Origin of the sequence: Mycolicibacterium setense (assembly GCF_000805385.1) — a bacterium.
Taxonomy (GTDB): Bacteria; Actinomycetota; Actinomycetes; order Mycobacteriales; family Mycobacteriaceae; genus Mycobacterium; species Mycobacterium setense.
In genome coordinates, this window is sequence record NZ_JTJW01000006.1 from 733,615 (window position 1) to 1,194,987 (window position 461,373).

Genomic DNA, 461,373 nt, shown 5'->3' on the forward strand with positions numbered 1-461,373 from the left:
CGATCCGGACGTTCATCGCCCACTCGGATGGCCGCGATGCCGAGGATCCACTGGTGGAACGGGTGTGGCGCGACGTCCAGACCGCGCAGACCCACGTGGCCAGCAATGTGGAGCAGGTGCTGGCCCTCGTCGGCCGTCACTCGTTCGGCATGGAGGTCGACGAGATCCTCTGGTAGCCGGCGCCCTCAGACCCACGCGTCGGAGGTCAGGGTCCGCAATACCCGGGACAGCAGGTTGTCGGTGGCCTGCGCTTGCGAGGGCGCCACCGCAACGGCGCCCCGGCCGGCGCCCAGTTGTTCGGAGATGTGCCTGGCCGCACGGATCACGAACGGGGCGGTGCGCTGCAGGCGGTGCAACGGCACCGCACCGGTCAGGGACAGTCCGGCCACCTCGCCGTCGGCGGTGCGCAGCGGAGCCGCAACGCTGGTCAGTCCGATCGCCAGCTCCTCGTTGTCGTAGGCGAGCCCGTGCCGGGAGCGGATCCGGGCCAGTTCCCGGTGCAGGGTAGCCAGATCGCCGATGGTCGACCGGGTGGACCGGATCAGCCGCGGCCCCAGGACGGCATCCACCTCCTCGGCGGGAAGCTGGGCCAGCATGGTCTTGCCCAGCGCGCTGGCGTGCGCGGGCGTATGTCCGGCGACACGGGTGGGCACCACAGCGCTGTTGCGGCCCGCCACCTTGTCGAGGTAGACCACATCAGCGCCGAAGAGGACCCCGAGGTGCACCACCAGTCCGGTGTCGGCATGCAGTCGCGACAGGGTCGGGGAAGCCACACTGCGCAATTGCGAGTGGTCGACCATCCGGGTCACCGGCAGCGGCGAGGCGGCCAGTGCGTAGCCGTCGGGGCGGTGTTTCAGCAGCCCGGCGCTGTGCAACTGTTTGAGAATCCGGTGCACCGAGGATCTGGGCAGTCCTGTGCGGCCCGCGATCTGGTCCAGCCTCAGGTGCTTGCCGGGCTCGTCGAAGGCGTTGAGTATCAGCGCCACGCGATCCACCATCGACACGGCCGTGTCGCGTTGTTCGGCACGTGGTCGTGATGTCGCGTCGCTCGTGGAAGCCGGCACCTGAGCCCCTTCCGGACGTCGGACAGTCAGTCACTCACGATCTCACTCAGCGAGATCATGCCGCAACCACCGATTGCCGTGCTCGACCATGGTGGTCAGCCCGCGAGGTGTGCGACAAGGGAGTTTTGGATGCGTGGTGTTGAGATGACCAGGGATGTTCTGGACGGCATCAATGAGAATGCCGATCGGATACAGGCACTCGGATCGGACAACGAGACGCTGCGCCGGCTCGACGATCGCACGGTCGCCGCGCTGCGCGAATCCGGGGTGATGCACATGCTGCAGCCCGTGGAGTTCGGCGGTATCGAAACCCACCCGGGCGACTTCGCCGAGGCTGTCCTGGAGATCGCCCGGCTGGACGGCTCGGCAGGGTGGGTGGCGGGCTCGGTCGGGGTACCGCCGTGGGCACTGGCCTCGGCCGACCGTCGCCTGCGTGACGAGGTGTGGGAGGCCGACCCCGACGTCTGGATCGCCTCGGCGCACACGCCGTCCGGAGTGCTCCTGCCCGTCGACGGCGGTTACCGCCTCTCGGGGGAGTGGCGTGCGGTCGCGGCGATCGACCACTGTGAATGGGTGGTGGCCGGTGCCCGTGTGGTCGGAGCGGGCGATTCCGCCGGGCTGGGATATTCGCTTGTGCCGCAAGCAGATCTGCGCATCGTCGAAGAATCCTGGGATGCGATCGGGTTGATCGGCACCGGAAGCAAGAGCATCACGATCGACGACGTGTTCATTCCCGGGCATCGGCTGCTGAACCACAGCAGCATCGTCGACGGCACCGCCGCAGGACACGCCGGCCTGCGCAATCCGATCTACCACATTCCGCTGAGCACCATTGCGCCGCTGGGAATCACTGCCGCGGTGATCGGCATGGCCGAGGGCGTCCTGGCCCACCATGTCGAGACGGCGGGCGCCGACGGCCCGGTCGAGGAACACGCGGCCGCCGAGATCCGGGCGTCGCGGCTGGTGCTGCTCGACACGCTCACGGCGTCGTTCAACCGGGTGCTGGACGGGCCGGTCGACCCCGGCATGCGGGCACGCGCGCGCCGGGATCAGATCGCCGCGGCCCGCCGCGCCGTGCGTGCGATCGACGAGATCGTCTGTCATTCAAGCGTTGACGCGCTGCGCCGCACCAGCGCGGTGCAGCGATTGTGGCGCGATGCCCACGTCGGCCTTGCGACGGTGGTCGGCGAGTCGAAGGTCGTCGTTCCGTAGGTCCGTCCCGTAGGCCCATCACGTGACCACGACGGGCGGCGCCGATGTCAGCGCCGCCCGTCACCGTCGGTACACGGGTTACGCGTGGGTTCCGCCGTCGATACGGATCTCGGTGCCGCTGATGAAAGCGCCGTCATCGGATACCAGCATCGCGATCACGCCGGCGACCGCGGACGGTGAACCCATCCCGGCGCCACCGGAATCCAGGTTGGTCGGCATGATGGGCGACAGCTTGGCGAACAGTGACCAATCGGCGTCTGCCGGAAGGAGTCCCGGTGTGGCGTCGGTGATTCCGGACTTGATGCTGCCCGGGGCCACACTGACCGCGCGTAGCCCCTGCTTGCCGTATTCGAGGGCAAGGGCATGGGTCATCGCCTGGATGCCGCCCTTGCTGGCCGCGTAGGCCGCCATGTACGGATGGGCGAACGCCGCCGAGGTGGAACTGAAGTTCACGATCGCGCTCTGCGGGTTCTCCAGCAGTGCCGGCAGGGTCTCGCGGATCACCAGGAACGTCCCCGTGAGATTGACGCCGATGATCTGGTTCCACTCCTGCAGACTCATCTGGTGGGTGTGCACCGCGCGCAGCATGCCCGCGGCGTTGACCACTGCGTCGAGGCCGCCGAGTGTCCGGACTGCGGTGCGCGCGCCGGCGATCACCGACGCCTCGTCGCCGATGTCCATCGTCAGCGCGGTGAGGCGATCAGCGGAGCCGGCCTGCTGCGCGCTCTGCCGGGTGGCCTCCAGACCGTCGGTGGAGATGTCGGCGCCCACCACCGTGGCACCCTCGTCGAGCAGTCGCAGTGCGGTGGCCTGCCCGATGCCAGATCCTGCGCCGGTCACCAGGATCCGGCGGCCCTCAAGTCGTTTCATGCTGTTCACTGTCCCATCACGTACTTCACGGTGGGACCGGCGGTCCAACCGCCGTCGACGGCGATCTCGGCGCCGGTGACGTAGGTGGAGGCACCGGACAGCAGATATCCGACGGCGCCGGCGATCTCGTCGGCCTCGCCCACGCGGGCCATCGGGGTGTTGGGATAGTTGCCCTCACCCTGTTGGATGCCGATCTGGGCGGTCATCGGTGTGTAGGTCATGCCGGGATGCACCGAGTTCACCCGGATACGGTCCGGACCCAGTTCCACCGCGGCGATCTTGCTCAGCCCACGAACGCCCCATTTGGACGCGCCGTAGCCGGCGGTCAGCGCCAGACCCATCAGCCCGGCCGCCGACGAGATGTTGACGATCGAACCGCCGCCCGCAGCACGCATCGGCGCGATGACCGCCTGAAGCCCGTTGAACACCCCGACCAGGTTGATCTCGAGGACAGTGCGGAAGTGGTCGAGCGGCTCGTGCTCGATGAACTGACCGGTCGAGATGCCCGCGTTGTTCACCAGGCCGTTGAGCTTGCCGAATTCGGCCAGCGTGAGTTCGACCGCGGATTGCCACTGCGCCGCATCGGTCACGTCCAGGTGGACGTAACGCGCGGCGTCGCCCAGCTCGGAAGCCAGCGCGGCGCCGTCGTCGTCGAGCACGTCGGAGACCACCACCTTGCCGCCCCGCGCGACGATGTGCCGGGCGAACGACGCGCCGAGGCCGCGTGCGCCGCCGGTGACGATGGCTACGACATCCGATAAGCTCTGCGAATCTTCTTGCATCCCAACAACTTCCTTTCACAGTGAGTCGCGGCTGGTTTCGGTGTCGATCCTGGCCGCGGCGCCGCCGGAGGATGAGAGCAACGATATTCGTCGCGCCGACGGCGCGGCGGAAAGTCTCATTCAACGGGCACGTTCGAACAGTGCCGGGGCAGCCATCTTCGGGGCGGCCCAGTACCGGTGAGTGGGACAACGGCTGTCCGCCGCACGTGGTGGTTCGTAACGTGACGATCCGAACCATGAAGCGAAAGGCAACACAGTGACAGCCCAGCCAGCTCCGTCAGGTACCGCCGAGCGAAGGTCCCCAGCGGTGGACGTCGTGGTGGTGGGAGCCGGCTTCGCCGGGCTGTACGCGCTGCATCGTCTTCGCTCCCAGGGCCTTTCGGTTCGGGTGTTCGAGGCCGCCGATGGCGTCGGCGGCGTGTGGTTCTGGAACCGCTATCCCGGTGCCCGCTGCGACGTCGAGAGCGTCGACTATTCCTACTCGTTCGACCCCGAACTTGAGCAGGAGTGGAACTGGACCGAGAAGTACGCCACCCAGCCGGAGATCCTGGCGTACCTCAACCACGTGGCCGACCGGTTCGACCTGCGGCGCGACATCTCCTTCGGGACCCGGGTGACCGACATGGTGCTCGACGAGAAGACGCTGCGCTGGGAGGTCCGCACCGACCGCGGCGACGTGGTCTCCGCGCGCTTCTGCATCCTGGCGGTCGGGCCGCTGTCGAACGCGAACATTCCGGCGATCGCGGGCCTCGACTCGTTCGCGGGCGACGTCTACCACACCGCGCACTGGCCGCACGAGGGCGTTGACTTCACCGGCAAGCGGGTCGGCGTGATCGGCACGGGATCCTCCGGCATCCAGGCGATCCCGTGCATCGCCAAAGAGGCCGCACAGCTCTACGTCTTCCAGAGAACTCCGAACTACAGCGTGCCGGCCGGCAACATTCCGCTCGACGATGCGACGCGCGCCGCACAGAAAGCCGGCTACGCCGAGCGGCGCAGGCTCTCGATGGCCAGCGGCGGTGGGTCACCGCACCAGCCCCATCCCAAATCCGCCCTGGAGGTTTCCGCCGAGGAGCTGCGGCAGACCTACGAGCGGCGCTGGGAGCTGGGCGGAGTGCTGTTCTCCAAGGCCTTCCCGGACCAGCTGCTGACCATCGAGGCCAACGACACCGCGCGGTTGTTCTGGGAGCGGAAAGTACGGTCCGTGATCGACGATCCCGCCGTCGCCGACGTGCTGATTCCGAAGGATCATCCGATCGGGGCCAAGCGAATCTGCACCGACGACAACTACTTCCAGACCTTCAACCGGGACAATGTCTCGTTGGTGAATCTGCGGGCCACGCCCATCGAGCGGATCGAACCATCCGGTGTCGACACCACCGATGCGCACTACGACCTCGATGCTCTGGTGCTGGCCACCGGGTTCGACGCGATGACCGGCTCGGTGCAGAAGCTCAATGTGGTGGGCCGCGACGGCCGGACCCTCAACGACGCGTGGGCTGAAGGGCCGGTGACCTACCTCGGCCTCGGTGTCCCGGGCTTTCCGAACCTGTTCAACATCGCCGGTCCGGGCGCGCCGTCGGTGCTGGCCAACATGGTGCTGCATTCGGAGTTGCACGTGAACTGGGTGGCCGACGCGATCGGCTACCTCGACGCCCAGGGCGCCCCGGCGATCGAGGCACGTGCGGAGGCAGCCGTCGAGTGGGTGGCCGAATGTAGCCGACGTGCCGCGCAAACGCTTATGCCGCAGGCCAATTCATGGTATCTGGGGGCGAACATCCCGGGTAAGCCGCGCGTGTTCATGCCGTTCGTCGGAGGCTTCGGCGTGTACGGCGAGATCATCGCGGAGGTGGCGGCGGCCGGCTACAAGGGCTTCGACATTCACCAGGATCTGAACGACTAGCGGTTCCTTCGTCCTACCTCGTCTTCGTCCTACCCTGTCCTACGGAAGCGCATCGACCCTGGCGCCGGTCCACCTGTTCGCGCAGTGAGAGATGCTGAATTCAGCACTCGGCCAGCGTATTTGACGTGCAGCCGCACTCCTCTGACGACCACACGGGCAGGAATCTTGTACCGATCAGCGGGACTGCGGCTCCTGGACGCGCCATGAGTGCGCACCATCACATTGCCCGGCGCGATGAGGCGGCCGACACACCGAAACCGTGAAGTCCGTACGTCGCCGGCAAGCAGGTCCGACGTCACCACGGCCTGTGCGAACAACTGGACAGATGGAGAGGAAATTGGACCGACACAGCAACTTCGACAACGGTGCCGTACCCGCTGTACGTCGCCGTTCGAGAACGACGTGGAGAGCCCTTGGCATCATGCTCACTGCCATCGGCTTTTTCGTGATGTCCGTGCTGCCGGCATGGGCCGCCGAGAACATGCGGGTCACCTTCGTGCGCCACGGCCAGTCCGCGGGCAACACGTCGGGCAACATCGACACTTCGACGCCGGGTCCGTCGCTCACCCCGGTGGGGCGCGAGCAGGCCCAAGGGGTGGTCGACAAGCTGGGGGACAACAACTACGACGCGATCTACGCGTCGCAGATGATCCGCACCCAGCAGACCGCGGAACCGATGTCGGCCTATCTGGGTCTGCCGATCCAGGTGCTGCCCGGCCTGCAGGAGATCGAGGCGGGCGACTACGAGGGCACACCGGAGAGCGGTGCACTCGGTGGCTATCTCAAGTCCCCGATCGCCTGGGCGTTCGCCGGCCAGCTCGACGCGCGTATCCCGGGGTCGATCGACGGCAATGAGTTCGACGCGCGCGTCGACGGCGCCTTGAAGACGATGTACGACAAGGGCGACCGCAATGTCATCGTGTTCTCCCACGGCGGCACCATCATGTTCTGGACGATGATGAACGCCAAGAACCTCACCCTGGCGGAAAAGGGCATGCTGCTGAGCCAGCACGCGCTGGGCAACACCGATTACGTGGTGATCGAGGGGAACCCCGAAGACGGCTGGACAGTGGTGGATTGGGACGGCCAACGGTTCACCCCCGAGCCGACATTCGGGCACGAGGTCGGCGTGCAGGTGCGCACGCTCAACCGTCAGCTCGAAGCCGCCATGAAGCAGGTCACCGACTCGTTCGCCACCGGTGACGTGATCAAGGTGGCGACGGCGATCAACCGCAGTGTGGCCGATGCCTCGTCCTCGGTGGCCAAGTTCAACCGGGCGATCAATGCCGAGGTGATCAAGCGGATCGACAAGGCGATCGGCGGAGCGGGCGAGCCTACTTCCGATCCGGTGCCGGAGCTCACCGACAAGGTGCCGGACCCGGTCAAGGACATCGCCGCGACCACAGGTTCGGCGACGGACATGCTGAAGCCGTTGGACGCTCCGGTGGCCGACCCGAAGCACGCGTCGAATTCGGCCGGGTCCGATCGCACCGGCACGGCCCGGAAGGCCACCTCCGCGGTACGTGGCACCGGCGCCACCGACCTGAGCGCCGGCAACATGGTCAGGCCCGGCAAGGCTTTTGCCGATGCCAAGCGCGCCGGTGACCAGGTTCGTACCGCGGTGTCCGATGCCGCCGATCAGCTGAGGTCGACGGTGAAGTCCTCGGTCGGCAGCATCACCGCCGCCAAGAAGGCGCCCGAAAGTGCGGGCGCGCCAACCGCTTCGCGCGGCGATTCGGATTCCGGCAAGGCTTCCGCCGATTCGGACAGCTGATGAACGGATGCGGGCCGGATTAGTTTCGGCCCGCGGTATGAAATCGGCCCCCTCCGTGTGACGGAGGGGGCCGATCTCGTCGTGACTGTTCGGGCGGGCTAGTCCAGGTAGTCCCGCAGTACCTGCGAGCGGCTCGGGTGGCGCAGCTTGCTCATGGTCTTGGACTCGATCTGGCGGATGCGCTCACGCGTCACGCCGTAGACCTGACCGATCTCGTCGAGCGTGCGGGGCTGACCGTCGGTCAGTCCGAAGCGCAGCCGGACCACGCCGGCCTCACGCTCGGACAACGTCTCCAGCACAGACTGCAGCTGGTCCTGCAGCAGCGTGAACGACACGGCGTCCACGGCTACCACGGCTTCACTGTCCTCGATGAAGTCACCGAGCTGGCTGTCGCCCTCGTCGCCGATGGTCTGGTCCAGCGAGATGGGCTCACGCGCGTACTGCTGGATCTCCAGCACCTTCTCCGGCGTGATGTCCATTTCCTTGGCCAGCTCTTCGGGCGTGGGCTCGCGACCCAGGTCCTGCAACAGCTCGCGCTGGATCCGGCCCAGCTTGTTGATCACCTCGACCATGTGCACCGGGATACGGATGGTGCGGGCCTGGTCGGCCATGGCGCGGGTGATGGCCTGGCGGATCCACCAGGTGGCGTACGTGGAGAACTTGTAGCCCTTGGTGTAGTCGAACTTCTCCACCGCGCGGATCAGGCCCAGGTTGCCTTCCTGGATGAGGTCCAGGAACGCCATGCCGCGGCCGGTGTAGCGCTTGGCCAGCGACACCACCAGACGCAGGTTGGCTTCCAGCAGATGGTTTTTCGCGCGATCACCGTCGCGGCAGATCCACTGGTAGTCGCGGCGCACCTGGGTGGTGAGCTTTTCGCCCTTCTCGGCGAATTCGGCCATCTTCTGGGTCGCGAACAACCCGGCCTCGATGCGCTTGGCGAGCTCGACCTCTTCCTCCGCGTTGAGGAGGGCGACCTTGCCGATCTGCTTCAGGTAGGCGCGGACGGAGTCGGCCGAAGCCGTCAGCTCCGCATCCTTGCGTGCCTGCCGCAGCGCTTCGGACTCTTCCTCGTCCCACACGAAGTCGCCGGAGGCCTTGTCCTTCTCGGTCGGCTCGGGGTGCTCCTCGTCGGCCTTCGCCGCCTTGGCCGCAGCCGGCGCGGAGGCCTTGGCGTCCTTGCCTTCTTCCGCCTCGTCGTCCTCGTCGTCGGCCGCATCCTCGACGTCGTCGTCCGTGTCGAGGTCCTCGTCGAGCACGAGTTCGGTGTCGTCGACCTCGAGATCTTCGGGACCTGCCTCCAGGTCGTCGGTGGTCTCGAGGTCGTCACTGACGTCTTCTGGCTTGCTCGCCGCGGCCTTGGTGGCCTTCTTGGCGGGCGCCTTCTTGGCGGGAGCGCGCTTGGTGGCGGTGCCGCCCTCGGCTTTGGCCGCGGTGCTCTTGGCTGCCCGCTTGGCCGGGGCCTTCTTGGCGGGAGTCTTGGTAGCGGTGCGCTTCACCGGCTCGTCGGTCGCCGGGCTTGCTTTTGTCGCTGCCACGTACACCCTTTCGGTCTCACAAAATTTCTCGGCGGGCATGGGCATACTCCACCGAAAGCGTCTGCTATCGAATGTTGGCGTTCTTATCGGCTGGGATATTCACCGCTATTCGGTAGGCGGCCGCCGAGGACCATTGTAACGACAGTGTGGGTGTTCACCGTGCCGAGCGGCAAATTTCGACACGTCACCGACCGAAAGCGGCAAAGTTACCCGGCGGTAGCCTAGGTGTCGACGGTCACCAGATTCCGGCTGGCCATCGCCGCACCGACGATGCCGGCGCTGTTGAGCAAGGTCGCCGGGACGATCGGGGTGCGGATTTTCAGCAGTGGCAGCCACTTGTCGGATTTGCGGCTGATGCCGCCGCCCGCGATGAACAGATCCGGCCAGATCGCGTTCTCGATGGTCACCAGAACCTTGTTCACCTCTTCGCTCCACCGCGCGTAACTCCACTCCTTGCGTTCCTTGACCGAGGACGCGGCGCGATGTTCGGCCTCCTTGCCGTCCACCTCGAGGTGGCCAAACTCGGTGTTGGGCAACAACACCCCGTTGTGGATCACGGCGGAACCGATGCCGGTGCCGAAGGTCAGCAGCACCACGACACCGGAGTTGTCCTTGCCCGCGCCGTAGCGCTCCTCGGCGAGGCCCGCCGCGTCGGCGTCGTTCAACACGCGCACCGGCAGGCCGCCGAGCGCGGCGCTGATCACCTCGGCGGCGTTCACGCCGATCCAGCCCTTGTCGACATTGGCCGCCGTGCGCACGATGCCGTCGGTGACGACGCCGGGGTAGGTGACGCCCACGCTGCCGGTCCAGCCGAACTCGGCTACCACCGCAGCCACCGTCTTCGCCACCGATTCGGGCGTCGACGGCTGCGGCGTGTCGAGCTTGAACCGCTCGCCGATGAGCTGCCCGGTATCGAGGTCGACGATGCCGCCCTTGATCCCGCTGCCGCCGACGTCGACGCCGAATCCGCGGCGTTGAGCCTCGGTGGCGGGAACCGGATCTGCCGCGGGTGCGTCGGCTGCGGTCATGGGTGCTCCTTTGTGGGACAGGCGGTGAGCAGGCTGTCGGACAGGGTGAGGGACAAACCAAGGCGCGTCCCCACCCTAGTCGTTCGGCACCCCACCCGCGGATGGTCCGACACCGACCGCGAAGCGACTTTTCGGCCGGAAGATGTTGCGATAGGGCCGTGACCGACAACAGTTTCGATGCTCCCGCCCTGCGCGTGGTGGCCGAGCAACTCGCCACCGACGCCGCCGAGTTCGTCGCCCGCCGGCGCGCCGAGGTGTTCGGTACCGTCGCGGCCTCAGGCGGCGCCGGGGTACGTGACGACGCAGGGACCGTCAGATCCAAGAGCACCCCGACCGACCCCGTCACGATCGTCGACACCGAAACCGAGCGGTGGTTGCGTGAGCGGCTGGCGGTGTTGCGACCGGGGGAGGCGATCCTCGGTGAGGAGGAGGGCGGTCAGCAGGACGGCCGGCGAGGACTGAGCTGGGTGATCGACCCGATCGACGGCACGGTCAACTTCGTCTACGGAATACCGGCGTATGCGGTTTCGGTGGCCGTGCAGTACGACGGGCGGTCGGTGGCCGGGGCGGTGGCGAATGTGCCGGCCGGCGAGGTGTACTCGGCCGCACTGGGTCACGGTGCCGAGGTGGTGCGGGACGGGGTCCGGACCGCACTGCGGTGCAGCGGCGTCGAGGACCTGTCGATGGCACTGGTGGGTACCGGGTTCGCCTACGACGCCGGCCGGCGCGGGCGGCAGGCCGCAGTGCTGGCCCAGCTGCTGCCCTCGGTGCGTGACGTGCGCCGTATCGGCTCCTGCGCGCTCGATCTGTGCATGGTCGCCGCGGGCCGGCTGGACGCCTACTACGAGGAGGGTGTCCAGGTCTGGGATTGGGCCGCGGCGGCGCTGATCGCGGCGGAGGCCGGTGCGACGGTGTGGTTGCCGACCGGTGCGACCGAGCAGGTGGCCGCATCGGCGCCGGGCATCGCCGACGCCCTGCACCGCGCGCTAGCAGGCGCCGGTATGGATCTTTGACAGCAGCGCGGAATCCGACGGCGCCGTGGCGTCAGGCCTCAGGCTGGCCAGCACTGCCTTGATGTCATCGTTGCTGGCGAGCTCGCTGAACTCGGTTCCCAGCGCCAGATCGACTGTGGCATCGGGCCTTTCGTCCTGGAACAGCTCGGTGCACGGAGCCACCAGCCACAGCGCGGCGGCGGCGGTGCGGCCCGACGGACCGAACCGGATCTGACCCTGGCATTCCAGCCGCGTGTTGGCGTAGATCGGGTCGTTGGCAGCCTCGGGCTGGGCAAAGCCGAGATCGCGGAGCGCACCGGCCACCTCGCCCGCCTGACCGCCCTGGCCGCTGGCGTTGAGCACCCGGATCCTGGTCTCGGCCAGCGGTGCGGGTGTGACCTCGGTCATGGCCGAGCGGGCCACTTGTTCGCCGAGCTTGGGCGCAGCCGGATCGGTGGCGGGCGGCGGGTTGTTGCAGACCGTTGCCTCGTGCACATCGGCGGGCTGACTGAGGGCGATGATCCAGACGATCATCGTCACCACGGCGAGTGCGACGAAGAGCACGATGCCGGGAACGAAACTGCGCCGACGGAACGGACGACCGTGTCGGTCGAAGGCGGTGCCATCGGTGATTTGCGCGACCACACATGCACTCTAAGGGCAACGGTGTTCGCTGGCGCAGCAGTGCTCAGACGGTAGTGTGATGTAAATCACACTGAAACGTGTGGCAATACGGGCACGAATCATTTGGGGAATGCGTTCGACGCTGGTACAAAGCTCTGCTGCAAGGTAAGGGAGGGGACACAAGGCGATGGCTACCGACTACGACGCTCCACGGCGTTCCGAAGCAGACGAGGTTTCTGAGGATTCGCTGGAGGAGCTCAAGGCACGGCGCAACGAGGCGCAATCCGCCGTGGTGGATGTCGATGAGACAGAAACGGCCGAGTCGTTCGAGCTGCCGGGTGCAGACCTCTCCGGCGAGGAACTGTCGGTGCGGGTGGTCCCGAAGCAGGCCGACGAGTTCACGTGCTCCAGCTGCTTCCTGGTGCATCACAGGAGCCGGCTGGCGAGCGAGAAGAACGGCGTGATGATCTGCACGGACTGCGCCGCCTGAGGCGGCTGAATTCGCGACTCAGCCGCGGAGCACAGCGAGGACGCGATCCGGATGACGAGAACTGACGAGCCAGTACGGGGTGGGGTCATCCGGATCATCGAGTACCACCAGGACCATCGGGCCCACCCAGGCCCGGTGCACGACAAAGGCAGCGGGATCGAGCTGGCGGCCCAGCGCCGCCGACTTGGCCGAACGCGGCACCTCCGCGGTGCGGGAGATGACGCTCGTCGGCAGGTGCGCGTCACCGATCCACAACTCGGTGTCGCCGGCGCTGTCCCGGACCACCTTCAATTCGGTCTTGCTGAACCACATCAGCACGGCCCCCGCCACGCCGAACAGCAACAGGTAAGGCAACCACGCCGGAATGGCAGGCGCGGCCAGCCCGATTTCGAATGCGATCACCCCTGCCAGCACCGCAGCCGGCAGCGACCACCACCACGGCACCCACAAACGTTCGCGGTACTGAACGCTTTGGGTGGTTGCGCGCGTGTCTGACACGCGGCTCAGAGTAATCTGTGACGTCGTGTCCACCTCTCTGGCGGTCGTCCGATTGGACCGCGAACTGCCGATGCCCGGCCGGGCCCACGATGGCGACGCGGGCGTAGACCTCTACAGCGCGCTCGATGTCGAGCTGGCTCCCGGGCAACGCGAGCTCGTGCCCACCGGGGTTGCCGTGGCCATTCCGCACGGAATGGTCGGCCTGATCCACCCCCGTTCGGGTTTGGCTGCCCGCGTAGGGCTTTCGATCGTCAACAGTCCGGGCACGATAGACGCCGGTTATCGGGGAGAGATCAAGATTTCGCTGATCAACCTGGATCCCGACACGCCGATCGTGATCAACCGCGGTGACCGGATTGCCCAGCTGTTGGTTCAGCGGGTAGAACTGCCCGAGTTGGTCGAGGTGACCTCGTTCGACGAGGCCGGCCTGGCTGACACCTCCCGTGGCGACGGCGGCCACGGTTCCTCCGGCGGACATGCGAGTTTGTGATGGCATTCGGAAAACGCAAGAGCAACGATTCGGCTGACGACCCGGCTCGCCAGAACGACGACGAGCAGGTTGTCGACACGGCGGCCACCGCCGACCCGGCCGACGACTTCGACGAGGGCCAGGTGGAGGGCCCCTTCGACATCGAGGACTTCGACGATCCCGAGGTCGCGGTGCAGGGCAGGCTCGACCTCGGCTCGGTACTGATTCCCATGCCCGACGGTGGGCAGGTCCAGGTCGAGCTCAACGAGGCCGGGGCACCCAGCGCGGTGTGGGTGGTCACGCCGAACGGGCGGTTCACCATCGCCGCCTACGCCGCGCCCAAGAGCGCGGGCCTGTGGCGTGAGGTGGCCGGTGAACTCGCCGAATCGCTGCGCAAGGACGCCAGCTCGGTCAACATCCAGGACGGCCCGTGGGGTCGCGAGGTGGTCGGCGCGGGCAATGGCGGCGTGGTGCGCTTCATCGGCGTCGACGGTTACCGCTGGATGGTGCGCTGTGTGGTCAACGGTGCCCCCGAGACCATCGACGCGCTGGCCGACGAGGCGCGGGCTTCATTGGCCGACAGCGTGATTCGTCGCGGTGACACCCCGATGCCGGTGCGCACGCCGCTGCAGGTGCAGCTGCCGGAGCCGATGGCGGCGCAACTGCAGGCCGCCGCTCAGCAGGCCGCGATGCAGCAGGCCGCCCAGCAGCCCGCCGCGGCACAGGGCGCGCCGCAGGATCAGCCGCCGGCCGAGCCGGTGGCGCGCCGCAGTGTGCAGGGCTCGGCGATGCAGCAGCTGCGCACCATCACCGGCGGGTAGTACCGCCGCTGCTCAACTCGCCACGGGGTCGCCGGCGGCCTCGTGCAGCGCCTCCAGACACGCGACGCCCAGTACGCCGGTGTCGAGTCCCATCTGTTCGAGGGTGACCGAACGCAGCGCCGCCTGCGGTGCAGCCGTCACCCACTCGTAGCCGACCTCGGCCGGATGCACGGGGTCGTCGGTGGCCACCGCGATACCCATCGGCACCCGGAGTTGTTCGAGTTCGGCACTGCCGGGCGCACGGTAACCGGCGGCTTCCTCCATCGCATCGGGCAGCGTCGGCCACTGGCCGACCCAGGAGCGGGCCAGTTCGTCGGCCAGCCACGGCGGGCTGGTGGCACGCATCTGCGCGACCGTGGCGGCCAGCCCGTCCCGGCGCAGCAGCTCCGCCGACTGCCGCGCCAGCAGGGCCGCCGGAGCGTGCTGGGATGAACCTGTCCAGGGCGGCAGGGCTGCCAGCACGGCCACGGTGCGGCTCGGGTGGTCCAACGCCCACCGCGCCGCCACGACGGCGCCGATGGACACTCCTCCGACCGCGATGGGGCCCGAGCGGGCCGCGTCGTCCAAGGCGTGCAGGTAGCCCTCGACCAGCCGGTCCGGAATCGGTGGCGGCGTCACCACGAGTGCGCCTGCGGCGTGCAGTGCGGCCGAAAACGCCCGGTAGACGTAGTTGTCGTCGGACCCGGTACCGGGCAGCAGAACCGTTGGGACACCGTGCAGGATGACGCTCATCACACGATCGTGCCTGCCCCGTCAAATCACCGGCGTGCCGACCCGCACCCCGCGTGGCATTCCCTCAACAAGAGGTCTACCGTGGCGTTGGTTGGGCGGATTCACAGTGGATCCGCAGAAGGTCAGGAGAGGCCATGGCTACGGCCGAAGGGTATCTGCGCCGGCTTACGCGACGCCTGACGGAAGACCCCGAACAACTCGATGTCGAAGAGCTCAGCGACGAAGCCGCCAACACCGGCGCGCTCAAGGCGATCGACGCCCAGCGCGGCCAGGAAGTGACGATGGTCGGCACTCTGCGCAGCGTCGAATGTAATGGCAAGGGGTGTTCCGGCGGCATCAAGGCCGAACTGTTCGACGGTACCGACAGTGTGTTGTTGGTGTGGCTCGGGCAGCGCCGCATCCCTGGTATCGAGTCGGGCTGCACCCTGCGGGTGCACGGCCGGGTCGGCAAGCTGGAGAACGGCACGAAGGCGATCTACAACCCCCGCTACGAAATCCAGAAGTGAGTCAGGCCGAACAGAACGCAGACAACGCGTCCCCGCAATCCGAGAGTGAGCCGGCGCCGGCTCCTGCCCATGGTGGCGGACGGGCCGTGCTCGACCAGATGGGCGGCGTCAGCGGCCTGATCTACTCGTCGCTGCCGGTGGTGGTGTTCGTCCCGGTCTCCACAGCGTTCGGGCTGATGCCCGCGATCGCCGCGGCACTCGGCGTGGCGACCCTGATCCTGATCTGGCGGCTGATCCGCCGCGAATCCGTTCAGCCCGCGGTGTCGGGATTCTTCGCCGTCGGCGTCAGCGCACTCATCGCCTATCTGGTGGGGGAGTCGAAAGGCTATTTCCTGCTTGGTATCTGGAGCTCGCTGCTGTATGCCGTCGCGTTCGGGGTGTCGGTGGTGATCCGGCGCCCGGTGGTCGGCTACATCTGGGGTTGGGTGAATTCACACGACCGGGGCTGGCGCGACGTCCGTCGGGCGGTGCTGGCTTTCGATGTCGCCACGCTCACCTGGGTCGCGGTGTTCGCGTCGCGGTTTCTGGTGCAGCATTACCTCTACGATTCCGACGAGACCGGTTGGCTGGGCTTCGCCCGGATCGCGATGGGCTGGCCGCTGACGGCCGTCGCTGCGTTGGTGACCTATCTGGCCATCCGCGCCGCGCAACGCGCTGTGCACGCACAGGACACCGCGCAAAACGCCGGCTGAGGGCGTCCGCGGCTAGCGCGGCGCAGGACGTAGCAGCAGCTCGCGCAGTTGGTCCTCGGACTCGGTCACGGCCACGAACAGCAGCTCGTCCCCACCCTCGAGGGGCTCATCGGATTCGGGGACGATCACCCTGGATCCACGCAGGATGGTCACCAGGGCGGTGTCGCGGGGCAGGTCGAGGCGCTTGACGGGACGCCCGCCCCATGGAGTGTCGTCGGGCAGCGTGATCTCGACGAGGTTGGCCTGCCCCTTGCGGAACTCCATCAGGCGCACCAGGTCACCGACCGCCACGGCCTCCTCGACGAGCGAGGCGAGCATGCGCGGCGTCGACACCGCCACGTCCACGCCCCAGTTCTCGTCGAACAGCCACTCGTTGCGGGGATCGTTGACACGGGCCACCACCCGGGGCACCGCGAACTCGGTTTTGGCGAGCAGGCTCACCACGACGTTCACCTTGTCATCACCGGTCGCGGCGATCACCACGTCGAATTCTTCGAGCTTGACCGACTCCATCACGGTCAGCTCGCAAGCATCGCCGAGCCGCCAGTGGGCGGCCGGGATGGCGTCGACGTCGATGTGTTCGGGATTGCGCTCCAGCAGCGTCACCTCGTGGTCGCTGTCGAGCAGTTCGCGGGCGATGGAACGGCCGACGGCTCCGGCCCCGGCGATGGCAACTTTCATCAGTGAGACTCCAGGTCCTCGCTCGGCGGCAGCGCCGCGATGGCCAGCGCCTCGGCTATGTGCCCGGACACCGCGGCCACGTATACCTGGTCGCCGGCTTGGATCACCGTCTTCGGTTCGGGCAGGTAGCCGTTGCCGAACCGGATCATGAAGGCCACCCGGCCGCCCGTGGCCGATTCCAGCTCGGTGACCAGGTGCCCGGCCCAATTCTGGTGCAGCGGAAGTTCGGCCACCCCCACGTTGCCCGACGGATCCCGCCACTTGGTGGTCTCGGTTTCCCGGGTCAGCACGTTGAGCAGACGGTCGGTGGTCCACGGCACCGTGGCCACGGTGGGGATGCCCAGCCGCTCGTAGACTGCGGCGCGCTTGGCGTCGTAGATGCGCGCCACCACGCGCTCGACACCGAAGGTCTCCCGGGCAACCCGCGCCGAGATGATGTTCGAGTTGTCGCCGGAGGAGACGGCGGCGAACGCGCCTGCTTCCTCGATACCGGCACGCAGCAGCACGTCGCGGTCGAAACCCATCCCCAGCACCCGTTCACCGGTGAAATCCGGCGACAGCCGGTGGAACGCGGTGCTGTCGCGGTCGATGACCGCGACCTCGTGGCCGATGCGGGCCAAGCTGTCTGCGAGGGAGGCGCCGACCCGGCCGCACCCCATGACCACTACACGCACCCGACGGTCCTTTCCGGTGGCAGAAACGCGCTGTTGCGCTGTCCGTGCCATCGAACGCTACAGCTTTGTCACGACTTTTCGACTTCGGGCTTAGTCTTGGCTCTCGTGTCCAAGCTTTCGACGGCAACGCGCCGATTGGTTCTGGGGCGGCCGTTTCGCAGCGACAAGCTCTCCCACACCCTGCTGCCCAAGCGGATAGCCCTGCCGGTGTTCGCTTCCGACGCCTTGTCCTCGACGGCATATGCGCCGGAAGAGATATTTCTGGTGCTGTCGGTGGCCGGGCTGAGCGCGTATGCGATGGCGCCGTGGATCGGCCTCGCGGTGGCAGCCGTGATGCTGATCGTGATCGCGAGTTACCGGCAGAACGTGCACGCCTATCCGTCGGGTGGCGGCGATTACGAAGTCGTCACCACCAACCTCGGGCCGACCGCGGGGCTGACGGTGGCCAGCGCGCTCATGGTCGACTACGTACTGACGGTGGCCGTGTCGATGTCGTCGGCGATGTCGAACATCGGTTCGGCGGTGCCGTTCATCGCTCAGCACAAGGTCCTCTTCGCGGTGATCGCGATCCTCGTGCTGGCCTCCCTGAACCTGCGCGGGATCCGGGAGTCGGGTACCGCGTTCGCGATTCCCACCTATGCGTTCATGATCGGCATCTTCATCATGCTGGGCTGGGGCCTGTTCCAGATCTATGTGCTGGGTGAGCCCCTGCGCGCCGAATCCGCTGGTTTCGAGATGCATTCGGAGCATGGCGATGTCCTCGGCTTCGCGTTGATCTTCCTGGTGGCCCGCGCGTTTTCCTCGGGTTCGGCGGCGCTGACCGGTGTCGAGGCGATCAGCAACGGTGTGCCGGCATTCCGGAAACCCAAGTCGCGCAACGCGGCCACCACCTTGCTGCTGCTCGGGGTCATCGCGGTGACGCTGTTCATGGGCATCATCCTGCTGGCCAAGGCCACCGGCGTGCAGATGGCCGAACGGCCGCACGAACAGTTGGTCGGCGCCCCGGCGGACTATCACCAGAAGACGCTGATCGCCCAGTTGGCCGATGCGGTGTTCCACAACTTCGGCCCCGGCCTGTTTCTCATCGCCCTCGTCACCGCGCTCATCCTGATGTTGGCCGCCAACACCGCCTTCAACGGTTTCCCGGTGCTCGGATCGATCCTGGCCCAGGACCGCTTCCTGCCGCGCCAGCTGCACACCCGCGGTGACCGGCTGGCGTTCTCCAACGGCATCTTGTTTCTCGCGTTTGCGGCGGTCGCCTTCGTGGTGGCGTTCCGAGCCGAGACGACCGCGCTGATCCAGCTCTACATCGTCGGCGTGTTCGTATCGTTCACACTCAGCCAGATCGGCATGGTCCGGCACTGGACTCGCTTGCTGCGCACCGAAACAGACCCAGCGGTGCGAAGCAAGATGCACCGCTCGCGGGTTATCAACGCGGTCGGTCTCACTGCCACCGGGACGGTGCTGGTGATCGTGGTGGTGACCAAGTTTGCCGCCGGAGCGTGGATCGCCATCCTGGCGATGGCCGTCATGTTCGTGATCATGAAGATGATCCACAAGCATTACGACACAGTGGCCCATGAGCTTCAGGAAGAGGACGAGGACGAAGGCGACATCGTGCTGCCCAGCCGCAACCATGCGGTCGTCCTGGTGTCCAAACTGCACCTGCCGACCAAGCGGGCGCTGGCGTACGCGCGCGCCACCCGACCGGATGTGTTGGAGGCCATCACGGTCAGCGTCGACGACGCCGAGACCCGCGCCCTCGTGCATCAGTGGGAGGACAGCGATATCAGTGTGCCGCTGAAGGTGATCGCTTCCCCCTACCGTGAGATCACCCGCCCGGTACTGGATTACGTCAAGCGGGTGACCAAGGAATCGCCGCGAACTGTGGTGACGGTGTTCATCCCGGAATACGTCGTGGGGCACTGGTGGGAACAGGTGCTGCACAACCAAAGCGCGTTGCGCCTGAAGGGCCGGCTGCTGTTCATTCCCAACGTCATGGTGACATCGGTTCCGTGGCAACTTAATTCGTCTCAGCGGCTGAAGGCTTTGCAACCCCGGGCGACCCCCGGCGACGCGCGTAGAGGGTTCCTGGAATGACCGAACTGACGGTGACGACGGGCCCGGCGGCCAACGGCGGCAGTTGTGTGGCCCGCCACGAGGGACGGGTGGTGTTCGTCCGCTACGCCCTGCCCGGCGAGACCGTGCGGGTCAAGGTGTTCGACGAACGCGGATCCTATTGGCATGCAGAAGTTGTCGAGGTCCTGGAGGCTTCGCCGGACCGCGTCGGTTCGTTGTGCCCGATCGCCGGGGTGGACGGCGCCGGGTGTTGCGATCTGGCGTTCGCCGAACCCGCAGCGGCGCGGCGGCTGAAGGGCTCGGTGGTGGCCAACCAGCTGGCGCGGCTGGGCGGGTTCAGCTGGCGTGACGAGCAGAGCGCGGTGGCCGAACCCGTCGATGCCGGTGAGGTCCGTGGCTGGCGGACCCGCGTACGGCTGGACACCACTGCCGACGGCCGGGCCGGATTCCATCGCTACCACAGTGCCGACCTGGTCACCGACCTCCACTGCGGACAACTGCCGGCCGAACTGACCGAGGGCCTGGCCGAGATGCGTTGGACACCGGGCGCACACGTGCATGTCGTGTTGGACTCCGACGGTCGCAGGCACATCGTGCAATCCGGCCCCAAGGCCGCCGGCCGGAAAGGTGCCCGCGCGGCCGGGCCCAAAAATGCCACCCGCGTCATCGAGGGTGACTACGAGGCGGTGCAGCGCGTCGGCGGGCGGCAGTGGATGCTGCCGGTGACGGCGTTCTGGCAGGCCCACCGTGGTGCGGCCGACCTCTACAGCGGGCTGGTGGCCGGTTGGTCCGGGCTGCAGCCGGGCATGACGGCGTGGGATCTGTACGGCGGCGCCGGGGTGTTCGCCGCGGCTCTGGCCGAACAGGTCGGGCCGGACGGTCGCGTGCTGACCGTCGACACCTCCCGTGGGGCGTCGCGCGCGGCCCGCAGCGCCCTGGCCGACCTGCCGTGGGTCTCGGTCGTCACCGACTCGGTGCGGCGCGCGCTGTCCGCGGAGGCGGGCCGCCCTGACGTCGCGGTGCTCGATCCGCCGCGCACCGGCGCCGGCCGCGAGGTCATAGACGCACTGACCGCCACGGAGGTGCCCAGGATCATTCACATCGGTTGTGAGGCGGCGTCATTCGCCCGTGACGTGGGGTTGTATCTCCGGCATGGTTACGCGGTGGAGGAATTGCGGGTGTTCGATTCTTTCCCGCTCACCCATCATGTGGAGTGCGTCGCGGTGCTGACCCGCTAGATCCGACGATCGAGCCCGCTCACTCCTGGGTGTCGGGGCCCATCATCGGAGTGGGGAAGTGCGCATAGGTGGCCCGGTTGCCGCCCTGAGCTTTCGATTGGTTCATCGCCGTGTCGGCGAGTGCCACGAGGGCGTCGACGATCTGCTGGGTGGGCAGTTCGGTCAGTGGGCGCAACTGGCTGCAGGCCGTGCCGATACTGGCAGTCAGACGCATGGGCGTGGTGGTGATGGCCATGCGGATCCGGTTCACCAGCGGTGAGGGATCGTTGGTCTTGAACACGTCGGCGATCAGGAATTCGCTGTCGGAGACATGCGCCAGCGGCACCTTGTGGCGGACGGTCTCGCGGATGGCCTGAGCCACGGCGACGCGGGCGTGCAGTGTGCTGTGGCTGCCGTCCATATCGCTCAGCAGGGCCATGTCGTCGATCCCGACCGCCACGACAACGAGATACTGATCATCGTGGCGGCTGTGGGAGCCCAGCATCGTGGCGGTGTGCATGTCGAAGGCCTCGCGGTTGAGCAGCCCGGTCAGCGGGTCGATCTCGCTCGGGTGCTGGACGCGGTCGGATTCGATCAACTCGACGGCCATCCGGCAGAGCGACGAGGTGCCGAGGATCACCAGAACCGCGACCAACGCGCCGGCGACGCCCAGCCAGGCGTCGACCAGCGCCACCCGGACCCCGAGATAGCCCACCACCACACCGGAGGCCAGCCAGGTCAGGTGCAGGACCCGGCGACTGTGCAGGAACGCCGTATAGGCGGTGATCAGGCTCAACGAGCTGGAACCCATGAGGCCGACGACCGGGTCCACCAGCAGGATGCAGGTCGCCGCGATACAGGCGGTACCGATCGACACGACGATCCAGGACTGGGTGCGGCTGGGCCACTGCCGCCGCCACCACCACTGCGCCAGGATCAAGCCACCGATGCTGATGCCCACGGCCACATACTGAAGGCCGCCGTGCGGACCTTTCGGGCTGGTCAACACCAGCAGTGGGATGACGCTCAAGCCGATGATCGTGGCACCGATCGTGCGTTGCATCCGGGTGCGCTTGCCCTGCGCAGCGAGCAGGGCGGTACGCGCGTAATAGTGATCGAATGGACTCAACCCGCACCCCGGAGTAATCGACTTCGTCTACACCTTACGTAATCACGAGGGCCGGAGTTTTGTCGCCGGTTTGAGGCGCTGCCACGGACTTCGTCGGTATTTGCTCGGCCACCTGACCTGTTAGCGTGAACCGCAGGTGTGCCGGGAAGTCTGGTCGGCGTTCGATGCATGCTGACCTCAGGAGCCCGATGATTGATCGCCGCGAAAGCAGCAGCCGACGTCTGCTGACACGTGGGTCGTGGCCCGAGTGGCAGCGGGTCTCGGAGCTGCTGCGCACCGAGACGGTCGGCGGGGCGTTGTTGCTGGCGGCTGCCGCCGCGGCGCTGGTGTGGGCCAATTCGCCGTGGTCGGGCGGTTATCACCGGCTCTCGGAGTTCGTCGTCGGCCCGCAGTCCCTGCACCTTGACCTGAGTTTGTCGGCCTGGGCGGCCGACGGCCTGCTGGCGGTGTTCTTCTTCGTCGTGGGCGTGGAGCTCAAGCGTGAGTTCGTCGCGGGGGACCTGCGTGATCCGGCCCGTGCCGCGCTGCCCATCGCGGCGGCCGTGGGCGGCATGGTGGTGCCCGCGGCCATCTTCGTCGGGATCAACCTGCTGTCCGGCCACCCGGAGAACATCGACGGGTGGGCGGTACCGATCGCCACCGACATCGCCTTCGCCCTGGCCGTGCTGGCGGTGGTGTCCACCCACCTGCCCGCGGCGCTGCGGATCTTCCTGCTCACGTTGGCGGTGGTCGACGATCTGCTGGCCATCACGGTGATCGCCGTCTTCTTCACCGATCACGTCGCACTCGGGCCGTTGGCGGCCGCGCTGATCCCCATCGGCATCTATGCCGTCGCGGTACAGCGGGGCATGCGGCAGTGGTGGATCCTGATGCCTCCGGCCATCCTGGCCTGGGCGCTCGTACATGCCAGTGGCGTCCATGCCACGGTGGCCGGCGTGGTGCTCGGTTTCACGGTCCCGGTGCTGGGCCGGCACGCCTCGGCCGAGCACTTCGAACACCTGGTTCGGCCGCTCTCGGCCGGGTTCGCCGTACCGGTGTTCGCATTCTTCGCCGCCGGCGTGACGGTCGGTGGCTGGTCGGGCTTCGCCGACGCGCTCTCGCATCCGGTGACCATCGGGGTGATCGCCGGTTTGGTGCTCGGCAAGCCGATCGGCGTGCTGGCGACGACGTATCTGTTGGCCCGGTTCACCCATGCCACCCTGGACGAGGATCTGGCCTGGCGCGACGTGCTCGGTGTCGCGATGCTGGCCGGGATCGGGTTCACCGTGTCGCTGCTGATCGGCGAACTCGCGTTCGGTCACGCGTCTGTTGCCGACGACGACGTGAAGATCGCGGTGGTCACCGGATCGGTGGTGGCGGGCCTGCTCGCGGCGGTTGTCCTGGTGTCGCGCAATGCCGCATATCGCCGTATTCACCAGTTGGAGAAGCTCGACGCCGACCAGGACGGGGTGCCCGATGTCTATCAGCCTCGGCAGGACTGAGCCCGGGCTGCGTGCGTACACTGGCGGAATGCTTGAACAGGTCCGCGGTCCCGCTGATCTGCAGCACCTGTCACAGTCTCAGCTGACTGATCTGGCGCGGGAAATCCGCCAGTTCCTGATCCACAAGGTCGCTGCAACCGGTGGACATCTCGGCCCCAACCTGGGGGTCGTCGAACTCACCTTGGCGCTGCACCGCGTATTCGATTCGCCGCACGATCCGATCGTCTTCGACACGGGCCATCAGGCCTACGTGCACAAGATGCTGACCGGACGTGCACGGGATTTCGACACCCTGCGGTGCAAGGACGGCCTGTCCGGTTATCCGTCCCGCAGCGAGAGCGAGCACGACTGGGTGGAGTCCAGCCACGCCAGCACGGCGCTGTCCTACGCCGACGGCCTGTCCAAGGCCTTCGAGCTGACCGGGCACCGCAATCGGCATGTGGTCGCGGTGGTCGGCGACGGTGCGCTGACCGGCGGTATGTGCTGGGAGGCGCTCAACAACATCGCCACGGGTGGCCGCCCGGTGGTCATCGTCGTCAACGACAACGGCCGCAGCTACGCGCCGACCATCGGCGGGTTCGCGGACCATCTCGCGGGCCTGCGGCTGCAGCCGGGATACGAGCGGATCCTCGAAGAGGGCCGCAAGGCGGTGCGCGGACTGCCGATGGTGGGCGAGTTCTGCTACCAGTGCATGCACAGCATCAAGGCAGGCATCAAGGATGCGATCGCCCCGCAGGTGATGTTCACCGACCTCGGCATCAAGTACGTCGGTCCGATCGACGGCCACGACGAGCATGCCGTGGAGAACGCGCTGCGCCACGCCCGCGGCTTCAAAGCCCCGGTGATCGTGCACGTGGTGACGCGCAAGGGCATGGGCTACGCGCACGCCGAGAACGACGAGGCCGACCAGATGCACGCCTGCGGCGTCATCGACCCGGAAACCGGGCTGCCGACCAAGGCTTCGGCGCCCGGTTGGACATCGGTGTTCTCCGACGAGCTGGTCAAGATCGGCGGCCACCGGCGTGACGTCGTGGCGATCACGGCGGCGATGCCCGGGCCGACCGGCCTGAGTGCATTCCGGGATCGGTTCCCGGACCGGTTCTTTGACGTCGGCATCGCCGAGCAGCACGCCATGACCTCGGCGGCAGGCCTCGCCATGGGCGGCCTGCACCCGGTGGTGGCGATCTACTCGACGTTCCTCAACCGCGCGTTCGACCAGTTGATGATGGATGTCGCGCTGCACAAGCTGCCCGTCACCATGGTGCTGGACCGGGCCGGTGTCACCGGGCCGGACGGCGCGAGCCACAACGGGGTGTGGGATCTTTCGGTCCTCGGCATCATTCCGGGTATCCGGGTCGCCGCTCCTCGCGACGGCGCGCGGCTACGGGAGGAACTCGGCGAGGCGCTGGCTGTCGATGACGGACCGACGGCCCTCCGGTTCCCCAAAGGTGATGTGGGCGAAGATATTCCGGCAGTGGAGCGGCGGGGTGGCGTCGATGTGCTCGCCGTCCCGGCCGCCGGCCTGACCGACGACGTACTCCTGGTCGCCGTGGGTTCGTTCGCATCGATGGGCCTTGCGGTCGCCGAACGGCTGCGCAATCAGGGCATCGGTGTCACGGTCGTGGATCCGCGCTGGGTGCTGCCGGTGCCCGCGGAGGTCGGCGAGCTGGCCCGCGGGCACAAACTGGTGGTCACCGTCGAGGACAACGGCGTGCACGGCGGCATCGGCTCGTCGGTGTCCGCGGCGCTGCGGCGCGCCGAGATCGACGTGCCGTGCCGGGATCTCGGTGTCCCACAGGTCTTCCAGGAGCATGCCTCGCGTGGCGAGGTGCTCGCCGAGGTGGGGCTGACGGACCGGAACATCGCCCGCCAGATCACGGGGTGGATCGCCGCGATCGGCACACCGGTGGGCGAGCAGGAAGTCAGCCACCGCCTCGACTAGGTTTCGTCAGGTCTGTCGCAAATGTGGTCGGCGCCGCGACGTTGTAGCCGCAGCACGTAGATGGCGGTCGCGAGGACGAGCACCAGGCCGCCGAGCACGCCGACTTGCACGATGGCGTGGGCGAACTGCGGCCCTTTGTCGAGCAGCTTGGCCGCGTCGACCGACACCACGACGATTTCTTTGATGCAGGCCAGGATGCCGACGATCAAGAACGGCTCGGCAACGAGCTCGCGAGATCGCAGCGAGGTCCGTACCGCATACAGCAGCTCCACGAAGATGAAGATCAGCAGCAGGCCGTCGAGCAATTCCAGCATGACGTGGGTGGTCGAGGTGCTCCCCAGTTGCCGCAAAGCATTGACCTGTGCGATGACCAGCACGATCGAGCCGACGAGCAGAAGCACCGCGATCGACCAGTAGACCGCGTCCTCGGCGATCCGCAGGACACGGTCGGCGAAGCGCTCCCGCTCCTGCGCGTCGTCGGTTTCCTCCCGCTGCGCCATCGCACTGACGATATTCCAGCAACGGCCCCGGCACGGACGAATTCGCAGCGACAGGCATGAACCTCTAGGTTGCAGACATGGACGCCGAATTGCAGAGTTGGAAGGACGCCGGGCAGTTCTTCGACTACCTGGGCTTCGACATCTTCTACCGGGTCGCGGGGAACGGCCCGAATCTGCTTCTCATTCACGGCTATCCGTTCAACTCGTGGGACTGGTCGCTGATCTGGCCCACGTTGACCGAGCGGTTCACCGTCATCGCACCCGACATGATCGGCATGGGTTTCTCCGACAAGCCCGTCGCCTACGGCTACTCGGTGCCCGACCACGCCGATATGCACGAGGCGCTGCTGCGTCACCTCGGGGTCGGCAGCGCCCACATCCTGGCCCATGACGTCGGAGTGTCGGTCGGTCAGGAGCTCCTGGCGCGTCACGAGTTCGGCGGGCGCGCCTTTGGCGCACTGGACATCGAATCGATCACCTGGCTCAACGGCGGACTGTTCAACGAGGCCTACACGCCGCGGCTGATGCAGAAGGTCATGTCACGAACCCCGTTGGGCGACATCATGAGTCCGCTGCAGGGCAGCCGGTTCTCGCGGCGGCTGGTCGAGCCCACCATCAACGAGATGTTCGGGGTGAACACCAAGCCATCGCCAGAGCTCATGGAGAAGTTCCACCAGATCCTGGAATACAAGACGGCAAGCGGGTGCTGCACAAGGTCGGGCGGTTCGTCAACGACCGCTACACCCATCGCAATCGCTGGGTGCGGGCCATGCGGGAGACCGCGGTGCCGATGCGGCTGATCGACGGACCGTCGGACCCGAATTCGGGACGGCACATGGCAAAGCGTTACCTCGAGGTCATTCCCGACCCCGACGTGGTGATGCTCGCCGAGGACATCGCACATTGGCCGCAGATCGAGGATCCGCAGGCGGTGCTCACCCATTTCCTGGCCCACATCGACCGGGTAGGCGCCTGAGCGTCAGTCGGTGGTGCTCAACGCGGTCGTCAGCACCGGCACGGTGAGCTCTCGCTGCCAGGGCCGGACGTTGGCCTCGACGAGGAACTCCGAGATCGCGGTGGCCACGTCGCCGACGGGTTGCCAGTCCCAGCACAGGCGGCGCACCACCTCGGGGGTGATGAGATTCTCGGCCGGCACCGAAACGCGCTCGGACAGTTCGGCCAACCCGGCGCGTGCGGCTTCGAGCCGGGCCGCGGCCTCCGGTTTGCGCCTGGCCCAGCGGGCCGCCGGGGGTGGTCCGCTCTGGCTGTCATTGGCCTCGGGTGGCTCGGTGCTCTCTCTGGCCCGGTTCAGTGCGTCCAGCCAGACCTTGGCGCTGCGCCGTTGTTTGGAGCCGCCGAAGACCGGCAGTGCGACGAGTTCGTCGACGGTCTTGGGGTCGGCGGTGGCCGCGTTGATGATCGCGGCGTCGGGCAGGATCCGGCCCGGTGCGATGTCGCGGCCGCGGGCGATGGTGTCGCGCGTGGTCCACAGCTCGCGTACGGCCGCGAGTGCCTGCGGGTTGCGTACCTTGTGGATGCCGGAGGTGCGCCGCCAGCGGTCACGCCGGGTGGGTTGCGCGACGTAGGTGCGCAGGTACTCGAATTCCTGTGCCGCCCAATCGGATTTGCCCTGCTCCTCCAGGACCGAGGCGATCGCGTTGCGCAGTTCGAGGAGCACCTCGACGTCCAGGGCGGCGTAGTTGAGCCAGTCGGCCGGCAGCGGACGTTTGGACCAGTCTGCCGCGCCGTGTCCCTTCATCAATTGCAGGCCGAGCAGTCGCTGCACCATGGCCGCCAGGTTGACCCGCTCGAAGCCGGCAAGCCGGCCGGCCAATTCCGTGTCGTAGAGCTTGCCGGGGCGCAGGCCGATCTCGGCGAGGCACGGTAGATCCTGATCGGCGGCGTGCAGCACCCATTCGTCTGCTGCCAGCGCCTCGGCCACGGGAGCCATCGCGTCGATGGGGGAGCCGCCGTGGTTGACCGGGTCGATCAGCGCCGTACCCGAACCGGCGCGGCGGATCTGCACCAGGTATGCGCGGTTGGAGTAGCGGAAACCGGAGGCACGCTCGGCATCGATTGCGAACGGGCCCGTCCCGTTCGCGAGAGATTCTGCGGCAGAAGAGATCTCACCTGCGGTGACACAGAGGTCGGGGACCCCTTCGGCTGGTGTGAGCAGCGGGGTGGATTCGGCATCGGACTCGACAGCATCGGACTCGACGGCGTCGGTCTCGACAGCGTCGGTGTCGTCGGGGTCCTCTGCACTCATCTTTATGCGCGGGTACGGGAATTCAGGTCGGTGACACCGGCCGGGGGCAATCCGGCCGCGTGCTCGAGCACTTCGCAGAACGCTTCCACGTGCGGGCCGAGTTCCAGGTTGGTGGCGGTCCAGGAGGCCCGAAGCTCCAGCTGGTGCGCCCGCGGCGGGCCGGAGATGTCGCCGTAGCGGACCGAGGTGGTGGCGGTGACGGTGCCACCCAGCGCGGTGACGTGCTCGGCACGTGATTCCAGGGCATCCACCAGCCAGCTCCAGGCCACTTCGGGCAGGAGCGGGTCGACGGCTTCGGTGGAATCCAGGTCCGCCTGGATATAGGCGACCAGTCGCATCGTGCCGTCCCAGGCCTCGGCGCCGTCGGGGTCGTGCAGCAGGATCAGCCGTCCGAAGGCGTCGCCTTCTGAGCGTTCCGGGATGATCGCCGTTTCGGGATGCCGGACCTCGGCGCCCAGCGCGTAGCTATAGGGCGCCAGCCGCTGTGGCGGACGTATCGGACCCAGTTCGATTTCGGGCCGCACGGTGGTGGCGTTCATCGCCGCCACCGCCGTCCGGAACTGGGCCGGTTCGGCAGAGGTCACGGCGTTTGACGCTAGCGGATACTGCCAGGACAGGACGCAGGCGCGCCGAAGTCGGGCCGTCACGAACCGGCAACGGCTTGCGTCCGCCGGCACATGGCACCATAGGAGCCGATGAATACCCGCCGGGAGCTGCCCGATTCCCCCTATCTTGCCGCCGCGAGCGGCCGCACCCCGCACCGTCTGCCGGTGTGGTTCATGCGGCAGGCCGGCCGCTCGTTGCCGGAATACCGCGCGCTGCGTGCCCAGCACCGCATGATGGAGGCCTGCTTCGATCCCGACCTGGTCTGCGAGATCACCCTGCAGCCGGTGCGCAGGCACGGCGTGGACGCCGCGATCTTGTTCTCCGACATCGTGGTGCCGCTGAAAGCTGCCGGGATCGGTCTGGACATCGTCCCCGACGTGGGTCCGGTGATCGAGCAGCCGATCCGGTCGGTGGCCGACGTCGAAGGCATGAAACCACTTGATCCGGTCCAGGTTTCACCGGTCACCGAGGCCGTCTCGATGCTGGTGCGGGAGCTGGGCGAGGTTCCGCTGATCGGCTTCGCCGGCGCACCCTTCACACTGGCCTCCTATCTGGTGGAGGGCGGCCCCAGCCGTCACCATGAGCGCACCAAGGCCATGATGCTGGGGGAGCCGGCCACCTGGCATGCGCTGATGAGTGCGCTGACCGATCTGACCATCGCCTTCCTGCAGGCCCAGGTCGACGCCGGCGTCGATGCCCTGCAGGTGTTCGACTCCTGGGCCGGGACGCTGTCGCTGGCCGACTACCGCACCTACGTGCTTCCGCACACCACCCGCGTCTTCGCCACCATGGCCGCAGCCGGTGTGCCGATGACGCATTTCGGTGTTGGTACCGCGGAGCTGCTGGGGGCGATGTCCGAGGCGTTGGGTCCTGCGCCGGCCACCGTGGTCGGCGTGGATTGGCGCACCTCGCTGGTCGACGCCGCGGCCCGGGTCAAACCGGGCAGTGCCCTGCAGGGCAACCTCGATCCGGTGGTGTTGCTGGCGGGCTGGCCGGTGGTCGAGTCGGCGGTGCGCCGCGTGGTCGACGACGGGCGCGCCGCGGTGGCGGCCGGAGCGGCCGGTCACGTCTTCAATCTGGGCCACGGTGTGCTGCCGGCGACCGATCCCGGCATCATCACCGAGGCGGTGACGCTGGTGCACTCGCTGTGAGTGCGTCCTATTGCGTTGTCGGCGGCGGTATTTCAGGGCTTGTCGCGGCCTACCGGTTGCGTGTCGCGGCCGGGCCGCGCGCGGCGATCACGCTGCTGGATCCGGCTGACCGGCTCGGCGGTGTGCTGCGCACCGAACGGGTCGGCGGGCAGCCGTTCGATGTCGGCGCAGAGGCGTTCGTGGTGCGCCGGCCCGAGATGCTGGACCTGCTCGGGGAGCTGGGCCTGGCGGGCCGCCGGCTCAGCCCCACCGGCACCCGCCCGCTGATCTACAGCGGGGCGCGGCTGCATCCGCTCCCGCAGGGAACTCTGCAGGGCATACCCGCGCAGGCGTCGTCGCTGCTCGGCCTCGTCGACGACGAGACCGTGGCACGCATCCTCGACGAGCGCTCGCGGCCCCTGCGCTGGAGCCGCGGTGCCGATCCGTCTGTCGCCGAGCTGGTGGGTGACCGGTTCGGCCAGCAGGTGGTGACGCGGTCCGTCGACCCGCTACTGACCGGCGTGTACGCCGGGTCCTCGGCCACGATCGGACTGCGTTCGGCGGTGCCGTCCCTGGCCGCCGCACTCGACCGCGGGGCCCGCAGTCTCACCGAGGCGGTGCGTGACGCGCTGCCGCCACCATCGGATGCGCCGGTGTTCGGCGCGGTCGACGGCGGCTACACCGTGCTGCTCGAAGAGCTGCGTCGCCGGGCCGACGTGCGGTGGGCCCAGGTCACCGCGGTGCGCGTGGACCGTCATGGACGCGGCTGGTCGGTGCTCGACGACGAGGGCGCCAGTTGGTATGCGGACGCGGTGATGCTGGCGGTTCCGGCGCCGCACCTGCCTGCGCTGATCGGACACGTCGCGCCGCGCACCGCGGCCGCTGCCGCCCGCATCCGGGTGGCCTCGGCGGCAGTGGTGGCCCTGGCGTTGCCGGGCGGGACACCCTTGCCTCAGCAATCCGGGGTGCTCGTGGCCGCGGGGGAACGCCTCAACGCCAAGGCGATCACGATGTCGTCGCGGAAATGGGGCCGGCGCGGCAACGTCGAGTTGGTGCGGCTGTCCTTCGGCCGCTACGGCGACGATATCGCCCGCAGCACCGGTGACGAGGACCTGCTGGCCTGGTCGGCCCGCGATCTGAACACGCTGTTCGGAGTCACCGTGGATCCGGTGGACAGCCACGTGCACCGCTGGATCGACGCGATGCCGCAATACGGTCCGGGCCACACCGATCTGGTGGCGGAACTGCGTGCGGGCCTGCCCCCGACGCTGGCGGTGGCAGGCGGATATCTCGACGGGATCGGAGTGCCTGCATGTGTGGGCACCGCCACCCGGGCGGCCGCGGAACTGGTCCACAGCGACGTGGCACGATAGGCGCATGGCCAAGCTCGACTACGACGAACTGAACTCCACCATCCGCTACCTGATGTTCTCGGTGTTCGCGGTGAGCCCCGGGGAGCTGGGTGAAGAGCGGACCCCGGTGATCGACGAGGCGGCGGCCTTCTTCAAGACCCAGGAAGAGCGTGGAGTGGTCGTGCGCGGCCTGTACGACGTGGCAGGGCTGCGCGCCGACGCCGACTTCATGATCTGGACCCACGCCGAGCGCATCGAGGCGCTGCAGGCGACCTACTCGGACTTCCGTCGCACCACCGCGCTGGGCCGCATCAGCGATCCGGTGTGGAGCAGCGTGGCGCTGCACCGGCCGGCCGAGTTCAACAAGAGCCACGTCCCGGCATTCATCGCCGGCGAGGAACCGGGCAACTACATCTGCGTGTACCCGTTCGTGCGCTCCTACGAGTGGTACCTGCTGCCCGATGAGGAGCGTCGCCGCATGCTGTCCGAGCACGGCATGGCCGCTCGCGGCTACAAGGATGTGCGGGCCAACACCGTGCCGGCGTTCGCCCTCGGCGACTACGAGTGGATCCTCGCCTTCGAGGCGCCCGAGCTGCACCGCATCGTCGACCTCATGCGTGACCTGCGGGCCACCGACGCCCGTCGCCACACCCGTGAGGAGACACCGTTCTTCACCGGCCCGCGGGTCAGCGTCGAGGATTTGGTCGCCAAGCTGCCGTAGGGTTGACCTGGGCTTTTAGTTAGCGGGTCTACCCTCGCGGGCATGACTGCTCCGCAAGAATCCGACCACTTCGAGGAGATGTACCGCGACGAGCGGACGGCACACGGATTGCCTGCCGCCACCCCGTGGGACATCGGTGGACCACAGCCCGTCGTGCAGCAGCTCGTCGCGTTGGGCGCCGTCAGGGGCGACGTTCTCGATCCCGGCACCGGGCCCGGTCACCATGCCATCCACTACGCGTCGAAAGGCTTGTCGGCCACGGGTATCGACGCGTCACCGGCCGCAATCGAGCGAGCTCGGGCGAATGCGGCAAAGGCCGGCGTGACGGTCGATTTCCAGGTGGCCGACGCCACCAAACTCGACGGACTCGAGGGCAGGTTCGACACCGTCGTGGACACCGCGTTCTACCACGTGTTCACCGGTGAGTCCGAGCTGCAGAAATCCTATGTGCGGGCACTGCACCGGGCCACCAAACCCGGTGCGCGCCTGTACATGTACGAGTTCGGTGACCACAACGTCAACGGCTTCAAGATGCCGCGTTCGATGACCGCCGCAGATTTCCGGGACATTCTGCCCGATGCCGGATGGGAGATCACCTATCTCGGGACGACCACCTACCAGGGCAACGTCAGCGTCGAGGTCTTCGAGACGATGGCGTCCCGCAACCCCGATATGGCCGACCAGATGGCGCCGCTCTTGGAGCGGCTGCGGGTGATCGAACCGTGGCTGGTCGACGGCCGGGTGCACATGCCGTTCTGGGAGGTGCACGCCACCCGGGTCGATTGATCACTCGGCCTTGGGCACCAGCTTCAGTGAGATCGAGTTGATGCAGTAGCGCTGGTCGGTGGGCGTGGGATATCCCTCGCCCTCGAACACGTGCCCGAGGTGGCTGTGGCAGTTGGCGCACAGCACCTCCACCCGGCGCATTCCCAGCGAGGTGTCCGACCGCAGGATCACTGCGGCCGAATCGGCCGGGTCGAAGAACGACGGCCAGCCGCAATGGGATTCGAACTTCTCTGTGCTGCGGAACAGCTCGGCGCCGCATGCGCGGCACTCGTACACGCCTTCGGTCTTGGTGTCGGTGTACTCACCGGTGAACGGACGTTCGGTGCCGGCCCTGCGCAGGACCGCGAACTCCTCGGGGGTGAGCTTGGCGCGCCACTCGTCGTCGGTCAGTTCCAGCTTGGGACCCGGGGTCGTCATAATTCCACGCTACGTGCTGTCCGCCGATGTGCGCCAGGTACCGGCCGTCCCGCCCCGTCCCGATCCGGTTGTCAGCAGGATCAGGCCCAAACCAGGTCCCGGCTCGCGTCGCTGGGCGACATGCCGAACATCTCGTGGCAGACGCGATTCGCATGGGCGCTGTCGCTGAACCCGGCCGCGTGGGCGGCGTCGGTCAGCGACGCGCCGGTCCGCACCGCTTCGACCGCGCAGCGCAGCCGCGCCCACCGGACGTACGTCGGAAAAGACTGCCCCACTTGTTCATTGAAGAGCCGGCCGAGCCGGCTCGGTGACAATGCGACCCGACCCGCCACGTCGGTGAGTCGGACGGGACCGGGAAGCAGTCGTGGGATCAGTTCGACGGCGGCGAACACGCTGGGATGCCAGGTGTGGGCGCTCGGTCTGCAGTAGCCCTTCGGCGGGCGGGCCATCAGGGTGTCGAGCAGTTGCTCGGGTGGCAGTGCTGTTGTCCAGCACGAGATCTCATCGCCTGCCCTCACCCACTCCGTCACGTCGTCACTGTCGGTTCCGGCCCTGGTGAACGCGCTCGGATCGAGGAAGATCAACACCCCGGTGGTGGGGTCGGGGATGCGGATCGCGTGCCGCTGGCCCGATGGAATGATCGCGGCGGTGGTGACCGCCCGGCGCCCTTGTCCGTCGATCAGCTCGAATGAGCCTGTCCACGTGCGCACCACCTGGGTGGCGACGTGGTGGTGTTCCTTCGCATCCGACAGTGTCCCGCTGTAGCAGAGTGCGCCGGCCACGATCGCCAGTGCGCCCGACCAGGGCGCGGCACCGGCACGGCCTTCGCTCATCCGCACAATGTCTCACACGACCGATCTGTACAAGCTCCGGTGCGCCGTGGCGGGGCACGCTGGAGCCACATCGATTCACGTACCGACAGGGAGCCCCACATGCCGGCAATGTCACAGATCGAGCGTGCGTTCTGCAAGACCGCGCTGTGGCGGGGTGGAACGGGGCAGGCCGTGCTCGGTAGCCTCCCGGTCGATCGGTTGGGGCACGATGTTCTCGAAATCGGCTCGGGCAGCGGCGATATCGCGGCCCGGCTGCGTCAGGACAATCCGGAGCTGGCCATCACCGCCACCGATTTCGACCCGGCGATGGTGCGCACGGCGGCCCGGCGGCTGCAGGGGTTTCCCGATGTCACTGTGCGCGGGGCCGATGCCACCGACCTACCGTTCGCCGACGATTCCTTCGATTCGGTGCTCAGCTGCCTGATGCTGCACCACATCGTGGAGTGGGAGAAGGCGGTCGCCGAGATCGCCCGGGTGCTGCGGCCGGGCGGCGTGTTCACCGGCTACGACCTGACCCGCACCCCGCTGGCGACAGCGGTCCACCGGCTCGACCGATCACCGTTCCGATTGGTGAATCCCGACGAACTCGAGGAGGTCTGTGCGCGGCACGGTCTGGCGATGCAGACCCGGACCCGCCTGGCGGGTCAGGTCATGCAGTTCACGTCAGACTGATTCGGCTTCCCGGGGACGGCTCAGCCAGGGCGGGTCGATGCCCTCGTCGAGCCTGCCGTCCTGCTTGGCGTCCAGGTAGCGGAAGTACAGCACGCAGAACACGACCACCAGCATCAGCGACCAGCCGTAGGTGATCTTCATGTACTCCAGGAAGCGCCCCGTCGTGGGCCAGTGCACGAGTAGCCAGCGGTCCATCGTCATGAACCCGTAGATCGCCAGCCAGGCCGGCCAGTTGCGGATCACCGAGTTCGGCAGCACCACGGTCATCAGGAATGGGAACAGCATCATCGAGTAGTAGCCCTGGCCCAGCGACAGCACCAGGAACGAGGCGATCAGCAGCACGCCAGATGAGGTCAGCATCCAGAACAGCGGATCGCGTTGGCGGTAGTGGCGGTACAGCAGCCACAGGCTGCCGATGGCCAGCAGCAGGAACACGATGCGCAGCAACAGGATCAGCCACATCGGAAGGCCGTAGTAGATGCCGTTGCCCACGATCGAGCTGTTGAAGTAGTCGCGGGTGGAGAAGATGTAGGGCACCGTGTTGCGGACGAAGCCCATCGGGTCCGACACCATGAACCAGCCCACGCCGTTGAACAGCAGTGGCACCCCGATCGCGGTGATGAATGTGTAGAACTGCCGGTTCAGCAAGGGCAGCAACAGTAGTGGCGCCAGCGATGGTTTGATCACCAGCGTCAGGCCGATCGCGACGCCGGCCAGCAGCTGACCGTTCACGGTGCCCGCGAGCATCCAGCGGAAGAACAGCACGCCGCACAGCAGGATGCAGCCGTTGATGTTGGTGAACACCAGGGTGTTGGTCACCGACTCGGTGCAGAACATCGCGAGCAGCAGCGCCGGGAACGCGACCGAGCTGAACGAGAACTTGAACAGCCGTACCAAAAAGTAGGCGGCAAGGATGATCGCCACGGCGTTGAAGAAGACGAACCAGTAGCGCGAGGCGTCCACCGGCAGGTAGCCGAAGGGCGCCAGCAGCAGGGTGCCGCCGGGTGAGTACAGGTAGTGCGGGTCGACGTAGTCGAAGTGCTCGTTGTAGATGTCGAGGCCGAGCTTGAAGTTGATCACCGCGCGGTACACCGGACCGAAGTCGTCGGTGATGTAGCCGTTGGTGGCCAACACGTAGCTGCGATGGATGATCGACATGATCGCGACCGGCCACAGCACCGACCGGAGCACCGTGGCGATGCTCGGCGGGGAGGTACGGGGACGGAACGAGTTCAGAAGACCGACTCGAACTGAATTGGTCGGGGATTCTGCTTCGGCCACCAGCGAACCTTATACCGACGCCGATCGGGCCCGGCGTCAGGCGGGACAGTACGTGTCGGTCTCCGGCAGTTTGCCGTTGTCGAGATAGCCCGTCAGCGGGGGCAGCGCGCACGCGGTGTAGATGCTGGCGCCGTGGCCGATGCCCTGCCACATCACGCGACGATTGTTGGCGCCGGCGTTGATGATGGTCGCGGCGACGGCGGCGACGCCTTCGTTGCCGACGATCGGGTCGTTGCGCACACCGAGCAGCAGCACCGGAATCTTGAGGTCCTGCGGGTCTTTTGGTGCCGTGCTGCTGGGCCAGTTGAGGCATTTGACGAGGTTCAGTGCCCCGACCGTGCCGAACTGCGGGTAGAGCTTGCCCCACGCGACCACCAGCTCACGGACCCGGTCCGGGGTGGGCCTGCTCAGCGCATCGCTGCAGGAGTTGACGAACTGGCCATCGGTCTGGCGGAGGTTGTCGGCCTGGGTGATCAAGGCGGAGATCGGGCCGGCATCACCGGCGCGGGCCGCGGCCAGGGCGGTCGCCAGGTTGTTGGTGGCGGCCACCCGGTCACCTTGGGGGAAGCCCATTCCGGTGGTGATCGCGTCGGCCAGCGTGGCCACCGAGACCCCGCCGGGTCCGCGCCCGGCGCGGGCGTCGGCCAGCAGCCCGTCGACGGCGCCCTTGGGATCGGGGGCCAGTGCGCAGTTGGTGGCCACGCACTGCGCGGCAAACGCGTCGAGCGCTGCCTGCTGGCCCTTCACACGCTGTTCGGCCGCGGCCTCGGCGCCGAGGCCCAACGGCAACGGTGAGTCCAGCACCAGCCGCGACAACTTGTTCGGGTGGGAGCCGGCATAGGCAAGCGCCACCTGGGCACCGTTGCCGATGCCCAGCAGCGCGAGCGAGGGGACGTCCCAGGTGCTGCGCAGCCGTTCCAGATCTTCGGCGGCGTGCGCGTTGTCGTAGGACGAGTCGCCCGGGGCGATCGTGTCGGTGCAACTGGTGGTCGCGGTCACGGTCACCGCACCCAGGTTGGCCACCGGATCGTCGCCGGCCTGAAACTGCGTCTGGTCCAGCATTTCCTGGCGGTCGTAAGCGTCACGGCAATCCAGCGCGCCGGACATGCCGATCCCGCGCCGGTCCACCGCGACGATGGGATGCGTCTTGAGGATGTCGGTTCCCGAGCGCGCCAGCCACGTCGGCAGCTGTACCGAGCTGGGGATGTCGGATCCGGTGGTCATCACCAGGGGGCCGGCGTCGGCCGGCGTCTGCGCCGAACGGGCGCGCACCACGCCGATGCTGACCGTGCCGGTGGCCCCGTTGATCGAGTCGAGATCGGCGTCGTACGTCGCGCAGTCCAGCGTGACATCGGGAGGCGGCTGGACGCCGGCGTCGCCGAACACCCGCGGGGTGCAGTCCCGCCAGGACAGGTCGTTCTTGGGCGCTTCGATGCCGGGGGGACCGGGCGGGGCCGCAGAGCTGGTCACCGGCTGTCCCTGCGGGTGGGCGCCGGAGTCGGTGGCGTAGCGCGGATCTGCGGCGAACAGCGGTGAACAAGCGGTGAGTACGCCCAGTGACAGGACGGGCACGGCGACGGCCGACCTTCTCAGGGCTCTCACCAGCTGATGACGCATGCTGACCACAGTAGCGACCGTTGGGATCGTTACCCGCGGACGTAGCGCGTGTACAGGTAGCCCTCGTCGTCGGTGAGCAGGTGCGCGGGCCGCATCCGGGTATGCGCTTGGCCCGGCCCGGTGGCGATGCGCCGGGCCACCCCACCGACCAGCATCGGTGCCACGGTCAGGCACAACTCGTCGAGCAGGTCGGCTTCGATGAGCAGGCTGAGCAGCGCCGGGCCGCCCTCGGTCAGCACCCGGAACAGCTTGCGTTCGGCCAGGGTCCGTAGTGCCACCGCTGCGTCGACGCGGGTCGGATCGGCACCGGAGGCGTCGAGCACCTCGGCGACCGCGCCCAGCCGGTGCCGGGCGTCCGCCACGGTCTTGGTGGTGGTGAGGATCAGCGGCGGTACCTCGGTGCGGGTGAAGAATCTGGCGTCGGGATCGAGCTCGGCCGATGCGGTGATGACCGCGATGGGCGGCACCTCGGCCTGCCCGCGGCGCTGGCGTTCCTGGCGTTGGGCGACCGACAGCTGCACACCCGAGTAGTTCTCGATCCGCACGGTCGCGGCGCCCATCAGGATGACGTCGGCGGCGTGCCGCATGAGATTGAACACAGCCCGATCACCCGGACCGCCCAGCCCGCCGGACTTGCCGTCCTCGGTGGCGCCGCCGTCCACGCTGCTGATCATGTTGCCGCGCACCCAACATTTTTGCAGGTCATCGGGATATGCGTAGTAGTCGGCCAGTCGTCCGTCGGCGATCTTGTCGACGTTTCCCAGCACGGTCAGCGTTGTCCCGCCGGTGTCATCGGACATGAACTGAATTGGAGCACGTGGCTACGCTGCCTGCATGCACGGGTCCAGCGGCGTCGCTCACCTCGCCGATCGTCATCCCACCGTCACGCCGGAGCGGTTGGTCGCACAGCTGATTCCGCCGCCGACGTTCGCCGACGTCAGCTTCGACAGTTACCGCCCGGATCCCTCCGAACCCTCTCAGGCCGCCGCGGTGGAACACTGCCGCAGTTTCTGCGAGCAGGCGGCGCTGCGGCGCGCGGGCAAGAAGAAGCTGTTCGGCAAACGCGAGGTGCTGCCCGGGGTGGGGCTGTACCTGGACGGCGGGTTCGGCGTCGGCAAGACCCACCTGTTGGCCTCGACCTATTACACGTTGTCGAAAGGTGATTCGCCCACGGCGTTCGCCACGTTCGGTGAGCTGACCCAGCTCGCCGGTGTGTTCGGCTACAACGAGTGCATCGATCTGCTCTCCGAGTACGTGGTGGTGTGCATCGACGAGTTCGAGCTCGACGACCCGGGCAACACGACGCTGATCTCGCGGCTTCTCTCGGCGCTGGTCGAACGCGGGGTGTCGATCGCGGCCACCTCGAACACCCTGCCCGAACAGTTGGGTGAGGGACGGTTCGCCGCCCAGGACTTCCTGCGCGAGATCAACACGTTGGCCCAGATCTTCACCACGGTCCGGATCGAGGGCCCCGACTACCGGCATCGTGATCTGCCGCCGGCTCCAGAGCCGCTGTCCGACGACGAGGTGGCGCGCCGGGCCGACGGCGTCGCCGGCGCGACCCTCGACGACTTCGACGCGCTGTGTGCGCATTTGGCCACCATGCATCCGTCGCGCTATCACGCCTTGATCGAGGGCGTCACCGAGGTGTTCATCACCGGGGTGCACCCCATCGAGGACCAGAGCGTGGCGCTACGGCTCGTGGCACTGACCGACCGCCTGTACGACGCCGGTGTTCCGGTGCTGGCGTCAGGGACCAAGCTGGACACCATTTTCAGCCCGGAGATGGTGGCCGGCGGGTTCAGGAAGAAGTACCTGCGGGCCACGTCGCGTCTACTGGCTCTGACTGCCGCGGCGCAGAAGACCGTCTAGACCGGACGGACCATCACGTAGTCGTTCTCGATGCGGGTGCCGAGCCGGAAGGTCTTGGTGCCGCTGATCGTGAATCCGTTCTTGGTGTAGAACCGCTGGGCCCGGTGATTGTGCTGATTGACGCCCAGCCATACGCAGGTGGCTCCGGATTCCGTCGCGGCGCGCAGAGCGGCGGCCATCAGCGCCTGCGCCCCGCCGCTGCCGTGACGGTCGGGCAGCACATAGATCTTGGACAGCTCGATGGCGGGCCGCTGCGGCACCGCCTGCTGAACGTCGGCGTTGTCCGGCACGCCGTGAATCAGCATGGCGTATCCGGTTATTGACGTTTCCCGGGCGATCAGCACGATCCGGTTCGGGTCGGTGAGGTACTCGCCGAAGCGCTCCTCGGTGAGGTTCTCGGCGATGAATGCGGCGATGTTGTCGGGCGTCACGGACGGGGGACAGGCCAGGGGAAAGGTCGCGGCCGCGACCGCGGCGAGTTCCGGGAGGTCAGCTGCCGTGGCGAGGCTGATCAAGGCAGGGGCGCGCCCGGCTGCCACAGATTCCACTGCGCGAGGTGCTTGCCCGAGCGGGTGTCGGTGAGCACCACATTGGTGACCAGTGCGCGGTAGACGTCCCAGTAGACGTCGCCGTTGACAGTGGCTCCCGGGGGAGCGTTACGCAGCGCCGCTTCGAGCCGGTTGGGCGCGTCGGTGTGCTTGGGCGCGTACGCGTCGGCGTACGGGGTCACGCCGTTGAAGGTGAATGCGAGCGCCATCGCATAGGGATTGGGCGCCTGGATGGTGGTCACCGTGATCGGCACCCGCCACGGCCCGCCCTGGGCGCGCCAGCGTGGCGAGCCGTTCCAGCCCCAACCGGGCGGAACGTCGCTGGCGAGCACGTCGTGCACCGTGACGTCGGCGATGATGCCGTTGTCGGTCTCGACCCGCAGCGTCTCGCCGATGTTGCCGATCGGTGCGCCTTCGGCCGAGGCCGCAGGCGGGGCCACGAGGGCGGCGACCGACACCACCATGGCCGTGAACATGAGTGCAAACCAGCGAGGCATGCCAGGCATGATCGCACAGAGTGAAACGTGTTACAGCCGGTTGGGGTCAGGACACCCAGGGCCCGACGCCGCCCACCTTGTCGATCCGGATGCGGGTCAGCCAACCGGGCGGCGCATCCTTCGGTGGGAACGGAACATCCGGGGCGGCCAGGACCTGTGCCAGTTCCTTGAGGAGTTCCGGCGCGCCGCCTTCGACGATGCGCGCCGTGCCGGTGACCGCCAGGTACGGGCGCATCGCCTCGCCGACGCGGCCCGGGTCGACGATCGTCACCGCGACGCGAGGATCGCGGCGGACGTTGCGCACCTTCTTGTGTTCGGACAGATGGGCGATGACGAGCTCGTCGCCGTCCGGGGTCGACTGCAACGCCGCCCAGACCAGGGAGACCTGTGGGCTACCGTCGGGATTGAGCGTGACGAGCGTGGCGTCGGCGCCGGCGCCGATCAATTCGCGTGCGGCGTCATTGAGTTTCACGGAATGTTCTACGGTTGCGCGGCCGCTTTCATTCCCGGTTCATTCCTGGGACGTCTCCTGATCCTTCGCGGCGAACGGTGCCAGGGCGGCAGCCAGTTCGGTCTCGAATCGTTGCGGGTCGACGCCGAGGCGGCGCAGCGGCCCGTCCTCGCCTTCGGCCTCGGCCAGGGCGAGCAGAATGTGTTCGGTGCCGATGTAGTTGTGGCCGAGCCGAAGTGCTTGGCGGAAGGTCAGTTCCAGCGCCTTCTTGGTGCCCCCGTTGAACGGGATCAGGGCCGGGACCTCCGCGGCAGGCGGCGGCAGGGTGATGGTAGCCCGGGCCGATTCAGCGGTGATGCCTTGGTTCGCAAGGAGTTTGGCGGCCAGTCCCTCCGGTTCGGCGAACAGCGCCAGCAGCAGGTGCTCGGGGGTGATCTCGGCGTTGCCCGCTGCGTGCGCGGCGTTCTGGGAGGCCACGACGACGTTGCGGGCCCGGGGGGTGAAACGGCCGAACCCGGCGTTGGGATCGAGGGTGGACGGATTGAAATCGGGAACCTTTGGCACGAAGCGCTTTTGGGCCGCCTGCTTGGTGACGCCCATGGCCTTGCCGATGTCGGTCCAGGAGGCGCCCGAGCGCCGGGCCTGGTCGACGAAGTGGCCGATGAGGTGGTCGGCGATCTCGCCGATGGCGTCCGCGGCGATGACCGCGTCGACCAACTGGTCAAGAGGTTCGGTGTGGGCCTTCTTGATCGCGCCGATGAGGTCGTCGAGACGGACGGGGTTGGTGACGGTGACGGGTTGGCTCATAGCGTCAACTCTAGGTTGACGATGAGGCAACGTCAACCAAAGGTTGACGATGTCGCGCGACCGGTGGCGGAGCGCCGGGTACCCCGCCCATGCGGATCGGGCAAGATAACGCCGGTGAATCTCGAAGAGCGCGTGCTCAAGCTCTTGCGGCCCGTGCTGCGACCGGTGATGCGGGTGCTGTCGCTGCGCACCATCGTCATCGTCGGCGCGTTGTCGGTGGTCGTCACCGTGATCACGCTCGGCACCTGGGTGTGGATCGGCGTCACCAACGACCAGTACAGCCAGCTGGACCGTCGTCTCGATTCACTGAGCAGCCTCGGTGACGTGAGCACATTGCTCAGCGCCACCAAGCAGGGTTCGACGGACGAGTCCATGCGCGACGACGGCGGGCTGGTCCGCACCGCGCACATCGGCGGTGTCAGCGTCTCGGTCCCCAGCGACATCGTCCTGCCGAAGCTGGAGAACGGTTACGCCAACACCACGATCGACGGGGTCGAGTACCGCGTGCGCACGTTCACCGCGGGTCCGGCCAGCATTGCGCTCGGCGCGCCGCTGGCCGAGACGCAGCGCCGGATCGACGAGCTGCATCTGCGGGTATTGCTGATCTGCGGCGGCGTCATCGGCAGCACCGTCGTGGTGGGCTGGATGATCTCGCTGGTGATGATCACCCCGTTCCGCCTGCTGGCCCAGCAGGCCCGTGCGATCAACGCGCAGTCCAAGCCCGACGAGGTGCAGGTGCGTGGTGTGCGCGAGGCCGTCGAGATCGCCGAGGCGGTCGAGGGCATGCTGGCGCGCATCGGCAATGAGCAGGAGCGCACCAAGGCCGCGCTGGAGTCGGCCCGCGATTTCGCCGCGGTGGCCTCCCATGAGCTGCGCACCCCGTTGACGGCCATGCGCACCAACCTGGAAGTGCTGTCGACCCTGGACATGACCCCTGCGCAGCGTGACGAGGTGATCGGGGACGTGCTGCGCACGCAGAGTCGGATCGAGGGCACGCTGACCGCCCTGGAGCGGCTGGCGCAGGGGGAGTTGACCACGGTCGAGGATTTCGTGCCGATGGATGTCACCGAGCTGCTCGACCGTGCGGCACACGACGCGTTACGGACCTATCCGGGCTTGCGGGCCACCCTGATGCCGTCGCCGACGGTGCTGATGCTGGGTATGCCCGCGGGCCTGCGGCTGGTGATCGACAATGCGATCGCCAACGCCGTCAAGCACGGTGGTGCGACCGAAATCCGGCTCAGCGCAGTCAGTTCGGCCGATGATGTGCAGATCGTCGTGGACGACAACGGGTCTGGGGTGCCCGAGGCGGAGCGGGCCGAGGTGTTCGAGCGGTTCGCCCGCGGTTCCACCGCGTCGCGTTCGGGATCGGGGCTCGGTCTGGCGCTGGTGGCCCAGCAGGCCGAATTGCACGGCGGCACAGCTGCATTGCTGGAGAGCCCATTGGGCGGTGCGCGGCTGCTGTTACGGCTGCCGCTGACGCGGGCCCGGGCGCGGGTCGAGGATGCGCCGTTCTGAGCCGGTAACGCTCAGCAGTCCTGAGCCGGTGGCCGGGCCAGCAGTTCGTCGAGGAAGCCGGCAGCCTCGCGTCCGGCGCGCTCCACATCGCCGGCGGCGATCGCCTCGACCAGCTCGTCGTGCGGGAAGATGCCACCGGGAGTGGCGCTGGTGGTCGCGACGCTGGCGGTGATCGCCTCGAGCAGTCCGCGATAGATCTCGATCAGCACCGGGTTGTGCGATGCGCGCACGACGGCCAGGTGAAATTCGGTGTCGGAGTGGGCGAACTGCGCGTGGTCGGTGATGTCGGTGTGCGCCAGGTGGGCACGTAGCTCGGCGACGTCTTCGTCGGTGCGCGCTGTGGCGGCCAGGCGGGCGCCCTCCACTTCCAGGCAGCGTCGCACCTGTAGCACGTCGCGCAGTTCGGATCCGCAGAGCCGACGCAGTGTTGCCGACACCTCGCTGGTGGCGCGTACGTAGGTGCCGTCACCCTGGCGGACCTCGAAGATGCCGTTGTGCGCCAGTGCCCGGATGGCTTCGCGCACCGTGTTGCGTCCGACGCCGAGGGCCTCGACCAGTTCAGGCTCGGTGGGGATCCGGCTGTCGATCGGCCATTCGCCAGAAGTGACGAGGGTGCGCAGCTGCTCGATGACCTGGTCGACCAGGCCGGTGCGGCGCGTTGTGGCGAGCGGCACTCAACTGTCCTTTCATCCAATCATGGGATGTATGGCACTATAGCCGGGTGGGTAGGACTCTGCGCAACGAATCCCGGAACGGTTACGAGCATGATTTGGAGCTCGAGCTGGACGGTGCCGTAGAGGTCCGCCCCGGGACGATGGCGGCAGGCGGAGCCCTGCTGGTCGTGGCGGTCATCCTGACCGCACTGAACCTGCGCCCGGCCATCACCAGCATCGGACCCGTCCTCGGGGAGATGCGTGAGTCGCTCGGCGCTTCGGCGGTCTGGGCCGGCGTGCTGACCACCCTGCCCGGCCTCTGTTTTGCCGCGGCCGGCCTGACGGCACCGTGGTTGGCCCGCCGGATCGGGCTGGGCCGGGCGATCTCGGTCGGCCTGATCATCCTCAGTATCGGCCTTGTCGTGCGCGTGCTCGACGGCCCGTACGTGGTGATCGGCGGAACGCTCGTGGCCACCGGCGGCATCGCCCTGGTCAATGTGCTCATCCCGGTCGTGATCAAGGGGTCGTTCCCGGCGCAGATCGGCCTGATGACCGGCGTCTACACCGCCGCCCTGCAAGGTGGCGGCGCCTTGGGCTCCGCGGTCACCCCACCCCTGGAGCCGCTGCTCGGTGGCTGGCGCGGTGCGCTGAGCTCCTGGGCGTTGGTCGCGCTCCTCGCGCTGCTGTTCTGGCTGGTGGGTGCTCGTGGAATCAGCCGGGCGCGCACCGCCGGCGCGGCTGCGGGTGGATCCGGACGGTCCCTGCTGCGCAGTCCGCTGGCCTGGACGGTCACGTTGTTCTTCGGCTGCCAGTCGTTCCTGGCCTACGTGGTGATGGGCTGGCTGCCCGAGGTGTTCATCGACAGCGGGATCAGTAAGACCGACGCCGGGCTGTTGCTCGGACTGGTGTCGATCCTCGCGGTGCCGATCAGCCTCATCGTGCCGCCGCTGGCCGCCAAGCAGAAAAACCAGAGCGGGTGGATCCTCGGGCTCGGCGTGATCGGGATCGCCGGCACCGTCGGCCTGCTGGTGAATCCCGGCGCGGCGCCGCTGTTGTGGAGCTTCCTCATCGGTATCGGGATGAGTGTGTTCTCGCTGGCGCTCACCGTCATCGCGCTGCGCGCCCGCAACGCCGAGGACACCGCCCGGCTGTCCGGGATGGCACAGGGCTTCGGCTATCTGTTGGCCGGCGTCGGCCCGTTCTCGTTCGGGCTGCTGCACAACATGACCGCGGGCTGGACCGCGCCGTTTGTCATGGTGCTCGTGGTCTACCTGGTGCAGATGGTGGCCGGTGCGCTCGCCGGTCGTAACCGCTACGTCTGAGCCACAAGCCTGGCTTGTGATGCCACAACGTCGGGACCCCTACTGGTGATCGGTTCTGCCCACCACCATGGGTGAGGTGACCACGTACGCAGCCGCCTATGCAGCCGAAAGGCCGTTCCACACCGCTCTGCTGGCCGAATTGGACAGCGCGGGGTCAGCCTTCCGGCACATCACGCCGAACTGGTTCGCCTCGGTGATGGGCACCGGAATCGTCGCGACGGCCGCAGCCACCTTGCCGCTGCACATGCCCGGATTGCACGAATTCGCCACTGCGGTATGGGTTCTCGCCGGGACGGTGTTGGCAGTGCTCACCGGGGCGTTCGCCACGCACTGGATCCGGCATCGCGATCAGGCGAAAGCCTATGCCGCGCACCAGGTGATGGGGCAGTTCTACGGCGCGCCGGCCATGGCACTGCTCACCGTCGGCGCGGGGGCGCTGCTGCTCGGTCCGGCGGTCATCGGCCCCTCCGCGGCATTGGCCCTCGACGTGGTGCTGTGGATCGCCGGTTCGGTACTGGGATTGGTTGTCGCCCTGTGGCTTCCGTTCGCGATGATCACCCGTGAGGATCACACCGAGGTAGAGGCCGTCCCCGCCTGGATGATGCCGGTCGTATCACCCATGGTGTCGGCCTCCACCGGCGCTCTGCTGCTGTCGCACCTCGGCCCGGGGCAGGCGGGGATGACCCTACTGGTGGTCTGCTATGCGATGTTCGGCCTGAGCCTGTTGGCCGGTCTGATCACCACGACCATGGTGTACTCGCAGCTCATGCACGGCGGCTTCACTCAGGTGCAGGCGATTCCCACGGTCTGGATCGTGCTCGGTGTCGTGGGCCAGTCGATCACGGCGGCCAATCTGCTGGCCTCCCACGCCGGGTCGGTGCTCACCGACGCCGCGACGATCTCGGCGCTGCACGCCTTCGGAATCGTGTACGGCCTGGTGATGGGTGGATTCGGGGCGTTCGTGTTGTGCCTCGCGACCGCGCTGACGGTGCATGGTGCCCGGCGTGGGTTGTCGTTCAGCCTGACCTGGTGGAGCTTCACGTTCCCGGTGGGTACGTGCGTGACGGGTGCGTCCGCGCTGGGCGCTGCCACCGGTGCCGCGGCCATCTCCTGGCTGGCGGTCGCGTTGTATGTGCTGCTGCTCGGCGCATGGGCCACGGTCGCCACCAACACATTGCGTGGCGTGCAGTCGGGTCGCCTACTGCGCGGCTGACGGTGGGCGGTGTTGATGTGACGCGATGTGACCGAGCAGATCGCGCACCGCGCCGGCCGGCGGGGTGCGCCCTCCCGACCAGATGGCGCGCAATTCGCGGCGCAGGTCCAGTCCGGCGATCGGCACCTCGCGTAGCCGGCCAAGGGTGAGGTCGTCCCCGACGGCCAGCCGACTCATCACCGCGGGCCCGGCGCCGGCCAGCACCGCGGCGCGCATCGCCGACGCCGAGGACAGTTCGATCGCGGGATCGGCTTGCCGGCTCGACGGGCCCAGCACCGACCGCAGTGCAGAGCTGAGAGCATCCCTTGTGCCCGAACCGGTTTCGCGGGACACCAGCGGGGTGTCGTTGAGGTCGGCGGGGCTGACTGCGGCCGATCGCCGAGCCCATTTGTGCTCCGGCGGTACCACAGCGACCAGTTCGTCATGGGCGATCACCCGGCTACCCAAACCGGCGGGCGCGCCGGGGGATTCGATGAAGCCCAGGTCGGCCGACCCGTCGTGCACCGCCGCGATCACCTGATCACTGTTGGCCGCGGTGAGAATGACGTGCGGTGCCGTCGCGTTGCGGCGCGCCGCGTCGGCCTGCAGTGACACCAGCCAGCGCGGCATGAGCTGCTCGGCGATGGTCAGGCTCGCCGCAACGGTGATCCGGCTGTGGCTTTCGCTGCGCATCGCGGCCAGCCCGGCATCCACGCGCCCCGCGACGTCGAGCAACTGGTCGGCCCACTCGGCGACCACCGCGCCCGCAGAGGTCAGCCGCGATCCGCGGGGGCCGCGCTGCACCAGCCGTACCCCGGTCTGGGCCTCGATCGACGCCAGCCGCGAGGACACCGCCTGCTGGGTCAGCCCGAGCTCGCGGCCGGCGGCTCCCAGGCTGCCCGTGCGGGCGATCGCCAGCAGCACTTCGAATGCTGCGAGCTCGGGCATCCGGGTGCTGAGCGGCATGTCCAGGATCGTAGGTTGTGCCCACAAACCACGCTTGTGAACGCACCGGTTGTGGATCGGCGGCGGTGGTCGTGTAGCCTGGCCGACGTGACTATCGGTGTGTGTGCCAGCTATTGGCGCTTTATCAAGGCTCCGGGCGGAGCCGATAAAGCGCAGCACTAAGCACGCATCCACCCGGAGCCCAGGCAGTGACCATCGGTCGCTGCCTTTCGTCGTTACAGGGCGCCGGATCCTCTGCCAGGTGCCCACACCCAGGAAGGCACCTGAAAATGAATTTGGCGCAGATCGCCAACGCCACGACCACGTCGGACCGACGGGTCCGCAGTTTCAGCGCGATTCCCAGCCCGCACGACGTACTGACCGAGTTCCCGCTGGGGGAGCGTCGCGCCGAGCGCGTGGCGCGCGACCGCGATGAGATCGCCGACATCCTGGCCGGTCGCGACGACCGGCTGCTGGTGGTGGTCGGCCCGTGTTCGGTGCACGATCCCGCGGCCGCGCTGGAATACGCCAGCCGGCTGGTCAAGGTCGCCGACGAGCTCAAAGACCAGCTCAAGATCGTGATGCGGGTGTACTTCGAGAAGCCGCGCACCACCATCGGCTGGAAGGGTCTGATCAACGACCCGGGCATGGACGGCACCTACGACGTCGCCCGCGGCCTCCGGGTGGCTCGTCAGCTGCTGCTCGACATCATCGACATCGGCCTGCCCGTGGGTTGTGAGTTCCTGGAACCGACCAGCCCGCAGTACATCGCCGACGCCGTCGCCTGGGGTGCGATCGGTGCCCGGACCACCGAGTCGCAGGTGCACCGCCAGCTGGCATCCGGACTGTCGATGCCGGTCGGGTTCAAGAACGGTACCGACGGCAACATCCAGGTCGCGGTCGACGGAGTGAAAGCCGCTGCCGCCGAGCACGTTTTCTTCGGCATGGACGATCTGGGCCGCGGCGCGGTGGTGAGCACCGAAGGCAACGAGGACTGCCACGTGATCCTGCGCGGCGGCACCGACGGACCCAATTACGGGGCCGACGCGGTGGCCGATGCGGCCGCCAAGTTGGCCGGTGCCGGATTGCCCGGTCGAGTCGTCATCGATTGCAGCCACGCCAATTCCGGCAAGGACCATGTCCGCCAGGCGTCGGTGGCCGCTGAGGTGGCCCAGCAGGTTCGTGATGGGTTGCCGATCAGCGGTGTGATGCTGGAGAGCTTCCTGGTCGCCGGTGCCCAGTCGCCCGAAGCTCGCCCCCTCACCTACGGTCAGTCGGTCACCGACAAGTGCATGGATTGGGACGCAACGGATCTGGTGTTGCGGGAGCTGGCCAAGCGCGAGGGCTAATTCCCGCTCGGCTTGCAGTACTGGCCGCTGGGATCGCGGTCGAACTTGGGCGGGTTGGCGGGATCCAGTTCGATGAGGACGTCGTCCGTGTCGTGGGGCGCGCTGAAGACGACGACGCGTGATCCTGCCAGTGGGACGCGGGAGTGGTGAGCGACCATGTTCGCGGTCACCACTCGGCGTCCGGTCGGCGCGTCGAACGCGACGGTGACGGTGAACTGGGGGTCGTCCGCGGTCCAGCGCTTCAGGAATTTCACGTTGCGCAGCTCTCCGGGCGAACGGACGCCGTGCCGGCGTAGGGCCGTCAGCCAGTCCTGGCGGCGGCGGGTGTACCGGATGCCCCGCCAGGCCGCGAATGTGGAGATTGCGGCGCCGGCCGAGCACGCGGCGCTGAGCACCGCCAGCACCCCGCCGGTGAAATCTCTGAACCAGACCGCCGTGCCGAGCAGCCCGACTGCGACACCGGACAACGCGGGTATCCATGCGATCCAATTGCCGGTGCTGCGTTGCCCGAACGTATCGCGGGCCTCGTCGGCGACGATGCTGGCGAGGATGGCGGGCAGGAACGACCCGACGATCGAGGCGACGCCCAGCCACGGCGACGGATTGTGAGTCTGCATGCTGTGAAACCAGAAGGCCGCCCCGACGGCGACCAGCGCCCACAGCACGAACGTGAGTATGGCGAAGAACCGCAGCGTTTCTGACGGCGGGGAGGCCGGCACCGTGATGGCGCCGTGCTTCTCCACGGTCGAGAAGTGCGGGAGCGTACTTTCCCAGGAGTCCTGCCGTGCGGTGTCATTGGTCACGCGGTGGTCCCTTCTGCCGGGGGATCACCAATATTGCCGTGGCAGCGCCGGAAACGGGCGTCACGGATGGCCGATGGCGCCAGTTCTCACGAATTGTTCACAGCCTCAACACAGACCGGTCAGGTGTTGCCCTCGTTCTCCGGGACGGCATCGCTGTGCCAGCTGCCCGGCATCATCGGAGTGGTGGCTCCGGTGCCGAACGTGTCGTCGGCCAGCGTGGTCAGTCCGGCCGGCCCGGCCACGGCGGATTTCGCAGCGGTGCCGGTGAATCCGAGGTTTCCCGCACCGCTGTCAGAGGCGCTGGTGCCGACAGGTTGCTCGGGTGGCGGCACGGCGGCGTCACCGTCGGCGGTCATGAACTCGTAGCGGTAGCCGCGGTCTTTGGCTGTTCCGCCGCGACGCTTGCGAGCCTGGGCCCGTCGCTTGTTGATCGCTGCCGCCGTCGCGGCGGCAGCAGCCGATGCGCCGACGGAGTCCGAGGCCCGGGCGGTGGCGCTGTACTTCGATGTCGAGCCGGAACCGAATCCTGAACCCCCGCCAGGCACCGCATAGAGGGCGTTCTCGGCCCCGGCCGGCATCGGAGCGGCAGTTGACGGTGCGGGGCCGGCGGGCGCAGAGGTGGGTGCCGTCGTAGGTGCGCCACCCGCAGCCACCGATGCCGGTGCCGGGGAGCCGGGCAGTGCGGCGACCGCGGGCTGCTCGGCCGGCTGGACCGCCTCAGGGGCGGGCGCGTCGATCGGAATGTCGTAGGCCTGCGCCAGTCCGACGATCCCGAGCAGGCCGAGCATCGCCGGGGAGGCCGCGGCGACCGCGGCGGCGTAGAGCGGGGTGCCCAGCACGGCGAACACGGCGGTGTAGGCACCGAGGAAGAACACGTTGATGTAGGTGCTGAACAACAAGGACGGATCGGCGATGATTTCGGCGAGGACCTGCGGAATCTTCCACGGCTCGAGAATGAATTCCCTGAGCTGGTCGTACATCCCATAGAAGTGCTCGGATTGCCCGGCCAGCCAGTTGCCGATCGGATCGTTCGCTTTGACCCACTCGACGAACTCCTCGTACGAACTGATCAAGTCGCTCAAGCTCAGCGAAGAGCCAGATTCGCCGGCGCGGGCTGTGGCCGCGGACTGCATCATGGTGGCTGACGCCGATCCGGCTTCGCCGACGCCGGGCGTTACGAGCAGCGGCGCCGCGGTGGACGGGGGTGTGGTCATCACCGCCACCTCTGAGGCGGCTTGGTAGACGGTCATCGTGGTGGCGGCCTGAATCCACATGCGCACGTAATCGGCCTCGTTGACGGCGATGGGGACCGTATTGATGCCGAAGAAGTTGGTGGCGACCAGGACGCCGAGGGTCACACGGTTGGCGGCCAGCTCGGCGAGCGTGGGCATGGCCGCCAGGGCGGCGGTGTAGGACGCCGCCGCAGTCTCGATCTGGGCGGCCACTCCGGCAGTGCTCGCGCTCGTCTCACTCAGCCAGGCCAGGTAGGGGACATGTGCTGCCGTGTAACGATCGGCGCTCGCACCTTCCCAGGCGCCGGCCTGCACGGTGCCCATCAGGGTGGTCAATTCGCTTGCCGCCATGGAGTATTCGGTACTCAGCGAGCTCCATGCCCCGGCGGCGGCCAGCAGCGGTCCGGCACCGGGCCCGCTGCTGAGCAGGGCCGAGTGCACTTCGGGGGGCACGGCCATCCAGACGGGGGCGGTCATCGCAGACCGCCCAACCGGATGCCGGAGGGTGAGGTAGCGCTATTTGCTGCTTCAGGGAGGGGAGTGCAGATGGTCATCGGCGTTGTCCGGGGTTGCAGTGCATGCAGGCGGCCCGGCGTCTCCTTTCGATCGCTTTGCTCCCCCATCAGACAAGTATGGTTAGCATAAGCTAACTTCGGCTGATTTGGGGTATGAACTTCCTATGTTTTGCCGGAATCGTCAATTGGAGTCGGGGCGCGCTCAGCGTCGGTAGGACGGCAGCTTCTCGGCGAGTTCGTCGAAGACGCGCTGGTTGAGGCCGAAGGCCAGTTTCACCTCGTCGACCACGCGGGCGATCTCATCGTCGTCGAGGCCGAGACCGTCGAGGCGGGCGCGGTAGGCGTCCTTGTACGGCTTGGGCCGCATCGGGAAGTGATAGAACGCCAGACCTTCGTCGTCGAGGTCGAACGAACGCCCCAGGATGCGGCCGATGGCCTGGCCCCCGGAGAGGTCACCGAGGTAACGGGTGTAGTGGTGTGCCAAGAGCGCACCGCCCCAAGGGAAATCGGTGAAGCGCGCGCAGTAGGCGCGCACCGCGGGTGAGTCGATCTCGCGATCTGCGCCGGGGGCCCAATGGGCCAGGTCGGCGTCGAGGGCCTCCAACCGCTCGAGCGCGGGGTCGTACACGGCGGCGACGAGGGGGTCGTCGCGATGTTCGCGGACGGCGGTCTCCAGCGCGGCATAGATCGCCCGCAACCGCAGCAGGTAGTCGACGTAGCCCTGCTCGTTGACCCGGCCGTTCAGGAGCTCGGTGACAAACGGCGACTGCTCGGCCGCGTCGTGCTGGTCGGTCGAGTCCTGACGCATCGCTGCCGACAGTGAACGGACGGACTCGGTTGCGACGGCGCTTGGCGGCATACTCGGCTCCACTTGGTAGGGCTCAACTTTGACATGTTGTCAGCATGATGCTGACAACATGTCGGAAACCTAACACGGCGCCGACGGGTTCGGGGAGCTACGGATTGAGGGCGGGTCGCGGCTACGGCGTGGCGCCGAGTGCCCGCAGGACGAAACGTTCGATTGCCTCCACCGGAAGGTGGCGCGGTGCCAGGCATGCATGAATCAACGACAGCGTGGCGGGCTCGTCGTCGATGACGAACTGCCCGGCGGCCACACCCTGAGCCAGGATCTCGCGGAGCACGTCCTCGACCGCCACCACGTGGTCGCGGATGGCCAGCATCGTTTCGGTGGACAGTGCGCCGTAGAGCTGCATGCCCATGCCCATGTGGAATTCCTGCCCGGCCTCGAGCTGATGCCGGATGTAGACCCCCAGGCGTCCGACCGGATCGTCGACCTCGGACAGGGCATCCCGCAGCCCGTCGAGGTAGCGGGTCGTCTCGTGTGAGGCGAAGGCGATCACCACCGATTCCTTGTCGGGGAAGTGGTGATAGATCGCGGTCCGGCCGATCCCGGCCTCTGCCGCCAGTTTGGCCATGGTGATCGCGTCGAAGCTGTGCTCGGCCATGAGTGTGGCGAAAGCCTCGAAAATGCGCTGTTGGACCAGCTCGCGGTGTTCTTCGACCGATGAGGCGCTGATCCTGGGCACGCTCGACTCTAACGCCCGCTGCGGAATCCGAAGCTGTTAGTCCAGCCTTAGCAATCGGCCGGTGATCCTGCGGTCCACTACAGTCTCGGTACTCAATTGAATGAAGGGTGGTACTTCGTGCTGCAGGCTTTGCGGGGTTCGGCCATCCCTTCGCGCGTGGCCGCTGCGGCGCGCACCCTGCATCCGGTCGGATTGTCGCTGGCGCTGCTGTTCTTCGCCTGGTCGATGAGCCCGTCTCTGCTGCCGCGCGCCTGGTATCTGCAAGGAGTCGCGACGGGTATCAGCGTCGGGATCGGGTACGGGTTGGGGTGCGCTCTCGCGTGGGTGGTCCGCCGCTGCGGGGTCAGCCCGCCGTGGTCGTCGCGAACCCGCAAAATCGGGTGGTGGACGCTGGCCGGTGCGGCTGTCGTGGTCGTCCCGACGTTTCTCGTGCTCGGATCGTGGTGGCAGCAGATCCTGCGCGATCTGATCGGCATGCCGCGCACCGAGCGGTCCTTCTACCTCCTGGTGTTGTTGATCGCGGTGGCCATCGCGTTGGCGCTTGTCGCCATCGGGCGTGGATTACGTTGGGCCACCAATCGTTTGACAGTGGTGGGCGGCCGGGTCGTGCCCGGCCCGGTGGCCAGGCTGGCCGCGGTGGTGATCGTGGTGGCACTGCTGGTGATGGGGCTCGACGGCGCGTTGCATCGTGGACTTCTGACCATGGCCGAACGTTCCGCGAAGGTGGCCGACAAGAGCACCGCCGAGGGTGTGACGCAACCGAGCGCACCGGAGCGTTCCGGTTCGCCGGCCTCGGCGCAGGCGTGGGATTCGCTCGGCCGGGAAGGTCGCACCTTCGTGGCCGGAGGCCCGAGCGCGCAACAGATCTCGACGGTGACCGGTGCTCCGGCGCTCACCCCGATCCGGGTATACGCGGGCCGCACATCTGCGGACAGTGTCGCAGGCATCGCCGAGCGGGTGATCGCCGAACTGCACCGCACCCACGCCTTCGAGCGCAAGGTGCTGGCTGTGGTGACGACGACGGGCCGGGGCTGGGTGAACCCGAACGTGGCGGCCGCGCTCGAATACGTCAACGGCGGGAACACCGCGATCGCGTCCATGCAGTATTCCTTCCTGCCCAGCGCGCTGTCCTTCATCGCCGACCGCGAGACCCCGCCCCTGGCAGGCCAGGCGTTGTTCGAAGCGGTGCACCGGGTTTGGGCGGCCCTGCCGGAAGCCAAGCGTCCGAAACTGGTGGTGTTCGGGGAGAGCCTGGGGTCCTTCGGCGGCCAGTCGGCATTTGCCTCTGGTGCCGACATCGTCGCCCGCACCGACGGTGCGCTGTTGGTCGGCACACCCAATTTCGCGCAGCCGTGGGGCAGGCTCACCGCCAACCGGGACGCCGGCTCGCTGGAGCGACTGCCGGTGGTCGACGGTGGCCGTCACATCCGGTTCGCGTCCCGCACCTCCGATGTGAATCTGGCCGGCTCGTGGGAGTTTCCGCGCGTGGTGTTCTGGCAGCATGCCAGTGACCCGATCACCTGGTGGTCGTTCGATCTGCTGTTGCACCGCCCGGACTGGTTGCGGGAGCCGCTGGGGCCCGATGTGGACCCGGGAATGCGCTGGCTGCCGTTCGTCACGTTCTGGCAGGTGACGCTGGACATGATCTTCTCCGCCGAGGTGCCCTACGGGTACGGGCATGCCTTCGGCCCGGACGCCGCCGACCTGTGGGTCGACATCCTGGATCCGCCGCACTGGGATCCGGCCATGACACAACGAATTCAGGATGCGATCACCGTCGGTTGAGGTGCGGGCAGAACCCGCTCGCCGTCATCGGAACACATCGCGGAACAGCTCGCGCCACATCGCCTTGCCGCCGAGATCGTCAACGCCACCCTCGTGACGGCCCAACGATGACCAGACCATCCGAAGCTGCTCACGGCCGCCGGGAAGCTCTTCGAGGCTCGGATTACACCACCTCTGGTAGTACTCGCTGGCCCGGTATGTCTCACCGTGTTTCCGGAATCCGGCCAGCAACCTGAACTCGACGATCCACGGAACGGCGGCCGCGATTGTGGTCGGGATCTTGACGTACCACGCAATCACCGGAACCGCGAATGGCGCGAGAAGGTCGAAGGCGTAGTGCAGGTTCGCGGGATACAGCCATTTGGTGCCCTCCTCCAGCAGGTGGGCAATATTCAGGCTGAACCACCATGCTGCGGCGGTGATAGTCCAGCCGACCCAGGGCCAGTGCAGCGATACGACTTTGACGAACAGGAACCAACTGGTCAGGACGTGAAGACAGACCGCGATCTGCATGGCCCAGAAACAGATGATCAGGATCCACAACACGAAGCCGAGAAATACCTGTGCTCCCAGAGTGATGCCGCGTGCCCACATCATGAAGGCCGTCGTCGCGAACCAGAGAAGGGTGGCCCCGAACAGCGCCCACTGACCCGCTTTCTTCCAACCGGTCGCCGCCCTGATGTCGGGCAGGATTCTGGTCTTGACCGCCACGATCAGGGCCACCATCACAGCCACTGCGCACGAGTTGGCGAGGATGTTGGGATAGAAAGCCGCCGCGCCCAGAAGCTCGCCGAGAAACTCGGGAGTGCGTGACATCGCCTGCGCGACGAGCCTGGCCGTCGCATTCAGAGCCCACACTGAAGCGGCGAGGATCAAGAATGTGGCAATCATCATCGGGAGCATGCGGTGCAACCGCGCGCCGCGATTGCTGCGTTTGAAGCTCTCCTGAATCTCGCGATGCCACCGGTAATAACTGCCGGCCGTGGTCCGCAGTCCCCGTGAGATGGTGACCATCCCTCTGCCCTCCGCTCTCGACGGCTTTGGGCATGAGTTTCTACGAGGGGTCCGACATCTTGGTCAGTCGATGGCGGGTGGGCGCGGTTCACAGGCCACCACTGAATACACAGACCGCTCGAGCGAAGTCGAGCGGGTCCTCGTGACCGCACCTTTGAGCGGATGACGGGATTCGAACCCGCGACCCTCACCTTGGCAAGGTGATGCGCTACCAACTGCGCTACATCCGCGCGCCACGAGCGAGATCGTCGCCCGTCGCGAAGCAGGACATTAGCCCACCAACGCGTGAAGGCACAAATCCCTCGGTCTGACATGCATTGTGGGGCAACGTAAGCGGTGCGGCCCACCAACCTGGTAAGGCTCAGGGCGGCGCTGAACCGGATGCCGGCGGTGGGCGGCAGCGGGCAGTCGTAGGATTCCTGGATGCCGCTCAACGTCGGTGAGACGTTCGTCGTGTTCCGGATCATTCGACCGCTGGAGTCTGAGGGAACGGGGGAGTTGTACCTCGCTCAGCATCCCAGGCGTTCTGGCCGTGAGGCACTGACGGTGCTTCCCGCGCATTGGTCCGCCGAACCCGGCTACCGGGACCGGTTCTTTCGTGACGCGGACCTTGCCGCCACGTTGTGGCATCCCAGCATCGCCAGGGTCCATGATCGCGGAGAGCACGGCGGACACCTCTGGATATCGACGGATTTCGTCGACGGCACGGATCTCGCGGATCTCCTCGATCAGCGACGCCCAGGCGGCCTATCGCGCGAACAGGTTTTCCGCGTCATCCTCGCGATTGCCGGGGCGCTCGACTACGCCCACAAGCACGGGCTGCTGCACCGCGACGTCAGGCCGGCCAACATCATCGTCGCTGACGTCGACGGCGATACCGAGCCGGGTGCCGTTCTCGTCGGCCTGGGTATCGCCCGCGACGTCAGGCCCGGGGACAGCCCCGGCTACGCGGCACCTGAACAGCTGGTGGGGGAGGAGGCCGATGGCCGGGCGGACCAGTACGCCTTGGCCTGCACCGCGTATCACCTCTTGACCGGGACGCAGTTGTTCGCCCACGCTAATCCCGCGGTCATGGTGAGTCGCCACGTCAACTCCAAGCCGCCGGCATTGGCCGACATCCGGCCCGAGTTGGCCGACCTCGACCCGGTGCTGGCCAAAGCGCTCGCCAAGAACCCGGAAGACCGGTTCCCCAGCTGCGGCGCGTTCGCGCACGCGCTGGCCGACGAAACTCCGGTACCCGCACTGACTTTGGCGCCGGCACCGGCCGTACCCGTACCCGGCCGACAGAGCGTGTCCCGGGTGCTGCAGAAACCAGGTTGGTTGCCCGCAGCGGCGATCGCCGCCGTCGGCGTCGTCAGTCTCGGGCTGTGGCAGCTGTGGCCGTCCCCGGACGCCGCAGCGAGTGAACAGCCCAGCTCGCTGCCGAGCACCGACACCGCGACTGTCTCAAATGTGGCGACCGCCCCACCGCCCATCGCCCCGGTCTTTGACGGCCTGTACCGCCTCGACTACGACAATCCCGGCGCCACCCTCAACGGCAACCCCTGGCCGGGTGCCGGCAACCAAATCGCAAGCTATTGGTGGGCATTTCGATCGGCCTGCAAACCGTCGGGGTGTGTCGCCACGTCGACGCGGATGGATGGCTCCAACCATGCCGTCCCGTACACCGAAGGTGGCGGCATGACAGCCGTGTTCCGCCTGCTGAACAATTCTTGGCAGGCTGGTCCAGGGAGGGGCTCACTGCCCTGCGAGGTGCCCCTCGTCGGGCAGGCGCAGGCGATGGACACCGCCTTGGCATTGACGCCACAGCCTGACGGCATGCTGGCGGGCGCGCAGACCACCACCATCCAATCCAACGAGTGCGGGCTGCAAGGTGCGGTGATCACCGTGCCCGTTCGCGCCACCCGGCTCGAAGAGGTTCCGCCGGGCAGCCCGATCGCCGACCCTGTCGCCATCCCGGACCTGCTGCCGCCCGTTCCTGCGTTGCCCCCACCGATACCGGCCGGCCCTCCGGTGCCTGCGCCGCCGCTTCCGCCGGCTCCTCCGGTGCTGCCGCCACCGTCGATCGGCCCGATCATGCCGAGCCCCGTCCCGCCCGCTGTGCCCATGCCGCCGGCCCCGCCACCTCCGGTGCAACTGCCGCCGGCGTAGCAGCCGCCTGGGGGTTTGTCCGGACTCCGTACGGGATCAGCCCAGGCCTCATCGGCATCACCGTTAAGTAGCGCGGGATGAGTAGTGGCGGTCCCTTCGACCAGAACGAGGCACCCGTAGACGGCCTCACCAATTTTGTTGGTGGCATACCGTCTTTCGAGCGGTGATGACTGAGAATGATCTGTGGCGATCGACACTGAGGCGCTCATGAGCGCGTGGTCTGAGGGCCGCACGGCAAAACTGCGCGCAGCCAACCCGTATTACGGGTAACACCAGTTGGCGAGGATGTGGATGCTCGGCTACAAGAGAATGCTGCGTGAACGGTTGGATCGTTCGCCCGCCCGGCAGAAGTACCTGGCTCGCGAGCGCGTCATCGCGGAGTTTGTGGCGCGCAACGGGTATCGGCCCGCTGCGGTTGATCGCCACCTCCGCGAGTGACGGTGAGCCCGGTCAACTCTGGCGCGACGCCCGCCACAGCTTCGGCGGCCACTTCGTCGTTCTGTGCGTGGATCTCGTCGCGATCGTTCATATCTTGACCGTGGTGCGAGTACCTACAGAGAAACGGGCAAAAAAATAGCCCCTGATCAGGGGCTATGCTGGTGCGCGATACTGGGATTGAACCAGTGACCTCTTCCGTGTCAGGGAAGCGCTCTCCCGCTGAGCTAATCGCGCGGGTTGAAACTGTTACTTGGAGGTGGAGACGGGAATCGAACCCGTGTGCACGGCTTTGCAGGCCGTTGCCTCACCACTCGGCCACTCCACCGCTGGGGTTGATGCCACAATCGCACCTTCGAGCGGATGACGGGATTCGAACCCGCGACCCTCACCTTGGCAAGGTGATGCGCTACCAACTGCGCTACATCCGCGCGCCACGGGCGAGATCGTCGCCCGTCGCGAAGCAGAACATTAGTCCACCGATGCGCGCAGACACAAATCCCCATGACGGCAGGGCAACGTGCGGCCAACAACCGTGTTTCAGAACAGCTGATAGGCCTCCCGTGAAAGGACGAATCCATGGCGGGTTTTCGTGTCGCGACAGGTGATGCCGGTGTCAGCGCTCTCACATCGCAGTGTTCCGGCGGTGATCGAGTCTCCGTAGCCCAGTTCGGCGCCCGCGCCCAAGGTGGTGTCGCCCGCGCAGACGAACGCGGCGGGCCTGCCGGGGCTCAACGTGACGCCGTGGCCGTAAGCGAACTCACAACTGGCCGGGCGCAGTGGTGGTGCCCAGCTACGGTCGCGGATATCGCAGCGCGCCATCGAGGCGTCGAGGTAGCACCCCACGTTGCCCGACGGTGAGGTGAAACCCGTCAACTCCGTGACCTGCCGATTCACCAGCCGGGAGGTGACCCGAGTGCCGGGCGTTACGGCAACAGTGTCATCTGTCATGGGGGCCGGGCCACTGTGGCAGCCGGAAAACAGGGCACTAGCAGCAAAAACGGCGCCGCTGACCGCCGGCCAACGGACCCGCAGGTGAACCATGACGGGTGACCATACGCCCGCATTGGCGTGCATATTTGGCAAATCAAACAAGTGGATCGCGCGGGCACCGATTCGGGCCTCACCGGGCATGCGTGCTAGTGTTCGACGTCGTTCCCACGGTCTCGTAGCTCAGTGGGAGAGCGTCCGCCTCACACGCGGAAGGTCGCTGGTTCGAACCCAGCCGGGACCACCATCACCTCAGGCGGCTTCGGAGTATCCGGAGCCGTTTTTTCGTGGCAGGACACACACTTCACCGTGAGCCAGTGTTGTCCGTCCGATTCGGTAGGGTCCTCCGACGTGACTCAAGGCGTGACCGTTGGAACCATCAAATCCGTAACCGCCCGTCTGGCCGAGGAACTCGCCGTGGGCGAGGGGCAGGTCGCCGCGACGGTGGCACTGCTGGACGAGGGCTCGACGGTGCCGTTCATCGCCCGGTACCGCAAGGAGGCCACCGGCGGCCTCGACGATGGTCAGCTGCGCACCCTTGAGGAACGCCTGGGTTATCTGCGTGAGCTCGACCAGCGCCGCGAAGCGGTGCTGGCCTCGATCCACGAGCAGGGCAAGCTCACCGATGAGTTGAGGGCCGCGCTCATGGCGGCTGAGACGAAGTCGAGGGTCGAAGACATCTACCTGCCGTACAAGCCCAAGCGGCGCACCAAGGCCCAGATCGCCAAGGAAGCCGGCCTGGAACCGCTGGCGGAGCGCCTGCTGGCCGATCCGACGCTGGTGCCCGACGAGGTGGCCGGTGAGTTCCTGGGCGACGACGTCGCCGACGCGGCCGCGGCACTGGAAGGTGCTCGCCACATCATCATCGAGCGGGCCTCCGAGGACGCCGAGCTGGTGGGTGCCACCCGTGAGAAGTTCTGGGCCGACGGCTCCCTCCGTACCGCTCCTTGGTCTGAAGAGGCAGCGAAAAGCCCTGCCGCACAGAAGTTCCGGGATTACTTCGAGTTCTCCGAACCGCTGGAGAACATGCCGTCGCACCGGGTCCTCGCCGTGCTGCGCGGCGAGAAGGAGCAGGCGCTGTCGCTGAACTTCGACGGTGGTGAGGACGAGCAGTACCAGGCGATGATCGCGCAGGCCCTCGGTATCGACATGACCGTCAAGGCGCCGGCGACGCCGTGGCTGGCCACCACCGTACGGTTGGCCTGGCGCGCCAAGCTGATGATCTCGGCTGCCGTCGACGCACGTATCCGGCTGCGTCAGCGCGCTGAGGAAGAGGCGGTCGCGGTGTTCGCCCGCAACCTCAAGGATCTGCTGCTGGCCGCGCCTGCCGGCACCCGCACCACCCTCGGCCTGGACCCGGGTTTCCGCACCGGGGTCAAGGTCGCCGTCGTCGACGCCACCGGCAAGGTGGTCGATACCTGTGCGATCTTCCCGCACCAGCCCCAGAAGCAGTGGGATCAGGCCAAGGCCACCCTGGCGGCGCTGGTCGCCCGGCACAACGTCGAGTTGATCGCCGTCGGAAACGGCACCGCCTCGCGCGAGACCGACGCGTTGGCCGCAGAGCTGATCGCCGATATCCGCTCGGCGGGGGCGAACGCACCGGTAAAAGCCATGGTCAGCGAGGCGGGTGCGTCGGTGTACTCGGCTTCTGAATACGCCGCGCGGGAGATGCCGAACCTCGACGTGACGCTGCGCGGCGCGGTCTCGATCGCCCGCCGGCTGCAGGATCCGTTGGCGGAGTTGGTGAAGATCGATCCGAAGTCGATCGGCGTCGGGCAGTACCAGCACGACGTGACGCCGGGCTCGCTGGCGCGCAGCCTCAACGCGGTGGTCGAGGACGCGGTGAACGCCGTGGGTGTGGACCTCAACACCGCCTCGGTGCCACTGCTGGCCCGGGTGTCGGGGGTTACCGAATCCCTGGCCGAGGCCATCGTGGCGCACCGCGAGAACGCCGGCGCCTTCCGCAGCCGCAAGGCGCTGCTGGACGTTCCGCGCCTGGGCCCCAAGGCCTTCGAACAGTGCGCGGGCTTCCTGCGTATCCGCGATGGGGAGGACCCACTGGACGCTTCCGGGGTGCACCCCGAGTCCTATCCGGTGGTGCGGCGCATCCTGGACCGCTCCAACGTGACCCTGGCCGAACTGATCGGTGACGAGCGCACTCTGCGGACGCTGAAGCCCGCCGACTTCGCCGATGAGCGGTTCGGTGTTCCCACCGTCACCGACATCCTTGCCGAACTGGAGAAGCCTGGGCGTGATCCACGTCCGGCGTTCTCCACCGCCACTTTCGCCGCCGGGGTCGAGAAGGTCGCCGACCTCAAGCCGGGCATGGTGCTGGAGGGCGTGGTGACGAATGTCGCGGCCTTCGGCGCCTTCGTCGATGTGGGTGTGCACCAGGACGGGCTGGTGCACGTCTCGGCGATGGCCGACCGGTTCATCTCCGACCCGCACGAGGTGGTGAAGTCCGGTCAGGTCGTCAAGGTCAAGGTCGTCGAGGTCGACGTGGAGCGGCAGCGCATCGGGCTGACGCTGCGGCTCAACGACAACCCACAGCAGGGCAAGCGACCCGACCGCAACGACCGGGGCGGCCAGGGCGGCCAGAACCGCGGCGGCAATCAGAACCGGGGCGGGGACCGGCGAAACCAGAACCGCGGCAACAACTCCGGTCGCCGAGAGTCCAATCAGCCGACGGGCTCGATGGCCGAGGCGCTGCGCAACGCAGGCTTCGGCAAGTAGCGGCTACGCGGTCTGCTCCGGGGCCTCATCGGCCTCGGAGCGGTGGCGGCGCCACGACCGGTAGCCGCGGTGGGCGGCGAACGTCCCGATGACCGCCGTGACGCACCACACCCCGATGGCCGTGTAGGCCAGCGGGGCCGACAGATCACCGATCGACGCGCCCAGCGCGGTGTAGACGAAGGCCCGCGGCACCGAGCCGATGAACGCCCCGGCCGCCATCTGCCACAGCGGCACGCCGAATGCCCCGAAGGCATAGGAGGCCAGCGCGTCGGATATGCCGGGGACGAAACGCTGCCCGACCACCGCCCAGAGGCCGCCTCGCTCTATCTGGTGGTCCAGCCGGTCTGCTCGTTGCGCCCCGAGCAGGGCTCGGGCGCTGTCGCGGCCCGCGCGCCGGCCGATGAGGCTGGCCACGACCGCCGTGCCGACCGTCGCGCCCAGGGTGACGAAGGTGCCCAGCACCGGGCCGAACAGCACCCCGCTGCCCGCGGCGAGGATGGGGCCGGGCACGAACAGCGCTCCGAGGGCGGCCGAGACCACGACGTAGGCCAGGGGTGCGGCCGGACCGGTGGCGGCGATCCAGCTCCTGATGTCGTCGACATCGATGACGCGGGCCACGGCCACCAGATAGAACAGGCCGAACAGAAACGCGGCGAAGGCGACGAGCCGCAGGATGTGCGGTCGCCGCGGGCCGGCGGGGGAGTCGTCGTCAGTCATGGCGGCCACGATTCTCCCGTACCGGATCTCACCCGGACGCCGCGTCGATCACGCCGTCGAGAATCTCACGTGAGGTCGACAACTCCCGGATCGCCTGCTCGATCCGGTCGCGCTCGGCCGAGAGCGCGTCCAGGAGGCGGGGCGTGGCCTCTGCGGCGGGGCCGCCGTCGGCGTCGCGCATACAGGGTAGGAGCGACGAGATCGTGCGACTGTGCAGCCCGGCGGCGTAGAGCTCTTGGATGCGGATCACCCGGTCGATGGCCTTCTCCGAATATTCGCGCTGCCCACCGGGCGTGCGCTCAGACGCCAACAGGCCCTGCTGCTCGTAGTAGCGCAGCGACCGCTGGCTGACCCCGGTGCGGCGTGCGAGTTCGCCTATACGCATATGCCAGTTATACCGACGCGACTTGACTCTGACATTGGTGTCAGCTCGTACCGTTCGCCATGACCACATCGCAACCGCCTTTCGTCTACAGCCCGATCACCGAACGCGCGCCGATCCACTGGCCCGGTGGTGCGCGGGTCGCGGTGTACATCGGGCTCAACGTCGAGCACTTCCTCGCCGACCGGCCCTCGACCAGTATCTGGCCGGGTACCGCGGAGCTGACTCCCGATGCACTCAATTACGGTTGGCGCGATTACGGCGCCCGAGTGGGCATTTGGCGCACGATCGAGGCTCTGGACCGGCACGGCGTCCGCCCCAGTGTGCTACTCAATTCGGCTGTCATCGAACATCATCCGCAGATCGTGAAGGCCGGCCTTGAACGGAACTGGACATGGCTGGCGCACGGGCAGACGAATTCGATTCTGCACACCGGTTTCGGCGTCGACGAGGAGCGCCGGATTCTCACCACGATCGCCGACGACATCGCCGAGGCGACGGGCCGGCGTCCCTACGGCTGGATGGGGCCGGGGTTGACCGAAACCGCGCACACCCCGGAACTGTTGGCCGAACTCGGTTTTCGCTACGTTCTCGACTGGACCAACGACGACCAGCCGTACTCGCTGACCGTCCCGGGCATGCTCAGCGTGCCGTACTCGGTGGAGCTCAACGACCTGCTGATCTTCGGGAAGGGTTTCACCGGGCCGGAGTTCGTGCAGATGGTGATCGATCAGTACGAGCAGTTGTATGCGGACTCGGCCACCAGCGGTCGGGTGATGGCGTTGGCACTGCACCCCTTCGTGATCGGCCAACCGTTCCGGCACAAGTACCTTGAGGAGGTCTTGGACTACCTTGCCGCGCAGCCGGACGCGTGGGTGACCACGAGCGACGAGATCGCGGCGCACGTGGCGGATTGATTGCGAACGCCAATAGCTGCACCACGATTGGCCCGGCAATCCTGGACCGCCGATGTGGGAGATGTCACACTGCGTTGGGGCGACGGGGCCGAAACGTGTGGCCGCGTGGTCGCGAAACTCGGGGAGGACCACGATGACAGCTATCACCGGGATCGCCGGTCGCAGCAACGGCACACCGCCTCCGACCGTGCCTCTCTCCGACATCGACCTCGGGTCGCTCGACTTCTGGGCGCGTGACGACGATGTGCGCGACGGCGCCTTCACGACGCTCCGCCACAGCGCCCCGGTGTCCTTCTTCGAGGTGGCGGAGTACGCCGGATTTCCCGGTGGCGCGGGACACTGGGCACTGACTCGCCACGAGGATGTGCACTTCGCCAGCCGCCATCCCGAGCTGTTCAGTTCCAGCCCCACGAGCACGACGCTCAACGACGTCCCGGCTGAGATCGCCGAGTTCTTCGGGTCGATGATCACCTTGGACGATCCCCGTCATACCAGGCTGCGATGCATCGTCAACCGGGCCTTCACGCCCAAGGTGATCGCGCGGATCGAGCAGAGCGTGCGGGACCGTGCGCATCGTCTGGTGTCGGAGATGGTCGACGCACATCCGGATGGCACCGCGGACTTCGTCGAAGAGGTGGCTTCGCCGCTGCCGCTGCAGATCATCTGCGACATGATGGGCGTTCCGGAAGAAGATCAGGCCAAGCTCTTCCACTGGACCTCCGTGCTCATGGGGGCCGGGGACGACGAGGTGTCCACCGATGAGTTCGGCGCGTATCTGGAAGTGGCCACCGAGCTGGCCGGGTACGGCGTCGCATTGGCAGAGCAGCGTCGTGAGCATCCCGGAGACGACCTCACGACCAGTCTGGTCGAGGCCGAAGTCGACGGAGAACGGTTGTCGTCCAACGAGATCGCCTCGTTCTTCATCTTGCTGACCGCTGCGGGCAACGACACCACCCGCAACGCGATCAGTCACGGCATGGTGGCGCTGAGTCGTTATCCCGACGAACGGGCCAGATGGTGGAACGACTTCGACGGGGTATCGCCGACCGCTGTCGAGGAGATCGTGCGGTGGGCGTCACCGATCATCTTCATGCGGCGCACGCTCACCCAGGACGTGGAGCGCAGTGGAGTCCAGATGAAGGCGGGTGACAAGGTCTCCATGTGGTACAACTCGGCCAACCGTGACGAGCACGCGTTCACCGACCCCTGGCGCTTCGACGTGTTGCGAAATCCGAATCCGCACTTCGGGTTCGGCGGTGGCGGCGTGCACTTCTGCCTGGGGGCCAATCTTGCCCGCCGGGAGATTCGGGTCGCATTCGACGAACTGCGTCAGCAGGTTCCCGACATCGTGGCGATCGATGAACCCGCGATCCTGCGTTCGGCATTCGTGCACGGTGTAAAACATCTGCCGGTTGCGTGGACCACGGCCTAGACAGAGGCCCGAGCTTCCTGAGCGTGGTGGCCGCGTTCAACCGGCCGGTGCATGCGGTCGTAGAACAACTTTGGATGTGATTGCAGTCCTGCTCAGGACGCGACGCTCAGCGCCTCGGCGGATCGGTCGGGCAGCGCATCGGCGGCGATGGCGCGCAACGTGCGCAGCATGAGCGCGATGTTCGGATCGCGTTGACGTCCGGCACGGACCACCGCGCTGATGGTGCGCCCACCGAGCTGCAGACCGGGCACGATCAGCCCCTCGAGCTTGGTCGGGACCGAAAGGCGCGGCACGATCGCCGAGGCGATCTCGGTCGCCGCCAGATCGCAGATGTTCTGGGCGCCGATGAGGCGGTGTTTGACCTGCGGGGTGAAACCCGCGCTTTCACCGGCGCGCATGACGGCGATCCCGAGCCCGGAGTTCTGCGGTCCGGTCACCCACGGGCCATCGGCCAGCGCCCCAAGTCCCTGCTTGCGGATCCTCAAGTGCGAATGTGTCGGCGCGAGCAGAACCAGCGGCTCGTACAGCAACGGTGTGGCACTCAGACCGCCCGGGGCTTCCTCCCCGACGAAGTCGTACTGGCACGTGATGGCGATGTCCACTTCGCCCTGGCGCAGCAATCGCAACGCCGCGGTGCTGGTCTCCTGTTGAACCTGCACGCGCAGGTCCGGCTCTTCGAGACTCAGCCGCTGCATCATGGGGGCGGCCAGCGTCGGAATCCCCATGTTGAACGCCGCGATGGCGACCTGACCGGTGACATGGTCTCTGGTTTCGGCCACCGCGCTCATGGCTTCGTCGACCGCGACCAGCACCCGGCGCACGTGTTCGGCGAGCACCTGGCCGCTGCGGGTGAGCCCCAGCGTCCTGCCGTCACGCCGGAAAAGTACTGCCCCGGCCTCTTCTTCGAGCACTCGAAGCTGCTGAGACACTGCTGAACTGGTGATGTTTCGGCGTTCGGCGACAGCGGTGACCGAGCCCAGGTCGGCCAGATCGGACAGCAACATCATGCGACGCAGATCCAGCATCAGGCCCTCCTTGCCTCGGCGTGGACGGCGGGCTGAGTTTCAGCAGACATGTGGACCCCATCAGCTTGTGGCGCGAGATGAGCGGCAGAACTGTTGCGCGGCAGGACGTCAGCGACAACAGTTCGCGCTACGGCCGGGCGTGGGGCCGAGGTGGCGCCGAGCGGTGGGATCCGTCGAGTTCACATCCCGGATCTTGACAGACATCGACCGGTGGGCGCAGGACGGTTGCGCCCACCGGCGGTGGTCTCAGTGCTGTGAACTGCGATTATGCGGAGATCCGGGCAGGAATCACGGCGGATGTAATTCCAGCCTGATCAATGACGGGCTGCTACGCGTTGACTTAAGCGGCACTGAATTGTTCCGGTAGCCAGAGACTGTTGTTTGCATTCGCCGCCGAACCGACGCTGACCACGGCTTGCAAAACATCTACCCAGGGGAGTCAGCCATGACCGAACTCATCGAACGGACCGATACCGGTCTGGACGTCGTTCCACAAGCCGGCTACATCGGGGCCGAGATACGCGGAGTCGATCTGCGTAACACGCTGGAGCCCAGCCTGATCGAGGAGATCCGCACCGCGCTGCACACCTACAAGGTGATTTTCTTCCGCGATCAGCAGATCGGTCACGCCGAGCAGATCGCATTCGCCCGCCAGTTCGGCAAGGTGACCCCGGCCCACCCGCACGAGGAGGAGCCGCCGGAGGGGTTTCCGGAGATCCTTCCGATCGACAGCCGCCGCTACGAGCGTCATCTGGGCCGTAAGCGCACGTCTTACGACAGCAGCTGGCACACCGACGTGACCGCACTGGTGAATCCGCCGGCCGCTTCGATTCTGCGGGCCCACATCCTGCCGCCGTACGGGGGTGACACCGCCTGGACCAACCTTGTTGCGGCGTACGAGAACCTGCCCAAAGAGCTTCGCGACTTCGCCGACAAGCTCGACATCAAGCACCAGTTCAACACCAGGGCAGTCGAGGGCAGCCAACGCGATCGCAAGGTCCGTGAAGCCAATCTGGTTTCCTACCACCCGGCCGTCCGGGTGCATCCCGTCACGGGCGAGCGGGCCCTGTTCGTGAGCCCGGGCTTCACCCGGGGAGCGCGCAAGATCCGCGGTTACACGCCGTCGCAGAGCGAGGCGATCCTGAAACTGTTGTGGGACGAGGCCACCCGCACCGAGTACACCGTCCGGTTCCGGTGGGCCCCGGGCAGTATTGCGTTCTGGGACAACCGCGCGACGGCGCATCTGGCGATTCCCGATGCCGGACACCTCGACTACGACCGGGTGCTCTACCGCGTCACCCTCGAAGGCGACATCCCCAAGGGTATCGATGGCCGCGAGTCCGAATCGGTCTCGGGCGACCCGTTCTACGGAAAGTGATCTGAATTCATGACACTGAGTACTGCCCGGCGCCGGCTCGGCACCAACGGTCCGGAAGTCTCGGCAATCGGCCTGGGCTTCATGAGCTTTCGGACCGGCACCGGTCCCGAAGATGAAAAGCAGGCCGACGCGATCGTGGCCGAGGCTGTCGATCTGGGCATCACGCTGTTCGACACCGCCGACGTATACGGCCCCGAGTTCAGCGAGATCCTGCTCGGAAAGGCGATCCGGGGCCGGCGTGATGCCGTGACCATCGCCACCAAGTTCGGCAACGCGCTCGATCGCGAGACCAATCCAGATGCCCGCGCGCTGGACGGCAGGCCCGAGTACGTGCGCAGTGCACTCGAGGGCTCGTTGCGTCGCCTCGGGGTGGACCACATCGACCTGTACTACCAGCACCGGGTCGATCCCGACGTGCCCATCGAGGACACGGTGGGCGCGCTCAAGGAGCTTGTCGAGGCAGGCAAGGTCCGCCACATCGGACTGTCAGAGCCGGGTCCGCAGACCCTGCGCCGTGCTCACGCGGTGCATCCGATCGCCGCGATCCAGAACGAATGGTCGTTGTTCACCAGGGATATCGAAAGAGACACCTTGCCGATCGCCCGGGAACTCGGCATCGGGATCGTGCCGTACTCGCCGTTGGGGCGCGGTTGGCTGACCGGCAGGGTGCGCAGCGCCGAGGATGTCAAGGGCGTGCAGAGCCGGCATCCGCGTTTCGGTGCCGAGGTGTTCGACCGTAACCGGGCACTGGCCGACACCGTGACCGAGATCGCCGTGCAGATCGGCGTCCAGCCCAGCCAGGTCGCGCTGGCCTGGGTGCTCTCACGTGGTCAGGATGTGGTGCCGATTCCGGGGACACGGCATGTCGAGTACCTGCGTGAGAACGTCGGTGCCTTGACGGTGGAATTGAGCGACGAACATGTCGGACGTCTCGAGGCCATCGCTGATCAGGTGGGCGGGCACCGTTCGATTCGTCCCGAGCACCTCGGGGTGGAGGCCCCGGTGGCGGCGGCCTCGTGACCGTCATCGCCCGTTATGGTGACGTCGATGCGGCGCTGGCGGTCCACAACGAAACCCTGGCATTGCAATTGGCTCACCGATCCGTGCGCAAGTTCACTGCGCAACCGGTGACCGATGAGCAACTTTCGGCGTTGATCGCCGCCGCACAGTCGGCGGCGACCAGCTCGAATCTGCAGCCGTGGAGCGTGATCGCCGTCCGCGATCCGCAGCGCAAGGCCCGGCTCGCCGCCCTCGCCAACAACCAGCAGTTCATCAACGAGGCGCCGCTGTTCCTGGTCTGGGTGGCCGATCTCGGGCGGGCGCGCAGGCTGGCGCAACGGTCCGGGGTCGCGCTGGACGGTGCGGACTATCTGGAGACCACCATCATCGGATTCGTCGATACTGCCCTGGCTGCCCAGAACGCGGTGGTGGCGGCCGAATCGCTGGGCCTTGGAACGGTATTCGTCGGGGCGATCCGCAACCATCCCGAGGAGGTGGCGGCCGAGTTGGGATTGCCGCCGCACGCCGTGGCCACCTTCGGCCTCGCCGTAGGCCGGCCCGATCCGACCGAGAACGCCGGGATCAAACCGCGGCTGCCCCGGGATGCGGTGCTGCACCGTGAGCAGTACGACGCTCAGGCGGCGGATGCGCATGTGCCCGCCTACGACGAGCGGCTCGCTGTCTACAACAACCGATACGGCCTGTCGGGCGGTTGGAGCGAGCGGGTGCTGAGCAGGCTGGCCGGCCCTCATTCTCTGTCCGGGCGGCACCGGTTGCGCGAGCAACTGGAACGCCTGGGCCTGCCCTCGCGCTGAGGGGTGGCGGGAAACGGGCCGTTGAGCAGAAATGCTCAGCGGCCCGTTTCGTCGACACCGGCTCAGAAGAAGCCGGTGGCGGGCAGTGCCGCGCCGTTCACCGCGATGTCCCCGAGCACCCGTGCCTTGTAGACGGTCGGGTTGTGGGAGAACAGGGTCCGGAGGTTGCGCCAGTGCCGGTCCAGGTGCGACGCCGAGCGGATAGAGGATGCGCCACCCGCATCGAAGATGCGTGAGGCGGCCCGCAGCGCAGGCTCCTCGATCGCCACCTTGACCCGCGCTGCCGCGACCGCGCCCTGATCTTCCAACCGGGCATCGATCCCATTGATCCGGGCGGCCGCGAAGGCCGGCGCCAGTTCCGCTGCCGCGCGCAGCACCAGCGCCTCGGCCGTATACGCCACGGCGTCGATCTCACCGACGATCTCCAGTAACTGCGGATCGGCCGACGGGGTGTCGGTGGTGGCAAAGGTGTAGGTGCGGCGGCGATCCCGCACCAGCGCGGCGGCCTCGGCGGTGAGCGTGCGCAGAATTCCGGCCGCGATCGCGTGCAGGTAGAGCTGTACCAGTGCGCCGCGCGCGCGGTCCACACCCACGTTGGTACCGATCGGCAGCACCTCGTCTTCGCCTACCTCGACGTCCTCGAAGATGGTTGTCCCACTGCCGGTGTGGCGCTGACCGATCCCGTCCCAGTCGTCGGCGTGGATGATGCCCGGCCGGTCGGACGGCACCACCGCGGCAACCGGCGCCCCGGCCGCGTCCTCGGCGGTGGCGCGCACGTAGTCGGAGAACTGGGCGCCGGTGCTGTAGAACTTGCGGCCGGTCAGTCGCAGCCCTCCGGCGCCGCGCACCAGCTTGGTGTCGTAGGTCTGACCACCCACCCTGGCGCTGCTGAGTTCGGAACTCACCCCACCGATCAGGTGTCCGTCGGCCACCACCGACAGCCATCGGTTCTTGGCCGCGCTGCCCGGAACGCGTTGCAATTCCTCAACGGTCGCGTAGTGCACCCGCAGGATGTGGGTCAGGTCGGGGTCGGCCTGAGCCAGTCTGATCACGAGGTCGAAGAACTCGGGCACGGTGAAATCCCCGCCACCGAGATCGCCGGCCAGCCGTGCCGCGCCCAGCCGGTGCTCGCGGACCAGTTGGAGCCCGATTCCGGGCGGTTCCTGTCCGCCCTCGTCGAGGCGACGCCGGTAATCGGCTGCGATCGCGTCCAGCACCTCCTGCAGTTGCTGTCCACGTGGCACGGTGCGAGCCGTCAGTACCGAATCAGCGGTCATGTCAATCCCTTCCGTTGTTTGCGGCCGGCGCGTCGTCGATCCAGGCGTTGTAGAACCAGGGCACCGAGTTGGCCGCGTTTGCGAATCCCCGCACCCGTGGGGCGACGGCGAAAATCTGGGTGTCTTCGAGAAGCGGAATCGAATACGCATTGTCGATGACGTAGTTGTTGTATTCCTCAAGCACTTTCAGCCGCTCGGCCGGATCGGTCGCCTCGATCTGAGCGCGCAACATGCGATCGATCGCCGGGTCAGAGCCGTCGAGGGCGTACAGATCGCCACCCTTGCTGTCGTAGTTCTGCCATAGCCGGACCGGGTCGGCGGTGGGCCAGCCGTTGCGCCGCAGGCCCACTGAATCCTCGATGCTCGCCGTCGGGTAGTTGGCGAAATCGGTCTGGCGGATCACCAGCCGGACGCCGATGCGCCGCAATTGCCGTTGGATCAGTTCGTACATCGGCTTGGCGGTGTGGTCGTAGACGTCCACGTAGATCTTCACCGCCAACTCGCTGCCGCCCTTGACGCGGTAGCCGTCGGCGTTGACGTGGGTCCACCCGGAGGCCTCGAGCCGGCGAATCGCCTCGGCCGGGGCGTAGCGCACGGCGTCGCTGCGGTCGGTGTAGCCGGGAAAGCCGCGGGTGACGATGTTCTGCGCCGGCTTCCAATTTTCGGTGTAGAGGGTGTGCAGGATCTCGTTACGGTCGATTCCGAAGCCGATCGCCTTGCGCACGTTGATGTCCCGCATGAACGGTGCGGTCTGGCGGATATCGAGCGTGTTGGCCAGCCCGGGCGTGCGCAGCCCGCGCACGTCGAATCCCTCCCGGGTCAGCAGGCGCTCATCCGGGGGTTGGGAGTAGCGGATGGCGTCGGCCTGCCCGGCCCGTAGCGCCCCTACCCGGACACTGTCCTCGGTCACCGGGATGACGGTGATGGTGTCCAGGTAGGCCTCACCCTGGTGTGGTGCGGTGGCCGGTGCCCAGTCGTATCCGCGCCGTTTCGACAGGACGATCTTCTTGTCGGGGATCTCCGACGTGGCGACGAACGGGCCGGAACCGATCAGATTGGTGACCACCGACTGCTCTTCCTTGCTGGCGTCGATGGTGGCGTCGGCGACCAGACCCGAGGTGTTCAACGACAACACCGCGATGAAAGGCGCATACGGTTTGGCGAGATTGACCCGGACGGTGCGGCGGGCGGGATCGGCCGTGATCGAGTCGACCTCCGGAAAGTAGATGTTGCGGGTGATGCCCTTGGGTTTGTCGCCGTTGGCTTCCCAGTCCAGATTGCGACGCACCGACTTGGCGTCGACCGGCTGGCCGTTGCTGTAGGAGGCCCCCTCGCGGATGGTGAACTCGTACACGCGTTTCGATGCGTCGACGGTCCACTTCTCGGCGATCCACGGCACGAATTCGAAGGTCTGGGGATCCTGGTAGACCAGCCGGTCCAGCATCTGGTCCTTGAGCAGGCTGTTCTGCCAGTAGCCCACCTGGATCTGCAACGAGGCGGGCGCCTCGGCGTCCAGGTAGGTCAGATCACCACCGCGGTCCTGGCCGACGGCAGCGCCGCGCTGCGCATCGGACCCGCAGCCGGCGATCAGCAATGCGGCCAGCGCGACCGCCGCCCATCGTGGGGCGGTCATGCCGCGTGGGCCGGTACGCCGGGGATCGCATCGAGCAAACGACGCGTGTAGGCCGCGGCCGGATCAGCGAAAACTCGCTCGGTCAAACCTGTTTCGACCAGGCGGCCGCCGTCGAGCACGCTCACGTGATCGGCGATCTGCCGGACGAGGCTGAGATCGTGCGAGATGAACAGATAGGTGAGCCCCAGTTCCTGCTGGAGTTGGATCAGCAGGTCCACCACCTGTGCCTGCACTTGGACGTCGAGCGCGGAGGTCGGCTCGTCGAGCACCAGGATCCGTGGATGCAGTACCAATGCACGTGCCAGTCCCACCCGCTGCCGCTGACCCCCGGAGATCTCCCGCGGTTTCCGGTCGGCCAGACCGGCGGGCAACCCGACCCGGTCGAGAGCGGCGGCGACTTCTCGACGTTGTTGCGCGCGCGATCCGATGCGGTTGATCTTCAACGGCTCTGCGATTGCCTCCCCGATGGTGAACCGGGGATCGAGCGCGGCCAGGGGATTCTGGTGCACCAACTGCAGCACCCGGGCCTGCGGGCGCTGCTGCGCGGGATGAAGTCGTGTCTGCGCGGCGCGCACCGATCCGTTCACCCGAACCTCGCCCGAGTCGAATTCGGTGAGCCCGGCGAGCACTCTGGCCGCAGTGGTCTTGCCCGAACCGGATTCGCCGACCAGGGCGTGAATGGATCCGGGCAGGACGTCGAACGATATGGCGTCCAGCGCCAGGGCATCGCCGTAGCGCTTCACCAGGCGGTCCACTCGCAAGATCGGCTCCGCGGTAGCGGCGGGAGCGGTCCGGTCTGCGTACTTGTCCGGGGACAGGGCGGGGGCCGCGGCGATCAACTGCCGGGTGTAGTCGTCCTTCGGTGTGGTGAGCACGCTTGCGGTACGCCCCGTTTCGCGAACGTCGCCGTCACGCAACACCACCACGGTGTCGCTGTGCTGCTCGGCCAGGGCCAGGTCATGAGTGATGAACAGGATGCCCAGCCCGTGTTCGACGCGCAACTCGTCGAGCAAGGTGAGAATGCGCTGCTGCACGGTGACGTCGAGGGCAGAGGTCGGCTCGTCGGCGATCAGCAGGCGCGGTTCGCCGGCGATCGCGATCGCGATCAACACGCGCTGCAACTGGCCGCCGGAAAGCTGATGCGGGTAATCGCCTGCCCGGCGCGCCGGGTCGGCGATCCCGACGTGCTCGAGCAGCTCCACAGCCCGCCGGCGTGCGCCGGCGCGGTCGGCGATTCGGTGCACTCGCAGGACCTCGGCGATCTGGTCGCCGACCGGTTTCAACGGATCCAGTGACCCGAGCGGGTCCTGTGGCACGAAACCGATCGTGCCACCCCGCAGTTGGCGCCATTGGCGCTGCGGCAGGCGGGTGACCACGCGTTCCTCGACGAGGATGTCTCCCGCTGTGACCCGGCCACCTGCAGGCAGCAGGCCCTGGGCGGTTCGCGCGATGGTCGATTTGCCCGATCCGGACTGGCCGACCAGTGCGACGATCTCACCGGCGCCCACGTCGAACGAGACCTGGCGCACCACGTCGCGGCCTGCGAACTCGACGGTGAGCCCGGAAATCGACAGTAGTACAGGGGAATTCATTCAGCCGACCCTCTCTCGGATGATATGGGCGAGCCGGGACAGGCTCATGACGGTCAACACGATCGCCAGTGCCGGAAAGAACACCAAGCCGGGGGAGGAGTTGATGTAGTTGCGGCCCTCTGAGATCAGCAGCCCCCATTCGGGTTCGGGTGGCTGCGCTCCGTAACCGAGGAAGCTCAGCGACGCGATCGCCAGGATCGCGGCCCCGAACTGCAGGGCGGCCAGGGCCAGTACGGAGGAGTAGGAGTTGGGCAGGATGTGCCGGAACAACAGCGTGAGGTGGCCCGCGCCCAGGTGTGCGCTGGCCTCCACGAACGGCAGGTTCCGCACCGCCAGGACCTCTGATCGCGCCAGCCGGGCGAACACGGCGATGGATGAGATGCCCACGGCGATCGCCGCGTTCACGGTGCCGAACCCGAGAGCCATGATGATGGTGATCGACATCAGCAACGTCGGGATCGACAGCAGCACATCGATGATTCGGCCGACGATGCTGTCGGTGACACGACCGAAGTAGGCGGCCAGCAGTCCGAGGATCGTCCCCACCAGCAGTCCGATCAGCACGGCGATGAACGACCCGGCGATGGTCGCCGCGGTCCCGGCGACCACCCGGCTGAACAGGTCACGGCCGATGTAGTCGGTGCCGAACGGGTGCGACAGGCTCGGCCCGGCGAGCGGCAGATCCGGATTCTCCTGCAGCGGATCGTAGGGGGCGATGGCCGCAGGGGCGATGATCATCGCCGCGACCAGCAGCAGTAGCAGCACAGGTGGGATGTCCCACGGGTTCACCCTGATCCGCCGGGACAGGCGGCGGGGGATCGGTACCGCGGACAGCGCGTCGGTCAGGATCATGCGGGTACCACCGCGCCTCTCGGAGTGGACGATCGCTCGATCCGGGGGTCGATCAGGGGATAGATCACATCGACCACGAGGTTGACGACGACGAACGTCACCGACACCGTGATGACCACCGCCTGGATGATCGGGGTGTCCTGATTGCGCACCGCGGTTTCGGTGAGATAGCCGATCCCGGTGCGGTTGAAGATCGTTTCGGTGATCACCGATCCGGCCAGCAGCTCGCCGACCGTGATGGCCACGATGGTCACGGTCGGAATGGATCCGTTCTTGACCAGGTGGCCGAAGATCACCTGTTTGTCGTCAAGACCCTTGGCGCGCAGAACTTCCACATAGGGTTGGGCGGCCGCATTGCTCAGACCCTGGATCAGCACTTGCGCGATCGGCGCGGCGACCGGCAGCGCCAGCGGCAGCGCGGCCAGCACCGTCGAACGCAACCCTTCGTCGCGGACGGCCGAGACCCATCCCAAGCTGAACGACAACCATTGCAGCGCAAGTAGTCCGGTGACGAACACCGGGATCGACAGGAAGGCAGGCGGTAGGACCCGGGCGAACTCGCGCACCGGTGACCATGGCGCGAACACCGCGGCCAGGGCGATGGCGAATCCGAGTACCGCGGCCAGGATGAACGCGACGACGGCCAATGCGAGCGTCGAGGGCAATGCATGCGCCATCAACCGCGCGACGGATTGTCCACTGTTGAGCGAGTACCCGAGGTCGCCCGTGAACAGCCGCTGCACCGATACACCGAACTGGACGATGGCCGGATCGCTGAGCCGGTAATAGTCGCGCAATACCTGTGCGTCCGAATCGGACAGCGGATTTTCGGGGTTCGATATCTGTGTCTCGATCGGATCCCCTGGCAACACATTGAGAACGAAAAACACTGCGGTATACGCCAATACGATCACGATGATCGACTGGCCGATCCGCCGCAGGGTGAAGTTGAACACCCGCCGAACGCTAGGGCGACCGCGTGACGGCGGCAATCATTCGCACCTTTAAGAACTTTAAGCCGACCGTTCAGTTCGGCTTAACTGTCGCCCGGCCATTTTGGAGTACCCGTGATCGCAACCGTTGTCCTGAGCCGGTCGCTGGATCACGGTGGTGGGCATGGGGGCAACACTCACGATCGGAGTCGAGGTCGCCGGCGATGGTCTCGGCCGGCTCGACATCGGGGTCGCCGGTATCGCGGGTCTGGCCGGGCGGTTGGAGCAGGCCGGGGTCTCGTACTGGGTGATCGGCGCCGAACGTGGCGAGGGCAATGACGTCACGGCGGAAGGCGTCGACCCATCCCTGCTCGCGACGATCGCGGCGCGCCACACCAGCCACCTGGGGTTGGTCGTCGCGGCCGCCGCGCACCGGGACCATCCGTACAACCTGGCCCGGAGGCTGGTTTCGGTGGACCACGCCGCACATGGACGGGTCGGCTGGCTGGCGCTGGACTTCGATCACAGCATCGCGCTCAACTCGACCGTCGACACCTGGACCGGTGCGGGCCTCGACGCGGCGCATACCGACGACGCCATCGTCGCGGTGCGGGCGTTGTGGCGAACCTGGCCACTGGACTCGGTGGTGGGGGATCTGAATGCCGGGGTGTTTTCCGACGTGTCGAGAATCCGCCGGGCCGACGTACACAACGCCTATGACATCGCCGGTCCGCTCAATGTGCCGGGATCGGAGCAGGGCGATCTGCCGGTGTGGCGGCAGGCCGGGCTCGACCGCGACGGTGCCGCCGAGGCCGCCGACTACCTGATCGTCGAGGACGGCGACCCGATCCCGGCGAAGGGCCGAGTCGTGGTACGGCTGCGCTCCGCCGCTGCGATCGTCACCGCGCTCGAGCGGATCGCCGGTCGATCCGACATTTCCGGGGTGCTGCTGCGGGCGGACCCATCGGAGCTGGACCACGTACTGCACGAGGTGCTGCCTGCCGCCCGTGAGCGGGGGCTGTTGAGCGACAAGAGGTCCGGGACATTGCGAGAACAACTCGGCGTGCCGGTGCCCACCGCGCCTGACCTGAGCAGCAATCCGACGGCATTCGAAACCGTACCCAACCCCGGAGGACGACTGTGACGCAAACAGGCCACGTGATCCTGAACGTGAACGTGCTCAACCTCGGTATTCACACCGGCGCGTGGCGGCGCACCAGCGAGCCGCCGACCGCGTTCGCCGACCCCGGTTACTACGTGCGGATGGCGAAGCTCGCCGAGCGGGGAAAGCTGGACGCACTGTTCCTGGCCGACGGTCCGGCGTTGCGTGAGCATCCCGCGCTGCGTCCGTCGCAGGCGCTGGAACCCAGCGTCATCCTGGCATCGGTGGCCGCCGAGACCGAGCACCTGGGCCTGATCGGGACGTTGTCCTCCACCTTCAACGATCCGGTCGAGCTCGCGCATCGCCTGCTCACCCTCGACCAGCTCTCCGGTGGCCGCTTGGCCTGGAACATCGTCACGACGTATTCGGTTCCGGCCGGCGCCAACTTCGGTGTCGCCGACTATCCGGACCGGCACGTGAGGTATCGGCGGGCGGCCGAGTTCGTCGACGTGGTCCGTGCGCTGTGGCGCGACGCCGCCGACCCCGGCGGGCGCGGCATCGATCACCACGGCGAGTTCTTCACCGTGGTTGGCGGGCTCCCGCAGGGGCCGTCCCCACAGGGCCATCCGCTGCTGGTGCAGGCCGGCGGATCCCCGCAGGGGCGCGAGCTCGCCGGCCGCGTCGCCGATGCGGTGTTCAGCGCCGAACTCGACCTGGGCGCCGGAATCGACCACTACCGCTATGTGAAGGACGTCGCGGTCGCCTACGGTCGCAGGCGGCACGACGTCAAGATTCTGCCCGGCCTGATCACCACGATCGGTAGCACCACGGCCGAGGCTGAGCGCCGGTTCTCCGAGCAGAACGCCCTGCTGCCACCCGGCCACGACCTGGAGCGGCTGTCGCAGGTGCTCGGGGAGGATCTGGCCGACTATCCGTTGGACGCGCCGGTACCCGCGCATCTCCTCGGAGAGGTCGCCGATCCGGCGAAATTCGGTGCGTCCCTGGGGTTCCGGGAATCGGTGGTGCGGTTGATCGAGAGCCGTGAACTGACGCTGCGGCAGGCCGTGCGCGAGTTCAGCGGGGCCGGTCACCGCGTCAGCGTCGGGTCGCCGGTCGATGTGGCCGACACCATCGAGCGGTGGTTCCTGGCCGGTGCGGCCGACGGATTCAACCTGATGCCCGATGTGTTCCCCGACGGCCTGGAGATCTTCGTCGACGAGGTGGTGCCGCTGCTGCAGGCCCGCGGCTTGTTCCGCACCGAGTACGCGGAGTCGACCTTGCGCGAGAGATTCACCGGCCGTGCTCATTCCGGCGGCGTGCCGACCCTGGTGAGGGCCCGGCTCGCCTGATCGTCTCGGGCGCGGTAGCACCCCGTAAGTTGATACCCGTGGATACACCGGTTGCCGTCGTCACAGGAGGAAGTCGCGGGGCTGGGCGCGGGATTGCCGTGGCCCTGATCGCGAAGGGCTGGCGGGTGTACGTCACCGGCCGCACTGTCACCGATGCCGATGGCGGTATCCCGGTGCAGCTCGACCATTCCGATGACGCTGCCGTGGGGGAGCTGTTCGGGCGTATCGGCGAGCAGGAGGGTCATTTGGACCTCCTGGTGAACAACGCCGCCGCGGTTCACGACGATCTGGTCAACCCGAAACCCTTCTGGGAGAAACCTCTTGAACTCGCCGACGTGCTCGACGTCGGGTTGCGGTCGTCGTACGTGGCGTCCTGGTATGCCGCGCCGCTGCTGCTGGCCGCCCACCACGGTCTGGTCGCGTTCACGTCGTCACCCGGATCGGTGGCCTATATGCATGGACCCGCCTACGGAGCTCAGAAGGCCGGTGTGGACAAGCTGGCCGCCGACATGGCGGTCGACTTCGCCGGCACCGGGGTGTCGACGGTGTCGATCTGGATGGGCATCCTGCTGACCGAGAAGTTCAAGGCGGCGTTCGCCGGGCATCCCGACGCGCTCGCCAAGACTGCGGAGCACGCCGAAACCCCCGAGTTCACCGGGTATCTGATCGACGCGCTGTATCGGGATCCGGAGCTGGCGCAGCTGTCCGGTCACACCGTGATCGGTGCCGAACTGGCGACCCGCTACGGCATCACCGACGAAGGCGGGCGGGTGCCGCCGTCCCACCGCGACATGCTGGGGGCGCCGAGGGAACCCAGCTCGGCCATCGTCAGGTAGTCAGCGCCGCCGAAAACCGGTGTGGCTGCGGATCAGTGGCAGCGTCGCGAGCGTGGCGAAACCGGGCTCGGCGTCACATACCTCGGGTACCGCGTTGAGGACCTGCATCGCCGTGGCGACGTTGGCCGCCCGGACGTGCTCGGCCATTGTGGCCTCGCGGGTGAAGCTGGCCAGGCTGACGAAGTGGGCCTGCATGGACGGATCGCCTTCGATGCTCAGCGTCCAGCCATGCTTGGGCCGCGGCCAATGATCGGGGTACTCGTTGCCGACGGTCCACAGCGTCTCGATCTCGATCAGCGGTTCGCCGTCACGCACTCCCACCCAGTTCCAGCGCTGCCCGGCAGTGGTCCCGGCGGCCAGCACGTGGTCGAAGATCTGGTGATCGTGGCGGGCGGCGACGGCGTCCACCGAGGTGGTGACCTCGTCGATGTCGGCGCCGAGCGCGTCGGCCAGCAGCCACACCTGCTGGGAGAAGATCTCGTTGTTGAACGCCAGGAACTCGGTGGCGTCCACCCCGATGTCGGAGACCGGCTGCCCGAACGACATGTTGTCGAACGTGATGTGGGTGCTGTCGTAATCCGACCAGTCGGCACGTTCCTGCAGCGTGATCTTGTCGATCGTGCGGCTCATGCCCGACAGCACCAACGGCAACGCACCCGAGAGATTGCCCGGATTGAGCCCACTGCCGTGCACCGTCGTCCCACCAGCTGCGCAGGCCGTCAGCAACCGGTCCCGGTCGGCTTCGGGCAGACGCCGCGGGTGGAACAGGAACGCCGTGGTGACCACATTCTTGCCGCTGGCCAGGATCGCGCAGACGTCATCCAGGCTGGTGATGCGCGGCGTGTAGACGACACAGTCGGCGTCCAGCGCGAGGATCGCGTCGACGTCGGTGGTGGCAATGACACCGACCGGAGCCCGGCCCAGCAGTTCACCCGCGTCTTGTCCGTTCTTGTCCTCCGAGTACACCCGGACCCCGGCCAGCTCCAGGTCAGGGCGGTCGTCGAGGATCGCCCCCATCGTCTCCACGCCCACCGCGCCCGTGCCCCATTGAATTACCCTGTATGCCATACGTTTTCCTATGTCAGCAGCCGTTGCTCGATCAGCCAATCGCGCGCGACGATGGCCGGGTCGTCTCCGTCGCTGTCCACCTTCGCGTTGAGCATCATCATGGTCTCGTTGGTGAGCCGTGGATTGAGCTGGGCGAAGATCTCGGCGAGCTCGGGATGGGCGTCGAGCAGATCGGTGGCAATGACCTCGGTGAGGTTGTACAGCGGGAAGAACTGCTTGTCGTCCTCCAGCACCCGCAGATTCAGGGTGGGGATGCGGCCGTCGGTGGTGAAGACCTCGCCGAAGTTGCAGTCACCGTTGGCGGTTGCGGTGTAGATGACGCCGGTGTCCAGGTGGGTCACCCGGCCCAGGTCGCCGCGGGTCAGCCCGTAGGTCTGCAGCATGGGCACGAATCCGTCGTTGCGGTTGGCGAATTCGCTCTCTACACAGAACGTAAGGTCGTGCCGGGGGAGTCGGCTGAGGTCGGAGAGCTTGGTCACCCCGAGCCGCTGCGCTTCCGATTCGCGGATCGCGAAGGCATACGTGTTGTTCATCGGTGCCGGCGGCAACCAGGTCAGGTTGTTGGCCTTGTCTGCCTCGTCGACGGCCTGCCATTGGGCCACCGGATCCTTGATGGGTTGCTCGTTGCCCATGTAGTTGATCCAGCCGGTGCCGGTGTATTCCGGTGAGACATTCGCGGTGCCGTCCAGCATCGCCTGGCGCACACCGAAACTGCCCGGGGTGTTGGTCATGTTGGTGACATCCGCGCCTGCCGCGTTGAGGATGATCGACACCATGTTGCCCAGGATCAGCTGCTCGGTGAAATCCTTGGCGGTGACCGTGATCGGCACGCCCTCCAGCGAGTCGTAATGCTGGATGGTCCCCGGTTTCGCTTCGAGCACCGCGCCGCTCGCCGACCGCAGCCCACACCCCGTTACCAGGAGCGCGAAGACCAAGGTGAGAAGCAGACGCCCTCGCATCAGAGTCCCTTTGGTGCGGCGACGATTTCGACGATGCGCGCCAACCAGTCGATGAACAGGGCGAGCGCCGCGACCAGGATCGCGCCGACCACCAGGGTCACGGTCTGCTGCAGTTTGATACCGGTGGTGATGAGCTGGCCAAGCCCGCCGCCACCGGTGAACGCGGCCAGCGCCGCGGTGCCGACGATGAGCACCAGCGCCGTGCGGACACCCGCGACGATCACCCGCAGCGCCAGCGGCAGCTCCACCTTGATCAGCGTTGCGAACGCCGACATACCCATACCGCGCGCCGCCTCGACCAGCCGTCGGTCAACGCCATCGAGGCCGATGACGGTGTTCGCGACGATCGGCAGCGCGCCGTAGACCGTCAGCGCGACGATGGCGCCCACACTGCCGATCCCGAACAGCACCGCGCCCAGCGCGATCAGCCCGATAGCGGGGGCGGCCTGACCGAACCCGGCGACGGTGATGATCGGTTTGGCGTAGTGCCGCATCGGCCCCCGAGTCAGTGCGATCCCGAGCGGAATCGCCACCAGGCACGTGAGCACCGTTGCGGCCACGCTGATCGCCATGTGCTGGCGCAGCAGGGTCAGCAACTGGTCGATGCCGAGGGACCGTTGCTCCGACTCTGACACATGCGCGACGTTGACGTAGACGAGTGAACCCACCACGGCCGCAATGCAGGCCAGGGGTTGCACCAGCCAGCGTCCGAGCCCCAACCGTGCCGATGGCTCGGCCGGGAGGGCCGAGGCCTCGAATTCCGGTGTGGCGGTGGTCATGTGGTCGGCTCCGCTGAGTTGGCCGCGCTGCGTACGTCGGCCATCGCGTCCATGATGGTCTCCACCCGGATCACGCCCTTGTAGACGTTGCGCCGTCCGGTCACCACCACCACACCGTGCGACGAGGTCAACATGACATCCAGGGCATCGTTGAGTGTCGAAGCGAGGCTGACCTTTTCGAGATCCTCGTCCCGGCGCACCTGTTGAAGGGATCGCGGGTCGTCCAGCTCGGCCAGCGACATCCAGCGCAGCGGGCGGTCTTGGCTGTCCAGGACGATCACGTGTTCGCGTTCGATGACCCGCGCGGCGCGGATCGCTTCGGCCGGATCACCGCCGACGTGGGCGACGGCCGCCTCGTGCAACTCGACATCGCGGACCCGGGTCAGGGTGAGCTGCTTGAGCGCCGCGCCGTGTCCGACGAAGCCGCGGACGAAATCGTTGGCCGGGTTGGCCAGGATCTGTTCGGGTGTGTCGTACTGAACGACTTCCGAACCCTGCTGCAGGATCGCGATCTTGTCGCCGAGTTTGACCGCCTCGTCGAAATCGTGGGTGACGAAGACGATCGTCTTGCGCAGCTCATCCTGCAGGCGGAGCAGCTCGTCCTGCAGTCGCTGGCGGGTGATGGGGTCGACCGCACCGAACGGCTCGTCCATCAGCAGGACCGGCGGGTCGGCGGCCAGCGCCCGTGCCACGCCCACGCGCTGCTGCTGGCCACCGGACAGCTCCCGTGGATAGCGGTCGCGGTACTGGGCCGGATCGAGATTCACCAGATCGAGCAGTTCGTCGATGCGGGCCGAGATCCGCTCCTTGTCCCACTTCAACAGCCGCGGGACGATCGCGATGTTGTCCCCGACGGTGTAATGCGGGAACAGACCCGCGCCCTGGATCACGTAGCCGATGTGGCGCCGGAGCTGGTCGGGGTCACGGTCGGTGACGTCCTCATCGCCGATCAGGATGCGCCCACTGGTCGGTTCGATGAGCCGGTTGATCATCTTCATCGTTGTGGTCTTGCCGCAACCTGACGGGCCGACGAGCATGACGATCTCGCCGGCAGGGAACTCCATCGTGATGTTGTCCACTGCCGGAGCGGATTTCGCGTCGTACCGCTTGGTCACGCCGTCGAGCAGAATGCGGACACCGCTTGTCTCGGTTGCCGGTTCAGACACGGATCCCCCTCGGTGTGGTCAGGTGCGTGATGACGTTGAGGACGGTGTCCAAAATGACTGCCAGGATGAGGATTCCGACAGTGCCGGCCACGATCGAGTTGGTCGCATTGGCGCCGCCCGTGCGGGAGATACCCGAGAAGATGTAGCCGCCCAGGCCGGGGCCGAGGGCATACGCGGCGATGGCCGCGATGCCCATCAGCATCTGCGCGGACACCCGCACCCCGGTCATGATCACCGGCCATGCCAGCGGCAGTTCGAGGCGGACCAGGGTGGCCAGCCGGCCCATGCCCATTCCGCGCGCGGACTCGATGAGCGTGCGGTCCACGCCGGCCAGGCCGACCAACACATTGCGCAGGATCGGCAGGAAGCCGAAGAACACCAGCATGATGACCGAGGGCAGCACCCCGATACCGACGATGCCGACGAGCACACCGAGCAATGCGTACGACGGGATCGTCAGGCCCACCGACGTCAGCGTGTTCCCGAGCGAGCTACCCCACGGTGAGCGATAGATCAGTACCCCGACAAGCAGCGCGGCCACAGTCGCGATCAGCAGCGTCTGCACCACCAGGCTCATGTGCTGATAGGCGAGAAAGGACAGGACCGACCAGCGATCTCGCACAAACTCGAAAAAGCCCATGAACGACGCAGCGCCTCCATTCGGTTACCCGAGGACGTCAGCTCCCCGTCGCCGGGCAAGTAGGAGCCTAGTCAACACCGGGCGGTTTCCCGTGGATATCGCGGTCAGATGCCGGTCAGATACCGGCGTGTCACCACCCGCTGGAGCAGCCTGGTCACCGGACCGCCCAGCCGGCTCCACCAGGTGGCCGGCCGGGAGAATGCGACCACCTCGGCGTGCACCTGCTCGGTCGCGGGGTCGTAGCGCACGGAGAACAGCTCTTCGCCGGACTCGGGATGGCCGGCCAGCGTGCCGTAGGCGAAGCCCTTCCGGTCGGCTTCGTCGAGCACGTAGACCACCCGGCAGGGCGCCGGCACCGGGCCCAGCCGGACGATCAGCTCGGTGCCCACCGCGGCGACCTCCGAGGTGGCCCGCACCCGCAGGCCCGCGCCGCGCTGCATGCCCCAGCGCAACACCGATTCACCGGCCCGCTCGAAGCGGTCGCGGCCCGTACCGATCACGGCGGAGGCCCGGGTGTGGCGGTACCCGGCGGGCATCTCGCCGGCCGTGGCGCCGACCTCCGGATAGGTCAACGACAGCCGTTCCAGGTCGTGCAGTTTCACGTCACCACCATGGCACCAATACGGTGGCGGTGTGGCCCCAGACATCGACACCGCCGGCAACCACCCCGGCGGAGGGTTCAACCCGCCCGATCCCACCGATCGCGGCGGCCCCGATTACGGCCGGTTCATCGAAGCGGTGCGCACTCTGCAGGACCACGCGCGCAGCGCCGATGCCCCCGACGGGGTGATCGGCGAGGCCGCCGACCTGATCGAAAAGGTGTCGGCGCTGCTGGCGCCGTACGAGGCCGACGAATGGAATTCACCGTCCGGTCGGCGCATGGACCTGCCCAACCGTGGCAACGTCAACAACGTGCCGGTGCATCTGGAACGGACCGCCGACAACCGGATCGGTGGAACCGCGCACTTCCGGCGTTTTCACCTGGGTCGCAACGGCGCCGTGCACGGCGGCTCGCTGGCCCTGCTGTTCGATTCGCTGCTCGGCTACACCGCGGCCAAACTGACCGGCAGCATGTATCAGCGCACGGCGTATCTGCACGTCAACTACCGCAAGATCGCCCCCATCGAGAAGGACTTGCAGGTGCAGGCAGGCATTGACCGCATCGAGGGACGCAAGATCTTCGTCGAGGGCAGGCTGCTCGACGGCGACGACGTGCTCGCCGATGCCGAGGCGTTGTTCGTCCGTCTCAAGCCGGGGCAGCCATGAGCCTCTCCGAGAACCTTGCCGAGGTGAAGCGCCGTTGGACGGCATGGCGAGACAAGCTTCGCGCGCGCCCGGCGGCCGACTTCGCCTACCGGATCGCCATCGGCGTCTTCGGCACGATCGTGCTCGCGGTCGGCATCGTCGCCATTCCCTATCCCGGTCCCGGCTGGGCCATCGTGTTCCTCGGGCTGGCGATTTTGGCCAGCGAGTTCGCCTTCGCCAAGCGGGCATTGCACTACGTCCGGGTCCGCTACGACGCCGTCATGGCCTGGTTCGATCGCCAGCACATCGCGGTCAAGGGACTCAGCGCCGCGTTCACCGCACTGATCGTGGTGGCCACGCTGTGGCTGTTCGGTGCGGTGGGCCTCGTGGCAGGTCTGGTGGGGTTCGAGCAGTCGTGGCTCAAGAGTCCAATCGGCCTCGGCTCCTGATCAGGGCCACCGATAACATGACAGCGTTCGCACTAGACCCCGCATGGTAGGAGACTCCCCGATGAGCGCCGCCCCCAGCCCAGCCGCCGCTGCCCCGATCCGGGTCGCGGCCGGGACTACCGCCGGCGCGGCGGTGCGCGAGGCGGATCTGCCCAGTCGCGGAACCCCCGAAGCGATCGTCGTGGTGCGCGACGCCGACGGGCGCCTGCGGGACCTGTCTTGGGTCCCCGACACCGATGTCGAGGTGACGCCGGTGGCCGCCAACACCGAGGACGGCCGCAGCGTGATCCGGCACTCATGTGCCCACGTGCTGGCCCAAGCGGTGCAGGAGCTGTTCCCGCAGGCCAAGCTCGGTATCGGCCCGCCGATCACCGATGGTTTCTACTACGATTTCGACGTCGCCGAGCCGTTCACCCCAGAAGATCTGGAAAAGCTCGAGAAGCGGATGGCCAAGATCGTCAAGGACGGCCAGTTGTTCTCGCGGCGCGTCTACGAATCCAAGGATCAGGCGCGCGCGGAACTGGCAAACGAGCCCTACAAGCTCGAGTTGGTCGACGACAAGTCGGGCGCGGACGATCCCGAGGTCATGGAGGTCGGTGGCGACGAGCTGACCGCATACGACAACCTCAACGCCCGCACCAAGGAACGGGTCTGGGGCGACCTGTGCCGCGGCCCGCACATCCCGACCACCAAGTACATCCCGGCGTTCAAGTTGACCCGCAGCAGTGCGGCCTACTGGCGCGGCAACCAGAACAACGCCAGCCTGCAGCGTGTCTACGGCACGGCCTGGGAGTCCCAGGAGGCCCTCGACCGCCACCTCGAGCTGATCGAGGAGGCGCAGCGCCGCGACCACCGCAAGCTCGGCGTCGAGCTGGATCTGTTCAGCTTCCCCGACGAGCTCGGGTCCGGCCTGCCGGTGTTCCACCCCAAGGGTGGCGTCATCCGCAAGGAGCTGGAGGACTACTCGCGGCGCAAGCACTCCGAGGCCGGCTACGAGTTCGTCAACACCCCGCACATCACCAAGGAACAGCTCTACATCACCTCGGGCCACCTTGAGTGGTATGCCGACGGCATGTACCCGCCGATGCACATCGACGCCGAGTACAACGAGGACGGCACGGTACGCAAGCCCGGGCAGGACTACTACCTCAAGCCCATGAACTGCCCCATGCACCATCTGATCTACCGGGCGCGGGGCCGCTCGTACCGCGAACTTCCGTTGCGGCTCTTCGAATTCGGCTCGGTGTACCGCTACGAGAAGTCCGGCGTGGTGCACGGGCTGACCCGGGTGCGCGGCATGACCCAGGACGACGCCCACATCTACACCACGCGTGAGCAGATGCGCGACGAGCTGACCTCGCTGCTGCAGTTCGTGCTCGACCTGCTCTCGGACTACGGCATGGACGACTACTACCTGGAGCTGTCGACCAAGGATCCCGAGAAGTACGTCGGCGACGACGACGTCTGGGAGGAGGCGACCCAGACGCTACGTGAGGTGGCCGAGGCCTCCGGCCTGGATCTGGTGCCGGATCCGGGCGGCGCGGCGTTCTACGGACCCAAGATCTCCGTTCAGGTCAAGGACGCGCTGGGCCGCAACTGGCAGATGTCGACCATCCAGCTGGATTTCAACATGCCCGACCGGTTCGAGCTGGAGTACACCTCCCAGGATGGATCGCGTCAACGGCCCGTCCTGATCCATCGCGCCCTGTTCGGCTCGATCGAGCGCTTCTTCGGTGTGCTCACCGAGCACTACGCCGGCGCGTTCCCGGCCTGGCTGGCACCGGTGCAGGTGGTCGGCATCCCGGTCGCCGAAGCACATCTGGACTACCTGTATGACGTTGCCGCCCAACTGAAGTCGCGTGGCGTGCGGGTCGAGGTCGACGGCAGCGACGACCGGATGGCGAAGAAGATCGTCAACCACACCAACATGAAGGTGCCGTTCATGCTGCTGGCCGGTGACAAAGATCTGGCGGCGGGCGCGGTCAGCTTCCGGTTCGGTGACCGGACCCAGATCAACGGTGTGCCCCGCGACGAGGCCGTGGAGGCGATCGTGAAGTGGATCGCCGACCGCAACAATGCCGTGCCGACGGCCGAGCTGGTTCAGGTGGGCAAGTGACCGAGGACGAGCGGTCGATCGTCGACCACGGCGGCGGAGACGCCATCATCGACCATGGCGTGGGTGAACCCGACCATTTGCAGCGGCTGTGGACACCGCACCGGATGAGCTACATCGTGGATGCGGTCAAGAGCGACAACAAGATCGGCTCGGCCGGGTCGTCGCAGCCGTTCACCGACATCCCCGAGATGTCCGACGAGGACGGCCTCATGGTCGCCCGCGGTGAACTCGTGTACGCCGTGCTCAACCTCTACCCGTACAACCCCGGCCACCTGATGGTGGTGCCCTATCGGCGGGTATCCGAGTTGGAGGACCTCAGCGAAGCCGAGAGTGCCGAGCTGATGGCGTTCACGCAGAAGGCGATCCGCGTCATCAAGTCGGTCTCCCGCCCGCACGGGTTCAACGTCGGCCTGAACCTGGGTGTCTCGGCCGGCGGATCGCTGGCCGAGCACCTGCACATGCATGTGGTGCCGCGCTGGGGCGGCGACGCGAACTTCATCACCATCATCGGTGGCGCCAAGGTCATTCCGCAGCTTCTGAGCGAGACCCGGGAGCTGCTGGCAGCTGAATGGGCCCGTCAGCCGTGAGCAATCTGTTCCTGATGAGCCGGGCGGCCTACGCGAAACTGTCGCGGCCGGTGGCCAAGGCGGCGCTGCGAGCGGGCCTGACTCCCGACATCGTCACCATCGTCGGAACCGCCGGATCGGTCACTGCCGCGCTGACGCTGTTCCCGATCGGGCAACTGTGGTGGGGCGCGTTCGCGGTGTTCCTCTTCGTTCTCGCCGACATGCTCGACGGGGCGATGGCCCGCGAACGCGGCGGTGGTACCCGCTTCGGCGCCGTGCTGGACGCGGCGTGTGACCGGATCGCCGACGGCGCCATCTTCGCCGGCCTGCTGTGGTGGGCGGCGTTCGGACTTCACAGCCCGTCGCTGGTGGTCGCGATCCTCATCTGTCTGGTCACCTCACAGGTGATCTCGTACATCAAGGCCCGCGCCGAGGCCAGCGGGCTGCGCGGCGACGGCGGCATCATCGAGCGTCCGGAGCGCCTGGTGATCGTGCTCGTCGGGGCGGGGCTTTCGGGCGTGTCGTTCCTGCATGTGCCATGGCTGCTGCAGGTCGCCGCGTGGCTGCTGGCGGTGGCGAGCGTGATCACGGTGGCCCAACGGATCCATGCCGTGCGCACCTCGCCGGGCGCCATGGACCGGCTGCAACCCCCGGGAGCCTCGTGAACATTCCGCTGTCCGGGCAGGTGACCGATCTGGGGTATGCGGCAGGCTGGCAGCTGGTCCGCGCGATGCCGGAGGTGGTGGCGCGCAATCTGTTCGACGCGGGTGCGCTCTACGCCGCCCGCGGCGGGGGTCCGCAGCAGCTGCGCAAGAACCTGGCCCGGGTGACCGGGGTTGCCCCGGCCGAGGTGCCCGACGAGCTGATGCGTGCTTCACTGGCCTCCTACGCCCGTTACTGGCGGGAGGCGTTCCGATTGCCGTCGATGGATCTGACCGCTGTGGCCAAGCGTCTCGACGAGGTGTTCGTCGGCGCGGACAAACTGCGAGCCGCTCAAGAGGCGGGCTGCGGCGCTGTGCTGGCTCTGCCGCACAGCGGCAACTGGGACATGGCCGGCGTGTGGCTGGCTCAACAGTTCGGCACGTTCGCCACCGTGGCCGAGCGGCTCAAACCCGAATCGCTCTACCGCCGTTTCATCGAATACCGGGAGAGCCTGGGCTTCGAGGTGTTCCCGCTGTCCGGGGGTGAGCGCCCGCCGTTCGAGGTGCTCTCGGAACGGTTGCGGGCCAACATGTTCGTCTGCCTGATGGCCGACCGGGACCTCACCCGCAACGGTGTCGAGGTCGACTTCTTCGGTGAAACCAGCCGGATGCCCGCCGGTCCGGCCAAGCTGGCCATCGAAACCGGCGCCCCACTGCATCCGGCGCACGTCCACTACGACGGGGACGATTGCGTGGTCGAGATCTTCGACGCGCTCGACACCTCGTCGGGGAATGTGTCCGTGGTCATCCAGCAGCTGGCCGACCGGTTCGCGGCCAATATTGCCGCCCATCCTGCTGACTGGCACATGCTGCAGCCGCAGTGGCCGGCCGACCTGTCCGCAGAGCGTCGTGCCCGACTGGGTACCACCTGATGAGCGCTTGCGCGAAGAGGCGACGGAGCTAGCCATGCGTATCGGGATGGTCTGCCCTTATTCGTTCGATGTGCCGGGCGGTGTGCAATCCCATGTGCTGCAACTGGCCGAGGTGATGCGCGCGGGCGGACATTACGTCAGCGTCCTGGCGCCGTCGTCTCCGCACGTGAAGCTGCCGGATTACGTGGTGTCGGGCGGCAAGGCCGTCCCGATTCCGTACAACGGCTCGGTGGCTCGCCTGCGGTTCGGCCCGGCCACCCACCGGAAGGTCAAGAAGTGGCTCATGCTGGGAGAATTTGATGTGCTGCACCTGCACGAGCCCAATGCGCCCAGCCTTTCCATGCTGGCGCTTCAGGCCGCCGAAGGCCCGATCGTCGCGACGTTTCACACCTCGACGACAAAGTCGTTGACCCTCAGCGTCTTTCAGGGAATTCTGCGTCCGTACCACGAGAAGATCGTCGGCCGTATCGCGGTATCGGACTTGGCCCGGCGCTGGCAGATGGAAGCGCTCGGCTCGGATGCGGTCGAGATCCCCAACGGGGTTGACGTGCCGTCGTTCGCGAATGCGCCTCGGCTGGAAGGCTATCCGAGGCCCGGCCGCAGCGTGCTGTTCCTCGGCCGGTTCGACGAGCCACGCAAGGGCATGCCGGTATTGCTGCGCGCGCTGCCCAAACTGGTGCGCCGATTCGCCGACGTCGAGATCCTGATCGTGGGCCGCGGTGATGAGGATGCGTTGCGTGAGGAGGCCGGCGAGCTGGCCGGTCACCTTCGTTTCCTGGGCCAGGTCGACGACGACGCCAAGGCAGCCGCCATGCGCAGCGCCGATGTGTACTGCGCCCCCAATCTCGGCGGAGAGAGCTTCGGCATCGTGCTGGTCGAGGCGATGGCGGCCGGGACACCGGTGGTGGCCAGTGAACTGGACGCGTTCAACCGCGTGCTCGACGGTGGGCAGGCCGGCCGGCTGGTGCCGGTCGGCGACGCCGAGGCTCTGGCCGACGCGCTGATCGAGGTGCTCGACGACGAGGCGCTGCGCGAGCGATACGTCGACGCCGCCACCGAGCGGGTGGCGCGCTACGACTGGTCGGTGGTTGCCGGCCAGATCATGCGGGTGTACGAGACGGTGGCCAGCCCCGGGGTCAAAGTTCAGGTGGGTGACTGAGAATGCCGACCTGGTTGGTGATCACGTCATTGGCCGTCCTGGTGGTCCTGCTGCTGGTCGGCATGTGGGCGTTCCAGACCGCAAATCGGCTCGACCGGCTGCACGTGCGGTACGACCTGTCGTGGCAGGCGCTCGACGGCGCCCTGGCCCGCCGGGCGGTGGTGGCCCGCGCCGTCGCGGTCGATGCCTATGCCGGTGCTCCGCAGGGAAAACGGCTAGCGGCGCTGGCCGCTGCCGCCGAACGAGCCCCGCGCCCGGCGCGTGAGGCCGCCGAGAACGACCTCTCGGCCGCATTGTCGGCGGTCGACCCGGCGGAGCTGCCGGTGGCATTGGTCGCCGAACTGGCCGATGCCGAGGCCCGGGTGCTGCTGGCCCGGCGCTTCCACAACGATGCCGTCCGCGACACCCTTGCCTTGCGGGAGCGCCGCGCGGTGCGGATGCTGCGGCTGGGTGGAACCGCGGCGCTGCCAACCTATTTCGAGATCGTGGAAAGCCCCGATGCCCAGGCGGTGCCCAATTTGGGGGCCAACCCGGTGAGCCGCCGAACCTCGGCGCGCGTGGTGCTGCTCGACGAGACCGGCGCGGTGCTGCTGCTGCGGGGCAGTGATCCCGCGCTCGACGATCCGGACAAACCGGCCCCGCGCTGGTGGTTCACCGTCGGTGGCGCCGTCCAGCCCGGCGAGGACCTGGCGGCCGCCGCGGCCCGCGAGCTTGCCGAGGAGACGGGCCTGCAGGCGGCGCCGGAGGACTTCATCGGCCCGGTGTGGCGGCGCGACGCCGTCATCGACTTCAACGCGTCGGTGATCCGCAGCGAGGAATTCTTCTTCATCTACCGCACGGCCCGGTTCGAGCCGTCGGCAACGGGGCGCACGACCCTGGAACGGCACTACATTCACGGACACCGCTGGTGCGATGCGACAATGATCGCCGAGTTGGTTGCCGGCGGGGAGGCCGTGTATCCGCTTCAACTGGGTGAGCTGTTGGCTCAGGCCAATGACCTGGCCGAACAGCCGACAGCGACGCTGGCGAATACGCGGGAGTCTGCGTATCGCGAGCTGCAAGCCATCCGGTGACTGCGGATTCAATGGATTTGGCGGCTCCACTACACTGAATCAGTAGCAATTTGGAGGAGATACCAGTGGATACCGCGGCGCAGAACGGCTCTAGTAACCAGACCGGTACCGCGCGCGTGAAGCGCGGGATGGCTGAGATGCTCAAGGGCGGCGTGATCATGGACGTCGTCACCCCCGAACAGGCGAAGATCGCAGAAGGTGCGGGCGCGGTCGCCGTCATGGCACTGGAGCGGGTCCCCGCCGACATCCGGGCCCAGGGCGGGGTGTCGCGGATGAGCGATCCCGACATGATCGAGGGCATCATCGACGCGGTCACCATTCCGGTGATGGCCAAGGCGCGCATCGGGCACTTCGTCGAGGCGCAGATCCTGCAGAGCCTCGGCGTGGACTACATCGACGAGTCCGAGGTGCTGACCCCGGCCGATTACACCAACCACATCGACAAGTGGAAGTTCACCGTGCCGTTCGTGTGCGGCGCCACCAATCTGGGCGAGGCGTTGCGGCGGCTCACCGAGGGCGCGGCGATGATCCGCTCCAAGGGTGAGGCCGGTACCGGCGACGTCTCGAACGCCACCACCCACATGCGCAAGATCGGCGGCGAGATCCGCCGGCTCACCTCGCTGTCCGAGGACGAGCTGTACGTCGCGGCCAAGGAACTGCAGGCGCCCTATGAGCTGGTGGCCGAGGTGGCCCGGGCGGGCAAGTTGCCGGTGACGTTGTTCACCGCGGGCGGCATCGCCACCCCGGCCGATGCGGCGATGATGATGCAGCTCGGCGCCGAGGGCGTGTTCGTCGGCTCGGGCATCTTCAAGTCGGGCAACCCGGCGCAGCGGGCCGCGGCGATCGTGAAGGCCACCACCTTCTACGACGATCCCGATGTGTTGGCCAAGGTGTCGCGCGGCCTGGGTGAGGCCATGGTCGGTATCAACGTCGAGGAGATCGCCCAGCCTCATCGGCTCGCCGAACGCGGCTGGTAACAACCTCCTATGGCGATTGAAGAGATCCTCGATCTGGAGCAGCTCGAGGTCAACATCTATCGCGGCGGGGTGTTCAGCCCGGAGTCGGGTTTCCTGCAGCGCACCTTCGGCGGCCATGTGGCCGGCCAGTCGCTCGTGTCAGCTGTGCGCACGGTCGACCCCAAGTATCAGGTGCACTCGCTGCACGGCTACTTCCTGCGCCCCGGAGATGCCCGCGCACCGTCGGTCTACACCGTCGAACGCATCCGCGACGGCGGGTCGTTCGCCACGCGCCGGGTCAGTGCGATCCAGCACGGGGAGACGATCTTCACGATGTCGGCCTCGTTTCAGACCGACCAGACCGGCATCGAACATCAGGACGTCATGCCGGAGGCGCCGGCACCCGACGACCTGCCCGGGTTCCGGTCCGGGGGAGCGTTCGACGACGCCGGCTTCGCCCAGTTCGCCGAATGGGATGTCCGCATCGTGCCGCGGGACCGCGTAGCGCGCGTGCCGGGCAAAGCCTCCCAACAGCAGGTGTGGTTCCGTCACCGCGATCCGTTGCCCGACGACCACGTGCTGCACATCTGCGCGCTGGCCTACATGAGTGATCTCACCCTGCTGGGCTCGGCACAGGTCAATCACCTCGACGTGCGCAAGCACCTCATGGTGGCCTCCCTCGATCACGCCATGTGGTTCATGCGGCCGTTCCGTGCCGACGAGTGGCTGCTCTATGACCAGTCCTCGCCCTCGGCCTGCGGTGGGCGTTCGCTGACCCAGGGCAAGATCTTCAATCGGTACGGCGAGCTGGTGGCCGCGGTGATGCAAGAGGGCCTGACCCGCTACCAGCGCAACTTCACTCCGGCTGACGGCTCGTGACCCTTCGGGTCGGGGTGCTCGCACTGCAAGGCGACACCCGCGAACATCTGGCTGCGCTGCGGGAGGCAGGCGCCGAAGCCGGCACGGTGCGGCGGATCTCCGAACTCGATGCGGTTGACGCCCTGGTGATTCCCGGCGGGGAGTCCACCGCGATGAGCCACCTGTTGCGCGAATTCGAACTGCTCGAACCGTTGCGGGCACGCATCGCCGCCGGCTTGCCCTGTTACGGATCGTGCGCAGGCATGATCCTGCTGGCCACCGAGATCAAGGATGCCGGTGTTGAGGGACGGGCGGCGCTTCCCCTGAAGGGCATCGATATGACGGTGCGGCGCAACGCATTTGGTCGTCAAGTCGACTCCTTCGAGGAGGATGTCGACTTCGAGGGGCTCGACTCCCCGGTGCACGCGGTGTTCATCCGGGCGCCCTGGGTCGAGCGGGTCGGTGCCGAGGTCACAGTGTTGGCCCGCGCAGCCGGCCACATCGTCGCGGTGCGCCAGGGCTCCATGCTGGCCACGTCCTTTCATCCGGAGATGACCGGTGACCGCCGCATCCACAAGCTGTTCGTCGATTCGCTCTGACACCAGCAAACCCACGGCGCAGTCATAGCTCAGACAAAGGCGGCGCCGACTTAATGGTCATGTGACGACGACGCTGGAGGATGCCTCCGCCGAGCCTGCGTTCGAAAGCCCGCCGAGCACTTCGCGGATCGCGCGCGAGCGTCTGGCGTTGCCCGCCCTGCTGGCCGCCACCGCGCTGGCCTACCTCTGGAACATCACCGTCAACGGCATGGGCAATCAGTTCTATGCGGCCTCGGTCTGGGCCGGCTCCTCGAACTGGAAGGCCCTGCTGTTCGGATCGCTGGATCCGGCCAATTTCATCACCGTGGACAAGCCGCCGGTGTCGCAGTGGGTGATGGGCTTGTCCGGTCAGCTGTTCGGGTTCAGCAGCGCCGGCATGCTGATCCCCGAAGCGCTGATGGCGGTCGGCTCGGTGGCGTTGCTCCACGGTGCGGTCCGCCGGATCAGCGGTCCGAAGGCGGGCCTGCTGGCCGGTGCGGTCCTGGCGCTGACTCCGGTGGCCGCGTTGATGTTCCGCTTCAACAATCCCGACGCCGCGATGGTGCTGCTCATGACGGCCGCGGCGTACTGCACCGTCCGCGCGCTGCGGGGCTCAGGAGCGAGCTGGCTGATGCTGGCCGGCGCGGCGTTGGGGTTCGCGTTCCTGGCCAAGATGCTCGAAGGCCTGATGGTCGCGCCTGCGATCGCCCTGGTGTACCTGGTCGCCGCCGCGGTGCCGATGCGACGGCGCGTGCGGCACCTGGCCGGCGCGCTGGCGGCGTTTCTGGTTTCCGCCGGATGGTTCGTGGTGCTCACCCTGGTGTGGCCGGCCTCGTCGCGGCCCTATCTCGCCGGGTCCACCGACAACAACTTCATGAATCTGGTGTTGGGCTACAACGGATTCGGCCGGATTCTCGGTCACAACCACATGGGTAGCGGCCCGGCCGGCCACCAGTCCCACGGCCTGGCGCGCCTGTTCACCGGAGAGTTCGGCTTCGAAATCGGTTGGCTACTGCCGTCGGGCCTGCTCGCCGTGGTGCTGGTGCTGATAGCGAGGCGTGGTACGCCACGGACCGACGTGGTCCGCGCCGGGGCGATCCTGTTCGGCGGCTGGCTGCTGATCGACGGCCTGGTGCTCACCTTCATGAAGAGCATGGTCCACCCGTACTACTGCCTGTCGCTGGCACCGGCGATGGCGGCGATGTTCGCGATCGGAGTCGCGGAGATGTGGCGTCGGCGCGCGGACCGGCTGGGCCAGATCGGTTTGAGTGCCATGCTTCTGGGCACCGCGGTGTGGAGCTTCTGGATCCTCGGCCGCAATGCGTCGTGGCTTCCACCCCTGCGGTGGACGATCCTGGTGGTTGCTGTCGTGGCCGCCGCGGCGCTGCTGTGCGCGCTGCGCATGGGATGCCGCGCGGCGGCCACCGTCGCGTTGGCAGTCGCACTGGCCGGCGGGCTGGCGGGAACGACGGCTTACACCGTGGCCACCCTGGGACAATCGCACACCGGTGGCAGCCCAGCCGTCGGACCGCCCGACCCCGGTAACGGCCACGGGCATGGCTGGAGCTCCGACAATCCAGAGGTGAACGCGATGCTGCGGGGCGCCACCACCAGATGGTCTGCGGCCATCAACCGGTCCGGGGCCGCTGCAGCGCTCGAATTGTCCACCGGCACAGCGGTAATGGCGGTCGGCGGTTTCACCGGCACGGACCCGGCGCCGAGCCTGGAACAGTTCCGGGCCTACGTCGCCGAACGGCAGATCACCTACTACGTGCTTCCGGAACTGAAGGGCTCCGAGTCGAAAATCGGCGACCACGGCGGCTTCTTCGGACGCAATTCCCACACCGACATCTCGGACTGGGTGAAAGACAACTTCACCTCGACCAAGGTGGGCTCGGACACGGTGTACGACCTGCGCGCACCGCTCAGGAAATAGCCGCCGCTGCCGTCGAGTTCACGCTCCTCGTTGGTCGCCCTCCACGATCACGCCCGCGGACCTCTCCATCGGTTTGATCACCGAGGTGAAGTCGGACTCGGGGCCCTCGACGCGCAACGTCTGTTCCCAGATGTCTTGGACCGCTTCGGCCATCGCGACCGGCAGGCCGAGAGAGGTGGCCTCGGTGAGGTAGAGGCGCACGTCTTTCGCCATCAGGCCGGTGGCGAATCCGTAGTCGAAGGTGCGGGGGAGAACCGCCCGCGGGAACTTGTCGCGGCTGGCATGGGTGCCGCCCGACCCGGCGTTGAGCACGTCGATCATCACGTCGGCGCTCAAGCCTGCCTTGACGCCCATCACCATCACCTCGGCGGTCGCGGCCAGGGTGGTGGCGGCCATCAGGTTGTTGATCAGTTTCATGGTCTGTGCGGCGCCGGGCTGCTCGGACACGAAAATGGCCCGGCCCAGAACCGCGAAAAGCGGGGCCAGCGCGTCGAATTCGCTACGTGGCCCGGACACCATCACCGCGAGAGTGCCGGCTTGGGCGCCGTGCACACCGCCGCTGACCGGACTGTCCAGTGCGGCGATACCCTGCGCGTCGAGAACAGCGTGATTGTGTTGTGCGGCTTGGCCTCCCACCGTCGACAGATCGACAAAGCGCCGGATCGCCGAGCCGGCGGCGAGTTCGGCGACCACGGATTCGGAGACCTGCGGGGTGGGCAGACTCGCCCACACCGTCTCGGTCTGGTCGGCCACCGCGCGCACCGATTCGGCCGTGTGGGCGCCCAGCGCCGTCGCCTCGGCGCGCACGTCCTCGCGGACATCGAACGCCACCACCGGAAATCCCGCCTTGAGCAGCCGTTCCATCATGGGCCGGCCCATATTGCCCAGCCCGATGAAGCCGATCGGGTCACTCATCGGTTGCCGGGCTCTCGTCGAGTTCGGCGAACACGGCCCGCGCCAGCCGGAAGCTGTCGACGGCGGCCGGGATGCCCGCGTAGATGCCCACCTGCAGGAAGATCTCGCAGATCTCCTCGCGGGTGACGCCGTTGGTGAGCGCGCCGCGGATGTGGGTGCTCAGCTCGTTCGGCCGGTTCAGTACCGCGATCATCGCGAGGTTCAGCATGCTGCGGGTCTTCAGTTCAAGGCCTTCACGCCCCCACACCGCGCCCCAGCAGTACTCGGTGACCAGATCTTGCAGCGGCTTGGAGAATGCGTCGACGTTGCCGGCTGCCTTGCGGACATAGTCCTCACCGAGGACTGCGGTGCGGATCGCCAATCCCTTGTCGTACGTGTCTTGATCCATGGCGTCCCTTTCAGATGTCGCGCTCCGTCGAGCAACAGTCGCACACGCCGGCGCCAATGCGGCGCTGCCGGTAGGTGCCGGAAAACGGTCCACGTAGACTGGAGAGCCGGAGTTTTGACCGGAAGAGGGGCGTACCTGCATGAGCGGCCATTCCAAGTGGGCCACCACCAAGCACAAGAAGGCCGTCATCGACGCCAAGCGCGGCAAGATGTTCGCCAAGTTGATCAAGAACATCGAGGTCGCGGCACGTGTCGGCGGGGGAGACCCGGCCGGTAACCCCACCCTCTACGACGCCATCCAGAAGGCCAAGAAGAGCTCCGTGCCCAATGACAACATCGAGCGCGCCCGCAAGCGCGGCGGTGGTGAAGAGGCCGGTGGCGCCGACTGGCAGAACATCACCTACGAGGGCTACGGCCCCAATGGTGTCGCCGTGCTCATCGAATGCCTGACCGACAACCGCAACCGTGCCGCCGGTGAGGTCCGCGTCGCGATGACCCGCAACGGCGGCAACATGGCGGACCCGGGTTCAGTGGCCTACCTGTTCTCCCGCAAGGGTGTGGTGACGCTGGAGAAGAACGGTCTGACCGAGGACGACGTGCTGATGGCCGTCCTGGAGGCCGGCGCCGAGGAGGTCAACGACCTGGGCGACTCCTTCGAGATCATCTCCGAGCCCACTGACCTGGTCGCCGTTCGTACCGCGCTGCAGGAGGCCGGCATCGACTACGACTCGGCGGAGGCCAGCTTCCAGCCCTCGGTGAGCGTTCCGGTCGACCTGGACGGCGCGCGAAAGGTGCTCAAGCTCGTCGACGCGCTGGAGGACAGCGACGACGTGCAAGAGGTCTACACCAACATCGACATTCCCGACGACGTCGCCGCACAGCTCGACGAGGAGTAGTCCGGCCGCCTACCGCGCCGGGTGCAGCGCTGCGTCGACAGGTGTCTCCCCGGAGATCACCTCGAAGGTCCGCCCGGCGGTCTCCGGCTCGTGCAGGACGGCGAGCAGCACCTGCGCGACGTCGGCGCGCGGGATCGTGCCCCGTCCGGTCGACTCGGCGACGGTCACATTGCCGGTACCCGGATCATCGGTGAGCCCGCCGGGCCGCACGATCGTGGTGCGCAGCCCGGTGCGCGCCCGCACGTTGGCGTCGGCCTCGGATTTGGCCCGCATGTAGGCCCGGAACACCTCGTCATAGCTGTCGTCCAGCGAACGGTCGTCGGCGGCCAGCGCCGAGACCATCACATACCGGTCCACCCCTGCTGCCTCGGCGGCGTCCGCCAGCAGGATCGCGGCGTCACGATCGACGGTCTGCTTGCGGGCCGCCCCGCTGCCCGGCCCGGCGCCTGCCGCGAACACCACGGCGTCGGCTCCACGCAGGGCCTTGGCGACCTCTTCCACCGACGCCTGCTCCAGATCGAGGACGATGGCCTCGGCTCCCGCGGCCTGCAGGTCCTCGGCCTGAGCCGGGTTGCGGATGAGCCCGGCGGCCTCGTCGCCGCGGGCACTCAACAGTTGTTCGAGGATCAGGGCGATCTTGCCGTGTCCGCCCGCTATCACTACGCGCATAGGTCCGACCCTACGGATGTGAGCGTGTCCCTGCCGCAGGCTACTGCCGGCTCGCGATAGGCTCTCGAACAGATGTTCTGACGAAGGGGTTCGTGTGCGGGTGATGGGAGTGGATCCCGGGTTGACGCGCTGCGGCCTGTCGGTGGTCGAGAGCGGCAAGGGCAGGAAGGTCACCGCGCTGGACGTGGACGTGGTCCGCACCCCGGCCGACGCACCGCTGCAGAAGCGGCTGCTGGAGATCAGCGACGTGGCCGAGTACTGGATGGACACTCACCGGCCCGATGTCATCGCGATCGAGCGGGTGTTCGCCCAGCAGAATGTGTCGACGGTGATGGGCACGGCCCAGGCCGGTGGCGTGATCGCGCTGGCCGCGGCGCGGCGCGACATCGAGGTGCATTTCCACACCCCTTCGGAGGTCAAGGCGGCAGTCACCGGCAACGGCCGTGCCGACAAGGCCCAGGTCACCGAGATGATCACCAGAATTCTTGCCCTGCAGGCCAAGCCGACCCCCGCTGACGCGGCCGACGCGCTGGCGTTGGCCATCTGCCATTGCTGGCGCGCCCCGATGATCGCGCGGATGGCTGCCGCCGAGGCGCTCGCCGCCGAACAGCGCCGCAAGTACGCAGCGAAACTCAAGGCGGCCCGGGCATGATCGCGTCGGTTCGCGGTGAGGTCATCGACATCGCCCTCGACCACGCGGTGATCGAGGCCGCCGGCGTCGGCTACAAGGTGATGGCGACCCCGTCGACCCTGGCCAACCTGCGTCGCGGTGCCGAGTCCCGGCTGATCACCGCGATGATCGTGCGCGAGGACTCGATGACGCTCTACGGGTTCGCTGACGGGGATGCCCGCGATCTGTTCCTCACACTGCTCGGGGTGTCGGGTGTCGGACCGAAGATCGCCTTGGCGACGCTGGCGGTCTATGACTCCCAGGCACTGCGGCAGGCTCTGGCCGATGGCGATGTCACCGCGTTGACGCGGGTTCCCGGCATCGGCAAACGCGGTGCCGAGCGCATGGTGCTCGAACTGCGCGACAAGATCGGTCCGGTCACGGCCGGCGCGGGCTCCGGCTTCACGGGCCACGCCGTGCGCGCGCCCGTCGTGGAAGCCCTTGTCGGACTTGGCTTCGCCGCCAAGCAGGCCGAGGAAGCCACCGACAAGGTGCTGGCCAACGACCCTGAGGCGACCACGGCTTCCGCGCTGCGGGCGGCGCTGTCCATGCTGGGTAAGAAGTAATGGGCCGTTTCGACGAAACCGACGAACCCGACGAGCGGGAGGTTTCCCCGGCACTGACCGTCGGCGAAGGCGACGTCGACGCCAGCCTGCGCCCGCGTTCACTGGGTGAGTTCATCGGTCAGCCCCGGGTGCGTGAGCAGCTGCAACTGGTCCTTGAGGGCGCCAAGAACCGCGGTGGCACACCGGATCACATTCTTTTGTCCGGTCCGCCGGGATTGGGCAAGACGTCGCTGGCGATGATCATCGCCGCCGAGCTGGGGTCCTCGTTGCGGCTCACCTCCGGCCCCGCGCTGGAGCGGGCCGGTGACCTGGCCGCGATGCTGTCCAACCTCGTCGAGCACGACGTGCTGTTCATCGACGAGATCCACCGCATCGCGCGGCCCGCCGAAGAAATGCTGTATCTGGCGATGGAGGATTTCCGGGTCGACGTGGTGGTCGGCAAAGGCCCCGGCGCGACCTCCATCCCTCTCGAAGTCGCGCCCTTCACGTTGGTCGGGGCGACCACGCGGTCCGGCGCGCTCACCGGTCCTTTGCGCGACCGGTTCGGTTTCACCGCGCACATGGACTTCTACGAGCCGGTCGAACTCGAGCGGGTGCTGGCCCGTTCGGCCGGCATCCTCGGCATCGAATTGGGCGGCGAGGCCGGCACGGAGATTGCGCGGCGCTCCCGCGGGACGCCGCGCATCGCCAACCGGCTGCTGCGCCGGGTCCGGGACTACGCCGAGGTCCGGGCCGACGGTGTGATCACGCGCGATATCGCCAAGGCCGCCTTGGAGGTCTACGACGTCGATGAGCTCGGCCTCGATCGTCTGGACCGCGCCGTGCTGTCGGCGCTGACCCGCAGTTTCGGCGGCGGTCCGGTCGGGGTGTCGACGTTGGCGGTTGCGGTGGGAGAAGAGGCGACCACGGTCGAGGAGGTCTGCGAACCGTTCCTGGTCCGCGCCGGAATGGTGGCCCGCACGCCGCGTGGCCGAGTGGCCACGCCACTGGCGTGGACGCATCTGGGTATGCAACCGCCGGTTACCGGACTGGGGCAGCCCGGGCTGTTTGAATAGACCGCATGGTCATCGCCGGTTTGGTGTTCGCCGCGCTCGCCGCGGTCCTGCATGTCTACATCTTTGTGATGGAGTCGCTGACGTGGACTTCACCGCGTACCCGCGCCACTTTCGGGACCAGCGAGGACGAGGCGCTGGCCACCAAGGAGCTGGCGTTCAACCAGGGCTTCTACAACCTGTTCCTGGCCATTGTCACGGTGGTCGGAATCGCTGGAATCAGCCTGGGACACTGCGCGGTTGGTGCCGCGCTCGTGTTCGCGGGTGCCGGCTCGATGCTTGCCGCCGCAGTCGTGCTGTTGACCAGCTCACCGGACAAGGCGCGGGCAGCGATCACCCAGGGCATCTTCCCGCTCATCGCGGTCGTATTGCTCGCGATCGGTCTGCTCTAAGCGGCGGGCCTGTTGATCACCATGTGGATTTCTCGGGTGAACACCCGGAGCCCACCGGCCAACGGTGGTGCGGTCGACCGGTAGGTGGCGCCCGTCGGCGTGATGAATTCTGTTGTGTGGCGCCCTGATTCGTCGACACCGGCTACCACCTGCCAGCCGGGGCTCTCTTTGACGTAATTGCAGCGCTCGCACAGCCCCTCACCGTTGGCTGCGGAAGTCGGTCCATGATGGTGGTGGGGCGTGACGTGGTCGATGTGCCGGATCGGGGCATCGCAGTAGGGCGTGCGGCAGGATTGATCCCGGGTGGCGATGAACCGGGCGAGGCCTTTCGGGAATCGCCGTGAGCGGGATTCCATCGCGACCAGGGCGCCGGTGTCGGGCGCGGCGTAGAGGCGTCGCAGGGTGGCCCACGAGCTGTCGTCAACAACGGCGTTGCCGATCATGCGCCGGGCCGTCGCCGCCGGAATGGGCCCATGGCCCTGGAGGTATGCGGGCTGCGTGCTGCCGGCGAACAGAGTGTCGTCGGACAGGACGAGGTTGACCGCGACGGGGACCGGCTTGGTGACGTCGCGGCCGGTGACGCGGGAGACCAGGGTGTCGGCCATGACCTGGCCGCGGTTGCGCCCGTCGGCACAGCGATCGGCCGCGCTGGTGAGTGATGAGCGCACGCACGCCGCATCGGTGGCGGGCAGTAGGGCGGTGACGATGGCCATGTTGTCGGCGGCGGGACGGAAGGTGACGGCACGATCCTCGGGTGCGCGGGTGGCCCGGTCGATGACGGCTACCGGATCGAGTTGGTAGGCAATCGTTTTGGCGTCGGCTGTGATTCGGGCATCGCCGAGCCCGAGCAGTTTGGTGTGGTCGGCGCAGAGCTGCTCATCGAGGCGGCGCCGGTCGGCCGGGGACAGGCAGGCCGCTTCCCGGACGATCAGCCGCGCGCGGGATTCGGTGAGCACTCCGGTTTCCAGGGCTGCGAGGGTATGCGGCAAATCGTGCACGAGGATGCGGGCGTCGGCGAGGTGTTGGCGACCGTGGGCGGGGGAGTCCTGGCGAGCCAGTCCGATTTCCGAACCGAGTCCGCGGCCACGACGTGAGGCGGGCACCCCGGCGGCGGCCTCTCCGGTGCGGCGGGCAACTTCCAGTGCAGCGGCGGCACGGGCTTGGCCGGCCGCAGCGGCGGACTTGAGGCGCTCGAGCTCGGCGATGCGATCCCGCAGTGCCGCTTCACCGGCATCGGGATCGACGTACGCGAACTGTTCGAACATGTGTTCTATGCTACCCGCCTCCACTGACAAGTTTCAGGGGAAGCGCTTCCTGCGGAGCGTGCAGTCGTGTCCGGGGAGCGAGACACCGCCGTTTGTCACCAGGGCGGAGCGGGCTGTCGACAGGGCGGAATAAGTTCATGCGTCGGCGGGTTGCCGGATGCTGATCACGTACGTAGCGATGCGCCGACAAGGAATTGCCTTGAGCTCACTCCCTCATGAGGTTGAAGCCCATCACGACGGTTGCCTCAAAGGGCGCACGGTCGTCCTGATCGGGGGTGGCTCGGGCATCGGGCTGCGGGTCGCGCATCAGGCTGCCGCGGCCGGCGCCCGCGTCGTCCTGGGAGGCCGCACACCCGTGCGCCTGGCGGCCGCGGCGGAACAAGTGGGGCATTCGGCGACTTGGCGGTCCGTGGACGTCACGGACAACTCCTCGCTCGCGGCGTTCTTCGCCGAACTCGACCGCGTGGATCATCTGTTCACCTCCGCCGCCTCCTACCAGGTGGGCCCGATGCTGGAGCTGAGCGACGAGGCGGCGGCGAGCCCGTTCACCTCCAAGTTCTGGGGCCAGTACCACGTCGTGCGCTACGCCGCGCCCAAGCTGACGGCGGACGGATCCGTGGTCCTGATGTCCGGTGCCGCAGGAGCCCGGCCGCCTGCGCCCGCACCCGCCTACGCCGCCTGCAACGCGGCGATCGAAGGGCTCGGGAGAGGGCTGGCCCTCGAACTCGCACCGGTCCGCGTCAACGTCGTCTCGCCCGGCACCATCGACGGCAACCTCTGGGCGCAACGTCCGGCCGTCGACCGTGAAGGCGCCTTCGCGCAGTACCGCAGGGACACGGTCCTGCACCGGCTGGGCACCGAGGATGACATCGCACACGCCGTGATGTTCCTCTTCACCAACGGCTTCACGACGGGGTCCACGCTCTACCCTGACGGCGGCTACACCCTGCGGTGACTGCGTTCCCGGAGCATCCGCCGCACGCCTGAGGCCACACATACTGATTGGCCGCGGTCCTGGTGGGACCGCGGCCGCTCAGGGGGATCTTCCCTTGTGGGGAAGTCTGTTACAGCAATCCGAGCAGTTTGAGATCGCTGATGTACTTGACGATGACCTCCGGGCTGACATGGGGAATGTCCTTGTCCGGTCCGATCTTCGCGTCCTGCACTGCGGCACGGAACACGTCGGTCGGCGCCATCGCTCCGTTCACCGGCACGCCGGGCTGCTGGTAGTTGTGCAGCAGCGGCAGCAGTGAAGCCTGGCGTTGCCGGTCCGGCAGTGACCGCAATGTGGTCTCGAAGCGGGACAACCATTCCTGGTAGTCCGCGACGCGCTGGATCGGGTAACCGGCCTCGATGAGCCAGTCGACGAACTCGTCCATGCCGAGGCCGTCGTCGTGCGGGTTCATCACGTGGTAGGTCTCGAAGCCGTCCTGAACGTGGGCGCCCAGGGTGGAGATGGCCTCGGCGATGAACTCGACGGGCAGGCCGTCGTAGTGCGAACGTTGCCGGTTGCCGTCAGCGTCGAGCTGGTTGAACGAGCGCGGGGCGACTCCGGTGGCGACGAGACTGAACATCATGCGGGTGAACATGTCCGGCAGGTTCAGCTGCCCGGCGTAGGTGGTGTCGGCCAGGATCATGTCGCAGCGGAACACCGTCACCGGCAGCCCGCACAGGTCGTGGGCCTCACGCAGCAGGACTTCACCGGCCCACTTGCTGTTGCCGTAGCCGTTGGCGTAACCGTCGTCGACGCGACGGGTCGCGCTGATCTCGCGGATATCGGCGTCCTCGACGAACTTTCCGGGCTCGATGCCCCCGCCGACACCGATCGTCGACACGTAGGCGAACGGCTTGATCCGCGTGGTCAGTGCGATCCGGATGAGCTCGGCGGTGCCGAGCGCGTTGGGGCCGAACAGTTCGCTGTAGGGCAGCACGTGGTTGACCAGGGCGGCCGGGTCGACGATGAAATCGACGGTGTCGGCAAGGCGCTGCCAGGTCGCGCGGTCGAGGCCCAGATCGGCCTCGCCCTTGTCGCCTGCGAGAACCTCGAGGTGATCGGCGGCCAGTTCCCGGTAGTGAGCGAGCAGTTTCGCGTCGCCGCCGCTGTTGGGTCCAGCACTGTCGAAGGTGGCGTCGAGCCGTGCGCGAGCCTCCTCGTTCGACTTTGCGCGCACCAGGCAGATCACCTTGCCGTCGACCAGATCCATGCGCTCCAGCCACTCCAGGGCCAGGTAACGACCCAGGAATCCGGTTGCGCCGGTGAGCAATACGGTGCGGATCTCGCTGGCCGGGCCCGGCAGACCGGGTGCTGCGGCCAACGTGGCGGCGTCGATGAACTTGTCGAGGGTCAGATCAGCGGCGTGCACTTCGGTGGCGTTGCGCCCGTGCACCGAGGTGAACGTCGGCCGCACATTGGCGCCCGAGCGCTGCGCCTCGATGTGCTCGGCGATGGTCCGAAGATCCGAGGCCGGGCTGACGATCACCGACACCGGCACTTCGACGTCGAAGATCTCCTGCAGCAGGTTGCCGAAGGTCAAGGCGGACAATGAATCTCCACCCAAATCGGTGAAGTGGGCATCGGGTGCGACATCGGAGCTCGCCGCGCCCAACAGCGCGGTGGCGGCACGGCCCACGGTGTCCAGGACGGGTGCCTGCGCACCGGTGCGCCGCAGCTCGCTCAGCTCGTTGGCCTGGCCTTCGGCCAGCTCGGTGTAGAGCTGCTCCAACCGGTCACCGTAATGGGCCTTCAGGTTGGGGCGGGCCAGCTTGCGGATACCGGTCAGCAGACCGTTCTCCAGGCTGAAAGGCGTTGTCTCCACGATAAAATCACGTGGCACCTCGTAGGACTGCAGGCCGGCGGCGCGCGCCGCATCCTGAAGCGAATCGCTGATCTGCTGCTTGGTTGCGCCGGGGTCGGTCGGCACGACAACGGCCAGTAGGTAGGAGCGGGCGCTGTTGCCGTAGATGAAGATCTGCCGCACCAGCGGGCTGTCTCCGAAGGCCGCCTCCAGCTTGGAAACGGTGACGAACTCGCCCTGCGAGAGCTTCAGCACGTTGTTGCGCCGGTCGAGGTATTCGACGTGGTCAGGGCCCAGCTCGGCCACGATGTCACCGGTGCGGTAGTAGCCGTACTCGTCGAACATCTCGGCGGTGATCTCGGGGCGCTTGTAGTACCCGGGGAACATCTGCTCGGACTTCACCAGCAGCTCACCGCGCGGGTGGGGCCGGTCGGTGCGGAAATAGCCGAGATCCGGAACGTCGACCAGTTTGTAGTCGATCACCGGCGGACGCTGGATGTGGCCGTCGACGAAGACCGAACCGGCCTCGGTCGAGCCGTAGCCCTCCAGTAGGTGCATGTCGAGCAGGCGCTCCACCCAGGTCTTCATTTCCGCCGAGATCGGTGCGGAACCGGTCATCGCGGAGACGAACCGTCCGCCCAGGAGGCCCTCGCGGACTTCGGCGAGTACTGCGTCCTCGGATCCTGCTCCGGCACGGTCGACCCGGCTCTGATACTCCTGGAACAGCATGTCCCAGATGCGTGGCACGAAGCTCAACTGCGTCGGCCGGACCAGGGCGAGGTCGTCCAGGAAGGTCGAAAGATCGCTGCGGGCAGCGAAATACGCGGTACCGCCCGAGCTGAGCGTGCCGATGAGGATGCCGCGGCCCATGACGTGGCTCATCGGCATGAAGTTGAGGGTGATCGCGGGCAGCACGGCCTGGTTCTCATCCCAGGTCGCCTTCGACGCCAGTTGCCACATGTTGGCGACCTTGCTCTCCGGGTACATCGCGCCCTTGGGCGTGCCGGTGCTGCCGGAGGTGTAGATCAGCATCGTCAGCGGGTCGGTCTGGCCGGGCGTGTACAACGGGGCATCGGCCAGCGACCGGCCGCGGTCGAGAACGTCGGCCAACGGTTCGACGACCACATCGGTGCCGGACAGCGCTGCCTTGGCGGCGTTGAAGGCCTCACGCTGGGCATCGACCCGGGGCTGGTAGTCGAACACCACCAGGCGGCGGGGTGCGGGGCCGGACTTCACCAATTCGACTGCGTCGTCGAGGAAGTCGATGCTCGCCGCGATCACGGTCGGTTCGGTTTCGGCCACGATGGGCCGCAGCGTGCTCACCGGGGCGCTGGTCTGCAGCGGTACGGACACCGCGCCGAGTTCGATGAGTGCGGTGTCGATGGTGGTGTAGTCGACGCTGGTGAACCCGAGGATGGCGACGCGGTCGCCGGGCTTCACGGGGTGGTTGTGCCAGGCGTTGGTCACCGCCTGGATGCGGTCGCCGAGCTGGCGGTAGGTGATGGTCTCGAATCGGGGCTGAAGTTCGGCGACGGTGCGGCCGTCGGCGTCGGTGACGTACTCGACGGCGCGCTGTCCGAGCGCGGGGCGGTCCGCGTACCCGGCGAGCACACCTTTGACGATGGCAGGCAGCCGCAGTTCAGGCTGCGCGACGGCGGTGTTGACGGCGTCGCTGGGGCGGGCGCCGGCGAATTGTGAATCGGTCTCGTACAGCGTGGCGATCCGGCGCTGGAGCCGGTCCTCGCGTGTTTCGGTGGTCATATCGTTCCCCTGAGCAATCAAAATAATTAGTGTCGGCACGTTTGCCGCGCCTACTGATTACTACGTTAGTAAAACTAATTATATTTCGAGATGCCAGCTCACACGGTGCGAGATGCGTCACGCCCTGTCGGTGCGCTCGTCCCGCCGAAGCGGTACGAGCGCACCAGGTGACTAGAGCAGCCCGAGCTGCTGCAGGTCGGTGATGTACTTGACGACGATCGCCGGGCTGACGTGCGGGATGTCCTTGTCGGGCCCGATCTTGGCTTCCTGCACCGCGGCCCGGAAATGATCGGTGGGGGCCAAGGCGCCCAGCATCGGCTTCTCGGGCTTCTGGTAGTTGTGCAGGAGCGGCAGCAGTGAGGCCTGGCGCTGCTTGTCCGGCAGAGCGCGCAGGGTGCTCTCGAAGCGCTGGATCCACTGGCCGTAGTCGGCGATGCGCTCGATCGCATAGCCTGCCTCGGCGAGCCAGTCGACGAACTCGTCCATGCCGAGGCCGTCGTCGTACGGGTTCATCACGTGGTAGGTCTCGAAGCTCTCCACCGATTGCCCGCCCAAGGTCGAGATCGATTCGGCGATGAACTCCACCGGCAGCCCGTCATAGTGCGAGCGCTGCCGGTTGCCGTCCGCGTCGAGTTCGTAGAACGACTTGGGGGCGATACCGCTGGCGACGAGGCTGAACATCATCCGGGTGAACATGTCCGGCAGGTTCAGCTGACCCGAGTACGTCGTATCGGCCAGGATCATGTCGCAGCGGAACACCGCGACCGGCAGCCCACAGAGATCGTTGGCCTCACGGAGCAGAACCTCACCGGCCCACTTGCTGTTGCCGTAACCGTTCGCGTACCCGTCGTTGACCTTGCGGACCGCGCTCATCTGCCGGACATCGACGTTCTCGACGAACTTGCCGGGCTCGATCTGATCGCCCACGCCGATGGTCGACACATACGTATACGGCTTGATCTTCGTGGTGAGTGCGATCTTGATCAGCTCGGCGGTGCCGAGGGCGTTGGGCCCGAACAGCTCGCTGTAGGGCAGCACGTGGTTGACCAGGGCCGCCGGGTCGACGATCAGATCGACCTCGTCGGCCAACCGCTGCCAGGTCTGCTGATCGAGACCGAGGTTCTCCTCGCCCTTGTCGCCGGCGATCACCTCGAGGTGCTCGGCGGCCAATTTCCGGTAGTGGGCAAGCAGTTTCGCGTCGCCGCCGCTGTTGGGTCCAGCGGTGTCGAAGGTGGAGTCGAGCCGGGCCCGGGCCTCCTCGTCGGACTTGGCCCGCACCAAGGCGATGACCTTGCCGTCGACGAGGTCCATGCGTTCCAGCCATTCCAGGGCCAGGTAACGCCCCAGGAAGCCGGTGGCGCCGGTCAGCAGCACGGTGCGAACTTCGGTCGGAGCCTTGGGCAGGCCCGGCGCGGCGGCCAAGGTGGCCTCATCGAGGAACTTGTCCAGCGTCAGATCCGAAGCGCTCACCTCGGCGGCGTGCCGGCCGTGGACCGACGCATAAGTCGGGCGCTTGGATCCGTTGCGCTGCGTCTCGATGTAGTCGGCGATGCCGGCCAGGTCGGTGGCGGGGCTGACGATCACGCCGACCGGAACATCCACGTCGAAGATCTCGCGCAGCAGGTTGCCGAAGGTCAACGCCGACAACGAGTCTCCACCCAGATCGGTGAAGTGCGCATCGGGTTCCAGGTCGGCCGCCGCGGCACCCAGCAGGGCACCGGCGGCCCGGCTCACGGTCTCCAGCACCGGGGCGTCGGCGGCGCCGCTGCGCAGCGCCCGCAGTTCGTTGGCCTGCGTCTCGGCGAGCTCGACGTAGAGCTGTTCCAGCCGATCGCCGTAGTGCGCCTTCAACTTCGGCCAGGCCAGCTTGCGGATGCCGGTCAGCAGGCCGTTCTCGACGCTGAACGGTGTTGTCTCCACGATGAAATCGCGCGGGATCTCGTAGGACTGCAGGTCGGCTTCTCTGGCGACCTCTTGCAGCGAATCGCTGATCTCCTGCTTCGACACGTCCGCGTCGGTGGGGACCACCACGGCCAGCAGGTAGGGCTGGGCGCTGTTGCCGTAGACGTAGATCTGTTGCACCAGTGGGCTGTTGCCGAAGACCGCTTCCAGTTTGGCCAGCGTGACGAATTCGCCCTGGGCGAGTTTGAGCACATTGTTGCGCCGGTCGACGTAGCGCAGCTGGTCCGGCCCGATCTGCGCGACGACGTCGCCGGTGCGGTAGAAGCCGTCCTCGTCGAACACCGACGCGGTGACCTCGGGGCGCTTGTAGTAGCCGGGGAACAGATTCTCGGTCTTGATCAGCAACTCGCCGCGCGGGTGGGGCTGATCGGTGGCGAAGTAACCCAGATCCGGGACGTCGACGAGTTTGTAGTCGATCACCGGCGGGCGTTGGACGACGCCGTCGAAGAGCGCCATGCCGGCCTCGGTCGAGCCGTAGCCCTCCAGCAGGTGGATCCCGAGCATGTCCTCGGTCCAGGCTTTGAGCTCCGCTGAGATGGGGGCCGAACCGGTCATGGCCGCGACGAACCGTCCGCCGAGCACGTTGTCCCGCACCTCGGCCAGTACTTCGGCCTCGACGGCGGCACGGTCCTGGCCGGCCTCGGCGAGGCGTTGATCGACCCGGGTCTGGTATTCGCTGTGGATCATTTCCCACACGCGCGGAACGAAATTCAGCTCGGTGGGCCGCACCAGGGCGAGGTCCTCGAGCAGGGTCGACAGATCGCTGCGGGCGGCGAAGTAGCACGTGCCGCCTGCGGCCAGCGATGCGTAGAGGATGCCCCGGCCCATCACGTGGCTCATCGGCATGAAACTCAGGTTGATCGCGGAGCTGACCGGTCCGAGCCACGCCTTGCTGTTGCGTCGCCAGAACTTGGCCACCGCGCTCTGCAGGTACATCGCACCCTTGGGCGCGCCGGTGCTGCCGGAGGTGTAGATGAGCAATGCGAGCGGGTCGGTGTCCTCGGCCTCGGGGACCGGGGGAGCGGGCAGCTCACGGCCGCGGTCCAGTAGATCGGCCAGGGTGTCGACCGCGACCGAGCTGCCGGCCTCGCGCAGGCGTGCCGCGGCGGCAGCGACGGCGTCTCGATGGTCGTCGATCTCGGGGTGGTGGTCGAAGACGAGCACGGAGGCCGGAGCGTGCGCGCTCAGCGCCAGCTCGACGGCGTCGGCGAGGTGGTCGACACTCGCGGCGATCACGCGCGGTTCGGTCTCCGCCACGATCGGCGCAAGAGCCTCGGGTGTGGAGCTGGTCTGCAGTGGCACCGACACCGCGCCGATCTGGCTCAGCGCCGTGTCGATCACGGTGTAGTCGGCGCTGGTGAAGCCCAGGATGGCGATCCGGTCACCGGCGGCGACACCGGAGGCGTGAAAGGCGGCGCCCAGGGCGCTGACCCGGCCCCAGAGCTCGCCGTAGCTGATGGTGTCGAATCGGGGCAGCAGGCGCGCGACGGTGCGTCCGGTGGCCGGGTCGACGACGAACTCGAGCGCGCGTTCGCCGAGCGCGGGACGCTCGGCGTAGCCCTGCAGCAGGGTCTGGACGATCTCGGGTAAGAGCAGCCCGGGGACGTCGACGGCGGCGGTCACGGTATCGCTGGGAATCGCCGCCGCGAACTGTGGATCATTGGCGGTCAGATCGGCGATACGGCTCGCCAGTTGCTCCTCACGAGTGTCAAACGACATCAAATACCCTCTTTGCAGATAGCGGAAATACTCACCGGCGCGACGTTGCGCTACCGAACTACTACGTTAGTGAAACTAAACTTATTTCCGGAAAACCAGCTTCTGAGCTGTCAATGTGCTGTGAATCCGGCTGTTCGTCGGTGCCGATCGACAGCCTGCGTTAAGGCGTCAACGGATCGCCGGTACTGCCGCCTGTGCCGGCGTGCGCCCGGCGAGTGCCTCCACCGCCGCCACGGGATCGGGAACCGCGATCAGCAGATCGCGGGTGGCGGCCAGGGCCGCCGCCGACGGCGTCACGCCTCCCACGGCATCGGCCAGGTCGAGCAGGTGCACGGTGGCCTCCAGGAGGGCGACTTCGGCGACCACGCCCAGGGTGGTCGTGCCGACGATCGGATAGCGGATCACCGTCTCGCCGGCCCGAGCCATTTCCGGCATGCGGTGCAGCCGGGCCGCCGCTTCGCGGAAGCGTGTCGAGGCTCCCTCAGGCGTCAGCGTCGATGCTTCGGCAACGGCATGTGCGGCGATTCGATCTGCAGTGGTGTGGGCGACACCGTCGGGCTGGTTGAAGATGCGCAGCATCTCGGCGGCGTCCGCCACCGCGGGCGGGCCGTCCACCGCGGCCTTGGCGAGTTCATCGAAAGTCGTGGCCTCCGGGCACGCATGGGCGACCAGCGACTGCACGTCCCAGGCCCCGCAACGGGTGGCGGCACGCCACTGGGTGACGTTCAGGTCGGCGCATCGGTGCGCCCACCGTTCCCAGGCAACGGCCAACTCATCGCGCAAGGCAACCCCGACGAGGCGCATCCCCTCAGCGTAGGGGCGTTAGTCCTGCTTCAGTTCGGGTACCCACCGGGGTGTCAAAGGAGGCATCATGACCGAATTCGAGACCCGCGGCGGTCGTCTGCGCATGCCGCGCAGCCGCGGCGCCACCAGTGGGTTCCTGCTCGTGCTGCTGGGAATCTGGGGTGCACTCATCCCGTTCGTCGGACCGTACTTCGACTTCGCGTTCACGCCGGATCAGAGCTGGGTCTGGACGACGGCGCGCGGCTGGTTGGAGGTGCTTCCGGGCGCTGCCACGGCGCTGGGCGGCCTGCTTCTCATGGGTTCGGGTAACCGGGCCACCGCGCAGTTCGGCGCGTGGCTGGCCGTGGCGGCCGGCGCGTGGTTCGTGGTGGGCCGGGCCCTTGCGGGGCCGCTGGGCATCGGTGACCCGGGCATGCCGATAGCCGTGACGGACGCCAAGCGGATCACGCTGGAGCTGGCCTACTTCTCGGGCCTCGGCGCGCTGATCGTGTTCCTCGGCGCCATGGCCGTGGGCCGGTTGTCGGTCCGCAGTCTGCGTGACGTCGAATACGCGCGGCGGCCCGTCGCGACGGCCACGTCGGCCGAGCCCGCCGTAGTCGCAGATGCCCAGCCGACCGAGGCGATCCCCGCGCGCGAACACCGCTCATGGGGCGGGCTGTTCGGCCGGCGTCACACCCACGCTCATTGAGTGGGTCAGAGATCCCGCAGGATCAGCTCGAGCACATCGAGCCCTTCGATGAGCAGTTCGTCGCTGATGGTCAACGGTGGCAGGAATCGCAGCACATTGCCGTAGGTGCCACAGGACAGCACGATCACCCCGGCCTCGTGGGCGCCGGCGCACAGCGCCTTGGTGAGCTCCGGGTCGGGTGTGGTGGTGCCGGCCTTGACCAGCTCGACTGCGATCATCGCGCCGCGGCCGCGCACGTCCCCGATGCGCTCGTCTTCGGCCTGCAGCCGGCCGAGCCGGTCCTTCATCAACGCCTCGATGGATGCGGCACGTTGGATCAAGCCATCGGCCTTGATCGTGGCGATGGTCGCCAGCGCCGCCGCGCATGCGATCGGATTGCCGCCGTAGGTGCCGCCCAGCCCGGAGACGTGCGGGGAATCCATGATCTCGGCCCGCCCCGTCACCGCGGAGAGCGGCAGGCCGCCCGCGATGCCCTTGGCGGTGACGATGAGATCAGGGTCGATGCCCTCGTGCTCACACGCGAACATCGCACCGGTGCGGGCGAACCCGGTCTGCACCTCGTCGGCGATGAACACCACGTTGTTGTCCCGGCACCATCCCAACAGCGCCGGCAGGAACCCGTCGGCCGGGACGATGAACCCGCCCTCACCCTGGATGGGTTCGATGATCACGGCCGCCAGGTTGTCCGGACCGACCTGTTTTTCCATTACGTCGATCGCGCGTTTGGCCGCGAGCGCGCCATCGGTGGCCAGCTCCTTGCCGAACTCGGCATCGCGGTACGGGTAGGACAACGGCGCCCGGTAGACCTCGGGCGCGAAGGGACCGAAGCCGTGCTTGTAGGGCATGACTTTCGCGGTCAGGGCCATCGTGAGGTTGGTGCGGCCGTGATAGGCGTGGTCGAAGGCGACGACGGCCGGCTTGTGGGTGTAGGACCTGGCTATCTTCACCGCGTTCTCGACGGCCTCGGAACCGGAGTTGAACAGCGCCGAGCGTTTCTCGCCGAGCACCGGGGTGAGTTGGTTGAGCTGCTCGCACACGGCGACGTACGCCTCGTACGGCGTCACCATGAAGCAGGTGTGGGTGAAGTCGCCGGCCTGGGCGGCAACCGCCTCGACCACGCGCGGAGAGGAGTTGCCGATGGTGGTGACGGCGATACCCGAACCCAGGTCGATGAGTCGGTTGCCGTCGACATCCTCGACGATGCCGCCGCCGGCACGGGCGGCGTACACCGGCATGGTGGTGCCGACACCGCGCGAGACGGCGGCCGATCTCCGGCCGGTCAATGCCTGAGATTTGGGGCCCGGGATCGCGGTGGCCAGATGGCGGCTCTGCTCGGGATGGCTCAACACTGCCTCCTGGAATTCCGAGGGCGGCGCCGGAAAGAACGCGTATCGAGCCTAACCGCGTCGCCCGCCTGTCGGCGGCGAATGAGGTGGTCCGCACCGGCGGCGGTATCGTGGCCTCGGTCGCCCTGACATATGACCCGACACGAAAGACATAGTTGACATGGATCTCGTCATTTTCCTGCCCCTGCTGATCGTCATGGGCGCGTTTATGTTCTTCGCGTCGCGCCGCCAGCGCAAGGCGATGCAGGCGACCATCGACCTGCACAACTCGCTGAAGGTCGGCGATCGCGTGCACACCACTTCGGGCCTGCAGGGCACGATCACCGGTATCACCGACGACAACGTCGACCTGGAGATCGCCCCCGGCGTCATCACCACCTGGATGAAGCTCGCGGTGCGCGACCGCGTCGAGGCGGATGCCGAGGACGCTGACGATGCCGACCCGTCGACATCTGCCACCGAACTGACCGAGAGCAACGGTGTCATCGACACCGACGGTCTCAAAAAAGACTGACCGCAGAGCACCCAGGACAAGCACGTACCCTTTGCGGTGCTGACGAACTGATCTCGAGGAGACCCTAGAAACGTGGCATCGTCTTCGGCGCCGGTGCATCCTGCGCGCTACCTGACACTTTTCCTGGTCCTTCTGATCGGCGTTTATCTGCTGGTGTTCCTCACCGGCGACAAGCAGGCCAAGCCCAAACTCGGCATTGACCTGCAGGGCGGTACCAGGGTGACGCTGACGGCGCGCACCCCGGACGGCTCGACGCCGACCAGAGAGGCACTCAACCAGGCCCAACAAATCATCAGTGCGCGCGTCGACGGTCTCGGAGTCTCGGGCTCGGAGGTCGTCATCGACGGCGACAACCTGGTGATCACCGTTCCCGGCAACGACGGCAGCGAGGCCCGCAACCTGGGCCAGACCGCGCGTCTGTACATCCGGCCCGTCGTGCACGCCATGCCGGCCAAGCCGCCAGGCCAGCAGCCCGGCGCGCCGGGCGCCCCTGCGGCACCGGGTGCGCCAGCGGCACCGGGTGCGCCGGGTGCTGTACCCGGGCTTCCCGGCTTGGCTCCGGGTGCACCGGGCGAGGCACCGGCGGCACCGCCGGCCGGCGAGCAGCCCGCACCTCCGCCGGGTGAGCCCGCCCCGGCTCCCCAGCCACGGCCCTATCCGCTGGATCCCGCGCCGACTCCGGGCGAGCCGACCCCTGCGCCGGCCCCGGCTCCGGCACCGGCCCCGGGTGCGCCCGGCCCGGCACCGGCACCGGCCCCGCCGAAACCAGGCGACGCCAAGGCCGCCCTGGCCCAGCGCATCGCCGACGAGAAGGAATTGCGTCAGAGCACCAACCCCTCGATCCAGATCCTGGCGCTGCAGTACCAGGCGACCCGGTGCGGTGACGAAGACGTGCTGGCAGGCAACGACGACCCGAACCTGCCGCTGATCACCTGCTCCCAGGACGGCCAGACGGTCTACCTGCTGAGCAAGTCGATCATGAGCGGCGAGGAGATCGCCGACGCCACGTCCGGGCTGAACCAGCAGCAGGGTCAGTACGTCGTCGACGTGACCTTCAAGAGCGGGGGAGCCAAGACCTGGGCCGACTTCACCGCGGCCAACGTGGGCACGCAGACAGCGTTCACCCTCGACTCGCAGGTGGTCAGCGCGCCCGAGATCCGGGAGGCCATCCCCGGCGGCAACACCCAGATCACCGGCCAGTTCACCTCGGACACGGCCAAGGAACTGGCCAACGTGCTCAAGTACGGCTCGCTGCCGCTGTCGTTCGAATCCTCGGAAGCCGAGACCGTTTCGGCGACCCTGGGCCTGTCCTCGATGCGCGCCGGCCTGATCGCGGGCGCTGTCGGGCTGGCCGCGGTGCTGCTGTACTCGCTGCTGTACTACCGCGTGCTCGGCCTGCTGGTGGCACTGTCGCTGGTCGCCGCCGGAGCGATGGTCTTCGCGATCCTCGTGCTGCTCGGCAGATACATCGGCTACACGCTGGACCTGGCCGGCATCGCCGGTCTGATCATCGGTATAGGCACCACCGCGGACTCCTTCGTCGTGTTCTTCGAGCGAATAAAGGACGAGATCCGGGAAGGCCGGTCGTTCCGGTCGGCTGTGCCCCGAGGCTGGGCGCGCGCCCGCAAGACGATCGTGTCCGGCAACGCCGTGACCTTCCTGGCCGCCGCGGTGCTGTACTTCTTGGCGATCGGCCAGGTCAAGGGCTTCGCATTCACCCTGGGCTTGACCACGATTCTCGACATCGTGGTGGTGTTCCTGGTGACCTGGCCATTGGTGTACCTGGCCTCCAAGTCCCCGACGATGGCAAAACCTGCCCTCAACGGCCTCGGCGCGGTGCAACAGATCGCGCGGGAACGCCGGGAGGCTTCGCATGCGACCGCGGGACGGGGATAAGCACATGGCAGCGAAAAACGACTCCACTGCTGAGGACGTGAAGGACACCTCGGCGGAGACGCCGAGCCTCGAATCCACGTCTGCGGCACTGCCCAAGCACGGATTCTTCGTCAGGCTCTACACCGGTACCGGCGCCTTCGAGGTCATCGGCCGCCGCAAACTCTGGTACGCGATCAGCGGCGTCATCGTCGCGATCTGCATCGCCAGCATGGTGATCCGCGGATTCACCTTCGGTATCGACTTCGAGGGCGGCACCAAGGTGTCGATGCCGTCGGCCGGCTCCGGAGGGGTCGTGTCGGTACAGCAGGTCGAGGACGTCTACAGCAAGACGCTGAACCGGACGCCCGAGTCCGTCGTGCTGGTCGGCAGCGGCGCCTCGGCCACCGTCCAGATCCGGTCGGAGACGCTGTCCGAACCAGAGATCGAGCAGCTGCGGACCGCGCTGTTCGACGAGTTCCACCCCAAGGGCAGCGACGGCCAACCCAGCAAGCAGGCGATCAGCGACTCGAAGGTGTCGGAGACCTGGGGCGGACAGATCACCCAGAAGGCACTGATCGCGCTGGTGGTGTTCCTTGTGTTGGCGTCCATCTACATCGCCTGGCGCTATGAGCGCTACATGGCGATGGCCGCGATGGCCACCCTGGTGTTCGACCTGGTCGTGACCGCCGGCGTCTACTCGTTGGTCGGATTCGAGGTCAGCCCGGCCACCGTGATCGGCCTGCTGACGATCCTGGGCTTCTCGCTCTACGACACGGTGATCGTGTTCGACAAGGTCGAGGAGAACACCAACGGCTTCGAGCACACCACCCGCCGAACGTTCGGCGAGCAGGCCAACCTCGCGGTGAACCAGACGTTCATGCGCTCGATCAACACCAGCCTCATCTCGGTGCTGCCCATCATCGCGCTGATGGTCGTCGCGGTGTGGCTCCTGGGTGTAGGCACCCTGATGGATCTGGCGCTGGTCCAGCTCGTCGGCGTCATCGTCGGTACCTACTCGTCGATCTACTTCGCCACGCCGCTGCTGGTGACCTTGCGCGAACGCACCGAACTGGTGCGCAAGCACACCAAGAAGGTGCTCAACCGCCGGGAGAAGGGCGCAGGCGCGAAGGCGTCGACGGCCACCAAGGACGCGGGTGACGCTGCCGAGACAGAGGACCGCCCTACCGAGACGGTGTCGGCCTCGGTCGTCCGCGAGCCTGCACCTGAGAAGCCGGCACCGGGTGCCCGTCCGGCCCCGCGGACCGGACGTCCGTCGGGCAAGCGGAACACCCGGCGGTAAAACACATGGTTCAGTGGCGGGCCATCGCCCGGGCACGGACAGTGGTGACAGCGGCGACGCTGTCCGTGATCGTCGCGATGGGCTTGGCGGCGTGTTCGGACAGCGCGGCCGACGAGATCGACTACGCCGTCGACGGCACCCTGACCACCTACAACACCAACACGGTGGCCGGAGCCGCGTCCGCCGGGCCACAGGCATTCGCCCGGGCATTGACGGGATTCGCCTATCACGGTCCCGAGGGCCAGGTGGTCGCCGACAACGACTTCGGCTCGGTGTCCGTCGTGGGCCGCGCCCCGCTGATCCTCGACTACGTGATCAGCGACAAGGCGGTCTACTCCGACGGCAAACCGATCACCTGTGACGACATGGTCCTGGCGTGGGGCGCGCAGTCCGGCCGGTTCCGGGTGTTCGACGCGGCCAGTCAAGCGGGTTACCGCGACATCGCTTCCGTGGACTGCGAGCCCGGTCAGAAACGGGCCCGGGTTTCCTTTGCGCAGGACCGCGGATTCGTCGACTACGGGCACTTGTTCGCAGCGACCTCACTGATGCCGGCCCACGTCATCGCCGACGAACTCGACCTCGGCGACGGCGGCGTGGCCAACGCGCTGCAGACCGGCGACCAGCCGACCATCGACCGGATCGCCAAGGCCTGGAACACGGTGTGGGACCTCAAACCCGACCTCGACCTCAAGCGGTTCCCGTCCTCGGGCCCGTACCGGATCGACTCGGTGTCCGAGGACGGCGTGGTGGTCCTGGTCGCCAATGACAAGTGGTGGGGCACCCCGGCGATCACCAACCGGATCGCGGTGTGGCCGCGCGGGGCCGACATCCAGGAACGGGTCAACCAGGGGTCCTTCGACGTCGTCGACATCGAGTCCGGATCCTCGGGCCTGCTCAACCTGCCCGACGATTACGTCAGTACGGAAAGCCCGTCGGCCGGCATCGAGCAGTTGATCTTCGCGCCGGGGGGCCCGCTGGCCGCCCCGCCCGCGCGGCGCGCCGTGGCTCTGTGCACCCCGCGTGACGTCATCGCCCGCAACGCCGCCACGCCGATCATCAACTCGCGGCTCAGTCCGGTCTCCGACGACGCGTTCAGTGCCGCCGAGAACGTCGGCGAGGCAGCACAATTCGGTGTGGCCAACCCTGACGCCGCCCGCGCCGCTATCAACAACAAGCCGCTGACCGTCCGCATCGGATATCAGACACCCAATGCCAGGCTGGCCGCCACCGTCGGCGCGATCGCGAAATCATGCGCCGCTGCGGGCATTACCGTGCAAGATGCCGGATCGGCGACCGCCGGGCCGGTGGCCTTGCGTAACAACGAGTTCGACGGATTGTTGGCAGGCACCGGCGGCGCCGCCGGCAGCGGCTCCTCGGGTTCGTCGGCCATCGACGCCTACGCATTCCACTCCGGCAACGGCACCAACCTGCCCGGCTACTACAACGAGCGGGTCGACGGCATCATCGATGCCCAGGCCGTCACGACTGACCCGAAGGAACTGGCGCGCCTGGCGGGGGAGGGCGCACCCATCCTGTGGAACGACATGCCGACCCTGCCGCTGTACCGCCAGCAGCGCACCGTGCTGACGTCGACGAAGATGTATGCGGTGAGCAGCAACCCGACCCGGTGGGGCGCAGGCTGGAACATGGACCGCTGGAAGCTGTCCACGTGAGCGGCGAAAGTGCCAGCGTCTCGAAACTGATCGAGAAACTGATCCGGGAGGTCCCCGACTTTCCCGAGCCGGGCGTGCAGTTCAAGGATCTGACCCCGTTGCTGGCCGACGCCGAGGGCCTGCGCGCGGTGACCGACGCATTGGCCGCCACCGCCGCCGACGCCGATCTGGTCGCAGGGCTGGATGCGCGGGGTTTCCTGCTGGGTGCCGCCGTCGCGACCCGGCTCGGCGTCGGCGTTCTGGCGGTGCGCAAGGGCGGCAAGCTGCCGCCTCCCGTGCACAGCGTCACCTATCAGCTGGAGTACGGCAGCGCGACGCTGGAGATTCCGTCCGACGGGATTGATATCGCCGGGCTCAACGTTGTGATCATCGACGATGTCCTGGCGACCGGCGGGACCCTGGCCGCGGCGATGCGGCTACTTGAGGCCGGCGGCGCCAATGTGATGAGCGCCGCTGTGGTGCTGGAACTGACGGCCCTGGGCGGCCGGGACGTGGTGGCGCCGCTGAGGGTCAGCAGCCTCCACACGGTGTGAGGGATATCCTCGAACTCTCAGATGTTCAGCGGGAGGTGACTATGGCCAGCGATCCGGTTACGGACACAGGTACGGGCCAGACGGTCAAGTTGCCCCCGACGCTGCCGCCACCGGCTGCCGATGCCGGCAAGACTGTCGAGGCGGCCAAACTTCCCGATACGACCAAGACCAGCGCGTCACGCCGGGTACGTGCACGGCTGGCCCGCCGGATGACGGCGCAGCGCAGCCCGGTCAACCCGGTCCTGGAGCCGTTGGTCGCGGTTCACCGCGAGATCTACCCGAAGGCCGACCTGCAGTTGCTGCAGCGCGCCTACGACGTCGCCGAGCAGCGTCACGCCGACCAGCTCCGCAAGTCCGGTGACCCCTACATCACCCATCCGCTGGCGGTGGCCAACATCCTGGCCGAGCTCGGTATGGACACCACCACGCTGGTGGCCGCGCTGCTGCACGACACCGTGGAGGACACCGGCTACACCCTGGAGGCCCTGACCGCCGAGTTCGGCGCCGAGGTGGGCCACCTGGTCGACGGGGTCACCAAGCTGGACAAGGTGGTGCTCGGCTCGGCCGCCGAGGGCGAGACCATCCGCAAGATGATCATCGCGATGGCGCGTGACCCGCGGGTGCTGGTGATCAAGGTGGCCGATCGGCTGCACAACATGCGGACCATGCGGTTCCTGCCACCCGAGAAACAGGCCCGAAAAGCTCGCGAGACGCTGGAAGTGATTGCGCCGCTTGCGCATCGGCTCGGTATGGCGACGGTCAAGTGGGAGCTTGAGGACCTGTCGTTCGCGATCTTGCACCCCAAGAAGTACGAGGAGATAGTGCGGCTGGTCGCCGACCGGGCACCGTCACGCGACACCTACCTGGCCAAGGTGCGGGCAGAGATCGGCGTGGCGCTGAGCGCGATGAAGATCAACGCGGTCGTCGAGGGCAGGCCCAAGCACTACTGGTCGATCTACCAGAAGATGATCGTCAAGGGACGCGACTTCGACGACATCCACGACCTGGTCGGCGTGCGGATCCTGTGCGACGAGATCCGCGACTGCTATGCGGCCGTCGGCGTGGTGCACTCGCTGTGGCAGCCGATGGCGGGCCGGTTCAAGGACTACATCGCCCAGCCCCGCTACGGCGTGTACCAGTCGCTGCACACCACCGTCGTCGGCCCCGAGGGCAAGCCGCTGGAGGTGCAGATCCGCACCCGCGACATGCACCGCACCGCCGAGTACGGCATCGCGGCGCACTGGCGCTACAAAGAAGCCAAGGGCCGCAACGGGGTTCCGCACAGCCACGCCGCCACCGAGATCGACGACATGGCGTGGATGCGCCAGCTGCTGGACTGGCAGCGGGAGGCCGCCGACCCCGGCGAGTTCCTCGAGTCGTTGCGTTACGACCTTGCGGTACAAGAGATCTTCGTCTTCACCCCCAAGGGCGACGTGATCAATTTGCCGACCGGCTCGACCCCGGTCGACTTCGCCTATGCGGTGCACACCGAAGTGGGGCACCGCTGTATCGGCGCCCGGGTCAACGGCCGACTCGTAGCGCTGGAGCGCAAGCTCGAAAACGGTGAGGTCGTCGAGGTGTTCACCTCGAAGGCGCCCAACGCGGGCCCGTCGCGGGACTGGCAGACCTTCGTGGTGTCGCCGCGCGCGAAGGCCAAGATCCGGCAGTGGTTCGCCAAGGAGCGCCGCGAAGAGGCGCTCGAGTCCGGTAAGGACGCCATCGCGCGGGAGGTCCGCCGCGGTGGACTTCCGTTGCAGCGCTTGATCAATGCCGACTCCATGGGCGCACTGGCCCGCGAGTTGCGCTATACCGACGTGTCCGCGCTGTACACCGCTGTCGGCGAGGGCCATGTCTCGGCGCGTCACGTGGTTCAGCGTCTGCTGGCCCAGTTCGGCGGCGACGATGCGGCCGAAGACGAATTGGCCGAGCGGTCCACCCCGTTGACCATGCCGGTACGCCAGCGCAGCACCGATGACACCGGTGTCGCAGTACCCGGGGCGCCCGGGACCCTCACCAAACTGGCCAAGTGCTGCACCCCGGTGCCCGGCGACACCATCATGGGTTTCGTGACCCGCGGTGGTGGGGTCAGCGTGCACCGCACCGACTGCACGAATGCGGCGTCCCTGCAACAACAATCGGAACGCATCATCGAGGTCAACTGGGCGCCGTCGCCGTCCTCGGTGTTCCTGGTGGCGATCCAGGTCGAGGCCCTGGACCGGCACCGGCTGCTCTCCGATGTCACGCGGGTGCTGGCCGACGAGAAGGTCAACATCCTCTCGGCATCGGTGACCACTTCCAACGACCGGGTGGCGATCAGCCGGTTCACCTTCGAGATGGGTGATCCCAAACATCTGGGCCACCTGCTGAGCGTGGTGCGCAACGTGGAAGGCGTCTACGACGTCTACCGCGTCACCAGTGCGGCGTAGCGGCCTCGGCTCATCCGACGCTCGCCGATGTGATCGTCACCGGTGTGGCGGGCTCGCCGTCATCGCTGCCGTCGGCGACTCCGCCGTCGGCGATCGCGTCCAGGGTGCTCAGGCCGGTCTTGTCGACGGCGCCGAACACGGTGTATGTCGGCGGCAGCAGGGAATCCTCGTACACCAGGAAGAACTGGCTGCCGTTGGTGCCGGGCCCGGAGTTCGCCATCGCCACCGTGCCGCGCGGATAGACCACGGGTTGCTTCACCGCGGGGTCGGAGAGCCGGTACTGGTTGGTCGGGTACTCGTTGGGGAATCGGTAGCCGGGCCCACCGGCGCCGCTGCCCGACGGGTCACCGCACTGCAGCGCCGCGAGGTCGCCGGTGGTCAGCCGGTGGCACCGGGTGCCGTCGAAGAATCCCTGGGAGGCCAGGCTGGCGAAGTTGTTGACCGTGCACGGCGCTTTGCCGTTGGCGAGTTGGAGGCCGATGCTGCCGCGATCGGTGACGATCCCGGCTTCCACCGTGGCCGGTTCGGTCGGCACCGGGCCGGTCCGCGGCGGGGTGGCCCGCTTGGCGGCGGGCTCGGTGGTCGCCGGGTACTGGCAGTTGGCGCCGAGGTTGGCCGGCGGCGTGAAGGCAGGCAGTTCCCGGCCCGAGCCCGGGGAGGCGGTGTAGCGGTCCTGCCGCGGCATGTCCTCTGCGGCCTTGACGACGATCAAGGCGAACACCACGGCCAACACGGTCGCCAGGATCCCGAGCACCGTCAGCACGTATCCGATGACCAGGCCCGCGATCGCGATGCCGCGGCCCTGCTCACCGCTGTGCTTGAGCTGCGACAGCGAGATGTGTCCGAAGACGATGCCCAGCGGTGCGAACAGGGCCGCGCACACCAGCGACGCGATCGCCATGCCGTTGGTCTGGGCAGACGGGGGATGACCAGCCGGATATCCCGCCGGGTAACCGCCGTAAGGGGGCGGGGCAGTCAATGGCTCCGGTGCCTAGTCCAGGGCCACAGACTTCAGCTGGACGTCGAGCGCAGGCTTGCCGTCCGGACCGCCTCCGGCGACACCGGCAGCGGCGATCTTGTCGAGCGTGGCCAGGCCGGTGTCGTCGATCTTGCCGAACACGGTGTAGCCCGGGGGCAGCTGCGAATCCTGGTACACCAGGAAGAACTGGCTGCCGTTGGTGTTGGGCCCGGCGTTGGCCATCGCCAGGGTGCCACGGGGGTAGAGCACCGGCTGCTGCAGCGCCGGGTTGTCCGGCTGGTACTGGTTTGTCGGGTACTCGTTGGCGAACTGGTAGCCGGGGCCACCGGTGCCCTGGCCGGTCGGATCACCGCACTGCAGCACCGACAGGCCGCCCGTGGTCAGCCGGTGGCACGGGGTGTCGTTGAAGTAGTTCTGCCCGGCCAGGCTGGCGAAGCTGTTGACCGTGCACGGCGCCTTGGCGTTGTCGAGTTGCAGCCCGATGTTGCCCTGGGTGGTGACCATGCTGACGCTGACGGTGGCCGGATCGGTGGGAACCTTGCCGGTGCGCGGCGGGGTGGTCTGCTTGCTGGCCGGGCCCGCGGCCGGGTACTGGCAGTTGGCCCCGAGGTCGGCGGGCGCGGCGAAGGCAGGCAGCTGACCGTTGGCGGCCGGCTGGGCAGGCGCTCCGGAGGTTGCGGTGGTGGTCTCCGCCGAGGCTGTGGTGCTGCCCGAGTCCTTGCTGGTGAACACGAATGTCGCCACGACGGCCCCGATGACGACGAGGGCCGCGACGGTGGAGCCCGCGATGGTCAGGATGCGTCGTTTGCGTTCCTGGGCGGCGCGGCGCTCCAGTTGTTCCTCCAGCTTGCGCTTGGCCGTCTCACGCCGTTCTTCGTTGGTCGGCACCGCAGCAGTCCTCCTTGTGGGCGGTCGGGATCGGTGACGAGTCTGCCAGGTCGCGGTGCGGTGCCGGGCGGCGGCCACGTGGAAAACTGGCACTGTGTTCATTACCGGATTTCCGGCCGGGATGCTGGCGTGCAACTGCTATGTCCTGGCTGAGCGGCCAGGGGCCGACGCCATCGTCGTCGACCCGGGTCAGCGGGCCATGGACCGGCTGCGCCGGATTCTCGACGAGAACCGCCTCACCCCGGCAGCGGTGCTGCTGACGCACGGTCACATCGATCACATCTGGTCGGCCCAGAAGGTGGCCGACACCTATGGCTGCCCCGTCTACATCCACCCCGAGGACCGGTTCATGCTGACCGATCCGATCAGGGGGTTCGGGCCGCGCCTGGCCCAACTCGCGTTCGGTGTGCTGTTCTCCGAGCCCAAACAACTGGTCGAGCTGGACAAAGACGGCCAGACACACGACTTCGGCGGCGTCTCGGTCACCGTTGACCACACCCCCGGGCACACCAGGGGATCAGTGGTGTTCCGGGTCTCCGGCGGGCCGGAGAAAGCATCGGCCGCCCAGACCGTCTTCACGGGCGATACGCTGTTCCGGTCCTCGGTGGGCCGTACCGACCTGCCCGGCGGCAGCGGACGTGACCTGCTCGAGTCGATCGTGACAAAGCTGTTGGTACTCGACGACGACACCGTGGTATTACCAGGACACGGCGCGCGCACGACCATCGGGCACGAACGCCGCACCAACCCCTTTCTCGAAGGTTTGACTCTGTGACATCTGCATTCCAGGCGCCCAAGGGCGTGCCCGATTACCTACCACCGGAGTCGGCGCAGTTCGTAGCGGTCCGGGACGGCCTGCTGGCTTCGGCGCGCCGCGCGGGGTACGGCGACATCGAGCTGCCGATCTTCGAGGACACCGCGCTGTTCGCCCGCGGTGTGGGCGAGTCCACGGATGTGGTGTCCAAGGAGATGTACACGTTCGCCGACCGGGGTGACCGCTCGGTGACCCTGCGTCCGGAGGGGACGGCCGGAGTGATCCGGGCGGTGATCCAGCACCGCCTCGACCGCGGGGCACTCCCGGTCAAGCTGTGCTACTCGGGGCCGTTCTTCCGCTACGAACGCCCGCAGGCCGGGCGCTACCGGCAGCTGCAACAGGTCGGTGTGGAGGCCATCGGTGTCGACGACCCGGCCCTGGACGCCGAGGTGATCGCGATCGCCGACGCCGGTTTCCGGTCGCTGGGCCTGGACGGGTTCCGCCTCGAGCTCACCTCGCTCGGCGATGACACCTGCCGCCCGGCCTACCGGGAGCTGTTGCAGGAGTTCCTGTTCAAGCTGGACCTCGACGAAGAGACCCGGCGACGCGCCGAGATCAACCCGCTGCGGGTGCTCGACGACAAGCGGCCCCATATCCGGGAGATGACCGCGGACGCGCCGCTGATGCTCGACCACCTCTCCGACAGCGCCAAGGCCCACTTCGAGGTGGTGCAGGCGCACCTCGACGCGCTCGGCGTGCCGTACGTGATCAACCCGCGGATGGTGCGCGGGCTCGACTACTACACCAAGACGACTTTCGAGTTCGTGCACGACGGGCTGGGCGCACAGTCCGGCATCGGTGGCGGTGGCCGATACGACGGCCTGATGAGTCAGCTCGGCGGGCAGGACGTATCGGGCATCGGCTTCGGGCTCGGTGTCGACCGGACCCTGCTGGCACTGCAGGCCGAGGGCAAGACGGTAACCGGGGTCGGAGGCGTCGAGGTGTTCGGCGTGCCGCTCGGAGATGCCGCCAAGCTGGAGTTGGCCAAGCTGGCCGCACGGCTGCGGGCCGGCGGGGTGCGGGTGGACCTGGCCTACGGCGACCGCGGGCTCAAGGGCGCGATGAAAGCGGCCGACCGCTCGGGTGCCAAGTACGCGCTCGTGGCGGGCGACCGCGATATCGAGGCCGGCACCATCGGGCTCAAGGATCTCGCGACCGGCGAGCAAGTCGATATTGCCGCCGATTCCGTTGTCGCCGAGGTGCTTTCCCGCTTGGCGCGATAGCGCGTCGCACGCACCGCTAGATGGCCATGGCGGCGCGGACGTCGGCCTCCGACGTCGAGCCACCGGTGCCGCTCGAGGTGATGCGGCCGGCCTCCAGGATGTAGTAGCGCTGCGCGGATTCGAGGGCGAACCCGATGTGTTGTTCTACCAGCAGCACGCCGAGGTCGCCGCGAGCGGTCAACGAGGTGATCGCCGCCTCGATCTCGGCCACCACGGACGGCTGGATGCCCTCGGTCGGCTCGTCGAGGATCAGGCACTTGGGGGTGGTGATCAACGCCCGGGCGATCGCGAGCTGTTGGCGCTGCCCACCTGACAGGAGCCCGGCCCGACGGCCGAGCAGTTCCTTCAGGGCGGGGAACAGGTCCAGTTGCTCGTCGATCAGTGCCTTGCCGTTGCGGCGGCCGTCGGCGACCACCTGGAGATTCTCCGCGGTGGTCAACTGGCCGAATGACTGCTGCCCCTGGGGTACGTAGGCCAGACCGCGGGCCACGCGCGCGCTCGGGCGGAGCCTGGTGATGTCGTCACCGTCGAACAGCACTTTGCCCACAGTGCATTTGAGGAGCCCGACGGCCGCGCGCAGCAGGGTCGTCTTGCCCGCGCCGTTGTGACCCATCACCGCTGCGACCCCGTCGGAGGGCACCGCGATGCTGGCGCCGTGGATCACTTCGGAGCGGCCGTATCCGGTTCGGACATCGAGTAATTCGAGCATCAGGAAATTCCTTCCACGCCTGCCGCGGCGGTGCCGAGATAAACCTCTTGGACCTTCGGGTTGGCCTGCACCTCGGCCACCGAACCCTCGGCGATCACCTGGCCCCGGGCCAGCACCGTCACCGAGGTCGCGAATGCCCGCATGAAATCCATATCGTGCTCGACCACGACAACCGTGCGCGTACCGCCGATGCGGCGCAACAGGTTTCCGGTTTCCTCCCGCTCCTCGTGGCTCATCCCTGCCACCGGTTCGTCGAGCAGCAGGACATCGGCGTTCTGCACCAGCAGCATGCCGATCTCCAGCCACTGTTTCTGTCCGTGCGCCAGAACGCCCGCAGGCTTGTCCGCCAAGTCGGTCAGTCCGGTGGTTTCCAGTGCTTCCTCGATGGCCGGCAGGGTGTCGCGGCGCCGGCGCAGCAGGGTCCACGGCGAACGGCCGGCGCCCGCGGCGATGTCGAGGTTCTGCAACACCGTGAGTTGTTCGAACACACTCGCGGTCTGGAAGGTACGGCCCACGCCCGCCCGGGCGATCTGGTGCACTTTCTTGCCGAGCAGTTCCACCCCCGACTTGTTCACCGAACCGGTGGCGCTCACCAGCCCGGTGATGGCGTCGATGACGGTCGTCTTTCCCGCACCGTTGGGCCCGATCAGGAACCGCAGGTCTCCCTGGAACAGGGTCAGATCGACGTCGGTTACCGCCTTGAACCCATCGAAATCGACTGTGAGACCGCGTACTTCGAGGTACTGCGCGCCCATGCCGGCATTGCCACCGGCCGCGGGCTCGGGAGTCTGGTCTGGCTCGCTCACGTGGTGGCACCCACTTTCTCGGGGTCGGTGTCGGGTGCGGTTCGCTGGTCCTCGGTTGGTGCCGACTTCGCTTTACCGCGGCGCCACCGGCTCAACAGCACACCGAGCCCGGCCAGGCCGGCCGGGAAGAAGCCGACGACCACGATGAACAGCAGCCCCTGGCCGTAGATCCACCCGGATGGAAACCGTTCGGAGAACAGGGTTTGCGCCCAGGCCACGCCGATGGCGCCGAGGACCGGACCGAGCAGCGTGGTACGTCCGCCGATCGCGACACCGATGAGAAATGCGATGGACGGCAGGATTCCGACTTGTGAGGGTGCGATGAATCCGACGATCGGCACGAACAGGGCTCCGGCGATGCTGGCGAACAACGCGGCCAGCGTGTAGGCCACCACCTTGATGTTGGCCGGGTCGTACCCCAGGAACCGCACGCGTTCCTCACCGTCGCGCACGGCGACCAGCAACTCGCCGTAACGGCTGTACATCAACTGGCGCACCACGGCCACCACGATCAGCAGCGTGGCCGCCGCGATGAAGTACACCATTCGCTTGTTGGCCGGGTCATTGAGGTTGAAGCCGAAGAACGTGCGGAAGTTGGTCAAGCCGTTGCTGCCGCCCAGACTGGTCTGCCCGACGAGCAGGATCGCCAGCGCCGCAGCCAGTGCCTGCGACAGGATCGCGAAGTAGGCGCCCTTGACGCGCCGTTTGAACACGCCGAATCCCAGCAGTGCCGCGATTCCCGTCGGGATCGCCAGGATCGCGAACAGTGTGAAGGCCGGGGAGGCGAATGGCGCCCAGTAGCCGGGCAGTTCGCGCACGCCCGCGATCTGCATGAAGTCGGGCACGTCATGCCCGCGGATCTGGGCATCGGCGATCTTGAGGTGCATGCCCATCAGATAGCCGCCGAGGCCGAAGAACACGCCCTGGCCGAGTACCAGCATTCCGCCACGGCCCCAAGCCAATCCGATCCCCACCGCCACGATGGCGAAGCACAGGAACTTGCCGAGCAGGCTGAGCCGGAAGTCTGACAGGGCCACTGGCGCGACCCCGAACAGCAGCACCGCGGCGAGCGCGAACCCCGCCAGCGAAAGGGCTTGGGCCTGCCATCGTTCGATGATCGTTCTCACACCAGGCTCCTCGTTCGAACGGTGAACAGGCCCTGTGGGCGCACCTGCAGGAAGATCACGATGACGACGAACACGATCACCTTGGCCAGCGATGCGGTGGTGCTGTACTCGATGAACGAGTTCAGGAAGCCCAGGGTCAACGCAGCGATCACGGTGCCCTTGATCTGGCCGAGGCCGCCGACCACGACCACCAGGAACGCGTCGATCAGGAAACTCTGGCCGATGGTCGGACTGGTCGAGCCGATCAGCGTGAGCGCCACACCGGCGACCGCCGCCAGCCCGGACCCGACGAAGAACGTGGTGATATCGGTCTTGCGTGACGAGATGCCGCTGGTCTCAGCGAGATCCCGGTTGGCCACCACCGCCCGGATCCGGCGTCCCATGGGGCTGGTTTTGAGAACAGCGGCAAGGACTGCGACGCACATGACGGCGAGCACCAGGATGAAGATCCGGGTCTTGGGGACCACCGCGCCGAGGATCTCGACGCCACCCGAGAGCCATTCCGGGGCGACGACGTTGACCGCGGGTGCGCCGAAGATGTCGCGGGCCACCTGCTGCAGGATCAGGCCGACGCCGAAGGTGACCAGCAGCGTGTCAAGCGGACGACCGTACATCCGCTGGATGAGTGTGACCTCCAGCAGAGCGCCCATCGCGCCGCCGACCAGAAAGCCGACCACGAGCGAGATCAGCAGTGAGGCACCGGCATTGGTGATCAGTTGCTGAACCACGTATGCGGTGTAGCAGCCGGCCATGATGAACTCGCCGTGCGCCATGTTGATGACGCCCATCTGGCCGAACGTCAGGGAGAGGCCGAGTGCGGCCAGCAACAGGATCGAGCCGAGGCTCAATCCCGTTGCCAGCTGGCCGATGAGGATATCCATGCTTGCTCAGCCGGACAGCCCCGCAGCCCACGGATAGGACTTCAGGTACGGATCGGGATCGATCGGTCCCTTCGACTCCCAGATCGTGTAGATCAGGCCGTCGGGGCGGATCTCGCCGATGCGAGCCGTCTTGGTGATGTGGTGGTTCTCGCCGTCGATGGTGACCTTGCCCTCCGGCGCATCGAAGCTCACGCCGTCGGCGTTGTCCTGAACGGCCGCGACGTCGAACGACCGGGCCTTCTCGACGGTGTTCTTCCACAGGTAGACCGACGCGTAAGCGGCCTCCATGGGATCCGATGTCGGCTTCTTGGGATCCTTGACGAAGTCCTTGTAGGCCTTGACGAAGGCCTTGTTCACCGGGGTGTCGATGGTCTGGTAGTAGTTCCACGCGGTGAGCTGGCCCGCGACGTTCTGCACGCCGATACCGCCGACCTCTTCCTCGGCGATGGACACCGAGACCACCGGCATCTCCTGGGGCGTCAGACCCACGTTCTTGTACTCGCGGAAGAAGGCGACGTTGGAGTCGCCGTTGAGGGTGTTGAACACCGCGTCGGCATCGGCGCCGCGGACCTTGTTGATGATGGTGGAGAAGTCTGTCGAGCCCAGCGGCGTGTAGTCCTCGCCCTTGATCTCGATGCCGTTGGCCGCTGCGTACGCCTTGATGATGCGGTTGGCGGTCTGGGGGAACACGTAGTCACTGCCCACCAGGTAGAGCGACTTGACGCCCTTTTCCTTGAGGTAGTCCAGCGCGGGAACGATCTGCTGGTTGGTGGTCGCGCCGGTGTAGAAGATGTTCTTGCTCGACTCAAGGCCCTCGTACTGGACCGGGTAGTACAGCAGCGCGTTGGCGCTCTCGAAGACCGGCAGCATGGCCTTGCGGCTCGAGGAGGTCCAACCACCGAACACCGCTGCGACACAGTCGCTGCTGATCAGTTTCTCGGCCTTCTCGGCGAAGACCGTGGGCTCCGACGCGCCGTCCTCGCCGATCAGCTCGATCTGTTTGCCCAGGACGCCACCGTCGGCGTTGATCTGCTCGACCGCGAGCTTGATCGCGTCGCGCACCGTCACCTCGGAGATGGCCATCGTGCCCGACAGCGAGTTCAGTGATCCCACTTTGATTTTGGGTCCGGACGTGTCCACACACGAGGTAGCGTTTGCTGTGTCGGTCTCGCTCGCCCGGCTGCCGCAGCCGGCCAGTAACAGGCTCGTGGCTGCGATCAAACTTCCTGCGGCTAGCGCCGACCGACGCAACTGGGCACGTCTCGGAACTCGCATGGGCGACCTTTCCCTTGGATTGCAGCGCTTCTCGGCCGATCACGATCGGCGGCGGGGCAAGAGGCTGGACACCCTCTGCGGGTGTCGAATCGGGACGTTAGAACGCCGTTGTTACTGTGAAATGTCTGTATGTGACGAACAAATTAACCTCGAGCTAGGCCGAGTTGGTTTGCCGTTGGCACAGTGTCACGGCACCCACTCGTCGCACCTGTAACAAGCCGGTACCGTGCTGGGATATGACGGATATGACGAATATGCGAAAAGCGGCAACCACGGTCGGTGCGGCGCTGGTTCTGGCGGCCGCGGGTATGGCGGTCTCCAACGCAACGTCGTATGCGGAGCCGGACGCGCAGGGGCACAAGGTCAAGTACACGCTCACCTCGGGCGCCCCCTACGAATTCGACCTCTACTACCTGACGACCCAGCCTGCGAGCAAAGACGCCTACAACGCCGACGCGTACAAGTACCTGCAGAAGGCGACGGTGAATGTCGGACCCGACGCGCCGTGGGTGTTCGAGACCACCCTTGCCGATCCCCAGTGGGCGATCTTCACCGTCGCGAGCACGACGCACGGCGGTCGGGCCGAGCCGAACGCGCACTGCGAGATCGCGGTCGACGGTCAGCTCGCGGTCCAGAACGACCATCCGTACAGCCCGCGCTGCCAGCTCGGTCAGTGGTGATCGCTGGGCTGACGCCCCGGCCCGGGCTCCGCGAGGATCCCACGGACTGGGAACGCCCTTGACGGTGCACTCGAACTGTTGTTCGATAAACGAGTGCGCAGCGGGCGGTTCCGCTTCCGGCCCGATGCGCGTTCGACTGGGTTAGCGCCCATGGCGCGCGCCGATGCCGTACCCGAAACCGCGGCATCGGCGCACCCAGTCTCAGGTGTCGGCTTCGGCGCTGCGCACGGCAGCCGTGATGGCGCGTGCGAGATCGGCCGGTGCTTCGACATGCGCCAGGTGACCTTGCCCTGGCAGTCGAACCAGATCCGCCTGAGGTAACGCGGCCGCGAACGGGGCGAAGGCGGTCCCGTACGGCGCCCGGTTCTCGTTCAGTGCGCCGAGGATCAGTGTTACCGGGATGTCCAGCTGCCGATAGCTGTCCAGACCTGGTTGGTGCGCATTGATCGCGGCCAGCTCCTCGGCCAGCGGGGCGGCGAGTGCCCGGAGCACCGGCCACGCCGGTCTGCGGCGTAGTTCCGCGACATACTCGGGCGAGAAGCCGGAGACCTCGGTATTGATCAGCGTGACCGCCTGGTCGAGGTCCCCGGCGGCGATGGCGCGGCGCAGCGCGGGGACCACGCCGGGGGCGAAGGGGCGGCTGACGGGTTCATAGGCGGTCACCGACCGGACGTGGACGTCTTCCAGCGCGGTCTCCAGCCCGATGAGGGCGCCGTAGCTCCATCCGAACAGGTGGGCATGGCCGAGATCGGCCAGGATGTGCCTCAGGTCGGCGATCTCGACCCCCACCGAATAGCCGGCGCCCAGGGCGCCACTGCCGGCGCGGCCCCGTCGGTTGAGGGTGAACACCGGGTTGGGGAGTTCGACGGCGTCTGCAACGGGCTGCCATGTCGCCGCGTCGGCCATGACGCCCGGGACGAGCACCAGGGGAGTCCCGGTGCCGGGACGGACCTGATGGCTCAGCCTGGTGCCGGCCCGGGCGTATTCGACCGTGCCGGCGTGCGCGTGCGTGAATGTCATTCTGGCGCAGGTCCAATCGTGAATCGTGGCGAGTGTGCCGTGGCCGGCCGTCTGCCGGCTCACTGATACGAACCTGGCCGAGCCGGACGTTGTTCCGCCGCGGTTCTCCGAGCTCGACACACGTGGAATTACCTTGACATCACTGTCGAACAAGCGTTCGATGGAGGTTGTGCGCTGGGATGGGCAGGGTGTCGGAGTCGACGACGGGGCGCTGCCCGGTCTGCAACGGCTCGGCTTGGTCCGCAGCGTGCGCACGCCGCAATTCGAGGGCATCACGTTCCACGAGGTGCTGTGTAAATCGGCGCTGAACAAGGTGCCGGCGGCCTCGATGCTGCCTTTTCGGTTCACCGTCAACGGCTACCGTGGCTGCAGCCACGCCTGCCGGTACTGCTTCGCCCGTCCGACCCACGAGTACCTCGACTTCGACTACGGCGCGGACTTCGACACTCAGGTGGTGGTCAAGACCAACATCGCCGAGGTGCTGGCGCGCGAGTTGCGCCGCCGGTCCTGGACACGCGAGACCGTCGCGCTCGGCACCAATACCGATCCGTATCAGCGCGCCGAAGGCCGCTACGCGCTGATGCCGGGAATCATTGCCGCGCTGGCAGATTCAGGAACTCCGTTTTCGATTCTCACCAAGGGCACGCTGCTTCGCCGAGATCTCGGACTGATCGCCGAAGCGTCGCGGCGGGTGCCGGTGAATGTGGCGGTCTCCTTGGCGGTGGGTGACGATGCTCTGCACGGTGATGTCGAACCAGGGACGCCGTCGCCGCAAGCGCGCCTCGCCTTGATCTCGGCGATCCGCGACGCGGGCCTGCAGTGTCACGTCATGGTCGCCCCGGTCCTGCCGTTCCTCACCGACTCCGTCGAGCATCTCGATGCGCTGCTCGGCCGGATCGCTGCGGCCGGCGCCAGCGGGGTCACCGTCTTCGGGCTGCATCTGCGTGGATCCACCCGTGGCTGGTTCATGGAGTGGCTGGCCCGCTCACACCCTGATCTGGTCGGCGAATACCAACGGCTGTATCGGCGTGGGGCATACCTGCCCGCGGAGTACCGCGACATGCTGCGGGCGCGCGCCGCTCAGCTGGTTGCCCGCCACGGTCTGGCCAGAACGGCACGGATGATGCCCGTGCCGGCCTCACCGATCGCGGAGGAGGCGGCGGTCGCGCAGCCGACGCTGTTCTGAGATTCAGCTCTTGTTGCGCTTGACCTGATTGAACGGCACACCGCGGTCGGCAGCGTGTTCGCGTGGGAAGCCCAGGATCCGCTCGCCGATCACATTGCGGGCCATCTCCGAGCTGCCGCCGCCCAATGACCCGGTCTGGCGAGACAGGTAGCGCACCCCGATGTCGAGAAGGCCCGCGACATCGTCGGTGCCCTCGTCGACGACACCGGCCGTGCCGGCGATGGCCAGCGCGGTGTCCACCTCGAGTTCGGTGGTCTCGGCGTGGAAGAGCCGGATCAGGGTGCCCGCATTCGGTGGCAGCGCGCCGCTCGCGATGGCGCTGCCGACATGGTCGATGAGCTGTTTCTTGACGATGCGTCGTACCAGGGCACGTCCCGCCAGATCCTGCACCCGGGCGTCGTCACCTTGTCCGGTGGCCTCGGCCAGCCCGATGTGGTCAGGCGGCATCTCATTGGCGTTCTCGGCCCCGGTTCCGCTGGCGAACTCGGATCCGCCGCCGACAGCACGGCGTTCGTGATGCAGCTGGCGCGAGGCGACCGTCCAGCCGTCGTTGACCGCACCCACCACGGCATCGGCGGGAAGCTCCAGGTTGTCGAAGAACTCCTCGCAGAACTCTTCGTTACCGTTGACCTCGGTGATGCGGCGCATCGTGATACCTGGCGCATCAAGCGGCACCAGGAACATGGTGAGGCCTTCGTGTTTCGGCACGGTCCAATCGGTGCGGGCGAGCATCAACCCGTAGTCGGCGGCGAACGCGCTGGTGCTCCAGGTCTTGGCGCCGTTGATGATCCACGTGTCGCCCTTGAGTTCGGCGCGGGTGATCACACCGGCCAGGTCTGAACCGCCGCTGGGCTCGGAGAGCAGCTGGCAGAGCACCTCGTCGCCGCGGATCGCTGCCGAAATACGTTCGCGCTTCTGCTCTTCGCTACCCATGTCGAGGATCGTCGCGCCGCAGATGGTGAACGAGGGGGTGTTCAGGATCAACGGCATCTCGTAGTTCCGGCACTCGTTGTTGAAGGCCTTCTGATACGCGTAATCCAGGCCGAGACCGCCGTACTCGCGCGGGAAGCAGATGCCCGCGAATCCACCCTCATAGAGCCGCTTCTGCAGTTCCTTTGCGCGTTCCCAGGATTCGGTTTCCGCACGCACGGAAAAGGGCGGGTTCTCCGGGTCGATGGGTGGCATGTTCGCGGCCAGCCAGCTCCGGGCGCGCAGGGTGAACTCTTCGACAGACTCTGTGGTGGCGGTGGTGCTCACGGTGTCGGTCATGCCCTAATCTCCTCAGCTGCGCGGGTCTTGCGGCTCAGCGCATACACGGCGCGGTGGTGGTCTTCGGGTGAGCCGTAGAACGCCCGGTAGAGGGCGACTCTCCGGAGGTACAGATGCAGGTCGTGCTCCCATGTCACGCCGATGCCGCCGTGGAGCTGCACGCAGTCCTGCAGCATCACGGGCGCACGTTCGGCCACATAGGCTTTCGCGACGCTGACGTATTTCGGCGCTTCCGGGGAGCGCTCGGCCACGGCGGCGACGGCCCCCGCGGTGGTGGCCCGTGCGGCCTCGAACCACATCTTCATGTCGGCGGCACGATGTTTGAGGGCCTGGTACGAGGCCAGCGGCCGGCCGAAACTGTGCCGGTCGACCAGCCACTGATTGGTCATCGTGAGCACCGCGTCGAGGATTCCGACGATTTCCGCGCACTGCAGCAGCAGAGCCACTTGGCGCTGCCGTTCGATGATGTCCGGCGTCTGCTCAGCGGTACCCACCACGGCGGATTCGCCGACCTCGACACCGTCGAACTGCACACGCGCGTAACGCTTTACGAGGTCCACCGAATTCTGCGGGGTGACCGTCACCCCGGCTGCGTCGGTGGGCACCACGAACTGCCGGATCTCGCCATCACAAACGGCAACCACCAACACCGCGCCGCTCTGGTCGCCGGCCTCGACGCGGTCCTTGACGCCGTCGATCCGGTAGCCAGATGTGGTGCGGGTGGCTGTGGTGGCGACACCGGTAGGGGACTGCAACGCTCCGAACGGCCGGTTGGGTTCATAGACCGCCCAAGACGCCACGGCCTCACCGGACACCAGCGATTCGATGAGTTCCTCGTGGCCTCCCGGCGCTTCCACCAGGCCGGCCAGCACGGTGCTGACCGGGTGCAATGGACCGGGAGCCACCGTCCGGCCCGCCTGCTCGGCGAGCAGGGCCAGGTCGGTGACGCCGTCACCCGACGGGCTGCCACCGCCCAACTCCTCGGGTACCAGCAGGCTGGCCCAACCCAATTCCGCTGCGCGGCCCCACCACCCGGTGTCGAAAGCGATGCCGTCGGCGTGCAGCTGACGCACCCGGCTCAGCGGCACTTCTTTTTCCAGGAATGCCTGCGCGGTGGAGGTGAACAGCATCTGTTCGGGGTTTGCCACATCGGTCATGGAGTCGGCCCAGCTTCTTGTGTTGTGAGGTGGACTAGATCAGTTCAGGACCAGCGCCGGCACATCGGGCCGGTACACCTTCTTGTTCTCGACCTTAAACAGGTCGACCAGGTTGCCGCCCATCACCTTTCGCACGCCTTCGTCGTCCAGGCCGTGTGCCTGCAAGTCGTCGACCAGGTTGATCGGATCGGCGAGGCCCTCGGGGTGCGGCCAATCGGACCCGAAGATGATGCGATCGATACCGCAGAGGTCGGCCATCTGCTTGAAGTCGTCCTCCCAGAACGGCGCCACATACACGCCGCGCTTGAACGCCGCGATCGGATCCTCCGGGAACTCCTGAGGCATCTTCGAGTAGACGTCCTTGAACTGATAGAAGAGGTACGGCACCCACGAGGCGCCGTTCTCCACCGACAGGATGCGCAGATCGGGGTTGCGGGTCAGCGCGCCGTGGCACACCAGTGCGGCCATGGTGTCCTCGATCGGCCGCTTGCCCATCGCGACCATCCGGAACGACGTCGGCTTGAACGGCAGGAACTCGTCGGCCGGTTCCCAATCGTTGAGGTACTGCGCGTAGCCGCTGTCGGAGGCGTGCATGCACACCGGGATGCCGGCCTTGACGCAGGCGTCCCAGAACGGATCGAACTCGGGGAATCCCAGCGACCGGGTGCCGCGGTAGCCGGGCACCGGCGCGGGCCGGACCAGAACCGTCTTGGCGCCGCGTTCGAGGCACCACTCGAGTTCTTCCAGGGCACGGTCGACGACACCGAGATTGATGACGGGTGTGGAGAAGATGCGGTCGGAATAGTTGAACTGCCAGGTCTCGTACATCCACTCGTTGAGCGCGTGGATGATGTCGAGGATGAGGTCCGGATCGTCCTTGAGACGTTCCTCGACCAGGCTGGCCAGAGTCGGGAACATGATCGTGTAGTCCAGGCCGAGGCTGTCCAGAACCTCAAGGCGCGCTTCGGGATTGCGGAAGGCGGGGATGGCCTTCATCGGCTTGCCCATCACCTCGCGGTAGCTCTTGCCGCCGCTGCCGTGACGGAAGTACTCCTCCTGGGCGCCTGGCCGGGCGACCACCTCGAACGTGGGGTTCGGAATGTAGTCGCTGATGTGGTTGCGCACCACGATCTTCGTGCGGCCGCGGACATCGATGTAGTCGATGACGCCCTTGCGGTGTTCGGGCAGGAACTTGGTGAGCGCCTCTTTGGGCTCATAGAAGTGGTTGTCGGCATCGAACACCGGATAGGGAAGCTCGCGTGACGGCATGTTCGCCTCCTGGAAGAGTGTTGTTTTCGAAACTGGTAATGACGTTACCACGCGATCACAGGCGGAGACGAGCCCATTCGGGCGATCGCTCAAACCAGAGGAAAGGCGCAGGTCAGGTAGGAGATTCGGCCGCCAGCAGGCTGCGAACGCAGAACTGGTAGATGTGCTCGCCTTCGATCGGTGCGCCGTTGAGTTCCACGCCCAGTGAGCGCATGCGCATCGCGCCCAGCACCGACTGCATGATCAGGGCCGCGGTGCTCTGGATGTCGGTATCGGATCGGAAGGCTCCCGAAGCGATGCCGCGCCGCATGATGTCCGCGATGAGCTCGTGTAACGGCGCCAGCACCCGCGCGTATTCACGGGGCAGCGACTCGGCGAGATGGTCGTTGTAGAAGGTCAGGCCACGGTTGATGCTGTCCTGGGTGCTCGACGCGGCCGGCATGGTGATCCGCTGGATGAGCGCCTGAAGCGCCTCGGGCCCGTCCAGCCCATCGGTATCGGAGCGCCAGCGCTGTGTGGACTCGGCCATGATCTTGTCGATGAGAGCCAGCAGCAGCTCGTCCTTGGTGGAAAAGTGCTGGTAGAACGACCTCAACGAGGTTTTCGAGCGCTCCACGACCTCGAGCACGGTGAAGTCGGTGCGTCCGGTTTCACCCAGGATGGTGAGTGCGGATTTCATGAACCGGCGGGCCCGGTCCGCCTGAGCCTCGGCGCGCGCGCCGTCGGATGTTCGTTCGGCCGGCCTAGCCATTGCGCCATCACCTCCGTCATGCTGCACTTGCGAGAATGACGTTACCGGTTTCGTAGAAGCAATAGGCGGCTTGTGATTACTGTGTTGGCTCGATGAGTGAGTGGTTCCTGTTCCTGCCCCAGGTGCGGCTGGGTGTGGACGACGTTGTTGAGCGTGCGCGCGTGGCCGAGGCCTGTGGATACGACGGCATCGCGTTCATCGATCACCTGGAAGCGCCTGGCGCAACACACCAAAACATCTGGGAGGCAATGACTGTCGCCACCTGGGTGGCGGCCCGCACCGAGCGGCTGCGGATCGGTCATCTGGTGCTGTGCGATGCGTTCCGGCACCCGGCGGTGCTGGCAAAACAGGCCGTGACGCTGTCGGAAGCCAGCGGTGGCCGGTTCGAGCTGGGTCTGGGATCGGGTTCGTGGCCGCAGGAGTTCGAACGGTTCGGTATCGAGACCGGTGATGCTGCGGCGCGGGTAGCCAGGCTCGGTGAGAACCTGCGGTCGCTGCAGCAGTACTGGAGCGCCGACGGCGAACGTGCGCAGGTTCCGCAGCCATCTCACCCAATTCCGTTGGTACTGGGCGGAACCGGTAAGCGCATGATGGAATTGGTGCGCGCGCATGCCGATTGGTGGAACGTTCCGTCACACCAGCTGGATCGGTTGCCGGCACTGCTGCCGACAGTGAGGACTGCGCGGGTCTCGCTGCAGCAGATGGTCGGCTTCGTGGGCCGCGGTGCTGATCGCTCGGCGGTGACCGAACGCAGCACCCGGCTGTTCGGGCACCTCGGGGACGGGTTGGTGTGCGGCGACGCCGCGGAACTCAGTGCCCATTTCGCCGGTCTGTCCGCCCAGGGTGTCGAACGTTTCTACGTGTGGTTCGCCGATTTCGCCGCACCGCAAACTATTTCGGAATTCGCCGAGACAGTCATCAACGCGTGAAAGAGAGGATGGACATGACCGCAGAATCTGAGGCGCCCACCGAGGCGGAACCGACACAGTGGACGCTGCAGATGTTGCTCGATCTGTTCGACGCGGAACCCGCGGGGGAGAACCGCTTCACCGTGCAGACGGGCATCGCCGGTGTCGACGAGCGTCAGGTTGTCGAAGGGACCCAAATTCTCGGCGCCGCCATTGTGGCAGTTGCCAAACGGTTTCCGGACAAGTCGATCCGCTCGGCACACGCGGTGTTCGCCCGCGCGGTCATGGTCGGGCCGCCGGTAGAACTCGACATCGATGTGATCAGTGAAGGCCGCTCCACGGCCACCTCCGTGGTCGCCGCATCGCAGAACGGCAAGCGCTGCATCACGATCACGGTCTTCACCGACGTGCCGTCGGGCGACGTGATCCGTCATCACCTGCCCCGGCCGGAGGTCGCGGGCCCCGCCGATTCCAACCTCTCGCGGATGCCGATGATCGGCCGCGAGCTTCGGCTCGTCGACGTCGTGGACGTCAACAGCCCCGACGAGGTCGGCCCTCCCGAGTTGTACGCCTGGCTGCACTACGACCCCGTCCCCACCCGTGACGATCTCGCCAAGGCACTGATCGCGTACTTCACCGGCCACCTTGGAATCTCGACGACCATGCGGGCCCACGAGGGGATCGGCACGGCCCAGGCGCATCTCACCGTCTCGACCGCGCCGATGACCGTCACGGTGAGCTTCCATGAACCGGTCCGCTGGGGCGGCTGGCTGCTCTACAGCCACGAGAGTACCCAGGTCGGAGCGGGCATGTCCTATGTGCGCGGTGCGGTGCACACCGAAGAGGGTGAGCTCATCGCGTCGTTCAGCCAGGACGGGCTGATCCGTCCGCTTCGCACCACCGACACCAACATCTCGGCGCACTCGCGCCTGTAGCCCGGCGCCGCCGCTCAGATCTTCAAATAGCCCTTGTCTGCGGGGACCTGGGCCGCGGTGACCAAAGACGATCCATCGCCGGCCAGCCACAGCACGATGTCGGAGATGGTCTCGGGCGGGGCCAGCGAATCCGTCGGCAGGGCGCCGGGGGAGAAGCTGTGGATGTAGTTCGGATGGTCGGCGAACATCTGATACATCGATAGGTCGTTGCCCATTGGGGTGTCCGTGCCGTATGGGTGGATCGAATTCACCCGGATTCCGTACTCGCCCAACTCTACTGCCAGTGCGTTGGTGAGTCCGACGACACCGAACTTGCTGGCACAGTAGTGACCGCAGCCGGGCACGGCCTTGACACCGGCGGCCGAACTGACGGTGATGATGGAGCCGCCGTTGCCCGCCGCGATCATCGGCGGTACCACCGCCTGGACGGTGTTGAACACCCCGGTGAGGTTGATGTCGAGGATGTCCTGCCATTGCTTGGCCGAGATCTCCCACAGTCGGCCCCAATTGAGCACGCCGGCGTTGGCCACCACGATGTCGAGCCGTCCGAACTGTTCGACCGCGTCGGCCACGAGCCGCTGTTGGCCTTCGGCATCGCGCACGTCGACCTCGCGGGCCAGGATCTTGCGGCCCTCGCCCTCCACCAATGCCACCGTCTCGGCGAGATCCTCCGGGGTGGCGGCGGCGTACCCGTTGTGTTCGGCGACCGGTGCACACGCGTCGAGCGCGACGATGTCCGCCCCGGCACGGGCCAGCCGCACGCAGTGCGAGCGGCCCTGGCCGCGTGCGGCACCGGTGACGTAGGCAATCCGACCGGCCAATGGGGTAGTCATGCGAGTTGCTCCTCGGGTAGTGCGGTGACGCGGACATTGGTGAATGCGTAGTCGGACAGCGGAGAATGACGGGCGAACTGGCGGGACCCGGTGATCGTCTGCGGTCGGTAATACGGGGTTTCGTACTGCGAGTTGACGAAATAGGTGTTCAGGCCGGAAGCCGCGGTGTAATACAGGTGCGCGACGCGGCCATCCCGACGCATCCGGGCATTCCACCGATTGAACGCGTCCTGGCTGACGGTGGCGATCTGAGTGCCGCGGTGCCGGGTCTCCTCGATGATCCGGACGGCGTGCGCGGCAACGGTTTCGACATAATCCGGCCAGGCGAAGCCGACGAAGCCGAGCGGGCCGACGATCTCCCAGCGGTTGGGCAGGCGCGGGTGGGCCGTGCCGGCGTAGCTGTGCAGGCCGTGCGCCCGGTAGTACTGCGCGAGGTCGAAGCCGCATGCGCCCAAAACCGTATCCGGACGATAGGTTTCCGGGTCGATCCACAATTCGTAGCCGGTGGCGAGTACCAGCAGATCGGCCGGATGGTCGATGCCGTCGGCGGTGCGCACCCCGGTCGCCGTGATCCGTTCGATCGGCGTGGTGATCAGGTGAGTGGTGGGATTGTTGAGTGCGGGCAGGAACGCACTTGAGATCACCGGCCGCTTGGCCAGGATGCCATAGCGCGGTACCAACTTTCGCCGGGTCGCCGGATCGTCGACGACTGCTCGCAGCAGTAGCCGGTACAGCAGCCGCGACCACCCGTCGTAGAGCGGCATCAGGCGGCGCAGCACCGTGTCGGGCAGTCGGGCGAAGACATGCACGATCGGCGCCACCATGAAGATGTCCATCGCCAGCCGCCCGGCCGCGTTGACGAGCGGGACGAATCCAGGCAGCCGGAACAACCGGCGCATCCTCGGCGTGATGTCGAAGTCGACCTTGGGCAGCACCCATGCCGGCGTGCGTTGGTAGACATCGAGATTGGCCGCTTCGGCGGACAATGCGGCGGCGATCTGGACGCCGGAGGACCCCGTCCCGATCACCGCGATCCGCTTGCCGACGGTGTCGTAACTGTCGTCCCAGGCGTTGGGGCGCATGATGGTGCCGGTGAAATCGTCCACGCCGGGGATGTCGACGGTGTCCTTGGCGTTGACGTAGCCGCCGACCGAACTGACCAGGAAACGTGCGGTCACCGGGGCCCCGTCGCGGATCTCCAGCCGCCACAGGCCGTGCCGGTCGTCCCACTGCTGGCGCACGACCTCCGAGTCGGGTCGCAGATGCTCGTACAGGCCCAGTTCTGTCGCGGTGTCCTGCAGGTAGCGCTGGATCTCCGGTCCGGGCGCGAAGAACCTGCTCCAGTTCGGGTTGGGGGCGAATGACAGTTGGTACCACAGGATGGGTATGTCGACGGCTAGCCCGGGGTAGTGGTTGTCACGCCAGGTACCGCCGAAGTCGTTACCGCGTTCGATGATGACGAAGTCGCGGATACCCTTCTGGCGCAACATGTGTGCTGTGGCAATGCCGCCAGGGCCGGCGCCGATGATCGCCACCTCGAAATCTGGCTCGCTCATTACTGCCTTCCGGTCAGGCCGACCACGATGTGGTCGGACACGAATCGTTTCACCGCACGAGCACTGTCGAGGTTCACTCCGATCGGCGGGAGAAGTTCGAAGCTCAGCAGCAGGCGAACGATCCACTCGCTGCCCCGGGCCGGCGCAACTCCGGATCCGACCTCCCCGCGTTCCCGGGCCGCCTGCACGAACGGCTTCCACAGGTCGATAGAACGCCGCATCAGGTCGTCACCCGTGTTGCGCAGCAGCAGCACCAGGATGCTCTCGTTGATGCCGCGCGGTGCCACGGAGTCCGACTGCCGGCGGTGGGCGCAGATGACGACGGCGGCCGCGGCGACCTGGTCGGCCAGGGTGCCGTGGCGGTCCGCCTCTGCCGCGATGGTCTCGATGAACGCGCTCGCCAGGTGATCGAGCCCGATTCTGATGGCGTTGTCGCGGCTACCCAGCGCGTTGTGGATCGTGCCGCGGGATACACCTGCGTGTTCGGCGACCGCAGTCAGACTGAATTGTCTTGGGCCCAAACGTCTGAGCGTGTCAGCGGTGGCAGTCAGCAGCGGAGGTGACACCGCTCGGTCCACATCGCGCATTTGCACACATTAACGACATGTGTTCAATGTGGTCAGCGTTTGGCCAGATCGCTCGACGCGGCATCCAAGACGTCGTTGAACACCCTGGCCAGCATCGGCCGGCCGACCCAACGAGTCAGGGCCTCGCCGATGAGTGGGAACTTCACCCGGAACGTCGTGGTCCATACGACGCGGGTGCCGCCATCCACCGCGGTGAGGCTGACGCGACCAAGCCGATGTTCCGACGGCGGGAAACTGCGTTCGACCGAGTAGTCGAAGGAGTGGGGTGCGTCGTATGCGGTGATGCGCTCCCGGAACCAGCCGACCACCCAGAGCAGGATGCGTACCGCGCCTTGTCCGTATGCGGTCTGCCGGCCGGGTTCGGCCAGCCTTTGCCGAAGCACCAATGGAGAACGCGTGAAATTGGCGGCGTTGCTCATGAAGTCGAACACCTCCTCCTGCGGTGCTGCGATGGTCCGTTCGACGGTGACGGTCTGCATCAGTCCTCCTGCTGTCTGGTCAGGGTGCGGGTGGCAGCGGCGTCGCGCAGTTTGTCGGGGTTGCGCATCGCGTACAGCGCGGTGATCAGTTCGTCGGTCACCTCGATCAGCAGGACCGAATCCAGCGTGCCTTCTCGGCGGAACAAGACGGCCGGCATCGAGTTGTAGCTGCCGAACGAAATGTCGAATCCGGCCATACTGCCCTGGGCGAGTCCTGCCATGAACTGCGCGACCCGTTCTGGTCCGACGACTGGGCGACGCGCAGCCGATACCCGGCCGCCGCCGTCGGACAGCGCCACGACCTCGGGAGCCATCACCGCGACGAGGCCATCGATGTCCCCGGTGTGCGCGGCCCGCAGGAACTTCGTGACAGTGGCACGCGCCAGTTGTCTGTCCGGTGTGAAGCGTCGCCGTCGGGCTTGCACGTGTTCGCGTGCGCGATGGGCGATTTGGCGCACAGTTGTATCGGACTTTCCCACCACGAGCGCTATCTCGGGATGGCTGTAACCGAACACCTCGTTGAGGACGAACACCACTCGTTCGTCGGGGCTGAGTGTCTCCAATATCAGCAGCATCGCCATGGAAACCGACTCGGCGAGGACGGCGTCCTCGCTGACGTCGGCCGCGGTCTGGATCGGTTCGGGCAGCCAGTTGCCGACATAGTCTTCGCGTCGGCGCCTGCTCGTGCGTAGCGCGTTGAGGGCCTGCCTCGTCACGATCTGCACGAGATACGCGTGCGGATGGGTGACCTCACCTGCCGTGATCCAGCGCAGGTAGCTTTCCTGCACTACATCTTCGGCGTCGGCGGCGCTTCCCAGAATCTGGTACGCCAGCGTGAACAGTAGCGGGCGGTGCCCGGCGAATACCTCGGTCGCGTTCAGATGATCCCCCTGTGCCCGTGGATGTCACACTCTCAGACACCGCTCGGCGGCCGAACCGTGACAACCCCCGGTTGTGAACCGCGTCACATGGGGGCGACGTCGTGCGCGTGGTGGACGATGTCGTGCAGGTGGTAGACCGCGATGGTCGCGATGGTGAACTCACTGCCATTGCTGCGCAGCCCGCGACGTGTCCAGGCATCGGCCGGAACGTGGTCATAGGTGTCGGCGATGATGCCGGCGGCCTCGAACAGTTCAGTGGCGACGATTGCGGGATCCTGCGATCCGTAGTCGTCGGCGATCGCGGTGGCGTCCTGATCCCAGTTGGGGAATTGCGGAGCGTCCTCGGTCAGCATCAGCTGTACCCGGTGCTCGAAGATCCGGTGCACATCACGGATATGGCAGCCGTATTCCAGGACCGACCAGCGGTCGGCACGCGTCCTGACGGCCACACCGGGGCCGTGCAACCGGGGCACCCACGCTGCGGCATCCTCACGGATGCGATCGGCTACCTCGCTGCGGTGCACTGCGGCCGGGTCGAATCCGCACTCACCGCAGGCGCGCGAAAGTACCCAGGTCCAGTCCTTGGAATCGGGCTCCAGATCTTCCATCCCACCAGTGTCGCTGCCAGTCAGTCGGACGACAACGCAGACCGGAGCACATCGAGCGGCAGGCCGCCCAGATCGAGTGCGCGGCTGTGGAATTCCCGCAATGACGATCCGCGGCGCAGGGTCTCGTCCCGGAGTTCGTGCCAGATCCGCTGCCCGATGGCGTACGACGGTGCCTGCCCCGGCCAGCCCAGATAACGATCGAGCTCGAAGCGAAGATTCTCCTCGGCCATGGCTGAATGCGAGGTCAGGAAGTTCCACGCCCGTTCGGCATCCCACACCTCACCGTCGGGCGCGGTCAGGCCGCAGTGCACACCGATGTCGATCACCACGCGGGCTGCGCGGAACCGTTGGGCATCAAGCATTCCCATGCGGTCGCCGGCATCGTCGAGCCAGCCGAGCTCAGCCATCAACCGCTCCGCGTACAGCGCCCAGCCCTCGCCATGACCTGACACCCAGCAGCCCAGCCGCCGCCACCGGTTGAGCTGGTCGGCCAATGCCACCGCGCGGCCGATCTGCAGATGATGACCGGGAACGCCTTCGTGGAACACCGTCGTGGTTTCCTGCCAGGTGTGGAACTTTTCGACCCCGGGCGGCACTGACCACCACATGCGTCCTGGGCGTGACCAATCCTCGGACGGTCCGGTGTAGTAGATGCCGCCGGTCTGGGTCGGCGCGATCCGGCACTCCAGCGTGCGCAGCGGACCGTCGATGTCGAAGTGGGTGCCGGCCAGGGATTCCAGCGCCCGATCGGACAGCTGCTGCATCCATGCCTGCAAGGCGTCCGTGCCGCTGATGACGTACCTGGGTTCTTCGTCGAGCCGGCGCAACGTCTCGGCGACGGTGGCACCCGGATAGAGCTGCTGGGCGATCGATTCCTGTTCGGCCACAACGGCATCGAGCAGGCCCAGACCCCAGTCGTAGGCCTCGTCGAGGTCTACGGAGGTGCCCAGGAACAACCGGGACATGAGTCCGTAGGCGTCGCGCCCGCACGCGTCGGACTGGCGGGCACGGGGAGCGATCTCCGCACGAAGGACGTCGCCGAGATGCCGGTAGGCGTCGGCCGCGGCCTCGCTGCGCTGCCGCAACTCCGCTTGCAGTCGTCGGTTTCCCGGCGCCGCGCCGGCACACATCCCGGCGAACAACTCGGCGATCTGGCGGGACTGGGCCACCCCGCGGGTGACCTGACGCAGGGCCGGAGCATGGCCGCTGTTGGAGGCTTCGCGCAGCGCCTCCGCGTAACCGGCGGCCCGTTCGGGCACTTTCGCCAGCCTGGCGGAGATCAACGCCCAATCGTCCTCGGTGTCGGTGGGCATCAGGTCGAACACATCGCGCATGGTCTGAAGCGGCGAGGCGATCACGTTGAGCTCGCCCAGGTCCAGACCGGCATCGTGCACGTCGACGATCGCGCCGAGGCGCTCGCGCAGTGCGGCCACGGTCACCACGTCGACATCGTCGACCGGTTCGATGCCGTCGAGCTCCCGCAAGGTGGCGCGCGCGGCCTCCGCGCGCGCCGTCACCCCCTCCGGTGAGTAGTCGGTGACGTCGTCGTCGTGCCCCGTGATGCCCAGTTCTGTTGCGGCGCAAGGGTCGAGGCGCGCATAGGTGTCCAGGTAACGCTCGGCTGCCGTGTCGACGGCGGTGGCGGCCCTAGCCAAGGTTGTTCGCGGCGAAGGTGTCGCACTTGTTCGGATCACCGGTCTGGTAGCCGATGGTGAACCACTTCTGGCGCTGCTCAGAAGAACCGTGGGTCCATGCCTCAGGGTTGACCCGGCCGGTGGCCTGCTTCTGGATACGATCGTCGCCCACCGAGGAGGCCGCCGACAGCGCGTCGGTGATGTCCTTGTCGCTCAGCGGTTCCAGGAAGGGCACGTCGGTACCTTCCTGCCGGGTGATCGACGCGTAGTGCGCCCAGACGCCGGCGTAGCAGTCGGCCTGCAGTTCGGTGCGCACGCCGCCGCCGGTGGCGCCCTCCGGATCCTGCTGGGCCCGACCGAGGACGCCGAGCAGGTTCTGCACGTGGTGTCCGAATTCGTGGGCCACCACGTACTCCTGCGCGAGCGGGCCTCCGCTGGAACCGAACTGGTCGACGAGCACCTGGAAGAAATCGGTGTCGAAGTAGGCCGTCTGGTCCACGGGGCAGTAGAACGGCCCGACATCACTTGTGGCCGGACCGCACCCGGTCTGAACCTGACCCTTGAACAGCCGGACGTAGGGACGCTTGTATCCCTTGAGCAGTTGCTGCCACACACCGTCGACGGAGTTTCCGGTGGCGATCACGCGGCACTCGACCTTGGTGTTGGCGTCAGCGCCCGTCTTGCACTGGCTCAGATCGAAACCTTCGGCCTCGACACCGTTGGTGGAGATCTCCTGTTGCTGGGGGAGCACGGTGCCCGGGTCCACCCCGAGGAACATCGCGAGCACCACGACCAACAGACCGCCGAGACCGCCACCGATCGCGATGCCACGGCCAGGGCCGCGGCCACCCCCGGAGCTGGAAGTAGTGCTCGTGTCGATCTGCATACCCTCGTTGAAGGTCATCCCGTCACTCCATCGCATTCGCCGGTAGGTGCGTGCTCAACAGCCCGTTCAGCTTTTCACACTACGATTCAGACGTGTCCGTCGTTGCGGAACATTCGACCATCGCCCACACCTCGCTGGGGCGGTTACGCGGCACCCGCGAAGGCGGGGTCAGCGTTTGGCGGGGTGTCGAGTACGCCCAGCAGCCCATCGGCGCCTTGCGATTCCTGGCGCCGCAGCCCGTGGTGCCGTGGACCGATGTCCGCGACGCCGTCGAGCACGGCCCGTTGCCGCCCCAGGGCCGTTCGTTCGTCGGGGGAGGCCGCGATGACCCCAAGGTCCGTGACGAGGCGTGCCTGACGGTCACGGTGTGGTCGCCCGACACGAGCGGATCACTGCCGGTGATGGTGTGGATCCCCGGCGGGGCATTCGTCTACGGCGCCGGGCAGTTGCAGCTGTACAACGGTTCGCGGCTGGCGGCCAACGGCAACGTGGTCGTCGTCAACGTCACGTACCGGCTGGGCGTGTTCGGCGGATTCGAACTCGGTGACCTGGGTGAGGGATTCGACGACAACCTCTGCCTGCGCGACCAGATCGCCGCCCTGCAGTGGGTCCGTGACAACATCGCCGCATTCGGCGGCGACCCCGGACAGGTCACGGTATTCGGCGAATCAGCGGGTGCCACATCGGTGTTGGCGCTGTTGGCCAGCCCGGCAGCCGACGGGTTGTTCGCCCGGGCCATCGCCCAGAGCCCGGCGTTGCCGCTGATCGCCGACCGCGAAGACCGGGCCCGTCAGTCACGCCGCTTCATGCAATTGCTCGGCGTCGGGGCCGAGCAGCTCAAGATGTTGCCGCAACGCCAGTTGCGCCGCGCCGCCGGCCAGCTCCAGCTCGAGAGTGCACAACACACGCCGACGCTGGCCTACGGGCTGACTCACGGCGTCGATCTCTTGCCACTGCACCCCATCGAGGCGGCACGCACGGGCGCGGTGTCCGCGGTGCCGTTGATCATCGGTACGAACAGTCACGAGGCGTCGATGTTCGCCTGGGGTAAACCGCCGATGCTGCCGACCACGCTGGCCGGCGTGGAGGACTATCTGCGCCGTCACGCCCCCCATGAGCGCGACCGCGTATTGGCCGCCTACCCGGACTTCCCGCGCCGCCGGGCCTTGATCGCGTTCGGTTCCGACGTCATGTTCGGTGCGCCGACCTGGGCGTTCGCTGACGCCTACAGCTCCCAGGCGCCGACGCACGCGTACCGGTTCGACCACACCACGTGGACATTGAAGGTGTTGGGGCTCGGCGCCACCCACGGCAGCGAGATCGTGCACATCCAGCACAGCTACGGGTCGTATCTGGGGCGCAAGCTGCATCCGTTGGGTCGCCGGGTCCAGCCGTCGGTCGGCCGGCGGATGCAACGCACGTGGCTGGATTTCGCCCGGGCCGAGGTCGCCGATTGGCCGGAGTACGACGTCGAGCAGCGCCTGACCCGGGTGATCCGCTCCACGCGCGACGAGACCGTCGCCGATCCCGACGCGGCGCGGCGCACGGTGTGGGAGGCGCTGGGCTGAGGCCCTACTTGCCGTAGCGCTCGTCGGTATAGCGGCGGAGGTTGTGCAAGAACCGCTGGAACAGCCACGCCATCACCGGTTGTCCCATCGTCATCCCGAGCCGGCCGGCCAGCCCGCTGGGCTTCATGGCCATGACCCAGGTGAGGTGGCAGCCGTCGGCGGTCTCGACGACGCGGTAGTCCTCGGCGAAGGCCGAGATCGCGTTGGAGGTGCTGGTGTTGAATCGGAAAGCCATGTGGGAGAAGGGTTCCCAGGCCAGAAACTCCTCGTCTCCGACGATGTGCCCGCGCATCGTGACCGTACGGGTGGTGCCGACGCCGCGGGGTTCGGGGCTGGTCCACTCCACATTGGTGATGACCGTGGCCCAATGCGGCCACGAGGTCTCGTCACTGAGCACCTCGAACAGCTGCTCTGCGGTGATGGCGAGCTCGACGGTGCTGACAAAGCGGAACGGCGCATGGTCGATGAAGTCCAACTCGACGCGTTCGCACTGGTAGGTCCGGGCCATGGGTAGACACCCTAAGGCAAAGTGTCTAGTCCTCGGTCAGCCCGGCCCATCGTCGGCCGCCGCCAACAGCGGGACGACCACGTCGCTGATCGGGGTCGGCAGGCCGTGGGCGGCCGCCTTGCGGCTGATGACGCCGTTGCGAATGTCCCACTCGAGCGGTCGGCCGGCCTGGTGGTCGGTCAGCATCGAGGTGGTCAGATCCTCGGGTGAGGACGCCAGCATCGTGACGATCTCGTCGACCACGTCATCTTCCAGGCGGGCGCCGTCGGCGCGGGCCACGGCCAGACATTCGGTCAGATAGCGTCGCGCCAGCGCGGCCACGTCATCGCGGCGGAACATGCCAGCGCGCCGGTGGGCCAGCACCATGAACCCGACCACCGCGTTGACCAGGAGCTTGCGCCAGGTCGCGCTGCGGAAATCAGGATCGCGCTCCACGGCGATCGCGGTGCCGTGCAGTGCATGGGCGACGGCGCCCGCCGCCGCGTTGTCCGGCAGCACCAGCCGGGCTTCGCTGCGCAACCGAACCCAGCCGCCGGGCTGCGTCTCGGCCGAGATCCATACCGCCGCGGGCACCACGTGGGCGGCGTCGGTCCGCCGGCTGACCGCGCTCACCCGTTCGACCTGCTCGACGCCGTTCTGCAGTGCGCAGATCACGGTGTTCTCGTCGCACAACCGCTCGAGCCAGGCGGCTGCCCGGGCGTTCTGGGTGTCCTTGACGGCGAGAAACACCACGTCGAGCGGGCCGTCGACGGTACCCGGATCGGTGTGAACCGGGCCGGGTATTCGAATGGGCTCTCGGTCGTCGGGCCGGACCTCGATTCGGTCGCGTGCGGTCCGCCCACACAGGAGGACCGGCCGGCCGGCGGTGTACAACAGCGCCGCAATGGTGGATCCGATGGCGCCGGGGCCGATCACCGCGATGGAGGAGTTCAGGCTTGTCGGGTCTTCGCGCGAGCGCTCATCCGGTGCTGTCTGGTCTTCGCGCGAGCGCTCATCCACATCGCCAAGTTACCGCCGCCGATCGACTCTCTAGACTGGTCAATCGTCCCACCGAACTTATCGAGGAGTTTTCGTGCTGCGCAGTCATGCCGCTGGTTCATTGCGGGCCGCGGATGCCGGTCAAACGGTCACCTTGGCGGGATGGGTGGCGCGCCGTCGTGACCACGGCGGCGTCATCTTCATCGATCTGCGCGACGCATCGGGCGTGTCGCAGGTGGTGTTCCGCGAAGGTGATGTGCTCGCCGCCGCCCACCGGTTGCGCGCCGAATTCTGCATCGCCGTCACGGGCGTCGTCGAGGTCCGCCCCGAGGGCAACGAGAACCCCGAGATTCCGACCGGCAAGATCGAGGTGAACGCCACCTCGCTGACGGTGCTGTCCGAGAGCGCGCCGCTGCCGTTCCAGCTCGACGAGACCGCAGGCGAGGAAGCCCGGCTCAAATACCGCTACCTGGATCTGCGGCGCGAGGGCCCGGGCAACGCAATCCGGTTGCGCTCCAAGGTGAATGCGGCTGCCCGCGGTGTGCTGGCCGAGCATGACTTCGTCGAGATCGAAACCCCGACCTTGACCCGCTCGACCCCTGAGGGCGCCCGCGACTTCCTGGTCCCGGCGCGCCTGCAGCCCGGCTCCTTCTACGCGCTGCCCCAGAGCCCGCAGCTGTTCAAGCAGTTGCTGATGGTCGCGGGCATGGAGCGCTACTACCAGATCGCGCGCTGCTACCGCGACGAGGACTTCCGCGCCGACCGCCAGCCGGAATTCACCCAGCTGGACATGGAGCTCAGTTTCGTCGATGCCGACGACGTGATGTCGATCGCCGAAGAGGTGCTGCGCGCACTGTGGGCATTGGTGGGCCACGACCTGCCGTTGCCGCTGCCGCGGATCAGTTACGCCGAGGCGATGCGCCGATTCGGTTCGGACAAGCCCGACCTGCGGTTCGGCGTCGAGCTCATCGAGTGCACCGAGTACTTCAAGGACACCCCGTTCCGGGTGTTCCAAGCGCCGTACGTGGGCGCCGTCGTGATGACCGGCGGGGCGTCGCAGCCGCGTCGCACCTTGGACGGCTGGCAGGAATTCGCCAAGCAGCGCGGCCACAAGGGGCTGGCCTATGTGCTGATCGGCGAAGACGGCACGCTGGGCGGCCCGGTCGCCAAGAACCTCACCGATGCCGAGCGTGACGGTCTGGCCGCTCATGTGGGCGCCAAGCCGGGTGATTGCGTGTTCTTCGCGGCGGGCCCGGCCCGCACGGCGCGGGCACTGCTGGGTGCCACCCGCATCGAGATCGCCAAGCGCCTCGACCTGATCGACCCGACCGCGTGGGCGTTCACCTGGGTCGTGGACTTCCCGATGTTCGAGCCCGCCGACGTGGCCACCGCCTCTGGCGATGTGGCCGTCGGTTCGGGCGCCTGGACGGCCGTGCATCACGCCTTCACCGCGCCGAAGGTCGAATCGGAGGACACCTTCGACACTGACCCGGGCAACGCGTTGTCCGATGCCTACGACATCGTCTGCAACGGCAACGAGATCGGCGGCGGGTCGATCCGTATCCACCGGCGCGATATCCAGGAGCGGGTGTTCGCCATGATGGGGATCGACCACGACGAGGCCCAGGATAAATTCGGATTCCTGTTGGACGCCTTCGCCTTCGGCGCGCCTCCGCATGGCGGCATCGCGTTCGGCTGGGACCGCATCACCGCACTGCTGGCCGGTGTGGACTCGATCCGCGAGGTCATCGCGTTCCCCAAGTCGGGCGGCGGCGTCGACCCGCTGACCGATGCGCCCGCGCCGATCACTCCGCAGCAGCGCAAGGAATCGGGAATAGACGCCAAGCCCGAGGAGCTCAAGAAGTCATGAGCGATATCGATCCCGGCTTCGACAAGAGTGAACTGGTCGCCGACGTAGCGGCCCTCGATGACTTCAACCGGAATGTCGTAGAAGAATTCCGCGCCAACGGTGGCAAGGTGGGCGGCCCGTTCGAGGGCGGCACGCTGTTGCTGTTGCACACCATCGGCGCGAAGTCGGGGCAGCCACGACTGTCGCCGTTGGCTTATCTCGATGTCGACGGCAGGATGCTGATCGTCGGCTCCTACGCCGGTGCGCCGAAAGATCCGGCGTGGGTGCACAATCTGCGCGCCAATCCGAAGGTTCGCGTCGAGGTGGGCACCGAGGCGTACGACGCGACGGCCAGGGAGCTGCCTGCCGACGAGCGGGATGCCGCCTACCCGAAGATCGTCGCGGCCGCACCGGTCTTCGCCGAATACCAGTCCAAGACCACGCGGGCCATTCCGCTGTTCGAGTTGGTCCGCGCTTAACGCCGAACCTGAGCTTGTGTGCGAACTTTCGCAGGAATGTCGCACACAAGCTCAGGTTCGAGCAGTCGACTACAGCCGCTCGATGATGGTGGCGTTGGCCATGCCGCCGCCCTCACACATCGTCTGCAGGCCGTAGCGCCCGCCACGCTGTTGCAGGGCATTGACCAGGGTGGTCATGATGCGGGCCCCGCTGGCACCCAGCGGGTGCCCGATCGCGATGGCCCCGCCGTTGACGTTGGTCTTGGCCAGATCGGCGCCGGTGTCGTGCGCCCATGCCAGCACCACCGGGGCGAAGGCCTCGTTGACCTCGAACAGGTCGATGTCCGCCAGTGTCAAACCCGCACGCGCCAATACCTTTTCGGTGGCGGGGATGACTCCGGTGAGCATGTAGAGCGGGTCTGACCCGACGACGGTGGTGGTATGAATACGCGCGAGCGGGCTCAAACCCAGCTTCCTGGCTGTCGCGCCGCTGGTGATCATGACCGCAGCGCTGCCGTCGGACAGCGGTGACGAGTTGCCCGGGGTGATCGCCCAGTTGATCTGCGGGAAGCGCGCCGCATAGGCCTCGTTGTAGAACGCCGGCTTCAGCCCGGCCAGGGTGTCCACCGTCGTGCCGGGCCGGATGATCTCGTCGGTGCTGAGCCCGGCGATGGGGGACAGTTCGGCGTCGAACGACCCGTCCTTGGTGGCCCGGGCAGCCTTCTCGTGGCTGCCCGCGGAGAACTCGTCGAGCTGGGCGCGGGAGAAGCCCCACTTGGCTGCGATCAACTCCGCGCTGATCCCTTGCGGAACAAGGCCTTCGGAGTATCGCTCGGCGAAGGCCAGGCCGAACGGGTCGCTGCCGGGCAGGACCGAGGTGCCCATCGGGACGCGAGACATGGATTCCACGCCCGCGGCGATGACGATGTCGTAGGCGCCGGCCAGCACGCCTTGGGCGGCGAAGCTGATCGCCTGCTGGCTGCTGCCGCACTGACGGTCCACGGTGGTGCCGGGGACGCTTTCCGGGAAGCCCGCGCCCAGCAGGGCGTTGCGGGCGATGTTGACGGCTTGGTCGCCCACCTGGGTGACGGCTCCGGCGATGACGTCGTCGACGAGCACCGGGTCGACACCGGTGCGGGTGATCAGCTCCCGCAGGCTGTGGGCCAGCAGATCCGCCGGAAGGACGCCGTGCAGTGCGCCGTTGGCCTTGCCTTTGCCGATCGGGGTCCGAACCGCTCCGACGATGACTGCGTCGCGGTCTGCAAATCCGGTCATGTCCGCCTCCTGATGCTCCACGCTGAGTATTGTTATGGCTACCCAGATATAGCACCTGGGTATAGTTAGAACAACTCAGGGATGGAGTTTGATTCCGTGGGAATGCTGCAGGGCAAGTTGGCCGACCGTGATGCCTGGTCGGCGGTGGGGCACTGTCCGATCGAGAGGACCATGGCCTTCGCGGGCACCAAGTCGGCGATGCTGATCATGCGCGAGGCGTTCTACGGCACCACCAGGTTCGACGACTTCGCCCGCCGGGTCGGCATCACCAAGGCCGCCACCTCGGCACGGCTGTCCGACCTCGTCGCCGCCGGACTGCTGGCGAAGCGGCCCTATCGGGAACCCGGTCAGAGGGAGCGCGACGAGTACGTACTCACCGAATCGGGCACCGATTTCATGCCGGTGGTCTGGGCGATGTTCGAGTGGGGCCGCAAACACCTCGGCGATACAGGCCTGCGATTGGCGCACGACGGCTGCGGGGCCCTGGCCGGAGTCGAAATCCGTTGCGATGAGGGACACCACGTGCCGGCTGAGGAACTCGTCGTGCGCGTCGAGCGGCCCACGTCGTGACGACGGGTGGCGTTACTCTCGGCTGGTGCTGCACTTACGCGTCATAGCGCCGGCGGATCTGCGCGAGCCGATTCTGCATGTCCTGCAGACCCAGCCCGGTGTCGCCCACATCGTGTTGATGGGCGGCGCAGCGGTTGATCCCGCCGGTGACCAGATCACCGCCGATGTCGCCAGGGAAGCGGCCAACGACGTCGTCGAGCGGCTGAAATCCCTTGACGTGCACCACTTCGGCGCCATCACCCTGGAACCGCTCGACACCGTGTTGTCCAGCCTGGCGTACCACGCAGAGGATGCGGCCGAGGGAGACGGCGCCGATGCGGTGGTGTGGGACGAGCTCGTCTCCCGGACCCGCGAGGAATCGCACCTCAACGTCACCTACGTGTTGTTCCTCTGCATCGCGTGCATGCTCGCGGCGGTCGGCGTGCTCACCGATTCGCCCGTCACCGTGGTCGGGGCGATGGTCGTCGGTCCGGAGTTCGGTCCGCTCGCCGCACTGGCCGTCGCTCTCGTCCAGCGGCGAATGTCATTGGCGCGACGCGCCTCGGCGGCCCTGGTGATCGGATTTCCGGTGGCGATGGTGGTGACCGCCGCGGCCACGCTCGGATTCGAGGCGCTGGGCTGGGTGACGTTGACCAGTACTCGGGAACTGGAGGATGTCGACTTCATCTTCCAGGTCGGCCCCTTCTCCTTCGTCGTGGCGCTGCTGGCCGGTGCGGCCGGGATGCTGTCGCTGGTGTCGGCGAAGTCGGCAGCGTTGGTCGGTGTCTTCATCTCGGTCACGACCGTGCCTGCCGCCGGTTTCGCCGTGGTCGCGGCGACGGTCGGGGATTGGGATGTGGCCGCTCAGTCCGTCCTGCAACTGGTGGTCAACCTGGTGGGCATCACACTGGCGGGTCTCTTGGTGCTGTCGGTCTACCGTCGCGTCCAGGCCGGGCGCCGGTCCGTCACAGGTGGCTGACGCCCATTGCGAGGAAGAACACACCGACTGCCCCGGCGAGGACGGCCACCACGAGCCGGTGGTGGGTGCCCATCCACGCGTAGATCCGCTCAACGCCTGACCGCGTGGCTTCCGGGGCGACCCAGAAGCTGATGATCGGGATCAGCGCGGCGAGGAAGCCCACGACGTTGAACACGACCAGGGCGGCCATCTGCTCGGCCAATACGGCGCCCGAGGTGAGGGCCGCCGCCATCGCAGCGACGTAGTACGGCGTCGGGAATCCGTTGATGAGGCCCAGCAGCGCGGCCGCCCACGGCGCCTCGCCGCGCAGCGCGGACTGCATCCCGGCCGGCAGTTTCGACAGGGCCGGTACCGCGTCCTCGGCGGCCGGCGCATCGCGATCGGTGCCGTGCTGACCTACCGTGGCCGGCACGGCGCGCCGCGCCCGCACCCGCTTGACCAGGCGTTCGAGCACCCCGGTCGCGGACAGGACGGCGATCGCCAGCGCCACGACGCCGATACCGATCTCCAGTGCAGGAGGTGTGGTGCGCCCGCCGTCGTCGGTGGTGTTCTTGAACCCGAGCACCACCGCGGCACCCACCGCGACGTTGGCGGTGAACGCGAACAGGAAGAACGGGAGCAACAACCGCACGGGTCGAGACCGCGACAGCATGAACGCGACGACCCCGACTCTGAGGGGGTCGACGGCGGCCACGACGGCCATCACCAGCACGGTGCTCCACATCGCGGGTGGCCACTTCCCTTCGGTCGGTCAGTTCACTGAATTCAACCAGCGCTGACCGAATCCGGCCGAATCCAGGCGCCGATCCGCTGGTCCCGGTGCGCCAGCAAGCCCGGACCTGTGTCGGGTGCGTACCGTTCTTCACTGATGGTGCTTCGCGCGAATGGCTCACCGGAGTCCGCCCAGGCCACCGGTGTTGCCCTCGACACCGGTGTGACGGCGCGCGCCGCCATGACGGATGTCGACGGGGTGCTGGCCACCTATCGCCGCTCCAGGGCCCAGCGTCCGTTGTTCGATGTTCGCGACGACGGTTTCGGTGCCGGCTACGACGAGTTGGTCGACAACTCGGGCGAAGTCCGACCGGCCTGGCGTGAACTGGCCGAAGGAGTCGGTGAGCGAGGCCGTGACGGGTTGGACCGGCTTCGGGCCATGGTGCGCGGCCTCGTCGACAACGACGGCATCACCTACATCCAGGTGGACCGCCACGGAGAGGTGGTCACCGACGATGACGGCACCGCGGTGCCGGGGCCCTGGAACCTCGACGCGCTGCCTCTGGTGATCTCGGCAGCGGACTGGGACTGCCTGGAATCGGGCCTCGTGCAGCGGTCACGGCTGCTCGATGCGGTGCTCACCGATCTGTACGGCGCCCGCCGCTCGATCACCAGCGGGGTGCTGCCGGCCCGGTTGTTGTTCTCCCACCCCGGATATCTGCGGGCCGCACGCGGCATCGTGCTCCCCGGCCGTCATCAGCTGTTCCTGCACGGCTGCGACGTGAGCCGCGGCGATGACGGGGCCTTCATGGTGAATGCGGACTGGACGCAGGCGCCCTCCGGGGCGGGCTACGCGTTGGCCGACCGCCGTGTCATCGCGCACGCGGCCCCTGACCTGTATGAGCGAATCGGGCCGCGCCCATGCTCGCCGTGGGCTCAGGCGTTGCGCCTGGCGCTCCTCGACGCGGCACCCGAGGCCGCCGAAGAACCGACGGTCGTGGTGCTCAGTCCCGGGATCCATTCCGAGACTGCCTTCGACCAGGCCTACCTGGCCGGCGTGCTCGGCTTCCCGTTGGTGGAGAGTGCGGATCTGGTGGTCCGGGACGGCACCGTGTTGATGCGGTCACTGGGCACCCTCAAACGCGTCGACGTGGTGCTGCGCCGGGTCGACGCCGAATATGTCGACCCGCTGGACCTGCGTCCCGATTCCAGGCTCGGCGTGACCGGTCTGGTCGAGGCGTTGCGCCGAGGTTCGGTCACGGTGGTGAACACCCTGGGCAGTGGAATTTTGGAAAGCCCCGGTGTGGCAAGGTTTTTGCCGCAGCTGGCCGAATTGTTGCTGGATGAGACGCCGCACCTGTCGACCGCCCCCATGTACTGGGGCGGAATCGACATCGAGCGCTCCCATCTGCTCACCAAGCTCTCGTCACTGCTGATCCGCCCGGTGAACGGCGGCGCCACAATTGTCGGGCCGATGCTGGCGGCTGCCGAACGTGACACCCTGGCCGCGCGCATCGAATCGGACCCCGCGCAGTGGATCGGTCAGGAGCTGCCCCAATTCTCCACCGCGCCAACCTATTACCGGTCAAAGGGATTGTCGGCAGGCAATGTCGGCATGCGGCTGTTCACCGTGGCGCAGCGTGGCGGCTACGCGCCGATGATCGGTGGACTGGGCTATGTCGTGGCGCCCGGCAGTGCCGCGTACCGGATGAACACGCTTGCCGGCAAAGATGTTTGGGTGCACACCCCGCAACGGGTGACGGCCGAGCGCACCCCGACGATCTCGGTCGAGCTGGCCCCCGCGGGAGCTGTGCCGAGCCCGACCCGGGCGGTCAGCTCGCCACGAGTGCTCGCCGACCTGTTCTGGATGGGGCGGTACGCCGAGCGCGCCGAGGGCACCGCGCGACTGCTGACCGTCACCAGGGAGCGGTACCACGAATACCGCTATCGTCGGGATCTCGACGAAAGCCAATGCGTTCCGGTGTTGTTGGCCGCGATCGGTTCGATCACCGGAACCGACACAGGCGATGCCGCCGACGCCCACGAGATGATCGCGATTGCGCCGACCACGCTGTGGTCGGCCACCGCCGACCGGCATCGGCCCGGGTCCCTTGCCCAATCGGTGGAGAGCCTGGGACTGGCGGCGCGGGCGGTGCGTGACCAGATGTCCAACGACACCTGGATGGTGCTGGCAGGCGTCGAACGCGCGGTGCTGCGGCCATCGGCCATCCCGCCCCAGTCATCCACTGCCGCAGACTCCTATCTCGCCACTGCGCACAGCCGGACTTTGGCCGGGATGTTGGCACTGTCCGGAGTGGCAGCGGAGTCGATGGTGCACGACATCGGCTGGACCATGATGGATCTCGGCAAGCGGATCGAGCGTGGGTTGGCGCTGACCGCGTTGCTGCGAGCCACAATCACGACGATGCGTGGCGCCGCCGCCGAGCGCGCGCTGACCGAGTCGTCGTTGGTCGTCTGCGAATCCTCGGTGATCTATCGGCGGCGTAATCCCGGGCAGATCAGTGTCGCCGCCGTCGCCGAACTGCTGTTGTTCGATGCGGAGAACCCCAGATCGTTGATCTACCAACTGGAGCGCATCCGGTCCGACCTCAAGCCGCTGCCCGGATCGTCGGGCTCCTCACGTGCGGAGCGTCTGGTCGACGAATTGGCCATCCGGCTGCGACGGGTCAACCCGACAGCTCTCGAGGAAGTCGACGAGGACGGGACCCGAGCGAAATTGGCCGGGCTACTCGATGGTGTGCATTCCGGTCTCCGCGACCTCTCGGGTGTCATCACCGCGGCGCACTTGTCATTGCCCGGTGCGATGCAGCCGCTGTGGGGGCCCGACGAACGGCGGGTGGTCCCGTGACCGACCTCATCGGCGCGAAAACCCGGCGCTACGAGATCACCCATCGCACCGTGTACCGCTATTCCGACGATGTCACCAGTTCCTACGGCCGAGGGTTTCTCACGCCGCGCGATCTGCCCTGGCAACGCTGCCTGTCTCACGAAATCGTGATCGAACCGGATGCGGCCGACAGATCCACCAGCCGCGACGCCTACGGCAACATCAGCTCGTACTTCCATGTCACCGAACTCCACCGCACCCTGAGTATCACCAGCCATTCCGTGGTCGAGGTGGATCCGCTTGGGCCCGAACACTATTCCGGTGCATCGGCGAGGGCGCCATGGGAACTGGCCCGCCCCGTCGGCGGCGACGGCGCCCTGGCCGCCGAGTTCAGCCTCGACCTCTCACCGCCGGAGATCACCGACGCGGTGCGCGCTTACGCCGAGCCCAGTTTCGTGCCCGGCCGGCCGCTGATCGAGGTGCTGCGTGACCTGACCTCGAGGATCTACGCGGACTTCACCTACCGGTCGGGTTCGACGACGGTGTCCACCCAGGTTGCCCAGGTGCTGGCGGCCCGTGAAGGGGTCTGTCAGGACTTCGCCCGGCTGGCCGTCGCCTGTCTGCGGGCAAATGGCCTGGCCGCCAGCTACGCGTCGGGTTATCTGGCCACCGATCCGCCGCCCGGCAGGGATCGCATGATCGGGGTGGACGCCACACACGCCTGGGCATCGGTGTGGACGCCGCAGAACATCTGGCTCGGGATGGATCCCACCAATGACCAGATGGTCGACGAACGCTACATCGTGGCCGGATTCGGCCGTGATTACGCTGACATACCGCCGCTTCGGGGCATCATCTACACGGATTCGGAAAGCAGCGTGATCGAGGTTTCGGTGGATGTGGCGCCCTGCCCGTCTGATCGAGGGCGGTTGCCGCATGCGTGATTTCAATTGCCCGAACTGCGGTCAGCGCCTGGCGTTCGAGAACTCCCTGTGCCTGTCGTGCCGCAGCGCGCTCGGCTTCTCGCTCGATGACATGGCGTTGCTCGTGATCACCGATGGAGGCGGGCACGCCGGTGCGGTCGATGAGAATCAGTACCGGTTGTGCGCGAACATGCATGTGGCCGAATGCAATTGGCTGGTGCGCATCGGCGATGACCCGTTCTGTGTGTCGTGCCGGCTCACCCGGACGCGGCCCGCCGACACCGACGCCGCTGCGATGACGGCATTCGCCGAGGCCGAGCAGGCCAAGCGAAGGCTGATCGCCGAATTGCACGAATTGCGGCTGCCGATCGTCGGCCGCGATGAGGACCATGAGTACGGTCTTGCCTTCGACCTGCTCTCCAGCGGATTCGAGAAGGTGTTCACCGGCCATCAAAACGGTGTCATCACACTGGATCTGGCCGAGGGCGACGATGTGCACCGTGAGCAGTTGCGCATCGCGATGGACGAGCCGTACCGCACCCTGTTGGGCCACTTCCGCCACGAGATCGGGCACTACTACTTCTATCGCCTGGTGGCGCCGTCGGCGGACTACCGCGCGCGATTCACCCAGCTTTTCGGCGATGCCGACGCCGACTACCAGGCGGCGATCGACCGGCACTACCGTGACGGGCCTCCGTCAGGCTGGGCAGACGATTTCGTCTCGTCGTACGCGACCATGCACGCCGCCGAGGACTGGGCCGAAACCTTCGCGCACTATCTGCACATCCGCGACACCATGGACACCGCGGCGGCGTTCGGGTTCGCTCCTGCCGGAGCCACATTCGGGCGGCGTCTGCTCGGACCCGCGGGCTTCAACACCCTCATCGAGATGTGGCTGCCATTGGCGTGGTCACTGAACATGGTCAACCGGTCGATGGGGCATGACGACCTCTACCCGTTTGTGTTGGCGCCCGCCGTGCTGGAGAAGATGCGGTTCGTTCACACCGTCGTCGACGAGGTCACCGCGTGAGCCAGCCGTGACAGTGCCGCGGCGATCTGTTCGACGCTGAGCCCACGCGCACGCTGGTGGGTGAAATTCTCGGCCGCCAGCGGGGCGAGTAAGACGTCGACGAGTGAATCCGGCTCCGTCACATCAGCTTCCGTCAACAACGCGCGCACATGCGCTGCCCAGAAGCCGTAGGCACCGGTGGTGAACCTGGCGCCCCCGGCCTCGGCGCCCAGCGCCAGATCGGCGTGTGTTTCCAGCAGGTCGACCATGGCCGAATAGAAGGCCGCGAGCCGCTCGGCGGGAGCGGCGCCGGGACCCAGTGGTGGGTCACCCGAGATCAGCTGTTGCTGGAGGGTGCGCTCGTGCTCGTCGAGCAGGGCCAGCGCGATGGCCGCCGTGCTGGGGTAGCGCCGGTAGAGCGTGCCGCGTCCGACTCCGGCCGCGGTGGCGATGTGGTCCATCGTCACGGTGCGCGGATCGTGGGTGGCGAACACCGTGGCCGCCGCGGCGAGGATTTTCGCCCGGTTGCGCGCCGCATCCGCCCGCTCGGTGCCGACTCGGTCGGCACCGGTCTCGTCGGCCGCAAGCAGGTCCGCGCCGATGTCCATCACTGCACTGTATCCGATGGCGGAAATAACTGGACGCAATGTCCGGTTATCGGTAATGCTGAACCGGACGTGCCGTCCACTTAACTACTCGGAGGTTGCCGTGACCACACTTCTTCACATCGACGCGAGCGCTCGCAGTCGCTCCATCAGTCGCCAGATCGGCGCCGAGTTCGCCCGGACGTGGCGCGCCGCGCGGCCCGACGGGCGGTACCTCTACCGCGACGTCGCTGCCGATCCCGTGCCGTTCATCGAGGAGGGCTGGACCCAAATCTGTGACGCGGCGCTGTCCTCGGGGCGCACCGACGTGAACAGGCTGGGGGAGTCGGTGAGCACGCCCGAGCAGGCCGCCGCATGGGCGGTGGTACGACCGCTGCTGGACGAGCTGTGCTCGGCGGACATCGTGCTGATCGGCACCCCGATGTACAACTACTCGATACCGGCGTCGCTCAAAGCCTGGCTGGACCAAGTGACGTTTCCACGAATGTCCTTGGCGCCCAGGCGCTTCGTCGTGGCAACCGCCCGGGGCGGCGCCTACTCACCCGGCGCGCCCAAGGCCGCATTCGACTACCAGGAAAGATTCTTGCGTGACTTCTTCGTGGGCCACTACGCCGTCACCGACACCGTGTTCATCAATGCCGAGATGGCCAATGCCCGGGTGGATCCGGCGCTGGCCCAGTTCCGGGATGCGCACGACAAATCTCTGACCGCCGCCTTGGCCGCCGCGGGTGCCCTCGCCGTGGAGTACGCGAAATGAGTTGGCTGCTGTTGGGATTGGCAGGGGCCGTGGAGATCGCCTGGTCGCAGAGCATCAAGCCGACCGACGGATTCACACGGCCGGTGCCCACCGCGGTGTGCGTGGCGATCGGTGCCCTGTCGGTGTATCTGCTGGCGTTGGCCATGCGCGGTCTGCCGGTGGGCACCGCGTACGCGGTCTTCACCGGCATCGGTGCGGTGGGCGCCATCGCACTTGGTGTGGTGATCCACCGTGACCCGTTGGGCGCGGGCCGCACGCTAGCGCTGGCCATGATCGTCGGCGGGATCGTGCTCGCCCGGGTCACGAATCCGGACTGAGCCTGGTGGCCGCGAGGTAGGCGCGCCCGCGTGGTGCGAGCCGGTAGCCGACGTCGAGGCTGATGGTCAGGCCCAGCCCCTTGAGCTGGCGCACGCGGCGCTTGAAACGAGGTACCTCGAGGCCGACGCGTGCCGCCAGATCGGGTGCGCGGACAGCCTCGTTCGCCCCGATCATCTCAAGGTACTGACGCGTCCACGGTTCGCCGGCCGAGTCCCAGCGCGCCAACCGGGCCGAGATCGCCGCGGCGTCGGCATCGGTGAGCTCGTCGTCGGCGGCGAGCTCCGGTCGTTCGTCCGGGCCCAGGTACGACACGCCGATGAGGTAGGTGTGTCCGGCGGGCCTGCGGTCGAGCTGAGCCTGCGCCGTCGCCGCATCCGGATGACCGGCCGCGCGGGCCTGCGCGGCGGTGACCCGGTAATCGCCCGGGCGTTCGGTGACCGACTCGATGCGAATCGTGCCGGCGTGTGTGCGTTGGGTTCTGCCGGGCTTGACCCGAGGCCGGTCCCAGCGTCGTAGCACCAGCGAGATGGTCCCGTCGGCAATGCCGTCGGCAGTCGGCCGATCTAACAGCACGATCACGATCGTATGTCGCAACATCGTTATCGCTGCGGGCGTTTTTAGGATCGCGGCGTGACTGATCGCTACGGTTCCGACATCCTGTCCCGAAACCCGCACACACCCAAGCTGACTCGATCGACGGAACAGCCCGCGGAGAAGGGCCTGGTCGTCGAGGATGCCCAGAGTGGTTACGTAGGCGCGGTGGTGCGCATCGAGGGCGGTCGGGTCGAGCTCGAGGACCGCCGCGGCAAGGTGCGGGCGTTCCCGATGGGCCCGGGCTTCCTGATCGACGGCAAACCGGTGAGCCTCGTGGTGCCCAAGCGGGCCGTGGCGCCGGCACGCACCGCGTCAGGATCGGTCGCGGTACCGAAGGCCAAGGCGCGGGTTGCGCTGGCCAGCCGCATCTACGTGGAAGGCCGTCACGACGCCGAGCTCGTCGAGCAGGTCTGGGGCGCCGATCTGCGGATCGAAGGCGTCGTCGTCGAATACCTCGGCGGCGTCGACGATCTGGCCGACATCGTCGCCGAATTCGCGCCCGGGCCGGGCCGCCGGCTGGGCGTGCTGGTCGATCACCTCGTCACGGGTTCGAAGGAGGCGCGAATCGCCGAGGCGGTGCGCCGCGGACCAGGCGGTGAGCACACGCTGGTGGTCGGGCACCCTTTCGTCGACATCTGGCAGTCCGTCAAACCGGCCCGGCTCGGGATGAAGGCCTGGCCGACGATTCCGCGCAACGTGGAGTGGAAACACGGCATCTGTGACGCGCTGGGCTGGCCGCATCGGGAGCAGGCCGACATCGCCCGGGCGTGGCAGCGGATCCGCGGCCGGGTCCGCGACTGGAACGATCTGGAGCCCGCGCTGATCGGCCGGGTCGAGGAACTGATCGACTTCGTCACCGCGCCGGCCTAGCCCGTCGTAGCGGCGTGGTATGCCTGAAATGTGTCCGACGGATTGTTCGACGTGCCAGGTGACCCGGAGTCCGGCGACTCCGGCGCATTGACCGCGCCCGGCACGGGCTTGGTCGGCTCCTCGCGCGAGCGCTCGTCGGCGCCGTTGGCGGTGCGGATGCGCCCGGCCGGCCTCGACGAGGTCGTCGGTCAATCCCATCTGTTGCAGGCCGGTTCGCCGCTGCGCCGTCTGGTAGAGGGGTCCGGTGCCGCGTCGGTCATCCTCTATGGCCCGCCCGGCACCGGCAAGACGACGCTGGCGTCGTTGATCTCACAGGCCACCGGCCGCCGGTTCGAGGCACTCTCGGCGTTGAGCGCTGGCGTCAAGGAGGTGCGCGCCGTCATAGAAAAGGCGCGGACGGCCCTCGTTCACCACGGTGAACAGACCGTGCTGTTCATCGACGAGGTCCATCGTTTTTCCAAGACTCAGCAGGATGCGCTGCTCGCGGCGGTCGAGAACCGAGTCGTGCTGCTGGTGGCGGCCACCACGGAAAACCCGTCGTTCTCGGTGGTCGCCCCGCTGCTGTCGCGCTCGCTGATCCTGCAATTGCAGCCGTTGACCCCGCAGGACGTCGAGATCGTGCTACGCCGCGCGATCACCGACCCGCGGGGGCTCGGAGGCGCGATCGAGGTGACCGACGAGGCCGTCGACCTCATGGCGCAGCTTTCCGCCGGCGATGCGCGGCGGGCGCTGACCGCGTTGGAGGTGGCAGCGGAAACAGCCGGAGCGCCGGGTGGCGTCGTCACCGTCGAGACCATCGAGCAGTCGCTCGACAAGGCCGCGGTGCGTTATGACCGCGACGGAGATCAGCACTATGACGTCGTCAGCGCATTCATCAAATCGGTGCGCGGCTCCGACGTCGATGCGGCGTTGCACTACCTGGCCCGGATGCTGGTGGCGGGGGAGGACCCTCGATTCGTCGCGCGCCGGCTGATGATCCTGGCCAGCGAGGACATCGGGATGGCGGATCCGACTGCGCTGCAGACCGCGGTGGCTGCGGCCCAGACCGTGCAGTTGATCGGCATGCCCGAGGCGCAGTTGACGCTGGCGCATGCCACGGTGCACCTCGCCACCGCGCCCAAGTCCAATGCGGTCACCACAGCGCTCGGTGCCGCGATGAACGACATCCGGGGCGGCAAGGCGGGGGCGGTCCCAAGACACTTAAGAGATGGGCATTACAGCGGGGCGGAATCACTGGGCAACGCCATCGGCTACAAGTACGCGCACGACGATCCCAGCGGTGTGGTGGCGCAGCAGTATCCGCCCGACGATCTGGTGGGGGTGGACTACTACACGCCGACCGGGCGCGGTTTCGAACGTGAACTCATCTCGCGGGTAGACAAGCTGCGGGCCATCATTCGCAAGGTGCGGCGGTGAGGGTCTCGTCCGAACCATGAAAGCGTCGCCACCCCCGCGTGCGTTCGGCGCGCCTTGCTGGGGAGTCGTCCTGTCCGGTGCGAGCATGACCGGATGGGGGGCGTGGGGAAAGCAGCCGTAGGGGCGACCGTCGTGGCAGTGGTCGGCATCGCCGTCACCGGCACCGTGGTCGGATGGCCTGTGGTGTGGACGCGGTTAACCGCATGGTGGACACCGGGGTGGGGGAACCTGTTCACGGTAGGAGTCGCCACACTGGCCGTCATGGTCAGTGCGCGGCACAACGGGCGAACCTTGCGCAGAGCTGGCGAGCAGTTCAAGCAAGCCCGGAGAGACACACGGAACGACAAGTTGCGGGTGGAGATTGCAGCGCTTCTGGGCGCAGTGAGTGAACGGCTACCGAGGGACAAGGTTTTCAGGGCACGGATGGCCGAGACTGTGCCCCCTGACACCAGCTCAGTAGGGCTCGTCAAAAACTGGCTCAAGAACGCGAACTCCGTCATGGAGGAGACTGTTGGCGACGTCTACAAGCGAATAGCTATGCACGCCTTTGTGATTCTGACCCTCACGAATGACCCGGCCATCACTGAGCCTGTCAAGCAGCTAGAGCAGATCACAGCCGAAGAAGTCGCCGACATGCGCGAATTCACCAACAAGGGAGTCAAAGCAAAGGATCTCAGCGGTTACCTTCAACTTGCGGGCAACCTCGGAACGGCCCTACTTCGCGGGATACCTCGACAAAGCGAGATTGATCGCGCGACCAAAGAACTCAGGGACTATTGCCTGTCGCACTTCCCTCAGCTTGAGCAATGAAACATGGTGCCCGTGGCGCGCTATATGCCCGGGTCAAACGCGAATCGTCGGACTAGGGTTTCCCGCGTGTCCACCTTCACCCTGAGCGTCCTTGGTGTCGTGCTTGCTGTCATTGCCAACGTGTGGAACTTCGCTCTGACATTCGTCAGGTGGCCCCGTGTCGCCGTCGAAACGCGGACACACATGGTCGTGGTGGTAGGTGGGCAGAACCGGGACCGAATCGAACTGACAGTCATCAATCGCGGCGCAGAAGCGGTCACGGTCAGCAACATTGGCCTGCGACCTATGGACCCGAGTCTCATGCCCTGCGACTACGCCCTAGATGAAGTCCTCAACCCCAAGCGACTGCCACAGGGTGAGCAATTGCCTATCCGCGTCGAGGGGCACGGCGCAGTGAAATGGACCTACACCAGAGAACAGTTCGTTGGTATTCGTCAGGACACCAAGGTGACCGGGTACGCCATGACGTATCGGTCGTTTCGCTGGCCGTGGCTGCGGGGCAATGCATTGACCGAGCGCACAATATCGGCGCGGAGAACCGAGACCGTACGGCTTTGAACGTCACATCCCGGGATCAACCACAATCGTCTCCACGTGGTCCCGTGGCAGAAACTCTGACGGCACTTTCCACCACGGCACCGCGACCGTCTCGCCGCGCTCCAGGGCATCCAACAGATACCGGGGGCGGCGATGCTGGCCCACCACACCAAACCGCCTCTGCAAGTCCCGTTCCCGGTCCAGTACACGCCGGTACACCGGACCCATACCGTCCCGGCTCGGCGCCACCAACGCCGGATTGCGGCGGGGCATCACTCCACCGCCCGAATCGGACGCGACTCCACCCGGGCAGCATCACGCTGGCGCTTACGATTCCACCGGGAATTAACAGCCGCCTGGTGACGGGCACTCTTCGGCACATCCTCCGGCGCCGCCAACTGCGAAACCATCTCCAGCACCCGGCGCTCATGGTGCCGACACTCGGCAGCCAACCGGGCCAACGCCGATACGCTCGGAGACTCGCCAGCGAGATTCTCGTCGTACACCCGCTGGAGTTGCTCGGCCCGGTCAGCATGACGGCACGCCGAATCGATCACCTCCAGGTCCAGGGCAGTCCATTCCCACCCGAGGCCGCGCTCGGCCAGGGCGGTATCCAACCGTTCCCGCAGTGCCTCACCCGCCGTCTTTGTCATGACATTGAGTGTAGGCCGTATGACAGTCGCCAAAACCGTTGGTAGACAATGGGATACTTACATTGACAGACGTTGCCACACAACGGGATTTGGACGCGCCAAAAACATGCCCTGACCTGCGGAAACATGAAAATCGTTGTGCTGCAAAGCGTATCGATGGGCCAAGAATGGCCCCCTGACCTGCGCAAATGCCCGCGAATTACGGGGCATGCGTGCGAGCCCGTTCCGGTCGGGGTCGAAGGGGGGTTAGCGGGACATCCCCCCAGAGCTTGTTTCCGCAGGTCAGAGCAACTATTGGTCACGCCTACATGTTTGCTGCATCTCACCGTGTCGGCCCGTCTCGCGTTGCGGGTGGACGCGCGTAATACGTTGTGGCACTTCAGGTTTGGTGACCTCAAATGTGTTGTGATTCAATACCTTTGGCGTGTTTGCTGTGCTGAATTGTGTTGCGGTTGGCGCACTTCGGTGGGGTTTGTCCTGGTCAGGGTAGGACACCGGGATGGCGTTCCTTCACCCGCATGACGCGGGTGCCCACATTGCTGCGGGCGGCGGAGTTTCGGGCACTGACGTGACGGTGACATTCGGCGCAGACACCGACCAGCTGCGGTGAGCCGTCCTCGTTGAATTCGGTATCGGTTCCACCGTCCGCGTCGTCTCGCACATGGTGGACCTCAACAGAGGTGATGGTGCATCTGCCGGGAATGTTGAGCCAGCAGACGGGGTATCGGCGCAGGACTCGTTGCCGTAGTCGTTCGGGGAGTCGGCGTGCTCCGTTGCGGGGTCGGGTTCGCCGGTCACCGGTCCACGTCATGGGTTTGCTCTCCCGGGGGTGTGGCACCCGGCTGCCCGCTGTGGCGGGGGACCTCACGGGCAGCCGGGTGGGTCGGCACCGCTACCTCGGGCAGGAATGCCGATAGCGACACCCGGGGTAGCGGTGGGTCTGGTTACCGGCGTCCTGTTGGGGGATTCTGTGGCAACGGTTTCGGGGTGGGCTTGCGTCCCTGCTTTCTTACCGCAGTGGGCTTGCGGCGTTGTGTGTTGCGTCGGGTGCGCTTGGGTCGGCTAGCCATCAGCTGCCGCCGTCATCCACAGAGAAGGCACCAACCCGGTCGGGTCGAACGATGTTCTGGCCGATTCGCCACGTGGCCTTGAGCCCGACATCATCGGTCTCGAAGTAGCGGTCAACGGTGACGGACACCAGCACGTCGCCGACTGCGCTCACCACGGCTGCCTTATCCACGATCAGACCCGAGTAGGCGGGCACGTTGCTGTTCACCAACACCGGCAGCGAGAGCAACATTGGCACGGCGTCAGTGGTGCCAGCGCCGATCAGGGACGCATTGCTGCCCGCGTCATCAACCTTCAGTTTTCGCAAGGCAGCCCAACCCAAAGGGTCCACCACGATGTGTGTCGGGGTGCCCCCGTTGGCCTGGAGTTGGGCCTGTAGGTCTACGAGGGCGTCGAGGCTGCCGATGATTTCGCCGCCGTCCACGATGCCGTCAATGTGGAGCAACCCGGCCGCAGGCTGCACCGCTGGCGGTGTGGGTGCGGCCTGGTTGACGAAGGCATGATCGGCCTTCTTCACCAGGGCACGAGATACGGACAGGGCCAACTGCTCCGGTGTGCCTTCTTGATGGTTGAAATACTGTTCCCGCGAGATACGCACGAGCTGCGAAATTTTCCCGGTGAAGACGGTGACCTCGGCGAGGGCCGGTTCTGCTTCGGGAATGGCGACGGATTCCGCCACGAAGGTTGCTTCGTCATCATCCACGTACGCCACACGCACGGACGGGGCATCGCCTTCGATGGCCCCCGAGATGGTGGAGCATTGCAGGATCAAAGCTTCAGGGACGACATCGGCGGGGTGGAACACACTGACGTCTGGCCGCCACGGGTAGGCAGACGTGGTTGTCTTCAAGGTGGTCATGGTGACGACTCCCGAGATATGGCGGCGTGATTTCGACCGCAATGAACTTCTGAATTTGTCTCGGTTGCGCACCTGGGCACCGGGGGTCAGTCACCTGGACGTGCGTACCAGTTTATGCCTTGGGTGGCGCAAACGCGGCAACCCACTGTTGGGACGTGGATTCGCCCGGTTGGTGAACACCGCTTGCCTGCTGCGGGTTCGGAGCTGGTGGGCGGCCGATTCTGTACCGCTTCATGGCGTCCCGGCAGGCGTCGGTGACTTTGACGCGGTCCACCCTGCCCTCGTCGGTAATGAAGCTGGCAGCGTCATGCCCCGCAGCGGCCAGTAGTCCGAGGTCGGGCAGCCCGCTGGTGGTGGCAATCATCGCCACTATCTCCTCGCGGGCCGCATCGCGTTGGGCGCGTATTTCATCGCGTTCGGCGCATAGCTCATCGCGTTCGGTTTCGGTTTCGCGCAGTCGTTTCCGCAGACCGGCTGCCTCGCGCCGAGCCTTGCGGGCGGCGTCGTCGCCCTGGTCGCTGTCGGGCATGTCGTCGGCTTCTGCCCCGATAGGTTCGGTTTGGCCGGCGTCGTCGGTTTGCGATGAATCATGGTGCTGGTCATCAGCATTCGCATTGTCCGGCGTTGTGTTGCCATTGTCGGTTACGGTCATGGTTCGTTCACCTCTGTCGTCCTTGATGTTTCGTCATCATCGACCCGCACGGTGCCGCGCAGTTTCCCGGCGACCACGCCGATTAGGTTCCGTTGCCCGTTGGCCCAATCCCGGCACGCAGCCAATGCGGGACAGTGGTGGCAGATCGAGACACACTCGGCGACAAGGAGTTTCGAGCCGGTTTCGGCCTCCATGAACCGGCCTCGTACCCGCACACACGCCGGGTTCTCCAACCTCGGTAGGCCCCGCAGGACGACGGCCAACAGGCCCACCACACCCTGGTCGGCAACACGCGGCGGGTGGTTCACGCCACGGCTCACACTGCACCCCCGATGCCGTAGTGGCGGCGTAGCCCATGCCAGAACGGGGTGAGGCAGTCATCGCCGACCCACCCGCGTACGCACTGCCCGGTGAGTGAGGCCGCGCACCATGCGAAGTCGAGCGCGGTTGATTCCGACCCGTGCAAGATCGCATCGGCCCGGTCCGTGTCACCTTCGGCCAGGGCCTCTGTGGCGGCGATGGTCTCCAGATTCAAAACAACCTGACGGTCCTGTGCGCCGTGCTGGAGGGCGAGGTGATGCACCTGTGCCCGCAATTCGGCGAAGCGCTCGGGGGCACCATTGCCGGAGAGCACGAATGCCATAACCGCCAATGTCGCGTGTTGGAGGTCGGCGTGATTTTCCGCGCCGCGCAGCAGTTCTAGCGCTGCGGCGGTGTCGCCCAGCGAAACCAACTGTCCGCAATCGACCACCAGTGAGTAATCATCGACCATTTGCTACCCCGCTTCGTTTGGTTCCATCCTGCCCGCGACCGCCGACGACACTTAGGCACGAGAAATGAACCGTGCCTTGACCGGCCACGACAGCATTCCCGCAGACCTCACAGGACGGGTACGCGGTGCTCGCTCTGGCGATGTCTGCGGCACGTTCGCGGGCACGGGCTCTGCAGGTACAGCAGGCACAACGAGACTTTCTCGGGTTGTGGCGCCGACTGTTGCGCACGCGATCCAGCCGGTTCTGACGCTTCGTGCCCCAGTAGAGATTTTCGAGCCGGTTGTCGGTCGGCTCATCGTTCCAATGGCAGGCCTCCAGCCCGCCTGGACAGGCCCCCGTGAACACCTCCAGCACCAGCCGGTGGACGTAGCGTGTGGACCGCTTGCCGTTGCGGTACAACGCAACCTGCAGATGCCCGCTGCGATGCGTGGCCAGGCGAATTATCCGGGGGCCCGCTATGTGCTGAGTGTTGCCGTCGCTGCGGGTGACGATGCGATCCACCGAGCACACCCGTCCAAGGTCGGACACGGCGTAACTGCCCTCCAGTCCGACGACGGGTAACCAGCGTTCGCGGCGACCGCGATGCCACAGCGGGTGGAGGTCGCTGCGGAGGTCGGCAACGCGCACGATGCGATACCCGAAACGCGGCCCTGTGCGGCCCGTAGAGCTTTCGGTGGTAGAACCACCCTGCCCGTGAGCCGTTCGATGCTGTGCGGGCGACTCAGCCCCAGTAATCGCCATCGTGGCGTCGTCGGCGATCGGGCGCGCAAGTTGTTCACCACCAACTGATTTGGTGGGGATTTGCGCAGTAGTTGGTGTCGGTGTCATGGTCATCCAAAAAGCTCCCTCACCGAAAATTCTCGCCTCCGGTCGTCTTCTGCATCTGCCATGCAATCGGGGCAAAGCTGATCGTCCGACGCGAAATGAGCCGGATTCTTTTGGCAGCGCACACACAAGAGCTCGGCATCAAAATCCACCACCTGCTTCGCGTCCAGGCCCGGTGAGCGAAGCGAACCGTGTTCTTGTTCAGGTTCAAGATCAACGAGACGGACGTCTGATTTATTGATCGGCGCGTTTTCGGCAGAAAATGCGCATAGTTCACCCGTTGTAGTTACTTCACCCGTGGTACTCACCCGTGTGTATTCACCCGTGGGGGTAGGTGTTTTCGCAGGTGGGCGAGTTGGCCCATGCGGGTCATTACCGCATAATCTGCGGGTCATTACCGCATAATCTGCGGGTAATAGGGGGTTATTACCCGCAAGATCTGCGGGTAATTCCTCGGGGATCGCCAGCCGGTAGGTGTCTGGAACGTGGTGCCCCGGGCCACGTTTCCGGGGCGTGTCAACAACGAGGTAGCCCATCCGCTTCGCCCTAGAGACGGCCTGCTCCACCGTGCGCAGCCCCACCTTGAACCGCTCAGCCATCACGGCCTGGCGCACGTAAAACGTGTCCTCACGCTTGAGGTGATTCACGTAGGTGATCGCGGCGTTCTGCAAGATGTATTTGTCCGCAGGCGACAGCCGGGTATCTGCCTGGATCGCCATAATCCAGCCGAACTTGTCCGTGTGCTCCGCCTTGTCGGCGGTTTCATTTACCATTGGCGTCGTTCCTCCTGTGATGATGGGAATTGACCGGCCCACGTGAAACTCCAGCCACGCGGGCCGGTTTCCGTTTTCAGTCGGAGGATGCGGACTGCACCCGTTCGCGCAGCGCGGCCAACATTTCGGCGGGCCGATCAGATGGGTCAGATAGGCGCACGAGGTAGGCCAGGAGTTCGACGGCCTCACAGAGGCGCAGGGACACTTGCCGCCCCGTGCCCCGCAGGGTTTTCACCATCGCCTCACCGTCGTGATTCACTCGGTGTTCTACCGCTCGCAGCACGGTCAGGGCAGCAAGTTCCTGTTCGTCCGGACGGTTCACGGTGGTCTCCCTGGTGTTCTTCTCCAGCAGTTCGCGCACATGCCGGGGCTGGATGAGCACGCGGCGACCGATCTTTGACGCGGGCAACTCGCCGCTTTCGATGAGCTTGTCGATTACCCGCAGGGACAGCCCGGTCATACTCACGGTTTCATGGCGCGATAGCGCACGTTCTAGCGTTTCCATGCGTCGAGTACAGCGCTTCGCGCCGACGACGATTGAGACTGAAAGTCGTTGGCGTGGACAGTGGTTGACAATCTCGGTACACCGCAGGCATTATCCGTGAACCACAGTCGGCGCATTTACGCAGGTCGCAGGCAGTCCAGCTGGACAGCGCGGAGGTTTTCCGGCGTGTCGTGCCGGTTTCCGCAGTCGGGAGTGTCGGTTTCATGCGCAGATGCCGAAGAAGTCAGACCGGTTGGCGCGGTGGCATATTCGCAGGACCGGCGGCACACCGCCCCAAGCATGATGGTGCAGGGCGGTGCGCCGTTTCCGCAGCGCAACCGGTGGTGCAGGGACCGAATGATGTTCGGTCACAAGAGTCGTCGTCGGTTCTGAGTACCTTCTGGACTTATGGGAACGCCAGCCGACCGCAGCGATGTTGCCGCTGCCGTGCGTGCTGTCGTAGATGCCGCCCCGACGATGACTGCCGAGACAGTGCGGGGGATCGGTCGGATAGCGGCTGTGGGGCTAGCGCTTCCAGGTGATGCAGACACCATCGGGGCTGAACCCCTTAGTGCCGCGTCCTAGCCGAACGATCTTCACATCGGCGAGATAGTCCACGATGGCGCGGCGCTGGCCCATCGTGAGGGACTGCCACAGTTCCGGAATGTCCACAGTGGTGTCCGTGATGAAGTCCAGCGGGCTGCGGCCTCCAAGGTGGGCGAGGGTCGCGGTAATCGCGGTGTCTCGCGCCGTGAGTTTCTTGGTGCCAGCGGCCAGCTGTGCGCGGTCAATCTCTCCATCGGCGAACGCCTCGGCCAGTTGCTCTAGGCGCAGTCTGATCGCGTCCTGCTCGGTGCGCAGCGCCGCAAGCTCTGCGGAATCGTCTCGCCGTTTCGCACTGTCGATCAGGCCAGGGCGGGAGAGCCGCTCCACCATGACGGCCTCGACGTAACCGTCGAGCTGTGCGGCGCGGCGACTCACATGCCCCCCGGTAAAGCGCACGTCACGGTTACCGCAGCGGTAGGCCGGTTCCTGGCCGCTCGCACGCCCAACGCGCAACGTGCGCTCACCGCACACCCCGCAGATGTAGATACCCGAACCGAGATGCTTGGGTGCGGGTCCACCCCCAGGATTTGTACGGCGACGGGGGTCGTTGAGGATGTGGCGGGCGGCCTCCCAGGTTTCGCGGGGGACTAGGGCAGGCCAGACGGCGATCCCGGCAATCTCGCCGTGGTGCACTGACAAACCAGCGATGCGCGGGGCGCAGATCAGCTCCCGGACATACTGGGACCTCCACGGTTTACCGGTCGCGGTAAGGACGCCACGCTCATTGAGGTCACGGACTATCGACCGCAGCGAGATGCCCCCGACGACGGACTCCACCATCTTCACCACCTCAGCGGCCTCCACGGGGCGGACCGTCACGCCGTCAGACTCAAACCCGAACGGGCGGATACCGCCGTGGAACCTTCCGGCTTTGGCCTGTTGCTCGCGTGCGCGCCGGATGCGTTCACCCTTGTGCTCGCTCTCGTGCTGCGCCCATGCCGACAAGGTGATGGCGATGGCCCGCCCTGACGGCGTGGATAGGTCCCAGTGACCGGCCTGCGCCGTGTGTGTGTCGAAACCGTGTTTGCGGCTGACCGCGACGTAGTGCTCCAGCTCCAGCACGGACCGATGCAGTCGGTCGGGATGCCATGCCAGCACCCCCTTCACTTCACCGGCCTCGATGGCAGCCAGCAGGGCCTCGTATTGCGGTCGGCGTCGGCCTGAGTAGGCGGATGTGTCGTTATCACAGAACACTTGGACGACTCGCCAGCCGAGTGATTCGGCCAGTTTGCGGCAGTCCTGTTCCTGGCGTTCCACGCCGAGACCGGCGCCGCTGCGGTCCTGGGATATCCGCACGTAGATCGCGGCGGGGATTCGGTTCGCCTTACTCATCCCTCTAGTGTGTCATAACTGCAGAGCCGTGAAGGCCGGGTTGGTGCCCCCGCATCTCCGGGACGGCCACTATTCCGGGGCGCAGAAACTGGGCAATGCCGTCGGCTACAAGTACGCCCATGATCATCCCGATGGCGTTGTGCCGCAACAGTATCCGCCAGATGATCTGGTTGGTGTGGACTATTACCAGCCGACCGGCCGGGGCTTCGAACGCGAGCTCACCGGCCGCGTCGACAAGCTGCGCGCCATCATCCGCCGCCTCCGTCGCTGAGCCCCGCCCGCCGAACCCTTGACAAGGCTCCGTGGACCGCTCTACCTTCGTAGTCAATCAATTGGTTGATCAACGGAAAGATTGACTATTGGAGCGTGATGGGGATGTGGATACGAACCTGGATCGGGCCTTCCTGGCCCTCGCCGATCCGGTCCGGCGGGCGATGGTGGCACGCCTGTCCCGCGGCCCGGCCACCGTCAACGAGCTGGCGGAACCATTCGCCATCACGAAACAGGCTGTCTCCAAACACATTCAAGTACTCGAACAGGCGGGACTGGTCACCAGGACCCGAGACGCACAACGGCGGCCGGTCCATCTCGACGCGGCCGCGCTGGAGGGGCTGACCGCATGGATCGACCGATATCGGCTCGACGCCGAACGCAACTATCGCCGACTGGATGACCTGCTGGCTCGAATGGCACCGACAACCGACAGAACCGAGGAGAAATCATGACGAACGCGCTCAACCTCAACGCCCCCGTCGACACGCTGGCGATGGACTTCACCCGTCCCTTCGCCGCGCCGGTGGATGCCCTGTTCCGGGCCCACGCCGAACCCGAACTGGTCACCCAGTGGCTGGGGCCGCGCGGCCTTGAGATGAAGGTCGAGCACTGGGACTTCCGCACCGGTGGCGGTTATCGGTACGTGCACTCCGACGCGTCCGGTAGATATGCGTTCAACGGCGTCTACCACGTGGTGCGTCCCAACGAACTCATCATCCAGACCTTCGAATTCGAAGGCGCCCGAGACATGGTGAACATCGAGTACCTGTGGTTCGACGACCTGGGCGCGGGCCGCAGTCAGCTGCGCGGGCGCTCGATCTGCCCCAACACGGATGCGCGTGACGCCCTGCTGTCCTCGGGCATGGAGGGCGGAATGACCGAGGGGTACGAACGCCTCGACACGTTGCTGGCCGCCGGCTGAGGCAGTGCCCGCGATGCAAACGGTCCCGCCCGCGGGGAGCGCGGCGGGACCGTTCGCGGGCGAACTTACGATCAGCGGAGCAGCCCGGAGCGCCGTCCGCCCAGCAGGCCCGTCCTTCTGCGTCCCATCAGCGCCGCTACCAGCGCCACGCCGATCGCGGCGACGATGACCTGCACGAGAAGTTCGAGCCAGTCGATCCCGTTGGTCATCGTCGGGATGCCGAGCGCGCGGGCGATCGCGCTGCCGATGAATGCGGACACGATGCCGACCAGGATCGTCACCAGAACCCCGATGGGTTGTCTGCCGGGGACGATCAGCCGGCCGATCAGGCCGACGACGATGCCGATCAGGATCGCGCTGATGATGCCGGTGATGGTCATTGCTCCTCCAGGTCTGAGTTGGACTGGAACGAGATACCCCGGCCGCACGGCAGGTAAACGGGCGCGTCAATTCTGCTAGCGGTCAGGCCATCTCGGGCACCCGCAGATGTGCCAGCGCAAGTTCGTACTCGCCGACATGCAGCTGATCGGCGCTCAGGTCACGCAGTCGGTCGGTCCGCAACGCCCTGGCCTGATCGCGGTTGTGGTCCATCGCGTCCGCGCTGTCGAACGTGGCAGAGGACACCGCGCGCCCCGACGCCCTGTCGAGCATCAGGCTGGCACTGCAGAAGCCCTCGAGGTCCTCCATCGCGGGCAACACCGTGCTCCGGTAGAAGTCCACCGCCCGGTCGAACAGTTCGGGACGGGTTCGCAGCCAGGTGGCCCGCACGCAGGCTCCGGGTCCGGAGTACTGCTCGCGATGCACCACCGCGATCTCCCATTCGTCGACCGCCGCGGTGCCGGCGAACATCTCGACCACCCGGTGACGCATCGGCGCCACCGCAGCCGCGCTGGCATGCATCGCATCTTGGGACCGCCAGGCCGTCGTGAGGACGCACTCGCCGGATTCCCGGTCGACCATCAAGGACAAACCCACGCAACCGTCCACGGTGTCGAGGGCGGGCATGACCTCGTCGCGGACATGGGCGATGCCGGCGTTGATGGCATGGGTGCGCGCTGCGATCGTGGTTGAACGTGCGAACACGATCCACCCCTTCCCTCCAAAGGGCGGCGCCCCGGTGGCGCCACCGGTTCCACTCCCACCTTCCTCCGCTGCGTCGCGGGTGGCAATGGTGTTGCGGAACGGGGTGGCGGAGCCCTCGTAGGCTGGGGTAATGGATACCGACGTGATCGACGTGGACACCTCGCGGCGGCGCATCGTCGATCTCACCGATTCGGTGCGCGAGTTCTGCGGCGCGCACCGCGATGGCCTGTGCAACGTGTTCGTGCCGCACGCGACGGCCGGTGTGGCCATCATCGAGACCGGCGCCGGCTCCGACGACGACCTGCTCGATACCCTGGAACGGTTGTTGCCGCGCGATGACCGCTATCGGCACAGCCATGGGTCGCGAGGCCATGGCGCAGACCACGTCCTTCCCGCCCTGGTATCGCCGTCGGTGACATTGCCGGTGCAGGCGGGCAGCCCGCTGCTGGGAACCTGGCAGAGCGTGGTGCTGGTCGACCTGAACCGCGACAACCCGCAGCGTTCGGTGCGGCTGAGCTTTCTGGGGGCGTGAGGCTGCTCGCCCTTTTCGGGGCGAACGCGCAGAACGGTAATGTAAGGCGGTCGAACTGGTGGTTGCTCGCGCAACCTCAGCCACCCACGAACACGAGGACAGAGGCGACGTGCAGACACACGAGATCAGGAAGCGCTTCCTCGATCACTACGTGAAGGCGGGCCACACTGAGGTGCCCAGCGCCTCGGTGATCCTCGACGACCCGAACTTGCTGTTCGTCAACGCCGGCATGGTTCAGTTCGTGCCCTATTTCCTCGGCGCGCGCACCCCGCCGTGGGACCGGGCCACCAGCGTCCAGAAGTGCATCCGGACGCCGGATATCGACGAGGTGGGCATCACCACCCGGCACAACACCTTCTTCCAGATGGCGGGCAACTTCTCGTTCGGCGACTATTTCAAGAAGGGCGCCATCGAGCTCGCCTGGAGCTTGCTGACCAACCCCGTGTCCGAGGGCGGCTACGGGTTCGATCCGGAAAAACTGTGGGCAACGGTCTATCTGGACGACGACGAGGCGATCGAGCTGTGGCAGGAAGTCGCCGGCCTGCCCGCCGAGCGCATCCAGCGCCGGGGCATGGCCGACAACTACTGGTCGATGGGCATCCCGGGGCCGTGCGGCCCCTCCTCGGAGATCTACTACGACCGCGGCCCGGAATACGGCGTCGACGGTGGCCCGGTCGCCAACGAAGACCGCTATATCGAGATCTGGAATCTCGTGTTCATGCAGAACGAGCGCGGCGAGGGCACCTCGAAAGAGGATTACGAGATCCTCGGGCCGCTGCCACGCAAGAACATCGACACCGGGATGGGCATCGAGCGCGTCGCCTGCCTGCTGCAGGGCGTGGACAACGTCTACGAGACGGACCTGCTGCGCCCGGTGATCGACGCGGTCGCGGCCGTGTCGCCCCGTGGGTACGGCAAAGGCAGCCACGAGGACGACGTGCGTTACCGCATCATCGCCGACCACACGCGCACCGCGGCGATCATCATCGGCGACGGTGTCAGCCCCGGCAACGAGGGCCGCGGGTACGTGCTGCGAAGGCTGCTGCGGCGAATCATCCGCGCCGCCAAGCTGCTCGGCGTCGACCAGCCGATCATGGCCGAGCTGATGGTCACCGTCCGGGACGCCATGGGCCCGTCCTACCCGGAACTGGTCGCCGATTTCGATCGGATCCAGCGCATCGCGGTGGCCGAGGAAACGGCGTTCAACCGCACCCTGGTGTCGGGTTCGCGGCTGTTCGACGACGCCGCGGCCGCGACGAAGAAATCGGGAGCCACCGTGCTGTCGGGCAGTGACGCGTTCACCCTGCACGACACCTATGGCTTCCCGATCGACCTCACCCTGGAAATGGCGGCCGAGGCCGGTCTGTCCGTGGACGAGCAGGGTTTCCGGACGTTGATGGCCGAGCAGCGTCAACGCGCCAAGGCGGACGCGGCCGCGCGCAAGCAGGCCCACACCGATCTCTCGGCGTACCGTGAGCTGGTCGACGCCGGCCCCACCGAGTTCACCGGCTTCGACGAATTGTCCACTGAAGCAAGGATTCTCGGCATCTTCGTGGACGGCAAGCGGGTCCCGGTGGTGACCCACGACGGGCTGGATGCCGATCGGGTCGAGCTCATCCTGGACCGCACCCCGTTCTACGCCGAGGCGGGCGGCCAGATCGCAGACGAAGGCGCCATCACGGGCACCGGGTCGTCGGCCACCGCCAAGGCGGCTGTCACCGATGTGCAGAAGATCGCCAAAACCTTGTGGGCGCACCGCGTATCGGTCGAGTCCGGGGAGTTCGTCGAGGGCGACACCGTCGTCGCGGCAGTGGACCCCAAGTGGCGCCACGGCGCCACCCAGGGGCACTCGGGTACCCATATGGTGCACGCGGCGCTGCGACAGGTGCTGGGCCCCAGCGCCGTTCAGGCCGGCTCGCTGAACCGTCCCGGCTACCTGCGGTTCGATTTCAACTGGCAGGGCGCGCTCACCGACGACCAGCGCTCCCAGATCGAGGAAGTCACCAACCAGGCCGTCGAGGCCGACTACGAGGTGAACACCTTTGTCACCGCACTCGACAAGGCCAAGGCGATGGGCGCGATGGCCATGTTCGGTGAGAACTATCCCGATCAGGTCCGGGTGGTGGAGATCGGCGGGCCGTTCTCGCTGGAGCTCTGCGGCGGTACCCACGTGCACAACTCGGCCCAGATCGGCCCGGTCACGATCCTCGGGGAATCGTCCGTCGGCTCCGGTGTCCGCCGGGTCGAGGCCTACGTGGGCCTGGAATCCTTCCGGCACCTGACCAAGGAGCGCGCCCTGATGGCAGGCCTGGCCTCGTCGCTCAAAGTGCCCTCCGAAGAGGTCCCCGCGCGGGTGGCGAACCTGGTCGAACGGCTCAAGGCGGCCGAGAAGGAACTGGACAAGGTGCGGCTGGCCAACGCGCGGGCCGCTGCGGCCAACGCCGCCGCGGGCGCGGAGACCATCGGCAAGGTCCGGGTCGTCGCACAACGGATGGCCGGCGGCATGTCGGCCGGTGATCTGCGCAGCCTGATCGGCGACATCCGCGGCAAGCTCGGTTCCGACCCGGCGGTCGTGGCACTGATCGCCGAGGGCGAGAACGACGCGGTGCCCTTCGTGGTGGCGGTCAACCCCGCCGCCCAGGACCTGGGGCTGCGCGCCAACGAGTTGGTCAAACCGTTCGGCGCCGCGGTCAACGGCCGCGGGGGCGGCAAGGCGGACATGGCACAAGGTTCCGGTAAGGGGGCGGCGGGTATCGACGCGGCATTGGCCGCGCTGCGCGCCGAGATCGGCCGGGGCTAGCTTCGTGTCCGACACGGTCGATGACCGGCTACCGGACCGCCCAGGGGACGACGACCCCGGACGCGGGCGGCGCATCGGCATCGACGTCGGCACCGTTCGGATCGGCGTGGCCAGTTGTGATCCCGACGGGATCCTGGCCACCCCGGTCGAGACCGTACAGCGGGACAAACGAGACCGCTCGGGCAAGCACCTGCGCAGACTGGTGGCCCTGATCGGTGAGTACGAGGCCGTCGAGGTCGTCGTCGGGCTGCCACGCACGCTCGCCGACCGGGCCGGCACCTCAGCCGTTGACGCCGTCGAACTGGCTGATCTGCTGGCCCGCCGGATCGCGCCGATACCGGTGCGGTTGGCCGACGAGCGGCTCACTACTGTTTCGGCACAACGATCGTTGCGCGAAGCGGGGGTCCGGGCAAAGGGACAGAAAGCGATGATCGACCAGGCCGCTGCGGTGGGCATTCTGCAGAGCTGGCTGGATCAGCGACGTGCGGCTCTGGCTGCGCGCAGAGAGGGCATGGATGGCTGAGAAGTGGGGTGCCGACAAAGCGAAGCCCGAGGCGATCGGACCACCGCGGCGTGGACTGAGCAAGGCCGAGCGGGCCCGCAAAGCGCGCAACGACCGTAAGCGACGCACGACCCGGGGCTTGTCCATCGCAGCACTCATCGTGGTGGTGATCGGCACGGTGTTCCTGGGTTCCAAGCTGTGGCACAGCATGTCCGGAACCGCCAACGACTACGCGGGTGACGGTGTGGCCGATGTCGTCATCCAGGTCCACGACGGCGATTCCACGACAGCCATCGCCAAGACCCTGCAGAACAAGAAAGTGGTCGCCACAGTCAAGGCCTTCGTCGACGCGGCGGACCAGAACGAGGCGATCTCCGCGATCCAGCCCGGCTTCTACAAACTGCGCACCGAAATCCCGGCAGCCAATGCTGTTGAGCGCCTGGCGGATCCGGAGAGCCGGGTAGGCAAGCTGACAATCCCGGAAGGGCGTCAGCTCGACGACATCTCCGACGTCAAGACCAAAGCCGTCACCGACGGCGTCTTCACGCTGATCTCGCAGGCCTCCTGCGTCGAACTCGACGGTACGAAACGCTGCATACCGGTGGACGAGCTTCGGGCGGCCGCACAGTCCGCACCGCCGGCCGCGCTGGCCGTGCCCGACTGGGCCGTCGCTCCGGTTTCGGCGATGCCCAACGATCACCGGCGCCTTGAGGGCCTGATCGCGCCGGGCACCTGGAACGTCGACCCCGCGGGCACGGCGCAGGACATCCTGTCCACCCTCATCGCAGGCAGCGCCACCCTCTACACCCAGAGCGGCCTGCTCGACACCGCTGCGGCAATGCAGATGTCGCCGTACCAGATCCTCACCGTCGGCTCCCTGGTGCAGCGCGAGGCCAAGCCGCAGGACTTCGCCAAAGTGGCCCGCGTGATCTACAACCGGCTGGCCGAGCATCGCAAGCTGGAGTTCGACTCGACCGTCAACTATCCGCTGGATCGCCAGGAAGTCGCGACAACCGATGACGACCGGGCCAAGACGACCCCGTGGAATACCTATATGAGTCAAGGGCTTCCGCAGACTCCGATCTGTTCGCCCGGCCTCGATGCGCTGACTGCGGCCGAGCGGCCGGCGGAGGGGGACTGGCTGTACTTCGTGACCGTCGACCTGCAGGGCACCACACTGTTCACCCGCGACTACGACGAGCACCTGGCCAATATCGAACAGGCGCAGCACAACGGTGTCCTCGACAGTGCCCGATAGGCGGCCCGCCGCCGTGCCAGGTAGGCAAGACACAGGAGGCCGCCGCGCGGCTGTTCTCGGCTCCCCGATCGCCCACTCACGCTCGCCGCAATTGCATCTGGCCGCGTACAAGGCGCTTGGCCTGACGTCGTGGACGTATGAGCGCATCGAATGCACGGCCGAACAACTGCCGGGGTTCGTCGGCGCCCTCGGCCCGGAATGGGTCGGCCTGTCGGTCACCATGCCGGGCAAGTTCGCCGCCCTGGAGTTCGCCGACGAACGCACCGCGCGCGCCGAGCTGGTGGGCTCGGCCAACACGCTGCTCCGGATGTCCACCGGCGGCTGGCGCGCCGACAACACCGATATCGACGGGGTGGTGGGCGCGCTCGGGACGGCCGGCGACTCCGCACTGGTGATCGGGTCGGGCGGCACCGCACCGGCCGCCGTGGTGGCACTGGCAGAGCTCGGCGTGCAGCGGATCACCATCGTCGCCCGCGACGAGGGCAAGGCGTCGCGGTTGGTGGACTTGGTCGGCCGATGTGGAGCACAGGGCAGCTGGTGCGACATCGGCAGTAAAGAATTGGCCGACGCGGCGGCCACCGCGGACGCGGCGGTCAGCACCATCCCGGCCGAGGCGGCCGCCGCCTACGCGGGCACGCTGGCCGTAGTGCCCCGTGTGCTCGACGCCATCTACGACCCCTGGCCGACACCACTGGCCGCGGCGGTCGATGCGGCGGGCGGTGAGGCGATCAACGGGATACAGATGCTGCTGAATCAGGCTTTCGCCCAGGTGGAGCAGTTCACCGGGATGCCTGCTCCCAAGGAGGCGATGCGCGCCGCGTTGGGCTGAGCCGTCACGGGGCGAACGTTCCCCGGTGGTAGGAGCTGTGGAGGTATTCCTTGGATCCGACCAGGCGCGCCAGCGGGGTCTGGACCGTGTCCTCGGCGTCCACCATCTCGGCGATCGAGGCCAGGTCGTATCTCGGACACCAGCCCAGATCGGCACGGGCCAGGGTGTTGTCGTAGACACGGTCGATGCGTGCGGGGAAGCGCCAACCGCGCCGCGCCCAGACCTCGGCGACCCGGGGAGCCCGCCGGGCGAAGACCCCGGCCGCATCTGTCCGCAACTGCGCCAGGTCTTGTGGCAGGAACGGTGTCGTGGCCGAGACGATGTAGCGGCCGAACCCTATTCGCTCGGCCGCGGCCGCGGCCAGCAGATGCGCCTCGACGGCGTCCTCCAACGCAACGCGACGGGTCGCGTATTCATCGGCCTTGACGTTGGCGTCGTTCCGGCCCTCCTGGGCATCGGGCCTGTCGTCGCCTTCGGGGAAGAACCGTGCCACGCGCAGCACCACGCACGGCAACCCATGGTTTCGCTGGGCCAGCTGACACAGATCCTCGGCCGCGGCCTTCGTCGCGCCGTACATGTTCTTGGGCACCGGTGTCACCGACTCGTCGATCCAGGCCGCCGGTTGCTGAGCATCGGGTACCAATGCATCGCCGAAAACCGTTGTGGAAGAAGACATCACGAATGCGCGCACGCCTGAGTCCGCAGCCGCCTCCAACAGCGACAGGGTTCCGCTGACATTCGTGTCGATGAAAGCCTGCCCGGGCACGAACGCCAGCTGCGGCTTGTGCAGCGTCGCAGTGTGCAGCACCACGTCGGCGCCCGCCATCGCCGCCCGGACCGCTCCGGGATCGGTGACAGAACCGACCCGGTCAGTCCACGGCGACGGCCGGATGTCCATTCCCGCGACATCCTCACCGCGGGCGCGGAGGGTGCGGACGATCGCCTCACCGAGGTGGCCGGAACTGCCGGTGACCAATGTGCGCACCACTCGACCGTGTCATACCGCCGCAAGCGATTTTCCGGGCGGGCGCGGGGCAACCGTAGGGTGGCGACCATGACCCGACCCGGCTCGCTGCCCCGTGTGGGGGTGGTCTTTCGCCCCGACTGTTCGCCCGCGGCCCTGCCCCGCAGTGCGGTCGCCGCGGAGCGGGCCGGCATCGACGAACTCTGGCTGTGGGAGGACTGCTTCCTGCAAGGTGGTATCGCCCAGGCGGCGGTCGCGCTGTCCGCCAGTGAGACGGTGACCGTCGGTATCGGTGTGCTCCCCGCGCCGCTGCGCAACGTGGTGTCCACGGCGATGGAGATCGCGACGCTGGCCACCGTTTTTCCCGGCCGGATCCGGGTCGGCATCGGCCACGGGGTGCAGGCCTGGATGCGACAGGCCGGGGCAGCGGTGCCGTCCCCGCTCACACTGTTGCGCGAGTACCACGGTGCGCTGAGGCGATTGCTCGCCGGCGAGTTGGTCAGCACCGAGGGCCGGTTCGTGCGTCTCGACGGTGTCCGACTGGATTGGGTTCCGCAGCAACCGGTTCCGGTACTGATCGGCGGCACCGGTCCGAAAACTCTGCGGCTTGCCGGCGAGATCGCCGACGGCGTCATCGTCGACAGCCTGAACACGCCGGACTCCGCCCGGGAATCGTTGGATCACGTCGCCGCCGGGCAGGCCGGCCGCGACGGCGCCGCGGATTTCGCGACGGTGCAGTACCTCGCGTGCGTGCCCGGCACCTCCGGGCGGCAACGTCTCGACGACGAGGCGGTGAAGCGGGGAGTGGCGTTCGGCGCGTACGGCGTGGGCGGGACGGTCGGCGAGATCACCGCGGCGGCGTCCGCCTATCCCGCCCAGACCCTGGTGTTCCAACCGTTGGGGCCGGATGTCGATTTCGCTGGATTCGCCGACACCGTGGGTGAGGTGGCGAGCGCGTTGCGGACGCTCTGAGGCTTCGAAGAGGCGCATTCGGGGGTCACCGGTCGCGCTTAGCCTCGGTTGGTGGGGGTGGGGGTGGGGGTCGTGGCCGTCGGTGTGGGCTGGTTGGTGGCCCTGAGCGTGTTCGACATCCGGGACCGGCGATTGCCGAACTGGCTGACCCTTCCCGGCGCGCTGCTGGTTCTGGTGGTGGCGGCATCGGCGGGACGTGGTCCGGCCGCGCTGGCCGGCGCCGCGGCGTTGTCGGCGCTGTATCTGGCGGTGCATTTGGTGTCGCCGCGGGCCATGGGCGGCGGCGACGTCAAACTCGCGGTCGGACTCGGCGCGATGACCGGGGCATTCGGTGCCGACGTGTGGCTGCTGGCCGCGCTGGCCGCACCCCTGCTCACCGCGGGCCTCGCCGTCGGCGCCGCCGTCCGCGGTGTGCGCACGGTGGCGCACGGGCCGTCGATGTGTGTGGCCAGTGCGGTCGCGGTCGCCGTGGCGCTGGTGTGACCGACGGCCCGAATTGGTGCTCAGCGCACCCGAAATCCGTCGTTACGCTCATCACCGATGGCCAGTCGTCCCGGGGGGATTCGCATGACACAACCGCACTTGCAACAGACCGCGCAGCATTACCCGGCACCGCCCGCGGTTCCGGTTTTTCGCGTGGAGACGATGCGGCACACCGGCTTGCTGATCCTGTGGTTCAACCAGACCCGCACGGTGACGGGGACCGCCGAACAGTGCGAGGCCGCATTGACCAGCGCTCAGCGGCACAATCTCGTCCTGGGCTGGTGGAGCTTCCTGTCGATCCTGTTCATGAACTGGCTCTCACTGCTGCACAACGCGGGTGCGCGGGCCAAACTGCGCAAGGAAGTCGAGCAGGCGCAGGCCTACGCGCAGTGGTGGTACCAGTACGGGCAGCACCAGAACGCACCGCAGCAACCGCAACGGCAGTAGGTCGCGTTCGTCACGATCGACCACGGATTTCGGGAGGCAAACCCCGACGTGGGAGAATGACACCCGTGTTGCGTTGGACCACAGCTGGTGAATCCCACGGCCGCGCCCTGGTGGCCATGCTCGAAGGGATGGTTGCCGGCGTGCCCATCACCTCCGAGGAGATCGGGGCACAGCTCAAGCGTCGTCGCCTCGGCTATGGCCGTGGTGCCCGGATGAAGTTCGAACAGGACCAGGTCACCATGCTGGCCGGGGTCCGGCACGGCGCCACCCTGGGCGGGCCGATCGCCATCGAGATCGGCAACACCGAGTGGCCCAAGTGGGAGATCGTGATGTCTCCGGACCCGGTGGACCCCGCAGACCTCGACGTGGCCCGCAACGCTCCGCTGACCCGTCCGCGCCCCGGGCATGCCGACTACGCGGGCATGCTCAAGTACGGCTTCGACGATGCCCGCCCGGTGCTCGAGCGCGCCAGCGCCCGCGAGACCGCTGCGCGCGTGGCCGCGGGCACCGTGGCCCGAGCCTTCCTTCGCGCCGCCCTCGGTGTCGAGGTGGTCTCGCACGTGATCTCCATCGGCGCATCCAAGCCCTACGACGGACCGCCGCCGCGGTTCTCCGATCTGGAGGCGATCGACGACAGCCCGGTCCGCGCCTTCGACAAGGACGCCGAAGCGTTGATGATCGCCGAGATCGAGGACGCCAAGAAGGATGGCGACACCCTCGGCGGTGTCGTCGAGGTCGTGGTCGAAGGCCTGCCCATCGGTTTGGGCTCGTTCACCAGCGGCGACAACCGCCTCGACAGCCAGCTGGCCGCCGCGGTGATGGGCATCCAGGCGATCAAGGGTGTGGAGATCGGCGACGGCTTCGAGACCGCGCGCCGCCGCGGCAGCGTCGCGCACGACGAGATGTACCCCGGGCCGGACGGAGTCCTGCGCTCGACGAACCGGGCCGGTGGCCTGGAAGGTGGCATGACCAACGGCCAGGCGTTGCGGGTCCGGGCCGCGATGAAGCCGATCTCGACCGTCCCGCGGGCGCTGGCCACCGTCGACATGGCGACCGGGGAGGAAGCGGTCGCGATTCACCAGCGGTCCGACGTGTGTGCGGTGCCGGCCGCCGGTGTGGTGGTGGAGACCATGGTCGCGCTCGTGGTGGCCCGCGCCGTGCTGGAGAAGTTCGGCGGGGACTCGCTGCCCGAGACGCGGGCCAATATCGACGCCTACCTGCGCGCCGTCGCTCAGCGCGAGCCGGCGGCGCAGGCCCTGGGCTGATGGCCCCCAAGGCGGTACTGGTCGGCCTGCCGGGCTCGGGCAAGTCGACCATCGGCCGCCGGTTGGCCAAGGCGCTCGACCTCACGATGCTCGACACCGACGCCGCGATCGAGGAGACCACCGGCCGCACGATCGCCGACATCTTCGCCACCGACGGCGAGGCGGAGTTCCGCCGGATCGAGGAAGAGGTCATCCGCTCCGCGCTGGCCACCCACGACGGCGTGCTGTCCCTGGGCGGCGGCGCGGTCACCACCCCGGGCGTGCGTGCCGCACTGGCCGGACACACCGTCGTCTACCTGGAGATCAGTGCGGCCGAGGGTGTCCGCCGCACGGGCGGTTCCACCGTCCGGCCGCTGCTGGCCGGGCCGGACCGGGCAGAGAAATTCCGCGCCCTGATGTCGGAGCGGGTGCCGCTGTACCGGCGGGTCGCGACCATGCGGATCAACACCAACCGGCGCAACCCGGGCGCGGTGGTGCGCACGATCGTCACCCGCCTGGAAAATCCTCAGGCCCAGAAACAACCCCAGAAGCCGGCCCAGCAGCCGCGGACGGGCAAGCGGCGCCGGCGTCGCCCGCCGTGGCGGCGCGGTCCGGCATCCGGATCCTCGTCGGGCTCGGAGACCAAGGCAGGCGAAGCCGCCACCACAACCTCCGATGCCCGATCCACCGCCATACCCACCCCCGCGGCCCTGGCCGCTCGTCACGCGGAGCGTAATGATGACTGACCCGGTAATCGTCGAGGTGCTGGTGGACCGGCCGTACCCGGTCATCATCGGAACCGGCCTGCTCGGCGAGCTGGGCAATACGCTCGAGGGCAGGCACAAGGTGGCCATTCTGCACCAACCGGTGCTGAACCAGACCGCCGAGGCTGTCCGGAAACACCTGGCGGACAAGGGGATTGAAGCTCACCGCATCGAGATTCCGGATGCCGAGGCGGGCAAGGAGCTACCCGTCGTCGGCTTCATCTGGGAAGTGCTGGGGCGCATCGGCATTGGTCGCAAGGACGCCGTGGTCAGCCTGGGCGGGGGCGCCGCCACCGACGTCGCAGGCTTTGCTGCGGCGACCTGGCTGCGGGGCGTCGACATCGTGCACGTGCCCACCACCCTGCTGGGCATGGTCGATGCGGCGGTGGGTGGCAAGACCGGGATCAACACCGACGCCGGCAAGAACCTCGTCGGAGCCTTCCATCAGCCGGCGGCGGTACTGGTGGACCTCGCCACCCTGGAAACGTTGCCGCGCAACGAGATTGTCGCGGGGATGGCGGAGATCGTAAAAGCCGGCTTCATCGCCGACCCGGTCATCCTCGACCTGATCGAGGCCGACCCGCAGGCGGCGCTGGATCCCACCGGAACGGTCTTGCCCGAACTCATCCGCCGGGCCATCGCGGTCAAGGCTGAGGTGGTTGCTGCCGACGAACGGGAATCGCAGTTGCGCGAGATCCTGAATTATGGCCACACGCTGGCGCACGCCATCGAGCGCCGCGAGCGGTACAAGTGGCGCCACGGCGCCGCGGTGTCGGTGGGCCTGGTGTTCGCGGCCGAGTTGGGCCGGCTGGCCGGGCGTCTGGACGACGAGACCGCCGACCGGCACCGGAGTGTGCTGACCGCGCTCGGGTTGCCGGTCAGCTATGACGGCGACGCACTGCCCCAGTTGATGGACTACATGGCAGGCGACAAGAAGAACCGCTCGGGGGTGTTGCGGTTCGTCGTGCTCGACGGGCTGGCCAAGCCGGGCCGTCTGGAAGGTCCGGATCCGTCGCTGTTGGCGGCCGCATACGCAGAAGTGGCGCGGGCCTGACTGCCCGCGCCACCGGCGCCTGAATTCTGCTCCGCCCTCTCGGGCGGGCGTCGCTACTGCTTGGGCTGGTCGGGGTAGTCGACCGGAGTGGTGGTCTCGGCGTCGGTGTTCTCCGAGGCGCCGTTGGCGGACACGGCGGCGAACACATCGGTGTCGGCACGATCGTCGGCGGCCAGGCCGTGGTGGCGTTGGCGGGGCATCGGCGGCGCCTTGCGGTCCACCAGCCAGCGGCCCACCGTCACGCCCGCGACGGCGACCAGGAACACCAGCAGCGCGGTGAACGCGGCGAACGTGGTGACCTCGTTGAGCAGGGCATCGGTGTAGAGGCTCTTGTAGAACAACCCGATGAACCACGCCACGGCGCCGCTGACGATGCCGGCGAACAAACCGGCGATCAGCCAGATCATCGCCATGTCGGCGCGCCGATCCGGGTCCGGGTTGGCGCGGGCGTCCTTCTGGCCGTCGATCAGACCCCAGATCAGCACGCCGATTCCGAACACCGTGACCAGTGCCAGGCTGAACCAGGTGGCGTTACCCGGCGAGGCGTTGATCAGTGCTCCCTGAAGTAAGCGCACTATGACCATCGCTGTTGCGAACACCACTCCGCGCAGTAACCACTTGCTCATGGGGGCACACTGTAGCGAGTAGCGTCACAGACCGTGACTATTTCCCAGCGCAGGGATCGGCTGCGGCGTCGAATGGCCGAATCGGGCCTGGATGCATTGTTGGTAACTGACCTGGTCAACGTGCGTTATCTGTCCGGATTCACGGGTTCCAACGCTGCGCTGCTGGTTCTCGCCGAGGACGCCACACCGGTGCTCGCCACCGACGGGCGCTACCGCACGCAGGCCGCGCGGCAGTCCCCGGACGCCGAGGTGGTCATCGAGCGGGCCTGCGGATCGCACCTGGCCGGCCGTGCCGCACGCTGCGGGGCGCTGCGGCTGGGTTTCGAGAGCCACGTGGTGACTGTGGACGCCTTCACCGCACTGAGGAAGGCTGCCGGCGACACCGTGGAGTGGGTGCGCGCGGCGGGCGCCGTGGAAGCCCTGCGCGAGGTCAAGGACGCCGGAGAGATCGCGATGTTGCGGTTGGCCTGCGAGGCCGCCGATGCGGCTCTCACCGACCTGGTGGAACGTGGCGGCCTGCGGCCGGGTCGCACCGAGCGCGAGGTGCGCAACGAGCTGGAAGCGCTGATGCTCGACCACGGCGCCGACGGACCGTCGTTCGAGACGATCGTGGCGACGGGCGCGAACTCGGCCATCCCGCATCATCGGCCCACTGAGGCGGTGCTGGCCCCGGGGGACTTCGTGAAGATCGACTTCGGTGCGCTGGTCGAGGGATACCACTCCGACATGACGCGCACGTTCGTCCTGGGCCCGGCGGCCCAGTGGCAGCACGACATCTACGACCTCGTGGCCACCGCACAGCAGGCGGGACGCGAGGCGCTGGCACCCGGGGTTTCGCTGAGTGCGGTGGACACCGCATCACGCCAGGTCATCGCCGACGCCGGCTACGGCGACAACTTCGGTCACGGCCTCGGACACGGGGTCGGACTGCAGATCCACGAAGCGCCGGGAATCAATGCCGCCGCCGCCGGTACACTGCTTGCTGGCTCTGCGGTCACCGTTGAGCCAGGTGTCTACTTGCCCGATCGCGGCGGTGTCCGCATCGAGGACACCCTGGTCGTCGGAGAGGCGGCACCCGACCTGCTTACCCGGTTCCCCAAGGAACTGGCCATTTTGTGACAAAAGCTTAGGAGCTACACCCTCATGGCATCGACTGCCGACTTCAAGAACGGGCTCGTCCTGCAGATCGACGGACAGCTGTGGCAGATCGTCGAGTTCCAGCACGTCAAGCCGGGTAAGGGTCCGGCCTTCGTGCGGACGAAGCTGAAGAACGTGGTGTCCGGCAAGGTCGTCGACAAGACGTACAACGCCGGTGTGAAGGTGGAGACCGCCACCGTGGACCGCCGCGACGCCACCTACCTGTACCGCGACGGCAACGACTTCGTCTTCATGGATTCCGAAGACTTCAACCAGCATCCGTTGTCCGAGGGGCTCGTCGGCCGTTTGGCCGACTTCCTGCTGGAGAGTCTGCCGGTGCAGATCGCCTTCCACGACGGTGTTCCGCTGTATCTGGAGCTGCCGGTGTCCGTCGAGCTCGAGGTTTCCCACACCGAGCCGGGCCTGCAGGGTGACCGCTCCAGCGCCGGCACCAAGCCCGCCACCATGGAGACCGGCGCCGAGATCCAGGTTCCGCTGTTCATCAACACCGGCGACAAGCTCAAGGTCGACACCCGCGACGGCAGCTACCTCGGCCGCGTGAATGGCTGATCGTCGCGGCGACCGGGGCCGCCACCAGGCCCGCAAACGCGCCGTCGACCTGCTGTTCGAGGCCGAGGCGCGCGGTCTGACGGCCGAGGCGGTGGCCGACGGCCGCGCCGCGCTGGCCGAGGACCAGGACGACGTCAGCCCGCTGAACCCCTACACGGTGTCGGTGGCCCGCGGGGTGACCGAACACGCCGCCCATATCGACGACCTCATCTCCGCGCACCTGCAGGGATGGACCCTGGAGCGGCTGCCCGCCGTGGACCGGGCGATCCTGCGGGTGGCGGTCTGGGAACTACTGCACGCCGAGGACGTTCCCGAACCCGTTGCGGTCGACGAAGCTGTCGAGCTGGCCAAAGAGCTGTCCACCGATGATTCGCCCGGATTCGTCAACGGTGTGCTGGGTCAGGTCATGCTGGTGACCCCGCAGATCCGGGCCGCCTCGGAAGCCGTGCGGGGCGGCCCGGACACGTAGCCCGGACTCGAAAGGTTATGTCGGGGGCTGATTATGACGGTCTCGCCTCGACGATGCTGAAGGGTGTCGCGGTCTGCACCACACGCGTCATCCGAAATCCACTGTGCCGGAGCAGATCACGGTATTGGACGGCGTTGCGTTCCCTGCCGTCCAGCTGCAGTAGCATTTCGAGGTCCGACCATTTGCCCAGGAAGTCGCGGTCGTGGGTAGGAATTACCAGTTCGATCAACAGCACGGTGGCTCCGTCGCCGATCGCCGCACGAACATTGCGGAGTATCGTCGCGGCGCGTTCGTCAGGCCAGTCGTGGATGACGTTCTTGAGGACATAAGCGTCTCCGCCAGCTGGAATGTCGTCGAAGAACGATCCACACTCGATCTGGACGCGGTGCTCCACGCCGCGGAGCTTCAACAGGGCCGGTGCGCCGGCAACAACGTCCGGCAGGTCATACAGCACGCCGCGCGCTGCCGGTGTGGCCGCCAGGATGGCGGACAGCATGCCCCCGTGCCCGCCGCCGACATCCACGATGGTCGGATAGGGGCTGAAATCGTAGCCGGCGACGATCGCGGCTTCGGCCAGCTCTGCGACGCTGGTCATGGCATCGTTGAAAAGCGCCGCGAAATCGGAATCCTGCTCGAGGAAGTCGAAGAACTCTCTTCCCCGCAGCAGTGGCACGCTCGGCTTTCCGGTCGTCACCGACTCAGCTAGCAGGCTCCAGTGTTCGCGGTACCGCGAGGAACCGATGAACAGCGCGAGTCCGGCCATGGATACCGGCGCGTCGGCACGTAAAGTGTCGGCCAGCGAGGTCAGGGCATAGCGGCCGTCGCGTTGCTGGCGGAAGATGCCCCGGCTGATCAATGCGCGCAGCAATCGGTGCAGCGCGTCAGGATCCGCGCCGACGCGCCGCGCGAGGTCGTTCAGCGTCAGTGGCTCATTCGCGAGGGCGTCGGCGATGCGGAGTTTCGCGGCGACCTGAATCGCCTGCGACACCCACGCGCCTACGATCAACTCCGCGATCGCGATGGGTGCCGGCACCAGCCGTTGATGGAGTCGATACAGATGGTGGCGGGCCCGCTCGACCACCCGTACCAGTCTGGCCGGAGGAATTTTCAGGTCCGTAGGCATGTCATATCTCCCCAAAAATATTGTCGCACTCGTTATTTCAGAGTCGACGTGCCGCCTATACCACGAACGGTAGCCATCATCGGGCAGGGAATTGCAGGTACCGGGCTACCTGTTTGAGTTCTGACGTTTCGGCTTCGCAAATCCGGAACCGTCCGGACAATTACCAATGAGCGCAACTGGGTCGACGCGGGAGGGGCGATGATCTACCGATGGTTCGTACGTAAAAGGGCGCGAAAGCTATGGGAGGCGCTGTCTGATCAGCGGATCGACGAACTCCCACTCGCCGACGACGTGCACTTCGTCTATTTGGGTGACCACGCGCTGGCCACTGATCTACGGGGCGCCGCCACATTTCGTGCGTGGTTGCGCGATGAGCTTTTCCGCCGCCTTCCGGGCCTGCGCTTCGAGGTTGAGGAAATGGTCGTCGAAGGCGGCCCCTGGTCCACCCGGGCGGCTACCCGCTACGTCGCATCCCGCGAGGGCCGAGTGGTTTATCGAGGAGTTCAGTTCACTCATGTCGTGTGGGGCAAGCTCGTTGAAGAGCGGATCCTGCCGGATACACAAGCGGTGGCAACTGCGCTTGCCTGAAGTTGGGGAGGAACCGCAGTTCCAGGTCTATGACAACGCTTCCGCACCCCGCAGGATTCGACTCAGCCAGATTGTAAATTCTTCGTTCGGGCCAGGTGGCGCAATGACTCCGACGACCCGGATTTGGCCTGGTGAGCGCCGCCGATAAGCGGCGCAATCAGTCAACGTGGGCGAGCACCGGTTTCCGTGCCGCGCCGGTGGTCTGACCGGGCCCTACCGTTTGGTGCGTGTCACAGCCCGACGCACAACCCGTATCCCTACCCATCCGCCGCGCCCGTGCCGACCAGGCCCGTCAGGTGGCCGATGTGCTGCGTCACCAGATCTACGAGGGTGCATACGACGACGGGTTGCCCGCCGAGGCGGAGCTGGCAGCCGAATTCTTCGTCTCCCGCAACACCGTCCGCGAAGCCCTCGCGGTGCTCAAGAACGAGGGGCTGATCGATCGGGGCACCAAGGTCGGCACCCATGTTTCGGCTCGCAAGTACGACCACGGCCTCGATGCGTTGGTCGGGCTGAAGGAGACCTTCAAGGACTACGGCGATGTCCGTAACGAGGTGCGTGCCGTGCAGCGGCTCTCCGCCCCGCCCGCTGTGGCGCGCAAGCTCGGGCTCGAGCCCGGCACGCAGGTGGTCTTCATAGAGCGTCTGCGCTATCTCGCCGACCTGCCGGTGTCCTTGGACCTCACCTACCTCGCGCCGGACATCGGGGAAGAGGTGATCACCCACTCGCTGGAGACCAACGACATCTTTTCACTCATCGAGCGGGTGAGTGGGCGCAAGCTCGGCGGGGCAAGCCTTGCCCTAGAAGCGGTTTCGGCCGATCCGCATTCCGCCGCGACGCTACAGGTACCTGCGGGTTCGGCGCTGCTGATGGCCGAACGGCTGACCAGTCTGGACGACGGCAGGCCCGTCGATCTCGAGTACATCCGAATGCGTGGGGACCGAATCACCATGCGCAGCAACCTCATCAGGAGCACGCCATGACGCTGATCAATCAACGAGCCGATGTCCCGGTGACCATCGACGAGTCCCTGTGTATCCAGGGCTGCACGTTGTGTGTCGACGTGTGTCCGCTTGATTCGCTGGCCATCAACCCCGACAACGGCAAGGCCTTCATGCACGTCGACGAGTGCTGGTACTGCGGGCCCTGCGCGGTCCGTTGTCCGACCGGCGCCGTCACCGTCAACATGCCCTACCTCATCCGCTAGAGGACCGAAGTGAAAACAGCCCTGATCGCCCTGACTGCCGGCCTGGCCCTCACCACCGCCGGATGCTCTCTCGATTCCGCGACGAAATCGGCGGACACCGTCGACGTCGTCGTCGGCTACCAGTCCAAGACCATCAACACCGTCACCGCGGGGACACTCCTGCGTGCCCAGGGGTACCTGGAACGCCGCCTGGCCGACATCACCACCCGAACCGGCACGAAGTACAACGTGACGTGGCAGGACTACGACACCGGCGCTCCCATCACCGCACAGATGGTCGCCGAGAAGATCGACATCGGCTCGATGGGCGATTATCCGATGCTCATCAACGGGTCCAAGACACAGGCCAACGAACGCGCCAAGACCGAGATCGTCTCAGTCACCGGGTACAACCCCAAGGGCGCGCTGAACATGGTTGTGGTGGCGCCGGATTCGCCGGCCAAGACGCTGACCGATCTGGCCGGAAAGAAGGTCTCGGCCAGCGTCGGCTCAGCCGGCCACGGCATGCTGGTGCAAGCCCTCGGCAAGGCCGGTATCGACGCCAAGACAGGTGTGGAGGTGCTCAACCAGCAGCCACAGGTCGGTGCCTCGTCGCTGGAATCGGGTCAGGTCCAAGCGCTTTCGCAGTTCGTCGCCTGGCCGGGACTGCTGGTGCACCAGGGCAAGGCCAAGCTGCTCTACGACGGGGCCGAGCTGAACTATCCGACCCTGCACGGCGTGGTGGTGCGGCGGGCCTACGCGGCCGATCACCCGGAGGTGCTCGACGCCTTCCTGCAGGCGCAACTCGATGCCACCGACTTCCTCAACACCAAGCCGCTGGAGGCGGCTCGCCTCGTCGCCGAGGGCAGCGGGCTGCCGCAGGAGGTGGTCTACCTGTACAACGGGCCGGGCGGCACGTCGTTCGACACGACCCTCAAGCCGTCGCTGGTCGACGCGCTCAAAGGCGATGTGCCCTATCTCAAGTCGATCGACAACTTCGCCGACCTCGACGTTGCCGGTTTCGTGCAGGACGGACCGCTGCGGGCGGCCTACGCCGCGCGCGGCCAGGACTACGACAAGGCACTGAACTCGACGGCCAACCCGTCGGCGTTGAGCGGCACCGACCCGGTGTGCCACACCGCCGTCGACAATCCCGCCACCGCCGGCGAGCTCTGGCTCGACGGATCGGAGACCACCACGGCGGCCGCGACGCCGGTCTGCCTGCTCAAGGCGATCCGGCAGGCCGAAGGCGAGGGCAAGAAGGTCCGCGCCGCCTACGTCTCCGACGCCGAGTTGGGCACCCGGTGGTTCGCGGACAAGGCCGTGTGGGTGCGCTTGCCTGGTCCGGGCCCTGAAGGCTTCCTGCCGTTCGGCACCCCGGCCGGTGCCGCTCGCTACACCGCCGCGCATCCCGGCGCAGTGATCGTGGACTACCGCCAAGCGCTGGCGGGTGCGGTATGACGACCACCGATACCGCCCCGGCGACCGTCAACGATCTTCCGGTCGCGCCGGAGGCAGAGCATCCCCGCCGCGAATCTTCGGTCTGGCCGCATCGTCTGGTGCGCCTGGCGTCGGTTGTGAGCGCTGTCGTGCTGTGGCAGCTGCTGACCGCCAACGACGTCAGACTCGGCCTGCGGTTCGACACCCTGCCGACCGTCACCGAAATCACTGCGGCCCTGGCGAACCGGCTGGGCACACAGGAATACTGGCTGGACCTCGGCCAGTCCCTGATCCGGATTCTCACCGGTTTCGGGATCGCCGCGGTGGTCGGCGTGGTCACCGGAATCCTCCTGGGGCGCACCGCGTGGTTCGCCGACATCTTCCGGCCGCTCACCGAGCTGGCTCGGCCGGTCCCGGCGATCGCCATGGTGCCGGTCGCCATCCTGCTGTTTCCCAGCGACGAGGCGGGAATCGTGTTCATCACGTTCCTGGCCGCCTACTTCCCGATCATGGTCAGCGTCCGGCACGCGGTGCGCGCATTGCCGACCATCTGGGAGGACTCGGTGCGCACGCTCGGCGGCGGGCGTGTCGACGTACTGCGCCGGGTGGTCCTGCCCGGCATCCTGCCCGGCCTGTTCGGCGGGCTCTCGGTCGGCATGGGGGTGGCCTGGATCTGCGTGATCTCGGCCGAGATGATCTCGGGCCGCCTGGGAGTGGGCTACCGAACCTGGCAGGCCTACACGGTGCTGAACTACCCCGACGTGTTCGTGGGCATCATCACGATCGGCGTACTGGGATTCGTGACCGCCGCGGCGGTCGAGTTGATCGGCCGACGGGCCACCCGCTGGCTGCCGCGCGGTGAGGAGAACACACGATGAGCACCTCCGTGCGCCCCGCCGCGACCGCAACGGCCACCGGCATGCGGCTGGAGCTCGATCGAATCCGGTTGTCCTACACCGGTACTCCGGTGATCGACGATTTGAGCCTGACTGTCGAGCCCGGCGAGATCCTGGTGCTCACCGGCCCGTCGGGATGCGGTAAGTCCACGTTGTTGCGTGCCTTGACCGGCTTGCTGCGGCCGGACGGTGGCCGGGTGCTGGCCGACGGAGACCTGGTGACCACCACCTCGCGCGACCGCGGCATGGTGTTCCAGGACAGCGCGCTGCTGCCGTGGCGCACGGTGCGGTCCAATATCGAATTGGCACTGCAGCTCCGCGGCGAGCCGCGCAACAGCCGTCGGCAGCGGGCCGACCGCTGGATCGAGGAGGTCGGCCTGACCGGGTTCGCCGATTTCCTGCCGAAGAACCTGTCCGGCGGTATGCGGCAACGGGTTCAACTCGCGCGCGGGCTGGCGGGTGCGCCCCGTGCGGTCATGATGGACGAACCGTTCGCGGCGCTGGACACCCAGACCCGCGCGGCCATGCAGCGGCTGCTCGTCGACACCTGGAAGGCCCATCCGACGACCATCGTGTTCGTCACCCACGACGTCGACGAGGCGCTCACGCTGGGTGACCGCGTCGCGGTGCTCGGCCGGGCCGGCCAGCCGCTGCGCGCCCTCATCGAGGTGGCCCAACCACGAACCGACCATCCCGCACGATCCGCGCTGCGCGCCGAGATCATCGCCGCCCTGGAGCAACCATGACCGAGCTGACCGAGATTCCCGATATTTCAGACGCCATCCGGATCGACTGCGACGTACTGGTGATCGGCGGCGGCACCGCGGGCACCATGGCGGCCCTGACCGCCGCCGAGAACGGTGCCCAGGTGCTGCTGCTGGAAAAGGCGCACGTGCGGCATTCCGGCGCGCTGGCGATGGGCATGGACGGCGTCAACAACGCCGTCATACCCGGTAAGGCCGAGCCCGAGGACTACGTCGCCGAGATCACCCGCGCCAACGACGGAATCGTCAACCAGCGCACCGTCTATCAGACCGCCACCCGCGGATTCGCGATGGTGCAGCGGCTCGAGCGGTACGGAGTGAAGTTCGAGAAGGACGAGCACGGCGAGTACGCCGTGCGCAGGGTGCACCGATCAGGGTCCTACGTGCTGCCGATGCCCGAGGGCAAGGATGTCAAGAAGGCGCTGTATCGGGTTCTGCGGCAACGCTCGATGCGCGAAAAGATCCGGATCGAGAACCGGTTCATGCCCGTGCGGGTACTCACTCACGAGGGCAGGGCGGTCGGCGCGGTCGCATTCAACACCCGCACAGGTGAATTCGTCACGGTGGCGGCCAAGGCCGTGATCCTGTCCACCGGAGCGTGTGGCCGCCTCGGGCTGCCGGCATCGGGATATCTGTACGGCACATACGAGAACCCCACCAACGCCGGTGACGGATACGCCATGGCCTACCACGCCGGCGCCGAACTCTCCGGGATCGAGTGCTTCCAGGTCAATCCGCTCATCAAGGACTACAACGGCCCCGCATGTGCCTATGTGGCCAACCCGTTCGGCGGCTATCAGGTCAACGCGCTGGGGGAGAGGTTCGTCGACTCCGACTACTGGTCGGGTCAGATGATGGCCGAGGTCAAAGAAGAGATCGAATCCGCCCGAGGACCGATCTACCTCAAGGTCAGCCATCTGCCCGACGAAACGCTGACCACGCTGGAGAACATCCTGCACACCACGGAGCGACCCACCCGCGGAACGTTCCACGCCAATCGCGGACACGACTACCGCACCCACGACATCGAGATGCACATCTCCGAAATAGGTTTGTGCTCAGGGCATTCAGCCTCGGGAGTCTGGGTGGACGAACATGCCCGCACCACCGTGCCCGGCCTGTACGCCGCGGGTGACCTGGCCTGTGTACCGCACAACTACATGATCGGCGCATTCGTCTACGGCGATCTGGCCGGTGAGCATGCGGCCTCGACGTTGCCGGAAGTTGATGCACCCGCAGAGCTTCCGGCCGACCAGATAGCTCAGGCCCACGAACTCATCTACCGGCCGCTGCGGCACCCGGACGGACCGCCGCAACCGCAGGTCGAGTTCAAGCTGCGGCGATTCGTCAACGATTATGTGGCACCGCCGAAGACCGCGACCAAGTTGTCGATCGCGGTGCAGACGTTCGAGCGCATGGTGGCCGAGGTCGAGGGCATCGGAGCGCGCACGCCACACGAGCTGATGCGCGCCGCCGAGGTGTCGTTCATCCGCGACTGCGCGGAGATGGCGGCCCGATCCTCGTTGACCCGCACCGAATCACGCTGGGGCCTGTACCACGAGCGGGCCGACCTGCCTGAGCGCGACGACGCGCAGTGGCGTTACCACCTCAACCTCTACAAGGGTTCTGACGGCGCCATGAACTTCGTAAAGCGGCCGGTGGCACCGTATTTCGTCGCCGTGCCGGAGCTGGACCACCTGACCTCGCAGGATCCGGTGACCACCGTCGAACAGCCCCACCTGCACGGTGGCCGGGCGCCAGCAGCCGAGCGCTCCCGGGTGCGCCCGGCCGGATCCGGACAACCGCCGTCACCGCGGATCGCTGCGGTCCTGGCCATGGAGGAGCCCGCACTCGACGATCTGAGCGCTTACCTGGCCGATTCGGATCCAGGAGTGCGGCGCACCGCGGTCGCCACGCTCGTCGAGCATCTGCCCGATGGGTACCAGCCCGCGCTGGTGGCCGCACTGGACGACGACGACGCCGGAGTGCGGCGGGAAACCGCCGATGCGGTACGTGAACTCGTCGAGGTTCTGCCCGACCCGGGGGCCTTCGCCGGCCGACTGGACTCCGCCGACCCGCTCGTCCGTGCGGTCACGGTGTACCTGCTGAGTTCGCGGCGCGTCGGCACCGGCGATGCGTACCGGGCCGCATCGACCGACACCGATCACCGGGTACGGATCGAGGCGGTGCGGGCCCTGGTGTCGGTCGACGACCACACCGGTGTGGCGGCGGCGACCACCGACGAGAACCGGGAAGTGCGGATCGCCGCGGTGGGCGGATTGGCAACCCTGCGCGCTGGTGCCGACGCGGTGCGGACGGCGCTCGACGATGCTGATCCGCTCGTGCGGGCGGCGGCACTGGCCTCGCTCGGCGCGGTCGGCTGCACCGCCGACGACGTGGTCAGCATCGAGAAGGCGTTCACCGAATCGGCGTGGCAGATCCGTCAGGGCGCGGCGCGGGCACTGGCCGGGGCGTCGCCCGAGGTGGCGGTTCCGACGCTGGCGCGGGCGCTGGAAGACCAGCATCTGGATGTCCGCAAGGCCGCGGTACTGAGCCTGAGCCGGTGGGCGGGTTCGGAGTCGTCGGCCCGCCAGGCCCTCAGCACCGCACTTGAGGACGGTGACGCCGATGTGCGCGCCTACGCCCGCCAGGCGCTCGCTGTTTGAGCGGTACCTTGCCCGAACAGCAAGTTCTGTGTCCTGATGCCTGAGCGCGCCGATAATGGGCAGCGTGCAGAAAACACGGCACCGCAGACACGACAGCCCGCCGCCGCGGACGGGCAACAGCGAATCCGAGGTGCTACGGGGATTTCTCGATTATCTCCGCACGTCCATCGCCGCCAAGGTCGACGGCGCGCCCGAGCCGGCGGCCCGGACGTTCTCGGTGCCGTCGGGCACCACGTTGCTCGGCCTCCTGAACCACCTGACCTCCGTCGAACGGTGGATTTTTCTGGGGGACGACGTCACCGACTGGCAGGCGACGTTTTCGGTCGAACCGTCGGACCGCATCGCCGATGTGGTGGCCCGTTATCGCGATGCCGTCGAGTGCGCCAACTCGGTGCTCGACGACTGCGCCGACCTCGCGGCACCGCTTCCCCGATCACGGCCCGGACGCCCCGCGGCCAGTGTCCGCTGGGCCCTGACCCACATGATCGAAGAGACCGGCCGCCACGCAGGTCACGCCGACATTCTGCGTGAATTGATCGACGGGACCACCGGCCGGTGACCAGGCGCGGGTGCACCGAGGTTTCGGACACATCGAAGTTCGTCGTTACCGCCGCTAACGACGGGGCCTCGGCTTAATGTCGATGCGTGCGACTCGCCTGGCCGCTGACGGGGCGGTTGGAGGAAACCCGGCTGATCGGCGCCGCGCTGGCCTCCGCCGAGCTGTCCGGCGTCGTGATCTATGGAAGTGCCGGGGTCGGCAAGAGCCGCATCGCCCGTGAAGCACTGTCGGCCGCGCACGTCAACGGGGAGGAAACGCGCTGGGCGGTAGGCACATCGGCAGCGCGTGCGCTGCCCTTGGGAGCGTTCGCCCGGTGGGTCGGATCCTCGGATGCCGACAGCGCAGAACTGGTGGCCCGGGTGATCGACGGCCTGACCTCCACGTCGAATGGCCTTCCGGTGCTGGTGGGCGTCGACGATGCGCACCTGCTCGACGGGATGTCTGGTTTCGTCTTGCAGCAGATCGTGCAGCGCCGCGCCGCCAAGCTGCTGCTGACCGTGCGCACCGGTGCACCGCTACCGGCCGAGGTGCTGGCGGCATGTGACGGCGGCCGGTTCGAGCGGCTGGATCTGCAACCGCTGTCCCATGACGAGTCGACCCGGTTGTTGACCGCGGCGCTCGGCGGCACACTCGATGCCGAAGCGGCGCAACGGTTGTGGCGGCTGACCCGCGGCAACGTGCTCTATCTGCGCAACATCGTCGAGCATGAGGTCACCCAGGGTCGGCTCGCCTGCCGGGACGGTTTGTGGCGGTGGATGGGAGATCCGGTGATGCCGCCCGGTTTGGTCGAACTGATCGAGACACGGATCGGTGCGCTACCGCCGGCGGTGGGCGAGGTCGTCGATGTGCTGGCAGTGGCCGAGCCGATCCAGCTGGACCAGCTGACCGCGATCACCGATGCCGATTCGGTGGCGGCCGCCGAGGCGCGTGGGCTGATCACGATCGACACCGCCGACCGCGAGGTCCGCGTCGCTCACCCGCTCTACGCCGAGGTGCGTCGCAACCGGCTGGCGGGCGCTCGATTGCGCCGGCTGCGGGGTTTGGTGGCGATCGCGCTCGGGGAGAGACACGATCGCGACGCCATGCCGGTGCTGGTCCGGCGCGCAACACTGATGCTCGATTCGGATCTGCCGGTCGATCCCGAGTTGCTGACCCGCGCCGCACAAGGCGCGGTGTGGATGTCGGATCTGGCACTGGCTGACCGCCTGGCTCACGGAGCCATCACAGCCGGCGCCGGCACGGAGGCGAATTTCATTCGCGCCCATGCCTTGTCGTGGCTGAGCCGAGGTGAGGAATCGGATGCGGTGCTCGACGCCGTCGACACGGCCGATCTCACCGACGACGGGCGCGCCCGGCTGGCCTTCCTACGGGCCTCGAACATGCTGTGGTCACTTGCCGATCCGGCCGGCGCCAAGCGGCACGTCGATGATGCGGCGGCGGGCATCCCGGCGGATGCGCGGGCCGCGATCGACGCGTACTACACGGTGCACTGGGCTGCGAATGGCGCCCCGGAGCGGGCCAGGAATGCATCCCGGGGACTGGATCTGGATGCACTGCCTGCCATCGTGGGCGCGGTGACCGCGTGGGCGGTGGCGGCAGCGTGCGGCGATGCGGGGCGCACCGACGACGCCGTGGCCGCCGCGCAAGCCGGCTACCGCATCACGGACCATTCCTTCGATGCCGCACACACGCGGTTCGTCATCGCCGACGCCCACATCGGCGCGTTGCTGCTGGCCGGCCGCATCCGCGAGGCGCGCGAAGAGGCCGAGCAGCTGAGTCGTCGCGCCGCCGAGCGGCCCGGTGCGGCACAGGTATTCGGGGCCGCGCTGGCAGGTCGTGCCGCCTTCGGGGCCGGCGACCTCGCTGTCGCATCCGGATTACTGGACCCGGCGGTCGAGATGATGCGGGCAGCGGGGGAGTCGAACGGGTTCGGCTATCGGTTTCACCTGCCCAGGGTCACGGCACTGGCCATCGGGGGCCTGGCCGATGACACCGCCCTGGCCGAACTCGACGATTGCCGTCACGCCAGCTGGCGGTACCTGTCCTACGAACACTCGCTGGTGCGGGCATGGGTCGCCGCGACCCAAGGTGCGGTGTCGGAGGCTGCCCAGATCGCGCTCACTGCCGCCGATACCGCCAGGGCCAACGGGCAACTGGCGGCCGAGGTGTGGTGCCTGCAGACCGCGGCGCAATTCGGCGACCATACCCGCACCCGACGGCTCGACGAGTTGGCCGGGCTTGTCGAGGGGCCGCGGGTACGTGCCGCCGCCGCACTGTGCCGGGCCCTTGCCCACGATGACGGCGACGGGTTGTCAAAGGCCTCAACCCAATTCGAGGATTTGGGTGACCTGGTGGCAGCCGCCGACGCGGCGGGTCTGGCCGCGGTGGCATATCGGCGCCGGGACATGCGCGGCTCGGCGATGGCCTCGGCGGCCCGGGCCACCGCCCTGGCAGAGGCCTGCGGCGGTGCGGCCACACCGGCATTGCTGGCGGCCGTGGCACATCTGCCCCTGACCGACCGCGAGCGTGAGATCGCCATGCTGATCGGCACCGGGCTGTCCAACCGGGCCATCGCGGACCGGCTGGAGCTTTCGGTGCGCACCGTCGAGGGACACATCTACCGCGCCATGGCGAAAACCGGGGTGTCGACCCGGGCGGAGCTGATCCGCCTGCTACCTCGACGGCACCGATGATTCGGGTATGGGGTTACTCGGTCCGGTTTCACCGAACCGTCGCATGCTGAGTCGCATGGCCGACGAAGGCGAGAGGCGCGAACGGGCGCTGCGACAGCTCCCGTTGCCGTACTCGCTGGCACTGCGGTTGCGCGACGCCGGAGTCGCCCGCGACGTCGTCTGTGAGTACCTCAGCATCGAAGAGCCCGCCCTCGACGGCTTCTACCGCATCGCCGAGGCCAAACTGGCGGCGGCGCAGGGCTCGTGAGGAGCCCATCGGGACCAACGCGCTCGGGCGGAGAGCCGGCGCGCAGCGCTAGAGCTCGAGCGCCTGATAGGTGCGTCGGACGAATTTGGGTTGTGCGGTCTGCAATTTCGCCAGCGAGGTGTTACCACTGATGGCCGCGGCGTCCACGCCCAGATTCGGATGGTTCTGGATCAGATAGATCAGAATCAGATCCGCTGACGGGTCGGCCTGCCACCAGGTGCCGTAGGCGCCGGGCCAACTGAAGGTGCCGAGCCCACCCGGACCGAACAACTGTCGCGATTTCGCCGGATCGGTCACCACCGACAAGTTCAGGCCGAAGCCCCGGCCGACCCAGAACGGGGCGCCGAGGAACTGGAACTGCTTCTGCTCGGGGGTAAGCCGGTCGGTACGCATCAACCGCACCGACTCGCCGGAGAGAACGCGCACACCGTCGATCGTGCCGCCGCCCAACAGCATTCGGGCGAACTTCAGATAATCGTCGGCTGTGGAGAACAACCCGGCCCCACCGGTACAGAACGGAGGGTCGGTGATCGGCGCCGGGCCCATCACATCGTGGGTCAGTTTGTTCTCGGCGGTCAGTTGGTACATCGTGGCGCTGCGCCGCCGGCCTGCTGCGTCGACAGAGAACCCCGTGTCGGCCATGCCCAGTGGCTGGAAGATCCGCTCGTCGAGTACCTGGGACAGCGGCTTGCCCTCGATGCGGGACAGCGCGATCCCCAGTACATCGGTGGAGTGGCTGTAGGTGAGGCGCTCACCGGGCTGGTGTGCCAGTGGCAATGCGGCCACCTCGGCCAGCCAGCGGTCCTGATCTTGGCGCAGCGACAGTTTGCCGTAGGCCGAGGCCAGCGGACCGAGGACCGAGAACACGTAGGCCAGCCCGCTGCGGTGAGTCATCAGATCGTCGAAGGTGATGGGCCGTCGTGCCGGCTCGGTGCGGTCCAGCGGGCCGCGCGCTTCCCGTAGCACCCGCATGTCGGCCAGCTCGGGCAGCCATCGCGTCACCGGCTCGTTCAGTGCGAGCTTGCCCTCTTCGGCCAGGGCCATCGCCGCCGCCACCGTGACAGGCTTTGTCATGGAGGCGATCCGGAAGATGGTCTCCCGTTGCATCGGTAGCTGGGCGTCGACGTCGCGGTGACCCAAGGCATTCACCTGGAGTACCTTGCCCGCCTGCCACACCAACGTGACCGCGCCGGCCAATAGCCCGGCATCGATCGCCTCATGGATGGACGTCTGATTGCCGTCGAGGTTCATCCGGACCAGCCTATCCAGCGGCAGCGGCCTCATTGGCGCTAGCCCGAACCGCGACCCCGGGCCGGGCGTGACAAGGCCGTGCCTTTACGGTGCGATTAGTGATTCACCTCTCAGTTGGCCCAATAGTGTGTCAGGCACCACGAGAAAAGAGATTCCCGTGAAAGTAAAGGCAGCTGTCGTCGAGGCGGTCGGTGCGCCGTGGACCATCTGTGAGGTGGACCTCGGCGACCCGGTTGCCGGCGAGGTCCAGGTGCGGTTGGCGGCATCGGGCCTGTGTCATTCCGACGCACATGTCGTCGCAGGCAGTAGTCCGGTGCCGTTCATGCCGGTCCTCGGCGGTCACGAGGGGGCCGGCGTGGTCACCAAGGTCGGGCCCGCAGTCACCGGGCTGTCCGAGGGCGACCACGTCGTGCTCGCCTTCATCCCGGCCTGCGGCACCTGTCCGTCGTGTGCCACCGGGCTCCAGAACCTCTGCGACGAGGGCGCGGGCCTGCTGACCGGGCAGGCCGTCGCCGACAAGTCCTACCGGGTCACCCGCGATGGTCAGCCCGTCATCCAGATGTGCCTGCTCGGCACCTTCGCGCCCTATGTCACGGTCAGCGAGGCCTCGGTGGTCAAGATCGAGAAGGACGTGCCGCTGGAGGTGGCCGCACTGCTCGGCTGCGGTGTCTCCACCGGTTGGGGCTCGGCGACCGAGATCGGTGACACCCGGCCGGGGGACACGGTCGTCGTGATGGGCGTCGGCGGTGTCGGCATCAACGCTGTGCAGGGTGCGCGGTTCGCGGGTGCCCGCTTTGTCGTCGCGATCGACCCGGTCGAGTTCAAACGAAAGAAGGCGCTCGAGTTCGGTGCCACCCACACCTTCGCTTCGGTCGAGGCGGCTGCTGCGGAGCTTCCCGAACTCACCTGGGGAAAGATGGCCGAGGTCTCGATCATCACGGTCGGTGAGATCAAAGGCGAACACATCCAGCAGGCGCTGAGCCTCACCGGCAAGGGCGGACAGGTGATCGTCACGGGCATGGGCGATTTCACCCAATCGACCGTCGACCTCAACCTGTTCGAGCTGACGCTGTTGCAGAAGCGGGTGCAAGGCGCGGTGTTCGGTGGCGTCGGGCCCCGCACCCAGATACCCAGGCTGCTCGATCTCTATCGCTCCGGCGATCTCAAGCTCGACGAGCTGGTCACCACCCGCTATCGCTTGGAGGACATCAACCAGGGGTACCGGGACATGTTCGACGGCAAGAACCTTCGCGGTCTCGTCGTGTACTCCGACGCCGACTACTGAACCGGAAAAAGGGAGACCATGCAGAACCACGACAGCAACTACATAGACGGCAAGTGGGCGGTTTCGAGTGGAACGACCCGCATACCCGTGATCAATCCGGCCAACGACGAGGTGATCGCCGAAGTCGTGGCCGGCACCGCCGCCGACGTCGATGCCGCCGTATCGGCGGCGCGGGCCGCCTTCGGAGCGTGGTCGGTCACCCCGGTCGGTGAGCGTGCCGATTACCTCGCCGCGATCGCAGGCAAGATGGCCGAACGCGCCGAGGACCTGGCCCGCACCATCTCGTCCGAGATGGGTTGTCCCATCTCGATTTCCCGAGCGATCCAGCTGGGGCTGCCGCTCAACAGTTTCGCCGAGGCCGCCAACATCGTGCGAGAGTACGAGTTCGAAAGTGAGTACCGGGGATCGACGATCGTGCGGGAGCCGTTCGGCGTGCTGGGCGCGATCACCCCCTGGAACTACCCGCTGCACCAGATCGCTCTGAAAGTCGCGTACGGTTTGGCCGCCGGAAACACCGTCGTCGTCAAACCCAGCGAGATCACCCCGCTGTGCGCGATCAAGCTCGCCGGGATCATCGACGAGATCGGGCTTCCCCCAGGCGTATTCAACATGGTGTTCGGCACCGGGGCGGATGTCGGCGAGGCGATCGCCGGGCACGGCGACATCGACATCGTCAGCTTCACCGGCTCCACGCGGGCCGGCCGCCGCGTGCAGGAAGTCGCCGCCCGCACCGTCAAGCGCGTCTCGCTGGAGCTGGGAGGCAAGAGTCCCAACATCATTCTCGACGACGCCGACCTGGAATCGGTCGTACCCGCGTCGGTCAAGACGATGATGCTCAACTCCGGGCAGACCTGCTCGGCGCTGACCCGGATGATCGTCCCGCGCGACAAGCTGGCGGAGGTGGAGGCACTCGCGAAGGCGACTGCCGATGCGCTGCCGGTGGGCGATCCGGCCGACGAAGGCACCGCGCTCGGCCCGCTGTCGTCCCGGGCGCAGCAGGAACGGGTGCTCGGCCATATCCGCGCCGCGGTGACCGAAGGGGCACGTCTGGTCACCGGTGGCGAGACCGACACCGGCGCGCCGGGTGCGTTCGTGCGGCCGACGGTGTTCTCCGATGTCACCGAGGACATGACGATCCACAAGGAGGAGGTTTTCGGTCCGGTCCTGGTGATCGAGGCCTACGACTCCGAGGACGACGCGGTACGCATCGCCAACGCCACGGATTACGGTCTGGCCGGCGCAGTCTGGTCCGGGTCGCAGGATCGTGCCGAGAAGATCGCCCGCAGGATCCGTGCCGGCCAGGTGCAGATCAACGCGGGCGCCTTCAACGTCAACGCACCGTTCGGGGGCTACAAGCAATCGGGCAACGGGCGTGAGGCCGGGGTTTACGGGCTCGAGGAATTCCTGGAGATCAAGTCGATTCAGCGGTGACCGGCGCGGCGGTGAATACTTCTCTGGCGAATTCCGTGGCGTGAGAAGAGGCAGATGACCCAGCAGGAGCAGGTAGAAGGCGATCCCGGCCAGGCGCTCGGCACCGAGCCCCACCCCATGAAGCGGGTGGCGTTCGCCAGCTTCGTCGGCACCGCCATCGAGTTCTACGACTTCTACATCTACGGCACCGCCGCTGCCCTGATCTTTCCCCACGTCTTCTTCCCGAACATGGGGCCGACGATGGCGACCATCTCCTCACTCGGCACGTTCGCGGTCGCGTTCCTGTCCCGCCCGATCGGCGCCGCGGTGTTCGGCCACTTCGGAGATCGATTGGGCCGCAAGAAGACTCTGATCGCGACGCTGTTGATCATGGGTGTGTCGACGGTCTGTGTCGGGTTGGTGCCCAGCGCCGCCACGATCGGTGTCGCCGCACCGATCATCCTGCTGGGGTTGCGGCTGTTGCAGGGCTTCGCCGTCGGCGGGGAGTGGGCCGGTTCGGCGCTGTTGAGCGCCGAGTACGCGCCGGCCGGGAAACGCGGCATGTACGGGATGTTCACCCAGCTCGGTGCCGGCGCCGGGCTCGCGGTGAGCAACCTGGTGGTCTTCACGGTCAGTGTGACCATCGGCGAGAAGAGCGCGATGTTCCTGGACTGGGCCTGGCGGCTGCCGTTCCTGTTCAGTGCGGTCCTGTTGGTCGTGGCGCTGTATGTGCGGCTGAGCATCGACGAGACACCGGTCTTCGCCCGTGAGCAGGTGGCCGGTGGTGTGCCCAAGGCGCCGCTGGCCGAACTGTTCCGCACCCAGACCAGACAGGTGGCGCTGGCGGCGGGATGCATGGTCGGCATCTTCACGATGAGCTTTCTGGGCGGCACCTACCTGATGAGTTATGCCAGCACCCGCATCGGCCACCCGCGCAGCCTGATCCTGGGTGTCGGTGTGCTCGCGGGCGTCGCGCTGATGATCTTCTCGGCGGTGTCGGCAGTGCTGTGTGACCGGTACGGCCGGCGACGCGTCATCCTCGCCGGCTTCGTCCTTGCCCTGCCGTGGGCCTTCGTGGTGATGCCGCTGATCGACTCGGGTTCCGCGGTGGGCTTCGCGGTGGCGATCGTCGGCATCTTCTGCATTTTCGGGCTGTCCTACGGGCCCATCGGGTCATTCTTGCCTGAGATTTTCGCCACGCGTTACCGCTATACCGGCGCGGGTCTCGCCTTCAATCTGGCAGGCATCGTGGGTGGGGCGATTCCACCGTTGGTCGCCGGGGTCTTGGTGGCCACGCTGGGTAGCTGGGCGGTAGGGGCGATGATGGCGGGATTCGTCGTCGTCAGCATCGTCTCGACCGTGCTGCTGCCGGAGACGAAGGGAACCGAATTGGAGGCCGTCGCGAGCGACTCCGCGAGGTGACCGTGGCGGGCCCGGCGTTTGCGGCCTGCTAAGCTACCCCGCAGTTCGACGTCCTTTAACGATCCGTCCCGAGAGGCGGAGAAGGAGGTCAGGGTCACCTCATGGGCTCTTCAAGTGCCGACCGGGAATTGTTGTCTGCGGCGGACGTCGGCCGCACCATTTCCCGGATCGCTCATCAGATCATCGAGAAGACGGCTCTTGACGATCCGGCCGAACGCGAGCGGGTCGTTCTTCTCGGCATCCCCACTCGCGGCGTCACGCTGGCCACGCGCCTGGCCGCCAAGATCACCGAGTTCGCCGATGTCGCGTTGCCGGTCGGGGCCCTGGACATCACGCTCTACCGCGATGACCTCAACTTCAAGCCGCCGCGACCTTTGGCGGCCACATCCATTCCGCCCGGCGGCATCGACGACGCCGTGGTCATCCTCGTCGACGACGTCCTGTATTCCGGTCGTTCGGTGCGCTCGGCCCTGGACGCGCTGCGCGACATCGGCCGCCCGCGGGTGGTGCAGCTGGCGGTACTGGTCGATCGCGGTCACCGCGAGCTTCCGATCCGTGCCGACTACGTCGGGAAGAACGTCCCGACCTCCCGCACCGAGAGTGTCCATGTGCTGCTGTCCGAGGACGATGACCGTGACGGGGTGGTGATTTCGAAATGACGACACGTCATCTTCTGGCGGCACAGGACCTGAGCCGTGACGACGCGACGGCGATACTCGATGACGCCGACCGCTTCCGGGAGGCGCTGCTCGGTCGCGAGGTCAAGAAGCTGCCCACGCTGCGCGGCCGCACCGTGATCACCATGTTCTACGAGAACTCCACCCGTACCCGGGTGTCGTTCGAGGTCGCGGGCAAGTGGATGAGCGCCGACGTGATCAATGTCAGCTCGTCGGGATCCTCGGTGGCCAAAGGGGAGTCGTTGCGCGACACGGCGCTGACGCTGCGTGCCGCCGGAGCCGACGCCCTGATCATCCGCCACCCCGCATCCGGTGCCGCGCAACAGCTCGCCGAGTGGACCGCCGAAGACGGCGGCGGAGGGCCCAGCGTCATCAACGCCGGTGACGGTACGCACGAACATCCCACGCAGGCGTTGCTCGACGCCTTGACCATCCGCCAGCGGCTCGGTTCCATCGAGGGCAAGCGGGTGGTGATCGTCGGCGACGTGCTGCACAGCCGGGTCGCCCGGTCGAATGTCTCGCTGCTGAGCACGCTGGGCGCCGAGGTGGTGCTGGTGGCGCCGCCGACGCTGCTGCCGGTCGGGGTGTCCGGCTGGCCGGTCACCGTGTCGCACGATCTGGACGCCGAATTGCCCGCCGCCGATGCGGTGTTGATGCTCCGGGTTCAGGCCGAGCGTATGAACGGGGCGTTCTTCCCGTCCGCGCGCGAATACTCGGTGCGCTACGGGCTCTCGGAGAAGCGTCAGGCCATGCTGCCCGGCAACGCCGTCGTGCTGCATCCGGGGCCGATGCTGCGCGGCATGGAGATCGCGTTCCCGGTCGCGGATTCGTCACAATCAGCTGTGCTGCAACAGGTTTCAAATGGTGTCCACGTGCGGATGGCGGTGCTGTTCCATCTGCTGGTTGGCGCGGATCGAGAGGCGATCAGCGTATGACGCATCAGGTACTCATTCGCGGGGTCCGCCTCTACGGCGAGGGCGAGCCGCTCGACGTGCTGATCGCCGACGGGCAGATCGTGGAGATTGGACCAAGGATCGGTTCCGATTCCGCCGAGCTGATCGAAGCCAGTGGCCAGGTGCTGCTGCCCGGCTTCGTCGACCTGCACACCCATCTGCGCGAGCCCGGCCGCGAATACGCCGAGGACATCGAAACCGGTTCCGCGGCAGCGGCTCTGGGCGGCTACACCGCGGTTTTCGCGATGGCCAACACCGATCCGGTGGCTGACACGGCCGTGATCACCGACCACGTGTGGAATCGCGGCCAGCAGGTCGGGCTCGTCGACGTGCACCCGGTCGGCGCCGTCACCGTAGGCCTGGAAGGCAAGCAGCTCACCGAGATGGGCCTGATGGCAGACGGAGTCGGCCAGGTCCGGATGTTCTCCGACGACGGCCTGTGCGTGCACGATCCACTGGTGATGCGGCGCGCGCTGGAATACGCCACCGGCCTCGGGGTGCTCATCGCCCAGCATGCCGAAGAGCCGCGGCTGACCGTCGGCGCCGTCGCTCACGAAGGGCCCAACGCGGCCAAGCTCGGCTTGGCGGGTTGGCCCCGCTCCGCCGAGGAGTCGATCGTCGCCCGTGACGCGATCCTGGCCCGCGACGCCGGTGCACGGGTGCACATCTGCCACGCCTCGACGGCCGGCACCGTGGAATTGCTCAAATGGGCCAAGGCACAGGGTATTTCGATCACCGCCGAGGTTACCCCGCACCACCTTCTGCTCGACGACGGCCGGCTGGCCAGCTACGACGGACGTAATCGGGTCAACCCCCCGCTGCGGGAATCCAGCGACGCCGAGGCCCTGCGTCAGGCATTGGCCGACGGAGTGATCGACTGCGTCGCAACGGACCATGCACCGCACGCCGAGCATGAGAAGTGCTGCGAGTTCTCGGTGGCCCGGCCGGGCATGCTCGGCTTGCAGACCGCGCTGTCGGTGGTGGCCGAGACGATGGTGCGTCCGGGACTGTTGACGTGGCGCGGTGTCGCCAAGGTGATGAGTGAGGCCCCCGCCGCCATCGTCGGCCTGCCCGATCAGGGCCGGCCGCTGGAGGTGGGGGAGCCGGCCAACCTCACCGTGATCGATCCCGACGCGAGCTGGACGGTCGAAGGCGATTCGCTGGCCAGCCGCTCGGACAACACGCCATTCGAATCGATGACGCTGCCCGCGAAGGTGACTGCCACGTTGCTGCGGGGCCGGATCACCGCGCTGGACGGGAAGTCGGCACCGGCGGGCAGGAGCGCAGCGACCCGGGGATCCAAAGAGTGAACACTGCCACGCTGATCGCATCGCTGGTGATGGCGGCTCTGTTGGCCGTGCTGATCGCGTTCCTGATCCGCCAGATGATGCGTGGCTGGGTGCATCGCGCACAACGCCAGGCCCAGCTGATCGGCACCTTGCCACCGCTACCCGACACCGTCGGCGCACCGACGATCGCGGCCACCAAAGGAATGTACGTCGGCACCACGCTGGTGCCGCACTGGAACGACAAGGTCGCCGCGGGGGACCTGGGCTTCCGCGCCAAGGCGGTGCTGACTCGCTATCCCGAGGGAATCATGGTGCAGCGCAGCGGCGCCGGGCCCATCTGGATTCCCGCCGAGTCGATCGTCGCGATTCGCACCGAACGCGGAATCGCCGGCAAGGCACTGACTTACGACGGAATCCTGGCGATCAGGTGGCGGCTGCCCTCGGGCACCGAGATCGACACCGGATTCCGCGCTGACAATCGCGCAGAGTACGACCGCTGGCTGGAGGAAGAGGAATGACGAACAAGCGAAATGATCGGGCGGTCTTGGTACTCGAGGACGGGCGCGTCTTCACCGGTACGGCGTTCGGGGCGGTCGGTCAGACCCTGGGCGAGGCGGTGTTCTCCACCGGCATGTCGGGCTACCAGGAAACACTCACCGATCCCAGCTACTACGGCCAGATCGTGGTCGCCACCGCACCGCAGATCGGCAACACCGGCTGGAACACCGAGGACGGGGAAAGCCGCGACGACAAGATCTGGGTGGCCGGTTACGCCGTGCGTGACCCCTCGCCGCGGGCGTCGAACTGGCGCGCCAGCGGAACACTCGACGACGAGTTGGTGCGGCAGGGCATCGTGGGCATCGCCGGGATCGACACCCGGGCGGTGGTGCGCCACCTGCGTACGCGCGGGTCGATGAAAGCCGGCGTGTTCTCCGGAGATGCGTTGGCGTCCGTGGACGAAATGGTGGCCCGGGTTCTCGACCAGCCCTCGATGCTGGGTGCGGATCTGGCCGGTGAGGTCAGCACCGCGAACTCCTACATCGTTGAAGCAGAAGGCGACCACCGGTTCACGGTCGCGGCGGTTGACCTCGGTATCAAGACCAACACCCCGCGCAACTTCGCGCGCCGCGGCATCCGCAGCCACGTGCTGCCGTCGTCGGTGTCCTTCGACCAGATCGCCGACCTCAAGCCCGACGGCGTGTTCTTGTCCAACGGTCCTGGCGATCCGGCCACCGCCGACCACATCGTCGCGGTGACCCGCGAGGTGCTCAGCGCGGGAATCCCGTTGTTCGGCATCTGCTTCGGCAACCAGATCCTGGGCCGGGCACTCGGCCGGTCCACGTACAAGATGGTGTTCGGCCACCGCGGCATCAACATCCCGGTGATCGATCACATCACCGGACGGGTCGCGATCACCGCCCAGAACCACGGGTTCGCACTCGAAGGCGAGAAGGGCGAGGTGTTCGACACCCCGTTCGGCTCGGCCGAGGTCAGCCACACCTGCGCCAACGACGGTGTGGTGGAAGGCATCCGGCTGGCCAACGGCCGGGCGTTCTCAGTGCAGTACCACCCGGAAGCCGCGGCCGGACCACATGACGCGGAGTACCTGTTCGACCAGTTCGTCGACCTGATGGCAGGAGAGAAGTAGATGCCACGTCGCTCTGACCTCAACCACGTGCTGGTGATCGGGTCCGGCCCCATCGTCATCGGCCAGGCGTGCGAATTCGATTACTCCGGCACCCAGGCCTGCCGGGTGCTGCGCTCCGAGGGCATCCAGGTGAGCCTGGTCAACTCGAACCCGGCGACGATCATGACCGATCCCGAGTACGCCGACAACACCTACGTCGAACCGATCACCTGGGAGTTCGTCGAGAAGGTCATCATCCAGCAAGCCGAGCGCGGCAACAAGATCGACGCCGTGCTGGCCACGCTCGGCGGCCAGACCGCGCTGAACACCGCGGTGGCCCTACACGACAACGGTGTGCTGGAGAAGTACGGGGTCGAGCTGATCGGCGCCGACTTCGAGGCCATCCAGCGCGGTGAGGACCGGCAGAAGTTCAAGGACATCGTCGCCAAGGTCGGCGGTGAATCCGCCCGCAGCCGTGTCTGTTACACGATGGACGAGGTCCGCGAGACGGTGGCCGACCTGGGCCTTCCGGTCGTGGTCCGGCCGTCGTTCACGATGGGCGGCCTGGGATCCGGCATGGCGTACTCGGCCGAGGATGTCGAGCGGATGGCCGGCGACGGCCTGGCCGCTTCGCCCTCGGCAAACGTGCTGATCGAGGAATCCATCTACGGGTGGAAGGAATTCGAGCTCGAGCTGATGCGCGACAGCCGTGACAACGTCGTGGTGGTCTGCTCGATCGAGAACTTCGACCCGATGGGTGTGCACACCGGCGACTCGGTGACCGTGGCGCCGGCGATGACGCTGACGGACCGCGAATACCAGAAGATGCGTGACCTGGGGATCGCCATCCTGCGTGAGGTCGGTGTCGACACCGGCGGCTGCAACATCCAGTTCGCGATCGACCCGAGCGACGGCCGCCTGATCGTCATCGAGATGAACCCCCGTGTCTCGCGGTCGAGCGCGCTGGCGTCGAAGGCCACGGGCTTCCCGATCGCCAAGATCGCCGCGAAGCTGGCCATCGGCTACACCCTCGACGAGATCCTCAACGACATCACCAAAGAGACCCCGGCCTGCTTCGAGCCGACCCTGGACTACGTCGTGGTCAAGGCGCCGCGATTCGCGTTCGAGAAGTTCCCGGGAGCTGACGCCACGCTGACCACCACGATGAAGTCGGTCGGTGAGGCGATGTCGTTGGGCCGCAACTTCATCGAGGCTCTCGGCAAGGTGATGCGGTCGCTGGAGACCAGCCGGGCCGGGTTCTGGACGGGGGAGGACCCCGACGTCACCGTTGAGCAGTTATTGACCGGCCTGCGCACCCCGGTGGACGGCCGGCTCTACGACATCGAGCATGCGCTGCGCCTGGGCGCCAGCGTCGAGCAGGTGGCCGAGGCCTCCGGTGTCGACCCGTGGTTCATCGAGCAGATCGCCGGTCTGGTGGCACTTCGGGTCGAGCTGCTGGAAGCGCCGGTGCTCGACGCCGAGCTGCTGCGGCGGGCCAAGCACAGCGGGCTGTCGGATCGCCAGATCGCCGCGCTGCGACCGGAATTGGCCGGCGAGTCGGGTGTGCGCGCACTGCGCCGCCGGCTGGGTATTCACCCGGTGTACAAGACCGTCGACACCTGCGCTGCCGAGTTCGACGCCAAGACTCCCTACCACTACAGCAGCTACGAGCTCGACCATGCCGCCGAGACCGAGGTGGCCCCGCAGACCGAGAAGCCCAAGGTGCTGATCCTGGGTTCCGGCCCGAACCGGATCGGGCAGGGCATCGAATTCGATTACAGCTGTGTGCATGCCGCGACCACACTGAGCGCGGTCGGATTCGAAACCGTGATGGTCAACTGCAACCCCGAGACGGTGTCCACCGATTACGACACCGCCGACCGGTTGTACTTCGAGCCCCTCACCTTCGAGGACGTGCTGGAGGTCTACTACGCCGAGGATGCGTCGGGTAAGGGTGAGGACGGGGCCGGTCCCGGCGTCGTCGGCGTGATCGTCCAGCTCGGCGGTCAGACCCCGCTGGGTCTGGCCAAACGCCTCGAAGAAGCCGGGGTCCCGATCGTGGGCACCGGGCCCGACGCCATCGACCTGGCCGAGGACCGTGGGCTTTTCGGCGAGGTCCTGGTCAACGCCGGCCTGCCCGCGCCGCGGTTCGGCACCGCCACCAGCTTCGAGCAGGCGCGGCGGATCGCCTCCGACATCGGCTACCCCGTGTTGGTGCGTCCCTCCTACGTTCTGGGTGGGCGTGGCATGGAGATCGTCTACGACGAGGCGACCTTGGAGGGCTACATCGCCCGCGCCACCCAGCTGTCGCCGGAACACCCGGTGCTGGTCGACCGGTTCCTCGAAGACGCGATCGAGATCGACGTCGATGCGCTGTGCGACGGCAACGAGGTGTACATCGGCGGAATCATGGAGCACATCGAGGAGGCCGGTATCCACTCCGGTGACTCGGCGTGCGCGCTGCCCCCGGTGACCTTGGGCCGCAGCGACATCGAGGCGGTGCGCCGCGCCACCGAGGCCATCGCCCACGGCATCGGCGTGGTCGGACTGCTCAACGTCCAGTACGCGCTCAAGGACGACGTGCTCTACGTGCTGGAGGCCAACCCCCGCGCCAGCCGTACCGTGCCGTTCGTCTCAAAAGCCACGGCCGTGCCACTCGCCAAGGCCTGTGCCCGGGTGATGCTGGGTGCCACCATCGCCGAGCTGCGCGGCGAGGGCCTGCTGAACAAGACCGGTGACGGGGCCGCCGTCGCGCGCAATGCTCCCGTCGCCGTCAAGGAAGCCGTGCTGCCGTTCCACCGGTTCCGCCGCGCCGACGGCGCCCAGGTCGACTCCTTGCTGGGACCGGAGATGAAGTCGACCGGCGAGGTGATGGGCATCGACCACGACTTCGGCACCGCATTCGCCAAGAGCCAGACCGCTGCCTACGGGTCGCTGCCGGCCTCGGGCACCGTCTTCGTGTCGGTGGCCAACCGTGACAAGCGCTCACTGGTGTTCCCGGTCAAGCGGCTGGCCGATCTGGGGTTCCGGGTGCTGGCCACCGAAGGTACCGCAGAGATGCTGCGCCGCAACGGTATTCCCTGCGATGAGGTGCGCAAGCACTCTGAGCAACCCACGGGCCGCGACGACCTTCCGTCCGCTGTCGACGCCATCAAGGCCGGTGAGGTCGACATGGTCATCAACACGCCGTACGGGAATTCCGGGCCGCGTGTCGACGGGTACGAGATCCGTTCGGCCGCAGTATCGATGAACATTCCGTGTGTGACGACGGTGCAGGGAGCCTCGGCCGCGGTACAGGGAATCGAGGCGGGCATCCGCGGCGACATCGGCGTGATGTCACTGCAGGAACTGCACAGTGAGCTGGGATCGCACTGACGATGGAGACTTTCGGGAAACGGCTGGCCGCCGCGGTGTCGACGCGGGGGCCGCTGTGTCCCGGCATCGACCCGCATCCGGAGCTGCTGCGGGCGTGGGGCCTCGCCGTCGACGCCGACGGACTGGCCGCGTTCTGCGACATCTGCGTGACGGCTTTCGCGGGCTTCGCGATCGTCAAGCCACAGGTGGCCTTCTTCGAGACCTACGGTTCGGCCGGTTTCGCGGTGCTGGAACGCACCACGGCGGCCCTGCGCGCCGCCGGCGTGCTGGTGCTGGCCGACGCCAAGCGCGGGGACATCGGCTCCACGATGGCGGCCTACGCCGCGGCGTGGGCCGGTGACTCGCCGTTGGCGGCCGATGCCGTCACGGCATCGCCCTACCTGGGCTTCGGGTCGCTGCAGCCACTGCTGGATGTCGCCGCGGCCCATGGCCGTGGGGTATTCGTGCTGGCAGCCACCTCCAACCCGGAGGGCGCGAGCGTGCAGCGCGCCATGGCGGGGACCCGCACCGTGGCGCAGTCCGTCGTCGACGATGTGGCGGCGGTGAATCGAGCGGCCGGCGTGCCCACCGGTTCGGTCGGCGTGGTGGTCGGGGCGACGGTGACCGATCCGCCCGATCTCAGCGACCTGGGCGGGCCGGTGCTGGCGCCCGGTGTCGGGGCACAGGGCGGGCGTACCGACGCCTTGCGCGGATTCGGGGGAGCCCGTCTGGTGTTGCCCGCGGTGTCGCGTGAGGTGCTGCGGGCCGGCCCGGCCGTGGCCGATCTGCGGGCAGCGGCCGAACGCTTTCGCGACGAGGTCGCCTACCTCGCCTGACGGCGCCGTTTTGATCGTGTCCCCGCCGTTTTCCACGCCTGGGTCGCGGTCGTCGCGTTGTCGCGACCCAGCCGTAGAAAGCGATGATGCGAGAAGCCGCTCAGCGCAGTCGGATTGGGCAGCCGACCGTCAGAACCATTGCGGCGCAGCCGGTCACAGCGGGATCCAGATGCCGAAGAACCAGAAGCCCCATCCGTTGAAATCCGGATTGAACAGCGGTGTCACCCACCTGCCGTTGTAGTTGAACGGCTGGTGGTCGAATCGGCCCTGGTCCATCCCGCGCCAGGACAGATCGGGGGGTGGCGGGCCCCAGTGCCCACCGCGGTCATCAGGTCCGCCGGGTCCGCCTGGGCCGCGGTCGCCTGGCCCTCCTGGCCCGCCGTGGTCGCCCTGCCAACCCGGTCCGCCTGGTCCGCCCTGCCCACCGGGGTGTTCGGGCCCTCCTGGGCCTCCTGGGCCCCCGGGACGGTCAGGCCCACCCGGCCCGCCAGGTCCCTGGCAGTTGCCGAATCCGCACGGCGGCCCCGGTTGCGCGGCTGCCACGCCGGCCCCCGCGCCAAATACAGCGGTTCCCAGGGCGATGACGACGGCAGAACTGCAGGTCAGACGCTTGATGTTCATGTCCAGCTTCCCTTCGGGGTCATGGATACCCGACCTGGGGAGGTTATTTAGCCAAGCTGTGTAATCGCTATGTGGCAACTAGGCGCGGCTTAGGCGTCGCGAAACGCACCGGCTTGACGTGCGTGTCAGGGGTCTCGACACGCCCGACACGCCGTGACCAGCGAAAATTTTCTCGAATACCGGGTGGTAACCGGGGGCGGGGGTGTCGGAACCGCTGTCGGACACGTGGGTAGTTAGCTGTCGGGCGACCGAAACCCATTGACTTGCAGGAATATCCGGCCCGGCGCGGTGTCGCGGGCGATGCCAGAAGCTATTTTCGCGGACCGGTCGGGTGTCGTCTGCGCGCACTACACGCTGGGCTTTTGGCGTCGTAACCAGGGGGTGGCGTTCGCTTTAGTCAGCCAGCGTGGGTAGGTTCGTCGTCGCTGGCTGGTTTGCACTCCAGCCGTAAAAAACAAGAGATGGCCGAAGAAGAATCGCCAGGAGACGGAGGAACCCGTGGCCCTTCCCCAGTTGACCGACGAACAGCGCGCGGCAGCGTTGGAGAAGGCTGCTGCCGCACGTCGAGCGCGAGCCGAGCTCAAAGATCGACTCAAGCGCGGCGGCACCAACCTCAAGCAGGTGCTCACCGACGCCGAGACCGATGAGGTCTTGGGCAAGATGAAGGTTTCCGCGCTGCTGGAGGCCCTGCCCAAGGTCGGCAAGGTCAAGGCGCAGGAGATCATGACCGAGCTGGAGATCGCCCCGACCCGCCGTCTGCGCGGCCTCGGTGATCGTCAGCGCAAGGCCCTCCTGGAGAAGTTCGACCAGTAGAGGCTCCCGGATTGAGTGCTGGTAGAGGGGCCGGACAACGCATATCGACGGCTCCGGTCGTCGTGTTGTCCGGTCCCTCCGCCGTCGGGAAGTCCACCGTGATCCGCTGTTTGCGGGAGCGGCTTCCCGACTTGTATTTCTCTGTCTCGGTCACGACCAGGGCACCGCGGCCGGGGGAGGTCGACGGTGTCGACTACACATTCGTGTCCGCGGAACGCTTTCAGCAGCTGATCGACGACGGCGAGCTGCTCGAATGGGCCGACATCCACGGTGGATTGCACCGCTCCGGAACGCCGGCCCAGCCTGTGCGGGACGCCACCCGGGCCGGGCGTCCGGTCCTGATCGAGGTCGATCTGGCCGGTGCGCGAGCCGTCAAGCAGGCCATGCCCGAGGTCATATCGGTGTTCCTGGCACCGCCGAGCTGGGACGAACTGGTCAGCCGATTGTCGCGCCGGGGCACCGAATCGCCCGAGGTGATGGCCAGGCGATTGGAGACGGCGCGGGCCGAAATGGCTGCCAAGTCCGACTTTGACCAGGTGGTTGTGAACCGCCAGTTGGATACCGCGTGCGCTGAATTGGTATCCTTGCTGGTGGACAGCCGATGACTCATCGTGCCGGGACCGACGTGATCGGGTCCGCGAGCCCGCACGCTGTCCACTAAACGCATTTTCGCTAACCGCCAGGAGACTTTTTCGTGAGCACCCCGCACGCCGACGCGCAGCTGGCCGCTGCGGACGACTTGGGTATCGATTCGTCCGCCGCCAGCGCCTATGACACGCCGCTGGGCATCACCAACCCGCCCATCGACGAGTTGCTGGACCGCGCGTCGAGCAAGTACGCGCTGGTGATCTACGCCGCCAAGCGCGCCCGCCAGATCAACGATTACTACAACCAGCTCGGCGACGGCATCCTCGAATACGTCGGCCCCCTGGTCGAGCCCGGTCTGCAGGAGAAGCCGCTGTCCATCGCGATGCGGGAGATCCACGAAGATCTGCTCGAGCACACCGAGGGCGGCGAGTAGCCAGGCCAGGGCCGGGACGTGAGCGCGCGTAAGCGAATCGTCGTCGGTGTCGCAGGCGGCATTGCCGCCTACAAGGCGTGCACCCTGGTCCGTCAACTCACCGAGGCCGGCCATTCGGTGCGCGTGCTGCCCACCGAATCGGCTCTGCGCTTCGTCGGAGCTGCCACGTTCGAAGCCCTGTCGGGCAATCCAGTGCACACCGGTGTGTTCACCGACGTGCACGAGGTTCCGCATGTCCGGATCGGCCAGGACGCCGATCTCGTCGTCGTCGCCCCCGCCACCGCCGATCTGCTGGCGCGCGCGGTGGCCGGCCGGGCCGACGATCTGCTCACCGCCACCCTTCTGACGGCGCGATGTCCGGTGCTGTTCGCCCCGGCCATGCACACCGAGATGTGGTTCCACCCGGCCACCGTCGACAACGTGGCCACCTTGCGCCGCCGGGGCGCGGTGGTGCTGGAACCCGCATCGGGCCGGCTCACCGGAGCCGACAGTGGCGCGGGTCGGCTGCCGGAGGCGGAGGAGATCGTCACTTTCGCGCAGCTCCTGCTGGAGCGCGCCGACGCGCTTCCCCATGACCTGGCCGGCATCAAGGCCCTGGTGACGGCCGGCGGTACCCGCGAACCTCTCGATCCGGTCCGGTTCATCGGCAACCGCAGCTCCGGCAAGCAGGGTTACGCCGTGGCCCGGGTCCTGGCCCAGCGCGGCGCCGACGTGACGCTGATCGCGGGTAACACCGCGGGCCTGATCGACCCGGCCGGCGTCCAGGTCGAGCACATCGGCTCCGCCGCCCAATTGCGCGACGCGGTATCCAAGTACGCTCCCGAGTCCAATGTCCTGGTGATGGCCGCGGCCGTCGCCGACTTCCGCCCGGCGCAGGTGGCGGCCAGCAAGATGAAGAAGGGCGGCGCGTCCGAGCCCAGCTCGATCGAGCTCGTCCGCAACGACGACGTGCTCGCCGGGGCGGTGCGGGCCCGGGGCGAGGGGCAGCTGCCGAACATGCGGGCCATCGTCGGCTTCGCTGCCGAGACGGGTGACGCCAACGGCGACGTGTTGTTCCACGCCAGGGCCAAGCTGAAACGCAAGGGCTGTGACCTGCTGGTGGTCAACGCGGTGGGGGAGAACCGCGCGTTCGAGGTCGACAACAACGACGGTTGGTTGTTGAGCGCCGACGGTGCCGAGGTCGCACTCGAGCATGGTTCGAAGACTCTGATGGCCACCCGTATCGTGGACTCGATCGCCGCGTTTCTGGGCAAGCTCGACGGGTGATCCGACGCACACATCAAGATGCGGCTAAGGGTTGCGGATTCGCGTCCCACGCGCTTGGGTGCAACAGGGAATAGATATCATTCGCCTAACTAAGTAGTTTTGAGACTGGAAGACTTTTCAGATCGGCAAGGAAGGAAGCAGACCGTGAGCCAAGGTCGCCTGTTTACCAGTGAGTCGGTAACCGAAGGACACCCCGACAAGATCTGTGATGCGATCAGCGACTCGGTGCTCGACGCGCTGCTGGAGCAGGATCCCAAGTCGCGCGTCGCGGTGGAGACGCTGGTCACCACCGGCCAGGTGCACGTCGCCGGTGAGGTCACCACCTCCGCCTACGCCGACATCCCGAAGATCGTGCGGGATCGCATCCTGGAGATCGGCTATGACTCGTCGACCAAGGGCTTCGACGGCGCGTCGTGCGGTGTGAACATCGCCATCGGCGCGCAGTCGCCTGACATCGCCCAGGGTGTGGACACCGCCCATGAGGCACGGGTCGAGGGCGCCGGCGATCCGCTGGACGCCCAGGGTGCCGGCGATCAGGGCCTGATGTTCGGCTACGCCATCGGTGACACCCCCGAGCTGATGCCGCTGCCCATCGCGCTGGCTCACCGGCTGTCGCGCCGGCTGACCGAGGTCCGCAAGAACGGCGTGCTGGACTACCTGCGCCCGGACGGCAAGACGCAGGTCACCATTCAGTACGACGGCAAGACGCCGGTGCGGCTCGACACCGTGGTGCTCTCGACCCAGCATGCCGACGGGATCGACCTGGACGGCACCCTGACCCCGGACATCCGGGAGAAGGTCGTCAACACCGTGCTGGCCGATCTCAACCACGAGACGCTGGACACCTCGGATTTCCGCCTGCTGGTCAACCCGACCGGCAAGTTCGTTCTCGGCGGGCCGATGGGTGACGCCGGCCTGACCGGCCGCAAGATCATCGTCGACACCTACGGCGGCTGGGCCCGTCACGGCGGCGGCGCCTTCTCCGGCAAGGATCCGTCAAAGGTGGACCGTTCGGCCGCGTACGCGATGCGCTGGGTGGCCAAGAACGTCGTCGCCGCCGGGCTGGCCGAACGCGTCGAGGTGCAGGTGGCCTACGCGATCGGCAAGGCCGCTCCGGTCGGTCTGTTCGTCGAGACCTTCGGCACCGAGACCGTCGACCCGGCCCGTATCGAGAAGGCCATCAGCAGCGTGTTCGATCTGCGTCCCGGCGCGATCATCCGCGATCTGGACCTGTTGCGGCCGATCTACGCGCAGACCGCAGCGTACGGCCACTTCGGCCGCACCGACATCGAGCTGCCCTGGGAGCAGCTGAACAAGGTCGACGACTTGAAGGCCTCGGTCTAGTTCTTCCTGCCAACAGCCCCCGATCGCTGATCGGGGGCTGTTGCTGTCTACCCCTGTCCTACCCCCGTCGGTAGTTCTGTACGACGTCGCCGGCGAGCCGGCGTGCCCACTCCAGCCCGGCATCGGTGCCGAACAGCTCACGACGGGTGTTGCCCGCAGACAGGTAGGCGTCGAACCGGAAGGCGTCTTCGGCCGGATCGGACGAACCCGCCACGGAGAACTCATTTTCCAGCAGATCCAGCCACTCCCGCTTCAGGTTTCGCACGGCGTCGGCCACGGGCCCACTGCGATGCCCGAACTCGACCGATGTCGCCGATACGAAGCAGCCGCCCGGGAACACCTCGGCGCGCAGGTACGCCAACCAAGAATCGAGGAGGGCGTCGAGCCGCGCGGCTCCGGGCTGAGCGCTGAGCGCCGGACGGATGACGACGTCGATGTAGACCCGGCGTGCCTCGGCCACTGCGGCCAGCTGAATCGCCTCCCGGTTGCCGAAGACCGTGAGGATGCCGCTCTTGCTCACCCCGGTCGACGCGGACAAACCACCTACGGTGATTCCCTCCAGGCCGTGTGTGGTGGCGACGTCTGCTGCGGTGCGCGCGACCAGTCGGCGGGTCGCGTCACCGCGCGCCCGCCGCCCGTCAGCTGCAGGCAAAGCGGTCATCAGCTCACAGTAGCCACACCCTGGACGCCGGGCGGACGAGCGCGTACGGTCAACTCAGCCTATATGCGACCGATCGGTCGCATAGATTGGAGGAGCAATGGCCACCGCCTTCGAGGTGCTACTGGAACGCCGGATCACCATCGACAAGGAACCTGCTGCGGTGTGGGACATCATCCGTGACATCCGACGCATGCCCGAGTGGAGCCCGCAGGTGGTATCGGTGAAGGTGCGCGAATCCGACGGTGAGATCCGGCTCGGATCCACGTTCACCAACCTCAATCACCAGGGTGAGCTTGAGTGGATCACCCACGGCGAGGTGGTGCGGTACGCGCCCGACAAGGAGATCGCCTTCCGGATCGCCGAGAACTACACGATCTGGTCGTTCTCGATCAGCGCTCACGGCGCCGCGACCGTGCTCACCCAACGGCGCGAAACCCCTGACGGAATATCCCAACTTTCGCTCGACCTGACCGAGTCGCATCTCGGCGGACAGCAGGCCTTCACCGAATCGCTGGAAGCCGGTATGGAGCAGACTCTCAACGCCATCAAGGCATGCGCCGAATCCTGAAGGGCTACGAGGTGAACGCGTAGTCGTCCAGCGGGAAGCGGCGACTGCGCCAGTACGCCTCGAGGGTGGTCGCCGGCCGCAGTGGCACGTCTCCGTTGCGGTCGAAGTAGTAGCTGTTGGCCAGATTGCAGCTGTCCTGCCAGAAGATCTGGCGGTGACGCTTGCGCATCATCTCGGCGAAGTACCGATCGTTGGCGTCCTGGCGGACCTCGACGCGGCGGGCCGCCTTCCTGTCCGCCTGTGCGAGACACCGCACCAGATGGCGGGTTTGGGCCTCGATCAACGCGAAATATGACGATCCGACGTAGCCGTACGGGCCCATCACGGAGAAGAAGTTGGGGAAGCCGGGCACGCTGACCCCTTCGTAGGCCTGCATCCGGTGCTGCTTCCAGAACTCGCTCAGCGACTGTCCGTCCGATCCCACGATGTCGAAGGTCAGCGCGTCGACATCCATCACCTTGAAGCCGGTGGCAAGGATCAGCACGTCGACGTCGTGGCTCTCACCGTCAGCGGTCGCGACACCCGAACCGGTGATCTTGTCGATCGGTTCGGTGACCAGCCGGACGTTGTCCCGGTTGAATGTGGCCAGATAGCCGTTGTGGAAGCCAGGTCGCTTACATCCCACCGCGTACCGGGGTGTGAGCTTGTCGCGCACCTCCGGGTCGCGCACCTGCTGGCGTAGGTAGGCCCGGCCGGCGGCACCCGCCCGCTTGGCGAACGGGTTGACGGTGAAGTACTGCGCGGCCAGCGGGAAGGTGAACTCCACGTAGGCCTGGCTGATCAGCCGGTGCAGCGTCCGGCCGCCGGGCAGCCGCATCAGCCGGCGGGCGATCGGCGGGATCGGCACATCGAACTTCGGGAAGCACCAGATCGGGGTGCGCTGAAACACGGTGAGCTGCTTGACCTTCGGGGCGATCTCCGGGATGACCTGCACCGCGGATGCGCCGGTGCCGATGATCGCGGCGCGCTTGCCGCTCAAGTCCAGGGTGTGGTCCCAGCGGGCAGTGTGCACCGTGGTACCCGCGAAGGAGTCCACGCCGTCGATGTCGGGCAGCTTCGGGATGGTCAGCACCCCGCTGGCGTTGACCAGGAACCGCGCTGTGAGCGTCTCGCCGGAATCGAGGTCGAGCCGCCACAGGTTCTCGGCGTCGTCGAACACCGCACGGGTGACGGTGGTGTTGAACCGGATCCGCGGCCGCAGTCCGTATTTGTCGACGCAGGTGTCGGCGTAGTCTCGCAGCTCGCCGCCGGGGGCATAGGTGCGTGACCAGCGCCGCGACTGCTCGAACGAGAACTGATAGGAGAACGACGGAATATCCACGGCCACACCGGGATAGGTGTTCCAGAACCAGGTGCCGCCGACCCCATCGCCGGCCTCGACGATCAGGTAGTCGTGCAGGCCCGCCCTGTCCATGGCGATCGCGGTGCCGATGCCGGAGAACCCGGCGCCGACGATGAGGGTGTGAAAGTCGGGCATCAAGCCACCTCCCGGCTGCGTCCGATCATGTGGACGCCGTGTTTGGGTCGCAACGTCAACGTAGCCTCCAACTCCACCGAGTGGCCAGGATTGAGATCGAACACGAACCGTCGACTCATGATCGCGGCGATCAGCACCATCTCCATCAGCGCGAAACTCTGTCCGATGCAGATGCGGCGCCCACCGCCGAACGGGAGATAAGCCGAGCGTGGACGGTTTTTGGCTGCATCGCCGAGGAATCGGTTGGGATCGAAGGTTTCCGGGTCGGACCACCACCGCTCGTCGTGGTGGATCTGGTGGGTCGGGATGATCACCGTGGTGCCGGGCCGGATGTGGTGACCGTCGATGTCGTCGGGCTCGACGGCCTCGCGCGCGATGATCCACACCGCGGAGTAGTACCGCTGCGACTCCTGCAGGCACGCGGTCGTCCACGGCAGCCGGGTCAGGTCGGCGGCCGTCGGACGGCGTGCCCCGACCACCTCATCCACCTCGGCCAGCATCCGGTCCCTGACCTCGGGATGACGTGCCAGCAAGTACCAGAACCACGCCATCGCGTTGGCGGTCGTCTCATGTCCGGCGAGCATGAAGGTCAGTGCCTCGTCCCGGACGCGCTGCCGGGGCCAGGTTCCGTCGTCCGCGCCGAACAACACGTTGAGCAGGTCGGCCGATTCGGTGGGATGGGATATCCGGTCGTCGAGCACGGTGTTGACCGCGTCATCCAGAGCCAGGGCGATCCGCTGGCCTTCACGCAGCGGTGGGGGCAGCCGGATCCCGGAGAACGTGCTCGAGGCCATCGCGTCGTAGACCGGGCGGGGGAGCAGTCCGAGCAGTCCGAGCCGGGCCAGCAGTTCGGTGCGTCTGAGTCCACGCGTCGTGAGGTCGCGCATGCTGTGCACGATCGGGCCGAAATCCTGGCTGAACAGTGCGTTGGAGACCACCCGTAGGGTCGTTTCCACCATCGCGGTGTGCATGTCGAACTGCACGCCGTCGCCCTGTTCGGTGAGCTCGTTGGTCGCCCGTTCGATCGGGTCGATCATCAGGTCGACGATCGTATTGAGGTGACGGCGCGCGAATGTCGGATTGAGTGCGGATCTGTGGCCCGCCCAGGAGTCGCCTTCGTCGGTCAGCAGGTTGATGCCGGCTGCGGCCCGAATCGGTTCGTACTCGTTGGATTTGACGTAGCGAAGGCGGGCCTGGTGCAGCACGTGGTCGACGTAGTCGGGATGCGTGATCGAGACGAAGCGTCGTCCTGCGCAGCGGAATCTGGTGATATCCCGGCCTTGGGTGCGGGCCAGGAATCCTCCGTCGGTGCTGAATCCGACCGTGATGGCCTCCCGGGTCATCGTCCACGTGCTGAGTCGTGCCGCCGGCGCCGCCATGAATTCAGCGTATGAGTGACACCACCCATGAGGAATGGGACTATCGGACACAGAGTTGGGATTTTGGGACAGTGGGGTGGAGGTGGACCATGGCCAGGTCGGGCACATCGTGGTCGGCCGACGTGTGCCATCCGGTCCATGCCACCCGGGTGCTCTGCGAGGTGGCGGCGGAACGCGGCGTCACTGCGGCACAGGTCCTGGCCGGAACCGGTGTGACGCCAGCGGATCTCGATGACCCCGACGGCGTGATCAGCGCCCATGACGAGGTCCTGGCGGTCCGCCACCTGCAGGCCCGGCTTCCCGACGTGCCAGGGCTGGGTATCGATGTGGGCGGCCGGTCGGCGCTGACGCACATGGGGCTGTTCGGGTTCGCGGTCATGTCGTGTGCCACGCTGCGCGAACTCTTCAGCATCGGGATGCGGTATTTCGCCCTGACCACCCTGCAGATCGATCTGCAGCTGTTCGAAGGTGCCGATGACTGCGTGCTGGAACTCAACGCCGGTCATCTGCCCCGCGATGTCCAACGCTTCTTCGTCGAACGGGATATCGCGGGAATGATCGCCACCACAACCAGTTTCGCGTATCCGGTGGTGGCACAGTACGCCGACCGGATATCTGCCGAGGTGTCGATCGACGAGGACGTGATGCAGCCGCTGCTGGCCTTGATGCCGCTACCGAATGTGGCGTTCGGCCGTGCCCACTCCCGTTTGCATTTTCCCCGAGCCATGCTCGACGAGCCGCTGCCGCAAGCTGATCCGTACACCCTCGACCTGTGCATCGCCCAGTGCGATGCGCTGATGCAGCGTTATGAACAACGCCGCGGCATCACTGCTGTGGTGCGTAGCAAGCTTTTTCGCGACACCGGGCAGTTCCCGTCCCTGCCCGAGGTGGCCGCCGAACTCGATATGCATCCACGCACATTGCGGCGCCGGCTCGCCGACGAGGGCGCCTCGTTCCGCGAACTGGTGAACGAGGCGCGCTCGACGCTCGCGCGCGACCTGCTGTGCAACGTGGGGCTGACCGTCGACGAGGTATCGCGGCGCCTGGGCTATACCGAGACCTCGACGTTCTGCCATGCGTTCAAGCGCTGGCACGGGGTGCCGCCAGGTACGTTCTCGCAGAAACGCTGACAGATTGAACGGCCGGCGGCGGTGCGCCGTTTCACACTGGACAGGATCCGACGGCGAATAGGGGTACGACCACGATGAAATCCGATGACAGTCCGGCGCTCAACCGCAGGAGAGCACTGTTCGGTCTGGCCGCGGTCGGTGGTGTCGCTGCCGTCGGTGTCGGCGGACTGGCCGAGGCGGCGGCATGGTTGCGACCCGACGCCCTGACTCCGGCCGACTTCGCCGACCGCTTCGAGCAGATCGCCGGCCGGCACGACGGATTTCGGCGCAACCATGCCAAGGGCCTGGCCGCCACCGGAACGTTCACCAGCACCGGTGCCGGCGCGGCAGTGAGCCGGGCGGCGGTGTTCGCGCCCGGCACGGTGCCCGTCGTCGGCAGGTTCTCGCTCTCGGGTGGGCTGCCCGACCAACCCGACAAGACCGACACCGTCCGGGGTCTCGGCCTGATGTTCCGGCTTCCCGACGGCGAACAGTGGCGCACCGCGATGGTCAACATCCCGGTGTTCACCGACAACACGCCGCAGGGCTTCTATGACCGGATGCTCGCGTCACGCCCACAGCCGCAGACCGGCAAGCCGGATCCGCAAGCGATGGCGGCGTTCCTGGCCGATCACCCGGAGACGGCCGCGGCGATGAAGATCATCAAACAGAACCCTCCCAGCGCTGGGTTCGCCGACAGTACCTACCGGGGCCTCAACGCTTTTCGCGCCACCAACGCCCAGGGGGAGGCCACGGCGATCCGGTGGGCGGCCGAGCCGGTGCAGCCGGTGCACACCGCCGAAGCACCCGAGAACAACGACAAGAACCGTCTTTTCGACGGACTGATCGACACGGTCTCCCGGGGTCCGGTCAGCTGGAAACTGATCCTCACCCTGGCCGAACCCGGCGACCCCACCAATGACCCGACACTGCCGTGGCCACAGAATCGCCCGACGATCGAGGCGGGCACCATCACCATCGACGCGGTCCACACCGAGGCGCCCGGAAACGCTCGCGACATCAACTTCGATCCGCTGGTGCTGCCCGACGGGCTGGCAGTCTCCGATGACCCGCTACCGGCCGCGCGATCGGCGGTCTACGCCCGCTCGTTCAACCGGAGGGCCCGAGAACCCAAGTCGCCCAGCGCAGTCGTCGTTCCCGGGGACGCGCAGTGACCACCGAAACGAAACCGCCGATCACGCGGTTCAATCTCGCGGCCAGGTTGCTGCACTGGTCGATGGCGGTCATGGTGATCGCGCAGTTCTTCATCGGCGTGACGATGATTGCCGCGCTCAGCTACTACCCGCTGCTACTGGCGATTCACCGACCGCTGGGCATCGCGATCCTGATGTTCGCGATCGTGCGGCTCGTCAACCGGCTGACTCGTCGGCTGCCGCCGTTCCCGACCACGATGGGTCCGGTCGAGCGCCGCGTTGCCAGCTACTCCGAATACCTCTTGTATACACTGCTTTTGGTGCAGCCGCTGATCGGGTGGGCCATGCTGTCGGCCGCCCAGTCACCCGTTGTGTTGGCCGGGGCGATACACCTACCGGCGATCGCCCCGCACAACCTCACCCTGTATGCGGCACTGCGCACCGCCCACACCGTCGGCGCCTATTTACTGTTCGCGACGTTCACCGCGCACATCTGCGCGATGGTGTTCCACACCGTGGGGCTACGCGACGGGATCATCCGTCGAATGAGCTTGTGGCCCAGCAAGAACTCCAAGGGGTAGCGGCGCTCAGCCGTGCAGCGACTTCCTCAGCACGGCCATGGCCCGATCGAACGATTCGGTGGTGGCGGGGACCACACCGACGTAACCGAGGTAGCCGTGCACCAGGGTCTTGGCATTGTCAAGCTGAACCGGAACGCCTGCGGCGGACAGCAATTCGGCATAGCGGATGCCGTCGTCACGCAGCGGGTCGTGCCCGGCCACCGCGACATACGCCGGTGCGAGGCCTGACAGGTCCGTCGCGCGGGCCGGCACCAGCGTGGCCGGCGGATCGGACAGATCCACGTGTCCGGCATACCAGCGGGAGAAGCCCTGGACCGCATCGAGGCCGAGGATGGGTGCCTTGGCGTTCTCGGTGAACGACGGCAGGCTGGTGTCCCACGTGGTGGCCGGGTACCAGAGCAACTGCAAATCCAAGGGGATACCGGCGTCGCGCGCCAGGAGGGCCACGACCGCGCTGAGGTTGCCGCCCGCCGAATCCCCGGCGACGGCGATGTGGTTGGCATCGACACCCAACTCGGCGCCGTTGGCGGCCACCCACTGCGTCACGGCCCACACGTCGTCGACAGCGGCGGGGTACGGATGCTCGGGCGCCAGCCGGTAATCCACCGACACCACCACCGCATCGGCGCCGACGGCGTGCTGGCGGGCCGTGCCGTCGTAAGTGTCCAGGTCACCGAGCGCCCAGCCGCCTCCGTGAATGAACACCACGACCGGCGGCGTCGCGCCATCAGCCGTCGGCGGACGGTACACCCGCACCGGGACCGGGCCGGCCGGCCCCGGGATCACGCGGTCCTCGGTCTGCACCTCGGGATGGACCGGCATCCGCGGAATCTCAGCGAACTGGCGGCGGGCCTCCTCGACACCGATGTCGGTGGATAGTTGGAACGGCACCGCCTCCAGTACCTTCTGCAGGATGGCATCGACAGCCGGTTTCTCATCAGCAACGGACATGCCGCCACCGTACGCACACCGCAGGACGGTGTGGCTGTGGGGCGCCGCGGCAGTGATCGGTGCCGCCTACGGCACGTTTCTCCTCGTGGTGGCCCTGCGGTTGCCGGCCGGTGCCGATCTCACGGGCCAGTTCTTCACCCAGCCCGCGGTCAAGGCGCTGCCCGCGCTGCTGCTGGCCGCCGCCGCGTGGTCACATCCGATCGTGCGGGAACGCCGCTGGCTGGTCGGGGCACTGGTGTTCTCGGCGCTGGGCGACTTTCTGCTGGCGATCCCGTGGTGGCAGCCGTCCTTCGTGCTGGGTCTGGCCGCGTTCCTGGTCGCGCACCTGTGCTTCCTGGGCGCGCTGCTGCCGCTGGCACGACGGTCGACGCCGCGGCTGATCGCCGTCGCGCTCACCGTGGTGGCCTGCCTGGCGCTGTTGACGTGGTTCTGGCCCCGGCTCGTCGAACAGGGGATGGCCGTTCCGGTGGTCGCCTACATCGCGGTGCTCGGAGCCATGGTGTGCACCGCGCTGCTGGCCCGCCTGCCCACCCCGTGGACTGCCGCCGGGGCGGTGTGTTTCGCGGTGTCGGACTCCATGATCGGCATCAGTCAGTTCGTGCGCGGCGACCAGCTGCTCGCCGTGCCGATCTGGTGGGCGTACGCGGCGTCACTGCTGCTGATCACGGCGGGCATGTTCTTCGGTCGAGCGTCGGACAAGTCTGCTAAACCAACGCAGTGACCATCACCCGCCGCGCCGCCGAGCATGAGCCCATCGCGCGGGTGCTTCCCCTGCTCACGGTGCCGCACCTGGACCGCGAATTCGACTATCTGGTGTCGGAGGAGCAATCCGACGACGCCCAGCCGGGCGTGCGGGTGCGGGTCCGCTTCAACGGCAGGCTCGTCGACGCCTACCTGCTGGAGCGGCGTTCCGACACCGACCACACCGGCAAGCTCGGCTGGCTCGATCGGGTGGTCTCGCCTGAACCGGTGCTCACCCCGGAGATCCGGCGGTTGGTCGACGCCGTCGCCGCGCGCTACGCCGGCACCCGCGCCGACGTGCTGCGGCTGGCGGTGCCGCCGCGACATGCCCGGGTGGAGAAGCAGACTCAGGACGAGCCGGCACCGGCTGAGCCGATTCCCGTCGACACCAGCGCCTGGGCTCGCTACGGCCGCGGCGAACAATTCCTGACCGCCATCGGTGAGGGCCGCGCGGCGCGGGCGGTGTGGCAGGCGCTGCCCGGGGAGAACTGGGCGCAACGGCTGGCCGAGGCGGCCGCGGTGGCGGTGAACGCCGGGCTTGGCGTGGTGGCGGTGGTGCCCGATCAGCGCGACGTGGATGCGTTGTATGCCGCGGCCACCGAACGGGTGGCCGCCGCACGCGTCGTCGCGTTGTCGGCAGGGCTGGGGCCATCGGCCCGTTACCGCCGCTGGCTGGCGGCGTTACGCGGGCACGCCCAGTTCGTGATCGGGACCCGCAGCGCCGTGTTCGCCCCGGTGGCCAACCTCGGGCTGGTCCTGGTGTGGGACGACGGCGACGACAACCTCGCCGAACCACGCTCGCCGTATCCGCATGCCCGTGAGGTCGCGATGCTGCGGGCCCATCAGCTGCGGTGTGCGGCGATCATCGGTGGTTACGCGCGCACGGCCGAGGCGCAGGCGTTGGTGCGGACCCGGTGGGCGCACGACGTTGTGGCGGCCCGGCCGGTCGTGCGCGCCGCCGCACCCCGGGTGATCGCCTTGGAGGACAGCGGCTACGCGCAGGAACGCGATCCGGCCGCGCACACCGCCCGGCTGCCGTCCATGGCACTGCAGGCGGCGCGTTCGGCGCTGCAGGCCGGACGCCCCGTACTCATCCAGGTGCCGCGCCGCGGATACGTGCCGTCGTTGGCGTGCGCGCGGTGCCGCGCCGTGACCCGCTGCCGGCACTGCACCGGTCCGCTGGCATTGCCCGATCGGGGTAGCGCGGCCGCCGAATGCCGCTGGTGCGGCCGGGCCGAACCCGCATTGCGTTGTGCGCGTTGTGGTTCGGATGCGGTGCGGGCCGTCGTGGTGGGTGCCCGGCGGACCGCCGAAGAGTTGGGGCGGGCCTTTGCCGGTACCTCGGTGATCACCTCCGGCGGCGACGCAGTGATCCCGACGGTGGGCGATGAGCCGGCCCTGGTGGTCTCTACCCCGGGCGCGGAGCCGATCGCCGCAGGCGGCTACGGCGCGGCTCTGTTGCTCGACGCGTGGGCGCTGCTGGGCCGACAGGATCTGCGCGCGGCCGAGGACACGTTGCGCCGATGGATGGCCGCGACAGCGCTGGTCCGGCCGCGCACCGACGGCGGCGTGGTGGCCGTGGTGGCGGAGTCGGGGATCTCCACGGTGCAGGCGCTGATCCGGTGGGATCCCGTCGGGCACGCCGACGCCGAACTCGACGGCCGCGGCGAGGTAGGTCTGCCGCCCGCGGTACACATGGCGGCCATCGACGGAACCACGACGGCGGTCGCGGCACTGCTCGAAACCGCGCAGCTGCCCGAGGTCGCGGAAACCCTCGGCCCGGTGGAACTACCGGCCGGTGCGCGCCGACCACCCGGTCTGGAACCCGGTGCCGAGGTGAGCCGGATGCTGATCCGAGTGCCGCGCGATGGCGGCCTGGAGTTGGCGGCCGCACTCCGGCGGGCCACGGCGGTGCTGAGCGCGCGCCACGATCAACAGCCGTGTCGCATCCAAATCGATCCGCTGCACATCGGGTAGACAGCGGCACCACATGACTCACAGTGGACGGCTGCGGCGGGCCATCACGTGCCATGCCCGGTGCCGGAGTGCCCGACATGGCCAGGTTGCCGATCGGCGCCCAGAAATGTCGAAAGGTGCTCGAGCAACAGTCTGAGCGTGCGCTCGAGCTGTTCTTGCTGTTGCCTCGGTAGGCCATCGAGCAGCTGACACTCACGCTCCAGGACGGCGCCGACGAGGTCGTCGACTGTAGCCCGGCCAAGTGCGGTGAGTTCGACGTCAACCGCACGTGACTCGCGGCGGCCAGTTCGTTTGACCAGACCCTGTGCCTCCGCCCGATCCACGCGTTGCGTAATTGCCCCGGCTGTGATGAGGGAGGCCGTCGCCAGCTCGCGGGTGGTCATGCGGTACGGCTGTCCGTGGCGCCGCAACGTGGACAGCAGATCCAGGGTGGCCATGTCGGCGTCATGGTCGCGTAGCAGGCGGGCCCGGTCGTCACCGAGAAGTTTCGCGATGTGCCATATCCGCGTCACAATCCCGATGGAATGCACTGGAACATCGGGTAATTCACGCTTCCAGGCGGCGGCGATGGCATCGACGGCATCGTCTGGCGTTGCCTTCATGAGCTCTCCTGCTAGTGTGTTGTTTAGACCTAAACGAACGAGTCTGAACATAGCAGGAGATGCACCAATGCGCACTGTCGTAGTCACCGGTGGCGGCACGGGAATCGGCCGCGAGATCGCCGCTCAATTCGCGACGGAGGGTTGCCACGTTGTCATCACCGGTCGCCGTGCGGACGTCCTCCAGAAGGCGGTGGACGAGATCGGTGGCTCGGTTCGCGCCGTCACCATGGACGGAACCGACCCCGAGCAGACTGCTGACGCGGCACGGGAGATCGGGCCGGTCGACGTGTTGGTCAACAACGCCGGCGGTAACACCGACTTCGACCGGGATGAACCACAGACTTTGCGCGAAGTCGCCGACGCATGGCGCCTGAACGTGGAGAGCAACGTGATGACCGCGGTGCTCATGACGACGGCGCTGCTTCCAGCCATGCCCAGCGGGTCGGCGGTCATCACGATCGGTTCGATTGCCGCGGACAAAGGTGCCGGTTCATACGGAGCCGCCAAAGCAGCCGTCGCGTCCTGGAACGTCGACCTTGCTAGGCGGATCGGCGATCGCGGCATCACCGCCAACATCGTCTCACCGGGTTACATCGCCGATACGGAATTCTTCCGGGACAAGCTCACTGACGACCGTAAGCACGCTCTGATCGACGCGGCGATGACACGGCGGGCGGGAGCGCCCAGTGATATCGCGGCGACCGTACGGTTCCTTGCATCGCCCGGCGCACGTCAAATAACCGGTCAGGCCATCGCCGTCAACGGAGGAGAGTGGACGACTCGTTAGACGTGCGAGTTTCGAACCAAATCGACCCATTGCGCATAGGCTGAGGCGGATATTCACCCGTTTTCGGTGAGTCCCGAACCAGGAGGCTGCCATGCGTCGGGTGTTGTCATGGTTGTTCACGTTGGGGCTCATCGCTTTTGGCCTACTGTGGCCGCTGATCTTCACCGGCGGTTCCGGGTCGGGAACGGGGGGACCCGCCGATCCGGTGATCATCACCGATTACCGGGCCGATTTCACCGTCGACACCGATGGACGGATGACCGCGGTCGAGACCATCACCGGCAATTTTCCCTCGGGGCGCCACGGTCTCTTCCGCTACTGGGATGTGGCCAACCAGAACAACTCCCGGCTCCGTCAGGTACCGGAGATCACCTCGGTCACGGTGGATGGCGCGCCCGCACGGTATGAACTGCTGTGGGAGAACGGCAAGCGGTTCCGGGTGGCCAAGATCGGCGACCCCGACACCACGTTGGACTGGGGACCCCACGTCTTCGAGATGCGCTACACGATCGACGGCGTCCTCGATCCGGGCACCGTCGGTGCCAACCGGACGTTCGCGGCGAATACCGGCAGTCCCGGCGCCCGATCGGCTTTCTACTGGAACGTGATCGCGCCGGCCTGGAACAACACGATCGAGCGGGCCGACATCTCGGTCACCTTGCCCGGCGAGATCACCGGGGCGGGCTGCAGCGTGGGATCGGGCGTGGGCAGTCCCTGCACGGATCTGCGCACCGAAGGCGACACCGTGCGGTTCGGGGCCATCGATCTGGAGCCGCACACACCGGTGACGGTGCGGGCCGGCGTCGACGCGGAGACGCCGCCGCAGGTCGGCTTGCCGTGGCCCTACACCTGGGACCGGATCGTCGGCCAGTCAGTGCCCGCACTGGCCTGGATCGCCTTGCTGACCGTGGGAATGGCACTGCTCGGCCTTTACCTCTCGCGGACCACCGTCGAACCGCCACCGGGATTTCCGGTGCAGTACGCGCCGCCGGACGGTTTGGGGCCGGTGCAGGTCGAGTACATCCGCACCGAAAATATCCCCAAGAACGGACTCAGTGCGACGCTGTTCCACCTCGCCGACCGAGGACTCGTGGAGTTGCGGCAGGTCAGCGACAAGCACTGGAAGGTCAAGGGTCTCGCCAAGCCGGCGGATTGGGCGGATGTCGATCCGGTCGGTATCGATGTGGGCGCAGCCCTCAAGGTGATGTCACCGGGCGCCGAATTCTCGGCGAAGAACACCGCCGCATCGGGCAAGAAGCTGAGCAGCGCCAAGGTCGGCATGGCCGGCGCCGCCCGGCGATGGGCCTTCGACAGCGGCCTGCTGGTCAAGCGCCGCAAGGAGTGGTGGGTTCTCGTCGCCAACGTGGTGGCATTTCTGGCTGCGGTGGCCGGTTTCTGGTTGTGGTTCGGAATCCCGATCACGTTGTGGGGGCTGCCCTTCGCGGCATTCTTTGTGTTCTCGGTGAGTGTCTGGTCCGGCGGTGTGGGAACTCGCCGCACCGCCGCCGGCCGCGAACTGTGGTCGCGGGCCGAGGGATTTCACCGGTTGCTGTCCACTGACTCCGCCGAGACCAGATTCGACTTCGCCGCCCGCAAAGACCTGTATTTGGCCTACGTTCCGTTCGCGGTGGCCGGTGGCGCCGCGGCGCTGTGGGCCAAGAAGTATCAGGATTCCGTGGGCGGCGTTGCACCCCAGCCTGGTTGGTACAACTCGTCGTCTTCGTCGGACAGCGGCCACGGATTCACGGGCGGATCGGGCGGCGCAGACTTCGACAGTTTCGAATCGGCACTGTCGTCATCGATCGGGGCGTACACCGCCTCGCAATCGTCGTCATCATCATCGTCGTCGAGCGGAGGGTCGTCGTCCGGCGGCGGTGGTGGCGGCGGCGGCGGAGGGGGAGGAGGCGGATCGTGGTGAGACTGCTGTTGGTCGTGGTGCTGGTACTCGCGGTGGCGGCATTGGTGGGGTTCATCGTCGGCTACAACAAGTTGAAGACGGCCGACGTGCACGTCGCCGAGGCGCTGAGCGGCATCGACGTCGAGCTGACCCGCCGGGCCGCGCTGATCCCGGCGCTGGTGCACACCGTCGCGACCTTCGCCTCACACGAGACGGCGGTCCTCGGCCGAGTCAGCAGCGCCCAGGCGGCTCTGGCCTCAGCCACCGGTGGTCCCTCGGTGGTGCAGCGCAGCGCGGCCGAACATGATCTCGACGCGGCGCTCACCGGGGTGATGGCGCTGGGATCGTCCTACCCCCAACTCAATTCGTCGAACAACTTTCTGAACTTGCAGGAGAACCTGGCCGACACCGAGAACAAGCTCGCGTTCGCCCGCCAGTACTACAACGACGCTGTCGCCACCCTGAACCGCCTGGTCGGAACGATCCCGTGGGTGTATCTCGCGCCGCTGGCCGGGGTGTCGGAGCGGGAGTACTACCAGGTGCCGCATTAGGGAAGCAGCGGGCCGGATCCCTAAACTGGGGCGGTGCGTCTTGTCTTTGCCGGAACTCCAGAGCCCGCCCTCCCGTCGTTGCAGCGGCTCATCGACTCGCCCCGCCACGATGTGGTCGCGGTGCTGACCCGGCCCGACGCCGCTGCCGGCCGTCGCGGCAAGCCCGCACCGTCCCCCGTGGCACAGCTGGCGCTCGAGCATGACATCCCTGTTCTGAAACCGGCCAAGCCCAACTCGGACGAGTTCGTCGCCGAGCTGACCGAGCTGGCACCGGACTGCTGCGCGGTGGTCGCCTACGGGGCGCTGTTGAGTGAACGTCTGCTCGCGGTGCCCCGGCACGGCTGGATCAATCTGCACTTCTCGTTGCTGCCGGCCTGGCGCGGGGCGGCGCCGGTGCAGGCCTCCCTGGCGGCCGGTGACGAGGTGACCGGAGCGACGACGTTCCTGATCGAACCGGCCCTCGATTCCGGTCCGGTCTACGGCGTGGTGACCGAGCGGGTGCGTGACACCGATACGGCGGGCGATCTGCTTGGGCGACTTGCCGATTCGGGTGCGGAACTGCTGGAGTCCACGTTGGACGGCGTCGCCGAGGGGGCGCTGACCGCGGTGCCCCAGCCCGCCGACGGGGTGAGCCTCGCGCCCAAGATCACCGTGGAGTCCGCCCGGGTGCGCTGGGATCTGCCGGCTCACGTGGTCGACCGGCAGATCCGATCGGTGACACCGAATCCGGGTGCCTGGACGATGATCGGGGATCTCCGCGTCAAGGTCGGTCCGGTCACGGTGGATCAGTCGGAGGATTCGTTGGCCGCCGGTGAAATTCGCGTCGAACGCAACGCGGTGTTGGTCGGCACGGGTTCGCAACCGGTGCGGTTGGGGCAGATCCAGCCACCCGGCAAGAAACTCATGAGCGCCGCCGACTGGGCGCGCGGCGCGCGGTTGGAGGATTCGGTGCGCGCATCATGACCAATACGCCGAACCGGTCCAACCGGCCCAATCGTCCGCCGCAACGCAACCGCCAACACCGGCGCACGCCGCTGGATCCCGCCCGCCGGGCCGCATTCGACGTGCTGCGTGCCGTATCCGAGCGTGATTCCTACGCCAACCTGGCGCTGCCGGCGCTGCTGCGCGAGCGGGGGATCGAGGGGCGGGATGCGGCCTTCGCCACCGAACTGACCTACGGCGCCTGCCGCACCCGCGGGCTGCTCGACGCCGTCATCGCCGCGGCCGCCGGGCGCCCGCCCGAGCAGATCGATCCGGTGCTGCTCGACCTGTTGCGGCTGGGCACCTACCAGCTGCTGCGCACCCGGGTGGAGCCGCATGCCGCGGTATCCACCACCGTTGAGCAGGCCGGTATCGAATTCGATACGGCCCGAGCAGGTTTCGTCAACGGCGTGCTGCGCACGATTTCGCGCAGCAGTGAACAGGACTGGATGGAGCAGCTCGCGCCATCGGCGGCCACCGACCCGGTCGGACATGCCGCCTTCCTGCACGCCCACCCGCGGTGGATCGCTCAGGCCTTCACCGACGCGTTGGGAGCCCGGGCCGGTGAACTCGATGCGCTGCTGACAAGTGACGACGAACGGCCGGTGGTGCACCTGGCCGCTCGGCCCAATGCGTTGACGGCGGAAGAGCTGGCCGCCCAAGCCGACGGGACCGTCGGCCGCTACTCGCCGTACGCGGTGTATCTGCCGGGCGGTGATCCCGGCCGGCTGGCTGCCATCCGTGACGGCGCGGCCCAGGTCCAGGACGAGGGCAGTCAACTGGTGGCCCGCGCGCTCACCTTGGCCGAGCTCGACAGCCCGGACAACGGCCGTTGGCTCGATCTGTGTGCCGGCCCCGGCGGCAAGACCGCACTGCTGGCCGCGATCGGCGCGGCCTCGGGTGCCCGGGTGACCGCGGTCGAACCGACCCCTCGGCGCGCCGACCTGGTCGAGGAGAACGTCCGCGGACTCGACGTCGACGTGCACCGCGTGGACGGGCGGGAGTCCGGTCTGGAACCCGGATTCGACCGGGTCCTGGTTGACGCTCCCTGCACGGGGCTGGGAGCGCTGCGCCGTCGCCCAGAGGCGCGCTGGCGGCGCCAGCCAGGGGATGTCCCCGGCCTGGCGAAACTGCAGCGCGAACTGCTGGCCGCGGCCATCAAGCTGACTCGCCCCGGCGGCGTGGTGCTCTACGCCACGTGTTCGCCGCACCTGGCCGAGACGGTCGGGGTGGTGGCCGACGCCGTGCGCAGACATTCGGTGACCCAGCTGGACACCCGGGCGTTGTTTGCCCCGGCCGACGACCTCGGTGACGGGCCGCACGTCCAGCTGTGGCCGCACCGGCATGGGACCGATGCGATGTTCGCGGCCGCCCTGAAAGTAGGGTGAACGCCATGGCAGAACCCCTTATCGCCCCGTCCATCTTGTCCGCCGACTTCGCGCGGCTGTCCGATGAGGTCGCCGCGGTGGCGGGTGCCGACTGGCTGCACGTCGACGTGATGGACAACCACTTCGTGCCCAACCTCACGCTGGGCCTGCCGGTGGTCGAGTCGTTGCTCAAGGTGACCGACATCCCGATGGATTGCCACCTGATGATCGACAACCCCGAGCGCTGGGCCCCGCCGTACGCCGAGGCCGGTGCGTACAACGTGACGTTCCACGCCGAGGCGACCGACAACCCGGTCGGCGTGGCTCGCGATATCCGCGCTGCCGGCGCGAAGGCCGGCCTGTCAGTGAAGCCGGGCACCCCGTTGGAGCCGTACCTGGAGATCCTCAAAGAGTTCGACACCCTGCTGGTGATGTCGGTGGAGCCCGGCTTCGGCGGTCAGAAGTTCATCCCGGAAGTGCTGGCCAAGGTGGGCACCGTGCGCCGGCTCGTCGACTCGGGCGAGCTGACCATCGTCGTCGAGATCGACGGCGGCATCAACGCCGACACGATCGAGCAGGCCGCCGAGGCAGGCGTCGACTGCTTCGTCGCAGGCTCCGCGGTGTACAGCGCGGCCGATCCGGCCGAAGCGGTGAAATCTCTGCGCCGGCAGGCCGCGAGCAGCTCCAAACATCTGACGCTATGACGTCTGCGGCCGTGATGCGCTTGGCCATCGAGCAGGCCGAAGAGGTCAAGGGCACGACCTATCCCAATCCGCCTGTCGGAGCGGTGATCCTGGACCGTGACGGGCAGGTGGCCGGGGTCGGTGGGACACAGCCGGCCGGTGGCCCGCACGCCGAGGTGGTGGCTTTGCAGGTAGCGGGCGAGCGCGCCGCCGGGGGCACCGCCGTCGTCACCCTGGAGCCCTGCAATCACCATGGCCGGACTCCGCCATGTGTGGATGCGCTTCTGGCGGCAGGGATTTCGACGGTGGTCTATGCGGTGTCCGATCCCAACCCCGTGGCGGCGGGCGGTGCGCAACGGCTCACCGACGGCGGTGTCACGGTCAGCACCGGTCTGTTGGCCGACGAGGTGGAACAGGGCCCGCTGAGGGAGTGGCTGCACAAGCAGCGCACCGGATTACCGCATGTGACATGGAAGTTCGCGACGAGTGTGGACGGTCGCAGCGCGGCTGCCGACGGCTCGAGCCAGTGGATCACCAGTGAGGCCGCACGCGCCGACGTCCATCGCAAGCGGGCCGCGGCCGATGCGATCGTGGTGGGTACCGGAACGGTGTTCGTCGATGATCCGACGCTGACCGCGCGGCGGGCCGATGGTTCGCTCACCAGCCATCAGCCGCTGCGCGTGGTGGTGGGCATGCGCGAGGTGTCACCGGACGCCAAGGTGCTCAACGAGGATTCGCACACGATGCTGATCCGTACTCACGATCCACTCGAGGTGATGCGGTCGCTGGGCGACCGCACCGATGTGTTCCTGGAGGGCGGCCCGACCCTTGCCGGGGCGTTCCTGCGCGCGGGTGTGGTCAATCGGATCCTGGCTTATGTGGCGCCGATATTGCTGGGTGGTCCGATCACGGCGGTCGATGACATCGGCGTGCCGAGCATCGTGCACGCGCAGCGGTGGCGATTCGACGGCATCAACGCCATCGGGCCGGATGTTCGCCTGAGCCTGGTACCCAACTGATAGCAGGCTCGCAGTAGGTAGCCAGCTCAAGTTAGGGTGACCTAAGTTACGCTCGTCAAATGCCGAGCGCTGTCGGTGGAGATCGGTACACTCGTACCAGAGCGCGTTCACTGCCGAATATGCGCCGAGTGAACTCGAGCAAAGGACGCGACCATGACTGCACTGCAGGACTGGCTCCCCAGCACGCCGTGGACTCCCCGCACGATTCGCACGCTGGTGCGCGCCCCGCTGCGCATGGTGATGCCCAGCCGGCCAGTGGAGACCGACCGGGCACCACGATTGCTCACTCCCGGGACCGAACGCTGCTGAGCCGGTCAGCCGGAGCGGTGCCGGCCCTGCGGCTCCTGCCGCGGTAGCTGGGCCGTCTCGTCGGCGGACTGGACCGGCAGCACCTGCGTCGGGAGGTACAGCTGCCCGGTCGAAGCGTCACCGTCATCATCACCATCACCACTGGGCGGTTCGGCGGGCTCGTCGACGTGGACGTTGCGGGCGGCGATCAGCAGGCCGAGTACCGCACCCACCACGCACACGATCGCGGTGATCCCGAAGATATCGCCGTACATCGAAACGTAGGCCTCGCGATAGCGAATCGCCTGAGACGCCAGCCGTTCTTGCAGCGACATGGAGCCGGTGTTCGCCGCGGCCGACAGGTTGGCCAGGTGCTGATTGAAGCGGTAGAGGCCCCACGCGGACAGGCCCGCCATGCCGATCAGCATGCCGATCATCCGGGCCACGACGACGAATGCCGAGGCGATGCCGTGCTGTGCGGCAGGCACCACCCGCAGCGAGGCCGATGTCAGCGGGGCGATCACCAATCCGAGCCCCAGGCCCACGATCGCAAGATCGGTGTCCATCACCGGTAGCCGGAACAGCGCCAGGTTGTAGGTGTTGTCGAGCACGGTGATGGACCAGTGACTGATCATCCAGAAGCCACCGGCCGCGATCATCAGGCCGGCGAAGCTGACGATGCGGTCGCCGACCCTGGTGGCGATCCAGCCGCCGATCAGGGCACCGATCGGCAGCGCGATCAGGAACCGCAGCAGCAGGAACGCGGCGTCGTACTTGTCCTTGCCCAGCACGCCCTGGCCGAACAGTTCGACGTTGACCAGCGTGACCATCAGGGCGGCACCGGTGCACAACGACGCGGCCAGCGCGGCCAGGAACGGTCGGAACCGTACGCCCGCGGGTTCGATCAGCCGGGTGCGGGCCACCTTCTCCCAGACGAAGAATGCGACGGCCGCCACCAGCGCGCCGATCAGCACCGGAAGGCCCCAGCTGGGCAGCACCTGTTTGCCATCCGGTTCCGGGTTGTACAGGCCGACAACCGCCAGGCCCAGCGTGATCGCGAGCAGGACGCCGCCGATGACGTCGACCTTCTCGGGGTGCTCGCTCGGCTCCTTGCCCGGCAGGCTGAAATGGATCATCACCATGGCGATGACCGCCAGCGGCACGTTGATCCAGAACACCGACTGCCAGTGATGGAACAGCGCCACCGCGCCGATGCCGTACAGCGGACCGAGAACGCTGCCGAACTCCTGGGCGGCGCCGACGCCGCCCAGCACCGCGGCACGGTTACGCGCCGCCCACAGGTCGGCGGCCAGCGCCAGGGTCACGGGCAGCAGCGCCCCGCTCGCGGTGCCCTGCACCACGCGGCCGATGACCAGAGTGGTCAGGTCCCCTGAGAGCGCGGTGATCACCGAGCCGACCGCGAAACCGGCCAAGCCGATCTGGATCAGCATCTTGCGGCCGAACCGGTCCGAGGCCCGGCCCAACAGCGGCATGGCGGCGATGTAGCCCAGCAGGTAGCCCGTGATGATGGGCGTGACCTGCTGGATCTTGTTGATCGCGATACCGACGTCGGACATGATGTCGGTCATGATCGTGACCACGACGTAGGTGTCGAGGGCGCCGAGCAGCACGGCCAGGCTGCCCGCGCTGATCGCGATGTTGCGGTTACGGCCGGTGCGCACCGCCTGCGCGGCCTGCATCAGGACGCGGGCTTGGTGACGGTGACCTGCTTGCCCCAGTCAGTCAGCGTCATGGTGACGCTGTTGCCGGGGGTGGGTTCGAGCTTGGCCTGCAGGAGGGTGTGGTTTCCGTCCTCGGTGATCCACGCGGTTCCCGGGACGGGGCCTTCGGCCTTGAGCTGCGGGGCGATCTTGTTGACCGCGTCGGCGCTGACGGTGCCGGTGACCCGGACCGCTTCGGTGCCGTTGATGGATTCGCGGCCGTCGGCCTTGGGATCGCTGAAGTTGGCCAGCACATTGGCCAGGCCGTTGTCGGGGTTCAGGATCGCCGAGATGTCGTAGATGTTCGCCGCGGGTCCGTAGTTGGACAGCGGATCGCCGGGGGTGAGCGCGGCGTACAGATCGCCGCCTGCCACCACGAACTTCGCGTCGGCCAGCTTCTGGCCCGCGAACAGCAGGTCGGCGGTGCCCTGGGCGGCGACCTCGGGGGTGTTGGTCAGGTCACCGTCGAGCTTCTCCACCGGAAGCCCTTGGATGGTGCCCTGCACCGTCAGCAGCAGATGCACGCTCTGCTGGGCCTTGGTGCTGGCCGAAGACTCCTGCAGCAGCTGGGCCGCATCGGGCAGCGGGGCGTTCGACTTCTCCGAAGTGGAGGACGAGCAGCCGGCAACCAGGGCGGCCGCTGCGAAGAGAATTGCGAGTAAGGACTGGACTGCGAAGCGTGGGCGCGTCTGCATGACTGCATCGTAGAGGTTCGCGACAGCCGGGCGTTTTCTTCAACTCGCAGTCGGGCCGAATAGTCTGGTCGGCGTGTTCACCGGAATCGTTGAAGAGCTGGGTGTCCTGGTCGACAAGGCGGAGCTGACCGATGCCGCCCGATTCACCATCCGCGGACCCGTGGTCACCGCCGACGCCGGTCACGGCGATTCGATCGCGGTGAACGGGGTCTGCCTGACCGTGGTGGACGTCCTGCCCGACGGTGCGTTCACCGCCGACGTCATGGGGGAGACCCTCAACAGGTCGAGCCTGGGCGGCGTCGGGGTCGGCAGCCAGGTGAACCTGGAGCGGGCGGCCGCGGTCAACAGCCGCCTCGGTGGCCACATCGTGCAGGGCCACGTGGACGGCACCGGGACTGTGATTTCCCGCACGCCCTTCGACCACTGGGAAGTGGTCCGCATCGGGCTGCCCGCCGCGCTGTCGCGGTATGTCGTGGAGAAGGGATCGATCACCGTCGACGGGGTGTCGCTGACGGTGTCCGCAGTGGCCGACGAATGGTTCGAGGTCTCACTGATTCCCACCACGCGTGAACTCACCACCCTGGGGCAGGCAGCCGTGGGGACGACGGTCAACCTCGAGGTCGACATCATCGCCAAGTACGTGGAGCGGCTGATGACCGGTCCCGGTGAGTAAGAGCTGGCAATAACCGCTGGATTTCAGTGGTTCATACTGGAGTGGCGTTGGGTCCCGCATCGGGACCCGGCATTCGAACAGGCAAGGTGGCGCAGATGACCAGGCTCGATTCCGTCGAGAGGGCGATAGCCGATATCGCGGCGGGCAAAGCCGTGGTGGTGATCGACGACGAAGATCGCGAGAACGAGGGCGATCTGATCTTCGCTGCCGAGAAGGCCACCCCGGAACTCGTCGCGTTCATGGTCCGCTACACCTCCGGCTACCTGTGTGTGCCGCTCGACGGTGAGATCTGCGACCGGCTGGGCCTGCTGCCGATGTACGCGGTCAACCAGGACAAGCACGGTACCGCCTACACCGTCACAGTCGACGCGAAAAAGGATGTGGGAACCGGTATTTCGGCTTCCGACCGGGCCACCACCATGCGTGCGCTCGCCGATCCGTCCGCCGTCGCCGACGATTTCACCAAACCCGGCCACGTGGTTCCGTTGCGGGCCAAGGACGGTGGCGTGCTGCGCCGTCCCGGACACACCGAGGCCGCCGTGGACCTGGCCCGCCTGGCCGGGCTGCAGCCCGCCGGCGCCATCTGCGAGATCGTCAGCCAGAAGGACGAAGGCGACATGGCGCGCACCGACGAGCTGCGTGTCTTCGCCGACGACCATGACTTGGCGCTGATCTCGATCGCCGACCTGATCGAGTGGCGTCGCAAGCACGAGAAGCACATCGAGCGCATCGCCGAGGCGCGCATCCCGACCCGGCACGGCGAGTTCGTGGCGGTCGGTTACAAGAGCATCTACGAGGATGTCGAACATGTCGCGCTGGTGCGCGGCGACATCGCCGGGCCGGCCAGCGACGGTCACGACGTCCTGGTCCGCGTGCACTCCGAATGCCTGACCGGGGACGTCTTCGGCTCCCGGCGCTGTGACTGCGGCCCGCAACTGGACGCCGCGATGGCGATGGTGGCCCGCGAGGGCCGCGGCGTGGTGCTCTACATGCGCGGGCACGAGGGCCGTGGCATCGGTCTGATGCACAAACTGCAGGCGTATCAGCTGCAGGATGCCGGCGAGGACACCGTCGACGCGAACCTGAAGCTCGGCCTGCCTGCCGACGCCCGCGATTACGGCATCGGCGCGCAGATTCTGGTCGACCTCGGCATCAGGTCCATGCGGCTGCTGACCAACAACCCGGCCAAGCGGGTGGGTCTGGACGGTTACGGGCTGCACATCATCGAGCGGGTACCGCTGCCCGTGCGGGCCAACTCGGAGAACATCCGCTACCTGATGACCAAGCGGGACCGCATGGGTCACGATCTCGTCGGCCTCGAAGATTACGACGAAGCGGTGAGCATGGACGACTACGACGAGGCGGTGTACCTGCTCGGCGACCGTCGGCCGCCCACCGCGACCGATTCGGGATCGAGCCTGTGAGCGCCCACGGCGTTCCGGATCTGCCCCAGGTCGACGCCTCTGATGTGAAACTCGCCATCGTCGCGAGCACCTGGCACACCACGATCTGCGATGCGCTGCTGGAGGGCGCCCGCAAGGTCGCCGTCGAGGCCGGAATCGCCGATCCGAAAGTGGTGCGGGTGCTCGGTGCCATCGAAATCCCGGTGGTGGCACAGGCATTGGCCGCGACCCACGATGCGGTCGTGGCGTTGGGCGTGGTGATCCGCGGCCAGACACCGCATTTCGACTACGTGTGCGACGCGGTGACGCAGGGCCTGACCCGGGTGTCGCTCGACGCCTCCACCCCGGTCGCCAACGGTGTACTGACCACCGACAACGAGGCGCAGGCTCTCGATCGCGCCGGTCTGGCGGATTCGACCGAGGACAAAGGCGCCCAGGCGGCGGCGGCGGCGTTGTCCACCGCGCTGACGCTGCGGGAGCTGCGCGCCGACGCGTGACACAGATGACTGCACAAACCTGGGACATCGACGTCCGCCCCTATCGGACACCGTATTTCGCCTACGGTGCGGCACTGGTGATCTTCCTGGCGCACGTCGCGGTGGGGGTGCTGCTGAAGGTCGGCTCCACCGGGGTGCTCTTCCAAACCTCGGATCAGGTGGCCATCGCCTTGCTGGGAGCGATCATCGGCGGAGTGGTGCTGATGTTCGCGCGGCCCCGCCTGAAGGTGGGCCCGGCGGGGGTGGCGGTCCGGAACCTGATCGGGTTCAAGGTGATTCCCTGGTCCGACGTGCTCGGCGTGTCCTTTCCGGTCGGGGCCCGTTGGGCCAGGGTGGAGCTTCCCGACGACGAGTACATTCCGGTGATGGCGATCCAGGCGATCGACAAGGGGCGTGCGGTCGCGGCCATGGACGAGGTTCGCGACCTGATCGACCGGTACCGGTCAAACCTCGCCTGACACCGCGAGATCAGCCGGCGTCGCCCAGCACCTGGCCCTCACGGCGGGGGTCGGCCCCGCCGATCCAGCCAGACGACGTGCGTACCAGGGCTGAGAGCCCGCTGGACTGATCGGCCAGCGACACCTGATGCCCGAGTGCCCGCAGTCCCTCGACCAGCTGGTCACGGTCTCCGTTGGCGACGGTGTCGACCAACGGATGCTCGCCGCCGATGTTGGTGACGGGCGTGTTGGCCGCGCCGAAATCGATCATCGACACCGCCTGCTGCGGGTCCAGGTTCCAATCCATGATGCCCACAAGGGTTTTCACGACGTACTGGATGATCACCGCGCCGCCGGGGGAGCCCAGGACGGCATAGAGCGGACCGCGTTGCGGCCCCGCCTTGTCGAAGACCAGTGTCGGTGCCATGGTGCTGCGCGGGCGCTTGCCGGGCTGGACCCGGTTGGGTATCGGATGACCTTCGGTGCTGATCGGCTCGGCCGAGAAGTCGGTGAGCTGGTTGTTGAGCAGGAAGCCGTCGACCATGTGGAACGAACCGAAGGCGGACTCGATCGTGGTGGTCAGCGACGCGGCGTTGCCGAAGCTGTCGATGATGCTGATCTGGCTGGTGCCGTGCTCAGGTGCGGGCGGGATGGTCATCGGGGGCGCGAAGTCCCCGGGCGCGGCCACCCCCATCGTGTGGTTCCTCGAAATCAGGGCGGCCCGTCCCGTGAGGTAGGCGCCGTCCAACAGACGCTCGGGTGATCCGCCGGGTAGCGGGACGAAATCGGTGTCGGCCACGTAGCGGTCGCGGTCGGCGTAGGCCAGGCGCTCGGCCTCCGAGACCAGGTGCACCCCGGTCACCGACGGATGACCGCCGTTGCGGTCGACGCGGCTCGGCTTGTAGTTGCTCATGGGGAAGTGCTCCAGCATGCCCAGGGTGGCCGCCACCGCGATGCCGCCCGAGGAGGGCGGTGGCATACCGCAGACCTCCCGGCCGCGGTAGGTGGTGCACAACGGATCGCGTTGTTTGACGGTGTAGCCGGCGAGGTCCTGCTCGGTGATGGCACCCGGCGTGCGGCCGCCGGCCGGGTCGGCGGCCGCAGACACGACAGCGCGGGCGATGTCGCCGGTGTAGAACGCCTGCGCCCCCTCAGAGGCGATGGCGCCCAGCGTTTTCGCATACGCCGGATTCGTCATGCGGGTGCCGACGGGTTTCGGGCTGCCATCGGGGTTGAGGAAGTAGCCGCCGGCGGCGGGATCCAGCCGGAGTTGGGCGTCGGCGTCGTCGATGGCAGCCGCCAGTCGTGGGCTGATGTCGAATCCGCGATCGGCCATCGATACGGCCGGATCGAACAGATCGCGCCAGGTCTTCTTGCCGAACTGGCGATGCACGTCGTCGAGCAGCCTCACGATGCCCGGCACCCCGATGGAGCGGCCCGACGACCGGGCATCGGGTTTGGGGCCGCTGCGGTCGGTCTCGGACACCCAGCGCAGGTAGTTCTCGGTCGCCGCGGCCGGCGCGGTTTCTCGTCCGTCATATGCGCGTACCGCATTGCCGGCCGCGTCGTAGTACAGCAGGAAGCCGCCGCCGCCGATGCCGGAGGACTGTGGTTCGACGAGGCCGAGCACGGCCTGCGCGGTCACCAGCGCGTCGGCCGCGGTGCCGCCGTCGCGCAGCACCTTGCAGGCGGCTTCGGTCGCCAGCGGGTTGGCGGTCGCCACCGTGTAGGTCGCGGTGCGGACGGCGGTCATGTCGCTGCGGTAGCCGGTGCCGATTTCGGGGTTGGTCGCCGGGTCCCGGGACGGTGGTGGCGCGGGCTGCGGGGCCGCGGTTGGCGGGCGCACGGTTGGCGGGGGCGGTGCACGAGGAGGTTTGGGTAGCGGAGTGCCGTTGGACAGGATCTGACACGGTCCGGCGTCGGACGTCGCCGGGCGCCGACTGCCATCGGCGCATCCGGCAAGGATCACGGCGAGGACACTGAGCAGGGCGATGACCGAACGGGTGGACGCCAGCAACCGCACAGTTCGACGGTAGCGGAGTTCCGTCGGATCGCGGCAGTAACCTGGAAACCGTGCCCGATCCAGCGACGTACCGGCCGGCGCCCGGATCGATACCAGTGGAGCCGGGCGTGTACCGGTTCCGGGACCCACACGGCCGCGTCATATACGTCGGTAAGGCCAAAAGCCTGCGTAGTCGGCTGACCTCGTACTTCGCCGACATTTCGAGCCTGGCGCCACGCACCCGACAGATGGTGATGACGGCGGGCAGTGTCGAGTGGACGGTGGTCACCACCGAGGTCGAGGCTCTGCAGCTCGAGTACAACTGGATCAAGGAGTTCGATCCGCGCTTCAACATCCGCTACCGCGATGACAAGACGTATCCGGTGCTGGCGGTCACCCTCAACGAGGAGTACCCGCGGCTGATGGTGTATCGCGGGCCGCGGCGCAAAGGTGTGCGCTACTTCGGCCCGTATTCGCATGCGTGGGCGATCCGGGAGACACTCGACCTGCTCACCCGGGTGTTTCCGGCCAGGACGTGCTCGGCCGGAGTGTTCAAGCGGCACAGGCAGATCGACCGTCCGTGCCTGCTCGGCTACATCGACAAGTGTTCCGCGCCGTGCATCGGCCGGGTCAGTGCCGAGGAACACCGCCGCATCGTGCTGGATTTCTGCGACTTCCTGGCCGGCAAGACCGACCGGTTGGCCCGCGACATGGAACAGCAGATGACGGCGGCGGCCGAGGAGCTGGACTTCGAGCGGGCCGCCAGGCTGCGCGACGACATCGCGGCGCTCAAACGCGCGCTGGAGAAACAGGCCGTGGTGCTCGGCGACGGTACGGATGCCGACGTGGTGGCATTCGCCGACGATGATCTCGAGGCGGCCGTGCAGGTGTTCCACGTGCGTGGCGGCCGGGTGCGGGGTCAGCGCGGTTGGATCGTCGAGAAGTCTTCGGAGCCGGAGGCGACCCGTGATTCGGAGCCGGAGGACCAAAGTCAGTCCGGGCGACAACAATTGGTCGAGCAGTTCCTCACCCAGTTCTACGGCGAGCAGGCCGAACTGGGCGGCGCGGCCGACGAGGCGACCAACCCGGTGCCGCGGGAGGTGCTGGTGCCGGTGCTGCCGCCGAATGCCGACGAACTGTCGGCATGGTTGTCGGGCCTCCGCGGCTCTCGGGTGAGCCTGCGCGTGCCGGTGCGCGGCGACAAACGCACACTGGCCGAGACAGTTCAACGCAATGCGCGCGAGGCGCTGGCCCAGCACAAACTCAAACGGGCGGGCGACTTCAACGCCAGATCGGAAGCGCTGCAGAGCATTCAGGATTCCCTCGGTCTGGCAGACGCGCCGTTGCGGATCGAATGCGTGGACATCAGCCATGTGCAGGGCACCGACGTGGTCGCCTCGCTGGTGGTGTTCGAGGACGGGGTGCCACGAAAGTCGGACTACCGGCACTACGCGATCCGCGAGGCCGCCGGTGAAGGACGCTCGGACGACGTCGCCTCCATCGCCGAGGTGACCCGGCGCCGTTTCCTGCGGCACACGAGCGATACCCAGCCCGAGGCGGGGGCCGACCAGCGTCCGCGCCGATTCGCCTATCCGCCCAATCTGTTCGTCGTGGACGGCGGCGCCCCTCAGGTCAATGCGGCGGCCGCGGTGCTCGAGGAACTGGGCGTGACCGATGTCGCGGTGATCGGACTGGCCAAGCGCCTGGAAGAAGTGTGGGTACCTTCGGAACCCGATCCGATCATCTTCCCGCGCAACAGCGAGGGTCTGTACTTGCTGCAGCGTGTGCGCGACGAGGCACACCGGTTCGCGATCAGCTATCACCGCAGCAAGCGGTCCAAGCGGATGACCGCGTCGGCCCTCGACTCGGTGCGGGGTTTGGGTGAGCAGCGTCGCAAGGCGTTGGTGACGCACTTCGGATCCGTGGCGCGACTCAAGGAGGCGACGGTCGAGGAGATCACCGCGGTGCCGGGGATCGGTGTGACGACGGCGAAGGCCGTCCTCGCTGCGCTCGGCGGCGGGCCGCCCATCGAGCACGGCGGTGGGCCGCCAATCGAGACGAGCGGGGATGGCCCGCGAAGTGAGAACAGCGCCGGACTGGGCGATTCAGGGGCGCCCGCAACGGTTATCGAGGATGATCGACGCAGGGTGTCGGGATGACAGGTAACGGGGACATGGAAAGCCAGGCGGATCGCGCATGAACGAACATCTGCGCGAGGGCGGCATCGTGGGTGGTGCGGACGCCGACCCGGAAATCGACGTGGTGCTGGTCACCGGCTTGTCCGGGGCCGGGCGCGGTACCGCTGCGAAGGTGTTGGAGGACCTCGGCTGGTATGTCGCCGACAACCTGCCGCCGGAGCTGATCGCCCGCATGGTCGAGTTGGGGTTGGCCGCCGGATCGCGCATCACCCAGCTGGCTGTGGTGATGGATGTGCGCTCGCGCGGTTTCACCGGCGATCTCGATTGGGTGCGCAACGAATTGGCGGCCCGCAGCATCACCCCTCGGGTGCTGTTCCTTGAGGCGTCCGACGACATCCTGGTGCGTCGCTATGAGCAGAACCGGCGCAGTCACCCGCTGCAGGGCACGCAGACCCTGGCCGAGGGGATCGCCGCCGAGCGGGCGTTGCTGGCGCCGGTGCGTGCGGCGGCCGATCTGGTGATCGACACATCGGCGCTCCCAGTGCCGGCGTTGCGTGAGAGCATCGAGCGTGCGTTCGGCGGCGAGACCGTCGCCTACACGAATGTCACCGTGGAGTCGTTCGGCTACAAGTACGGGCTGCCGATGGACGCGGACACGGTGATGGACGTCCGGTTCCTGCCGAACCCGCACTGGGTTGACGAGTTACGCCCGCACACCGGTCAACATCCGGATGTGCGTGACTATGTATTGGGACAACCGGGGGCCAGGGAATTTCTCGACACCTACCATCGTCTGTTGGACGTGGTGATCGCCGGATACCGCCGGGAGGGGAAGCGTTATATGACCGTCGCCATCGGCTGTACCGGCGGCAAACATCGCAGCGTGGCGATCGCCGAGGCGCTGGCGCAGCGGTTGCAGGGTGGTGACGGGCTCACCGTGCACGTGCTGCACCGGGATCTGGGGCGCGAATGACATCCCGCGCGCGAGGAGTACGAATGAATCCCGCACGCGAGGAGGATAATTGACCCCGCGCATCGTGGCCCTCGGCGGAGGGCACGGGTTGTACGCCACCCTGTCCGCGGCTCGCCGGCTCACACCGCACGTGACGGCCGTGGTGACGGTTGCCGATGACGGTGGGTCCTCGGGCCGGCTGCGCAGCGAACTCGATGTGGTGCCACCCGGCGATCTGCGGATGGCGTTGGCGGCGTTGGCCTCCGACAGCCCGCACGGTCGGCTGTGGGCGACGATCATCCAGCACCGGTTCGGTGGCAGCGGCGCGCTGGCCGGCCACCCGATCGGCAATCTGATCTTGGCGGGCCTCAGTGAAGTGCTGGCCGATCCGGTCGCCGCCCTCGACGAACTCGGCCGCATCCTGGGCGTGAAGGGCCGGGTGCTGCCGATGTGCCCGATCGCCCTGCAGATCGAGGCCGACGTCGCGGGGCTGGAGACCGATCCGCGGATGAGCCGGGTGATCCGCGGTCAGGTGGCGATCGCCACCACGGTGGGCAAGGTGCGCCGGGTGCGGTTGCTGCCCGGCGATCCGCCGGCCACCCGGCAGGCCGTGGAGGCCATCATGAGTGCCGATCTGGTGGTGCTCGGCCCGGGGTCCTGGTTCACCAGTGTGATCCCGCACGTATTGGTGCCTCAGTTGGCGGCGGCGTTGCGTTCGACAACAGCGCGGCGTGCGCTGGTGTTGAATCTCGCGGCGGAGCCGGGTGAAACGGCGGGCTTCTCGGCCGAGCGTCACATCCACGTTCTGGCCCAGCACGCCCCGGACTTCAGCGTGCATGACATCATCGTCGATGCCAGCCGGGTGCCGAGCGACCGCGAACGGGAGCAACTCAGCCGCACGGCCAACATCCTCAATGCCCGCGTTGAGTTTGCTGACGTGTCCCGACCTGGTACACCTTTACATGATCCGGCGAAGTTGGCCGCGGTGCTTGAGGGTGTCCGATTGCGCGCGATGGCGCCCGGGGCCGTGCAGGAGCCCACCGTTCCCACGCCCGCTGCGAGGTCGGTCGACGTGGCGCACCAGGAGCCGGCGCCGAACACACCGAGAGGGGACGATCCGTGGCGATGACAGCCGAGGTGAAGGACGAGCTGAGCCGCCTCGTAGTCAACTCGGTCAGCGCTCGCCGCGCGGAGGTGGCCTCGTTGTTGCGTTTTGCCGGCGGCCTGCACATCGTGGCCGGCCGAGTGGTGGTCGAGGCCGAGGTGGACCTCGGGATCATCGCGCGCCGCCTGCGCAAGGACATCTACGACCTCTATGGGTACAACGCCGTGGTGCACGTCCTGTCGGCCAGCGGCATCCGGAAGAACACCCGCTATGTGGTGCGAGTGGCCGCCGACGGCGAAGCGCTGGCCCGGCAGACCGGCCTGCTCGATCTTCGTGGCCGTCCGGTGCGTGGCCTGCCCGCGCAGGTGGTCGGCGGCAGCGTCGGCGATGCCGAGGCCGCGTGGCGTGGTGCCTTCCTCGCCCACGGATCGTTGACGGAACCGGGACGCTCGTCGGCGCTGGAAGTCAGCTGCCCCGGTCCCGAGGCGGCGCTGGCCCTGGTCGGCGCGGCCCGGCGGCTCGGCGTCAGTGCCAAGGCCCGCGAGGTGCGTGGCAGTGACCGGGTCGTGGTGCGCGACGGCGAGGCCATCGGCGCCCTGCTGACGCGCATGGGCGCCCAGGACACCAGGTTGACGTGGGAGGAACGGCGCATGCGCCGCGAGGTCCGCGCCACGGCCAATCGCCTGGCAAATTTCGATGACGCCAACCTGCGTCGGTCGGCGCGCGCTGCGGTGGCCGCGGCTGCCCGGGTTGAACGTGCGTTGGACATCCTGGGTGAAGGGGTGCCGGACCACCTGGCGGCGGCGGGCAAGCTGCGGGTCGAACACCGTCAGGCGTCTTTGGAGGAGCTGGGCCGGCTCGCCGACCCGCCGATGACGAAAGATGCTGTGGCCGGGCGCATTCGGCGACTGCTGTCCATGGCCGATCGCAAGGCCAAGCAGGAAGGGCTTCCCGACACCGAGTCGGCGGTGACCCCGGACCTGCTCGACGACGCCTGAGTCGCGCGAAAGCGACTGCACGGCAAGCGATTACAGTCAAGAGTACGTAGTCGATGCCGTGAAAAGGCCGACACGGCAACGGCTGTCGGCCCCAGCGTGCAGCAGCTACCGGTCCGCGGCGATGAGGTAGGCGCGGCGGTCCGCGTCGTTGCCGCAACCAGCCGGTTCGTCGTGTTCGCGGCACCCCGACGTCACTGCGGCGTTGTAGTGTGTGGCGACGAACTTCGACGTCAACCCCACGATTGAGGCAGCGGCCGCGATGCGACTGATTCTTGAGCTGATCCGCCCGTACCGGTTGCTGGTCGCCGGAATCTTCGCGGTACTGCTGGTACAGATCGCCACCGGCCTGGCCGCACCCTGGCCGTTGAAGGTCGTGCTGGACAGCGTGGTCGGGCACCACCCGCTGCCGGGTTGGCTGCACGGTCTGCTGCAGCCGCTGCTCGGCGGCGAGGGCAAGATGCACATCGCCGGTCTGGCCGCGATCATGGTGTTCGCCATCGCGGTGGTCGCCGCGATCGCGTCGTATGTGGCCAATTACCTCACCGAAACTGTTGGCCAACGGATCGGCAACGACCTGCGCACGCGCGCCTACCACCACCTGCAGCAGCTCTCGCTGAACTACTTCGACACCCACCGGGTGGGGCCGATCCTGAGCACGCTCACCGACGACGTCGACACCATCCAAGGGTTCGCGTCGGCCTCCACGCTGGGCATCGCGACCGACCTGCTGACCATCGTCGGGATGCTGGCCATGATGCTGTGGCTGCAATGGGATTTCACGCTCATCGCCCTGGCTGTGGCGCCGCTGCTGCTGCTGTTCGTCTCGCGGATCCGTAAGGCCGTCAAGGCGGCGACACACGAAGTGCGCAAGCGCGAATCCGACATCGTCGCGGTCGCGGAGGAAGGCCTGCAGTCGATTCGGGTGGTCAAGGCATTCGACCGGGAGGACCTGCAGGAGCGCCAATTGGCGGACGCCGGCCAGCAGGCCGTCGATGCCGCGCTCAACGCCAGGCGGGTCAAGTCGGTGGTATCGCCGATCGTCACCGTCGTGGTGGCCGCCTGCACGGCGGTGGTGTTGTGGCGCGGGTCAGCGCTCATCCTGGCCGGCGCGATGACGGCGGGCACGCTGACGGTGTTCATCTCCTATCTGGCGTCGTTCTTCAAGCCGGTGCAGGATCTGGCCAAGCTCACCAACACCATCGCGATGGCCTCGGTCGGGGTGGACCGGGTCAACGCGCTGCTGACAGCCGAGACGTCGGTCGAGGAGAAACCCGACGCGATCGAACCCGAACAGATCGAGGGTGCGATCAGCTTCGAGCGGGTGGCGTTCAGCTACGACAGCGAGACTCCCGTGCTGCGGGATGTCACCTTCGACGTGAAACCCGGCCAGCTTGTCGGCGTCGTCGGGCACACCGGAAGCGGAAAATCCAGTCTGGTCAGCCTGATTCCCCGGTTCTACGACCCGAGCAACGGCACCGTCCGCATCGACGGCATCGACCTACGCGACTACAAGCTGCACGACCTTCGCCGCCAGATCGCCTACGTCCTGCAGGACACGGTCCTGTTCCGGGGCACCATCCGCGACAACATCGCTTTCGGCCGGCCCGACGCCGACCACGACGAGATCGTCGAGATGGCCAAACTGGCCAACGCGCACGAGTTCATCTCCGCGATGCCGCAGGGCTATGACAGCCCGGTCGGCGAGCGGGGGCTCACCCTCTCGGGCGGCCAGCGTCAGCGCATCGGTATCGCCCGCGCCCTCATCCGCAACAGCCCGATCCTCATCCTCGACGAACCGACCGCCGCCCTGGACGCGGAGTCCGAGCACCTGGTGATGTCAGCGCTGCAGCGCCTGATGAACGGACGCACGGTCATCACCATCGCGCACCGCCTCAGCACCATTCGCGACGCGGACAAGATCGTCGTGCTCGAGGAGGGTCGTGTGGTCGAAGAGGGATCACACACCGAACTGCTCACCGCAGGCGGCAGATACGCCGAATTGCACCGCATCCAATACGAGGACGAGACATCGTGACGCGTTCGCTGATCATCCTGCCCGACGACTCCGCCAAGCCGGTGCTCGACGCGATCGGCGCGTCCACCCGATCGGTGCGGATCAAGATGTTCGCCTTCAACCACGTGGCGCTGCTGGAGGCGGTGGTGGCGGCCCACCGGCGCGGCGTCGATGTCAAGGTCATGCTCAACCCTGAGCGTCGCGACGGGGAAACCGACAACGACGTCGCGCGGGAGACGTTGCAGCGGTTCGGCATCGAGGTCCGTGCCAGCAACCCGGCCTTCGATCTGACCCACGAGAAGTCGATGATCGTCGACGACGACCTCGCGTTCGTCGAGTCGTTGAACTGGACCGAGGAGAACTTCACGGTGACGCGCGATTATGCCGTCGTCACCCCCAGCGCCTACGAAGTCGCCGAGATCATCGACTGCTTCGAAGCCGACTGGGCGCGGGAGGACTTCGATCCCGGCGGCGGGGCCCACCTGATCTGGTGCCCCACCAACGGCAGGCATCGCATCGCCGAATTCATCGACAGTGCCGAGCACACCCTGTTCGTCCAGAACGAGCGCTATCAGGACCCGGTGATCATCGAGCGCCTGGTCCGGGCGGCGCACCGCGGAGTGAAGGTTCACGTCATGGCCCGCGCGGCCCACCACCTCAAGTCGGGCAAGCTCCTCGAAGGCGTCAGCGGGATGCGCATCCTCGACGACGTGGGTATCAAGATCCACCGGCTCAAGCACATGAAGCTGCACGCGAAGATGATCCTGGCCGACCACGAGCGTGCCATCGTCGGTTCGATCAACTTCTCCCCGGGCAGCTTCGACCACCGGCGCGAGCTGGCCATCGAAGTGACCGATCATCACATCATCAAGCGCCTGAACGATGTCGCCCACCACGACTGGAAACACTCTGCGCCGATGGACCTGTCTGATGAGGGCCTGATCGCCGATCTGGTCGGTCAGGACCCGCACGAACTCGACCAACTCGCCCTACGCGACCCCGACATCTGATGCACTGACCGGGCCGCACAGTCCGCAGGCTGCACTACTAGGCTGGCGACGAGCAGTGTGCGGCAGCTTTCCCCCGACAAATAGGAGAAATCACGTGACTATCCGGGTAGGCGTTAACGGCTTCGGCCGCATCGGGCGCAACTTCTACCGGGCGCTGGCGACGCAGCAGGCCCAGGGGCAGAACACCGACATCGAGATCGTGGCGGTCAATGACCTCACCGACAACGCCACCCTCGCTCACCTGCTGAAGTTCGACTCGATCTTGGGCCGGCTGCCGCAGGACGTGAGCCTCGAGGGCGAGGACACCATCGTCATCGGGGACAAGAAGATCAAGTCACTGGAGGTCAAGGAAGGCCCGGCGGCCCTGCCCTGGGGCGATCTCGGCGTCGACGTCGTCGTCGAATCCACCGGCATCTTCACCAACGCGGCCAAGGCCAAGGGTCACCTCGATGCCGGCGCCAAGAAGGTCATCATCTCCGCGCCGGCCACCGATGAGGACATCACCATCGTGCTGGGTGTGAACGACGACAAGTACGACGGCAGCCAGAACATCATCTCCAACGCCTCGTGCACGACGAACTGCCTCGGCCCGCTGGCCAAGGTCCTCAACGACGAATTCGGCATCGTCAAGGGCCTGATGACCACGATCCACGCCTACACCCAGGACCAGAACCTGCAGGACGGCCCGCACAAGGATCTGCGTCGCGCCCGGGCGGCCGCCATCAACATCGTGCCGACCTCGACCGGTGCCGCCAAGGCGATCGGCCTGGTGCTGCCCGAGCTCAAGGGCAAGCTCGACGGCTACGCGCTGCGGGTGCCGATCCCCACGGGCTCGGTCACCGACCTGACCGCCGAGCTCAAGAAATCGGCCAGTGCCGACGAGATCAACGCCGCCTTCAAGGCCGCCGCCGAGGGTCCGCTCAAGGGGATTCTCAAGTACTACGACGCGCCGATCGTGTCGAGCGACATCGTCACCGACCCGCACAGCTCGCTGTTCGACTCGGGCCTGACCAAGGTGATCGACAACCAGGCCAAGGTCGTCTCCTGGTACGACAACGAGTGGGGCTACTCCAACCGCCTCGCCGATCTGGTCGCGCTCGTCGGTAAGTCGCTGTAGTCGCGATGGCTGTCAAGACACTCGCCGACCTGTTGGCCGAGGGTACTGAAGGGGTTGCGGGTCGGGCCGTATTGGTCCGCTCCGACCTGAACGTCCCCCTCGACGATCAGGGCAAGATTTCTGATCCGGGCCGCATCATCGCGTCGGTTCCGACCCTCAAGGCCCTGGCCGAGGCCGGTGCCAAGGTCGTCGTCACCGCTCATCTGGGCCGTCCCAAGGGCGGCCCGGATCCCAAGTTCTCGCTCGCCCCCGTCGCCGAGGCGCTGGGGGAGAAGCTGGGGCGTCACGTGCAGTTGGCAGGCGACGTGGTCGGCACCGATGCGCTGGCCCGCGCCGAGGGACTCACCGACGGCGATGTCCTGCTGCTGGAGAACATCCGCTTCGATGCCCGCGAGACCAGCAAGGACGACGCAGAACGGCTGGCGCTGGCCAAGGCGCTGGCCGCCCTGGTCGAGGGCGCCGACGGCACACCGGGCGCCTTCGTCTCCGACGGGTTCGGCGTGGTGCACCGCAAGCAGGCCTCCGTCTACGACGTGGCCACCTTGCTGCCGCATTACGCTGGCACGCTGGTGGACGCCGAGGTGAAGGTGCTCGAGCAGCTGACCAGCTCGACCGAGCGCCCCTATGCCGTCGTGCTCGGCGGATCGAAGGTCTCGGACAAGCTCGCGGTCATCGAGAACCTCGCCACCAAGGCTGACAGCCTCATCATCGGCGGCGGCATGTGCTTCACATTCCTTGCTGCACAAGGGGTTTCGGTGGGAACCTCGCTGCTGCAGGAGGAGATGATCGACACCTGCAAGAAACTGCTCGAGGACTACGGCGACGTGATCCACCTTCCGGTGGACATCGTGGTGGCCGACAGGTTCGCCGAGGACGCCGAAGCGGAGACCGTGGCCTCCGATCGCATCCCCGACGGCAAGATGGGCCTGGACATCGGTCCGGAGTCGGTCAAGCGCTTCACCGCGCTGCTGTCCAACGCCAAGACCGTGTTCTGGAACGGCCCGATGGGGGTGTTCGAGTTCCCGGCGTTCGCCGCGGGCACCAAGGGCGTGGCCGAGGCGATCATCGGAGCCACCGAAAAGGGCGCGTTCAGCGTCGTGGGCGGCGGCGATTCGGCGGCCGCGGTGCGCCAGCTCGGCCTCGGCGAGGACGGCTTCTCCCACATCTCGACCGGTGGCGGTGCGTCGCTGGAATACCTTGAGGGCAAGACCCTGCCCGGCATCGAAGTACTGGAGTCGTAGTCATGGCCAAAGCCGCACGCAAGCCGTTGATCGCCGGCAACTGGAAGATGAACCTCAACCATTTCGAGGCCATCGCCCTGGTGCAGAAGATCGCATTCGCCTTGCCGGACAAGTACTTTGACAAGGTGGACGTGACGGTCATCCCGCCGTTCACCGATCTGCGCAGTGTGCAAACCCTGGTCGACGGGGACAAGTTGCGGCTCACCTACGGCGCGCAGGACGTGTCCCAACACGATTCCGGCGCCTACACCGGTGAGATCAGCGGGGCGTTCCTGGCCAAGCTCGGATGCAGCTTCGCGGTGGTGGGCCACTCCGAGCGGCGCACCTACCACGGCGAAACCGATGAGCTGGTGGCGGCCAAGGCCGCAGCGGCGTTCAAGCACGGCATCACGCCGATCATCTGCATCGGCGAGCAGCTCGAGGTGCGTGAGGCGGGCGACCACGTCGAGTTCAACGTGAACTCGTTGCGCGGCTCCCTGGCCGGTCTGAGCAAGGAGCAGATCGGGCAGGCGGTCATCGCCTACGAGCCGGTGTGGGCGATCGGAACCGGCCGGGTGGCCAGCGCGGCCGATGCGCAGGAGGTCTGCAAAGCGATCCGGGCCGAGTTGGGCAACCTGTCCTCGCCCGAACTCGCAGCCGGTGTGCGGGTGCTCTACGGCGGCTCGGTCAACGCCAAGAACGTCGGCGAGATCGTCGCGCAGGGCGACGTCGACGGTGCCCTGGTCGGCGGGGCGTCGCTGGACGGCGAGCAGTTCGCGACGCTGTCGGCCATCGCCGCGGGAGGGCCGCTGCCGTAACCCCGGGGGCCTGGGCCGGACACCGCACCCGGTAGTCTTACAGCCATGGAATTGGCTCTGCAGATCACTCTGGTCGTGACCAGCGTGCTGGTCGTGCTCTTGGTGCTGCTGCATCGTGCCAAAGGTGGCGGTCTGTCCACCCTGTTCGGCGGCGGTGTCCAGTCCAGCCTGTCCGGCTCCACTGTGGTCGAGAAGAACCTCGATCGGCTGACCCTGTTCGTGACCGGCATCTGGCTGGTATCGATCGTCGGCGTCGCGCTGCTGATCAAGTACAGCTGACGCGGCAACGGTCCGGCCGGTGCGCTGACGCCGGTACCTAACCCGCAGGTCCCGGGTTGATGACCGTCGGCACCGGAGCCCGCGGCACTCCTGCGTCGGCTGCGGCGCGGGTCAAGGTCGTAAGCCGCGCTCACGGTCCCTCACCATGCGGCCGGTTCGGCATGCGCCGATACTGGGGAGCATGCCTGACGGTCCTGACTCTGCACTCGAACCGATCGGATCCGTTCAGCGCACCCCCATGGGACGCGAGGCCACTGAGCCGATGCGCGACGACATCCGGCTGCTCGGCGCGATTCTCGGTGACACTGTGCGTGAGCAGAACGGCGCGGAGGTCTTCGACCTGGTCGAACGGGCGCGCGTGGAGTCCTTTCGGGTGCGCCGCTCCGAAATCGACCGGGCCGAGCTCGCCGATCTGTTCTCCGGCATCGACATTCACCGGGCCATCCCCGTCATCCGTGCGTTCACCCACTTCGCGCTGCTGGCCAATGTCGCCGAGGACATCCACCGGGAGCGCCGCCGGGCCCTGCACGAGGCGGCGGGTGAACCACCCCAGGACAGCAGCCTGGCCGCGACCTATCTCAAATTGGACGCGGCCGAACTGGACGGCAATCGCGTCGCCGACGCGCTGTCCGGCGCCCTGGTTTCACCCGTGATCACCGCTCATCCGACCGAGACCCGGCGCCGTACCGTCTTCGACACCCAGCACCGGGTCACCGAGCTGATGCGGCTGCGCCTGCACGGACAGACCCGCACCGCCGACGGCCGCGACATCGAGATCGAGTTGCGCCGCCACATCCTCACGCTGTGGCAGACCGCCCTCGTGCGGTTGTCCCGGCTCAAGATCTCCGACGAGATCGAGACCGGCCTGCGGTACTACCCGTCCGCCTTCTTCGAGGTCATCCCGCAGGTCAACGCCGAAGTGCGGACAGCGTTGCAGACCCGCTGGCCCGGGCCGCGGCTGTTGGAGCAGCCGATCCTGCGGCCGGGGAGCTGGATCGGCGGTGACCGGGACGGAAATCCCAATGTCGACGCGGGCGTGGTGCGTCTGGCCACCGGGCGAGCCGCCCACGTCGCCTTCGCGCACTACTTCACCGAAATGACCGCACTGGAAGAAGAGCTGTCCATGTCCGCGCGGCTGGTCAGGGTCAGCGACGGGCTCACGGCGCTGGCCGATGCCTGCCATGAGCCGGCCCGTGCCGACGAGCCCTACCGGCGGGCACTGCGGGTGATCCACGCCCGTCTGACCGCCACAGGTCGCGAGATCCTCGACGAGCAGCCCGAACACGAACTCGATCTGGCTCTCGAACCATACCGAGCGCCGGGGGAGTTCCTGGCCGATCTCGACACGGTGGACGTCTCGCTGCGGGCCAACGGAAGCGAGGTGCTTGCCGATGACCGGCTGGCCCGGTTGCGAGAAGCGGTGCGGGTCTTCGGTTTTCATCTGTGCGGCCTGGACATGCGGCAGAATTCCGAGGTGCACGAGCAGGTGATCGCCGAGCTGTTGGCCTGGGCCGGAGTGCATCCCGACTACGCATCGCTGCCGGAACCGCAGCGAGTGGAACTGCTCGCGCGGGAGATCTCGACCCGTCGTCCGTTGATCGGTGAAGGTGCCGAGCTGTCGGAGTTGGCCCGCAAAGAACTCGACATCGTCGGTGCCGCAGCGCGCGCGGTCGGTGTCTTCGGGCCGCAGGCCGTGCCCAACTACATCATCTCCATGTGTCAGTCGGTGTCCGATCTGCTCGAAGCCGCAATCCTGCTCAAAGAGGCCGGGCTGCTCGACGTTTCGGGCGCGGCTCACGGAGATGCGGTGTACGCGCCGGTCGGGATCGTGCCCCTGTTCGAAACCATCGACGATCTCCAGCGGGGGTCCTCGATCCTGCAGGAGGCGCTGGCGCTGCCGGTCTACCGCAGCATGGTGTCCGCGCGCGGGCAGCATCAGGAAGTGATGCTGGGGTACTCGGACTCCAACAAGGACGGCGGTTACCTGGCGGCGAACTGGGCGCTGTACCGCGCCGAACTCGACCTCGTCGACGCCGCACGCAAGACCGGGATTCGGTTGCGGCTGTTCCACGGCCGGGGCGGCACCGTCGGCCGCGGTGGTGGACCCAGCTACGACGCGATCCTGGCGCAGCCGCCCGGTGCCGTGAAGGGTTCGTTGCGGATCACCGAACAGGGCGAGGTGATCGCGGCGAAGTACGCGGAGCCACGGATCGCGCACCGCAACTTGGAGACGCTGTTGGCCGCAACCCTGGAATCCACCCTGCTGGATGTCGAGGGGTTGGGTGACGAAGCCGAGCCGGCCTACCAGGTGCTGGATGAACTGGCCGCCCTGGCCCAGCAGTCCTATGCCGAATTGGTCCATGACACACCGGGATTCGTCGAATACTTCAAGGCGTCGACACCGGTCAGCGAGATCGGTGCGCTCAACATCGGCAGCCGCCCCAGCTCACGCAAACCCACCACCTCGATCGCCGATCTGCGGGCCATCCCGTGGGTGCTGGCCTGGAGCCAGTCCCGCGTGATGCTGCCCGGCTGGTACGGCACCGGTGCGGCGTTCGAACAGTGGATCGGTGGAGACGAGTCCCGGGTCGCGGTGTTGCAGGACCTCTACCAGCGGTGGCCGTTCTTCCGCACGGTGTTGTCGAACATGGCGCAGGTCCTGGCCAAATCGGACATGGGCCTGGCGGCACGGTATTCCGAGCTCGTCGACGACGCAGAACTGCGAGCCAGGGTGTTCGACAAGATCGTCGCCGAACACGATCGCACCATCGCCATGTACAAACTGATCACCGGTCACGACGACCTGCTGGCCGACAACCCGGCCTTGGCCCGCTCGGTGTTCAACCGGTTCCCCTACCTCGAACCGCTCAACCACCTTCAGGTCGAGCTGCTGCGCAGGTACCGCGCGGGGAACACCGACGAACTGGTGCAGCGCGGCATCCTGCTCACCATGAGCGGTCTGGCCACCGCTCTGCGTAACAGTGGCTAACTTGTCGCTGTCGCAACGGTGGCTAGATTGTCGCTGTCGCGACGGTGGCTAACTTGTCGCTGTCGCGACGGTGGCCAACGCTCAGCTCACCAGAATGTCGGTCAGCCAGAGCGACACGGTGGCCCGGCGTTCGGCGTAACCCCGTGCGGCACGCTGGATCTCGGCCGTCTGCTCCGTTCTGATCCGTTGGTAACTCTGCAGCGCCCGGGGCAGGTCGCCGTCGCGCGCACCGGCGATCTGGGTTGCGAGTTCTGCGGCGTCCTGGATGGCCTGGTTGGCGCCCTGGCCACCGAACGGCGTCATGGGGTGGGCCGCGTCCCCGAGTAGTGCGATCCGGGCACTGGTCCACCGGTCGATCGGATCCCGGTCGTACACCGGGTGCATGTACACCGGGCTCGTCGCGGCGCGCAGCATCCGCCCGACTGCTGGATCGAACTCGTCGAACTGGCGGGCCAACGCCTGCAGATCGGCCCGGGCCGACCACAGGTCCCGCGGCGGCTCATCCACCCCGAGGGTGGCGTCGACGGCGACCTGTCTGCCGGCCCGCACCGGCATGGAGATGACATGTTTGGCGTAGTCCGCGGAATGCCAGGACCGCAGCCGGTCGTTGGGGTCGTCGAGGCACTCGGCGGGGCTGACGGCCCGGAAGATCACCGAGCCGCAGTAGTGAATGTCGTCGTCGCTGAAGATTTTCCGCACTCTCGAGCGCAGGCCGTCGGCTGCGATCACCAAACCGGCCCGGGCCAGTTCGCCGTTGGTGAAGCTGAGCTCGACGTGATCTTCGCGCTCGGTGATGGCGGCAAGTTCATGACGCAACCGCACCCGCTCGGATCCCACCGTCGAGACCAGCAGGTTGTGCAGGTCGGCGCGGTGCACGGTTCGTGGGGACACGTCGGCGTCGGCGTAGCCGAACCGGCCGTGCTCGGCACCGGCTTCCGGGGTGGCCGCGTAGTCGGTGACCTTCTCTACGTGGCCGTGCTGATCGCGGTTCTCGAAGTATCGGGTCGGCGAGGAGATCGCGTTGAAGGCGTCGACGATCTTCCACTGGTCCAGCAGTCGCAGGGTCAGCGGTGAGATGCCGAGCGGCCCGCCGACCTCGCCGAGCTCGCGGGTCTTGTCGAAGACGACGGGACGATGGCCGTGTTGCTGCAGGGCGACCGCGGCGGCCAGGCCGCCCAGGCCGGCGCCGATGATGGCGATGTCCATCAGAGTCCTTTCAGGGTCAGGGGATTCGGGCCAGGGCTTCGGTGTCGAGGTGGATACCGGACAGCCCGCCGGGCCGATAACTGGTGACGGTGCGCACATTGCAGAGCGGCAGCCACAGGCCGCCGGTGAGGATCCGATGCTGGATGTCGTGCACCAGCTCGCCGCGGGCGTGTGGGTCCGCACAGGTGAGTTGGGCGTCCAGCATTGTGTCGAGCCGATCGGTCCCGGTGCGGCGGTTCATGTTCCGTTGCGTCACGGCGAACTGGTATCGCAACAGATCGGGGTCGCTGCCGGTGAAATAGAAGAACCGGAAGTCGTAGTCGCCGGACTGCTGGCGGCTGCGTAGTTCGGGAAAGTCGACGTCGACAAGGATGAGTTCGATGCCGTGTTGCTTCCACTGTGCCGCGACGGCGGTGAGGATCGCCGCATCGATGGGAGAGAACGAGCTGTTGAACACCACCTCGAACGAAAGCTCCTGAGCGCCTGCGGCATCGAGGAGTCGGTGGGCGGTCGGCGGATCGTAGGCCAATTCGGCCGAGAAGTCGCGATAGCAGCCCGTCGTGGGGGTGAGCACCGACGACGCCACGGTGTACCCGTAAGCGTCCAGGATCGGCTTCAGGGCGGGGCGATCGATCAGCAACGTCAGTGCGTGGCGCACCCTGGGGTCGGCCATCGGACCGCGGGAAGCATTGGGACACAATCCGTAACTGATGCCCGGGTTGTGGAGCTCGGCGACGTGGTAACCGTCCACGCGTCCCGCGTACACATCGCCGGTGTCGGCCTCGCGGAACATCAACCGCTGGCATCCATCGGTCACGCCGCCGGCGACGGGGCGCCATCGTGCGGTGCCCAACCCGGGTGCCTTGCGGATCGCCAGATTCACGCTGGCCAGCGACCGAAGGAACGCCGCGTTGTGGCGCACGAAGCGAAACGTCACGCCCTCGGCCCCGGTCTCGATGCGGTCGAGCCCGGTGAGCATCGTGACCGCGGCAGGAAGCGGTGAGACCTGTTTCAGGGCAACGATGTCGGAGAAGCTCTGGGCGACGGTCACCGGCGTGAGCGGCGTGCCGTCGGAGAAATGCCGGTCGGACCGGATGCTCAGGTCCAGCGTCAGCGGGTCGCGGTAGCGCCATGACGTGGCCAGCCACGGCAGCAGTGCGCCGGTATCGGGATCGATGTCGAGCAGGCTCTCATAGATCATCCGGCAGTACGTTTTCGAGATGCTGTTGTAGGCCAGTCGCGGATCGTCGGTGAGCTGGTGCGTCGGCCAGCCGAACGTGAGCTCGCGCATCATCGCACCCGCGCCAATTGTGTTGCCTGCCAAGCCGCACCGGCCGCCAGCGTCGCGACCAACCCGGCCACCGTCACCAGGACGGCTGCGCCGGTGAACAGTGCGGTGCCCAGGCCGTCGATCATCGTCGCTCCGGTCGCCACCCCGATCGCGGCGCCCAATGCCCGAAGATAGTGGTACAGACTGGAATCGAACGGGATGTGCGTCGAATTGGTCAGCACGTTACTCGCCAGCGAACTCCACAGGAATCCCATCGCGGCGCCCATCAGCGCCGCACTGACCAGCAGAACCTGCGCGGACAGACTCAGACCGGCCACGATCAGGAATGCCGAGCCGATGCACACCAGACGGGTGCTCTTCGGATTGTCCCCGGGCCTGCCGAATTTCAGCATCGGGATCAGGCCCGCGACGAAAGCCATCGGCAACAGGAACAGTGCCGAGCCATAGGAATCCATGCCCCGCACCTGTTGCAGGACGTACACCACCGACAGCGTGAACACGTTGGTCGCGATGCCGGCCACGAACACCACGACCAGACTTCCCGACAGGACGCGTGACTGCGACCGGCCGCGCAGAACGAGCAGCGCCATTCCCAACAGGATCGCCAGTGCGAGCAGGGCCACCTTGGTGTGAAGCGCGGTGGCCGAACCCATCGCAAGGAAGATCGCCAGCTGCACCGCCGCGAGGCCAACGACCGGAATCGCCAGCCGGCTCGTCGCGGCGCTTTCGGCGTCGGGCGACCCGGGGCTGGTCGGTGCCAGGGCCAGCAGCACCATCGCGACGAGTGTCGTCACCACCGTCTCGTAGGGAAACGAGCGCCAGCCCCACAGGTCATTGAGCAGCGCGGTGATCAGCGGTGAGCACAGCGCCGATGCCGATACCACAAGGCCCCATGCGCCCAGCACGGCCGAATGGTGGTTCGGATAGAACTGCGCCCGGATGATCCGGAAGATCTGCGGTGCGAGCACAGCCGAGGCGATGCCCTGCAAGAACCGCAGCCCGATGAGAACCCAGAACTCCGTGCTGAGAGCTGAGACGACACCGAGCACGGCCAGTACCGCCGAACTGGCGAAGAAGGCGGCGGTAGGAGAGTGACGATGGGAGAGCAGGCCGGCGGGCAGCAATGCCAGACAGAATCCGGCCAGGAATGCCACACCGATGTAGGCGGCCTGGGAGAACGGGATGCCGAAGTACTCGGCGATGGCCGAGTTCAACAGCACGGCCGACGACGAGTTGGAGTAGAGGGTGTATTCGGTCAGGTAGAGCGACGCCGCAACGGCGCAAAGGGACGGCTTCATGACGCCTCGAAGCTGATAGCAGGATCAATGGGCAGCGAGAGCTAACCCGAGATCCTCTTCAGCGGCGCCAGGCGGGCCCGGTTCCAGATCGACGACAGCAAACTAGGTGCGAACGACGCTGCGGCGTGCACGGGACGTGCATCTGCGCGATCGAACCCGGCACCCATGACGACCACTGTAACCGAGGCGGCCGAGTGGGCCGGTCTAGAGGCCCGCGCTCTTGCGCACCCGGCTGACCACCCCGCGCACCGCATTCTCCGCTGCAGCCAGTGGCGACAGCACCGCTTCGCCGATGCCGACCATGACCTCGACCCGGTCCACGATGGCCTCCAGGCGTTCGACCACGCCGATCAGGCGGGGCGCGAGCTCATCGATGCGCGTGATGGTGTCGTTGAACCGGTCCAGGGTGGCATCCAGGCCGCCAGTCGATTTGTTGAGGTCGACCAGCGTGGTGCTCAGATCGGTGAGCAGGGTGTCGACCTGCTCCACCGTCATATCGGCGTTGAGTGCGGCCTGGGTCAACGTCCGGATTCTCTGCCGTCCGGAATTGGGGCGCGCGCGGCCGTCCCCTTTGTCTGCCATGCCGAACAGTATGGCCGGTAGGGAACCAAACGCGGGCCAACCGCGTCTGAATGGCTGTGCGGCAATTCTGCGAACACCGGGCCCGGTCGGCTGACGCCGCCGACGGGATCACACCCAACCATCAGGTGGCTGACTACCTCGCCGGTTACGCCGAGGCCTTGGCAGACGCGACCAGCGAGCGGCACGGCCGCGGCACCGAGGATTAGACCGGTTCAGAGCTTGCCGGCGGCGGCCTCATCGAGCAGCCACACGGTTTTCTCCCGGCCGGCCGCGCCGGCGGCGGGAACGTCGACCGGATCGGCACCGCCTATCGCAGCGGCAACCGCATCGGACTTCGCCTCACCCGACACCACCAGCCAGACCTCGCGCGACCGTCGAATCGCGGGAAGGGTCAGGCTGATTCGGCGCGGCGGCGGCTTGGGGGAGTCGGTCACCGCGACCACCAACCGGGTGGTCTCCCGTACCGCCGGAGTATCCGGGAACAGCGAATTGATGTGCCCTTCGCCACCCATGCCCAGCAGGTGCACATCGAACTGTGCGGGCAGTTGCTGTTCGTACGCGGCGGCCGCATCATCGATGGCGTCACCGAACTCGCCGTCGCTGGTGGCCATCCGGTGCACATTTTCCGGCGGGATGTTGATGCTCTCCAGCAGCGCGTCATGGGCCTGCTGGTCGTTGCGTTCGGCGTCGCCCTGGGGCACATAGCGTTCGTCGCCCCAGTACAGCCGCACGTTCGACCATTCGATCTCGGCGCCGGCCACGTGGCGCAGCAACGCGATCCCGACCGTGCCCCCGGTCAGCACGACGTCGGCCGACCCGCGCGTGGCGATGGCCGAGGTGATCGCCCCGACCAGCCTGGCTCCGGCCGCCCTCGCCAATTCACCTGCGTCGGAATAGGTTTCGATGATGCGTTCAGACATAGCTCACCTTGTCGATGCCCGTGAGTGCGTCGTAATAGATTTCGTCGGCATCGAGCCGCCGTAGATCTTCGGCCAGGCACTCCTTGGCCTCTCGGCGGGCCAGCGGCACCAACGCATCCGGCTTGCCGGTGCGGCTCAATACGGCTGTGACACCGGTCTGCGGACGCGCCAGGGTCACCGTTTCGCTGGGTCTGGTGAGTTCGACCTTCAACTCGCCGGTTGTCCGGGTCACCGGTCCGTCGATCCGGTTGGCCAACCAGCCGGCCAGGATGTCGAGCGCGGGTTCGTTCTTGAGCCCGGACACCAGGGCCGAGGTGATGGGTTCGTGCGGCGGCTGATCGATCGCCGCGGCCAGCAATGCCCGCCAATACGTCACGCGACTCCAGGCCAGGTCGGTGTCACCGGCGGTATAGCCGTTGAGCCTGCTCTTGATGCAGGCCAGCGGATCCTCGCCGTTGGTGGCGTCGGTGATCCGGCGAATCGCCAACTTGCCCAACGGATCCTGCGCGGGGATGGCAGGCGCGAGATCAGGCCACCAGGTCACCACCGGGGTGTCGGGCAACAGGAACGGGGTCACCACACTGCTGGCGTGGTTGGCCAGCGGACCAGACAATCGCAGTACCACCACCTCGTTGGCGCCGGCGTCGCGGCCCACCCGCAGCTGGGCATCCAGCCGGGCCTCGGTGGTCAACCGGTCCCCGGGGATGACCACGATCACGCGGCACGGATGCTCACGGCTGGCGGCATTGGCCGCCTCGATGGACTCCTCGAGCACCGCCTCGGTATCGGGGGCGATGACCAACGTCAGTACCCGACCGAGGGTGATCGCACCGCCTTCCTCACGCAGAGCGACGATCTTCTTGTTGATGGCCCCGGTGTTGGTGTCGGGCAGATCGACGATCATATTGTTCGGTTCCTCGCGCTAGCGCTCGTCACGGCCGCCTCCATTCCCGGCCCGACCGGCGCAGCATCTCGAACGCCGAATCGGGGCCCCATGTTCCGGACTCGTACGGATCGGGCTTGCCGTGGGTGGCCCAGTACTCCAGTGCGGGATCCAGGATCTTCCAGCACAATTCGACTTCGGCGTTCACCGGGAACAACGATGGCTCGCCCAGCAGCACGTCGAGGATCAGGCGTTCGTAGGCTTCGGGCGACTCCTCGGCGAAAGCCGAGCCGTAGGAGAAGTCCATGCTGACGTCGCGGACTTCCATGATGTGGCCCGGAACCTTGGAGCCGAACCGCAGGGTGATGCCTTCGTCCGGTTGGACCCGGATCACGAGTGCGTTCTGGCCGAGCTCATCGGTCATCGTGGCGTCGAAGGGCAGGTGGGGTGCGCGCTTGAACAACAGCGCGATCTCGGTGACCCTGCGGCCCAAACGTTTTCCGGTGCGAAGATAGAACGGCACACCTGCCCAGCGGCGGGTGTCCACGTCCAGCGTGATGGCCGCGAACGTCTCGGTGGTCGACGTCTTCGAGAAGCCCTCTTCGTCCAGTAGCCCCACGACCTTCTCGCCGCCCTGCCAGCCGGCCACGTACTGCCCCCGGGACGTGGTCTCGTCCAGCGGCTCGGCCAGCCGAGTCGCCGAAAGCACCTTGATCTTCTCGGCCTGCAGCTCCGCGGGGGAGAAGCTCACCGGCTCCTCCATCGCGGTCAGCGCCAGCAGCTGCAGCAGGTGGTTCTGGATGACGTCTCGGGCGGCGCCGACACCGTCGTAGTAGCCACCGCGCCCACCGAGGCCGATGTCCTCGGCCATCGTGATCTGCACGCTGTCGACATAGTGCGAGTTCAACACCGGCTCGAACATCTCGTTGGCGAAGCGCAGTGCCAGCAGGTTCTGAACGGTCTCCTTGCCCAGGTAGTGGTCGATGCGGAACACCGACGACTCCGGGAACACGCTGTTGACCACGGCGTTGAGCTCTTCGGCGCTCTGGAGGTCGTGACCGAACGGCTTCTCGATCACCACCCGGCTCCAACTGCCCTCAGGCTTGTCGGCGAGCCCCGATTTCGACAGCTGCTCGCAGACCTGGGGGAACGCCTTCGGCGGGATGGACAGGTAGAACGCATGATTACCGCTGGTGCCGCGCTCTACATCGAGTTTGTGCAGCGTGTCCTTGAGGCGTTCGAACGAGGCGTCGTCGTCGAACGTGCCCTGCACGAATCGGAATCCCTCGGCCAGGCGGTCCCAGACCTCCTGACGGAACGGAGTGCGGGCGTGTTGCTTGACCGCGTCGAAGACGATCTTGCCGAAATCCTCATCCGCCCAATCACGGCGGGCGAAACCCACCAGTGCGAAGCTGGGTGGCAGCAAGCCGCGGTTGGCCAGGTCGTAGATGGCCGGCATCAGCTTCTTGCGGGCCAGGTCACCGGTCACGCCGAAGATCACCACCGCACAGGGTCCCGCGATGCGGGGCATGCGCTTGTCGCGCTTGTCCCGCAGCGGGTTACGCCAGGCTGTCTCCGACCTGTCGTTGAGCGGGCTCATTCCGCTCCTCCGCTCTTCGCGCGAGCGCTCATCGCGCGCTGGCGTCGAGTTGACCCTGCGTCGCGTCGAGCAGTTCCTGCCACGACTTCTCGAACTTGTCCACACCCTCGTCCTCGAGCACCTTGAACACATCGACCAGGTCGACGCCGATGGCGCTGAGCTGGTCGAAGATCTCCTGCGATGCCGCCGCGGTCCCGGTGATGGTGTCACCGCTGATCTTGCCGTGATCGGCGACCGCCTCAAGTGTCTTCTCCGGCAAGGTGTTCACCGTGTGTGGCGCGACCAACTCGGTCACGTACAGCGTGTCCGAGTAGTCCGGATTCTTGACGCCGGTGGAGGCCCACAGCACGCGCTGCACGCGGGCACCGGCGCTCTTGAGCGCGGCGAAGCGCTCACCGCCGAAGACTTCCTCGTAGGCCGCATAGGCCAGGCGCGAGTTGGCGACGCCGGCCTTGCCGCGCAGGGCCAGTGCGGCATCAGAACCGATCTGCTCCAGCCGTTTGTCGATCTCTGTGTCGACGCGGGACACGAAGAACGATGCGACGGAATGGATCTTGGACAGATCGTGGCCGGCTTCCTTGGCGGCCTCCAGGCCCGCCAGGTAGGCGTCCATGACGGCGCGGTGCCGCTCGACCGAGAAGATCAGCGTGACGTTGACCGAGATGCCCTCGGCGATCACCGCGGTGATCGCCGGAAGGCCGGCCAGCGTAGCGGGAATCTTTATCAGCAGGTTGGGCCGGTCGACGATCTTCCACAGCTCGATGGCCTGCAGGATCGTCTTGTCGGTGTCGTGGGCCAGCCGCGGGTCGACCTCGATGGACACCCGGCCGTCGACACCGTCGGAGGCCTCGTACTGCTTGGCCAGGACGTCACAGGCGTTGCGGACGTCGTCGGTGGTGACGGTGCGGATGGTGGCGTCGACGTCGGCGCCCCGCTCGGCGAGCTCTTTGACCTGGGCGTCGTATGCGGTGCCCTTCGACAGCGCGGCCTGGAAGATCGACGGGTTGGTGGTCACGCCCACGACACTGCGGGTGTCAATCAAGTTCTGCAGATTGCCGGTCTGCAGCCGCTCGCGCGAAAGATCGTCGAGCCAGACGGATACACCTGCGGCGCTCAGCGCCGCGAGATTCGGGTTCTGAGTCATGTTCGCCTTCTCCTGCTGATCGTCCTGCTAGTTGTCCAGGGACCGTTCCGCGGCTGCGGCCACCGCCTCGGGGGTGAAACCGAACTCACGGAACAGCGTCTTGTCGTCGGCGGAGGCGCCGTAGTGCTCGATCGAGACGATCTCGCCGGTGTCTCCGACCAGCTTGTACCAACTCTGCGCCACCGCGGCCTCGACCGCCACCCGGGCCGAAACCGCAGGCGGCAGCACCGAATCGCGGTACTCCTTCGGCTGCGATTCGAACCACTCGACACAGGGCATCGACACCACGCTGGCGTTGATCTCCTTGTCCGCCAACAACTTCTGTGCTGCGACGGCGAGCTGTAGTTCGGAACCCGTGGCGATGATCACCACGTCGGGATTCTCCTCCGGGGTGCCGCCCAGCACATAGCCACCGCGGGCCACGCCTTCGGCGCTGGTGCCCTCGATCACCGGGACGCCCTGGCGGGTCAGGATCAACCCCACCGGGCCGGTGCTGGCGGTGCGCTCCAGCACCGTCTTCCACGCGTAGGAGGTCTCGTTCGGATCGCCCGGGCGCACGACCGAAAGGTTTGGGATCGCCCGCAGCGCCGCCAGGTGCTCGATCGGCTGGTGCGTCGGGCCGTCCTCGCCGAGGCCGATCGAATCATGCGTCCAGACGTAGATCGGATCGATGTTCATCAAAGAAGCCAAACGCACAGCCGGGCGCATGTAATCCGAGAACTGCAGGAACGTTCCGCCGTACGGGCGGGTCGGGCCGTGCAGCACGATGCCGGACAGGATCGCGCCCATTGCATGCTCGCGGATGCCGAAGTGCAGGGTGCGGCCGTACCAGGTCGCGTTCCAGTCCTCGGTCGAGATCGACGGCGGCCCAAACGAGTTCGCGCCCTTGATCGTGGTGTTGTTGCTGCCTGCGAGGTCGGCCGAACCTCCCCACAGCTCGGGCAGGGTCTTACCGACGGCGGCCAGAACGGCCCCCGAGGCGGCACGCGTGGCGACCGGTTTGGAATCGAGCTCCCAATGCGGCAGGTCGGCGTCCCAGCCCTCGGGCAGCTTGCCCGCTTGCAGCCGGTCCAGCAGCTCCTTGCGCTCGGGCTCGCGCTCGGCCCACGCGTCGAAACTCACCTGCCAATCGGCGTGCGCCTTCTTGCCACGCTCCACCAGTTCGCGGGTGTGGGCGATGACGTCGTCACGCACGTCGAAGCTCTTGTCGGGATCGAATCCCAGGACCTTCTTGGTGGCCGCCACCTCGTCGGCGCCCAGCGCCGAACCGTGCACCCCACCGGTGTTCATCTTGGTGGGTGCGGGGTAGCCGATGATCGTGCGCAGCGCGATGAACGACGGCTTGTCGGTGACCATCTTGGCTTCCGCGATGGCCTCCTCGATACCGACGACGTTCTCACCGCCCTCGACTTCCTGGACGTGCCAGCCATAGGCGCGGTAGCGCGCGGGCACATCCTCGCTCAGCGCGATGTCGGTGTTGTGTTCGATCGAGATCTTGTTGTCGTCCCAGAACACGATGAGGTTGCCGAGCTGCTGGGTGCCTGCGAGCGACGACGCTTCGCTGGTGACGCCTTCTTCCATGTCACCATCGGAGGCCACCACATAGATGTAGTGATCGAACGGGCTCTCACCCGGAGCGGTGTCCGGATCGAACAGCCCACGCTCGTAGCGAGCGGCCATCGCCATTCCGACCGCGGACGCCAGGCCCTGGCCCAACGGGCCGGTGGTGATCTCCACTCCCTTGGTGTGGTGGTACTCGGGATGGCCGGGGGTCAGTGAGCCCCACGTGCGCAGGGCCTCGATGTCGGCCAGTTCCAGGCCGAACCCGCCGAGGTAGAGCTGCAGGTACAGGGTCAGGCTGGAGTGCCCGCAGGACAGCACGAAGCGGTCCCGGCCGATCCACTCGGTGTCGCTGGGGTCGTGACGCAGCTGCCGCTGGAACAGCGTGTAGGCGAGGGGAGCCAGGCTCATCGCTGTTCCCGGGTGGCCGTTGCCGACCTTCTGCACCGCGTCAGCCGCGAGCACCCGGACGGTGTCGACGGCGACGCTGTCGAGTTCGGTCCAGTCATCTGGGTGGTTGGGCTGGGTGAGAGCGGTGATCTCTTCCGCGGTGGTCACTAAGCTCACTTCCTCGTCTTCTGTCTGCCGGCATGTGCGCGCAGTTGCCATGCTGCTACGACAAACACCCTAGTGGGGCGGACTCATGCGATGCAGACTGGTTCTCACACCGATACCTCCCCGTTTACCCCGTTGTCGCCCCGGAATAGACCCTGCGGTGCTGAGGTATCTGAGCGGCGGTCTACCATCGTCTGTAGTAGAAGCCGCGTGACGCCACCCGAGGAGTTATTTGCGTGAGCATTCGCGAGCGCCGGCTCACCAACGGGGCGCCGAGCCGAATACGATCCACCTTCCTGTCGTATTTGGCGTTGACCAAACCGCGGGTGATCGAGTTGCTGCTGGTCACCACCATTCCGGCGATGCTGCTGGCGAACCGCGGCACAATTGACCCGCTGCTGATCCTCAACACCCTGATCGGTGGTGGGCTCGCGGCGGCAGGCGCCAACACGCTCAACTGTGTGGCCGACGCCGACATCGACAAGGTGATGAAGCGGACCGCCCGGCGTCCGCTGGCCCGGGCATCAGTGCCCACACGGCACGCGCTGATCTTCGGTCTGGTGCTCTCGGTCACCTCGTTCTGCTGGCTCTGGTGGACGTCGAACCTGCTGTCCGGATTGCTGGCCGTGGCGACGATCGCGTTCTACGTCTTCGTCTACACGTTGCTGCTCAAACGCCGCACCTCGCAGAACGTGGTGTGGGGCGGGGCGGCCGGCTGCATGCCGGTGATGATCGGCTGGTCAGCGGTGACCGGCACCATCGGTTGGCCGGCGTTGGTGATGTTCGGCATCATCTTCTTCTGGACGCCGCCGCACACGTGGGCGCTGGCGATGCGTTACAAGGACGACTACAAGGCGGCCGGAGTGCCGATGCTGCCTGCCGTGGCCACCGAGCGTGAGGTCACCCGCCAGATCCTGATCTACACCTGGCTGACGGTGCTCACCACGCTGCTGCTGGCGCTGGCCACCGGGTGGCTCTACGGCGCTGTCGCACTGCTGGCGGGCGCCTGGTTCCTGGTGATGGCCCACCAGCTGTACTCCGGGGTGAAGCGGGGCGAGCCCGTGAAGCCGCTGCGGCTGTTCCTGCAGTCGAACAACTATCTGGCCGTGGTGTTCTGCGCCCTGGCCATCGACTCGGCGCTGGCGCTGCCGACCATCTTCGGTCACTAGCCCGGCGCGAACCTGCCGCCCCAAGACCGTCGGTGTGGCAGCGTTGTGGACATGGCCGAATTGGTGAGCCCCGATAACTTCGCGCGTGCCGAATCCGATCTGTATTTCTCCGGAGCGGTCAGGGACGACGGGTTCGGAAAGTTCTTCCACAACCGTGAGCTGACCCCGATCGATCATCAGATCGTCATCCGGCAGAACCGCGACACCCTCTATTCCGCGGCAGTGTTCGATCTCGACGGTGGACCCGTGACGATCACGCTGCCCGACAGCGCCGGCCGGTTCATGTCGTTGCAGGTGATCAGCGAAGACCACTACACCACCAATGTCGCCTATGCGCCGGCCGAGGTCACGTTCAGCCGTGACTCGGTGGATACCCGCTATGTGATGGCGGCGGTGCGCACCCTGGTCGATCCGGGCGACCCCGCCGACCTCGCTGCGGTGCACGCGCTGCAGGACGCCATCGGTGTCTCGCAGGCGGATCCAGGATTTTTCGAGATCCCGCAGTGGGACCCGGTCAGCCAGAAGACAGTTCGCGATGCGCTGATCACCTTGTCCACCACGCTCGCCGATTCGGACGCGATGTTCGGGCCGAAGTACGACGTGGATCCCGTACGCCACCTGATCGGGTCGGCCTTCGCCTGGGGCGGCAACCCGGCCCGCGACGCGCTGTACCTCACCGTCGTGCCTGCGCATAACGACGGCACGACCGTGCACCGGCTCACCGTGAAAGATGTCCCGGTGGACGGGTTCTGGTCAGTGACGGTCTACAACGAGGACGGCTATTTCACCGCGAACCCGCAGAACGCCTACTCGCTGAACAATGTCACCGCCGTCAAGGATCCCGACGGTGCCACCACCGTGCAGTTCGGCGGGAGCGGCGCCGCCAATCTGTTGCCGATCACCGAGGGCTGGAATTACCTCGTGCGGCTGTACCGGCCGAGGCCGGAGATCCTCGACGGGTCCTGGGCGTTCCCTGAGGCGCAGCCGGTCTAGGCGCCCCACATTTGGCCCCGCGCCGACGTCGGCTTCTACGCTCGGGCTGGTGCTGGGCCGTCGGCACAGCCCCGCGGTAGAAATCGGCGTGCGCGGCGGAGAAGCTCAGGGCACCAGCACCACCGAGCCGACCGTCTTGCGGCCCTGCAGGTCGGTGTGGGCCTGGCCGGCCTCGGCCAGCGGGTAGCGGCCGCCGACGGTGATGGTGATCGACCCGTCGGCAATCGCGTTTATCAATTCACCTGCACGCCAGGAGAATTCGTCGGCCGTGCGGGTGTGGTGAGCCAGTGTCGGCCGGGTCAGGAACACCGAGCCCGCGGCGTTGAGTCGTTGCGGATCGACCGGCGGAACCGGTCCGCTGGCCGCACCGAACAGGGCCAGCGTGCCGCGCACCGCGAGGCTGGCCAGGCTGGCGTCGAACGTCGATGCGCCCACCCCGTCGTATACCGCCGCCACGCCGGCCCCGCCGGTGAGATCGCGGACCTTGTCGCCGAACTCGGCCGGATCTTCTGGATAGTCGAGCACCTCGATCGCGCCCGCCTGCCGCGACAGTTCGGCCTTCTCCGGTGTCGAGGCCGTGGTGATCACCCGGGTGCCGATGCTGGTGGCCCACTGGGTGAGGATCAGGCCGACGCCCCCGGCACCGGCATGCACCAGCACGAAGTCGCTGGGCTGCACGGGGTAGGTGGACTTGATCAGGTAGTGCGCGGTCATCCCCTTCAGCAGTGCCGAGGCGATGGCATCGGGAGCCACACCGTCGGGCACATAGGCGACGAAGTCGGCTGGGGCAACACAGAAGTCGGCGTAGGCGCCGGTGGCGTTCGCCGTCACCACGCGATCACCGACGGCCAGCGCGGCCACGTCGTCGCCGATGGCGGCCACGGTGCCACACACCTCGGACCCGACGATGAACGGCAGATCCCGCGGATACAGGCCGGACCGGAAGTAGGTGTCGATGAAGTTGACGCCGATGGCCTCGGCCTTGATCAGCACCTCGCCGGGGCCGGGGGAGGGCTCGGGGCGTTCGACGTAGCTCAGGACTTCGGGTCCGCCGGTCTCGGCAACTTCGATGGCATACACGCCATCCATCATCCACACCTATCATCGCGGGGGTGAAGCTTGCCCGTCCGGATGTGTTCCATCCCCGCATCGTGTTGGCCGGTTGCGCCGCATTGCCCGACGGTGACGGCGATGACGCCGGCCTGCTCATGGCGCTGCGCAATCGCGGGCTGCACGCCCGTTGGCTGCCCTGGGACGACCCGGCGACTCGCGACGCCGACGTGGTGATCCTGCGGGCCACGTGGGACTACGCCGAGCGTCTCGACGAGTTCCTGAGCTGGACGCGGTCGGTGTCCCGCCTGATCAACTCGGCGCAGATCGTGGAGTGGAACACCGACAAGCGCTATCTCGACGATCTGCATCGCATGGGCGTGCCTGTGGTCCCGACCGCATATTTCGCGGTCGGCGAGCGGATCGTCGTACCCGCCGGTGAAGTGGTGGTGAAACCCGCGGTGGGTGCCGGCTCGAACAGAGTGCAGCGTTTCGTCGACGCCTCGGAGGCTCTGGCCCACGCGGAGGCACTGCATGCCGACGGCCGCGCCGTGCTGGTGCAGCCGTACGACCCTCGGATCGCCGACGGCGAGACCGCGCTGGTGTTCCTGGGCGGCAAGCAATCCCACGCGTTCTGCAAGGGGCCGATCCTGCCCCCGGCCGGACAGGCACCCGAGTTCGACACGACCGGTACCTACGCGCAGGAGTCGTTGTCGCCGGTCGAGCCGGAGGACGAGGTGTGGCGGGTCGGCCGCCTGGCGGTCGACGCGGTGACGCGACGGTTCGATCTCGCGCCCGGGGATTTGGTGTATGCCCGGGTCGACGTGATCGGCGGCCCGGAGAATCCCCGTGTGCTCGAGGTCGAACTGGTCGAACCCGGACTGGGATTCCTCCAGCTCGATCGCGCCGCGAGAGAGGACGCCGAACGGCGGTTCGCCGTCGGTGTGGAGGACGCCTTGGAGCGGCTCGGGCTGGGCCCGCTGTCACACAAGGGGTTCTAGCTGGGTCCCACCCGCTCGCGCATCGACGCCCACAGTGCCGCGGTCGCGGCAGTGCAGGTGGCAGCGCCGGCGACGTGTACCGCGACCAGCACGGCGGGCACCCCGGTGTAGAACTGCACGACCCCGATCAGGCCCTGGGCGCACACCAGCGCTACCAGGACGCCGAGCCGAACCATGACGGGACGCGGAGCACGCACCGCGGCGAGGGCGAAACCCAGCGCGACGATCAGGGAGAGATAGGCGACCAGCAGCGACGAATGCATGTGCACCAGCGTCGTGATCTCGACCTGCAGGCGCGGCACCACGCGGTCGAGGCTCTTGTCCCCGGCGTGTGGGCCGGCGCCGGTCACCAGCGTGCCGGTCACCAGCACGGCGCTCAGGATGACCGCACTCAGGATGGTCAACTGCCGCAACGGTTTCGGCACGGTCGCCGTCGGTGCGCCGGTATCGGGCTGACCGATCTTGACGAAGAGCAGAACGGCGAGCCACACCATCGCCATGGAGGCGAGCAGATGGATCGCCACCGTCCACCACAGCAGGCCGGTCCGCACCGTGATGCCGCCGATGATGGCCTGCACCACGGTGGACGCCGGCATCAGCCAGGCGTAGATCAGCACCTCACGGCGCCGGCGGGCCCGGGTCACGGCCAGGACGGCGGCGATGGCGGTCAATACCACCAAGAAGGTGATCATCCGGTTGCCGAACTCGACCACCTGGTGCACGACGGCGACTTCGGCGTGCGGGACGGGGGTGAAGCTGCCGGGGAAACACTGGGGCCAGGTGGGGCATCCCAGCCCCGATGCGGTCACCCGGACGATTGCCCCGGTGACGGAGATGCCGCCCTGGGTGAGGATCACCAGGACCGCGATCAGACGCTGGACCCGCAGGCTCGGCATGGGCAGCAGATCGACCAGTCGCTGGAAAGCTGTTCCGCCGGGCACGGCCTGATCGTAGTGGATCAGGAACTACAGCCCGTAGTAGGGCTGGTCCGGGATCAGGTGAACCTGAACCAACGCAGCGCGCAGATCGCCGCGACGACACCCCACACCACGAGCACGGCCACGCCGAACCAGTCCATCGACACAGTCATCGCCTGGGTCAACGCTTCGGTGAGCGCACCCGATGGGGTCAGGCGGGCAGCCCAACGCAAGGCCGACGGCACCGGGCCGCCTTCCAGGGTGAGCGCGCCCAGGCCGGCGAACACAAACCACAGCAGGTTCGCCAACGCCAGCACGATCTCGGCTTTGAGGGTGCCGCCGAGCAGCAATCCCAGCGCGGCGAACGTGGCCGTACCCAACGCGATGATCACCGCGCCCAGTGCCAGCCCGAGCGGCGACGGACGCCAACCAAGCGCAAAGCCGATGGCGCCCAGCAGGATTGCCTGCAAGAACACCACGGTCACCACCGCCAGTGACTTGCCGGCGATGATGCCCCATACCGGGAGTGCCGTGGCGCCCAGGCGTTTCAGCGCGCCGTAGCGCCGGTCGAAGGCCACCGCGATGGCCTGCCCGGTGAACGCCGTGGAGATCAGGGCCAGGGCCATGATGGCCGGGGTGAAGGTACCGGCGCGATCGTCGCCGAACGAGCCCAGCGGCAGCAGTGTCATCCCCACCAACAGGGTGATGGGGATGAACATGGTGAGCAGCAACTGTTCGCCGTTGCGCAGGAGCAGCTTCAGTTCCAACCCGTACTGGGCGGCCAGCATTGCCGGCACCTTGGCCGGGCGAGGGTCCGGGGTGAAGGTGCCCGGGGCGAAACGACCCGCGTCGGTCATGGCCGCAGCTCCCGTCCTGTGAGGTCGAGGAATACGTCTTCCAGGCTGCGCTGCTCCACCCGCATATCGGTGGCCAGCACGTTGAGACGGGCACACCACGCCGTCACGGTGGCCAGCACCTGCGGGTCGATGTGCCCCTCGACCAGATACTCGCCGGGGGCGGCCTCGATGGCCGTGTACTTCTCCGGCAGCGCGGCGGCCAGCAGGGTCAGGTCCAGCTTGCGCGGCGCCCGGAACCGCAATTGGTTCTCGGCGCCGCTGTGGGTGAGCTCGGCCGGGGTGCCGGTGGCGACCGCGACGCCGTGGTCGATGATCACGATCCGATCGGCGAGTTCTTCGGCCTCGGCGAGGTGATGGGTGGTCAGTACCACCGTCACACCGTCGCGGCGCAACGCATCGATCAACTCCCACACCACAATTCGGGCATGCGCGTCCATCCCTGCGGTCGGCTCGTCGAGGAACACCAATTCGGGACGGCCCACCACGGCGCAGGCCAGCGCCAGGCGTTGTTGCTGGCCGCCCGACAGGCGCCGGTAGGTGGTGCGGGCGGACTCGGTGAGGCCGAGGGTGTCCATCAGCCAGGCCGGATCGAGGGGATCGGCGGCGTAGGAGGCGACGAGATCGAGCATCTCGCCTGCCTTCGCCGCGGGATACCCGCCGCCGCCCTGCAGCATCACGCCGATCCGCTCACGCAGCCGGGCGTTGTCAGCGACCGGGTCCAGCCCGAGGATCTCGACCTGACCACCGTCGGGGCGGATGAATCCCTCGCACATCTCGACCGTGGTGGTCTTGCCGGCGCCGTTGGGGCCGAGCAGGGCCAACACCTCGGCGCGCTGCACCTCGAGGTCGAGGTCGGACACCGCCGTCGTCGCGCCGTAGCGCTTGCTGACGCCGCGGAGCGACACGGGATGAGGCTTGGTCACGGGGATTCAGCGTAGGCGTCGGGCGACTGGGCAGGTGCCGGCGGTGGGCTGATGTCCGTCTGGCGTGACGGGCGCCACGGCAACCGCCGATAGGTCAGCGCGATCAGGATCAGGACGATCACCGTGCTCGCCAGGGTCGCCATCACGATCTGGAACAACGTGAACCGGTCGCCGTTGGCGGTCGGACCGAAGATCCCGACCACCAGGGTGATGGCGATCGTAGATCCGCGGAATCCCGGCCGGGTTGCCCACGCCGCCAGCGGAATCACCGCCCACAGCAGGTACCACGGTTGCACCACCGGGAACAGCAGAATCGTGCCACCGAGCGCCACGCCCAGACCGCCGACCGGGTGCAGGCGGCCGCGCATCACGGCCAGCAGCAGCCAGCTGACCAGGATCGCGATCAGAAAAACGCCGATGGCGCGGGTAAGGGCCAGTACCGCGGTGGTGTGGTCGCCCAACCCCAGCAGGATGCCGACCTGGCCGGTACCCAGGGCCACCAGTGTCGGCGGGGACATCCAGCTGCGGACCACGTTGGCGGTACCGAGGGTGCCGAGCCAACCGAATCCGAGGCCGCTGACCCAGCCGATCAGGACCATCACCGCCAGAGACACCGCGCCGAGGGGAACGCTCGCGGCGAAGAATGCCTTGATGGTGCCGCCCAGGCGCCAGGCCAGGGCCATCGCAACGAATCCCAGTGCCAGCAGCGAGGGCAGCTTGACCTGGGAGGACAGCGTGATGAGCACGGTGCCGAACAACAGCATCGCGGTGGGATACCAGTGCTGCCAGTCCTCGCGTGAGTGCGGCCAGGTCAGCGGCCGGGGGATGAGCGGCGCAGCGGCATCGATGCCGCGCAACGCGAATTCCGTTCCGGCAAGCATCAACCCGAGCATCAGGGCCTCGTTGTGGATCCCGGCGACCAGGTGCATGAACAGCAGCGGGTTACACGCGCCCAGCCACAGTGCCGGGACTTCGGCGACGCCGCAGCGTCGCGCCAGCCGCGGCGTCGCCCACACGATGAGTCCGACGCCGAGCAGCACCACGACGCGATGACACAGCACTGCGGCGACGATGTTCTCGCCGGTCAGCGCGGAGATACTCTCGCCGATCCACAGGAATAGCGGTCCGTAGGGCGCCGGTGTCTCGCGCCACAGACTGGGTACCGACAAGGTGAAAACGTGATCGAGCCCCAGGCCGGTGGCCGGGCCCACCTGGTAGGGGTTCAGGCCGATGTATCCGATCTCGCTCTGGGCGAGGTACGAGTAGACGTCCTTGCTGTACATCGGCGGCGCGACCAGCAGAGGCACGGCCCACAGCAGCAGCGTCCGGTCGAGCTGACCGCGCGACATACGGCGCGGACCCAGTGCGAAGCGCCCGAGCATGAGCCAGGCCAGTGTCATCATCACCGCGCCGGTCGTGGTCATGGTCAGCGAAACCGTCTGGATGCGCGAGGGCAGATTGAGCAGCCGTACCCCGAAGGTCGGATCCTGCACGACGGGGCGGGCGCCCGCGCCGAGGGCGCCGATCGCCATCAGGACGGTGCCGGTGGCCCCGAACAGCCGGGTACGACGCTGCGCGACGACCTCGGCGGCGTTGAGTGGGGACCCGACGGTCCGTTCGTCGCCGTGCCACCGGGCGATCGATGAGCTGAAAGTCGACAGGCGGCTTGCCATCAGGGCAGCGTAGCCGCCGCGCGACGGACTCTCCGCCGGGCAACGGTGGCCCAGGTCACGTAAGGGTGCCCTTGCTAGAACCCGGCGGGGAATTCCGTCACAATGGTGTTGTGAAAATACGTCGGGAGACCGCGGGCTCGGTTTCGAGCTCAGCTTCGGCCACGGTGCCGAAGCCGGTCAACGACGTGGTGCCGGTGTCCGACGGGCACACTCGCGGCGCGATCATCCATCTGTTGCTCGAGGGTCCCATCACGGCCGGCCAGATCGGTGACCGGCTCGGTATTTCGGCTGCGGGCGTGCGGCGTCACCTCGACGCCCTCATCGAGGCGGGTGACGCGCAGGCCAGTGCGGCCGCCGCGTGGCAGCACAACGGCCGCGGCCGGCCGGCCAAGCGATACCGCTTGACGGCTGCGGGTCGCGCCAAGCTGGGCCACACCTACGACGACCTCGCGGTCGCTGCGATCCGGCAGCTGCGTGAGATCGGCGGCAAGGATGCCGTGCGGACGTTCGCCCGGCGCCGCATCGACACCATCCTGGCGGGAGTAACCGAGGGGTCCGGTGACGTTGCACAAACTGCCGACCGGGTGGCGGACGCGCTGACCAAGGCGGGTTATGCGACCACAACAGCACCGGTGAGCGGGCCGCTCCACGGTGTACAGATCTGCCAGCATCACTGTCCGATCTCGCACGTCGCGGAGGAATTCCCGGAGCTGTGCGAGACGGAGAGCGAGGCCTTCGCCGAGATTCTCGGCACCCACGTTCAGCGCCTGGCCACCATCGTCAACGGCGACTGCGCCTGCACCACCCACGTTCCACTCGACATCGACAACACAGGCAGCACAAAAGATGTTCGGGGCACAGCCCACTCCCGGACAACCACGGTGATCCACCAAACCACAGCGACCAACCAAGGAGCGTCGACATGACGACCATCCCCGAAGCGGCACCACTGACCCAGGAAGAGACGATCGCCTCACTGGGTAAGTACGGCTACGGCTGGTCGGACTCCGACGCCGCGGGCGCCAGCGCACAGCGTGGTCTGTCCGAGGCTGTCGTGCGTGACATCTCCGCGAAGAAGAGCGAGCCCGAATGGATGCTCGATATTCGATTGAAGGCGTTGCGCACGTTCGACAAGAAGCCGATGCCGAACTGGGGCTCCAACCTCGAGGGCATCCACTTCGACAACATCAAGTACTTCGTGCGCTCCACCGAGAAGCAGGCCGCGACATGGGATGACCTGCCGGCCGACATCAAGAACACCTACGACAAGCTCGGTATCCCCGAGGCCGAGAAGCAGCGGCTGGTCTCCGGCGTCGCCGCGCAGTACGAGTCCGAGGTCGTCTACCACCAGATCCGCGAGGACCTGGAGGCTCAGGGCGTCATCTTCCTGGACACCGACACCGCGCTGAAGGAACACCCGGAGATCTTCAAGCAGTACTTCGGCACGGTGATCCCGGCCGGCGACAACAAGTTCTCCGCGCTGAACACGGCGGTGTGGTCGGGTGGTTCGTTCATCTACGTGCCGCCGGGCGTGCACGTCGACATCCCGCTGCAGGCCTACTTCCGGATCAACACCGAGAACATGGGCCAGTTCGAGCGGACCCTGATCATCGCCGACGAGGGCTCCTACGTGCACTACGTCGAGGGTTGTACCGCGCCGATCTACAAGTCGGATTCGCTGCACTCGGCCGTGGTCGAGATCGTCGTCAAGCCCGGCGCGCGGGTGCGCTACACCACGATCCAGAACTGGTCGAACAACGTCTACAACCTGGTCACCAAGCGGGCCCGGGCCGAGGCCGGCGCCACCATGGAGTGGATCGACGGCAACATCGGCTCGAAGGTCACCATGAAGTACCCGGCTGTGTGGATGACCGGTGAGCACGCCAAGGGTGAGGTGCTCTCGGTGGCGTTCGCCGGTGAGGGCCAGCATCAGGACACCGGCGCCAAGATGCTGCACCTGGCCCCGCACACGTCGTCGAACATCGTGTCCAAGTCGGTGGCCCGCGGCGGCGGCCGCGCGTCCTACCGCGGCCTGGTCCAGGTGAACAAGGGCGCCCATGGATCGCGTTCCAGCGTGAAATGCGATGCGCTGCTGGTCGATACCATCAGCCGCTCGGACACCTACCCGTACGTCGACATCCGCGAGGACGACGTCACGATGGGCCACGAAGCCACGGTGTCCAAGGTCAGTGCCGATCAGCTGTTCTATCTGATGAGCCGCGGCCTGACCGAGGACGAGGCCATGGCGATGGTGGTGCGCGGCTTCGTCGAGCCCATCGCCAAGGAACTGCCCATGGAATACGCGCTCGAGCTGAACCGGCTGATCGAGCTGCAGATGGAAGGCGCGGTCGGTTAAGTGACACAGAATCTCACCCAAGGAGCGGAGGCTGTGCCCAGCTCAGGCTCGACGTTGGCTGCCGCCAACAAAGGCGAGCTGTTCTCGTCCTTTGACGTCAACGCCTTCGAGGTGCCAGGCGGCCGCGACGAACTGTGGCGGTTCACCCCGCTCAAGCGGCTTCGCGGCCTGCATGACGGCTCCGCCGTCGCCAACGGCCATGCCGGCATCACAGTGACCGAGCGGCCCGGCGTGACCGTGGAGACCGTCGGCCGTGACGACAAGCGGCTCGGCGAGGGCGGTGTGCCCACTGATCGTGTTGCCGCGCAGGCATTCTCGTCGTTCGAGACGGCGACGGTGGTGACGGTCGGGCGCGACACCGAGGTGGCCGAACCGATCGAGATCGTGGTCGAGGGCCCCGGCGTGGACACCGTGGGCTACGGACACCTGCAGATCCGGGTCGAAGAACTCTCGCGCGCCATTGTGGTTGTCGACCTGCGGGGCAGCGGAACCTACGCCGACAACGTCGAGATCATCGTCGGTGATGCGGCCGGCCTCGGTTTGATCTGGATCGCCGACTGGGCCGACGACATGGTCCACGTCAGCGCTCACCACGCCAAGCTCGGCAAGGACGCGGTGCTCGGGCACGTCAACGTCACGCTCGGTGGCGATGTGGTGCGGACGTCGGCCACCGTGCGATTCACCGGCCCTGGCGGGGACGCCAAGATGCTCGGCACCTACTTCGCCGACGACGGCCAGTTCTTCGAGTCGCGGCTGCTGGTCGACCACGCCCAGCCCCACTGCAAGTCCGACGTGCTCTACAAGGGTGCCCTGCAAGGGGATCCGGACTCCAAGAAGCCCGATGCGCACACGGTGTGGATCGGCGACGTGTTGATCCGGGCCGAGGCCACCGGTACCGACACCTTCGAGGTGAACCGCAACCTTGTGCTCACCGACGGCGCCCGCGCCGATTCGGTACCCAACCTCGAAATCGAGACCGGCGAGATCGTGGGCGCCGGCCACGCCAGCGCCACCGGGCGTTTCGATGACGAGCAGTTGTTCTACCTGCGCGCCCGCGGTATCCCCGAAGACCAGGCCCGGCGCCTGGTCGTGCGCGGATTCTTCAACGAGATCATCGCCAAGATCGCTGTCCCGGAGGTGCGTGAGCGCCTGACCACAGCCATCGAAAGAGAACTTGCCATCACCGAATCGAAAGCAACGCACCAATGACCACTCTGGAAATCAAGGACCTGCACGTCTCGGTCAACGCCACCGAAGGCGCTGAGAACACCGAGATCCCGATCTTGAAGGGCGTCGACCTCACCGTGAAGTCGGGGGAGACCCATGCGGTCATGGGCCCCAACGGCTCCGGCAAGTCCACGCTGTCCTACGCCATCGCCGGGCATCCCAAGTACATCGTCACCTCCGGTTCGATCACCCTCGACGGACAGGACGTCCTCGAGATGAGCATCGACGAGCGGGCGCGCGCGGGCCTGTTCCTGGCCATGCAGTACCCGGTCGAGGTCCCGGGGGTGTCGATGTCGAACTTCCTTCGCACTGCGGCCACTGCGGTCCGTGGCGAAGCGCCGAAGCTTCGCCACTGGGTCAAGGAAGTCAAATCCGCGATGGAAGAGCTGGACATCGATCCGGCGTTCGGCGAGCGCAGCGTCAACGAGGGCTTCTCCGGTGGTGAGAAGAAGCGCCACGAGATCCTGCAGCTAGGCCTGCTCAAGCCGAAGATCGCGATCCTCGACGAGACCGACTCGGGCCTGGACGTCGACGCACTGCGCATCGTCAGCGAAGGCGTCAACCGTTACGCCGAGGCCGAGCACGGCGGCGTCCTGCTGATCACCCACTACACGCGGATCCTGCGCTACATCCAGCCGCAGTTCGTGCACGTGTTCGTCGGCGGACGCATCGTGGAATCGGGCGGGCCGGAGCTCGCCGACGAGCTTGAAGAGAACGGATACGTGCGTTTTACGCAGGCGGTCGGAGCCTGACACAGCGCGAACGCGAGGAGCAAAATGACCGTCGCACGGACTTTCGATCCCACCGTGCTGGCTGAGGTCAGGGCGGACTTCCCGATTCTGAGCCGGGTCATGCGCGGCGGAAAGCAGCTGGCGTACCTCGACTCTGGGGCAACGTCGCAAAAGCCGCTACAGGTGCTCGATGCCGAACGGCAGTTCCTGACCACTTCCAACGGCGCCGTGCACCGCGGCGCGCACCAGCTGATGGAAGAGGCCACCGACGCCTACGAGCAGGGCCGCGCCGACATCGCGGCGTTCGTCGGCGCCGAAACGGACGAGTTGGTGTTCACCAAGAACGCCACCGAGTCGATCAACCTCGTCGCATACGTGCTGGGGGACAAGCGCTTCGAGCATGCCGTCGGCCCCGGCGACGTCATCGTCACCACCGAGCTGGAGCACCACGCGAACCTGATTCCGTGGCAGGAACTCGCGCTGCGCACCGGTGCGACGCTGCGCTGGTACGGGGTGACCGACGACGGCCGCATCGACCTGGATTCACTGGAGCTCGACGAGCGCGTGAAAGTGGTGGCTTTCAGCCATCATTCGAACGTCACGGGCGCGGTGGCCCCGGTGGACGAGCTGGTGTCGCGGGCCAAGGCGGTCGGAGCGCTCACGCTGCTGGACGCCTGCCAGTCGGTGCCGCACCAGCCGGTGGACTTCCACGCTCTCGATGTCGATTTCGCGGCGTTCTCAGGCCACAAGATGCTCGGGCCGACCGGGATCGGTGTGCTCTACGGCCGCCGCGCCCTGCTGAATGCGATGCCGCCGTTTATCACGGGCGGCTCCATGATCGAGACCGTCACGATGGAGCGGACCACCTACGCGCCGGCCCCGCAGCGCTTCGAGGCGGGCACCCCGATGACCTCGCAGGTGGTCGGATTGGCAGCGGCGGCACGGTATTTGAGCGATATCGGCATGGAGACGGTGGAAACGCACGAAGCCGAGCTGGTAGCGGCCGCGCTGGAAGGCCTGGGTTCGGTGCCGGGAGTGCGGATCATCGGTCCGCAGTCCATGGAACTCCGCGGATCGCCGGTCAGTTTCGTGGTCGACGGGATCCACGCCCACGATGTCGGGCAGGTGCTCGACGACGAGGGCGTTGCGGTCCGTGTCGGGCACCATTGCGCCTGGCCGCTGCACCGTCGCTTCGGGATTGCCGCCACGGCCCGCGCGTCCTTCGCGGTGTACAACACGCTCGACGAGGTCGACCGCCTGGTGGCCGGCATCGAACGCGCCGTGGAGTTCTTCTCGTGAAAATGGAACAGATGTACCAGGAAGTGATCCTGGATCACTACAAGCACCCGCACAACCGCGGGCTGCGGGAGCCGTTCGCCGCCGAGGTGCATCACGTCAACCCGACCTGTGGGGACGAGGTGACGCTACGGGTCACGCTCTCCGACGACGCCGAAACGGTGGCGGACATCTCCTATGACGGGCAGGGTTGTTCCATCAGCCAGGCCGCCACTTCGGTGCTCACGGACCAGGTCATCGGGCAGAGCGTCGGCGACGCCGTCAAGACGGTCGAGGCCTTCACCGAGATGATTTCCTCGCGCGGCAACGTCGAGGGGGACGAAGATGTACTCGGTGACGGCATCGCCTTCGCCGGTGTCGCCAAATATCCGGCGCGGGTGAAGTGCGCGCTGCTCGGTTGGATGGCATTCAAAGACGCGCTGGTGCAGGCCAGCGATGACGTGAAGGAACAGCGATGAGCGAGACCACTTCCGACGAACTGCTCGCAGATGTCGAGGAAGCCATGCGTGACGTGGTGGATCCCGAGCTGGGCATCAACGTCGTCGACCTGGGTCTGGTTTACGGACTCAACGTCGAACAGGGCGATGAAGGTGCGGTCGCGCTGATCGACATGACGCTCACGTCTGCCGCCTGTCCGCTGACCGATGTGATCGAGGATCAGTCGCGGACCGCGTTGGTGGGCGCGGGTCTGGTCAACGAGATCAAGATCAACTGGGTGTGGAACCCGCCGTGGGGCCCGGACAAGATCACCGACGACGGCCGCGAACAGCTGCGCGCGCTCGGTTTCACCGTCTGAGGCGGGACCTGCCCGGGCGCGTGTCGATCGGGTCACATGACATGGGCCGCCGTGTGTGGATCACGGCGGCTCATTTGTCTTACTAGCCCACAGGTGGATTCTCGCCCGACGGACCGTACGGTCCGTTCTGCGGGGTTTGACCGTTGCTGCCGGGTGCCTGCGCCGGCGGTGACACCACGACGTTGGCACTACCAGGGCTTTGGCACACCGTGGCGGTTGGGGTCTTGGTGCACGGCGGTTGCTCCGCAGCCGCAGTGGGTCCCAGAGCGACGGCGCCGGCGGCGACGCCCGCGGCCAGAATCTGCGTGGCGAGCAACAGTGGTTTGGACATAGACACCTCCTCAGGCGCACTTTGAGTTGGTGACCGCCGGTGCCGACCCGACCGGCGGTGTTGCGTCGGGCGGTCCAGCAACTGCCGGCAGCCCTCATCGGCAATCTTTGTCGAGTACCCGTGTGGATGAACTCCGAACCCCGCGAGCCTGTGGACAAACCAGGGTTTCGCGGCGATTTCGCTCTGATCGTGTCGGGCGCCGTCAATAGCTTCGCCGGCAATGGGACCGAACGGTTCTCACTGAAGGGGAAGGCATCGTCATGAACACCGAAATCGACCAACTGCGCACGTCCTGCGAGCGGGACCTCGGCGCTCCGGCAGGCTGGCCCGAGCCGACGGCGTATCCGAAGTCTTTGGCGCTGTGCATCATTGACGCGATCTACGTCACCGGAGCACGTCACCAGACCGTTGAGAAGGTGGTGGAGCGTTACCGCAGTCATCGGGCAGGGCAGGGAGGCGACGCCGACACCGACGGTGCCGCCGACCTCCTGGCGAGCGTCCACGAGGTCGGCGGCCCGGAACCGTGGGCGTCGACGATCGGCAACCGGCGTCCCACCTCGACTGCCAAGAACGCGCCGCTGCGGGCGACCGCGCTCGTTCAGGCTGCGCAGGCACTCATCGAGCTGGGTATCGAGACCGCCGCGGACCTGCGCGCGGCGGCCGGGGACGCCGAGCGCTGCGGGCGGGCCAGAGCAGCATGGTGCGCGGTGCCCGGGCAACGCTCAGGCTTCACCTGGGGGTATCTCGTGTTTCTCGCGCAGTCACCCGAGGCCGGCATCGACACCGTGGTGGCCGGTTACGTGGTCCGTGAGGTCGGTGCGGCTGACCCCGCCGCGCTGCTGCGTGCCGTGGCGGACCGCGCAGGCTGGGATCTCAGCGCGCTTCACACCGCCATCTGGCGGTTCGAATGGGGACGCCGTCGTGACCTGCCCTCGTCTGCCTGATCCGGGCACGAACACGCGCTGAAGTGTCCGGGCGCCACGGGTGAAACCGCGTTCGCGGCCCGGCACTGAAATATGGTGGGAACAGGCCGTCAAGCCCCGACGTTAGGAAAAGTGTGACTACGCAGGACATCACCGCAGACCAGTTCAACGACATCGTCAACGGCAATGACATCGTGCTGGTGGATTTCTGGGCGTCGTGGTGCGGACCGTGTCGTGCGTTCGCGCCGACGTTCAAGGCCGCTTCCGAGCAGCACCCCGACGTCATCTTCGCCAAGGTGGACACCGAGGCCGAGCAGGGTCTCGCCGCGGCGGCCGACATCCGGTCCATCCCCACCCTGATGGCGTTCAAGAAGGGCAAGTTGGTCTTCAACCAGGCCGGAGCGCTGCCGCCTGCGGCACTGGAGGACCTGCTTCAGAAGATCAAGGACTTCGACATCGACGCAGCCATGAAAGAGCAGGCCGCCCAGGACGACGCCGAACAGGTGTGACGCCCGGCACGCGATAGCGTGCTGTCCGTGACTGCGCAGAACGAATTCGTCCTGGTCGACCGTTCCCGGCCGGACGTGGCCCTGGTGACCCTCAACCGTCCCGAGCGGATGAACTCGATGGCGTTCGACGTCATGGTTCCGCTCAAGAGCGTCCTGGAAGAACTGCGCTACGACAACAGCGTGCGCGTCGTGGTGCTGACCGGGGCCGGTCGAGGGTTCTCGTCCGGGGCGGATCACAAGTCGGCGGGTTCGGTGCCGCACGTCGCCGGTCTGACCAGACCGACGTATGCGCTGCGGTCGATGGAGATCCTCGACGATGTGATTCTCGCCCTACGGCGGCTGCACCAGCCGGTGATCGCCGCCGTGAACGGTGCCGCCATCGGGGGCGGCCTGTGCCTGGCTTTGGCCTGTGACATCCGCGTCGCCGCCGAGGGCGCCTACTTCCGCGCCGCGGGGATCAACAACGGGCTGACCGCCAGTGAGCTGGGCTTGTCCTACCTGCTGCCGCGGGCCATCGGGTCGTCACGCGCGTTCGAGATCATGTTGACCGGCCGCGACGTCGACGCGCAGGAGGCCGAACGGATCGGTCTGGTGTCCAGTGTGGTGGCCGAGGAGGCACTCCTGGACACCTGTTATTCGATGGCGGACGGTATGGCGGCGTTCTCCCGACCGGGTATCGAGTTGACCAAGCGCACACTTTGGAGTGGACTGGACGCCGCTAGCCTGGAGGGGCACATGCAGGCCGAAGGCCTGGGACAACTCTTCGTGCGCCTGCTCACCGCAAACTTTGAGGAAGCGGTTGCCGCGCGCGCGGAGAAGCGGCCACCGGCTTTTACCGACGAGCGCTAGCGCGAGGAGCCGACCGGCACCGACGAGAAGTAACGACATCAACCTAGGAGGACCGCAGCGTGATCACCGCAACGGACCTGGAGGTCCGCGCCGGCGCGCGCACGCTGCTGTCCATCGAGGGCTCTGCGCTGCGGGTGCAGCCTGGCGACCGGATCGGCCTGGTCGGACGCAACGGCGCGGGCAAGACCACCACCATGAGGATTCTGGCGGGTGAGGGCGAACCCTACGCGGGCACCATCTCGCGGACCGGTGAGGTCGGTTACCTGCCGCAGGATCCGCGTGAAGGCAATCTCGACGTGCTGGCCCGCGATCGCGTGCTGTCGGCCCGCGGCCTGGACGCCTTGCTGGCCGACCTGGAGAAGCAGCAGGCGCTGATGGCCGAAGTCGCCGACGACGCCGCCCGTGACAAAGCGGTGCGCCGCTACGGGCAACTGGAGGAGCGGTTCTCTGCGCTCGGCGGGTATGCCGCCGAGAGTGAGGCCGGGCGCATCTGTGCCAGCCTCGGCCTGCCCGACCGGGTGTTGACCCAGCCCCTACGCACACTGTCTGGCGGTCAGCGTCGCCGGGTGGAACTGGCCCGCATCCTGTTCGCGGCTTCAGAAGGATCGGGCGCCGGGTCCAATTCTGGCACCACCTTGCTGCTGGACGAGCCGACCAACCACCTCGACGCCGACTCGATCGGCTGGCTGCGCGGCTTCCTGCACAACCACACCGGTGGTCTCGTCGTCATCAGCCACGATGTCGATCTGCTCGCCGAGGTCGTGAACCGGGTGTGGTTCCTCGATGCGGTGCGCGGCGAGGCCGACGTCTACAACATGGGCTGGCAGAAGTATCTGGACGCGCGTGCCACCGACGAACAGCGTCGGCGCCGCGAACGGGCCAATGCCGAGAAGAAGGCGGGCGCGTTGCGGACCCAGGCGGCCAAAATGGGCGCCAAAGCCACCAAAGCTGTTGCGGCTCAAAACATGTTGCGCCGCGCTGAGCGGATGATCGCCGAACTCGATGCCGAGCGGGTGGCCGACAAGGTGGCCCGGATCAAGTTCCCCACGCCGGCTCCGTGCGGCAAAACCCCGTTGGTGGCCAAAGGGCTGACGAAGACCTACGGATCGTTGGAGATTTTCACCGGGGTGGACCTGGCCATCGACCGCGGTTCGCGGGTGGTGGTGCTCGGCCTCAACGGTGCGGGCAAGACGACCCTGCTGCGGTTGCTCGCCGGCGCCGAGACGCCCGACGCCGGAGCCTTGGAACCCGGGCACGGCTGCAAGGTCGGCTATTTCGCCCAGGAACACGACACTCTCGACAACGATGCGACCGTCTGGGAGAACATCCGCCATGCCGCGCCGGACACCGGCGAGCAGGATCTTCGGGGCCTGTTGGGCGCGTTCATGTTCACCGGCCCGCAACTGGAGCAGCCCGCAGGAACATTGTCCGGCGGCGAGAAGACGCGATTGGCACTGGCCGGTCTGGTCGCTTCGACAGCCAATGTGTTGTTGTTGGACGAGCCGACCAACAACCTCGACCCGGCCTCACGGGAGCAGGTCCTCGATGCGCTGCGCAGTTACCAGGGCGCGGTGGTGCTGGTTACCCACGATCCGGGCGCGGCCGAGGCCCTCGATCCGCAGCGGGTGGTGTTGCTTCCCGACGGCACAGAGGACTTCTGGTCCAGTGAATATCGGGATCTCATCGAGCTCGCCTGACCGCGAAACCTCAAGAACCACCACGTCTTCGAGAGCGTAAATATAAGACGTTGGACAAATCGGCCCATCGGTGTGTGTGGTGTTTCTACTGTGGGTACCCGTCGGGACATCACAAGCGGGGAGATGTTCATGAGGGAAACGAACAACAAGGATCGCGGCGAACTGCTGGCTGAACTTCGTAAGGCTTACGAGGGAGGTGCCAGCATCCGTTCGTTGGTGGCTGCGACCGGACGTTCCTATGGCTCAGTCCACAGCTTGCTGCGTGAGTCCGGAACGAAGATGCGCAGCCGCGGCGGTCCCAACCACCGCACGCGGGTCCGTGCGTGACGAGCGGAACGCCTGTGCGATAGCCGAATTCAGCTGTCCGACGGCGTCTGTTGGCGCACACTGTCCTCGACGAGGTCCAGCACCGCGGTGAGGTTCTTCGGATCCTCGCCGGAGGCGATCCTGGCGACCAGGCCGTCGAGGACCAGGTCCAGATAGATGTGCAGAACCGCGCTCGGTACGTCGTCGCGCAGCCGGCCGGCCTGCTTCTGGCGCCGTAGCCGTTCGGTGATGGCGGCGTCCAACTCGGCCGACCGTTCCGCCCAGCCTCGGTGAAAGGCCGGATCGTTGCGCAACTTTCGCGCGATCTCCAGCCGGGTGGCCAGCCAGTCGAACTGTTCGGGTGCGGCGAGCATGTTACGCATCACCTGGATCAATCCCTCGCGGGCGGCCACCTCCGCCATCCGCTCCGCGTCCTCGCGGGCCAGTTCGAAGAACAAGGTGTCCTTGTCCTTGAAGTGGTGAAAGATTGCGCCGCGCGACAGCCCGATGGTTTCTTCGAGCCGCCGCACGGTCGCACTCTCGTACCCGTACTGACCGAAGCAGCGCCTGGCGCCGTCGAGAATCTGACGGCGCCGGGCGGCGAGATGGTCGTCGGTTACCCGCGGCACTTAACTCACACTCCTCGTGCGAGCGTTCGTCGGCGTTACCATCTCCGCTTCGATGTAGCTGATCAGGACTACTTCGACTTCAGCATGTTGCGCAGCACGTACTGCAGGATGCCGCCGTTGCGGTAGTAGTCGGCCTCGCCGGGGGTGTCGATGCGGACCACGGCGTCGAACTCCACCGTTGAACCATCGTCCTTGGTCGCGGTGACGTGGACGGTCTTCGGCGTCTTGCCCTCGTTGAGCGCCTCGATACCGGTGATGTCGTAGACCTCGGTGCCGTCCAACTTCAGCGACGCGGCCGACTCGCCCGCCGGGAACTGCAGCGGGATGACGCCCATGCCGATCAGGTTCGACCGGTGGATGCGCTCGAAGGACTCGGTGATCACGGCCTTCACGCCGAGCAGCACCGTGCCCTTGGCCGCCCAGTCGCGCGACGAGCCCGACCCGTACTCCTTGCCGCCCAGGACGACCAGCGGGATGCCGGCCTCCTTGTAGTTGACCGACGCGTCGTAGATGAACGCCTGCGGGCCACCATCCTGGGTGAAGTCGCGAGTGTATCCACCGGAGACGTCGTCGAGCAGCTGGTTCTTCAGCCGGATGTTGGCGAAGGTGCCGCGGATCATCACCTCGTGGTTGCCGCGACGCGACCCCAGCGAGTTGTAATCCTTGCGCTCAACGCCATTGGCGTCCAGATACTGCGCGGCGGGCGTGCCGGGCTTGATCGAGCCGGCCGGGCTGATGTGGTCGGTGGTCACCGAATCACCCAGCAGGGCAAGCACTCTGGCGCCCTTGATATCGGTCACCGGCTGCGGCTCGGCGGGCATGCCGTCGAAGTACGGGGCCTTGCGCACGTAGGTCGACGCGTCGTCCCACTCGAAGGTGTTGCCTTCCGGCGTGGACAGCGAACGCCAGCGGTCGTCGCCCTTGAACACGTCGGCGTAGGAGTCGGTGAACATCTCCCGGCTGATCGAGGACGCGATGGTCTCCTCGATCTCCTGGGCCGACGGCCAGATGTCCTTCAGGAAGACGTCGTTGCCGTCCTGATCCTGGCCCAGCGGATCGGTCTCGAAGTCGAAGTCCATGGTGCCCGCGATGCCGTAGGCGATGACCAGCGGCGGGGACGCCAGGTAGTTCATCTTGACGTCGGGGGAGATGCGGCCCTCGAAGTTGCGGTTACCGGAGAGGACCGCGGTCACCGACAGGTCGTTGTCGTTGATGGCGGCCGAGATCTCGTCGGGCAGGGGCCCGGTGTTGCCGATGCAGGTGGTGCAGCCGTAGCCGCCCAGGTAGTAGCCCAGCTTCTCCAGGTACGGCCACAGGTTGGCCTTGTTGTAGTAGTCGGTGACGACCTGCGAACCCGGCGCCATGTTGGTCTTGACCCAAGGCTTGGAGGTCAGCCCCTTCTCGACGGCCTTCTTGGCCAGCAGCGCCGCGCCGAGCATGACCGACGGGTTGGAGGTGTTGGTGCAGGAGGTGATGCCGGCGACGACGACCGCGCCGTGGTCGAGCACGAAATCGCCGCGCTCCTCGGAGTGCACGGTGATCGGCTTGGACGGCCGGCCCTCCGCGCCGTTGGCGGCCGACGGCCGGGCGTCGACGGCACCGTCATCGGCGAAGGACAAGGAGACCGAGTCGCTGGCCGGGAAGGACTCGTCGACCGCCTCGTCGAGCTTGGTCTCCGGGGTCGGCAGGTTCTCCTCGACGTAGTTGTGGATGTCCTTGCGGAACGCGTTCTTGGCATCCGACAGCTCGATGCGGTCCTGCGGGCGCTTCGGACCGGAGATCGACGGCACCACGGTGGACAGGTCCAGCTCCATGTACTCGGAGAAGGCCGGCTCCTTGTCCGGGTTGTGCCACATGCCCTGCGTCTTGGCGTAGGCCTCGACGAGCGCCAGCTGCTGCTCGCTGCGCCCGGTCAGCCGCAGGTAGTTGATGGTCTCTTCGTCGATCGGGAAGATCGCTGCGGTGGAACCGAATTCGGGGCTCATGTTGCCCAGGGTGGCGCGGTTGGCCAGCGGCACCTCGGCCACGCCGTTGCCGTAGAACTCGACGAACTTGCCGACCACGCCGTGCTTGCGCAGCATGTCGGTGACGGTGAGCACGACGTCGGTGGCGGTAACGCCGGGCTTGATCTCACCGGTCAGCTTGAAGCCGACGACGCGGGGAATGAGCATCGAGACGGGCTGGCCCAGCATGGCGGCCTCGGCCTCGATACCGCCGACGCCCCAGCCCAGCACGCCCAGGCCGTTCTCCATGGTGGTGTGGCTGTCGGTGCCCACGCAGGTGTCGGGGTAGGCCACCCCGTCACGCTCGAACACCACTCGGGCCAGATACTCGATGTTGACCTGGTGCACGATGCCGGTGCCCGGGGGGACGACCTTGAAGTCGTCGAACGCGCCCTGGCCCCAGCGCAGGAACTGGTAGCGCTCGGAGTTGCGCTCGTATTCGAGTTCGACGTTGCGCTCGAAGGCGCCGGCATTGCCGAAGACGTCGAGGATCACCGAGTGGTCGATGACCATCTCCGCCGGCGAGAGCGGGTTCACCTTGTCCGGGTCCCCACCCAGGGCAGCGACCGCTTCGCGCATGGTGGCCAGGTCGACGATGCACGGCACACCGGTGAAGTCCTGCATCAGCACGCGGGCCGGGGTGAACTGGATCTCGATGCTCGGCTCGGCCGAGGGATCCCAGTTGGCGATGGCCTGGATGTGGTCCTTGGTGATGTTGGCGCCGTCTTCGGTGCGCAGCAGGTTCTCCGCGAGCACCTTGAGGCTGTAGGGCAGCTTTTCGGTACCGGGCACCGCATCCAGGCGGTAGATCTCGTAGCTCTTGTCCCCGACAGTCAATGTGTCGCGGGCACCAAATGAGTTAAGGGACGAATTTTCCGTATTCTCGCTGCTCACATCAACTCCCGGCTAGATCTCGCGCCGACGGGCTGTGTCGGCGGCGTTCCGATGTTAACAGTACGCTTGTCCTGCATAGCCCGGTGGGCCGGGGTCCAGTCTTCTCTTGTCCCGTTCTGGTTGCTACCCCGCGGGAGTGATCGGTGATATCCGGCGCGCGTCGCGCGCGCTTCGTCACGCCGGCGTGGCACCTGGCTCCGAGCGTCACTCCGGCGTGACGATCGGCGGTCGATGCGGTGACGATTCCCGTGTCGCCTCGCAGGCGCAGACCGACGCGGCGTACCGTGCTGGCGTGACCGGACCCCATGTCATTCCGTTCCTGCCGGCCTATATCCCGGTCGAGGTGTGCGACACCGTCGGGATCGATCCGGGTCAACCAGACGGGGTTGCCAAGTGCATGGCAGCAGTGCAGGCGGACGTTCGAGACGACGGCGTGAGTGCCCCCGACGCCCATGTAGAGGCCCTGCGGCAGGTTGTCAGCGATGCCCGCCAGGGCGGGGTCGACCTCAAGATCGTGGTGCTGCCGCAGAACCCCGGCATCGACACGCCGCTGCGCGATATCGCCACCGAGGTCGGTGAGGCCAATCCCGGCGCGACGGTGCTCGCGTTGAGCCCCTCGTTCGCCGGTACGTACAGCCCGACGATCGACCGGGTGACTTTGGAAGCCGGTCAGGACGTTGCCAAGACGGGTAATCCCGTGTTGTCGGCGAAGAATTTCGTCGGCGAGATTTCGACCCCCGACTTTCCCTGGACCGCGTTGACAATTGCGTTGACTCTGGGGGTCGCCGCAGCGGCTGCGCTGACTCGCGTTCTGCAGGTGCGCAGCAAACGAATTGCCGGGTCAGGCACCTCGAGCGCCCCCGCTGTCGAGGTCTGAAAGACCCCTCGAACATTCGTTCGGGTATTCGTCCAATATCACTAATTGGTCACACTATTCGCAATTACATTCTTGTAATTCGTGACTAAAGTTTCTTTGGCTACAGATGTGACGTACGGTGCAATCGGTACCCATTGTTGCAGTTGTGCTTGATGTGACTTCTGTGCAAAGGCCCCGAGCAAACGCCGGTACGCCGGCGTTGAGCCATAGGAGACTTGAGTCGAATGAGACGCATCGTTGGCGTCCCGCGCAGGCGAGGAGCAGGTCCGGGAACGGCGTCGCGTCAGCGCGGCCGTTTCTGGGCCGTGCCCCTGACTGCGGCGATGCTCTTGGCCACGGCTTTGTCGGGGGGTGCCCCGGCCGCGGCGGATCCGGGCGGACCCGACCAGATCGCAACGCTCGTCGCCGCGGTGGCCAACGCCGACCAGAAGCTGCAGGAGCTGGGCGCTGCCATCCAGACCCAGCAGGAAGCCGTCAACAAGGCGATCGTCGAGGTGCAGGACGCCCGCGATGCGGCCGCGACCGCACAACAGGAGGTCGAAGCCAGCCAGCAGGGCATCGCCGACGCCACCAACGCCATCGCCCAGGCGCAGAAGCGGTTCGACACGTTCGCCGCGGCCACCTACGTCAGCGGACCCTCCGGCTCGTACCTGACCGGGTCCGACCCCGGCGACATCGTCAACACTGCCGCCACCGGACAGACGCTCGCAGCCAGCAGTGAAAGGGTCATCGCCGATCTGCAGCGCGCCCGCACCGAGCAGGTCAACCGCGAGTCGGCCGCCCGGCTCGCCAAGCAGAAGGCCGACCAGGCCACCGTCAACGCCCAGACAAGCCAAGACAGCGCCGTGGCCGCACTGCAACAGGCGCAGCAGACATTCAGCGCCCAGCAAGGTGAGCTGAACCGGCTGACCGCCGAACGGGCGTCGGCGCAGGCCCAACTCGCCCAGGTGAACAAGGCGTCGGCATCGAGTGCCCCAACCGCGCCGGCACCGGGCCGGCCGCCGCAGGCCGCGGCGGGGGATTGGGACCGGGCCCCGGCAGCGCCCGCCCAAGCGGGCCAGAAGTGGGACACCGCATGGGATCCCACGCTGCCGGCGATTCCGAGCGCATTCGTCAGCGGCGACCCGATCGCCATCATCAACACGGTCCTGGGGATCTCGTCGACCTCGGCGCAGGTCACCCAGAACATGGGACGCCAGTTCCTCCAGAAGATGGGCATCCTGCCCACGCCGACCGGCTTCACCAACGGGGCGATTCCCCGGGTGTACGGCCGGCAGGCATCTGAATACGTCATCCAGAGGGCCGGTTCCCAGATGGGGGTTCCGTACTCGTGGGGCGGCGGCAACGCCGCCGGTCCCAGTCGCGGGATCGATTCGGGGGCCAACACGGTCGGGTTCGACTGCTCGGGCCTGATCCTCTACGCGTTCGCCGGCGTCGGCATCAAGTTGCCGCATTACTCGGGCTCGCAGTACAACGCCGGCCGCAAGATCCCGTCATCGCAGATGCGGCGCGGCGACGTGATCTTCTACGGCCCCGGTGGCAGCCAGCACGTGACGCTCTACCTCGGCAACGGCCAGATGCTCGAAGCGCCCTACACGGGTTCACACGTCAAGATCTCGCCGGTCCGCACCAGCGGGATGACCCCGTACGTCGTCCGCTACATCGAATACTGATGGGAATACCTTGCGCTCCTTCGTCTTACGGTGCCTGATCCTGATCGCCGCAACTGCGTGTGCGGCGATCAGTCTGGTGACGCCGGCCAACGCCGCGCCTGACGACGGGCAGTGGGATCCGACCCTCCCGAAGATCGTCAGTTCCGGGGCGCCCGGCGACCCGGTGGCGATCGCGAATGCTTCGTTCCAGGTCAGCCAGATCGCATTGCAGACCACCCAGAACCTCGGTCAGCAGTTCCTGCAGACCATCGGGCTGGCACCGAAAACGGCTGCCTCGACATTCCCCGGCGGGCGAGTCCGGGGCCCGCAGGCCATCGAATACGCGATCAAGCGCGGGGGTTCCCAGATGGGCGTGCCGTACTCGTGGGGTGGCGGCACGCTGACCGGTCCCGGCCCGGGTGTGGATTACGACGCGGGCAAGGTCGGCTACGACTGCTCGGGGTTCACCCGCTACGCCTTCGCCGGGGTCGGAGTGCAGATCCCCAAGTACTCCGGAGACCAGTACAACACCGGCCGCAAGGTGCCGGTGGCCCAGGCCAAGCGCGGCGACCTCCTGTTCTGGGGGCCGGGTGGCAGCCAGCACGTGGCGATGTACCTCGGTGGTGGCAAGATGCTGGAGGCATCCGGAAGTGCGGAAAAAGTGACGGTCAGTCCGGTCCGCACCGCGGGCATCCAGCCTTATGCGGCCCGCATCATCGAATCCTGAGGGGAAGCTGAACTCTTCCGGCCAGCGTCGACGGATCTCGAAGTGCCTGGAATAGTTGACGGCGGGCACCCGATCGCCCGATAGCGCACAAAGCATGACCAGCGTTTTGTAGTAGCCGAATACCGTGGGAGGAAGTTGATGACGTCACCGAGTGGACCGCCGCAGGGCGCCGGAGGTTATCCCGGCTCGAGCCCGGCGCCGGGCTTCCCGCCCGGATCGACCGGATCCCATGCCGCGCCGGCGGCTCCGCAAGCAGCCACCAACGGCAATCTGCAGGCGGAGGTGCACACCCTGGAACGCGCCATCTTCGAGGTCAAGCGGATCATCGTCGGCCAGGACCAGCTCGTCGAGCGGATGCTCGTCGGACTGCTCGCCAAGGGCCATGTGCTGCTCGAGGGCGTGCCCGGTGTGGCCAAGACCCTGGCTGTCGAGACGTTCGCCAAGGTCGTCGGCGGCACGTTCGCCCGCATCCAGTTCACTCCTGACCTGGTGCCCACCGACATCATCGGTACCCGCATCTACCGGCAGGGCAAGGAAGACTTCGATATCGAGCTCGGCCCGGTCGTGGTCAACTTCCTGCTCGCCGACGAGATCAACCGTGCGCCCGCCAAGGTGCAGTCGGCCCTCCTCGAGGTGATGGCCGAGCGCAAGATCTCCATCGGCGGCAAGACGTTCCCGCTGCCGAGCCCGTTCCTGGTGATGGCCACCCAGAACCCGATCGAGCAGGAAGGCGTCTACGCCCTTCCCGAGGCCCAGCGCGACCGCTTCCTGTTCAAGCTCAACGTCGACTACCCGACGCCGGAGGAAGAGCGCGAGATCATCTACCGGATGGGCGTCAAGCCGCCGGAGCCCAAGCAGATCCTGAACACCGGCGACCTGCTGCGCCTGCAAGAGCTCGCGGCCAACAACTTCGTGCACCACGCCCTGGTGGATTACGTGGTCCGGATCGTCACCGCGACGCGCGAGCCCGAGAAGTTCGGCATGCCCGACGCCAAGGCCTGGATCGCCTACGGTGCTTCGCCGCGTGCGTCGCTCGGCATCATCGCGGCGGCCCGCGCGCTCGCGTTGGTGCGCGGCCGTGACTACGTCATCCCGCAGGACGTCGTCGAGGTGATCCCCGACGTGCTGCGGCACCGTCTGGTGCTGACCTACGACGCATTGGCCGATGAAGTCTCGGCGGAGACCGTGGTCAACCGGATCCTGCAGACAGTCGCCCTGCCTCAGGTGAATGCGCTTCCGCAGCAAGGGCATTCGGTTCCGCCCGCCGTTCCCGCCGCCGCCGGCGCGGCCAGCGGGCGGTGACGGGCTCAGCAGGCCGCACCGTCGACCTGCCGTCGCTACAGCGCGGCGAGATCCGCGACCCCGCGCTCACCGCTGCGCTGCGCAAGCTTGAGCTGACGGTTCGGCGCAAGCTCGACGGCGTGCTGCACGGCGACCATCTCGGACTGATACCGGGTCCGGGTTCGGAGCCCGGGGACTCGCGGATCTACCAGCCGGGCGACGATGTGCGCCGGATGGACTGGTCGGTGACGGCGCGCACGATGACGCCTCACGTGCGGCAGATGATCGCCGACCGCGAGCTCGAGACCTGGCTGGTGGTGGACATGTCGGCCAGCCTGGACTTCGGCACCACCAGCTGTGAGAAGCGCGACCTGGCCGTGGCGGCCGCCGCGGCCATCACGTTCCTCAACAGCGGTGGTGGCAACCGGATCGGCGCGATCATCGCCAACGGTGATTCCGTGCGGCGGGTGCCCGCACTGTCCGGCCGGGTCCACGAGCAGGAGATGCTGCGCACGATCGCCACGATGCCCAAGGCCCCGACCGGGGTCCGCGGCGACCTGGCGGCGGCCATCGACGCCCTGCGCCGCCCCGAGCGCCGCCGCGGCATGGCGGTGATCATCAGTGACTTCCTCGGACCGATCAACTGGATGCGCCCGCTGCGCGCGATCGCCGGCAGGCACGAGGTGCTCGGCATCGAGGTGCTGGATCCGCGCGACGTCGAGCTGCCGGCTGTGGGCGATGTGGTGCTGCAGGACACCGAGACCGGTGTCACCCGCGATTTCACCATCGACGAGCAGCTCCGCAGTGACTTCGAGCGGGCGGCGACCGCTCACCGTGAAGAAGTGGCCCGCACGTTGCGGCGTTGCGACGCACCGCTGTTGAGCCTGCGTACCGACCGGGACTGGATCGCCGACGTGGTGCGGTTTGTGGCGAATCGGCGGCGCGGCGCGGCAGGCCGATGAGCGCTTGCGCGAAGAGGAAACCAGCACGATGAGCGCTTGCGCGAAGAGGAAACCCGCACGATGAGCAACCGGTAGACGAACGCTTGATCAGCAACCAACCGAAATGACTTCTAGCACATGACATTACCGATTCTCGGTCCGATGAGCCTGACAGGCTTCGCGCACGCGTGGTGGTTCCTGTTCCTGTTCGTGGTGCTGGCCCTGGTGGCGTACTACGTCATCGTGCAGCGCGCACGCAAGCAGCGGGTCCTGCGGTTCGCGAACATGGAGCTGCTCGAAAGTGTGGCGCCCAAACAGCCCACCCGGTGGCGGCATCTACCCGCGGCTCTGCTGGCGGTCTCGCTCGTGCTGTTGACGGTGGCGATGGCCGGTCCCACCCACGATGTGCGGATTCCGCGAAACCGCGCGGTGGTGATGCTGGTGATCGACGTATCGCAGTCGATGCGTGCCACCGACGTCGCGCCGAGCCGGTTGGCCGCCGCCCAGGAAGCCGCCAAGCAGTTCGCCGATCAGCTCACCCCGGGGATCAACCTGGGTCTGATCGCCTACGCCGGGACGGCGACCGTGCTGGTGCAGCCGACGACCAATCGCGACGCCACCAAGAACGGCCTGGACAAGCTTCAGCTGGCCGACCGGACCGCCACCGGTGAGGGCATCTTCACGGCCCTGCAGGCGATCGCCACCGTCGGCGCGGTGATCGGCGGCGGCGACGAGAAGCCGCCCGCACGCATCGTGCTGATGTCCGACGGCAAGGAGACCGTGCCGTCCAACCCGGACAATCCCAAGGGCGCCTACACCGCGGCGCGCACCGCCAAGGATCAGGGCGTGCCGATCTCGACGGTGTCCTTCGGTACGCCGTACGGCTACGTCGAGATCAACGATCAGCGCCAGCCGGTACCGGTCGACGACGAGATGCTCGGCAGGATCGCCAAGCTGTCCGGCGGCGACGCCTTCACGGCGTCCAGCCTCGAACAGCTCAAGGAGGTGTTCACCTCGCTGCAGCAGCAGATCGGGTACGAGACCATCAAGGGCGACGCCAGCCTGGGCTGGTTGCGGCTCGGTGCGTTGGTGCTGGCGGTGGCGGGTGTGGCGGCACTGCTGATCAACCGCAGACTGCCTGGTTGAGCCGACTTCGAGATCTACGTCATGGTTGTGAATTCGCACGTACGACAGCCCTGGTGTCGATTTCGGCGATCCATGGCTCACACGTTAAGTTGGCGGGCATGAGTGACGCTGTTGTCTCCGAGACCGCCACCACCGAACCCGGCGGCCGGCCCGCTTTCGTTTCCCGTTCCGTACTGGTCACCGGTGGAAACCGGGGGATCGGCCTGGCCATCGCGCAGCGCCTGGCCGCCGACGGGCACAAGGTGGCCGTCACCCACCGCGGCTCCGGTGCGCCCGAGGGCCTGTTCGGCGTCGTGTGCGACGTCACCGACAACGAGGCTGTCGACCGGGCGTTCAAAGAGGTCGAGGAGCACCAGGGCCCCGTCGAGGTCTTGGTGTCCAACGCCGGGATCTCCCAGGATGCGTTCCTGATGCGGATGACCGAGGAGCGGTTCGAGAACGTCATCAACGCGAATCTCACCGGGGCGTTCCGAGTGGCCCAGCGGGCCTCGCGCAGCATGCAGCGCAAGCGTTTCGGCCGGATCATCTTCATCGGCTCGGTCTCGGGCATGTGGGGCATCGGCAACCAGGCCAACTATGCGGCGGCCAAGGCCGGCCTGATCGGCATGGCCCGCTCGATCTCGCGTGAGTTGTCGAAGGCAGGCGTCACCGCCAACGTCGTGGCGCCCGGTTACATCGACACCGAGATGACCCGTGCCCTGGACGAGCGGATTCAAGCCGGTGCCCTGGAATTCATCCCGGCCAAGCGGGTCGGCACCGCCGAAGAGGTCGCCGGGGCGGTCAGCTTCCTGGCCTCCGAGGATGCCGGCTACATCGCCGGTGCGGTGATCCCGGTGGACGGCGGCATGGGTATGGGTCACTGACCAAACGATCTGGATCGCAAGAACTTTCGCTCAACTCTTCACCGAAGTAGGAGTCAGGACAATGTCAGGTTTGCTCGAAGGCAAGCGCATTCTGGTCACCGGGATCATCACGGACTCGTCGATCGCGTTCCACATCGCCAAGCAGGCCCAGGAGGCCGGCGCTGAGCTGGTGCTCACCGGGTTCGACCGGCTCAAGCTGATCCAGCGCATCGCCGACCGGCTGCCCAAGCCGGCGCCGCTGCTGGAACTCGACGTGCAGAACGAGGAGCACCTCGGTTCGTTGGCCGGGCGCATCACCGAGACGATCGGCGAGGGCAACAAGCTCGACGGCGTCGTGCACTCGATCGGCTTCATGCCGCAGACCGGGATGGGCGTCAACCCGTTCTTCGACGCCCCGTACGAGGATGTCGCCAAGGGCATCCACATCTCGGCCTACTCGTACGCCTCGCTGGCCAAGGCCACGCTGCCGGTGCTGAACCCCGGCGGCAGCATCGTGGGGATGGACTTCGACCCGACCAGGGCGATGCCGGCCTACAACTGGATGACGGTGGCCAAGAGCGCGCTGGAATCGGTCAACCGCTTCGTCGCGCGTGAGGCCGGGCCGTTCGGGGTGCGCTCCAATCTCGTTGCCGCCGGCCCGATCCGGACCCTGGCGATGAGTGCGATCGTCGGCGGGGCGCTGGGTGCCGAAGCCGGTGATCAGATGCGGCTGCTCGAAGAGGGCTGGGACCAGCGGGCGCCCGTCGGCTGGAACATGAAGGATCCGACGCCCGTCGCCAAGACCGTGTGTGCGCTGCTGTCCGACTGGCTGCCCGCCACCACCGGCACCATCATCTACGCCGACGGCGGCGCCAGCACCCAGCTGCTCTGATGACCACTCTCGCGCGGAGCCGGCGGTTCTGACTTGTTCTCTGCCGAAACCGCATTCCAGCAGGTGTGCACTCGCACGAATCCTGCCGGAATGCGGTTTCGCGGTTTATGGGGTGTGGAGGAGGCGACGTGATCGAGTTTGACGCCGTTCTGCTGCTGTCGTTCGGGGGACCCGAGGCGCCGGAACAGGTGATGCCGTTCCTGGAGAACGTGACCCGGGGGCGCGGCATCCCGGCCGAGCGGTTGGCTGACGTCGCCGAGCACTATCTGCATTTCGGCGGGGTGTCTCCGATCAACGGGATCAATCGGGCGCTGATCGAGCAGCTGCGCCTGCAGCTGCCCGGGCTGCCGGTCTACTTCGGCAACCGGAACTGGGAGCCGTTCGTCGAAGACACGGTGGCGACGATGCGCGACAACGGGATTCGCCGTGCCGCGGTGTTCACCACCTCGGCCTGGGGCGGGTACTCCAGCTGTACCCAGTATGTCGAGGACATCGCCAGGGCGCGTACCGCGGTGGGCGCCGACGCGCCCGAACTGGTGAAGCTGCGCCAGTACTTCGACCATCCGTTGCTGGTGGAGATGTTCGCCGACGCGATCAAGGCCGCGGCAGCCACTCTTCCTGTCGAATTGCGTGGCGAGGCCCGGCTGGTTTTCACCGCGCACTCGGTTCCCGTCGCCGCCGACGAGCGGCACGGTCCACGGCTCTACAGCCGGCAGGTCGGCTATGCGACTCGGTTGGTGGCCGCCGCCGCGGGCTATCAGGAGTTCGACCAGGTGTGGCAGTCGAGGTCGGGCCCGCCCCGGATCCCGTGGCTGGAGCCCGACGTCGCTGACCACCTGACTGCCTTGGGCCAGAAGGGAACCCGGGCGGTCATCGTGTGCCCCATCGGGTTCGTCGCCGACCACATCGAGGTGGTGTGGGATCTCGATTACGAGTTGCGACAGCAGGCCGAGGCGGCAGGCATCGCGTTCGCACGTGCCAGTACCCCGAATGCGGACCCACGTTTCGCTCGGTTGGCGGCGGGGCTGATCGAGGAGCTGCGCACCGACGCGGCACCGCTGCGCGTGGAGGGCCCGGAGCCGGTGGCCGGCTACGGATTCAGCGTCAACGGGGCGCCTTGCTCGCCGCACTGCTGCGGGACACCGTCCTGACGCGCCACGTCAGACCGAAACGCTAATCCCGCCAGGCGGATTGCAGGATTACCTCGAGGGCCGCCAACCGCGCCGAGCGCACCACCTGGGCCAGCGGCCGCATGGCATCGCCGGCGATCTGCACCTCAGAGGAACTCTGCAGGCCGATCGGCATCAGGCCCGAGCTCACCGTGATGATCGCCTCCACGTGGCTTGCGTTCTGCAGTACCCGCACCGCCCGTGTCGGGGCGTGGTCGGGGATCCGGTGAATCCGTTCGGCGTCGAGGATGTCCTCCACCATGCCGCGCGGATCTTCGACGTCCACGCCGATGCCGGCCCGCAACGCGACCAGGGCGTCGGCCGCAGAGCGCACCGCCGAACGCAACTGGTACTCGGCGTCGCCGAGATCGTGGTGCTGCGGCGGCGGCAGGACCGGCAGTGAGTACACGGTCCACGACAGCGCCTGCGGTTCGGGGTCGAAACCGGATTCGGCTTCCACGTCATCGAATTCGTAGTACTCGAACTCCGGCACCAGCCCCACACCGTCCAACTCGTCGTGGGTCACGAGCACCGCTTCGCCGACCGTGAGCGCATCCCGCTGGAACTGCGAGCCCGCGGGCAATCCGCGGACGTCGCCGGGTACCGGCAGGGCCACCCTGATCGAGGGCCTGGTGCCGGATCTACCGACGGCCGTGCGCAGGGTCTGCAGCAACGACACCGAGCCGGAGTCCTCCAACTCGGGCCAGGGCAGGCCGGTGCGGACCGCGGCCTGCGAGTCGTACGCGGTCACAGAATGCATTGGTGCCCACTGCGATAGCGCATCCAGGACGTCGTCGGGCGCAGCCGCGCCGGCAAGCCAGGCGTTGGCCCATATCGAGAGAGTTGCACTTGGACACCACATGATCCTGGCAGTGTAATTGTCGGCCGCCGATCAGGCCTGATTCGCTAGGGTGGGCTCATGGCCGCACCGCTGATCTGGCTCATCGTGGCGCTGGGACTCGCCGGGGCGGAGGCACTGACCGGCGACATGTTCCTGCTCATGCTGGCCGGTGGTGCGCTGGCGGCGACCGGCTCGAGCTGGTTGTTCGATCTGCCGATCTGGGCCGACGGCGTGGTGTTCCTCGTGGTGTCCGTGCTTTTGCTGGTGTTGGTCCGGCCCGCACTGCGCCGCCGATTCGAACTCGGGCAGGGCCTTCCGGACCCGGTCAAGGCGCTGGAAGGCAAATCCGCACTGGTGCTGGACCGGGTGGCCGAGCATGCGGGGCAGGTCAAACTCGATGGCGAGGTCTGGACGGCGCGTCCGCTCAATGACGACGATGTGTACGAGCCGGGCGACCACGTGACGGTCATGCGGATCGACGGTGCCACCGCAGTGGTGTTCAAGGCTTTGTAAACCTCAGGAGGGAATCCCCATGGAAGGTGCCGTAGCCGGCCTGATTCTGCTGATCGTGCTGGTGGTGTTCGCGATCATCGTCGTGGCCAAATCGGTCGCGCTCATTCCCCAGGCAGAGGCCGCGGTGATCGAGCGTCTCGGCCGCTACAGCCGCACGGTCAGCGGCCAGCTGACTCTGCTGGTGCCGTTCATCGATCGGATCCGCGCTCGCGTGGATCTGCGCGAGCGGGTGGTGTCCTTTCCGCCGCAGGGGGTGATCACGGAGGACAACCTGACGTTGGCCATCGACACGGTGGTGTACTTCCGCGTCACCAACCCGCAGGCAGCGGTATACGAGATCAGCAACTACATCGTCGGTGTGGAACAGCTGACCACCACCACGCTGCGGAACGTCGTCGGCGGGATGACCCTGGAACAGACCCTGACCTCACGCGACTTGATCAACCAGCAGCTGCGCGGGGTGCTCGACGAGGCGACCGGTCGCTGGGGGCTGCGGGTGGCACGGGTCGAGCTGCGCAGCATCGATCCGCCGCCGTCGATCCAGGAGTCGATGGAAAAGCAGATGAAGGCCGATCGCGACAAGCGGGCCATGATCCTGACCGCCGAAGGTGTGCGGGAGTCGTCGATCAAGCAGGCCGAGGGCCAGAAGCAGTCGCAGATCCTGGCGGCCGAAGGTGCCAAGCAGGCCGCGATCCTGGCGGCCGAGGCCGATCGCCAGTCGCGGATGCTGCGCGCCCAGGGTGAGCGGGCCGCCCAGTACCTGCAGGCGCAGGGACAGGCCAAGGCCATCGAGAAGACCTTTGCCGCGATCAAGGCGGGCAAGCCCACCCCGGAGATGCTGGCGTATCAGTACCTGCAGACCCTGCCGCAGATGGCCAAGGGGGAGGCGAACAAGGTCTGGCTGGTTCCCAGCGACTTCGGTTCGGCGCTGCAGGGTTTCACCAAGCTGCTGGGTGCGCCCGGCGAGGACGGCGTGTTCCGGTACACGCCGTCGGCCGTCGAAGAGGATCTGCCCAAGCCGGAGGACGACAGCGACGAGGTCGCCGACTGGTTCAACACGGAGACCGATCCTGAGATCGCCCGTGCGGTCGCGAAGGCGGAGGCTGAAGCCCGGGCGGCCACCCCACCGTTGAGCGCGGGGCCGCCGCAGTCCTCGTTGGAGACCCCGCCGGGACCCCTTTCCACTGAGCTACCGGGTGGTTCGCACCGAGCCCCGTGAGACGGTCACCGACGGCGCTGTAGCCGGATCTCCACCATCGGCAACGGGGAATCGGTATCGGTGATCGGCTGGCCGAGCGTCTTTTCGAGCACGAGCTTGAATTGGTCCCACGTCGCGGCGTGGCGCGTGCGGTAGCCGGCCAGGACCCGATCGACGCCGCGCTGGTCGAGCGCATGGGCGACGCCCGCGACCGGCCGGTGGCTGCCGAGCCACACCCGGACCTGTGGGTTGACCGCGATGTTGCGAAACCACTGGGCCTTGGTGCCGAAACCGGACGCGACCACGATGGTGCCGGGATCGGGCCGGTCCACCACCTCGAGCACGACGTAGCGTCGGGTACCGGTGGTCCGGCCGATGTGCTCCAGCATCATCACCCTTGACCCCAGCAGCGCGCCGGCCCGGATTCGGTAGAGCCAGATCGGAGCCCGCACGAGCCTGCGGTTGCGTAACAGCCGTGCACCGAGATCGGCCAGTGCGCTCATGTGCTGTCTCCTTCCGTCCCGCTCAGGGCTCGGTGAGCGTGTGTGAAACACCCACCGATTGCGGTGCGCCGGGGTGCAGACGCGCACGATCGCGGCGGTGCAGCCGTATCTCGTAGACCAGACCGGCGACGCCCAGCGCGGCGGTGCTCAGGGACACCAGCACCAGAGCCGGGCTGATGTTCCCGGTCAGCGCGTCACCCAGCACGACTACCGCAGCCGTGCCGGGGAACAGCCCCACCAGCGTCGCCACCGTGTAGGGCACGACCCGTACGGCGGACGCGCCGGCCGCATAGTTGAGCACCGAGAACGGGACGGCCGGGATCAGCCGCATGGACAGCACAACCGGCCATCCCCGTTGGCGTAGCCGCCTGTCCAGGGTGTCGACCCGGGGATGGGGAACCAGGCGATTGAGCTGCAAACCGGCCGCGCGGATCAGGAACAACGCGAGCACGGCGCTGACCGCACTGGCCACCACCGCGATCGCCACGCCCAAGACCGGACCGAACAGCAGACCCGCGGCCAAGGTGAACGCGGTTCGGGGGAACGGGAAGACCGTCACCACGATGTGGGCCGCGAGGAATGCCAGGGGGAACCACGGGCCCACCGATGTCGCCCAGTCCCGCATCTGCATGGCCGTCGGCAACGGAACCAGCACCGCAACTGCGACAAGAATCACAATGCCGGCCAGCAGGCCCACGATCCGCCGGGGTGGCAGTTGCGCGGCCGTCGCCATCACCGCGGCGCGGACCACGCGCAGGGTTCTGACGACGGGTTTCACGTCATACAACAGTACGGGCCGTTGGTGGACCACACCGTCGGCGCGCGGGCGTGAGTCGACCTACCAGCGGTCAGGGCCGTGATGGCGATCATTTAGCCTGATGGGCGAGTGGGTATGTCACACGCTGCGATAACAGGAGATGCGGGTGTCGTTACAGGGGACTAGTGCGGTCGAGTCGGACCGTCAACAGTGGCGGACGGCGGTCGCCGGCGTGCTGGCCAAGAGCAGTCGGCGGGACGTGGCGGACCTGCCGGCCGAGCCGGAACGCCTGCTGGACTCGGAGACCTACGAGGGCTTCGCCATCCGGCCGCTGTACACGAGCCTGGACGCGGTCCCGGAGCCCAGCCTGCCGGGGCAGTGGCCATTCGTGCGCGGCGGTGACGCCCTGCGTGACGTGAAATCCGGGTGGAAGGTCGTCGAGAGCTTCCCCGCTGTCGCAGGCTCGGACGTGGGCACCGTCAACGGTGCGATGCTGGTCGCATTGACCGAGGGCGCCAGCGCACTGGCCCTGCGGGTCGGCGGCGAGGGCGGTATCTCCCTCGGCGAGCTGGATCGCCTGCTCGACGGGGTGTTCCTCGATCTCGTTCCGGTCATCTTCGAGAACACCGGTGCCGACCTGGCCGCGACCGCCGATGCGGTGTTGCCGTTGCTCCAAGATCTCGACGACGACCAGCGTTCACGCCTGTCGATCGATCTCGGTGCCGACCCGTTGACCGCGCCGCTGTCGGGGCAGGCCACGGTCGGCGGAGCCGACAGTTCGGCCACGGTCGATGACTCGGACTTACTCGCCACCGTCGCCAAGCTCACCGCACACGCCGGTGGGGTGCGCGCGATCACCGTCGACGGCCCGGCGTTCCACAACCTGGGCGCCAGTGCGGCCTGGGAGCTCGCCGGATCCGTCGCCGCAGCCGTCGCCTACCTGCGCATCCTCGGCGATGGCGGCGTGTCGGCACCGGATGCCTTGCGGCAGATCAGCTTCCGCTACGCCGCGGATGACGATCAGTTCATGACCATCGCCAAGCTGCGCGCCGCGCGGCAGCTGTGGGCGCGGGTCGCGGAGGTCGTCGGGGCGGCTACCTCCGGCGCGGCCCGGATCCACGCCGTGACCTCGCAGCCGATGATGACCCAGCGCGACCCATGGGTGAACATGCTGCGCACCACGCTGGCCGCCTTCTCGGCGGGTGTCGGAGGTGCCGACACCGTGGAGGTGCATCCGTTCGACGTGGCGATTCCCGGCGGCCTGGACGGGACGTCGACGAGCTTCGCCCGCCGCATCGCTCGCAACACCCAGCTGCTGCTCCTGGAGGAGTCGCACATCGGTCAGGTGCTCGATCCGGCCGGCGGCTCCTGGTTCGTCGAGGACCTGACCACTCAACTCGCCGAAAAAGCCTGGGCGCACTTCCAGGACATCGAGGCGCGTGGCGGTTTCGTCGCGGCCCGCGATCACATCACCGCCCAGATCGCCGAGGTCGCCGCGCGGCGCAGTGACGACATCGCGCACCGCCGCACCGCGATCACCGGGGTCAACGAGTTCCCGAACCTGGACGAAAAGCCGCTCCCTCAAGGGCTTTCGGCATCGTCGATCGCTCGGTACGCGGCCGGATTCGAGACCTTGCGCGACCGCTCAGACGCGTTCCTGGCAGAGACCGGGGCCCGTCCCAAGGTTCTGCTGCTGCCGCTCGGACCGCTGGCCGAGCACAACATCCGCACCACGTTCGCCGCGAACCTGTTGGCCTCCGGTGGCATCGAGGCGATCAATCCGGGCACCGTCGACGCCGCCGGGATCGCCGCGGCGGTGGCCGATGCCGGTGCACCGGCGGTGGCCGTGCTGTGCGGTACCGATGCGCGCTACGGCGCCGAGGCCTCTGACGCGGTGGCGGCGGCGCACGCGGCCGGCGTCCGCGACGTGCTCCTGGCCGGCCCTGAAAAGGCTGTGGCCGAAGCTGATTCGAAACCCGACGGGTATCTGACCGCAAAGATCGATGCGGTCGGAGCGCTGTCGAAACTGCTCACCGGACTGGGGGCCTGAGATGACTGCCACAACAGGATCAGAGATTCGTAGCTTCGCCGACGTGCCGCTGCGCGGCGAGGAGCCCGGTCGGTCCGTCACCCCGCAGGCCGTGGAGCAGCACGTCGCGGCGGCTGCGGCCGCGCACGGCTACGCCCCCGAGCAACTCACCTGGGCCACGCCCGAAGGTATCGACGTCAAGCCGGTGTACATCGCGGCCGATCGCGACGAGGTGGCCGAGGCCGGCTACCCGCTCGACAGCTTCCCGGGCGCACCGCCTTTCGTGCGCGGGCCGTACCCGACCATGTACGTCAACCAGCCGTGGACCATCCGGCAGTACGCCGGATTCTCCACCGCCGCCGAATCCAACGCCTTCTACCGGCGCAATCTGGCCGCCGGCCAGAAGGGACTCTCGGTGGCCTTCGACCTGGCCACGCACCGCGGGTACGACTCGGACCATCCGCGTGTGGCGGGCGACGTCGGGATGGCCGGTGTGGCAATCGATTCCATCCTCGACATGCGCCAGTTGTTCGACGGTATCGACCTGTCGACGGTCAGTGTGTCGATGACGATGAACGGTGCGGTGCTGCCGATCCTGGCGCTCTACGTCGTCGCTGCCGAAGAGCAGGGGGTGCCGCCGGAGAAGCTGGCCGGGACCATCCAGAACGACATCCTCAAAGAGTTCATGGTCCGCAACACCTACATCTATCCGCCCAAGCCGTCGATGCGGATCATCTCGGACATCTTCGCCTACACCAGCGCCAAGATGCCGAAGTTCAACTCGATCTCCATCTCGGGTTACCACATCCAAGAGGCGGGGGCGACAGCCGATCTGGAGCTCGCCTACACGCTGGCCGACGGTGTCGAGTACATCAAGGCCGGGTTGGACGCAGGCCTTGACATCGACAAGTTCGCGCCGCGGTTGAGCTTCTTCTGGGGCATCGGCATGAACTTCTTCATGGAGGTGGCCAAGCTTCGGGCCGGCCGCCTGCTGTGGAGCGAGCTGGTGGCCCAGTTCGATCCGAAGAACGAGAAGTCACTGTCGCTGCGTACCCACTCACAGACCTCGGGCTGGTCGTTGACCGCACAGGACGTCTTCAACAACGTCGCCCGGACCTGTATCGAGGCGATGGCGGCCACCCAGGGGCACACCCAGTCGCTGCACACCAATGCCCTGGACGAGGCGCTGGCGCTGCCCACCGATTTCTCCGCCCGCATCGCGCGCAACACGCAGCTGCTGCTGCAGCAGGAATCGGGCACCACGCGGCCGATCGACCCGTGGGGCGGTTCGTACTACGTCGAATGGCTCACGCATCAGTTGGCGGAGAAGGCGCGTGCCCACATCCGTGAGGTGAACGAGCACGGCGGCATGGCACAGGCGATCAGCGACGGGATTCCGAAGCTTCGTATCGAAGAGGCGGCCGCCCGGACCCAGGCGCGGATCGACTCCGGCGCCCAGCCCCTGATCGGCGTCAACAAGTACCAGGTGGCAGAGGACCAGGAGATCGAGGTCCTCAAGGTCGAGAACAGCCGGGTGCGGGCCGAGCAGCTGGCCAAACTGCAGCAGCTCCGAGCCGACCGCGACGAGTCGGCGACGCAAGCCGCGCTGGCGGAACTGACCCGAGCCGCCGAGGCGACAGGCTCGGCCGGTGAGGACGGGCTGGGCAACAACCTGCTGGCCCTGGCGATCAACGCCGCCCGCGCCAAGGCCACCCTCGGCGAGATCTCCGACGCCCTGGAGAAGGTTTACGGGCGGCATCAGGCCGAGATCCGTACGATTTCGGGCGTCTACCGCGACGAGATCGGAGCCGGAAACATCACTCCACTTTCCAGCGCGACGAGCCTGGTGAACAAGTTCGCCGAGGCCGATGGTCGCCGGCCGCGCATCCTGGTCGCCAAGATGGGCCAGGACGGGCACGACCGCGGGCAGAAGGTGATCGCGACCGCGTTCGCCGACATCGGCTTCGACGTCGACGTGGGCTCGTTGTTCTCGACGCCCGAGGAGGTGGCCCGCCAGGCCGCCGACAACGACGTTCATGTGGTCGGCGTGTCCTCGCTGGCGGCGGGGCACCTCACGCTGGTGCCCGCGCTGCGTGACGCCCTGGCCGAGGTGGGCCGTCCCGACATCATGATCGTCGTGGGCGGCGTCATCCCGCCGGGGGATTTCGACGAGTTGTACGAGGCCGGGGCGACAGCGATCTTCCCGCCGGGCACGGTGATCGCCGATGCCGCCATCGGTCTGCTGCAGAAGTTGGCGGACCGGCTCGGTTACCAGCTGAGCCAGTAGTGGCGCGTTCGGAGTACCTGTGCGCCGAAACCGTATTCCAGCAGGCCGTCTCTCGGACTTCCTCTGCGTGGTTGCGGTCTCGGCGATCGGATCGAAACTGGGAGGCAGGTCGTAGATGAGCCGGCCAGTCGACGAACTGGCGGCCGCCATCCGCGATGGTGACCGGGCCGCGCTGGCGCGGGCCATCACCATGGTGGAGTCCACCCGGGCCGACCATCGTGACCAGGCTCAGCAGTTGCTGCTTGAGCTCATGCCGGATGCTGGGAAAGCCCAGCATGTCGGCATCACCGGGGTGCCCGGCGTCGGTAAGTCGACGACCATCGAAGCCCTCGGCATGTACCTCATCGAGGCCGGCCATCGGGTCGCGGTACTGGCGGTGGATCCGTCGTCGACCAGGACCGGCGGCTCGATCCTGGGCGACAAGACCCGGATGGCCCAGCTGGCGGTACACCCGGACGCCTACATCCGGCCCTCACCGACATCCGGGACTCTCGGCGGGGTGGCCAAGGCGACGCGCGAGACCATCGTGCTGCTGGAGGCCGCGGGTTACGACGTGATCCTGGTCGAGACGGTCGGGGTCGGCCAGTCCGAGGTCACGGTGTCGAACATGGTCGACACGTTCGTCTTCCTCACACTGGCGCGTACGGGTGATCAGTTGCAGGGCATCAAAAAGGGTGTGCTCGAGCTGGCCGATGTCATCGTCGTCAACAAGGCCGACGGCGAGCATGCGATCGAGGCCAAGGCGGCGGCTCGGGAACTGACCGGAGCCATCCGCCTGATCTACCCTCGCGAAACACTATGGCGCCCACCGGTTCTCACCATGAGTGCGATCGAGGGTCACGGCCTGGCCGAGTTGTGGGAGACGGTGCTCAAGCACCGCGAGGTGCTCACGGAGGCGGGCGAGTTCGAGGCCAGGCGCCGTGCCCAACAGGTCGACTGGACCTGGTCGATGGTGCGCGACACCGTGCTGGACCGGGTGATGTCGCATCCAGGGGTCCGAGCCATCCGCGACGAGGTGGAGCGCCGCGTGCGCGAGGGCGAACTGACCCCGGCACTGGCGGCCCAGGAGATTCTCGGCGCGGCCGACTGACACCTGGTCCGCCGCGCATACGCTGTTCGCAGCGACACGGAAGCGAAAGGCTGGGCTGACCCGGAGATGAGGGACGTGAAGGCGAAACTGCGTGTGCTCGTGGCGGCCGCGATGGTCGGCGGTGCGGTGTTGACCGGGTGCGGTGACGGCGGGTCGGCCGGTACGCAACCCACTGTGGCCAAGGCCAAGCTGCAAACTCTGGCCAAGGAGAAGCTGGAAGCCGCGGCCAAGCGCAAGGCGAAGTCTGTCACCTGCGAAGACGGCATCGTCGGCAAAGTGGGAGCTACCCAGCATTGTGTGCTGACGGCCAAAGACGGCAGCAAGTACGGTGTCACCGCAACGGTCCAGGCGGTGGAATCCGACAACGTCAAGATCGACTTCAAGGTGGACGACAAGCCGAAGCCCTGATCGAGCGCGCCGGCCCGGCTAACAGGTGGATAACACTTGAATAATTTGCCGGGGTCCCAGGTAAATTCAGATGTGTGACCGATCACGATCGGGGGCGCGACGAGGCGCTCCCACACGGTGTCCAGGGTGCGGCGGACGGGAACTTCGCCTGTACGGTGCGCGGCTTTTCGAAGCTCTTCCCGGGCCGCAAGTACGGGGGCGGTGCCCTCGTCGTCTACCAGGACGGCGCGCCCGTCGTCGATGTCTGGACCGGCTATTCCGACCGCCGGGGCACGCAGTACTGGACCGCTGACACCGGTGCGATGGTGTTCTCGGCGACCAAGGGAATGGCCTCGACGATCATCCATCGCCTCGTCGACCGTGGTCTGATCGAGTACGACCGACCGGTGTGCGCGTATTGGCCTGAATTTGGGACCAATGGCAAATCCGAGGTCACGGTTCGGCAGGTGATGGCGCACGAGGCCGGGCTGTCTCAACTCAACGGCGTCAGCAAATCTGACCTGCTCGACCATCGGGTGATGGAGGGTCGGGTTGCCGGCGCGCCAGTGAACTCCCTGCTGTTCGGCAAGTCGGCATATCACGCGCTGACCTACGGGTGGCTGCTGTCCGGTTTGGCTCGTGCGGTGACCGGGCAGGGGATGCGCGAATTGTTCCGCACCGAGTTGGCGGAGCCGCTGGGGACCGACGGTCTACACCTGGGGCGCCCGCCCGCGGGGGCGCCCACTCGGGCCGCGCAGATCCTCGTGCCGCAAGGGCACTGGCCGAATCAGATCTTCGATTTCGTGGCGCCGCGGGTTGCGGCGTTGAAGTTTTCCGGCGCTTTCGGCTCGATGTACTTCCCAGGGGTCATGTCGCTGGTCCAGGGGGAGACGCCGTTCCTGGACGCCGAAGCGCCTGCCGTGAACGGGGTGGCCACGGCCCGTGGCCTGGCCAGGATGTACTGCGCGATCGCCAACAACGGTCGTCTCAACGGTGGGCAATACCTGGCTGAGCGCACGGTCGCCGGTCTGGCGGGTCCGCCCGGGTTGCGGCCGGACCGGAACCTGGGAGTGCCGCTCGGCTTCCATCTCGGCTATCACTCGGTTCCGTTCGGCGTCATGCCGGGGTTCGGGCATGTCGGGCTCGGTGGCTCGGTCGGATGGGCGGACCCGGCGAGCGGCCTGGCGGTGGGTTTCGTGCACAACCGGCTGTTGACGCCGATGGTGCTGGACATGGCCGCCTTCGTCGGTCTGCACGCGCTGATCCGTAAGGACGTGGCACGGGCACGTGAGCACGGATACCTACCGGTGCCCGATCTCGGTGCCCCGCCGTACGAGGTGCCGAAGCCCGCGGCCGGGTAGTTCGTCGCCCACGACACGAGCCGACCTGACGGGATCCGTCAGGTCGGCTTTATTCGTTGCGGAGCTGGGCGTCAACCCGCCGCAGCCCTCCTATCTGCAGTGATATACATCACATGATGTCCCGAATCTGGGCCACTATTCCTGTCCATGCAGCGCTTCTTCGCCGTTAACCCTGGTCGGTTTGCTTTTGATGCGCACAGTGGGCTTGCTCACGCATTCGTGCGACGCGTGCGCTGAGTCTCAGCATGTTGACATCCGGGGCCCGGGTGGTCCCATCGCCTCCCCGGGGCGTTGCGAGCGATCGGCAGATCTTGATGATCCATGCAGGTCGATACGTTGCGATGTCAATAAAACCCATTAGCTGATGCGCCTATTGGGTACACATTCGTACCATTCTCGGACCGCGTTCCAGCGGAACGTGAATTCGGTTCAACTACGGTTTCGGTAGTTTGCGTGGCGGTTGCCAGCTAACTAATTGAAGGCTTGCTATGAATTAACTGGGAGTGGCTGTTCGAACACCGTTTTCGTATCGTGGACAACGCCCGAAAAGGCATATCGCCGCCCGAGATTTATGCGGGACTAGTTAGCGGAATAATTTCCCTCACGTCGCGGCGAACCAGAGCATTGCATCGAATAAGGTTGTGCCACAGCGATATTCATGCGTATATGAGTGCATCGGTCGGGCTCCAGATGCTCTCGCTGGTGAAATCGTCCGCCCCTGCCAGTTTTAGACAAAGCCTTCGCTCAGCGAACACCCGATCGTTTTTGCGATCAGATGTTTCCAACATCTAGGTTAGGCCACGCGCTAGGCTACGGACCCGCGTTGGCAACGACTCGAACCGGATGCGCGGATTCGGTACCGTGCGTCGATGGCGACGTAGCGCACATTCTTTTCCGAGTCCTAAGTACGTTGATCGGAGCTTTGCTCATCGATCGCACCGAGAGAGGTTGAGCCGACTTGGCCGAGACTCCAGTGACCCCGATTGCCGTGATCGGCATGGCTTGCCGGCTGCCTAACGGAATCGACTCACCGGCCAAGTTGTGGGACGCGTTGTTGCGTGGAGACGACCTGGTCACCGAGGTGCCGCTCGATCGCTGGGACGCCGAAGAGTTCTATGACCCCGAAGCCGGGGTTGCCGGCCGGTCGGTGTCCAAGTGGGGTGGATTTCTCGACGACATCGGCGGATTCGACGCGGACTTCTTCGGCATCGGGGAGCGCGAGGCCATCGCGCTGGATCCCCAGCAGCGTCTGCTGCTTGAGACTTCCTGGGAGGCCCTTGAACATGGGGGTATCGACCCGGCCACTCTCGCGGGATCGCTGACCGGCGTCTTCGTCGGCATGACCGGCGCCGACTACCAATTGGTGGCCGCGGACGCCCAGGCACTCGACGGGCCGTACGGCTTCACCGGAAGCAACTTCAGCATGGCGTCCGGACGTATCGCCTACGCGCTCGGCGCCACGGGACCCGCGTACACCGTGGATTCCGCCTGCTCGTCAGGACTGCTCGCGGTCCACAGCGCATGCCGCAGCCTCCACGACGGCGAAAGTGACCTTGCGCTGGCCGGCGGAGTCAACGTGCTCCTTGAGCCACGCAAGATGGCATCCGGTTCTGCGCAGGGAATGTTGTCGCCGACCGGTCGCTGCCACGCATTCGACGTGGATGCGGACGGCTTCGTCTCGGGCGAAGCGGTCGGCATGGTCCTGCTGAAGCGACTGCCGGACGCCGAGCGGGACGGTGACCGGGTTCTCGCGGTCATCCGCGGTACCGCGGCCAACCAAGACGGGCGCACCGTCAACATCGCCACCCCGTCACGGGACGCGCAGGTGGCCGTTTACCAGGCGGCGCTGGCGGCCGCAGCCACCGATCCGGCCACGATCGGGATGGTCGAAGCGCACGGAACCGGTACCCCGGTCGGCGACCCGATCGAGTACGCCGGGCTGGCCCACGTCTACGGTACGGCCGGGCCGTGCGCGCTCGGTTCGGCGAAAACCAATTTCGGCCACACCCAGTCGGCCTCGGGCGCTGTCAGCCTGATCAAGGCTGTGCTGGCCGTGCAGGAGGCGGTCGTTCCGCAGAGCCTGCATTTCAATCGTCTGCCCGACCAGATGGCCGAGATCGGCACAAACCTGTTCGTGCCCCAGGCGAATGTGCCGTGGCCTGCGCCGGCCGGACACCCGAGACGAGCGGCTGTGTCGTCGTACGGCCTTTCCGGAACCAACGTCCACGCCGTCCTCGAACAGGCACCGGCGCAGCAGCCCGCCGACACCGTCGTCGACGGCGGGGCCGAGAAACGTGCGCCTGCGGACGGCCCCAAGTTGTTCACCATCTCCTCGAGCTCGCCCGAGGCGCTCAGACAGACCGCGGGCCGGTTGGCCGACTGGGTCGCCGATCCGGCGAACGCAGGCGACCTCACCGATCTCGGCTACACGCTGGCTCGCCGACGCGGGCACCGCGACGTCCGGACCTCGGTACTGGCAGGCAGTTCGGAAGAACTCGTCAAGGCATTTCGTGAGGTGGCCGACGGCGACGCCCCCTTCCAGCCCGCGGTCGCGGCCGGTGGACGCGGACCGGTCTGGGTTTTCTCCGGACATGGATCGCAATGGGCCGGGATGGGCGCCTCTCCGCTGGCGGCCGAACCCGTCTTCGCAGCGACCGTGGCCGAACTTGAGCCGCTCATCGCCCGGGAGTCCGGGTTCTCGGTGACGGAGGCGATGTCGGCTGCCGAGGTCGTGACCGGGATGGACCGGGTACAGCCGACGGTCTTCGCGATGCAGGTCGCGCTGGCCGCCACGATGAAGGCGTACGGAGTGAGCCCGGGCGCGGTGATCGGCCATTCGATGGGGGAGGCCGCGGCCGCCGTCGTCGCGGGTGCGCTCTCGGTCGAGGACGGCGTGAAGCTGATCTGCCGCCGCTCACGGTTGATGGCGCGCATCGCGGGATCCGGCGCGATGGCTTCGGTGGAACTGCCCGCGGCGCAGGTGCTTTCTGAACTCGCGGCGCAGGGCGTCGGCGATGTCGTGCTGTCGGTGGTTGCCTCCCCGCAGTCGACGGTGGTCGGCGGGGCCACCGAGTCGATCCGAAACCTCGTGGCCGGTTGGGAGAAGCGGGGCCTGCTGGCCCGTGAGGTGGCGGTCGAGGTCGCCTCGCATTCGCCCCAGGTGGATCCGATCCTCGATGAGCTGGCCGACGAGTTGGCCGATTTGATCCCCATGGAGCCCACGGTTCCGTACTACTCGTCCACCCTGTACGACCCGCGCGAGGAACCCACCTGGGACGCGGATTACTGGGCCGACAACCTGCGATACACCGTGCGGTTCGCCGCGGCGGTGCAGGCCGCGCTCGAAGACGGCTACCGCGTGTTCGGCGAACTGTCGCCGCACCCGCTGCTCACCGTTGCCGTGGAACAGACGGCCCGCAGCCTGGACATGTCGACGGCGGTTCTGCCCGCCATGCGGCGCGAACAGGAGATGCCGTCGGGACTGCGCGGTTTCGTCGGCGCCCTTCATGATTCCGGTGCGGCCGTGGACTTCTCGGCCCTGTATCCCGATGGACGCCTGGTCGAGGCGCCGTTGCCCGCCTGGACCCACCGCACCCTGATGCTCGCCCGGGCGGGCCAGGACCAGCTGGGCCACGGTGGTCACAGCGTCGCGGTCCACCCGCTGCTCGGCGCGCACATCCTGCTGCCCGAGGACCAGGAACGTCATGTCTGGCAGGCGGATGTCGGCACCGCGGCGCAGCCATGGCTCGACGATCACCGGGTACACGATGTGGCGGCCCTGCCGGGCGCGGCCTATTGCGAGATGGCGTTGACCGCCGCCGCGGGTGTTCTCGGTGACGGCGCCGAGGTCACCGACCTCGCGTTCCACGACCTGCTCTTGCTCGACGAGCAGACGGTGGTGTCGACGGTCGCGGCCGTCCTCGCCGATGGTGTTGCCGAATTCGGGATCGAGACAACCCGCGACGGTGAACGGGTCCGCCGCGCATCGGCCCGACTGCAGGCCGGCGATGGTTCCCTTCCACAGAGTCGGGACATCGCCGTGTTGCTGGCCGCCCACGCCGACCGCGCCGACGGCGCCGAACTGCGGGAATCGTTTGCCGCACACGGCATCCAGTACGGTCCGGCATTCGCCGGGCTGGTCTCGGCGGGAACCGGAACCGGAGGTTCCGTCCTCGCCGAAGTCGCCCTGCCGCCGGCGCTTCGTTCGCAGCAGTCCGCATATTCGGTCCATCCGGCGCTTCTCGATGCCTGCTTCCAGGCGGTCGCCGTGCATCCCGCGATCGGTGACGATTCGACCGGGGCGTTGCTGCTGCCGCTGGGAGTGCGCCGGATTCGCGTGCACGCCGCCACCCGCCAGGCGCACTACTGCCTTGCGCAGGTGAGGAAGGTCGGCGAGGCGTCGGTCGAAGCGGATCTGGAAATTCTCGACGAGCACGGAGCCGTTCTCGTCACGATCGACGGACTGCGCCTGGGTTCGCACGCGGGAGCCTCGCAGCGCGATCACACGCTCAACAACCGCCTGCTGACCGTGGACTGGATTCAGCCGAGCCCGCCGAAGGCCGGCGACTTCGGCAACCGGTCGGTGTTGGTGATCGACTCGAGCGAAGCGAGCAACCCGCTGTCGGCCGGCCTGGTGGCGGCGCTGACAGCGCACGGTGTCACCGCCACTCAGATGGTCTGGCCGAGCGGCGTCGGCGATGCCACGGCCCAAACCGCGCTCGAGGCGCACCTCGAGAACGAAAACGTCGGGGCCGTGGTGGTATTCGCAGGCAGCGAGCAGGGCGCCGGATCAGGCTCCGCGGCGGTGTCCCAGGGCGCCGACGAGGTTCGTCGGCTGGTGCACATCGCCCGCCTGTTGCCCGAAGCGTCTGGTGCGCCCCGGCTGTACCTGCTGACTCGGAACGCACAGTCCGTGGTCGACGGTGACGAGGCCAACCTCGCCCAGGCCGGCTTGCGCGGCTTGATCCGGGTGATCGGCGTCGAGCACCCGCATCTGCATCCGACGATGATCGATCTCGACGGCCGCCCGGATTCCGAGCAGCTGGCCGCCCAGTTGCTGTCGGAATCCGAAGAGGACGAGACGGCTTGGCGTGACGGGGTTTTCTACGCGGCTCGGCTCAATCTCAGCCCGTTGGGGTCGGAGGACTTCCGGTCCACCGTGGTGGACCACCAGCGCGACGGGGTCCGACTGCAGATCCGTACCCCCGGAGACCTGCAGTCGCTGGAACTCGCCGCCGTGGATCGGGTGGAGCCGGGTCCCGGGCAGATCGAGGTCGCGGTGCGCGCATCGAACCTCAACTTCGCCGATGTGCTTGTGGCACTGGGGCGGTACCCCAGTTTCGAGGGACGCATGCCCCAGTTGGGTGCCGATTACGCCGGTGAGGTCGTGGCGGTCGGACCTGGTGTGACCGAGCACGAGGTGGGCGACCTGGTCGCCGGCATCTCCACCAACGGCGCCTGGGCGACCTACATCACCTGCGACGCCAACCTCGCGGTCGCCCTGCCGTCGTCGTTGACGCCCGGTCAGGCGGCCGCGGTGCCCAGCGCGCACGCCACCGCGTGGTACAGCCTGCACAACCTGGCGAGAATCTCCTCGCGCGACAAGGTGCTGATTCACTCCGCCACCGGTGGGGTGGGCCAGGCCGCGATTGCGATCGCCCGTGCGGCAGGGGCCGAGATCTATGCCACCGCCGGAAGTCCGCATCGGCGAGAGCTTTTGCGCGGCATGGGGATAACCCATGTGTACGACTCTCGCAGCATCGATTTCGCGGACGAGATCCGGAAGGATACGGACGGCTACGGCGTCGACGTCGTACTCAACTCACTACCGGGCGCCGCGCAGCGGGCCGGGTTGGAACTGCTCTCGTTCGGAGGGCGTTTCGTCGAGATCGGCAAGCGTGACATCTACGGAGACACCCGGCTCGGATTGTTCCCGTTCCGGCGCAATCTGGCGTTCTACGCAGTGGATCTGGCGTTGTTGACGCTCACCGATCCCAACACCGTGCGTGACCTGTTGACCACGATCTACCAGCACATCGCTGACGGTGTCCTGCCTGCACCCGAGACCACCCACTATCCGCTGACCGACGGTGCCACTGCGATCCGCGTGATGGGTGCCGCCGAGCACACCGGAAAACTGGTGCTGGATGTGCCGCGCATCGGTCAGGACCCCGCCGTGGTTCCCCCGTCGGAAGTCAAGACCTTCCGCGCCGACGGTTCCTACATCGTCACCGGCGGTCTGAGCGGTCTCGGGCTGTTCCTCGCCGAGAAGATGACCGAAGCAGGTTGCGGGCGCATCGTTCTCAACGGGCGATCGGCACCCGGGCCCGCGGCGCAGTCGGCGCTGCGACGCATGCGATCGCACGGTGTCGAGGTCGAAGTGGAGTGCGGTGACATCGCCGACCCGGCGACTGCCAGGCGACTGGTGGCGGCGGCGACGGCCACCGGCCTTCCGCTGCGCGGCGTCCTGCACGCGGCCGCGGTGGTCGAGGACGCGACATTGAACTCGATCACCGACGAACTCATCGAGCGTGACTGGGCACCGAAGGTCCGGGGTGCGTGGAACCTTCACGAATCGACGACGGGTCAACCGCTGGACTGGTTCTGCTCGTTCTCCTCGGCGGCGGCCCTGGTCGGCTCACCGGGGCAGGGGGCGTACGCGTCGGCCAACAGCTGGCTGGATGCCTTCGCCCACTGGCGCAAAGCCCAGGGGCTGCCCGCGACGGCGATCGCATGGGGAGCCTGGTCCGAGATCGGGCAGGGCCAGAATCTGGCGCAGGATGCGGCCATGGCGATCCAGCCCGACGACGGCGCCTACGCGTTCGACTCGCTGCTCCGGCACGACCGCACTCACACCGGGTACGCGCCGGTCGCGGGTGCGCCATGGCTGGCATCGTTCGCACAGACCCGGCCGTTCGCCGAAGCGTTCCGGAACCTCGACAAGGGGCGTGCGGGGGGCAGCCAGTTCCTCGCCGAATTGCGGTCGATACCAACCGAAGAATGGTCGGCGCGGCTGCGCAGGCTCATCTCGGACGCGATCAGCCTGATTCTGCGGCGTTCGGTCGATCCCGACCGCCCGTTGTCGGAGTACGGGCTGGATTCCCTCGGCAATCTCGAGCTGCGTACCCGGATCGAAAACGAGACCGGCATTCGCATCAGCCCGATGGGTATCACCACCATTCGGGCCCTTGCCGAGAGCCTGACCGAAACGTTGGCCACCGAAGCAACTGCTTCGACACCATCCTGATGATCCGGAAGTAGGGCTAGGAGACACATGGTCGCCTTCGAAGCAATCCACGACTGGGTCGATGCGCCGGGCACGGTCGTCTCGTGGGAGCCCTCGGCTGCGACGCTGGCCAAGATCGCCGAGGCCCCGATCAGCACGGTGCCGGTCAGCTATCAGCAGTCGCAGCATCTGCACGCCTACCGCGAGCACGCCGCGAAGGGCCGCAACATGGCGCGGTTGAACATTCCGTCGTGGAACATCGCCGGACAGTGCGACATTCGCGCCATGACGCACGTCATCAACGCCTACCTGCGGCGGCATGACACGTTCCACAGCCGCTTCGAAGACGACGGTGCGGGCGGATTCGTCCGCCGCACGTTGACCAACGCCCGCGATATCAGGTTCACCCCGAAGAAGCTCGACGAAATGGCTGCCGAGGAATGGCGGGCACACCTGCTCGCCACGCCGGATCCGCTGCAGTGGGACTGCTTTCGCTTCGGGATCATCCAGCGAGCGGACCACTTCACGTTCTACTTGAGCGTCGATCACGTCCACGCGGACGCGATGTTCATGGGGGCCCTGTTCGTCGAGATCCACATGATGTACGCGGCTTTGGTCGGCGGTGGCGCACCGTTGCAGCTGCCGGAGGCCGGCAGCTATCACGATTACTGCATCCGTCAGCACGAGTACACGACAGCGCTCACGGTGGATTCGCCCGAGGTACGGGCGTGGATCGAGTTCGCCGAGGACAATTCCGGCACGCTGCCGAAGTTCCCGCTGCCTCTCGGCGACAACGCGGAGGCCTGTGGCGGCGCGCTGCTGACGGTGCAACTGCTCGACGACGATCAGACCGAGCGTTTCGAAGCCGTGTGCGCCGCGGAGGGCACCCGGTTCAGCGGTGGGGTCTTCGCCTGTGCCGCAATGGCTGATCACAAGATCACCGGTGCGGGGATGTACCACGTGATCACACCCACGACCACCCGCAGAACGCCGGCCGAGTACATGACCACCGGATGGTTCACCGGGCTGGTGCCGATCAGTGTGCCGGTGGCGGGATCGTCGTTCGGCGCCATCGCGCGGGCCGCGCAGGAATCGTTCGACTCGCGCATCGATCTCGCGAATGTGCCGTTCGAGCGGGTTCTGGAGCTCGGCGCCCAGGCCGGCGTACGCAAGCCGACCTCTGGCGTGCCCATGCTGTCGTACCTGGATGCGGGGCTGCCGCCGCTGTCGCCCGCGATCATCGCGGAGTGGAATCAGCTCAACGGTCGCGTCTTCGCCGATGCGGGTGATGCACACCAGGTCGGGATGTGGGTGAACCGGCTGGGTAGAGGAACCACCGTTACGGTCGCCTACCCGAACAACGCGGTCGCCCGTGAGTCGGCGTTGCGGTACGTCGAGGCGATGAAGGCCGAGTATCTCGATGTCGTGGCCGGACGTGTGGGCACCGTGTCGAGCAGCCCGCTGCCCAGGCTCGCGGCACTGAGCTCGACGGTGAGTTGATCGGTGGGGCAGGAGGTTCGATCAGTGGCAGTGCTAAACGGGTCACCGGACGCGACCGTCGGCTCCGTGGGAGTTGAATCCGCGGTGCACCAGGACAACCGCCTGTCCTACACCGACCAGGCCATGTTCCTGGCGCTGCGCGCGACGGGCGAAGAATCGATGGCTCAGCTGGTGTGGGTGTACGAGCGCCCGGTAGACCTCGATGCGGTGCGAAAGCTGCACGAGAACCTCGGCTTCGGGCTCTTCGGCCGGCGCATCGAAACCTCGCCGCTACCGTTCGGCCGGCATCGCTGGGTCGCCGCTACGGGTCCGGCGGCACCGTTGGACATCGAACAGTCCGCGCGTCCGCGAACCGAACTCACGGACTGGGCCGACGAGCGGGCAGGTCTGCCGATCGACCCGGAGACCGGCCCCGGCTGGCGGCTCGGGGTGCTGCCGATGACCGACGGATCCACCGCCATCAGTCTCGAGATATCGCACTGCCTCACCGACGGCATGGGTGCGGTCCTCACGATCACCGATGCCATGAAGGGCGTCCGGCGGGAGCTCGGGTACCCGGAGCCGCGATCTCGAAGCACGGCGCGTGCGCTGAAAACCGATGCCCGCGAAACCCTTCGGAGCCTGCCCGAGGTAGCCCGGACGGTGGCGAAGACAGTGCGGCTGGCGTACCGCCGTCGCAACGACATCAGCCGGTCGGCGCCGCCACCACCGGTCGCGTACGCCGGTGATCCCGACGTCGAAGTGCTGGTTCCGGCCATATCGGTGTTCGTCGACCTCGACGAATGGGATCGCCGCGCAGAGGAACTGCAAGGCAATTCGCATTCACTGCTTGCCGGTTTCGCGGCAAGGCTCGGCGCGCGGCTGGGGCGACAGCGGCTCGACGACGGTGCGGTCAGCCTGCTGATTCCCATCGCCGATCGGGCGGAGAACGACACGCGTGCCAACGCGGTCTCCTTGGACAGCATCGCGGTGAATCCCGCACCGGTGACGACAGATCTGTCCGACGCGAGGGCAGCGATCCGGGCAGGCTTCAAGAAGCGCCGGGATGAACCCGACGAGTCGCTCGAACTGCTCCCGCTGATTCCGTTCGTGCCGAAGATCGCCGTGAGACGAGGCGCCGACGTGCTGTTCGGCTTCGCCGATCTACCGGTCTCCTGCACGAATCTCGGCGATCTGGACCCGGCTCTGGGCCGCGCCGACGGCAACGACTGCGCGTACCTGATGCTGCGGGGTGTCAACGGAAGGATCCCACGGAAATTGCTGGAACAGCGGCGTGGGCTGCTGACTGTGGCATCGGGCCGCATCGGCGGTCAGATCTCCATCACGGTGGTGGGTTACGAGCCCGGCGCGGTGAACACCAAGCAGAGCTTGCGTGACCATGTCGTACACGTGTTGGGCGAGTTCGGCTTGACCGGTATTCGGCAGGCCGAGGGCTGACCGATGCGCGACGCGAACACCATTACGGCACAAGATAATCGGCTGGCCTATCTGGACCAGGCGATGTTCGACGCGATGCGGGCGGGCAACCGTGCGCAACTCATGCAATGTCTGTGGATCTACGAACACCCCGTGGATCTCGATGCCCTGCGGCGGTTTCACCATCATCTGGGCGGGACGTTCGCCGGCCGACTGGTCGAGCGGTCACCGCTGCCCTTCGGCAGGCACCGATGGATCTCTGTACCCGGCACAGATCTGGCCATGGACGTCGAAGCCGAGCCGAGACCCCGGGCCGATCTCAGCGATTGGACCGACGAGCAGGCCGCTCGGCCGATCGACCCCGAACGGGGACCGGGCTGGCGACTCGCCGTACTTCCGATGACGGACGGTTCGACGGCGGTGAGCCTGGTGGCGTCGCACTGCATGGCCGATGGTGTCGCGGGCATCGTCTCGGTGATATGTGCGGCCAAGGGCGAACCGCTGAATTTCGGCTATCCGCCGGCCCGTTCGAAGACGGTTCGGGCCTGGCTGCGCGCCGCCCGCACGGATCTTGTGGCGACCGCTCGTGACCTGCCGGAAGTCTTCCGCACCGTTGGGGCCGCTGCGAGGTTGATCATCCGGCGCCGCGACGAGCTGGCTGCTCCGGCCGCGGCCGAGACCACCGGTCAAGGCGGTGGCGAACGCGTGGTGACCGTGCCGGCGATATCGCTGTTCATCGATGTCGAGCAGTGGGATGCTCGCGCGAAATCGCTTGGCGGAAACACCTATTCGATGCTCGCCGGATTCGCAGCACGACTCGGTGCGCGGATGGAACGGCAGGGCGGTGAGGACGGCTCGGTCAACCTGCTGCTCGCGTTGAGCGACCGCGGCCTGGACGACACCCGTGCCAACGCCATGACCATCGGCAACGTCGGTGTAGATCCCACCACGGTGACCTCCGATCTCTCACCTGCCCGGGCATCGATCAGAGCCGCGATCGCGGAGCGGCGGGACACACCGGACGAGGCCGCGCTGTTCATGCCGCTGATTCCGTTCGTCCCGAAACGCGCGATGACCCGGTTGTCGGACGCCTTCGTCGGCGCGGCAGGCCTGCCGGTGTCCTGCTCGAACATGGGGGAGCTGGATCCGGCATTCAGCAGGGTCGACGGCACCGACGCCGAGTACGTGGTGATGCGCGGGATCGACCAGAATGTCATCGAACGCGACATCGTCCGCGCCGGAGGACATCTGGTCCTGGTGTCCGGAAGGCTCGGCGCAAAGGTCTCGATCTCCATAGTCGGCTACCAGCCCGGTGCCGAGAATACGAAGGCCTGGCTCCGCGCCCTTGCCACAGAGGTTTTGGGCGAGTTCGACCTCACCGGGACGGTCGTCTGATGGCAACAGAACCAATATCCGCGACACGCCGTTGCGGTCTGGATATCACCACATCGACAGGTCTGCGAGTGCATTCCGTCGAGCACGAAAGGTATTTCACGTGATCGCATCTTCTCTGACTGCCGTGCTGCGGGAGCGCGCAAGTGTGCAGCCGAACGAACCTGCGTTTACCTACATCGACTACGACCACAGCTGGGACGGCGTCGAGGAGACGCTGAGCTGGGCGCAGATGTACCGCCGGGTGAAGAACCTGGCCGTCGTGCTGCGCGAGCACGCCTCGGTGGGGGACCGCGCCTTGATCCTGGCTCCGCAGAGCCTGGAGTACATCGTGGCGTTCCTCGGGGCGATGGAGGCGGGCCTGATCGCGGTCCCGCTGTCTACCCCGATGGCCGGTGCGCACGACGAGCGGGTGAGCGCGGTGCTACGCGATGCGGCACCGACGGTGCTTCTCACGACGTCTGCGGTGGCCGGCGATGTCGCGCCCTACGCTCAGGCTGGCTCGGACGGCGTCGCACCGACCGTGTTCGAAGTGGACGCCCTCGACCTCGATGCGCGCAGCGGCGGGCGCCTCAAACGTGAGAAGCTGCCTGACACTGCCTATCTCCAGTACACGTCCGGTTCCACGCGCACCCCTGCGGGCGTCATGGTGTCGAACCGCAATCTGACGGCCAACTTCGAACAGATGATGGGCGGCTTCTACTCGGACTACGACCGCGTACCGCCCGCCGACAGCACCGTGGTGTCGTGGTTGCCCTTCTATCACGACATGGGACTGCTGCTGGGGGTGTGCGCACCGATCCTCGGTGGCTGGCGGACCGTCGTGATGAGCCCGCTGTCGTTCCTGGCGCGGCCCGCTCGGTGGCTGCAGCAGGTGGGCAGCCACCCGCACGCGCTGACCGCGGCTCCCAATTTCGCCTTCGACCTGGCAGCGGCCCGCACCACCGACGAGGACCTGGCCGGCTGCGATTTCGGCAAAGTCCTCAGCATCATGAGCGGTGCCGAACGTGTGCACGACGTGACGGTGCGCCGCTTCGCGGATCGCTTCGCGCGCTTCAACCTTCGCCCAGCGGTGATCCGCCCCTCCTACGGTCTCGCCGAGGCGACGCTGTACGTGGCGACGAGAACACCGGGCCAGCCTCCGTTGGTCGCGCAGTTCGAGCCGGAGAAACTGGCGGCCGGCCACGCCGAGCGCTGCGGCAGCGGCACGGCATTGATCAGTTACGGCACACCGGATTCACCGTTGGTGCGGATCGTGGAACCCGAGCTGCGCACCGAGTGCCCGGCGGGCACCATCGGCGAGATCTGGGTGCACGGCGAGAACGTCTCCGCCGGATACTGGAACAAGCCGGACGAGACCGAGCAGACCTTCGGCGGCAGCATCGTCGATGCGCCCGCCGATCTGCCGGCCGACAACTGGTTGCGCACAGGGGATCTGGGTTTCCTCTCCGAGGGCGAGCTGTTCATCATCGGCCGCATGAAGGATCTGTTGATCATCCGCGGACGCAACCTCTACCCCGATGACATCGAGGCGTCGGTGCAGGCGATCACGCGCGGTCGGGTTGCTGCTGTCGCCGTCCCCGACGACGCGACGGAAGCGTTGGTGGTGGTCGCAGAGGTCAAGAACAAGGGCGACGATGCCGATGCCGTCGCCGAGCATCACCGGACGGTGAAAGGTGAAGTCGCCTCGGTGGTGTCAACGGCGCACGGCGTGGCCGTCGCCGATGTGGTGCTCGTTTCCCCGGGCTCGATTCCTATCACCACCAGCGGCAAGACCCGGCGCTCGGCGTGTGTGCAGAAGTATCGGGAGGGCAGCTTCAGCCGCGTCGACGCGAAGGTACCTGTCAGCTAGTGGTCGGGTCGGTATCTGAGCCCGGGGTTCGACGCCCACTGCCCTCGCTGTCGGGCCCGGGCCGTGGGAGGGCATCCGTCTACACCGGCGTCGCGGTGCTGATCACCGCCTGGACGCTGGCCATCGTCTACGTTGCGGCGACGGTCGTTCCGATCGACCACTACTTGATCTCGTATTACGTCGTCGACTACCGCTTCGGCTTCACCCGGCGCGGTCTGGCCGGTGAAATCGTCGGAAATGTCTCTGACGCCGGTTTTTTCACCAATGCCTACCTGCTGCGGTGGGTCTCGACCGCGGTGTACGTGCTCGGCCTCGGCGCGCTGGCATACCGGCTGCTCAGGAATTGCCGGTCTGAACGCCGCATCATGGTGACATTGCTACTGGCCGTGCTGCCGTTCGGAATTCCGTATGCCGTGTACTCGGCCCGTCCGGATCTGTTCGGGGCGGTCGCCCTGATAGCCCTGTGCCTGGCGCTCACGACAGTCTCCGAGACACGGTCAAAGGTGTTGTGTTGCGGGCTGTTCGGTGTGGGTATCGCCGTGCTCGCCCTGATACACGAGGGCATGGCGCTGGAGTTCGGCTTGGGTGCGATCCTGGCGATCCTGGTGCTCGGCGGGGGGCTGACCGTACCGGCGCAGCGACTCTGCGCCGCCCTGGCGATCGTCCCGGGCCTGACCGTCGCGCTGATCGTGGCCGCCTTCGCCAACCACGATGTCAGCGGCAAGGTGTGCGGCACCGTCCCGCACCGCATGATCGAGACGCCGTTCGCGTCGATCAAGTCCTTTCCCGATCTGATCGGCTACCTCACCGGCACTGTGCGCAGCGATGCGGACTACCACGACTGGGTTTGCGGCTGGTATCTGTCCACCCTCGATCACACCGTCTCCGACGGGATCAGGGAGGTCGCCGCCGTCGGATTGCCCGCCCTGATCGGATCGTTCGTGTTGGGCGTCGTGGGGATCGCAGCGACGCTGCGGGCGGTCAGTTACTTCTCCGGGGTATCGCTGCGGAGCTTCGTCGGCGAGCTGAAGGGCCGGTACGGCCTGCCTGCCGTTGGTGCGTTGTTACTGGTGCCCTTGTTCATCACCGGTGTCGACTGGACGCGGTGGCTTCTGGTCGTGGCGTTCGACGTGGTGGTGGTCTACGTCCTGTACGCCAACGGGCGGCCCGAGATCGACGCGGCGCCACCGAAACGGGCCGTGCGCCTGTTCCCCCTCGTGGCACTCGGATTCATGCTGATCCCGCTCGGCCTGGCACCCGGCGGCGGTTCCACGAGATAGTCGTGCCGACCGGCTAACCGAACGGCCACGGTGGGGGTGGCAGCCCTGGCGGTGGCGGAGGCGGCGGGGGTGGCGGCAACCCGGGCGGCGGCGGAGGCGGCGGTAGGTCCTGCGGCGACGGCAGTTGCGGCCCCGGCAAACCGACACCGGGCAGGGCCGGCAGGGGAAGCCCCGGCGGACCGACGGACACCGGCACGCTCACCTGGACCGGCGCCGGCAAGTCGGATGGCCACGGACCCGGCTCCGGAATCGGGCCGACCTGCGACAGCAACTGCTGCAACTCCGGTGTACAGGTCGGGCACTGCAGCAGCGGCGCATCGTTCGGGGCATTGTTCGCGGTGTTGTTGTCCGCGGGGTTTTCGATAGCCTGCGGATCAACGGGATCCGCGATTGCGACGCCGCAGGCGAGTGCGTACATGGCAGCGCCGACCGTGGCGACCCCGGCCGCTCTCAGCAGCCTGTGCGGGAAATTCACCGAGTACTCCCTCGATTGGAATGTCTCTCGATCATAGTGTGTTTCGAACGTTCACAGCCCGGTCGCACCCAGAGCGACGAGCGCCGCACCGGCGACCGCCAGGATGAGCGCCACATCCCGCCGGGTGCGGGTGTGTACCCACGCGCGCATGGCCTCCAACCGGGCGCGGGTCGCGGTGGGGGCCACCAGGAAGCTGGCGATCGGAATGGCTACGACGGCGTTGGCGACCGCGACGAACGTGATGAGCAGGCCGAACTGGAGCGACGCGGTGGCTCCGGACGTGGCGATCAGGACCAACAGCGCCAGATAATCGATGGACGGCAAGGCGATTGCCAAACCCATCGCTCCCGAGAACCAAGGCGAGCTGCCACCCACCAGGCTCTTGACCCTGGAGGTGACGAACGTGACCGTTCGAGTCTGGCCCGGCGGTGGCGCCTCGCCGTCCGCGGTCACCGCGGCCTCGCGGGCGCGGGAGAACTGGCCGAGCCGCACCTTGCTCGCCAGCACAGCGGCGACGAGCACCGCGAACACACCGAACGCGATCTGAACCTTCGCAGTGCTGAACTGCGGGGCCCCCAGCATTCCGGGGCGCACCACGAACAACACGATCAGGCCGGCCGTGACGCTCATGAGAAAACTGCCGGACAGGAAGGCCGTCAGTTGCAGCGCGGGTCGTGGCCGCCCGAGCGCCAGGGTGATCAGGCCGAGCCGCATCGGCTCGAAGTTCACCGCGATGGCAAGGCCAAGCACGGTGATCCACACATCAACGGACCTTAGTCGAATCCAGGGCCCGGTGGCCCGGCTCCGAACCCCGCACAGCGTGCCGCATGACGGAGGCCGGCCACGAATTACCATGCCGACGTGGACAACACCCTCACGTACATGGATCAGGGATCGTTCCTCGGGCTTCGGGCCCTGGGCCGCGCGCCCATCATGCAGTTCACCTGGATCTATTCCGATGGGGTCGACATCGCCGGGTTGCGGCGATTCCACTGCAACCTCGGGCACGGGCTGCTGGGTCGCCGCATCGAGCGGTCGCCGCTGCCCTTCGGCAGGCATCGCTGGGTTTCGTCGGCCGGTCCTGCCGATATCGCCGTCGCTGCCGCCGACCGCCCGCGTAGCGAGCTCGCCGACTGGGCCGACGAACGCATCGTCGTTCCGATTGATCCCGAGCGTGGACCCGCGTGGCACTTGGGTGTCCTGCCGCTGACCGAAGGCGGCGACGCCGTCACCCTGGTGGTGTCGCACTCGGTCGCCGATGCGTTGGGTCTGACCCTCGCGATCGCTGACGCTTCCGACGGTATCCGGCGTGAACTGGGGTATCCGGCGCCGGGATCGGCCACCCGGACGCAGGCGCTGTTGCGGGATGTCCGGCGTGCGGCTCGGGACCTGCCCGAGGTGGGGCGTGCGATTCTCGCCACGGCCCGGGTCGCTCGCGAACAGCGTGAGGATCTGGCGGCGTCGGCCAAGTCGGCCGCACCGGGGGGCGGGCCGGGGTCGTCGGATCCGGTCATTCCACCGACGGTCACGGCTTACGTCGATCTGGGGGCCTGGGATGAACGCGTGGAACGCCTTGGCGGAACGAGTAATTCACTCTTCGCCGGATTCGCCGCCCGGCTCGGGCAACTGCTCGGCCGGGTCGATGCCGACGGGCGGGCCATGCTGTCATTTCCGGTCAGCGATCGCACCGAGGGCGATACCCGTGCCAACGCCCTCAACACCGTCACCGCCATCGTGGACCCGGCCAAGGCCGGCACCGACCTCACAGAAATTCGCGGCGAACTCAAGCGGGTGCTCACCGAATTGGGCACCGCGCCCGACGCCAACCTGGCGCCGCTGCCGCTGACCCCCTACGTGCCGAAGGTGATGGTGCGCAGGCTCGAACGCATGGTGCTCAAAGTCGGCAGCCCGATCGGCTGTTCGAACCTTGGTGAATTGCCCGCGGCGGCCAACCGGCCGGACGGCACCGATGCCGACTACGTGTCGTTCCGACTGGTCGAACCCGGGATCACGCCCGGAGTACTGGAAGGTCTCGGAGGACTGCTCTACCTCGCCTCGGGCCGCGGCCACGGGCGGATATTCCTCACCGTGTCCGGCTGGACAATCGGCGGGATGAACACGCGCGCAGAGCTTTCCGAGGCAGTGGCGCGCACCCTGGCCGACTTCGAACTGCCCGCGACCATCGACTGAAGTCGGCGTCGGCACGCGTCAGTCCACGACGGTCGCCAACTCCTGCTCGGGCTCTGCGTCTTTGGCGATCTTTTTCGGAGGGGCTTTCGCTTCCGGCTGCCAGCGGGACGGCCACCAGTTGAATCGTCCCACCAGAACGGCGATCGCAGGCACGGTCGTGGTCCGCACCAGGAACGTGTCGAGCAGGATTCCCACACCGATGATGAAACCGGCCTGCACCAGCGTGCTGATGCTGGCGAACAGCATTCCGAACATCGACGCGGTGAAGATCAGGCCCGCGGCGGTGATCACGCCTCCGGTCGCACCCACCGTTCGGATCACCGCGGTCCGCAAGCCGTGTGGCGATTCCTCCCGGATCCGGGAGATGAGCAGCAGGTTGTAGTCGGCACCGACGGCGACCAGGATGATGAACGTCAGCCCGGGCACACTCCAGTGCAACTCCTGGCCCAAGAACACTTGGAACAGCAGCACACCGATGCCGAGTGCGGACAGGTATGAGATCACCACCGAGGCAATGAGATACAGCGGCGCCACCAACGCACGCAGCAGGACCACGAGGATGAGGAACACCACGGCGACCGTCACCAGGATGATGAATCTGATGTCCTCGTTGTAGTACTCGCGCGTGTCGCGGAGCGAGACCGAGTATCCGGTCATCGACACCTTCGCATCGGCAAGCGTCGTGTTCGGTTGCGCATCGCGAGCCACATCCAGAATTGCGTCGATCTGATCCATCGCATCGGTACTGAACGGGTTGAGCTTCGTCTGGATCATGTAGCGAACGGTGTGGCCGTCGGGGGAGAAGAACAGCGCCGCAGCCTTTTTGAAGTCATCGGTGGCCAGGAACTGCGGGGGCACATAGAACCCCGACATCGACGGCGTCCTGGCCTCGTTCTTCATCGCCAGCAGGAACGCCGACGCATCGCCTAGCCCGCCGCCCATCTTCTTGGTCTCGTTGACCAGCAGGGTCACCCCGTCGGCGACCTGCCGGCTGGCGTCGGCGAGGGTGTCCGCGTGCTGCTGCAGCGTCGCCATCTGCTGCCGCATGCTCGACGGATCGTCCAGCCCGGCCGACTTCAGGGCCTTGGTGGCGGTGTCGAAGGCACCCCGAAGATTGTCGGTCGTCGCACCGAGGGTCTGATTGCCCTCGGTCGCCTTCAATTGCCTGGCCAAGGTGGCGATACCCGCCAGCGTGCCGTTGTCGCCGGCGTCGACCATGCGTTGCAGCTGGCCGCGGGAGTTGCGGCAGGAGGCATCCCCGTCGCAGATCGGGCTGGCATTCAGCGCGGTCAGAACCGGGCGGGCCTGCTGTACGGAATTGGCCGCATCGTCGATGGTCACGCCGATGGAATCGCCGAGTGATCGCATGGCGAGGACCAGCTTGGCGGCACTGTCGAACTGGTTGAGCGCCTTGTCGCCACCGAACTGTTTCTGCATGGAGCTCAACGCGTCGATCAGGCCCCCGACGGTGACCGCTGCCTGCCCGAGCTGCCCTTTCACCCCGCCCAGTACATCGGCGATCTGGGTGGCGCCGTTGGCCAGCTTGTCCATGTCACCACCGCGCTCGGAGACCAGCGAGGACGCGTCGTCGAGTTTGGAACCCACCTCTCCGGCCTGGAACGACAGCCTGGCCTGCTCCAACGACTCTCCCGTCGGGCGGGTGATCCCGCGGACCGCCTCGATGTTGGGCAGCTGGCTGATGCGATGCGCCATCTGTTCGAGGTCGGCGAGCTCCTTCGGGCCGCGCAGATCGTGCGGTGATTCGACCAGGAGATACTGGGGCAGGCTGGAATTCACCGGGAAGTGCGCGGCGATCGCGTCGTAGCCCTGGAGGCTTTCGACGGAGCCGGGGAGTGCCTTGCGGTCGTCATAGTTGTACGTCGCCAGGCCCGCACAACTGGCGAGGATGATCAACAGCATCAGGCTGGCGACCAGGTTGCGGCGCGGATTGCGCACGATGCGCACACCCGAACGCCGCCACAGCGTGTTGGTGAGACTCTTCCGCGGCGAGATCCAACCGCGACGGCCCGCCAGGGTGAGCACCGCCGGTAGGAAGGTCATGGCGGCCAGGCAGCCGATGGCGATGGCGACGGCGAGCGCCACGCCGACCGACGAGAAGATCGTCAGCTTCGTGAAGATCATCCCGATGAAGGTGACGGCAACAGTGGCCGCCGACGCGACGATCACCGGGCCGATCGAGTTCAGGGCGCTCTTGACCGCCTTGTCGGAGTCCTCTCCCAACCGGAGAAAGTCGTGGTATCTGCTGATCAAGAAGACCGCGTAATCGGTTCCGGTGCCGGCCAACATCGCGGTGAGGAAGACGATGGTCTGGCCGGAGATGGCAAGGCCGAGACTGCCCAATGCGGCGACGACACCCTGTGCGGTCGCCAGCGACACCCCGATGGTCAGCAGCGGCAGGATCATCGTGAGGGGATTGCGGTAGATGATGATCAGGATCGCCAGCAGCATGCCCACCGTGGCGATCTCGATGTGTACCCGATCGCGCTCGCCCACTTCGGCGAGGTCGGCCAGCGTGGCCGCCGGGCCGGTGACATGTGCGGTGATGCCGGATCCGCCCTCGCCCACGGTCTCTTTGACGATCCGGACGACATTCGACGTCGCGGTATAGGACTGCGGTGAGCCCAGTTCGCCGGTCAGGCTGACCGGCAGCAGCCATGCCTTACCGTCCTGACTGCTCATCACCTGGCGCAGCGGCGGTGTGGTGATGAAATCCTGCATTGTCACGACACTCGCGGTGTCCGCGCGCAACTTCTCGACCAGGCTGCGGTAGACGTTCTCGTCGGCGGCGTCCAGGTTGTTTTGGTCGCTGAGAACGACCAGCAGGATGTTGTCCGACCCCGACTCGTGAAACGCCTTTGACATCTGTTGGGCGGCAACCGACCCGGGTGCGTTGGCCGGCAGCATCGCAGGCGGGGTCTTCTGGGAGAGCTCGGTCAGGGAAGGGAACATCGGCGGGAGCGCGGCGGCGAGTATCACCCAGCCGACGATCACCAGCCAGGGCCAGCGAACGACGACACCGCCCAGCAAGTGGAATGTGCCGCTCTCGGGGTTGTCCGCGCTGCCGTGCAGGCGTCGCAACAACTGTGCTGCCCTACTGATCCTGCATGTCCTTACCTACTTCGCCATCGAGCGCATCGGACGGGTCGTGCCGGCGCGCTCGATGTGACGGGCGACGCTCTCGGTGCGCCCAGTGTATGTGGTGTCACGGACCGGTCGGGCGGGCTCGCTGTCCCTGTGCGCCAGCTGTGGTCACCGATTGCTCGGTGCCAGCCACCGCGTCTTGATCCGCCAGGAATGGGCGGATGCGAGCGCGAAGATCGCACCGCAGCCACACGCGAAAATCCACACCAGCCGGCCGTTCTCGATGGGCTGCAGCGCCGGCACCAGAGATGTGACGATGCGAGTGGTGCAGGCGAGCATTCCGCTGACCGAGGCGAACAGATAGATGTTGGCGATCCGGCGTGATTGCGGGTCGCGGCGCAGCACCAGCATGGCGCGGGCCCCGTAGCCGAGCAGGTAGAGCAGGGTTCCGCAGAGCAGGATCCAGTACGCGCTGAGCCAGAAGTCGGTCGGGACCTGGAAGAAGTCGGGCCGGTACACCGCGGCCCCGTTGCCCATCGAGAAGGTGGCCAGCAGCACCGGGATACAGATGGTGGCCGGGCGCTCGACGTACTGCTTGAAGGAGCGCTGCATGGCGTTGTCGTCCTGGAGCCGGCCCAGTGAGTTGTAGACGATGGCCGACGCGGCGACGATGTAGCAGTCGTGGCCGATGTAGTCCTCGAGATTCCACTTGCCGGTCAGCGAGTGCAGAACCTGCCCGATGGTTGCCGAGGCCCACGGTGACATCAGCAGCACCGCCAGACCCTGCAGCGCGATGTTCAGGGTGGCGGCCACTTCCCATCGGCAGGACCAGGTGACTCTCCTGATCCACAGGCTCCACAGGATGCAGGCCAGTGTGATTGCGATGAGTGTGGCGATGGACATAACAGTTTGCCTCGGACGGTGTTGCGGACAGCTGACGCGCTGCTAGAGCGGGGGTGCGTCGGGTCGTGGGGTCAGTTCGGACAGTTTCTTCGGCCGGTGGACGGCGGGCCGGGTCCGGGTGGTGGTGTCCGCGGCTGCCACGGTCACGGGCGACGACTCCATGTAGTGCCAGACCTCCTGGCGGCTCATCAGCCCGAAGCGGATCTGCAGATCGGGATAGCTGAGGCCGAAGCGGTCGGCCACCTGCCGCAGTTCCTCGGCGTTGGGATAATCGGCCTCTTTCACCCGCCGGTAGTACGTGCTGCTGGAGACACCCAACGCGCTGTACACGGCTTTGGCGTCGACTTCACCGTCCAGCAGATAGTCCAGCAGGGCCTTGAGCTGCCTGCCGTTCTCATCAGTACGCGGCATCAGAACACCATAGACCCAGAACCCGCGATTGGTCACAGCGAGCCACGGCGTAGTCAGCAATGACGTAATTGACAAGCCTGTCAGACTTTTGGCACAGCTCTCCCATTTATGGGAATCACTGGCTAACGTTACGAACATGTCTGTTTCCGTACTGCCCGACGCATCTGGCACCGGCTCGTGGATCGCCGATCACGGCACGGTCGGGGCACCTGTTGCCTCGGACATGACAGCGGTGTCCGGTTCGTTGGACGCCGTGTTGTCCGCGGAGCTGCACGGCGCCCAGATCGCGATGGGGTGCACCGCCGAGGAGCTGCTGCTGGCCGCCCTGGCCCGCACCGTTGCCCGGGCGATCGGTGAGGGCACGGTGATCGTCGACGTCGTGAGCGGTCCGGAGCGGGCGGGTTTCCGGCGGGTCGGAGTCCCGTGTGTGGCCCATCGTGGCTTGTCGGGAGCCGAACTGCTGGCCGCGGCACGTCCGGTTGATGCCGACCGTCCTTCGGCGGACCTGAGCTTCGCCTACGGTGCGGGGCCGCGGGCGGGGCGGTCCGAACATCCGCTGGCGTTGCACGTCCATGCCGACACCGAGAACACCGTGCGCCTGGACTGGCGGTTCGACAGCCGCAGCTTCGACCGGTGCACGGTCCAGGAACTGGCCGAGCAGTTTCCGCTGGCGCTGATCGAGGTCACCTCCGGGTAGGCGTGATTTCGGGCGATTTGCGGCGCTCATTAGACTGGGCGCATCGGCGCTGATCCGGCTATCACCGGGGAGCCTCCGGAAGAACAGCTGCGGGATTCGATCTCGGATTCGGCATGCCCAGTAGAACCGGACGGGTTGGGCCCGTCATCGCCCGAAGTTGAGCGGCGCGCTGCACTGCAGCGCGCAAGCGGGGTGGTACCGCGGCGCTTGCGCACCCGTGCGACGTCGTCCCCGTGCCTGGACACACAGGCTCCTCGGGTGAGGAGCTCCGACGCGGCCCCCGGCGGGCTACGTCATAGGCACAGGAGACGCGTCAGTGGCTGCCCAATCGGAGTCTTCAACGTCAGCCGGCTACCCCAAGCCGGCCGCACCCAACTTCCCCGAACGGGAACTCGAGGTGCTCGACTACTGGGCCACCGACGACACCTTCCGGGCCAGCGTCGCCCAGCGTGCGGGCGCCGAGGAATACGTCTTCTACGACGGCCCGCCCTTCGCCAACGGGCTGCCGCACTACGGCCACCTGCTGACCGGCTACGTCAAGGACATCGTGCCGCGCTACCGCACCATGCGGGGTTACAAGGTGGAGCGCAGGTTCGGCTGGGACACCCACGGCCTGCCCGCCGAACTCGAGGTGCAGCGCCAGCTCGGCATTGCGGACAAAGCCCAGATCGAAGAGATGGGCATCGAGAAGTTCAACGCGGCGTGCCGGGCCTCGGTGCTGAAGTACACCGACGAGTGGCGTGCCTATGTCACCCGCCAGGCCAGGTGGGTGGACTTCGACAACGATTACAAGACCCTGGATCCGACCTTCATGGAGTCGGTGATCTGGGCCTTCAAACAGCTGTGGGACAAGGGCCTGGCCTACGAGGGCAACCGGGTGCTGCCGTACTGCTGGAATGACGAGACCCCGTTGTCCAACCACGAGCTGCGGATGGACGACGACGTCTATCAGAGCCGTCAGGATCCGGCGGTAACCGTCGGCTTCACCGTGACCGACGGCCCCCTCAAGGGCGCACACCTGCTGATCTGGACGACGACGCCGTGGACGTTGCCGTCCAACCAGGCCGTCGCCGTCAACCCGGACATCGACTACGTCCTGGTGCAGGGCTCCGACGGGCGCCGCTACGTGCTGGCGCAGGCCCGGCTCGCGGCCTATGCGCGCGAGCTCGGCGAGGAGCCGGAGGTTCTGGGCGGCTACACCGGCCGGGATCTGCTCGGCACGCACTACCTGCCGCCGTTCACCTACTTCATGGATGCGCCCAACTCGTTCCAGGTGCTGGCCGCCGATTTCGTCAGCACCGAGGACGGCACCGGCATCGTGCACATGGCCCCGGCCTACGGTGAGGACGACAAGGCCACCGCGGACACCGCCGACATCGTCGCGGTCACCCCGGTTGACTCCAAGGGCAGGTTCGACGCGACCGTGCCCGACTACGCGGGTCTGCAAGTGTTCGAAGCCAATTCACAGATCATCCGCGACCTCAAGAACGGCGACGGGTCCGCGGCGGCCAACGGCGCGGTGTTGTTGCGTCACGAGACCTACGAGCACTCCTACCCGCACTGCTGGCGGTGCCGTAACCCGTTGATCTACCGCGCCGTGTCGTCGTGGTTCATCAAGGTCAGCGACTTCCGGGACCGGATGGTCGAGCTGAACCAGCAGATCACCTGGTATCCCGAGCATGTCAAGGACGGGCAGTTCGGCAAATGGCTCTCCAACGCGCGCGATTGGTCGGTTTCGCGAAATCGATACTGGGGCAGCCCCATTCCGGTATGGAAGTCCGATGATCCGGCATACCCGCGGATCGACGTGTACGGCAGCCTCGACGAGCTCGAGCGTGATTTCGGTGTGCGCCCGACCGATCTGCACCGGCCGTTCATCGACGAACTGACGCGGCCGAACCCGGACGACCCGACCGGCAAATCGACCATGCGCCGTATCGAGGACGTGTTCGACGTGTGGTTCGACTCGGGCTCCATGCCATATGCGCAGGTGCACTATCCGTTCGACAACCGGGAGTGGTTCGACGGCCTCGGTGGGGGTGAGGACGCCCATTTCCCTGGCGATTTCATCGTCGAGTACATCGGCCAGACCCGCGGCTGGTTCTACACCATGCATGTACTGGCCACCGCGCTCTTCGACAAGCCGGCATTCAAAACCTGTGTGGCACACGGGATCGTGCTGGGCAACGACGGTCAGAAGATGAGCAAGTCGCTGCGCAACTACCCCGACGTCAGCGAGGTGTTCGACCGCGACGGTTCCGACGCCATGCGCTGGTTCCTGATGGCCTCGCCCATCCTGCGCGGCGGCAACCTGATCGTCACCGAGCAGGGCATCCGCGAAGGCGTTCGTCAGGTGCTGTTGCCATTGTGGAACGCCTACAGCTTCCTGGCGCTGTACGCGCCGCAGAAGGGCACCTGGCGCACCGATTCCGACAATGTGCTGGACCGCTACATCCTGGCCAAGCTGGCGCAGCTGCGTGACGAACTCACCGTTGCGCTGGACACGTGCGACATCTCCGGAGCCTGCGACCAGTTGCGGCAGTTCACCGAGGCGTTGACCAACTGGTATGTGCGCCGCTCACGTTCACGCTTCTGGGAAGAGGATGCCGACGCCATCGACACCCTGCACACCGTCCTGGAGGTGACCTGCAGGCTGGCCGCGCCGCTGCTGCCGTTGGCCACCGAGGTGATCTGGCGGGGCTTGACCGGTGAGCGGTCGGTGCATCTGACGGACTGGCCGGAAGCCGGTGTGGTGCCGCACGACGCCGAGTTGGTGGCCGCGATGGACCAGGTCCGCGAGGTGTGTTCCGTGGGTTCCTCGCTACGCAAGGCGAAGAAGCTGCGGGTGCGGCTGCCGCTGCCGAAACTGACTGTAGCGCTGGAAGATTCAGTTGATCCGTCTTCGATCACGCCATTCGCCGAGCTGATCGCAGACGAACTGAACGTCAAGGCCGTCGAGGTGACGGACGACATCGACACCTACGGAAAGTTCGAGCTCGCCGTCAACGCCCGTGTCGCGGGACCCCGGATCGGCAAGGACGTGCAGGCCGCGATCAAGGCGGTGAAGTCGGGGGAGGGCGTCGTCAATCCCGACGGCACGTTGACCGCGGGACCGGTGGTGCTGCAACCGGAGGAGTACACCGCCAAACTGGTTGCCGCCGATCCGGAGTGGACCGCGGCCCTGCCGGACGGCGCCGGCCTGGTGGTGCTCGACGGCACGGTCACCGAGGAACTGGAGGCCGAGGGCTGGGCCAAGGACCGGATTCGCGAACTGCAGGAGCTGCGCAAGTCGACCGGCCTTGAGGTGTCCGACCGCATCCTCGTGCAGATGTCGGTGCCGGCTGACTACGAGCCGTGGGCGCGTACCCACCGGGAGCTGATCGCCGGTGAAATCCTGGCCACCGGTTTCGAATTCGTCGACGGGGCCGAGCTGCCCGAAGGCACGGAGATCGGGGACGGGGTGCGGGTCGCGATCGCCAAGGCGTGATCCGCCAACGTGAGCTTGTGTGCGAGATGTCCCACTTTTTTGGCACACAAGCTCACACTCAACGGAGGACGTGGGCTCAGCCGGTGACGACCCGCGCGGAGCTTCCACCGAGCGAGACCTCGTCGCCCGGACGGAGCTGGCGCCCGCGCCGCAACTCGACCTCGCCGTTGACGCTGACCAGCCCGTCGGCGATGACGGCCTTGGCGTCGGCGCCGCTGTCGATCAGGGACGCCAACTTCAGGAACTGTCCCAGGCGAATCGACTCGTCCCTGATCGGTACGTCCTCCGGAGTCATGAAAGTCAGGCTAGCGCCATAGCATCAGCAACTATGAACGGCGCCGAGGTCACGGGCGCGGGCGGACGCTGGGTTCTGCACCTGGACATGGATGCGTTCTTCGCGTCCGTCGAGCAGCTGACCCGTCCCACCCTGCGCGGCAGGCCCGTGCTCGTCGGTGGTCTGGGCGGCCGTGGCGTGGTGGCCGGGGCCAGCTATGAGGCGCGCCGCTACGGCGCGCGGTCGGCGATGCCGATGCACCAGGCCCGCAGGCTCGTCGGTGCGCCCGCGGTGGTGCTGCCGCCCCGCGGTGCCGTGTACGGCGTGGCCAGCCAGCGCGCGCTGGACACCGTGCGCAGCGTGGTCCCGGTGCTCGAGCAGCTGTCCTTCGACGAGGCCTTCGGCGAACCCGTCGAACTGGCCGGTGCCACCGCGGCCGATGTCGAGGAGTTCTGCCAGCAGTTGCGGGCCAAGGTGCTCGAGCAGACCGGGCTGGTGGCCTCCGTCGGGGCCGGATCTGGAAAGCAGATCGCCAAGATCGCTTCCGGGCTGGCCAAACCCGACGGGATCCGGGTCGTCCGGCGCGACGAGGAGGTGCGGCTGCTCGACGGGCTACCGGTGCGCAAGTTGTGGGGGATCGGGCCGGTGGCCGAGGAGAAGCTGCACCGGCTGGGCATCGAGACGGTGGGTGCGCTGGCCGCGCTGTCGGATGCCGAGGCCACCAGTGTGCTCGGTACGGCGGTGGGCACTGCGCTGCATCGGCTGGCCCGCGGAATCGACGATCGCCCGGTGGCCGAGCGCGCCGAGGCCAAGCAGATCAGCGCCGAGTCGACATTTCCCGCGGACCTCACCACGCTGCGTCAGCTGCAGGACGCGATCGGCCCGATCGGCGAACACGCGCACCGGCGCCTGGAGAAGGACGGTCGCGGCGCCCGGACCGTGACGGTGAAGCTGAAGAAGTCCGACATGAGCACACTGACCCGTTCCGCCACCCTGGCCTATGCCACCACCGAGGCGGCCACCCTGATCGGCACTGCCCGGCGGTTGTTGCTCGACCCTGTGGAGATCGGACCGATACGCCTTGTCGGCGTGGGCTTTTCGGGATTGTCCGACATCAGGCAGGAATCGTTGTTCCCCGATCTCGAGCAGCCCGACGAGGTCTTGGACTCGCACCATCAGGCCACGGAGCCGGTGCATGCGACCCAAACCGGTTGGCGCATCGGCGACGATGTGGTCCACCCCGACCATGGACACGGCTGGGTCCAGGGCGCCGGGCACGGGGTGATGACGGTGCGCTTCGAGACCCGGGCCAGCGGCCCGGGACCGGCCAGGACATTCCCCGACGACACACCGGGATTCCGCCGGGCCGACCCGGTCGACAGCCTGGACTGGGGTGACTACCTCACCGGATTGCCCGACTACCAGAGCACGCCGTAGGTGGCGTTGAGCATGAATCCGTGCTCACCGTAGGTCTTGCACGTGACCGTGCCCTGATAGCCGACTCCGCAACTGGCACCCCAATTCTCCAGCCGGTGGCCCTCGGGCAGCACGTCGACGTCGCGGGTGAACGACGCGGTGTCGGAGCGCCGGTACGAAGCCGGTCCGCCGCTGTTGACAACGGTCTGATTGGTGCCGGCCGGTGCGTCGATCGGCACGGCATCGCATCCCACCGGACCGCCGTTGGGGCCGATGCCGCAGTGCCGACCGTCAGGGGTCCGGAAGAACACGCCGTAGAAGTCGGTGGGTGAGCTGTAGTGCCCCTCGGCCAGGGGATACCTGTCGATGTCGTCGGCGCCCGGGGGTGGCTCGGCCGCGGCAGTCGGGGCTGCGCCGAGCGTCAAGAGACCGATCGCGGCAACTGCCATGGTGTGGCGCATAGCTTCCATTGAACCGGCGCCGTCAATCCCGTGGCCCACTACCAGAGCACCCCTGAAGCGGTATCCAGCGAAAAGCCATGCCGGCCCGAGGTTTTGCAGATCACCGTGCCCTGTTCGCCGATTCCGCAGCTGGCTCCCCAGTTCTCCAGGCGATGTCCCACGGGGAGCACGTCGACCTCGTCGCGGGTGAAGGACGCGGTTCCGGAGTATCGGTAGGAAGCCGGTGCACCGCTCTCGACGAAGGTCTGGTTGGTCCCTGCCGGGGCATCCCCGGGCACCGCATCGCAGCCGACCGGCCCCCGGTTGGGCCGGATCCCGCAGAATCGGCCGTCCGGAGTCCGGAAGAACAGCCCGTAGAAATCCGTGGGCGAGCTGTACTTGCCCTCGGCGATGGGATAGGCGTCGATTTCCTCGACGCCGGGCGGCGAGGGCAGAGCCTGCGCGGCGGGATGGGGGCCGAGCACCGACAGGCCGGCGGCAACGGCCGCGGCAATGTGGAAACGCACGTTCTCTATTTAACCCAGTGCGTCAACCCCAGGCTTCGATGACCTCGGCAACCGGCCGGGTGGAGGCCAACGCGGCCATCAGCAGAACCCGGGCCTGGGGTGGACGCAGCCGGGGCAACACCACTGCGCCGGCATCGACGAGCTGCTGCCCGGGGCCGTACTGCGCGGCGATGACGCCGTCGGGGACCCGGGTCGACACCGCGATGACCACGCCGTCGCGGCAGTGCCGGCGGACTCCGTCGATCAGCGCGGCGCCCACATTGCCCGAACCCATGGCAGCGACGACGACGGCGCGCGACCCCGCAGCGACGCAGGCGTCCAGGGCTGCCGTATCCGCTCCCGGATAGGCGGCGACGATGTCGACGCGCGGGGCGGTCGCCGCGGCCAACTCGCCGAGATAGGTGTGGGTTTTCGCGCCGGTGATCTCACAGCCGCCGTTGCCGACCGCACCGAGTGCGGTTCCGGTGAAGGCGTCCGACTCCTGGGTGTGGCGCTTGCGCAGACCCAGCGGTTGCCACACCGTGCCGGCGAAGCTCACCGCCACCCCGAGCTTCCGGGTCTGCGGGTCGGCCGCGACAGCGATGGCGTCACACAGGTTGCCCGGGCCGTCGCTGTCGGGAGCGTCCGCGCTGCGCTGCGATCCGGTCAGTACCACCGGCACGTCGCCCGCATACGTGAGGTCGAGCCAGAGCGCGGTTTCCTCCATGGTGTCGGTTCCATGGGTGATGACGACGCCGTCGGCGCGTGCCGCCGCGACACGGACCGCGGCGGCGATCCGATCCCAGTCGGCGGGGGTGAGCAGTGCGCTGTCGGTGGCCATCACGTCGACGATGTCGATCTCGGCCGCCGTGGCCAACCCGGCCGTGAGCTCAGCCCCGGTGTGCGTCGGGCGTCGTATTCCTGCGTCGTCGGTGCTGGTCGAGATGGTGCCGCCGGTGGTGATGACGACTATGCGCGTGGGCGGGTGCGCGGGAGGCTTCGCGGTCTGCATCACGGTGCGGATTGTCCCGCACCGGCTGTTTGGGATGATAGGACGGTGACTGATGAAACGTCAGGCCCGGCAGAGCCGGTGACCGACGCAACCGGGGACGCGAAATCGTCCTCCGTAACCGCTGCTCCGCCTCGGCGGCGGCTGCGTCTGCTGCTCACCGTTGCTGCTGTGGTGCTGTTCGTCGACGTGGTGACCAAGGTGCTCGCGGTCCGCCTGCTGACACCCGGCCAACCTGTGTCGATCATCGGTGACACCGTCACCTGGACGCTGGTGCGCAACTCCGGCGCGGCGTTCTCGATGGCAACCGGATACACCTGGGTATTGACGCTCATCGCAACGGGCGTGGTGATCGGCATCGTGTGGATGGGCCGCCGGCTCGTCTCCCCGTGGTGGGCGATCGGTCTGGGCATGATCCTGGGCGGTGCGACGGGGAATCTGATCGACCGGTTCTTCCGGGCACCCGGTCCGTTGCGCGGCCACGTCGTGGACTTCTTCTCGGTCGGCTGGTGGCCGGTGTTCAACGTGGCAGACCCCGCGGTGGTGGGTGGCGCGATCCTGTTGGTGGCCTTGTCGTTGTTCGGCTTCGACTTCGATACCGTCGGGCGCCGGCGGCTGGGTGACCCCTCGGGCGGCGACGCCGATCCTCAACCCGAGCGGGCAGCCGACCCCGAGGCTCCGGCCGCAGACACCGACAGCGACGAGGACGCGCAGACCGACGAGCCCGGCCACATCGAAGCGCCCTCGGAAGAGTCGAGCACGGTCGGTCGCCAGGCCGAGACGTCATAGTGGCCACCCGGTCGATGCCGGTGCCCGAGGGCCTGGCGGGAATGCGAGTCGACGCCGGACTGGCCCGGCTGCTCGGGCTGTCGCGCACCGCGGTGGCGGCCATGGCCGAGGACGGCGGTGTCGACATCGACGGGGCGCCGGCCGCGAAGTCCGACAAGCTCGTCGCCGGGGCCTGGCTGGAGGTCCGGCTGCCGGAGGCACCCGGACCCGTCGAGAACACCCCGGTCGATATCGAGGGGATGGACATCCTCTACGCCGACGACGACATCGTGGCGGTGGACAAGCCGCCGGGGGTGGCCGCGCACGCCACGGTCGGCTGGCACGGGCCGACGGTGCTGGGCGGCCTGGCCGCCGCAGGCTTCCGGATCAGCACCTCGGGCATCCACGAACGCCAGGGCATCGTGCACAGGCTCGACGTCGGCACCTCGGGCGTCATGGTGGTGGCCCTGTCCGAGCGGGCGTACACGGTGCTCAAGCGAGCGTTCAAGCAGCGCACCGTGGACAAGCGCTACCACGCGCTGGTCCAGGGTCACCCGGACCCGTCGAGCGGCACCATCGATGCCCCGATCGGCCGCCACCGGGGTAACGACTGGAAATTCGCGGTCGTCGAGGGCGGCCGGCACAGCATCACCCACTACGACACCGTGGAGGCCTTCCAGGCCGCCAGCCTGCTCGACATCGAACTGGAGACCGGCCGGACCCACCAGATCCGGGTTCACTTCGCCGCGCTGCACCACCCGTGTTGCGGCGACATGACCTACGGTGCCGATCCCACGCTGGCGAAAAAGCTTGGGCTGGAACGTCAGTGGTTGCATGCCCGGTCCCTGGCCTTCGCGCATCCGGCCGACGGGCGGCGCGTCGAGATCACCAGCCCGTACCCGGCTGACCTGCAGGCCGCCCTCGACGTGCTGCGCCGCCACTGACCATGGGAGTGCAGGCTCCTCCGCAGAGAGTCGGCACCAGCCGCGCGGGTGTGCTGTTCGGCGCGGGTGCCTACATCTGGTGGGGTTTGTGCCCCGGCTTCTTCCTGCTGTTACTGCCTGCGGGGGCACTCGAAGTCCTGGCCCATCGCATCGTCTGGAGCGCACTGTTCCTGCTGCTGGTGCTGGCGGTGGCCCGGCGGCTCGGCGATCTGCGCCGGTTGACCCGGCGGACGTGGCTGCAACTGCTCGTGGCCGCGGTGCTGATCTCCGTCAACTGGGGTACCTACATCTACGCCGTCACGACCGGTCACGTCGTGGACGCCGCGCTCGGATATTTCATCAATCCCTTGGTGAGTGTGCTGCTCGGCGTGCTGGTGTTCCGCGAGCGGATCAGCCGATGGCAGGCGGTGGCACTGGGACTGGCTGTCGTGGCGGTGGCGATCCTGACCGTCGAATTGGGCGCACCGCCCTACATCGCGGTCGTCCTCGCGCTGTCCTTCGGGGTGTACGGCCTGGTCAAGAAAGTGGTGCAAGCCGATCCGCGGGTGAGTGTGGCCGTCGAAACCCTGCTCGCCCTTCCGCTCGCGGCGGGCTACCTGATCGCCCTGGAGGTAGTGGGGCGAGGGAACTTCCTCAACCACGGCCCGTGGCATGCGGGGCTGTTGTTGCTAGCCGGGCCGGTCACTGCCGTGCCGTTGCTGCTGTTCGCCGCGGCCGCGCAGCGGCTTCCGATGGTGACGCTGGGCCTGCTGTTCTATCTCAACCCCGGCCTGCAGATGGCCTGGGGCGTGTTCATCGGCCACGAGCCGATGCCGCCGGGCCGGTGGGTCGGCTTCGCCCTGATCTGGGTGGCGCTGATGATCATGACGTTCGGTGCTCTGCGGAAGAGACGGACGGATTCGGAAGCCAGGATTGTCGATCAGGTGGAACCACAATCGTCATCACGGTGACAGGCTGGAATCGACAACCAGGAGGACACCGTGCAGTACTGCCTACTCATGCACTATCAGGAGGGCCCGGAGGCGGGCCTGACCGAGGAAGACATGAGGCCCGCCCAGGCCGCGTTCGCCCGATATGCCGATGACCTCGATGCCGCGGGTGTCCTCATCGGAACGCAAGTGCTTCAATCAGCCTCGGCCACAACGACTTACACCGCACGCGCCGGCACGGCGGAGATCCAGGACGGACCTTTCGCCGATACGAGGGAGCGTTTGGGCGGGGTGTTCGTCATCGACGTGCCCGACCTCGACGCGGCGTTGGCCTGGGCGGCGAAGTGTCCCGCCGCGGCCTGGGGCTCGGTCGAGATCAGACCCGTCGCAGTCACCTATGGCCGCGGTCAGGGCTGGTACACACCCTGAACACGCCGGCCGGGGAGCGGCTCACGCAGGTGGTCGGCCAGTCCTACGGCCGGCTGCTTGCGCTGTTGGCGGCACAGTGCCGCGACATCACTGCCGCCGAGGATGCGTTGGCCGATGCCATCGAGCGTGCCCTGCGGCGATGGCCCAGCGACGGTGTCCCGGACAACGCCGAGGCGTGGCTGCTGACCGTGGCCCGAAACAGGCTGCGCGACATGTGGAAATCTCCGGCGTATCGGCTGACCGGCCCGTGGGTCGAGGATCGTGACCTCGCCGAGGACGGGACCGGGCCGGCCGCCATTCCGGACCGCCGGCTTGAGCTCATGCTCGTGTGCGCACACCCGGCCGTCGCCGCCGACATCCGTACCCCGCTCATGCTGCAGACGGTGCTGGGCGTGGATGCGACCGCCATCGCCGCGGCATTCGCCGTCGCGCCGGCGACCATGGCGCAGCGGCTGGTGCGGGCCAAGAAACGCATCCGCGACACGGGTATCCCGTTCACCCTGCCCGAACGCGCCGACCTTGCCGCGCGACTACCCGAGGTACTGCAGGCCGTCTATGGGGCCTATTCGATCGACTGGCTGACGGTCCCGCAGCGCCCGGCCATCGAATCGTTGTCGTCGGAGGCGCTGCACCTGGCCATGGTGCTTGTGGAGTTGCTGCCCGAGGAGCCTGAGGTATTGGGCCTTGCGGCACTGATGTGTCTGTGTGAGGCGCGACGTCCGGCACGCCTCGACGTGCGCGGCAACTTCGTCGCGCTCGACGACCAGGACCGCGGCCGGTGGAACGGCGAGCTGCATGCGCGGGGGGAAGCGCTGCTGGCCCGGGCCCACGGGTTCGGGCGGCCGGGCCGGTTCCAGTACGAGGCAGCGATTCAATCGGCGCACTGTGCCCGCAACGTGGACCGTCGCGCACTACGCAAGCTGTATCGGGCGCTGATGCGATCCGGGCCATCGCTGGGCGCTGCGGTGGCACTGGCGGCGTTGGACGGCGAGATTGACGGCCCGGACGCGGGATTGCGTGCGCTGGATGCGATCACGGACCGCTCGGCAGGCGGGTTTCAGCCCGCGTGGGTGACCCGGGGCCATCTTCTGGCCGAGGCGGGCCGGGTCGACGAGTCGGTCGCGGCATACCAACGCGCGATCGAGTTGACCACCGACGATGCGGTCCGGGCCCACCTGACCGGCCGGGTGACGGGACTGCTGTGAGACCGCGCTGATTGCGGCATTTGCGGACGGACCTTTTGACGTGTTTCTGGCAATGCCATAGGGTTTGCTAGATGACTCTGCAGGGCAGGCCTCGAAGCGGCCGTCGAGGGCCGGGTCGACCGGTCGGTGCGGACGCTGCGCAGACGCGTGAACGCATCGTCCAAGCGGCCTACGAAGTCATCAACGAGCGCGGTTACGCCGCGGCGACATTTCAGGAGATCGCCAAGCGCAGCGGGCTCAGCCGCCCGACGCTCAACTACTATTTCGCCAGTCGCGACGAGCTCTATCGCACATTGCTCGAGCAGGCGCACGACGTGGTGACGTCGTGTATCCGTATCGCGAAAGGGCATGAAGGAACACTGGATCGGCTGCGTGCGTACCTCGATGCCGTGGTGGCGGTGTGGCGTCGGGACCGCGCCGTGGTCGGCTTCCTGGTCAATGTGCGACTGGAGTCGTGTCGCCATCCCGAGCTGCCCGCCGCCACCGTCGCGGCCACCCGCGGTTTTCTCGGCGAACTGGTCACCGACGCGGTGGAGCGTCGTGAGCTACCGCCGCACACCGATCAGGCGACACTTGTCGAACTGCTGTACGCGATGATCTGGGGAGTCGGTGCCTACAGCGGTTGGCAGAGCAGGCCGGTCGACGTTCCTTCGATTGCCAAGCAACTGCATCTCATGATCGGAAACGGATTGCTGTGTATCACCGACCGTGATCTCTGACTCGCCGGCAAAGACACGCCTGGCGACACGCGCGGAGGTGTCGGTGGGGCGCCATAGACTGGCACCCCTATGAGCGGTTCATCTTCGGCGTCCTCTGGATCCTTTGTGCACCTGCACAACCACACCGAGTATTCGATGCTGGACGGTGCCGCGAAGATCAGTCCGATGCTGGCCGAGGCGCAGCGGCTGGGCATGCCGGCCATCGGCATGACCGACCACGGCAACATGTTCGGCGCCAGCGAGTTCTACAACTCGGCGACCAAGGCCGGGATCAAGCCGATCATCGGCATCGAGGCCTACATCGCGCCCGCCTCGCGCTTCGACACCAAGCGTGTCCAATGGGGTGACCCCAGCCAGAAGAGTGACGACGTCTCGGGTAGCGGTGCCTACACCCACATGACCATGGTCGCGGAGAACGCAACCGGTCTGCGCAACCTGTTCAAGCTGTCGTCACTGGCTTCATTCGAAGGGCAGCTCGGCAAGTGGGCGCGCATGGATGCCGAGATCATCGCCGAACACGCCGCGGGCATCATCGCGACCACCGGTTGCCCGTCGGGCGAGGTGCAGACCAGGCTGCGGCTCGGCCACCGTCAGGAGGCGCTGGAGGCGGCGGCCAAATGGCGCGAGATCTTCGGCCCCGAGAACTTCTTCCTCGAGCTCATGGACCACGGCCTCGACATCGAGCGCCGCGTCCGGGAGGGCCTGCTGGAGATTGGGCAGAAGCTCAACATCCCGCCGCTGGCCACCAACGACTGTCACTACGTGACGCGCGAAGCCTCGCAGAATCACGAGGCGCTGCTGTGCATCCAGACCGGCAAGACCCTGTCGGATCCCAACCGGTTCAAGTTCGACGGCGACGGCTACTTCCTCAAATCGGCCGAGGAGATGCGGGCGCTGTGGGACTCGCAGGTGCCGGGCGCCTGCGATTCGACGGTGCTCATCGGTGAGCGGGTGCAGTCCTATGCCGACGTCTGGACACCCACCGACCGCATGCCGGTGTTCCCGGTTCCCGACGGACACGACCAGGCCTCGTGGCTCGCCCATGAGGTGCAGGCCGGACTGGACCGTCGCTTTCGGGGCGCGGCCGTGCCCACCGAATACACCGAACGTGCCGCCTACGAGATCAGGGTGATCTGCGAGAAGGGCTTTCCGTCCTACTTCCTGATCGTGGCCGACCTGATCAACTACGCCCGTTCGGTCGGCATCCGGGTGGGTCCGGGCCGTGGGTCGGCCGCCGGGTCGCTGGTGGCCTACGCGCTGGGTATCACCAACATCGACCCGATCCCACACGGGCTGCTGTTCGAGCGGTTCCTCAACCCCGAACGTCCGTCCGCTCCCGATATCGACATCGACTTCGACGACCGTCGCCGCGGCGAGATGCTGCGGTACGCGGCCAACAAGTGGGGCAGCGACCGGGTGGCCCAGGTCATCACCTTCGGCACCATCAAAACCAAGGCGGCGCTGAAGGATTCGGCCCGCGTGCACTACGGTCAGCCGGGTTTCGCGATCGCGGACCGGATCACCAAGGCGCTTCCGCCACCGATCATGGCCAAGGACATCTCGGTGTCGGGCATCACCGACCCCAACCACGAGCGGTACAAGGAAGCCGCCGAGGTCCGCGCGCTGATCGACACCGATCCCGATGTGCGCACCATCTACGAGACGGCGCGTGGCCTGGAAGGGCTGGTCCGCAACGCGGGCGTGCACGCCTGCGCGGTGATCATGAGTTCCGAGCCGCTGGTCGACGCGATCCCGCTGTGGAAGCGGCCGCAGGACGGCGCCATCATCACCGGCTGGGACTACCCGTCGTGTGAGGCCATCGGCCTGCTCAAGATGGACTTCCTGGGCCTGCGAAACCTGACGATCATCGGTGACTGCCTGGAGAACATCAAGGCGAACCGGGGGATCGACCTGGATCTCGAAACGCTGGCGCTCGATGATCCGGCCGCCTATGAGCTGCTCGGCCGCGGCGACACGCTGGGCGTGTTCCAGCTCGACGGCAGTGCGATGCGTGACCTGCTGCGGCGTATGCAGCCCACCGGGTTCAACGACATCGTCGCCGTGCTCGCGCTGTACCGCCCCGGTCCGATGGGGATGAACGCCCACAACGACTATGCGGACCGCAAGAACGGCCGTCAGGCGATCAAGCCCATCCACCCCGAGCTCGAGGAACCGCTCAAGGAGATCCTGGCCGAGACGTATGGCCTGATCGTCTACCAAGAGCAGATCATGTTCATCGCGCAGAAGGTCGCCTCCTACACGATGGGTAAGGCCGATGCGCTCCGTAAGGCCATGGGTAAGAAGAAGCTCGAGGTCCTCGAGGCCGAGTACAAGGGCTTCAAGGAGGGGATGACGGCCAACGGCTTCTCGGAGGCCGCGGTGAAAGCCTTGTGGGACACCATCCTTCCGTTCGCCGGGTACGCGTTCAACAAGTCGCACGCGGCCGGCTACGGCCTGGTGTCGTACTGGACGGCCTACCTGAAGGCGAACTATCCCGCCGAGTATATGGCCGGTCTTCTCACCTCTGTCGGCGACGACAAGGACAAGGCGGCGGTCTACCTTGCCGACTGCCGCCGCCTCGGCATCACCGTCCTGCCGCCCGACGTCAACGAATCGGTGCAGAACTTCGCCTCGGTGGGGGACGACATCCGATTCGGGCTCGGCGCCATCCGCAACGTCGGCGCCAATGTCGTTGCGTCGCTCATCAGTACGCGCACCGAGAAGGGCAAGTACACCGACTTCTCGGACTACCTCAACAAGATCGACATCGCGGCCTGCAACAAGAAGGTCACCGAATCACTGGTGAAGGCAGGTGCGTTCGATTCGCTGGGCCACCCCCGCAAGGGGCTGTTCCTGGTGCACACCGACGCGGTCGACTCGGTGCTCGGCACCAAGAAGGCCGAGGCGATGGGGCAGTTCGACCTGTTCGGCGGTGCGGATGACGGCGGCACCGACGCGGTGTTCACCATCCGCGTGCCGGACGAGGAGTGGGAGGACAAGCACAAGCTCGCCCTCGAACGCGAGATGCTGGGTCTGTACGTGTCCGGTCATCCGCTCAACGGTGTTGCCCACCTGCTCAACAACCAGGTCGACACCCAGATCCCGGCGATCCTCGACGGCGATGTGGCCAATGATGCGCAGGTGCTCGTCGGCGGCATCCTGGCGTCGGTGAACCGTCGCGTGAACAAGAACGGACTGCCTTGGGCCTCAGCCCAATTGGAGGATCTGACCGGCGGTATCGAGGTGCTGTTCTTCCCGCAGACGTACTCGCTGTTCGGCCACGAGATCGCCGATGACGTGGTGGTGCTGGTCAAGGCGAAGGTCGCGGCCCGCGATGACCGGATCGCGCTGATCGCCCACGAGTTGGTGGTACCCGACTTCAGCAGCGCCCAGGCCGACCGGCCGCTGGCCGTGAGTCTGCCCACCCGGCAGTGCACCATCGACAAGGTGAGTGCGCTCAAGCAGGTGCTGGCCAATCATCCCGGTACTTCCCAGGTGCATCTGCGATTGATCAGCGGTGAGCGCATCACCACGCTGGAGCTGGATCAGTCGCTGCGGGTGACGCCGTCCTCGGCGTTGATGGGCGACCTCAAGGCGCTGCTCGGCCCTGGTTGCCTGGGCTGAGCCGGGGAGTCCTGCGGCGCCAGGTCGATCCTCACGATCGCGCTGTCGGGCCACAGGTCGCGGGTGCGGGCGCGTCGAAGTTTCTCCCGCAGCGGGAGGTCGCGGTGCACGTTGACGACGCCGGGGATTTTCAACAGGGGAACGATGTTCCACTGCCATCCGTAACGCCGGTGCAGGGCGCGGTTGGCCTGTTGGGCGTTCTCACCGTCCAGGACGGTGGCCCGGCCGCTGTGCCAGGTGGCACCGGTGACGCGCCCCTTGTAGTCGCAGAGCACCAATTCGACCTGGGGATCGGCGGTGAGCCTGCGGGTTTTCGGGCCGATCTTGGTGCGGAACAGGACCGTTCGGCCATCCAGAACGAACCAGATCGGGGTGTCGACGGGGCTGCCGTCACGGCGGAAGGTGCGTAGCAGCGCGTAATGGGCGCGGCCGAGTGTCTCGAGATCGGTGTCGATATGGGGCATGAAACCAGTCAACGACTTAGAGTTGACTCTAAGTCAAGCAGTCGAGGAGGACCGATGAGCGCGACGCTGACCATCGGGGACGTCACGCAGCGGAGCGGCGTCGCCCAGACGGCACTGCGCTACTACGAACAGGTCGGACTGTTGCCGGCGCCGCAGCGCGTAGCCGGGCAGCGTCGCTATCAGGAGTCGGTCCTGATGCGTCTGGAAGTGATCAGGTTGTGCAAGACCGCCGGATTCTCGTTGACCGAGATCGGGCTGCTGCTCAAGGACGACACCCCGGGCCGGCCGGTGGCTCGGGAACTGGCGCAGACCAAGCTGGCCGAGATCGATCAGCAACTCGAGGCTCTGGTGCGGGCACGGGCCATCATCGAGTGGGGGATGCGGTGCACATGCCCGTCAATCGAGTTGTGCACGTGCGGCATCCATAACGAATTTCCGACCTGACCCCGAAGTGAGTCAGAACCGGTAGCGCAGGACGCGCGCCTTGCGCGCGGTGGCCTTGCTGAGCCCGGCGGCGCGCGTAGCGATCCGCAGCGCGCCGGGAAACCGGTCGACCTCGGGCTGGCGGGCCAGGCTCGATTCCTCGACGAGGCGCAATTGCGGGTTCCAGGTTTCGGGATGGTGGGCGTCCTTGAAACCGGGGTAGCCCCACTGGCTTCCGACATCCTTGAACATCTTGGCAGGGAAGAACTTGAGGGCGATCCTACTCACCCAGCCGATGCGGCCGTAGTCGTTGAAGGCGAGCTCTCCGGAGTCGAAATGCTCGGTGATCGCCCGGAAGATGCCGATGATCGCCGGTTCGGTGAGGAATGCGAAAAGCCCGTCGGCCACCACCATGGTGGGCCGATCGGAGGGAATCGGGTCAGTCCAGTCCGGGTCGGCCAACGACGCTGCGACGGTGTGCGCCTGGGGTAGTGGCGGTATCACGCGGTCGCGCAGTTCGCTGATCCCCGGAAGGTCCACGCTGTACCAGTCGACCGTGGCCGGCGGTGACACCCGGTGCACGCCGCTGTCGAGGCCGCCACCGAGATCGACGACGACCGCATCAGGATGGTCGGCGACGAACTGCCGGACCCGGTCGTCGAGCATCTTGGCGCGCAGCGCCGACTGGCACACCACGCTGGTCTGCACTCCCAGACCGGCGAAGTCGTAGTCGAGCTGGGCCACAGCCTCATCGGCCATCGTGTCGCCGAGGATGGGGTGCGCCCACCGGCTGTCGAGTGCCCTGGCGTACAGGGTCAGGAAGGCGGTTTCTTCCACCGGGGTGAGGCCCGTCGTCGCAATACCCACAAGCCCGACGGTACACCCGGATCGCGGCTGAACAATTGGGCGAAAACGTTTACCGCCCTTGCCATCACGGTTTGCCATGCGGTTTGAGTGTTGCGGGGGATATGTGCCCGGTCACCCGGCGGCCTACGGTGGTACCCATGCGCAGCAGGCACGTGAGCGTCTGGATCGACGTTCCCCCCGACGTGGTGTACGCCTACGCTTCGGATCCGCGGCAGCTGGTCACGTGGGCGGCGGGGCTGGCCGAGGGCGGGTTGCGGCTGACTCCGCGGGGATGGGTGGCTGATTCTCCGATGGGTGAGGTCACCGTCGAATTCACCGCGACGAACACACTGGGCGTGCTCGACCACGTGGTGCGTCTACCTTCGGGTGAAGCTGTCTACAACCCGATGCGGGTGGTTCCCGCCTCGGCCGACGCCGCCTCATGCGAGGTCGTGTTCACCGTCCGGCAGCGTCCCGGGATGACAGATGCGCAATTCGAAGCAGATGTCGCCGCGGTCGCGGCCGATCTCGAAACGCTGCGACGCCTGATGGAAGATCACTGATCGGAGCGGGAGGCCCGGCCCAGGCCCAGCCACACCACGAGGGCGGCTGCGGCGGCCGAGAGCACGGCCGGTGCCGCGGTCATCGTGGCGACGCCGACGACGACCAGCACCAGCGCACCGATCGCCAGGGCGATCAGCTTGTAGGTCGGCCAGGGAACCCCGGCGATATCGACCTGGTGATCGCCCCGGGAGGTGACGCTACGAAAGTTCCCGGCGGTGGTCATATGTTGACGATAGCTCGCAACAATGATTTCGGCCAGCCGAAACCTCGGATCAGGCGTGTCGTTTTCGCCTGCGGCCTCAGCAGTGAGCTTCCATCCGGTACTGCACCTCGGCCGGTTTGGTCGGGCGATCGGCGAAGGAGCCGTGGGCTGTGCCGCTGACGTGGAAAGTCGTGCCATCGATGCTTGCCTGCGCGTCCGACCCCTCGACCGGCGTGCTACCGGTGAATCCGGTCATGTCCCGGAGACGCATCACCTTGGGTTCGACAGTGGCTCCGGTCTGGATGATCGCGGTGAACCCGGGTTCTTCGGGCAGCGTTTCGATCGTCCACAACCAGGAGCGCTGCGTGCACTGCACCTGAAATGCCCTGGACAGTTCCTGGTTGTCGATGGATATGCGGGCGGTGTTGGCGTCGGCCGGGGGCCCCGCGGGTGCCGCACACGCCGAGGCGAAGAGGGCCAGCACCATCACAGCGCGCGTCGCCAATCGCCGCGTTCGCTGGTCACTGTGCCACACCCAGGTTGTTTTCCCAGTTCGCGGCATGTTCAACCATGGAACGGGAATCTCGGCGGGGCGGCCGTACGGCCACCGGCCGCTTGGCGTGATTGCGTACCCAGATGCGGTGAAACCGCTGGCCAGTGGCACCATTGAACGGTGACTGCCGATCTGAGCAAAGGCTCCCGAGTGTCCCCGCCGGCCGCGCCCCTGACAGCGGCCGACATCGACGAGGCCGCCAAGCGAATTTCCGGGGTGGTCACCCGCAGCCCACTGCAGTTCAACGAGCGTCTGTCCGAAGCGACAGGCGCGAACGTCTATCTCAAACGCGAGGACCTGCAGGCGGTGCGTTCGTACAAGGCCCGCGGAGCCTTCAACCTGATGGCCCAGCTGTCACCTGAGGAGCTCGCCGCCGGTGTCGTGTGTTCCTCGGCGGGCAACCACGCCCAGGGTTTCGCGATGGCCTGCCGGTCGATGCGAACTCATGGTCGCGTCTACGTGCCGGCCAAGACGCCCAAACAGAAGCGGGACCGCATCCGGTATCACGGCCGCGAGTTCATCGAGCTGATCGCGGGCGGTTCGACCTATGACCTGGCCGCTGCCGCAGCGCTCGAGGATGTCGCGCGCACGGGCGCCACGCTCGTGCCGCCCTACGACGACGTCCGCACGATGGCAGGCCAGGGCACCATCGCCGCCGAGCTGCTCGACCAGTTGGACGAGGAGCCGGACCTGGTGATCGTCCCCGTCGGAGGCGGCGGCTGCATCGCCGGTATCACCACATATCTGGCCGAGCGTGCGTCGGACACGTCGGTTCTCGGTGTCGAGCCCGGCGGGGCCGCATCGATGATCGCCGCACTGGCCGCCGGCGAGCCCGTGACCCTCGAGCACGTCGATCAGTTCGTCGACGGTGCCGCCGTGGCCCGGGCCGGGGCGCTGCCCTATGCCGCATTGGCTGCCGCCGGTGACATGGTCGAGCTCACCACCGTCGACGAGGGCGCCGTCTGCACCGCGATGCTCGACCTGTACCAGAACGACGGGATCATCGCCGAGCCCGCCGGTGCGCTGTCGGTGGCCGCCCTGCTGGAGGCCGACATCGAGCCCGGCTCCACCGTGGTGTGCCTGATCTCGGGCGGCAACAACGACGTCTCGCGCTACAACGAGGTGGTCGAACGGTCGTTGGTGCACCTGGGCCTCAAGCACTACTTCCTGGTCGACTTTCCGCAGGAACCCGGGGCGTTGCGCCGCTTCCTCGACGAGGTTCTCGGTCCGGGCGACGACATCACCTTGTTCGAGTACGTCAAACGCAACAACCGGGAGACCGGTGAGGCGTTGTGCGGCGTGGAATTGAGCGCGGCGACGGACCTGGAAGGTCTGCTGACCCGGATGCAGGATTCCGATATTCACGTCGAGTTGCTCGAGCCGGGGTCACCGACTTACCGGTATCTGACCTGAGACTCAGGCCTCGATCCCGGTGGCCTCGAAACCGGCACTGATGGCGTCGATTTTCTCGTCCAGAGTGTCTTGGGGGTCCTTACGGAACAGGGACTTGGCCACCAGCTCGACGGCCCGCCGGCTGTCGCTGAACCCTGATGTTCGCGAAAGATGAAGGGTCAGTGCGAGATAGAACAGTGTCGCGACGTCCTGAGGGGTGAACAGATGGCCGTGGCCGTTCTTCGCGCTGATGATGTTGAACGCGGCCTTGTTGTGGATGCCGCTGTTGGTGTGCACACCACCGTTGTCGCGGGCGGTGTTCACATAGTCGCGCATGTGGGCGGGCTGGCCTTGTCGAGTCGGGTCGCTCAGATCCCGTAGTGGCACGCCGGTTCCGTCGAGCTCCTCGCCCATCTCCCAGTTCCAGCTGTCGATGTCGGATTTCGGGGAGTTGGCGATGATGATCCCCATGATGTCCGAATAGGACTCGTTGAGCGCGCCGGATTCCCCCTGGTACTCCAGGCGGGCTGTGTTGTCGGTCAATCCGTGCGTCATCTCGTGGGCGACAACGTCCACGGCCACCGCGTAGGACCGCAGCTCACCGTTGACGTCGCGTTGGCCGTAGACCATCTGAGAGCCGATCCACGCCGCGTTGCGCCATTCCCGGGGCGTCGCATCCTGGATCGATGTGCAGTTGATGGAGGAGATGAACGGCGCACCCTGATCGTCGAGGCCGTTGCGTTGCAGCGTGTTCAGCAGGTAATCGGCCACCTCCTGGGCGTTGGCATGCGCGCTGATCGCGGCCGGGCTCCACGGTGCGGGCGGGTTGCTGATCGGGGCGGCGCCCGGGAGTGAGCGGAATTGCGATTCGATCTTGCGGAATCCGAAATCGTAGGTCTCGATGCGCCGGGTCGGGTCCACCAGACGCTTGTTGTCGTTCTCGTCGCGCTGTGCACGGATACGCCGGGTCTGCCCGAGTGCGTCGGTGGAGTCCAGTTCTTCCAGGGTCCATGAAATGGTCTGGGTGCGAGGAAGTTTGGCTACCAGATCGGCGGAATGGGCGTCGACGACGTAGTCGAAGAGTTCCGGCAGCGACTCCGGGTGGCCGTCGGTGGTGTGCTTGCGGTGCCGCTGGACGTTCTTGGCGATGTAGACCAGCCGCCAGGCCGCGGGCACGGAGGCATTGTCGAAGTAGAAGTACAGCCGGGGAGGCTCGGGTAACGGCAACGCGTCCGTGCCCGCGTCCTTGACGATGACGTCCTGAGCCTGCGACGGCGACACGGTCGCGACCGCGTCGACACCGTCGGGATTGCCGATCGCCGAATTCACGGCAAGCATGTTGTTGTCATCATCCAGCTCGATCGTGATCAGAGAGCCGTAGATCGGAATGCGCTGACGGTACTGGGCGAACTTGACGACGGTGGAGTCGGTCAGCGGTATGGATTGGGTGCCCAGGGCCCGGTATTCGGTGCCCGCACCCCCGCTGTCGTCGGTGATGGACGGCACCTCGGGGCTCGCGATCATCTGGTTCAGATAGCGCCGTGCAGCTGATTCTGGATCGAGGGTCGCGACGTCGGTGGCTCGGGGAGCGCCGGGCCGGACCGTCTCGTCGTTGATCGCCTGCACTGCCGGGCCCTGATACTTGTCCGCGCTGTGCAGCGCAAAGCTCTCTAAGCCGTTGTCGTTCATCAGTTCTCACATCCCCTGTTTCGGTGGTTGCTGCCCCGTAGGGGGCCGACGGGATGTCGGCGCCGTGGCATGGCCCGATCATGCGCCGCGGACGCCGCGCCGCTCGTGCGTAGTCGGCTACTCGAAAATCGCGCCGAGCGGACCTGCCGTGCCGGGGGCGGGTGCGGCGCAGCGCAGGGTGGCCACAGGTCGGTTTCGAATACAGGTAGTGATCTACGCGCGCGTCCGGCTCTCCGGATACCTAGCGTTCACGGCGAAGAGATGCAGCCCACCAGGGATGCACCGTCGAGGGAGCCGGCCATGGCCACATATCGCATCAATCCCGGTGGCGCCCTCGGTGCCGATCCCCGCGTCACCGACGCGAATCGGTTGCCGACCGGGCAGATCGTCACGGTCACCGATGCGGACACCCGTGTTCGGCACGACATCTGGACGCTCGACCAGATAGACCACTGGCATCCGACCATCTACGGCTATGCCCGCGGGGTGCAGGTGCTGATCGACCGCACGGCCGCCGATCAGCTGGACCCGATCGGTTGGCAGTATCAGTCCGATATCCATGGCACCACAGTGAATCCCGACAACTTCCGAAACCGATGCCAGCACTTCTGCTGGTACTTCCTGCCCTGGCACCGGATGTATCTGCAGTGGTTCGAACGGATCATCAGGTCGGCGATCGCGGACCTCGACGATGTCGACGAGCAGACGAAGGCGACTTGGGCGTTGCCGTACTGGAACTACAGCAGCGGAGACCCCGCCCATCGGCGGCTGCCGCAGGCCTTCCTCGACACCACCCTGCCGGACGGTGTGACGCCCAACCCGTTGTGGGTGCCCGGGCGAAATCTCAATGACGGCTCGTCGCTGCCCGCCTCTGACGTCGACCTGACGAGTGCGCTGGCGCCGCTCGACTTCGTCGGCATCGGCGGGTTCGCCGGTGGGCGTACCGGATTCAGCCACGCCGGGGAGGACCCGGGTTCGGCGATGGGCCCGCTCGAAGGAACGCCGCACGGCGCGGTCCACGTGGGTGTGGGTGGCTTGATGGGATCATTCAACACCGCGGCGCTGGACCCCGTGTTCTGGCTGCACCATGCCAACATCGATCGGATCTGGGAGATCTGGCGGACGATGCCGGACCGCGCTGACACCACGGAGGCGGCCTGGCTGACCGGCGTGACGTTCCATTTCCACGACGAGAACCGGACGACGCTCACCGAGACGGTGCAAGAGGTGCTCGACACCGCGACCCAGCTCGGCTACAGCTATGAGGACATCACCGCACCTGTCGCACTGGAGGCTCTCGTGCCAACAGCACCCGCACCGGACAACCCGCCGGAACTGGTCGGAGCCTCGGACCGGGCGATCGCACTCGCCGGTGAGACAACCGATGTCACCTTCGAAATCGCGCCGCCCATGGGGCCACTCGCCGAGGATGCGACGTCGGTGTCCCGGGCCTTCCTCCGCATCGAGGACGTGACATCGCCCGCACCGGTGGGCGTGACCTACAAGGTGTATCTGAATGTGGGTGGCGGTCAACCCGCCGTCGATGACGACCATTTCGTCGGCGTCGCAGCATTTTTCGGTATCGAGGAAACCGCAAGCCGCGACAACGATCACGGCGGCCTGCGGCTCGCGTTCGACATCACCGGCCTGTATCAACGGTTCACTGCGGAAGGGCGCTGGAGCGATCAGGTCAGCGTCACATTCGTGCCGCAGTATGTGGAGCCGGCCGCTCAGCCGATCCAACTGCCGGGCGCCCAGGCGTCGGCACCACAGGAGCCGGGGAATGCACGGGTCGGGCGAGTGAGCGTCTTCCTGCAATGACGCTCGTCGCAGAACAGCGCCGGGCTTCCCGGCCATCGGCCTGGCGACGGTTGTGGTGGTCGCATCCCGAGCTGTCGCTGTTGATGATCTCGCTGGCCGCCTGGCTCGCGGTCGGGATGCTGCATCTGGCGATGCCGTCTCACAGTGGAGCTGGACAGTGTTCGATGGCGGCGCATACGGGGGCCGACCACCACGGCGCGGTGAGGCTCGACATGGTTGCGGATCGCTGTGCCGGGATGCCTTCACCCGCAATGCCATTTCTTGCGTCGCTGACGATGTGGATGGTGATGGCAGCAGCGATGATGCTGCCGACCACGCTGCCCGCCGCCCGGTCGATCTCGCTGAACGGCAGGTGGCAGCGTCGGCACCGCGGTCAGGCGTGGTTCGCGGCCGGGTACCTCGCGGTGTGGTGGTTCTTCGGTGTCGTGACGCTGGCTGTTGCCGGAGCATTAGCGCCGAAACCTGTTGGTTCCGTGGTGGTCTCGGGGACTCTGGCGATCGCGGCGGGGTGGGAACTGACCCGCGGGAAGCGCTGTTTCTTGCGGGGCTGCCACCGGGTGCGCTCGCTGCCCGCCGACGGCCGGCGGGCCGATCGAGCCGCCATGGGTGAGGGGCTGCGGATCGGGCTCCGCTGCACCGGCGCCTGCGGCCCGATGATGGTGCCGATGGCGCTGGCACCGCACGCGCTGTGGTTGATGGGGGTTCTGTTCGGGGTGGTCGCGGCTGAGAAGCTGGTGACGAACGCTGTTGACCACCTCCGGGTCTTCGCTGCCGTACTCGCGGCGATCGCCGTCATCGTGATGTCCGGTGCGCCACTCGGCTGAATGCCCAGACCAGGAGCGCGCAGGTGGCGAAGAGGGCGCCGAGGATGCTGGAGCCCGTCCACCCCGCAATGGCGTACACCGCGGTCGTGGCAGTTGCGCCGAGGGCCGAGCCGAGCGAATAGAAGAACATGTAGCCACCGACAACGCTGCTGGTGCGGTGCGGGTACGCGGTGGTGAGGAGATGCTGATTGCTCACGTGCACGGCTTGCACCGCGAAGTCGAGCACGATCACCCCGACCACGAGCGGCGCCAGCGACCACGAGACGTGTCCGATGGCGAGCCATGACGCGGCAAGGAGCGCGAGTGCTCCGCCGGTGACGGCGCTCGCCAGTCCGTCGTCGGCCCAGCGCCCCGCGCGCGCGGCGCCGAGTGCACCGGCCAGCCCGGCGATTCCGAAGAAGCCGATCTGGGCCGTGCTCAGGTGCCACGGGGTTGCCGTGAGAGGCAGTGCCAGGCCGCTCCACAGGGTTCCGAAGGACGCGAACAGGAAGAACGCGATCAGCCCGCGTGAGACGAAAAGGCGATCCCGGAACAGGCTGGCTAACGATGCGAGTACCTCGATGTAGGTAACCGGCTCACGGCGCGGGTCAGGCGGCAGGAGCCTGGGGACCAGGCAGGCCAGCACGACCAGCAGCACCGCCAGGCCGGCATACACGCTGCGCCACCCCCATGCAGCGGCGAAAGTGCCTGCGGCCAGTCGCGATCCGAGGATGCCGACGACGACTCCGGAGGTGACGATGCCGAGGGTGCGGCCACGTTCCTCGGGGGTGGACAGGGCGGCGGCGTAGGCGACGGTGGTTTGGACGACGACCGCGAACAAGCCGGTGACCGCCAGGCCGGTGAGCAGCAACCATGTCTGCGTGGCGGTCGCGGCCAGCGCGACGCCGACTGCGGCGAGCGCGAGGTGCCACTGGATGAGCCGGCGGCGGTCGACGATGTCGCCGAATGGGACGAGAACCACCAGCCCGGCCAGATAGCCGAGTTGCCCCGCCGTGACGACCCATCCCAGGTCGGCCTCGGGCAGGCCCAGGTCGCCGCCGATCCTGGTGAGCACGGGCTGAGCCGCGTAGATCGTTGCGACGGCCACTGCGCACACACCAGCGAAGAACATTCTCAAGCCGAACGTCAGTTCCACCCACACCCCTCCTCCATTTGGTTGCATATTGCAACCAAATGGAGGCTACGGCAGAATGGTTTCAATCAGCAACTCTTCAGGGGGAGTGATGGCGGAGTCAGTAGTCCGCGGCGACGACGTGACCTGGACCGATCCCGACTGTCCGGTGGCACGCACCGTCGACCTGGTCGGGGATCGATGGAGCCTGCTCATCATCCGTGACGCGATGGACGGAGCGCGGGCGTTCACCGACTTTCAGCAGCGCACCGGCATCGCACGCAACATCCTCACCGACCGGCTCCGCCGGCTCGTGGAGCGCGGCATCCTCGACCGCACGGTGGCCGCATCCGGCCGGCGACAGGTGTACGCGCTCACCCAGGCCGGTCGCGATCTGTTCGCCGTGGTCGTGGCCCTGCGGCAGTGGGGTGAGCGCCACGCGTTCGAGTCAGGCGAGACGCACTCGGCACTGGTCGACGAACGTGGCCTCCCACTTGCCGAACTGCGGCCCACGGATACTCGCGGCGTCCCCGTCGGCATCGACACCACATCCGTGCGCAAGGACGGCTGAACGCGCACGGGGGCAGGGAACCCGCTATCCCGGCAGCGCTGCGTCCCGGCGCAGGATCGCGAACGAATGTCCGGGCAACGCCGTGGTGTCGGTGCCGACGTCGGGCTCACCCCAGGCTGTCACCACTTCACCGGTGACCGGTACCGATACCGTGCCGGTGCCGAGGTTGCATGCGATGGACAGGGAGCCGCGGTGCAGGATGATCCAGCGCTGTTGCTCGTCGAAGTCGATCGACATGTGGTCCAGCCACGGATCGCCGAGGTCGGGTTCGTTGCGCCGCAACGCGATCAGCCGCCGATAGGTGCGGTGCAGCCTGTCGTGATCGCCTTCGGCGACCTCACTCCAGTTCAGTTTCGACCGTAGGAACGTCTGCGGGTCTTGCGGATCGGGGATCTCGTCGGCATCCCAGCCGTGCTCGGCGAATTCGGCCTTGCGTCCCTCCGCGGTGGCGCGGGCCAGTTCCGGCTCGGGATGCGAACTGAAGAACTGGAACGGCGACGAGGACCCCCATTCCTCGCCCATGAAGAGCATTGCCGTATACGGAGATCCGAGGGCAAGCGCCGCCTTGACGGCCAATTGGCCGGATGTCAGACGCTGCGACGGCCGGTCGCCGACGGCGCGGTTGCCCACCTGATCGTGCGTCACGGTGTAGGCCAGCAGTCGGGTCGCCGGAATGGTGGTGGTGTCCAACGGACGCCCATGCCTGCGATGGCGGAACGACGAGTAGGTGCCGGCGTGGAAGTAGCCGTGCTTCAACGTGTGCGCGAGGGTGGCCAACGATCCGAAATCCGCGTAGTAGCCCTGTCGTTCACCAGATACCGCGGTATGGATGGCGTGATGGATATCGTCGTCCCATTGTGCGGTCAGGCCGTATCCACCACGGTCGCGCGGGGTGATCAGCCGGGGGTCGTTGAGGTCGCTTTCGGCGATCAGCGACAGCGGGCGGCCGAGTTCTTCGGCCAGGGCATCGGTTTCGGCCGCGAGTTCCTCGAGGATATGGATCGCTGTGGTGTCCACCAGTGCATGCACCGCGTCCAGGCGCAGGCCGTCGGCGTGGAAGTCGCGCATCCACCGCAGCGCGCAGTCGATGACGTAGGTGCGCACCTCGTCGGCGTCGGCATCGGACAGGTTGATCGAACTGCCCCACGGATTGTGGCCGGCGGACAGATACGGACCGAATCGCGGTAGGTAGTTACCGGAGGGGCCGAGGTGATTGAACACCGTGTCGATCAGCACGCCGAGTCCGCGGTTGTGACAGGCATCGATGAGCCTGATCAGTCCGTCCGGGCCACCGTAGGGCTCGTGTACCGCGTACCAGAGCACCCCGTCGTAGCCCCAGCCGTGGGTGCCGTTGAATGCGTTGACCGGCATCAGCTCCACGAAATCCGCACCGAGCTCGACCAGATGGTCCAGCTTGTCGATGGCGGCATCGAATGTGCCCTCAGGAGTGAACGTTCCGGTGTGCAATTCGTAGATCACCGCGCCGCAGATGGACCGGCCCGCCCAGCCCGCGTCGGTCCAGGCGTCCGGTGCGGGCTGCCACAGCTGCGAGCGCCCGTGGACGCCGTCAGGCTGGCGCGCCGATCGCGGATCGGGCAGAACCGTCTCGTCGTCGTCGAGGAGGAACCCGTACCGGGCGTTATCGCGGCAACTGACCTCGGTTCGCCACCAGCCGTCGGCCGAGGGCGTCATGTCATGCAGTGTCCCGTCCACATCGAGCCGCACGCGATCCGGTAGGGGTGCCCACACGGAGAATTCAGTCATCGGCACGCTCCAGCAGGGCCACCGGCGAATCGGCGAGCAGCGCCCTCACCGGCACCAGACCAGTCCAACGCCGGCCGCTGAGACGATCCACCCACTGGCCGGCGGGCAGCGTCAATGCCGTATCGGCCCAGCCGGTTTCGGCCAGTGCCACCGTCCACCGGCACGCGGCCACCACGACATCGTCGCCACGCAGAAACGACACCAGATGCCGCGCTGCGCTACCGTCGGCCGGCAGCGGCGTGTAGCCGCCGGTCAGGAAGGTGTCCGGCCTTCGGCGGCGCAGGTTCAGCGCCGCGGTGGTCACCCGTAGCTTGTCATCGTCCCCGCGCTCCAACGCATCACGCAGCGCCGCATGATCGACCGGGCGCCGGTTGTCCGGATCGACCAGACTGTCCTCGGTGGATTCGGTGCCCTGATAGATGTCGGGAATTCCGGGTGCGGTCAGCTGGATCAGTTTCTGCCCCAGGCTGTCGTTGCGGGCGTGCGCGTCGAGACGGCTCACCAGCGCGGTCAGCTCGGCCGCGACCGGCCCGTCGAGTACCCGGTCCAGCCAGCCGTGCACCGCGTCCTCGAAATCCGCGCTCGGGTCATGCCAGGAGGTGCGGGTGGCGGCTTCCCTCATGGCTTTCTCGGCGTAGGCGTGCAGCCGGAGACGAAGCTCGTCATCGACGGTGCCGTCGACAGGCCAGACGCCGAAGATGTTCTGCCACAGGAACAATGCGGTATCTCGATCTGGGGGAGTGGACGCAGCCGTCCACCGTTCGACCGAATCCGCCCATGTCACCGGAACCTGGGACAGCACGCCGATGCGAGCGCGGACATCCTCGCCGCGTTTGGTGTCATGGGTCGACAACGTGGTCATGGTCTTCGGCCAGGCACGCATCCGCGTCGACGTCCGCTGGTGGAACTCGGCTGTCGACACCCCGAACAGATCAGGTGCACCACCGACCTCGTTGAGAGACACCAGGCGTGCGTCGCGGTAGAACAAGCAGTCCTCGACGGCCTTGGCCGTGGCGGCCCCACACAGCTGATTGAACCGGGACACCACCTCGGGGCTCGTGGAGAGAGCCACTGCGATGATGGACAGTGCGTCGGCGAGTTCGGGTGCCGCACACGATGTTTCCTGCAGCGCCACGGGCAGGATCGCGTCGAGTGCCGGATAGTCGCTGCGGTATACGCCGATCCTGCTGATCAATGCGCCTACCGCTGTCGGGAGTCTGTCCTCGTGCTGTCCGGTCACTGCCACGATGGCTCGGCACAGCCGGCCCAACTCGCTGGCCAGGGTCGCGGTGACCGCCGTCGTCTTGAGCGTGAGCTCGGCGTCGTGCTCGGGACGACCGCTGAGCGTCGTCAGTACGGTCTCCCCGGACGGATCGATGAAGAGGCCGCCGATCTCACGCAGCGCGTCATAGCCGGTCGTGCCGTCCACGGGCAGTGACGCGTCGAGGCTCTCGTCGGTGGCCAGGATCTTTTCCACCACGATCCAGGCGTCAGGACCGGTGATCTCGCGTAACCACCGCAGATATCCTGCCGGGTCGGACAATCCGTCCGGATGGTCGATGCGCAGGCCGTCCACCAGACCTTCGTCGAACCAGCGTTTGACCTCCACGTGACTGGCATCGAAGACGGCGCGGTCCTCCTGACGCAGCGCCGCCAGCGATGTGATCGAGAAGAAGCGACGGTATCCGCAGATTCCGTTGCGCCATCCGGTCAGTCGGTAGTGCTGACGGTCATGAACCTGTTCGCCGCTGCCGGCGCCGGTACCCGGGGCGATCGGGAACACCAGGTCACCCAGTCGCAGGACCTCGCCGTCGACCACCAGATCGGCGACATCGTCGTCAGAACCCAGGACCGGCAAGACAATCCGGCCGGCATCCAGTTCCCAGTCGATGTCGAAGTAGCCGGCATAGGCCGACTCCCGGCCGTGTGCCAGCAGATCCCACCACCAACGGTTCTGCTCCGGGTGTGCCACGCCGACGTGGTTGGGCACGATGTCCACGATCAGGCCGATGTTCCGAGAGCGCGCCGCCTCGGAGAGCCGCCGCAGCCCGTCGGGACCACCGAGGGCGGCCGACACGGTGGTGGGATCGGTGACGTCGTATCCGTGCGTGGATCCGTCCGCCGCGGTGAGGATCGGCGACAGATACAGATGAGAGACACCGAGGCGGTCCAGATAGTCGAGCAGGTTCACCGCATCGTCGAATGTGCAGCCGTCACCACGCATCTGGAGCCGATACGTGGACAGGACCGGGTACGCCATGTCAGGCCGTCTTGCGCAACACGAGCAGTGATCGGGCCTGGAGTGAGATCTTCTCGCCCGCGGCCACCACCAGCTCGGATGCTCCGGCCGGATCGGCGGTATCGAGGTCGGCGGTCCATTCCTTGGCGTAGTCGCCGTTCGGTGTGACGAAATCCTGCTCGTGATCGTTGGCGTTGAAACACAACAGGAATGAGTCGTCGACCACACGTTCGCCACGGGCGTTGGGAGCCTCGATGGCCTCGCCGTTGAGGAACACGGCCACACATGTGCCCAGGCCGGTACCCCAGTCCTCCGGCGTCATCTCGGTTCCCGACGGGGTCAGCCACGCGATGTCGCGGACCTGGTCGCCGCTGCGGATCGGTTTACCGTCGAAGAACCGCCGGCGGCGGAACACCGGGTGCCGCTTGCGGAAGTCGACCACTTTGCGCGTGAATTCCAGCTGATCGTCGTTGCTCTCGAGCAGAGACCAGTCCATCCACGACAATTCGGAGTCCTGGCAGTAGACGTTGTTGTTGCCCTGCTGGGTGCGGCCGATCTCGTCGCCGTGGGCGATCATCGGGGTGCCCTGGGAGAGCATCAGTGTCCCCATGATGTTGCGCATCTGCTTGGCGCGCAGGGCCAGGATCTCCGGATCGTCCGTCGGCCCCTCGACACCGCAGTTCCAGGACCGGTTGTGACTCTCGCCGTCCCGGTTGTCCTCACCGTTGGCCTCGTTGTGCTTCTCGTTGTAGGACACGAGGTCGTTGAGGGTGAACCCGTCGTGGCAGGTGACGAAATTGATGCTGGCGCCGGGGCGGCGGCCGGTGGCCTCGTACAGATCCGAGGAACCGGTCAGCCGGGAGGCGAACTCGCCAAGGGTCGCGGGCTCGCCCCGCCAGTAATCGCGCACAGTGTCGCGGTATTTCCCGTTCCACTCGGTCCACAAACCTGGGAAATTGCCGACCTGGTAGCCGCCCTCGCCGATATCCCAGGGCTCGGCGATCAGCTTCACCTGACTGACCACCGGGTCTTGCTGGACCAGATCGAAGAATGCCGAAAGCCGGTCCACATCATAGAATTCGCGGGCCAGCGTGGAAGCCAGGTCGAATCGGAAACCGTCGACGTGCATGTCCAGCACCCAGTACCGCAACGAGTCCATGATCAATTGCAAGGTATGCGGGTGCCGGGCGTTGAGGCTGTTGCCGGTGCCGGTGAAATCCTTGTAGTACTCCGGCTGCCCGTCGAGCAGCCGGTAATAGGCGGCGTTGTCGATGCCGCGGAAATTGATGGTCGGACCGAGGTGGTTGCCCTCGGCGGTGTGGTTGTAGACCACATCGAGGATGACCTCGATACCCGCGTCATGGAACGCCTTGACCATGGTCTTGAACTCAGCCACCGCGCCGCCGGCATGCCGGGTGGCCGCATATTGGAAGTGCGGGGCGAAGAACCCGACAGTGTTGTAGCCCCAGTAGTTTCGCAGCCCGAGGTCGAGCAGCCGGTGATCGTGCATGAACTGGTGTACGGGCATCAGCTCGATCGCGGTGATGTTCAGCGACTGCAGGTACTCGATCACCACCGGATGGCTCAGCCCCGCGTACGTGCCGCGGAGTTCTTCGGGGATTCCCGGGTGCATCTGGGTCATCCCTTTGACGTGGGCTTCGTAGATCACCGTGTCGTGGTACGGCGTTTTGGGCGCGCGGTCCGAGCCCCATTGAAAGAACGGGTTGATCACCACGCTCGTCATGGTGTGTCCCAGGGAGTCGACCTGGGGCGGGCTCCCGGTACCGGGCGGATCGGCCGTCAGATCGTAGGAGAACAGGGCCTGGCTGAAATCGAAGTCACCGTGGAACGACTTGCCGTAAGGGTCCAGCAGGAGCTTGCTGGGGTCACACCGGTGTCCGCTGCCGGGATCCCACGGGCCGTACACCCGGTACCCGTAACGCTGTCCCGGGGTGACGGTGGGGAGGTAGGCGTGCCATACGTAGCCGTCGACCTCTTCGAGGTTGATCCGGTGTTCGGTGCCGTCCTTGGCGATCAAACACAGTTCGACGCGTTCGGCGACTTCGGAGAACAACGAGAAGTTGGTGCCCGCACCGTCATAGGTGGCACCGAGCGGGTAGGGCTCGCCGGGCCAGACGGTCGACATCGGCGTGGGAGTTGACGGTGGCACTTCGGACGACGGTGGCATGGTTCACCACCAACCGGTCGCCGCTGCCATCTGACGGCCGAGTTCACCTGTCATCGTGCGCATGTACGTCGTAGAGATGTGGTGAGAATCGTGGTACAGCAACACATTTCCCTCAACCACGCGGCAATAGTCCTTACGGCACACCGCATCGCTCATGTCGAGTGGCTTGAGCAGAGGAAACCTTCCGACGAAATCCAGTGTGGGGTTGTGGTCGGAGAGTACCTTGGACCGCTCGATGCCGCACGAGATCGAGTCGCCGCCGTTGGCCAGACAGTCGTAGGGGAAGTACGGCTGGCCGTTTCGGGTCAGCCACGGCGTGTCGCGCATCGCGAGGATCGGAATGTTGTTCTGCGAGAGCGTGTCCCAGATCCCGATATAGGTGCCGGGCATGACGTCGCCGTCCTTGATGTTCCACGGCCGGGTCGAGGTGGTGAACACATATTCGGGGCGGTCGGCGATGAGCCGGGCCATCACCTTTTGGTTCCACTCGTGACACTTGGGGTAGGGGCGATTGTCGCCCATCACCAGTGGTGTCTCCTCCGTGGTCAGCGGACAACCCATCTTCAGGTAGGTGACCACCTTGAAGTTGTGCCGCCGGCCCAGCAGGTCCAGTGCGGTGATCCAGTGCTCTGCGTGCGACCCGCCCGCCACGGCGACGGTGCGCGTCGCGCTCTTGTCGCCGTATGTGCAGTTGATGATGTCGGTGTTGCCGAAATCGCTGATGCAGCCGTCGGTGGTCGAGGCGGGCAGATCGTCTTTGGCCTCGAGCACTGTGGGGCGCATCGGCAGCTTGGGCACTCGCGCGTGGTCGATCAGCGCACGCGCGCCCGGATAGTCGCGGGCCGACAGTCCCGACAGTTCCTTGCCGTTGGCGCGTTGCACGGTGACATGCTCACGCCAGGTGAACGAGGTCGCCGTCAGTGCCACGCCGAGCAGTCCGACGATGGAGCCGAGGACGATGGTGGGGCGGCGCAGCCGTACCCGCCACGGCACGGCCGGTGCGGTGGTGGCCTTTGCCTTCTGTGCGCGCAGCGGCTCCTCGATGTAGCGCGTGGTCAGCCAGGCCAGCACCCCCGAAATCAGCAGGATGATCGTGCCTTCGAGGAAGTTGGCGTGGGCGTGGCCCGAGTAGGACAGCCAGAAGATGAGCAGCGGCCAGTGCCACAGATAGAGCGAGTAGGCCATCGATCCCAGCGACACGAACGGCTTGGTCGCCAGCATCCGGTTCGGTGCGGGCAACCGCTGGCCCGCAGTCGGATCGTCGATCCGGTTCGCGGCGGTCAGGATGAAGATGACGGTGGCCCCGACCGGAACCAGGGTCCACGGCCCGGGAAACTCTTTGACTCCGTCGATCCACCAGCCACATGACACGATCGCGGCCAGTGAGATGGTTGCCAGGGCGGTGCGCAGCCACATCGGCCACCGCACCGCCGGGACCAGGGCGCCGGCGAGTGCACCGATCAGCAGCTCCCAACCGCGGGCAAAACTGTTGTAGTAGGCGGTGGCCTGGTCGTCGTTGTGGGCGATGATCGCGTAGACGAAGGATGCGATGGTCAGCGCGCTCAGTAAAACGATGAACGCGGTCCGCAGGTGGCGGCCGAACACTCGGCGCCCCAGGAAAGCGAATCCGAAGACCACCAGCAGGAACGCCAGATAGAACTGCCCCTGGACCGACATCGACCAGATGTGCTGCAGCGGGCTGACCGCTTCACCGGCGCGAAGGTAGTTCGCGGCGGTGTTGGCCAGCTCCCAGTTCTGGTAGTAGCCCAGGCTTGCCAGGCTCTGGTCAGCAAACGTTTCCCACCGCGTCTCGGGCTGCACGAGGATGGTCAGCACCGCGGCAGCGGCAAGTACCACGACCAGGGCGGGAAGCAGTCGGCGAATCAGCCTGACCACTTCGGGGAACGGCCACAGCGGCGCGTCGGGGTTGAGGGCGATCCGCAGGATCTTGCCGCCGAAGAAAAATCCGGACAGCGCCAGGAAAACGTCCACACCACCGGAAACCCGGCCGAACCAGATGTGGAACATCGCCACGAGAGCGATCGCGATGCCGCGCAGTCCGTCCAGATCATGGCGGTAGAAACCCGATGAACGGGTACCCATTGCCGCGCGTGGAACGGAACCGGATTCGGTGCCGGGCTCCGTCCGGGGGGCGTCAAGGGTTTTCATGGTCGAGGCCAATTTACCTAACATCGGCCTGCTGCTCATATTTCGGATGCGTGCGTCACAGCCGATGAGCAAAGAGCTAGGCTGCGCGACTGTGGCTGAGCTGACCCCGGCGCAGATCAATGCCATCGACGCGGCCCACATCTGGCATCCCTACAGCGCCATGGGCGCGGAGGCGCTTCCGCCGGTGGTGGCGGTCGGTGCCAAAGGCGCGTGGCTGACTGTGATCGATCCGACCGACGGCGCACCGATCGAGGTGATCGATGCGATGGCGTCGTGGTGGACTGCCGTGCACGGACACGGGCACCCGGTGCTGGACCGCGCGATCACCGACCAGCTCGCCACCATGAACCACGTCATGTTCGGCGGTCTGACCCATGAACCGGCCGCACGGTTGGCCCAACTGCTGGTCGAACTCACCCCAGAGGGTCTGGAGACGGTGTTCTTCAGCGATTCCGGGTCGGTGTCCGTCGAGGTAGCGGTGAAGATGGCGCTGCAGTACTGGCGCAGCCTGGGCCGGGGCGCCAAGCACCGGCTGATGACCTGGCGCGGCGGCTATCACGGCGACACGTTCACCCCGATGAGCGTGTGCGATCCCGATGGCGGCATGCACTCCCTGTGGACCGATGTCCTGGTGCCCCAAATCTTCGCGCCGCCCGTCCCCGCCGACTACGACCCCGCCTACAGCGAGGCGTTCGAACGGCAGCTGGCCGAGCATGCCGACGAGTTGGCCGCGGTGATCGTGGAACCCGTCGTGCAGGGCGCCGGAGGGATGCGATTCCACGACCCGCGCTACCTGGCCGACTTGCGCGCGATCTGCGATCGCCATGACGTGTTGCTGATCTTCGACGAGATCGCCACGGGATTCGGCCGGACCGGCATGCTGTTCGCCGCCGAGCACGCCGGGGTCAGCCCCGACATCATGTGTGTCGGCAAGGCGCTGACCGGCGGTTACATCACGCTCGCCGCGACGTTGTGCACGCGGAAGATCGCGCGGACGATCAGCTCGGGGGAGCCCGGGGCCCTCATGCACGGCCCGACGTTCATGGCCAACGCGCTGGCGTGCGCGGTGGGTGTGGCGGCGGTGGAACTGCTGATCAGCGGCGACTGGCGGACGCGGGTGGCCGAGATCGAGGTGGGGCTGCGGGACGGTCTCGAGCCTGCGCGCGGGCTGCCGGGGGTCGCCGATGTCCGGGTGCTCGGCGCCATCGGCGTGATCGAGATGAGGGAGCCGGTGAACATGCCGGTGGCCACCTTGGCGGCGTTGCGTCACGGGGTCTGGCTGCGTCCGTTCGGCAAGCTGATCTACGCCATGCCGCCGTTCATCTGCACGAGGGCTGAGGTGGATCAGATCACCGCGGGCATGGTGGGCGTGGCCCGTGCACTAACCTGAACGGTGTTCAATGGCCCGCCGGGTTCACAGAGGAGCACCACGTGACGCGCACGGATCTTTCACCGCTGGCCTGGTTGGCCGACGTCGAGCAGAAGCGCCGCCAGGCCGGGCTCCGTCGTGAGCTGCGTACCCGTCCCGCCGTGGCCACCGAGCTGGACCTGGCCTCCAACGACTATCTGGGCCTGTCGCAACACCCGCAGGTCCTCGATGGTGGCATCGAAGCGCTCCGAATCTGGGGGGCGGGTGCGGGTGGGTCCCGGTTGGTCACCGGAAACACCGAACTGCACGAAGGCTTCGAAACCGCTCTGGCGACGTTCGTCGGCGCCGAGTCGGCACTGGTCTTCTCCTCGGGCTACACCGCCAACCTCGGCGCTGTCGTCGCGTTGTCCGGTCCCGGCTCACTGCTGGTCTCCGACGCACTGAGCCACGCATCGCTGGTGGACGCGTGCCGGTTGTCACGCGCTCGGGTGACCGTCACACCGCACCGCGACGTCGACGCGGTCGAGGCCGTGCTGTCGGCGCGTGCCGAGGAACGTGCTGTGGTGCTCACCGAATCGGTGTTCAGCACTGATGGCGCGCTGGCGCCGCTGCGGGAGCTGCACGCGGTCTGCCGCCGCCATGGCGCACTGTTACTGGTCGATGAGGCGCACGGGCTCGGTGTGCGCGGTCCGGGTGGGCAGGGCCTGCTGTACGAGGCCGGCCTGGCCGGGGCGCCGGATGTGGTGATGACGACGACGTTGTCGAAGGCACTCGGCAGCCAGGGTGGTGTGGTGCTCGGCCCGGAGGTGATTCGCACGCATCTGATCGACGCGGCCCGTCCGTTCATCTTCGACACGGGGCTGGCGCCGGCGGCGGTCGGTGCGGCATGGGCCGCGCTGCGGGTGCTGATCGCCGAACCGCAGCGGGCGCAGGCCGTGTTGAACCATGCCGCCGACCTGGCCCGGATCTCAGGGGACACCGCGGTGCCCGACTCGGCAGTGGTGTCGGTGATCCTCGGTGAGCCCGAGGTGGCGGTGGCCGCGGCCGCGGCGTGCCTGGACCGGGGCGTGCGGGTGGGGTGCTTCCGTCCGCCGACGGTTCCCGAGGGCACTTCGCGGCTACGCCTGACGGCCAGGGCGTCGCTCACCGCCGACGAGATGGGCCTGGCCCGCCGGGTGTTGACCGAGGTGTTGTCCGAGGTCCGGTTGTGAGCACGCTGGTCGTCACCGGCACCGACACCGGTGTCGGGAAGACGGTGACGACCGCCGCGTTGGCCTGTGCGGCCCGTCTTGCCGGTCTCGACGTCGCGGTGTGCAAGCCGGTGCAGACCGGGACCGTCGACGGCGACAACGACCTTGCTGAAGTGAACCGGCTGTCCGGCGTGGACAACCTGCATGGGGGATGGCGTTATCCGGAGCCGTTGGCGCCGGTCGCAGCAGCGCACCGGTCCGGGCGCGCACTGCCTGCCCGTGCAGAACTGGTGGACGCTGTGCGTGGCGCCGAGATTGCCGGCGGGCTGACCCTGGTCGAGGGTGCCGGCGGCCTCCTTGTCGAGTTGGGCGCGGGCGGCGTCACGGTGCGTGATCTGGCGGCGGACCTGTCGGCGGCGGTTCTGGTGGTGGTGTCCGCAGGGCTGGGCACACTCAACCACACCGCATTGACCCTGGAATCGCTTGCTGGACAAGGTATTACCTGCGCAGGTCTGGTGATCGGGGCATGGCCGGAGAATCCTGGCGTTGCGGAGTCGGACAACCGGGAGGCGCTGGCGCGGCTCGCTCCCGTGCGTGCGGTGCTCCCGGCCGGGGCCGGCGGAGTGAGTGCCGCGGAGTTCGAGAAGCTGTGTGCTGACGCCGTCGACCGGGACTGGCTGCTCGGCCTGATCTGACATGGTCCATTCCGTTGAGCTGCTTTTCGACCCGGACACCGAATCCGTGATTCGCGGAATCTGGGATTCACTGCGCGACGCGGACATTCCCAGCCAGGCGCCGGCCGGCCGGCCGCACGCGACATTGACCGTCGCCCAGCACATCGACCCGCAGGCCGAGCTGGTGCTGGCCGACGTGGCCGGACGATTCCCGCTGCCGTGCCGGATCGGTGCGACGCTGATCTTCGGTCGTTCGGCCGGCGTACTCGCGCGGCTGCTGGTCCCGACCGCTGAACTGCTCGAGGTGCAGGCCGATGTGTACCGATTGTGTCTGCCGTACGTGGACCCGGCTCCGATGCCTCATGCCGAACCGGGGAACTGGACCCCGCATGTGACGCTGGCGCGGAGGGTGGCTCCGGCCAGGCTGGCCACGGCGCTGCGGATCGCCGGACGGCCCGCCGAAATCGCCGGCCAAATAGTGGGCTTACGGCGTTGGGACGGCGACAAGCGCGAGGAACACCTGATCGGCTGACCGGGTGACGATCAACTCTGGCTGCGTTGCGGTATGTCGCGTCCGGAGCTCAGCGTGCTGGCGCCCCGCACGGCCAATCCGTCGACGAGCAATTGGAGACCGAAGGCGAATTGCCGTGCGGCGTCCCGGTTCAGCACCGACTGCTCGTCGGTCAGCGCGCCCGCCGCGTCCCATTGCAGCCGAGATTGCTCGTCCGCGGTGAAACCCAGTACGTAATAGAGCACCGTGCGCGCGGCCAACTCGTCATCAGGTGACATCACGCCGGCCTGGCGGGCCGCGTCGGCGAGCTGCGTGACGATCTCGCCCACAGTCTGCGACTGTCCGGCCGCGAAACTGGCGGAGACCAGCTCGGCCCCGTCGGTGTGCGACAGCAGCGCGTCACGAAGCGCCACACAGGTCTGGTGGATTCGTCCGGGCCAGGCTGCGGCAGTGCTCTGGATACGAACGGGTTGCAGGATGCGGTCGGCGACGGCGCCGAGCAGTTCCTGTTTGTTCGCGAAATGCCAGTACAGCGCGCCCGGGCTGACATTGAGCTCACGCGCGAGGCGCCGCATCGTCAGGTCGGCGATGCCGTAGTTGTCCAGGATGGCAGTCGCCGCATCCACCACGTCGGGTTTGTGGAGTTGCACACCGTTACCCTAGCCTGAACGGTGTTCAAGTGTCGGCTCGCCGACGTGTTCAAGCGTCGGCCCGGCCGGCAGACGATCCACAGGAGGACGTTTCGGTGACGCAGGCAGCCGTAGATGTATTGGGCGTAGCTCGCGAGCAGGTTCTGGAGCGTGGCGTCGGCCTCGACCGGGACCAGACGCTGCAGGTGCTGCAGCTGCCCGACGATCAGCTCGAGGAGCTGCTGGCGCTGGCCCACGAGGTCCGGATGAAGTGGTGTGGCCCCGAGGTCGAGGTCGAGGGCATCATCAGCCTCAAGACCGGCGGTTGCCCGGAGGACTGCCACTTCTGCTCGCAGTCGGGCCTGTTCGCCTCCCCGGTACGCAGCGCCTGGCTGGACATTCCGAGCCTGGTCGAGGCCGCCAAGCAGACCGCCAAGACCGGCGCCACCGAGTTCTGCATCGTGGCTGCGGTGCGTGGCCCCGACGAGCGCCTGCTGGCCCAGGTGGCCGCGGGCATCGAGGCGATCCGCAACGAGGTCGACATCCAGATCGCGTGCTCGCTGGGCATGTTGACCCAGGAGCAGGTGGACCGCCTCAAGGACATGGGCGTGCACCGCTACAACCACAATCTGGAGACCGCGAAGTCGTTCTTCCCCAACGTCGTCACCACGCACTCCTGGGAAGAGCGCTGGGGCACGTTGGAGATGGTGCGCGAGGCCGGCATGGAGGTGTGCTGCGGCGGCATCCTCGGCATGGGGGAGACGCTGGAGCAGCGAGCCGAGTTCGCCGCCAATCTGGCCGAGCTGAATCCGCACGAGGTGCCGCTGAACTTCCTCAACCCGCGCCCCGGCACGCCGTTCGGCGATCTCGAGGTGCTTCCCGCCTCCGAGGCGCTCAAGGCTGTCGCCGCGTTCCGCCTGGCACTGCCGCGCACCATGCTGCGTTTCGCCGGTGGCCGCGAGATCACCCTCGGTGACCTCGGCGCCAAGCAGGGCATCTTGGGCGGCATCAACGCCGTCATCGTCGGCAACTACCTGACCACGCTGGGCCGCCCGGCCGAATCGGACCTGGAATTGCTCGACGATCTGCAGATGCCGATCAAGGCGCTGAACGCCAGCCTGTAGAACAGGGGTGTGGTGATCTCCGAGATGGCAGAAACGCCGGCGCTGCCCGCGCCAGTCGGCGCCGGCCGGTACAACGTCTACACCGGGGTCCAGGCGGACGCCGCGGACGGAAGTGTTGTCCCCACGGCCGCCCAGTTGGGTCTGGAACCGCCCCGGTTCTGCGCCGAGTGTGGGCGCCGGATGATCGTCCAGGTGCGGCCGACCGGGTGGTGGGCCAAGTGTTCGAGGCATGGGCAGGTGGATTCGATGGACCTGGATACGCGGCGATGAGCCGCTCGGGCGACGAGCAGAAGACCCCGATGAGCCCCTTGGGCGAAGAGGCCGCGCTGTCGGTCAGCACTGCCGAGGCTGATCTTCCCGGCGCACCACGAGTTTCGCGTGAGCGGGCGGTGGTGATCGTCATTGCCGCGCTTGCTCTGGCTGGTGCCGCGCTCGGCGTCGTGTGGGCCTTCCTGGCCCCAGGCGTGCACGGTGTCGTGGCGCTGACCCGTAGCGGTGACCGGGTGCATGCCTATCTCGGCGGGGAGTCCGACCACTTCTTCACCTCGGCGTTCATGTTCGTGGGCCTGCTGGTCGTCCTCGGCGTCGTCGCAGCGGTGGCAGTGTGGCAGTGGACCGCGCACCGCGGGCCGGTCATGGTCGCGGCATTGGCTGTCGGTAGTGCGGTGGCCACCGCGCTGGCGGCCGGCGTTGGTGCGGCTCTTGCCCATTCGCGGTTCGGTTCGCTCGATATCGCGGGCGCACCGGTCACCCCGGAACACCGCGTCCACTACGTGGTGGAAGCGGCATCGGTCTTTTTCGGTCATACGCCGCTGCAGATCGCGGGCACGATCCTGTTTCCCGCGGCCATGGCGGCCATGGTCTACGCACTGATCGCGGTCTCTACGGTTCGCGATGACTTGGGCGCCTGGCCGCCAGTGCAGACGCCGACCTATCCGGTGCTTCCGCCGGTGGTCAGCCCGCCTGGGGTTTGACGGCCGCCGCTTCGAACAGCTCGACGGGGTTGCCGTCGGGATCGCTCAGCTGGATCTGCCGGCCGCCCGGACCCGTCTCCACCGTGTTGCGGAACGTGACGTCGGCTCCGCGCAGCTCGGTGATCGCCGCGTCGAGGTCATCGACTTCGAGCACGATGCGGTTGTAGCCACCGGGTGTCTGCGTGGTGCCGTCGGGCAGTTGGCGGGCGCCCGAGCTTCCTGGGCCACTCAAGAACAGGGTGAGGTTGCCGTTGGCCACGGACGCGAAGGCCGATCCTCCCCGCAGAGCGACACCAAACCCCAGGTGCTGGGTGTAGAAAGCGACCGCCTGCTCGACATCGGTGACCTGGTAGCGGACCGCGCCGGTTCGGTAGGTGATGTGTCCGGACATGACCGCAGTCTGCCGAACTTCGCGGCGGATGTATTGAACAAAATTGACCTACTGCTTGAGCGCGATGTGGTCGTCCTTTGCGGCGTATCGGCTTTGGCGTAGCTGCTGGGCGGGTGTCATTCCGGAGAATTCCCGGAACTCCCGGATCATGTGTGACTGGTCGGCGTATCCGTGCTCGACGGCGAACGCGGACCAGTCCGGCGGCGACAGTGCCGAGGCGACGGCCTCATGTGCGCGTCGGAACCGTTGCAGGCGGGCGAACCGTTTGGGTGGCATTCCGACCTGGGTCGTGAACAGTTGGATCAGCCTTCTATGGCTGAAGCCGACCTCGCGGGCCAGTCGGTCGATCGATGGTCGGCGGCTGAGGCTGAGCGCGTGCACCGCGAAGGCCACTTCACAGGTCAGTCCGCGGCTCGGGTGTGATCGGGTGAGCAGTGCGCTTTCGATGATCGCCAAGCGTTGTTTGATCGACTTCGCCTCGCATATCTCGGAGCGGAGGTCGGAGGCGCTGTTCCACACCGCGTCGAGATCGATATGGGAGCCGAGTAGCTCGTGCGGTGATACACCAAGCACGGCGCGGATGCCGCCCGGCTTGAAATGCACGCCCACCATGGCGGTGTGCTCGCGTGCATCGATGTCGAACGGTCGGGTATACGGGCCCGATACCGCGATGGCCGAAAATCGTTGTGAACCTTGCTGGTTCGTTATGGCGATGGTGTCAGCGCCGAGGTTCACGACAAGCTCGGTGGTGCCGGTGGGCAGGATGCGTTCCACCGAATACGTGGGTCCGTCCGCAATGCACCACAGGTGGTCGACGCTGTCGCGCAGGGCCACCGGCGGGGGCTGACGGATGTAACGCATCTACCCCCATTCTGCCATCGGGCGGCAGATCAGAGCGGACGCCGGCGAACTGTGCGTCCCAGCGCGACTTTGGTGGCGATTCCGGCCAATCTGGCCATGCCCATATAGGTGATCGGGTTGAGCAGCGTCGGCCACTTGGATCGGACCAGGTTGGCGGTGAGCGGGCGGTCGGCGAACCGGTCGGTCAGCCAGCGCAGCGCCATCGGGGCCGAGAACGGGTGCAGCAGCAGGTGCTCGCTGAACATGTCGCGGTGGTAGGTCACGTCGGCGCCACCGGCCAGGTAGGTGTCGGCGAGTTCGTCGATGTCATCGACCGAGATGATCTCGTCGTGGACCGCTTGCACGATCAGGACCGGTGGAACCGGTACTGCCACACCGAGTTTGGTGTCGTGGAAGACCTCGCTGACTTCGGGTCCGTCGAGGATGTCCTCCAGCGGCATGTCGACCAGATCGTCCATGTCCGTGCGGAACATCCGCACGATGGCTTCCACGGTGGTCATTCGGTGCAGCCGGTCGAGGACCTTGCGCCCTTCGATCGTCGCGTGTTCGGTGACCACCCGGTTGAGGTTGGGATAGATGTCGGCGAGGGCGGCCACCACCAGGGCCGGCAGTCCTGAGAAGACGGTGCCGTTGAGCCGGCGGAAAGTGTTTCCGAGGTTGCCGACGGGGGAGCCGAGGACAGCGCCGACAATGTTGAGCTCGGGCGCATAGCCGCCCGCCATCTCCGCGGCCCACGCGCTGGCCAGGCCGCCACCGGAGTATCCCCACAAGCCGATCCGCGCCGACGGTGACAACGACAGCTGCTCTGCGTTGATCGCCGCGCGCAGGCCGTCGAGGACCCGGTAGCCGGGCTCGTAGGGCGCGCCCCACATGCCGTTGACACCTTCATGGTCGGGGACCGACACGGCCCAGCCCTCGGCCAGCGCGGCCGAGATCAGCAGGAATTCCAGTTGGGCCAGGGAGCCGGTGGCTTTGGCGTGGCGACGCAGGGCGTACGACGGGAAGCATCGGGCCGAGATGGCGTCGATCGCGCACTGGTAGGACACCACGTGGCAGTCGGGTGCGGCATCCGCCGGGACGATGACGGTGCTGGCAGCGGCTTCGGGAATGCCGTTGCGATCGGTGGAGCGATACAGCAGCTGCGTGGCCTGCACGCGCTGCGGGATCAAACCGAGAAAGGCCAGCTCCACATCGCGGCTGCGCAGGACGGTGCCCGGTTCGGCGTGCTGGAACCCCGCGGGCGGAACGTAGAACGCGTCCTTGTGGGGAAGCACGGGGCGAGCAGCGGGGTCGAGGTTCTCGTGAGGCGCTCGACCGATCCATTCCGCTGCGGAGATGCTGGCCGCGCTGCCCAAGTCCATCAGGGCATTGTTACTTAAGGAGGGTCTAAGAAGCCAGCCGACTCACCAGGGCGGGCGCAATGCGGCGAATTCGTCGGTGACGCGGTACCGCGATTCGGTGAATCGGTACAGCGCCGCGGGGCGCCCGCCGCTACGGCCCGATCGAGCGGTGGTGCCGGTGCGGATGATGACCTTGCGGCGTTCCAAGACCCGCTGCAGGTTGGTGGCGTCGACTTGATAGTCGAGCGCGGCGCTGTAGATGTCGCGCAGGGTCGAGAGTGCGAATTCTTTTGGCGCCAAGGCGAATCCGATGTTGGTGTAGGACAGCTTGGCTGCCAGTCGGGTGCGTGCGTGCTCGACCATGGGCGCATGGTCGAAAGCCATCGGAGGTAGGTCGCTGACCGGATGCCACCGGGTGTCCGGGGGCAGGGCCGGCGTGGACGGGGAGGGTACGAGGCCCAGGAATGTAGATGCGATGGTGCGAATGCCGGGAACTCGGTGGGGGTCGGAAAATGCTGCCAACTGCTCCAGATGGGCCAGTTCGCGCAGGTCAACCTTCTCGGCCAGCTGTCTGCGCACCGAACTCGTCAGGTCTTCGTCGTCGTCGAGTCTCCCACCCGGTAATGACCATTTGCCCCGCTCCGGTTCCAGGGCGCGTTGCCATAGCAGCACGTTGAGGCTGGGCTGCCGGGAGTCGAGGCCGCGAACCTGGAACACGACGGCGAGAACTTCGTGCGCGGTGTTACCATGTGGCATGTTTTCGATTATAAGTCGAAAACCTGACGTAGTGGAGGAGGTCGGCGTGACCGCTCTCAATGGCACCCTCTCGGGGGGCTTGGCAGATCAGATCGTCGATGGCCCCGGCGGCTATTCCGGCGTCGAGGGCGACGAGCAGTGGGCCGCTGAGATCCGTCGTCTGGTCGAGCTGCGCGGTGCGACGCTGTTGGCGCACAACTACCAGTTGCCGGCAATCCAGGACGTCGCCGACCACGTCGGCGATTCTCTGGCACTGTCGCGGATCGCCGCCGAGGCCTCCGAGGACACCATTGTGTTCTGCGGCGTGCACTTCATGGCCGAGACGGCCAAGATCCTCAGCCCGGACAAGACCGTGCTGATCCCGGATCAGCGGGCGGGTTGTTCGCTGGCCGATTCGATCACGGCCGACGAGCTACAGGAGTGGAAGGACGAGCACCCCGGTGCGGTCGTCGTCTCCTACGTCAACACCACCGCCGCGGTGAAGGCGCTGACGGACATCTGCTGCACGTCGTCGAACGCGGTCGAGGTGGTGGCTTCGATTCCCGAGGACCGGGAGGTGCTGTTCTGCCCGGACCAGTTCCTGGGTGCGCATGTCCGCCGGGTCACCGGCCGCAAGAACCTGCATATCTGGGCGGGCGAGTGCCACGTGCACGCAGGTATCAACGGTGACGAGCTGGCCGATCAGGCCCGGTCGCACCCCGACGCCGAACTGTTCGTGCACCCCGAATGCGGATGCGCCACGTCCGCTCTGTACCTCGCGGGTGAGGGCGCGGTCCCCGAAGATCGGGTGAAGATCCTGTCCACCGGCGGCATGCTCGACGCCGCCCGGGAGACCCGGGCGCGGCAGGTGCTGGTCGCCACCGAGGTCGGCATGCTGCACCAGTTGCGCAGGGCGGCACCGGATGTCGACTTCCTGGCGGTCAACGACCGCGCGTCGTGCACCTACATGAAGATGATCACTCCGGCCGCGCTGCTGCGCTGCCTGATCGAAGGTGCCGACGAGGTGCACGTCGATCCCGAAACCGCCCGCCTGGGTCGTGCCAGCGTGCAGCGGATGATTGCGATCGGCCAGCCCGGCGGCGGCGAATGACCCCGACGGGCACCGCCCGGGGATCGAGCCGCTTCGCCTGCGGCAGTTCAACGCTGTGGCAGCAGCGCGCTGACGTCGTCGTGGTCGGCACCGGGGTCGCGGGCCTGGTGGCGGCCCTGGCCGCGCACCGTCGCGGTCGCCGGGTGGTGGTGCTGAGCAAGGCCCGCGAGACCGCGACGTTCTACGCCCAGGGCGGCATCGCGGTGGTCCTGCCACACACCGACGACTCGGTCGAGGCGCACGTCGCGGACACGGTCGCGGCTGGTGGCGGCCTGTGCGATCCGGATGCGGTGCGTTCCATCGTCGCGGCCGGATACGGCGCGGTGGCCGATCTGGTGGCCGACGGCGCCCAGTTCGACGAGACGGCTCCCGGACGTTGGGCACTGACCCGCGAAGGCGGACACACCCGGCGCCGGATCATTCACGCAGGGGGCGACGCCACCGGGGCCGAGGTGCAGCGGGCACTGGACGTCGCGGCCGCCAGCCTGGACATCCGCCGCGACCACGTGGCGTGTGAGGTCCTGCGCGACGACGCCGCGGTGACCGGCGTACTTGTCCGTAACGAGGACGGCATGGGCATCATCCATGCACCGTCGGTCATCCTCGCCACCGGTGGCCTCGGCCACGTGTATGCGGCCACCACCAACCCGGCAGGCTCGACGGGCGATGGCATCGCGCTGGCGCTGTGGGCCGGTGTCCCGGTCAGCGACATCGAGTTCGTGCAGTTCCACCCGACGATGCTGTACGCCGAAAACGGCGGTGGGCGGCGCCCGCTCATCACCGAGGCGCTGCGCGGTGAGGGCGCCGTACTCATCGACTCGCAGGGCAATTCGGTGACCGAGGGCGTGCATCCGATGGGGGACCTGGCCCCGCGGGATGTGGTCGCCGCCGCCATCGACGCCCGGTTGAGCGCCACGGGTGAGCCGTGCGCATACCTCGACGCCCGAAGCATTTCGCAGTTCGCCCACCGCTTTCCCACGGTGGCGGCGGCGTGCGCGTCGGCCGGTATCGATCCGACCCGCCAACCCATCCCGGTGGTGCCCGGCGCTCATTACAGCTGTGGCGGAGTGGTGACCGACGTGCATGGACGCACCGAACTGCCCGGACTGTTCGCCGCGGGCGAGGTGGCCCGCACGGGGATGCACGGAGCCAATCGGTTGGCCTCCAACAGCCTGCTGGAAGGGCTGGTGGTCGGTGGACGGGCCGGCCGCGCCGCCGCCGAGCACTCGAGCCTGGCGGGTTCGGTGCGGGCACAGGCGCCCCAGGACCGTCGTCGAGACTTCGTTGATCGGAATACGCTGCAGCACAGCATGTCCGAGCATGCGTCAGTGGTCCGTGACGCCGACGGCTTGCGACGGCTCGACGCCGTCCTGGCCGAAGCGGGCGCGGTCTCTCCCGCCGGCCGTCAGAGCTTTGAGGACGCGGCACTCACCGCGACCGCACGGGCTATCGCCGCTGCGGCGCTGGCCCGCACCGAAAGTCGTGGTTGCCATCATCGTGGCGATCACCCCGAAACAGATCCTGCGCAGGAGCATTCCGTGACGATTCGCGCCGCATCCGGCCGTCCCACCCTCGACACTGCAGCGGTGGTGTGCTGATGGCACTTTCGGATGTCGAATTGGCCGAGGCGCGTGCCACGATCAGCCGTGCGCTCGAAGAGGATCTGCGCTACGGCCCGGATGTCACGACCATCGCCACCGTGGGCGCCGACGCCATGACCACCGCCGCGGTGGTGAACCGCGAGCCGGGCGTGGCCGCAGGCGTCGACATCGCACTGCTGGTGCTCGATGAGGTGCTCGGTGCGGACGGCTACCGCGTGCTCGACCGCGTCGAGGACGGTGCCCGATTGGACGCCCGGTCGGCGATCCTGACGGTCGAAGCGCCGACCCGGGGTCTGCTCACCGCTGAACGCACCATGTTGAATCTGATGTGCCACCTGTCGGGGATCGCCACCGCGACCGCCGCCTGGGTCGACGCGGTGGCCGGCACCAATGCCAAGATCCGGGATACCCGCAAGACGCTGCCGGGACTGCGTGCGCTGCAGAAGTACGCGGTGCGCGTCGGCGGCGGCGTGAACCACCGGATGGGTCTGGGTGACGCCGCGCTGATCAAGGACAACCACGTCGCCGCGGCCGGGTCGGTGCTGGCAGCGCTCAAGGCGGTGCGGGCCGAGGCGCCGGATCTGCCGTGCGAGGTCGAGGTGGATTCCCTCGAACAACTCGACGATGTGCTCTCGGCCGACGTGGAACTGGTGCTGCTGGACAACTTCCCGGTCTGGCAGACCCAGATCGCGGTACAGCGCCGGGACAACCGTTCGCCCAAGACGCTGCTGGAATCCTCAGGTGGCTTGTCGCTGGACAGCGCCGCCGATTACGCCGGCACCGGAGTCGACTACCTGGCGATCGGCGCCCTCACCCATTCGGTGCGCGTGCTCGACATCGGTCTGGACACCTAACTCGCTGTCGCTCGGTGTAATTCGCGCCGGGTCGCGGTCGGCGTCCACCCCGTATGGGCACGCACCGTGCGGCAGAAGTGAGCCTGATCGGCGAAGCCCAGCGTGACGGCGACGTCGGCCATCGTGGATTCACCGCGCTGCAGATGGTCGAGCGCCCGTCCGACCCGGACCCGGTTGCGATATCGCGTCACCGACACCCCGAGTTCAGTGCTGAACGCACGGCTCAGCCGGTAAGGGGAAACGCCGAGCGTGGCTGCGAGGGGGAACAGCCCGACCGCTGCGTCATCGGCCTGCCTGATCGCGTCGCGTGCTTGTGCCACAAGGCGCCGCTCGGAATGCCGGGCCGGTGATCCCGCCGGGATCGGCCGTTGCGCCGCCGACCGCAGCGCTGTACCGACCAGCCGCACCAGGCACTCGGCCAGTTGGTAATCGGGATCAGCGGGACCCGCGGCCAGAAGCCGCCGGTGCGCCAGTTCAATACGGGCGTCCACGTACACGGCGGCCGGCCCCAGCCGGTTCGGCTCGCCGGCAAGTTGCCACCAGTTTTCAGACTCGAGTTGCAGCGAGGTACAGGTATCGCCACCGTGCGGATGCGCGAACTGCTCGATTTCGCCCGGCTCACCCAGATAGCCGACGGTCACGTCGTGGTCGCTCGGCCCAGCGGAACCCTGGCGCCGGAATAGTCCCGCGCGGACCAGCACAAACCGCCCGGCGGAGGGACGCTCGGGCTCGGACCAATCGGCGTGCTCGCCGGTGCAGCTCCAGGTGGCGATGGCGAAATCCGGCCGCGAGATCAGCGCCTCGGCGGTCAACATACGTCGCACGATAACCCTCGGGTCCGACATCGCCGTCCCGCAAGAATGTTCAAGACACCAGGTCGCCCCGCGACCAGACTGGGGCCATGGCATCGATCCAGATTGAGTTCGCCGTGGAAGCTGACAGTGCGCGGGTGTGGCAGGTGATCGGCGATTGGGCAGATGGCCCTGTACGGATGGCGCCGGGCTTCGTGGAGTCCGCCGAGGCCGACGGCGACGTGCGGATCGTGACCTTCGCCGATGGCTTCGTCGCCCGCGAGCGCCTGGTCAGCCGCGACGAGCCGGCCCGCCGGATCGCCTACTCGCTGATCGGCGACACCGCGCAGCCCGAGCACGACAATGCGGTGATGCAGGTGGTTGATGACGGTCCGCAGCGATGCCGCTTCGTCTGGACCCGCGATGTACTGCCCGACGAGGCCGCCGGTCCCTTGCGGGCCGCGATGGAGCAGGCGGCGCCGCTCATCAAGGGTGCGTTGGAGGGCTTGACGGGAGGCTAGGCAGGCGCGCCGCGGCGGACCAGCGAAAGGACCACGGCGGCGGTGGCGAACAGTCCGGAGAACACCCGGCCCAGGATGGTCTGCTGGCGCGGTGTCTGCAGCCAATTGAGCATCCGTGCGGCCAGTCCGGTGTAGAGGCTCATCACGACGATGTCCACGGCGACCATCGTCGCCGCGATCGCCAGGTATTGCGGCAGCAACGGCGCGGCCGGCACCACGAACTGCGGCAGCACGGCGAGCAGGAACACCAAACCCTTCGGATTGGTGGTGTTCACCAGGAACCCACGCATCAGCAACGCCAGCCGGCCGCGCTCGACCGTGCCACTCATCCGCTCATTCAGATCCAGTGAGGCGCTGCGCCACTGCTGGACCGCCAGGTAAATCAGATACGCCACACCCAGCCATTTGACGATCTGGAAGGCCAGGACCGATCCGGCGACGACGGCGCCCAACCCGACGGCCACCAGCACCAGTTGCAGCATCAGTCCGATCTGCAGCCCCAACACGCTCCACGTGCCGCGGCGGACGCCGTGAGTCAGGCCGGTGGCCATCGACAGAATCGCCCCGGCTCCGGGGGACACGCTGATGGCGATCGACGCTCCGAGAAACGCCAGCCAGATCTGCCAGGTCATGTAAGCAGTCTGGCGAGCGTGTCAAACGATATCTGCGACGAAGACACCCATCCGGCGCGCGGCGGTCCTGGGGATACGGGGGAGTGTCGGGTCATCCGTACCGGCCGGCAACACCCGCGGGTTGGTGATCTTGACGTCGCCGCTGAACAGGTGCACGTCGGCCTCGCCGGCCGCCAACACGTTCTTCACCCAGTTGGTCTTGCCGTGCATCAGCGTCACCGCGAGCAGATTGTCCTTGCGGTAGCTGGTGACGATCGTCTCGTAAGGCGTGCCGGACGTGCGGCCGCGATGCTTGATGACGGTGAATCCGGGCAGCCGCTTGGAGAACGGTTTCAGCAGCGGGTTGATGTATTTGATCTGGAACCGCTCCAGCGCGGGCGGCATGAGCATCGGTACGCCGGGGGCGTTGTTCGGGTGGTCTTTCGCAGACATTCAGGGCTCCATTCGGCAGTCTGGAACTACCCTACGGCGGGCCGCGCCGGCGGCAACCGGCGACGGATTTTTATCAACTGGACTGATCAGGGACAATTGAACCGATGGCCGAGTTTGAGATGTCCCGAATCGACCTGCGTAACCGTGTGCTCAACGCTGCGCAGTTGCGTTCCGCGCTGCCCCGCGGTGGGGTCGACGTGGACGCAGTGGTGCCCAAGGTCCGCCCGATCGTGGAGGCGGTCGCCGAGCACGGCGCGAAGGCCGCCCTGGATTACGGCCATACCTTCGACGGCATCCGGCCCGACACCGTTCGGGTCCCGGCTGCCCGGCTGACGGCTGCCCTGGCCGATCTCGACCCGGACGTGCGCGTTGCCCTGCAGGTCGCGATCGACCGCGCTCGCACGGTGCATGCCGATCAGCGCCGCACCGACACCACCACCACGCTGGCACCCGGTGCCACCGTCACCGAACGCTGGGTGCCGGTCGAGCGCGTGGGGCTGTACGTGCCCGGCGGCAACGCCGTCTACCCGTCGAGCGTCGTGATGAACGTGGTGCCCGCACAGACCGCGGGCGTCGATTCGCTGGTGATCGCCAGCCCGCCGCAGGCGGAATTTGACGGCCTGCCGCACCCGACCATCCTGGCCGCCGCGGCGCTGCTCGGCGTCGAAGAGGTATGGGCTGTCGGAGGTGCGCAGGCGGTGGCATTGCTGGCCTACGGCGGCACCGACACCGATGGTGCCGAACTCGCACCGGTCGACATGATCACCGGCCCCGGAAACATCTACGTGACCGCCGCCAAGCGGATCTGCCGCTCGCAGGTCGGCATCGATGCCGAGGCCGGCCCGACGGAGATCGCGATCTTGGCCGACGGCACGGCCGATCCGGTACACGTCGCGGCGGATCTGATCAGCCAGGCCGAGCACGACGAGATGGCGGCCAGCGTGCTGGTCACCGACAGCGAAGCGCTGGCCGAGGCCACCGACCGCGAACTCACCCGCCAGTTGGCCACCACGGTGCACGTCGAGCGCGTCCGGGTAGCGCTCTCGGGTAAGCAGTCCGCGATCGTGCTGGTCGACGATATCGAGGCGGGGGTGCGGGTGGTCAATGCCTACGCCGCCGAGCACCTGGAGATCCAGACCAAGGATGCATCCGTTGTGGCCGGCCGGATCCGTTCTGCGGGTGCCATTTTCGTGGGTGCGTGGTCTCCGGTCAGCCTCGGCGACTACTGCGCCGGCTCCAACCACGTGCTGCCGACTGCGGGGTGTGCCCGGCATTCCAGTGGCCTGTCCGTGCAGACGTTCCTGCGTGGCATCCACGTCGTCGAGTACGACGAGGCCGCACTCAAGGACGTTGCCGGGCATGTGATCACCTTGTCCAAGGCGGAAAACCTGCCCTCGCACGGTGAGGCGGTACGACGGAGGTTTGAAAGGTGAGTGCACGCGATGTGACGCTGGCCGATCTGCCGCTGCGCGAGAACCTGCGTGGGAAGTCCCCTTATGGTGCACCGCAATTGGTAGTTCCGGTACGGCTGAACACCAATGAGAATCCGCATCCGCCGACCCAGGCTCTGATCGACGACGTCGCCGCCTCGGTCCGCGAGGTCGCGGCTGAACTGCACCGCTATCCCGACCGGGACGCGGTGGCGTTGCGCACCGACCTGGCTGCGTACCTCACCGCAGCGACCGGAGTGGAGCTCACAGTCGACAATCTGTGGGCGGCGAACGGTTCGAACGAGATCCTGCAGCAGCTGTTGCAGGCCTTCGGCGGGCCGGGTCGCACCGCGATCGGGTTCGTGCCGTCGTACTCGATGCACCCGATCATCTCCGACGGCACCCAGACCGAGTGGCTGCAGGCAGCCCGTGCTGCCGATTTCGGGCTTGCCGTCGACGTGGCCGTGGCGGCGCTAAAGGAACGCACACCCGATGTGGTGTTCGTGGCGAGCCCCAACAACCCGTCGGGCCAAAGTGTCTCGATCGAGGATCTGCGCCGGCTGCTCCAGGCGATGCGCGGTGGCATCTTGGTCGTCGATGAGGCCTACGGCGAGTTCTCGTCGCAGCCAAGCGCGGTCACCCTCATCGACGAGTTCCCGACCAAGCTGATCGTCACCCGCACGATGAGCAAGGCCTTCGCCTTCGCCGGCGGACGGCTCGGCTACCTGGCCGCCGCTCCCGCGGTGATCGACGCGCTGCTGCTCGTCCGGCTGCCGTATCACCTGTCGGTTCTCACCCAGGCGGCCGCGTGTGCGGCGCTGCGCCATGCCGACGACACGCTGGCCAGCGTGGCAACTCTGGCCGCCGAACGTGACCGCGTGAGTGCCGAATTGAGCCGCCTCGGGTACCGCGTGATCCCCAGCGACGCGAACTTCGTGCTGTTCGGCGAGTTCCGCGACGCTCCGGCCAGCTGGCAGCGCTACCTGGACAAGGGAATTCTGATCCGCGATGTCGGCATCCCCGGCTTCCTGCGCACCACGATCGGACTGGCCGAGGAGAACGACGCATTCCTGGCCGCCAGCGCCGATCTCGTCGCCACCGAACTTCAGCCCGCCAACAGCCCGGTAGGAGCATCGTGAGCCGTCGCGCGAAAGTCGAACGCAAGACCAGGGAATCCGACATCGTCGTCGAGATCGATCTCGACGGGACCGGTGTCGTCGACATCGACACCGGTGTCCCGTTCTTCGATCACATGCTGACCTCGCTCGGCACCCACGCGAGTTTCGATCTCACCGTGCATGCCAAGGGTGACATCGAGATCGAGGGACACCACACGGTCGAGGACACTGCGATCGTGCTGGGGCAGGCGCTGGGGCAGGCCCTCGGTGACAAGAAGGGCATCCGCCGGTTCGGCGATGCCTTCATCCCCATGGACGAGACACTGGCGCACGCCGCCGTCGATGTCTCCGGTCGGCCGTACTTCGTACACACCGGGGAACCGGAATTCATGGTGGAGTTCACGATTCAAGGGTCGGCCGCGCCGTACCACACGGTGATCAACCGGCACGTGTTCGAATCGCTGGCGTTCAACGCCCGCATCGCACTGCACGTGCGCACGCTCTATGGCCGCGACCCGCACCACATCACCGAGGCGCAGTACAAGGCGGTGGCCCGCGCGCTGCGCCAGGCCGTCGAGTACGACGCCCGGGTGACCGGCGTTCCGTCGACCAAAGGCACGCTGTGACAAAGAAAGTCGTCGTTCTCGACTACGGGTCGGGCAATCTGCGTTCGGCTCAGCGCGCGCTGGAGCGGGTCGGTGCCGACGTCGAGGTGACGGCCGATCCGGGTGCTGCCGCGGCGGCCGACGGTCTGGTGGTGCCCGGTGTCGGTGCGTTCGAGGCCTGTATGACCGGGCTCCGGGCGATCGGCGGCGAGAAGATCATCGCCGACCGCTTGCAGCACGGTCGTCCGGTGCTGGGTGTCTGTGTCGGCATGCAGATCCTGTTCGCCCGTGGAGTGGAGTTCGGGACGGAGTCGACGGGTTGCGGGCAGTGGCCCGGCTCGGTGACCCGACTGGACGCCCCGGTGATTCCGCACATGGGGTGGAACGTCGTCGACGCGGCGGCCGGCAGCACCCTGTTCAAGGGGCTGGACGCCGCAACCCGTTTCTATTTCGTGCATTCGTATGCCGCCCAGGAGTGGTCCGGTAACCCGGACGCACTGGTCACCTGGGCGACGCATCACGTGCCGTTCATCGCCGCCGTCGAGGACGGCGCGTTGTCGGCTACGCAATTTCATCCGGAGAAGAGTGGCGACGCTGGTGCGACGCTGCTCGCGAATTGGGTTGAGGGACTGTGAGTTTGATTCTGTTGCCGGCTGTCGACGTGGTGGACGGCAAGGCGGTGCGTCTGGTGCAGGGTAAGGCCGGCAGCGAGACGGACTACGGTTCGGCGCTGGAAGCCGCGGAGGCCTGGCAGCGTGACGGCGCCGAGTGGATCCACCTGGTGGACCTGGATGCCGCTTTCGGCCGCGGCAGCAACCGCGAACTGTTGGCCGATCTGGTCGGCAAGCTCGACGTAAAGGTCGAACTGTCCGGTGGCATCCGCGATGACGACTCGCTCAAGGCCGCGATGGCCACCGGTTGTGCCCGGGTGAACATCGGCACGGCGGCGCTGGAGAGTCCTGAGTGGTGCCGCGGCGCCATCGCCGAGTATGGCGATCGGGTGGCGGTCGGGCTGGATGTGCAGTTCGAGAACGGCAGCTGGCGGCTGCGTGGCCGCGGTTGGGAAACCGACGGTGGCGACCTGTGGCAGGTTCTGGATCGTCTTGACCGCGAAGGGTGTTCGCGGTACGTCGTCACCGACGTCACCAAGGACGGCACTCTCACGGGCCCGAATCTGGAGCTGCTGGCGGCGGTCGCCGACCGCACCAACGCCCCGGTGATCGCTTCCGGCGGGGTGTCCAGCCTTGATGATCTGCGGGCGATCGCCACTCTGACCGGCCACGGAGTCGAGGGTGCGATCGTCGGAAAAGCGCTCTACGCCGAACGGTTCACCTTGCCGCAGGCGCTGGCCGCGGTCAGCGGATAAGCGGGTGACTGCCCTGGACCCGTCGAAGCTGGCCGCGCTGGTCGATGCGGCGACCGAGATCCTCGACGCCGCGTCGGTGCCGTTCATCGCCGGACACCGTGCCGATTCCGCGGTGAGCAAGCAGGGCAACGACTTTGCCACCGAGGTCGATCTGGCGATCGAACGGCAGGTGGTGCGGGCGCTGACCGAGGCCACCGGGATCGGGGTGCACGGCGAAGAATTCGGCGGTGAGCCCATCGATTCACCGCTGGTGTGGGTGCTCGACCCGATCGACGGCACCTTCAACTACGCAGCCGGGTCGCCGATGGCGGCAATTCTGCTGGGCCTGCTGGCCGATGGCGAGCCGGTCGCCGGCTTGACCTGGCTGCCGTTCACCGGGCAGCGATATTCGGCACTGGCCGGAGGTCCGGTGCGGGACAACGGCACCGAGCTGCCGGCCCTCGGATCGCCGACTCTGACCGATTCGATCATCGGGATCCAGACCTTCAACATCGACTCCCGCGGCCGATTCCCCGGCCGGTACCGGGTCGAGGTGCTGTCCAACCTCAGCCGGGTGTGCTCGCGCGTACGCATGCACGGCGCCACCGGGGTCGATCTGGCCTACGTCGCGGCCGGGATCCTGGGCGGGGCCATCAGTTTCGGACACCACATCTGGGATCATGCCGCCGGTGTGGCGCTGGTTCGGGCCGCCGGTGGGATCGTGACAGACCTGGCCGGCGATCCGTGGACGGCCGAGTCGAAGTCGGCGTTGGCCGCCGCGCCCGGTGTGCATGAGCGCATGCTGGAGATCGTGAAATCCGCTGGCAATCCGGAGGACTACCTGTGAGCACCATCAGTGATGTCGCAACGCGGATCATCCCGTGCCTCGACGTCGACGCCGGCCGGGTGGTCAAGGGGGTCAACTTCGAGAACCTGCGCGACGCAGGCGATCCCGTCGAACTCGCCGCCGCCTACGACGCCGAGGGCGCCGACGAGCTGACCTTCCTCGACGTGACCGCGTCCTCGTCGGGCCGGGCCACCATGCTCGAGGTGGTCAAGCGCACCGCTGAGCAGGTGTTCATCCCCCTGACCGTCGGTGGCGGGGTGCGCTCGGTCGATGACGTCGACGTGCTGCTGCGCGCCGGTGCCGACAAGGTGTCGGTCAACACCGCAGCCATCGCGCGGCCTGAACTCCTGGCCGAGATGGCCCGCCAGTTCGGTTCCCAGTGCATCGTGCTCAGCGTCGACGCCCGCACCGTGCCGGCCGGTGAGCAACCGACCCCTTCGGGGTGGGAGGTGACCACCCACGGTGGGCGCCGCGGCACCGGAATCGACGCGATCGAGTGGGCCGCGCGGGGCGCCGAACTGGGGGTCGGCGAGATCCTGCTGAACTCGATGGACCGCGACGGCACCAAGGCGGGGTTCGACCTGCCGATGCTGCGCGCGGTGCGTGCGGCCGTGGGTGTCCCGGTGATCGCCAGCGGTGGCGCCGGTGCGGTGGCCGATTTCGCGCCCGCCGTGCAGGCCGGCGCGGACGCGGTGCTGGCCGCGAGCGTGTTCCATTTCCGGGAGCTGACCATCGGCCAGGTGAAGGCGGCGATGGCGGCGGAGGGGATTGTGGTGAGGTGAGTCTCGATCCGAAGATCGCTGCACGGCTGAAGCGCAATGCCGACGGATTGTTCTGCGCCGTGGCGCAGGAGCGGGGGACCGGTCAGGTGCTGATGGTCGCCTGGATGGATGACGATGCGCTGGCCCGCACCCTGGAAACCCGTGAGGCTACATACTTTTCGCGGTCGCGCGGCGAGCAGTGGGTCAAGGGACTGACGTCCGGGCACACGCAGTACGTGCACTCGGTCCGCTTGGACTGCGACGGTGACACCGTGTTGCTGGAAGTCGACCAGACCGGCGCCGCGTGCCACACCGGCGCGCACACCTGCTTCGACGCGGACGTGCTTTTGCCGCCCGTGGACTGACTGACGCGGTATTACCGTGGAGCGATGGGAGATTGGTCGCAGTCATTGGTTGATGCCGAGGTGTCCGCCGCGGACGCACCGGCGCTGGGTGCCCGCCTGACCCGCTGGCTCATCGACACCGGGATCATCAGTGCCGAGCAAACTGACTGCGTGCTCGGGACGCCGCTTGGTCATCCGCCCGGACCGAACTATGGCCGTGCCATCGGCGGTACCGAACCGGCACCGGCGCTCTGGACGAACGGGGCTGCAATCAGCGTCGGCCGAGTCGTGTCGTACAGCTACGAGCCGGAGGTCCTGACCTGTCGGCGCTGCGGGGACCGGGAGTTGCTGTCTCCGAATGATCAGAAGTGGCAAGCGGCGTTCACCGCCATCGGTGAGTGGGCCGATGGTGGCGTCGGTGCGATGCCGTGCGCGTCTTGTGGTGCCGCCAACGACCTCAACGGGTGGGATTGGGAGCCGACCTGGGGCTTCGGCCTCCTGACCATGGAGGTCTGGAATTGGAATCCCCTGGCGCCCGAGTTCATCGCCGAGGTCAGCGGATTTCTCGGGCACCGGGTCGTCTACACCCACTTCAAACTCTGAGCGGGCGTTGCGGACATCGGTTTGTCGGTGCAGTACCGCACAATAGCGGGGTGACCGAGTCCGCCACCGCCCGCAAAGCGCGCGGGGCGTTCTTCACGCCATCCCAGATCACCGATTACCTGGCCCAATGGGCCGTGCGCTCGGCCGATGAACGGATCCTGGAGCCCTCGGCAGGTGATGCGGCCTTCATGGTGGCCGCCACCCGTAGGTTGCGCGCGCTCGGTGTCGACCAACCCGCACTGGACGGCATCGAGATTCATCCGTCCAGTGCTACCACCGCACGCCGCCGCGTCACCGAAGCCGGGGGACGGGCGAGGATCAGAACGGCGGATTTCTTCGCGATCGAACCGCGTGCCGAATACACCGCGGTGATCGGCAACCCGCCCTACATCCGTTATCAGGATTTCCGCGGGGCCACCCGGGCCCAGTCGCGCCGGGCAGCGCTCAAGGCCGGGGTCACGTTGTCGGGGCTGGCGTCGAGCTGGGCGGCATTCACGGTGCACTCGGCGTTGTTCCTCAAGCCGGGCGGCCGGCTGGCGCTGGTGTTGCCCGCCGAGTTGCTCAGTGTCAACTACGCCGCGGCGGTGCGGAAGTTCTTGTTCGACCGGTTCACCAGCGTCGAGTTGGTGATGTTCGACGAGCAAGTGTTCCCCGAGGCCGAAGCCGATGTGGTGCTGCTGCTGGCCGACGGCTATGGGGGCGGACCGTGCGACCACGCCGTCATCCATCGGGCCCGCAACGCGGATTCACTGAGATCTGAACTCGCACAGCGCAGTTGGTCACCCCGTGATCCCTCCGACAAATGGGTGAGCGGCCTGATCGGCAACGCGCCGGTCGACGCGCTCCATGGCCTGCACACCGACGGGTACTACTCCACGCTGGAGACCTGGGGTGACACCACCTTGGGAATGGTGACCGGCAACAACAGTTTCTTCGCGCTGTCCCCGGAACGCGTCCGTGAACTCGGCCTGCGGCCCACCGATCTGCTGCCGTTGTCGCCGCCGGGCAGCGCCCACCTGCGTGGCCTGACACTCACCCCGGAGCAGTTGGCCAGGCTGGGGGAAGAGGGCCGTTCGACTCACCTCTTCCGTCCGACGGGGCCCCCGTCAGCCGCCGCACAGCGTTATATCGATGCCGGTCATGCCGCCGGGGTCCACCTGGCCTACAAGTGCCGGGTACGCCGGCCCTGGTACCTGGTGCCGCTGGTGATCCCGGCTGACCTGCTGCTCACGTGTATGAACGCCGACACCCCCCGGCTGATCATCAACCGGGCCAAGGCCCATCACCTCAACTCAGTGCATGGCGTGTACCTGCGCGAGGGCGTGCGGAAGCTGGGCCGCGACCTGTTGGGGTTGGCCGCGCTGAACTCGGTGACGGTGTTGCATGCCGAGATCGTCGGGCGCTCCTACGGCGGCGGCATCCTCAAGATCGAACCGCGCGAGGCGGACCGCTGGCTGGTGCCCTCGCCCGAGCTGGTATCCGCTCGCGCCCACGAGTTGCGGGCGGTGCGCCGCCGCGTCGCAATGTTGTTGGAGCGCGGCAACCTCCTCGAGGCGACCCACCTCGTCGACGACGCGTTGGGGCTGGCGGGCCGCGTCGACCTGGAACCTGTTCGGACGGCGCGCGATTCATTGGCGACACGCCGGACGGTAAGGTCTCGGCGTGCCCGCTGAACCGTCGACCAAAGCCACCGCGTGGGCCATTTTCGACCGGATCGTGGCCGACGCCGCGCCGGCGGGTGTGCACACCAACCCGTGGGTGCGGGTGGCCGGCGAGCTGAGCTTCGTTCCCGATTTCCGGGTTCTGCGCAAGCTGCTCGGTGTGCCGTTGTTCCTCAACGCGCCGTCCACGACCGGGGTTCCGGCGTTGGCTCTCGATGTGTGGCTGGCCTACGAGCTGCGGCGCGCGGGGTTCGATCCGGATGCGGTGTGGCCGCGGCCCACCGATCCGCGCATCATGCCCAGTGCCATCGCCAATCTGCTCGAGGCGCTGCCGCAGAAGGAACGCCATCTGATCGAGCAACGGCTGCAGCGCTCGATGAAAGGCGTTGCCGGCTCCAGCGCCAGCGTGCTGGGCAAGCACTACATGAAGCAGGTCGACGTGGTGATGTCGGACTGGGACACCGGCCCGGAATTGCTGATCAGCACCAAACGGATGGACTCGAGCTTCGGCAAAAACGCCGCCAACCGGGTCGAGGAAAGCTACGGCGACGCCAAGAATCTGCGGCTGCGCCACCCGTTGTCGGCCCTGGGGTTCGTGTACGGCCTGCGCTCGACAATTTTGAGCACTGAACCGGACAAGGCCGAGTGGCTGATCGACCTGCTCGGCAAGCTCGGGACTGAAGACGACGCTTACCATGCCGTGGCGCTGGTGATGATCGACTACGACTCGGACAACGCCGAAACTCCGGACGAGGAAGTCGACAGCATCGAAAAGGCCGAGCCGGACACGTTGTTCGAGATCGTGGATGTGGCCACGGCCGCCGTCGACGAGGCTTTGGCGGCGCTGCCCGACATCGCGATCCGGCATGACACCGTGCCGCCCCAGCTGCAGCCGTCGCGGTTCCTGGCGACCATGGTGTCGCGGGTCATCGACACCACGCCGGTGACCCGGCACCGTGAGGCGCGTCGGCGTCGCAACACGCCGGTCGAGGCCTGAGCAGTAGCTACAACACCCGCGAGCTGGCCTTGGCCCGTGCGCTCCACCTGCCGTCCTGGAACCCGACCTCCACGGGGTGCGCGAAGGCCTCGCTGACGTGCTCGGTGTTGACCACGTCGTGGGCCGGCCCGCTGGCGACCGTCCGTCCCTCAGCGATCAGCAGGGCATGCGTGGTGCTCGTCGGCAGTTCCTCGAGGTGGTGGGTGACCAGGATCGAGGCCATGTCGGGATGTGAGTCATCTAGTGTGTCAAGGGTTTCCAGCAGCTGTTCGCGGGCCGCAACGTCGAGGCCGGTGGTGGGTTCGTCCAGCAGCAGCAGCTGAGGATCGGCGATCAACGCCCGGGCGATCAGGGTGCGGCCGCGTTCGCCCTGTGACAACGTCGGCCAGATCGCGTCGATACGGGCCGACAGCCCGACGGTGTCGATCAGTTCCTCGGCCCGGCGCGCCTGCTCGGCCGTGGGCGTCCAATGCGCGGCGATGTCGATGGTGGCCGTGATGCCGGTGAGCACCACCTCGCGCACGGTGAGCGGATACTGCAGGCGGTGGCGGGGATTCACGTGGCCGATGGAGCGACGCAGCACCGCGAGATCGGTACGGCCCATCTGGCCGCCGAGCACGTGCACGGTCCCTGTCGTCGGAAACGTCACGGCCGCACAGAAACCCAGCAGTGTGCTCTTTCCGGCACCGTTGGGTCCCAGCAGGGCCCAGTGCTCACCGGACTGCACGGTCAGGGAGATGCCGTCGATGATCTGCTTGCCGTCACGGCGGAAGGTCACATCGGCGATGTCGAGGACCGGGGTCATGCGAAAGACTCCTTCAATGAGCTCAAATGGGTTCTGCTGGCGGCTGCGGCGGCCGCGGGGTCACGGGCGATGATGGCGTCGGCCAGTTGCTGGTGCAGGTCGTGGTCGCAGGGCTCGGAGGCGATCGGCCGGATCTTGAGCATGTCGATCATGGCCAGCCGCAGCCGGGGCAGGAACGCGTCGAACAACTGGAGCAACACCTCGTTGTGGGCTGCGGCAATCACGGTGCGGTGAAACGCCATGTCCGCGTCGACATGGTCGGGTACCGACTGGCCGAGCACCCCGCGGGCAACCAGGGTGCGGCGGATCGCGCGTAGATCGGCGGGCGTGCGCCGGGTGGCCGCCAGCGCGGCGGCCTCGGCCTCGATCGCGATGCGCGCCTCGATCACCGACACGATCGTGGCGCGGCGCAGGACGGTGTCCCAATCTTCGGCGGCGTCGAGCGCGGTTACGAACACCCCGGCGCCCTGTCGGCTCTCCAGCACGCCCTTGCCGGACAGTTCGCGGATCGCTTCGCGCAGGGTGGAGCGGCCCACGCCGAGCTGGGCGGCCAGGGTGGTCTCACCGGGAAGGCGATGGCCCAGCGGCCATTCGCCCTGGCGGATGCGCGTCAGGAGGAGCTGGGCCGTCTGGGCCGCCAGCGGGTGACGCTGAACTTGGGACGTCATCGCAACCTGTCTACTTGTCTGAGGAGTTGTGTATAGTCTAGCCATCATGACGCGCGTCCTGCTCCTTAGCCGCCGCGGCGGGGCCTGAATCGACCGGCCCCCTGCCGTGGGGCTGTGTCGCGCCGGTCGAATTTTCAGCCGACCGAAGGCGCTCCCATGACCAACCTGACATTTCCCACGATCAACAGCCCGGCCGGGGACATCCCGGCGCAGGCACCGAGCTGGAACCGCCAGCGGCAGTCCCAGATGCCGTCGCACCGTTACGCCGCAGTCTATGACCGAGTCGAAGTTCCTCTGGTGCAACGTAATTGGCCCGACGCCCGTATCACCGCCGCGCCGCTATGGGTGCCGGTCGATCTGCGTGACGGCAACCAAGCGCTGGCCGAACCGATGGACCCGGCCCGCAAACGCCGCTTCTTCGAGCTGCTCGTCGCCATGGGCTACAAGGAGATCGAGGTCGGTTATCCGTCGGCGTCCCAGACCGACTTCGACTTCGTCCGGCTACTGGCAGAATCCGACATCGCGCCGCCAGACGTCACCATCGTGGTGTTCGTCCCGGCGCGCCGCGATCTGATCGAACGGACCGTGGACTCGGTTCGCGGCATCGGCAACGACGTCGTCATCCACATGTACACCGCCACCGCACCCACCTGGCGCGACGTCGTGCTGGGGAAATCCCGCACCGAATTGCGGGACCTCATCCTGGCCGGCGCGCAGGACGTTCTCGAATGCACCGAGGGCATGCCGAATGTGCGATTCGAATTCTCCCCGGAGGTGTTCAACCTCACTGAGCCCGACTACGTGCTGGAGCTGTGCGACGCGGTCACGCAGCGGTGGCAGGCCACGCCCGATCGCCCGGTCATCCTGAACCTGCCTGCCACGGTCGAAGTCGCCACCCCGAACGTGTATGCCGATCAGATCGAATACATGCACCGCAACGTATCTCGTCGCGACAGCGTCATCCTGTCGGTTCATCCGCACAACGACCGGGGCACCGGCATCGCGTGTGCCGAACTGGCGGTGCTGGCCGGGGCGCAGCGCGTGGAGGGCTGCGTGTTCGGCAACGGTGAACGTACGGGCAACGTCGACATCGCCACTCTGGCGCTGAATCTGCATGCCCAGGGCGTGGATCCGATGATCGACTTCTCGGACATCGACGAGATCGCCCGGACGGTCAGCCACTGCACCCGCATGCCGATCCACGAACGTCATCCGTATGTCGGGGACATGGTGCACACGGCGTTCTCCGGAACGCATCAGGACGCGATCAAGAAGGGCTTCGCCGAACATCGCGCCAGGGCGGCCGCCACCGGCCAACCCGAAAGCGAAATCGATTGGCGGGTGCCGTATCTGCCCATCGACCCCGCCGACATCGGCCGCACCTACGATGCGGTGATCCGGGTGAACTCGCAATCCGGCAAGGGCGGTATCGCGTATCTGCTGGCAGGAGAATACGGCCTGGAGTTACCGCGTCGGCTGCAGATCGACTTCGCCCGCCACGTCCAGGACCACACCGACGAAAGCGGTGCCGAGGTCACCGCTGCCGACCTCTTCGACCTGTTCGAGGCGACCTACATTGATCCGTCGGGCCCGGTGCAGCTCAAGGACTGGCACACCGGCGGTGACGGTGCCTCCGCGGTCACCGAACTCACCCTGGTCGCCGACGGGCGCACCAGCGCCAGCACGCACCGTGGGATCGGTCCGGTCGATGCCCTGACGGCCGCACTGGCAGAACTCGGTCATCGGATCGAGGTGCTGAGTCTGACCCAGCAGTCGATCGGCAGCACCGCCGTCAGTTACCTGGAGTACCGGGCAGCCGGACGCATCGGCTGGGCGTGTGGCCGCAGCGATTCGGTGCTGGCGGCATCGATGGCGGCGGTGCTGCGGGCGGTCAACGCGCCTTGAGCAACTCCAGCGCCTTGTCGGCATGGGTGTCCATGCTGATCTCGCTGGAGATCACGCCGAGGACGGTGCGGTCGGTGTCGATGACGAACGTGGTCCGCTTGACGGGCATGAGCTTGCCGAGCAGGCCACGTTTCACCCCGAACTGGGCGGCCACCTTGCCGTCGGCGTCCGACAGCAGCGGGTAGTCGAAATTCTGGATGTCGGCGAACTTGGCCTGTTTGGCGACCGGGTCGGTACTGATACCGACCCGGTTCGCGCCGGCAGCGGCGAACTCCGCGGCCAGGTCGCGGAAGTGACAGGCTTCCTTGGTGCAGCCGGGAGTCATCGCCGCCGGATAGAAGAACAGCACCACCGGGCCGTCGGCGAGCAGGCTCGTCAGGCTGCGAATCGTGCCGGACTGATCCGGCAGTTCGAAGTCGGGAACGGAGTCACCCGTCCTGATCTGTGTCATGGCTGCCCAGGCTACGCCGTCTGCATGCCAGGGCCGGGGCCTAGATCTGGGAGGATTGTTCCCGTGCAAACCACAGCCACCCGTGCGTCGGGCTCGTCGGGCGCCGGCTCATCGCTTGCCCTGACCACATCGCGCGAGGATTTCCGGGCATTGGCCGCCGAACACCGCGTGGTGCCGGTGACCCGCAAGGTCCTGGCCGACAGTGAGACGCCGCTGTCGGCGTACCGCAAGCTCGCCGCCAACCGTCCGGGCACATTCCTGCTGGAATCGGCCGAGAACGGTCGCTCGTGGTCGCGGTGGTCGTTCATCGGTGCCGGTGCGCCGTCTGCGCTGACGGTCCACGACAACGAAGCGGTGTGGCTGGGCACAGCGCCCAAGGACGCGCCGAGCGGCGGTGAGCCGCTGGCGGCGCTGCGGGCCACCCTGGATGTGCTGCAGACCGAGGCGGTGCCGGATCTGCCGCCCCTGTCGTCGGGGCTGGTGGGCTACTTCGCCTACGACATGGTGCGCAGGTTGGAGCGGCTTCCGGAACTGGCGGTCGACGATCTCGGTCTGCCGGACATGGTGCTGCTGCTGGCCACCGACATCGCCGCCGTCGACCACCACGAGGGCACCATCACCCTGATCGCCAACGCGGTGAACTGGAACGGTACCGACGAGCGTGTCGACGAGGCCTACGACGATGCGGTGGCGCGCCTGGACGTGATGACCGCTGCCCTCGGTCAGCCGCTGCCTTCCACGGTCGCCACGTTCAGCCGGCCGGTGCCCGAGCATCGCGCGCAGCGCACGGTGGCGGAGTACACCGCGATCGTGGAGAAACTGGTCGGCGACATCGAGGCCGGCGAAGCGTTCCAGGTGGTGCCGTCGCAGCGGTTCGAGATGGACACCGCTGCCGACCCGATCGATGTCTACCGGATGCTGCGGGTGACCAACCCGAGCCCGTACATGTACCTGCTCAATGTGCCCAATGCCGATGGGGGCCTGGACTTCTCGGTCGTCGGGTCAAGCCCCGAGGCGCTGGTGACGGTGAAGGATGGGCGGGCCACCACCCACCCGATCGCCGGAACCCGCTGGCGCGGCGGTACCGAGGAAGAAGATGTGCTGCTGGAAAAGGAACTGCTGGCCGACGAGAAGGAACGCGCCGAGCACCTGATGCTGGTCGATCTGGGGCGCAACGATCTGGGCCGGGTGTGCCGCCCGGGAACGGTGCGGGTCGAGGACTACAGCCACATCGAGCGGTACAGCCACGTCATGCATCTCGTGTCCACCGTGACCGGCGAGCTGGCCGAGGGTAAGACCGCGCTGGATGCGGTGACGGCGTGCTTCCCGGCCGGCACCCTGTCGGGGGCGCCGAAGGTTCGGGCGATGGAGTTGATCGAAGAGGTCGAGAAGACCCGGCGGGGTCTCTACGGCGGGGTCCTGGGCTACCTGGACTTCGCGGGCAACGCCGACTTCGCCATCGCCATCCGAACCGCGCTGATGCGTGACGGTACGGCCTATGTGCAGGCCGGCGGGGGAGTCGTGGCCGATTCCAACGGGCCTTACGAGTACAACGAATCGGCGAACAAGGCCAAAGCCGTCCTCAACGCCATCGCCGCCGCCGACACATTGGCCGAGCCGTGACGCGCGCGGCGCAGGCACTGTTCGTGGTCGCAGCCGTGATGTTGTGGATCGCGTCGCGGATGACCTGGGTGGAGGTGAGCTCGTTCGACGGGCTGGGGAAACCCAAGACCACGGCGTTGAACGGCGCCTCCTGGTCGACAGCATTGATCCCACTGGCGTTGCTGGTGCTGGCCGCTGCGGTGGCGGCACTGGCGGTCCACGGCTGGGCATTGCGGTTGCTGGCCCTACTGATCGCCGTGGCCAGTGCGGGCATGGGCTACCTGGGGGTCAGCCTGTGGGTGATCAAGGATGTCGCGGTGCGGGCCGCTGAGCTGGCAGTTGTGCCTCTGGCGCAGTTGACCGCGACCAGTCGTTCCTACGGCGGCGCGGTACTGACGCTGATCGCCGCGGTGTGTGCGCTGGCCGGTGCCGTGATGCTGATGCGCTCGGCCAACGGTGCCAAGCGTGCCGTTGCGGGCCGCTACGCAGCGCCGGCCGCCCGGCGGGAAGCGGTCAAGAGCGACGACGATGGTGAGCCGATATCGGAGCGAATGCTCTGGGACGCGCTGGACGAAGGGCAGGATCCGACCGGTGACGGCGGCGATCGGAGACAATAAGGGCCGGTGGATGGTGAAGGTGTGGCGACGGCTACCCTTCGAGGGAGGGCAACCGGGACCGGCCCGGAGGCACCAGAAAGGAACCGACGGGCGATGAGTTCGGCCACAGTGCTCGACTCCATTATCGAGGGAGTCCGCGCCGACGTTGCCGCCCGCGAGGCCGTTATCAGCTTGGCTGATATCAAGGCGCGGGCCCAGGATGCACCTCCGCCGCTCGACGTGATGGCTGCGTTGCGGGAACCGGGAATTGCCGTGATCGCCGAGGTGAAGCGCGCGAGCCCGTCCCGGGGCGAGTTGGCCAACATCGCCGATCCGGCTCAGCTGGCGCAGGCTTACGAGTCCGGCGGCGCGCGGATCATCAGCGTTCTCACCGAGGAGCGTAGGTTCAACGGCTCACTCGCCGACCTCGACGCGGTGCGAGCAGCGGTGTCAATCCCGGTGTTGCGCAAAGACTTTGTCATCAAGCCGTACCAGATTCACGAGGCTCGGGCCCATGGTGCCGACCTGTTGCTGTTGATCGTCGCCGCGCTCGAGCAGCCGGTGCTGGAATCGCTGCTGGAGCGCACCGAATCCCTCGGGATGACGGCACTTGTCGAGGTGCACACCGAAGAAGAGGCCGACCGGGCGCTGCAGGCCGGGGCCAAGGTGATAGGTGTCAACGCCCGCGACCTCAAGACGCTGGAAGTCGACCGCGACTGCTTCGCGCGGATCGCGCCGGGGCTGCCCAGCAATGTCATCCGCGTGGCGGAGTCCGGAGTTCGCGGAACCGCTGACCTGCTGGCGTACGCCGGCGCGGGTGCCGATGCCGTGCTGGTCGGTGAGGGCCTGGTGACCAGCGGGGATCCCCGCACGGCGGTCGCCGATCTGGTCACCGCCGGAACACACCCGTCCTGCCCGAAACCGGCTCGCTGAACCAGGCAATGAGCCGCTCGCACGAAAAGACACTTTGATGGCGGATCTCGCGGGGCCTGAATTGCCCCGTACCAGCGCAGGCGTCGCCGAACCCACCGTTCACGACCCGGACGCTCGTGGGCATTTCGGTTCTTACGGGGGCCGGTTGGTGCCCGAGGCGCTGATGGCGGTGATCGAAGAGGTCACCGCGGCGTATGAGAAGGCTCGTGGTGATCAAGCCTTCCTCGACGAACTCGACCGGTTGCAGCGCCACTACAGCGGCCGGCCGTCGCCGCTGTACGAGGCGAGCCGGTTGTCCGAGTTCGCCGGCGGCGCACGCCTGTTTCTCAAGCGAGAAGACCTGAACCACACCGGTTCTCACAAGATCAACAACGTTCTGGGGCAAGCGCTGCTGGCACGGCAGATGGGTAAGACCCGTGTCATCGCCGAGACCGGCGCCGGTCAGCACGGGGTGGCCACCGCCACCGCGTGCGCGCTGCTCGGACTGGAATGCATTATCTACATGGGCGCGGTGGATACCGCCCGTCAAGCCCTCAACGTCGCGCGGATGCGGTTGCTCGGAGCCACCGTCGTCTCGGTCGAGGCCGGATCCAAAACCCTCAAGGATGCGATCAACGAGGCGTTCCGGGACTGGGTCACGAACGCCGACGACACCTACTACTGCTTCGGGACGGCAGCCGGTCCACATCCGTTCCCGCTGATGGTGCGTGATTTCCAGCGCGTCATCGGGATGGAGGCCAGGGCGCAGATCCTCGATCAGGCCGGTCGGCTACCCGACGCGATCACCGCGTGTGTCGGTGGCGGGTCGAACGCCATCGGTGTGTTCCATGCCTTCATCGATGATCCGGCGGTGCGGTTGGTCGGCTTCGAGGCGGCCGGCGACGGCGTCGAGACGGGCCGGCACGCTGCGACATTCGCAGGTGGCTCGCCCGGTGCGTTTCAGGGATCGTTCTCCTACCTGTTGCAGGACGAGGACGGTCAGACGATCGAATCGCATTCCATCTCGGCCGGTTTGGATTATCCGGGAGTCGGCCCTGAGCACGCCTACCTGAAAGACATCGGCCGTGCCGAGTACCGCCCGGTCACCGATACCGAGGCGATGGACGCTTTCTCGCTGCTGTGCCGTCGCGAAGGCATCATTCCGGCGATCGAGTCGGCGCACGCGGTGGCCGGTGCGCTGAAGCTCGGCGCGGAACTGGGCAGCGGATCCATCATCGTGGTCAACTTGTCCGGGCGCGGCGACAAGGACGTCGAGACGGCGGCCAAGTGGTTCGGACTGCTCGATGAGGGGAGCGCGGGATGAGCCGGCTGGCGGAGTTGTTCGACGGCTGCCGTGCGGAGGGCCGCGCCGCGCTGATCGGCTACCTGCCCACCGGGTTCCCCGATGTGCAGACGTCCATTGCGGCGATGACGGCGATGGTCCAATCCGGTTGCGATCTGGTGGAAGTCGGGGTTCCGTATTCGGATCCCGGCATGGACGGCCCGACGATCGCGGCCGCCGCCGAGGCGGCGCTGGCCGGCGGCGTCCGGGTGCGCGACACCTTGGCTGCGGTCGAGGCGATCAGCAATGCCGGCGGCCGCGCGGTCGTGATGACCTACTGGAACCCGGTGCTGCGCAAGGGTGTTGACACGTTCGCGCGTGATCTGGCCTCAGCAGGCGGCTACGGTCTGATCACCCCGGACCTGATTCCCGAGGAAGCCGACGAGTGGATCGCCGCCTCCGAGGAACACAATCTGGACCGGATCTTTCTGGTCGCCCCGTCCTCGACGCCGGAGCGCCTCGCGGCGACGGTGACCGCGTCGCGAGGCTTCGTCTACGCCGCATCCACCATGGGCGTCACCGGGGCGCGTGATGTCGTCTCGAACGCGGCGCCGGAGTTGGTGCGCCGCGTCAAGGAAGTATCCGACATCCCCGTCGGAGTCGGGTTGGGTGTCCGCTCGGGAGAGCAGGCGGCCGAGATCGGCGCCTACGCCGACGGCGTCATCGTCGGGTCGGCCCTGGTGTCGGCCCTGGGCGAGGGACTGGACGCGGTCCGCCGCCTCACCGAAGAACTGGCCAACGGCGTTAGGCAGAGGATTTCAGCTTGACCACTACCGTGCTCGCGTATTTGCCCAGCCCGTCACAGGGCGTCTGGCATCTGGGGCCGGTGCCGATCCGCGCGTACGCGCTCTGCATCATCGTGGGCATCATCGCGGCGTTGGTGATCGGCGACCGGCGGTGGCAGGCGCGGGGCGGGCAAGCCGGCGTCATCTATGACATCGCCTTGTGGGCAGTGCCTTTCGGCCTCGTCGGCGGGCGGCTGTACCACGTGATGACGGACTGGCCCACCTACTTCGGACCGTCCGGCAAAGGGCTCGGTGCCGCCTTCCAGGTCTGGCAGGGCGGCCTCGGAATCTGGGGCGCCGTCGCACTCGGTGGCGTCGGAGCCTGGATCGGGTGCCGTGCGCACGGGATACCGCTACCGGCGTTCGGCGACGCGATCGCACCCGGAATCATTCTGGCGCAGGCGATCGGCCGACTCGGTAACTATTTCAATCAAGAACTGTACGGCGGAGACACCACGCTGCCGTGGGGCCTGGAGATCTACAAACGCCTGAACGCAGCCGGGCTCCCCGACGATCTCAACGGAGTATCCACCGGCGAGGTGCTGCGGGTGGTGCATCCCACCTTCCTTTACGAGTTGCTGTGGAACCTACTGGTTTTCGCGCTGTTGATCTGGGCGGACCGTAAGTTCAAACTCGGCCATGGCCGACTGTTCGCGCTCTACGTGGCCGGCTACTGTGCGGGCCGGTTCCTCATCGAATTGATGCGCAGCGACCCGGCTACTGAATTCGCCGGTATCCGCGTCAACACCTTCACGTCAACGTTCGTGTTCATCGGCGCCGTCGTCTACATCATGCTGGCTACCAAGGGCCGAGAAGACCCGGCGACCTTGGTCGGCAAAACCCGTGAAGACGAGGATGAGTCGGCTCTCGACGAGGTCGGCAAGGAGCTGGTCGGGGCTGCGGCGACGACCGGCGTCGTTGCGGCCGCAGCGGTGGCCGGACAGGACGATGACGAGGATGCCGACCACATGCATCCGGATGAGGTCGGCGCCGGCGAGGACGACGGAGCCGAAGCCGCCGCGGCGATCGAACTGAAAGCGATCGCCACCGAGGCTGAAGACGAGGCCGACGAGGCCGAAGACCTCGAGGATGAGACGGACGTCGAAGCTGACGAGGACACCGAGCTGGAAGAGGGGGAGGCTGCCGCGGAAGCGGAGGCCGACGAGGTGTCCACCGTCGCCGATGCCGAGGATGCTGAGGATGGCGAGCCCGATGAGGTTGAGGCCTCCGTAGACGAAGCCGTCGAAGCCGATGAGGACACCGAGCTGCAAGCGGCGGAGGCTGCTGCCGAAGACGAGTCCGAGGCCGAAGAGATCGTGGCGGGGACCGAGGCTGCCGAGGAGTCCGACGAGGAGCCCGCCGAGGCCGATGGCGAGGATGCCGAATCTGCCGACGAGCCGGATGAGGCTGGCGCCCTGGTAGACGAAGACGTCGAGGCTGGCGAGGACACCGAGTTGGAAGTGGCGGAGGGTGCTGCCGAAGAGGAGTCCGAGGCCGAAGAGATCGTGGCGGGGACCGAAGCTGCCGAGGAACCCGACGAGGAGCCCACCGACGCCGATGGCGAGCCCGATGAGGGTAACGCCCCGGTAGACGAGGACGTCGAGGCCGACCCGGAAGCCGAACCCGAAGCCGACGTAGCGACTGAGGAGCCCGAGTCGGCGACCGCCGGGCCGGAAGCTGAGTCTGCGGACTCTGCCGCCGAAATCGCCGTTGACGAACCCGGCGACGAGCCTGAGCCAGAGGCGGCGGAAGCCGAGGCCGAGGCCACTGAAGAAGAGGCCGTAGAACAGCCTGAGAGCCCGACCGATGCCGAGGACGAGGACGACGCCGGTGATGATGCGGCGGAGCCGGTCGCGTCGGTCGACACCGACGACGAAACGACCGAGGCCGCAGAGGATTCGCCCGAAGAGGTCGCTGTCGAGGAGCCGATCGACGCCGACGAGACCGACGAGGCTGAGGCTGACGTAGACGAGGATCGTTCCGAAGCCGAAGCCGAAGCCGAAGCCGAAGCCGAAGCCGAAGCCGAAGCCGAAGCCGAAGCCGAAGCCGTGGCTGACGAGTCCGACGCTGATGAGGTTGAAGCCGAGTCCGAGACGGAGACCGAAGAAGCGGCGGAATCGGATGTCGACGCCTCGGACGAACCTGACGATGCCGACACTGACGACGAAGCCGACGAGTCGGCGCCGGACGACGAGTCGGCGGCAGGCCAAGCCAAAGTCGACGAATCACCCGCTGCTGTCGCCCAGTCGGAGCCGACCAAACAGGGCGGCCGGGTGCGGCGCTGGTTGCGGCGTAACCGCTAACAGGCTGCGCTCTGGCATCCTGGCTGTATGACGGATCCGTCGCAGTACCCAGACCCGTCCAGTGGTCCGCCGCAGGCCGGCTTTCCGCCGCCTGCGGGTTACCCGCCGCCACCGCCCGGTTACCCGTCGTATCCGTCGCCGTACGGGGATCCGAGCGCGCCGTACGGCCGCCATCCGATCACCGGTGAGCCGTTCTCCGACAAGTCCAAGGTGATCGCTGGTCTGCTGCAGTTGGTCGGCCTGTTCGGCCTCGTCGGTATCGGACGCATCTACATCGGCGATACGAAACTCGGCGTCATCCAGCTGATCGTTGGCGTGTTGACCTGCGCCATCGGCGCGGTGATCTGGGGCGTCATCGATGCTGTGTTGATCCTTACCGACAAGGTCCGCGACCCGTACGGGCGGCCGCTGCGCGATGGAACCTAGCGGTCCCACCCGCACGAAGACGCAGCGATATTCGCTGCTCGCCGGGGGCGCGCTCGGGGCCGGCGCACTCGCGTACATCGGTGTGGCCGATCCGCATCGTCCCGGTTTCTTGTTCCCGGGGTGTCCGTTCAAAGCCCTGACCGGGTGGAACTGCCCGGCATGCGGCGGCCTGCGGATGACCCACGACCTGCTGCACGGTGACGTGGGCGCAGCTGTCGTCGACAATGTCTTCGCCCTGGTGGGGCTGCCCGCCTTGGCCGTGTGGCTGTTGGTGCGGTGGCGGCTGGGCAAGGCGCTGTTCCCGCTGCCGGCGGTGGTGATCATCGCGGTGTCTGTGGTGGTCTGGACGGTGGTGCGGAACCTGCCGGGGTTCCCGCTGGTCCCGACGTTAACCGCTCAGTAGTAGCCCACCTGCGCTGATACACTGAAAATTCGGGCCGGTGCAGTCCCGGGACCAGGATGTTCCGGACTTGCGGAGGTGCGATCAAGTGCTGTTCTCGGCATTGCCAGATGCGCAGGGGCTCTATGACCCTGCCAATGAGGCCGATTCCTGCGGCGTGGCCATGATCACCGATATTCAGGGCCGTCGTTCCCACGGCATCGTCAGCGACGGTTTGACCGCGCTCGAACATTTGGAACATCGCGGCGCTGCCGGGGCCGAACCCAACAGCGGTGACGGCGCCGGCATCCTGCTGCAACTGCCTGTCGAGCTGCTGCGGGAGGTGGTCGACTTCGCACTGCCGGGCCCCGCCGCCGACGGCAGCAACACCTTCGCCGCCGGTATCTGTTTCCTGCCGCAGGATGAGGACGCGCGCAGTGCCGCTCGCGCTCGCATCGAGGCGCTGGCCGCCGAAGAAGGTCTCGAGGTGCTGGGCTGGCGCGCGGTGCCCGTCGACCCGGATGGGGCCGGTATCGGGCTGACCGCGCTGGGCTGCATGCCTCACATGGCTCAGCTGTTCATCGCGGCTCCCGAGTCCGACGGCGTCCGGGCGGGCGGTATCGAGCTCGACCGTAAGGTGTACCCGCTGCGCAAGCGGGCCGAGCAGGCGACCGGTGTCGAGGCGGTCTATTTCGCGTCGCTGTCCAGCCGGACCATCGTCTACAAGGGCATGTTGACGACAATGCAGCTGCCGCAGTACTTTCCGGATCTGCGTGACGAGCGTTGCATGAGTGCGATCGCGATCGTGCACAGTCGCTTCTCCACCAATACGTTTCCGTCGTGGCCACTGGCACATCCGTTCCGGTTCGTCGCGCACAACGGTGAGATCAACACCGTGCGGGGCAATCGCAACCGCATGCACGCACGCGAGGCACTGCTGGCCAGCGCCCGGATACCCGGTGACCTGAGCCGGCTGTCACCCATCTGCACCCCTGACGCCTCTGACTCGGCGTCCTTCGACGAGGTGCTCGAGCTCTTGCATCTGGGCGGACGCAGCCTGCCGCACGCGGTGCTGATGATGATTCCGGAGGCGTGGGAGAACGCCACCACCATGGATTCGGCGGAGCGTGCATTCTGGAAGTTCCACGCATCGCTGATGGAACCGTGGGACGGACCGGCCTGCGTCACCTTCACCGACGGCGCAGTAGTCGGCGCGGTGTTGGACCGCAACGGGTTACGGCCGGGCCGCTGGTGGCGCACGGTCGACGACCGGGTCATCCTGGCCAGCGAAAGCGGCGTGCTCGACGTGCCGTCGGGTGAGATCGTCGCCAAGGGACGGCTGCAGCCCGGCAAGATGTTCCTGGTCGACACCGCCGCTGGGCGGATCGTGCCCGACGACGAGATCAAGGAGCAGTTGGCGGCGGCAGAACCGTACGGGGAGTGGCTGCATGCCGGCCTGCTGGATCTCGGCACGTTGCCCGAGCGGTCCCGCATCCAGCCGAATCACGATTCGGTGGTTCGTCGGCAGATCGCCTTCGGTTACACCGAAGAGGAATTGCGGATTCTGTTGACGCCCATGGCGGCATCGGGTGGTGAGCCGCTCGGGTCCATGGGGACCGATACGCCCGTCGCGGTGCTCTCCAAGAGATCACGGTTGCTCTACGACTACTTCGTCGAGCTGTTCGCCCAAGTCACCAACCCGCCACTGGACGCCATCCGGGAAGAGGTGGTCACCTCGATGGCCCGCGTGATGGGGCCCGAGGAGAATCTGCTGGAACCCTCGGCAGCCTCGTGTCGCCAAATAGTTCTGCGTGCACCGGTTCTCGACAACGATGAGCTGAGCAAGATCGTCCACATCAATGACGATGGCGAGCATCCCGGCCTGCGGACCACCGTGCTGCGTGCTCTCTACGACGTCGAACGTGGTGGTGAAGGGTTGGCCGAGGCGCTCGATGACCTGCAGTTGCGGGCCACCGAGGCGATTGCCAAAGGCGCTCGCACCCTGGTGATCTCCGATCGCGATTCCGATCACACGCGCGCCCCGATCCCTTCGCTGCTGGCGGTGTCGGCGGTGCACCACCACCTGGTCCGCACCAAGGAGCGCACCAAGGTGGCCCTCGTGGTGGAGAGCGGTGACGCCCGCGAGGTCCACCACATCGCCATGCTCATCGGCTACGGTGCCGCCGCGGTCAACCCGTATCTGGCCTTCGAGTCGATCGAGGACCTGATCCGCGAGGGTGAGCTCACCGGTATCGAAACCAGTGCCGCCGTGCGCAATTACGTGAAAGCGCTGGGCAAGGGTGTCGTGAAGGTGATGAGCAAGATGGGCATCTCCACGGTGGCCTCCTACACGGCCGCACAGGTTTTCGAGGCGATCGGCCTCAGCCACGACGTCGTCGACCAGTACTTCACCGGCACCACCAGCCAGCTCGGCGGCGTCGGGCTGGATGTGCTGGCCGAGGAGGTCAAGCTCCGTCACCGGCGTGCCTACCCGGAGAATCCGACCGAGCGGGTCCACCGGCGGCTCGAGGTCGGCGGTGAGTACGCGTTCCGCCGGGAGGGGGAGCTGCACCTGTTCACCCCGGAAGTGGTCTTCCTGTTGCAGCATGCGACGCGTACGGGACGCCGCGACATCTTCGCCAGGTACTCCGAGGAGGTCGATCGGCTGTCACGGGAAGGCGGGGCGCTGCGCGGCCTGTTCGAGCTCAAGGAGGGGCTGCGGCCCCCGGTACCGCTGGATGAGGTTGAGCCTGTCGAGTCGATCGTCACCCGGTTCAACACCGGGGCCATGAGCTACGGCTCGATCTCCGCAGAGGCCCACGAGACCATGGCCATCGCCATGAACAACCTCGGCGGGCGGTCCAACAGCGGCGAGGGCGGGGAGGACGTCGACCGGCTCTACGATCCGCGCCGGCGCAGTGCGGTCAAGCAGGTGGCGTCCGGGCGCTTCGGTGTCACCAGTGACTACCTGGTGAACGCCACCGACATCCAGATCAAGATGGCCCAAGGCGCCAAACCCGGTGAGGGTGGGCAGCTTCCGGGGTACAAGGTGTATCCCAGCATCGCCAAGACCCGGCACTCCACGCCTGGCGTCGGGCTGATCTCACCGCCCCCGCACCACGACATCTACTCGATCGAGGATCTTGCCCAGCTGATCCACGATCTGAAGAACGCCAACGCCGACGCCAGGATCCACGTGAAGCTGGTCAGCAGCGTGGGGGTCGGCACGGTCGCGGCCGGGGTGTCGAAGGCGCATGCCGACGTGGTGTTGATCTCCGGTTACGACGGCGGTACCGGTGCGGCGCCGTTGACCTCGCTCAAGCACGCCGGGGCGCCATGGGAGATCGGGCTGGCCGACACCCAGCAGACGTTGGTGCTCAACGGTTTGCGTGATCGGATCACAGTGCAGTGCGATGGCGGCATGCGCAGCGCACGCGACGTGATCGTGGCTGCGTTGCTCGGTGCCGAGGAGTTCGGTTTCGCCACCGCGCCGCTGGTGGTGTCGGGGTGCATCATGATGCGGGTCTGCCACCTGGATACCTGCCCGGTCGGGGTGGCCACGCAGAACCCCGAGTTGCGGGCCCGGTTCAACGGCAAGCCCGAGTTCGTGGAGAACTTCTTCACGTTCATCGCCGAGGACATCCGCCGCTACCTCGCCCAACTGGGATTCCGCAGCATCGACGAGGCCGTGGGCCACGCGGAGGTGCTCGACACCGAAGCCGGTGTGGCACATTGGAAGAGCCGCGGGCTCGACCTCAGTCCGATCTTCGCCGTTCCGCTCGATGCGCACGGCAACATGAGCCAGCGTCGGCGGGTGCGCGATCAGGACCACGGCCTCGACCAGGCGCTCGACCGTACTCTGATCCAACTCGCCGAAGGGGCGTTGGAAGATGCCCATCCGGTGCGGCTGGAGCTGCCCGTCCGCAACGTCAACCGCACGGTGGGCACCCTGCTGGGTTCGGAGGTCACCAGGCGCTACGGCGCAGCAGGCCTGCCCGACGACACGATTCACGTCACCCTGGTCGGGTCGGCCGGCCAGTCGATCGGGGCGTTCCTGCCACCCGGCGTCACGTTGGATCTGATCGGTGACGCCAACGACTATGTGGGCAAGGGCCTTTCGGGTGGCCGGGTGATCGTGCGGCCACCGGACGATGTGCTGTTCCTGCCCGAGGACAACGTGATCGCGGGCAACACTCTTCTCTACGGGGCCACCTCGGGTGAGGTGTTCCTGCGCGGCCGGGTCGGTGAACGGTTCTGTGCCCGCAATTCCGGGGCACTGGCCGTCGTCGAGGGCGTGGGTGACCACGCGTGCGAGTACATGACGGGCGGTCGGGTGGTGATCCTGGGCAAGACGGGCCGTAACCTGGCCGCGGGCATGTCCGGCGGCGTTGCCTTCGTGCTCGGCCTGGACCCGGCCCGGGTCAACACCGAGATGGTGCAACTGCAGCGGCTGGAAGCCGAGGACCTGGCCTGGCTGCACGATGTGGTGGCCCACCATGCCCGCCACACCGGCAGCACGCTGGCCGGCTCGATCCTGGCTGACTGGCCAAGGCGCAGTGCCCAATTCACCAAAGTAATGCCCACCGACTACCAGCGTGTACTGCAGGCGACCCGGATGGCCAAGGCCGAGGGACGTGATGTGGACAGCGCGATCATGGAGGCCAGCCGTGGCTGATCCGACCGGATTTCTTCGTGTACCCAAGGTTGAGGCGGCCAAGCGGCCGGTCGAGGAACGGGTGGGGGACTGGCGCGAGGTGTACGAGCGTGAGGATCCCAACGAGCGTGCCGGCGAGGTGTCGCAACAGGCGCGTCGATGTATGGATTGCGGGATCCCGTTCTGCCATTCGGGCAAGGCGGGTTGTCCGCTGGGCAACCTGATCCCGGAATGGAACGACCTGGTGCGGCGGGGCCGCTGGGACGCGGCGAGTGATCGCCTGCACGCCACCAACAACTTCCCGGAGTTCACCGGGCGGTTGTGCCCGGCGCCATGTGAGTCGGCGTGCGTTCTGTCGATCTCCGAGGAGCAGACCGGCGGCAGCGTGACGATCAAACGGATCGAGCAGACGATCGCCGACCACGCCTGGTTGAACGGCACCGTCGAGCCCCAGCCCGCCGCGATACGCACCGGCAAGAGTGTCGCCGTCGTCGGTTCCGGACCGGCGGGTTTGGCTGCCGCACAACAACTCACGCGGGCTGGCCACGAGGTGACGGTCTATGAACGCGACGACCGGGTGGGCGGGCTGCTGCGCTACGGCATCCCCGAATACAAGCTCGAGAAGTCGGTGCTCAACCAGCGCCTGGCCCAGATGCGGGCCGAGGGCACCCGATTCGTCACCGAATGCGAGGTCGGCGTCGACCTGACCGTCGAGCAGTTGCGCGACCGTCATCAGGCAGTCGTCCTGGCGGTCGGTGCGCTGCGAGGCCGCGACAACGAGGTGCCCGGGCGTGAACTCGATGGCGTGCACCTGGCGATGGAGCATCTGGTGCCTGCCAACAGGGAATGCGAGGGCGACGCGTCGGCAGCCATCTCGGCGGCGGGAAAGCACGTGGTGATCATCGGGGGCGGTGACACCGGCGCCGACTGCCTGGGCACCGCGCACCGACAGGGTGCGGCCTCGGTGACCCAACTCGACTACAACACCGAGCCGCCCGAGACGCGCGACGACGAGCTGTCGCCGTGGCCCACGTGGCCGCTGGTGCTGCGCACCTCCCCGGCGCACGCCGAAGGTGGTGCGCGCCGTTTCGAGGTGGCGGTGCAGAGGTTCATCGGCGACGACAACGGTCATGTGCGGGCGATCGAGATCGCAGAGGTCCGGGTGACCCGGGATGCAGAGGGCCGGCGCGAGATCACGCCGGTGGGCGAGTCGTTGCAGATTCCGTGTGACCTGGCACTGCTGGCGATCGGTTTCGAGGGAGTCGAACACATGGCCCTGCTCGACGGTTTGGACCTGAAGCTGACGCGGCGCGGGACTGTGTCGTGTGGTTCGGATTGGCAGACCGACGCCCCCGGCGTGTTCGTCTGCGGAGACGCGCACCGCGGGGCGTCCCTGGTGGTGTGGGCGATCGCCGAGGGCCGCAGCGCGGCGCATGCGGTGGACGCCTACCTGATGGGGGAGTCGGATCTGCCGTCTCCCGTGCGGCCCGGCACACTGCCGCTGGCCGTCGTCTGAATCGATTAACGACTATGCTGACATGACGTGAGCAGACGCGGAAAGATCGTTTGTACCCTTGGCCCGGCTACCAGCACGGATGAGTCCGTACGGGCTCTCGTCGAGGCCGGTATGGATGTTGCCCGGCTCAACTTCAGCCACGGTGACTACTCCGACCACGAGGCTGCCTACAAGCGGGTGCGGGGGGCGTCGGATGCCACCGGCCACGCCGTGGGCGTGCTCGCCGACTTGCAGGGGCCCAAGATCCGCCTCGGCCGCTTCACCGAGGGCCCGACCTACTGGGCGACGGGTGAATCGGTGCGGATCACCGTCGACGAGTGTGAGGGCACCCATGACCGGGTGTCGACCACGTACAAGCGGCTGGCCGAGGACGCCCGGCCCGGAGATCGGGTGCTCGTCGACGACGGCAACGTCGGTCTGGTGGTCGAGCAGATCGCCGGCAACGACGTGGTGTGCACGGTCACCGAGGGCGGTCCGGTCAGCAACAACAAGGGCATGTCCCTGCCCGGCATGAACGTGACGGCGCCTGCGCTGTCCGAAAAGGACATCGATGATCTCGAGTTCGCGCTGCGGCTAGGGGTGGATCTGGTCGCGTTGTCCTTCGTCCGGTCGCCCGCCGACGTCGAGTTGGTCCACGAGGTGATGGACCGCGTCGGCCGACGGGTTCCGGTGATCGCCAAGCTGGAGAAGCCCGAGGCGGTCGAGAACCTCGAGGCCATCGTGCTGGCGTTCGACGCCATCATGGTGGCGCGTGGTGACCTGGGCGTCGAACTGCCGCTGGAAGAAGTGCCGCTGGTGCAGAAGCGTGCCATTCAGATGGCAAGGGAGAACGCCAAACCCGTCATCGTGGCCACCCAGATGCTGGAGTCGATGATCGAGAGTTCCCGGCCCACCCGCGCCGAGGCCTCCGACGTCGCCAACGCTGTGCTCGACGGTGCCGACGCGGTCATGCTCTCCGGTGAGACCTCGGTCGGCAAGTACCCGTTGGAGGCCGTCAAGACGATGGCCCGCATCATCAAGGCCGTCGAGGACAACTCGGTGACGGTGCCGCCGCTGACCCACACCCCGCGCACCAAGCGCGGCGTGATCTCGTACGCGGCCCGCGACATCGGCGAGCGGCTGGACGCCAAGGCGCTGGTTGCCTTCACCCAGTCCGGGGACACGGTGCGTCGCCTGGCCCGGCTGCACACTCCGCTGCCGGTGCTGGCGTTCACCGCGCTGCCCGAGGTGCGCAGCCAGCTGGCGCTGACCTGGGGCACCGAGACGTTCATCGTGCCGCAGATGTCGAACACCGACGACATGATCCGCCAGGTCGACAAATCGCTGCTCGAGCTCGGCCGCTACAAGCGCGGTGAGCTGGTGGTCATCGTCGCGGGCGCTCCGCCCGGCACAGTAGGCTCCACGAATCTGATCCACGTGCACCGCATCGGGGAGGACGACCTCTAGCGGTTCCTCTGCCGGAAGCGCCTGCAATTCGAAAGGCATTCCTTGACACACACGGATTTCGAGGAGCTGCTGGCTGTTCTCGATCTGAATCGCGTCGATGACAACCTGTTCATCGGTTCGCATCCGAGTAAGAACCCGGTGCGTACCTTCGGTGGGCAGATGATTGCGCAGGCGTTCGTCGCCGGCGGTCGCACGTTGGAGCACAAACTGTCCCCGAGTGCGTTGAATGCGCACTTCATCGCCGGCGGCGATCCGGAGAAGGATCTGGAGTTCCACGTCGTGCGGCTGCGCGACGAACGCCGGTTCGCCAACCGCCGGGTGGATGTCATGCAGGACGGCAACCTGCTGACCACGGTGATGCTGTCCTACATGAACGCCGGCCGGGGCCTGGAACACAGCGTGCCCGCGCCCGAGGTTCCGCATCCGGACACGTTGCCGAAGATCGACGAGTTGCTGCGCGGCTATGAGAAGACGGTGCCGCTGTTCGTCGAGGCGTTACGTCCGATCGAATGGCGCTACACCAACGATCCGGCCTGGATCATGCGGAAAAAGGGCGGCAAGCTCGACCACAACCGGGTGTGGCTCAAGACCGAGGGGCCGATGCCCAGCGACCCGGTGTTGCACGGCGCCGCCCTGGTGTACTCGTCGGACACCACGGTGCTCGATTCCATCATCACCACGCACGGGTTGTCGTGGGGTTTCGACCGGATCTTCGCGGTGACCATGAATCACTCGGTGTGGTTTCACCGCCCGTTCAAGTTCGACGAGTGGGTGTTGTACTCCACTACGTCACCGGTTGCCGCGGAATCCCGCGGGCTGGGCACCGGACACTTCTTCGACGAGGCCGGGCACTTGCTGGCGACCGTAGTACAGGAGGGCATCGTCAAGCACTTCCCCAGCTGAGCTCGGGTGCCCGGAACGCTCAGCGCGTAGGGGTCGGATTCACACCGAACGAATCCTCGACCCGGCGCTCGAACTCATTTTCACACCGCTGCTGGGCCGCGGCGTCGTCGCCGGCCTGTTCCAGGCAGTGCACATAGTCGGAACCGCCGACGTCGTCGAACCATTGCTTGCCGAAGTAGACCCAGATGCCGATGAACACCAGCGACAACACGCAGGCGATCGCGCCGAGTGCGATGCCGGTGACGGCCACTCCGCTGTTGGTGGCTTCGCCGCGCCGGCAACGGCCTTGGGCGAGGAATCCGAGAATCAGCGCGGTGACGCCGAATATCAGTCCGCCGATCACCGACCACGTCAACAGCAGGCCGAAGATCGCGAGCACCAGCGCGGCGGTGCCCAACCCGTTGGCGGGCCCGCGCGGAATCGGCTGCATCGGGTACCCGCCGTACGGTGGCGGGCCAGAAGGATAGGCGCCGGGATACGCGCCCGGAGGAGGCCCGTAGGGGTACCCCGGTGGCGGGGGCGGCCCGTCCGGTTGCGGTTCGTCAGACCCGGGCGGGTTCGATCGCTCGTCGGTCATGCCTGTGAGGCTACTCGCCGATGGCCCCGCCGGGTTGCGGGCAACGGATGACGGGGCAGTCGAGCGTGTCCGGTAGATGGTGGGTGGCCACGACGACGGCGCGCTCCGCGGTGAACCAATCACCGGGAGTGAGGATTTCGGTGAGTATTCGCTCGCTGTCGGCGGCATCGAGGTTCTCGGTGGGTTCGTCGAGAAGGACCACTGAGAAATCGGACAGCAGCACCCTGGCCAGCAGCAGCCGGCGTCGTTGCCCGGCTGAGACCGCGGTGTGGCCGCCTTCGAGCACGGTCGACAGGCCGTCGGGAAGTGCCTCGAGCCACTCGTCGAGGCCGACCCGCCGGATCGCGGAGAGTAATTCTGGATCGGTGGCGTCTCCGCGGACCACGAGCAGATTGTCCCGCACCGTGGTGTCGAAGATGTGCGCGTCCTCGGCGAAAAATGCTGCGCGCCCTGGAGTTTTACCCAGCCGTTCGGCCAGCGCCATCAGCAGCGTGGTCTTGCCCGAACCGCTGGGGCCGACAACGGCCAGGCGGCCACCGGCAGGAAGATCGACGGCCGGAGCCGTGGGTCGCCTGCGCGTCCCGGGAACGCTCTCGGTGAGCTCGCGCAGGCGCCGCGCGGCGATGCGGGCCTTGGTGAGCCCGACGGCGGCGTCGGGAAGTGCGGTGGTCGCCTCGAAGGCGGACAGAGGTAACAACATCAGGATGGCCAGGGTGGTCGGCGCGGTCGTCGGAGCCAGGGCGATGCCGGCGACGACCGCACCCAGGACACTGGCACCGATGGCGATGCTGGGCATGGCGGCGGCCAGTGCGGCCGGCGCCGCAGCGCGGTCGGCGGCATGCCCCCAATCTCGGTGGCGGCGTTGTGCGATGGCGATCACCTCGTCGAGGCGTCCACTGACCCGCAACTCCGGGGCATACTCGAGCGCCAGCATCGAAGCCGAGTCGCGGTCGCTACGGTATTGCACCGCAACGGATTCGGCGGCAGTGGCGGCGCGGGCCGTCAGCGCCGGGGCTACGACTCCGGCGATCAGCAGGCACAACGCCAATATCGCTGCGGCGCTTGGTGAGATGAGTGCGATGACGCCGACGGACACGCAGCTGAGCACCGCGGCGACCACGATGGGCAGTACCGAGCGCACCACGACGTCGGCCAGTTCGTCGACAGAGCTGCCGACCCGGGCCACCAATTCACCACTGGGGAGGCGCGTCGCGTCGTCGTCCGGCCCGGAGGCGAGCTTGCGGTAGAGCCCGGTGCGGGCATTGGCCGCGGCCCGCAGCGCGGTGTCGTGTGCGGCCAGCCGCTGACAATAGCCGAGCACGCCACGCGAGATCCCCAGCGCGCGTACCGCGACCACGGCTATCGACAGGTCCAGAATCGGGGGCATCTGCCAAGCCCGGGTGATCAACCAGGCCGAGACACCGGCCAGTGCCAGTGCGCTGCCCAGCGAGAGCACGCCGAGGACACTCGCCAGGATCACCCGGCTCAGCCGTGGCCGCAACAGCTCCAGGGTCAATCGCAGCAGCGGATCGTCACGAAACATGTGCGGCACCGATCGTGATCACCCGATCGCCGACGGTCAGTACCGGATCCCGGTGCCCGACCACCACCACCGTGGCGCCCGCCCGGGCCCGCGCGAGAACGGCCTGTAGAACCCGCTGCTCCAGTGCGGCGTCGAGATGGGCGGTGGGCTCGTCGAGCAGGAGTACCCGAGCCGGGGAACCCAGCGCTCGGGCCAACCCGAGTCGTTGTCGTTGGCCCAGGGACAAACCCACGCCGGTACGGCCGATCTGGGTGTCCAGACCGTCGGGAAGGTCATCGAGGACGTCGTCGAATCCGGCGTCGCGGCAAGCCCGGTCAAGGTCCTCGAGCGGTCCGAGTAGTTCCAGGTTTTCGCGGACGGTGCCCGGGATGAGGACAGGACGGTGGGGGAGCCAGGCGACGGTGCGCCACCATGCCGCCTGATCCAGGTCTCCGACATCGACCCCGTCGACCCGCACGGGCCCTGACGGCAGCGTGGTCAGTCCGAGGATCGCTTGCAGCGCAGTAGATTTTCCGGCCCCGTTGGGGCCCGTCAGCACCGTGATGCGGCCCGGTTCGATCGGCGGGCTCAGACCGTCGAGTTCGATCGTCGGTGCGGAATCCGGCACCCGGGTGCCGCCTTCGGCAGGAACGAAGGACTCACATAACCGAAACGCCTGTTCTGCGGCGGTTTTGCCGTCCTGTGCGGCATGGAAGGCCGCGCCCACCCGGCGTAGTGGCCAGAACACTTCGGGGGCCAGCAGCAGGACCGTCAACCCGGCGGTGAGGGTCACTTCGCCGTATACCAGCCGTACACCGACACTTACCGCGACCAGGGCCACGCCGAGGGTGGCCAGCAGTTCCAGCACCAATGAGGACAGGAAGGCGATACGGAGGGTCGCCATGGCCGAACGGCGATGCGCGGCAGCGAGTTCGGTGATCCGTTGGACCGATCCTGCAGCCCGGCCGAGGGCCCGCAATGTCGGGATGCCTGCCACCAGGTCGAGAAGCCGGGCCTGCAGGGTGGTCATCGCGGCCAGTGATGCTGCCGACCGCTCGGCCGTGAGCAGACCGATCAGCACCATGAATATCGGGATCAGAGGAAGCGCGATCACCACGATCGCCGCAGCCTGCAGGTCGTAGCAGGCCATCACCACCACCGCCAGCGGAGTCAGGACGGCGGCCTGCACCACCGCGGGCAGATAACCCGTGAAGTAGGGGCGCAGCCCGTCCAGGCCCCGGGTGACCACCGCCGCGGCGTCATCGCGGTCGGCCGCCAATCGCCTTGGCGGCGCAGCGGTTACCGAACGCAGCACCTGGCCGGACAACTCCCCGATGACCGCGGTGGCGCCGCGCTGTGAGAGCCGGCCCTGGAGCCAGTGCGCCCCTGCGCGCAGAACCCAGAGCGCGGACAACGTGGCCAGGGCCGCACCGTGGCGGGACGCAGAGGCCGGTTCCGTGATGATCCCGGCAACGATGTGGGCCAGCACGACGGCTGCGGCGATGGTGCTCGCGCTGATCGTCACGCCGCAGGCCACCGCAGCCAGGAGGTGGCGCCGCAGAACCGCCGTCGACCCGGTGGCGCCGCGGACGCCGAGTGCGCGCCAGAGATTCAGACCGACCGCCGTGACAAACCGATGGGGGCCGGGATGCGGTCCGCCGAAATCCGTTTACGGAACACCCAGTACGTCCAGCCCTGGTACACCAGGACCAGCGGCAGCAATGTCAGCGATGCCCAGGTCATGATCTTGAGGGTGTACGGGGTCGACGAGCCGTTGTAGATCGTCACACCCCAGTCCGGATTGAGGGTGGACGGCAACAGGTGCGGGTACATCGAACCGAACAGCAGGACGACGACGGCCGCCACGACCACCACGGTCGCGACGAACGCCCAGCCTTCCCGCGACCGTGACCACATGAGTGCCACCGAGATCAGCAGCGCGACGACTGCCACCGCCAACGCTGCCCAGGTCCATGGCTTGCCGTGGGCCAGCTGAGTCCACAGTCCGAAGCCGCCGGCCAGCAGGATCACCGGCAACGTCAGTGCCCGGGCGAACCGGAACGCGTCATCGCGCACGGGCCCAGCGGTTTTCAGGGCGATGAACACCGAGCCGTAGAACGCGAACAACGACGCGGTGGCCAGTCCACCGAGCAGGGTGTAGGCGTTGAGCACATCGCCGATCGAGGAATTTACCCGATGGTCGGCGTCAATCGGCAAGCCGCGCACCAGGATTGCGAACGCGACACCCCAGAGTATGGCGGGCAACCACGATCCGACTGCGATGCCGACGTCAGCCCACTTCCGCCACTTGGTGTCGTCGATCTTGCCCCGCCACTCGATTCCCACGATGCGCAGGATCATCCCGAACAGGATCGCCAGCAGCGGTAGGTACAAGGCCGAGAACAGGGTTGCGTACCAGTTCGGAAATGCGGCGAACATGGCTGCGCCCGCGGTGATGAGCCACACCTCATTGGCATCCCACACGGGCCCGATGGTGTTGAGCACCGCCCGCCTGCGGCTTTCCGGATCGCCTTCGCCTACGCTGCCCAGCGGCGCCATCAGCATCCCGACGCCGAAGTCGAAGCCCTCCAGCACCACGAACCCGAGGAACAGTGCGGCGATGAGGATGAACCAGATCTCTTGGAGTCCCATCTGCGATCAGTCCTCTCAGTAGGCGAAAGACAAAGGAGCAGATTCGTCCTCGCCCGGGGGCGTGGGCGGTGCCGGCTCGGAATCGTGTTCCTGGGGTCCTTCGGTGACATAGCGACGCATCAACCAGAACCAGACGACCGCGAGACCGCCGTAGAGCAGGGTGAAGACCGCGAGTGAGAAGAACACCGTGCCGGCCGAGTGATCTGAGACGCCTTGTTGCACGGTCAGCCTGACCATCTGGTCACCGGTCGGGTTGGGTACCACCACCCAGGGTTGACGCCCCATTTCGGTGAACACCCAGCCGGCGGAGTTGGCCAGGAATGGTGTCGGCAGGGTGATCAGGGCGAGAATGCCGAACCACCGCTGATCGGGGAGCCTGCGACCGCGGGTGAGCCACAACGCCAGCAGCGCGAATGCCAGGGGTACCAGCATCAGGCCGATCATGGCCCGGAACGACCAGTAGGTGACGAACAGGTTGGGCCGGTAGTCGCCGGGGCCGAACCGCGATTCGTATTGCCGCTGCAGATCGTTGACGCCCTCCAGCGTGACGCCGCTGAACTTCCCCTCGGCCAGGAACGGCAGCACATAGGGAACCTCGATCACGTGGCTGACGCTGGCGCAGTTGTTGTGTGTGCCGACTGTCAGTACCGAGAAGTCCGGGTCGGTCTGGGTGTCACACAGTGATTCTGCCGAGGCCATTTTCATCGGCTGCTGCACGAACATCAGCTTGCCTTGGACGTCACCGGTGAACAGCAGCACACCCACGGACGCCAAGGCGACCAGGCTGCCCAGAATCGTTGCCGGACGGTACATTCCGGCGGAGTCGGCGGCGAGTTCGTCGGCCGGGGGGTCCGAGCTCTCGGGGTGGGCAGCCCGGCGCCGATCGCGCACCATCAGCCAGGCACTGACGGCCGCGACGAAGGTGCCCGCGGTGAGCAGAGATCCGGCCACGACGTGCAGGAAGGCCCAGATCGCGGTGTTGTTGGTCAGCAGGGCGACGAAGTCGATGAGCTCTGCGCGGCCGCTCTCGGGGTTGAACTTGGCGCCGACCGGATGCTGCATGAACGAGTTGGCGGCGATGATGAAGAACGCGGACGCGTTGACCGCGAAGGCCACCATCCAGATGCAGAACAGGTGAACCGTCCGGGGCAGGCGTGTCCAACCGAAGATCCACAAGCCGATGAAGGTGGATTCGACGAAGAACGCGACCAGGCCTTCGAATGCCAGCGGTGCGCCGAAGATGTCGCCGACGAAGCGCGAATATTCACTCCAGTTCATGCCGAACTGGAATTCCTGCACGATGCCGGTCGCCACGCCGATCGCGAAGTTGATCAGGAACAGCTTGCCGAAGAATCGCGTGAGTCGGTACCAGCTGTCGTTGCCGGTGACCACCCACGCCGTCTGCATGACGGCGATCAGCGGCGCCAATCCGATCGTCAGCGGAACGAAAATGAAGTGGTACACGGTGGTGATGCCGAACTGCCACCGTGACACGTCCAAAGCGTCCATCTGGCCCTACTTCCGAGGTCTCAGATCAATCTACGACGAAGTGTAGTAGATCGTCGGCAACCGGCGGATGACCCTGACCGGTGTCTTACGTCACGAAACAGAACCCTGCGGCGAGATCGCGGCCTTGAGCTGCTTGGCGCCGCTGCGGATCGCGAAGGCCGAAATCACCTCGAACACCCCGACGACGATCAGGATGATGCCGGTGACCTGAGCCAGGGCGACCAGCCCCTCCAACGGAGCGACGAACATGATGATGCCGGCGATGACGCTGACGATGCCGATGATGATCTCCCAGATCCGCCCCGGCAGTGTGGGATCTCCGATGGCCGACATCGCCGTCGCGACACCGCGGAAGACGAATCCGACGCCGATCCAGATCGCCAGCAGTTCAACCGCGGACTGCAGGTCGTTGGAGAAACTGATGAAGCACAGCACGGCCAGTACGAGTGCCGCGGCGCCGCCGATGAACAGCAACACGCGCCCCCCGACCGATGAGCGCAGACTGAAGGCCAGGACGAGCTGAGAGATACCGGTGATCAACAGATAGACGCCGAGAAAAATCGCGGCGACGAGAATGGTGATGCCCGGCCATACCAGCACCAGGATCCCGAGAATGACAGCGAGAATCCCTGAAACCAGTGTCGATTTCCACAGATGTGGCAACAAGTTTGGCGAAGCAGTGGTTTCCATGCAGGCAGTTTGACACAAACGTAGATGTAGATCGCGGTTTTTGCGTTACGGCTGTGGCGTTGAAGCATGCTCGTTAAGGTTCCGTTACCGGCGCTGCATCCTCGGCCGGAGGCCGTTAACGTCTCCGATTCGGGATAGCCCGACCACAGCCGAAGAAAGAGAAAAGAGGCAACCGTGACACTTGGATGTCATCCCCGTCGACGCAAGGCATGGCGTTTGGCGGTGGTGGTCGCCGCGAGCGGCGCGTTGGCGTTATCGGGCTGCGCCACCAACACCGACAGCAGCGGTCCGGCCACCCAGACCACCGCGGCGTCGGCCGACAAGGTCGAGGCGATCGCCAACACGCTGCCTGAGGCGATCAAGTCGAGCGGCAAGCTGATCATCGGCACCGATCCGTCGTACCCGCCGAACGAATTCAAAGACCCCGCGGGCAAGATCATCGGCTTCGACGTCGATCTGATGAACGCCATCGCGGCCACGCTGGGCCTCACCCCCGAGTACCGGGCCTCGTTGTTCGACAAGATCATCCCGTCGGTTCAGGGCGGCAATTACAACGTCGGCATGTCCTCGTTCACCGATTCCAAAAAGCGTGAGGAGCAGGTCGACTTCGTCACCTACTTCAAGGCCGGCTCGGCGTGGGCGCAGAAGGTCGGCGCCGGCATCAGTCCGGAAGACGCCTGCGGCAAGAAGATTGCGGTGCAGACGGCAACCGTGCAGGACACCGAAGAGATGCCGGCCCGCATCCAGAAGTGCATCGAGGCGGGCAAGCCGACCATCAACGTGGTGAAGTTCGACGATCAGACCGCGGCCACCAGTGCGGTCATGCTCGGGCAGGCCGACGCCATGTCGGCCGACTCACCGGTGACGGCCTACGCGATCAAGCAGAGCGGCGGCAAGCTCGAGGCGGCGGGGGAGATCTTCGATTCCGCGCCCTATGGATGGGCTGTGCAGAAGGGTTCGCCACTGGCCGAATCCCTCAGGCAGGCACTGCAGCACCTCATCGACAGCGGTGCGTACAAGCAGGTGGCCGCTAACTGGGGCGCCGAGAACGGGATGATCGACAAGCCGGTCATCAACGGTGCAGTCAGCTGAGCCGACGATGACTGATGGATCGCCGCCTGCCGCCATCGATGCCGTCCCGCTGAGGCATCCGTGGCGCTGGGTGGCGGCTGTGGTCATCGTCATCCTGCTCGGGCTGTTCGTCTACGGTGCGGCCACCAACGAGGCGTACGGGTGGGAGACCTACGTCAAGTACCTCTTCGACCAACGAATCTCGGAAGCCGCCTGGAACACGCTGCAGTTGACCATCTACTCGATGGTCATCGCGCTTGTGCTCGGCGTGCTCCTGGCCGTGATGCGGTTGTCGCCCAACCCGGTATTCAAAGCGGTGTCCTGGACGTATCTGTGGATCTTCCGCGGCACACCGATCTACGTGCAGTTGGTGCTGTGGGGCCTGGTGCCCGTGATCTACAAGAACATTCAGCTCGGCGTACCGTTCGGTCCGACACTCTTCGAGTTCAGCTTGTCGGATCCGAATGTGTTCTGGCTGGCGGTTCTCGGCCTGGGCCTCAACGAGGCCGCCTATATGGCCGAGATCATCCGAGCCGGCATCAGTTCGGTCCCGGAGGGTCAGGCCGAGGCGTCGGTGGCGCTCGGCATGTCGTGGGGAATGACCATGCGGCGCACTGTGCTTCCGCAGGCGATGCGGGTCATCATCCCCCCGACCGGCAATGAGTTCATCAGCATGCTGAAGACCACGTCGCTCGTCACCGCCGTGCCCTACAGCTTCGAGTTGTACGGCCGCTCAAAGGATATCGGGGTTCAGCTGTTCGAGCCCGTGCCGCTGCTGCTCGTGGCCTCCACCTGGTACCTGGCGATCACCAGCGTGCTGATGATCGGTCAGTACTACCTCGAGCGCTATTACGCGCGCGGCGCATCGCGCAAGCTGACCACCAAACAGCTTGAGGCTCTGGCCAAAGCCCAGATGGGAGAACCGCATCCATGACCGCTGCAGCCGAACCGATGGTCCGGGCCGAGAGCGTGTGCAAGAGTTTCGGTGCCCTGCACGTCCTCAAGGGCGTCACCCTGGACGTCGGGAGGGGCGAGGTCCTGTGCATGGTCGGGCCGTCCGGTTCGGGCAAGTCGACATTCCTGCGGTGCATCAATCACTTGGAGCAGGTCAACGCCGGCCGGCTCTACGTCGACGGCGATTTGATCGGCTACCGCGAGCGTGGCGGCAAGTTGCACGAGATGGCGCCGCGCGATGCGGCCAAACAACGCCGCGACATCGGCATGGTGTTCCAGCATTTCAACCTGTTCCCGCATCGCACCGCGCTGGAGAACGTCATCGAGGCGCCGATGCGCGTCAAGAAGGTGAAGAAGGACGCCGCGCTCACCCGGGCCAAGGACCTGCTTGACCAGGTGGGGTTGGCCGCCAAGGCCGACGCATACCCCGCCCAGCTGTCGGGCGGGCAGCAGCAGCGGGTGGCCATTGCCCGCGCGCTGGCGATGAACCCGAAGCTGATGCTGTTCGACGAGCCGACTTCGGCACTGGACCCCGAGCTCGTCGGCGAGGTGCTGGCGGTGATCAAGAAACTCGCCGGCGAGGGCATGACCATGGTGGTGGTGACCCACGAAATGGGTTTCGCGCGCGAGGTCGCCGACAAGCTGGTGTTCATGGACGGCGGCGTCATCGTGGAGACCGGCCCTCCTCGCGAGGTGATGGCCAATCCCAAACATGAACGCACAAAGGAGTTTCTGTCCAAGGTGATGTAGCTTCGATCGCGTGGCCTCCACACGAGAAAATGTCTTCGTCACTGCCGGTGAACTGCGGGAGCTCATCGTTTCGGGGGAGCCGCTCAGCCTGCTGGACGTGCGCTGGTCGTTGGCCGAACCCGACGGTGAACAGGCGTACCTGGCCGGTCATCTGCCCGGTGCCGTCTTCGTCTCACTCGACGATGAACTGACGGATCACGGAATTGCGGGCCGCGGTCGTCATCCGTTGCCTACGGGGGCTGACCTGCAGGCAGCGGCACGTCGTTGGGGCGTGCGCAGGGGCGTCCCCACCGTGGTCTACGACGACTGGAACCGCGCCGGCTCGGCGCGAGCCTGGTGGGTGCTGACCGCGGCCGGGATCGATGACGTCCGCATCCTCGACGGCGGTCTGGCGGCCTGGACCGCTGGCGGTGAGTCCCTGCAGAGCGGGCCCGTCACGCCCGAGCCGGGCGATGTGGACGTGGTCCATGCCGACCTCTACCGGGGCGCCCTGCCCACCCTGACCGCCGAGGAGGCACAGACAGCCGTCGGCGTGCTGCTGGATGCGCGGGCACCGGAACGATTCCGCGGCGAGGTCGAACCCGTCGACCCGGTGGCAGGCCACATTCCCGGGGCGATCAATCTGCCCAGCACGCAGCTGCTCTCCGCGGACGGCACGCTGCTCCCGGACACCCACCTTCGGGCGCTGATCGCCGAGCGCGGAGCGGCAGGCGGCGCCGTGGTGGGTGCCTACTGCGGTTCCGGGGTCACGGCTGCGCTCGCGGTAGCGGGCTTGGCCGCCGCCGGCGTCGAAGCGGCGCTGTATCCGGGCTCGTGGTCGGAGTGGGCGTCGAACCCGGACCGGCCCGTGGCCACGGGCGAATAGCCGCCCCGGCACGAGAAAACGGTGCTCCCCGGCGCTCCTCGGCAACTTTATGCTGGGCCAATGCAGCGCCGCCCCGACCCGGTCACACCGTTGTGGCGTGCCGCGCAGATCTTCCGGCTGCTGAGCTGCCTGTACGCGCTGGGTTTCCAGATCGCGATCAGCGACGATCTGGCTCGTCCGGTGGTCGCCGGGGTGCTGTGCGCCGTGCTGATCGCCTGGAGTGTCGCGTGTGCGATCGCCTACCTGCAGGGTTTCGGCCGTCGTCCGGCGTGGGTGATCACCGAGATCGCCGTGGTCCTGGCGTTGATGCTGTCGACTCAGCTGGTGGCGTCCGACCACTGGATCGCCGACAACCAGTCGTGGCCGACCACGTTGTGGGCCACGAATGCCACCATTTCGGCCGCACTGCAGTTCGGCCCGGCCGGGGGAATGGCGGCCGGGTTGGCGGTGATGGCCGCCGCGGCCGCATTGAAGGGTTACGTCAGTATCAACCTGGGCCGCAACGCCACCATCGTCATCGAACTGGCGGTGGGGTTGGCCGTGGGAATGGCCGCCCAGACCGCACGCCGCGCCCATGCGGAGCTGGAGCGTGCGGTGCGACTGGCCGCCTCACTGGAGGAACGGGAGCGATTGTCGCGTCGGGTGCACGACGGCGCCATCCAGGTGTTGGCCCTGGTTTCGCGGCGCGGGCGCGAAATCGGTGGCGAGACAGCTCAATTGGCTGAGCTGGCGGGCGAGCAGGAGCGTGCGCTACGCAGGTTGGTCAGCGCACCCGATCCGGAAGTGCACACCGGTGGAGCTGTCGACATCGGCGTGCTGCTGCGGGCCCGTGCCTCGGATCGCGTTTCGGTCAGTCTGCCGGCAGATCCGGTGCTGCTCGATCACCAGGCCGCCGATGAATTGTTCGCCGCGGTGAGCAACGCGCTGGACAACGCCGCCGCGCACGCCGGGCCGGATGCCCGGGTTTTCGTGCTGTTGGAAGACCTGGGGGATTCGGTGACGGTGAGCATCCGCGACGACGGCGTGGGCATCGGCGAGGGTCGACTGGCCGAGGCGGCCCGGGAAGGACATGTGGGGATCGCGAAATCGATTGTGGGCCGGATGGATTGGTTGGGCGGGCAGGCCCATCTGCACACCGCCCCGGGATGCGGCACGGAATGGGAGCTGACGCTGCCCCGCCCGAACCGCGACGCGCTCGAGGAGGGACAGTGATGAGCGAGGCCGCACTGAGGGTCATGGTGGTCGACGACCATCCGATCTGGCGCGACGCAGTGGCACGCGACCTGGCCGACGAGGGCTTCGACGTGGTGGCCACCGCCGATGGCGTTGCGCAGGCGCGCAGGCGCGCCGGGGTGGTGCTGCCCGATGTGGTGGTGATGGACATGAGTTTGTCCGACGGCAACGGTGCCACCGCCACCGCGGAGGTGCTCACGGTGTCACCGTCCTCGCGGGTGCTGGTGCTCTCCGCCTCCGACGAGCGCGACGATGTCCTGGAAGCGGTGAAGTCCGGGGCCACCGGCTATCTGGTCAAGAGCGCGTCGAAAGCCGAATTGACCGCGGCGGTGCGGGCCACTGCCGATGGACGGGCGGTGTTCACCCCGGGGTTGGCCGGATTGGTGCTCGGGGAGTACCGGCGGATCGCGCAGCGCCCGGAGGACGGCCCGGCCACTCCGAGCCTGACCGAGCGGGAGACCGAGGTGCTGCGCTACGTGGCAAAAGGGTTGACGGCCAAGCAGATCGCCACGCGACTTTCCTTGAGCCACCGCACCGTGGAGAACCATGTCCAGGCGACGTTTCGCAAGCTGCAGGTGGCCAACCGGGTCGAGTTGGCCCGCTACGCCATCGAACACGGTCTCGACGAGTAGTCCTACTCATCACGACGGCCGGTTTTGTTGCCACGATGGCCCGATGAGCGAACCGCATCGCCTCCTGATCGCCCGGATGTCATCCGATCTTGCCGCGATCTCGGCCTATACGAACCGGGTGTCAGCGGATCTGGGCGAGTTGCACCGGTTGCTCGATCAGGCGCCGGTGCCGGTGACTTCGCCACCGTCGGTGCCATTCGTGGTCCCGACGTCGTCGACCGTTGCTCCTGGACCCGTGCCTGCACCTGCGCCGCGCCGGGAGAGTTCGGAGGGCTGGATCGGCAGGGCACTCGCGGTCGCGGGAGTGACCGTGACGCTGACCGGTGTGGTGCTGTTGCTCGTGCTGGCGGCGCAGGCCGGAATTCTGCGACCGGAGTTCAGGATTGCCGCGGGCGCTGTCCTGGCGGCCGGCCTCGTCGCGGTGGGTTGGTGGCTTTATCGCCGGCCGGGGGGCCGTGTCGGCGCGATCGCGTTGGCTGCGACCGGTGTCGCCGCCGCCTACATGGATGTGATCGCTGTGACGACGATCTACGACTGGGTGTCGGCGCCGGTGGGTCTGGCGTTGGCCGCGGCAATCGGTGGCGGCGGCCTGATGCTGGCACGACGGTGGAACTCCGAACGATTGGGCCTGTTGGTCCTGGTGCCGCTGATCGCCCTGGCACCCGTCGTCACCGATGGGGTGACCCTGTTGCTGATCGGGTTCATGCTGGCTCTGTCAGCCGCCGCGCTGCCGGTCCAGTTCGGTCGGGACTGGCTCTGGTTGTATGCCGCGCGCACCGCAGCGGCCACGTTGCCGCTGTTGATCGCCCTGGCATCGACCTCGATCGACGGCCGGCATGACCTCGTGCTCGCACTGACCTGTGGGCTCGCGGCCACGCTGGCGCTGGTGGGCGGAGTGCTGGTGTTGCGCTGGACCACTCGGCCGGCGGCGACGGCGGTTCTGGCTGCGGGCGGTGTCCTGCCCGTGCTGTGCGTGGTGGCGGCCGTCGATCGCGTCATCGCGGCCCTCATGGCGGCGGCGCTGGCGGCAGCCTTGGTGGCGATCGTGGCCATCGGTGACCGCGTGCCCGGGTTGAGCGTCGTGGTCCGCCAGGTGTGGTCGGTGCTGGCGGCGGTGGCCGCACTGGTCTCGGTGCTGGTGGCCTTCGACGGGCCGGTGGCCGGGCCGCTGCTGCTGGCGATGGCCACCGTGGTGGCCGTGGCGGTGGCCGGCCGCGGTGGCGATGTGCCGCGGTGGATCGCCGTGGGCCTGGCCATGATCGGTGGCGTCATCTGCCTCGACTCCGCCGGTCCGGGAACTCTGATACATGCCACGAAACTGTCTGCCGGGCTTACGGTTTCGGTGCTGATCGGCAGCGTTCTGGCGATAGCCGCGGCCGCCGCCATCTCTTGGGCATGGTCGGTCGGCGACGAGGCCGATCAGGAGGTGGTCCGGCTGGTGTGGGTGGCTGCGGCGGTAGTGGCCGGCTATGCGGTCACGGTGTTCACCGTGACCGCAGGCGTGGTCATCGGCGGTACCGGGGCCGGGTTCTTCGGTGGCCACATGGCGGCGACCATATGCTGGATCGCGGTGGCGGCCGGGTTGCTCGGATTCGCGGCACGACGTCCCAGGACAGAGCGCTCGCTGCCGATCGGCGGCGGCATGGCGCTCGTCGTGGCCGCCATGGTGAAACTGTTCCTGTTCGACCTGGGGACTCTCGACGGGATGTTCCGCGTCGCGGTGTTCATCGTCGTCGGATTGGCGCTGCTGGGCATGGGTGCGCGGTATGCGCGCCTGCTCAATCAGCAGGACCAGGGGACCGGCAGGCAGTCGATGTGAGCGTGGCCACAGATTTCCTAATTTGGATTGATTCCAGAATAGGGCTCGTTGTGTATGGCATGAGTACACGTCGAAACGAAACCGATATCCAGGGTTACCAGGCCGCATCTGAGCTCAGCGGGCATCTGCAGCAGGTGCTCGTCGACCTGATCGAGCTCGGGCTGCAAGGCAAGCAGGCGCATTGGAACGTCGTCGGCACCAACTTCCGGGACCTGCATCTGCAACTCGACGAGGTCGTCGATTTCGCCCGGGAGGGCAGCGACACGATCGCCGAACGGATGCGCGCGTTGGACGCGGTCCCCGACGGGCGGTCGGACACCGTAGTGGCGAGCACGACGCTTCCGGAGTTCCCCGCCTACGAGCGCAGTACCGACGAGGTGGTCGACCTCATCACCACGCGGATCTACGCGACGGTCGGCACCTTGCGCGGCGTACACGATTCGGTTGATGCGCACGACCCGACCACCGCCGACATCCTGCACCAGCTGATCGACGGCCTGGAGAAGCTGGCGTGGCTGATCAAATCGGAGAACCGCAAGGTCTAAACGCCTGCCGGCGGTACGGGTGAGGCGGCGCGCATCGGACCGGACTGCTCCAGCCGGGTACGCACCGCCTCGTCGTCTCGGCGCCCGACCAGGTACCAGGTGTGCATCAGGCCCTTGCCCTTGACGTCGACATTGCCGCGCTCCTCCAGTACGAACGCGTGGCAGATCCGCTCATAGACGTTGTGCGGCACTTGAATTCGCCCGGCGACATCGGTGGTCTCCATACGGGAGGCGACGTTCACCGCGTCACCCCAGACGTCGTAGAAGAACTTGCGGGCCCCGACCACCCCGGCCACCACGGGCCCGGCTGCCAGACCGATCCGCAGCGGCACCGCACGCCCTCGCGGGTCCTTGAGGTCGGCGACCGCATCGGCCAGGTCAAGCGCCAGGCAGGCCAGGGCCTCGATGTGATCGGTACGCGGCTTGGGCACTCCAGCCACCACCATGTAGGAGTCACCGCTGGTCTTGACCTTCTCCAGGCCGTGACGATCCACCAGCGCATCGAGGTCGGTGTACAGACGGTCCAGGAAGCGCACGAGTTCCGTGGGGCTGATGTCGCTGGCGCGTTCGGTATAGCCGGCGATATCGGCGAACAGGATCGAGGCGTCGTCATACTTGTCGGCGATGATGGTCCGGGACGGTTCCTTGAGCCGCTGGGCGATCGTGGCCGGCAGAATATTGGCCAGTAGTTGCTCGGATCGTTGATATTCGGCTTCCATCGCCTGTTCGGCCCGAGCGATCTCGCGTAACGACATCCACACTGTGGCAAACACCATTACTCCGGCCGAGACCGCCGAGAGGACGAAGCCCGCGGTCAGCGCCCACGATGGCCCCAGGCCGCGATCATCGGGAACCAGGACTTCCAGCACGATCGCGGCGGCCACCGCCAGTGCCGTCAACGTCCCCGCCAGCACGATGCGCTCGATCCCCAGCACCAGCACCGCCAGCGATGCCGCCACGACGAAGTAGAACTGCAGTCCCGAACCGGTCCCGACGGCGAAGCACATCGTCGACACCGATGCGTAGGCGAACAGGAAGAACGCCAGTGGCGCGATCAGTTCACCGAACCGGTACAGCAGCGGCACCAGCAGGAACAGCGCCGCCGATCCGAGGTTGACGAATCCGAACCGCCACATCGGCCCCCCGAGGACCAGTTGGAAGATTCCGAACCCTCCCGACACCGCGGCCGCGATCCACGTGGCAATGGTCAACACCCGCAGTCGGCTCGACACGCTCTCGGCATAGTGCCGAGTGCGGGCCGGCACGCGGTTGTTCAACGCCATCTCAGGTATGCATACCGACCGGCGGAACTCGCTGACCACCACGAACAAAGGGTATCGCCGCAAGCCACCCCCTTGGCCGACATTGACGCGGCCGCTATTTCGAATCATGGTCCAGCAAATCCGACGGAATGTCGGTATGTCACAATGGGAACTTGTTCCAGTGCGTGCGGTAATCTGCCGCGATCTCTTCTGGGGGGATCTATTCGTGGACCGGTCGTGGGTACGTAACACCGCAGCGGGCTGTGCAATCGCGTGCGGCGCCATGGTGGTTGGGCCGGGCATGCTCGGCACCGGGGTGGCGTCAGCCGATCTGTTCGGCATCGACCTCGACATCTTGGACATCTTCGATCACAAGGACAAGAAGAAGTCCGATCACAGCGCCAAGGTCGGCAACCAGCGCACCGGCGGGGCCAAGAAATCGAACGGCAGCCTCGGCGGGCCGAACGCCTCGGCCGCATCGAAGGCATCGACCGGACCGAAAGCGAAGGTCGGCTCGAGCGGGTCAACGTCATCGGGGTCAACGTCGTCGGATTCAGCGTCGTCGTCATCGTCGTCGTCAGCCCGGTCGGCTGCGACCGAGCAGGCTCCGCAGTCGGCGGGTGTCACGGGTACGGCCGACCAGGCTCCCACCGCGGCGATAACCACGGGCGGTACCGCTGCGGCGGCCCAGGCGCCGTCGGCTGTCGTATCCGGTGGTGGTGGCGGCGGGGGAGCCCCGGCAAATGGCAACCTGGGCAGGGCCCCGAACCTCGCGCCCGTGCCCACCGCCCCGAGCAGTCGGACGATCGTCATCCGATCCACTCCGCCCACGGCGCCGGCCGTGCAGGCACCCGCGGCGCCGGTCGCTCCCGCGCCTGTGGTCGCTCCTCCTGTTCCGGTGATCCCGGCCCCGATGCCGTCCGCGCCGCCGGCGGGTGCACCGAGCGCACCGAGCGCTCCCGCACCGCAGTCCGAACCTCCGGCATCGCAGCCGATCTCAGTACCGGCGGTGCCGGAGTCCTTCCGGATCGGCTACGCCGACTACTTGCGGACGGCCAGCACTTCCGACCTGCTGTTCGCCGTGCTGCCCGGCCTCGGCGGCATCGTGTTGATGACAGCGGCCGGCGGGGTGGCCGGTTTCCGTCAGGCGCGTGCTGCGCAGACGCTGCCGTCACCGCAGATCTCCCGATTCCTGCCCTGACAGCGTTCCGAAGCCCGGTAGCTGAGCGACCCGAGTTGCGGGTTGAAGGACCGGTGCGGATCGGTGCTCCGGATGGATTCATCGCTGTGGGGTCGCATCCGCTGACCCCCCCGCGGTAAATGGCGCATTTCGTGGTCCTTTCATAGGAAATTCATAGGTGGCCCCGCTCTCCGTCGGCGTCGCGTGGGCTTGCGGGGTTACCGCGCAGTACTGGTCATCGCGGTGCCGGCTGGTGTGCCAGCGGATGCGGCTTCGCGGCGATTGTCAAGGCGTTGAACCGATTCCGGCAAACTGACTCGTTTGCGACATATTGACGCACCGGCATGGTTTACTCTTCGGGATCGGGTGCGCTCATCGAGGCGCGTCGCACGTTTGCGGGAGCTTCGTGCAGGGTCAGGCCTCGGATGCCACCGCATCCGGGGCCCGGTCGTTCGCATCCGATCTGCAAATGCATGTTTGCGCACCCGCAGGGTGCCGGCACGGAAGACAGTCGGAGGAACTCGCGATTTTCAGGATCCTGAAGCGGCTGTGGATTCCGCTGGTGCTTGTGGTGGTGGGAGTCGCAGGCGGATTCACCGTGTCTCGGTTGCACGGCGTCTTCGGCAGCCAGAGCCGCCCCGCGTACACCAGCGCCGAGCGTGAGGAGAAGCGGCCCCATGACCCCAAGCACCTGGTTTACGAGGTGTTCGGTCCTCCGGGGACGCTGGCGACCATCAGCTATTTCGATGCCGATGCCGAACCGAAACTCATCAGGGATGCGCCGCTGCCATGGTCGATGGACTTCCCGATCTCCGATGCGACGGCGATGGGAAACATCTCCGCGCAAGGCAATACTGACTCGATCGGATGCCGCATCCTCGTCGGCGACGAGGTGAAGGACGAGAAGGTCAGTACTGGCGTGAGTGCCTTCACCTTCTGTCAGCTGAAGGCCGCATGAGCACGGACAGTGAGCCGATAACGGAGCCGTTGCCCATGGCCAGGCGCCGCCCGTTCATCGCACGCATGGTCCGCGTCCTGTCGGTGCCGATCATCCTGGGATGGTTGGCGGTCACGGTCATCCTGAGTGTGGCCGTGCCTTCGCTCGAGCAGGTGGAGAAAGAGCATCCGGTAGCGATGGATCCCACCGCCGCACCGTCGTTCGAGGCGATGCAGCGCATGGGGCAACTGTTCGGCGAAGCCGGGTCGGGCGCTGTCGCGATGATCGTTCTGGAGGGGGAGCAGCCCCTCGGCGATGCCGCACACGGCTACTACGACGAGATGGTTCGTCAGCTCAAGGCCGACACCACACACGTCGTGCACGTCCAGGATTTCTGGGGCGACCCGATGACCCAGGGCGCCGCGCAGAGCGTCGACGGCAAGGCCACCTACGTACAGGTGACGCTCACCAGCAACGCGGACATCTCGGCGGTCAAATCCGTTGAGGCGATGCGTGCGATCGTGGACCGGATTCCGGCGCCGCCGGGAATCAAGACCTATGTCACGGGACCCGCGGCATTCGCCGCGGATCTGGGCCCGGCCGGCAACAGGACGGTGGGGCTGGTCACCTCCTTGAGCCTCACGGTGATCTTCGTGATGCTGCTGCTCGTCTATCGGTCGATCATCTCCGTGATTCTCATGCTGGTGGTTGTCGGCGTCGAATTGACTGTGGCCCGAGGGGTAGTGGCGTTACTCGGCAGTCTCGGGGTCATCGGTATCACGACGTTCGTAGTCAATCTGTTGGTGGCGCTCGCGATCGCGGCAGGCACCGACTACGGCATCTTCTTCACGGGGCGTTACCAGGAGGCGCGCCAGGCCGGCGAGGACAAAGAGGAGGCGTTCTATACGACGTTCAGCAGCGTCGCGAAGGTGGTCGTGGGTTCCGGCATGACGATCGCCGGAGCGATTCTCTGTCTGCACTTCACCCGCCTGCCGGTCTATCAAACCCTCGGCGTTCCCACCGCCGTGGGTATGACTGCCGCCGTATTGGTCGCTGTCACACTCGTTCCCGCGGTCATCGCCGTGGGTAGCCGGTTCGGGCTGTTCGAACCCAAGCGGAAGCTCACCACCCGGCGGTGGCGGAAGGTGGGCACTGCGGTCGTCCGGTGGCCCGGGCCCATTCTCATCGCGACGTGCGCGGTCTCGCTCATCGGCCTGCTGGCGCTTCCCGCGTACAAACCGAGCTACAACGACCAGAATTACATCCCGCAGGACATCCCCGCCAACGTGGGTTATGCGGCGGCGACGCGCCATTTTCCCCAGTCATTGATGATGGCGCCTGACATTCTGTTGGTCGAGGCCGACCACGACATGCGGAATCCGATCGACTTTCTGGTCTTGAACAAGCTGGCCAAGGGTGTGCAGTCCGTGCCCGGAGTCGCGATGGTGCAGGCGCCGACCCGTCCCGCCGGGGAGCCACTCAAACACTCGACGATTCCGTTCATGCTCAGCATGAGCAACGCGTCTCAAACCCATTTGATGCCGTTCCAGAAGGATCGAATGGAAGACCTGCTGGTGCAGGCCGACGACATGACCAAAACGATCGCCATCGTCAAGCGCATGCAAGCACTGACAGAAGAGATGGTCAGCACCACGCATCAAATGGTCGCCGATACCCACGAGCTGCAATCGGTGACCAATCAACTGCGCGATCACGTTGCGAACTTCGACGACTTCTTCCGACCGATCCGGAACTACTTCTATTGGGAACCGCACTGCTACACGATTCCGATATGTTCGTCGATCAGAGGGGTTTTCGACACGCTCGACGGGATTGACCAAATCACCGTCAAGATGGTCAGCCTGGTTGACAACCTTGATCAACTCGACGCAATTCTGCCGCAATTGGCCGCTCAGTTTCCGGTGATGATCTCAACCATGGAATCCACCCGAACCATGATGCTGACGATGCACAGCACCATGTCCGGGATCATGGATCAGATGGCGACGTCGAACGACAACGCCACCGCGATGGGCAAGGCGTTCGACGCTGCCCAGAACGACGACTCCTTCTATCTGCCGCCGGAAGTCTTCGAGAACAAGGACTTCCAGCGCGTCATGGACATCTTCCTGTCACCGGACGGGAAAGCGGCCCGCATGCTCATCACCCAGCGAGGCGACCCGGCAACGACTGAGGGCATGTCGCTGGTCGATCCGATCGAAACCGCGGCCGAAGAAGCGCTCAAGGGCACGCCGCTGCAAAATGCCTCGGTTCATCTCACGGGCACCGCAGCGTCGGTGAAAGACCTGGTCGAAGCGTCCAAATACGATCTTCTGATCGCGGCTGTCGCCGCACTCTGCCTCATTTTCGGCATCATGCTCGTGGTGACGCGGAGCTTCATCGCCGCACTGGTCATCGTCGGCACGGTGGCGCTTTCACTGGGCGCGGCCTTCGGGCTTTCCGTGCTCATCTGGCAGCACATCCTCGGTATGCCCTTGAACTGGGTGGTGCTGGCGATGTCCGTGATCGTTCTGTTGGCGGTGGGTTCTGATTACAACCTGCTGCTGGTGTCCCGAATGAAAGAGGAGATCGGCGCCGGGATCAACACCGGCATCATCCGGGCCATGGGCGGCAGCGGCAAGGTGGTGACGGCCGCCGGCTTGGTGTTCGCGTTCACGATGTTGGTGATGGTCGTCAGCGATCTGGTCACCATCGGGCAGTTGGGTGCCACCATCGGCGTCGGTCTGTTGTTCGACACCTTGGTGGTACGCGCATTCATGACGCCTGCGATCGCCGCCCTGCTGGGGCGGTGGTTCTGGTGGCCGCAGCGGGTGCATCCACGGCCGCTCAGTGCAACGGGGCGCCCGTCGGGCCGCGGCCAGCTTGTGCGGTCGATCCTGCAGAGAGAAGAGCGCTGACAGCCATGAATGCGCCTTCCTTCTGTGCGGTGAAGGCCGCATGAGCATTCGGCACACAAGCGACCGGCCGCCGTTGATCGCTCGGGTGATCTATCGGCTGTCGCTGCCGATCATTCTCGGTTGGCTGGCGATCACCGCCGTCCTCACCTTCGCGGTGCCCTCGCTCGAGCAGGTCGGGCGGGAAAGCTCGGTGTCGCTGGTTCCCAAGGATGCGCCGTCGTTTCAGGCGATGCAGCGCATGGGGCAGGTGTTCGGCGAATCCGATTCCGACAGTGTGGCGATGATCGTCTTGGAGGGCGACAACCCCCTCGGCCAGGACGCGCGCAGTTATTACGACGATCTGGTTCGTCAGTTGCGGGCCGATACGAAACACGTGCAGCACGTTCAGGATTACTGGGGGGACTCACTCACCGCGTCGGGTGTTCAGAGTGCCGATGATCTGAGTGTCTATGTCCAGCTGAATCTCGCGGGTAACCAGGGGCAGGCCCTCGCGAATGAATCTGTGGAAGCGGTCCGGGGCATCGTGGCGGGAACGCCGCCGCCGCCCGGGGTGAAGGCCTACGTCACGGGTCCGTCCCCGCTGATCACCGACATGAACCACGCCGGTGACACGTCGATCATGAAGATCACGCTGGTGACCCTGGTGGTGATCTGCACGGTGCTGCTTTTCGTGTACCGCTCGGTCATCACCGTCGTGCTCCTACTGGCCATGGTCGGAATACAGGTGCAGGCGGCTCGGGGAGTGGTCGCATTCCTCGGCGATCACCAGGTTCTGGGGCTGTCGACATTCGCGGTGAATCTGCTGGTATCGCTCGGAATCGCGGTCGGCACCGATTACGGAATCTTCTTCATCGGGCGATATCACGAGGCACGTCAAGCCGGCGAAGACCGCGAAACCGCGTTCTACACCACCTATCGCAGCGTTGCCAAAGTGGTTGCGGCCTCAGGTTTGACGATTGCCGGAGCCATTTACTGTCTGAGCTTCACCCGGCTGCCGTACTTCGAGACGATGGGCATTCCATCCGCTATAGGTATGGCCGTTGCCGTCGCGGTTGCCGTCACGCTGGTTCCGGCCGTCATTGCCGTCGGCGGCCGGTTCGGGCTGTTCGAACCGAAGCGGAAGCTCATGGTCCGCCGGTGGCGGGGGGTCGGCACGGCGGTGGTCCGATGGCCGGTACCGATTCTGGCCGGGGCGTGCGCGGTGGCGTTTGTCGGGCTGTTGGCCCTGCCCGGGTATCAGACCAGCTACGACGACCGACTGTATGTGCCCCAAGACATCCCGGCCAATGTCGGATATGCCGCCGCCGAGCGTCATTTCCCCGAGTCGCGGATGACTCCCGACATCCTGATGCTCGAAGCCGACCACGATATGCGCAACCCGACAGATTTCTTGGTCCTACACAAGCTGGCCAAGAAGATCTTCGCGGTCCCGGGGATTGCCACGGTGCAGAGCATTACCCGGCCTGAGGGCAGCCCGATCGAGCGCACGTCGATACCGTTTCAGATCAGTTTGCAGAGCGCCGGCCTTCGACAGATCGTGCCGTTCGCGAAAGATCGCATGAATGGCATGTTGAAGCAGGCGGACGACATGCAGAGAATGATCACCCAGATGGAGGGCACTCACAATCTGATGAAGTTGATCGGCTCGATCACCCACAACACGGTCGAGGTGACCGGGGAGACTGCCGAACTTACTGATGATCTGATGGCCACCGTTTCGAATTTCGACGACTTCTTCCGGCCGCTTCGCAATTACCTGTACTGGGAAGGCCACTGCTACGACATTCCCATTTGCTTCGCCGTTCGATCAGTGTTCGACGCGCTTGACAGCACCGACCAGCTCAGCCTTCAGATGCACAAACTTCTCAACAACTTGGTGAAAGTCGACGCGTTACAGGCGCAGCTTGTCACGCAGTTGCCGCCGATGATCGAGATCATGAAGTCGATGCGAGCCATGATGCTGACGATGCACAGCACCATGTCCGGAATGATCGCCATCATGGATGAGACGACGTCGAACGCCAGCGCGATGGGCAAGATCTACGACGGCGCCCAGAACGACGATTCCTTCTATCTGCCTCCGGAAGTGTTCGAGAACAAGGACTTCCAACGGGCGATGAGCCTCTTCTTCTCGCCCGACGGGAAGGCCGTCCGCCTGATCCTCACGCACCGGGGTGATCCCGGAACTCCCGAGGGCATCTCTCGGGTCGATGCTGTGCGGACGGCAGCCGAGGAAGCGATCAAGGTGACGCCGCTGCAGAACGCTTCCATCCACCTCGCCGGAACCGCTGCGACATACAAGGATCTGCGAGACGGGTCGAAATTCGACCTCTTGATCGCGGGTGTCGCGGCGCTCTGCCTGATCTTCGGCATCATGCTGGTGGTGACGCGGAGTTTGGTCGCCGCACTGGTCATCGTCGGTACGGTGGCGCTTTCGCTCGGTGCCGCGTTCGGGCTCTCCGTGCTCGTCTGGCAGCACATACTCGGCATCGAATTGCACTGGCTCGTCTTGGCGATGTCGGTGATCGTCCTGTTGGCGGTGGGTTCCGATTACAACCTGCTGTTGGTATCGCGGATGAAGGAAGAGGTCGGCGCCGGGATCAACACGGGCATCATCCGGGCCATGGGCGGCACGGGCAAGGTCGTGACGACCGCGGGCCTGGTGTTCGCGTTCACGATGCTTTCGATGGTGGTCAGCGACCTGCGCATCATCGGGCAGGTGGGTTCGACCATCGGTTTGGGTTTGTTGTTCGACACCCTGGTGGTGCGTGCATTCATGACACCGGCGATCGCTGCGCTGCTGGGGCGGTGGTTCTGGTGGCCGCTGCGGGTCCGTCAGCGGCCTTCCAGTGCGGTCCTTGGCCCGGTGCGCCTTCCTTCCGCCCCACTGATCAAGCAGGAGGCCTGATTTCGCGCTTTGGCAGACCTGGGCAAATCATGGGTGAGATCGGTGCGAGCGGATTAGAGTCGGAATTGTCGGGAGCAATGGTTGGGAGGAAGTTTGAATATGTTCCGTCTGTCGTTGACCAGACTGGCCGTCGGGCTCGGCGGCTTGGCCATGTCGTTGACCGCCGGGGCCGGCATCGCATCCGCAGGGCCCAACCTGGATTCCGCGATCAACACGACATGCAGTTACCCGCAGTTGGTATCGGCACTCGATGCGCAGGATCCCCAAGTCCGTCAGGCATTCGACCAATCGCCGATACTGCAGCGCGGCTTGCGTCAGTTCATCGCCGACCCACCGGACAAGCGGGCGAGGACGGCCCAGGACGTGGCCAACGCTCCGATGTTTCAGCCGTATCTCGGCACCATCGAGCAAGCTTTCAACACCTGCAACAACTTCTGATCCCGAGATGGGCGTCCCCGTCATGTGAGGGCGTGGGGCGGCCAAGAGATTGTGCAGCAAATGGCAATTCCCCACGGCAGCAACGCATCTCCGAATACTCTGCCGTCATGAATCAGAGCCGATGCAAAGCCGCGAAGCGCGCAGCAGGTTCCACATACACGATCGGATCGTCGTCGTCGGCGCCGCTCGCGGAGTTGTTCTCGTGAACCCCGCCGGACACAGTGAGTCCGGGGCCCGCCCGGTCGCCTTGTTCGTGTTGGGTGTGCCTCGATCAGGAACATCGGCGGTGACCCGGGTTCTCTCGCTATGTGGCGCCACGCTGCCGGTCGGGTTGTCGGGAGCCGATCCGCGCAATCCACGTGGCTACTGGGAGCCGCGTGCGGCTCTTCATCTCAACAACACGATCCTGCGCAGCCACGGCAGCGCTGTGTTCGACGCGTCGCTGCGCCTGCAGGAGGAAGGCGGGCTCGATGCCGACCAGAAAGCCGCCTGCGTCACCAAGATCGGACAGTTTCTCTCCACGTTGCCGGATGCGCCGCTGGTGCTCATCAAAGACCTGCAAATAACGCTGCTGGCCAGTTTGTGGTTCGAGGCCGCGCGCGCGGCCGGCTTCGATATCGCGGTCGTGAACATGGTGCGCCCCCCGCAGGAAGTCATCGCATCGGGTGCGGCGGACTTCCTGACATTGCCTGAGCTCGGGAGTGCGCTGTGGCTGAAATTCAACTTGTTGGCCGAGAGAGACACCCGCGACGTGCCGCGCGTGTTCGTCGAGTACGCCAACCTCCTCGATGATTGGCGTCGGGAGGTGAAAAGGATCTCGGTCGCACTCGGAATCGATCTGGAGACGCGTGACGAGACCGCCATCGAGGAGTTCCTCACACCGGATCTTCACCGCCAGCGGCACACCGGCCCGGTGACCGAAACCTTCGGCACCGACTGGATTTCCGCCGTCTATGAGACTCTGCACGCGGCGGCGCGCGACGAAACCTGGGATCAGTCCGCGCTGGACCGGGTCTATGCCGAGTACCGTGCGAGCGAGCAGGGTTTCCGGAAGGTGTTCGAGAATTCCCATCGCCTGCACAAGCTCAACCGATTCATCCGGCCATCACTCCTGAAGTTTCGCTACGAGGTCGTCGCGATGGCTCACCGCCGCCGTGGAACGTGGGCCTGATGGGAACTCGCCACGCATCCACCCGCTTTGTATGCCCTGACAATCGGCTCGCATTGGCAGACGAAGCTTTGTTGGCGGAGCATCACGCCGCCGGCATGAATGTGGTCATCCAGGTCACATGGCTGTATGACCGTCCTGTCGATCTCGACGGGCTACGCCGTTTTCACCACTTTCTCGGTCAGGGGTTGTTGGGTCGTCGCATCGAGCGTCCGGCGCTACCGATCGCCCGGCATCGGTGGGTGCTGGACCCCGGACAGTCAGACATCGACATCGCCGAGTCGACCCGCCCGCGCGCTGAATTCGCCACCTGGGTCGATGAACGTTCGCAGCTTCCCGTCAATGCGGAATCGGGTCCCGGTTGGCACATCGGTGTGGTCTCCCTCGATGACGGATCGACCGCCGTCAGCCTGGTACTTTCGCACAACTTGATCGACGGTCTCGGCCTCGCGCTCGTCATCGTCGAGGGAGCCCTGGGTAAGACGCGCGATCTCGGATACCCCCCGCCGCTGTCACGCACACGATTGCGTGCGTTGGGCGAGGACGTCCGACAAACAGCACGAGACGTGCCGGACGTCGCCCGGGCGCTTGTCAGTGCGGTGAGATCAGCCCGGAAGCAGGCTCGCACCAAGGTCGAAAACAAGCGTTCGCCGGCGCCGCGGCCCGCCCCCACCACCGCGGCCGGCGCAGACGACATTGTCCTGGTGCCTGCGCTCACCATCTTCGTGGACCTGGATGACTGGGATGCGCGAGCAGAATCTCTTGGCGGAGCGAGTCATACCCTGGCCGCTGCCTTCGCCGCCAGGTTCGGAGAACGTATCGGGCGGGTACGCGCCGAGGACGGCGCCGTCACGCTCCAGATTCCGATCAGCGACCGCGCGTCAGAGGACGACACGCGCGCGATGGCCCTGTCGTACGCGCGCGTCACCATCGACCCGACGCACGCCACAACGGATCTGCGCGACATCCGGGCCGCAGTCAAGCAGACGCTGGCGAACCTGAAAGAGACGCCGGACGAGTCCGAACAGCTGCTGTGGCTGCCGTCGTTCGTGCCGAAGCGAATGCTCAAACAGATGGTGGCCCGGGCGCCTGCCGATCCCGACCAGGCGGTGTTTTCTTCCTACCTCGGCGATCTGAGCTCATTGATCAGCCAGGCGGATGGCACCGCGGCCGCTTACGCCAATGCTCGAACCACTGGGCAGCGCGAATCGCGACAGCTCCTCGAACGAACAGGCGGCCGCACCGTCATCCTCTCCGGCCGCATAAGCGGCAAGATCTTCATCAGCATCGGCGCGTACCAGCCCGGCGCAGAGAACACGACGTGCGCTTTGCGTGAGCTTGCCGCGAAAACACTCACTGATTTCGGCCTCACTGGGGAAATTCACTGACGCATACGTAAAAGCCTGGGTAGCCTTTAGCATTCGAGCCGAACATCCGGTGCAACAGCGTTGTTCGCAACAGGTCGTCCGGAGATCTCATGTCGAAAGAAACGCTATGAAGTTGGTGCTGGCCAGCTATGGAACTCGTGGCGATGTCGAGCCTTGCGTCGCTGTGGGTTGCGAGTTGCAGCGCCGCGGGCACGATGTGCGATTGGCGGTCTCGCCGGACCTGGTCGGCTTCGCTGAGGCGGCCGGCCTTCCGACGGTCCCGTACGGGCCCGACACAGCGGTGTGGTCGGATGCCCATCGCGACTTCTGGATCCGCTTCTTCGGAAACTTCTGGAATGTCCGGGAACTGGCCAGACTGTGGCGCGAGATGCGTGAAATCGGGGAGTCCGTCGTCAAATTCTGGGAGGAGATCTCTACGACGCTGACATCGCTGGCCGACGGGGCTGACCTACTCATCACCTTCCTGAATTTTGAGCCGCCGGCAGTGAATGTCGCGGAGTACTACGGTATTCCGTTGGCAACGGTGCACGTATCGCCGGTGCGCCCCAACGGCCGGATGCTCGGATTTCTGCCGCCGATGTTGGGGCGCTATGCGCTGATGATGTATGAGTGGGCCAACTGGCGCGGGGTCAAGAAGTTCGACGATGCGCAGCGCCGTCAACTGGGTCTGCCGAAGGCGACAATCTCGTCACCACGACGGATCACCGAACGCGGATCACTGGAAGTTCAGGCGTACGACCAGGTTTGCTTTCCCGGACTGGCCACCGAATGGGCGAAATGGAATGGCCAAAGGCCTTTTGTGGGAGCACTGACGATGGAGTTGACCACGGACGGCGATGACGACGTCGCCGCGTGGATTGCTGAGGGAACACCGCCGGTGTTCTTCAGCTTCGGCAGTACGCCGGTCAAATCGCCCTCGGACACACTGGCCATGATCGAGTCCGCGTGCGCGGAACTGGGCGAGCGGGCGCTGGTGTGCGCCGGGTCGAGCGACTTCACGCAGATGCCTGCTTCCGACCTCGTCAAGGTCGTTGACACGATGAACTTCGCTGCGGTGTTTCCGGCCTGCCGCGCGCTCGTACACCACGGAGGCATGGGCACCATGTCGGCGGGGCTGCGCGCCGGTGTCCCCATGCTGGTTTTCTGGACGGCACTCGATCAGGCGATTTGGGCCGGTCGTGTCGAACGGCTGAAAGTTGGTCTGGGACGGCGTATCTCGTCTGCCACCAGCGAATCTCTTGCCGCGGACCTACGCACGATTCTCGACCCGGTATATGTGGCCCGAGCCCGTGAGGTCGCGACTCAGATGACCAGACCGGACGAAAGCGTTGCCAACACCGCCGATCTCCTGGAACGTTTCGCCGATCGAGGCCGCTTGACCGACGTAGGCTAGCCGTCGCTCAACCCGCGTCTTGCGGAACCGCCAAATCAGATGATGCCCAAGCCTTTCACCACCTGCAACACCCCGATCATCACGAAGATGCCGATCATCACCTGACGGCGATTCGCCAGCGCCCAGTCGTGCACCGGTTGCAGCACCGCCTGGGTTCGCACCGGGGCGATCAGATGACTGACAACGGCGACCTCGAAAACCGCGAACATCGCGACGACGAACAGGATGACGGCGAAGATCTGCGTGCCCGTCGTGGCCCCGGAGGACACGACCGTGGTCGCCACGAACAGCACCAGCGGAAATCCGGGTAAGAACCCCATGCCGCACACCAACGCGACCCACAAAGCCCCACTGTCCCAGGCTCTTTGAAGACGCCCGAAGAGCCGCCGAATCGCGGATTTGTCTTCGGTCGCATCCTCCATGCCGGCAAACGGCGACGTGATCGGGGCCGGCCCCGCCGATTCCATCACCTGGCTTGTGGTGTTGCCGCTCGCTGCGGGGACGGGCACTCGCCCACGCACCCAGAACCGTACCGCGATCAGCGCGGCGACCGACAGCACGAGCACACCCATGCCGAGTTGGATGTGCCGGGTCGCTGCGGTGGCAGCGGGCGCCTGAGGACTGAACATCGGCGCACGGTGCAGCAGCACCACGGGGACAACCAGGGCGGGAATGTTCGTCGTCAGGCAGCCGATCCAGCACACGAGCAAGTTCTGCACCGGGCGTGGACGGGAGATCACGAGAAGGATGAGGGCCAGCAGGGCGGGATTGAACGCCATCACGATCGCCATCCCGAGTAGTGAGCCCCACACGGGCCGGGACACTACCTGCTGCTTGTATGTAATTTGGCGCTTTCGAAACCCTGATGATCTTGATCTGGTCTGCCCGCCGGATATGAGGTCGGGGTGCGGGTGGTGCGATCGTGCCACCGGAGGTCGAGAGCGCTTGCCGTCGTTCCGGTTTGATTGTCGGACAGGTACGCGTTCCGAGGAGACCGATGACCCGGCCGGGATCCGACCGTCGATGGTTCGGCGCGGCCAGTCGGTCCGGTCGGGAACGGGACGATGATGCCCATCCACTGATGGATCCATTTGATCTTCATGTGAGCCTCGCGAGATTCGCGCGGATCCACCTGCTCGGTTTTGGACCGGAACCGACAGGGGATCGGGATAATGACCGATGTCTCTTGGCACCCCACGGGTGCGACAACTGAAAGGCTCGAGGTCTCCGCGATGAAATTTGTGCTGGCTTTCTACGGGACTCGCGGTGACGTCGAGCCCGGTCTCGCGGTTGGCCGCGAGTTGTCGCGCCGCGGACACGAAGTCCAGATGGCCGTCTCGCCGGATCTGGTCGAGTTCGTCGAGACTGCTGGGCCGGCGGCCATAGCGTGCGGGCCCGATGTGCGTGTGTGGCAAGACCTCAACCGCGACTTCTGGGCGCGTTTCTTGCGCAAATTCTGGAAGAACTTCTGGCGGGTCAGGGACCTGGCCGGGTTGTTGCGCGAGGAATGGCATCTATTCGACCAGTACTGGCAGGACGTCAGCAAGACGCTGATGTCGTTGGCAGACGGGGCGGATCTGCTGTTCACCGGTGTAATCGGCGAGGAGGCCGCCGGCAATGTCGCTGAGGCGTGCGACATTCCGTTCGCCATGCTGCACGTGTTCCCGCTGCGGCCCAACGGTCAGCTCGTTCCGGCTCTACCGGCGCGGATGGCGCGCACGATGATGAGGGTGTCGGAGTGGCTGAGTTGGCCCATGATGAAGCGGCTCGAAGATCCGCAGCGGAAGGAGCTGGGCCTGCCAAAAGCAACCGGCCCCTCCGCGTGGAGGGTGGCCGAGCGCGGCTCGCTGGAAATCCAAGCCTACGACCAGATCTACTTTCCCGGACTGGCGGCCGAATGGGCGAAATGGGACGGTCGCAGGCCGTTCGTCGGTGCGCTGGCAATGGAGTTGCCGACGGACACCGACGATGAAATCGCAGCCTGGATCGCTGCCGGTCCACCGCCCATCTGCTTCGGTTTCGGCAGCATGCCCGTCGATTCGGCGGCTGACACGCTCGCGATGATCAGCGGGGCGTGTACCGAATTGGGGGAGCGGGCGCTGGTGTGCGCGGGCGCGAGCGACTTCAGCAACGTCCCGCATCTCGACCATGTCAAAGTGGTGGACACCATGAATTACGCAGCCGCCTTTCCGGCGTGCCGCGCCGTCGTGCACCACGGTGGTGCGGGAACCACCGCCGCCGGCCTACGCGCCGGCGTCCCGACATTGATCCTGTCGACCGACCTGGATCAGACACTGTGGGGAGCTCGCATCAAACAGCTGAATGTGGGTACCACCCGGCGCCTTTCGGCGACTACACAAAAGTCGCTGATCGCGGACCTGCGTACGATTCTGCAGCCGCAGTATGCGACGCGCGCCCGCGAAGTCGCCACCCAGATGACCAAACCCGCCGAGAGCGTTGCGGCCACTGCCGACCTGCTGGAAAAGTTCGCCGAGCTCAGGCGCGTGGCCTGATCGTCTCGGCACAGGCCGGTGGCATCCACTCGACAGCTTGGTCACATCCAAAACTCTTGGAGCTGAAAGTGATAGAGCGTTGGCCGCAGTCTCGATTCGGCTGCTACACCCTTGACTTTGCGACTTCCGGCCTGATCCCGATCGCCATGCTCCATCATGGTCTACGTGGATAGCAGAACCCGCGACATTGCGAACATGCCCCGGGGCGGACCAGACGCTTCCTGGCTGGATCGGAGACTGCAGACGGATCGGCTGGAGTACCTGGATCGCGACGATGTGGACGATCTGAAACGCAAGGTCATGGATTCACTCGACCGCGCCGGGCAACGGCGACGGATCGGTATTCACGAGAAGTGCGCTCGGATGGTGCTGCGGGAGGTTGCCGACGTGCCTGCTCCGAAGATCCTCGAACTCGGAGCCGGCCTCGGCGGGTTGTCGCGCAAGCTGCTGGACACGCATCCCACTGCTCAGGTGACGGTCACCGACATCGAGCCCGCGTTTGTCGCGGGTATGGCAGAAGGCGACCTCGGCAGTCATCCACGCGCCACGGTGCGCGCAATGGATGCGACCGAAATCGATGCGCCGGAAGGCTACTACGACCTCGCGGTGTTCGCGCTGTCGTTGCACCACCTGCCCCCCGAACTCGCCGCCCGCGTGTTCGCGGCAGGTACCCGGGCGGCGAAGAAGCTACTGATAGTCGATCTTCCAAGGCCGCCCGCACCCCTGCACATCGCGTTGTTGGCAGTGGTGCTGCCGCTCATCAGAATTTCTCCGTTGCAGCATGACGGATTCATCAGCTCGCTTCGCGCCTACAGCCCATCTGCCCTGCGTGCGCTGGGCCATCACGCCGACCCGTCCATCAAGGTGGAGTTCCGGACCCGGCGTGGGCTCGGGCCCACGGTGGCGGTTGCCACTCGCTCCTGACCTGGTGACAGCCAGCCGGCCTACGGGCTTTGAGCTACAGGTCAGAGGGTGTTCAAGCCCTTGGCGATCAGCATCGCACCGGCCAACACGCACATGGCGACGAGGATTTTGCGGTGGTGAGCCCACGCCCAATCATGCAGCCGTTGCAGGATGGACTCGGTTTTCGCAGGTGCTGCCAGATAGCTGACGAGGACGATCTCGACGACGGCCAGCATCCCTACGACGAATGCGATGGTCGCGGTGATCTGGGTGCCGACCGCGGCTCCCGAGACCACGACGATCGCCAGCAGGAACAGAGCCACGTCGGGCGGCGCACCGGCAAATGAGAAGCCGATCACGAACGAGACCCACAGGGATCCGTCCTGCCACGCGTCGTGTCCGCGCCGCAGCAGCCGCCGGAACACCGAGCCGCCCTCTGCCGGGGCGTCTCGCGCCCGAGCCAGAAGTCGCGAGACCGGTGTCGACGTATCCGCGTCCGACAGCAGGGTCGACGTGCCACCCGCCGGAGTCGACACTTCCGCCCGCCGGCGCGCCCAGAAGTGCACCGTCAGCACCGTGGCAGTCGTCAGCGCGACCAAACCCATGCCGATTTGAATGTATCCACCGGTCGAACTCTTGGCCCATGATTCCGCGGTGGACTTGAACATCGGCGTGAGGTGCAGCAGCGTCAGTGGAATCACCAACGTCGGGATACACGCGGTCACACAGCCGGCACCGAACATCAGCAGGTTCTGCACCGGCCGAGGCCGCGAGATCACCAGAAGGGTGATGCCAAGGCGCATGGGATCAAGCCCGACCAGAACTCCCAGAGCTAACACCGAACCCCACACCGCCGAAACACTACCCAGGTTGCTCCCGGCTGTCGGCTCTTTTGCCGTAGTTGCTTCGAGCGGTCGCGGCGCGCCAAAGTCCGCTTGCCAGAGCCAACTTCGCCCAGGTGCCGATCCGAGTGGCGTCACGGTTTCGGCACGGGCGGCCCCGGCAAACGCTATCCTCCTTCAGTGGCGTCGAGTTCTCTGAGGTTGGGCGAGTGAACGCGGTTACCAGAGATTGCCGACTGTGCGGATCGACCGGTCCGCATCCGACAATTGAAGTTCGCGAGATGATGTTCGGCACCCGGGAGCTGTTTGAATATTTCAGCTGCGCTGCGTGCGACACTTTGCAGATTCAGGATGCGCTGGAGGGCCAAGACCTCATGCGCCATTATCCGCCAAACTACTACTCGCACAGTGCGTCGGTCCAACCCAGCGCGTTTCGGTGGCTGGTGACCCAGCATGATGCATATAAGCTGCGTGGCGGTGGCAATCGGATGGTCGGCGCGCTCGTGAAAGCGCGAGTTTCCGAGGGGATCTTACGGGTTCTTCTCGGAGGCGACGTCGTACGAATGCTGGCTGAACTCGAAGTCGAGCGTGACGCAAGAATTCTCGATGTGGGTTGTGGCACTGGTGCCCTACTCGACCGTATGAGCAGAATTGGATTCAACAATTTGCTCGGCGCAGATCCATTCATCTCGGCCGATGGCGAGTCGTCCGAAGGCGTGCCATTGATGAAACGAGATTTGAGCGAAATGGATGGCAAATTCGACCTCCTGATGTTCAATCACTCCCTCGAACACGTTCCCGATCCGGTGGCGACACTCAAAGTTGCCCACGAGAAGCTCGCTGCGGGCGGTATGTGCCTGGCTCGGGTGCCCACGACCACGTCAGAGGCCTGGACCACCTACCGCGCGGATTGGGTGCAGGCCGATGCACCCCGTCACATGGTCATACCCTCACGGCGCGGAATGGCAATGGCGGCCGAGAGGGCCGGACTACGAGTGGTCAGGACGTTCGACGATTCGAATCTGGGTCAGTTCCTCGGCAGCGAAGCGTATCGACGTGACGTTGCGGTGACGGATCCCAAGATCCTTCGGATGTTCGGGCCCAAGCAACTGTGGGAGTGGGAGAAACGCGCGTTGTCGCTCAACCAGAAGCAGCGTGGCGACCAGACCGGATTTGTCCTGCGGGCGATGTGAGACGTCGGCCGGCTGGAAATCCGCTCTGCCGCAATCGATCCGCCGGGAAAACGGTGCTCCGCCTCGGCGCGTCTACCGGGCCGTTCCCGCCGAGTCAACTAATGAATCCGAATCAACGAACCCAGCCGAGTGCACGCCAGTTCGCGGCTAGAGTCATCGAAACCGACCGGAAATACAAGCTGGGGGCCCTTTTCACGTGACCGATCACGACGTTCGATCTCTGTACCTCGACCTGATCCGAGGCAACCTCACCAGGTATGGGATGCATGAGCGAATGCCTGCGCAGTGGACCCTGCGACGACGCCTGTATTTCAAGACCCTCAATCGCATGATGGTTCGGGGCGGTGCCCATCGACTCGCTCGCGCCACTCCGAACGAGAATCGCAGCACGCTCGTCCAGCACAAGCGGGACTTGGGCATCGATTGGCCGGCCGAGGCCGAGACGATGATCGGAATGCAGCGACTCACCAGCCTTCAGCGTTGCGTCGAGACGGTACTGGCCGAGGAGATCCCCGGTGACCTGATCGAATGCGGAGTGTGGCGCGGCGGGGCCTGCATCCTGATGCGCGCCGTCCTGGCAGCCTATGGCGATGAAACTCGCAGTGTCTGGGTGGCGGATTCGTTCGAGGGCCTGCCACCCGCAGACCCTGAGAACTACAAGGCCGACAAAGGCCTCAGGACGCAGAGCCTTTCCGGCATCCTCGGTGTGCCCGAAACCGAGGTCAGGGCGAACTTCCAGCGCTACGGACTTCTCGATGACCAGGTGCGCTTTCTTCCCGGCTGGTTCAAGGACACCCTGCACGATGCGCCGATCGATCGCATCGCCGTACTTCGGATCGACGGCGACCTGTACGAATCGACGATTCAAGCTCTCGAGGCACTCTACCCGCGACTCTCTCCGGGCGGCTTCTGCGTCATCGACGACTACCACGATCTCAAGCCGTGCCGGGAAGCGGTGACCGACTACCGGGCGGAGCACGGGATCACCGCGGAGATCATCGACATCGATGGGACTGCTGTGCTGTGGCGTGCGTAGCGAAGACCCGGTAAGGCAAGTGAGAGGCCAGAATCTGCGATGAAGTTCGTGCTGGCGAGCTATGGAACACGCGGTGACATAGAGCCTTTGGTTGCCGTGGGCCGGGAGCTGTTGGGCCGGGGGCACGACGTTCAGATGGCGGTTCCGCCTGATCTGGTTTCTTTCGCCGAGGCAGCCGGGCCGACGGCGGTCCCGTATGGGCCGGATCTGCAGGCTGTGCTGGATGCCCACCGCGACTTCTGGACGCACTTCTTCCGCAATTTCTGGAAGGTCCGGGAACTGATCGAGTTGCGGCGCGAGGTCGTCGAGCCGTTCCTGCAGTGTTGGAAGGAGATCATCGCAACGCTGACGTCGCTCTCCGAGGGGGCCGACCTGCTGTTCACCGGCGTGAACTTCGAGGACGCCGCGGGCAACGTCGCTGAGTATTACGACATTCGGTTGGCCACACTTCACCTGTTCCCGTTGCGGGCCAACGGCCAGTTCGTGCCGTTCTTACCTGCGCCATTGGGCCGTTCCGCGATGAAGGCCTCGGAGTGGGTCGCTTGGCGCAACGCGAAGAGGGTCGAGGGCATCCAGCGCGGTGAGCTGGCGCTGCCGAACGCCACGTCACCGTCACCGTGGCGGCTCACCGAACGCGGATGTCTCGAGATCCAGGCTTATGACGAAGTCTGCTTTCCCGGCCTCGCGGCCGAATGGGCGCAATGGTCTGATCAACGACCCTTTGTCGGTGCATTGACGATGGACCTCCCCGGCGATTCCGATGATGAGGTCGCTTCGTGGATCGCCGCCGGACCGCCGCCGATCTTCTTCGGCTTTGGCAGCTTGCCGATGGAATCCGGTGCCAAGACTCTCGCGATGATCAGTTCCGCCTGTGCGGAGCTGGGTGAGCGGGCGCTGGTGTGTTCGGCCGGAACCGATTTGAGTGACGTCCCGCAATCCGATCACGTCAAGGTCGTCGGGGCGATGAACTACTCGGCCGCCTTTCCCGCTTGCCGCGCGGTCGTACACCACGGGGGATTGGGCACTACGGCCGCGGGACTGCGGGCCGGGGTCCCCACGTTGATCCTGTCCACGGACCTCGACCAGACGCTGTGGGGTACCCGGGTGAAGCGGCTGAAAGTCGGGGCTGCCCGCCGGTTTTCGGGCACCACCGAAAAGTCGTTGGTCGCCGACCTGCGCACCATCCTCGCCCCGCAGTATGCCGCTCGCGCACGAGAGGTCGCCAGGCAGATGACCAAGCCGGCCGAAAGTGTGTTGACCACCGCCGACCTCGTGGAGAAGTTCGCCGGCCTCGGCCGGCCGTGACCTACCGCGAGTCGTGCGACCGGTGAATGTCGGCAGGACAGTGTGTTGAGGCCAGTGACGCCTGTGACGTCGACGTGGCGTCTCTGATCGCACGAACGTGGATCACTCCGCCACGATGCGGCACGAAGGTGACATGTTTCGGCCTTTGCTTCTCACCGGCTGCAGTGGTGGTGCTCAGTTCGACCCTGCGGAGGATCTCACGCAGCACGAGCCGAATCTCGACCATGGCGAAGGTGGCCCCGAGGCACCGGCGGTTTCCTCCGCCGAACGGCAGCCAGGTCGTCGGGCTCAGGGTGGTGCCGAGCATTCGATCCGGGTCGAAATCGTCTGGATCCGGGTACACCGCGGGGCTGGCGTGCACCAGCCCGATCGCCGGGTCGACCATGATGCCGGCCGGAAGCCGATAGCCGCCCACCTCGACCGGCTCCTTCAGAATCCGGCCCGAGCTGAACAGCACCGGCCGGATCCGCAACGTCTCTTTGATCACCGCGTCGAGGTACTCGTCGCCGGCAGGATCCCCCGCCGCGCTCGCATCGGCGGCCTGCACCGCCCTCTCCAACGCCGCCGGGTGGCGCGTCAGCCGTTCGAGCGCCCAGGACAAAGCCGTCGCGGTGGTCTCGTGCCCGGCCGCGATCGCCGTGAGCAGCTGATCTCGCAGTTCGCTGTCGGACATCATCCGACCGTCGTCGTCGGTGGCGCGGACCAGCATCGCCAGAACGTCGGTGCGTTCGGCGAGGTTCGGGTCGGCGCGACGGTCGGCGATCTCGGCGTACAGCAAGGCATCGGCCTCCGCGAATCGCCGGCCCACTCCACGCCACGGATGGTGGCGCCGCAGGCTCGGTTTCGTAATCGCCGGTGTCTCCCACGGTTTCATGTAGAGCAGTCTCGGCACGACCCTGCGCAAGGCGGCCAACCGCGCCGGGTCGCTGGCGCCGATGACGGTCCGCAGGATCACTTCGAGCGTGATGTCGGTCGTCTTGGGCGCTACCGGGAAGCTCTTGCCGACCGGCCAGCCGGCGACGTTCTCGGCGGCGATCTCGATCATCTGGGCGGCTTGGTTCGCGACGGCATCACGATGAAATGCCGGCATCGTCAAGCGACGCAAGCTGTGGTGTGCGTCCTCGTCGAGGACGAACAGGGAGCTGTCGCCGAGAAGTCCCCGAAAAAACCAATGCGCTTCACCGGAATGGAAAACCTTGGGGTCGCCGGCGTACACCGTCTTGATGTCAGCGGGATCGGCAAGGTAGACGACGGTGCCGGACAACGGAATCCGCAGAGTGAACATGTTGCCGTAGCGCCGTTGGCACCCGCTCAGGAAGCGTAAACCGTAGCCGGCCATCAACGCGGACTGCACCACCATGGGAAGCGGAGGTCCAGGCGGCAGTGCGGTTTTCGCGGAATTGCTCACTTCTTCGTGATCCCTAGCTACTAGACGTTACGGATGCCGACACGACGACCTCGGGCTGTGACCGACGCTGATCACCCGTCGCGGGGGAGCACGTACTCCGTGTCGATCCACGGTCGCAGCTCTGGGCTCTACGGTATTTCCCAACGGTACTTTGTCGGCTTGAGTGCGGGGCAACTTCGGCCGATACCGGCGCCGCCCGCAGTAGCCCATGTGAGTGGTGTGCACGGTGTGGTGACGGACTTGCGTCCGGATCGATCCGAGTCGGCACCCCGAGCGGGCGTGCCCGTCCCAAAACGCTGAGCGGATGCCTAGCGCGTAATGATCACTTGAATTTGTAATGCGGACCGGTCGTGGGCCGCACTCGTCGGGCCGCCGGTTCTGCGTCGATGCAAGGCCTCCGTCAGGCAGCAAATTTGGCACACTATGACACGGTCAGCGAAACGGGCGGTGCCGACTGCATCGTCAGGTAGCCGACGCGGCGCAGACTAACGCTCAGTGGCTAATTCGCCATGTTAACGGTGGCGTTTCTATGAAGCGCCGCATCGCGCGAGGCCCGCCGGATGAGGATCAGCAAATATTGACGATTTCCCTAAAATCGCTTGCCGGCCCAGCCGTCTGGGCTAGGTTTAGAACGTGTTCCATTTAACTCGCCCAGATGGTCTGGAGTGCTGGTGAGTATCAATCCATTCGACGACGACAACGGCAGTTTTTTCGTCTTGATCAACGACGAGGAGCAACACAGCTTGTGGCCGGCCTTCGCGGATGTTCCGAACGGATGGCGGGTGGTCTTCGGCGAGGCGGACCGCGCCGCATGCCTGGACTACATCGAGCAACATTGGCCCGACATCCGGCCGAAGAGTCTGCGAGAGCGGTTGGCGCAGGGACGGATTGTTGACCAGTAGCCGGCAGGCCGCGACCGATGGAATCTGATCATGGGAGACTCCCGCTCACGCGGGGCCAGTTGGACATTTGGCTTTCGGAGGAAACCGGTCTCGCGGGCGTCAAGTGGCAGCTGGGCATGCTGGCGCGGATCGACGGCGTCATCGAGCACGAGGTGTTCGAGCGGGCGATTCGCCACGTGGTGCGCGAGGCCGAACCGCTCAGAGCTACTTTCACCGAAGTAGATGGCCAGGTTTTCCAGAGGGTAGTCGACCACCCGGATGTCGAACTCCTCCGCCATGACCTGACGGGCTCGTCTGATCCGGCACGCGATGCGTATCGGGTAGCGTCATCGATCCGACAGACGCCGATGGCGCTCAGCGGCCCGTTGTTCAAGTTCGCGCTGCTACAGACGCGTGCCGACGAGTTCTACTTTTTTGTGTGCTGTCACCACATCGCGATCGACGGAATCGGGATGGGCCTCGTCTGTCACCAGATTGCCGCTGTCTACACAGCAATGGCTGATGACGCACCGCTGCCACCTGCGATCTTCGGCTCGTTGAAGAGCCTGATCGAGTGCGAGTCGGACTATGAGGCTACCGACGATTACCTCGATGATCAGGCCTATTGGGCCAAGAACGTACTGCCCGAAAATGATCAGCGGTATGGGTCAGCCCTCGCCGTCGCAAACGCGATCGGCGAGTATGAGCCTTCTGCGCCAATCCAACTCGCC

Annotated in this window: 427 protein-coding genes, 5 tRNA genes and 3 pseudogenes (2 of these 435 cut by a window edge); 266 read left to right on the forward strand and 169 right to left on the reverse strand. The window is 66.8% G+C overall.

Annotated elements, in window-relative coordinates:
- Nucleotides 1-176, forward strand: the 3' portion of a protein-coding gene (locus tag QQ25_RS14245) for an acyl-CoA dehydrogenase family protein (RefSeq protein WP_039379290.1). Its footprint begins 922 nt before the window's first position; 176 of the gene's 1,098 nt are visible here — the last part of the coding sequence; its start codon lies off the left edge, out of view; the stop codon is at nt 174-176.
- 9 nt (nt 177-185) lie between these two features.
- Here QQ25_RS14245 and QQ25_RS14250 read toward each other — a convergent pair whose 3' ends face one another.
- Entirely contained in the window at nt 186-1,064 is an 879-nt protein-coding gene (locus QQ25_RS14250) for an IclR family transcriptional regulator (RefSeq protein WP_039379293.1), read from the reverse strand.
- Between the two features lie 144 nt (nt 1,065-1,208).
- Between QQ25_RS14250 and QQ25_RS14255 the strand changes: the two genes are divergently transcribed.
- A complete protein-coding gene (locus QQ25_RS14255) occupies nt 1,209-2,276 on the forward strand; it encodes an acyl-CoA dehydrogenase family protein (protein WP_052235826.1) in 1,068 nt (355 codons plus the stop codon).
- A gap of 78 nt (nt 2,277-2,354) precedes the next feature.
- Here QQ25_RS14255 and QQ25_RS14260 read toward each other — a convergent pair whose 3' ends face one another.
- Together QQ25_RS14260 and QQ25_RS14265 are read right to left on the reverse strand one after the other, a co-directional pair.
- Nucleotides 2,355-3,146: an SDR family NAD(P)-dependent oxidoreductase gene (locus tag QQ25_RS14260; RefSeq protein WP_039379956.1), complete on the reverse strand. Its 792-nt coding sequence runs from the start codon at nt 3,144-3,146 to the stop codon at nt 2,355-2,357.
- 5 nt (nt 3,147-3,151) lie between these two features.
- Nucleotides 3,152-3,928 (reverse strand): glucose 1-dehydrogenase, encoded by a 777-nt coding sequence (locus tag QQ25_RS14265; protein WP_039379295.1) that lies wholly within the window; start codon nt 3,926-3,928, stop codon nt 3,152-3,154.
- Nucleotides 3,929-4,235: 307 nt separating this feature from the next.
- Between QQ25_RS14265 and QQ25_RS14270 the strand changes: the two genes are divergently transcribed.
- Both QQ25_RS14270 and QQ25_RS30175 read left to right on the forward strand, forming a co-directional pair.
- Nucleotides 4,236-5,831, forward strand: coding sequence for a flavin-containing monooxygenase (locus tag QQ25_RS14270; RefSeq protein ID WP_101906175.1), 1,596 nt, complete (start codon nt 4,236-4,238; stop codon nt 5,829-5,831).
- 421 nt (nt 5,832-6,252) lie between these two features.
- Complete coding sequence (locus QQ25_RS30175) at nt 6,253-7,605, forward strand: histidine phosphatase family protein (RefSeq protein ID WP_234711906.1); 1,353 nt, start codon at nt 6,253-6,255, stop codon at nt 7,603-7,605.
- 98 nt (nt 7,606-7,703) lie between these two features.
- Here the strand turns inward: QQ25_RS30175 and QQ25_RS14280 are convergent, their stop codons facing one another.
- Together QQ25_RS14280 and ppgK are read right to left on the reverse strand one after the other, a co-directional pair.
- Nucleotides 7,704-9,140: an RNA polymerase sigma factor gene (locus tag QQ25_RS14280; RefSeq protein WP_039320513.1), complete on the reverse strand. Its 1,437-nt coding sequence runs from the start codon at nt 9,138-9,140 to the stop codon at nt 7,704-7,706.
- A gap of 221 nt (nt 9,141-9,361) precedes the next feature.
- The gene (ppgK, locus tag QQ25_RS14285) at nt 9,362-10,168 is read right to left on the reverse strand and encodes a polyphosphate--glucose phosphotransferase (RefSeq protein ID WP_039319372.1); all 807 of its coding nucleotides are present in this window, start codon (nt 10,166-10,168) and stop codon (nt 9,362-9,364) included.
- Between the two features lie 158 nt (nt 10,169-10,326).
- Here ppgK and QQ25_RS14290 point away from each other — a divergent pair, with 158 nt between their 5' ends.
- Nucleotides 10,327-11,181, forward strand: coding sequence for an inositol monophosphatase family protein (locus QQ25_RS14290; RefSeq protein WP_039379298.1), 855 nt, complete (start codon nt 10,327-10,329; stop codon nt 11,179-11,181).
- Here QQ25_RS14290 and cei read toward each other — a convergent pair.
- Nucleotides 11,155-11,805, reverse strand: a complete 651-nt coding sequence (gene cei, locus QQ25_RS14295; RefSeq protein ID WP_039319376.1) for an envelope integrity protein Cei — start codon at nt 11,803-11,805, stop codon at nt 11,155-11,157. The two genes, QQ25_RS14290 and cei, sit on opposite strands and share 27 nt — an antisense overlap.
- Before the next feature lie 166 nt (nt 11,806-11,971).
- On the opposite strand from cei, the gene QQ25_RS14300 reads away from it, so the two are divergent.
- The gene (locus QQ25_RS14300) at nt 11,972-12,274 is read left to right on the forward strand and encodes a DUF4193 domain-containing protein (RefSeq protein ID WP_029111033.1); all 303 of its coding nucleotides are present in this window, start codon (nt 11,972-11,974) and stop codon (nt 12,272-12,274) included.
- An 18-nt stretch (nt 12,275-12,292) separates the two neighbouring features.
- On the opposite strand, the gene QQ25_RS14305 is transcribed toward QQ25_RS14300, so the two are convergent.
- Nucleotides 12,293-12,772 (reverse strand): DUF3093 domain-containing protein, encoded by a 480-nt coding sequence (locus tag QQ25_RS14305; RefSeq protein ID WP_039319378.1) that lies wholly within the window; start codon nt 12,770-12,772, stop codon nt 12,293-12,295.
- Nucleotides 12,773-12,797: 25 nt separating this feature from the next.
- On the opposite strand from QQ25_RS14305, the gene dut reads away from it, so the two are divergent.
- Together dut and QQ25_RS14315 are read left to right on the forward strand one after the other, a co-directional pair.
- Nucleotides 12,798-13,262, forward strand: a complete 465-nt coding sequence (dut, locus tag QQ25_RS14310; protein ID WP_039319381.1) for a dUTP diphosphatase — start codon at nt 12,798-12,800, stop codon at nt 13,260-13,262.
- Complete coding sequence (locus QQ25_RS14315) at nt 13,262-14,062, forward strand: DUF3710 domain-containing protein (RefSeq protein WP_039379301.1); 801 nt, start codon at nt 13,262-13,264, stop codon at nt 14,060-14,062. The genes dut and QQ25_RS14315 overlap by 1 nt, the downstream gene beginning before the upstream one ends.
- Before the next feature lie 12 nt (nt 14,063-14,074).
- On the opposite strand, the gene QQ25_RS14320 is transcribed toward QQ25_RS14315, so the two are convergent.
- Complete coding sequence (locus tag QQ25_RS14320; RefSeq protein ID WP_039319385.1) at nt 14,075-14,794, reverse strand: alpha/beta fold hydrolase; 720 nt, start codon at nt 14,792-14,794, stop codon at nt 14,075-14,077.
- Between the two features lie 134 nt (nt 14,795-14,928).
- Here QQ25_RS14320 and QQ25_RS14325 point away from each other — a divergent pair, with 134 nt between their 5' ends.
- Together QQ25_RS14325 and QQ25_RS14330 are read left to right on the forward strand one after the other, a co-directional pair.
- Nucleotides 14,929-15,300 (forward strand): OB-fold nucleic acid binding domain-containing protein, encoded by a 372-nt coding sequence (locus QQ25_RS14325; protein ID WP_039319388.1) that lies wholly within the window; start codon nt 14,929-14,931, stop codon nt 15,298-15,300.
- Nucleotides 15,297-15,992 (forward strand): DUF3159 domain-containing protein, encoded by a 696-nt coding sequence (locus QQ25_RS14330; protein ID WP_082017528.1) that lies wholly within the window; start codon nt 15,297-15,299, stop codon nt 15,990-15,992. Before QQ25_RS14325 ends, QQ25_RS14330 begins: the two co-directional genes overlap by 4 nt.
- Before the next feature lie 12 nt (nt 15,993-16,004).
- Here QQ25_RS14330 and QQ25_RS14335 read toward each other — a convergent pair whose 3' ends face one another.
- Together QQ25_RS14335 and QQ25_RS14340 are read right to left on the reverse strand one after the other, a co-directional pair.
- Entirely contained in the window at nt 16,005-16,673 is a 669-nt protein-coding gene (locus tag QQ25_RS14335; RefSeq protein WP_039319392.1) for a potassium channel family protein, read from the reverse strand.
- The gene (locus QQ25_RS14340; RefSeq protein ID WP_039320517.1) at nt 16,673-17,347 is read right to left on the reverse strand and encodes a potassium channel family protein; all 675 of its coding nucleotides are present in this window, start codon (nt 17,345-17,347) and stop codon (nt 16,673-16,675) included. The genes QQ25_RS14335 and QQ25_RS14340 overlap by 1 nt, the downstream gene beginning before the upstream one ends.
- 96 nt (nt 17,348-17,443) lie before the next feature.
- Between QQ25_RS14340 and QQ25_RS14345 the strand changes: the two genes are divergently transcribed.
- Nucleotides 17,444-19,447, forward strand: coding sequence for an APC family permease (locus QQ25_RS14345; protein WP_201774229.1), 2,004 nt, complete (start codon nt 17,444-17,446; stop codon nt 19,445-19,447).
- Nucleotides 19,444-20,664: a class I SAM-dependent RNA methyltransferase gene (locus QQ25_RS14350; RefSeq protein ID WP_039379304.1), complete on the forward strand. Its 1,221-nt coding sequence runs from the start codon at nt 19,444-19,446 to the stop codon at nt 20,662-20,664. The genes QQ25_RS14345 and QQ25_RS14350 overlap by 4 nt, the downstream gene beginning before the upstream one ends.
- Before the next feature lie 19 nt (nt 20,665-20,683).
- Here the strand turns inward: QQ25_RS14350 and QQ25_RS14355 are convergent, their stop codons facing one another.
- A complete protein-coding gene (locus tag QQ25_RS14355; RefSeq protein ID WP_039319398.1) occupies nt 20,684-21,772 on the reverse strand; it encodes a GGDEF domain-containing protein in 1,089 nt (362 codons plus the stop codon).
- Between the two features lie 188 nt (nt 21,773-21,960).
- Between QQ25_RS14355 and nhaA the strand changes: the two genes are divergently transcribed.
- Both nhaA and dxs read left to right on the forward strand, forming a co-directional pair.
- Complete coding sequence (gene nhaA / locus QQ25_RS14360) at nt 21,961-23,253, forward strand: Na+/H+ antiporter NhaA (protein WP_039379306.1); 1,293 nt, start codon at nt 21,961-21,963, stop codon at nt 23,251-23,253.
- A gap of 28 nt (nt 23,254-23,281) precedes the next feature.
- Nucleotides 23,282-25,195, forward strand: a complete 1,914-nt coding sequence (gene dxs, locus QQ25_RS14365) for a 1-deoxy-D-xylulose-5-phosphate synthase (protein WP_039379308.1) — start codon at nt 23,282-23,284, stop codon at nt 25,193-25,195.
- On the opposite strand, the gene QQ25_RS14370 is transcribed toward dxs, so the two are convergent.
- Nucleotides 25,192-25,695, reverse strand: coding sequence for a phosphate-starvation-inducible PsiE family protein (locus tag QQ25_RS14370; protein ID WP_039319404.1), 504 nt, complete (start codon nt 25,693-25,695; stop codon nt 25,192-25,194). The genes dxs and QQ25_RS14370 overlap by 4 nt on opposite strands.
- A gap of 77 nt (nt 25,696-25,772) precedes the next feature.
- Here QQ25_RS14370 and QQ25_RS14375 point away from each other — a divergent pair.
- A pseudogene (locus QQ25_RS14375) lies at nt 25,773-26,671 on the forward strand (alpha/beta fold hydrolase).
- 3 nt (nt 26,672-26,674) lie between these two features.
- On the opposite strand, the gene QQ25_RS14380 reads toward QQ25_RS14375, so the two are convergent.
- Together QQ25_RS14380 and QQ25_RS14385 are read right to left on the reverse strand one after the other, a co-directional pair.
- Nucleotides 26,675-27,961 carry an HRDC domain-containing protein gene (locus QQ25_RS14380; RefSeq protein ID WP_039379310.1) on the reverse strand — a complete coding sequence of 429 codons (1,287 nt, stop codon included), beginning with the start codon at nt 27,959-27,961 and terminating at the stop codon, nt 26,675-26,677.
- A gap of 2 nt (nt 27,962-27,963) precedes the next feature.
- Nucleotides 27,964-28,500, reverse strand: coding sequence for a DUF3000 domain-containing protein (locus QQ25_RS14385; RefSeq protein WP_234706121.1), 537 nt, complete (start codon nt 28,498-28,500; stop codon nt 27,964-27,966).
- A gap of 156 nt (nt 28,501-28,656) precedes the next feature.
- Here QQ25_RS14385 and hemE point away from each other — a divergent pair, with 156 nt between their 5' ends.
- The 4 genes from hemE to QQ25_RS14405 are packed head-to-tail and all read left to right on the forward strand — an operon-like array spanning nt 28,657 to nt 32,556.
- Nucleotides 28,657-29,718: a uroporphyrinogen decarboxylase gene (hemE, locus tag QQ25_RS14390; protein ID WP_039319411.1), complete on the forward strand. Its 1,062-nt coding sequence runs from the start codon at nt 28,657-28,659 to the stop codon at nt 29,716-29,718.
- Nucleotides 29,715-31,070, forward strand: a complete 1,356-nt coding sequence (locus QQ25_RS14395) for a protoporphyrinogen oxidase (RefSeq protein ID WP_039379311.1) — start codon at nt 29,715-29,717, stop codon at nt 31,068-31,070. The genes hemE and QQ25_RS14395 overlap by 4 nt, the downstream gene beginning before the upstream one ends.
- Nucleotides 31,071-31,074: 4 nt before the next feature.
- Nucleotides 31,075-31,770, forward strand: coding sequence for a hydrogen peroxide-dependent heme synthase (hemQ, locus tag QQ25_RS14400; protein ID WP_039379313.1), 696 nt, complete (start codon nt 31,075-31,077; stop codon nt 31,768-31,770).
- A gap of 42 nt (nt 31,771-31,812) precedes the next feature.
- The gene (locus QQ25_RS14405) at nt 31,813-32,556 is read left to right on the forward strand and encodes a class I SAM-dependent methyltransferase (RefSeq protein ID WP_039379314.1); all 744 of its coding nucleotides are present in this window, start codon (nt 31,813-31,815) and stop codon (nt 32,554-32,556) included.
- Here QQ25_RS14405 and msrB read toward each other — a convergent pair whose 3' ends face one another.
- The gene (gene msrB / locus QQ25_RS14410; RefSeq protein ID WP_039319418.1) at nt 32,557-32,973 is read right to left on the reverse strand and encodes a peptide-methionine (R)-S-oxide reductase MsrB; all 417 of its coding nucleotides are present in this window, start codon (nt 32,971-32,973) and stop codon (nt 32,557-32,559) included.
- An 80-nt stretch (nt 32,974-33,053) separates the two neighbouring features.
- Entirely contained in the window at nt 33,054-33,806 is a 753-nt protein-coding gene (locus tag QQ25_RS14415) for a helix-turn-helix transcriptional regulator (protein WP_039379316.1), read from the reverse strand.
- A 99-nt stretch (nt 33,807-33,905) separates the two neighbouring features.
- Here QQ25_RS14415 and QQ25_RS14420 point away from each other — a divergent pair, with 99 nt between their 5' ends.
- Nucleotides 33,906-34,478, forward strand: coding sequence for a class I SAM-dependent methyltransferase (locus QQ25_RS14420; protein WP_039379318.1), 573 nt, complete (start codon nt 33,906-33,908; stop codon nt 34,476-34,478).
- Here QQ25_RS14420 and aftC read toward each other — a convergent pair.
- Genes aftC through QQ25_RS14435 form a run of 3 tightly spaced genes read right to left on the reverse strand, consistent with a single transcriptional unit; the run spans nt 34,470 to nt 38,176 of the window.
- Nucleotides 34,470-35,762 carry an arabinofuranan 3-O-arabinosyltransferase gene (aftC, locus tag QQ25_RS14425; RefSeq protein WP_039319420.1) on the reverse strand — a complete coding sequence of 431 codons (1,293 nt, stop codon included), beginning with the start codon at nt 35,760-35,762 and terminating at the stop codon, nt 34,470-34,472. The genes QQ25_RS14420 and aftC overlap by 9 nt on opposite strands.
- A gap of 33 nt (nt 35,763-35,795) precedes the next feature.
- Nucleotides 35,796-37,376: an alpha/beta hydrolase gene (locus tag QQ25_RS14430; RefSeq protein ID WP_082017574.1), complete on the reverse strand. Its 1,581-nt coding sequence runs from the start codon at nt 37,374-37,376 to the stop codon at nt 35,796-35,798.
- Between the two features lie 29 nt (nt 37,377-37,405).
- Nucleotides 37,406-38,176: a pyrimidine reductase family protein gene (locus QQ25_RS14435; RefSeq protein WP_039379320.1), complete on the reverse strand. Its 771-nt coding sequence runs from the start codon at nt 38,174-38,176 to the stop codon at nt 37,406-37,408.
- Between the two features lie 34 nt (nt 38,177-38,210).
- On the opposite strand from QQ25_RS14435, the gene zapE reads away from it, so the two are divergent.
- The gene (zapE, locus tag QQ25_RS14440) at nt 38,211-39,248 is read left to right on the forward strand and encodes a cell division protein ZapE (RefSeq protein ID WP_039319424.1); all 1,038 of its coding nucleotides are present in this window, start codon (nt 38,211-38,213) and stop codon (nt 39,246-39,248) included.
- Here the strand turns inward: zapE and QQ25_RS14445 are convergent.
- Genes QQ25_RS14445 through QQ25_RS14460 form a run of 4 tightly spaced genes read right to left on the reverse strand, consistent with a single transcriptional unit; the run spans nt 39,245 to nt 41,551 of the window.
- A complete protein-coding gene (locus QQ25_RS14445; RefSeq protein ID WP_234711907.1) occupies nt 39,245-39,796 on the reverse strand; it encodes a GNAT family N-acetyltransferase in 552 nt (183 codons plus the stop codon). The two genes, zapE and QQ25_RS14445, sit on opposite strands and share 4 nt — an antisense overlap.
- Entirely contained in the window at nt 39,760-40,293 is a 534-nt protein-coding gene (locus QQ25_RS14450; RefSeq protein ID WP_039319426.1) for a hypothetical protein, read from the reverse strand. The genes QQ25_RS14445 and QQ25_RS14450 overlap by 37 nt, the downstream gene beginning before the upstream one ends.
- Before the next feature lie 46 nt (nt 40,294-40,339).
- Nucleotides 40,340-40,765 (reverse strand): PPOX class F420-dependent oxidoreductase, encoded by a 426-nt coding sequence (locus tag QQ25_RS14455; RefSeq protein WP_039379323.1) that lies wholly within the window; start codon nt 40,763-40,765, stop codon nt 40,340-40,342.
- A 39-nt stretch (nt 40,766-40,804) separates the two neighbouring features.
- Complete coding sequence (locus tag QQ25_RS14460) at nt 40,805-41,551, reverse strand: Clp protease N-terminal domain-containing protein (RefSeq protein WP_039379325.1); 747 nt, start codon at nt 41,549-41,551, stop codon at nt 40,805-40,807.
- Between the two features lie 168 nt (nt 41,552-41,719).
- Here QQ25_RS14460 and QQ25_RS14465 point away from each other — a divergent pair, with 168 nt between their 5' ends.
- Nucleotides 41,720-43,069 (forward strand): sensor histidine kinase, encoded by a 1,350-nt coding sequence (locus tag QQ25_RS14465; protein ID WP_039320525.1) that lies wholly within the window; start codon nt 41,720-41,722, stop codon nt 43,067-43,069.
- An 11-nt stretch (nt 43,070-43,080) separates the two neighbouring features.
- Here the strand turns inward: QQ25_RS14465 and QQ25_RS14470 are convergent, their stop codons facing one another.
- Complete coding sequence (locus QQ25_RS14470; protein WP_039319433.1) at nt 43,081-43,743, reverse strand: FadR/GntR family transcriptional regulator; 663 nt, start codon at nt 43,741-43,743, stop codon at nt 43,081-43,083.
- 140 nt (nt 43,744-43,883) lie between these two features.
- Between QQ25_RS14470 and QQ25_RS14475 the strand changes: the two genes are divergently transcribed.
- Both QQ25_RS14475 and QQ25_RS14480 read left to right on the forward strand, forming a co-directional pair.
- Nucleotides 43,884-45,044, forward strand: a complete 1,161-nt coding sequence (locus tag QQ25_RS14475) for a CynX/NimT family MFS transporter (RefSeq protein WP_052235880.1) — start codon at nt 43,884-43,886, stop codon at nt 45,042-45,044.
- Between the two features lie 67 nt (nt 45,045-45,111).
- A complete protein-coding gene (locus tag QQ25_RS14480) occupies nt 45,112-46,257 on the forward strand; it encodes a TDT family transporter (protein WP_052235827.1) in 1,146 nt (381 codons plus the stop codon).
- Here the strand turns inward: QQ25_RS14480 and QQ25_RS14485 are convergent.
- A complete protein-coding gene (locus tag QQ25_RS14485; RefSeq protein WP_039379327.1) occupies nt 46,243-47,202 on the reverse strand; it encodes a LysR family transcriptional regulator in 960 nt (319 codons plus the stop codon). The genes QQ25_RS14480 and QQ25_RS14485 overlap by 15 nt on opposite strands.
- Before the next feature lie 269 nt (nt 47,203-47,471).
- Here QQ25_RS14485 and QQ25_RS14490 point away from each other — a divergent pair, with 269 nt between their 5' ends.
- Complete coding sequence (locus QQ25_RS14490) at nt 47,472-48,530, forward strand: 3-deoxy-7-phosphoheptulonate synthase (protein ID WP_039319439.1); 1,059 nt, start codon at nt 47,472-47,474, stop codon at nt 48,528-48,530.
- On the opposite strand, the gene QQ25_RS14495 is transcribed toward QQ25_RS14490, so the two are convergent.
- From QQ25_RS14495 to QQ25_RS14510, 4 genes are all read right to left on the reverse strand, one after another.
- Nucleotides 48,527-49,333: a hypothetical protein gene (locus tag QQ25_RS14495; RefSeq protein ID WP_039319442.1), complete on the reverse strand. Its 807-nt coding sequence runs from the start codon at nt 49,331-49,333 to the stop codon at nt 48,527-48,529. The genes QQ25_RS14490 and QQ25_RS14495 overlap by 4 nt on opposite strands.
- A gap of 119 nt (nt 49,334-49,452) precedes the next feature.
- Nucleotides 49,453-51,042, reverse strand: a complete 1,590-nt coding sequence (locus QQ25_RS14500) for a PPE family protein (RefSeq protein ID WP_039319445.1) — start codon at nt 51,040-51,042, stop codon at nt 49,453-49,455.
- Nucleotides 51,043-51,282: 240 nt separating this feature from the next.
- Complete coding sequence (locus QQ25_RS14505; protein WP_039319448.1) at nt 51,283-51,939, reverse strand: biliverdin-producing heme oxygenase; 657 nt, start codon at nt 51,937-51,939, stop codon at nt 51,283-51,285.
- A 121-nt stretch (nt 51,940-52,060) separates the two neighbouring features.
- Entirely contained in the window at nt 52,061-52,627 is a 567-nt protein-coding gene (locus QQ25_RS14510) for a TetR/AcrR family transcriptional regulator (protein ID WP_039319450.1), read from the reverse strand.
- Nucleotides 52,628-52,744: 117 nt separating this feature from the next.
- Here QQ25_RS14510 and QQ25_RS14515 point away from each other — a divergent pair, with 117 nt between their 5' ends.
- Entirely contained in the window at nt 52,745-54,412 is a 1,668-nt protein-coding gene (locus QQ25_RS14515; protein WP_407661798.1) for an alpha/beta hydrolase, read from the forward strand.
- Between the two features lie 24 nt (nt 54,413-54,436).
- On the opposite strand, the gene QQ25_RS14520 is transcribed toward QQ25_RS14515, so the two are convergent.
- Together QQ25_RS14520 and QQ25_RS14525 are read right to left on the reverse strand one after the other, a co-directional pair.
- Nucleotides 54,437-55,426, reverse strand: a complete 990-nt coding sequence (locus tag QQ25_RS14520; protein WP_039319452.1) for a hypothetical protein — start codon at nt 55,424-55,426, stop codon at nt 54,437-54,439.
- Nucleotides 55,427-55,583: 157 nt separating this feature from the next.
- Nucleotides 55,584-55,656: transfer RNA gene (locus tag QQ25_RS14525), tRNA-Gly, on the reverse strand.
- A gap of 193 nt (nt 55,657-55,849) precedes the next feature.
- On the opposite strand from QQ25_RS14525, the gene QQ25_RS14530 reads away from it, so the two are divergent.
- Nucleotides 55,850-57,577 (forward strand): serine/threonine-protein kinase, encoded by a 1,728-nt coding sequence (locus QQ25_RS14530; protein WP_052235828.1) that lies wholly within the window; start codon nt 55,850-55,852, stop codon nt 57,575-57,577.
- Between the two features lie 370 nt (nt 57,578-57,947).
- On the opposite strand, the gene QQ25_RS30970 is transcribed toward QQ25_RS14530, so the two are convergent.
- The 5 genes from QQ25_RS30970 to QQ25_RS14550 all read right to left on the reverse strand — a co-directional run bounded on the left by QQ25_RS30970 (nt 57,948) and on the right by QQ25_RS14550 (nt 58,963).
- On the reverse strand, nt 57,948-58,106 hold the full coding sequence (locus QQ25_RS30970; protein ID WP_157847820.1) for a hypothetical protein: 159 nt from the start codon (nt 58,104-58,106) through the stop codon (nt 57,948-57,950).
- Between the two features lie 68 nt (nt 58,107-58,174).
- Nucleotides 58,175-58,249, reverse strand: a tRNA-Val gene (locus tag QQ25_RS14535).
- A 17-nt stretch (nt 58,250-58,266) separates the two neighbouring features.
- Nucleotides 58,267-58,340: transfer RNA gene (locus tag QQ25_RS14540), tRNA-Cys, on the reverse strand.
- Nucleotides 58,341-58,370: 30 nt separating this feature from the next.
- Nucleotides 58,371-58,443, reverse strand: a tRNA-Gly gene (locus QQ25_RS14545).
- Between the two features lie 109 nt (nt 58,444-58,552).
- Nucleotides 58,553-58,963 (reverse strand): DUF6636 domain-containing protein, encoded by a 411-nt coding sequence (locus QQ25_RS14550; protein WP_234706095.1) that lies wholly within the window; start codon nt 58,961-58,963, stop codon nt 58,553-58,555.
- 211 nt (nt 58,964-59,174) lie between these two features.
- Between QQ25_RS14550 and QQ25_RS14555 the strand changes: the two genes are divergently transcribed.
- Together QQ25_RS14555 and QQ25_RS14560 are read left to right on the forward strand one after the other, a co-directional pair.
- A tRNA-Val gene (locus QQ25_RS14555) sits at nt 59,175-59,249 on the forward strand.
- A 104-nt stretch (nt 59,250-59,353) separates the two neighbouring features.
- Nucleotides 59,354-61,735 (forward strand): Tex family protein, encoded by a 2,382-nt coding sequence (locus QQ25_RS14560; protein ID WP_039379328.1) that lies wholly within the window; start codon nt 59,354-59,356, stop codon nt 61,733-61,735.
- A gap of 3 nt (nt 61,736-61,738) precedes the next feature.
- Here the strand turns inward: QQ25_RS14560 and QQ25_RS14565 are convergent, their stop codons facing one another.
- Together QQ25_RS14565 and QQ25_RS14570 are read right to left on the reverse strand one after the other, a co-directional pair.
- Nucleotides 61,739-62,452, reverse strand: coding sequence for a TVP38/TMEM64 family protein (locus QQ25_RS14565; RefSeq protein ID WP_039379963.1), 714 nt, complete (start codon nt 62,450-62,452; stop codon nt 61,739-61,741).
- A 28-nt stretch (nt 62,453-62,480) separates the two neighbouring features.
- Complete coding sequence (locus QQ25_RS14570) at nt 62,481-62,837, reverse strand: MerR family transcriptional regulator (RefSeq protein WP_039379330.1); 357 nt, start codon at nt 62,835-62,837, stop codon at nt 62,481-62,483.
- 59 nt (nt 62,838-62,896) lie between these two features.
- Between QQ25_RS14570 and QQ25_RS14575 the strand changes: the two genes are divergently transcribed.
- Together QQ25_RS14575 and QQ25_RS14580 are read left to right on the forward strand one after the other, a co-directional pair.
- The gene (locus QQ25_RS14575) at nt 62,897-63,751 is read left to right on the forward strand and encodes a polysaccharide deacetylase family protein (RefSeq protein ID WP_039379333.1); all 855 of its coding nucleotides are present in this window, start codon (nt 62,897-62,899) and stop codon (nt 63,749-63,751) included.
- 133 nt (nt 63,752-63,884) lie between these two features.
- Nucleotides 63,885-65,183, forward strand: a complete 1,299-nt coding sequence (locus tag QQ25_RS14580) for a cytochrome P450 (protein ID WP_039379334.1) — start codon at nt 63,885-63,887, stop codon at nt 65,181-65,183.
- 92 nt (nt 65,184-65,275) lie between these two features.
- On the opposite strand, the gene QQ25_RS14585 is transcribed toward QQ25_RS14580, so the two are convergent.
- Nucleotides 65,276-66,208 carry a LysR family transcriptional regulator gene (locus QQ25_RS14585; protein ID WP_039319467.1) on the reverse strand — a complete coding sequence of 311 codons (933 nt, stop codon included), beginning with the start codon at nt 66,206-66,208 and terminating at the stop codon, nt 65,276-65,278.
- A gap of 445 nt (nt 66,209-66,653) precedes the next feature.
- On the opposite strand from QQ25_RS14585, the gene QQ25_RS14590 reads away from it, so the two are divergent.
- From QQ25_RS14590 to QQ25_RS14600, 3 genes are read left to right on the forward strand one after another with little or no spacing between them, the layout of a single operon-like run.
- Complete coding sequence (locus QQ25_RS14590) at nt 66,654-67,586, forward strand: TauD/TfdA dioxygenase family protein (RefSeq protein ID WP_039379335.1); 933 nt, start codon at nt 66,654-66,656, stop codon at nt 67,584-67,586.
- Between the two features lie 9 nt (nt 67,587-67,595).
- Nucleotides 67,596-68,606, forward strand: a complete 1,011-nt coding sequence (locus tag QQ25_RS14595; protein ID WP_039379337.1) for an aldo/keto reductase — start codon at nt 67,596-67,598, stop codon at nt 68,604-68,606.
- A complete protein-coding gene (locus tag QQ25_RS14600) occupies nt 68,603-69,400 on the forward strand; it encodes an NADPH-dependent oxidoreductase (protein WP_039379338.1) in 798 nt (265 codons plus the stop codon). The genes QQ25_RS14595 and QQ25_RS14600 overlap by 4 nt, the downstream gene beginning before the upstream one ends.
- 62 nt (nt 69,401-69,462) lie before the next feature.
- Here QQ25_RS14600 and QQ25_RS14605 read toward each other — a convergent pair whose 3' ends face one another.
- The 5 genes from QQ25_RS14605 to QQ25_RS14625 are packed head-to-tail and all read right to left on the reverse strand — an operon-like array spanning nt 69,463 to nt 75,710.
- Entirely contained in the window at nt 69,463-70,677 is a 1,215-nt protein-coding gene (locus QQ25_RS14605) for an acyl-CoA dehydrogenase family protein (RefSeq protein ID WP_039379340.1), read from the reverse strand.
- 1 nt (nt 70,678) lies between these two features.
- The gene (locus QQ25_RS14610; RefSeq protein WP_052235829.1) at nt 70,679-72,310 is read right to left on the reverse strand and encodes an ABC transporter substrate-binding protein; all 1,632 of its coding nucleotides are present in this window, start codon (nt 72,308-72,310) and stop codon (nt 70,679-70,681) included.
- Complete coding sequence (locus tag QQ25_RS14615) at nt 72,307-73,902, reverse strand: dipeptide ABC transporter ATP-binding protein (RefSeq protein WP_039379341.1); 1,596 nt, start codon at nt 73,900-73,902, stop codon at nt 72,307-72,309. The genes QQ25_RS14610 and QQ25_RS14615 overlap by 4 nt, the downstream gene beginning before the upstream one ends.
- Complete coding sequence (locus tag QQ25_RS14620) at nt 73,903-74,754, reverse strand: ABC transporter permease (protein WP_101906171.1); 852 nt, start codon at nt 74,752-74,754, stop codon at nt 73,903-73,905.
- Nucleotides 74,751-75,710, reverse strand: a complete 960-nt coding sequence (locus QQ25_RS14625; protein WP_234711908.1) for an ABC transporter permease — start codon at nt 75,708-75,710, stop codon at nt 74,751-74,753. Before QQ25_RS14625 ends, QQ25_RS14620 begins: the two co-directional genes overlap by 4 nt.
- 160 nt (nt 75,711-75,870) lie before the next feature.
- On the opposite strand from QQ25_RS14625, the gene QQ25_RS14630 reads away from it, so the two are divergent.
- The 3 genes from QQ25_RS14630 to QQ25_RS14640 are packed head-to-tail and all read left to right on the forward strand — an operon-like array spanning nt 75,871 to nt 78,973.
- Entirely contained in the window at nt 75,871-76,830 is a 960-nt protein-coding gene (locus QQ25_RS14630; RefSeq protein WP_039379343.1) for an LLM class flavin-dependent oxidoreductase, read from the forward strand.
- 32 nt (nt 76,831-76,862) lie between these two features.
- A complete protein-coding gene (locus QQ25_RS14635; RefSeq protein WP_052235881.1) occupies nt 76,863-78,137 on the forward strand; it encodes an NtaA/DmoA family FMN-dependent monooxygenase in 1,275 nt (424 codons plus the stop codon).
- Nucleotides 78,138-78,175: 38 nt separating this feature from the next.
- A complete protein-coding gene (locus QQ25_RS14640; RefSeq protein WP_039319478.1) occupies nt 78,176-78,973 on the forward strand; it encodes an SDR family NAD(P)-dependent oxidoreductase in 798 nt (265 codons plus the stop codon).
- Here QQ25_RS14640 and QQ25_RS14645 read toward each other — a convergent pair whose 3' ends face one another.
- The 6 genes from QQ25_RS14645 to QQ25_RS14670 all read right to left on the reverse strand — a co-directional run bounded on the left by QQ25_RS14645 (nt 78,974) and on the right by QQ25_RS14670 (nt 84,187).
- On the reverse strand, nt 78,974-80,041 hold the full coding sequence (locus QQ25_RS14645) for an NAD(P)H-dependent amine dehydrogenase family protein (RefSeq protein WP_039379345.1): 1,068 nt from the start codon (nt 80,039-80,041) through the stop codon (nt 78,974-78,976).
- An 8-nt stretch (nt 80,042-80,049) separates the two neighbouring features.
- Entirely contained in the window at nt 80,050-81,000 is a 951-nt protein-coding gene (locus QQ25_RS14650) for a glycine betaine ABC transporter substrate-binding protein (protein ID WP_052235830.1), read from the reverse strand.
- The gene (locus QQ25_RS14655) at nt 81,000-81,779 is read right to left on the reverse strand and encodes an ABC transporter permease (RefSeq protein ID WP_039319480.1); all 780 of its coding nucleotides are present in this window, start codon (nt 81,777-81,779) and stop codon (nt 81,000-81,002) included. The genes QQ25_RS14650 and QQ25_RS14655 overlap by 1 nt, the downstream gene beginning before the upstream one ends.
- Entirely contained in the window at nt 81,776-82,945 is a 1,170-nt protein-coding gene (locus tag QQ25_RS14660) for an ABC transporter ATP-binding protein (protein ID WP_039319481.1), read from the reverse strand. Before QQ25_RS14660 ends, QQ25_RS14655 begins: the two co-directional genes overlap by 4 nt.
- Entirely contained in the window at nt 82,938-83,585 is a 648-nt protein-coding gene (locus tag QQ25_RS14665; RefSeq protein ID WP_039319482.1) for an ABC transporter permease, read from the reverse strand. Before QQ25_RS14665 ends, QQ25_RS14660 begins: the two co-directional genes overlap by 8 nt.
- Before the next feature lie 104 nt (nt 83,586-83,689).
- The gene (locus QQ25_RS14670; protein WP_039319483.1) at nt 83,690-84,187 is read right to left on the reverse strand and encodes a DUF1990 domain-containing protein; all 498 of its coding nucleotides are present in this window, start codon (nt 84,185-84,187) and stop codon (nt 83,690-83,692) included.
- 31 nt (nt 84,188-84,218) lie between these two features.
- Here QQ25_RS14670 and QQ25_RS14675 point away from each other — a divergent pair, with 31 nt between their 5' ends.
- From QQ25_RS14675 to QQ25_RS14730, 12 genes are all read left to right on the forward strand, one after another.
- Nucleotides 84,219-84,851: a PaaI family thioesterase gene (locus QQ25_RS14675; protein WP_039319484.1), complete on the forward strand. Its 633-nt coding sequence runs from the start codon at nt 84,219-84,221 to the stop codon at nt 84,849-84,851.
- Nucleotides 84,848-85,279, forward strand: a complete 432-nt coding sequence (locus QQ25_RS14680) for a TIGR02611 family protein (protein WP_039319485.1) — start codon at nt 84,848-84,850, stop codon at nt 85,277-85,279. The genes QQ25_RS14675 and QQ25_RS14680 overlap by 4 nt, the downstream gene beginning before the upstream one ends.
- Nucleotides 85,280-85,340: 61 nt before the next feature.
- Nucleotides 85,341-87,395, forward strand: a complete 2,055-nt coding sequence (gene thrS, locus QQ25_RS14685; RefSeq protein WP_039319487.1) for a threonine--tRNA ligase — start codon at nt 85,341-85,343, stop codon at nt 87,393-87,395.
- Nucleotides 87,392-87,982 (forward strand): ATP adenylyltransferase, encoded by a 591-nt coding sequence (locus QQ25_RS14690; RefSeq protein ID WP_052235831.1) that lies wholly within the window; start codon nt 87,392-87,394, stop codon nt 87,980-87,982. The genes thrS and QQ25_RS14690 overlap by 4 nt, the downstream gene beginning before the upstream one ends.
- The gene (gene pgsA, locus QQ25_RS14695) at nt 87,979-88,626 is read left to right on the forward strand and encodes a phosphatidylinositol phosphate synthase (RefSeq protein ID WP_039320543.1); all 648 of its coding nucleotides are present in this window, start codon (nt 87,979-87,981) and stop codon (nt 88,624-88,626) included. The genes QQ25_RS14690 and pgsA overlap by 4 nt, the downstream gene beginning before the upstream one ends.
- Nucleotides 88,627-88,691: 65 nt before the next feature.
- Entirely contained in the window at nt 88,692-89,534 is an 843-nt protein-coding gene (locus tag QQ25_RS14700; RefSeq protein ID WP_234706125.1) for a phosphatidylinositol mannoside acyltransferase, read from the forward strand.
- Between the two features lie 34 nt (nt 89,535-89,568).
- Entirely contained in the window at nt 89,569-90,693 is a 1,125-nt protein-coding gene (locus QQ25_RS14705) for a glycosyltransferase family 4 protein (protein WP_039319491.1), read from the forward strand.
- A gap of 2 nt (nt 90,694-90,695) precedes the next feature.
- Nucleotides 90,696-91,766 (forward strand): NUDIX hydrolase, encoded by a 1,071-nt coding sequence (locus tag QQ25_RS14710; protein ID WP_039319493.1) that lies wholly within the window; start codon nt 90,696-90,698, stop codon nt 91,764-91,766.
- A 65-nt stretch (nt 91,767-91,831) separates the two neighbouring features.
- Nucleotides 91,832-92,743 (forward strand): pyridoxal 5'-phosphate synthase lyase subunit PdxS, encoded by a 912-nt coding sequence (gene pdxS, locus QQ25_RS14715; protein ID WP_039319495.1) that lies wholly within the window; start codon nt 91,832-91,834, stop codon nt 92,741-92,743.
- A 9-nt stretch (nt 92,744-92,752) separates the two neighbouring features.
- Nucleotides 92,753-93,601 carry an acyl-CoA thioesterase II gene (gene tesB / locus QQ25_RS14720; protein ID WP_039319497.1) on the forward strand — a complete coding sequence of 283 codons (849 nt, stop codon included), beginning with the start codon at nt 92,753-92,755 and terminating at the stop codon, nt 93,599-93,601.
- A complete protein-coding gene (pdxT, locus tag QQ25_RS14725) occupies nt 93,598-94,179 on the forward strand; it encodes a pyridoxal 5'-phosphate synthase glutaminase subunit PdxT (protein WP_039319499.1) in 582 nt (193 codons plus the stop codon). Before tesB ends, pdxT begins: the two co-directional genes overlap by 4 nt.
- 61 nt (nt 94,180-94,240) lie before the next feature.
- Nucleotides 94,241-96,094, forward strand: a complete 1,854-nt coding sequence (locus QQ25_RS14730) for an ArnT family glycosyltransferase (RefSeq protein WP_039319503.1) — start codon at nt 94,241-94,243, stop codon at nt 96,092-96,094.
- 18 nt (nt 96,095-96,112) lie between these two features.
- On the opposite strand, the gene QQ25_RS14735 is transcribed toward QQ25_RS14730, so the two are convergent.
- Both QQ25_RS14735 and QQ25_RS14740 read right to left on the reverse strand, forming a co-directional pair.
- On the reverse strand, nt 96,113-97,009 hold the full coding sequence (locus QQ25_RS14735) for an NAD(P)-dependent oxidoreductase (protein WP_039319505.1): 897 nt from the start codon (nt 97,007-97,009) through the stop codon (nt 96,113-96,115).
- Nucleotides 97,002-97,397: a carboxymuconolactone decarboxylase family protein gene (locus QQ25_RS14740; protein WP_039319508.1), complete on the reverse strand. Its 396-nt coding sequence runs from the start codon at nt 97,395-97,397 to the stop codon at nt 97,002-97,004. Before QQ25_RS14740 ends, QQ25_RS14735 begins: the two co-directional genes overlap by 8 nt.
- Nucleotides 97,398-97,536: 139 nt before the next feature.
- On the opposite strand from QQ25_RS14740, the gene QQ25_RS14745 reads away from it, so the two are divergent.
- Complete coding sequence (locus QQ25_RS14745) at nt 97,537-98,292, forward strand: YebC/PmpR family DNA-binding transcriptional regulator (protein WP_039319511.1); 756 nt, start codon at nt 97,537-97,539, stop codon at nt 98,290-98,292.
- Between the two features lie 9 nt (nt 98,293-98,301).
- Here QQ25_RS14745 and QQ25_RS14750 read toward each other — a convergent pair whose 3' ends face one another.
- The gene (locus QQ25_RS14750; RefSeq protein WP_039319513.1) at nt 98,302-98,961 is read right to left on the reverse strand and encodes an SDR family oxidoreductase; all 660 of its coding nucleotides are present in this window, start codon (nt 98,959-98,961) and stop codon (nt 98,302-98,304) included.
- 94 nt (nt 98,962-99,055) lie between these two features.
- Between QQ25_RS14750 and ruvC the strand changes: the two genes are divergently transcribed.
- The 4 genes from ruvC to QQ25_RS14770 are packed head-to-tail and all read left to right on the forward strand — an operon-like array spanning nt 99,056 to nt 101,641.
- The gene (gene ruvC, locus QQ25_RS14755; RefSeq protein ID WP_039319514.1) at nt 99,056-99,613 is read left to right on the forward strand and encodes a crossover junction endodeoxyribonuclease RuvC; all 558 of its coding nucleotides are present in this window, start codon (nt 99,056-99,058) and stop codon (nt 99,611-99,613) included.
- Nucleotides 99,610-100,197, forward strand: a complete 588-nt coding sequence (gene ruvA, locus QQ25_RS14760) for a Holliday junction branch migration protein RuvA (protein ID WP_039379347.1) — start codon at nt 99,610-99,612, stop codon at nt 100,195-100,197. Before ruvC ends, ruvA begins: the two co-directional genes overlap by 4 nt.
- Nucleotides 100,197-101,252, forward strand: coding sequence for a Holliday junction branch migration DNA helicase RuvB (ruvB, locus tag QQ25_RS14765; protein WP_039319519.1), 1,056 nt, complete (start codon nt 100,197-100,199; stop codon nt 101,250-101,252). The genes ruvA and ruvB overlap by 1 nt, the downstream gene beginning before the upstream one ends.
- 5 nt (nt 101,253-101,257) lie before the next feature.
- Nucleotides 101,258-101,641: a DUF1304 domain-containing protein gene (locus tag QQ25_RS14770; RefSeq protein WP_039319521.1), complete on the forward strand. Its 384-nt coding sequence runs from the start codon at nt 101,258-101,260 to the stop codon at nt 101,639-101,641.
- Here QQ25_RS14770 and QQ25_RS14775 read toward each other — a convergent pair.
- Complete coding sequence (locus tag QQ25_RS14775) at nt 101,638-102,906, reverse strand: HNH endonuclease (RefSeq protein ID WP_039379349.1); 1,269 nt, start codon at nt 102,904-102,906, stop codon at nt 101,638-101,640. The two genes, QQ25_RS14770 and QQ25_RS14775, sit on opposite strands and share 4 nt — an antisense overlap.
- A gap of 199 nt (nt 102,907-103,105) precedes the next feature.
- Here QQ25_RS14775 and QQ25_RS14780 point away from each other — a divergent pair, with 199 nt between their 5' ends.
- A complete protein-coding gene (locus QQ25_RS14780; RefSeq protein ID WP_052235882.1) occupies nt 103,106-103,861 on the forward strand; it encodes an SDR family oxidoreductase in 756 nt (251 codons plus the stop codon).
- Nucleotides 103,862-103,970: 109 nt separating this feature from the next.
- On the opposite strand, the gene car (QQ25_RS14785) is transcribed toward QQ25_RS14780, so the two are convergent.
- The 3 genes from car (QQ25_RS14785) to QQ25_RS14795 all read right to left on the reverse strand — a co-directional run bounded on the left by car (QQ25_RS14785) (nt 103,971) and on the right by QQ25_RS14795 (nt 111,947).
- Entirely contained in the window at nt 103,971-107,462 is a 3,492-nt protein-coding gene (car, locus tag QQ25_RS14785; protein WP_039379350.1) for a carboxylic acid reductase, read from the reverse strand.
- A 171-nt stretch (nt 107,463-107,633) separates the two neighbouring features.
- Nucleotides 107,634-111,143 (reverse strand): carboxylic acid reductase, encoded by a 3,510-nt coding sequence (gene car / locus QQ25_RS14790; protein WP_039379352.1) that lies wholly within the window; start codon nt 111,141-111,143, stop codon nt 107,634-107,636.
- Between the two features lie 168 nt (nt 111,144-111,311).
- Nucleotides 111,312-111,947, reverse strand: a complete 636-nt coding sequence (locus QQ25_RS14795) for a maleylpyruvate isomerase N-terminal domain-containing protein (RefSeq protein WP_052235832.1) — start codon at nt 111,945-111,947, stop codon at nt 111,312-111,314.
- Nucleotides 111,948-112,014: 67 nt separating this feature from the next.
- Between QQ25_RS14795 and QQ25_RS14800 the strand changes: the two genes are divergently transcribed.
- On the forward strand, nt 112,015-112,635 hold the full coding sequence (locus tag QQ25_RS14800; RefSeq protein ID WP_039379354.1) for a hypothetical protein: 621 nt from the start codon (nt 112,015-112,017) through the stop codon (nt 112,633-112,635).
- Between the two features lie 5 nt (nt 112,636-112,640).
- Here the strand turns inward: QQ25_RS14800 and gabT are convergent, their stop codons facing one another.
- Nucleotides 112,641-113,981, reverse strand: a complete 1,341-nt coding sequence (gene gabT, locus QQ25_RS14805; protein ID WP_039379972.1) for a 4-aminobutyrate--2-oxoglutarate transaminase — start codon at nt 113,979-113,981, stop codon at nt 112,641-112,643.
- 160 nt (nt 113,982-114,141) lie between these two features.
- Between gabT and yajC the strand changes: the two genes are divergently transcribed.
- From yajC to QQ25_RS14835, 6 genes are all read left to right on the forward strand, one after another.
- Entirely contained in the window at nt 114,142-114,495 is a 354-nt protein-coding gene (yajC, locus tag QQ25_RS14810; protein WP_039319535.1) for a preprotein translocase subunit YajC, read from the forward strand.
- Nucleotides 114,496-114,567: 72 nt separating this feature from the next.
- Nucleotides 114,568-116,391: a protein translocase subunit SecD gene (gene secD, locus QQ25_RS14815; protein ID WP_039379356.1), complete on the forward strand. Its 1,824-nt coding sequence runs from the start codon at nt 114,568-114,570 to the stop codon at nt 116,389-116,391.
- Nucleotides 116,392-116,395: 4 nt separating this feature from the next.
- Complete coding sequence (secF, locus tag QQ25_RS14820; protein ID WP_039379358.1) at nt 116,396-117,670, forward strand: protein translocase subunit SecF; 1,275 nt, start codon at nt 116,396-116,398, stop codon at nt 117,668-117,670.
- 5 nt (nt 117,671-117,675) lie between these two features.
- Nucleotides 117,676-119,343 (forward strand): ABC transporter substrate-binding protein, encoded by a 1,668-nt coding sequence (locus tag QQ25_RS14825; protein ID WP_039379360.1) that lies wholly within the window; start codon nt 117,676-117,678, stop codon nt 119,341-119,343.
- Nucleotides 119,340-119,876 (forward strand): adenine phosphoribosyltransferase, encoded by a 537-nt coding sequence (locus QQ25_RS14830; RefSeq protein ID WP_039319544.1) that lies wholly within the window; start codon nt 119,340-119,342, stop codon nt 119,874-119,876. Before QQ25_RS14825 ends, QQ25_RS14830 begins: the two co-directional genes overlap by 4 nt.
- Before the next feature lie 41 nt (nt 119,877-119,917).
- Complete coding sequence (locus tag QQ25_RS14835; RefSeq protein ID WP_039319545.1) at nt 119,918-122,302, forward strand: RelA/SpoT family protein; 2,385 nt, start codon at nt 119,918-119,920, stop codon at nt 122,300-122,302.
- Nucleotides 122,303-122,312: 10 nt separating this feature from the next.
- Here the strand turns inward: QQ25_RS14835 and QQ25_RS14840 are convergent, their stop codons facing one another.
- The gene (locus QQ25_RS14840) at nt 122,313-123,203 is read right to left on the reverse strand and encodes a peptidylprolyl isomerase (RefSeq protein WP_407661799.1); all 891 of its coding nucleotides are present in this window, start codon (nt 123,201-123,203) and stop codon (nt 122,313-122,315) included.
- Between the two features lie 90 nt (nt 123,204-123,293).
- Entirely contained in the window at nt 123,294-124,169 is an 876-nt protein-coding gene (locus QQ25_RS14845) for a peptidylprolyl isomerase (RefSeq protein WP_039379362.1), read from the reverse strand.
- A gap of 94 nt (nt 124,170-124,263) precedes the next feature.
- On the opposite strand from QQ25_RS14845, the gene QQ25_RS14850 reads away from it, so the two are divergent.
- The gene (locus tag QQ25_RS14850) at nt 124,264-124,944 is read left to right on the forward strand and encodes an MBL fold metallo-hydrolase (protein WP_039379974.1); all 681 of its coding nucleotides are present in this window, start codon (nt 124,264-124,266) and stop codon (nt 124,942-124,944) included.
- Nucleotides 124,941-126,206: a histidine--tRNA ligase gene (gene hisS, locus QQ25_RS14855; protein ID WP_039379363.1), complete on the forward strand. Its 1,266-nt coding sequence runs from the start codon at nt 124,941-124,943 to the stop codon at nt 126,204-126,206. Before QQ25_RS14850 ends, hisS begins: the two co-directional genes overlap by 4 nt.
- Before the next feature lie 16 nt (nt 126,207-126,222).
- Here the strand turns inward: hisS and urtE are convergent, their stop codons facing one another.
- The 5 genes from urtE to urtA are packed head-to-tail and all read right to left on the reverse strand — an operon-like array spanning nt 126,223 to nt 131,004.
- Entirely contained in the window at nt 126,223-126,915 is a 693-nt protein-coding gene (gene urtE, locus QQ25_RS14860) for an urea ABC transporter ATP-binding subunit UrtE (RefSeq protein ID WP_039379365.1), read from the reverse strand.
- Nucleotides 126,915-127,670: an urea ABC transporter ATP-binding protein UrtD gene (urtD, locus tag QQ25_RS14865; RefSeq protein WP_052235883.1), complete on the reverse strand. Its 756-nt coding sequence runs from the start codon at nt 127,668-127,670 to the stop codon at nt 126,915-126,917. Before urtD ends, urtE begins: the two co-directional genes overlap by 1 nt.
- A gap of 47 nt (nt 127,671-127,717) precedes the next feature.
- Entirely contained in the window at nt 127,718-128,848 is a 1,131-nt protein-coding gene (urtC, locus tag QQ25_RS14870; RefSeq protein WP_039379368.1) for an urea ABC transporter permease subunit UrtC, read from the reverse strand.
- Complete coding sequence (gene urtB, locus QQ25_RS14875; RefSeq protein WP_039379371.1) at nt 128,845-129,729, reverse strand: urea ABC transporter permease subunit UrtB; 885 nt, start codon at nt 129,727-129,729, stop codon at nt 128,845-128,847. Before urtB ends, urtC begins: the two co-directional genes overlap by 4 nt.
- 6 nt (nt 129,730-129,735) lie before the next feature.
- A complete protein-coding gene (urtA, locus tag QQ25_RS14880; RefSeq protein ID WP_039319562.1) occupies nt 129,736-131,004 on the reverse strand; it encodes an urea ABC transporter substrate-binding protein in 1,269 nt (422 codons plus the stop codon).
- A 245-nt stretch (nt 131,005-131,249) separates the two neighbouring features.
- Here urtA and QQ25_RS14885 point away from each other — a divergent pair, with 245 nt between their 5' ends.
- Nucleotides 131,250-131,684, forward strand: coding sequence for an Rv2576c family protein (locus QQ25_RS14885; RefSeq protein ID WP_039319564.1), 435 nt, complete (start codon nt 131,250-131,252; stop codon nt 131,682-131,684).
- 201 nt (nt 131,685-131,885) lie between these two features.
- Here the strand turns inward: QQ25_RS14885 and QQ25_RS14890 are convergent, their stop codons facing one another.
- Nucleotides 131,886-132,704 (reverse strand): alpha/beta fold hydrolase, encoded by an 819-nt coding sequence (locus QQ25_RS14890; protein WP_039379373.1) that lies wholly within the window; start codon nt 132,702-132,704, stop codon nt 131,886-131,888.
- Nucleotides 132,705-132,873: 169 nt separating this feature from the next.
- On the opposite strand from QQ25_RS14890, the gene QQ25_RS14895 reads away from it, so the two are divergent.
- Nucleotides 132,874-133,890 carry an Rv2578c family radical SAM protein gene (locus QQ25_RS14895; protein ID WP_039379976.1) on the forward strand — a complete coding sequence of 339 codons (1,017 nt, stop codon included), beginning with the start codon at nt 132,874-132,876 and terminating at the stop codon, nt 133,888-133,890.
- A gap of 3 nt (nt 133,891-133,893) precedes the next feature.
- Here QQ25_RS14895 and QQ25_RS14900 read toward each other — a convergent pair whose 3' ends face one another.
- From QQ25_RS14900 to QQ25_RS14915, 4 genes are all read right to left on the reverse strand, one after another.
- Complete coding sequence (locus tag QQ25_RS14900) at nt 133,894-135,159, reverse strand: acyl-CoA dehydrogenase family protein (protein WP_039379374.1); 1,266 nt, start codon at nt 135,157-135,159, stop codon at nt 133,894-133,896.
- Nucleotides 135,156-136,316, reverse strand: a complete 1,161-nt coding sequence (locus QQ25_RS14905) for an acyl-CoA dehydrogenase family protein (protein WP_039379377.1) — start codon at nt 136,314-136,316, stop codon at nt 135,156-135,158. Before QQ25_RS14905 ends, QQ25_RS14900 begins: the two co-directional genes overlap by 4 nt.
- 39 nt (nt 136,317-136,355) lie before the next feature.
- Nucleotides 136,356-137,585 (reverse strand): amidohydrolase family protein, encoded by a 1,230-nt coding sequence (locus QQ25_RS14910; RefSeq protein WP_039319574.1) that lies wholly within the window; start codon nt 137,583-137,585, stop codon nt 136,356-136,358.
- A 112-nt stretch (nt 137,586-137,697) separates the two neighbouring features.
- Nucleotides 137,698-138,336 carry a TetR/AcrR family transcriptional regulator gene (locus QQ25_RS14915; RefSeq protein ID WP_039379379.1) on the reverse strand — a complete coding sequence of 213 codons (639 nt, stop codon included), beginning with the start codon at nt 138,334-138,336 and terminating at the stop codon, nt 137,698-137,700.
- A gap of 92 nt (nt 138,337-138,428) precedes the next feature.
- Between QQ25_RS14915 and QQ25_RS14920 the strand changes: the two genes are divergently transcribed.
- Nucleotides 138,429-139,265, forward strand: a complete 837-nt coding sequence (locus tag QQ25_RS14920; RefSeq protein ID WP_039379381.1) for an LLM class flavin-dependent oxidoreductase — start codon at nt 138,429-138,431, stop codon at nt 139,263-139,265.
- Nucleotides 139,266-139,279: 14 nt separating this feature from the next.
- Nucleotides 139,280-140,179 carry an acyl-CoA thioesterase gene (locus QQ25_RS14925; RefSeq protein WP_039379978.1) on the forward strand — a complete coding sequence of 300 codons (900 nt, stop codon included), beginning with the start codon at nt 139,280-139,282 and terminating at the stop codon, nt 140,177-140,179.
- Between the two features lie 14 nt (nt 140,180-140,193).
- On the opposite strand, the gene QQ25_RS14930 is transcribed toward QQ25_RS14925, so the two are convergent.
- The 8 genes from QQ25_RS14930 to ypfJ form a co-directional block, all read right to left on the reverse strand.
- Nucleotides 140,194-141,012: a mycofactocin-coupled SDR family oxidoreductase gene (locus QQ25_RS14930; protein WP_039379383.1), complete on the reverse strand. Its 819-nt coding sequence runs from the start codon at nt 141,010-141,012 to the stop codon at nt 140,194-140,196.
- Nucleotides 141,009-142,568, reverse strand: a complete 1,560-nt coding sequence (locus QQ25_RS14935) for a flavin-containing monooxygenase (RefSeq protein ID WP_039379384.1) — start codon at nt 142,566-142,568, stop codon at nt 141,009-141,011. The genes QQ25_RS14930 and QQ25_RS14935 overlap by 4 nt, the downstream gene beginning before the upstream one ends.
- Entirely contained in the window at nt 142,568-143,155 is a 588-nt protein-coding gene (locus QQ25_RS14940) for a TetR/AcrR family transcriptional regulator (RefSeq protein WP_039319582.1), read from the reverse strand. Before QQ25_RS14940 ends, QQ25_RS14935 begins: the two co-directional genes overlap by 1 nt.
- A 32-nt stretch (nt 143,156-143,187) precedes the next feature.
- Nucleotides 143,188-143,634, reverse strand: a complete 447-nt coding sequence (locus QQ25_RS14945; RefSeq protein WP_039319585.1) for an SRPBCC family protein — start codon at nt 143,632-143,634, stop codon at nt 143,188-143,190.
- Nucleotides 143,634-144,515: an RNA polymerase sigma-70 factor gene (locus tag QQ25_RS14950; protein ID WP_039319587.1), complete on the reverse strand. Its 882-nt coding sequence runs from the start codon at nt 144,513-144,515 to the stop codon at nt 143,634-143,636. Before QQ25_RS14950 ends, QQ25_RS14945 begins: the two co-directional genes overlap by 1 nt.
- Before the next feature lie 83 nt (nt 144,516-144,598).
- A complete protein-coding gene (locus QQ25_RS14955; protein ID WP_039379386.1) occupies nt 144,599-145,123 on the reverse strand; it encodes a DinB family protein in 525 nt (174 codons plus the stop codon).
- A gap of 20 nt (nt 145,124-145,143) precedes the next feature.
- Nucleotides 145,144-146,778, reverse strand: a complete 1,635-nt coding sequence (locus tag QQ25_RS14960; protein WP_039379388.1) for a DUF885 domain-containing protein — start codon at nt 146,776-146,778, stop codon at nt 145,144-145,146.
- Nucleotides 146,771-147,661, reverse strand: coding sequence for a KPN_02809 family neutral zinc metallopeptidase (gene ypfJ, locus QQ25_RS14965; RefSeq protein ID WP_039379389.1), 891 nt, complete (start codon nt 147,659-147,661; stop codon nt 146,771-146,773). The genes QQ25_RS14960 and ypfJ overlap by 8 nt, the downstream gene beginning before the upstream one ends.
- 74 nt (nt 147,662-147,735) lie before the next feature.
- Between ypfJ and QQ25_RS14970 the strand changes: the two genes are divergently transcribed.
- Complete coding sequence (locus QQ25_RS14970; RefSeq protein WP_039379980.1) at nt 147,736-149,211, forward strand: carboxylesterase/lipase family protein; 1,476 nt, start codon at nt 147,736-147,738, stop codon at nt 149,209-149,211.
- Nucleotides 149,212-149,215: 4 nt separating this feature from the next.
- Here the strand turns inward: QQ25_RS14970 and QQ25_RS14975 are convergent, their stop codons facing one another.
- Both QQ25_RS14975 and QQ25_RS14980 read right to left on the reverse strand, forming a co-directional pair.
- Nucleotides 149,216-149,719: an SRPBCC family protein gene (locus QQ25_RS14975; protein WP_039319596.1), complete on the reverse strand. Its 504-nt coding sequence runs from the start codon at nt 149,717-149,719 to the stop codon at nt 149,216-149,218.
- A gap of 36 nt (nt 149,720-149,755) precedes the next feature.
- Complete coding sequence (locus QQ25_RS14980) at nt 149,756-150,652, reverse strand: oxidoreductase (protein ID WP_039379982.1); 897 nt, start codon at nt 150,650-150,652, stop codon at nt 149,756-149,758.
- A 139-nt stretch (nt 150,653-150,791) separates the two neighbouring features.
- On the opposite strand from QQ25_RS14980, the gene aspS reads away from it, so the two are divergent.
- Both aspS and QQ25_RS14990 read left to right on the forward strand, forming a co-directional pair.
- On the forward strand, nt 150,792-152,567 hold the full coding sequence (aspS, locus tag QQ25_RS14985; protein ID WP_039319598.1) for an aspartate--tRNA ligase: 1,776 nt from the start codon (nt 150,792-150,794) through the stop codon (nt 152,565-152,567).
- Nucleotides 152,564-153,025 carry a nitroreductase family deazaflavin-dependent oxidoreductase gene (locus QQ25_RS14990; RefSeq protein ID WP_039379391.1) on the forward strand — a complete coding sequence of 154 codons (462 nt, stop codon included), beginning with the start codon at nt 152,564-152,566 and terminating at the stop codon, nt 153,023-153,025. The genes aspS and QQ25_RS14990 overlap by 4 nt, the downstream gene beginning before the upstream one ends.
- Before the next feature lie 69 nt (nt 153,026-153,094).
- On the opposite strand, the gene QQ25_RS14995 is transcribed toward QQ25_RS14990, so the two are convergent.
- Entirely contained in the window at nt 153,095-154,279 is a 1,185-nt protein-coding gene (locus QQ25_RS14995; RefSeq protein ID WP_039320566.1) for a thiolase family protein, read from the reverse strand.
- Between the two features lie 81 nt (nt 154,280-154,360).
- Between QQ25_RS14995 and QQ25_RS15000 the strand changes: the two genes are divergently transcribed.
- Nucleotides 154,361-154,849, forward strand: a complete 489-nt coding sequence (locus QQ25_RS15000; RefSeq protein ID WP_234711909.1) for a winged helix-turn-helix transcriptional regulator — start codon at nt 154,361-154,363, stop codon at nt 154,847-154,849.
- Between the two features lie 25 nt (nt 154,850-154,874).
- Nucleotides 154,875-155,807 carry a DUF389 domain-containing protein gene (locus QQ25_RS15005; protein ID WP_039319606.1) on the forward strand — a complete coding sequence of 311 codons (933 nt, stop codon included), beginning with the start codon at nt 154,875-154,877 and terminating at the stop codon, nt 155,805-155,807.
- On the opposite strand, the gene QQ25_RS15010 is transcribed toward QQ25_RS15005, so the two are convergent.
- Nucleotides 155,794-156,531 carry a GAP family protein gene (locus QQ25_RS15010; protein ID WP_039379393.1) on the reverse strand — a complete coding sequence of 246 codons (738 nt, stop codon included), beginning with the start codon at nt 156,529-156,531 and terminating at the stop codon, nt 155,794-155,796. The two genes, QQ25_RS15005 and QQ25_RS15010, sit on opposite strands and share 14 nt — an antisense overlap.
- Nucleotides 156,532-156,675: 144 nt before the next feature.
- On the opposite strand from QQ25_RS15010, the gene QQ25_RS15015 reads away from it, so the two are divergent.
- The 3 genes from QQ25_RS15015 to QQ25_RS15025 are packed head-to-tail and all read left to right on the forward strand — an operon-like array spanning nt 156,676 to nt 161,319.
- Entirely contained in the window at nt 156,676-159,387 is a 2,712-nt protein-coding gene (locus QQ25_RS15015; RefSeq protein WP_039379983.1) for a circularly permuted type 2 ATP-grasp protein, read from the forward strand.
- The gene (locus QQ25_RS15020) at nt 159,384-160,310 is read left to right on the forward strand and encodes a transglutaminase family protein (RefSeq protein ID WP_039320568.1); all 927 of its coding nucleotides are present in this window, start codon (nt 159,384-159,386) and stop codon (nt 160,308-160,310) included. Before QQ25_RS15015 ends, QQ25_RS15020 begins: the two co-directional genes overlap by 4 nt.
- Nucleotides 160,303-161,319 (forward strand): zinc-binding metallopeptidase family protein, encoded by a 1,017-nt coding sequence (locus tag QQ25_RS15025; RefSeq protein WP_039320570.1) that lies wholly within the window; start codon nt 160,303-160,305, stop codon nt 161,317-161,319. Before QQ25_RS15020 ends, QQ25_RS15025 begins: the two co-directional genes overlap by 8 nt.
- Here the strand turns inward: QQ25_RS15025 and QQ25_RS15030 are convergent.
- The gene (locus QQ25_RS15030) at nt 161,289-161,906 is read right to left on the reverse strand and encodes a TetR/AcrR family transcriptional regulator (RefSeq protein WP_039319610.1); all 618 of its coding nucleotides are present in this window, start codon (nt 161,904-161,906) and stop codon (nt 161,289-161,291) included. The genes QQ25_RS15025 and QQ25_RS15030 overlap by 31 nt on opposite strands.
- Nucleotides 161,907-162,006: 100 nt before the next feature.
- Between QQ25_RS15030 and QQ25_RS15035 the strand changes: the two genes are divergently transcribed.
- Nucleotides 162,007-162,660 carry an FMN-dependent NADH-azoreductase gene (locus QQ25_RS15035; protein ID WP_039379985.1) on the forward strand — a complete coding sequence of 218 codons (654 nt, stop codon included), beginning with the start codon at nt 162,007-162,009 and terminating at the stop codon, nt 162,658-162,660.
- On the forward strand, nt 162,657-162,977 hold the full coding sequence (locus QQ25_RS15040; RefSeq protein WP_039379395.1) for a DMT family transporter: 321 nt from the start codon (nt 162,657-162,659) through the stop codon (nt 162,975-162,977). The genes QQ25_RS15035 and QQ25_RS15040 overlap by 4 nt, the downstream gene beginning before the upstream one ends.
- Here the strand turns inward: QQ25_RS15040 and QQ25_RS15045 are convergent.
- A complete protein-coding gene (locus tag QQ25_RS15045; protein WP_039379987.1) occupies nt 162,961-163,551 on the reverse strand; it encodes a hypothetical protein in 591 nt (196 codons plus the stop codon). The genes QQ25_RS15040 and QQ25_RS15045 overlap by 17 nt on opposite strands.
- A gap of 57 nt (nt 163,552-163,608) precedes the next feature.
- Here QQ25_RS15045 and QQ25_RS15050 point away from each other — a divergent pair, with 57 nt between their 5' ends.
- From QQ25_RS15050 to QQ25_RS15065, 4 genes are all read left to right on the forward strand, one after another.
- Complete coding sequence (locus QQ25_RS15050) at nt 163,609-164,442, forward strand: DUF3097 domain-containing protein (protein ID WP_039319616.1); 834 nt, start codon at nt 163,609-163,611, stop codon at nt 164,440-164,442.
- 30 nt (nt 164,443-164,472) lie between these two features.
- Nucleotides 164,473-165,858, forward strand: coding sequence for a replication-associated recombination protein A (locus tag QQ25_RS15055; protein WP_039379397.1), 1,386 nt, complete (start codon nt 164,473-164,475; stop codon nt 165,856-165,858).
- A 138-nt stretch (nt 165,859-165,996) separates the two neighbouring features.
- A complete protein-coding gene (locus QQ25_RS15060) occupies nt 165,997-166,668 on the forward strand; it encodes a hypothetical protein (protein ID WP_131546171.1) in 672 nt (223 codons plus the stop codon).
- A gap of 66 nt (nt 166,669-166,734) precedes the next feature.
- The gene (locus tag QQ25_RS15065; protein ID WP_039379400.1) at nt 166,735-167,226 is read left to right on the forward strand and encodes a hypothetical protein; all 492 of its coding nucleotides are present in this window, start codon (nt 166,735-166,737) and stop codon (nt 167,224-167,226) included.
- Nucleotides 167,227-167,229: 3 nt separating this feature from the next.
- Here QQ25_RS15065 and QQ25_RS15070 read toward each other — a convergent pair whose 3' ends face one another.
- The 10 genes from QQ25_RS15070 to QQ25_RS15115 form a co-directional block, all read right to left on the reverse strand.
- Nucleotides 167,230-167,478 (reverse strand): hypothetical protein, encoded by a 249-nt coding sequence (locus QQ25_RS15070; RefSeq protein ID WP_039379401.1) that lies wholly within the window; start codon nt 167,476-167,478, stop codon nt 167,230-167,232.
- Entirely contained in the window at nt 167,478-167,858 is a 381-nt protein-coding gene (locus QQ25_RS15075; protein WP_039379403.1) for a hypothetical protein, read from the reverse strand. Before QQ25_RS15075 ends, QQ25_RS15070 begins: the two co-directional genes overlap by 1 nt.
- 481 nt (nt 167,859-168,339) lie before the next feature.
- Entirely contained in the window at nt 168,340-168,519 is a 180-nt protein-coding gene (locus tag QQ25_RS15080; RefSeq protein WP_039379404.1) for a hypothetical protein, read from the reverse strand.
- Between the two features lie 408 nt (nt 168,520-168,927).
- Nucleotides 168,928-169,785, reverse strand: coding sequence for a phage major capsid protein (locus QQ25_RS15085; protein WP_039379406.1), 858 nt, complete (start codon nt 169,783-169,785; stop codon nt 168,928-168,930).
- Between the two features lie 112 nt (nt 169,786-169,897).
- The gene (locus tag QQ25_RS15090) at nt 169,898-170,437 is read right to left on the reverse strand and encodes a hypothetical protein (RefSeq protein ID WP_039379408.1); all 540 of its coding nucleotides are present in this window, start codon (nt 170,435-170,437) and stop codon (nt 169,898-169,900) included.
- Nucleotides 170,438-170,753: 316 nt separating this feature from the next.
- Complete coding sequence (locus tag QQ25_RS15095) at nt 170,754-171,209, reverse strand: hypothetical protein (protein WP_039379410.1); 456 nt, start codon at nt 171,207-171,209, stop codon at nt 170,754-170,756.
- A complete protein-coding gene (locus tag QQ25_RS30180; RefSeq protein WP_082017530.1) occupies nt 171,199-172,044 on the reverse strand; it encodes an NUMOD4 motif-containing HNH endonuclease in 846 nt (281 codons plus the stop codon). The genes QQ25_RS15095 and QQ25_RS30180 overlap by 11 nt, the downstream gene beginning before the upstream one ends.
- Entirely contained in the window at nt 172,041-172,808 is a 768-nt protein-coding gene (locus QQ25_RS15105; RefSeq protein ID WP_039379411.1) for a hypothetical protein, read from the reverse strand. The genes QQ25_RS30180 and QQ25_RS15105 overlap by 4 nt, the downstream gene beginning before the upstream one ends.
- Before the next feature lie 76 nt (nt 172,809-172,884).
- On the reverse strand, nt 172,885-173,268 hold the full coding sequence (locus QQ25_RS15110; RefSeq protein WP_039379413.1) for a helix-turn-helix domain-containing protein: 384 nt from the start codon (nt 173,266-173,268) through the stop codon (nt 172,885-172,887).
- A 549-nt stretch (nt 173,269-173,817) separates the two neighbouring features.
- Entirely contained in the window at nt 173,818-175,230 is a 1,413-nt protein-coding gene (locus QQ25_RS15115) for a recombinase family protein (RefSeq protein WP_039379415.1), read from the reverse strand.
- Between the two features lie 22 nt (nt 175,231-175,252).
- Here QQ25_RS15115 and QQ25_RS15120 point away from each other — a divergent pair.
- The 3 genes and pseudogenes from QQ25_RS15120 to QQ25_RS15130 all read left to right on the forward strand — a co-directional run.
- A pseudogene (locus QQ25_RS15120) lies at nt 175,253-175,501 on the forward strand (AAA family ATPase); the annotation flags it as partial.
- A gap of 88 nt (nt 175,502-175,589) precedes the next feature.
- Nucleotides 175,590-175,955, forward strand: a complete 366-nt coding sequence (locus tag QQ25_RS15125; RefSeq protein WP_039319619.1) for an ArsR/SmtB family transcription factor — start codon at nt 175,590-175,592, stop codon at nt 175,953-175,955.
- On the forward strand, nt 175,952-176,425 hold the full coding sequence (locus QQ25_RS15130; RefSeq protein ID WP_039379418.1) for an SRPBCC family protein: 474 nt from the start codon (nt 175,952-175,954) through the stop codon (nt 176,423-176,425). Before QQ25_RS15125 ends, QQ25_RS15130 begins: the two co-directional genes overlap by 4 nt.
- Nucleotides 176,426-176,496: 71 nt before the next feature.
- Here the strand turns inward: QQ25_RS15130 and QQ25_RS15135 are convergent, their stop codons facing one another.
- Both QQ25_RS15135 and QQ25_RS15140 read right to left on the reverse strand, forming a co-directional pair.
- Nucleotides 176,497-176,805 carry a GlsB/YeaQ/YmgE family stress response membrane protein gene (locus tag QQ25_RS15135; RefSeq protein WP_039319624.1) on the reverse strand — a complete coding sequence of 103 codons (309 nt, stop codon included), beginning with the start codon at nt 176,803-176,805 and terminating at the stop codon, nt 176,497-176,499.
- Nucleotides 176,806-176,887: 82 nt separating this feature from the next.
- Nucleotides 176,888-177,508 carry an antibiotic biosynthesis monooxygenase gene (locus QQ25_RS15140; RefSeq protein WP_039320572.1) on the reverse strand — a complete coding sequence of 207 codons (621 nt, stop codon included), beginning with the start codon at nt 177,506-177,508 and terminating at the stop codon, nt 176,888-176,890.
- 130 nt (nt 177,509-177,638) lie between these two features.
- Here QQ25_RS15140 and QQ25_RS15145 point away from each other — a divergent pair, with 130 nt between their 5' ends.
- The 5 genes from QQ25_RS15145 (at nt 177,639) to QQ25_RS15165 (ending at nt 183,429) form a co-directional block, all read left to right on the forward strand.
- Nucleotides 177,639-178,040 carry a secondary thiamine-phosphate synthase enzyme YjbQ gene (locus QQ25_RS15145; RefSeq protein ID WP_039319626.1) on the forward strand — a complete coding sequence of 134 codons (402 nt, stop codon included), beginning with the start codon at nt 177,639-177,641 and terminating at the stop codon, nt 178,038-178,040.
- A 109-nt stretch (nt 178,041-178,149) separates the two neighbouring features.
- Nucleotides 178,150-180,840 carry an alanine--tRNA ligase gene (gene alaS / locus QQ25_RS15150; RefSeq protein ID WP_039379992.1) on the forward strand — a complete coding sequence of 897 codons (2,691 nt, stop codon included), beginning with the start codon at nt 178,150-178,152 and terminating at the stop codon, nt 180,838-180,840.
- Nucleotides 180,841-180,844: 4 nt separating this feature from the next.
- On the forward strand, nt 180,845-181,363 hold the full coding sequence (gene ruvX / locus QQ25_RS15155; RefSeq protein WP_039319628.1) for a Holliday junction resolvase RuvX: 519 nt from the start codon (nt 180,845-180,847) through the stop codon (nt 181,361-181,363).
- Complete coding sequence (locus tag QQ25_RS15160) at nt 181,356-182,600, forward strand: endolytic transglycosylase MltG (protein WP_039319630.1); 1,245 nt, start codon at nt 181,356-181,358, stop codon at nt 182,598-182,600. The genes ruvX and QQ25_RS15160 overlap by 8 nt, the downstream gene beginning before the upstream one ends.
- Nucleotides 182,590-183,429 (forward strand): shikimate dehydrogenase, encoded by an 840-nt coding sequence (locus tag QQ25_RS15165; protein WP_039379420.1) that lies wholly within the window; start codon nt 182,590-182,592, stop codon nt 183,427-183,429. Before QQ25_RS15160 ends, QQ25_RS15165 begins: the two co-directional genes overlap by 11 nt.
- A gap of 4 nt (nt 183,430-183,433) precedes the next feature.
- Here QQ25_RS15165 and QQ25_RS15170 read toward each other — a convergent pair whose 3' ends face one another.
- Nucleotides 183,434-184,414, reverse strand: coding sequence for an NAD-dependent epimerase/dehydratase family protein (locus tag QQ25_RS15170; RefSeq protein WP_039379994.1), 981 nt, complete (start codon nt 184,412-184,414; stop codon nt 183,434-183,436).
- Nucleotides 184,415-184,483: 69 nt separating this feature from the next.
- Between QQ25_RS15170 and QQ25_RS15175 the strand changes: the two genes are divergently transcribed.
- From QQ25_RS15175 to aroB, 6 genes are all read left to right on the forward strand, one after another.
- The gene (locus tag QQ25_RS15175; RefSeq protein ID WP_052235884.1) at nt 184,484-185,365 is read left to right on the forward strand and encodes an LLM class flavin-dependent oxidoreductase; all 882 of its coding nucleotides are present in this window, start codon (nt 184,484-184,486) and stop codon (nt 185,363-185,365) included.
- Nucleotides 185,366-185,422: 57 nt separating this feature from the next.
- Nucleotides 185,423-185,848 carry a prepilin peptidase gene (locus tag QQ25_RS15180; RefSeq protein ID WP_039319634.1) on the forward strand — a complete coding sequence of 142 codons (426 nt, stop codon included), beginning with the start codon at nt 185,423-185,425 and terminating at the stop codon, nt 185,846-185,848.
- An 84-nt stretch (nt 185,849-185,932) separates the two neighbouring features.
- The gene (locus QQ25_RS15185) at nt 185,933-186,295 is read left to right on the forward strand and encodes a hypothetical protein (protein WP_039379423.1); all 363 of its coding nucleotides are present in this window, start codon (nt 185,933-185,935) and stop codon (nt 186,293-186,295) included.
- A 65-nt stretch (nt 186,296-186,360) separates the two neighbouring features.
- Complete coding sequence (aroC, locus tag QQ25_RS15190; RefSeq protein ID WP_039379997.1) at nt 186,361-187,560, forward strand: chorismate synthase; 1,200 nt, start codon at nt 186,361-186,363, stop codon at nt 187,558-187,560.
- A complete protein-coding gene (locus tag QQ25_RS15195; protein ID WP_039319638.1) occupies nt 187,560-188,285 on the forward strand; it encodes a shikimate kinase in 726 nt (241 codons plus the stop codon). The genes aroC and QQ25_RS15195 overlap by 1 nt, the downstream gene beginning before the upstream one ends.
- The gene (aroB, locus tag QQ25_RS15200; protein ID WP_039319640.1) at nt 188,278-189,357 is read left to right on the forward strand and encodes a 3-dehydroquinate synthase; all 1,080 of its coding nucleotides are present in this window, start codon (nt 188,278-188,280) and stop codon (nt 189,355-189,357) included. Before QQ25_RS15195 ends, aroB begins: the two co-directional genes overlap by 8 nt.
- Nucleotides 189,358-189,410: 53 nt before the next feature.
- On the opposite strand, the gene QQ25_RS15205 is transcribed toward aroB, so the two are convergent.
- Nucleotides 189,411-189,983, reverse strand: a complete 573-nt coding sequence (locus QQ25_RS15205; RefSeq protein ID WP_039379425.1) for a B-4DMT family transporter — start codon at nt 189,981-189,983, stop codon at nt 189,411-189,413.
- 33 nt (nt 189,984-190,016) lie between these two features.
- Here QQ25_RS15205 and QQ25_RS15210 point away from each other — a divergent pair, with 33 nt between their 5' ends.
- The 3 genes from QQ25_RS15210 to nusB are packed head-to-tail and all read left to right on the forward strand — an operon-like array spanning nt 190,017 to nt 192,159.
- Nucleotides 190,017-191,102: a M24 family metallopeptidase gene (locus QQ25_RS15210; protein WP_039379427.1), complete on the forward strand. Its 1,086-nt coding sequence runs from the start codon at nt 190,017-190,019 to the stop codon at nt 191,100-191,102.
- A gap of 24 nt (nt 191,103-191,126) precedes the next feature.
- Nucleotides 191,127-191,690: an elongation factor P gene (efp, locus tag QQ25_RS15215; protein ID WP_039319647.1), complete on the forward strand. Its 564-nt coding sequence runs from the start codon at nt 191,127-191,129 to the stop codon at nt 191,688-191,690.
- On the forward strand, nt 191,683-192,159 hold the full coding sequence (gene nusB, locus QQ25_RS15220) for a transcription antitermination factor NusB (protein WP_039319649.1): 477 nt from the start codon (nt 191,683-191,685) through the stop codon (nt 192,157-192,159). The genes efp and nusB overlap by 8 nt, the downstream gene beginning before the upstream one ends.
- A gap of 31 nt (nt 192,160-192,190) precedes the next feature.
- On the opposite strand, the gene QQ25_RS15225 is transcribed toward nusB, so the two are convergent.
- Nucleotides 192,191-193,282: a methyltransferase gene (locus QQ25_RS15225; protein WP_039379429.1), complete on the reverse strand. Its 1,092-nt coding sequence runs from the start codon at nt 193,280-193,282 to the stop codon at nt 192,191-192,193.
- Between the two features lie 198 nt (nt 193,283-193,480).
- Between QQ25_RS15225 and QQ25_RS15230 the strand changes: the two genes are divergently transcribed.
- From QQ25_RS15230 to QQ25_RS15275, 10 genes are all read left to right on the forward strand, one after another.
- Nucleotides 193,481-193,870, forward strand: a complete 390-nt coding sequence (locus tag QQ25_RS15230) for a nuclear transport factor 2 family protein (RefSeq protein ID WP_039319654.1) — start codon at nt 193,481-193,483, stop codon at nt 193,868-193,870.
- A gap of 227 nt (nt 193,871-194,097) precedes the next feature.
- Nucleotides 194,098-194,853 (forward strand): GntR family transcriptional regulator, encoded by a 756-nt coding sequence (locus QQ25_RS15235; RefSeq protein ID WP_039319656.1) that lies wholly within the window; start codon nt 194,098-194,100, stop codon nt 194,851-194,853.
- Nucleotides 194,850-195,077, forward strand: coding sequence for a 4Fe-4S dicluster domain-containing protein (locus QQ25_RS15240; protein WP_039319658.1), 228 nt, complete (start codon nt 194,850-194,852; stop codon nt 195,075-195,077). The genes QQ25_RS15235 and QQ25_RS15240 overlap by 4 nt, the downstream gene beginning before the upstream one ends.
- Nucleotides 195,078-195,086: 9 nt before the next feature.
- Nucleotides 195,087-196,517: an ABC transporter substrate-binding protein gene (locus QQ25_RS15245; RefSeq protein ID WP_039379431.1), complete on the forward strand. Its 1,431-nt coding sequence runs from the start codon at nt 195,087-195,089 to the stop codon at nt 196,515-196,517.
- Nucleotides 196,514-197,374 carry an ABC transporter permease gene (locus QQ25_RS15250; protein ID WP_039379432.1) on the forward strand — a complete coding sequence of 287 codons (861 nt, stop codon included), beginning with the start codon at nt 196,514-196,516 and terminating at the stop codon, nt 197,372-197,374. The genes QQ25_RS15245 and QQ25_RS15250 overlap by 4 nt, the downstream gene beginning before the upstream one ends.
- Complete coding sequence (locus tag QQ25_RS15255) at nt 197,371-198,138, forward strand: ABC transporter ATP-binding protein (RefSeq protein ID WP_039379434.1); 768 nt, start codon at nt 197,371-197,373, stop codon at nt 198,136-198,138. Before QQ25_RS15250 ends, QQ25_RS15255 begins: the two co-directional genes overlap by 4 nt.
- Entirely contained in the window at nt 198,135-200,822 is a 2,688-nt protein-coding gene (locus tag QQ25_RS15260) for a fumarate reductase/succinate dehydrogenase flavoprotein subunit (RefSeq protein WP_039319667.1), read from the forward strand. The genes QQ25_RS15255 and QQ25_RS15260 overlap by 4 nt, the downstream gene beginning before the upstream one ends.
- Before the next feature lie 64 nt (nt 200,823-200,886).
- Entirely contained in the window at nt 200,887-201,381 is a 495-nt protein-coding gene (locus QQ25_RS15265) for a DinB family protein (RefSeq protein WP_198530796.1), read from the forward strand.
- Between the two features lie 86 nt (nt 201,382-201,467).
- On the forward strand, nt 201,468-204,074 hold the full coding sequence (locus QQ25_RS15270) for a helix-turn-helix transcriptional regulator (RefSeq protein WP_039379436.1): 2,607 nt from the start codon (nt 201,468-201,470) through the stop codon (nt 204,072-204,074).
- Between the two features lie 55 nt (nt 204,075-204,129).
- Nucleotides 204,130-204,321 carry a hypothetical protein gene (locus QQ25_RS15275; RefSeq protein ID WP_039319675.1) on the forward strand — a complete coding sequence of 64 codons (192 nt, stop codon included), beginning with the start codon at nt 204,130-204,132 and terminating at the stop codon, nt 204,319-204,321.
- Between the two features lie 48 nt (nt 204,322-204,369).
- Here the strand turns inward: QQ25_RS15275 and QQ25_RS15280 are convergent, their stop codons facing one another.
- Nucleotides 204,370-205,572, reverse strand: a complete 1,203-nt coding sequence (locus QQ25_RS15280; protein WP_039379438.1) for a serine hydrolase domain-containing protein — start codon at nt 205,570-205,572, stop codon at nt 204,370-204,372.
- 157 nt (nt 205,573-205,729) lie between these two features.
- Here QQ25_RS15280 and QQ25_RS15285 point away from each other — a divergent pair, with 157 nt between their 5' ends.
- The 10 genes from QQ25_RS15285 to pyrF all read left to right on the forward strand — a co-directional run bounded on the left by QQ25_RS15285 (nt 205,730) and on the right by pyrF (nt 218,425).
- The gene (locus tag QQ25_RS15285) at nt 205,730-206,857 is read left to right on the forward strand and encodes an NDMA-dependent alcohol dehydrogenase (protein WP_039379439.1); all 1,128 of its coding nucleotides are present in this window, start codon (nt 205,730-205,732) and stop codon (nt 206,855-206,857) included.
- Nucleotides 206,858-206,875: 18 nt separating this feature from the next.
- The gene (locus QQ25_RS15290) at nt 206,876-208,288 is read left to right on the forward strand and encodes an aldehyde dehydrogenase family protein (protein WP_039379441.1); all 1,413 of its coding nucleotides are present in this window, start codon (nt 206,876-206,878) and stop codon (nt 208,286-208,288) included.
- Between the two features lie 117 nt (nt 208,289-208,405).
- Nucleotides 208,406-209,689: an MFS transporter gene (locus QQ25_RS15295; RefSeq protein WP_039320577.1), complete on the forward strand. Its 1,284-nt coding sequence runs from the start codon at nt 208,406-208,408 to the stop codon at nt 209,687-209,689.
- Nucleotides 209,690-209,790: 101 nt separating this feature from the next.
- Nucleotides 209,791-210,348 (forward strand): bifunctional pyr operon transcriptional regulator/uracil phosphoribosyltransferase PyrR, encoded by a 558-nt coding sequence (pyrR, locus tag QQ25_RS15300; protein ID WP_039319686.1) that lies wholly within the window; start codon nt 209,791-209,793, stop codon nt 210,346-210,348.
- Nucleotides 210,345-211,301 (forward strand): aspartate carbamoyltransferase catalytic subunit, encoded by a 957-nt coding sequence (locus QQ25_RS15305; RefSeq protein ID WP_039319689.1) that lies wholly within the window; start codon nt 210,345-210,347, stop codon nt 211,299-211,301. The genes pyrR and QQ25_RS15305 overlap by 4 nt, the downstream gene beginning before the upstream one ends.
- Complete coding sequence (locus QQ25_RS15310; RefSeq protein ID WP_039379443.1) at nt 211,298-212,629, forward strand: dihydroorotase; 1,332 nt, start codon at nt 211,298-211,300, stop codon at nt 212,627-212,629. The genes QQ25_RS15305 and QQ25_RS15310 overlap by 4 nt, the downstream gene beginning before the upstream one ends.
- Nucleotides 212,626-213,126, forward strand: coding sequence for a PH-like domain-containing protein (locus QQ25_RS15315; RefSeq protein WP_039319691.1), 501 nt, complete (start codon nt 212,626-212,628; stop codon nt 213,124-213,126). The genes QQ25_RS15310 and QQ25_RS15315 overlap by 4 nt, the downstream gene beginning before the upstream one ends.
- Nucleotides 213,123-214,256, forward strand: coding sequence for a glutamine-hydrolyzing carbamoyl-phosphate synthase small subunit (gene carA, locus QQ25_RS15320; protein WP_039379444.1), 1,134 nt, complete (start codon nt 213,123-213,125; stop codon nt 214,254-214,256). Before QQ25_RS15315 ends, carA begins: the two co-directional genes overlap by 4 nt.
- Nucleotides 214,257-217,610 (forward strand): carbamoyl-phosphate synthase large subunit, encoded by a 3,354-nt coding sequence (gene carB, locus QQ25_RS15325; RefSeq protein WP_039319696.1) that lies wholly within the window; start codon nt 214,257-214,259, stop codon nt 217,608-217,610.
- A 2-nt stretch (nt 217,611-217,612) separates the two neighbouring features.
- A complete protein-coding gene (pyrF, locus tag QQ25_RS15330) occupies nt 217,613-218,425 on the forward strand; it encodes an orotidine-5'-phosphate decarboxylase (protein ID WP_039379446.1) in 813 nt (270 codons plus the stop codon).
- A 153-nt stretch (nt 218,426-218,578) separates the two neighbouring features.
- On the opposite strand, the gene QQ25_RS30185 is transcribed toward pyrF, so the two are convergent.
- The gene (locus tag QQ25_RS30185; RefSeq protein WP_082017532.1) at nt 218,579-219,046 is read right to left on the reverse strand and encodes a hypothetical protein; all 468 of its coding nucleotides are present in this window, start codon (nt 219,044-219,046) and stop codon (nt 218,579-218,581) included.
- A 498-nt stretch (nt 219,047-219,544) separates the two neighbouring features.
- Between QQ25_RS30185 and mihF the strand changes: the two genes are divergently transcribed.
- From mihF to metK, 5 genes are all read left to right on the forward strand, one after another.
- Nucleotides 219,545-219,859 (forward strand): integration host factor, actinobacterial type, encoded by a 315-nt coding sequence (gene mihF / locus QQ25_RS15335; RefSeq protein ID WP_003880790.1) that lies wholly within the window; start codon nt 219,545-219,547, stop codon nt 219,857-219,859.
- A gap of 11 nt (nt 219,860-219,870) precedes the next feature.
- The gene (gmk, locus tag QQ25_RS15340; RefSeq protein ID WP_039319702.1) at nt 219,871-220,464 is read left to right on the forward strand and encodes a guanylate kinase; all 594 of its coding nucleotides are present in this window, start codon (nt 219,871-219,873) and stop codon (nt 220,462-220,464) included.
- An 89-nt stretch (nt 220,465-220,553) separates the two neighbouring features.
- Complete coding sequence (gene rpoZ, locus QQ25_RS15345) at nt 220,554-220,880, forward strand: DNA-directed RNA polymerase subunit omega (RefSeq protein ID WP_036444461.1); 327 nt, start codon at nt 220,554-220,556, stop codon at nt 220,878-220,880.
- Nucleotides 220,881-220,898: 18 nt separating this feature from the next.
- Nucleotides 220,899-222,146: a bifunctional phosphopantothenoylcysteine decarboxylase/phosphopantothenate--cysteine ligase CoaBC gene (gene coaBC, locus QQ25_RS15350; RefSeq protein ID WP_039319709.1), complete on the forward strand. Its 1,248-nt coding sequence runs from the start codon at nt 220,899-220,901 to the stop codon at nt 222,144-222,146.
- Between the two features lie 144 nt (nt 222,147-222,290).
- Entirely contained in the window at nt 222,291-223,490 is a 1,200-nt protein-coding gene (metK, locus tag QQ25_RS15355; RefSeq protein ID WP_039319712.1) for a methionine adenosyltransferase, read from the forward strand.
- 58 nt (nt 223,491-223,548) lie between these two features.
- Here metK and QQ25_RS15360 read toward each other — a convergent pair whose 3' ends face one another.
- On the reverse strand, nt 223,549-224,151 hold the full coding sequence (locus QQ25_RS15360) for a TetR/AcrR family transcriptional regulator (RefSeq protein ID WP_039379448.1): 603 nt from the start codon (nt 224,149-224,151) through the stop codon (nt 223,549-223,551).
- Nucleotides 224,152-224,248: 97 nt separating this feature from the next.
- Between QQ25_RS15360 and QQ25_RS15365 the strand changes: the two genes are divergently transcribed.
- Nucleotides 224,249-224,719: an SRPBCC family protein gene (locus QQ25_RS15365; RefSeq protein ID WP_039379449.1), complete on the forward strand. Its 471-nt coding sequence runs from the start codon at nt 224,249-224,251 to the stop codon at nt 224,717-224,719.
- 4 nt (nt 224,720-224,723) lie between these two features.
- On the opposite strand, the gene QQ25_RS15370 is transcribed toward QQ25_RS15365, so the two are convergent.
- Both QQ25_RS15370 and QQ25_RS15375 read right to left on the reverse strand, forming a co-directional pair.
- Complete coding sequence (locus tag QQ25_RS15370; protein ID WP_039379451.1) at nt 224,724-226,196, reverse strand: flavin-containing monooxygenase; 1,473 nt, start codon at nt 226,194-226,196, stop codon at nt 224,724-224,726.
- Nucleotides 226,196-227,575, reverse strand: coding sequence for a cytochrome P450 (locus QQ25_RS15375; protein ID WP_039379453.1), 1,380 nt, complete (start codon nt 227,573-227,575; stop codon nt 226,196-226,198). The genes QQ25_RS15370 and QQ25_RS15375 overlap by 1 nt, the downstream gene beginning before the upstream one ends.
- An 89-nt stretch (nt 227,576-227,664) precedes the next feature.
- Between QQ25_RS15375 and QQ25_RS15380 the strand changes: the two genes are divergently transcribed.
- The 3 genes from QQ25_RS15380 to QQ25_RS15390 all read left to right on the forward strand — a co-directional run bounded on the left by QQ25_RS15380 (nt 227,665) and on the right by QQ25_RS15390 (nt 230,419).
- Entirely contained in the window at nt 227,665-228,705 is a 1,041-nt protein-coding gene (locus QQ25_RS15380) for an AraC family transcriptional regulator (protein WP_039379454.1), read from the forward strand.
- A 74-nt stretch (nt 228,706-228,779) separates the two neighbouring features.
- Nucleotides 228,780-229,859 carry a catalase family peroxidase gene (locus tag QQ25_RS15385; RefSeq protein ID WP_234711910.1) on the forward strand — a complete coding sequence of 360 codons (1,080 nt, stop codon included), beginning with the start codon at nt 228,780-228,782 and terminating at the stop codon, nt 229,857-229,859.
- The gene (locus tag QQ25_RS15390; RefSeq protein WP_052235835.1) at nt 229,856-230,419 is read left to right on the forward strand and encodes a cytochrome b; all 564 of its coding nucleotides are present in this window, start codon (nt 229,856-229,858) and stop codon (nt 230,417-230,419) included. Before QQ25_RS15385 ends, QQ25_RS15390 begins: the two co-directional genes overlap by 4 nt.
- A 6-nt stretch (nt 230,420-230,425) precedes the next feature.
- Here QQ25_RS15390 and QQ25_RS15395 read toward each other — a convergent pair whose 3' ends face one another.
- Nucleotides 230,426-231,370, reverse strand: coding sequence for an alpha/beta hydrolase (locus QQ25_RS15395; RefSeq protein WP_039379456.1), 945 nt, complete (start codon nt 231,368-231,370; stop codon nt 230,426-230,428).
- On the opposite strand from QQ25_RS15395, the gene QQ25_RS15400 reads away from it, so the two are divergent.
- Nucleotides 231,369-232,091 carry a lysoplasmalogenase gene (locus QQ25_RS15400; protein ID WP_234711911.1) on the forward strand — a complete coding sequence of 241 codons (723 nt, stop codon included), beginning with the start codon at nt 231,369-231,371 and terminating at the stop codon, nt 232,089-232,091. The two genes, QQ25_RS15395 and QQ25_RS15400, sit on opposite strands and share 2 nt — an antisense overlap.
- Nucleotides 232,088-234,088: a primosomal protein N' gene (locus tag QQ25_RS15405; RefSeq protein ID WP_039319720.1), complete on the forward strand. Its 2,001-nt coding sequence runs from the start codon at nt 232,088-232,090 to the stop codon at nt 234,086-234,088. The genes QQ25_RS15400 and QQ25_RS15405 overlap by 4 nt, the downstream gene beginning before the upstream one ends.
- Before the next feature lie 44 nt (nt 234,089-234,132).
- Here QQ25_RS15405 and QQ25_RS15410 read toward each other — a convergent pair whose 3' ends face one another.
- The gene (locus tag QQ25_RS15410) at nt 234,133-234,690 is read right to left on the reverse strand and encodes a MarR family winged helix-turn-helix transcriptional regulator (RefSeq protein ID WP_039379458.1); all 558 of its coding nucleotides are present in this window, start codon (nt 234,688-234,690) and stop codon (nt 234,133-234,135) included.
- Between the two features lie 67 nt (nt 234,691-234,757).
- Between QQ25_RS15410 and QQ25_RS15415 the strand changes: the two genes are divergently transcribed.
- The 8 genes from QQ25_RS15415 (at nt 234,758) to QQ25_RS30975 (ending at nt 242,284) form a co-directional block, all read left to right on the forward strand.
- Nucleotides 234,758-235,477 carry an SDR family NAD(P)-dependent oxidoreductase gene (locus QQ25_RS15415; RefSeq protein WP_039379460.1) on the forward strand — a complete coding sequence of 240 codons (720 nt, stop codon included), beginning with the start codon at nt 234,758-234,760 and terminating at the stop codon, nt 235,475-235,477.
- A gap of 91 nt (nt 235,478-235,568) precedes the next feature.
- The gene (locus QQ25_RS15420) at nt 235,569-237,395 is read left to right on the forward strand and encodes a DUF2207 domain-containing protein (RefSeq protein WP_039379462.1); all 1,827 of its coding nucleotides are present in this window, start codon (nt 235,569-235,571) and stop codon (nt 237,393-237,395) included.
- Complete coding sequence (locus QQ25_RS15425) at nt 237,389-237,925, forward strand: LemA family protein (protein ID WP_039319724.1); 537 nt, start codon at nt 237,389-237,391, stop codon at nt 237,923-237,925. Before QQ25_RS15420 ends, QQ25_RS15425 begins: the two co-directional genes overlap by 7 nt.
- 33 nt (nt 237,926-237,958) lie before the next feature.
- Nucleotides 237,959-238,888 (forward strand): methionyl-tRNA formyltransferase, encoded by a 930-nt coding sequence (fmt, locus tag QQ25_RS15430; RefSeq protein ID WP_039319725.1) that lies wholly within the window; start codon nt 237,959-237,961, stop codon nt 238,886-238,888.
- Entirely contained in the window at nt 238,885-240,294 is a 1,410-nt protein-coding gene (locus tag QQ25_RS15435) for an RsmB/NOP family class I SAM-dependent RNA methyltransferase (RefSeq protein WP_039319727.1), read from the forward strand. The genes fmt and QQ25_RS15435 overlap by 4 nt, the downstream gene beginning before the upstream one ends.
- Nucleotides 240,295-240,299: 5 nt before the next feature.
- Nucleotides 240,300-240,977: a ribulose-phosphate 3-epimerase gene (gene rpe / locus QQ25_RS15440; RefSeq protein ID WP_039380005.1), complete on the forward strand. Its 678-nt coding sequence runs from the start codon at nt 240,300-240,302 to the stop codon at nt 240,975-240,977.
- Nucleotides 240,974-241,975 (forward strand): bifunctional diaminohydroxyphosphoribosylaminopyrimidine deaminase/5-amino-6-(5-phosphoribosylamino)uracil reductase RibD, encoded by a 1,002-nt coding sequence (gene ribD, locus QQ25_RS15445; RefSeq protein WP_039379464.1) that lies wholly within the window; start codon nt 240,974-240,976, stop codon nt 241,973-241,975. Before rpe ends, ribD begins: the two co-directional genes overlap by 4 nt.
- Before the next feature lie 153 nt (nt 241,976-242,128).
- Nucleotides 242,129-242,284, forward strand: coding sequence for a hypothetical protein (locus tag QQ25_RS30975; protein ID WP_157847824.1), 156 nt, complete (start codon nt 242,129-242,131; stop codon nt 242,282-242,284).
- Nucleotides 242,285-242,289: 5 nt separating this feature from the next.
- Here the strand turns inward: QQ25_RS30975 and QQ25_RS15450 are convergent, their stop codons facing one another.
- Nucleotides 242,290-243,963, reverse strand: coding sequence for an MFS transporter (locus QQ25_RS15450; RefSeq protein WP_039379466.1), 1,674 nt, complete (start codon nt 243,961-243,963; stop codon nt 242,290-242,292).
- Complete coding sequence (locus tag QQ25_RS15455) at nt 243,963-244,679, reverse strand: LppX_LprAFG lipoprotein (RefSeq protein WP_039379468.1); 717 nt, start codon at nt 244,677-244,679, stop codon at nt 243,963-243,965. The genes QQ25_RS15450 and QQ25_RS15455 overlap by 1 nt, the downstream gene beginning before the upstream one ends.
- A gap of 73 nt (nt 244,680-244,752) precedes the next feature.
- Between QQ25_RS15455 and QQ25_RS15460 the strand changes: the two genes are divergently transcribed.
- From QQ25_RS15460 to QQ25_RS15475, 4 genes are all read left to right on the forward strand, one after another.
- On the forward strand, nt 244,753-245,352 hold the full coding sequence (locus QQ25_RS15460; RefSeq protein WP_039319732.1) for a riboflavin synthase: 600 nt from the start codon (nt 244,753-244,755) through the stop codon (nt 245,350-245,352).
- Between the two features lie 95 nt (nt 245,353-245,447).
- On the forward strand, nt 245,448-246,776 hold the full coding sequence (locus QQ25_RS15465) for a bifunctional 3,4-dihydroxy-2-butanone-4-phosphate synthase/GTP cyclohydrolase II (RefSeq protein WP_039319735.1): 1,329 nt from the start codon (nt 245,448-245,450) through the stop codon (nt 246,774-246,776).
- Nucleotides 246,773-247,252, forward strand: a complete 480-nt coding sequence (ribH, locus tag QQ25_RS15470; protein WP_039379469.1) for a 6,7-dimethyl-8-ribityllumazine synthase — start codon at nt 246,773-246,775, stop codon at nt 247,250-247,252. The genes QQ25_RS15465 and ribH overlap by 4 nt, the downstream gene beginning before the upstream one ends.
- 5 nt (nt 247,253-247,257) lie before the next feature.
- Nucleotides 247,258-247,710 (forward strand): PH domain-containing protein, encoded by a 453-nt coding sequence (locus tag QQ25_RS15475; protein ID WP_039380007.1) that lies wholly within the window; start codon nt 247,258-247,260, stop codon nt 247,708-247,710.
- A gap of 10 nt (nt 247,711-247,720) precedes the next feature.
- Here QQ25_RS15475 and QQ25_RS15480 read toward each other — a convergent pair whose 3' ends face one another.
- Nucleotides 247,721-249,712 carry a gamma-glutamyltransferase family protein gene (locus QQ25_RS15480; RefSeq protein WP_201774230.1) on the reverse strand — a complete coding sequence of 664 codons (1,992 nt, stop codon included), beginning with the start codon at nt 249,710-249,712 and terminating at the stop codon, nt 247,721-247,723.
- Between the two features lie 50 nt (nt 249,713-249,762).
- Here QQ25_RS15480 and uvrC point away from each other — a divergent pair, with 50 nt between their 5' ends.
- The 11 genes from uvrC to ppc all read left to right on the forward strand — a co-directional run bounded on the left by uvrC (nt 249,763) and on the right by ppc (nt 264,331).
- A complete protein-coding gene (gene uvrC / locus QQ25_RS15485; protein WP_039379471.1) occupies nt 249,763-251,850 on the forward strand; it encodes an excinuclease ABC subunit UvrC in 2,088 nt (695 codons plus the stop codon).
- A gap of 37 nt (nt 251,851-251,887) precedes the next feature.
- The gene (rapZ, locus tag QQ25_RS15490) at nt 251,888-252,802 is read left to right on the forward strand and encodes an RNase adapter RapZ (protein ID WP_052235836.1); all 915 of its coding nucleotides are present in this window, start codon (nt 251,888-251,890) and stop codon (nt 252,800-252,802) included.
- Nucleotides 252,803-252,851: 49 nt separating this feature from the next.
- Nucleotides 252,852-253,910, forward strand: a complete 1,059-nt coding sequence (yvcK, locus tag QQ25_RS15495; RefSeq protein WP_039319740.1) for a uridine diphosphate-N-acetylglucosamine-binding protein YvcK — start codon at nt 252,852-252,854, stop codon at nt 253,908-253,910.
- Nucleotides 253,907-254,884, forward strand: a complete 978-nt coding sequence (gene whiA / locus QQ25_RS15500) for a DNA-binding protein WhiA (protein WP_101906283.1) — start codon at nt 253,907-253,909, stop codon at nt 254,882-254,884. Before yvcK ends, whiA begins: the two co-directional genes overlap by 4 nt.
- 259 nt (nt 254,885-255,143) lie before the next feature.
- Nucleotides 255,144-256,919 carry an ABC transporter ATP-binding protein gene (locus tag QQ25_RS15505; RefSeq protein WP_039320604.1) on the forward strand — a complete coding sequence of 592 codons (1,776 nt, stop codon included), beginning with the start codon at nt 255,144-255,146 and terminating at the stop codon, nt 256,917-256,919.
- The gene (locus QQ25_RS15510; RefSeq protein ID WP_039319745.1) at nt 256,916-257,908 is read left to right on the forward strand and encodes a phospholipase D-like domain-containing protein; all 993 of its coding nucleotides are present in this window, start codon (nt 256,916-256,918) and stop codon (nt 257,906-257,908) included. The genes QQ25_RS15505 and QQ25_RS15510 overlap by 4 nt, the downstream gene beginning before the upstream one ends.
- Before the next feature lie 94 nt (nt 257,909-258,002).
- The gene (gene gap / locus QQ25_RS15515; RefSeq protein WP_039319752.1) at nt 258,003-259,025 is read left to right on the forward strand and encodes a type I glyceraldehyde-3-phosphate dehydrogenase; all 1,023 of its coding nucleotides are present in this window, start codon (nt 258,003-258,005) and stop codon (nt 259,023-259,025) included.
- 5 nt (nt 259,026-259,030) lie between these two features.
- Nucleotides 259,031-260,266, forward strand: a complete 1,236-nt coding sequence (locus tag QQ25_RS15520; RefSeq protein ID WP_039319755.1) for a phosphoglycerate kinase — start codon at nt 259,031-259,033, stop codon at nt 260,264-260,266.
- 2 nt (nt 260,267-260,268) lie between these two features.
- Complete coding sequence (gene tpiA, locus QQ25_RS15525) at nt 260,269-261,063, forward strand: triose-phosphate isomerase (protein WP_039319759.1); 795 nt, start codon at nt 260,269-260,271, stop codon at nt 261,061-261,063.
- A 45-nt stretch (nt 261,064-261,108) separates the two neighbouring features.
- Nucleotides 261,109-261,342 (forward strand): preprotein translocase subunit SecG, encoded by a 234-nt coding sequence (gene secG / locus QQ25_RS15530; protein ID WP_019348649.1) that lies wholly within the window; start codon nt 261,109-261,111, stop codon nt 261,340-261,342.
- A gap of 181 nt (nt 261,343-261,523) precedes the next feature.
- Nucleotides 261,524-264,331, forward strand: a complete 2,808-nt coding sequence (ppc, locus tag QQ25_RS15535) for a phosphoenolpyruvate carboxylase (protein ID WP_039319760.1) — start codon at nt 261,524-261,526, stop codon at nt 264,329-264,331.
- Between the two features lie 81 nt (nt 264,332-264,412).
- Here ppc and QQ25_RS15540 read toward each other — a convergent pair whose 3' ends face one another.
- From QQ25_RS15540 to QQ25_RS15555, 4 genes are all read right to left on the reverse strand, one after another.
- Nucleotides 264,413-265,537 (reverse strand): FAD-dependent monooxygenase, encoded by a 1,125-nt coding sequence (locus QQ25_RS15540; protein WP_039379473.1) that lies wholly within the window; start codon nt 265,535-265,537, stop codon nt 264,413-264,415.
- A gap of 16 nt (nt 265,538-265,553) precedes the next feature.
- The gene (locus tag QQ25_RS15545; RefSeq protein ID WP_039379475.1) at nt 265,554-266,828 is read right to left on the reverse strand and encodes an ABC transporter substrate-binding protein; all 1,275 of its coding nucleotides are present in this window, start codon (nt 266,826-266,828) and stop codon (nt 265,554-265,556) included.
- Nucleotides 266,828-268,126: an MFS transporter gene (locus tag QQ25_RS15550; RefSeq protein ID WP_039379476.1), complete on the reverse strand. Its 1,299-nt coding sequence runs from the start codon at nt 268,124-268,126 to the stop codon at nt 266,828-266,830. Before QQ25_RS15550 ends, QQ25_RS15545 begins: the two co-directional genes overlap by 1 nt.
- A 204-nt stretch (nt 268,127-268,330) precedes the next feature.
- Nucleotides 268,331-268,708, reverse strand: coding sequence for a hypothetical protein (locus tag QQ25_RS15555; RefSeq protein ID WP_039319771.1), 378 nt, complete (start codon nt 268,706-268,708; stop codon nt 268,331-268,333).
- Between the two features lie 50 nt (nt 268,709-268,758).
- Between QQ25_RS15555 and QQ25_RS30980 the strand changes: the two genes are divergently transcribed.
- Nucleotides 268,759-268,914, forward strand: coding sequence for a hypothetical protein (locus QQ25_RS30980; RefSeq protein WP_157847826.1), 156 nt, complete (start codon nt 268,759-268,761; stop codon nt 268,912-268,914).
- A 6-nt stretch (nt 268,915-268,920) separates the two neighbouring features.
- Here QQ25_RS30980 and pgl read toward each other — a convergent pair whose 3' ends face one another.
- The 5 genes from pgl to tkt are packed head-to-tail and all read right to left on the reverse strand — an operon-like array spanning nt 268,921 to nt 275,373.
- The gene (gene pgl, locus QQ25_RS15560) at nt 268,921-269,628 is read right to left on the reverse strand and encodes a 6-phosphogluconolactonase (protein WP_039379478.1); all 708 of its coding nucleotides are present in this window, start codon (nt 269,626-269,628) and stop codon (nt 268,921-268,923) included.
- Complete coding sequence (opcA, locus tag QQ25_RS15565; protein ID WP_039319776.1) at nt 269,621-270,532, reverse strand: glucose-6-phosphate dehydrogenase assembly protein OpcA; 912 nt, start codon at nt 270,530-270,532, stop codon at nt 269,621-269,623. The genes pgl and opcA overlap by 8 nt, the downstream gene beginning before the upstream one ends.
- Before the next feature lie 28 nt (nt 270,533-270,560).
- Nucleotides 270,561-272,111 carry a glucose-6-phosphate dehydrogenase gene (gene zwf / locus QQ25_RS15570; RefSeq protein ID WP_039319779.1) on the reverse strand — a complete coding sequence of 517 codons (1,551 nt, stop codon included), beginning with the start codon at nt 272,109-272,111 and terminating at the stop codon, nt 270,561-270,563.
- 28 nt (nt 272,112-272,139) lie between these two features.
- The gene (tal, locus tag QQ25_RS15575; protein ID WP_039319782.1) at nt 272,140-273,255 is read right to left on the reverse strand and encodes a transaldolase; all 1,116 of its coding nucleotides are present in this window, start codon (nt 273,253-273,255) and stop codon (nt 272,140-272,142) included.
- A 27-nt stretch (nt 273,256-273,282) separates the two neighbouring features.
- Entirely contained in the window at nt 273,283-275,373 is a 2,091-nt protein-coding gene (gene tkt, locus QQ25_RS15580) for a transketolase (RefSeq protein ID WP_039379480.1), read from the reverse strand.
- Nucleotides 275,374-275,606: 233 nt separating this feature from the next.
- Between tkt and QQ25_RS15585 the strand changes: the two genes are divergently transcribed.
- Nucleotides 275,607-276,539, forward strand: a complete 933-nt coding sequence (locus QQ25_RS15585) for a heme o synthase (protein WP_039319785.1) — start codon at nt 275,607-275,609, stop codon at nt 276,537-276,539.
- 63 nt (nt 276,540-276,602) lie between these two features.
- Complete coding sequence (locus QQ25_RS15590; protein ID WP_198530811.1) at nt 276,603-277,532, forward strand: DUF1254 domain-containing protein; 930 nt, start codon at nt 276,603-276,605, stop codon at nt 277,530-277,532.
- A 105-nt stretch (nt 277,533-277,637) separates the two neighbouring features.
- On the opposite strand, the gene QQ25_RS15595 is transcribed toward QQ25_RS15590, so the two are convergent.
- Nucleotides 277,638-278,612: a quinone oxidoreductase family protein gene (locus QQ25_RS15595; protein ID WP_039380011.1), complete on the reverse strand. Its 975-nt coding sequence runs from the start codon at nt 278,610-278,612 to the stop codon at nt 277,638-277,640.
- 32 nt (nt 278,613-278,644) lie between these two features.
- Between QQ25_RS15595 and QQ25_RS15600 the strand changes: the two genes are divergently transcribed.
- Nucleotides 278,645-279,583, forward strand: coding sequence for an ATP-grasp domain-containing protein (locus tag QQ25_RS15600; RefSeq protein ID WP_039379482.1), 939 nt, complete (start codon nt 278,645-278,647; stop codon nt 279,581-279,583).
- Here QQ25_RS15600 and QQ25_RS15605 read toward each other — a convergent pair.
- From QQ25_RS15605 to mptB, 4 genes are all read right to left on the reverse strand, one after another.
- A complete protein-coding gene (locus tag QQ25_RS15605) occupies nt 279,580-280,479 on the reverse strand; it encodes a COX15/CtaA family protein (RefSeq protein ID WP_052235885.1) in 900 nt (299 codons plus the stop codon). The genes QQ25_RS15600 and QQ25_RS15605 overlap by 4 nt on opposite strands.
- 98 nt (nt 280,480-280,577) lie before the next feature.
- Complete coding sequence (locus QQ25_RS15610; protein WP_039319793.1) at nt 280,578-281,357, reverse strand: ABC transporter permease; 780 nt, start codon at nt 281,355-281,357, stop codon at nt 280,578-280,580.
- On the reverse strand, nt 281,354-282,280 hold the full coding sequence (locus QQ25_RS15615; protein WP_201774232.1) for an ABC transporter ATP-binding protein: 927 nt from the start codon (nt 282,278-282,280) through the stop codon (nt 281,354-281,356). The genes QQ25_RS15610 and QQ25_RS15615 overlap by 4 nt, the downstream gene beginning before the upstream one ends.
- Complete coding sequence (mptB, locus tag QQ25_RS15620; RefSeq protein ID WP_039319797.1) at nt 282,277-283,953, reverse strand: polyprenol phosphomannose-dependent alpha 1,6 mannosyltransferase MptB; 1,677 nt, start codon at nt 283,951-283,953, stop codon at nt 282,277-282,279. Before mptB ends, QQ25_RS15615 begins: the two co-directional genes overlap by 4 nt.
- Nucleotides 283,954-284,018: 65 nt before the next feature.
- Between mptB and QQ25_RS15625 the strand changes: the two genes are divergently transcribed.
- Genes QQ25_RS15625 through QQ25_RS15655 form a run of 7 tightly spaced genes read left to right on the forward strand, consistent with a single transcriptional unit; the run spans nt 284,019 to nt 290,359 of the window.
- Nucleotides 284,019-284,879 carry a helix-turn-helix transcriptional regulator gene (locus QQ25_RS15625; protein WP_162627806.1) on the forward strand — a complete coding sequence of 287 codons (861 nt, stop codon included), beginning with the start codon at nt 284,019-284,021 and terminating at the stop codon, nt 284,877-284,879.
- Nucleotides 284,876-286,309 (forward strand): Fe-S cluster assembly protein SufB, encoded by a 1,434-nt coding sequence (sufB, locus tag QQ25_RS15630; protein WP_029107576.1) that lies wholly within the window; start codon nt 284,876-284,878, stop codon nt 286,307-286,309. Before QQ25_RS15625 ends, sufB begins: the two co-directional genes overlap by 4 nt.
- Nucleotides 286,310-287,518 (forward strand): Fe-S cluster assembly protein SufD, encoded by a 1,209-nt coding sequence (gene sufD, locus QQ25_RS15635; protein WP_039379488.1) that lies wholly within the window; start codon nt 286,310-286,312, stop codon nt 287,516-287,518.
- Nucleotides 287,515-288,288, forward strand: a complete 774-nt coding sequence (gene sufC / locus QQ25_RS15640) for a Fe-S cluster assembly ATPase SufC (RefSeq protein ID WP_039319803.1) — start codon at nt 287,515-287,517, stop codon at nt 288,286-288,288. The genes sufD and sufC overlap by 4 nt, the downstream gene beginning before the upstream one ends.
- Before the next feature lie 24 nt (nt 288,289-288,312).
- Nucleotides 288,313-289,566: a cysteine desulfurase gene (locus QQ25_RS15645; RefSeq protein ID WP_039379489.1), complete on the forward strand. Its 1,254-nt coding sequence runs from the start codon at nt 288,313-288,315 to the stop codon at nt 289,564-289,566.
- Entirely contained in the window at nt 289,563-290,021 is a 459-nt protein-coding gene (gene sufU / locus QQ25_RS15650; RefSeq protein WP_039319807.1) for a Fe-S cluster assembly sulfur transfer protein SufU, read from the forward strand. The genes QQ25_RS15645 and sufU overlap by 4 nt, the downstream gene beginning before the upstream one ends.
- Nucleotides 290,018-290,359 carry a metal-sulfur cluster assembly factor gene (locus QQ25_RS15655; RefSeq protein WP_039319810.1) on the forward strand — a complete coding sequence of 114 codons (342 nt, stop codon included), beginning with the start codon at nt 290,018-290,020 and terminating at the stop codon, nt 290,357-290,359. Before sufU ends, QQ25_RS15655 begins: the two co-directional genes overlap by 4 nt.
- Nucleotides 290,360-290,441: 82 nt before the next feature.
- On the opposite strand, the gene QQ25_RS15660 is transcribed toward QQ25_RS15655, so the two are convergent.
- Nucleotides 290,442-290,690, reverse strand: a complete 249-nt coding sequence (locus tag QQ25_RS15660) for a hypothetical protein (protein ID WP_039319812.1) — start codon at nt 290,688-290,690, stop codon at nt 290,442-290,444.
- A gap of 260 nt (nt 290,691-290,950) precedes the next feature.
- On the opposite strand from QQ25_RS15660, the gene QQ25_RS15665 reads away from it, so the two are divergent.
- The 5 genes from QQ25_RS15665 to QQ25_RS15685 all read left to right on the forward strand — a co-directional run bounded on the left by QQ25_RS15665 (nt 290,951) and on the right by QQ25_RS15685 (nt 294,995).
- The gene (locus QQ25_RS15665; protein WP_039379490.1) at nt 290,951-291,634 is read left to right on the forward strand and encodes a DUF8548 family protein; all 684 of its coding nucleotides are present in this window, start codon (nt 290,951-290,953) and stop codon (nt 291,632-291,634) included.
- A 113-nt stretch (nt 291,635-291,747) separates the two neighbouring features.
- On the forward strand, nt 291,748-292,122 hold the full coding sequence (gene trxA, locus QQ25_RS15670) for a thioredoxin (protein ID WP_039319816.1): 375 nt from the start codon (nt 291,748-291,750) through the stop codon (nt 292,120-292,122).
- An 18-nt stretch (nt 292,123-292,140) separates the two neighbouring features.
- Nucleotides 292,141-292,971: an enoyl-CoA hydratase gene (locus QQ25_RS15675; protein WP_039379492.1), complete on the forward strand. Its 831-nt coding sequence runs from the start codon at nt 292,141-292,143 to the stop codon at nt 292,969-292,971.
- 59 nt (nt 292,972-293,030) lie between these two features.
- Nucleotides 293,031-294,668: an ABC-F family ATP-binding cassette domain-containing protein gene (locus tag QQ25_RS15680; protein WP_039379494.1), complete on the forward strand. Its 1,638-nt coding sequence runs from the start codon at nt 293,031-293,033 to the stop codon at nt 294,666-294,668.
- 123 nt (nt 294,669-294,791) lie between these two features.
- Complete coding sequence (locus QQ25_RS15685) at nt 294,792-294,995, forward strand: helix-turn-helix domain-containing protein (protein ID WP_407661803.1); 204 nt, start codon at nt 294,792-294,794, stop codon at nt 294,993-294,995.
- A 29-nt stretch (nt 294,996-295,024) separates the two neighbouring features.
- Here the strand turns inward: QQ25_RS15685 and QQ25_RS15690 are convergent, their stop codons facing one another.
- Complete coding sequence (locus tag QQ25_RS15690; protein ID WP_029107587.1) at nt 295,025-295,603, reverse strand: TetR/AcrR family transcriptional regulator; 579 nt, start codon at nt 295,601-295,603, stop codon at nt 295,025-295,027.
- Nucleotides 295,604-295,671: 68 nt separating this feature from the next.
- On the reverse strand, nt 295,672-298,500 hold the full coding sequence (acnA, locus tag QQ25_RS15695) for an aconitate hydratase AcnA (RefSeq protein ID WP_039379495.1): 2,829 nt from the start codon (nt 298,498-298,500) through the stop codon (nt 295,672-295,674).
- A gap of 292 nt (nt 298,501-298,792) precedes the next feature.
- Between acnA and QQ25_RS15700 the strand changes: the two genes are divergently transcribed.
- The 9 genes from QQ25_RS15700 (at nt 298,793) to QQ25_RS15740 (ending at nt 308,009) form a co-directional block, all read left to right on the forward strand.
- Nucleotides 298,793-299,377, forward strand: a complete 585-nt coding sequence (locus QQ25_RS15700) for an Rv1476 family membrane protein (RefSeq protein WP_039380013.1) — start codon at nt 298,793-298,795, stop codon at nt 299,375-299,377.
- Between the two features lie 224 nt (nt 299,378-299,601).
- Nucleotides 299,602-301,050, forward strand: a complete 1,449-nt coding sequence (ripA, locus tag QQ25_RS15705) for an NlpC/P60 family peptidoglycan endopeptidase RipA (RefSeq protein WP_052235837.1) — start codon at nt 299,602-299,604, stop codon at nt 301,048-301,050.
- 10 nt (nt 301,051-301,060) lie between these two features.
- Complete coding sequence (gene ripB / locus QQ25_RS15710) at nt 301,061-301,756, forward strand: NlpC/P60 family peptidoglycan endopeptidase RipB (protein WP_039319827.1); 696 nt, start codon at nt 301,061-301,063, stop codon at nt 301,754-301,756.
- Nucleotides 301,757-301,894: 138 nt separating this feature from the next.
- Nucleotides 301,895-303,058, forward strand: coding sequence for a chaperone MoxR1 (gene moxR1, locus QQ25_RS15715; RefSeq protein WP_039379499.1), 1,164 nt, complete (start codon nt 301,895-301,897; stop codon nt 303,056-303,058).
- Entirely contained in the window at nt 303,055-303,999 is a 945-nt protein-coding gene (locus tag QQ25_RS15720; RefSeq protein WP_039319830.1) for a DUF58 domain-containing protein, read from the forward strand. The genes moxR1 and QQ25_RS15720 overlap by 4 nt, the downstream gene beginning before the upstream one ends.
- Nucleotides 304,000-304,116: 117 nt before the next feature.
- The gene (locus QQ25_RS15725; RefSeq protein WP_039379500.1) at nt 304,117-305,124 is read left to right on the forward strand and encodes a VWA domain-containing protein; all 1,008 of its coding nucleotides are present in this window, start codon (nt 304,117-304,119) and stop codon (nt 305,122-305,124) included.
- A gap of 98 nt (nt 305,125-305,222) precedes the next feature.
- A complete protein-coding gene (gene fabG1 / locus QQ25_RS15730) occupies nt 305,223-305,987 on the forward strand; it encodes a 3-oxoacyl-ACP reductase FabG1 (protein WP_039319834.1) in 765 nt (254 codons plus the stop codon).
- A 61-nt stretch (nt 305,988-306,048) separates the two neighbouring features.
- Complete coding sequence (inhA, locus tag QQ25_RS15735) at nt 306,049-306,858, forward strand: NADH-dependent enoyl-ACP reductase InhA (protein ID WP_039379502.1); 810 nt, start codon at nt 306,049-306,051, stop codon at nt 306,856-306,858.
- Between the two features lie 131 nt (nt 306,859-306,989).
- Nucleotides 306,990-308,009 carry a ferrochelatase gene (locus tag QQ25_RS15740; protein ID WP_039380015.1) on the forward strand — a complete coding sequence of 340 codons (1,020 nt, stop codon included), beginning with the start codon at nt 306,990-306,992 and terminating at the stop codon, nt 308,007-308,009.
- A 22-nt stretch (nt 308,010-308,031) separates the two neighbouring features.
- Here the strand turns inward: QQ25_RS15740 and QQ25_RS15745 are convergent, their stop codons facing one another.
- Nucleotides 308,032-308,889, reverse strand: coding sequence for an Rv1486c family protein (locus tag QQ25_RS15745; RefSeq protein ID WP_039319837.1), 858 nt, complete (start codon nt 308,887-308,889; stop codon nt 308,032-308,034).
- Between the two features lie 57 nt (nt 308,890-308,946).
- On the opposite strand from QQ25_RS15745, the gene QQ25_RS15750 reads away from it, so the two are divergent.
- Together QQ25_RS15750 and QQ25_RS15755 are read left to right on the forward strand one after the other, a co-directional pair.
- Nucleotides 308,947-309,381: an NfeD family protein gene (locus QQ25_RS15750; RefSeq protein ID WP_039319840.1), complete on the forward strand. Its 435-nt coding sequence runs from the start codon at nt 308,947-308,949 to the stop codon at nt 309,379-309,381.
- Between the two features lie 19 nt (nt 309,382-309,400).
- Nucleotides 309,401-310,600 carry an SPFH domain-containing protein gene (locus QQ25_RS15755; RefSeq protein WP_039319842.1) on the forward strand — a complete coding sequence of 400 codons (1,200 nt, stop codon included), beginning with the start codon at nt 309,401-309,403 and terminating at the stop codon, nt 310,598-310,600.
- Between the two features lie 5 nt (nt 310,601-310,605).
- Here QQ25_RS15755 and QQ25_RS15760 read toward each other — a convergent pair whose 3' ends face one another.
- Together QQ25_RS15760 and QQ25_RS15765 are read right to left on the reverse strand one after the other, a co-directional pair.
- Nucleotides 310,606-311,082 carry a nitroreductase family deazaflavin-dependent oxidoreductase gene (locus tag QQ25_RS15760; protein ID WP_039319845.1) on the reverse strand — a complete coding sequence of 159 codons (477 nt, stop codon included), beginning with the start codon at nt 311,080-311,082 and terminating at the stop codon, nt 310,606-310,608.
- A gap of 22 nt (nt 311,083-311,104) precedes the next feature.
- Nucleotides 311,105-311,860: a TVP38/TMEM64 family protein gene (locus QQ25_RS15765; RefSeq protein ID WP_101906279.1), complete on the reverse strand. Its 756-nt coding sequence runs from the start codon at nt 311,858-311,860 to the stop codon at nt 311,105-311,107.
- 139 nt (nt 311,861-311,999) lie between these two features.
- Here QQ25_RS15765 and mutA point away from each other — a divergent pair, with 139 nt between their 5' ends.
- The 11 genes from mutA to QQ25_RS15820 all read left to right on the forward strand — a co-directional run bounded on the left by mutA (nt 312,000) and on the right by QQ25_RS15820 (nt 333,658).
- On the forward strand, nt 312,000-313,889 hold the full coding sequence (mutA, locus tag QQ25_RS15770) for a methylmalonyl-CoA mutase small subunit (protein ID WP_169748639.1): 1,890 nt from the start codon (nt 312,000-312,002) through the stop codon (nt 313,887-313,889).
- A 1-nt stretch (nt 313,890) separates the two neighbouring features.
- Nucleotides 313,891-316,155, forward strand: coding sequence for a methylmalonyl-CoA mutase (scpA, locus tag QQ25_RS15775; protein WP_039379504.1), 2,265 nt, complete (start codon nt 313,891-313,893; stop codon nt 316,153-316,155).
- 115 nt (nt 316,156-316,270) lie between these two features.
- Nucleotides 316,271-317,245 carry a methylmalonyl Co-A mutase-associated GTPase MeaB gene (meaB, locus tag QQ25_RS15780; RefSeq protein WP_039379506.1) on the forward strand — a complete coding sequence of 325 codons (975 nt, stop codon included), beginning with the start codon at nt 316,271-316,273 and terminating at the stop codon, nt 317,243-317,245.
- Nucleotides 317,246-317,311: 66 nt separating this feature from the next.
- A complete protein-coding gene (locus QQ25_RS15785; protein WP_039319852.1) occupies nt 317,312-317,653 on the forward strand; it encodes a DUF4333 domain-containing protein in 342 nt (113 codons plus the stop codon).
- 74 nt (nt 317,654-317,727) lie between these two features.
- Entirely contained in the window at nt 317,728-318,993 is a 1,266-nt protein-coding gene (lipL, locus tag QQ25_RS15790) for an esterase/beta-lactamase LipL (protein WP_039379508.1), read from the forward strand.
- 958 nt (nt 318,994-319,951) lie between these two features.
- The gene (pks2, locus tag QQ25_RS15795) at nt 319,952-326,239 is read left to right on the forward strand and encodes a sulfolipid-1 biosynthesis phthioceranic/hydroxyphthioceranic acid synthase (protein ID WP_039379510.1); all 6,288 of its coding nucleotides are present in this window, start codon (nt 319,952-319,954) and stop codon (nt 326,237-326,239) included.
- Nucleotides 326,240-326,266: 27 nt separating this feature from the next.
- Nucleotides 326,267-327,718 carry a condensation domain-containing protein gene (locus tag QQ25_RS15800; protein ID WP_039379512.1) on the forward strand — a complete coding sequence of 484 codons (1,452 nt, stop codon included), beginning with the start codon at nt 326,267-326,269 and terminating at the stop codon, nt 327,716-327,718.
- Between the two features lie 66 nt (nt 327,719-327,784).
- On the forward strand, nt 327,785-329,155 hold the full coding sequence (locus tag QQ25_RS15805; protein WP_101906278.1) for a condensation domain-containing protein: 1,371 nt from the start codon (nt 327,785-327,787) through the stop codon (nt 329,153-329,155).
- A 3-nt stretch (nt 329,156-329,158) separates the two neighbouring features.
- Nucleotides 329,159-330,529: a wax ester/triacylglycerol synthase domain-containing protein gene (locus tag QQ25_RS15810; RefSeq protein ID WP_039319864.1), complete on the forward strand. Its 1,371-nt coding sequence runs from the start codon at nt 329,159-329,161 to the stop codon at nt 330,527-330,529.
- A 100-nt stretch (nt 330,530-330,629) separates the two neighbouring features.
- Complete coding sequence (locus tag QQ25_RS15815) at nt 330,630-332,378, forward strand: AMP-binding protein (protein WP_039319867.1); 1,749 nt, start codon at nt 330,630-330,632, stop codon at nt 332,376-332,378.
- 95 nt (nt 332,379-332,473) lie between these two features.
- On the forward strand, nt 332,474-333,658 hold the full coding sequence (locus tag QQ25_RS15820; protein WP_052235838.1) for an Rv1490 family membrane protein: 1,185 nt from the start codon (nt 332,474-332,476) through the stop codon (nt 333,656-333,658).
- Between the two features lie 13 nt (nt 333,659-333,671).
- On the opposite strand, the gene QQ25_RS15825 is transcribed toward QQ25_RS15820, so the two are convergent.
- Nucleotides 333,672-334,133 (reverse strand): hypothetical protein, encoded by a 462-nt coding sequence (locus QQ25_RS15825; RefSeq protein WP_039379514.1) that lies wholly within the window; start codon nt 334,131-334,133, stop codon nt 333,672-333,674.
- A 51-nt stretch (nt 334,134-334,184) separates the two neighbouring features.
- A complete protein-coding gene (locus tag QQ25_RS15830) occupies nt 334,185-334,895 on the reverse strand; it encodes a GAP family protein (RefSeq protein ID WP_039379516.1) in 711 nt (236 codons plus the stop codon).
- A gap of 99 nt (nt 334,896-334,994) precedes the next feature.
- Here QQ25_RS15830 and QQ25_RS15835 point away from each other — a divergent pair, with 99 nt between their 5' ends.
- A complete protein-coding gene (locus QQ25_RS15835) occupies nt 334,995-336,323 on the forward strand; it encodes a hypothetical protein (RefSeq protein ID WP_039379518.1) in 1,329 nt (442 codons plus the stop codon).
- Nucleotides 336,324-336,341: 18 nt separating this feature from the next.
- On the opposite strand, the gene QQ25_RS15840 is transcribed toward QQ25_RS15835, so the two are convergent.
- The 3 genes from QQ25_RS15840 to QQ25_RS15850 all read right to left on the reverse strand — a co-directional run bounded on the left by QQ25_RS15840 (nt 336,342) and on the right by QQ25_RS15850 (nt 340,739).
- On the reverse strand, nt 336,342-339,425 hold the full coding sequence (locus QQ25_RS15840) for an MMPL/RND family transporter (RefSeq protein ID WP_234711913.1): 3,084 nt from the start codon (nt 339,423-339,425) through the stop codon (nt 336,342-336,344).
- A 168-nt stretch (nt 339,426-339,593) separates the two neighbouring features.
- Nucleotides 339,594-340,328: a hypothetical protein gene (locus QQ25_RS15845; protein ID WP_039379520.1), complete on the reverse strand. Its 735-nt coding sequence runs from the start codon at nt 340,326-340,328 to the stop codon at nt 339,594-339,596.
- Between the two features lie 42 nt (nt 340,329-340,370).
- Nucleotides 340,371-340,739, reverse strand: coding sequence for a hypothetical protein (locus QQ25_RS15850; protein WP_039320630.1), 369 nt, complete (start codon nt 340,737-340,739; stop codon nt 340,371-340,373).
- 136 nt (nt 340,740-340,875) lie between these two features.
- Here QQ25_RS15850 and QQ25_RS15855 point away from each other — a divergent pair, with 136 nt between their 5' ends.
- Together QQ25_RS15855 and ileS are read left to right on the forward strand one after the other, a co-directional pair.
- Nucleotides 340,876-341,436 (forward strand): hypothetical protein, encoded by a 561-nt coding sequence (locus QQ25_RS15855; protein WP_082017535.1) that lies wholly within the window; start codon nt 340,876-340,878, stop codon nt 341,434-341,436.
- 316 nt (nt 341,437-341,752) lie between these two features.
- Nucleotides 341,753-344,923: an isoleucine--tRNA ligase gene (ileS, locus tag QQ25_RS15860; RefSeq protein WP_039379522.1), complete on the forward strand. Its 3,171-nt coding sequence runs from the start codon at nt 341,753-341,755 to the stop codon at nt 344,921-344,923.
- A 76-nt stretch (nt 344,924-344,999) separates the two neighbouring features.
- Here ileS and QQ25_RS15865 read toward each other — a convergent pair whose 3' ends face one another.
- On the reverse strand, nt 345,000-345,218 hold the full coding sequence (locus QQ25_RS15865) for an RNA-binding S4 domain-containing protein (RefSeq protein ID WP_039319885.1): 219 nt from the start codon (nt 345,216-345,218) through the stop codon (nt 345,000-345,002).
- 33 nt (nt 345,219-345,251) lie between these two features.
- Between QQ25_RS15865 and QQ25_RS15870 the strand changes: the two genes are divergently transcribed.
- Nucleotides 345,252-346,634, forward strand: coding sequence for a DNA polymerase IV (locus tag QQ25_RS15870; protein ID WP_039379524.1), 1,383 nt, complete (start codon nt 345,252-345,254; stop codon nt 346,632-346,634).
- Here QQ25_RS15870 and QQ25_RS15875 read toward each other — a convergent pair.
- From QQ25_RS15875 to QQ25_RS15885, 3 genes are read right to left on the reverse strand one after another with little or no spacing between them, the layout of a single operon-like run.
- Nucleotides 346,616-347,074, reverse strand: a complete 459-nt coding sequence (locus QQ25_RS15875; protein ID WP_039379527.1) for a hypothetical protein — start codon at nt 347,072-347,074, stop codon at nt 346,616-346,618. The genes QQ25_RS15870 and QQ25_RS15875 overlap by 19 nt on opposite strands.
- A gap of 38 nt (nt 347,075-347,112) precedes the next feature.
- Nucleotides 347,113-347,580: a hypothetical protein gene (locus QQ25_RS15880; RefSeq protein WP_039379529.1), complete on the reverse strand. Its 468-nt coding sequence runs from the start codon at nt 347,578-347,580 to the stop codon at nt 347,113-347,115.
- A gap of 22 nt (nt 347,581-347,602) precedes the next feature.
- A complete protein-coding gene (locus tag QQ25_RS15885; protein WP_039379531.1) occupies nt 347,603-348,571 on the reverse strand; it encodes an asparaginase in 969 nt (322 codons plus the stop codon).
- A gap of 45 nt (nt 348,572-348,616) precedes the next feature.
- Here QQ25_RS15885 and lspA point away from each other — a divergent pair, with 45 nt between their 5' ends.
- The 7 genes from lspA to dnaE all read left to right on the forward strand — a co-directional run bounded on the left by lspA (nt 348,617) and on the right by dnaE (nt 357,186).
- Nucleotides 348,617-349,357, forward strand: a complete 741-nt coding sequence (gene lspA, locus QQ25_RS15890) for a signal peptidase II (protein WP_039379533.1) — start codon at nt 348,617-348,619, stop codon at nt 349,355-349,357.
- Nucleotides 349,357-350,280, forward strand: a complete 924-nt coding sequence (locus tag QQ25_RS15895) for an RluA family pseudouridine synthase (RefSeq protein WP_039319897.1) — start codon at nt 349,357-349,359, stop codon at nt 350,278-350,280. Before lspA ends, QQ25_RS15895 begins: the two co-directional genes overlap by 1 nt.
- A gap of 2 nt (nt 350,281-350,282) precedes the next feature.
- Nucleotides 350,283-351,230, forward strand: coding sequence for an EamA family transporter RarD (gene rarD, locus QQ25_RS15900; RefSeq protein ID WP_052235839.1), 948 nt, complete (start codon nt 350,283-350,285; stop codon nt 351,228-351,230).
- Nucleotides 351,231-351,260: 30 nt separating this feature from the next.
- On the forward strand, nt 351,261-351,638 hold the full coding sequence (locus QQ25_RS15905; RefSeq protein WP_039319899.1) for a YciI family protein: 378 nt from the start codon (nt 351,261-351,263) through the stop codon (nt 351,636-351,638).
- Between the two features lie 29 nt (nt 351,639-351,667).
- Nucleotides 351,668-352,843: an RNA polymerase sigma factor gene (locus QQ25_RS15910; protein WP_234706103.1), complete on the forward strand. Its 1,176-nt coding sequence runs from the start codon at nt 351,668-351,670 to the stop codon at nt 352,841-352,843.
- 71 nt (nt 352,844-352,914) lie between these two features.
- Nucleotides 352,915-353,562, forward strand: coding sequence for a TetR/AcrR family transcriptional regulator (locus QQ25_RS15915; RefSeq protein ID WP_039319900.1), 648 nt, complete (start codon nt 352,915-352,917; stop codon nt 353,560-353,562).
- Between the two features lie 69 nt (nt 353,563-353,631).
- Complete coding sequence (dnaE, locus tag QQ25_RS15920; RefSeq protein ID WP_039379535.1) at nt 353,632-357,186, forward strand: DNA polymerase III subunit alpha; 3,555 nt, start codon at nt 353,632-353,634, stop codon at nt 357,184-357,186.
- Between the two features lie 17 nt (nt 357,187-357,203).
- Here the strand turns inward: dnaE and QQ25_RS15925 are convergent.
- A pseudogene (locus tag QQ25_RS15925) lies at nt 357,204-357,650 on the reverse strand (PPOX class F420-dependent oxidoreductase); the annotation flags it as partial.
- A gap of 54 nt (nt 357,651-357,704) precedes the next feature.
- On the opposite strand from QQ25_RS15925, the gene QQ25_RS15930 reads away from it, so the two are divergent.
- A complete protein-coding gene (locus QQ25_RS15930) occupies nt 357,705-358,094 on the forward strand; it encodes a MerR family transcriptional regulator (protein ID WP_039379536.1) in 390 nt (129 codons plus the stop codon).
- Nucleotides 358,095-358,106: 12 nt separating this feature from the next.
- Here QQ25_RS15930 and QQ25_RS15935 read toward each other — a convergent pair whose 3' ends face one another.
- The gene (locus QQ25_RS15935) at nt 358,107-358,940 is read right to left on the reverse strand and encodes a class I SAM-dependent methyltransferase (protein WP_039379538.1); all 834 of its coding nucleotides are present in this window, start codon (nt 358,938-358,940) and stop codon (nt 358,107-358,109) included.
- 137 nt (nt 358,941-359,077) lie between these two features.
- On the opposite strand from QQ25_RS15935, the gene QQ25_RS15940 reads away from it, so the two are divergent.
- Nucleotides 359,078-359,482 carry a polyketide cyclase gene (locus tag QQ25_RS15940; RefSeq protein WP_039319908.1) on the forward strand — a complete coding sequence of 135 codons (405 nt, stop codon included), beginning with the start codon at nt 359,078-359,080 and terminating at the stop codon, nt 359,480-359,482.
- Here the strand turns inward: QQ25_RS15940 and QQ25_RS15945 are convergent.
- Together QQ25_RS15945 and QQ25_RS15950 are read right to left on the reverse strand one after the other, a co-directional pair.
- Nucleotides 359,476-359,706, reverse strand: a complete 231-nt coding sequence (locus QQ25_RS15945; protein WP_039319910.1) for a hypothetical protein — start codon at nt 359,704-359,706, stop codon at nt 359,476-359,478. The two genes, QQ25_RS15940 and QQ25_RS15945, sit on opposite strands and share 7 nt — an antisense overlap.
- A gap of 76 nt (nt 359,707-359,782) precedes the next feature.
- Nucleotides 359,783-360,190, reverse strand: a complete 408-nt coding sequence (locus QQ25_RS15950) for a lipoprotein LpqH (RefSeq protein WP_234711914.1) — start codon at nt 360,188-360,190, stop codon at nt 359,783-359,785.
- Nucleotides 360,191-360,358: 168 nt separating this feature from the next.
- On the opposite strand from QQ25_RS15950, the gene ilvA reads away from it, so the two are divergent.
- Nucleotides 360,359-361,651, forward strand: a complete 1,293-nt coding sequence (gene ilvA / locus QQ25_RS15955) for a threonine ammonia-lyase IlvA (protein WP_039319915.1) — start codon at nt 360,359-360,361, stop codon at nt 361,649-361,651.
- Nucleotides 361,652-361,654: 3 nt separating this feature from the next.
- Here the strand turns inward: ilvA and QQ25_RS15960 are convergent, their stop codons facing one another.
- A complete protein-coding gene (locus tag QQ25_RS15960; protein ID WP_039379541.1) occupies nt 361,655-363,319 on the reverse strand; it encodes a M4 family metallopeptidase in 1,665 nt (554 codons plus the stop codon).
- A 300-nt stretch (nt 363,320-363,619) separates the two neighbouring features.
- Here QQ25_RS15960 and QQ25_RS15965 point away from each other — a divergent pair, with 300 nt between their 5' ends.
- Both QQ25_RS15965 and QQ25_RS15970 read left to right on the forward strand, forming a co-directional pair.
- Nucleotides 363,620-365,140: a tyrosinase family protein gene (locus QQ25_RS15965; protein ID WP_039379542.1), complete on the forward strand. Its 1,521-nt coding sequence runs from the start codon at nt 363,620-363,622 to the stop codon at nt 365,138-365,140.
- Nucleotides 365,137-365,964 (forward strand): copper chaperone, encoded by an 828-nt coding sequence (locus tag QQ25_RS15970; protein WP_082017538.1) that lies wholly within the window; start codon nt 365,137-365,139, stop codon nt 365,962-365,964. The genes QQ25_RS15965 and QQ25_RS15970 overlap by 4 nt, the downstream gene beginning before the upstream one ends.
- On the opposite strand, the gene QQ25_RS15975 is transcribed toward QQ25_RS15970, so the two are convergent.
- A complete protein-coding gene (locus tag QQ25_RS15975) occupies nt 365,933-367,099 on the reverse strand; it encodes an MFS transporter (RefSeq protein ID WP_039379544.1) in 1,167 nt (388 codons plus the stop codon). The genes QQ25_RS15970 and QQ25_RS15975 overlap by 32 nt on opposite strands.
- A gap of 88 nt (nt 367,100-367,187) precedes the next feature.
- Here QQ25_RS15975 and QQ25_RS15980 point away from each other — a divergent pair, with 88 nt between their 5' ends.
- Nucleotides 367,188-367,646 (forward strand): winged helix-turn-helix transcriptional regulator, encoded by a 459-nt coding sequence (locus QQ25_RS15980; protein WP_039379546.1) that lies wholly within the window; start codon nt 367,188-367,190, stop codon nt 367,644-367,646.
- 24 nt (nt 367,647-367,670) lie between these two features.
- Here the strand turns inward: QQ25_RS15980 and treZ are convergent, their stop codons facing one another.
- Genes treZ through QQ25_RS16000 form a run of 4 tightly spaced genes read right to left on the reverse strand, consistent with a single transcriptional unit; the run spans nt 367,671 to nt 376,006 of the window.
- Entirely contained in the window at nt 367,671-369,410 is a 1,740-nt protein-coding gene (treZ, locus tag QQ25_RS15985) for a malto-oligosyltrehalose trehalohydrolase (RefSeq protein WP_039380029.1), read from the reverse strand.
- Nucleotides 369,403-371,670 carry a malto-oligosyltrehalose synthase gene (treY, locus tag QQ25_RS15990; protein WP_039379547.1) on the reverse strand — a complete coding sequence of 756 codons (2,268 nt, stop codon included), beginning with the start codon at nt 371,668-371,670 and terminating at the stop codon, nt 369,403-369,405. Before treY ends, treZ begins: the two co-directional genes overlap by 8 nt.
- 1 nt (nt 371,671) lies before the next feature.
- Nucleotides 371,672-373,837 carry a glycogen debranching protein GlgX gene (gene glgX, locus QQ25_RS15995; RefSeq protein WP_039379549.1) on the reverse strand — a complete coding sequence of 722 codons (2,166 nt, stop codon included), beginning with the start codon at nt 373,835-373,837 and terminating at the stop codon, nt 371,672-371,674.
- 3 nt (nt 373,838-373,840) lie between these two features.
- Nucleotides 373,841-376,006, reverse strand: a complete 2,166-nt coding sequence (locus QQ25_RS16000; protein ID WP_039319930.1) for an acetyltransferase SucT — start codon at nt 376,004-376,006, stop codon at nt 373,841-373,843.
- Nucleotides 376,007-376,097: 91 nt separating this feature from the next.
- Here QQ25_RS16000 and QQ25_RS16005 point away from each other — a divergent pair, with 91 nt between their 5' ends.
- Genes QQ25_RS16005 through QQ25_RS16020 form a run of 4 tightly spaced genes read left to right on the forward strand, consistent with a single transcriptional unit; the run spans nt 376,098 to nt 379,771 of the window.
- Nucleotides 376,098-377,396, forward strand: coding sequence for an adenosylmethionine--8-amino-7-oxononanoate transaminase (locus QQ25_RS16005; protein WP_039380032.1), 1,299 nt, complete (start codon nt 376,098-376,100; stop codon nt 377,394-377,396).
- Between the two features lie 41 nt (nt 377,397-377,437).
- Entirely contained in the window at nt 377,438-378,586 is a 1,149-nt protein-coding gene (locus QQ25_RS16010) for an 8-amino-7-oxononanoate synthase (protein ID WP_039379550.1), read from the forward strand.
- The gene (bioD, locus tag QQ25_RS16015; protein WP_039319934.1) at nt 378,583-379,260 is read left to right on the forward strand and encodes a dethiobiotin synthase; all 678 of its coding nucleotides are present in this window, start codon (nt 378,583-378,585) and stop codon (nt 379,258-379,260) included. Before QQ25_RS16010 ends, bioD begins: the two co-directional genes overlap by 4 nt.
- A 1-nt stretch (nt 379,261) precedes the next feature.
- On the forward strand, nt 379,262-379,771 hold the full coding sequence (locus QQ25_RS16020) for a 2'-5' RNA ligase family protein (RefSeq protein ID WP_039319936.1): 510 nt from the start codon (nt 379,262-379,264) through the stop codon (nt 379,769-379,771).
- Nucleotides 379,772-379,782: 11 nt separating this feature from the next.
- Here the strand turns inward: QQ25_RS16020 and QQ25_RS16025 are convergent, their stop codons facing one another.
- Nucleotides 379,783-380,400 (reverse strand): TetR family transcriptional regulator, encoded by a 618-nt coding sequence (locus tag QQ25_RS16025; RefSeq protein WP_039319938.1) that lies wholly within the window; start codon nt 380,398-380,400, stop codon nt 379,783-379,785.
- Nucleotides 380,401-380,495: 95 nt separating this feature from the next.
- Between QQ25_RS16025 and bioB the strand changes: the two genes are divergently transcribed.
- Genes bioB through QQ25_RS16040 form a run of 3 tightly spaced genes read left to right on the forward strand, consistent with a single transcriptional unit; the run spans nt 380,496 to nt 382,477 of the window.
- Nucleotides 380,496-381,503: a biotin synthase BioB gene (gene bioB, locus QQ25_RS16030; protein ID WP_039319939.1), complete on the forward strand. Its 1,008-nt coding sequence runs from the start codon at nt 380,496-380,498 to the stop codon at nt 381,501-381,503.
- Nucleotides 381,504-381,527: 24 nt separating this feature from the next.
- Entirely contained in the window at nt 381,528-381,773 is a 246-nt protein-coding gene (gene bsaP / locus QQ25_RS16035; RefSeq protein ID WP_039320644.1) for a biotin synthase auxiliary protein BsaP, read from the forward strand.
- A complete protein-coding gene (locus tag QQ25_RS16040; RefSeq protein WP_101906161.1) occupies nt 381,770-382,477 on the forward strand; it encodes a DUF2567 domain-containing protein in 708 nt (235 codons plus the stop codon). The genes bsaP and QQ25_RS16040 overlap by 4 nt, the downstream gene beginning before the upstream one ends.
- Here the strand turns inward: QQ25_RS16040 and QQ25_RS16045 are convergent.
- Genes QQ25_RS16045 through QQ25_RS16060 form a run of 4 tightly spaced genes read right to left on the reverse strand, consistent with a single transcriptional unit; the run spans nt 382,458 to nt 385,825 of the window.
- Entirely contained in the window at nt 382,458-382,868 is a 411-nt protein-coding gene (locus QQ25_RS16045; RefSeq protein ID WP_039319940.1) for a VOC family protein, read from the reverse strand. The genes QQ25_RS16040 and QQ25_RS16045 overlap by 20 nt on opposite strands.
- A 48-nt stretch (nt 382,869-382,916) precedes the next feature.
- Complete coding sequence (locus tag QQ25_RS16050; RefSeq protein WP_052235840.1) at nt 382,917-383,729, reverse strand: helix-turn-helix domain-containing protein; 813 nt, start codon at nt 383,727-383,729, stop codon at nt 382,917-382,919.
- 29 nt (nt 383,730-383,758) lie between these two features.
- Entirely contained in the window at nt 383,759-385,090 is a 1,332-nt protein-coding gene (locus tag QQ25_RS16055) for a lipase family protein (protein ID WP_039379552.1), read from the reverse strand.
- 42 nt (nt 385,091-385,132) lie between these two features.
- Nucleotides 385,133-385,825, reverse strand: coding sequence for an NUDIX hydrolase (locus QQ25_RS16060; protein WP_039319945.1), 693 nt, complete (start codon nt 385,823-385,825; stop codon nt 385,133-385,135).
- 46 nt (nt 385,826-385,871) lie between these two features.
- Here QQ25_RS16060 and nadA point away from each other — a divergent pair, with 46 nt between their 5' ends.
- Genes nadA through nadC form a run of 3 tightly spaced genes read left to right on the forward strand, consistent with a single transcriptional unit; the run spans nt 385,872 to nt 389,370 of the window.
- Complete coding sequence (gene nadA, locus QQ25_RS16065; RefSeq protein ID WP_039320650.1) at nt 385,872-386,915, forward strand: quinolinate synthase NadA; 1,044 nt, start codon at nt 385,872-385,874, stop codon at nt 386,913-386,915.
- A complete protein-coding gene (locus QQ25_RS16070) occupies nt 386,912-388,513 on the forward strand; it encodes an L-aspartate oxidase (protein WP_052235841.1) in 1,602 nt (533 codons plus the stop codon). The genes nadA and QQ25_RS16070 overlap by 4 nt, the downstream gene beginning before the upstream one ends.
- Entirely contained in the window at nt 388,513-389,370 is an 858-nt protein-coding gene (gene nadC / locus QQ25_RS16075) for a carboxylating nicotinate-nucleotide diphosphorylase (protein ID WP_039320654.1), read from the forward strand. The genes QQ25_RS16070 and nadC overlap by 1 nt, the downstream gene beginning before the upstream one ends.
- On the opposite strand, the gene QQ25_RS31360 is transcribed toward nadC, so the two are convergent.
- Complete coding sequence (locus QQ25_RS31360; protein ID WP_234711915.1) at nt 389,367-390,185, reverse strand: helix-turn-helix transcriptional regulator; 819 nt, start codon at nt 390,183-390,185, stop codon at nt 389,367-389,369. The genes nadC and QQ25_RS31360 overlap by 4 nt on opposite strands.
- Nucleotides 390,186-390,271: 86 nt before the next feature.
- On the opposite strand from QQ25_RS31360, the gene QQ25_RS16085 reads away from it, so the two are divergent.
- On the forward strand, nt 390,272-390,682 hold the full coding sequence (locus QQ25_RS16085; protein WP_039379555.1) for an SRPBCC family protein: 411 nt from the start codon (nt 390,272-390,274) through the stop codon (nt 390,680-390,682).
- On the opposite strand, the gene QQ25_RS16090 is transcribed toward QQ25_RS16085, so the two are convergent.
- Both QQ25_RS16090 and QQ25_RS16095 read right to left on the reverse strand, forming a co-directional pair.
- The gene (locus QQ25_RS16090) at nt 390,679-391,314 is read right to left on the reverse strand and encodes a LysE family transporter (protein WP_039319951.1); all 636 of its coding nucleotides are present in this window, start codon (nt 391,312-391,314) and stop codon (nt 390,679-390,681) included. The two genes, QQ25_RS16085 and QQ25_RS16090, sit on opposite strands and share 4 nt — an antisense overlap.
- Nucleotides 391,315-391,335: 21 nt before the next feature.
- The gene (locus QQ25_RS16095) at nt 391,336-391,746 is read right to left on the reverse strand and encodes a nitroreductase family deazaflavin-dependent oxidoreductase (protein WP_029107663.1); all 411 of its coding nucleotides are present in this window, start codon (nt 391,744-391,746) and stop codon (nt 391,336-391,338) included.
- Nucleotides 391,747-391,850: 104 nt separating this feature from the next.
- Here QQ25_RS16095 and hisD point away from each other — a divergent pair, with 104 nt between their 5' ends.
- Genes hisD through QQ25_RS16150 form a run of 11 tightly spaced genes read left to right on the forward strand, consistent with a single transcriptional unit; the run spans nt 391,851 to nt 401,457 of the window.
- Nucleotides 391,851-393,179, forward strand: coding sequence for a histidinol dehydrogenase (hisD, locus tag QQ25_RS16100; RefSeq protein ID WP_039319953.1), 1,329 nt, complete (start codon nt 391,851-391,853; stop codon nt 393,177-393,179).
- Nucleotides 393,176-394,315 carry a histidinol-phosphate transaminase gene (locus tag QQ25_RS16105; protein WP_039319954.1) on the forward strand — a complete coding sequence of 380 codons (1,140 nt, stop codon included), beginning with the start codon at nt 393,176-393,178 and terminating at the stop codon, nt 394,313-394,315. Before hisD ends, QQ25_RS16105 begins: the two co-directional genes overlap by 4 nt.
- Nucleotides 394,312-394,920, forward strand: coding sequence for an imidazoleglycerol-phosphate dehydratase HisB (gene hisB / locus QQ25_RS16110; RefSeq protein ID WP_039319957.1), 609 nt, complete (start codon nt 394,312-394,314; stop codon nt 394,918-394,920). The genes QQ25_RS16105 and hisB overlap by 4 nt, the downstream gene beginning before the upstream one ends.
- Nucleotides 394,917-395,534 carry an imidazole glycerol phosphate synthase subunit HisH gene (gene hisH, locus QQ25_RS16115; protein WP_039379557.1) on the forward strand — a complete coding sequence of 206 codons (618 nt, stop codon included), beginning with the start codon at nt 394,917-394,919 and terminating at the stop codon, nt 395,532-395,534. The genes hisB and hisH overlap by 4 nt, the downstream gene beginning before the upstream one ends.
- Nucleotides 395,531-396,265: a bifunctional 1-(5-phosphoribosyl)-5-((5-phosphoribosylamino)methylideneamino)imidazole-4-carboxamide isomerase/phosphoribosylanthranilate isomerase PriA gene (priA, locus tag QQ25_RS16120; protein WP_039379559.1), complete on the forward strand. Its 735-nt coding sequence runs from the start codon at nt 395,531-395,533 to the stop codon at nt 396,263-396,265. The genes hisH and priA overlap by 4 nt, the downstream gene beginning before the upstream one ends.
- A 4-nt stretch (nt 396,266-396,269) precedes the next feature.
- Nucleotides 396,270-397,091, forward strand: coding sequence for an inositol monophosphatase family protein (locus tag QQ25_RS16125; protein WP_234711916.1), 822 nt, complete (start codon nt 396,270-396,272; stop codon nt 397,089-397,091).
- Nucleotides 397,088-397,873, forward strand: a complete 786-nt coding sequence (hisF, locus tag QQ25_RS16130; RefSeq protein ID WP_039379561.1) for an imidazole glycerol phosphate synthase subunit HisF — start codon at nt 397,088-397,090, stop codon at nt 397,871-397,873. The genes QQ25_RS16125 and hisF overlap by 4 nt, the downstream gene beginning before the upstream one ends.
- A complete protein-coding gene (gene hisI, locus QQ25_RS16135) occupies nt 397,870-398,217 on the forward strand; it encodes a phosphoribosyl-AMP cyclohydrolase (protein WP_039379563.1) in 348 nt (115 codons plus the stop codon). The genes hisF and hisI overlap by 4 nt, the downstream gene beginning before the upstream one ends.
- A 24-nt stretch (nt 398,218-398,241) precedes the next feature.
- Nucleotides 398,242-398,799 carry a hypothetical protein gene (locus tag QQ25_RS29755; protein WP_052235842.1) on the forward strand — a complete coding sequence of 186 codons (558 nt, stop codon included), beginning with the start codon at nt 398,242-398,244 and terminating at the stop codon, nt 398,797-398,799.
- Between the two features lie 50 nt (nt 398,800-398,849).
- Nucleotides 398,850-400,472, forward strand: a complete 1,623-nt coding sequence (locus tag QQ25_RS16145; protein WP_201774233.1) for an N-6 DNA methylase — start codon at nt 398,850-398,852, stop codon at nt 400,470-400,472.
- Nucleotides 400,462-401,457, forward strand: coding sequence for a hypothetical protein (locus tag QQ25_RS16150; protein WP_039319967.1), 996 nt, complete (start codon nt 400,462-400,464; stop codon nt 401,455-401,457). Before QQ25_RS16145 ends, QQ25_RS16150 begins: the two co-directional genes overlap by 11 nt.
- Nucleotides 401,458-401,464: 7 nt before the next feature.
- Here QQ25_RS16150 and QQ25_RS16155 read toward each other — a convergent pair whose 3' ends face one another.
- Nucleotides 401,465-402,262: an ABC transporter ATP-binding protein gene (locus QQ25_RS16155; protein WP_039379565.1), complete on the reverse strand. Its 798-nt coding sequence runs from the start codon at nt 402,260-402,262 to the stop codon at nt 401,465-401,467.
- Nucleotides 402,259-402,930: a FadR/GntR family transcriptional regulator gene (locus tag QQ25_RS16160; RefSeq protein ID WP_039319971.1), complete on the reverse strand. Its 672-nt coding sequence runs from the start codon at nt 402,928-402,930 to the stop codon at nt 402,259-402,261. Before QQ25_RS16160 ends, QQ25_RS16155 begins: the two co-directional genes overlap by 4 nt.
- Before the next feature lie 156 nt (nt 402,931-403,086).
- On the opposite strand from QQ25_RS16160, the gene QQ25_RS16165 reads away from it, so the two are divergent.
- Complete coding sequence (locus tag QQ25_RS16165) at nt 403,087-404,835, forward strand: 2-isopropylmalate synthase (RefSeq protein ID WP_039380046.1); 1,749 nt, start codon at nt 403,087-403,089, stop codon at nt 404,833-404,835.
- Here QQ25_RS16165 and QQ25_RS16170 read toward each other — a convergent pair.
- Nucleotides 404,822-405,286 carry a peroxiredoxin gene (locus tag QQ25_RS16170; protein ID WP_039319973.1) on the reverse strand — a complete coding sequence of 155 codons (465 nt, stop codon included), beginning with the start codon at nt 405,284-405,286 and terminating at the stop codon, nt 404,822-404,824. The two genes, QQ25_RS16165 and QQ25_RS16170, sit on opposite strands and share 14 nt — an antisense overlap.
- A gap of 63 nt (nt 405,287-405,349) precedes the next feature.
- On the opposite strand from QQ25_RS16170, the gene QQ25_RS16175 reads away from it, so the two are divergent.
- The 12 genes from QQ25_RS16175 (at nt 405,350) to QQ25_RS16230 (ending at nt 422,150) form a co-directional block, all read left to right on the forward strand.
- Nucleotides 405,350-406,909 carry an anthranilate synthase component I gene (locus tag QQ25_RS16175; RefSeq protein WP_052235843.1) on the forward strand — a complete coding sequence of 520 codons (1,560 nt, stop codon included), beginning with the start codon at nt 405,350-405,352 and terminating at the stop codon, nt 406,907-406,909.
- On the forward strand, nt 406,906-407,505 hold the full coding sequence (locus QQ25_RS16180; RefSeq protein WP_039379566.1) for a TIGR02234 family membrane protein: 600 nt from the start codon (nt 406,906-406,908) through the stop codon (nt 407,503-407,505). Before QQ25_RS16175 ends, QQ25_RS16180 begins: the two co-directional genes overlap by 4 nt.
- A gap of 93 nt (nt 407,506-407,598) precedes the next feature.
- Complete coding sequence (trpC, locus tag QQ25_RS16185; protein WP_039319978.1) at nt 407,599-408,417, forward strand: indole-3-glycerol phosphate synthase TrpC; 819 nt, start codon at nt 407,599-407,601, stop codon at nt 408,415-408,417.
- Nucleotides 408,418-408,454: 37 nt separating this feature from the next.
- Nucleotides 408,455-409,720 carry a tryptophan synthase subunit beta gene (gene trpB / locus QQ25_RS16190; protein ID WP_039319980.1) on the forward strand — a complete coding sequence of 422 codons (1,266 nt, stop codon included), beginning with the start codon at nt 408,455-408,457 and terminating at the stop codon, nt 409,718-409,720.
- A complete protein-coding gene (trpA, locus tag QQ25_RS16195; RefSeq protein ID WP_039319981.1) occupies nt 409,717-410,505 on the forward strand; it encodes a tryptophan synthase subunit alpha in 789 nt (262 codons plus the stop codon). The genes trpB and trpA overlap by 4 nt, the downstream gene beginning before the upstream one ends.
- A complete protein-coding gene (gene lgt, locus QQ25_RS16200) occupies nt 410,502-412,826 on the forward strand; it encodes a prolipoprotein diacylglyceryl transferase (RefSeq protein ID WP_039379567.1) in 2,325 nt (774 codons plus the stop codon). The genes trpA and lgt overlap by 4 nt, the downstream gene beginning before the upstream one ends.
- A 27-nt stretch (nt 412,827-412,853) precedes the next feature.
- A complete protein-coding gene (locus QQ25_RS16205) occupies nt 412,854-413,252 on the forward strand; it encodes a TM2 domain-containing protein (protein WP_039319985.1) in 399 nt (132 codons plus the stop codon).
- A complete protein-coding gene (locus QQ25_RS16210; RefSeq protein WP_039379569.1) occupies nt 413,242-413,655 on the forward strand; it encodes a DUF2752 domain-containing protein in 414 nt (137 codons plus the stop codon). Before QQ25_RS16205 ends, QQ25_RS16210 begins: the two co-directional genes overlap by 11 nt.
- Nucleotides 413,656-413,740: 85 nt before the next feature.
- On the forward strand, nt 413,741-418,306 hold the full coding sequence (gltB, locus tag QQ25_RS16215) for a glutamate synthase large subunit (protein ID WP_039379570.1): 4,566 nt from the start codon (nt 413,741-413,743) through the stop codon (nt 418,304-418,306).
- Nucleotides 418,299-419,801, forward strand: a complete 1,503-nt coding sequence (locus tag QQ25_RS16220) for a glutamate synthase subunit beta (protein ID WP_039319993.1) — start codon at nt 418,299-418,301, stop codon at nt 419,799-419,801. Before gltB ends, QQ25_RS16220 begins: the two co-directional genes overlap by 8 nt.
- Nucleotides 419,802-419,828: 27 nt before the next feature.
- Nucleotides 419,829-421,247, forward strand: coding sequence for a pyruvate kinase (gene pyk / locus QQ25_RS16225; RefSeq protein WP_039319995.1), 1,419 nt, complete (start codon nt 419,829-419,831; stop codon nt 421,245-421,247).
- 42 nt (nt 421,248-421,289) lie between these two features.
- Nucleotides 421,290-422,150, forward strand: coding sequence for an acyl-CoA thioesterase II (locus QQ25_RS16230; RefSeq protein ID WP_039379572.1), 861 nt, complete (start codon nt 421,290-421,292; stop codon nt 422,148-422,150).
- Between the two features lie 19 nt (nt 422,151-422,169).
- On the opposite strand, the gene QQ25_RS16235 is transcribed toward QQ25_RS16230, so the two are convergent.
- From QQ25_RS16235 to QQ25_RS16260, 6 genes are all read right to left on the reverse strand, one after another.
- Nucleotides 422,170-422,727: a DUF4190 domain-containing protein gene (locus tag QQ25_RS16235; protein WP_039379574.1), complete on the reverse strand. Its 558-nt coding sequence runs from the start codon at nt 422,725-422,727 to the stop codon at nt 422,170-422,172.
- Between the two features lie 10 nt (nt 422,728-422,737).
- Nucleotides 422,738-424,270 (reverse strand): ATP-binding cassette domain-containing protein, encoded by a 1,533-nt coding sequence (locus QQ25_RS16240; RefSeq protein ID WP_039379575.1) that lies wholly within the window; start codon nt 424,268-424,270, stop codon nt 422,738-422,740.
- Nucleotides 424,260-425,810, reverse strand: coding sequence for a thiol reductant ABC exporter subunit CydD (gene cydD / locus QQ25_RS16245; RefSeq protein ID WP_052235844.1), 1,551 nt, complete (start codon nt 425,808-425,810; stop codon nt 424,260-424,262). Before cydD ends, QQ25_RS16240 begins: the two co-directional genes overlap by 11 nt.
- 50 nt (nt 425,811-425,860) lie before the next feature.
- Nucleotides 425,861-426,901 carry a cytochrome d ubiquinol oxidase subunit II gene (gene cydB, locus QQ25_RS16250; protein ID WP_039379578.1) on the reverse strand — a complete coding sequence of 347 codons (1,041 nt, stop codon included), beginning with the start codon at nt 426,899-426,901 and terminating at the stop codon, nt 425,861-425,863.
- Between the two features lie 15 nt (nt 426,902-426,916).
- Entirely contained in the window at nt 426,917-428,410 is a 1,494-nt protein-coding gene (locus QQ25_RS16255) for a cytochrome ubiquinol oxidase subunit I (protein WP_039320008.1), read from the reverse strand.
- 90 nt (nt 428,411-428,500) lie between these two features.
- Complete coding sequence (locus tag QQ25_RS16260) at nt 428,501-429,100, reverse strand: HdeD family acid-resistance protein (RefSeq protein WP_039320011.1); 600 nt, start codon at nt 429,098-429,100, stop codon at nt 428,501-428,503.
- A gap of 174 nt (nt 429,101-429,274) precedes the next feature.
- Between QQ25_RS16260 and QQ25_RS16265 the strand changes: the two genes are divergently transcribed.
- Genes QQ25_RS16265 through QQ25_RS16300 form a run of 8 tightly spaced genes read left to right on the forward strand, consistent with a single transcriptional unit; the run spans nt 429,275 to nt 436,969 of the window.
- On the forward strand, nt 429,275-430,192 hold the full coding sequence (locus QQ25_RS16265) for an ABC transporter substrate-binding protein (RefSeq protein ID WP_039379579.1): 918 nt from the start codon (nt 429,275-429,277) through the stop codon (nt 430,190-430,192).
- Between the two features lie 7 nt (nt 430,193-430,199).
- Nucleotides 430,200-431,105, forward strand: coding sequence for an amino acid ABC transporter permease (locus QQ25_RS16270; RefSeq protein WP_039320666.1), 906 nt, complete (start codon nt 430,200-430,202; stop codon nt 431,103-431,105).
- A 17-nt stretch (nt 431,106-431,122) separates the two neighbouring features.
- A complete protein-coding gene (locus QQ25_RS16275) occupies nt 431,123-431,875 on the forward strand; it encodes an amino acid ABC transporter ATP-binding protein (protein WP_039320669.1) in 753 nt (250 codons plus the stop codon).
- Nucleotides 431,876-431,885: 10 nt separating this feature from the next.
- A complete protein-coding gene (locus tag QQ25_RS16280) occupies nt 431,886-432,740 on the forward strand; it encodes a sulfurtransferase (protein ID WP_039379581.1) in 855 nt (284 codons plus the stop codon).
- Nucleotides 432,741-432,800: 60 nt separating this feature from the next.
- Nucleotides 432,801-433,952: a MacS family sensor histidine kinase gene (macS, locus tag QQ25_RS16285; RefSeq protein WP_039379582.1), complete on the forward strand. Its 1,152-nt coding sequence runs from the start codon at nt 432,801-432,803 to the stop codon at nt 433,950-433,952.
- Nucleotides 433,952-434,605, forward strand: coding sequence for a response regulator (locus QQ25_RS16290; protein ID WP_039379584.1), 654 nt, complete (start codon nt 433,952-433,954; stop codon nt 434,603-434,605). Before macS ends, QQ25_RS16290 begins: the two co-directional genes overlap by 1 nt.
- Before the next feature lie 43 nt (nt 434,606-434,648).
- On the forward strand, nt 434,649-436,424 hold the full coding sequence (locus QQ25_RS16295) for a DUF2339 domain-containing protein (protein ID WP_039379585.1): 1,776 nt from the start codon (nt 434,649-434,651) through the stop codon (nt 436,422-436,424).
- Nucleotides 436,425-436,483: 59 nt separating this feature from the next.
- Nucleotides 436,484-436,969 carry a Dps family protein gene (locus QQ25_RS16300; RefSeq protein WP_039379586.1) on the forward strand — a complete coding sequence of 162 codons (486 nt, stop codon included), beginning with the start codon at nt 436,484-436,486 and terminating at the stop codon, nt 436,967-436,969.
- Here QQ25_RS16300 and QQ25_RS16305 read toward each other — a convergent pair.
- Complete coding sequence (locus tag QQ25_RS16305; protein ID WP_198530817.1) at nt 436,966-438,252, reverse strand: adenylate/guanylate cyclase domain-containing protein; 1,287 nt, start codon at nt 438,250-438,252, stop codon at nt 436,966-436,968. The two genes, QQ25_RS16300 and QQ25_RS16305, sit on opposite strands and share 4 nt — an antisense overlap.
- A 205-nt stretch (nt 438,253-438,457) precedes the next feature.
- On the opposite strand from QQ25_RS16305, the gene QQ25_RS16310 reads away from it, so the two are divergent.
- The 8 genes from QQ25_RS16310 to QQ25_RS16345 all read left to right on the forward strand — a co-directional run bounded on the left by QQ25_RS16310 (nt 438,458) and on the right by QQ25_RS16345 (nt 450,561).
- Entirely contained in the window at nt 438,458-439,432 is a 975-nt protein-coding gene (locus QQ25_RS16310; protein WP_131546174.1) for a hypothetical protein, read from the forward strand.
- A gap of 526 nt (nt 439,433-439,958) precedes the next feature.
- Complete coding sequence (locus QQ25_RS16315) at nt 439,959-440,369, forward strand: MmpS family transport accessory protein (RefSeq protein ID WP_082017582.1); 411 nt, start codon at nt 439,959-439,961, stop codon at nt 440,367-440,369.
- Nucleotides 440,366-443,266 (forward strand): MMPL/RND family transporter, encoded by a 2,901-nt coding sequence (locus QQ25_RS16320; protein WP_082017539.1) that lies wholly within the window; start codon nt 440,366-440,368, stop codon nt 443,264-443,266. Before QQ25_RS16315 ends, QQ25_RS16320 begins: the two co-directional genes overlap by 4 nt.
- 40 nt (nt 443,267-443,306) lie before the next feature.
- Complete coding sequence (locus QQ25_RS16325; RefSeq protein ID WP_039379591.1) at nt 443,307-446,174, forward strand: MMPL/RND family transporter; 2,868 nt, start codon at nt 443,307-443,309, stop codon at nt 446,172-446,174.
- 99 nt (nt 446,175-446,273) lie between these two features.
- Entirely contained in the window at nt 446,274-446,612 is a 339-nt protein-coding gene (locus QQ25_RS16330; protein WP_039320031.1) for a hemophore-related protein, read from the forward strand.
- A gap of 202 nt (nt 446,613-446,814) precedes the next feature.
- A complete protein-coding gene (locus QQ25_RS16335; protein WP_039320034.1) occupies nt 446,815-447,783 on the forward strand; it encodes a sulfotransferase family protein in 969 nt (322 codons plus the stop codon).
- Entirely contained in the window at nt 447,783-449,168 is a 1,386-nt protein-coding gene (locus tag QQ25_RS16340) for a hypothetical protein (protein ID WP_052235890.1), read from the forward strand. The genes QQ25_RS16335 and QQ25_RS16340 overlap by 1 nt, the downstream gene beginning before the upstream one ends.
- Nucleotides 449,169-449,274: 106 nt before the next feature.
- Nucleotides 449,275-450,561 carry a glycosyltransferase gene (locus QQ25_RS16345; RefSeq protein WP_039320039.1) on the forward strand — a complete coding sequence of 429 codons (1,287 nt, stop codon included), beginning with the start codon at nt 449,275-449,277 and terminating at the stop codon, nt 450,559-450,561.
- 35 nt (nt 450,562-450,596) lie between these two features.
- Here QQ25_RS16345 and QQ25_RS16350 read toward each other — a convergent pair whose 3' ends face one another.
- Entirely contained in the window at nt 450,597-451,385 is a 789-nt protein-coding gene (locus QQ25_RS16350) for a GAP family protein (RefSeq protein ID WP_101906156.1), read from the reverse strand.
- A gap of 408 nt (nt 451,386-451,793) precedes the next feature.
- On the opposite strand from QQ25_RS16350, the gene QQ25_RS16355 reads away from it, so the two are divergent.
- A complete protein-coding gene (locus QQ25_RS16355) occupies nt 451,794-453,074 on the forward strand; it encodes a glycosyltransferase (protein WP_039320042.1) in 1,281 nt (426 codons plus the stop codon).
- Nucleotides 453,075-453,230: 156 nt separating this feature from the next.
- The gene (locus QQ25_RS16360; protein ID WP_039320044.1) at nt 453,231-453,998 is read left to right on the forward strand and encodes a class I SAM-dependent methyltransferase; all 768 of its coding nucleotides are present in this window, start codon (nt 453,231-453,233) and stop codon (nt 453,996-453,998) included.
- Nucleotides 453,999-454,039: 41 nt separating this feature from the next.
- On the opposite strand, the gene QQ25_RS16365 is transcribed toward QQ25_RS16360, so the two are convergent.
- A complete protein-coding gene (locus QQ25_RS16365; RefSeq protein ID WP_039320045.1) occupies nt 454,040-454,828 on the reverse strand; it encodes a GAP family protein in 789 nt (262 codons plus the stop codon).
- Between the two features lie 200 nt (nt 454,829-455,028).
- Between QQ25_RS16365 and QQ25_RS16370 the strand changes: the two genes are divergently transcribed.
- The 3 genes from QQ25_RS16370 to QQ25_RS16380 all read left to right on the forward strand — a co-directional run bounded on the left by QQ25_RS16370 (nt 455,029) and on the right by QQ25_RS16380 (nt 458,353).
- A complete protein-coding gene (locus tag QQ25_RS16370) occupies nt 455,029-456,012 on the forward strand; it encodes a class I SAM-dependent methyltransferase (RefSeq protein WP_039379594.1) in 984 nt (327 codons plus the stop codon).
- 196 nt (nt 456,013-456,208) lie between these two features.
- Nucleotides 456,209-457,048 (forward strand): TylF/MycF/NovP-related O-methyltransferase, encoded by an 840-nt coding sequence (locus QQ25_RS16375; RefSeq protein ID WP_039320048.1) that lies wholly within the window; start codon nt 456,209-456,211, stop codon nt 457,046-457,048.
- Nucleotides 457,049-457,087: 39 nt separating this feature from the next.
- A complete protein-coding gene (locus tag QQ25_RS16380) occupies nt 457,088-458,353 on the forward strand; it encodes a glycosyltransferase (RefSeq protein WP_039379596.1) in 1,266 nt (421 codons plus the stop codon).
- A 1-nt stretch (nt 458,354) separates the two neighbouring features.
- On the opposite strand, the gene QQ25_RS16385 is transcribed toward QQ25_RS16380, so the two are convergent.
- A complete protein-coding gene (locus QQ25_RS16385; protein ID WP_039379598.1) occupies nt 458,355-459,761 on the reverse strand; it encodes a cytochrome P450 in 1,407 nt (468 codons plus the stop codon).
- A 671-nt stretch (nt 459,762-460,432) separates the two neighbouring features.
- Between QQ25_RS16385 and QQ25_RS16390 the strand changes: the two genes are divergently transcribed.
- Both QQ25_RS16390 and QQ25_RS16395 read left to right on the forward strand, forming a co-directional pair.
- Nucleotides 460,433-460,663 (forward strand): MbtH family protein, encoded by a 231-nt coding sequence (locus QQ25_RS16390; protein WP_039320680.1) that lies wholly within the window; start codon nt 460,433-460,435, stop codon nt 460,661-460,663.
- Nucleotides 460,664-460,680: 17 nt separating this feature from the next.
- Nucleotides 460,681-461,373, forward strand: the 5' portion of a protein-coding gene (locus tag QQ25_RS16395) for a non-ribosomal peptide synthetase (RefSeq protein ID WP_082017540.1). 8,715 nt of this gene lie beyond the right edge of the window; only the first 693 of its 9,408 coding nucleotides appear in the window; the start codon lies at nt 460,681-460,683; its stop codon lies beyond the right edge, outside the window.

Excerpts from the sequence above, each read along its gene's own strand:
- QQ25_RS14255 (WP_052235826.1), top strand. The coding sequence starts at position 1,209 with ATGACCAGGGATGTTCTGGACGGCATCAATGAGAATGCCGATCGGATA.
- QQ25_RS14260 (WP_039379956.1), bottom strand. The coding sequence starts at position 3,146 with ATGAAACGACTTGAGGGCCGCCGGATCCTGGTGACCGGCGCAGGATCT.
- QQ25_RS14265 (WP_039379295.1), bottom strand. The coding sequence starts at position 3,928 with ATGCAAGAAGATTCGCAGAGCTTATCGGATGTCGTAGCCATCGTCACC.
- QQ25_RS30175 (WP_234711906.1), top strand. The coding sequence starts at position 6,253 with ATGCTCACTGCCATCGGCTTTTTCGTGATGTCCGTGCTGCCGGCATGG.
- ppgK (WP_039319372.1), bottom strand. The coding sequence starts at position 10,168 with ATGACCGCAGCCGACGCACCCGCGGCAGATCCGGTTCCCGCCACCGAG.
- QQ25_RS14300 (WP_029111033.1), top strand. The coding sequence starts at position 11,972 with ATGGCTACCGACTACGACGCTCCACGGCGTTCCGAAGCAGACGAGGTT.
- QQ25_RS14315 (WP_039379301.1), top strand. The coding sequence starts at position 13,262 with ATGGCATTCGGAAAACGCAAGAGCAACGATTCGGCTGACGACCCGGCT.
- QQ25_RS14320 (WP_039319385.1), bottom strand. The coding sequence starts at position 14,794 with ATGAGCGTCATCCTGCACGGTGTCCCAACGGTTCTGCTGCCCGGTACC.
- QQ25_RS14325 (WP_039319388.1), top strand. The coding sequence starts at position 14,929 with ATGGCTACGGCCGAAGGGTATCTGCGCCGGCTTACGCGACGCCTGACG.
- QQ25_RS14335 (WP_039319392.1), bottom strand. The coding sequence starts at position 16,673 with ATGAAAGTTGCCATCGCCGGGGCCGGAGCCGTCGGCCGTTCCATCGCC.
- QQ25_RS14350 (WP_039379304.1), top strand. The coding sequence starts at position 19,444 with ATGACCGAACTGACGGTGACGACGGGCCCGGCGGCCAACGGCGGCAGT.
- nhaA (WP_039379306.1), top strand. The coding sequence starts at position 21,961 with ATGATTGATCGCCGCGAAAGCAGCAGCCGACGTCTGCTGACACGTGGG.
- dxs (WP_039379308.1), top strand. The coding sequence starts at position 23,282 with ATGCTTGAACAGGTCCGCGGTCCCGCTGATCTGCAGCACCTGTCACAG.
- QQ25_RS14370 (WP_039319404.1), bottom strand. The coding sequence starts at position 25,695 with ATGGCGCAGCGGGAGGAAACCGACGACGCGCAGGAGCGGGAGCGCTTC.
- QQ25_RS14380 (WP_039379310.1), bottom strand. The coding sequence starts at position 27,961 with ATGAGTGCAGAGGACCCCGACGACACCGACGCTGTCGAGACCGACGCC.
- QQ25_RS14385 (WP_234706121.1), bottom strand. The coding sequence starts at position 28,500 with ATGAACGCCACCACCGTGCGGCCCGAAATCGAACTGGGTCCGATACGT.
- hemE (WP_039319411.1), top strand. The coding sequence starts at position 28,657 with ATGAATACCCGCCGGGAGCTGCCCGATTCCCCCTATCTTGCCGCCGCG.
- hemQ (WP_039379313.1), top strand. The coding sequence starts at position 31,075 with ATGGCCAAGCTCGACTACGACGAACTGAACTCCACCATCCGCTACCTG.
- QQ25_RS14405 (WP_039379314.1), top strand. The coding sequence starts at position 31,813 with ATGACTGCTCCGCAAGAATCCGACCACTTCGAGGAGATGTACCGCGAC.
- msrB (WP_039319418.1), bottom strand. The coding sequence starts at position 32,973 with ATGACGACCCCGGGTCCCAAGCTGGAACTGACCGACGACGAGTGGCGC.
- QQ25_RS14415 (WP_039379316.1), bottom strand. The coding sequence starts at position 33,806 with ATGAGCGAAGGCCGTGCCGGTGCCGCGCCCTGGTCGGGCGCACTGGCG.
- QQ25_RS14420 (WP_039379318.1), top strand. The coding sequence starts at position 33,906 with ATGCCGGCAATGTCACAGATCGAGCGTGCGTTCTGCAAGACCGCGCTG.
- QQ25_RS14430 (WP_082017574.1), bottom strand. The coding sequence starts at position 37,376 with ATGCGTCATCAGCTGGTGAGAGCCCTGAGAAGGTCGGCCGTCGCCGTG.
- QQ25_RS14435 (WP_039379320.1), bottom strand. The coding sequence starts at position 38,176 with ATGTCCGATGACACCGGCGGGACAACGCTGACCGTGCTGGGAAACGTC.
- zapE (WP_039319424.1), top strand. The coding sequence starts at position 38,211 with ATGCACGGGTCCAGCGGCGTCGCTCACCTCGCCGATCGTCATCCCACC.
- QQ25_RS14450 (WP_039319426.1), bottom strand. The coding sequence starts at position 40,293 with ATGCCTCGCTGGTTTGCACTCATGTTCACGGCCATGGTGGTGTCGGTC.
- QQ25_RS14460 (WP_039379325.1), bottom strand. The coding sequence starts at position 41,551 with ATGAGCCAACCCGTCACCGTCACCAACCCCGTCCGTCTCGACGACCTC.
- QQ25_RS14465 (WP_039320525.1), top strand. The coding sequence starts at position 41,720 with ATGCGGGTGCTGTCGCTGCGCACCATCGTCATCGTCGGCGCGTTGTCG.
- QQ25_RS14475 (WP_052235880.1), top strand. The coding sequence starts at position 43,884 with ATGGCGGCAGGCGGAGCCCTGCTGGTCGTGGCGGTCATCCTGACCGCA.
- QQ25_RS14480 (WP_052235827.1), top strand. The coding sequence starts at position 45,112 with ATGGGTGAGGTGACCACGTACGCAGCCGCCTATGCAGCCGAAAGGCCG.
- QQ25_RS14485 (WP_039379327.1), bottom strand. The coding sequence starts at position 47,202 with ATGCCGCTCAGCACCCGGATGCCCGAGCTCGCAGCATTCGAAGTGCTG.
- QQ25_RS14490 (WP_039319439.1), top strand. The coding sequence starts at position 47,472 with ATGAATTTGGCGCAGATCGCCAACGCCACGACCACGTCGGACCGACGG.
- QQ25_RS14500 (WP_039319445.1), bottom strand. The coding sequence starts at position 51,042 with ATGACCGCCCCCGTCTGGATGGCCGTGCCCCCCGAAGTGCACTCGGCC.
- QQ25_RS14505 (WP_039319448.1), bottom strand. The coding sequence starts at position 51,939 with ATGCCGCCAAGCGCCGTCGCAACCGAGTCCGTCCGTTCACTGTCGGCA.
- QQ25_RS14520 (WP_039319452.1), bottom strand. The coding sequence starts at position 55,426 with ATGGTCACCATCTCACGGGGACTGCGGACCACGGCCGGCAGTTATTAC.
- QQ25_RS14530 (WP_052235828.1), top strand. The coding sequence starts at position 55,850 with ATGCCGCTCAACGTCGGTGAGACGTTCGTCGTGTTCCGGATCATTCGA.
- QQ25_RS30970 (WP_157847820.1), bottom strand. The coding sequence starts at position 58,106 with ATGAACGATCGCGACGAGATCCACGCACAGAACGACGAAGTGGCCGCC.
- QQ25_RS14550 (WP_234706095.1), bottom strand. The coding sequence starts at position 58,963 with ATGACAGATGACACTGTTGCCGTAACGCCCGGCACTCGGGTCACCTCC.
- QQ25_RS14565 (WP_039379963.1), bottom strand. The coding sequence starts at position 62,452 with ATGACTGACGACGACTCCCCCGCCGGCCCGCGGCGACCGCACATCCTG.
- QQ25_RS14570 (WP_039379330.1), bottom strand. The coding sequence starts at position 62,837 with ATGCGTATAGGCGAACTCGCACGCCGCACCGGGGTCAGCCAGCGGTCG.
- QQ25_RS14575 (WP_039379333.1), top strand. The coding sequence starts at position 62,897 with ATGACCACATCGCAACCGCCTTTCGTCTACAGCCCGATCACCGAACGC.
- QQ25_RS14580 (WP_039379334.1), top strand. The coding sequence starts at position 63,885 with ATGACAGCTATCACCGGGATCGCCGGTCGCAGCAACGGCACACCGCCT.
- QQ25_RS14585 (WP_039319467.1), bottom strand. The coding sequence starts at position 66,208 with ATGCTGGATCTGCGTCGCATGATGTTGCTGTCCGATCTGGCCGACCTG.
- QQ25_RS14590 (WP_039379335.1), top strand. The coding sequence starts at position 66,654 with ATGACCGAACTCATCGAACGGACCGATACCGGTCTGGACGTCGTTCCA.
- QQ25_RS14595 (WP_039379337.1), top strand. The coding sequence starts at position 67,596 with ATGACACTGAGTACTGCCCGGCGCCGGCTCGGCACCAACGGTCCGGAA.
- QQ25_RS14605 (WP_039379340.1), bottom strand. The coding sequence starts at position 70,677 with ATGACCGCTGATTCGGTACTGACGGCTCGCACCGTGCCACGTGGACAG.
- QQ25_RS14610 (WP_052235829.1), bottom strand. The coding sequence starts at position 72,310 with ATGACCGCCCCACGATGGGCGGCGGTCGCGCTGGCCGCATTGCTGATC.
- QQ25_RS14615 (WP_039379341.1), bottom strand. The coding sequence starts at position 73,902 with ATGAATTCCCCTGTACTACTGTCGATTTCCGGGCTCACCGTCGAGTTC.
- QQ25_RS14620 (WP_101906171.1), bottom strand. The coding sequence starts at position 74,754 with ATGATCCTGACCGACGCGCTGTCCGCGGTACCGATCCCCCGCCGCCTG.
- QQ25_RS14630 (WP_039379343.1), top strand. The coding sequence starts at position 75,871 with ATGGGGGCAACACTCACGATCGGAGTCGAGGTCGCCGGCGATGGTCTC.
- QQ25_RS14645 (WP_039379345.1), bottom strand. The coding sequence starts at position 80,041 with ATGGCATACAGGGTAATTCAATGGGGCACGGGCGCGGTGGGCGTGGAG.
- QQ25_RS14650 (WP_052235830.1), bottom strand. The coding sequence starts at position 81,000 with ATGCGAGGGCGTCTGCTTCTCACCTTGGTCTTCGCGCTCCTGGTAACG.
- QQ25_RS14655 (WP_039319480.1), bottom strand. The coding sequence starts at position 81,779 with ATGACCACCGCCACACCGGAATTCGAGGCCTCGGCCCTCCCGGCCGAG.
- QQ25_RS14665 (WP_039319482.1), bottom strand. The coding sequence starts at position 83,585 with ATGGGCTTTTTCGAGTTTGTGCGAGATCGCTGGTCGGTCCTGTCCTTT.
- QQ25_RS14680 (WP_039319485.1), top strand. The coding sequence starts at position 84,848 with ATGAGCCTCTCCGAGAACCTTGCCGAGGTGAAGCGCCGTTGGACGGCA.
- thrS (WP_039319487.1), top strand. The coding sequence starts at position 85,341 with ATGAGCGCCGCCCCCAGCCCAGCCGCCGCTGCCCCGATCCGGGTCGCG.
- QQ25_RS14700 (WP_234706125.1), top strand. The coding sequence starts at position 88,692 with ATGCCGGAGGTGGTGGCGCGCAATCTGTTCGACGCGGGTGCGCTCTAC.
- QQ25_RS14705 (WP_039319491.1), top strand. The coding sequence starts at position 89,569 with ATGCGTATCGGGATGGTCTGCCCTTATTCGTTCGATGTGCCGGGCGGT.
- QQ25_RS14710 (WP_039319493.1), top strand. The coding sequence starts at position 90,696 with ATGCCGACCTGGTTGGTGATCACGTCATTGGCCGTCCTGGTGGTCCTG.
- tesB (WP_039319497.1), top strand. The coding sequence starts at position 92,753 with ATGGCGATTGAAGAGATCCTCGATCTGGAGCAGCTCGAGGTCAACATC.
- QQ25_RS14735 (WP_039319505.1), bottom strand. The coding sequence starts at position 97,009 with ATGAGTGACCCGATCGGCTTCATCGGGCTGGGCAATATGGGCCGGCCC.
- QQ25_RS14740 (WP_039319508.1), bottom strand. The coding sequence starts at position 97,397 with ATGGATCAAGACACGTACGACAAGGGATTGGCGATCCGCACCGCAGTC.
- QQ25_RS14745 (WP_039319511.1), top strand. The coding sequence starts at position 97,537 with ATGAGCGGCCATTCCAAGTGGGCCACCACCAAGCACAAGAAGGCCGTC.
- QQ25_RS14750 (WP_039319513.1), bottom strand. The coding sequence starts at position 98,961 with ATGCGCGTAGTGATAGCGGGCGGACACGGCAAGATCGCCCTGATCCTC.
- ruvA (WP_039379347.1), top strand. The coding sequence starts at position 99,610 with ATGATCGCGTCGGTTCGCGGTGAGGTCATCGACATCGCCCTCGACCAC.
- ruvB (WP_039319519.1), top strand. The coding sequence starts at position 100,197 with ATGGGCCGTTTCGACGAAACCGACGAACCCGACGAGCGGGAGGTTTCC.
- QQ25_RS14770 (WP_039319521.1), top strand. The coding sequence starts at position 101,258 with ATGGTCATCGCCGGTTTGGTGTTCGCCGCGCTCGCCGCGGTCCTGCAT.
- QQ25_RS14775 (WP_039379349.1), bottom strand. The coding sequence starts at position 102,906 with ATGTTCGAACAGTTCGCGTACGTCGATCCCGATGCCGGTGAAGCGGCA.
- car (WP_039379350.1), bottom strand. The coding sequence starts at position 107,462 with ATGACCACCGAAACACGCGAGGACCGGCTCCAGCGCCGGATCGCCACG.
- car (WP_039379352.1), bottom strand. The coding sequence starts at position 111,143 with ATGTCGTTTGACACTCGTGAGGAGCAACTGGCGAGCCGTATCGCCGAT.
- QQ25_RS14795 (WP_052235832.1), bottom strand. The coding sequence starts at position 111,947 with ATGCGCCTCGTCGGGGTTGCCTTGCGCGATGAGTTGGCCGTTGCCTGG.
- QQ25_RS14800 (WP_039379354.1), top strand. The coding sequence starts at position 112,015 with ATGACCGAATTCGAGACCCGCGGCGGTCGTCTGCGCATGCCGCGCAGC.
- yajC (WP_039319535.1), top strand. The coding sequence starts at position 114,142 with ATGGATCTCGTCATTTTCCTGCCCCTGCTGATCGTCATGGGCGCGTTT.
- secF (WP_039379358.1), top strand. The coding sequence starts at position 116,396 with ATGGCAGCGAAAAACGACTCCACTGCTGAGGACGTGAAGGACACCTCG.
- QQ25_RS14825 (WP_039379360.1), top strand. The coding sequence starts at position 117,676 with ATGGTTCAGTGGCGGGCCATCGCCCGGGCACGGACAGTGGTGACAGCG.
- QQ25_RS14835 (WP_039319545.1), top strand. The coding sequence starts at position 119,918 with ATGGCCAGCGATCCGGTTACGGACACAGGTACGGGCCAGACGGTCAAG.
- QQ25_RS14840 (WP_407661799.1), bottom strand. The coding sequence starts at position 123,203 with ATGGCGATCGCGTCGCTGGTGTGCGCGGCCCTGTTCGCACCGCTGGGC.
- urtE (WP_039379365.1), bottom strand. The coding sequence starts at position 126,915 with ATGCTCGAATTACTCGATGTCCGAACCGGATACGGCCGCTCCGAAGTG.
- urtD (WP_052235883.1), bottom strand. The coding sequence starts at position 127,670 with ATGGGCGCGCAGTACCTCGAAGTACGCGGTCTCACAGTCGATTTCGAT.
- urtB (WP_039379371.1), bottom strand. The coding sequence starts at position 129,729 with ATGGATATCCTCATCGGCCAGCTGGCAACGGGATTGAGCCTCGGCTCG.
- urtA (WP_039319562.1), bottom strand. The coding sequence starts at position 131,004 with ATGCGAGTTCCGAGACGTGCCCAGTTGCGTCGGTCGGCGCTAGCCGCA.
- QQ25_RS14885 (WP_039319564.1), top strand. The coding sequence starts at position 131,250 with ATGACGAATATGCGAAAAGCGGCAACCACGGTCGGTGCGGCGCTGGTT.
- QQ25_RS14890 (WP_039379373.1), bottom strand. The coding sequence starts at position 132,704 with ATGACATTCACGCACGCGCACGCCGGCACGGTCGAATACGCCCGGGCC.
- QQ25_RS14900 (WP_039379374.1), bottom strand. The coding sequence starts at position 135,159 with ATGACCGACACCGTGAGCACCACCGCCACCACAGAGTCTGTCGAAGAG.
- QQ25_RS14905 (WP_039379377.1), bottom strand. The coding sequence starts at position 136,316 with ATGACCGATGTGGCAAACCCCGAACAGATGCTGTTCACCTCCACCGCG.
- QQ25_RS14910 (WP_039319574.1), bottom strand. The coding sequence starts at position 137,585 with ATGCCGTCACGCGAGCTTCCCTATCCGGTGTTCGATGCCGACAACCAC.
- QQ25_RS14915 (WP_039379379.1), bottom strand. The coding sequence starts at position 138,336 with ATGGCTAGGCCGGCCGAACGAACATCCGACGGCGCGCGCGCCGAGGCT.
- QQ25_RS14920 (WP_039379381.1), top strand. The coding sequence starts at position 138,429 with ATGAGTGAGTGGTTCCTGTTCCTGCCCCAGGTGCGGCTGGGTGTGGAC.
- QQ25_RS14925 (WP_039379978.1), top strand. The coding sequence starts at position 139,280 with ATGACCGCAGAATCTGAGGCGCCCACCGAGGCGGAACCGACACAGTGG.
- QQ25_RS14930 (WP_039379383.1), bottom strand. The coding sequence starts at position 141,012 with ATGACTACCCCATTGGCCGGTCGGATTGCCTACGTCACCGGTGCCGCA.
- QQ25_RS14935 (WP_039379384.1), bottom strand. The coding sequence starts at position 142,568 with ATGAGCGAGCCAGATTTCGAGGTGGCGATCATCGGCGCCGGCCCTGGC.
- QQ25_RS14940 (WP_039319582.1), bottom strand. The coding sequence starts at position 143,155 with ATGCGCGATGTGGACCGAGCGGTGTCACCTCCGCTGCTGACTGCCACC.
- QQ25_RS14945 (WP_039319585.1), bottom strand. The coding sequence starts at position 143,634 with ATGCAGACCGTCACCGTCGAACGGACCATCGCAGCACCGCAGGAGGAG.
- QQ25_RS14955 (WP_039379386.1), bottom strand. The coding sequence starts at position 145,123 with ATGGAAGATCTGGAGCCCGATTCCAAGGACTGGACCTGGGTACTTTCG.
- ypfJ (WP_039379389.1), bottom strand. The coding sequence starts at position 147,661 with ATGACCTTCAACGAGGGTATGCAGATCGACACGAGCACTACTTCCAGC.
- QQ25_RS14975 (WP_039319596.1), bottom strand. The coding sequence starts at position 149,719 with ATGGCCCGGACCTACCAGTGCGAACGCGTCGAGTTGGACTTCATCGAC.
- QQ25_RS14990 (WP_039379391.1), top strand. The coding sequence starts at position 152,564 with ATGAGCGATATCGATCCCGGCTTCGACAAGAGTGAACTGGTCGCCGAC.
- QQ25_RS14995 (WP_039320566.1), bottom strand. The coding sequence starts at position 154,279 with ATGACCGGATTTGCAGACCGCGACGCAGTCATCGTCGGAGCGGTTCGG.
- QQ25_RS15000 (WP_234711909.1), top strand. The coding sequence starts at position 154,361 with ATGGAGTTTGATTCCGTGGGAATGCTGCAGGGCAAGTTGGCCGACCGT.
- QQ25_RS15010 (WP_039379393.1), bottom strand. The coding sequence starts at position 156,531 with ATGTGGAGCACCGTGCTGGTGATGGCCGTCGTGGCCGCCGTCGACCCC.
- QQ25_RS15015 (WP_039379983.1), top strand. The coding sequence starts at position 156,676 with ATGGTGCTTCGCGCGAATGGCTCACCGGAGTCCGCCCAGGCCACCGGT.
- QQ25_RS15025 (WP_039320570.1), top strand. The coding sequence starts at position 160,303 with ATGCGTGATTTCAATTGCCCGAACTGCGGTCAGCGCCTGGCGTTCGAG.
- QQ25_RS15030 (WP_039319610.1), bottom strand. The coding sequence starts at position 161,906 with ATGGACATCGGCGCGGACCTGCTTGCGGCCGACGAGACCGGTGCCGAC.
- QQ25_RS15040 (WP_039379395.1), top strand. The coding sequence starts at position 162,657 with ATGAGTTGGCTGCTGTTGGGATTGGCAGGGGCCGTGGAGATCGCCTGG.
- QQ25_RS15070 (WP_039379401.1), bottom strand. The coding sequence starts at position 167,478 with ATGCCCCGCCGCAATCCGGCGTTGGTGGCGCCGAGCCGGGACGGTATG.
- QQ25_RS15075 (WP_039379403.1), bottom strand. The coding sequence starts at position 167,858 with ATGACAAAGACGGCGGGTGAGGCACTGCGGGAACGGTTGGATACCGCC.
- QQ25_RS15085 (WP_039379406.1), bottom strand. The coding sequence starts at position 169,785 with ATGACCACCTTGAAGACAACCACGTCTGCCTACCCGTGGCGGCCAGAC.
- QQ25_RS15090 (WP_039379408.1), bottom strand. The coding sequence starts at position 170,437 with ATGACCGTAACCGACAATGGCAACACAACGCCGGACAATGCGAATGCT.
- QQ25_RS15095 (WP_039379410.1), bottom strand. The coding sequence starts at position 171,209 with ATGGTCGATGATTACTCACTGGTGGTCGATTGCGGACAGTTGGTTTCG.
- QQ25_RS30180 (WP_082017530.1), bottom strand. The coding sequence starts at position 172,044 with ATGACCATGACACCGACACCAACTACTGCGCAAATCCCCACCAAATCA.
- QQ25_RS15105 (WP_039379411.1), bottom strand. The coding sequence starts at position 172,808 with ATGGTAAATGAAACCGCCGACAAGGCGGAGCACACGGACAAGTTCGGC.
- QQ25_RS15110 (WP_039379413.1), bottom strand. The coding sequence starts at position 173,268 with ATGACCGGGCTGTCCCTGCGGGTAATCGACAAGCTCATCGAAAGCGGC.
- QQ25_RS15115 (WP_039379415.1), bottom strand. The coding sequence starts at position 175,230 with ATGAGTAAGGCGAACCGAATCCCCGCCGCGATCTACGTGCGGATATCC.
- QQ25_RS15130 (WP_039379418.1), top strand. The coding sequence starts at position 175,952 with ATGACGAACGCGCTCAACCTCAACGCCCCCGTCGACACGCTGGCGATG.
- QQ25_RS15135 (WP_039319624.1), bottom strand. The coding sequence starts at position 176,805 with ATGACCATCACCGGCATCATCAGCGCGATCCTGATCGGCATCGTCGTC.
- QQ25_RS15145 (WP_039319626.1), top strand. The coding sequence starts at position 177,639 with ATGGATACCGACGTGATCGACGTGGACACCTCGCGGCGGCGCATCGTC.
- QQ25_RS15160 (WP_039319630.1), top strand. The coding sequence starts at position 181,356 with ATGGCTGAGAAGTGGGGTGCCGACAAAGCGAAGCCCGAGGCGATCGGA.
- QQ25_RS15175 (WP_052235884.1), top strand. The coding sequence starts at position 184,484 with ATGACCCGACCCGGCTCGCTGCCCCGTGTGGGGGTGGTCTTTCGCCCC.
- QQ25_RS15185 (WP_039379423.1), top strand. The coding sequence starts at position 185,933 with ATGACACAACCGCACTTGCAACAGACCGCGCAGCATTACCCGGCACCG.
- QQ25_RS15195 (WP_039319638.1), top strand. The coding sequence starts at position 187,560 with ATGGCCCCCAAGGCGGTACTGGTCGGCCTGCCGGGCTCGGGCAAGTCG.
- aroB (WP_039319640.1), top strand. The coding sequence starts at position 188,278 with ATGACTGACCCGGTAATCGTCGAGGTGCTGGTGGACCGGCCGTACCCG.
- QQ25_RS15205 (WP_039379425.1), bottom strand. The coding sequence starts at position 189,983 with ATGAGCAAGTGGTTACTGCGCGGAGTGGTGTTCGCAACAGCGATGGTC.
- efp (WP_039319647.1), top strand. The coding sequence starts at position 191,127 with ATGGCATCGACTGCCGACTTCAAGAACGGGCTCGTCCTGCAGATCGAC.
- nusB (WP_039319649.1), top strand. The coding sequence starts at position 191,683 with ATGGCTGATCGTCGCGGCGACCGGGGCCGCCACCAGGCCCGCAAACGC.
- QQ25_RS15225 (WP_039379429.1), bottom strand. The coding sequence starts at position 193,282 with ATGCCTACGGACCTGAAAATTCCTCCGGCCAGACTGGTACGGGTGGTC.
- QQ25_RS15230 (WP_039319654.1), top strand. The coding sequence starts at position 193,481 with ATGATCTACCGATGGTTCGTACGTAAAAGGGCGCGAAAGCTATGGGAG.
- QQ25_RS15240 (WP_039319658.1), top strand. The coding sequence starts at position 194,850 with ATGACGCTGATCAATCAACGAGCCGATGTCCCGGTGACCATCGACGAG.
- QQ25_RS15250 (WP_039379432.1), top strand. The coding sequence starts at position 196,514 with ATGACGACCACCGATACCGCCCCGGCGACCGTCAACGATCTTCCGGTC.
- QQ25_RS15255 (WP_039379434.1), top strand. The coding sequence starts at position 197,371 with ATGAGCACCTCCGTGCGCCCCGCCGCGACCGCAACGGCCACCGGCATG.
- QQ25_RS15260 (WP_039319667.1), top strand. The coding sequence starts at position 198,135 with ATGACCGAGCTGACCGAGATTCCCGATATTTCAGACGCCATCCGGATC.
- QQ25_RS15275 (WP_039319675.1), top strand. The coding sequence starts at position 204,130 with ATGGCCGACGAAGGCGAGAGGCGCGAACGGGCGCTGCGACAGCTCCCG.
- QQ25_RS15280 (WP_039379438.1), bottom strand. The coding sequence starts at position 205,572 with ATGAACCTCGACGGCAATCAGACGTCCATCCATGAGGCGATCGATGCC.
- QQ25_RS15290 (WP_039379441.1), top strand. The coding sequence starts at position 206,876 with ATGCAGAACCACGACAGCAACTACATAGACGGCAAGTGGGCGGTTTCG.
- QQ25_RS15295 (WP_039320577.1), top strand. The coding sequence starts at position 208,406 with ATGAAGCGGGTGGCGTTCGCCAGCTTCGTCGGCACCGCCATCGAGTTC.
- pyrR (WP_039319686.1), top strand. The coding sequence starts at position 209,791 with ATGGGCTCTTCAAGTGCCGACCGGGAATTGTTGTCTGCGGCGGACGTC.
- QQ25_RS15305 (WP_039319689.1), top strand. The coding sequence starts at position 210,345 with ATGACGACACGTCATCTTCTGGCGGCACAGGACCTGAGCCGTGACGAC.
- QQ25_RS15310 (WP_039379443.1), top strand. The coding sequence starts at position 211,298 with ATGACGCATCAGGTACTCATTCGCGGGGTCCGCCTCTACGGCGAGGGC.
- carA (WP_039379444.1), top strand. The coding sequence starts at position 213,123 with ATGACGAACAAGCGAAATGATCGGGCGGTCTTGGTACTCGAGGACGGG.
- carB (WP_039319696.1), top strand. The coding sequence starts at position 214,257 with ATGCCACGTCGCTCTGACCTCAACCACGTGCTGGTGATCGGGTCCGGC.
- pyrF (WP_039379446.1), top strand. The coding sequence starts at position 217,613 with ATGGAGACTTTCGGGAAACGGCTGGCCGCCGCGGTGTCGACGCGGGGG.
- QQ25_RS30185 (WP_082017532.1), bottom strand. The coding sequence starts at position 219,046 with ATGAACATCAAGCGTCTGACCTGCAGTTCTGCCGTCGTCATCGCCCTG.
- QQ25_RS15360 (WP_039379448.1), bottom strand. The coding sequence starts at position 224,151 with ATGACCGCTTTGCCTGCAGCTGACGGGCGGCGGGCGCGCGGTGACGCG.
- QQ25_RS15365 (WP_039379449.1), top strand. The coding sequence starts at position 224,249 with ATGGCCACCGCCTTCGAGGTGCTACTGGAACGCCGGATCACCATCGAC.
- QQ25_RS15370 (WP_039379451.1), bottom strand. The coding sequence starts at position 226,196 with ATGCCCGACTTTCACACCCTCATCGTCGGCGCCGGGTTCTCCGGCATC.
- QQ25_RS15375 (WP_039379453.1), bottom strand. The coding sequence starts at position 227,575 with ATGGCGGCGCCGGCGGCACGACTCAGCACGTGGACGATGACCCGGGAG.
- QQ25_RS15380 (WP_039379454.1), top strand. The coding sequence starts at position 227,665 with ATGGCCAGGTCGGGCACATCGTGGTCGGCCGACGTGTGCCATCCGGTC.
- QQ25_RS15385 (WP_234711910.1), top strand. The coding sequence starts at position 228,780 with ATGAAATCCGATGACAGTCCGGCGCTCAACCGCAGGAGAGCACTGTTC.
- QQ25_RS15400 (WP_234711911.1), top strand. The coding sequence starts at position 231,369 with ATGCCGCCACCGTACGCACACCGCAGGACGGTGTGGCTGTGGGGCGCC.
- QQ25_RS15395 (WP_039379456.1), bottom strand. The coding sequence starts at position 231,370 with ATGTCCGTTGCTGATGAGAAACCGGCTGTCGATGCCATCCTGCAGAAG.
- QQ25_RS15410 (WP_039379458.1), bottom strand. The coding sequence starts at position 234,690 with ATGAAGGCAACGCCAGACGATGCCGTCGATGCCATCGCCGCCGCCTGG.
- QQ25_RS15415 (WP_039379460.1), top strand. The coding sequence starts at position 234,758 with ATGCGCACTGTCGTAGTCACCGGTGGCGGCACGGGAATCGGCCGCGAG.
- QQ25_RS15420 (WP_039379462.1), top strand. The coding sequence starts at position 235,569 with ATGCGTCGGGTGTTGTCATGGTTGTTCACGTTGGGGCTCATCGCTTTT.
- QQ25_RS15435 (WP_039319727.1), top strand. The coding sequence starts at position 238,885 with ATGACCAATACGCCGAACCGGTCCAACCGGCCCAATCGTCCGCCGCAA.
- rpe (WP_039380005.1), top strand. The coding sequence starts at position 240,300 with ATGGCAGAACCCCTTATCGCCCCGTCCATCTTGTCCGCCGACTTCGCG.
- ribD (WP_039379464.1), top strand. The coding sequence starts at position 240,974 with ATGACGTCTGCGGCCGTGATGCGCTTGGCCATCGAGCAGGCCGAAGAG.
- QQ25_RS30975 (WP_157847824.1), top strand. The coding sequence starts at position 242,129 with ATGACTGCACTGCAGGACTGGCTCCCCAGCACGCCGTGGACTCCCCGC.
- QQ25_RS15450 (WP_039379466.1), bottom strand. The coding sequence starts at position 243,963 with ATGCAGGCCGCGCAGGCGGTGCGCACCGGCCGTAACCGCAACATCGCG.
- QQ25_RS15455 (WP_039379468.1), bottom strand. The coding sequence starts at position 244,679 with ATGCAGACGCGCCCACGCTTCGCAGTCCAGTCCTTACTCGCAATTCTC.
- QQ25_RS15465 (WP_039319735.1), top strand. The coding sequence starts at position 245,448 with ATGACCAGGCTCGATTCCGTCGAGAGGGCGATAGCCGATATCGCGGCG.
- QQ25_RS15475 (WP_039380007.1), top strand. The coding sequence starts at position 247,258 with ATGACTGCACAAACCTGGGACATCGACGTCCGCCCCTATCGGACACCG.
- rapZ (WP_052235836.1), top strand. The coding sequence starts at position 251,888 with ATGAACGAACATCTGCGCGAGGGCGGCATCGTGGGTGGTGCGGACGCC.
- whiA (WP_101906283.1), top strand. The coding sequence starts at position 253,907 with ATGACAGCCGAGGTGAAGGACGAGCTGAGCCGCCTCGTAGTCAACTCG.
- QQ25_RS15505 (WP_039320604.1), top strand. The coding sequence starts at position 255,144 with ATGCGACTGATTCTTGAGCTGATCCGCCCGTACCGGTTGCTGGTCGCC.
- QQ25_RS15520 (WP_039319755.1), top strand. The coding sequence starts at position 259,031 with ATGGCTGTCAAGACACTCGCCGACCTGTTGGCCGAGGGTACTGAAGGG.
- tpiA (WP_039319759.1), top strand. The coding sequence starts at position 260,269 with ATGGCCAAAGCCGCACGCAAGCCGTTGATCGCCGGCAACTGGAAGATG.
- secG (WP_019348649.1), top strand. The coding sequence starts at position 261,109 with ATGGAATTGGCTCTGCAGATCACTCTGGTCGTGACCAGCGTGCTGGTC.
- ppc (WP_039319760.1), top strand. The coding sequence starts at position 261,524 with ATGCCTGACGGTCCTGACTCTGCACTCGAACCGATCGGATCCGTTCAG.
- QQ25_RS15540 (WP_039379473.1), bottom strand. The coding sequence starts at position 265,537 with ATGGACATCGCCATCATCGGCGCCGGCCTGGGCGGCCTGGCCGCCGCG.
- QQ25_RS15545 (WP_039379475.1), bottom strand. The coding sequence starts at position 266,828 with ATGCGCGAGCTCACGTTCGGCTGGCCGACGCACCAGCTCACCGACGAT.
- QQ25_RS15550 (WP_039379476.1), bottom strand. The coding sequence starts at position 268,126 with ATGAAGCCGTCCCTTTGCGCCGTTGCGGCGTCGCTCTACCTGACCGAA.
- QQ25_RS15555 (WP_039319771.1), bottom strand. The coding sequence starts at position 268,708 with ATGGCAGACAAAGGGGACGGCCGCGCGCGCCCCAATTCCGGACGGCAG.
- QQ25_RS30980 (WP_157847826.1), top strand. The coding sequence starts at position 268,759 with ATGGCTGTGCGGCAATTCTGCGAACACCGGGCCCGGTCGGCTGACGCC.
- pgl (WP_039379478.1), bottom strand. The coding sequence starts at position 269,628 with ATGTCTGAACGCATCATCGAAACCTATTCCGACGCAGGTGAATTGGCG.
- opcA (WP_039319776.1), bottom strand. The coding sequence starts at position 270,532 with ATGATCGTCGATCTGCCCGACACCAACACCGGGGCCATCAACAAGAAG.
- zwf (WP_039319779.1), bottom strand. The coding sequence starts at position 272,111 with ATGAGCCCGCTCAACGACAGGTCGGAGACAGCCTGGCGTAACCCGCTG.
- tal (WP_039319782.1), bottom strand. The coding sequence starts at position 273,255 with ATGACTCAGAACCCGAATCTCGCGGCGCTGAGCGCCGCAGGTGTATCC.
- QQ25_RS15605 (WP_052235885.1), bottom strand. The coding sequence starts at position 280,479 with ATGCCGAGCCTGCGGGTCCAGCGTCTGATCGCGGTCCTGGTGATCCTC.
- QQ25_RS15610 (WP_039319793.1), bottom strand. The coding sequence starts at position 281,357 with ATGACCGACGCGGGTCGTTTCGCCCCGGGCACCTTCACCCCGGACCCT.
- mptB (WP_039319797.1), bottom strand. The coding sequence starts at position 283,953 with ATGGCAAGCCGCCTGTCGACTTTCAGCTCATCGATCGCCCGGTGGCAC.
- sufB (WP_029107576.1), top strand. The coding sequence starts at position 284,876 with ATGACGACCATCCCCGAAGCGGCACCACTGACCCAGGAAGAGACGATC.
- sufC (WP_039319803.1), top strand. The coding sequence starts at position 287,515 with ATGACCACTCTGGAAATCAAGGACCTGCACGTCTCGGTCAACGCCACC.
- QQ25_RS15645 (WP_039379489.1), top strand. The coding sequence starts at position 288,313 with ATGACCGTCGCACGGACTTTCGATCCCACCGTGCTGGCTGAGGTCAGG.
- QQ25_RS15655 (WP_039319810.1), top strand. The coding sequence starts at position 290,018 with ATGAGCGAGACCACTTCCGACGAACTGCTCGCAGATGTCGAGGAAGCC.
- QQ25_RS15660 (WP_039319812.1), bottom strand. The coding sequence starts at position 290,690 with ATGTCCAAACCACTGTTGCTCGCCACGCAGATTCTGGCCGCGGGCGTC.
- QQ25_RS15665 (WP_039379490.1), top strand. The coding sequence starts at position 290,951 with ATGAACACCGAAATCGACCAACTGCGCACGTCCTGCGAGCGGGACCTC.
- QQ25_RS15685 (WP_407661803.1), top strand. The coding sequence starts at position 294,792 with ATGTTCATGAGGGAAACGAACAACAAGGATCGCGGCGAACTGCTGGCT.
- ripA (WP_052235837.1), top strand. The coding sequence starts at position 299,602 with ATGAGACGCATCGTTGGCGTCCCGCGCAGGCGAGGAGCAGGTCCGGGA.
- moxR1 (WP_039379499.1), top strand. The coding sequence starts at position 301,895 with ATGACGTCACCGAGTGGACCGCCGCAGGGCGCCGGAGGTTATCCCGGC.
- QQ25_RS15725 (WP_039379500.1), top strand. The coding sequence starts at position 304,117 with ATGACATTACCGATTCTCGGTCCGATGAGCCTGACAGGCTTCGCGCAC.
- fabG1 (WP_039319834.1), top strand. The coding sequence starts at position 305,223 with ATGAGTGACGCTGTTGTCTCCGAGACCGCCACCACCGAACCCGGCGGC.
- inhA (WP_039379502.1), top strand. The coding sequence starts at position 306,049 with ATGTCAGGTTTGCTCGAAGGCAAGCGCATTCTGGTCACCGGGATCATC.
- QQ25_RS15745 (WP_039319837.1), bottom strand. The coding sequence starts at position 308,889 with ATGTGGTGTCCAAGTGCAACTCTCTCGATATGGGCCAACGCCTGGCTT.
- QQ25_RS15750 (WP_039319840.1), top strand. The coding sequence starts at position 308,947 with ATGGCCGCACCGCTGATCTGGCTCATCGTGGCGCTGGGACTCGCCGGG.
- QQ25_RS15755 (WP_039319842.1), top strand. The coding sequence starts at position 309,401 with ATGGAAGGTGCCGTAGCCGGCCTGATTCTGCTGATCGTGCTGGTGGTG.
- QQ25_RS15760 (WP_039319845.1), bottom strand. The coding sequence starts at position 311,082 with ATGAGCGCACTGGCCGATCTCGGTGCACGGCTGTTACGCAACCGCAGG.
- mutA (WP_169748639.1), top strand. The coding sequence starts at position 312,000 with ATGCGGGTGTCGTTACAGGGGACTAGTGCGGTCGAGTCGGACCGTCAA.
- scpA (WP_039379504.1), top strand. The coding sequence starts at position 313,891 with ATGACTGCCACAACAGGATCAGAGATTCGTAGCTTCGCCGACGTGCCG.
- meaB (WP_039379506.1), top strand. The coding sequence starts at position 316,271 with ATGAGCCGGCCAGTCGACGAACTGGCGGCCGCCATCCGCGATGGTGAC.
- QQ25_RS15785 (WP_039319852.1), top strand. The coding sequence starts at position 317,312 with ATGAGGGACGTGAAGGCGAAACTGCGTGTGCTCGTGGCGGCCGCGATG.
- QQ25_RS15800 (WP_039379512.1), top strand. The coding sequence starts at position 326,267 with ATGGTCGCCTTCGAAGCAATCCACGACTGGGTCGATGCGCCGGGCACG.
- QQ25_RS15810 (WP_039319864.1), top strand. The coding sequence starts at position 329,159 with ATGCGCGACGCGAACACCATTACGGCACAAGATAATCGGCTGGCCTAT.
- QQ25_RS15845 (WP_039379520.1), bottom strand. The coding sequence starts at position 340,328 with ATGTCCATCGCCACACTCATCGCAATCACACTGGCCTGCATCCTGTGG.
- QQ25_RS15850 (WP_039320630.1), bottom strand. The coding sequence starts at position 340,739 with ATGCCGCGTACTGATGAGAACGGCAGGCAGCTCAAGGCCCTGCTGGAC.
- QQ25_RS15855 (WP_082017535.1), top strand. The coding sequence starts at position 340,876 with ATGTCTGTTTCCGTACTGCCCGACGCATCTGGCACCGGCTCGTGGATC.
- QQ25_RS15865 (WP_039319885.1), bottom strand. The coding sequence starts at position 345,218 with ATGACTCCGGAGGACGTACCGATCAGGGACGAGTCGATTCGCCTGGGA.
- QQ25_RS15870 (WP_039379524.1), top strand. The coding sequence starts at position 345,252 with ATGAACGGCGCCGAGGTCACGGGCGCGGGCGGACGCTGGGTTCTGCAC.
- QQ25_RS15875 (WP_039379527.1), bottom strand. The coding sequence starts at position 347,074 with ATGCGCCACACCATGGCAGTTGCCGCGATCGGTCTCTTGACGCTCGGC.
- QQ25_RS15885 (WP_039379531.1), bottom strand. The coding sequence starts at position 348,571 with ATGCAGACCGCGAAGCCTCCCGCGCACCCGCCCACGCGCATAGTCGTC.
- rarD (WP_052235839.1), top strand. The coding sequence starts at position 350,283 with ATGGGAGTGCAGGCTCCTCCGCAGAGAGTCGGCACCAGCCGCGCGGGT.
- QQ25_RS15915 (WP_039319900.1), top strand. The coding sequence starts at position 352,915 with ATGACTCTGCAGGGCAGGCCTCGAAGCGGCCGTCGAGGGCCGGGTCGA.
- dnaE (WP_039379535.1), top strand. The coding sequence starts at position 353,632 with ATGAGCGGTTCATCTTCGGCGTCCTCTGGATCCTTTGTGCACCTGCAC.
- QQ25_RS15930 (WP_039379536.1), top strand. The coding sequence starts at position 357,705 with ATGAGCGCGACGCTGACCATCGGGGACGTCACGCAGCGGAGCGGCGTC.
- QQ25_RS15940 (WP_039319908.1), top strand. The coding sequence starts at position 359,078 with ATGCGCAGCAGGCACGTGAGCGTCTGGATCGACGTTCCCCCCGACGTG.
- QQ25_RS15945 (WP_039319910.1), bottom strand. The coding sequence starts at position 359,706 with ATGACCACCGCCGGGAACTTTCGTAGCGTCACCTCCCGGGGCGATCAC.
- QQ25_RS15960 (WP_039379541.1), bottom strand. The coding sequence starts at position 363,319 with ATGAACGACAACGGCTTAGAGAGCTTTGCGCTGCACAGCGCGGACAAG.
- QQ25_RS15965 (WP_039379542.1), top strand. The coding sequence starts at position 363,620 with ATGGCCACATATCGCATCAATCCCGGTGGCGCCCTCGGTGCCGATCCC.
- QQ25_RS15970 (WP_082017538.1), top strand. The coding sequence starts at position 365,137 with ATGACGCTCGTCGCAGAACAGCGCCGGGCTTCCCGGCCATCGGCCTGG.
- QQ25_RS15980 (WP_039379546.1), top strand. The coding sequence starts at position 367,188 with ATGGCGGAGTCAGTAGTCCGCGGCGACGACGTGACCTGGACCGATCCC.
- treZ (WP_039380029.1), bottom strand. The coding sequence starts at position 369,410 with ATGACTGAATTCTCCGTGTGGGCACCCCTACCGGATCGCGTGCGGCTC.
- treY (WP_039379547.1), bottom strand. The coding sequence starts at position 371,670 with ATGGCGTACCCGGTCCTGTCCACGTATCGGCTCCAGATGCGTGGTGAC.
- glgX (WP_039379549.1), bottom strand. The coding sequence starts at position 373,837 with ATGCCACCGTCGTCCGAAGTGCCACCGTCAACTCCCACGCCGATGTCG.
- QQ25_RS16000 (WP_039319930.1), bottom strand. The coding sequence starts at position 376,006 with ATGAAAACCCTTGACGCCCCCCGGACGGAGCCCGGCACCGAATCCGGT.
- QQ25_RS16020 (WP_039319936.1), top strand. The coding sequence starts at position 379,262 with ATGGTCCATTCCGTTGAGCTGCTTTTCGACCCGGACACCGAATCCGTG.
- bsaP (WP_039320644.1), top strand. The coding sequence starts at position 381,528 with ATGGCAGAAACGCCGGCGCTGCCCGCGCCAGTCGGCGCCGGCCGGTAC.
- QQ25_RS16040 (WP_101906161.1), top strand. The coding sequence starts at position 381,770 with ATGAGCCGCTCGGGCGACGAGCAGAAGACCCCGATGAGCCCCTTGGGC.
- QQ25_RS16045 (WP_039319940.1), bottom strand. The coding sequence starts at position 382,868 with ATGTCCGGACACATCACCTACCGAACCGGCGCGGTCCGCTACCAGGTC.
- QQ25_RS16050 (WP_052235840.1), bottom strand. The coding sequence starts at position 383,729 with ATGCGTTACATCCGTCAGCCCCCGCCGGTGGCCCTGCGCGACAGCGTC.
- QQ25_RS16055 (WP_039379552.1), bottom strand. The coding sequence starts at position 385,090 with ATGGACTTGGGCAGCGCGGCCAGCATCTCCGCAGCGGAATGGATCGGT.
- QQ25_RS16060 (WP_039319945.1), bottom strand. The coding sequence starts at position 385,825 with ATGCCACATGGTAACACCGCGCACGAAGTTCTCGCCGTCGTGTTCCAG.
- QQ25_RS16070 (WP_052235841.1), top strand. The coding sequence starts at position 386,912 with ATGACCCCGACGGGCACCGCCCGGGGATCGAGCCGCTTCGCCTGCGGC.
- nadC (WP_039320654.1), top strand. The coding sequence starts at position 388,513 with ATGGCACTTTCGGATGTCGAATTGGCCGAGGCGCGTGCCACGATCAGC.
- QQ25_RS31360 (WP_234711915.1), bottom strand. The coding sequence starts at position 390,185 with ATGTTGACCGCCGAGGCGCTGATCTCGCGGCCGGATTTCGCCATCGCC.
- QQ25_RS16085 (WP_039379555.1), top strand. The coding sequence starts at position 390,272 with ATGGCATCGATCCAGATTGAGTTCGCCGTGGAAGCTGACAGTGCGCGG.
- QQ25_RS16090 (WP_039319951.1), bottom strand. The coding sequence starts at position 391,314 with ATGACCTGGCAGATCTGGCTGGCGTTTCTCGGAGCGTCGATCGCCATC.
- QQ25_RS16095 (WP_029107663.1), bottom strand. The coding sequence starts at position 391,746 with ATGTCTGCGAAAGACCACCCGAACAACGCCCCCGGCGTACCGATGCTC.
- hisD (WP_039319953.1), top strand. The coding sequence starts at position 391,851 with ATGGCCGAGTTTGAGATGTCCCGAATCGACCTGCGTAACCGTGTGCTC.
- QQ25_RS29755 (WP_052235842.1), top strand. The coding sequence starts at position 398,242 with ATGGGAGATTGGTCGCAGTCATTGGTTGATGCCGAGGTGTCCGCCGCG.
- QQ25_RS16155 (WP_039379565.1), bottom strand. The coding sequence starts at position 402,262 with ATGACCCCGGTCCTCGACATCGCCGATGTGACCTTCCGCCGTGACGGC.
- QQ25_RS16160 (WP_039319971.1), bottom strand. The coding sequence starts at position 402,930 with ATGACGTCCCAAGTTCAGCGTCACCCGCTGGCGGCCCAGACGGCCCAG.
- QQ25_RS16165 (WP_039380046.1), top strand. The coding sequence starts at position 403,087 with ATGACCAACCTGACATTTCCCACGATCAACAGCCCGGCCGGGGACATC.
- QQ25_RS16170 (WP_039319973.1), bottom strand. The coding sequence starts at position 405,286 with ATGACACAGATCAGGACGGGTGACTCCGTTCCCGACTTCGAACTGCCG.
- trpC (WP_039319978.1), top strand. The coding sequence starts at position 407,599 with ATGAGTTCGGCCACAGTGCTCGACTCCATTATCGAGGGAGTCCGCGCC.
- trpB (WP_039319980.1), top strand. The coding sequence starts at position 408,455 with ATGGCGGATCTCGCGGGGCCTGAATTGCCCCGTACCAGCGCAGGCGTC.
- trpA (WP_039319981.1), top strand. The coding sequence starts at position 409,717 with ATGAGCCGGCTGGCGGAGTTGTTCGACGGCTGCCGTGCGGAGGGCCGC.
- QQ25_RS16205 (WP_039319985.1), top strand. The coding sequence starts at position 412,854 with ATGACGGATCCGTCGCAGTACCCAGACCCGTCCAGTGGTCCGCCGCAG.
- QQ25_RS16210 (WP_039379569.1), top strand. The coding sequence starts at position 413,242 with ATGGAACCTAGCGGTCCCACCCGCACGAAGACGCAGCGATATTCGCTG.
- QQ25_RS16235 (WP_039379574.1), bottom strand. The coding sequence starts at position 422,727 with ATGACCGACGAGCGATCGAACCCGCCCGGGTCTGACGAACCGCAACCG.
- QQ25_RS16240 (WP_039379575.1), bottom strand. The coding sequence starts at position 424,270 with ATGTTTCGTGACGATCCGCTGCTGCGATTGACCCTGGAGCTGTTGCGG.
- cydB (WP_039379578.1), bottom strand. The coding sequence starts at position 426,901 with ATGGGACTCCAAGAGATCTGGTTCATCCTCATCGCCGCACTGTTCCTC.
- QQ25_RS16255 (WP_039320008.1), bottom strand. The coding sequence starts at position 428,410 with ATGGACGCTTTGGACGTGTCACGGTGGCAGTTCGGCATCACCACCGTG.
- QQ25_RS16260 (WP_039320011.1), bottom strand. The coding sequence starts at position 429,100 with ATGGAAACCACTGCTTCGCCAAACTTGTTGCCACATCTGTGGAAATCG.
- QQ25_RS16270 (WP_039320666.1), top strand. The coding sequence starts at position 430,200 with ATGACTGATGGATCGCCGCCTGCCGCCATCGATGCCGTCCCGCTGAGG.
- QQ25_RS16275 (WP_039320669.1), top strand. The coding sequence starts at position 431,123 with ATGGTCCGGGCCGAGAGCGTGTGCAAGAGTTTCGGTGCCCTGCACGTC.
- macS (WP_039379582.1), top strand. The coding sequence starts at position 432,801 with ATGCAGCGCCGCCCCGACCCGGTCACACCGTTGTGGCGTGCCGCGCAG.
- QQ25_RS16290 (WP_039379584.1), top strand. The coding sequence starts at position 433,952 with ATGAGCGAGGCCGCACTGAGGGTCATGGTGGTCGACGACCATCCGATC.
- QQ25_RS16295 (WP_039379585.1), top strand. The coding sequence starts at position 434,649 with ATGAGCGAACCGCATCGCCTCCTGATCGCCCGGATGTCATCCGATCTT.
- QQ25_RS16300 (WP_039379586.1), top strand. The coding sequence starts at position 436,484 with ATGAGTACACGTCGAAACGAAACCGATATCCAGGGTTACCAGGCCGCA.
- QQ25_RS16305 (WP_198530817.1), bottom strand. The coding sequence starts at position 438,252 with ATGGCGTTGAACAACCGCGTGCCGGCCCGCACTCGGCACTATGCCGAG.
- QQ25_RS16320 (WP_082017539.1), top strand. The coding sequence starts at position 440,366 with ATGAGCACGGACAGTGAGCCGATAACGGAGCCGTTGCCCATGGCCAGG.
- QQ25_RS16325 (WP_039379591.1), top strand. The coding sequence starts at position 443,307 with ATGAGCATTCGGCACACAAGCGACCGGCCGCCGTTGATCGCTCGGGTG.
- QQ25_RS16330 (WP_039320031.1), top strand. The coding sequence starts at position 446,274 with ATGTTCCGTCTGTCGTTGACCAGACTGGCCGTCGGGCTCGGCGGCTTG.
- QQ25_RS16340 (WP_052235890.1), top strand. The coding sequence starts at position 447,783 with ATGGGAACTCGCCACGCATCCACCCGCTTTGTATGCCCTGACAATCGG.
- QQ25_RS16345 (WP_039320039.1), top strand. The coding sequence starts at position 449,275 with ATGAAGTTGGTGCTGGCCAGCTATGGAACTCGTGGCGATGTCGAGCCT.
- QQ25_RS16355 (WP_039320042.1), top strand. The coding sequence starts at position 451,794 with ATGAAATTTGTGCTGGCTTTCTACGGGACTCGCGGTGACGTCGAGCCC.
- QQ25_RS16360 (WP_039320044.1), top strand. The coding sequence starts at position 453,231 with ATGGTCTACGTGGATAGCAGAACCCGCGACATTGCGAACATGCCCCGG.
- QQ25_RS16380 (WP_039379596.1), top strand. The coding sequence starts at position 457,088 with ATGAAGTTCGTGCTGGCGAGCTATGGAACACGCGGTGACATAGAGCCT.